This window comes from Candidatus Sulfotelmatobacter sp. (assembly GCA_036500765.1).
Lineage (GTDB): Bacteria > Acidobacteriota > Terriglobia > Terriglobales > Acidobacteriaceae > Sulfotelmatobacter.
Genome location: DASYBM010000004.1, coordinates 515,772 through 977,144, shown reverse-complemented (window position 1 = coordinate 977,144; position 461,373 = coordinate 515,772). Strand labels below are relative to the sequence as shown.

The 461,373-nt window shown below is 57.8% G+C and carries 409 protein-coding genes, 7 tRNA genes and 1 riboswitch (1 of these 417 cut by a window edge); of the genes, 195 read left to right on the top strand and 221 right to left on the bottom strand.

Features of this window, described 5'->3' with window-relative positions:
• A protein-coding gene (locus VGM18_07170) for a hypothetical protein (protein ID HEY3972767.1) crosses the window boundary here: on the bottom strand, positions 1 to 868 show its 5' portion. The gene continues 206 nt to the left of window position 1, outside the view; the window shows 868 of its 1,074 coding nt (coding positions 1–868); its start codon is at positions 866 to 868; its stop codon lies off the left edge, out of view.
• Between the two features lie 56 nt (positions 869 to 924).
• On the opposite strand from VGM18_07170, the gene VGM18_07165 reads away from it, so the two are divergent.
• The 6 genes from VGM18_07165 to VGM18_07140 all read left to right on the top strand — a co-directional run bounded on the left by VGM18_07165 (position 925) and on the right by VGM18_07140 (position 5,459).
• Positions 925 to 1,428 carry a MarR family transcriptional regulator gene (locus tag VGM18_07165; GenBank protein ID HEY3972766.1) on the top strand — a complete coding sequence of 168 codons (504 nt, stop codon included), beginning with the start codon at positions 925 to 927 and terminating at the stop codon, positions 1,426 to 1,428.
• Positions 1,429 to 1,475: 47 nt separating this feature from the next.
• A complete protein-coding gene (locus VGM18_07160) occupies positions 1,476 to 2,435 on the top strand; it encodes a VOC family protein (protein HEY3972765.1) in 960 nt (319 codons plus the stop codon).
• Positions 2,436 to 2,748: 313 nt separating this feature from the next.
• Positions 2,749 to 3,663 (top strand): VOC family protein, encoded by a 915-nt coding sequence (locus VGM18_07155; GenBank protein HEY3972764.1) that lies wholly within the window; start codon positions 2,749 to 2,751, stop codon positions 3,661 to 3,663.
• A 28-nt stretch (positions 3,664 to 3,691) separates the two neighbouring features.
• Complete coding sequence (locus VGM18_07150; GenBank protein HEY3972763.1) at positions 3,692 to 4,105, top strand: hypothetical protein; 414 nt, start codon at positions 3,692 to 3,694, stop codon at positions 4,103 to 4,105.
• Positions 4,106 to 4,224: 119 nt separating this feature from the next.
• On the top strand, positions 4,225 to 4,881 hold the full coding sequence (locus VGM18_07145; protein ID HEY3972762.1) for a hypothetical protein: 657 nt from the start codon (positions 4,225 to 4,227) through the stop codon (positions 4,879 to 4,881).
• Between the two features lie 167 nt (positions 4,882 to 5,048).
• A complete protein-coding gene (locus VGM18_07140) occupies positions 5,049 to 5,459 on the top strand; it encodes a CBS domain-containing protein (protein ID HEY3972761.1) in 411 nt (136 codons plus the stop codon).
• Between the two features lie 49 nt (positions 5,460 to 5,508).
• Here VGM18_07140 and VGM18_07135 read toward each other — a convergent pair whose 3' ends face one another.
• From VGM18_07135 to VGM18_07115, 5 genes are all read right to left on the bottom strand, one after another.
• Positions 5,509 to 6,288, bottom strand: a complete 780-nt coding sequence (locus VGM18_07135) for a hypothetical protein (protein ID HEY3972760.1) — start codon at positions 6,286 to 6,288, stop codon at positions 5,509 to 5,511.
• 3 nt (positions 6,289 to 6,291) lie between these two features.
• Positions 6,292 to 7,308, bottom strand: a complete 1,017-nt coding sequence (locus tag VGM18_07130; GenBank protein ID HEY3972759.1) for a hypothetical protein — start codon at positions 7,306 to 7,308, stop codon at positions 6,292 to 6,294.
• A gap of 417 nt (positions 7,309 to 7,725) precedes the next feature.
• The gene (locus tag VGM18_07125; protein ID HEY3972758.1) at positions 7,726 to 10,629 is read right to left on the bottom strand and encodes an SBBP repeat-containing protein; all 2,904 of its coding nucleotides are present in this window, start codon (positions 10,627 to 10,629) and stop codon (positions 7,726 to 7,728) included.
• A gap of 411 nt (positions 10,630 to 11,040) precedes the next feature.
• Positions 11,041 to 12,633 carry an AsmA family protein gene (locus VGM18_07120; protein HEY3972757.1) on the bottom strand — a complete coding sequence of 531 codons (1,593 nt, stop codon included), beginning with the start codon at positions 12,631 to 12,633 and terminating at the stop codon, positions 11,041 to 11,043.
• A gap of 81 nt (positions 12,634 to 12,714) precedes the next feature.
• On the bottom strand, positions 12,715 to 13,959 hold the full coding sequence (locus VGM18_07115) for a tetratricopeptide repeat protein (GenBank protein HEY3972756.1): 1,245 nt from the start codon (positions 13,957 to 13,959) through the stop codon (positions 12,715 to 12,717).
• A gap of 225 nt (positions 13,960 to 14,184) precedes the next feature.
• On the opposite strand from VGM18_07115, the gene VGM18_07110 reads away from it, so the two are divergent.
• Together VGM18_07110 and VGM18_07105 are read left to right on the top strand one after the other, a co-directional pair.
• Positions 14,185 to 15,237: a LacI family DNA-binding transcriptional regulator gene (locus tag VGM18_07110; protein ID HEY3972755.1), complete on the top strand. Its 1,053-nt coding sequence runs from the start codon at positions 14,185 to 14,187 to the stop codon at positions 15,235 to 15,237.
• 364 nt (positions 15,238 to 15,601) lie between these two features.
• Positions 15,602 to 19,303 carry a carboxypeptidase regulatory-like domain-containing protein gene (locus tag VGM18_07105; protein HEY3972754.1) on the top strand — a complete coding sequence of 1,234 codons (3,702 nt, stop codon included), beginning with the start codon at positions 15,602 to 15,604 and terminating at the stop codon, positions 19,301 to 19,303.
• Positions 19,304 to 19,472: 169 nt separating this feature from the next.
• On the opposite strand, the gene VGM18_07100 is transcribed toward VGM18_07105, so the two are convergent.
• The gene (locus VGM18_07100; protein ID HEY3972753.1) at positions 19,473 to 20,672 is read right to left on the bottom strand and encodes an aminotransferase class I/II-fold pyridoxal phosphate-dependent enzyme; all 1,200 of its coding nucleotides are present in this window, start codon (positions 20,670 to 20,672) and stop codon (positions 19,473 to 19,475) included.
• Between the two features lie 242 nt (positions 20,673 to 20,914).
• On the opposite strand from VGM18_07100, the gene VGM18_07095 reads away from it, so the two are divergent.
• From VGM18_07095 to VGM18_07070, 6 genes are all read left to right on the top strand, one after another.
• The gene (locus tag VGM18_07095) at positions 20,915 to 21,703 is read left to right on the top strand and encodes an SDR family oxidoreductase (GenBank protein HEY3972752.1); all 789 of its coding nucleotides are present in this window, start codon (positions 20,915 to 20,917) and stop codon (positions 21,701 to 21,703) included.
• Between the two features lie 67 nt (positions 21,704 to 21,770).
• Complete coding sequence (locus tag VGM18_07090) at positions 21,771 to 22,958, top strand: pyridoxal phosphate-dependent aminotransferase (protein HEY3972751.1); 1,188 nt, start codon at positions 21,771 to 21,773, stop codon at positions 22,956 to 22,958.
• A gap of 32 nt (positions 22,959 to 22,990) precedes the next feature.
• Positions 22,991 to 23,491 carry a cupin domain-containing protein gene (locus VGM18_07085; protein ID HEY3972750.1) on the top strand — a complete coding sequence of 167 codons (501 nt, stop codon included), beginning with the start codon at positions 22,991 to 22,993 and terminating at the stop codon, positions 23,489 to 23,491.
• Positions 23,492 to 23,500: 9 nt separating this feature from the next.
• On the top strand, positions 23,501 to 24,871 hold the full coding sequence (gene thrC / locus VGM18_07080; protein HEY3972749.1) for a threonine synthase: 1,371 nt from the start codon (positions 23,501 to 23,503) through the stop codon (positions 24,869 to 24,871).
• Between the two features lie 152 nt (positions 24,872 to 25,023).
• Positions 25,024 to 25,923 (top strand): homoserine kinase, encoded by a 900-nt coding sequence (thrB, locus tag VGM18_07075; protein HEY3972748.1) that lies wholly within the window; start codon positions 25,024 to 25,026, stop codon positions 25,921 to 25,923.
• Positions 25,924 to 26,118: 195 nt separating this feature from the next.
• On the top strand, positions 26,119 to 26,331 hold the full coding sequence (locus tag VGM18_07070) for a hypothetical protein (protein ID HEY3972747.1): 213 nt from the start codon (positions 26,119 to 26,121) through the stop codon (positions 26,329 to 26,331).
• A gap of 28 nt (positions 26,332 to 26,359) precedes the next feature.
• On the opposite strand, the gene VGM18_07065 is transcribed toward VGM18_07070, so the two are convergent.
• The 6 genes from VGM18_07065 to VGM18_07040 form a co-directional block, all read right to left on the bottom strand.
• The gene (locus VGM18_07065; GenBank protein ID HEY3972746.1) at positions 26,360 to 26,914 is read right to left on the bottom strand and encodes a DinB family protein; all 555 of its coding nucleotides are present in this window, start codon (positions 26,912 to 26,914) and stop codon (positions 26,360 to 26,362) included.
• A 55-nt stretch (positions 26,915 to 26,969) separates the two neighbouring features.
• Positions 26,970 to 28,241 (bottom strand): MFS transporter, encoded by a 1,272-nt coding sequence (locus tag VGM18_07060; GenBank protein ID HEY3972745.1) that lies wholly within the window; start codon positions 28,239 to 28,241, stop codon positions 26,970 to 26,972.
• 41 nt (positions 28,242 to 28,282) lie between these two features.
• The gene (locus VGM18_07055; GenBank protein HEY3972744.1) at positions 28,283 to 29,755 is read right to left on the bottom strand and encodes an APC family permease; all 1,473 of its coding nucleotides are present in this window, start codon (positions 29,753 to 29,755) and stop codon (positions 28,283 to 28,285) included.
• Between the two features lie 118 nt (positions 29,756 to 29,873).
• A complete protein-coding gene (locus tag VGM18_07050) occupies positions 29,874 to 32,783 on the bottom strand; it encodes a PIG-L family deacetylase (protein ID HEY3972743.1) in 2,910 nt (969 codons plus the stop codon).
• 69 nt (positions 32,784 to 32,852) lie between these two features.
• On the bottom strand, positions 32,853 to 33,713 hold the full coding sequence (locus VGM18_07045; protein HEY3972742.1) for a TIM barrel protein: 861 nt from the start codon (positions 33,711 to 33,713) through the stop codon (positions 32,853 to 32,855).
• A 33-nt stretch (positions 33,714 to 33,746) separates the two neighbouring features.
• Positions 33,747 to 36,194, bottom strand: a complete 2,448-nt coding sequence (locus VGM18_07040) for a protein kinase (GenBank protein HEY3972741.1) — start codon at positions 36,192 to 36,194, stop codon at positions 33,747 to 33,749.
• Between the two features lie 193 nt (positions 36,195 to 36,387).
• On the opposite strand from VGM18_07040, the gene VGM18_07035 reads away from it, so the two are divergent.
• On the top strand, positions 36,388 to 37,023 hold the full coding sequence (locus tag VGM18_07035; GenBank protein ID HEY3972740.1) for a VTT domain-containing protein: 636 nt from the start codon (positions 36,388 to 36,390) through the stop codon (positions 37,021 to 37,023).
• 79 nt (positions 37,024 to 37,102) lie between these two features.
• On the opposite strand, the gene VGM18_07030 is transcribed toward VGM18_07035, so the two are convergent.
• The 8 genes from VGM18_07030 to VGM18_06995 all read right to left on the bottom strand — a co-directional run bounded on the left by VGM18_07030 (position 37,103) and on the right by VGM18_06995 (position 44,540).
• Positions 37,103 to 38,323 (bottom strand): hypothetical protein, encoded by a 1,221-nt coding sequence (locus tag VGM18_07030; GenBank protein HEY3972739.1) that lies wholly within the window; start codon positions 38,321 to 38,323, stop codon positions 37,103 to 37,105.
• A gap of 34 nt (positions 38,324 to 38,357) precedes the next feature.
• Entirely contained in the window at positions 38,358 to 38,921 is a 564-nt protein-coding gene (locus VGM18_07025) for a hypothetical protein (protein HEY3972738.1), read from the bottom strand.
• A gap of 12 nt (positions 38,922 to 38,933) precedes the next feature.
• Positions 38,934 to 40,007, bottom strand: coding sequence for an aminopeptidase (locus tag VGM18_07020; GenBank protein HEY3972737.1), 1,074 nt, complete (start codon positions 40,005 to 40,007; stop codon positions 38,934 to 38,936).
• Positions 40,008 to 40,018: 11 nt separating this feature from the next.
• A complete protein-coding gene (locus tag VGM18_07015; protein ID HEY3972736.1) occupies positions 40,019 to 41,155 on the bottom strand; it encodes a carboxylate-amine ligase in 1,137 nt (378 codons plus the stop codon).
• Positions 41,156 to 41,426: 271 nt separating this feature from the next.
• The gene (locus tag VGM18_07010; protein ID HEY3972735.1) at positions 41,427 to 41,657 is read right to left on the bottom strand and encodes a DUF1801 domain-containing protein; all 231 of its coding nucleotides are present in this window, start codon (positions 41,655 to 41,657) and stop codon (positions 41,427 to 41,429) included.
• Positions 41,658 to 41,829: 172 nt separating this feature from the next.
• A complete protein-coding gene (locus VGM18_07005) occupies positions 41,830 to 42,846 on the bottom strand; it encodes a hypothetical protein (protein ID HEY3972734.1) in 1,017 nt (338 codons plus the stop codon).
• Between the two features lie 151 nt (positions 42,847 to 42,997).
• On the bottom strand, positions 42,998 to 43,675 hold the full coding sequence (locus tag VGM18_07000; protein ID HEY3972733.1) for a hypothetical protein: 678 nt from the start codon (positions 43,673 to 43,675) through the stop codon (positions 42,998 to 43,000).
• Positions 43,676 to 43,829: 154 nt separating this feature from the next.
• On the bottom strand, positions 43,830 to 44,540 hold the full coding sequence (locus VGM18_06995; protein HEY3972732.1) for an alpha/beta hydrolase-fold protein: 711 nt from the start codon (positions 44,538 to 44,540) through the stop codon (positions 43,830 to 43,832).
• Positions 44,541 to 44,818: 278 nt separating this feature from the next.
• Here VGM18_06995 and VGM18_06990 point away from each other — a divergent pair, with 278 nt between their 5' ends.
• Positions 44,819 to 46,114: a cation:proton antiporter gene (locus VGM18_06990; protein ID HEY3972731.1), complete on the top strand. Its 1,296-nt coding sequence runs from the start codon at positions 44,819 to 44,821 to the stop codon at positions 46,112 to 46,114.
• An 84-nt stretch (positions 46,115 to 46,198) separates the two neighbouring features.
• Here VGM18_06990 and VGM18_06985 read toward each other — a convergent pair whose 3' ends face one another.
• On the bottom strand, positions 46,199 to 47,302 hold the full coding sequence (locus tag VGM18_06985; protein HEY3972730.1) for a hypothetical protein: 1,104 nt from the start codon (positions 47,300 to 47,302) through the stop codon (positions 46,199 to 46,201).
• Between the two features lie 345 nt (positions 47,303 to 47,647).
• Positions 47,648 to 48,748: a hypothetical protein gene (locus VGM18_06980; protein ID HEY3972729.1), complete on the bottom strand. Its 1,101-nt coding sequence runs from the start codon at positions 48,746 to 48,748 to the stop codon at positions 47,648 to 47,650.
• Between the two features lie 265 nt (positions 48,749 to 49,013).
• Between VGM18_06980 and VGM18_06975 the strand changes: the two genes are divergently transcribed.
• The gene (locus VGM18_06975; GenBank protein ID HEY3972728.1) at positions 49,014 to 50,033 is read left to right on the top strand and encodes an ornithine cyclodeaminase family protein; all 1,020 of its coding nucleotides are present in this window, start codon (positions 49,014 to 49,016) and stop codon (positions 50,031 to 50,033) included.
• Between the two features lie 283 nt (positions 50,034 to 50,316).
• On the opposite strand, the gene VGM18_06970 is transcribed toward VGM18_06975, so the two are convergent.
• Positions 50,317 to 51,117, bottom strand: a complete 801-nt coding sequence (locus tag VGM18_06970; protein HEY3972727.1) for a hypothetical protein — start codon at positions 51,115 to 51,117, stop codon at positions 50,317 to 50,319.
• 267 nt (positions 51,118 to 51,384) lie between these two features.
• On the opposite strand from VGM18_06970, the gene VGM18_06965 reads away from it, so the two are divergent.
• The 4 genes from VGM18_06965 to VGM18_06950 all read left to right on the top strand — a co-directional run bounded on the left by VGM18_06965 (position 51,385) and on the right by VGM18_06950 (position 55,654).
• Positions 51,385 to 51,705 (top strand): hypothetical protein, encoded by a 321-nt coding sequence (locus VGM18_06965; protein ID HEY3972726.1) that lies wholly within the window; start codon positions 51,385 to 51,387, stop codon positions 51,703 to 51,705.
• 265 nt (positions 51,706 to 51,970) lie between these two features.
• Complete coding sequence (locus tag VGM18_06960) at positions 51,971 to 52,687, top strand: hypothetical protein (protein HEY3972725.1); 717 nt, start codon at positions 51,971 to 51,973, stop codon at positions 52,685 to 52,687.
• Between the two features lie 178 nt (positions 52,688 to 52,865).
• Positions 52,866 to 55,127: a patatin-like phospholipase family protein gene (locus VGM18_06955; GenBank protein ID HEY3972724.1), complete on the top strand. Its 2,262-nt coding sequence runs from the start codon at positions 52,866 to 52,868 to the stop codon at positions 55,125 to 55,127.
• A gap of 281 nt (positions 55,128 to 55,408) precedes the next feature.
• Entirely contained in the window at positions 55,409 to 55,654 is a 246-nt protein-coding gene (locus VGM18_06950) for a hypothetical protein (GenBank protein ID HEY3972723.1), read from the top strand.
• Between the two features lie 156 nt (positions 55,655 to 55,810).
• Here VGM18_06950 and VGM18_06945 read toward each other — a convergent pair whose 3' ends face one another.
• Positions 55,811 to 56,296 carry a single-stranded DNA-binding protein gene (locus VGM18_06945; protein HEY3972722.1) on the bottom strand — a complete coding sequence of 162 codons (486 nt, stop codon included), beginning with the start codon at positions 56,294 to 56,296 and terminating at the stop codon, positions 55,811 to 55,813.
• 166 nt (positions 56,297 to 56,462) lie between these two features.
• Here VGM18_06945 and VGM18_06940 point away from each other — a divergent pair, with 166 nt between their 5' ends.
• Positions 56,463 to 56,843: a hypothetical protein gene (locus VGM18_06940; GenBank protein HEY3972721.1), complete on the top strand. Its 381-nt coding sequence runs from the start codon at positions 56,463 to 56,465 to the stop codon at positions 56,841 to 56,843.
• Between the two features lie 205 nt (positions 56,844 to 57,048).
• Here VGM18_06940 and VGM18_06935 read toward each other — a convergent pair whose 3' ends face one another.
• The 15 genes from VGM18_06935 to hemH all read right to left on the bottom strand — a co-directional run bounded on the left by VGM18_06935 (position 57,049) and on the right by hemH (position 71,713).
• Positions 57,049 to 57,462 carry a VOC family protein gene (locus VGM18_06935; GenBank protein ID HEY3972720.1) on the bottom strand — a complete coding sequence of 138 codons (414 nt, stop codon included), beginning with the start codon at positions 57,460 to 57,462 and terminating at the stop codon, positions 57,049 to 57,051.
• A 6-nt stretch (positions 57,463 to 57,468) separates the two neighbouring features.
• Positions 57,469 to 58,326: a HEAT repeat domain-containing protein gene (locus tag VGM18_06930; protein ID HEY3972719.1), complete on the bottom strand. Its 858-nt coding sequence runs from the start codon at positions 58,324 to 58,326 to the stop codon at positions 57,469 to 57,471.
• Positions 58,323 to 59,207, bottom strand: coding sequence for a signal peptidase I (gene lepB, locus VGM18_06925; GenBank protein HEY3972718.1), 885 nt, complete (start codon positions 59,205 to 59,207; stop codon positions 58,323 to 58,325). The genes VGM18_06930 and lepB overlap by 4 nt, the downstream gene beginning before the upstream one ends.
• Before the next feature lie 35 nt (positions 59,208 to 59,242).
• A complete protein-coding gene (locus VGM18_06920) occupies positions 59,243 to 59,509 on the bottom strand; it encodes a hypothetical protein (GenBank protein ID HEY3972717.1) in 267 nt (88 codons plus the stop codon).
• A 100-nt stretch (positions 59,510 to 59,609) separates the two neighbouring features.
• Positions 59,610 to 60,044 carry a DUF420 domain-containing protein gene (locus VGM18_06915; protein ID HEY3972716.1) on the bottom strand — a complete coding sequence of 145 codons (435 nt, stop codon included), beginning with the start codon at positions 60,042 to 60,044 and terminating at the stop codon, positions 59,610 to 59,612.
• 10 nt (positions 60,045 to 60,054) lie between these two features.
• Positions 60,055 to 60,882 carry an ABC transporter permease gene (locus VGM18_06910; GenBank protein ID HEY3972715.1) on the bottom strand — a complete coding sequence of 276 codons (828 nt, stop codon included), beginning with the start codon at positions 60,880 to 60,882 and terminating at the stop codon, positions 60,055 to 60,057.
• A 3-nt stretch (positions 60,883 to 60,885) separates the two neighbouring features.
• Positions 60,886 to 61,140, bottom strand: a complete 255-nt coding sequence (locus VGM18_06905) for a hypothetical protein (GenBank protein ID HEY3972714.1) — start codon at positions 61,138 to 61,140, stop codon at positions 60,886 to 60,888.
• 1 nt (position 61,141) lies between these two features.
• Positions 61,142 to 62,182 carry an ABC transporter ATP-binding protein gene (locus VGM18_06900; GenBank protein HEY3972713.1) on the bottom strand — a complete coding sequence of 347 codons (1,041 nt, stop codon included), beginning with the start codon at positions 62,180 to 62,182 and terminating at the stop codon, positions 61,142 to 61,144.
• Between the two features lie 105 nt (positions 62,183 to 62,287).
• Positions 62,288 to 63,382: a COX15/CtaA family protein gene (locus tag VGM18_06895; GenBank protein ID HEY3972712.1), complete on the bottom strand. Its 1,095-nt coding sequence runs from the start codon at positions 63,380 to 63,382 to the stop codon at positions 62,288 to 62,290.
• On the bottom strand, positions 63,351 to 64,148 hold the full coding sequence (locus VGM18_06890; protein HEY3972711.1) for a carboxypeptidase regulatory-like domain-containing protein: 798 nt from the start codon (positions 64,146 to 64,148) through the stop codon (positions 63,351 to 63,353). Before VGM18_06890 ends, VGM18_06895 begins: the two co-directional genes overlap by 32 nt.
• A 128-nt stretch (positions 64,149 to 64,276) precedes the next feature.
• Positions 64,277 to 67,540: a cytochrome c gene (locus tag VGM18_06885; protein ID HEY3972710.1), complete on the bottom strand. Its 3,264-nt coding sequence runs from the start codon at positions 67,538 to 67,540 to the stop codon at positions 64,277 to 64,279.
• A gap of 112 nt (positions 67,541 to 67,652) precedes the next feature.
• Positions 67,653 to 68,582, bottom strand: a complete 930-nt coding sequence (locus VGM18_06880) for a hypothetical protein (GenBank protein HEY3972709.1) — start codon at positions 68,580 to 68,582, stop codon at positions 67,653 to 67,655.
• A 228-nt stretch (positions 68,583 to 68,810) separates the two neighbouring features.
• Positions 68,811 to 69,782, bottom strand: a complete 972-nt coding sequence (locus tag VGM18_06875; protein ID HEY3972708.1) for a cytochrome b N-terminal domain-containing protein — start codon at positions 69,780 to 69,782, stop codon at positions 68,811 to 68,813.
• Between the two features lie 115 nt (positions 69,783 to 69,897).
• Entirely contained in the window at positions 69,898 to 70,584 is a 687-nt protein-coding gene (locus VGM18_06870) for a Rieske 2Fe-2S domain-containing protein (protein HEY3972707.1), read from the bottom strand.
• Between the two features lie 61 nt (positions 70,585 to 70,645).
• Entirely contained in the window at positions 70,646 to 71,713 is a 1,068-nt protein-coding gene (gene hemH / locus VGM18_06865) for a ferrochelatase (GenBank protein HEY3972706.1), read from the bottom strand.
• 147 nt (positions 71,714 to 71,860) lie between these two features.
• On the opposite strand from hemH, the gene VGM18_06860 reads away from it, so the two are divergent.
• Complete coding sequence (locus VGM18_06860) at positions 71,861 to 72,760, top strand: DNA-formamidopyrimidine glycosylase family protein (protein HEY3972705.1); 900 nt, start codon at positions 71,861 to 71,863, stop codon at positions 72,758 to 72,760.
• A 103-nt stretch (positions 72,761 to 72,863) separates the two neighbouring features.
• Here the strand turns inward: VGM18_06860 and VGM18_06855 are convergent, their stop codons facing one another.
• Both VGM18_06855 and nrdR read right to left on the bottom strand, forming a co-directional pair.
• On the bottom strand, positions 72,864 to 73,877 hold the full coding sequence (locus VGM18_06855; GenBank protein ID HEY3972704.1) for an isocitrate dehydrogenase (NAD(+)): 1,014 nt from the start codon (positions 73,875 to 73,877) through the stop codon (positions 72,864 to 72,866).
• A gap of 88 nt (positions 73,878 to 73,965) precedes the next feature.
• A complete protein-coding gene (nrdR, locus tag VGM18_06850) occupies positions 73,966 to 74,427 on the bottom strand; it encodes a transcriptional regulator NrdR (protein HEY3972703.1) in 462 nt (153 codons plus the stop codon).
• Positions 74,428 to 75,049: 622 nt separating this feature from the next.
• Between nrdR and VGM18_06845 the strand changes: the two genes are divergently transcribed.
• Positions 75,050 to 77,260 (top strand): TonB-dependent receptor, encoded by a 2,211-nt coding sequence (locus tag VGM18_06845; protein HEY3972702.1) that lies wholly within the window; start codon positions 75,050 to 75,052, stop codon positions 77,258 to 77,260.
• A gap of 52 nt (positions 77,261 to 77,312) precedes the next feature.
• Here the strand turns inward: VGM18_06845 and metH are convergent, their stop codons facing one another.
• The 6 genes from metH to VGM18_06815 all read right to left on the bottom strand — a co-directional run bounded on the left by metH (position 77,313) and on the right by VGM18_06815 (position 87,069).
• Positions 77,313 to 80,900, bottom strand: a complete 3,588-nt coding sequence (metH, locus tag VGM18_06840) for a methionine synthase (protein ID HEY3972701.1) — start codon at positions 80,898 to 80,900, stop codon at positions 77,313 to 77,315.
• A 163-nt stretch (positions 80,901 to 81,063) separates the two neighbouring features.
• The gene (gene nuoI, locus VGM18_06835; protein ID HEY3972700.1) at positions 81,064 to 81,594 is read right to left on the bottom strand and encodes an NADH-quinone oxidoreductase subunit NuoI; all 531 of its coding nucleotides are present in this window, start codon (positions 81,592 to 81,594) and stop codon (positions 81,064 to 81,066) included.
• Between the two features lie 391 nt (positions 81,595 to 81,985).
• A complete protein-coding gene (locus VGM18_06830; protein ID HEY3972699.1) occupies positions 81,986 to 83,548 on the bottom strand; it encodes a UbiD family decarboxylase in 1,563 nt (520 codons plus the stop codon).
• Between the two features lie 145 nt (positions 83,549 to 83,693).
• Positions 83,694 to 84,488 (bottom strand): alpha/beta hydrolase fold domain-containing protein, encoded by a 795-nt coding sequence (locus VGM18_06825; protein HEY3972698.1) that lies wholly within the window; start codon positions 84,486 to 84,488, stop codon positions 83,694 to 83,696.
• 86 nt (positions 84,489 to 84,574) lie between these two features.
• Positions 84,575 to 85,816 carry an ABC transporter permease gene (locus VGM18_06820; GenBank protein HEY3972697.1) on the bottom strand — a complete coding sequence of 414 codons (1,242 nt, stop codon included), beginning with the start codon at positions 85,814 to 85,816 and terminating at the stop codon, positions 84,575 to 84,577.
• 2 nt (positions 85,817 to 85,818) lie between these two features.
• Positions 85,819 to 87,069 (bottom strand): ABC transporter permease, encoded by a 1,251-nt coding sequence (locus VGM18_06815; GenBank protein HEY3972696.1) that lies wholly within the window; start codon positions 87,067 to 87,069, stop codon positions 85,819 to 85,821.
• A gap of 168 nt (positions 87,070 to 87,237) precedes the next feature.
• On the opposite strand from VGM18_06815, the gene VGM18_06810 reads away from it, so the two are divergent.
• From VGM18_06810 to VGM18_06800, 3 genes are all read left to right on the top strand, one after another.
• Positions 87,238 to 88,605 (top strand): CBS domain-containing protein, encoded by a 1,368-nt coding sequence (locus VGM18_06810; GenBank protein HEY3972695.1) that lies wholly within the window; start codon positions 87,238 to 87,240, stop codon positions 88,603 to 88,605.
• 601 nt (positions 88,606 to 89,206) lie between these two features.
• Entirely contained in the window at positions 89,207 to 90,106 is a 900-nt protein-coding gene (locus tag VGM18_06805; GenBank protein HEY3972694.1) for a hypothetical protein, read from the top strand.
• A 190-nt stretch (positions 90,107 to 90,296) separates the two neighbouring features.
• A complete protein-coding gene (locus VGM18_06800) occupies positions 90,297 to 91,544 on the top strand; it encodes a divalent metal cation transporter (protein ID HEY3972693.1) in 1,248 nt (415 codons plus the stop codon).
• A gap of 76 nt (positions 91,545 to 91,620) precedes the next feature.
• Here VGM18_06800 and VGM18_06795 read toward each other — a convergent pair whose 3' ends face one another.
• The 7 genes from VGM18_06795 to VGM18_06765 form a co-directional block, all read right to left on the bottom strand.
• Entirely contained in the window at positions 91,621 to 92,001 is a 381-nt protein-coding gene (locus VGM18_06795) for a (deoxy)nucleoside triphosphate pyrophosphohydrolase (protein ID HEY3972692.1), read from the bottom strand.
• Positions 92,002 to 92,134: 133 nt separating this feature from the next.
• Positions 92,135 to 92,617: a GAF domain-containing protein gene (locus VGM18_06790; GenBank protein ID HEY3972691.1), complete on the bottom strand. Its 483-nt coding sequence runs from the start codon at positions 92,615 to 92,617 to the stop codon at positions 92,135 to 92,137.
• 36 nt (positions 92,618 to 92,653) lie between these two features.
• Complete coding sequence (locus tag VGM18_06785) at positions 92,654 to 93,475, bottom strand: ABC transporter substrate-binding protein (protein ID HEY3972690.1); 822 nt, start codon at positions 93,473 to 93,475, stop codon at positions 92,654 to 92,656.
• A 44-nt stretch (positions 93,476 to 93,519) separates the two neighbouring features.
• Positions 93,520 to 93,879, bottom strand: a complete 360-nt coding sequence (locus VGM18_06780; GenBank protein HEY3972689.1) for an iron-sulfur cluster assembly scaffold protein — start codon at positions 93,877 to 93,879, stop codon at positions 93,520 to 93,522.
• Positions 93,880 to 93,964: 85 nt separating this feature from the next.
• Entirely contained in the window at positions 93,965 to 94,747 is a 783-nt protein-coding gene (locus VGM18_06775; protein HEY3972688.1) for a haloacid dehalogenase-like hydrolase, read from the bottom strand.
• Positions 94,744 to 95,412: a nucleotidyltransferase family protein gene (locus VGM18_06770; GenBank protein HEY3972687.1), complete on the bottom strand. Its 669-nt coding sequence runs from the start codon at positions 95,410 to 95,412 to the stop codon at positions 94,744 to 94,746. The genes VGM18_06775 and VGM18_06770 overlap by 4 nt, the downstream gene beginning before the upstream one ends.
• A 10-nt stretch (positions 95,413 to 95,422) precedes the next feature.
• Positions 95,423 to 96,295 (bottom strand): XdhC/CoxI family protein, encoded by an 873-nt coding sequence (locus tag VGM18_06765; GenBank protein HEY3972686.1) that lies wholly within the window; start codon positions 96,293 to 96,295, stop codon positions 95,423 to 95,425.
• A 936-nt stretch (positions 96,296 to 97,231) separates the two neighbouring features.
• On the opposite strand from VGM18_06765, the gene VGM18_06760 reads away from it, so the two are divergent.
• Positions 97,232 to 98,254, top strand: coding sequence for a zinc-binding dehydrogenase (locus tag VGM18_06760; protein HEY3972685.1), 1,023 nt, complete (start codon positions 97,232 to 97,234; stop codon positions 98,252 to 98,254).
• Between the two features lie 2 nt (positions 98,255 to 98,256).
• Here the strand turns inward: VGM18_06760 and VGM18_06755 are convergent, their stop codons facing one another.
• A complete protein-coding gene (locus tag VGM18_06755; protein ID HEY3972684.1) occupies positions 98,257 to 99,543 on the bottom strand; it encodes a metallophosphoesterase in 1,287 nt (428 codons plus the stop codon).
• A 205-nt stretch (positions 99,544 to 99,748) separates the two neighbouring features.
• On the opposite strand from VGM18_06755, the gene VGM18_06750 reads away from it, so the two are divergent.
• Together VGM18_06750 and VGM18_06745 are read left to right on the top strand one after the other, a co-directional pair.
• Positions 99,749 to 100,309 (top strand): NADH-quinone oxidoreductase subunit B family protein, encoded by a 561-nt coding sequence (locus VGM18_06750; protein ID HEY3972683.1) that lies wholly within the window; start codon positions 99,749 to 99,751, stop codon positions 100,307 to 100,309.
• 108 nt (positions 100,310 to 100,417) lie between these two features.
• The gene (locus VGM18_06745; protein HEY3972682.1) at positions 100,418 to 101,581 is read left to right on the top strand and encodes a hypothetical protein; all 1,164 of its coding nucleotides are present in this window, start codon (positions 100,418 to 100,420) and stop codon (positions 101,579 to 101,581) included.
• A 31-nt stretch (positions 101,582 to 101,612) separates the two neighbouring features.
• On the opposite strand, the gene VGM18_06740 is transcribed toward VGM18_06745, so the two are convergent.
• The gene (locus VGM18_06740) at positions 101,613 to 102,593 is read right to left on the bottom strand and encodes a transglutaminase-like domain-containing protein (protein ID HEY3972681.1); all 981 of its coding nucleotides are present in this window, start codon (positions 102,591 to 102,593) and stop codon (positions 101,613 to 101,615) included.
• A 258-nt stretch (positions 102,594 to 102,851) separates the two neighbouring features.
• On the opposite strand from VGM18_06740, the gene VGM18_06735 reads away from it, so the two are divergent.
• The 3 genes from VGM18_06735 to VGM18_06725 all read left to right on the top strand — a co-directional run bounded on the left by VGM18_06735 (position 102,852) and on the right by VGM18_06725 (position 105,911).
• Positions 102,852 to 103,790 carry an ABC transporter ATP-binding protein gene (locus VGM18_06735; GenBank protein HEY3972680.1) on the top strand — a complete coding sequence of 313 codons (939 nt, stop codon included), beginning with the start codon at positions 102,852 to 102,854 and terminating at the stop codon, positions 103,788 to 103,790.
• A 23-nt stretch (positions 103,791 to 103,813) separates the two neighbouring features.
• Positions 103,814 to 104,689 carry a thioredoxin family protein gene (locus VGM18_06730; GenBank protein HEY3972679.1) on the top strand — a complete coding sequence of 292 codons (876 nt, stop codon included), beginning with the start codon at positions 103,814 to 103,816 and terminating at the stop codon, positions 104,687 to 104,689.
• Between the two features lie 109 nt (positions 104,690 to 104,798).
• On the top strand, positions 104,799 to 105,911 hold the full coding sequence (locus VGM18_06725; protein HEY3972678.1) for an ABC transporter permease: 1,113 nt from the start codon (positions 104,799 to 104,801) through the stop codon (positions 105,909 to 105,911).
• A gap of 106 nt (positions 105,912 to 106,017) precedes the next feature.
• On the opposite strand, the gene VGM18_06720 is transcribed toward VGM18_06725, so the two are convergent.
• From VGM18_06720 to VGM18_06710, 3 genes are all read right to left on the bottom strand, one after another.
• Entirely contained in the window at positions 106,018 to 106,248 is a 231-nt protein-coding gene (locus tag VGM18_06720) for a hypothetical protein (GenBank protein ID HEY3972677.1), read from the bottom strand.
• A 71-nt stretch (positions 106,249 to 106,319) separates the two neighbouring features.
• Positions 106,320 to 106,928 (bottom strand): hypothetical protein, encoded by a 609-nt coding sequence (locus VGM18_06715; GenBank protein HEY3972676.1) that lies wholly within the window; start codon positions 106,926 to 106,928, stop codon positions 106,320 to 106,322.
• 105 nt (positions 106,929 to 107,033) lie between these two features.
• Entirely contained in the window at positions 107,034 to 108,674 is a 1,641-nt protein-coding gene (locus VGM18_06710; protein ID HEY3972675.1) for an amidase, read from the bottom strand.
• Between the two features lie 292 nt (positions 108,675 to 108,966).
• On the opposite strand from VGM18_06710, the gene VGM18_06705 reads away from it, so the two are divergent.
• The 6 genes from VGM18_06705 (at position 108,967) to hypE (ending at position 114,624) form a co-directional block, all read left to right on the top strand.
• Positions 108,967 to 109,041, top strand: a tRNA-Gly gene (locus tag VGM18_06705).
• Positions 109,042 to 109,126: 85 nt separating this feature from the next.
• Positions 109,127 to 109,555 carry a transcriptional repressor gene (locus tag VGM18_06700; GenBank protein HEY3972674.1) on the top strand — a complete coding sequence of 143 codons (429 nt, stop codon included), beginning with the start codon at positions 109,127 to 109,129 and terminating at the stop codon, positions 109,553 to 109,555.
• A 29-nt stretch (positions 109,556 to 109,584) separates the two neighbouring features.
• Positions 109,585 to 111,870 (top strand): catalase/peroxidase HPI, encoded by a 2,286-nt coding sequence (katG, locus tag VGM18_06695; protein HEY3972673.1) that lies wholly within the window; start codon positions 109,585 to 109,587, stop codon positions 111,868 to 111,870.
• 340 nt (positions 111,871 to 112,210) lie between these two features.
• Positions 112,211 to 112,471 carry a HypC/HybG/HupF family hydrogenase formation chaperone gene (locus tag VGM18_06690; protein ID HEY3972672.1) on the top strand — a complete coding sequence of 87 codons (261 nt, stop codon included), beginning with the start codon at positions 112,211 to 112,213 and terminating at the stop codon, positions 112,469 to 112,471.
• The gene (hypD, locus tag VGM18_06685) at positions 112,455 to 113,603 is read left to right on the top strand and encodes a hydrogenase formation protein HypD (GenBank protein HEY3972671.1); all 1,149 of its coding nucleotides are present in this window, start codon (positions 112,455 to 112,457) and stop codon (positions 113,601 to 113,603) included. Before VGM18_06690 ends, hypD begins: the two co-directional genes overlap by 17 nt.
• Entirely contained in the window at positions 113,545 to 114,624 is a 1,080-nt protein-coding gene (gene hypE / locus VGM18_06680) for a hydrogenase expression/formation protein HypE (protein ID HEY3972670.1), read from the top strand. Before hypD ends, hypE begins: the two co-directional genes overlap by 59 nt.
• 42 nt (positions 114,625 to 114,666) lie before the next feature.
• Here hypE and VGM18_06675 read toward each other — a convergent pair whose 3' ends face one another.
• From VGM18_06675 to VGM18_06665, 3 genes are all read right to left on the bottom strand, one after another.
• A complete protein-coding gene (locus tag VGM18_06675) occupies positions 114,667 to 115,053 on the bottom strand; it encodes a type II toxin-antitoxin system VapC family toxin (GenBank protein ID HEY3972669.1) in 387 nt (128 codons plus the stop codon).
• Entirely contained in the window at positions 115,046 to 115,297 is a 252-nt protein-coding gene (locus VGM18_06670) for an AbrB/MazE/SpoVT family DNA-binding domain-containing protein (GenBank protein HEY3972668.1), read from the bottom strand. Before VGM18_06670 ends, VGM18_06675 begins: the two co-directional genes overlap by 8 nt.
• Before the next feature lie 98 nt (positions 115,298 to 115,395).
• Positions 115,396 to 115,758: a PPOX class F420-dependent oxidoreductase gene (locus VGM18_06665; GenBank protein ID HEY3972667.1), complete on the bottom strand. Its 363-nt coding sequence runs from the start codon at positions 115,756 to 115,758 to the stop codon at positions 115,396 to 115,398.
• 203 nt (positions 115,759 to 115,961) lie between these two features.
• Here VGM18_06665 and VGM18_06660 point away from each other — a divergent pair, with 203 nt between their 5' ends.
• Positions 115,962 to 116,969 (top strand): AAA family ATPase, encoded by a 1,008-nt coding sequence (locus VGM18_06660; GenBank protein HEY3972666.1) that lies wholly within the window; start codon positions 115,962 to 115,964, stop codon positions 116,967 to 116,969.
• Between the two features lie 116 nt (positions 116,970 to 117,085).
• On the opposite strand, the gene VGM18_06655 is transcribed toward VGM18_06660, so the two are convergent.
• Positions 117,086 to 117,697 (bottom strand): hydrolase, encoded by a 612-nt coding sequence (locus tag VGM18_06655; protein HEY3972665.1) that lies wholly within the window; start codon positions 117,695 to 117,697, stop codon positions 117,086 to 117,088.
• A gap of 127 nt (positions 117,698 to 117,824) precedes the next feature.
• Here VGM18_06655 and VGM18_06650 point away from each other — a divergent pair.
• Positions 117,825 to 117,899, top strand: a tRNA-Gln gene (locus VGM18_06650).
• A 128-nt stretch (positions 117,900 to 118,027) separates the two neighbouring features.
• On the top strand, positions 118,028 to 119,479 hold the full coding sequence (locus VGM18_06645) for an amino acid permease (protein ID HEY3972664.1): 1,452 nt from the start codon (positions 118,028 to 118,030) through the stop codon (positions 119,477 to 119,479).
• Positions 119,480 to 119,489: 10 nt separating this feature from the next.
• Here the strand turns inward: VGM18_06645 and VGM18_06640 are convergent, their stop codons facing one another.
• Together VGM18_06640 and VGM18_06635 are read right to left on the bottom strand one after the other, a co-directional pair.
• Positions 119,490 to 119,951 (bottom strand): Rid family hydrolase, encoded by a 462-nt coding sequence (locus VGM18_06640; GenBank protein ID HEY3972663.1) that lies wholly within the window; start codon positions 119,949 to 119,951, stop codon positions 119,490 to 119,492.
• A gap of 27 nt (positions 119,952 to 119,978) precedes the next feature.
• Positions 119,979 to 121,175: an alanine racemase gene (locus VGM18_06635; protein HEY3972662.1), complete on the bottom strand. Its 1,197-nt coding sequence runs from the start codon at positions 121,173 to 121,175 to the stop codon at positions 119,979 to 119,981.
• Positions 121,176 to 121,361: 186 nt separating this feature from the next.
• On the opposite strand from VGM18_06635, the gene VGM18_06630 reads away from it, so the two are divergent.
• Positions 121,362 to 122,345 (top strand): SH3 domain-containing C40 family peptidase, encoded by a 984-nt coding sequence (locus tag VGM18_06630; GenBank protein HEY3972661.1) that lies wholly within the window; start codon positions 121,362 to 121,364, stop codon positions 122,343 to 122,345.
• A gap of 13 nt (positions 122,346 to 122,358) precedes the next feature.
• On the opposite strand, the gene VGM18_06625 is transcribed toward VGM18_06630, so the two are convergent.
• The gene (locus VGM18_06625; protein ID HEY3972660.1) at positions 122,359 to 123,813 is read right to left on the bottom strand and encodes an aspartate aminotransferase family protein; all 1,455 of its coding nucleotides are present in this window, start codon (positions 123,811 to 123,813) and stop codon (positions 122,359 to 122,361) included.
• 12 nt (positions 123,814 to 123,825) lie between these two features.
• On the bottom strand, positions 123,826 to 124,041 hold the full coding sequence (locus VGM18_06620; GenBank protein ID HEY3972659.1) for a hypothetical protein: 216 nt from the start codon (positions 124,039 to 124,041) through the stop codon (positions 123,826 to 123,828).
• 349 nt (positions 124,042 to 124,390) lie between these two features.
• Here VGM18_06620 and VGM18_06615 point away from each other — a divergent pair, with 349 nt between their 5' ends.
• The 5 genes from VGM18_06615 to VGM18_06595 all read left to right on the top strand — a co-directional run bounded on the left by VGM18_06615 (position 124,391) and on the right by VGM18_06595 (position 132,737).
• Entirely contained in the window at positions 124,391 to 125,269 is an 879-nt protein-coding gene (locus VGM18_06615; protein ID HEY3972658.1) for a polyphosphate kinase 2 family protein, read from the top strand.
• Between the two features lie 123 nt (positions 125,270 to 125,392).
• Positions 125,393 to 128,746 carry a hypothetical protein gene (locus VGM18_06610; protein ID HEY3972657.1) on the top strand — a complete coding sequence of 1,118 codons (3,354 nt, stop codon included), beginning with the start codon at positions 125,393 to 125,395 and terminating at the stop codon, positions 128,744 to 128,746.
• 767 nt (positions 128,747 to 129,513) lie between these two features.
• Positions 129,514 to 130,254: a phosphoribosylformylglycinamidine synthase subunit PurQ gene (gene purQ, locus VGM18_06605; GenBank protein HEY3972656.1), complete on the top strand. Its 741-nt coding sequence runs from the start codon at positions 129,514 to 129,516 to the stop codon at positions 130,252 to 130,254.
• Between the two features lie 201 nt (positions 130,255 to 130,455).
• The gene (locus tag VGM18_06600; GenBank protein ID HEY3972655.1) at positions 130,456 to 131,709 is read left to right on the top strand and encodes a 2OG-Fe(II) oxygenase; all 1,254 of its coding nucleotides are present in this window, start codon (positions 130,456 to 130,458) and stop codon (positions 131,707 to 131,709) included.
• Positions 131,694 to 132,737, top strand: a complete 1,044-nt coding sequence (locus tag VGM18_06595) for a hypothetical protein (protein HEY3972654.1) — start codon at positions 131,694 to 131,696, stop codon at positions 132,735 to 132,737. The genes VGM18_06600 and VGM18_06595 overlap by 16 nt, the downstream gene beginning before the upstream one ends.
• A 31-nt stretch (positions 132,738 to 132,768) precedes the next feature.
• Here the strand turns inward: VGM18_06595 and VGM18_06590 are convergent, their stop codons facing one another.
• Entirely contained in the window at positions 132,769 to 135,321 is a 2,553-nt protein-coding gene (locus tag VGM18_06590) for a protein kinase (GenBank protein HEY3972653.1), read from the bottom strand.
• Between the two features lie 171 nt (positions 135,322 to 135,492).
• On the opposite strand from VGM18_06590, the gene VGM18_06585 reads away from it, so the two are divergent.
• The 6 genes from VGM18_06585 (at position 135,493) to VGM18_06560 (ending at position 140,024) form a co-directional block, all read left to right on the top strand.
• Positions 135,493 to 135,849 carry a tlde1 domain-containing protein gene (locus tag VGM18_06585; GenBank protein HEY3972652.1) on the top strand — a complete coding sequence of 119 codons (357 nt, stop codon included), beginning with the start codon at positions 135,493 to 135,495 and terminating at the stop codon, positions 135,847 to 135,849.
• 13 nt (positions 135,850 to 135,862) lie between these two features.
• Positions 135,863 to 136,345, top strand: a complete 483-nt coding sequence (locus VGM18_06580) for a hypothetical protein (protein ID HEY3972651.1) — start codon at positions 135,863 to 135,865, stop codon at positions 136,343 to 136,345.
• A gap of 127 nt (positions 136,346 to 136,472) precedes the next feature.
• Positions 136,473 to 137,093: a hypothetical protein gene (locus tag VGM18_06575; protein ID HEY3972650.1), complete on the top strand. Its 621-nt coding sequence runs from the start codon at positions 136,473 to 136,475 to the stop codon at positions 137,091 to 137,093.
• Between the two features lie 223 nt (positions 137,094 to 137,316).
• On the top strand, positions 137,317 to 138,066 hold the full coding sequence (locus VGM18_06570) for a YebC/PmpR family DNA-binding transcriptional regulator (GenBank protein HEY3972649.1): 750 nt from the start codon (positions 137,317 to 137,319) through the stop codon (positions 138,064 to 138,066).
• Positions 138,067 to 138,314: 248 nt separating this feature from the next.
• Positions 138,315 to 139,064, top strand: a complete 750-nt coding sequence (locus tag VGM18_06565) for a TlyA family RNA methyltransferase (GenBank protein HEY3972648.1) — start codon at positions 138,315 to 138,317, stop codon at positions 139,062 to 139,064.
• A gap of 78 nt (positions 139,065 to 139,142) precedes the next feature.
• Entirely contained in the window at positions 139,143 to 140,024 is an 882-nt protein-coding gene (locus VGM18_06560) for an NAD(+)/NADH kinase (protein ID HEY3972647.1), read from the top strand.
• Positions 140,025 to 140,050: 26 nt separating this feature from the next.
• Here VGM18_06560 and lysA read toward each other — a convergent pair whose 3' ends face one another.
• The 3 genes from lysA to hpt form a co-directional block, all read right to left on the bottom strand.
• Positions 140,051 to 141,400 (bottom strand): diaminopimelate decarboxylase, encoded by a 1,350-nt coding sequence (lysA, locus tag VGM18_06555; protein HEY3972646.1) that lies wholly within the window; start codon positions 141,398 to 141,400, stop codon positions 140,051 to 140,053.
• Positions 141,397 to 143,181, bottom strand: coding sequence for a GAF domain-containing protein (locus VGM18_06550; protein ID HEY3972645.1), 1,785 nt, complete (start codon positions 143,179 to 143,181; stop codon positions 141,397 to 141,399). The genes lysA and VGM18_06550 overlap by 4 nt, the downstream gene beginning before the upstream one ends.
• 84 nt (positions 143,182 to 143,265) lie before the next feature.
• Positions 143,266 to 143,817 carry a hypoxanthine phosphoribosyltransferase gene (hpt, locus tag VGM18_06545; protein HEY3972644.1) on the bottom strand — a complete coding sequence of 184 codons (552 nt, stop codon included), beginning with the start codon at positions 143,815 to 143,817 and terminating at the stop codon, positions 143,266 to 143,268.
• A gap of 93 nt (positions 143,818 to 143,910) precedes the next feature.
• On the opposite strand from hpt, the gene VGM18_06540 reads away from it, so the two are divergent.
• From VGM18_06540 to VGM18_06530, 3 genes are all read left to right on the top strand, one after another.
• Positions 143,911 to 144,615 (top strand): metal-dependent hydrolase, encoded by a 705-nt coding sequence (locus tag VGM18_06540; GenBank protein ID HEY3972643.1) that lies wholly within the window; start codon positions 143,911 to 143,913, stop codon positions 144,613 to 144,615.
• Between the two features lie 28 nt (positions 144,616 to 144,643).
• Positions 144,644 to 145,339 (top strand): O-methyltransferase, encoded by a 696-nt coding sequence (locus VGM18_06535; protein HEY3972642.1) that lies wholly within the window; start codon positions 144,644 to 144,646, stop codon positions 145,337 to 145,339.
• 159 nt (positions 145,340 to 145,498) lie between these two features.
• The gene (locus VGM18_06530) at positions 145,499 to 147,085 is read left to right on the top strand and encodes an inorganic phosphate transporter (protein HEY3972641.1); all 1,587 of its coding nucleotides are present in this window, start codon (positions 145,499 to 145,501) and stop codon (positions 147,083 to 147,085) included.
• A 75-nt stretch (positions 147,086 to 147,160) separates the two neighbouring features.
• Here VGM18_06530 and VGM18_06525 read toward each other — a convergent pair whose 3' ends face one another.
• The 8 genes from VGM18_06525 to VGM18_06490 form a co-directional block, all read right to left on the bottom strand.
• Positions 147,161 to 147,760, bottom strand: a complete 600-nt coding sequence (locus VGM18_06525; GenBank protein ID HEY3972640.1) for a YceI family protein — start codon at positions 147,758 to 147,760, stop codon at positions 147,161 to 147,163.
• Between the two features lie 66 nt (positions 147,761 to 147,826).
• Positions 147,827 to 148,684 (bottom strand): PIG-L family deacetylase, encoded by an 858-nt coding sequence (locus tag VGM18_06520; GenBank protein HEY3972639.1) that lies wholly within the window; start codon positions 148,682 to 148,684, stop codon positions 147,827 to 147,829.
• Between the two features lies 1 nt (position 148,685).
• Positions 148,686 to 149,018: a DUF190 domain-containing protein gene (locus tag VGM18_06515; GenBank protein HEY3972638.1), complete on the bottom strand. Its 333-nt coding sequence runs from the start codon at positions 149,016 to 149,018 to the stop codon at positions 148,686 to 148,688.
• A gap of 39 nt (positions 149,019 to 149,057) precedes the next feature.
• Entirely contained in the window at positions 149,058 to 149,432 is a 375-nt protein-coding gene (gene crcB, locus VGM18_06510; protein ID HEY3972637.1) for a fluoride efflux transporter CrcB, read from the bottom strand.
• A gap of 26 nt (positions 149,433 to 149,458) precedes the next feature.
• Positions 149,459 to 149,535: riboswitch (Fluoride riboswitch) on the bottom strand.
• A gap of 70 nt (positions 149,536 to 149,605) precedes the next feature.
• Positions 149,606 to 150,487 (bottom strand): farnesyl diphosphate synthase, encoded by an 882-nt coding sequence (locus VGM18_06505; protein HEY3972636.1) that lies wholly within the window; start codon positions 150,485 to 150,487, stop codon positions 149,606 to 149,608.
• Between the two features lie 146 nt (positions 150,488 to 150,633).
• Positions 150,634 to 150,960: a hypothetical protein gene (locus VGM18_06500; protein HEY3972635.1), complete on the bottom strand. Its 327-nt coding sequence runs from the start codon at positions 150,958 to 150,960 to the stop codon at positions 150,634 to 150,636.
• Positions 150,961 to 151,170: 210 nt separating this feature from the next.
• The gene (locus VGM18_06495; protein ID HEY3972634.1) at positions 151,171 to 151,410 is read right to left on the bottom strand and encodes an exodeoxyribonuclease VII small subunit; all 240 of its coding nucleotides are present in this window, start codon (positions 151,408 to 151,410) and stop codon (positions 151,171 to 151,173) included.
• 194 nt (positions 151,411 to 151,604) lie between these two features.
• Complete coding sequence (locus VGM18_06490) at positions 151,605 to 153,488, bottom strand: bifunctional homocysteine S-methyltransferase/methylenetetrahydrofolate reductase (protein ID HEY3972633.1); 1,884 nt, start codon at positions 153,486 to 153,488, stop codon at positions 151,605 to 151,607.
• 229 nt (positions 153,489 to 153,717) lie between these two features.
• Here VGM18_06490 and VGM18_06485 point away from each other — a divergent pair, with 229 nt between their 5' ends.
• Entirely contained in the window at positions 153,718 to 155,034 is a 1,317-nt protein-coding gene (locus tag VGM18_06485; protein HEY3972632.1) for a hypothetical protein, read from the top strand.
• 85 nt (positions 155,035 to 155,119) lie between these two features.
• Here the strand turns inward: VGM18_06485 and VGM18_06480 are convergent, their stop codons facing one another.
• Positions 155,120 to 157,606, bottom strand: coding sequence for a penicillin acylase family protein (locus VGM18_06480; protein HEY3972631.1), 2,487 nt, complete (start codon positions 157,604 to 157,606; stop codon positions 155,120 to 155,122).
• 116 nt (positions 157,607 to 157,722) lie between these two features.
• Here VGM18_06480 and VGM18_06475 point away from each other — a divergent pair, with 116 nt between their 5' ends.
• The 4 genes from VGM18_06475 (at position 157,723) to VGM18_06460 (ending at position 160,528) form a co-directional block, all read left to right on the top strand.
• Entirely contained in the window at positions 157,723 to 158,205 is a 483-nt protein-coding gene (locus tag VGM18_06475) for a transcriptional repressor (protein ID HEY3972630.1), read from the top strand.
• A 166-nt stretch (positions 158,206 to 158,371) separates the two neighbouring features.
• Complete coding sequence (locus VGM18_06470; GenBank protein HEY3972629.1) at positions 158,372 to 158,749, top strand: hypothetical protein; 378 nt, start codon at positions 158,372 to 158,374, stop codon at positions 158,747 to 158,749.
• A gap of 140 nt (positions 158,750 to 158,889) precedes the next feature.
• On the top strand, positions 158,890 to 159,339 hold the full coding sequence (locus VGM18_06465) for a DUF4870 domain-containing protein (protein HEY3972628.1): 450 nt from the start codon (positions 158,890 to 158,892) through the stop codon (positions 159,337 to 159,339).
• Between the two features lie 199 nt (positions 159,340 to 159,538).
• On the top strand, positions 159,539 to 160,528 hold the full coding sequence (locus VGM18_06460) for a phosphoesterase (GenBank protein HEY3972627.1): 990 nt from the start codon (positions 159,539 to 159,541) through the stop codon (positions 160,526 to 160,528).
• A 72-nt stretch (positions 160,529 to 160,600) separates the two neighbouring features.
• Here the strand turns inward: VGM18_06460 and VGM18_06455 are convergent, their stop codons facing one another.
• Positions 160,601 to 161,584: a hypothetical protein gene (locus VGM18_06455; protein ID HEY3972626.1), complete on the bottom strand. Its 984-nt coding sequence runs from the start codon at positions 161,582 to 161,584 to the stop codon at positions 160,601 to 160,603.
• A gap of 183 nt (positions 161,585 to 161,767) precedes the next feature.
• Here VGM18_06455 and VGM18_06450 point away from each other — a divergent pair, with 183 nt between their 5' ends.
• The 3 genes from VGM18_06450 (at position 161,768) to VGM18_06440 (ending at position 164,555) form a co-directional block, all read left to right on the top strand.
• The gene (locus VGM18_06450; GenBank protein HEY3972625.1) at positions 161,768 to 162,301 is read left to right on the top strand and encodes a DUF2127 domain-containing protein; all 534 of its coding nucleotides are present in this window, start codon (positions 161,768 to 161,770) and stop codon (positions 162,299 to 162,301) included.
• Between the two features lie 109 nt (positions 162,302 to 162,410).
• Positions 162,411 to 162,947 carry a hypothetical protein gene (locus tag VGM18_06445; protein ID HEY3972624.1) on the top strand — a complete coding sequence of 179 codons (537 nt, stop codon included), beginning with the start codon at positions 162,411 to 162,413 and terminating at the stop codon, positions 162,945 to 162,947.
• A 141-nt stretch (positions 162,948 to 163,088) separates the two neighbouring features.
• Positions 163,089 to 164,555: an RNB domain-containing ribonuclease gene (locus VGM18_06440; protein ID HEY3972623.1), complete on the top strand. Its 1,467-nt coding sequence runs from the start codon at positions 163,089 to 163,091 to the stop codon at positions 164,553 to 164,555.
• Positions 164,556 to 164,665: 110 nt separating this feature from the next.
• Here the strand turns inward: VGM18_06440 and VGM18_06435 are convergent, their stop codons facing one another.
• Positions 164,666 to 165,814: an SIS domain-containing protein gene (locus tag VGM18_06435; protein ID HEY3972622.1), complete on the bottom strand. Its 1,149-nt coding sequence runs from the start codon at positions 165,812 to 165,814 to the stop codon at positions 164,666 to 164,668.
• A 44-nt stretch (positions 165,815 to 165,858) separates the two neighbouring features.
• The gene (locus VGM18_06430; protein ID HEY3972621.1) at positions 165,859 to 167,667 is read right to left on the bottom strand and encodes an MFS transporter; all 1,809 of its coding nucleotides are present in this window, start codon (positions 167,665 to 167,667) and stop codon (positions 165,859 to 165,861) included.
• A gap of 298 nt (positions 167,668 to 167,965) precedes the next feature.
• On the opposite strand from VGM18_06430, the gene VGM18_06425 reads away from it, so the two are divergent.
• Both VGM18_06425 and VGM18_06420 read left to right on the top strand, forming a co-directional pair.
• Complete coding sequence (locus tag VGM18_06425; protein HEY3972620.1) at positions 167,966 to 169,489, top strand: 4Fe-4S dicluster domain-containing protein; 1,524 nt, start codon at positions 167,966 to 167,968, stop codon at positions 169,487 to 169,489.
• Positions 169,490 to 169,597: 108 nt separating this feature from the next.
• Positions 169,598 to 172,462, top strand: a complete 2,865-nt coding sequence (locus VGM18_06420) for a molybdopterin-dependent oxidoreductase (protein ID HEY3972619.1) — start codon at positions 169,598 to 169,600, stop codon at positions 172,460 to 172,462.
• 6 nt (positions 172,463 to 172,468) lie between these two features.
• Here VGM18_06420 and VGM18_06415 read toward each other — a convergent pair whose 3' ends face one another.
• Positions 172,469 to 173,911, bottom strand: coding sequence for a DUF4118 domain-containing protein (locus VGM18_06415; GenBank protein HEY3972618.1), 1,443 nt, complete (start codon positions 173,909 to 173,911; stop codon positions 172,469 to 172,471).
• 87 nt (positions 173,912 to 173,998) lie between these two features.
• Between VGM18_06415 and VGM18_06410 the strand changes: the two genes are divergently transcribed.
• Positions 173,999 to 175,120 carry a histidine kinase gene (locus VGM18_06410; GenBank protein ID HEY3972617.1) on the top strand — a complete coding sequence of 374 codons (1,122 nt, stop codon included), beginning with the start codon at positions 173,999 to 174,001 and terminating at the stop codon, positions 175,118 to 175,120.
• Positions 175,120 to 175,827, top strand: coding sequence for a response regulator transcription factor (locus VGM18_06405; GenBank protein ID HEY3972616.1), 708 nt, complete (start codon positions 175,120 to 175,122; stop codon positions 175,825 to 175,827). Before VGM18_06410 ends, VGM18_06405 begins: the two co-directional genes overlap by 1 nt.
• Before the next feature lie 30 nt (positions 175,828 to 175,857).
• Here VGM18_06405 and VGM18_06400 read toward each other — a convergent pair whose 3' ends face one another.
• Positions 175,858 to 176,319, bottom strand: a complete 462-nt coding sequence (locus VGM18_06400; GenBank protein HEY3972615.1) for a hypothetical protein — start codon at positions 176,317 to 176,319, stop codon at positions 175,858 to 175,860.
• 156 nt (positions 176,320 to 176,475) lie between these two features.
• Here VGM18_06400 and VGM18_06395 point away from each other — a divergent pair.
• Positions 176,476 to 176,552, top strand: a tRNA-Arg gene (locus tag VGM18_06395).
• A gap of 128 nt (positions 176,553 to 176,680) precedes the next feature.
• Here VGM18_06395 and VGM18_06390 read toward each other — a convergent pair.
• From VGM18_06390 to VGM18_06325, 14 genes are all read right to left on the bottom strand, one after another.
• Complete coding sequence (locus tag VGM18_06390) at positions 176,681 to 180,067, bottom strand: choice-of-anchor D domain-containing protein (protein HEY3972614.1); 3,387 nt, start codon at positions 180,065 to 180,067, stop codon at positions 176,681 to 176,683.
• Positions 180,068 to 180,162: 95 nt separating this feature from the next.
• Positions 180,163 to 180,621 carry a hypothetical protein gene (locus VGM18_06385; GenBank protein ID HEY3972613.1) on the bottom strand — a complete coding sequence of 153 codons (459 nt, stop codon included), beginning with the start codon at positions 180,619 to 180,621 and terminating at the stop codon, positions 180,163 to 180,165.
• A gap of 414 nt (positions 180,622 to 181,035) precedes the next feature.
• Positions 181,036 to 182,097, bottom strand: a complete 1,062-nt coding sequence (locus VGM18_06380; protein ID HEY3972612.1) for a lysylphosphatidylglycerol synthase transmembrane domain-containing protein — start codon at positions 182,095 to 182,097, stop codon at positions 181,036 to 181,038.
• A 222-nt stretch (positions 182,098 to 182,319) separates the two neighbouring features.
• Entirely contained in the window at positions 182,320 to 183,174 is an 855-nt protein-coding gene (locus VGM18_06375) for a lytic transglycosylase domain-containing protein (GenBank protein ID HEY3972611.1), read from the bottom strand.
• Positions 183,175 to 183,211: 37 nt separating this feature from the next.
• A complete protein-coding gene (locus VGM18_06370) occupies positions 183,212 to 184,090 on the bottom strand; it encodes a Cof-type HAD-IIB family hydrolase (protein ID HEY3972610.1) in 879 nt (292 codons plus the stop codon).
• A 115-nt stretch (positions 184,091 to 184,205) separates the two neighbouring features.
• A complete protein-coding gene (locus VGM18_06365; GenBank protein HEY3972609.1) occupies positions 184,206 to 184,943 on the bottom strand; it encodes a tetratricopeptide repeat protein in 738 nt (245 codons plus the stop codon).
• A gap of 124 nt (positions 184,944 to 185,067) precedes the next feature.
• Positions 185,068 to 186,156 (bottom strand): AI-2E family transporter, encoded by a 1,089-nt coding sequence (locus tag VGM18_06360; GenBank protein ID HEY3972608.1) that lies wholly within the window; start codon positions 186,154 to 186,156, stop codon positions 185,068 to 185,070.
• Positions 186,157 to 186,203: 47 nt separating this feature from the next.
• Entirely contained in the window at positions 186,204 to 186,974 is a 771-nt protein-coding gene (locus tag VGM18_06355; protein ID HEY3972607.1) for a hypothetical protein, read from the bottom strand.
• Entirely contained in the window at positions 186,971 to 187,624 is a 654-nt protein-coding gene (locus VGM18_06350) for a shikimate kinase (protein ID HEY3972606.1), read from the bottom strand. The genes VGM18_06355 and VGM18_06350 overlap by 4 nt, the downstream gene beginning before the upstream one ends.
• Before the next feature lie 65 nt (positions 187,625 to 187,689).
• Entirely contained in the window at positions 187,690 to 188,577 is an 888-nt protein-coding gene (locus tag VGM18_06345) for a DUF4097 family beta strand repeat-containing protein (GenBank protein ID HEY3972605.1), read from the bottom strand.
• Positions 188,578 to 188,650: 73 nt separating this feature from the next.
• Positions 188,651 to 189,292: a hypothetical protein gene (locus VGM18_06340; protein HEY3972604.1), complete on the bottom strand. Its 642-nt coding sequence runs from the start codon at positions 189,290 to 189,292 to the stop codon at positions 188,651 to 188,653.
• 208 nt (positions 189,293 to 189,500) lie between these two features.
• Positions 189,501 to 190,133 (bottom strand): sigma-70 family RNA polymerase sigma factor, encoded by a 633-nt coding sequence (locus tag VGM18_06335; protein HEY3972603.1) that lies wholly within the window; start codon positions 190,131 to 190,133, stop codon positions 189,501 to 189,503.
• 455 nt (positions 190,134 to 190,588) lie between these two features.
• Positions 190,589 to 191,740, bottom strand: coding sequence for a ThiF family adenylyltransferase (locus VGM18_06330; protein HEY3972602.1), 1,152 nt, complete (start codon positions 191,738 to 191,740; stop codon positions 190,589 to 190,591).
• A 66-nt stretch (positions 191,741 to 191,806) separates the two neighbouring features.
• Complete coding sequence (locus VGM18_06325; protein HEY3972601.1) at positions 191,807 to 191,929, bottom strand: hypothetical protein; 123 nt, start codon at positions 191,927 to 191,929, stop codon at positions 191,807 to 191,809.
• A 39-nt stretch (positions 191,930 to 191,968) separates the two neighbouring features.
• Between VGM18_06325 and VGM18_06320 the strand changes: the two genes are divergently transcribed.
• From VGM18_06320 to VGM18_06310, 3 genes are read left to right on the top strand one after another with little or no spacing between them, the layout of a single operon-like run.
• On the top strand, positions 191,969 to 195,091 hold the full coding sequence (locus VGM18_06320; GenBank protein HEY3972600.1) for a POTRA domain-containing protein: 3,123 nt from the start codon (positions 191,969 to 191,971) through the stop codon (positions 195,089 to 195,091).
• Positions 195,091 to 195,855 (top strand): hypothetical protein, encoded by a 765-nt coding sequence (locus tag VGM18_06315; protein HEY3972599.1) that lies wholly within the window; start codon positions 195,091 to 195,093, stop codon positions 195,853 to 195,855. Before VGM18_06320 ends, VGM18_06315 begins: the two co-directional genes overlap by 1 nt.
• On the top strand, positions 195,852 to 200,012 hold the full coding sequence (locus VGM18_06310; GenBank protein HEY3972598.1) for a translocation/assembly module TamB domain-containing protein: 4,161 nt from the start codon (positions 195,852 to 195,854) through the stop codon (positions 200,010 to 200,012). Before VGM18_06315 ends, VGM18_06310 begins: the two co-directional genes overlap by 4 nt.
• A 50-nt stretch (positions 200,013 to 200,062) precedes the next feature.
• Here VGM18_06310 and VGM18_06305 read toward each other — a convergent pair whose 3' ends face one another.
• Positions 200,063 to 201,586, bottom strand: coding sequence for a choice-of-anchor tandem repeat GloVer-containing protein (locus VGM18_06305; GenBank protein HEY3972597.1), 1,524 nt, complete (start codon positions 201,584 to 201,586; stop codon positions 200,063 to 200,065).
• Positions 201,587 to 201,718: 132 nt separating this feature from the next.
• On the opposite strand from VGM18_06305, the gene VGM18_06300 reads away from it, so the two are divergent.
• The 4 genes from VGM18_06300 (at position 201,719) to VGM18_06285 (ending at position 205,908) form a co-directional block, all read left to right on the top strand.
• A complete protein-coding gene (locus VGM18_06300; protein HEY3972596.1) occupies positions 201,719 to 202,372 on the top strand; it encodes a protein-L-isoaspartate(D-aspartate) O-methyltransferase in 654 nt (217 codons plus the stop codon).
• Between the two features lie 153 nt (positions 202,373 to 202,525).
• Positions 202,526 to 203,392: a UbiA-like polyprenyltransferase gene (locus tag VGM18_06295; protein ID HEY3972595.1), complete on the top strand. Its 867-nt coding sequence runs from the start codon at positions 202,526 to 202,528 to the stop codon at positions 203,390 to 203,392.
• 79 nt (positions 203,393 to 203,471) lie between these two features.
• Positions 203,472 to 204,434: a tetratricopeptide repeat protein gene (locus tag VGM18_06290; GenBank protein HEY3972594.1), complete on the top strand. Its 963-nt coding sequence runs from the start codon at positions 203,472 to 203,474 to the stop codon at positions 204,432 to 204,434.
• Positions 204,435 to 204,621: 187 nt separating this feature from the next.
• Complete coding sequence (locus tag VGM18_06285; GenBank protein HEY3972593.1) at positions 204,622 to 205,908, top strand: phosphatase PAP2 family protein; 1,287 nt, start codon at positions 204,622 to 204,624, stop codon at positions 205,906 to 205,908.
• Positions 205,909 to 206,002: 94 nt separating this feature from the next.
• On the opposite strand, the gene VGM18_06280 is transcribed toward VGM18_06285, so the two are convergent.
• Complete coding sequence (locus tag VGM18_06280; GenBank protein ID HEY3972592.1) at positions 206,003 to 206,860, bottom strand: hypothetical protein; 858 nt, start codon at positions 206,858 to 206,860, stop codon at positions 206,003 to 206,005.
• Between the two features lie 128 nt (positions 206,861 to 206,988).
• Here VGM18_06280 and VGM18_06275 point away from each other — a divergent pair, with 128 nt between their 5' ends.
• From VGM18_06275 to VGM18_06265, 3 genes are all read left to right on the top strand, one after another.
• The gene (locus VGM18_06275; GenBank protein ID HEY3972591.1) at positions 206,989 to 207,330 is read left to right on the top strand and encodes a helix-hairpin-helix domain-containing protein; all 342 of its coding nucleotides are present in this window, start codon (positions 206,989 to 206,991) and stop codon (positions 207,328 to 207,330) included.
• 153 nt (positions 207,331 to 207,483) lie between these two features.
• Complete coding sequence (gene mqnE / locus VGM18_06270) at positions 207,484 to 208,638, top strand: aminofutalosine synthase MqnE (GenBank protein HEY3972590.1); 1,155 nt, start codon at positions 207,484 to 207,486, stop codon at positions 208,636 to 208,638.
• A 173-nt stretch (positions 208,639 to 208,811) separates the two neighbouring features.
• Positions 208,812 to 210,515, top strand: coding sequence for an FG-GAP-like repeat-containing protein (locus VGM18_06265; GenBank protein HEY3972589.1), 1,704 nt, complete (start codon positions 208,812 to 208,814; stop codon positions 210,513 to 210,515).
• 63 nt (positions 210,516 to 210,578) lie between these two features.
• Here VGM18_06265 and VGM18_06260 read toward each other — a convergent pair whose 3' ends face one another.
• From VGM18_06260 to VGM18_06245, 4 genes are all read right to left on the bottom strand, one after another.
• Positions 210,579 to 210,911 (bottom strand): BrnA antitoxin family protein, encoded by a 333-nt coding sequence (locus tag VGM18_06260; protein ID HEY3972588.1) that lies wholly within the window; start codon positions 210,909 to 210,911, stop codon positions 210,579 to 210,581.
• Complete coding sequence (locus VGM18_06255) at positions 210,841 to 211,167, bottom strand: BrnT family toxin (GenBank protein ID HEY3972587.1); 327 nt, start codon at positions 211,165 to 211,167, stop codon at positions 210,841 to 210,843. Before VGM18_06255 ends, VGM18_06260 begins: the two co-directional genes overlap by 71 nt.
• Before the next feature lie 113 nt (positions 211,168 to 211,280).
• The gene (locus tag VGM18_06250) at positions 211,281 to 212,600 is read right to left on the bottom strand and encodes an amidohydrolase (protein HEY3972586.1); all 1,320 of its coding nucleotides are present in this window, start codon (positions 212,598 to 212,600) and stop codon (positions 211,281 to 211,283) included.
• Between the two features lie 133 nt (positions 212,601 to 212,733).
• A complete protein-coding gene (locus VGM18_06245; protein HEY3972585.1) occupies positions 212,734 to 213,834 on the bottom strand; it encodes a DNA/RNA non-specific endonuclease in 1,101 nt (366 codons plus the stop codon).
• 264 nt (positions 213,835 to 214,098) lie between these two features.
• Between VGM18_06245 and VGM18_06240 the strand changes: the two genes are divergently transcribed.
• From VGM18_06240 to VGM18_06230, 3 genes are all read left to right on the top strand, one after another.
• Positions 214,099 to 215,151 carry a hypothetical protein gene (locus tag VGM18_06240; protein HEY3972584.1) on the top strand — a complete coding sequence of 351 codons (1,053 nt, stop codon included), beginning with the start codon at positions 214,099 to 214,101 and terminating at the stop codon, positions 215,149 to 215,151.
• A gap of 31 nt (positions 215,152 to 215,182) precedes the next feature.
• A complete protein-coding gene (locus VGM18_06235) occupies positions 215,183 to 216,427 on the top strand; it encodes a host attachment protein (protein ID HEY3972583.1) in 1,245 nt (414 codons plus the stop codon).
• A gap of 322 nt (positions 216,428 to 216,749) precedes the next feature.
• Positions 216,750 to 218,021: a N(4)-(beta-N-acetylglucosaminyl)-L-asparaginase gene (locus VGM18_06230; GenBank protein HEY3972582.1), complete on the top strand. Its 1,272-nt coding sequence runs from the start codon at positions 216,750 to 216,752 to the stop codon at positions 218,019 to 218,021.
• Positions 218,022 to 218,048: 27 nt separating this feature from the next.
• On the opposite strand, the gene VGM18_06225 is transcribed toward VGM18_06230, so the two are convergent.
• Both VGM18_06225 and glpX read right to left on the bottom strand, forming a co-directional pair.
• Positions 218,049 to 218,273: a hypothetical protein gene (locus VGM18_06225; GenBank protein HEY3972581.1), complete on the bottom strand. Its 225-nt coding sequence runs from the start codon at positions 218,271 to 218,273 to the stop codon at positions 218,049 to 218,051.
• Positions 218,274 to 218,330: 57 nt separating this feature from the next.
• Entirely contained in the window at positions 218,331 to 219,362 is a 1,032-nt protein-coding gene (gene glpX, locus VGM18_06220; protein ID HEY3972580.1) for a class II fructose-bisphosphatase, read from the bottom strand.
• Between the two features lie 210 nt (positions 219,363 to 219,572).
• Between glpX and VGM18_06215 the strand changes: the two genes are divergently transcribed.
• Together VGM18_06215 and VGM18_06210 are read left to right on the top strand one after the other, a co-directional pair.
• On the top strand, positions 219,573 to 220,778 hold the full coding sequence (locus VGM18_06215; GenBank protein ID HEY3972579.1) for an ATP-grasp domain-containing protein: 1,206 nt from the start codon (positions 219,573 to 219,575) through the stop codon (positions 220,776 to 220,778).
• A 103-nt stretch (positions 220,779 to 220,881) separates the two neighbouring features.
• A complete protein-coding gene (locus VGM18_06210; protein HEY3972578.1) occupies positions 220,882 to 221,328 on the top strand; it encodes a carboxymuconolactone decarboxylase family protein in 447 nt (148 codons plus the stop codon).
• 323 nt (positions 221,329 to 221,651) lie between these two features.
• Here the strand turns inward: VGM18_06210 and VGM18_06205 are convergent, their stop codons facing one another.
• Both VGM18_06205 and VGM18_06200 read right to left on the bottom strand, forming a co-directional pair.
• Positions 221,652 to 222,035 carry a Rid family hydrolase gene (locus VGM18_06205; protein HEY3972577.1) on the bottom strand — a complete coding sequence of 128 codons (384 nt, stop codon included), beginning with the start codon at positions 222,033 to 222,035 and terminating at the stop codon, positions 221,652 to 221,654.
• 55 nt (positions 222,036 to 222,090) lie between these two features.
• The gene (locus VGM18_06200) at positions 222,091 to 223,272 is read right to left on the bottom strand and encodes an acyl-CoA dehydrogenase family protein (protein ID HEY3972576.1); all 1,182 of its coding nucleotides are present in this window, start codon (positions 223,270 to 223,272) and stop codon (positions 222,091 to 222,093) included.
• Between the two features lie 224 nt (positions 223,273 to 223,496).
• Between VGM18_06200 and VGM18_06195 the strand changes: the two genes are divergently transcribed.
• A complete protein-coding gene (locus VGM18_06195) occupies positions 223,497 to 225,641 on the top strand; it encodes a discoidin domain-containing protein (protein ID HEY3972575.1) in 2,145 nt (714 codons plus the stop codon).
• An 88-nt stretch (positions 225,642 to 225,729) separates the two neighbouring features.
• Here VGM18_06195 and VGM18_06190 read toward each other — a convergent pair whose 3' ends face one another.
• On the bottom strand, positions 225,730 to 226,965 hold the full coding sequence (locus VGM18_06190; GenBank protein ID HEY3972574.1) for a serine hydrolase domain-containing protein: 1,236 nt from the start codon (positions 226,963 to 226,965) through the stop codon (positions 225,730 to 225,732).
• 439 nt (positions 226,966 to 227,404) lie between these two features.
• On the opposite strand from VGM18_06190, the gene VGM18_06185 reads away from it, so the two are divergent.
• The 7 genes from VGM18_06185 to VGM18_06155 all read left to right on the top strand — a co-directional run bounded on the left by VGM18_06185 (position 227,405) and on the right by VGM18_06155 (position 234,327).
• Entirely contained in the window at positions 227,405 to 229,738 is a 2,334-nt protein-coding gene (locus VGM18_06185) for a serine hydrolase (GenBank protein ID HEY3972573.1), read from the top strand.
• Between the two features lie 126 nt (positions 229,739 to 229,864).
• On the top strand, positions 229,865 to 230,740 hold the full coding sequence (locus VGM18_06180; protein HEY3972572.1) for a hypothetical protein: 876 nt from the start codon (positions 229,865 to 229,867) through the stop codon (positions 230,738 to 230,740).
• Positions 230,741 to 230,900: 160 nt separating this feature from the next.
• On the top strand, positions 230,901 to 231,746 hold the full coding sequence (locus VGM18_06175) for a hypothetical protein (protein HEY3972571.1): 846 nt from the start codon (positions 230,901 to 230,903) through the stop codon (positions 231,744 to 231,746).
• Between the two features lie 140 nt (positions 231,747 to 231,886).
• Positions 231,887 to 232,255 (top strand): DUF983 domain-containing protein, encoded by a 369-nt coding sequence (locus VGM18_06170; GenBank protein ID HEY3972570.1) that lies wholly within the window; start codon positions 231,887 to 231,889, stop codon positions 232,253 to 232,255.
• A gap of 125 nt (positions 232,256 to 232,380) precedes the next feature.
• Positions 232,381 to 233,172 (top strand): slipin family protein, encoded by a 792-nt coding sequence (locus VGM18_06165; GenBank protein ID HEY3972569.1) that lies wholly within the window; start codon positions 232,381 to 232,383, stop codon positions 233,170 to 233,172.
• 111 nt (positions 233,173 to 233,283) lie between these two features.
• Positions 233,284 to 233,922 carry an SPOR domain-containing protein gene (locus VGM18_06160; protein ID HEY3972568.1) on the top strand — a complete coding sequence of 213 codons (639 nt, stop codon included), beginning with the start codon at positions 233,284 to 233,286 and terminating at the stop codon, positions 233,920 to 233,922.
• 78 nt (positions 233,923 to 234,000) lie between these two features.
• Entirely contained in the window at positions 234,001 to 234,327 is a 327-nt protein-coding gene (locus VGM18_06155) for a metalloregulator ArsR/SmtB family transcription factor (protein HEY3972567.1), read from the top strand.
• A gap of 37 nt (positions 234,328 to 234,364) precedes the next feature.
• On the opposite strand, the gene VGM18_06150 is transcribed toward VGM18_06155, so the two are convergent.
• The 3 genes from VGM18_06150 to VGM18_06140 form a co-directional block, all read right to left on the bottom strand.
• Entirely contained in the window at positions 234,365 to 235,720 is a 1,356-nt protein-coding gene (locus tag VGM18_06150; GenBank protein HEY3972566.1) for a TolC family protein, read from the bottom strand.
• Between the two features lie 173 nt (positions 235,721 to 235,893).
• A complete protein-coding gene (locus VGM18_06145) occupies positions 235,894 to 236,913 on the bottom strand; it encodes a tetratricopeptide repeat protein (protein ID HEY3972565.1) in 1,020 nt (339 codons plus the stop codon).
• A 20-nt stretch (positions 236,914 to 236,933) separates the two neighbouring features.
• Entirely contained in the window at positions 236,934 to 238,121 is a 1,188-nt protein-coding gene (locus VGM18_06140; GenBank protein ID HEY3972564.1) for an efflux RND transporter periplasmic adaptor subunit, read from the bottom strand.
• A gap of 224 nt (positions 238,122 to 238,345) precedes the next feature.
• On the opposite strand from VGM18_06140, the gene queF reads away from it, so the two are divergent.
• Positions 238,346 to 238,759 carry a preQ(1) synthase gene (gene queF / locus VGM18_06135; GenBank protein HEY3972563.1) on the top strand — a complete coding sequence of 138 codons (414 nt, stop codon included), beginning with the start codon at positions 238,346 to 238,348 and terminating at the stop codon, positions 238,757 to 238,759.
• A 28-nt stretch (positions 238,760 to 238,787) separates the two neighbouring features.
• On the opposite strand, the gene VGM18_06130 is transcribed toward queF, so the two are convergent.
• On the bottom strand, positions 238,788 to 239,291 hold the full coding sequence (locus VGM18_06130; protein HEY3972562.1) for an RES family NAD+ phosphorylase: 504 nt from the start codon (positions 239,289 to 239,291) through the stop codon (positions 238,788 to 238,790).
• A gap of 26 nt (positions 239,292 to 239,317) precedes the next feature.
• Complete coding sequence (locus tag VGM18_06125; GenBank protein HEY3972561.1) at positions 239,318 to 239,755, bottom strand: antitoxin Xre/MbcA/ParS toxin-binding domain-containing protein; 438 nt, start codon at positions 239,753 to 239,755, stop codon at positions 239,318 to 239,320.
• 101 nt (positions 239,756 to 239,856) lie between these two features.
• Between VGM18_06125 and VGM18_06120 the strand changes: the two genes are divergently transcribed.
• Together VGM18_06120 and VGM18_06115 are read left to right on the top strand one after the other, a co-directional pair.
• Positions 239,857 to 241,194: an MFS transporter gene (locus tag VGM18_06120; protein HEY3972560.1), complete on the top strand. Its 1,338-nt coding sequence runs from the start codon at positions 239,857 to 239,859 to the stop codon at positions 241,192 to 241,194.
• 60 nt (positions 241,195 to 241,254) lie between these two features.
• Positions 241,255 to 242,514, top strand: a complete 1,260-nt coding sequence (locus VGM18_06115; protein ID HEY3972559.1) for a glycosyltransferase family 2 protein — start codon at positions 241,255 to 241,257, stop codon at positions 242,512 to 242,514.
• A gap of 9 nt (positions 242,515 to 242,523) precedes the next feature.
• Here VGM18_06115 and VGM18_06110 read toward each other — a convergent pair whose 3' ends face one another.
• From VGM18_06110 to tpiA, 5 genes are all read right to left on the bottom strand, one after another.
• Positions 242,524 to 243,336 carry a DUF72 domain-containing protein gene (locus VGM18_06110; GenBank protein ID HEY3972558.1) on the bottom strand — a complete coding sequence of 271 codons (813 nt, stop codon included), beginning with the start codon at positions 243,334 to 243,336 and terminating at the stop codon, positions 242,524 to 242,526.
• Between the two features lie 52 nt (positions 243,337 to 243,388).
• Positions 243,389 to 243,982, bottom strand: coding sequence for a hypothetical protein (locus tag VGM18_06105; GenBank protein ID HEY3972557.1), 594 nt, complete (start codon positions 243,980 to 243,982; stop codon positions 243,389 to 243,391).
• 161 nt (positions 243,983 to 244,143) lie between these two features.
• Positions 244,144 to 244,488 (bottom strand): STAS domain-containing protein, encoded by a 345-nt coding sequence (locus VGM18_06100; GenBank protein ID HEY3972556.1) that lies wholly within the window; start codon positions 244,486 to 244,488, stop codon positions 244,144 to 244,146.
• Positions 244,485 to 244,931: an ATP-binding protein gene (locus VGM18_06095; protein HEY3972555.1), complete on the bottom strand. Its 447-nt coding sequence runs from the start codon at positions 244,929 to 244,931 to the stop codon at positions 244,485 to 244,487. Before VGM18_06095 ends, VGM18_06100 begins: the two co-directional genes overlap by 4 nt.
• A gap of 336 nt (positions 244,932 to 245,267) precedes the next feature.
• Complete coding sequence (gene tpiA, locus VGM18_06090) at positions 245,268 to 246,017, bottom strand: triose-phosphate isomerase (GenBank protein HEY3972554.1); 750 nt, start codon at positions 246,015 to 246,017, stop codon at positions 245,268 to 245,270.
• Between the two features lie 69 nt (positions 246,018 to 246,086).
• On the opposite strand from tpiA, the gene VGM18_06085 reads away from it, so the two are divergent.
• Both VGM18_06085 and VGM18_06080 read left to right on the top strand, forming a co-directional pair.
• The gene (locus VGM18_06085) at positions 246,087 to 247,064 is read left to right on the top strand and encodes a macro domain-containing protein (protein HEY3972553.1); all 978 of its coding nucleotides are present in this window, start codon (positions 246,087 to 246,089) and stop codon (positions 247,062 to 247,064) included.
• Positions 247,065 to 247,100: 36 nt separating this feature from the next.
• Positions 247,101 to 247,520 carry a DUF1810 domain-containing protein gene (locus tag VGM18_06080; GenBank protein ID HEY3972552.1) on the top strand — a complete coding sequence of 140 codons (420 nt, stop codon included), beginning with the start codon at positions 247,101 to 247,103 and terminating at the stop codon, positions 247,518 to 247,520.
• 3 nt (positions 247,521 to 247,523) lie between these two features.
• Here the strand turns inward: VGM18_06080 and VGM18_06075 are convergent, their stop codons facing one another.
• Both VGM18_06075 and gap read right to left on the bottom strand, forming a co-directional pair.
• Positions 247,524 to 248,735: a phosphoglycerate kinase gene (locus VGM18_06075; protein HEY3972551.1), complete on the bottom strand. Its 1,212-nt coding sequence runs from the start codon at positions 248,733 to 248,735 to the stop codon at positions 247,524 to 247,526.
• Positions 248,736 to 248,864: 129 nt separating this feature from the next.
• Positions 248,865 to 249,875: a type I glyceraldehyde-3-phosphate dehydrogenase gene (gene gap / locus VGM18_06070; protein ID HEY3972550.1), complete on the bottom strand. Its 1,011-nt coding sequence runs from the start codon at positions 249,873 to 249,875 to the stop codon at positions 248,865 to 248,867.
• 568 nt (positions 249,876 to 250,443) lie between these two features.
• Here gap and VGM18_06065 point away from each other — a divergent pair.
• Both VGM18_06065 and VGM18_06060 read left to right on the top strand, forming a co-directional pair.
• Complete coding sequence (locus tag VGM18_06065; protein ID HEY3972549.1) at positions 250,444 to 251,121, top strand: hypothetical protein; 678 nt, start codon at positions 250,444 to 250,446, stop codon at positions 251,119 to 251,121.
• A 144-nt stretch (positions 251,122 to 251,265) separates the two neighbouring features.
• A complete protein-coding gene (locus VGM18_06060; protein ID HEY3972548.1) occupies positions 251,266 to 252,126 on the top strand; it encodes a hypothetical protein in 861 nt (286 codons plus the stop codon).
• Positions 252,127 to 252,233: 107 nt separating this feature from the next.
• Here the strand turns inward: VGM18_06060 and VGM18_06055 are convergent, their stop codons facing one another.
• Both VGM18_06055 and VGM18_06050 read right to left on the bottom strand, forming a co-directional pair.
• Complete coding sequence (locus VGM18_06055) at positions 252,234 to 255,095, bottom strand: TonB-dependent receptor (protein HEY3972547.1); 2,862 nt, start codon at positions 255,093 to 255,095, stop codon at positions 252,234 to 252,236.
• Between the two features lie 93 nt (positions 255,096 to 255,188).
• Positions 255,189 to 255,461, bottom strand: a complete 273-nt coding sequence (locus tag VGM18_06050; GenBank protein ID HEY3972546.1) for a hypothetical protein — start codon at positions 255,459 to 255,461, stop codon at positions 255,189 to 255,191.
• 156 nt (positions 255,462 to 255,617) lie between these two features.
• Between VGM18_06050 and VGM18_06045 the strand changes: the two genes are divergently transcribed.
• The 4 genes from VGM18_06045 (at position 255,618) to VGM18_06030 (ending at position 258,803) form a co-directional block, all read left to right on the top strand.
• Positions 255,618 to 255,869, top strand: a complete 252-nt coding sequence (locus VGM18_06045; protein HEY3972545.1) for a hypothetical protein — start codon at positions 255,618 to 255,620, stop codon at positions 255,867 to 255,869.
• Positions 255,870 to 256,133: 264 nt separating this feature from the next.
• Positions 256,134 to 256,796 carry an FkbM family methyltransferase gene (locus tag VGM18_06040; protein ID HEY3972544.1) on the top strand — a complete coding sequence of 221 codons (663 nt, stop codon included), beginning with the start codon at positions 256,134 to 256,136 and terminating at the stop codon, positions 256,794 to 256,796.
• A gap of 194 nt (positions 256,797 to 256,990) precedes the next feature.
• Entirely contained in the window at positions 256,991 to 257,731 is a 741-nt protein-coding gene (locus VGM18_06035; GenBank protein HEY3972543.1) for a response regulator transcription factor, read from the top strand.
• Positions 257,732 to 257,825: 94 nt separating this feature from the next.
• Positions 257,826 to 258,803, top strand: coding sequence for a glycosyltransferase family 2 protein (locus VGM18_06030; GenBank protein HEY3972542.1), 978 nt, complete (start codon positions 257,826 to 257,828; stop codon positions 258,801 to 258,803).
• A 124-nt stretch (positions 258,804 to 258,927) separates the two neighbouring features.
• Here the strand turns inward: VGM18_06030 and VGM18_06025 are convergent, their stop codons facing one another.
• Positions 258,928 to 259,416: a DinB family protein gene (locus tag VGM18_06025; GenBank protein ID HEY3972541.1), complete on the bottom strand. Its 489-nt coding sequence runs from the start codon at positions 259,414 to 259,416 to the stop codon at positions 258,928 to 258,930.
• Positions 259,417 to 259,504: 88 nt separating this feature from the next.
• On the opposite strand from VGM18_06025, the gene VGM18_06020 reads away from it, so the two are divergent.
• From VGM18_06020 to VGM18_06005, 4 genes are all read left to right on the top strand, one after another.
• Entirely contained in the window at positions 259,505 to 260,704 is a 1,200-nt protein-coding gene (locus VGM18_06020) for a pyridoxal phosphate-dependent aminotransferase (protein HEY3972540.1), read from the top strand.
• Between the two features lie 192 nt (positions 260,705 to 260,896).
• Positions 260,897 to 261,439: a pyridoxamine 5'-phosphate oxidase family protein gene (locus VGM18_06015; protein ID HEY3972539.1), complete on the top strand. Its 543-nt coding sequence runs from the start codon at positions 260,897 to 260,899 to the stop codon at positions 261,437 to 261,439.
• 229 nt (positions 261,440 to 261,668) lie between these two features.
• Positions 261,669 to 263,882: a hypothetical protein gene (locus VGM18_06010; GenBank protein HEY3972538.1), complete on the top strand. Its 2,214-nt coding sequence runs from the start codon at positions 261,669 to 261,671 to the stop codon at positions 263,880 to 263,882.
• A gap of 126 nt (positions 263,883 to 264,008) precedes the next feature.
• Complete coding sequence (locus VGM18_06005; GenBank protein HEY3972537.1) at positions 264,009 to 264,821, top strand: hypothetical protein; 813 nt, start codon at positions 264,009 to 264,011, stop codon at positions 264,819 to 264,821.
• A gap of 326 nt (positions 264,822 to 265,147) precedes the next feature.
• Here VGM18_06005 and VGM18_06000 read toward each other — a convergent pair whose 3' ends face one another.
• The 5 genes from VGM18_06000 to VGM18_05980 form a co-directional block, all read right to left on the bottom strand.
• On the bottom strand, positions 265,148 to 266,320 hold the full coding sequence (locus VGM18_06000; GenBank protein ID HEY3972536.1) for a lactonase family protein: 1,173 nt from the start codon (positions 266,318 to 266,320) through the stop codon (positions 265,148 to 265,150).
• 98 nt (positions 266,321 to 266,418) lie between these two features.
• Positions 266,419 to 266,997: a hypothetical protein gene (locus VGM18_05995; GenBank protein ID HEY3972535.1), complete on the bottom strand. Its 579-nt coding sequence runs from the start codon at positions 266,995 to 266,997 to the stop codon at positions 266,419 to 266,421.
• Between the two features lie 145 nt (positions 266,998 to 267,142).
• Positions 267,143 to 268,885, bottom strand: a complete 1,743-nt coding sequence (gene polX / locus VGM18_05990; protein HEY3972534.1) for a DNA polymerase/3'-5' exonuclease PolX — start codon at positions 268,883 to 268,885, stop codon at positions 267,143 to 267,145.
• 205 nt (positions 268,886 to 269,090) lie between these two features.
• A complete protein-coding gene (locus VGM18_05985) occupies positions 269,091 to 269,291 on the bottom strand; it encodes a cold shock domain-containing protein (GenBank protein HEY3972533.1) in 201 nt (66 codons plus the stop codon).
• A gap of 389 nt (positions 269,292 to 269,680) precedes the next feature.
• Positions 269,681 to 270,235, bottom strand: a complete 555-nt coding sequence (locus tag VGM18_05980) for an NUDIX hydrolase (GenBank protein HEY3972532.1) — start codon at positions 270,233 to 270,235, stop codon at positions 269,681 to 269,683.
• Positions 270,236 to 270,430: 195 nt separating this feature from the next.
• Here VGM18_05980 and VGM18_05975 point away from each other — a divergent pair, with 195 nt between their 5' ends.
• A complete protein-coding gene (locus VGM18_05975) occupies positions 270,431 to 271,414 on the top strand; it encodes a DUF2520 domain-containing protein (GenBank protein ID HEY3972531.1) in 984 nt (327 codons plus the stop codon).
• On the opposite strand, the gene VGM18_05970 is transcribed toward VGM18_05975, so the two are convergent.
• The 3 genes from VGM18_05970 to VGM18_05960 form a co-directional block, all read right to left on the bottom strand.
• Positions 271,365 to 272,732 (bottom strand): glycosyltransferase family 87 protein, encoded by a 1,368-nt coding sequence (locus VGM18_05970; GenBank protein HEY3972530.1) that lies wholly within the window; start codon positions 272,730 to 272,732, stop codon positions 271,365 to 271,367. The two genes, VGM18_05975 and VGM18_05970, sit on opposite strands and share 50 nt — an antisense overlap.
• 181 nt (positions 272,733 to 272,913) lie before the next feature.
• Positions 272,914 to 273,525: a GTP cyclohydrolase II gene (gene ribA, locus VGM18_05965; protein HEY3972529.1), complete on the bottom strand. Its 612-nt coding sequence runs from the start codon at positions 273,523 to 273,525 to the stop codon at positions 272,914 to 272,916.
• A gap of 156 nt (positions 273,526 to 273,681) precedes the next feature.
• Positions 273,682 to 274,386, bottom strand: coding sequence for an energy transducer TonB (locus VGM18_05960; GenBank protein ID HEY3972528.1), 705 nt, complete (start codon positions 274,384 to 274,386; stop codon positions 273,682 to 273,684).
• Positions 274,387 to 274,630: 244 nt separating this feature from the next.
• Between VGM18_05960 and VGM18_05955 the strand changes: the two genes are divergently transcribed.
• Positions 274,631 to 274,706: transfer RNA gene (locus VGM18_05955), tRNA-Ala, on the top strand.
• A gap of 74 nt (positions 274,707 to 274,780) precedes the next feature.
• Here VGM18_05955 and VGM18_05950 read toward each other — a convergent pair.
• Positions 274,781 to 275,014 (bottom strand): hypothetical protein, encoded by a 234-nt coding sequence (locus VGM18_05950; GenBank protein HEY3972527.1) that lies wholly within the window; start codon positions 275,012 to 275,014, stop codon positions 274,781 to 274,783.
• Positions 275,015 to 275,156: 142 nt separating this feature from the next.
• Positions 275,157 to 275,768: a PEP-CTERM sorting domain-containing protein gene (locus tag VGM18_05945; GenBank protein HEY3972526.1), complete on the bottom strand. Its 612-nt coding sequence runs from the start codon at positions 275,766 to 275,768 to the stop codon at positions 275,157 to 275,159.
• A gap of 744 nt (positions 275,769 to 276,512) precedes the next feature.
• On the opposite strand from VGM18_05945, the gene VGM18_05940 reads away from it, so the two are divergent.
• On the top strand, positions 276,513 to 277,307 hold the full coding sequence (locus VGM18_05940; GenBank protein HEY3972525.1) for a PEP-CTERM sorting domain-containing protein: 795 nt from the start codon (positions 276,513 to 276,515) through the stop codon (positions 277,305 to 277,307).
• Between the two features lie 288 nt (positions 277,308 to 277,595).
• Complete coding sequence (locus VGM18_05935) at positions 277,596 to 278,570, top strand: AMIN domain-containing protein (protein ID HEY3972524.1); 975 nt, start codon at positions 277,596 to 277,598, stop codon at positions 278,568 to 278,570.
• A gap of 51 nt (positions 278,571 to 278,621) precedes the next feature.
• Here the strand turns inward: VGM18_05935 and VGM18_05930 are convergent, their stop codons facing one another.
• From VGM18_05930 to VGM18_05905, 6 genes are all read right to left on the bottom strand, one after another.
• Positions 278,622 to 280,070, bottom strand: coding sequence for a pilus assembly protein TadG-related protein (locus tag VGM18_05930; protein ID HEY3972523.1), 1,449 nt, complete (start codon positions 280,068 to 280,070; stop codon positions 278,622 to 278,624).
• 97 nt (positions 280,071 to 280,167) lie between these two features.
• Positions 280,168 to 280,818, bottom strand: coding sequence for a TadE family protein (locus VGM18_05925; protein ID HEY3972522.1), 651 nt, complete (start codon positions 280,816 to 280,818; stop codon positions 280,168 to 280,170).
• A gap of 8 nt (positions 280,819 to 280,826) precedes the next feature.
• On the bottom strand, positions 280,827 to 281,396 hold the full coding sequence (locus tag VGM18_05920; GenBank protein HEY3972521.1) for a TadE/TadG family type IV pilus assembly protein: 570 nt from the start codon (positions 281,394 to 281,396) through the stop codon (positions 280,827 to 280,829).
• A gap of 210 nt (positions 281,397 to 281,606) precedes the next feature.
• Positions 281,607 to 282,137 (bottom strand): prepilin peptidase, encoded by a 531-nt coding sequence (locus VGM18_05915; GenBank protein HEY3972520.1) that lies wholly within the window; start codon positions 282,135 to 282,137, stop codon positions 281,607 to 281,609.
• 294 nt (positions 282,138 to 282,431) lie between these two features.
• Complete coding sequence (locus VGM18_05910; GenBank protein ID HEY3972519.1) at positions 282,432 to 284,039, bottom strand: S41 family peptidase; 1,608 nt, start codon at positions 284,037 to 284,039, stop codon at positions 282,432 to 282,434.
• 351 nt (positions 284,040 to 284,390) lie between these two features.
• Positions 284,391 to 284,915, bottom strand: coding sequence for a hypothetical protein (locus VGM18_05905; protein HEY3972518.1), 525 nt, complete (start codon positions 284,913 to 284,915; stop codon positions 284,391 to 284,393).
• Between the two features lie 386 nt (positions 284,916 to 285,301).
• Here VGM18_05905 and VGM18_05900 point away from each other — a divergent pair, with 386 nt between their 5' ends.
• The 8 genes from VGM18_05900 to ubiE all read left to right on the top strand — a co-directional run bounded on the left by VGM18_05900 (position 285,302) and on the right by ubiE (position 292,866).
• Entirely contained in the window at positions 285,302 to 285,730 is a 429-nt protein-coding gene (locus tag VGM18_05900) for a twin-arginine translocase TatA/TatE family subunit (protein HEY3972517.1), read from the top strand.
• Complete coding sequence (gene tatC, locus VGM18_05895) at positions 285,723 to 286,541, top strand: twin-arginine translocase subunit TatC (protein ID HEY3972516.1); 819 nt, start codon at positions 285,723 to 285,725, stop codon at positions 286,539 to 286,541. The genes VGM18_05900 and tatC overlap by 8 nt, the downstream gene beginning before the upstream one ends.
• Positions 286,542 to 286,567: 26 nt before the next feature.
• Positions 286,568 to 287,587, top strand: a complete 1,020-nt coding sequence (locus VGM18_05890; protein ID HEY3972515.1) for a M28 family peptidase — start codon at positions 286,568 to 286,570, stop codon at positions 287,585 to 287,587.
• A 278-nt stretch (positions 287,588 to 287,865) separates the two neighbouring features.
• A complete protein-coding gene (locus VGM18_05885) occupies positions 287,866 to 289,290 on the top strand; it encodes a M20/M25/M40 family metallo-hydrolase (GenBank protein HEY3972514.1) in 1,425 nt (474 codons plus the stop codon).
• A 126-nt stretch (positions 289,291 to 289,416) separates the two neighbouring features.
• Positions 289,417 to 290,343, top strand: a complete 927-nt coding sequence (locus tag VGM18_05880; protein HEY3972513.1) for a TerC family protein — start codon at positions 289,417 to 289,419, stop codon at positions 290,341 to 290,343.
• A 64-nt stretch (positions 290,344 to 290,407) separates the two neighbouring features.
• Entirely contained in the window at positions 290,408 to 291,535 is a 1,128-nt protein-coding gene (aroB, locus tag VGM18_05875; protein ID HEY3972512.1) for a 3-dehydroquinate synthase, read from the top strand.
• Positions 291,532 to 292,071: a DinB family protein gene (locus VGM18_05870; GenBank protein HEY3972511.1), complete on the top strand. Its 540-nt coding sequence runs from the start codon at positions 291,532 to 291,534 to the stop codon at positions 292,069 to 292,071. The genes aroB and VGM18_05870 overlap by 4 nt, the downstream gene beginning before the upstream one ends.
• A 9-nt stretch (positions 292,072 to 292,080) precedes the next feature.
• A complete protein-coding gene (gene ubiE / locus VGM18_05865; GenBank protein ID HEY3972510.1) occupies positions 292,081 to 292,866 on the top strand; it encodes a bifunctional demethylmenaquinone methyltransferase/2-methoxy-6-polyprenyl-1,4-benzoquinol methylase UbiE in 786 nt (261 codons plus the stop codon).
• 93 nt (positions 292,867 to 292,959) lie between these two features.
• Here the strand turns inward: ubiE and VGM18_05860 are convergent, their stop codons facing one another.
• The 4 genes from VGM18_05860 to VGM18_05845 form a co-directional block, all read right to left on the bottom strand.
• Positions 292,960 to 293,724, bottom strand: a complete 765-nt coding sequence (locus tag VGM18_05860) for a zf-HC2 domain-containing protein (GenBank protein HEY3972509.1) — start codon at positions 293,722 to 293,724, stop codon at positions 292,960 to 292,962.
• On the bottom strand, positions 293,717 to 294,259 hold the full coding sequence (locus VGM18_05855; protein ID HEY3972508.1) for a sigma-70 family RNA polymerase sigma factor: 543 nt from the start codon (positions 294,257 to 294,259) through the stop codon (positions 293,717 to 293,719). The genes VGM18_05860 and VGM18_05855 overlap by 8 nt, the downstream gene beginning before the upstream one ends.
• A gap of 118 nt (positions 294,260 to 294,377) precedes the next feature.
• A complete protein-coding gene (locus VGM18_05850; GenBank protein ID HEY3972507.1) occupies positions 294,378 to 295,442 on the bottom strand; it encodes an NAD-dependent epimerase/dehydratase family protein in 1,065 nt (354 codons plus the stop codon).
• Positions 295,442 to 296,689 (bottom strand): hypothetical protein, encoded by a 1,248-nt coding sequence (locus VGM18_05845; GenBank protein ID HEY3972506.1) that lies wholly within the window; start codon positions 296,687 to 296,689, stop codon positions 295,442 to 295,444. Before VGM18_05845 ends, VGM18_05850 begins: the two co-directional genes overlap by 1 nt.
• Before the next feature lie 197 nt (positions 296,690 to 296,886).
• Between VGM18_05845 and VGM18_05840 the strand changes: the two genes are divergently transcribed.
• The 5 genes from VGM18_05840 (at position 296,887) to VGM18_05820 (ending at position 300,728) form a co-directional block, all read left to right on the top strand.
• Positions 296,887 to 298,353, top strand: coding sequence for a cation-efflux pump (locus VGM18_05840; GenBank protein ID HEY3972505.1), 1,467 nt, complete (start codon positions 296,887 to 296,889; stop codon positions 298,351 to 298,353).
• A gap of 3 nt (positions 298,354 to 298,356) precedes the next feature.
• Positions 298,357 to 298,758, top strand: a complete 402-nt coding sequence (locus tag VGM18_05835; protein ID HEY3972504.1) for an OsmC family protein — start codon at positions 298,357 to 298,359, stop codon at positions 298,756 to 298,758.
• A 118-nt stretch (positions 298,759 to 298,876) separates the two neighbouring features.
• Positions 298,877 to 299,155 (top strand): glutaredoxin domain-containing protein, encoded by a 279-nt coding sequence (locus tag VGM18_05830; GenBank protein ID HEY3972503.1) that lies wholly within the window; start codon positions 298,877 to 298,879, stop codon positions 299,153 to 299,155.
• Complete coding sequence (locus VGM18_05825) at positions 299,149 to 300,135, top strand: DMT family transporter (protein ID HEY3972502.1); 987 nt, start codon at positions 299,149 to 299,151, stop codon at positions 300,133 to 300,135. Before VGM18_05830 ends, VGM18_05825 begins: the two co-directional genes overlap by 7 nt.
• Before the next feature lie 149 nt (positions 300,136 to 300,284).
• Positions 300,285 to 300,728, top strand: a complete 444-nt coding sequence (locus tag VGM18_05820; protein HEY3972501.1) for a substrate-binding domain-containing protein — start codon at positions 300,285 to 300,287, stop codon at positions 300,726 to 300,728.
• Positions 300,729 to 300,771: 43 nt separating this feature from the next.
• Here the strand turns inward: VGM18_05820 and VGM18_05815 are convergent, their stop codons facing one another.
• From VGM18_05815 to VGM18_05800, 4 genes are all read right to left on the bottom strand, one after another.
• Entirely contained in the window at positions 300,772 to 301,734 is a 963-nt protein-coding gene (locus VGM18_05815; GenBank protein HEY3972500.1) for a bifunctional riboflavin kinase/FAD synthetase, read from the bottom strand.
• A 153-nt stretch (positions 301,735 to 301,887) separates the two neighbouring features.
• Entirely contained in the window at positions 301,888 to 302,661 is a 774-nt protein-coding gene (locus VGM18_05810) for an MBL fold metallo-hydrolase (GenBank protein ID HEY3972499.1), read from the bottom strand.
• Positions 302,658 to 303,290: a DUF1844 domain-containing protein gene (locus VGM18_05805; protein ID HEY3972498.1), complete on the bottom strand. Its 633-nt coding sequence runs from the start codon at positions 303,288 to 303,290 to the stop codon at positions 302,658 to 302,660. Before VGM18_05805 ends, VGM18_05810 begins: the two co-directional genes overlap by 4 nt.
• Positions 303,291 to 303,452: 162 nt before the next feature.
• Positions 303,453 to 304,568: a folate-binding protein gene (locus VGM18_05800; protein ID HEY3972497.1), complete on the bottom strand. Its 1,116-nt coding sequence runs from the start codon at positions 304,566 to 304,568 to the stop codon at positions 303,453 to 303,455.
• 54 nt (positions 304,569 to 304,622) lie between these two features.
• Between VGM18_05800 and VGM18_05795 the strand changes: the two genes are divergently transcribed.
• Together VGM18_05795 and VGM18_05790 are read left to right on the top strand one after the other, a co-directional pair.
• Positions 304,623 to 305,726: a 3-isopropylmalate dehydrogenase gene (locus tag VGM18_05795; GenBank protein ID HEY3972496.1), complete on the top strand. Its 1,104-nt coding sequence runs from the start codon at positions 304,623 to 304,625 to the stop codon at positions 305,724 to 305,726.
• Positions 305,727 to 305,870: 144 nt separating this feature from the next.
• Entirely contained in the window at positions 305,871 to 307,355 is a 1,485-nt protein-coding gene (locus tag VGM18_05790; protein HEY3972495.1) for a hypothetical protein, read from the top strand.
• Between the two features lie 68 nt (positions 307,356 to 307,423).
• Here VGM18_05790 and VGM18_05785 read toward each other — a convergent pair whose 3' ends face one another.
• Entirely contained in the window at positions 307,424 to 308,683 is a 1,260-nt protein-coding gene (locus VGM18_05785; GenBank protein HEY3972494.1) for an aspartyl protease family protein, read from the bottom strand.
• A gap of 147 nt (positions 308,684 to 308,830) precedes the next feature.
• Between VGM18_05785 and mtnP the strand changes: the two genes are divergently transcribed.
• The 9 genes from mtnP (at position 308,831) to VGM18_05740 (ending at position 319,382) form a co-directional block, all read left to right on the top strand.
• Complete coding sequence (gene mtnP / locus VGM18_05780; protein ID HEY3972493.1) at positions 308,831 to 309,703, top strand: S-methyl-5'-thioadenosine phosphorylase; 873 nt, start codon at positions 308,831 to 308,833, stop codon at positions 309,701 to 309,703.
• 65 nt (positions 309,704 to 309,768) lie between these two features.
• Entirely contained in the window at positions 309,769 to 310,692 is a 924-nt protein-coding gene (locus tag VGM18_05775; protein HEY3972492.1) for a PfkB family carbohydrate kinase, read from the top strand.
• Positions 310,693 to 310,788: 96 nt separating this feature from the next.
• A complete protein-coding gene (locus VGM18_05770; GenBank protein HEY3972491.1) occupies positions 310,789 to 312,489 on the top strand; it encodes a hypothetical protein in 1,701 nt (566 codons plus the stop codon).
• Between the two features lie 82 nt (positions 312,490 to 312,571).
• Positions 312,572 to 313,276 carry an MgtC/SapB family protein gene (locus VGM18_05765; GenBank protein ID HEY3972490.1) on the top strand — a complete coding sequence of 235 codons (705 nt, stop codon included), beginning with the start codon at positions 312,572 to 312,574 and terminating at the stop codon, positions 313,274 to 313,276.
• Entirely contained in the window at positions 313,273 to 314,097 is an 825-nt protein-coding gene (gene dapF / locus VGM18_05760; GenBank protein HEY3972489.1) for a diaminopimelate epimerase, read from the top strand. The genes VGM18_05765 and dapF overlap by 4 nt, the downstream gene beginning before the upstream one ends.
• Before the next feature lie 21 nt (positions 314,098 to 314,118).
• On the top strand, positions 314,119 to 315,081 hold the full coding sequence (locus VGM18_05755) for an LD-carboxypeptidase (GenBank protein ID HEY3972488.1): 963 nt from the start codon (positions 314,119 to 314,121) through the stop codon (positions 315,079 to 315,081).
• 142 nt (positions 315,082 to 315,223) lie between these two features.
• On the top strand, positions 315,224 to 316,693 hold the full coding sequence (mpl, locus tag VGM18_05750) for a UDP-N-acetylmuramate:L-alanyl-gamma-D-glutamyl-meso-diaminopimelate ligase (protein HEY3972487.1): 1,470 nt from the start codon (positions 315,224 to 315,226) through the stop codon (positions 316,691 to 316,693).
• An 11-nt stretch (positions 316,694 to 316,704) separates the two neighbouring features.
• Entirely contained in the window at positions 316,705 to 318,600 is a 1,896-nt protein-coding gene (locus VGM18_05745) for a hypothetical protein (protein ID HEY3972486.1), read from the top strand.
• Entirely contained in the window at positions 318,597 to 319,382 is a 786-nt protein-coding gene (locus VGM18_05740; protein HEY3972485.1) for a lysophospholipid acyltransferase family protein, read from the top strand. Before VGM18_05745 ends, VGM18_05740 begins: the two co-directional genes overlap by 4 nt.
• 46 nt (positions 319,383 to 319,428) lie before the next feature.
• On the opposite strand, the gene lpxD is transcribed toward VGM18_05740, so the two are convergent.
• Positions 319,429 to 320,433, bottom strand: coding sequence for a UDP-3-O-(3-hydroxymyristoyl)glucosamine N-acyltransferase (gene lpxD, locus VGM18_05735; GenBank protein ID HEY3972484.1), 1,005 nt, complete (start codon positions 320,431 to 320,433; stop codon positions 319,429 to 319,431).
• 169 nt (positions 320,434 to 320,602) lie between these two features.
• Here lpxD and VGM18_05730 point away from each other — a divergent pair, with 169 nt between their 5' ends.
• Positions 320,603 to 321,682, top strand: coding sequence for a hypothetical protein (locus VGM18_05730; protein ID HEY3972483.1), 1,080 nt, complete (start codon positions 320,603 to 320,605; stop codon positions 321,680 to 321,682).
• A 274-nt stretch (positions 321,683 to 321,956) separates the two neighbouring features.
• On the opposite strand, the gene VGM18_05725 is transcribed toward VGM18_05730, so the two are convergent.
• A complete protein-coding gene (locus VGM18_05725; protein ID HEY3972482.1) occupies positions 321,957 to 322,433 on the bottom strand; it encodes a hypothetical protein in 477 nt (158 codons plus the stop codon).
• A gap of 496 nt (positions 322,434 to 322,929) precedes the next feature.
• Here VGM18_05725 and VGM18_05720 point away from each other — a divergent pair, with 496 nt between their 5' ends.
• Positions 322,930 to 324,501, top strand: coding sequence for a CCA tRNA nucleotidyltransferase (locus VGM18_05720; GenBank protein HEY3972481.1), 1,572 nt, complete (start codon positions 322,930 to 322,932; stop codon positions 324,499 to 324,501).
• A gap of 179 nt (positions 324,502 to 324,680) precedes the next feature.
• On the top strand, positions 324,681 to 327,269 hold the full coding sequence (locus tag VGM18_05715) for an FG-GAP-like repeat-containing protein (GenBank protein HEY3972480.1): 2,589 nt from the start codon (positions 324,681 to 324,683) through the stop codon (positions 327,267 to 327,269).
• Positions 327,270 to 327,396: 127 nt separating this feature from the next.
• On the opposite strand, the gene VGM18_05710 is transcribed toward VGM18_05715, so the two are convergent.
• A complete protein-coding gene (locus tag VGM18_05710) occupies positions 327,397 to 328,014 on the bottom strand; it encodes a hypothetical protein (protein ID HEY3972479.1) in 618 nt (205 codons plus the stop codon).
• 70 nt (positions 328,015 to 328,084) lie between these two features.
• Positions 328,085 to 328,693 carry a hypothetical protein gene (locus VGM18_05705; protein HEY3972478.1) on the bottom strand — a complete coding sequence of 203 codons (609 nt, stop codon included), beginning with the start codon at positions 328,691 to 328,693 and terminating at the stop codon, positions 328,085 to 328,087.
• Between the two features lie 314 nt (positions 328,694 to 329,007).
• On the opposite strand from VGM18_05705, the gene VGM18_05700 reads away from it, so the two are divergent.
• From VGM18_05700 to VGM18_05685, 4 genes are all read left to right on the top strand, one after another.
• Complete coding sequence (locus VGM18_05700; protein HEY3972477.1) at positions 329,008 to 329,835, top strand: hypothetical protein; 828 nt, start codon at positions 329,008 to 329,010, stop codon at positions 329,833 to 329,835.
• Positions 329,836 to 330,168: 333 nt separating this feature from the next.
• A complete protein-coding gene (hpnJ, locus tag VGM18_05695; protein HEY3972476.1) occupies positions 330,169 to 331,638 on the top strand; it encodes a hopanoid biosynthesis associated radical SAM protein HpnJ in 1,470 nt (489 codons plus the stop codon).
• Between the two features lie 125 nt (positions 331,639 to 331,763).
• Positions 331,764 to 332,240: an EamA family transporter gene (locus VGM18_05690; protein ID HEY3972475.1), complete on the top strand. Its 477-nt coding sequence runs from the start codon at positions 331,764 to 331,766 to the stop codon at positions 332,238 to 332,240.
• Positions 332,237 to 332,617 carry an EamA family transporter gene (locus VGM18_05685; protein ID HEY3972474.1) on the top strand — a complete coding sequence of 127 codons (381 nt, stop codon included), beginning with the start codon at positions 332,237 to 332,239 and terminating at the stop codon, positions 332,615 to 332,617. The genes VGM18_05690 and VGM18_05685 overlap by 4 nt, the downstream gene beginning before the upstream one ends.
• 17 nt (positions 332,618 to 332,634) lie before the next feature.
• Here the strand turns inward: VGM18_05685 and VGM18_05680 are convergent, their stop codons facing one another.
• The 9 genes from VGM18_05680 to VGM18_05640 all read right to left on the bottom strand — a co-directional run bounded on the left by VGM18_05680 (position 332,635) and on the right by VGM18_05640 (position 341,566).
• A complete protein-coding gene (locus VGM18_05680) occupies positions 332,635 to 333,102 on the bottom strand; it encodes a hypothetical protein (GenBank protein HEY3972473.1) in 468 nt (155 codons plus the stop codon).
• A gap of 984 nt (positions 333,103 to 334,086) precedes the next feature.
• Positions 334,087 to 334,563, bottom strand: coding sequence for a hypothetical protein (locus tag VGM18_05675; GenBank protein HEY3972472.1), 477 nt, complete (start codon positions 334,561 to 334,563; stop codon positions 334,087 to 334,089).
• 94 nt (positions 334,564 to 334,657) lie between these two features.
• The gene (locus VGM18_05670; protein HEY3972471.1) at positions 334,658 to 335,101 is read right to left on the bottom strand and encodes a DoxX family protein; all 444 of its coding nucleotides are present in this window, start codon (positions 335,099 to 335,101) and stop codon (positions 334,658 to 334,660) included.
• A 148-nt stretch (positions 335,102 to 335,249) separates the two neighbouring features.
• Positions 335,250 to 336,710 (bottom strand): hydroxysqualene dehydroxylase HpnE, encoded by a 1,461-nt coding sequence (hpnE, locus tag VGM18_05665; protein HEY3972470.1) that lies wholly within the window; start codon positions 336,708 to 336,710, stop codon positions 335,250 to 335,252.
• 46 nt (positions 336,711 to 336,756) lie between these two features.
• On the bottom strand, positions 336,757 to 337,260 hold the full coding sequence (locus VGM18_05660; GenBank protein HEY3972469.1) for a hypothetical protein: 504 nt from the start codon (positions 337,258 to 337,260) through the stop codon (positions 336,757 to 336,759).
• Positions 337,257 to 338,219, bottom strand: coding sequence for a phytoene/squalene synthase family protein (locus VGM18_05655; GenBank protein HEY3972468.1), 963 nt, complete (start codon positions 338,217 to 338,219; stop codon positions 337,257 to 337,259). Before VGM18_05655 ends, VGM18_05660 begins: the two co-directional genes overlap by 4 nt.
• Positions 338,216 to 339,169, bottom strand: a complete 954-nt coding sequence (hpnC, locus tag VGM18_05650) for a squalene synthase HpnC (protein HEY3972467.1) — start codon at positions 339,167 to 339,169, stop codon at positions 338,216 to 338,218. Before hpnC ends, VGM18_05655 begins: the two co-directional genes overlap by 4 nt.
• A 103-nt stretch (positions 339,170 to 339,272) precedes the next feature.
• Positions 339,273 to 340,322: a zinc-binding dehydrogenase gene (locus VGM18_05645; GenBank protein HEY3972466.1), complete on the bottom strand. Its 1,050-nt coding sequence runs from the start codon at positions 340,320 to 340,322 to the stop codon at positions 339,273 to 339,275.
• Positions 340,323 to 340,450: 128 nt separating this feature from the next.
• The gene (locus VGM18_05640) at positions 340,451 to 341,566 is read right to left on the bottom strand and encodes a zinc-dependent dehydrogenase (protein HEY3972465.1); all 1,116 of its coding nucleotides are present in this window, start codon (positions 341,564 to 341,566) and stop codon (positions 340,451 to 340,453) included.
• A gap of 208 nt (positions 341,567 to 341,774) precedes the next feature.
• On the opposite strand from VGM18_05640, the gene VGM18_05635 reads away from it, so the two are divergent.
• Entirely contained in the window at positions 341,775 to 342,170 is a 396-nt protein-coding gene (locus tag VGM18_05635) for a VOC family protein (protein ID HEY3972464.1), read from the top strand.
• A gap of 154 nt (positions 342,171 to 342,324) precedes the next feature.
• A complete protein-coding gene (locus VGM18_05630; GenBank protein HEY3972463.1) occupies positions 342,325 to 344,118 on the top strand; it encodes a DNA repair protein RecN in 1,794 nt (597 codons plus the stop codon).
• A 128-nt stretch (positions 344,119 to 344,246) separates the two neighbouring features.
• Here VGM18_05630 and VGM18_05625 read toward each other — a convergent pair whose 3' ends face one another.
• A complete protein-coding gene (locus tag VGM18_05625; GenBank protein HEY3972462.1) occupies positions 344,247 to 345,050 on the bottom strand; it encodes a TonB family protein in 804 nt (267 codons plus the stop codon).
• A 325-nt stretch (positions 345,051 to 345,375) separates the two neighbouring features.
• A complete protein-coding gene (locus VGM18_05620) occupies positions 345,376 to 346,830 on the bottom strand; it encodes a beta-propeller fold lactonase family protein (protein ID HEY3972461.1) in 1,455 nt (484 codons plus the stop codon).
• 178 nt (positions 346,831 to 347,008) lie between these two features.
• Between VGM18_05620 and VGM18_05615 the strand changes: the two genes are divergently transcribed.
• The 5 genes from VGM18_05615 to shc all read left to right on the top strand — a co-directional run bounded on the left by VGM18_05615 (position 347,009) and on the right by shc (position 351,211).
• Positions 347,009 to 347,239 carry a type II toxin-antitoxin system prevent-host-death family antitoxin gene (locus VGM18_05615; protein ID HEY3972460.1) on the top strand — a complete coding sequence of 77 codons (231 nt, stop codon included), beginning with the start codon at positions 347,009 to 347,011 and terminating at the stop codon, positions 347,237 to 347,239.
• A 6-nt stretch (positions 347,240 to 347,245) separates the two neighbouring features.
• Positions 347,246 to 347,632: a type II toxin-antitoxin system VapC family toxin gene (locus tag VGM18_05610; protein ID HEY3972459.1), complete on the top strand. Its 387-nt coding sequence runs from the start codon at positions 347,246 to 347,248 to the stop codon at positions 347,630 to 347,632.
• 227 nt (positions 347,633 to 347,859) lie between these two features.
• Positions 347,860 to 348,849 carry a 4-hydroxy-3-methylbut-2-enyl diphosphate reductase gene (locus tag VGM18_05605; protein ID HEY3972458.1) on the top strand — a complete coding sequence of 330 codons (990 nt, stop codon included), beginning with the start codon at positions 347,860 to 347,862 and terminating at the stop codon, positions 348,847 to 348,849.
• Between the two features lie 48 nt (positions 348,850 to 348,897).
• Complete coding sequence (locus VGM18_05600; protein ID HEY3972457.1) at positions 348,898 to 349,152, top strand: hypothetical protein; 255 nt, start codon at positions 348,898 to 348,900, stop codon at positions 349,150 to 349,152.
• A 76-nt stretch (positions 349,153 to 349,228) separates the two neighbouring features.
• A complete protein-coding gene (gene shc, locus VGM18_05595) occupies positions 349,229 to 351,211 on the top strand; it encodes a squalene--hopene cyclase (GenBank protein ID HEY3972456.1) in 1,983 nt (660 codons plus the stop codon).
• A gap of 86 nt (positions 351,212 to 351,297) precedes the next feature.
• Here shc and VGM18_05590 read toward each other — a convergent pair whose 3' ends face one another.
• From VGM18_05590 to VGM18_05580, 3 genes are all read right to left on the bottom strand, one after another.
• Positions 351,298 to 352,293, bottom strand: coding sequence for a hypothetical protein (locus tag VGM18_05590; GenBank protein HEY3972455.1), 996 nt, complete (start codon positions 352,291 to 352,293; stop codon positions 351,298 to 351,300).
• 88 nt (positions 352,294 to 352,381) lie between these two features.
• On the bottom strand, positions 352,382 to 352,744 hold the full coding sequence (locus VGM18_05585; protein ID HEY3972454.1) for a hypothetical protein: 363 nt from the start codon (positions 352,742 to 352,744) through the stop codon (positions 352,382 to 352,384).
• Complete coding sequence (locus VGM18_05580; protein HEY3972453.1) at positions 352,741 to 353,505, bottom strand: hypothetical protein; 765 nt, start codon at positions 353,503 to 353,505, stop codon at positions 352,741 to 352,743. The genes VGM18_05585 and VGM18_05580 overlap by 4 nt, the downstream gene beginning before the upstream one ends.
• A 287-nt stretch (positions 353,506 to 353,792) precedes the next feature.
• Here VGM18_05580 and hpnA point away from each other — a divergent pair, with 287 nt between their 5' ends.
• The 10 genes from hpnA to VGM18_05530 all read left to right on the top strand — a co-directional run bounded on the left by hpnA (position 353,793) and on the right by VGM18_05530 (position 362,258).
• Positions 353,793 to 354,794: a hopanoid-associated sugar epimerase gene (gene hpnA / locus VGM18_05575; protein ID HEY3972452.1), complete on the top strand. Its 1,002-nt coding sequence runs from the start codon at positions 353,793 to 353,795 to the stop codon at positions 354,792 to 354,794.
• Between the two features lie 133 nt (positions 354,795 to 354,927).
• Positions 354,928 to 355,650: a hypothetical protein gene (locus VGM18_05570; GenBank protein ID HEY3972451.1), complete on the top strand. Its 723-nt coding sequence runs from the start codon at positions 354,928 to 354,930 to the stop codon at positions 355,648 to 355,650.
• Entirely contained in the window at positions 355,647 to 356,180 is a 534-nt protein-coding gene (locus VGM18_05565) for a hypothetical protein (protein HEY3972450.1), read from the top strand. Before VGM18_05570 ends, VGM18_05565 begins: the two co-directional genes overlap by 4 nt.
• A 130-nt stretch (positions 356,181 to 356,310) precedes the next feature.
• Positions 356,311 to 357,027 (top strand): MotA/TolQ/ExbB proton channel family protein, encoded by a 717-nt coding sequence (locus VGM18_05560; protein ID HEY3972449.1) that lies wholly within the window; start codon positions 356,311 to 356,313, stop codon positions 357,025 to 357,027.
• Entirely contained in the window at positions 357,027 to 357,455 is a 429-nt protein-coding gene (locus VGM18_05555) for a biopolymer transporter ExbD (GenBank protein ID HEY3972448.1), read from the top strand. The genes VGM18_05560 and VGM18_05555 overlap by 1 nt, the downstream gene beginning before the upstream one ends.
• On the top strand, positions 357,439 to 358,245 hold the full coding sequence (locus VGM18_05550; protein HEY3972447.1) for a TonB family protein: 807 nt from the start codon (positions 357,439 to 357,441) through the stop codon (positions 358,243 to 358,245). The genes VGM18_05555 and VGM18_05550 overlap by 17 nt, the downstream gene beginning before the upstream one ends.
• A gap of 344 nt (positions 358,246 to 358,589) precedes the next feature.
• Positions 358,590 to 359,864 carry a Tol-Pal system beta propeller repeat protein TolB gene (gene tolB / locus VGM18_05545; protein HEY3972446.1) on the top strand — a complete coding sequence of 425 codons (1,275 nt, stop codon included), beginning with the start codon at positions 358,590 to 358,592 and terminating at the stop codon, positions 359,862 to 359,864.
• Positions 359,865 to 359,922: 58 nt separating this feature from the next.
• The gene (gene pal / locus VGM18_05540) at positions 359,923 to 360,660 is read left to right on the top strand and encodes a peptidoglycan-associated lipoprotein Pal (protein HEY3972445.1); all 738 of its coding nucleotides are present in this window, start codon (positions 359,923 to 359,925) and stop codon (positions 360,658 to 360,660) included.
• 224 nt (positions 360,661 to 360,884) lie between these two features.
• Positions 360,885 to 361,724, top strand: a complete 840-nt coding sequence (locus VGM18_05535) for a tetratricopeptide repeat protein (protein ID HEY3972444.1) — start codon at positions 360,885 to 360,887, stop codon at positions 361,722 to 361,724.
• Positions 361,725 to 362,057: 333 nt separating this feature from the next.
• Complete coding sequence (locus VGM18_05530) at positions 362,058 to 362,258, top strand: hypothetical protein (GenBank protein ID HEY3972443.1); 201 nt, start codon at positions 362,058 to 362,060, stop codon at positions 362,256 to 362,258.
• Positions 362,259 to 362,326: 68 nt separating this feature from the next.
• Here VGM18_05530 and VGM18_05525 read toward each other — a convergent pair whose 3' ends face one another.
• From VGM18_05525 to VGM18_05500, 6 genes are all read right to left on the bottom strand, one after another.
• Positions 362,327 to 363,382, bottom strand: a complete 1,056-nt coding sequence (locus VGM18_05525; protein ID HEY3972442.1) for a 2-oxoacid:ferredoxin oxidoreductase subunit beta — start codon at positions 363,380 to 363,382, stop codon at positions 362,327 to 362,329.
• Positions 363,383 to 365,236: a 2-oxoacid:acceptor oxidoreductase subunit alpha gene (locus tag VGM18_05520; protein ID HEY3972441.1), complete on the bottom strand. Its 1,854-nt coding sequence runs from the start codon at positions 365,234 to 365,236 to the stop codon at positions 363,383 to 363,385.
• A 159-nt stretch (positions 365,237 to 365,395) separates the two neighbouring features.
• Positions 365,396 to 366,364, bottom strand: coding sequence for an energy transducer TonB (locus tag VGM18_05515; protein ID HEY3972440.1), 969 nt, complete (start codon positions 366,362 to 366,364; stop codon positions 365,396 to 365,398).
• Between the two features lie 30 nt (positions 366,365 to 366,394).
• On the bottom strand, positions 366,395 to 367,351 hold the full coding sequence (locus VGM18_05510; protein HEY3972439.1) for an acetyl-CoA carboxylase carboxyltransferase subunit alpha: 957 nt from the start codon (positions 367,349 to 367,351) through the stop codon (positions 366,395 to 366,397).
• A 165-nt stretch (positions 367,352 to 367,516) separates the two neighbouring features.
• Positions 367,517 to 371,050 (bottom strand): DNA polymerase III subunit alpha, encoded by a 3,534-nt coding sequence (gene dnaE, locus VGM18_05505; protein HEY3972438.1) that lies wholly within the window; start codon positions 371,048 to 371,050, stop codon positions 367,517 to 367,519.
• A 342-nt stretch (positions 371,051 to 371,392) separates the two neighbouring features.
• Positions 371,393 to 372,445 carry a hypothetical protein gene (locus tag VGM18_05500; protein HEY3972437.1) on the bottom strand — a complete coding sequence of 351 codons (1,053 nt, stop codon included), beginning with the start codon at positions 372,443 to 372,445 and terminating at the stop codon, positions 371,393 to 371,395.
• Positions 372,446 to 372,800: 355 nt separating this feature from the next.
• Between VGM18_05500 and VGM18_05495 the strand changes: the two genes are divergently transcribed.
• Together VGM18_05495 and VGM18_05490 are read left to right on the top strand one after the other, a co-directional pair.
• The gene (locus tag VGM18_05495; GenBank protein HEY3972436.1) at positions 372,801 to 373,511 is read left to right on the top strand and encodes a hypothetical protein; all 711 of its coding nucleotides are present in this window, start codon (positions 372,801 to 372,803) and stop codon (positions 373,509 to 373,511) included.
• 160 nt (positions 373,512 to 373,671) lie between these two features.
• A complete protein-coding gene (locus VGM18_05490) occupies positions 373,672 to 376,515 on the top strand; it encodes a protein kinase (GenBank protein ID HEY3972435.1) in 2,844 nt (947 codons plus the stop codon).
• A 431-nt stretch (positions 376,516 to 376,946) separates the two neighbouring features.
• Here VGM18_05490 and VGM18_05485 read toward each other — a convergent pair whose 3' ends face one another.
• On the bottom strand, positions 376,947 to 377,201 hold the full coding sequence (locus tag VGM18_05485; protein HEY3972434.1) for a DUF433 domain-containing protein: 255 nt from the start codon (positions 377,199 to 377,201) through the stop codon (positions 376,947 to 376,949).
• 452 nt (positions 377,202 to 377,653) lie between these two features.
• Positions 377,654 to 381,160 (bottom strand): ATP-binding protein, encoded by a 3,507-nt coding sequence (locus tag VGM18_05480; GenBank protein HEY3972433.1) that lies wholly within the window; start codon positions 381,158 to 381,160, stop codon positions 377,654 to 377,656.
• Positions 381,161 to 381,340: 180 nt separating this feature from the next.
• On the opposite strand from VGM18_05480, the gene VGM18_05475 reads away from it, so the two are divergent.
• Entirely contained in the window at positions 381,341 to 382,429 is a 1,089-nt protein-coding gene (locus VGM18_05475) for an HD domain-containing phosphohydrolase (GenBank protein HEY3972432.1), read from the top strand.
• Positions 382,430 to 382,486: 57 nt separating this feature from the next.
• Positions 382,487 to 384,100: a GGDEF domain-containing protein gene (locus VGM18_05470; protein ID HEY3972431.1), complete on the top strand. Its 1,614-nt coding sequence runs from the start codon at positions 382,487 to 382,489 to the stop codon at positions 384,098 to 384,100.
• A gap of 69 nt (positions 384,101 to 384,169) precedes the next feature.
• On the opposite strand, the gene VGM18_05465 is transcribed toward VGM18_05470, so the two are convergent.
• Positions 384,170 to 385,321 carry a PAS domain-containing sensor histidine kinase gene (locus VGM18_05465; protein HEY3972430.1) on the bottom strand — a complete coding sequence of 384 codons (1,152 nt, stop codon included), beginning with the start codon at positions 385,319 to 385,321 and terminating at the stop codon, positions 384,170 to 384,172.
• Positions 385,322 to 385,502: 181 nt separating this feature from the next.
• Here VGM18_05465 and VGM18_05460 point away from each other — a divergent pair, with 181 nt between their 5' ends.
• The gene (locus VGM18_05460; protein HEY3972429.1) at positions 385,503 to 386,216 is read left to right on the top strand and encodes an SIMPL domain-containing protein; all 714 of its coding nucleotides are present in this window, start codon (positions 385,503 to 385,505) and stop codon (positions 386,214 to 386,216) included.
• A gap of 28 nt (positions 386,217 to 386,244) precedes the next feature.
• Here VGM18_05460 and VGM18_05455 read toward each other — a convergent pair whose 3' ends face one another.
• From VGM18_05455 to VGM18_05425, 7 genes are all read right to left on the bottom strand, one after another.
• Positions 386,245 to 387,132, bottom strand: a complete 888-nt coding sequence (locus VGM18_05455; protein HEY3972428.1) for a TlpA disulfide reductase family protein — start codon at positions 387,130 to 387,132, stop codon at positions 386,245 to 386,247.
• 97 nt (positions 387,133 to 387,229) lie between these two features.
• Entirely contained in the window at positions 387,230 to 387,751 is a 522-nt protein-coding gene (locus tag VGM18_05450) for a hypothetical protein (GenBank protein HEY3972427.1), read from the bottom strand.
• 70 nt (positions 387,752 to 387,821) lie between these two features.
• Positions 387,822 to 388,130, bottom strand: a complete 309-nt coding sequence (locus tag VGM18_05445) for a YtxH domain-containing protein (GenBank protein ID HEY3972426.1) — start codon at positions 388,128 to 388,130, stop codon at positions 387,822 to 387,824.
• A gap of 176 nt (positions 388,131 to 388,306) precedes the next feature.
• Entirely contained in the window at positions 388,307 to 388,648 is a 342-nt protein-coding gene (gene secG, locus VGM18_05440) for a preprotein translocase subunit SecG (GenBank protein ID HEY3972425.1), read from the bottom strand.
• Between the two features lie 44 nt (positions 388,649 to 388,692).
• A tRNA-Leu gene (locus tag VGM18_05435) sits at positions 388,693 to 388,777 on the bottom strand.
• A gap of 140 nt (positions 388,778 to 388,917) precedes the next feature.
• On the bottom strand, positions 388,918 to 390,423 hold the full coding sequence (gene aceA, locus VGM18_05430) for an isocitrate lyase (GenBank protein HEY3972424.1): 1,506 nt from the start codon (positions 390,421 to 390,423) through the stop codon (positions 388,918 to 388,920).
• A gap of 55 nt (positions 390,424 to 390,478) precedes the next feature.
• Positions 390,479 to 392,071 carry a hypothetical protein gene (locus VGM18_05425; GenBank protein ID HEY3972423.1) on the bottom strand — a complete coding sequence of 531 codons (1,593 nt, stop codon included), beginning with the start codon at positions 392,069 to 392,071 and terminating at the stop codon, positions 390,479 to 390,481.
• 159 nt (positions 392,072 to 392,230) lie between these two features.
• On the opposite strand from VGM18_05425, the gene VGM18_05420 reads away from it, so the two are divergent.
• The 7 genes from VGM18_05420 to VGM18_05390 all read left to right on the top strand — a co-directional run bounded on the left by VGM18_05420 (position 392,231) and on the right by VGM18_05390 (position 398,936).
• Positions 392,231 to 393,040, top strand: coding sequence for an IclR family transcriptional regulator (locus VGM18_05420; GenBank protein ID HEY3972422.1), 810 nt, complete (start codon positions 392,231 to 392,233; stop codon positions 393,038 to 393,040).
• 9 nt (positions 393,041 to 393,049) lie between these two features.
• Positions 393,050 to 393,367, top strand: coding sequence for a hypothetical protein (locus VGM18_05415; protein ID HEY3972421.1), 318 nt, complete (start codon positions 393,050 to 393,052; stop codon positions 393,365 to 393,367).
• An 87-nt stretch (positions 393,368 to 393,454) separates the two neighbouring features.
• On the top strand, positions 393,455 to 394,906 hold the full coding sequence (locus VGM18_05410) for a C45 family peptidase (protein ID HEY3972420.1): 1,452 nt from the start codon (positions 393,455 to 393,457) through the stop codon (positions 394,904 to 394,906).
• 70 nt (positions 394,907 to 394,976) lie between these two features.
• A complete protein-coding gene (locus VGM18_05405; GenBank protein ID HEY3972419.1) occupies positions 394,977 to 395,261 on the top strand; it encodes a DUF1778 domain-containing protein in 285 nt (94 codons plus the stop codon).
• A 5-nt stretch (positions 395,262 to 395,266) separates the two neighbouring features.
• Positions 395,267 to 395,785, top strand: a complete 519-nt coding sequence (locus VGM18_05400) for a GNAT family N-acetyltransferase (protein HEY3972418.1) — start codon at positions 395,267 to 395,269, stop codon at positions 395,783 to 395,785.
• Between the two features lie 82 nt (positions 395,786 to 395,867).
• Positions 395,868 to 397,463 carry a lipase maturation factor family protein gene (locus tag VGM18_05395; GenBank protein ID HEY3972417.1) on the top strand — a complete coding sequence of 532 codons (1,596 nt, stop codon included), beginning with the start codon at positions 395,868 to 395,870 and terminating at the stop codon, positions 397,461 to 397,463.
• A gap of 57 nt (positions 397,464 to 397,520) precedes the next feature.
• Positions 397,521 to 398,936 carry an NAD(P)/FAD-dependent oxidoreductase gene (locus tag VGM18_05390; protein HEY3972416.1) on the top strand — a complete coding sequence of 472 codons (1,416 nt, stop codon included), beginning with the start codon at positions 397,521 to 397,523 and terminating at the stop codon, positions 398,934 to 398,936.
• A 75-nt stretch (positions 398,937 to 399,011) separates the two neighbouring features.
• Here VGM18_05390 and VGM18_05385 read toward each other — a convergent pair.
• Both VGM18_05385 and tadA read right to left on the bottom strand, forming a co-directional pair.
• A tRNA-Ser gene (locus VGM18_05385) sits at positions 399,012 to 399,101 on the bottom strand.
• Positions 399,102 to 399,229: 128 nt separating this feature from the next.
• Complete coding sequence (gene tadA, locus VGM18_05380) at positions 399,230 to 399,748, bottom strand: tRNA adenosine(34) deaminase TadA (protein HEY3972415.1); 519 nt, start codon at positions 399,746 to 399,748, stop codon at positions 399,230 to 399,232.
• A gap of 456 nt (positions 399,749 to 400,204) precedes the next feature.
• Between tadA and VGM18_05375 the strand changes: the two genes are divergently transcribed.
• Positions 400,205 to 400,666 (top strand): NADH-quinone oxidoreductase subunit I, encoded by a 462-nt coding sequence (locus VGM18_05375; GenBank protein HEY3972414.1) that lies wholly within the window; start codon positions 400,205 to 400,207, stop codon positions 400,664 to 400,666.
• A gap of 928 nt (positions 400,667 to 401,594) precedes the next feature.
• Here the strand turns inward: VGM18_05375 and VGM18_05370 are convergent.
• From VGM18_05370 to VGM18_05355, 4 genes are all read right to left on the bottom strand, one after another.
• On the bottom strand, positions 401,595 to 402,719 hold the full coding sequence (locus VGM18_05370) for an agmatine deiminase family protein (GenBank protein ID HEY3972413.1): 1,125 nt from the start codon (positions 402,717 to 402,719) through the stop codon (positions 401,595 to 401,597).
• Positions 402,720 to 402,772: 53 nt separating this feature from the next.
• Positions 402,773 to 403,192, bottom strand: a complete 420-nt coding sequence (locus VGM18_05365) for a VOC family protein (GenBank protein HEY3972412.1) — start codon at positions 403,190 to 403,192, stop codon at positions 402,773 to 402,775.
• Between the two features lie 32 nt (positions 403,193 to 403,224).
• Complete coding sequence (locus VGM18_05360) at positions 403,225 to 404,127, bottom strand: carbon-nitrogen hydrolase (GenBank protein ID HEY3972411.1); 903 nt, start codon at positions 404,125 to 404,127, stop codon at positions 403,225 to 403,227.
• 109 nt (positions 404,128 to 404,236) lie between these two features.
• The gene (locus VGM18_05355) at positions 404,237 to 405,211 is read right to left on the bottom strand and encodes a hypothetical protein (GenBank protein ID HEY3972410.1); all 975 of its coding nucleotides are present in this window, start codon (positions 405,209 to 405,211) and stop codon (positions 404,237 to 404,239) included.
• Positions 405,212 to 405,532: 321 nt separating this feature from the next.
• On the opposite strand from VGM18_05355, the gene VGM18_05350 reads away from it, so the two are divergent.
• Both VGM18_05350 and VGM18_05345 read left to right on the top strand, forming a co-directional pair.
• On the top strand, positions 405,533 to 407,515 hold the full coding sequence (locus VGM18_05350) for a S53 family serine peptidase (protein ID HEY3972409.1): 1,983 nt from the start codon (positions 405,533 to 405,535) through the stop codon (positions 407,513 to 407,515).
• 274 nt (positions 407,516 to 407,789) lie between these two features.
• Positions 407,790 to 408,950 (top strand): deoxyhypusine synthase family protein, encoded by a 1,161-nt coding sequence (locus VGM18_05345; protein HEY3972408.1) that lies wholly within the window; start codon positions 407,790 to 407,792, stop codon positions 408,948 to 408,950.
• Between the two features lie 40 nt (positions 408,951 to 408,990).
• Here VGM18_05345 and VGM18_05340 read toward each other — a convergent pair whose 3' ends face one another.
• From VGM18_05340 to VGM18_05310, 7 genes are all read right to left on the bottom strand, one after another.
• Complete coding sequence (locus tag VGM18_05340; GenBank protein ID HEY3972407.1) at positions 408,991 to 409,266, bottom strand: DUF2934 domain-containing protein; 276 nt, start codon at positions 409,264 to 409,266, stop codon at positions 408,991 to 408,993.
• 293 nt (positions 409,267 to 409,559) lie between these two features.
• Complete coding sequence (locus VGM18_05335) at positions 409,560 to 410,267, bottom strand: class I SAM-dependent methyltransferase (protein HEY3972406.1); 708 nt, start codon at positions 410,265 to 410,267, stop codon at positions 409,560 to 409,562.
• Between the two features lie 257 nt (positions 410,268 to 410,524).
• Positions 410,525 to 411,511 (bottom strand): hypothetical protein, encoded by a 987-nt coding sequence (locus VGM18_05330; GenBank protein ID HEY3972405.1) that lies wholly within the window; start codon positions 411,509 to 411,511, stop codon positions 410,525 to 410,527.
• Positions 411,512 to 411,754: 243 nt separating this feature from the next.
• The gene (locus tag VGM18_05325) at positions 411,755 to 412,312 is read right to left on the bottom strand and encodes an arginine decarboxylase, pyruvoyl-dependent (protein HEY3972404.1); all 558 of its coding nucleotides are present in this window, start codon (positions 412,310 to 412,312) and stop codon (positions 411,755 to 411,757) included.
• Positions 412,313 to 412,546: 234 nt separating this feature from the next.
• A complete protein-coding gene (locus VGM18_05320; GenBank protein ID HEY3972403.1) occupies positions 412,547 to 412,885 on the bottom strand; it encodes a hypothetical protein in 339 nt (112 codons plus the stop codon).
• Positions 412,886 to 413,100: 215 nt separating this feature from the next.
• Positions 413,101 to 414,465, bottom strand: a complete 1,365-nt coding sequence (locus tag VGM18_05315; protein HEY3972402.1) for a POTRA domain-containing protein — start codon at positions 414,463 to 414,465, stop codon at positions 413,101 to 413,103.
• 13 nt (positions 414,466 to 414,478) lie between these two features.
• On the bottom strand, positions 414,479 to 415,390 hold the full coding sequence (locus tag VGM18_05310) for a LysR family transcriptional regulator (GenBank protein HEY3972401.1): 912 nt from the start codon (positions 415,388 to 415,390) through the stop codon (positions 414,479 to 414,481).
• A 213-nt stretch (positions 415,391 to 415,603) separates the two neighbouring features.
• On the opposite strand from VGM18_05310, the gene glnA reads away from it, so the two are divergent.
• Positions 415,604 to 417,016: a type I glutamate--ammonia ligase gene (gene glnA / locus VGM18_05305; protein ID HEY3972400.1), complete on the top strand. Its 1,413-nt coding sequence runs from the start codon at positions 415,604 to 415,606 to the stop codon at positions 417,014 to 417,016.
• A gap of 92 nt (positions 417,017 to 417,108) precedes the next feature.
• Here glnA and VGM18_05300 read toward each other — a convergent pair whose 3' ends face one another.
• Positions 417,109 to 417,429: a hypothetical protein gene (locus VGM18_05300; protein HEY3972399.1), complete on the bottom strand. Its 321-nt coding sequence runs from the start codon at positions 417,427 to 417,429 to the stop codon at positions 417,109 to 417,111.
• A 71-nt stretch (positions 417,430 to 417,500) separates the two neighbouring features.
• Between VGM18_05300 and VGM18_05295 the strand changes: the two genes are divergently transcribed.
• From VGM18_05295 to VGM18_05280, 4 genes are all read left to right on the top strand, one after another.
• Complete coding sequence (locus VGM18_05295; GenBank protein HEY3972398.1) at positions 417,501 to 417,926, top strand: hypothetical protein; 426 nt, start codon at positions 417,501 to 417,503, stop codon at positions 417,924 to 417,926.
• A gap of 425 nt (positions 417,927 to 418,351) precedes the next feature.
• Positions 418,352 to 418,603 (top strand): addiction module protein, encoded by a 252-nt coding sequence (locus tag VGM18_05290; protein HEY3972397.1) that lies wholly within the window; start codon positions 418,352 to 418,354, stop codon positions 418,601 to 418,603.
• A 275-nt stretch (positions 418,604 to 418,878) separates the two neighbouring features.
• On the top strand, positions 418,879 to 419,106 hold the full coding sequence (gene vapB / locus VGM18_05285) for a type II toxin-antitoxin system VapB family antitoxin (protein HEY3972396.1): 228 nt from the start codon (positions 418,879 to 418,881) through the stop codon (positions 419,104 to 419,106).
• Positions 419,106 to 419,516 carry a type II toxin-antitoxin system VapC family toxin gene (locus VGM18_05280; protein HEY3972395.1) on the top strand — a complete coding sequence of 137 codons (411 nt, stop codon included), beginning with the start codon at positions 419,106 to 419,108 and terminating at the stop codon, positions 419,514 to 419,516. The genes vapB and VGM18_05280 overlap by 1 nt, the downstream gene beginning before the upstream one ends.
• Positions 419,517 to 419,557: 41 nt before the next feature.
• Here the strand turns inward: VGM18_05280 and VGM18_05275 are convergent, their stop codons facing one another.
• The gene (locus VGM18_05275; protein ID HEY3972394.1) at positions 419,558 to 419,899 is read right to left on the bottom strand and encodes a hypothetical protein; all 342 of its coding nucleotides are present in this window, start codon (positions 419,897 to 419,899) and stop codon (positions 419,558 to 419,560) included.
• A 316-nt stretch (positions 419,900 to 420,215) separates the two neighbouring features.
• On the opposite strand from VGM18_05275, the gene VGM18_05270 reads away from it, so the two are divergent.
• Positions 420,216 to 420,830, top strand: coding sequence for a hypothetical protein (locus VGM18_05270; GenBank protein ID HEY3972393.1), 615 nt, complete (start codon positions 420,216 to 420,218; stop codon positions 420,828 to 420,830).
• A gap of 15 nt (positions 420,831 to 420,845) precedes the next feature.
• Here the strand turns inward: VGM18_05270 and VGM18_05265 are convergent, their stop codons facing one another.
• Positions 420,846 to 421,349, bottom strand: coding sequence for a polymer-forming cytoskeletal protein (locus VGM18_05265; protein ID HEY3972392.1), 504 nt, complete (start codon positions 421,347 to 421,349; stop codon positions 420,846 to 420,848).
• Positions 421,350 to 421,614: 265 nt separating this feature from the next.
• Between VGM18_05265 and VGM18_05260 the strand changes: the two genes are divergently transcribed.
• The 3 genes from VGM18_05260 to VGM18_05250 all read left to right on the top strand — a co-directional run bounded on the left by VGM18_05260 (position 421,615) and on the right by VGM18_05250 (position 424,380).
• The gene (locus VGM18_05260) at positions 421,615 to 423,033 is read left to right on the top strand and encodes an NADP-dependent isocitrate dehydrogenase (protein ID HEY3972391.1); all 1,419 of its coding nucleotides are present in this window, start codon (positions 421,615 to 421,617) and stop codon (positions 423,031 to 423,033) included.
• 126 nt (positions 423,034 to 423,159) lie between these two features.
• Positions 423,160 to 424,086, top strand: a complete 927-nt coding sequence (mdh, locus tag VGM18_05255) for a malate dehydrogenase (GenBank protein HEY3972390.1) — start codon at positions 423,160 to 423,162, stop codon at positions 424,084 to 424,086.
• A 30-nt stretch (positions 424,087 to 424,116) separates the two neighbouring features.
• Positions 424,117 to 424,380, top strand: coding sequence for a hypothetical protein (locus VGM18_05250; protein ID HEY3972389.1), 264 nt, complete (start codon positions 424,117 to 424,119; stop codon positions 424,378 to 424,380).
• 2 nt (positions 424,381 to 424,382) lie between these two features.
• Here VGM18_05250 and VGM18_05245 read toward each other — a convergent pair whose 3' ends face one another.
• From VGM18_05245 to VGM18_05175, 15 genes are all read right to left on the bottom strand, one after another.
• Positions 424,383 to 424,910 carry a peptidylprolyl isomerase gene (locus VGM18_05245; GenBank protein ID HEY3972388.1) on the bottom strand — a complete coding sequence of 176 codons (528 nt, stop codon included), beginning with the start codon at positions 424,908 to 424,910 and terminating at the stop codon, positions 424,383 to 424,385.
• Between the two features lie 133 nt (positions 424,911 to 425,043).
• Positions 425,044 to 425,772 (bottom strand): peptidylprolyl isomerase, encoded by a 729-nt coding sequence (locus tag VGM18_05240; GenBank protein ID HEY3972387.1) that lies wholly within the window; start codon positions 425,770 to 425,772, stop codon positions 425,044 to 425,046.
• Between the two features lie 244 nt (positions 425,773 to 426,016).
• The gene (locus VGM18_05235) at positions 426,017 to 426,382 is read right to left on the bottom strand and encodes a hypothetical protein (protein ID HEY3972386.1); all 366 of its coding nucleotides are present in this window, start codon (positions 426,380 to 426,382) and stop codon (positions 426,017 to 426,019) included.
• A 62-nt stretch (positions 426,383 to 426,444) separates the two neighbouring features.
• Entirely contained in the window at positions 426,445 to 426,963 is a 519-nt protein-coding gene (locus VGM18_05230) for an ATP-binding protein (GenBank protein HEY3972385.1), read from the bottom strand.
• A 61-nt stretch (positions 426,964 to 427,024) separates the two neighbouring features.
• Positions 427,025 to 427,804, bottom strand: coding sequence for a DUF5715 family protein (locus VGM18_05225; GenBank protein HEY3972384.1), 780 nt, complete (start codon positions 427,802 to 427,804; stop codon positions 427,025 to 427,027).
• Positions 427,805 to 428,133: 329 nt separating this feature from the next.
• Positions 428,134 to 428,883, bottom strand: coding sequence for a succinate dehydrogenase iron-sulfur subunit (gene sdhB, locus VGM18_05220; protein ID HEY3972383.1), 750 nt, complete (start codon positions 428,881 to 428,883; stop codon positions 428,134 to 428,136).
• Between the two features lie 135 nt (positions 428,884 to 429,018).
• A complete protein-coding gene (sdhA, locus tag VGM18_05215) occupies positions 429,019 to 430,788 on the bottom strand; it encodes a succinate dehydrogenase flavoprotein subunit (GenBank protein ID HEY3972382.1) in 1,770 nt (589 codons plus the stop codon).
• A gap of 64 nt (positions 430,789 to 430,852) precedes the next feature.
• A complete protein-coding gene (locus VGM18_05210; GenBank protein ID HEY3972381.1) occupies positions 430,853 to 431,608 on the bottom strand; it encodes a succinate dehydrogenase in 756 nt (251 codons plus the stop codon).
• 66 nt (positions 431,609 to 431,674) lie between these two features.
• Positions 431,675 to 431,806 (bottom strand): hypothetical protein, encoded by a 132-nt coding sequence (locus tag VGM18_05205; protein ID HEY3972380.1) that lies wholly within the window; start codon positions 431,804 to 431,806, stop codon positions 431,675 to 431,677.
• A gap of 18 nt (positions 431,807 to 431,824) precedes the next feature.
• Complete coding sequence (gene rdgB, locus VGM18_05200; GenBank protein HEY3972379.1) at positions 431,825 to 432,454, bottom strand: RdgB/HAM1 family non-canonical purine NTP pyrophosphatase; 630 nt, start codon at positions 432,452 to 432,454, stop codon at positions 431,825 to 431,827.
• Between the two features lie 52 nt (positions 432,455 to 432,506).
• Positions 432,507 to 434,120, bottom strand: a complete 1,614-nt coding sequence (locus tag VGM18_05195; protein ID HEY3972378.1) for a 6-pyruvoyl-tetrahydropterin synthase-related protein — start codon at positions 434,118 to 434,120, stop codon at positions 432,507 to 432,509.
• A gap of 477 nt (positions 434,121 to 434,597) precedes the next feature.
• The gene (locus VGM18_05190; GenBank protein ID HEY3972377.1) at positions 434,598 to 435,737 is read right to left on the bottom strand and encodes a PilZ domain-containing protein; all 1,140 of its coding nucleotides are present in this window, start codon (positions 435,735 to 435,737) and stop codon (positions 434,598 to 434,600) included.
• A gap of 75 nt (positions 435,738 to 435,812) precedes the next feature.
• On the bottom strand, positions 435,813 to 436,079 hold the full coding sequence (locus VGM18_05185) for a hypothetical protein (protein ID HEY3972376.1): 267 nt from the start codon (positions 436,077 to 436,079) through the stop codon (positions 435,813 to 435,815).
• 201 nt (positions 436,080 to 436,280) lie between these two features.
• The gene (locus VGM18_05180; GenBank protein HEY3972375.1) at positions 436,281 to 436,886 is read right to left on the bottom strand and encodes a PEP-CTERM sorting domain-containing protein; all 606 of its coding nucleotides are present in this window, start codon (positions 436,884 to 436,886) and stop codon (positions 436,281 to 436,283) included.
• A 264-nt stretch (positions 436,887 to 437,150) separates the two neighbouring features.
• On the bottom strand, positions 437,151 to 438,122 hold the full coding sequence (locus tag VGM18_05175) for a hypothetical protein (protein HEY3972374.1): 972 nt from the start codon (positions 438,120 to 438,122) through the stop codon (positions 437,151 to 437,153).
• Positions 438,123 to 438,387: 265 nt separating this feature from the next.
• Between VGM18_05175 and VGM18_05170 the strand changes: the two genes are divergently transcribed.
• Positions 438,388 to 441,957, top strand: coding sequence for a TonB-dependent receptor (locus tag VGM18_05170; GenBank protein ID HEY3972373.1), 3,570 nt, complete (start codon positions 438,388 to 438,390; stop codon positions 441,955 to 441,957).
• 37 nt (positions 441,958 to 441,994) lie between these two features.
• Here VGM18_05170 and VGM18_05165 read toward each other — a convergent pair whose 3' ends face one another.
• The 3 genes from VGM18_05165 to VGM18_05155 all read right to left on the bottom strand — a co-directional run bounded on the left by VGM18_05165 (position 441,995) and on the right by VGM18_05155 (position 449,653).
• Positions 441,995 to 448,372 (bottom strand): protein kinase, encoded by a 6,378-nt coding sequence (locus VGM18_05165; GenBank protein HEY3972372.1) that lies wholly within the window; start codon positions 448,370 to 448,372, stop codon positions 441,995 to 441,997.
• A 354-nt stretch (positions 448,373 to 448,726) separates the two neighbouring features.
• Positions 448,727 to 448,803: transfer RNA gene (locus VGM18_05160), tRNA-Arg, on the bottom strand.
• Between the two features lie 622 nt (positions 448,804 to 449,425).
• Positions 449,426 to 449,653, bottom strand: coding sequence for a hypothetical protein (locus tag VGM18_05155; protein ID HEY3972371.1), 228 nt, complete (start codon positions 449,651 to 449,653; stop codon positions 449,426 to 449,428).
• 214 nt (positions 449,654 to 449,867) lie between these two features.
• On the opposite strand from VGM18_05155, the gene VGM18_05150 reads away from it, so the two are divergent.
• On the top strand, positions 449,868 to 452,408 hold the full coding sequence (locus VGM18_05150; protein ID HEY3972370.1) for a heavy metal translocating P-type ATPase: 2,541 nt from the start codon (positions 449,868 to 449,870) through the stop codon (positions 452,406 to 452,408).
• Between the two features lie 145 nt (positions 452,409 to 452,553).
• On the opposite strand, the gene VGM18_05145 is transcribed toward VGM18_05150, so the two are convergent.
• On the bottom strand, positions 452,554 to 453,054 hold the full coding sequence (locus tag VGM18_05145) for a TlpA disulfide reductase family protein (GenBank protein ID HEY3972369.1): 501 nt from the start codon (positions 453,052 to 453,054) through the stop codon (positions 452,554 to 452,556).
• A gap of 185 nt (positions 453,055 to 453,239) precedes the next feature.
• Here VGM18_05145 and VGM18_05140 point away from each other — a divergent pair, with 185 nt between their 5' ends.
• The 8 genes from VGM18_05140 to VGM18_05105 all read left to right on the top strand — a co-directional run bounded on the left by VGM18_05140 (position 453,240) and on the right by VGM18_05105 (position 459,137).
• On the top strand, positions 453,240 to 454,361 hold the full coding sequence (locus VGM18_05140; protein HEY3972368.1) for a glycosyltransferase family 2 protein: 1,122 nt from the start codon (positions 453,240 to 453,242) through the stop codon (positions 454,359 to 454,361).
• Complete coding sequence (locus VGM18_05135) at positions 454,358 to 455,065, top strand: hypothetical protein (protein ID HEY3972367.1); 708 nt, start codon at positions 454,358 to 454,360, stop codon at positions 455,063 to 455,065. Before VGM18_05140 ends, VGM18_05135 begins: the two co-directional genes overlap by 4 nt.
• A gap of 169 nt (positions 455,066 to 455,234) precedes the next feature.
• Positions 455,235 to 455,648 (top strand): 6-carboxytetrahydropterin synthase, encoded by a 414-nt coding sequence (locus VGM18_05130; GenBank protein ID HEY3972366.1) that lies wholly within the window; start codon positions 455,235 to 455,237, stop codon positions 455,646 to 455,648.
• Between the two features lie 73 nt (positions 455,649 to 455,721).
• On the top strand, positions 455,722 to 456,144 hold the full coding sequence (locus tag VGM18_05125; protein ID HEY3972365.1) for a 6-carboxytetrahydropterin synthase: 423 nt from the start codon (positions 455,722 to 455,724) through the stop codon (positions 456,142 to 456,144).
• A 98-nt stretch (positions 456,145 to 456,242) separates the two neighbouring features.
• On the top strand, positions 456,243 to 456,857 hold the full coding sequence (gene folE, locus VGM18_05120) for a GTP cyclohydrolase I FolE (GenBank protein HEY3972364.1): 615 nt from the start codon (positions 456,243 to 456,245) through the stop codon (positions 456,855 to 456,857).
• Positions 456,858 to 456,994: 137 nt separating this feature from the next.
• Positions 456,995 to 457,528, top strand: coding sequence for a dihydrofolate reductase family protein (locus VGM18_05115; GenBank protein HEY3972363.1), 534 nt, complete (start codon positions 456,995 to 456,997; stop codon positions 457,526 to 457,528).
• Between the two features lie 75 nt (positions 457,529 to 457,603).
• Positions 457,604 to 458,386: an SDR family oxidoreductase gene (locus tag VGM18_05110; protein HEY3972362.1), complete on the top strand. Its 783-nt coding sequence runs from the start codon at positions 457,604 to 457,606 to the stop codon at positions 458,384 to 458,386.
• Between the two features lie 181 nt (positions 458,387 to 458,567).
• Positions 458,568 to 459,137 (top strand): DinB family protein, encoded by a 570-nt coding sequence (locus VGM18_05105; GenBank protein HEY3972361.1) that lies wholly within the window; start codon positions 458,568 to 458,570, stop codon positions 459,135 to 459,137.
• A 155-nt stretch (positions 459,138 to 459,292) separates the two neighbouring features.
• Here the strand turns inward: VGM18_05105 and VGM18_05100 are convergent, their stop codons facing one another.
• Complete coding sequence (locus tag VGM18_05100) at positions 459,293 to 459,988, bottom strand: rhomboid family intramembrane serine protease (GenBank protein ID HEY3972360.1); 696 nt, start codon at positions 459,986 to 459,988, stop codon at positions 459,293 to 459,295.
• Positions 459,989 to 460,122: 134 nt separating this feature from the next.
• Here VGM18_05100 and truB point away from each other — a divergent pair, with 134 nt between their 5' ends.
• Positions 460,123 to 461,118: a tRNA pseudouridine(55) synthase TruB gene (gene truB, locus VGM18_05095; protein HEY3972359.1), complete on the top strand. Its 996-nt coding sequence runs from the start codon at positions 460,123 to 460,125 to the stop codon at positions 461,116 to 461,118.
• Positions 461,119 to 461,373 lie beyond the last annotated feature (255 nt).

The window sequence follows — 461,373 nt, the reverse complement described above, 5'->3', positions numbered from 1 at the left end:
CCCAACCGGTGCCGGAAGTCCATCGCCGAATCAGAAACAGAGTGAGGATGCACCATGCCAGCCCCAGTGCAAACGAAAGCCCGAAGGGGACTGCTGGCAGGGCACCGAAGCCCACGACCACAAAAGCAGCCCAGGGTGATCCGAGCGCAGTCGCCGTCCATCCAACTGTCGCAGGCGGCGGAGCCGTGCGCGAGCTTAGCGGAGCAACCGCCGATTGACCGGGCAATGCGTAAGCCGAGAGGATCAACAGGAAAATGACTCCAACCGCTGCCACGATGTAACTCGTAGGCGGATGATATGGCGGCATGTGAAAGATCATCACGCGCGCCCTCTGCGTCCATCCGTACCACGCCATCAAAGCGCCCAACACGAAGATGACGCAGGCGATGACAAAGCCTCGTGTGCGCAACCACGCCAGCCCGCGCCGGCCGGGGAAGAGCAGTTCGGTGAGCTGCACGGGCACCAAAACCACCCAAACGCTTTCGTAGCCGAGAGCCCACAGAAAATAGACCCAGTTCACGCCCCAGACCCGCCCATACTCGCGTTGCGCCAGCCCGACCAGAGGCGCGATCGAAGTCTGCTGAATCACCCATTCCTCGGCGACCGCCAGCGCCAGACCCATTGCCAGCATGCTGGGCCAACCCTTGTTCCAGCGCCGCACGCATTCGCGGATCAGCAAGGCGCCGCATCCCCAAGTCAGAATCTCCGGGACCAATATGAAAATCACGCTGAGGCGGGTCGCTCCGTAGAGGACTTCTGAAATAATCGGGGCGAGCAGCAGCAACGCGACAATTGGACCGACGCGCTGCCAGCGCGAGACTGGCTCCGGTGAAACGCTTGAGGTCGGGATAATTTCCGCGGCTGGCATGATCGTGTCCTTCTGCTAAAATAAGCTTAGAACAAAGTATCTTACATGTAAGAGATATGGCAAGGAAAAAATCGTCGCCGATTCCAGTTCGTTCCGCACCCTCGCAGGATTTAATGGGCCGCGAACTCAGCGATGCGGTCGTGTTTTTTCACGAAGCCGTGGCCGCCCATCTGGGAATGAACGCGGCGGAATGGAAGTGCCTCGGGCTGCTGGAGCGGCACGGCGCCTCGACCGCCACCCGCTTGGCCGAGTTGTCGGGATTCACCACGGGAGCGATCACCGGCATCGTCGATCGACTGGAGCGGGCCGGCTATGTTCGCCGTCAGGCTCATCCCACCGACCGGCGCAGCGTGATCGTCCAACCGCTCCCGGTGAAAGGACTGAAGGAGAGGATTGTACCTGTGTTTCACTCACTCGGCCAGGCGATGGCGGAAGTGACAAGGCGTTACAGTGGGCCCGAATTAGTTGCAATCGCAAGATTCTTCACCGACACGACCGCCGTGCTGCGGAATGAGACTGCAAAACTGAAACACTCGAAAAATCGAGGTGGAGAAAGTTGATCTTGAACTCCTTGAACTTTCAGACTTGGACTAGAATCGGTGACGCCATGAAAAAACTGGGGTTGAAAAAACTAGGGTTAACAAAGCTAGGGTTGAGAAAGCTAGGACTGAATTTTGCCATTGTAATTCTTGCCAACTCCGTGTTTCAGTTCGGCGCCTTTGGTCAGACTCCTGCCCAGCGGCCGCGCATTCTCGGCATCGATCACGTCGCCTTCTACACCACGAATCCCGAGGGCGTGAAGAAGCTCTACGGCGATCAGCTCGGTCTGGCCTCGGCGGAGCCGATCGAGCCTGGCGGCGTACTGCGATATATGGTTGGAAAGCAGTGGGTGGGATTTAGCCCGGCGCTCGACTTGAGATCCCCCGACCGCATGGACCACGTGGCTTGGCGGACCAATAATATCGCGGCGCTGCGAACGTATCTGATCGCGCAGGGAATCACGGTTCCGGAGATTCAGGGACGCAGCGACCACAGTCTGTTTTTCGTGATCAGCGATCCTGAAGGCCACAGGGTCGAATTTGTGGAGCGCGCTCAGGCTGAGGCCACGTTGCAAATCGGCTCTGCCGTGTCGCGCCACATCATTCACGCGGGCTTTCTGGTCTATCACCGTGAGGCTGAAGACCATTTCTATCGCGACATTCTCGGCTTCCGTCCTTATTGGCACGGCGGCATGAAAGACGATGTGATTGAGTGGATGTCGCTCCAGGTTCCCGACGGCACCGATTGGATCGAGTACATGGTGAATCAGCCCGCGCACCCCAACCGGCAACTCACCGGAGTGATGAACCATGTTTCGCTGGGCGTTGCCGACATCAAAAAAGCGCAGGCCACTCTGGAAGCGCGCGACTGGAAGCCTCACGGAGACGAGAAAGCTCAGTTGGGCCGAGATGGCAAGTGGCAGCTCAACCTGTACGACCCCGACCAGGTACGGGTGGAACTGATGGAATTCAAGCCGGTGCAGAAGCCGTGCTGCTCGGAGTTCACGGGAACGCACCCAACGGAATAGCGTGTAAACGCATTTTATACGTACAAAAACAGATTCGTAATTGTACGTACAGAAAGCCAGCGCGGATCGAATGCGCTGGATTCGCAGCCGAGCCTTCGCTAGAAGGCCATTTCCGGAGCCGGAAACGGCCCTGGCGTCGACGATTCGTCGGCCTGGCAGGGTCAGCTCCCTCCTTCGCCTTATCGCTCGTCTGCGAGCGTCCCAGGGCCGTTCTACGTTTTTTCAATCACTTGCACGAAGACTCAACGACTTACGGGAAACTGGCTTTAGCCTTTAGCCTCTGTGGGCCGCTTGTTCTAGAATCGAGGGCGCCATGAATAAACTTACGCTTCTGCTGGTCTCCGCTCTGGTGCCGATCTGTGCTTTTGCTCAAGCTGCGCCACAACGCCCGCGCATTCTTGGCATCGATCACGTCTCGTTCTACACGACGAATCCCAATGGCGTGAAAAAGCTCTTCGCTGGCGTACTCGGCTTGGCCTCCGCCGATCCTATCGAAAGCGGTGAATCGGTGCGCTACTTAGTCGGCACGCAGTGGGTGGGCTACAGTCCGGCGCCCGATCCCAAGGCGACCGACCGGATGGATCATGTTGCCTTCTCCACCGACAACATCGTTGCGCTGCGCCGGTATCTGACGGCACAGGGAGTGAGAGTTCCAGAGATTCAGGTGCGAAACGATCGCAGCCTCTTCTTCGTGGTGAACGATCCGGAGGGACATCGCATCGAGTTCGTGGAACGAACCAAACAAGAGGGCAAGGGCGAATCCGCGTCTGCCGGGTCCTCGGCGGCTTCGCACCACATGATCCATGCCGGCTTCGTTGTCTACCACCCCGACGCTGAAGATCGTTTCTACCGCGACATTCTCGGTTTCCGCCTGTACTGGCACGGACACGATAAGCCGGACACTTCCGACGACTGGGTCGCCATGCAGGTTCCCGACGGTACCGACTGGCTGGAATACATGCTGAACCAGCCCGAGCACATGGACTTGGAACAAACTGGAGAGATGAATCACATTTCGCTCGGAGTGGCCGACATGAAGAAGGCCCAAGCCATCATGGAGTCGAACGGCTGGAAGGCGCACCGCGATGAGCAGGCCGAGATCGGCAAGGACGGCAAGTGGCAGTTGGACGTGTTCGATCCCGACCTGTCGCGGGTCGAATTAATGGAATTCAAGAATGTGCAGAAGCCTTGCTGCAACGATTTCAGCGGGCCGCATCCCGCGGATTAGAATCAGGATTTGTTAGAATCCTCTCGCTATGACAACGATTGATGCCGTGCTGGTTGCTGCGCATACGGTAGTGAGCGCCAAGGGCGACGGCCCCACCGTCGATGTGAGTTCTGCCGCGAGTCGAGTTTTTCTGGTCACGCTTGCGATTACGAAGATCATCGAACAGGAGTCGCTCGACCTGAGCATTTTCGGTTCGGCCGATGGCGCGGCTTGGGGCGCGATGTCGATCGCTGCGTTCCCGCAGAAATTTTATTGCGGAGAATCTCCGCTGCTGCTCGATCTGACCGCGCATCCGGAGGTAAGGTTCGTCCGGGCTCACTGGGAGGTCGCGCGCTGGGGACGGGGCACGGAAACGCCGATGTTCGAGTTTGGAGCGACGTTGAAAGAAGTTCCCGCCGACATTCTCAAAGAGGCGCGCACGGAAGCCAAAGCGCTGGCGTAGCCGGTCCGCGCCGTTATGTTTTTGAGCGGTACCGTACAAAAACCGCGCCAATCGGCCTGTTTCAGCGTATTGCTTCCAACCCTGCCCACCCGCTTTCGCATCCATATCGATGCCTGCCAATGCGTCTCCGCTCGACATTGCTCGCGCAGTGGGAGATCGCGCAAACCTTTGAAACCAATCAGGAGTGCAACATGAAACGTAGTTTCGGTCTTTTATTGACGTCATTATTTCTGAGCGTGCCCATGCTGATGGCACAAGATCACTCCGACCATGTCGAGGTCGGTGCGTTTGTGGATTATTTTCGTATTAACGATGCCTCGCAGAACCAGAACTTTGTGGGCGTGGGCGGGCGCGGCGCTTTTGCGGTAAACAGCAGCGTGCAAATAGAAGCGGAGATGGCGTACGACTTCAAACGCAACTACACCAGCACGTTCACGAACGGGGTCACGACGCAATTCGTGAATACCAGCTTTCGCACGTTGCACGGATTTTTCGGGCCGAAATTTCAGACGGGATCGGGGCCGTTTCGTGTTTTCCTGACCGGCAAGGTCGGCTTCGACAACTTCAGCGTCAACAATCAGAATGCCCCCACAGGCTTTGTCAACACCGTTGGGTTAACCAATGGCTCGACGTTTTTCGCCGTTTACCCCGGCGGTGGACTTGAGGCGTTTGCGGGACCGTTTGGGGTGCGCGCCGAAGTGGGCGACGATATCTACTTCAATAACGGCGCTCACAATAATCTGAGAGTCTCCCTCGGTCCGCAATTCCGATTCTAGATCGGTCTGCTTCCCCGACAGCGAAAAAGCCCCCATTTCTGGCGCACGTACGCGCGAGAAATGGGGCACCCGCTGGCGCCCTTCGCCTGTGATAGAGTATTGCCCACCGCTGGGGCTGGCCGTGGCTGCCGGCAAATTCGTTCCGGTTCGCACTGAAGGAGCGCTGTATGACGACTCTCCGCGAGCTCGTAAAAGACCGCAAAGTTTATTCCGTGGAAGCCAATCGCACTGTGTCGGAGGCGGCGCGCTTCATGATGGAGCACAATATCGGCGCCGTGGCGGTGCTGCGCAACGGTGGATTGACGGGCATCCTGTCGGAGCGCGACATCATGAACCGCGTGGTGGCCGTGGGCCGCACGCCGGGCACCACCGCGGTTTCGGAAGTCATGACCGCCAATCCGCGCTCGGTTCCCGCCGATGAGACCATTGAGGAATGCCTGTTCATCATGCGGGAGTTCGGATTTCGCCATCTGCCGATCGTCGACGGCGAAGAGTTGAAGGGATTAGTATCGCTGCGCGACGTGCTCATGCATCACGCGGCTGAAATCGAGCGGCAGGGGCGGCAAGCGGCTTCGTAAGATTGGCTTCGGCTCTCGGCTTCCGGAACGCAAGATTCAGGAAGCCGAGTCATTCCCGTTTCCGCAGCAGAACTTCTCCCGGCTGAGGTGGAAGTTTGAAGGGGAACTCGAAGACTTTTCCTGCCAGCGGCAGGCGCAGGATGAACTCTTCCTGTTTCTTCCATCCACTGATCCACTTGCTGCTGGTGCTGAACAGCACCCATCCGCCGACCTCCGGATTGCCGGGCCCCAGGCTTGTGGGGCGCAGGCTGTTCTTGCCGACAAACTCCTGAAGTTCGGCGGAATCTTTCAGGAAGGCGCGTACGTAGGCTTCCTTCGCCTCTTTCTTTTCCGGATGCCTTTCCACTTCGCGTGCGGTTTCATGATCCAGCGCGTCGGCATCATTCTGCACTTTCGCTGTGAAATTGTCGGGATCGAGAGCCGTCTGAACCACTTTGAAATGTTTTACGAATTCGAGAGAAATGGCCGCCACATCGAGGTCGAGCGACCCCTTCCCCCGGTAGCGAATGTCGAGGAGTGCGCCGAAAAAAGGCTCATGGCGGCGGTGAACTTTCTCGAGTTCCTGCGAGTCGATGGTCACGGTGATGCCGACATCTTCGTACCAGAGGCCGTAATGAAAGTGGCCGTCGTCGGTATGGGAAAAAGTGCAGCCGGGATTCTGCTCGTCCCAGCGAACTGCGGAAGGTCTTGGCTGATTATTTTTTGCGGGCGGCCTAGACGCCGAAATGCCGGGCACAAACAGAGCGGGGATCAGTAACGGCATCATGGACAGCGCGGGCAGCAAAGTTTGCAGAAACTTTCGCGGCGTGCGGTATCGGAGGCCGTCCATGACTCAGGGTGTCGGCGCGCTTACCGTCAGTGAAACCGTGGGATTCGCTCCGGTCGTCGAGCCGGTGTTGCTGGAGATCACTCCATTGCTATCGACGCCCATGAGCGTAAACGTGTAAGTGTTGTTGGGAGTCACGCCGTTTGGCGTAGTGGTCGAAGGAGAAGTATTGCCACAGGCAGGCATCAGGAAAAGTGCGGCGCCGATCAGGAAAAGACCCAGCAGAGCACAGACTTTTTTGTTGCCGCTTTTCGATCGAGTTCCGCCCAGCGCAGCGCCCAGCCCTACGAAGGCCAGCATAGGCAAGGGCATCCACAGGGCGTAAAAGCTTCGCGGCGAAATGCCAGGCGGCGAGTTCGCGCCTGTAATGATCGGGCCGAACGTGGTGATCGTGAGGGTCGACGAGAACTCTCCATTGACCCCAACGATCGCCGGATTGAACGAACACACCGGCGGGATCGTCACCAGCGGAGTGATCGATGCGCATGAGAGCGTTATGCCCCCCGTACTGGTGTATCCGTTGATGGGATTGATGGTGACGGCGCCGACGCCTCCGTTACCCGCGGTCACGCTGCTGGGCGATACCGCTTTCTCCACGGTGACGGTGAACGTGGGCGTAACTGCCAGCACGGTCAGGCTGAGTGTGATCGGCGTGGGCGCGGCGCCCGAGGACGGCGTTGCGGTAATGGTGATGCTGTAACCGACGGTGCTGGTGTCACCGACGGTGGTGATGGTGGCCGAGGCACTGGCATTGGGCGTCACGGTCGACGGACTGACCGTGCAGACCGGAGGATCGACGATTGTCGTCGCCGTCGACGTCACCGCGCAGGCGAGATCGACGGTGCCGCTGAAGCCGTTGATGGCTCCGACTGTGATGGTCGAGGCCGACGTGCCTCCCGGGGCGACAGCGAGGGGATTGAACGGGATGGCCTGTAGGGTGACGTTCTGGGCTGATGCGCTCAATGGCAACGCCAGTAAAGTCGCCAGCAGGCACATTGCGGCAATTCCGGCGGGCTGCATCATCCGGAGAATTCGGTTGGATATCGACGAATTGGACGGCAGCCACGACCGCGACGACTCGGATTTCAACATGAGCAGAGTTTTGGTTCAGAGATTACTGTACAGCAGCTTCGATCCTCTTGCTTCGATTCCCGCCATAGCCCAAAGGCTGCCCGGCCTGCCGGCGAACTGTCGCCTTGTGCGGGCTGCTGATTTGCATCTGGCCCGATGAAGCAGGAATCCGCGCCCCATTTTACCGCAGACATTTCCCTCGGGCTATGCGATTCGGGGATGTATGATAAACCCGGGTCAAGCTCAGGAATCATCCATACTACCACCACGCGGCGGCGAGGCTGGGCAGAGTTACGCCATCAAGAGTTCAGCCACAAAGACAACGGCCGCCTTCCCGTTGGAAAGCGGCCGTCGGAGTTTGGCTCGAGGCTAGTTGATGGTGAGGGTCAACGCCGGCGATCCGGTCACGGCAACGCCCCCAGACGTACCTGTGACGGTGAAGGTATATGTGCCAGCGGGCGTACCGGAGGTGGCGCCGCCACCGTTGCTGCTCCCGCTACTGCAGGCGGGCATCGCCAATAGCCCCGCGAGTACCAGGCCGAGCATGAGGAAGCTGAACAATTTTCTGCGGCGAGAGCCACCGGATCCGATTCCGACGCCTAGCAGCGCGATTCCGAACACGGGGAGAAACAGGGCATACATCACGCCAGAGGACGGTCTATTGGAAGGGCCGCCAAGCATCGCCGCCGCCGCGGTTGTGGAAACAGTTAACGTGGAGGTCACGGTGCCGTTGGCCGGCGGAGTAACTGAAGCGCCAGGGTTGCTGAAGGCGCAGGTCGGCCCCTTGGAAACGACCGGGGCTCCGGTGCAGGTCAGTGCAACAGCTGAATTGAAACCGTTGACCGAGCCCACCGTAATAGTTGCGGTGAATGAAGCCCCGGCGCTCCCCGATGTTGGCGACAACGCGCCATCCGTCACGGTGAAACTGGGGCCCGCGGCTCCCGTCGCGTACTTTGCCACGAAGGCGTCGGTCCCGCCGCCGTTAGCGGCTTGTTCGGGCACTTGAGTTGGGAAATTTGTCGAAGCGGTATTGCCAGCAACGTAGATGTTGGCGCCGGCGCTATCAACTGCGATGGAGCCTGCCACGCTGACGATGCTGCCTAGGTTGGTGTTTTCATCGAGTGCTCCACCGAGGTACGTGGAGAAAACGAGCTGAGTGCCTGACGCCGCGATCTCACTCACAAACGCGTCGCTCCCGCCGCCAAGAGTCGCCTGGGTAGCGCTGACAGTCGGGAAATTGGACGAGCTGGTTTGGCCTGTGACGTATGCGTTTTTATTTCCGTCAAGAGCAATGCCCGCACCGGCATCCGACACGTTCCCGCCAAGGAAGGTCGAGTACACCAGGGCGTTTCCGGATGGATTTATTTCAGTGACGAAGGCGTTTTGGGTAGCACCGCTGCCGAAGGTGGCCTGCAGTGCCGATTTCAACGGGAAGGTTGTGCTTGACCGCGTCAGTCCGGTCACATAGGCGTCGTCCGCGGAGTCCACAGCAATTGACAGTCCCTCGTCTACTCCCGAACCCCCAAGGAAAGTCGAATAGACGAATCCACTGCCGGCTGCATTGATGACAGTCACGAAGGCGTCATCCAGACCGCCGTTGCAATTCGCGGCGGTACCGCAGGTGGTCTGGAACGCCCCGGTCGTTGTGGGGAAAGTTGAATTTTGAGTTGCGCCGGTGACGTACGCGTTGCCAGAGGAGTCTACTGCAACTGCGGCCGCGAAATCGCCAGTGCCTCCGCCAAGGTACGTGGAATACACTTTCGCGTTCCCGGAAGTATTTATCTTGGTAACGAAGCCGTTGGAAGCCCCGTTGATCGTGGCTTGAATTGGATTATCCACCGGGAAATCAGTCGAGAGTGTGGTGCCGACAATGTATGCATTCCCGCTACTGTCGAGCGCAATTCCGGAAGCGTAGTCATCGCCGGAGCCTCCGAGATACGTGCTATAGGTCAGGGCTGTTCCGCCGGGATTCAGTTCGAACACAAACGCGTCGAGCGCGCCTCCCAAAGTAGTCTGAAAGCCGCCGGTATGCGGGAAGTCTGTGGAGCCGGTGCCGCCGGCGACGAAGGCGTCGCCCGACGCGTCTACGGCGATCGCATTGCCGCTGTCTGCGCCGGTTCCCCCAACGTAAGTCGAGTAGACGAGAGAGGAGCCGTCCGCCGAGATCTTCGTTACGAATGCGTCGAAGCTGCCGGAGTTTGTGTTAGGAGCCACGCCGCCGGCTGTCGGGAAGTTAGTGGACTCGGTTTGACCGGTCACGTAGGCGTTTCCGCTGCCGTCGATGGCGATGCCGTAAGCGTCGTCCTCAGCGGTGCCACCGAGATAGGTGGCGTAGCTGAGCGACGGGTCGATTATCAGTTCCCGGCTGTGATCGTAGGAGCCGAGAGCGAGGCCGACATTGTTTCCATTCATCTGGAAATCAACATTTACGAGTTCACGCTGGCCATTTTTTTCCTGATAGGCGATCGGCTTGCGCAGCACAACATTGCCGGCGGAGGAGGCGAGGACAAGGTTGCCGGAGGCGTCGGTGACTAACTTGCGTGCTCCGCTGAAGGCAAGATTAATGGGCGCAGCGCTAGCGTTCGGGGCCACGATGAAATCGAATTCCAACTGGCGTTGCTGGCCGTGGAAGGCCATGTCGACGCCGGGGTAAACGTCACGGTAGGATACGGCCGCGTACTGCTTCACACCGGTCTGCCACTGGCTGGAATCGTTGCCGATGTAGTAGTTGGTGCGGCCGGGAAGTTCGCGGCCAGCGGCGATTTTGGAGTGTGTGTTGCCGCCGACCAGGTGCATGCGAATCGCGGCGGATTTTTCCGTTGTTGCTTTCTTTCGTGGCGTTCTGCCGAACGCGTATTTGTCGGCGACGCGCGAGGCTATTGTCGGTGACGAAGAATGCAGCGCGAACACTGTGTCATTGCCCGTGAGGAATACGGTGTAGCCGTTGCCCCGGGCCATGTATTTGACTTGGGGATCCGTCTGTCCCTGGTTGGCTTCGAAGGCCAGGGGAAGGGCGGCGAGGGTGGCGCGGACGCGGCTGTTCTGACCGGTGCCTGGTGCGGATGCAGGCGGCTTGGCCACGGAGATCGGCTTGACGGCTGCGGTTGCGCGGTACGGGTGCATGCCGACGCCTAGTGCGACGACCGCCATTGCGGCTAAGGCAACGATGCAGAGAGCGCGCATGAATCCAGTTTTCGTAAACCTATTTCTCGTAAACCCATTTCTCGTAAACCCAGTGCGCGTGAACTTGGTTGCGGCTAGTGGCTTAGACACGAAGATCCTCCTGAGGATGAAACCCTGAAACAGCGAACACCGCTTTGCGAAAATAGACTCGCTCTGAGGGAGATCCAACTCAAAATCTCGAGCCTTGGGTCCCTGAGTCAGCAAGGTTGCAACTTTATGCAGCTTAGCCGCGAGTATGGAGTGGTCAACAGCCCTTGTCAATCAAGGGGAGATAGCAATCCAGGTTCTGCCCGGATTGCAGTTCTGCCCGGATTGCAGGGCGATTGGGGGAAAAATCGATTCTTCCCGGTCGCAGCGAAAAATGCCAAAGATTTCACGAAAGAAGGATTCCGAAGGTAACCTTTCAGGACAAGTTTAAGACCGGCGGGCGTACGGCTCGACCTGGTGCCAGAGCAGAGGGCGGCGCTCACGGCAACCTGTAAGCGCCGCCCGTCCACAATCCTACTGCGGTTTCTTCTTGAACAGTCCACTGAGACCGTTCACAGGATTCTGATTGCCTTTGCCCCCCAGACCTTTCAACAGGCCGCTGGCCATGCCTTTCATGTCGGGGGCGAATTTGGGGTCGGAGGTGGTGCCAGTGACCATGAAGGGAACGCCCAGTCCCGCGACCGCGGCGTTCATCTTGAAGGCGAGTTCATTGGACGGACTCACGGTGCCCGCGCCCGTGACCACTCCGAGGGCAGGCACGGTGAGATTGATGTTATCGGCCTTGGTGCCGTCGGGAGCCATGCGGACGTCGCTGCTGAAGTTTTGGATGGTGGTGTCGTTGCCTGTGCTCTTGCCGCTCAACTGGGAAACGGAGGACAGCTTCGAGCCCAGGTCGAAGTTGGCCAGCGTGGTATTTTGCATTTTCACCGTGCCGAGGATAACCAACTTGTCAACGGGACCGTTGATCGTCATGTTGGTGTTGAGTGTGCCTCCTTTGAGTGTTGCCTTAGGAGGTAATATGACGCCGAGAGCCGGGAGCATGGCCTCGAGATCGTCGACGGGCATATTCGGTCCGTTCAATTTCATCTCGATCGAAGTCACCTGGCCGTGCGCGTCGTAGGTGCCGTTGACGTGCGCCACCGCCTTGCCCATAGCAACGTCACACTGCGGTATGGTGCCGGTCTCTTTGGCGAGGTCGTGGTTCACGGTGTAGGAGACCTCGACGGGCTTGCCGGCAGGCGATCCCTTCTTGACTACCTGCAAATTGCTGGCCGTCAGCTTGCCCTCGGTCTTGGCAGTGTGGCCGTCGGAGGAGATGGTACCGTCGAAATCCGCGACGCCGGAGATGCCCGCTGCGGGATCGATAAATCCCGATGCGGCCAGGTTCATCTTTCGCACCGTAACCTTGGCGTCGAGGGGAGTCATCGCGGCATTGTTGGAGTCGATCGGTCCGGCTTTGCCCTCGAGTTTCAGGCTGCCATTGTCGGGAAGTTCGGCCGACAGTTTGAAGGGGAACGAAGAGGTAAATGAGAAGTTAGTTACCTGAATAGTAACTTTGTCGTAGATGCGGGCGGGGGCGCTCGATCCTGCTCGGGTCACGGTGAGGCGACCATTATCGACGTTCAGCTTGGCCACCGACAGATTGGGATTGGCCCCGGCTTGGGGCGAAGATTGAGACGAAGTTGCTGGCGCCGGTTTCGGCGCGGAAGCATTGTTTCCTCCCAGACTGGAGAAATTCCATTTGGAGCCGTCCTCCGATTTCACCAGGCTGATCTCGGGCTGTTTCAGAGTAAGTTCGGTCACGTTCAGCGTTTTGGAGAAGATTAGCGGCATCAGTTCTACGCCGACCTTGAGCGATTTCGCCTGCACGAAAGGAGATTTGCTGAAGGCCGGGTCGTCCGCGATAGAAATGTCGTCGGCAGCGACGCTGCCGGTAAAGAGCGACAGGGACAGATTTCCTACCTTGACTTGCCGTCCCATTGCATTCGTAAGGTCTGACTCGAGGGTCGGGCGGAAGGTGTTGGCGTCGATGAGGAAGGGAATTGCGATGGCGATAATAATCAGTACGCCGAGGACAATGGCAATGATCTTCAGGGTGCGATTCATGATTGGTACCTCCTGGCGGAATGACGCTTGCAGTCGTGTGTTGCGGAGACGAGGCCCAGCGTTGCTTCTAACGCGATTTTATCACTGCGGCTCTTGCAATAGCTCCGGAGAAGGTACCGTTCCCGCCTGCTTCTGGGGTTCGCTAGGGGATTCGCTGCTTTTACTGGCGGCCAAAGCCAATTCTTTTTTGGCTTCCTCTTTGCGTCCCAAGTGCAGCAGCACTCGACCCCGGATGTAGTGAACATCGGTGCGGGCAGGATCGATTTTGGCAGCGGCGTCGATCTCGGTCAAAGCGGCGGCGTACTTCTGGTTACGCTCAGCGAGGCGCGCCAACCCGAGGTGCGAATTCACCAGCCGGGGATCGCGGCGTAGCGCGGCGCGGTAGCTCCTGGCGGCATTCTCGTCGTCTTGCAGCAGCCAGTAGACCTCGCCGAGTTCCTCGTAGTCGAGAGCGAGGTCGGGCTCGATGGCGGCGTCTTTGACGAACTCATCGCGCGCCCGTGGATAGTCCTGCTTCTTCAGGTAGGCGAGTCCGAGGTTGAAGTGCACGAAGAGAAGCGTGGGATTCGCCGCGGCTGCTGCCTGGAATTCTCCCAGAGCCGAATCGTACTGCCCTACGTTCAGATAGTACTTGCCGACGAAGAGGCGATATTCCGGCGAGCCGGCGCCGAGCTTGACGAGTTGCGCCGTGGCGCGGTCGTCCAGATCCTTCTGGCCGGCGCGATGGGCGGCGTTCGACAGCACGTAGAGATAAGGCATTTTCTCGAATTCCTGCGGCCACAGGGGTTCGAGCGTGGAGGCAGCGTCAGACCAGCGCTCCGCAAAAAAATAACACAGTCCCAGCAGATAACGCGGCTGGAGCGCGTCCGGCTGATCGCGAACCACGGACTCAAAGGAAGGGATGGCTTCGAGGAATTCGTTTTGACGGAAATAGGCAAGGCCGATGTTGAGGCGAATGCCTGACACCTGCGGCATCAGGTGCTCGGCCTTGCGCAGCATCTGCAAAGCGCGCGTCCATTGTTTGCGGCGCATGTGGACGACGCCAAGATTGGCATAGGCTCCGCCGGATTGCGGATCGATCTGGAGCACGGCCCGGAAATCGCGTTCGGCTTCGTCCAATCGTCCGTGAGTGAGGGCGTCCTGCCCGAACTGAAAGAGCTTCGCGGGGTCGAGGGTGGACTCCGTAGCGGTGGTTGGCGAAGTGCTGCCGCGCGCGTTTCCGGCGGGCCGAGACGGGGGGACGGAGGGCGGCGCCGAAGAAGATTGGCGGGGCGGAAAGGCCAGCGCCATTGCCGCACACAACAAAAACAAAGCTCGGATTGCCATTCCTGCGCTTGACACTGCTATCACTCTCTGCTGTAGTGTCCGCCAGTGTACGCGTTTAATACAAGCGGCGACGCGAACGGAAGCGGCGGATTTTTTCGAATCCGATTGTTCGGACCTTAATTCTCGAACCTTAATTCTCGAACCTTTGTTCTCGACCCTGGAATTTTCTGAAATCGAAAGTCTCTTCGGAGCTGGTGGTTGGCGGTTCCGGCGAAAAGGCTGTGAATGGTGACGATTCGCGACGTAGCGAAGGAGAGCGGGTTTTCGTCGACCACCGTGTCGATCGTCCTGAACAATGCGCCATTGGCGCGATACATCCCTCCAGCGACGAAGAAGCGCATCGAGAAGGCCGCCCAGAAGCTTGGGTATCGTCCCAATCAGTTTGCCCGTTCCCTGCGCAGCAAGCGCAGCCACACCGTGGGCGTGATGGTCTTCGACATGACCGACCCCTATTGCACGCTGGTGCTGCGCGGCATTGAAAATACTCTGTATCAGTCGTCGTATCTGCCGATTCTCACCGACGTGCACAACGAGCGCAGCCGCTTTGAGCGCTATCTGGAGATGCTGCTCGACCGCCGCGTGGAGGCCCTGATCGTACTGGCAAACTGGCTGTTTCTCGATATTAATCTGCTGGGCGATCTGGAGAAGAGCAGCATCCCGACGGCGATGATTGGCTGCGAATTGAAGACCGATTCGATCAGTTCGGTCATCGTCGACAACGAAGTCGGCGGCTACATGGCCATCGAGCATTTACATTCTCTCGGCCATCGCAAGATCGCGTTCATTCGGGGACCGAAGGCTTTGACCGACAGCTCTCCGCGGTGGCGGGGCATCGGCAAATTTGCCAAAGAATGCGGCCTGGAACTCGATCCTCGCCTGATCGTGGAGCTGCCAGAATCGCGCGATCCCATGTCGAGCTTTGAATCGGGCTACAAGTTGACGGAAGATCTGATCCGGCAGAAGCGGGCTTTTCCTTTCACGGCGCTGCTGGCGTTCGATGATATGAGCGCGTTCGGGGCGATCCGGGCTTTGAACCGGGCGGGGATACGCGTGCCCGAGCAGTGCTCGGTGATCGGCTTCGACGATGTAGCCACTTCGGCGATTTACACGCCGTCGCTCACTACCGTCCGCCAGCCCATGGAAGCGATGGGAGCCTCGGCCGTGGGGATTGTGGTCGATGGCATCAATGGAGTACTGGAAAAGCGGGAGACTAATGCGACGCATCGGAAGGTGGCGCCAGAATTGGTGGCGCGGGAGTCGACGCGCAGCGTGCTGTAAACCGAGGGTGAGGCCACCTCCGACGCGCAGTGCGTTTCGCTGCGTGCGTAAACGTTTTCGGTGAGCGCAGCCGCCGGAAATCTGCTTTCGTTGCGCTTCAGCCACGATTGCGCGCGTTCCCGCGAAGCCAGAGACGAGGGCATCCGGGGCTCCACAATCGTGGGCTCCACTCGCTTTTTTCTTGACAGTCGAGGCTTCACAAACGCACTATTCATACGTTTTAATACACCTGCCCTGGGTCTCAATCCACCGGGTAGTTGTGTCCGACGCCAAAAATTGAAGACCGAGCCGCGAGGCTCGGAACGAAACGCGGAGAAGCTCAAGTGAACGCGCCGGGCAACGCCCGCGCCAATGGGAGAGCGTGATGATGAAATCTCATCGAGTGCTGTTGGGGATCGCCCTGTCGGTCGTGACATTTTGCGGAGCCGCGTTGGCTCAAACCGGATCAATCACGGGTACGGTGAAGGATCCCTCGGGAGCCGCGGTTGCCGGGGCGACGGTTGTAGTCACCAGTCCCGAACGCGGCATCACCCGCCAGATGGCGACCAACTCCACAGGGGACTATAACGAGTCGGCCCTCCCTGAAGGGACTTACGACATCATCGTGACCGCGACGGGCTTCAAGAAGTTCGAAGCCAAGCGAGTGAAGCTGGACGTGGCCCAGAAGGCCCGCGTGGATGTTGCTCTCGAAGTTGGCGCGGCCTCGACGGAGGTTGTCGTAGAAGGCAGCAATGTGGCCCAGGTGGAGACGCAATCGTCCGAACTTGCTGGTACAGTCACGGGAAAAGAAATCACGCAACTCGAACTGAACGGCCGAAACTTTACGACACTGGTTTCGCTCGTTCCGGGCGTAAGTAATCAGACGGGTATGGATGAGCCCCAGGTGGGGATCAACGGCAGCGTGGCCTTTTCTATGAATGGGGGGCGCACCGAATACAACAACTGGGAGCTTGACGGCGGCGACAACATGGACAATGGCAGCAATGGCACGTTGAACGTTTATCCCAGCGTCGACGCCATTGCTGAATTCAAGGTGCTGACTTCCAACTACGGCGCCCAATATGGCCGCAACGGCTCCGGGACGGTCGAAGTGGAAACCAAGGGCGGGACGAGGGCGTTCCATGGCGATGCCTACGAGTTCGTCCGCAACGATTTCTTCAACGCGAACAACTATTTCAACAGCACGTTGGCTGGCGGTACCGGCGCCGCACCGCCCTACAAGAAGAACGATTTCGGTTTCACGATCGGTGGACCGGTGTACATACCGAAAGTCTACAACCAGAACAAAGAAAAGACATTCTTCTTCTGGTCGGAAGAGTGGCGGAAGGATCGGCTACCTGCGACGTTTAATACCCCCGTTCCGTACAGTGCGGAGCGCACCGGTGATTTCTCGGATGTTTGCCCTAACCCGACTATAGATCCAACTACTGGGAATCCAATGGCGGACTGTCCCATTAACCCGGCCACTGGGCTGCCATTTCCGGGTAACCAAGTGCCTGTCACTGCAACCGCGCAAGCCCTTCTCCCACTGATTCCGGTGGGTACCATTAACACTCCGGGAGCTTCCCAATACAACACGAATACTACTCTGCCGACGAACTGGCGCGAAGAACTGTTTCGTATCGACCATAACATTAACGACAAGAATCGCGTTACTTTTCGCTATATCCACGATTCGTGGACCACGCTCGAACCTGGATCGATTTGGGACACTGCGAGCTTCCCGACTTCGCAAACCTTCTTCACCGGCCCGGGAATCAGCCTTGTGGCGCGCTTGACCAGTAACCTTTCTCCAACCCTATTGAACGAGTTTGTGGCCAGCTATACCACCGACCACATTTCTTTCAAGTCGCAGGGCTACTACGCGCTTCCATCCGGCTTCTCGATGGGTTATATCTACAACAACGGCGCTGGAGGAAAGCTGCCGGCTATTAATGTCGGCGCGGGCGTGAACGTGTATGGAGGTGGGTTTGGCCAGGATCCGGAGGGAATCTGGCCGGAGGGACCCTACAACGCCAATCCCACATACACCTACCGCGACAACATCACAAAAATCATCGGACGGCACAACCTGACGTTTGGTGCTTACTTCGTCGCCGCCCAGAAGAACGAACTCAGCAGCGTGCAAGTGAATGGCTCCCTTACCTTTGATAAGGCTTCCGCGAGCGTCACGCTGCCCAGTGGCCAACCCCTGGGAACTGGAAACCCCTTTGCTGATCTCTTGATGGGCAACATTTCCAGCTTCGTGCAAGGCAGTAACCAGTTGAAGTTCTACAATCGGTACAAAATCGTTGAACCGTATTTCCAGGATGACTGGCACGCAACGAGTCGGCTTACGTTGAACCTGGGATTGCGGCTGAGCCTGTTTGGAACCTACCGAGACCGCTACCACCACGCTTACAACTGGGATCCTGCGGTTTACCAAGCCGGCATCGCTAATGCTCCGACCCTCTGTCCACCAGGTTCGACAACGTGCACGCCGGATACGATTACAGGCGGCAACCCACTGCTCGGTCTGGTGCAGTGCGGTGGCCCCGGTGGAACGTACACCTTTGACGGAATCGCTGGCGCGGTAGTCGGCGGGAACTCCAATGCGGGCTGTTTGCAGGGTCACCTCTTCAACCCTGCGCCGCGCATCGGCTTTGCTTATGATTTGTTCGGCGACGGCAAGACGGCCATCCGCGGCGGCTATGGCATCTTCTATGAACACGCCAACGGCAACGAAGCCGACACGGAAGGAATGGAAGGCCAGACTTCACCGTTGTTGCAGAGCGCGACCCAGAGCAACATTTCGGGTTACAACAACATTGGAGCCTCGACCGGAGGCCTGGCTCCCATACCTCCCTTGAGCTTCTACTCAATTCCCAACAAAGCGATCTGGCCATATATGCAGCAGTGGCACCTCGATGTGCAGCGCGAATTCGCCGGTCACAGTGTGGTTACTCTATCTTATGTAGGCAGCAAGGGGACCCATCTCGGCTTGCAGCGCGACCTGAATCAGTTGTATCCGGTTGCGGCATCACTAAACCCGTATCACGCTGGCCAGCCAATCACGGCGGCCGACTGTACTACCACTAATGACCCTGCATCGCCGGGTATTTACATCGACCCGACGACGGCAGTTGTTACGGCGACTCCTGGCGCAGGCACAACCTACACCACGAGCCAGACTGGCGGATGGGCCACTAACCTCGCCGTGGCCTGCGGCAACACCCCCGACTATTATCGTCCCTACTCGGGTGTGCATACCATTACTCGCCTTGAGAATGGGGCGAATTCCACCTATCACGCTTTCCAGGCTTCAGCTCGGAAGAGCGTTGGATCTTTGAACCTGACTGCGGCTTACACTTACAGTCACTCTATCGACGACTCCTCGGATCGTTATGACCTCACGTTTGTCAATTCGTATAACCCTAACTTCACCCGGGCCAGTTCGAACTTCGACGAGCGCCATATCTTGAATGCGGGCTGGGTCTATGATGTGCCGCTCTTCAAGAAATCCGGCCTCTCCCATTCGCTGCTTGGCGGCTGGGAGTGGTCTGGAATAGAGTCTTTTTCGACCGGGACGCCCTTAACGGTTACGAATGGGACGACGTACGGCGACAATGCCGGTGTCGCCAACGCTGCTGGTACCGGATCGTTCCCGGATCTGATCGGCAATCCAAACTCAGGCATTCCAGCGGGCAATTCCTCGCCGAGCTATTCCAAGTACGCCATCAACCCGGGTGCATTCGCTCTGCCCACGGGACTCACCTTCGGAGATGCCGGTCGAAATGATATTCGCAACCCTTCCCGCCTGAATTTTGACATGGGTATCTTTAAGCACTTTGCAATCAAAGAAAGCACAGCGCTTGAATTCCGGGCGGAAGCTTTCAACGTGTTCAACCATACCCAGTTTGCACTCTCCACTGCAGCGACGTCTGGTGGCGTTACTCAAGCCATGACATGCGGAACTGGACCCAACAACTCTGCCGGCGGAAGCTGCCTGGGTTCAGGAGGTTTCGGCGAGATCAGCAGCGCGCACCTGGCGCGCATCCTGCAGTTCAGTTTGAAGTTTATTTTCTAAAGCGCGAGATATTTCAGGCAGGCCCCGACCCTCGAAAGGGTCGGGCTTTTATTGCTAATTTCGTTTACGAACGTGGGTTTGATTCGAGGGCCGCACGGCTTCGCCTTTGCGGGAGGGCCGAGGCGGCCGTCGCCACATGAACACCGTCGCCACATGAGTAATTAGATCCTTATTCCACGCCGACCGTTTGTCGCGCTCCCAGCGCTTCCAGTGCCTGCTCCAGGTCGGCGATCAGATCGTCTGCGTTTTCGATTCCCACCGACAGGCGCACCATCTGCTGGGTGACGCCCATCTTTTCCCGCTGCTCGGCGGAGATCATGGCGTGCGAGGTCAGCACTGGGATCGATACCAGCGACTCAACGCTGCCGAGGCTGGTGGCCAGGGTGAACAGGTGCATCGACTCGCTGACGCGGCGCGCGTCTTCGGCAGTGCCTTCCACTTCGAAGGTGACCATGCCGCCGCCACCGCTCATCTGTTCGCGCGCCGTGGCGTACTGGGGATGGCTCTTCAGAAATGGATAATGCACGCGCCGGACTTTTTCATGTTGACCCAGGAACTCTGCCACGCGCAAAGCGTTCTCATTCTGCCGGGCCACGCGCACGGCCAGCGTCTTGAGCCCGCGGATCAGCATCCAAGAGGCGTGCGGGTCCATGCAGTTGCCGAGCGTCGTGCGCGTCTCGTGAATTGTTTCCATCAACTCTCGGCTGCCCGCCACCACGCCGCAGGTCAGGTCGGCGTGGCCGCTCAGATATTTCGTGCCGGAATGCATCACGAGGTCGATGCCATATTCCGCCGGGTGCTGGTTGATGGGCGTACCGAAGGTGCTGTCGATCATGCTGACTAGATTATGTTGTTTCGCGAGAGCGGCTGCTTTCTTCACGTCGACGACGCGCAGGGAAGGATTGGTCGGAGATTCCAAATAGAGCATGCGCGTGTTCGGCCGAATCGCGCGCGCGTGCTGTTCGAAATCGTTGGTGTCGACGAATGTGGTCTCAATGCCCAAGCGCGGCAGCCACTGCGAGAAGAACTTCGTTACGCCGCCATAGATGTCACGCTGCGCGACGATGTGATCTCCCGCCTTCAGCAAAGCAAGAATCGTGGTGGTGATGGCACCCATGCCGGAGGCGAAGGTGCGCGCGGCCTCCACGCCTTCGATGGCCGCCAGGGACTGCTCGGCCACCGTGTTCGTGGGATTGCCCCAGCGGGTGTAGTAGCGGTCGGTTGCGGTAACGCGCTGCTGCTCGTCGTTGTCGGCGACCTCGAACGTAGACGTCTGATAGATGGGTGTGGCGACCGGACCGTTTTTCTTTTCCAGATCCGCTGCGCCATGCACGGCGGCGGTTTCAGGACGACGCTTGGGCGGTTTCATGGGAACCTCATACTTTCAGAGTAATGGGGCGGGTCGGAGCGGGCAAGTGTAAGAGTGAGTAAAGGAATTCCGGCGCAAACGAGCGTATATGCATCTGGCGCCGAGCTTCGCTCAGGCTTGGACGGCCGAAGGCGGCCGTCCCCACATGAGTTGTGCCTGGCCCTGCACATGAGCGGAACTCGGCCCTCGACATCGCGTGATCAAAAGAGCCGCGTCCAATCACCATTTATAATTCTCGGCGCATGGATCTCGGTCTGAAAGATCGCGTGGCGCTGGTGGCGGCGTCCAGTCAGGGACTCGGACTGGCCACGGCCGAGGCTTTTGCGGCTGAAGGTTGCCGGATTGCCATGTGCGCGCGCACCCAGAAGACGCTGCACGCGGCTGCGGAAAAGATTCGCAAGCAGCGCAACGCGACTGTGTTTGCGGAGACGTTCGATGTAGCCGATCCCACGGCGGTCAAGCAGTTCGTCGAAGAAGTGGTACAGCAATTCGGCAGCCTCGACATCTGCGTCACGAACGCTGGAGGGCCTCCAGCCAAGGGATTTCTCGCCACAACGCGCGAGGATTGGCAGCGTGCCATCGAGTTGAATTTTCTGAGCACGATTTACTTTGCGCGCGAAGTCATTCCTCATATGCAACGCCGGCAATGGGGACGCATCATCACAATCACGTCAATCACGACCAAACAGCCGGTGGCCGACCTGGTGCTTTCGAATGCGGTCCGCGCGGCGGTGGTGGGATTGGTGAAGAGCCTGGCCAACGAATTTGGTAAGGACGGAATTCTGGTCAACAATGTTGCACCTGGCTTTACCGCGACCGATCGTCTGAAAGAATTGGCGAAGGCGCGGTCGTCCGCGTCAGGAAAAAGCGAGAAGGAAATTATGGACGCATGGGCTGCCGATGCTGCATTAAAGCGTGTGGGCGATCCCCGCGAATTCGCTGCGACGGTGGTATGGCTGGCCTCAGAGCGCGCGTCCTATGTTACGGGCCAGACTGTTTTGGTCGACGGCGGAGCGTATAAAGGACTTTGAAGACCGTCGCTTTCACGGCGACGCTCAGAATACAGAACGGAAATCGATGCGATCCATTGCTTCAAGAATGTCGGTTATGAGTGGAGAGGGCGCGCTCTCAGTATTCGCGCGTGCCAAAGAACTCGAGGCCCAGGGCCGTTCCATTATCCATCTCGAATTAGGCGAGCCCGATTTTCATCCGGGCAAGTCGGTGATTGAGTCGGCGGCGAAGGCGCTGGCGGAGGGCAAAGACCGCTATTGCGCCGTGGCTGGTATCGCCGCGCTGCGCGAGGAAATTGCTCAGTACCTTGGGCGCACGCGCAACATTTCAGTGTCGCAGGAAAAGATCGTGATCGCGCCGGGATGCAAGATCGCGCTCTTCTTCGCCATGATGGCGCTGCTTGAGCCGGGGGACGAAGTGCTTTATCCCGATCCCGGATTTCCTGGATATTCCTCGATCGCGCTGGGGCTGGGCGCGGTTTCGGTGCCATTTTCGCTATCCCCGCGCAATCGTTTTCAGCCAGACCTGGCGGAAGTCGCATCGAAAATCACGCCGCGTACGCGCATGCTGATCACGAATTCGCCGGGCAATCCGACGGGCACGGTGTATACCGATGCAGTGCAAAGGGGCTTGGCCGAACTCGCGGTCAAGCATGACCTGTGGGTGCTGTCCGATGAAATTTATGCGCGCATTATTTACGACGGCGAATACCTCTCGATGCTGCGCTATCCGGGCATGCTCGAGCGCACTCTGATCATTGACGGGTTCTCCAAGAGCTTTGCGATGACGGGTTGGCGTTTGGGCTATACGGTGGCGCCGGCCGAGGTGGTGCCTGCGTTGTTGATGTTGGCGGTGAACACGTATACTTGCGTGGCCGAGTTTACGCAATATGCCGCGATTGACGCGCTGCGCGACCGTGAGGGCAACACCGAGCACATGGTGGGCGAGTTCACGCGGCGCCGCCAACAGTTTGTGCGCGAGTTGAATCGTGTGCCGGGGTTTCGCTGCCTGGCTCCAGAGGGCGCTTTCTATGCCTGGGTCGAGATCGCGGGTACTGGCATGAGCGCGGAAGATCTGTGCCGGATTCTACTGGAAGAAGCCGGCGTCGCAGCCATTCCCGGCGCGGCTTTTGGAGCGGCGGGCAAAGAGTTCATCCGTTTTTCCTTCGCTTCGTCGATGGCGGTGCTGCACGAAGCAGTTGAGCGCATCGTGAAGGTTTCGACGGTATGGCAGAGAACTGTTACCGCGCCGGGAGCGGTTTATTCGGAAAAGTGACGGGGTAAATCGAGTCAGTGGGTACAATTCGCATGGCCAAGAAATCGAAATCCAAATTGAAATCGCAATCGAAATCCAAGTTAAAATCAACGACGACGAAATCCAAAGCAGCGTCGAAGACGAAAAATCGCACCCGCGCCGAGCGCGTTTTCGCCAAGCATGGAGCCGTTACCGCGGAACTGCAATACATCCCGTGGCACACCATTCCACTCGAAGAGCTGAACCCGCTGCTGCAACGGCAATTTGTGGTGGGGCAGGAAATTATGGTGGCGCGCGTTCTATTGAAGAAAGGATGCATCGTGCCCGAGCACAGCCACCACAACGAGCAACTCACCTACATCCTCGACGGCGCACTTAAGTTCTGGATCGACGGTAAAGAGATCGTGGTGCATGCCGGCGAGGTGCTCTGCATTCCAGCCCACATGCCGCACAAGGCCGAGGCGATGGAAGACACGGTCGACCTCGATGTGTTCAATCCGCCGCGTGCGGATTGGATCAACAAGACGGACCAGTATCTGCGGGAGCCGAAATAAGTCCGGCCCATGCCTGTACCTTCCACTTCTGCTCCGGGCGTGCGGCAGTCGGCTTTTCGCTTCCGATGCATCGCCTGCGGCAAGTTGAGTGATAAGGCTGCACAGAATTTCCGTTGTGCTCAATGCGGCGATCTGCTGGAAATCACGTATCCAGAGTGGAAAGATGCAGGGTTGGCGGCGGATAATCTTAAAGCTATATGGCGCCAGCGCCGACCCTCGCAGGCTACGATCGATCAGAGCGGCGTGTGGCGCTTTCGCGAACTGCTGCCCGCACTGGAGAGCGACGAGCAAGCGATCACACTGCGCGAGGGCAATACGCCCCTGTACGAACTTCCACGGTGCTCCCGTATCACAGGCGTACCGCGCCTGTTGGCGAAGCATCAGGGACTGAATCCTACCGGCTCTTTTAAGGACACGGGGATGACGGTTGCCGCTACCTTCGCGCGGATGGCGGGATTTCGCTGGGTGGCCTGCGCGTCCACCGGCAACACGTCGGCATCCTTGGCCGCTTACGCTGCTCGGGGAGGAATGCGCAGTCTGGTTCTGGTGCCGGAAGGAAAAATATCCTGGAGCAAACTCTCTCAGGCGCTCGATTACGGAGCCGTCACTTGCCAGTTGCGCACGGATTTCGACGGCTGCCTGCGCCTGTTGCAGGAACTCGTGCTGCGCGCGCCCGTCTACCAGTTGAATTCAATCAATCCTTTTCGTCTGGAGGGGCAGAAGACACTTGCCCTCGAATTGCTCGAACAGCTCGGGTGGCAAGTGCCCGAACACATCATCGTACCCGGCGGTAACCTGGGGAATAGCTCAGCAATCGGCAAGGCGCTTGTAGAGATGCGCGACTTGGGATTGATTCCTCGCTTGCCGAAGTTGTCCATTATTCAAGCCGAGGGCGCCAACGCGCTGGTGCGGACGATGCGCGAAGCTGCGGGAAAGCGACTAGTCGGCGTGCAGGCCGAGACCCGCGCCACCGCCATTCGCATTGGAAATCCCGCATCATGGAAGAAGGCGGTTCACGCTCTCGAAGCCGCTGGCGGTGCCTGCGAAGAGGTAAGTGAAATCGAGATTGCACAGGCCAAGGCAGAAATCGGCGCCGAAGGGATTGGGTGCGAACCGGCGTCGGCAGTCACGCTCGCCGGATTGAAGAATTTGATCAAGCAGGGGTTTGTGAAGAAGGACGAAACTGTGGTGCTTATTCTGACGGGGAATCTCTTGAAGGATCCCGATTACACGATTGAATTTCATCGCGGGGAGTTGTTCAAGGGAAGTTCCGGCGAAAGCGCTAATTCTGCGATGAGCGAACTTCGTCGTCCGCCTGTCGTTTTGGATGCCACGCTGGACGCGGTGATGCGTGCGCTGGAGCAGGCTGAAAAATCTTGAAATTTATGATGGCGCCCGACTGCGCGGGCGGGACGCCCCCGCGACAGCCGGCGAGACGCCGGCGCTACAAGTAGGGCGCCAGTGCTTTTAACACATTGAACCTGAACATGCCTGGCAGAAAAATTAGTTTGAAGAGGGATCGTCTCCGCCTTGTGCTGCCGGCTACGTCCGCCAATCTTGGGCCGGCATTCGACGCCGCTGCGCTCGCGATGGACTTTTACATCAAGATCGACGCGCGCCCCGCGGACGAATTTTCTGTCGTCGCCGATGGCCGGGATCGCGAAATTTGCGGACAACTTCAGGAACATCTCATTCTGAATACCTCCCGCGAAGTACTGAGGGGTGCGGGAAAGACCATTCCGCCGCTGTCTGTGCGAATTGAGAATGACATTCCGATCGGCAAGGGCTGCGGTTCCTCGGCGGCGGCCCGGTTGGCAGGCATTGCGATGGCGGTACACTTCGGCCGCCTACGCTGGACTGACGCGCAGATTGTCGGCGAAGCGTCGCGTCGGGAGCACCATCCAGACAATGCCTCGGCGTGCTGGATGGGTGGCCTCACGGTCGCTCGTATGTCGGGAGAAGCCGAAGCGCAGGTCGCGTGCATCCGCCCGAAAGGGAAGTGGCCACTGCTGCTGGCGGTGCCGGAGCAGGCGCTGTCGACCGAAGAGGCGCGCCGCGTTCTGCCCGCACAATACTCGCGAGCCGATGCCGTCACAAATGTGCAGAATTCCATGCTCCTGCTTGCGGCCTTCACGCAAGGGCGTCCCGATCTGCTCGCTTCTGCTCTTGAAGACCGTATCCATCAACCTTACCGCGCTGCTCTGTGTCCTTTGCTGCCCTGCCTGCTGGAGTTAAGAGGAAAGGACGGAATTCTCGGAGCAGTGCTGAGCGGCGCAGGCCCTTCGGTTTTGATCTTTCTTGATCCGCGCGCGTCCCTGGCGAAAGCGCGCAGGCTTGTTGCCGATCATCTCGTGCGCAATCGAGTCTCCGCCGAATTGATTCCCACTTCGATCTCTGGGCGCGGGGCGCGTGCTGCGTTCGCACAGTCCTGATCTGTCTTCTTTTTAAAACGGTAGCCTGAAGGTGCCATTTACCGGCATGGCGGTTCCAGGTAACTTCAAGTTTCCCCCAGAAACTAATCTGTGTTCCCGGTGTTTCTACCATCGACAACATGGTCCGAGGCCCGTCGTCCCCTGTGCGGGAGTTCGATTCCGTGCATTGGCGCGTTGAACAAGGGTGCGTTGAAGATGAAGTCCAGAAAGAGTGAAGACAGGGCGGGAGACTCGCTGTCCGGCAACGCACAGGTTCGCCGCGAGATTCAAAGTTTCGTGCAAGCTCTGAATACTTATCCGGAACGGTTCTTGAAGGATCCCGGCATCAGCTTCGAGGAGCACTGTAGCGGTCTGAACCAAACTGGAAGAATGGCGCTCAAGACAGCTCCGCGCCGGCGTCGCGCATAAGCCATCCCCCAGGCGTTTCCGAGCTGGATTACCGGCTGGCTGGCGGCACGATTCCATTCATCCGGAGATACTCAACCATCTGGCCGTAGCCGTTGAAGCCGTGCGCGACCACAATGGTTGCCACCCCTAAGCGCGACACCGCTCCTTCGCCGAACGGGCTCTTCACGGTTCCAGCAAGATTCTTTTCGTTGATGGTAGCAATTGCCTTGTGGACGTACTCGAAGGACTCTTTCAGGAACTTAAGAATCTCTGCTTTGCTGGCGATAGAGTTTGGTCCAGACTCGCCGCCAAGCTCGACAGGGGGTTTCTGCTCGAGAAGCGCGGCTCCCAGCATGTAATTGACAGCCGCGACGTGCTTGACCTGTTCGGCAAAGGTGCGCACGCCCTTGAACTCGCCATTGGTGGGAGCGAAGTTGTATTTGTCTTCCGGCATGGCCTCGGCGGCCGGTACAAATTCGTGTTCCATGTTGAGGACAGAGTTATCCAATATTTGAGTCACCGTGCGGTGGTCGTCTTTGGGTTTCGGCATTTGTGCTGCTGCCGCCATGGTCGTCAAAAGCAAACCACAAACCGCGAATCCCAATCTATTTCTCATGGTTCTCCTGGGTTATTAGTTTTGAAATCTTGAAATCGACGACTTAGTCTCTTACGACCGCTGGAGCCATTTTCATCTCTGCCGCGGTTAGCCGATGCCGCCGGATGCTGGCCAGGCCCACCACCATCGCCAGCGCCGACCATGCCAGCGCCGCCGGCACGCCCTGGCGCGCCGCTAGTTCTCCCCAGACGGCGCTGCCCAGGGCCATGCCGCCCTGCAATACCAGCAAGTACATGGAGAGCGCCCGCGCCCGCATCCAGGACGGACACATAGTCTGCGCAACCACGTTGAAGCAGGCCAGAATGCCGATCCATGCCGCGCCCGCGGTAAACAATATCAGACAGAGCCGTTCGAAGATATGAGTTTGTCCGGCCAGGAACGTCATGACGGCGAAAATGACGGTCGCGCCCGCAACCAGCCAGTCGACCGAATAACGCAGGCGCAGCCGAGGCAGCAGAGCGGCGCCTGCAAGGGCTCCCAGACCGAAGCAGGTTAACAGGAAGCCGTAGCCCTGCGCGCCGTGAGGCTGGCAAATCAGCGGAAGCAGCGCCAGCAAGGATGTTGCCCCCACGCTGAACGCGCCGGTGCGAATCAATACCGAGCGAACCTCGGGCGCGCCGCGAACGTAGCGAAAGCCCTCGGCAATCGCATCGTAGAGATTTTGCCTGGGCAGGGGATCATGCGGCGGCTGTCGCCACTTGCGCAAGAAGACAATGACGCCAAAGAATGACGCGGCGTTCAATAGAAACGACGACCCTGATCCTGCCGATGCCACGATCAGACCGCCCAGTGCCGGACCCACTGCCCGCGCCACGTTGAATCCGGCTGAGTTTAGCGCAACTGCTGAAGCATGTCGTGCGGGAGAAACCACGTCGGGCGTAATCGCCTGCCACGCCGGATCATTCATTACCGCGCCCAGGCCCAGCAGAAACGTAAAAATCAGCAGCACCCACGGATTCACCGCGTGCAGCAGCGTCAATACGCCCAGGGCCGCCGAGGCCACGACCATCCAGCTCTGTGTGAAGAGCAAGAGCCGCCGCCGATCCACCATGTCGGCCAGCGCACCAGCGGGCAACACCACCAGGAACACTGGCACCGCAGCCGCTGCTTGCACCAGGCTCACCATGAGCGGCGAAGTGGTGAGCTGCGTCATCAGCCAGCCTGCGCCGACGTTTTGCATCCAAGTTCCGGTATAGGAAATGACCGCTGCAATCCATAGCGAGCGAAATAACGGCTCGCCCAGCGGCGCCCACGCCGGGTCGGTGCGCCGAAGATTTGCCGGCCCGACTATCGGAACTGAAATCTGATCTGCCATTTATTGTCGGGCCGCCTCGGCGTTCCCCGTGTCCTCTGTGGTTAAGAATTTGTTTGCAGGTCTTTGGCAAACGGCCACTGCGATTCCTTCCAGGCGCGAATCAAGTAGATGATCACGCCGGTCAGCAGAATCGCCGCGGCATAGCGCATTTCCTTTTGCCAGTTTTCCCGCCTGAACAAAATAAAAAGAAATCCCGAAATCGCCAGCAATGCCGGTAAGGGATAAAACCACATACGGAAGGGCCGAGGCATTTCCGGGCGGCGAATTCGCAACACGATCAGCCCCACGGCCTGCACTAGAAATTGCAGGATCAATCGAATTACTACGAGTGCAGCGATCGCATCTTTTAAGCGCAAAAAACAGAATGCCGCCGCCACCACCCCCAACGCCAAAAGCGAAACATGGGGGAAGCGATACACGGGATGCACTTTGGCAAAAGCCTTGAAATAGTTGCCGTCCTTGGCCGCCGCATAAGGCACCCGCGAGTACCCCAGCATCAGCGAAAATACGGAGGCGAATGCTGTGGTCATCACCAATCCAGTCACTAGCCGCGCCGCCCACGGGCCATAAATTCTTTGCATGAATAGCGACACCACATACAGGCCGCTATTGTTTTGTCCCGCTGCCAGCATCTCGCGCCAAGGCACGACGGCCAGGATGCAGACATTCATCATTAGATATAGACACGCGACCAGAAGAATGGAAAGCAGGAGCGCGCGCGGAATATTATTGGCCGGGTCTTTGATCTCGTCGCCCAGGAAGCTCACGTTGTAATAGCCCCAATAATCGTAGGTGGCGATGAGCATGGCTCCGCCGAGCCCGGTCCAGAATTTATGAGAAAGCGTGAACGCGCCCGGGGGAAAATCGAAGGCCTGCGCGGCGTTGAAGTGCGTGAGGCCGGCGAAGATGATCCAGCCTATTGTCCCCATCACGCCGAACCATAAGATGTTCGAAAGCCGTCCAATCGCGGTGATGCGACGGTAAAGCAGAAGCACAGTAAAGAGGCAAATCAATATGGCAACAGCGGTTCCCGGCGTGACGATCCAACTTACCTGCAGCGCCCCGGCTCCCGGAATGTCCAGCGCCGCGTCGTGATGGGCATAGACCGTGTCTAGTTCCGGCCAGTAATAGGCGGCGTATCCCGCCAGGCCGAGGCATCCGGTGGCGATAGATAATGGCGCGGAGAACGACACCTGCCAGATGAACAGGAATGAAATCAAGCGTCCCCATTTCTGCGGTCCATACATCTCGCGCAGATAGCGGTACGTTCCGCCAGAGGCTGGCAGCGCTGCGCCTAATTCCGCCGAAACTAGTCCATCGCAAACCGCCAGCAGAGCTCCAACAATCCATCCCAGCAACGCCTGCGGTCCGCCCATGGCGGCCACGACCAGCGGCATGGTAATAAACGGTCCCACGCCGATCATATCGATCATGTTCAGCGCAGTTGCACTGCCGAGACCCATCCCGCGGATGAGGGTGGGAGAACTCGACTCGGGATCTTTGGGAGATTGCATTGAGTGAGTGGCTAGTGGTCAGTCAGTGACCCGTCATCAGGAGTTGCGGTGAATAGTTTTCGTCGACCTGTACTGAACTGCCTGCGTGGACCGCCGCAAACTGACCAGTGATCACTGATCACTTCTTTTCGTGCCCCGCACTCAACAGATTCACGTAAAGCCGCACCGCTCCGGGCACGCCCGCCGGCAATTGACGGAAGAAGGCGTAGCCTGTGTAAATATAAGTGCCTTTACCGTACTGGGCCCGCAGCAGGCCGCCTTTTTGGGGTTCTTCTTTGGGATCGTGGCACGACAGCAGCGGGGTGTAATGATCGTCCCAACTACTCATGAAGTACAAGCCGCGCTCCTGTACCCATCCGTCGAAATCGTGGGCGGTTATCGTGTTGGGATAGTGGAAGACCGAATCTTGTGGCGCCAGAATTTCCACGGGAGCCTCCTCGACCGAAACCCGCGCCCGGCTTAGGTCGGCGGGGTAAGGAGTGAATTTGCCGGCATTAAAATCTTGCCAGCTCGCGTTATATTGCACGACCAGCGTGCCGCCGGCGGAGACGAAGTCGAGGAGCTTTTTATTATTTGCGACTACGTCTTTCTGCGTGTCGTAGGCGCGAATCCCGAGCACGATTGTTCCATATTTATTCAAATCTTCGGTCGCGATCTTCTCGGCCGGAATCAGCGTGACATCCATTCCGACCTGCTTCAGCACCGTCGGAATGTCGTCGCCCGCGCCCATGATGTATCCCACCTTCAATTCATGCGGCGCCTGTACGTCGACAATGCTCACGCGCTGCCGGGCGGGCTGGTAGTAATAGAAGCCGCCGAGATCTTCGCGTGTGACCAGCGTGTATCCCTCGGCGTACTTTTCGCCGTCGGATTCCAACACGGCGTGGATCGTGGTACGCCCTTCCTGCAAAGCGGTGGTGAAGACCTTGAACTGGAAGTCCTGTTTCTCCCCCCGTTTTTTTATTTCAATGGCGAACTGGGCTGGCTCTGAGCGCCAGCCCTCGGGCAATTCTAGCCGCAGCACCCCATGCGTCGGGCGCATCAGATTACCGGTCACACCCACGGCGACCATCGTCGTTGATCCGTTATGCGTGGGAATCACCTGCGTTCCCGGTTCCAGCATCACCGAAAATGCGGGCACAATTGCCAGCGGCCGTGTGCGCTGCTTTCCGGCATCATCGACAAACGGAGTGACCACGACTGCGTTGATCCCGTTTCGTGTCTGGGTTCCGCTTGTTCCGGTCGTATACTCCACGCGTGCCCGCAGAGCCGGAGGGGGGAAGGGAAGCGTCGCGTACTTCTCATTGTCGACGCGATTTATGGCTTCTACATCCGGATTGTCGCGATGCCAATAGGGCCGCGTGAAAGGCGTATCTTTCGGGACGCGCAGCCGGAAATTCGCGTGCAAATCGTCTCCCGGCTTGACCGTCTCGGGCCGGGTTTTCCCGCTGATGGTGTTCCATCCGGTGGGAACTTCCAGCTTGATGTGATCGATTAACAGCGACTGCTGCGATCCGTTGTGAAAGGTCACGGCTACGAAAAATTCCTGGTCCGGCGAAACCGCAGTTAGCGCATCTGTTTCTTTGGGCGTGTGAGCATTTGCCGCTGCGTCCGCTGAAACATTTGCAGTAAGGCTCACGCCCAGTGCCAGATTCAGTGCGGTCTCTGCCTGTTGCTGCTTCTCCGCAATGCGAGTCAATAAATCGAGCTTTGTCTTCGGTGTCATGCCGGCGTCGCGAATCTCATTGCTGACGCGATTCAGCCCGGTCACGATCTTCATCAACGGGGCTGTCGCGGCTCTGGCGTCATTTCCTTTTGCGAGCTCGGCCGCCTGCGCCACCAACTTGGCAATCTCGGTTAACTGTTGACGGAGTTCCGAAGGCTGCTTCTCTCCTGAAACTGAAGAAGACACGAGAGCGGGAAACGTTGTATCAATGCCATCAAAGAAACTTTTCTCGTGTCCATCTTTATCCAGAGTGGAAGGCACAACCGAAGCCACCAGGCGGTAAAATGTAAACCGATCGCCGTCGTCCAAGGTCCAGTTGGCGGCGCCTTGCGACTTCTGGTGCCGCAAGCCTTGCATCGCGAACTGCGCATAGGACATGCCGAGCGCCAAGTTGCGCTCACCGGTGTTCAACTTCAGAGTCCAGTCTTTGTCCGGACAGCTCATCGCCCCGAAACCGCAGACGTTGCCGATATATAACTTCTTCGCCTGCCAGGGAAGCAAGCCCTCGGCGACCTGTTCGGGAAAGCGCTTAGGATCGGCCGCAGCATGGAACGCTTCCTGCGTCAAAATGCTCGACGCCTGATGGTGGCCGTGGCCATCGCGCTCCGTGCCGGAGAAGCGCGCCACCAGCACATCCGGGCGAAAGGTTCGAACCACCCGCACCATATCCGCCAGCGCGATATCGTGCCCACCCCACTTTTGAAAAGTCTCTTCGGCGCTCTTTGAGTAACCAAAATCCGCGACGCGGGAAAACCGATCCTGGATGCCATAGCTTTGATCGGACGCCAGCAATTCCAGGGTCCGCAGCACGCCGAGCACGTCCGACAAATTGCTGCCGATTTTGTTCTGGCCGCCCTCACCGCGATTCAGGGTCATCAGCAGCGTGCTGACGCCGTGCCCGCGCGCCTCCAGAGTCAACATACCGCCATCTTCGTCGTCGGGATGCGCGACCACCTGCATCAGTCGCGCCGTCGTTCCGAGGCGCAACAGTTCGAGCCGTAAACCGGGCAGTCCTTGATCCTGCGGAATGTCCTCGGGGATGCCTTGGTACAACAAGCCGGGGGGATCGGCATCGACGTTGAGGGGGGCCTGAACATTGCTCGAGGACGGCTGTGCGCTGGATTTGTCGGCGACTGGCGCTTGCGCCCTCGCGCCAAGAGAAAGGATCGCGAGGAAACAGACAAGACTAACGCCAAAGATTCGCAGGCGATGAACGATAGCCGGAATGACGCTGGAAAAAATTCGGAAGGAAGCGCGGCGCCGATCCGGCCGCAGCAGGCTAGGGGATCCGGAATGTCTCACGCTACAAGGATGCGGCCTAACCCCGGTTTGAGGCAAATTCTTTCATTAAGACCGGAAGCCGGAAGCCGACTACACGTCGCACAAATCGGCTGCTTTACCCAGCGAAGCCAGCGGGTCTCCGGACGGAACAAATTCATGCGCCACATACCCACCGTAATCAGTGCCCACGATGGCTCGCATCACTGCGTCCCACTGAACTTCCTGTGTGCGATCAAGTTCGTGGCGGCCCGGAACGCCGCCGGTGTGAAAGTGGCCAATCCACTGGATGTTTCGCCGGATTGTCTCAATGAGATCACCTTCCATGATCTGCATGTGGTAAATGTCGTACAGCAGTTTCACGTTTGGAGAATTGACTTCTTCGATCACGCGAACGCCCCAGGCCGTGTGGTCGCACATGTAATCGGGATGGTCGCGCTTGCTGTTGAGCAACTCCATGCAGATGGTTACGCCGTGATCTTCGGCGATTTTTTTGACTCGATTGAGCCCGGCAATCGTGTTGCGCGCGCCTTCCTCGTCCGACATTCCGCCACGATTTCCCGAAAAAGCAATCACATTGGGCATGCCCGCCTTCGCCGCGCGAGGAATATTCGTGCGGAATGCCTGCTCAATCGTGGCATGATTATCGACCCGATTGAGAGCTTTGCCGATCTCTCCGCCACCAGCGTATCCCATGGTGCATAGCAAGCCATAGCGGCGCGGAATTTCGTACTCGTCAGGCTGCAGCAGGTCGACGCCGCGCAGCCCGATTCTTGCGGCATATTCCGCCAGTTGGTCCAGAGGAATTTTCTGATAGCACCAGCGGCAGACTGATTGATGAATGTGGCCCTTGCGTAGTATCGCTCCATCAAAAGTCATCGCAACGGAAGGTATCCCGAAGGCCGCTCCGACAACCGAAGCCTTCAGGGCTGCCCGCCGTGTAATTTTCCGCATGGCTTACTAGGTTCTTCTGAGAACTGAGAACGGCTACTGACGCCCTTCCTTCAAAGCTGCCTCGCATTTGCTCGAGGCCGTTAGCACTTCATCGAAGGCAGTGTCTTTGCGCAGATCCTTCAGCAGGGGATCGTCGAGCAGAGCGGCGTTCGCGCAATAGTTCTGCTGCACGGCGGCCTTCAGCAGACGCAGTGCGGGTTCATTCTGCCCGCACGCCGCCATCAGCGCGCCCACGTGATACCAGGCTTCGGCATCGGGCTCCATCATGACCGAAGCTTCATTCTCACGCACAATTCGTGCCAGATCCGCCGGACGTTGCTGCGCCGTGCAGGCCTCCATGAGTTCGCGGTGATAGGTTGGGCCCTTGCCCATGCTGCCTGCGCTGGCGTGCGCTTCTCGTACGTTGCCCTCGGCCAGATGCACATAGGGAGTGACCCAGGCGGCCCATTCCGAACCCGCATCCAGGTGCACAAAGTCCATGGCCCGGTCGGTCTTGCCCATTTCCAGGAACGACCACGCGCAGGAGCGGAAGGCATAGTTGCCGGGGTCGAGAGCTCGCGCCGAGTTGCATTCCTGAGTCGAGCGATCGAGTAGGCCCGCGTAACGCAGCACATAGCTGAGCGCGAAGTGAGCGTCGGCGCTTTGTGGGCGCCGCTGCACCAGGTTGGTAGCCGCATCGTAGGCGCGTCCGAGTTCGCCCCGCTCCACCCGAGCGGTAATCAGATTGCTGGCGGCCATCCCCCGATTCGGATCGAGCGACAAGGCCCGTTCGTAGGCCGAATTCGATCGTTGGAACACGGACTCGCCGCCGCCGCCGTAAATAGAGTCCCAATAATATCTCTGGCCCAGAGCCTCCCAGGCTGGCGCATAGCTGGGGTCGATGCCCACCGCCCACTCCAACATCTTGATGGCTTCCTTATTCGGCCCCGGATCGTGCGGGACCGCGACGCTGCGCAAATAGAAGTCATAGGCCTGCTGGTTCTTCGGTCGGGAGGCGGCGGCTTCGTTTGTGCCAGCGCCACCACCTAAAATCGGCAACAAGCCGCGCTGCACCTGGGTGACCAGTTGATCCTGTAACCCAATCATGTCGTCGGCTTTGGCCGTAACCGTGCCCTGCCAGAGCAGTCGGTCGGTGGGCACGTCGATCGCCTCCAGCGTCACCGTCAACATGTCGCCCTGCTTCATGAAGTGCCCTTGCAGCAACCGCCCGACGCGCAGATCCTTGCCCACGACTTTCGGATCGAGATCGAGAGCCACATATTTCCGAGTAACCGAGGACGGCCGCACTTCCAGCGAGCGCGAATAGGTCAATACATTCGACAATTCATCGGCCAGCGCGAAGCGCAGGTAGTCGATGTTGATATCGCCGTTCATGTTTTGCAGCGGCAGTACGGCGATCGCGTTACGCTGCTCCTCGTTCGCCACTTCTCGATGCTTGTACCACCACGCCCCTACCGATGCCAATACCGTGACCAGCAGAGCCGCCATGCCCAGCACCAGATATATCTGCCACGACGAATTCCGGCCAAAGGTTCGCGAGGCGGCGCGCAGGATCGCAGTATTGGTTCCACTCTTGACTGTGCCCGACTCGGTTTCACGCTTGAGCAGGGCCAGGTCGGAACGCATATCCGCCGCGCTCTGGTAGCGGTGGTTGCGATCCTTCTCCATCGCCTTGCCGATGATCCCTTCCAGTTCAACCGGAACCTTGGGATTTAAATCTTTCGGCGGCGTCGGTTTCGCGTGCAGCACGGCGTCAAGCGTGACCAGGGAGTTGTTGCCGGTGAATGGCTTTTTGCCGGTCGACATCTCATAAAGGACAACGCCAAACGAAAACAGATCGCTGCGGGCGTCGATGGTCTCGCTGCGAGCCTGCTCCGGCGACATATACACTGCCGTACCGGGGATGACGCCCACGGCCGTAAGGGAATTGTCGTTGTTGCCGTCGCTCTCCGGTCCCATGCCGTGCACAAGTTTGGCCAAGCCAAAGTCGAGCACCTTCACCTGCCCAGTGGGAGTCAGAAAGATATTGGCCGGCTTGATGTCGCGGTGCACGATTCCTTTTGTGTGCGATGCCACCAGCGCATCTGCCACCTGCACCCCGACGTCGAGCACTTCCTCCACCTTCATGGGTTGCCCGGAGATATGCTGCTTCAGGCTCTCGCCATCGAGCTTTTCCATGACAATGAAGGGGTGCCCCTCGTTGTCTTCAATACCGTGGATGGTGCAAATATTGGGATGATTGAGTTGCGAGGCGGCGCGCGCCTCGCGAGTAAAGCGCTCCAGCGACTTGGGGTCGTGGGCCAGATTTTCGGGAATGAACTTCAGAGCGACGTGGCGGCCTAGTTTGAGATCCTCGCCCTCATATACCACGCCCATACCCCCGCCCCCAAGCTTGCCGAGGATACGGTAATGGGATACCTGCTGGCCGATCATGAGAGGGCGCTCGGCGGTAATGTTAGGCTCCCGACCCAATCCGGTCAACTCCCTTATTTTCCGAGGCCTACAAAGCGCCGGTCACTATATGATCAGATGCCCCTTCGACCAATCGCGGTTTGCGCGAATATCATGAAAGCGTACCAATCGCTGTTTTCCGGACGTGGCGCCGGCATTATTTTGCAAAAACGGAGCGGAATTCGTCTCCGAATACAAGATCCCATCTTGATATATTGGCAGGATGTTGAGCTTTTTCGCTCCGAAGCCCAGGCATCCACCGACGCGCAGCGTTGCCTGGCAAATACAGCACCTGGGAGCGCTGGGGCTGTTCTTGGTGGCGGTTCTCGACAGTTCTCCGATTCCAACCTTTGGAGCCCCCGATATTCTGACCGCGGTTTTGTCGGCGAGCCACCGCAATCCGTGGTGGGAGTACGCGGCGACCGCCACGATCGGATCGATCCTCGGCGCTTACATTACGTTTCAAATCGCGCGCAAGGCTGGCTCGGCCTACCTTGACAGCAAGTTCAAAAAAGGCAAAGTATCCAAGTTCATGAATGTTTTTAAGAAGTGGGGCACGGGAACTCTGGTCGCCTCCACGATCATTCCTCTGCCAACCCCAACCACCATGTTTTTTGCTGCTGCAGGCGCCTCCGATTATCCGCGAGGACGATTTCTGATCGTCGTGACAGTGTGTAGGGCGATCCGCTATTCCGCCATCGCTCTGGTGGCCGAGGTGTACGGCCGCCGCGTTGTCCGGGCCTTGCGCCATCCCATGCAGTACTGGGGATGGATGCTGTTGTTTGCCGGGATTACGCTAGCCTTGGTGGTGGGCGGAATTCTCATCAACCGCAGGATGGCGACGGCAGAAGCGAAGTGACCGCGAATACCCATCGCAAAGGCTGGGTCCCTATGTTTCGCGTTTTTTCGAGACGTGAGCTTCTTTGCCGTCCACTGATTCACTCTTCCAAATAAAATCCCGCCGAGGCCCCTACCCACTCCATATTCTTGTTGTGATCCACGCCCATCATCAGCCCGCGGCCCATGCGAATGATGGTCAGCACGGGCATCAATTTTTCGAGCCATACATACATCACGCGCACTTCGGCCTTCGTGGGACCGAAGGGAGTTGCAATCACCGGCTCGAAATGCATGCGCTCCTGCAAAATGTAGTGGGGACGCTTCTCCGCCGGAATCGCGGCGATATCTTCTTTCTTCGGCGCGATAATTACTCCCAGCCCCGCAAAAGAATACAGCGGCTTCAGCGCATAGTTTTCCAGATCAACAGGAATTTCATCGAGGCGATCCAGGAACCAGGTCTTCGGCACCGACTCATGCTTCAAGTAGGGAATGGAAAACTTGCTGATGCGGAAATACCAATTGGGATGTCCCGCCCACTCGACGTCGAGATCGTCGCGCCAGTCAAACGCGAGCTTGATGTGCTTGCGCTCCAGTTCATCGACGATGGCGCGGTTATAGATGCGCTCGATCGGCACACGCTTCCCGCCGCGCTCGTAATAGAGCCGCGAACTTTCTTTCTTGATGTCGACAATGTCGACGGTGCGCACGCCCAGCATTTTCTCTGTCAGCAGAAAATCCGGAACGGTCTTCTGATGGAGCGGATCGATCTCCATCAAAATCACATTCTCAGGATCATGATTGCCGACGATGGCCCGGTTCAGCAGCTCGCGATACGAATCCCCATCAAGCCGGCTGAGGAAATACTTGACCGACGACCGAGGGCCGAGGACCGACGTCGCCATTTCCCGTAGCCCATACACATTGATATAGGTCTCCGCCAGCGGCCCCTGATAGGCATACAGGGAAGGAAAAGCTTGCAACTCGACGAGTTTCGGCTGCAACTCGCCGAGCTCATTGCGCACCAGCCCAAAATCCACTTGCACAAACATGGGATGCGGCGCTTCATTTGGGACTTTGAATTCGGCTGGAACCGCCTCATCCGATTTCGCACGGTAGGCCGGACTGTCGACCAATTGCCGAATCAGCGACTGGCCATCTGTGGCGATGCGGTCGATGAGTTCCTTCGGAAAGAAGCAAGGTGTCTCGGACAGCCGAAACTGCACCTGCGTCCCGCAAGTCTCGTCCACGCGCCGTAAAAAATCTTGATATTTTTCAGGAGTGAATCCGGTGTTGAACGCCTCGCGCAGAGAAGGAATCATACTGTTTGATTGTCGGCCGGTGGGGCACGAGAGCTTACCTGTCGTCCGAATCTTGGAGCGGGAACTTTATCCAATCCCAATGTTTCAATAGCTGTCTTTGTTGCTCGTCGAATTCAGCATTGTATCGATGCATGTGCGGCACAGGGAATTGCACATCGTCACACTTGGCGAAACCATCGGAAGTCAAGATTCTCTCGAAGGCTTCAAGCGGGCCGTACGCATAGATGACGTTGTGGTTGTCATACACGAGCAGAGAAGAGTTGTCGATTGACATGATCCAGAAATGGTGGCGAGCGTCCTTTTCAAGAAGGTCCTGAAACTCCCACAGGAACTCTTCAAGCTGGTGCGAGTTGATCGGCTCGGGACTCTGATAGCGGCCCGCTTCTCCGCCGCCGCGCGGGACTAGCAAAACGAAAAGAAGACCGAATGGGCTTTCCATCGCGGCAGTCAGTTTGCTAATTATCCTGATTTGAGCCGCGGCCGGAGCGATGACCAGCCGGGGTGGTCCGCTTGTCTTCTCCACCGCCCAGCAGTTCGCGTACTGGAACGGAGCCTCAACCCCCGATGCGTTCAGATGGCCGAACTTATAAGGCTCCACGACCATAGTTTCCTACGCTTCCACCAGAAACTTCCCCTCGCGCATAATCTGCTCGTCGTCAACCCAGATATTAAATTTCCGCCCGACAACATCAATGTGCGTGGTCGAATCCCACTCCGCACCGGTGTGGGCGCCGTAGGGATTGCCAAACGCAATATGCACGCCGGGATACTTCTCGTCCTGGAGAATCTGCCCGATCACTTCTTTTAAGTCGATATTCGTGCCGATAGCAAACTCGCCAACGCGGTCGCTGTTCTCGTCGGTGTGAGTATATTTCCAGAAGTCGTTTTCCAGTTCGCGATTCTGCGAGTGCGCTTCGGTGAGCCGGTTACCCTTCATGCGTATGGTTAGCGGATTGTCCTGCAAATTGCCAAACTTCGCGCACAGATAATCGCCCACTACGCCATCAATCACAAACGTTCCGTTGACCTCGCCCGGGGTCGTGAAAATTTCCCCGCCCGGCAAGTTGCCCCACTTTTCCGGCGAGATAATTCCGCTGGTCTTCAGCCACTTGTAATTGGGATTCAAATCGGCAGTCAGATCCGTGCCGGCTGCGGTCGTGGCCCGCACCTGCCGCGCCTTCCGCACCATGGCAACTACCTTGGCGCTCAAGCGGTCGACTTTCTGAAAATCCGCGCGCATGCCTTCCAGCATGATTTGGCGATTGATGTTTACCATGTGCGCGTGGCGAATCTTGCGCCGGTTGACCACGTCGGTCATCTGGATGCGTGACCGCAGCTCGTTCGTCTGTGCCTGCACCGCAAAAATCGAAACCTGGCTGGTTTCGAGATCATCGAGAATCGCGCGCGGCAAATCAGTCAGCGGACGCTCCGCCAACTCTTCCAGCACCCAGGCGTGATAAGGCGCGCCCAGTTTTTGCAGTTCATGCCCAATGGCGGCTGCGATCTCAATCGTCGCCTCGTCGGTGATCAAACAGACCTGCTCGTCAGGCTGCACGCGCAAGCACACTTTGACGGCATTGACAGCCCCCGGCGTGTACTCAGGATCGAATGGAATGTTAAGGTTGGCCTGACGTTGTGCCTGTGTATTTTGCACAGGCGGAGCGGGAGTTTTGACTTGGTCCACGTGAGCGCTCATTAACCTACTTTTCGAACGGCAACCGGATCGTCTTCCAAACCCGCTTCCGTTTCTTCAATGATGTAATCGACAACTTTCTTCAAATCCCCGGTTTGCTCGAACACGCGCAACTGGCGGTCGGCCCCGCTGCCGTGCTCCAGAATCTTGTGGATGTAATTCAATTCTTCGCGCGAGCCCAGTTCGTCCACAACGTCGTCTACGAAATGCAGATACTCGTGGATCAAGTCCCGCGCCGGAACTTCGATCTGCTTGCCGAAATCGATCATCTTGCCGTCGAGGCCATAGCGCGAAGCCCGCCACTTGTTTTCCATGATCAGCGCGCGCCGGTACAAGCGGAATCCCTGATTCGCTGTAAACAGCTTGTGAAGTTTCGCTACAGTCGCCTGAATCAGCGCGGCCAGTGCGATCGTCTCATCCGCCCGCATGGGTACGTCGCAGACGCGAAATTCGAGCGTATTGAAAAAAGGATGCGGCCGAAGGTCCCACCAGATTTTCTTGGCGTTGTCGATGCAGTTGGTCTTAATGAGGAGTTTGATGAAATTCTCGTATTCGCCCCAACTCGGGAAATAATCCGGAATATTAGTGCGCGGAAACTTGTCAAATACTTTGCACCGATATGATTTCAGTCCGGTGTTCATTCCCAGCCAGAAGGGCGAATTAGTCGATAGCGCCAGAATGTGCGGCAGAAAATAGCGCGCGTGATTCATCATGTGAATCGCGGTCTCACGATCATCGATGCCGATATGCACGTGCAGGCCGAAAATCAGATTGGCCCGCGCCACCAGTTGCAAGTCTTCGACAATTCCCTTGTAACGGTCGTCTGGATAAATTTCCTGCACCCGCCAATCCGAAAACGGATGCGTCGCCACCGCCGCCAGCCGCAGGCCGTTCTCCTTGGCCAGGCGCACAATGTCGCGCCGGAGCATCTTTACTTCCGCCTTGGCCTCTTTGATGTTCTGGCAAATCCCCGTGCCTACTTCAATGACGGATTGGTGCATCTCCGCCTTGACCCGCTCCTGCAGAAGCATTTTGCCCTTCTGCAAAAGCTCGGCATGAATATGCGACCGCAGCTCTCCCGTCGCCGGGTCGACGGTCTGATATTCCTCTTCAATTCCGATGGTGAAAGTCGGGGTCATTCGCTTGTTTTGCCGTCACTCTTCTCCACTCATTCTCATTCCTCGCGAAGCGAGGAAACTGCTGTTCGCCGCCAATACCATGGCTCACGGCGAACTCTTCCAGTATACCAACGGGCGGAAAAACCACGGCAAACCCAATCCCACTCCGCGTTTTCCTTAACCCGTTCTTTCACGATCTTCTTAATCAGGGCGTCGGGCAAAGGCTTGTCGGATGGGAATCGGATGGTCCCCTTCGAAGTGCGATAGCCCTTCAACTCCTTTGCAAAGGTGTTCATGACGCCCGACCGGTCGGAAATAAGCCGCAATGATTTTTAAATGCCGCGTAGCCAACGAGCATTCCGTTGTTCTTGAACATTGGAATCCCGTAGCTGATTACTTCGGTCGTTTCCTTCGGCACCACCGACTGAATCACGGCACGAACATGTTTCAGCGTGCTGCGCGGCGGTTCGGGAAGTTGAGCCAGATATTCGTCTACGGTTTTAGCGGCAGCTTTGCCTTTCATAATCTAAAACGGTCCGTCATCCTCAGCGAAGCAAAGGAACCCATGCAGTTGCCTGCAACTTCGAGAGTGCTGCCAAGCTGCATAGATCCTTCGGCCCGCAAAGAACGCGGTCCTCAGGATGACAAGCCATTTAGGTACAGGAGAAATTGGGCTTATTGACCTAGCGCGGCGACTACTTCGTCACTTTTCCTTTCTTTCGTGCCGCGACCCACTCCGGTTCGGCCTTGCGTTGCGGTTTCTCCGCCGGCGATCCCGCCAGGAACTCTGCCCAGCGCAACTCCTTCACCGGACTCTCGCCGCTTAGCGCCATCTTCACCGCCATCTCTGCGACGGCGTTCAATATCCATTCGAAATTTTCCTGACCTACCGATGTGACCTCAGCGTCCGGCGCTGGATTCAGAAAGTCGATTGCATAGGGCACTCCGCCCTCAACTGCAAACTCGACGGTATTCAAGTCGTATCCCAAAGCCCGGCAGAGCGACAACGCATCCTTCACCATGCGCTGATGCAGTGCCGGCGAGGACGGCGGCGGATTCCCCTTCACGTAGCGCTCATGAAACGGCGCCCGCGGATCGTATTTCATGATGTGCACTTTCTCTTGCCCCACCACGTAGCAGCGGTAATATTCTTCGAACACCACGCCGTGCTGCAGGGTCATGCACAAGTCGCCGGTCTGGTTGTAGTAATGAAAAAATTCTTCCGGCGAGTGCACATGATAGACATGCTTCCATCCGCCTCCGGAATAAGGCTTCAAAAACGCCGGGAAGCCGACGTAGTCGAACAACTCCTGCCAGTTCAGCGGAAACATTAAATTCCGCATCGACATGTCGGTCGTTCCTTCGGGATGCTTATTGTGGGGCAGAATCACCGTCGGCGGAATCGCCACGCCCATCTTGTGAGCGAGAGCGTAGTTGAAGAACTTGTCGTCGGCCGTCCACCAGAACGGATTGTTGACGACGATCGTTCCGTGCAGCGCGGCGTTCTTCAGATACGCGCGATAAAACTGGATATCCTGCGAAATCCGGTCGATGATTACCGCGTACTTCTTCGGCTCATCCATGCGGATGCCGCCGATCTTCAGGAACTCTGCCTCGACGCCATCAACATTCATCGAGTTGATCTTCTCGACCAACGCCGGAGGAAATGTATTCTCCATCCCAAAAAGAATGCCAACCTTCTTAACGCTCACGAAATTCTCCTAGTCCTTAGGACGAAATATCATACCTGATCGCGCTCATCGTACTCCCTAGTTTGGTTCGCAAGAAAAGGCCGGAGCTGTGAAAGCTCCGGCCAGAAATTGTTGCGCCCGAATCGTTCATTCGCACGATAAATCCGCGAATTTAGTAGCTAACCTTCAGCCCAGACTCGGTGAATGGTACCGCGTAGCTTTTTCCATTGGCCACGGAGTAAGCAACGATGTAGGTTCCCTTCGGCACTTTCTGTACGAGAGACAAGTTGATCAACCCGTTCGGCCCGAGTTCGGCGGTAACGGCATACACGTGGATGGCAAATCCGGTTACGGTCAAATCCACGTATTCGTCGTCTTCGCCTGCCCAGTTGGTGAAGCTATTCGACTTGTTGGCGCCCGCGAGCCCGAGGAATGAGTAAACTTCCTGCCCAGGCTGCATGATGCCGAAATAGCCGTTGGAAACAGGATTGATCAATCCGTAAGTTCCGCCGGTTGCAAATGTAGCCGTGCCGGCGACTCCGGTGCCGTTGGGATAGGGGTTATAAGACGTGACTCCGGTAATGGGCATCGCGGGCATGCGACGATCATATTGGCTGGGCACGCCCAGAATGATGAGGACGGGTTCTCCGGCGGTGGGAGCGCCCCCGCTATTCTGATAGATATCCACATTCCAGGCCCCGGATAAAAGGTTGGGATCGCCACCGCAGCCAGTCGCACAGCTGGTGCCAGCTCCCGGGCCAATGTGCAAAGTAGACTGTCCGACGGCCGTGGACAGCCCAGCCAGGCAGACTGACAAAACAACAAGCCCCACGCGCTTCAGCTTCGACATGCGTAAATCTCCTTTTTAGTTAACTTCTTTCGGCGCTCCGAAGGCGCGGGCCATGATGGCATCGAGTGCGAAAATATTGAAAGTGGACTAAGAGGACAGGGCCGAAAGACTCTAGTTGCGATAGAAGGCTAAAGGTCGTTTTTCGCAAAGCCTGTCAAAAGTATTTTTCGGCCATCCTCTGCCACAGCGGCCAGTCGTGCTTTGAATTGTCGTTCCAAACGTCCAGCCAGTGAGGAATTGCCTTGTTATTCAACATTGCCGAAAACTTTACATTTTGATCCAGACAGATATCCCAGTCCGCCGAGCCCAGCACGATCTTCATTTGCCGATAGCGGCTCAAGAACCAGTCATCCGACATGTTTGGAATGAAATCGGCAGGATTGTTGAAGTAGCAGTCGTCGTCGTAATAGCCATCAAGAAACTGGTGGATGTCGAACGATCCGCTCATGCTCACGCAATGCGTTACCACGTCGGGATGCTTCAAGGCAAAATTGACCGCGTGATACCCGCCGAAGCTGCAACCGGTTAGAGCCAGTTGCCATGCCTGGTTCTTCCACCGGATGAAGGGCAAGAACTCATGCAGGATGTAGCGTTCGTATTGTAGATGGCGCATCACCCGCACCCGCGGATGCACGCCCTTGTTGTACCAACTCTCGGTATCGACGGCGTCCGGGCAAAACACCTGGAGTTCGCCGCGGTCGATCTTCGGCGCCAGCGTTCCGATCATTCCGCGATCTTCATACTCGAAGAACTTGCCCATCGAGGTAGGGAAGACGACGAGCGGCATCCCGGCGTGGCCGAAGACCAGCGCCTCCATGTCCCTATGCAGTTCCTGGCTATATGCCTTGTGAAATTCGCGATTCATGTGAAACAGAAACTGGCTACCGCGCCAGATGTCCCCCGCGATAGGTCGATATTGCAGCCGAAGTATATTACCCGATAGCTGCCTCAATCCCTAGAGGCGCCTGGCGTAGTAGTTCAGTTTGGCTCACGCGCCAGGTCAGAAGGGCGGGAGATCCCTCCCTTCGCCTGAAGAACGGCTCCGGTCGGGATGACCAATGTGTTGTACAAATCAACTGAACCATTACCGGGCGGGGCGGCAAACCCTCTGCTCCGAAGGGCATCCAAGCTGCGGGCAAATACGTGTCGAACTCCGATCTCGCATCAATCTTATTTCTGCTTCTCCTCCTGGTCGGCTTCGCTCAGGTATTGGGTTACTTTGCGATGAAACTGCGCCAGCCACGAGTGGTGGGCGAAATCCTGGCCGGCGTGGTATTAGGGCCCGCCATGCTGGGGCGATTGCCATTCGCCTCTGGTCTGACCGAAGCGATCAAGCATCAAGGGAACATTCTGAATTTTGTGTACTGGCTCGGGCTCCTGCTTCTTATGTTCCTTTCAGGCGCCGAGACCCGCAATCTTTTTACGCGCGACGAACGCCGTGAGGTGGGATGGCTGACCATTGTCGGAACAGGCATTCCTTTCGCTTTGGGGCTGGCGTTGGGGCCGCGGCTGATTCGACCCGCATTGGCCGGACCCAACGGCAACCGGGTTTCGTTGATCATCATTTTGGCCGCCGGAGTCGCGGTCACGTCAGTGCCGGTGGTCTCCAAGATCTTCGCAGATTTAAGAATATTGCACACACGCTTTGCGCGGCTGGTTTTAGGCGTCGCGGTTCTGGAAGATATTGTCCTATGGCTGGCCCTGGCAATCGCTACGGCTCTGGCCGAAAAAACGGCGCTTGATCGGCGAGCGCTCTCCTATCACTTGATCGCAACCGTTGGCTTTTTTGGGTTAGGGCTTACGATTCTCCCGCGCATCGTGAAGCGAATTAACAAATCGCGTTTCAATATTGTGGCACGGCATTCGCCCGTGGCTTATGCCATCGCTGTGCTGCTGGCCTATTGTGCATTGGCTGGAGCGCTTGATGTGAGTTTGGTGTTCGCGGCGTTTCTCGCCGGGTTCGCCGTCGTCCATAAGAAACGCAGACTTTTTGCCGATGCGCTGGACGCAATTGGAAAAGTGGGGTTCGCGTTTTTCATTCCCATATATTTCGCAATTGTTGGACTGAAGCTCGATCTGCGCCGTGGTCTCTCCTTCTGGATGCTGCTTACCTTCCTTGTAGCGAGCTGTGTGGCGAAGATTCTTTCTGTAGCGCTGGCGGGACGACTCGCCGGCTTTCGAGGACTGGATTTGATCAATCTGGCAATCACGACCAACGCCCGGGGCGGGCCCGGCATCGTTCTCGCCAGTGTGGCGTTTGATGCCGGCATCGTCAGCGCGCAGTTCTACACGACTCTGGTATTAGCTGCGGTTCTCACATCCCAGATGGCGGGGGCCTGGCTCGATTACATTCTGCGCCGTGGCTGGCCCTTGTTGGCGCCGACCTTCGCGGACGAAGCTCCTGCCGTCTCGCTTGAAGAGCGTCCCTTCACTGCTTGATCTGCTGCTTATTCTGTTCGATGAGGACAAAAAAAGCCCGCCCCTTGCGGAGCGGGCCCTGCGGGGGGAAGGTGCAGAAACTATTTACGATCCGTTCGAACAAACCGACAAGGACGAATTTCCCTGGAAGCTCCACCAATCGTTTACCGATGTGGTCGCGGGCGCTCCGAAGTAGCGCAGCATCACCAGGTCCTGCAAGTTGTAGGTGAAGCCGTGCAGCATGTACGGATAGCCGCCATAATTGGAGTCTCCCTCTTCCGGATCGCCTACTTCCAGAATTCCGCAGGGCGTATTGTTTCCGTTGTAGTTGACGGTGAGCGGATCGTCTGCCCATTCGCCGACTTCGTGCGACAAGGCCGACACATCCTGCGAGAAAGCTCCCGGATGATCCACATAGGTTGCTTCCGCATAGGATTGCGGATTGCTAACGCTGCCTTCCGAGCTGTGGTAGCCGCCGATGCAGCAGCCGTTCTGCGTCAGATACGTGTCATAGAGCAGAAAAATGGGAAACTGGTTGGGCTGAATTCCCAGCTTGCTGATCAGGCCCGGAATTTGGGAGTCAAACCAGTTGATGTCGACTTCCGCTGCCGTGAAGCCAAACGGGCTCCCCGTTGTGCCGTAAGTCCGAGTCGGGCTCAAGGTCTGCTCCGCCAGCACGGTCTCACTTAACAGCAGGTGCGAGTTGGTATTCGAATGCACGATGCTCCAGAAGTTGGCGCGCTGAAACGCGTCAATGTACTGGGTCGTGCCTACGTCCACCCCACCTTGGGTGTAGGTTGTGGTGGAATCGAAGATCGGCGAATCTACGGTGTTGGTGACCACCGTGTTTCCGTTCGAGAGCACGTGCTGAGGATCGAAGGTAGTCTTCGATCCAGTGCGCGATGTGATCACGATCTTGACCGGGATAATGTAAGTCGTGACAGTGGCACTCGCGTTCGTGGAAGGCGCCGCGCCGACCATATTGTAGGTGTAGTTCTTACCGCTGTAGGTGAACGATCCATTCCAACTCTGCAACGACGCCGGCGGCGGGGCAACATCGGAACGGACATGCGGGGGCATTACCACATACCTGGGGCGAGGTTTGGCAACTTCAGCATCCTGGGCAAGCACGCTCCCAGCCAACCCAACGCAGATCAACATACACAGGGCAGTTGTGGAACTCAGGCAAAAAGCTTTTCTTCTTTTCATAACATCTGGTCTCCTTGGGAATTTTCTTTTTGACCACATTTGGTAATCAACCCTGTACCAGGCCCACAAGCCATCCAGGATCGAGTTCGCCCGCAACCCGCTCCTCGTCCTGAATTCAGGGTCAGATTTTTCTAGTCCCACAGTAGACGCGTAGTCAATGTGCAAATGTTATGGGCTGCTGTTTTGTTCTGTTTTTGTAAATTGCAAAAGGAATTTCGTTTTTCGTAAATTTGTTTTGCCCGCCAATGTACTTCCGAGTATTCTGCGTTCTCCGCCCACCGGCCGCGCGGGGAAATGAAAAACCCGTCCCTTGCGGGACGGGTTGATCTAAATCAAAAATGCCGACTAACCGCCGTTGTTGCAGATACCCAGCTTAAACGGATTGTCGTGGAACGATTCGGTCCCGCCGTCCACTGACGTGGTGTTGGGCGCGCCGAAGTATTCCAGGTAAACCAGATCCTGGAGGTTATAGGTGAATCCATTCAGCACGTAGGGGAATGCTCCATAATTCGAGAAGCCTTCCTCCGGATCGCCGACTTCCAGAATCCCGCAAGAAACCGGATTGCCGCCTGTGTTCACGACCAGCGGATCGTCCATCCACTCGCCGACTTCGTGGGACATCGCGGAAACGTCCTGCGAGAAGATGCCGGGGGTGCTGATGTAGGTGAAATGTGAATACGCTTGAGGTGCCGAGGTGCTGCCATAGGAGCTATGATAACCGCCGATGCAGCATCCGAAGTCCGTCAGATACGAATCGTAGGTGATGAAGATCGGAAGGGTGTTCGGCGTGATGACCTTGGCATACTTGGTGAGGATGGCCTGAAGCTGGCCATCGAACCAATTGATGTCGGCCGTGCCCACCGTGATGCCAAACTCCGTGGTGACGCTACCGTCGCCCGCCGGCACCGTGAGGGTCTGCAAGGGGACAAGCTTGGGCTGGGCCAGCAACACATGATAGTTAGTACCGGCGACTTCCGACCAGAAGTTGCCGCGCTGGAATGCATCTTCGTACTGCGTGGTTCCCAAAGAGGTTCCTTCGGGGGTGACCCAGGCCATATTCTTAAAAATCGGCGAACCGATCGTGTTCTGCACCGCCGACTTGCCGTTGCTCTGCACGGTTTCGGGGCTGAAGATCGTGGTTACGCCATTCTTCACATATTTCAGGGCGATCGGGATCAGAAACGTTTTGACTGTGGTCGATGTCCCGGTGGTCGGATCGGTTCCAACCATGTTGTAGTTATAGGTGTGGCTCTTATACACGAACGATCCATTCCAGGTCGTTAGTGGAGTCAAGGGCGTGTTGCCGTTGTCGGCATGCAGTTTGGGCAGCAGACGGGCGAACCTGGGGTGGGCCGGCATAGTATCTTCCTGGGCAAGGGCGGTGCCTGTTCCGCAGGCAACCAGAGCAAGCGCAGCCAGAAGGCTGAGCACAGTAAATTGCTTCATGTTTAGGGATTCTCCTTAGGGTCGATGAAACCGTTGAAGTTTACGGAAAGCGAACACAAAGTGCTGATCGGGATCCGGAGTCCACAGCTCTCAGGATGCAGGGAAACAACAAATCCGATTGATTCTGCGGTTCTTGGCCGTCTCTGTCAACTGTGAATATTTTTGCAGCATGCCACAATTGGCTCCGGAAGCGCCGACTCGCGCCATTTCTCTCATTCCTCGCAAGCGCCGCCCCTTCTGTAAAATGAGTTCGCGCCAACCCCAAATGTCTTCTACCCATCTCACGGAAGCTGATGTCCGCCGCCTGCTCGATCCGGCTCGCCTCTGTGCTGTTATCGAAACGGCATTCCGCGAGCGTTATCCCTCCATCAGCCTGCCGCCGCGCACCCACGCCGAACTCGCCAACGGGATTTTCCTTGCGATGTCCTGTTACGACGGCGCGACCGGCACACTCGGAATGAAGCTGGTGATGGTTCGAGACCATGTTCGGTCCCGCGCCCAAACTCGAATTGCCGCGGACAGCGACGAACCGGTCGCTGATGAATCTGGCGCCGCTCTCACCGCAGGCCGCGTGCAGGCGACCTATCTGCTGCTTGATTCCGAGACTGCTCAACCACGCCTCATGATCGCCGCCAACTACCTCACCGACCTGCGCACGGCCGCAACCTCGGCCGTAGCCACGAAATTTCTGGCCCGCCCTGACGCATCCACGCTTGGCATCTTCGGTACTGGGCGATTGGCGCTTACTCATCTGGCGATGCTGCCGCTGGTGCGCAAGTTTCAACGCGTTCTGGTCTGCGGACGCAATCCAAACCGATCTCTGGAGTTTATCCGCAAGGTTTCCGGCGACGTGCCCGGTCTTACGATTATGGCCGTCGATGCCCGCGCCTGCGCCGCCGAATCCGACGTAATTTGCACCTGCACCTCGCACCCCGCTCCACTCTTCAACGGCCGCGACCTGCGTCCCGGAACCCATCTCAACCTGGTGGGAGCATACCGTCCTCAAAACCGCGAAGTGGATACCGTTACGATTCAGCGATCGCGCGTTGTGGTCGATACCTATGGCGGTTCGTTATCGGAAGTCGGAGATTTGTTGATTCCGATCCAGGAAGGGGCGATTACGCGCGATCACATCGCTGGAGATCTTCACGAATTGGTCAGCGGGAACAGGCAGGGAAGACGCAGCAGAGATGAGATTACCGTATTCAAGAGCGTGGGCTGCGCTCTGGAAGATCTGGTCGCCGCCGAACTCCTGCTCGCGGCCTGTTCCGCCCCCTGGGCGTGATTCGGCTGTGCCCAGCGAACTTCCAGCCAGACAAAGCACCACCTGCGCTCCCCGTAGCAGCACGCTTCGCAAACGGCTATCGCGGCTTCATGTACCAGAAGATCGCCAGCGCCACCAGGGCGACAGTAATAATCCAGAGGACGACGTCCTTACTCGCACTGCCCTTCTTTTCTTCTGCCATAAACTAGGAGTACATCACACCTGAAATCAGGGTTCAAGTGCTGTGCTGATTTCCCCAGCAACAGGAACCCGCGGTTGTGTTTTCGAGGTCATGTTTTTGAAGTCATGGTTTTGCTGCGGCAGCGGCGGTTCCGGACCGCTTGTAGTCCCTGAATTTTACGATCTCGCGGACGTGAATGGCCTGAACCTGGAAGTGCAGCGTGTCGTCGACCCGCGCATACGCCGGAAACCACATTCCGTCCAGGTACTGCCGGTAGCTTACAAACGTCGGCCTGACGTCCATCGGCCTGTTCTTTTTCACGCGCACGATATCCGGCACGCTCTTGCCGCACAGCTTCACGATCTGCAAGTCTTTGTCGTCGACCCACACCCTGCCCTGAAAATACCGTTTATTCTTTTCTTCTTTCTTCGGCTCGACGTGAAACACATAAGTATCGAGATCGTCTACGTGCTGCTGCCCGGCGTAGCTCAGTCTGTACTGGGGAAGTTCTTCGGTCGTGAGAACCCACGCCATAAACACGTGGATGTCGTCCATGTCTTCCTGGGTCAGCTCGATCCCCCGTAGCGTAGACTGCTCGGCGAAAGTCACATGCTCCGCCCGCTTTCCCTTGTCTTCATACGAAACCGTACTGATCTCATGAAACTGCCCGTCGACGGATTTATCGTTGAGCGTTTGCACCAGAACGTCCTGGGTGTAGGTGTAGTGCTCGCGCGCTTCTTTCACCTTGGTCTCCTGCGCCGCGAATTTTTGAATGAGTTCGTCGGCTGACATGTTCTTGGGCGGAGTCATATCCAGCACCCCGTTTCCCTCAGCGCAATCTGTCTGTGCCATGACATGTGAGCCGAGAGTGCCGATCACGATCAGCGTAGCCGCGAATCCCATCGATCCGCGCATTCTTCTCATCTTGCCTGCCTGTGGCATGCCGGCTGCCTCCCAGCTCGATTTGATAGGGGAAAACATACACCGCCGACGCATAGCACGCAACGCAGGAATCTCCTCCAATGCACTTGGACGCTTCCTCTGTAGGTTGGGCTTACGGCCCACCATCTGTACTTTCCCATAAATGTGCAAAATCTTGCGTGATTCTTTACTTTTCTATCGTAAGTTTATGAATCGGAAGCGATTGTGGTTGGCACGCTGGTTGCACCTGTAGGGATGGACTCAAAACTTATGAAGACCACATTTCTTGGGCTGTTCATCGTCTGTGCCGCTTCCGCATTCGGACAAACCGGAGTCGCAGTGCTGTCGAATCAACCACAGATTATTGAGCCTCCTAGCCACGTTCTTCATGCTGAAACACATTCGCTGGCAACCGAGCATCCTCTGGTGGGCGGCGGAGCTTACACTTATGCACAGGGCGAGCGTCCCCTTTGGGAGTTCGGCTCTCCCTATCCGGAACCGGCGCCTCTGGGCGACGTTGCTCGCGCCTTGCGCAAGGAAAAGATGACAGCCAAAAAAGCCGAGATCGTCCTGGAAAAGCAGGGATCGTAGATTTCGTCTGCTTCATGCGAACTCGTGCCGTGGGGCCGGTTCTCTACCCCGCCACCGAGCGCCAGCTCGGGCTCACCGTGTCGCCGTCGCCAGTTGCTCACGATGACCGCAGTCCGGCTACACGGGCATAAAACGATTCCCCGATCCTGCGCATCAGACCATATGCATCGGCATTAGCCTTTCCGAAAATCTCCGAATCTGCTCGCCAACTGTCCGGCGGCATTGGCGGGAGTGTACACTGCCCACTGGTGGAGGAAACGTATTGATGACGCCCGGTAAGGCGGACTGGGTCCGCATATGTCTGTTTCTGCTGTTCCTTTTACCCACGGTTCCGGCCTATTGTCAACGCGGAACCCTGGATCTGAATCTGGGAGAGACCACCGATCAGTTTGCTTCCTTGCCCTCGGTCTCTGATGCCGTTCTCGACATTAACGGCGACGTGACCGTTATCAGGCCATCGCAGAAGCATGGCGGACCAAGCATCGTAGCCGGCGGCGAGATTCGGGTGCCCAGCGATACGAACAATCATTCCAAAGAGTTCGCCGTGTATGGCGGCGCTATCTGGGGAGTGCATAATTTTTCCATAGGCTTTGACGGCGGAGTCCGCAAGATCTATATGCCGCCGGCACGGGTGAGTGGCCAGACCCTGAACCGGGATAATCTGGAGACGCTCGAGTTGCCGCTCGTCATCCGATACAAGTTCGGTCCCGAAAAGCGCGCCTTTCTCGAGGTCAAGGGCGCTCCGGAACTTACCCCGCACTATAAACGGTCCTCGCTCAACACAGTTCCGCTACCTAGTCCTAGCCTCGACCATGGATATTTTCTGCGTGGGCGCATCGGCTACAACTTTGGCAAGTGGTGGTATGTCGCGGGCACCTACGAGACCCGCTATTTCAAATTCGAATCGAATCTCGGTAATCCCAGCAATCTGTACAACTGGAAAAGCAATATAGTCACCGGAGGGGTTGGCCTGCGTTTCTGAATAGCCTCCGCAGAAGTTCTGTCATTCCGAGCACAGCAGGATTTTCCGCAAACGCGGAAAATCCTGCGCAGTCGAGGAAGATGCTTTTCCTTCCCTTGTTACTCTGATCGCTCAAACCTGCTAACCTTTTTCCCTCACCCAGCCGTTTTGCTTTGTCTTAGCACCAGAGGAGCATACGATGAAAGCAACGGATCGTCCCACCGTTGGCTCGGTTGTAGTTTTGTTTTCTTGCAGCGTCTTTTTATGCACCCTGGTTCCTTCGTCACTTTCACAAACCCAGGACGTACCGACCATCGCGCAGGTTGCTCCTGTCCGGGAGCATCGTCCGCGGATTGGCTTGGCTCTCAGCGGCGGCGGTGCGCTGGGTCTGGCCGAAATCGGCGTGGTTCAGTGGCTCGAAGATAACCACGTCCCGGTCGACCGGGTCGCCGGCACCAGCATGGGCAGCATCATCGCCGCGATGTACGCCACCGGCATGTCGCCAGCCGAGATCCAGACCTTCGCGGAGAAAATTGACTGGGACCGGGCCTTGCTTCCCGAGACGGTTTACACTCAGCTCTCCTTTCGGCGCAAGCAGGATCGTCGCGACTTCCTGATCAATGCTCCGCTTGGCCTGAAGCACGGTTTGAATGGGCCGAATGGTTTCAATTCCGGCCAGGGTGTGGGACTGTTGCTCGATCGCATTGCCTTCCCGGAATCCGGCGCCGCGAGCTTTGACGACCTGCCGATTCCGTTCCGCTGTGTCGCGACCGATATGCTAAGCGGAGAAGGCGTCGTGCTGCGCGATGGATCGCTTGCCCAGGCGGTGCGTGCCTCAATGGCAATTCCAGGCGTGTTCACTCCGGTAGAGATCAATGGCAGGATTTTGGCAGACGGCGGCCTGGTGCAGAATATTCCCGTTGAGACTGTGCTTGAAATGAATGCAGACGCCGTGATTGCGGTCGAATTGCGTCTGCCTCCTGGCAAACCGAAAGACCTCGAAACTCTTACTGGAGTCCTTTCTCGCGCAGTCGACGTCGTGATCACGCAGAACGAGCGGCGTTCTCTCGCTCTGGCGCAGGCTAAGGTCAGCATTGACATGAGCGGTTTCGCGGTGACCGATTATTCGCGAGTCCAGCAGTTGGTCGCGCTCGGTTACAAGGCCGCGGCTAGTCAGTCTGCCGCCCTGCAGCCTTTTGCCATTCAAGATCCCGAAGAATGGAAAGAATTTCTCGCCGCTCGGGCGGCGCGGAAACGTCGAGCGCCCGATAAGATCGCAATTGTCGAAGTTACCGGCGCCGATTCCGACACAAACCGCCGAGTTCAGAAGCGGCTCACCAAAGCCCTGGAGGGTCCTCTCGACCTTTCCAAGGTCGATCGGCAACTGACCCACATTGCCGGAGAAGGCCAGTTCGATCGTCTCGGCTATGAAGGCTTCACGCAGAATGGAGTTCCCGCTCTGCGCGTCACCACTCACGATAAGTCCTATGGTCCGCCGTTCGTTGACCTCGCAGTGAACGTCGATGGTTCCGGAGTAGCCGCATTCGATTTTTCCGCGGGCGCGCGCATTACTTTGATGAATGTGGAACACCACGGCGGCGAGTGGCGCAACGATTTGCTTTTCGGCTCCAGCAATCTTGGAGCCACCGAGTTCTATCAGCCGCTGGGCCAGTCGCGATTCTTTGTTTCGCCATACGCTTTTGCCTCCAAGTTCGCGCGAAATTCTTTCAACGGACTCACTCGTGTAGCTGTCTTCGGGGATGAGCGTGCCGGCGGCGGCTTCGACATCGGATACGACTCCGGCCGCCGCAGCGAATTCCGCATCGGCTATGAAATCTTCAGCGGCAAATTGAGCCCTCTGATCGGCGCCGCCGGCCTGCCCATCGTTCACGGCAGCACCGGTGAATTTCGCGCACGCTATGTATGGGATGGGCAAGATAGTCCCTCGGTCCCTGCGAGTGGAACTCGGACGGTCGTCACGCTCTCACGGGTTCTACAAAGCCCCGGACTCGCGCATCCCATCGGCCAGCTCGATGCGCAGACCTCCGTCTTTGTCCCGGTTGGGCCAAAGACGTCGCTATTTTTCGACATCTCTGGCGGCACAACCTTCAATGGCTCTGCCGGACCATTTCAAGTGTTTGTTCTCGGCGGCCCGTTTCGTTTGGGCGCGTATCTTCCTCAGGAATTTCTCGGCAACCACTACGGCTATTTGTCGTTGGGATTCCGTCGTGAGCTCTATACTTTACCCGTTCTGGCCGGAAGAAAAATCTATTGGGGAGGATGGTATGAAGCTGGCACTGCTTTCGGCACGCCTTTGCTCAATCCTGGCCCGATCGTCGTGCGTGGCACATTCAATCTTGGAGTGATCGCCGACACCATCGTCGGCCCCATTGCGGTGGCCGGCAGCGTCAGCCCCACGGGCCAGAGTCGCATCAACTTCTCTATCGGTCGCCTCTTCTAGGGAATTGTTCCGACGACAGAAGGTAATTTAATTTTCTAGACCGATGGCGGTCCTGACCGAAGCCATATTCCAGGCGGGACGAGGGATCTCAGGCTCAACGGACCCAGCGCGTCAGCCACCCATGCGCTGAATTCGAGACATTGCCGGCGAACGCCGGCAGGCATTCAGGCCACCTGCGAACCCGTCATGGACGAGCGCACCGTGGTAGACTCGTTCCACTCAAACTGGAGTGCCTTCTGAGTGGTCAACGGCTCCAGATTTACGTTTTTTTAGAGGAAGGTATGAAACCAGCCATCGAGACTCCCGGCAGAGCCTCTACCGATCCCTACCAAAAAACAGTTTGCTGCCTGCGTTGTGAACAGCAACTGCAACGCTATCAACTGATGCGCGCCAGTCTGGCCCCAGGCAATGCCAGCCACGCAATTCTGTCTTGCCCACGCTGCGGCCATATCGAGTTCGTTGCGGACACCAGCCCGCTGCTCCAGAGCTTGGAGTTGGTCACGATGGATACCGGCGACGGAGATTAGGCATTCGCCTCGTCGAGCGCGCCCCCGATTGGATAGCGCGTGTAGTCTTAAACACTCGGTTACCCCGTTCTTGAGTTGTTTGCAAGAGTGGTATACGATGCTGCCGGTACCGGGTCGTCTTGAGCCCTTTGCAACCCTTCGCCGCAAGCGTTCCCACTAGAACGGGATATCTTCGTCGGTGATCGGCCCCGCGCTGGCGTGTTCGGGCTCTGGCGTGCGCTGATCGAAGTTGTTGCCGCCGCCGCCCGTGGAAGATGACGCTCCGCGCGAGCTTCCCGCGAAATCGCCGCCTGCGCTTTCGCCCTTTCCACTCAGCATCACCAGATCGCTTACGTTTACTTCCGTCATGTACTTCTTTTGGCCGGAGGTCTTGTCGTCCCACGAGTGGGTGCGCAGGCTGCCTTCAATGTAGACCTTGCTGCCTTTCTTTAGATACTCGCCGGCGATCTCCGCCGTTCTCGCCCACGCGGTGACGTTGTGCCACTCGGTGCGGTCCTGCCAGTTACCGTCTTTGTCTTTGAATCGGTCGTTGGTGGCAAGACTGAACTTGGCTACTGGCGTGCCGCTGGGAGTGTACTTGACCTCGGGATCCTTGCCCAAGTTTCCGAGAAGGATAACTTTATTGACGCTTCTGCCTGCCATTGTCGGTGCTCCTTTGCAGGGGTCAACTATAACAGAACGAGGCTGGTGGAGAGGACGGGGAGTGTCGCCGCCATACTTGAGAGTGCCATTTTGGGTCAGGGCCTTTGGCTCAAAACCTGACAACTGAAAGCTAGAACTGACAGCCTTTTGCGCTATAATTCCGCCCATGCCTCCAGCACCCGGCGCCACCAAGGCCGTTGGAATGGTTCCCGACGACCAGAAGTTCGAACCCCGATCCAAAGGCCTCGCCACCCCGCGCAAGAAGAAGCCCAAAGAACTGGCGGTCATCACCGAGTGCTGCACGGGATGCGCCGGCTCGCCTGCCTGCGTGGAATATTGCCCGGTCGAGGACTGCATGTTCTGGGTGCCCGACGAAGATAATCCGCCGTTCGGCCGCATCGCCATCGATCCCATCCTCTGCATCGGCTGCAAGAAGTGCTTGAGCAAAGGCCCCGACGGCTGCTTCCTCGACGGCTGCCCCTGGGACGCCATCGTAATGGTCGATACAGTGGAGGTAGAAAAAGAAGTAGGGCCAATGGCGATTTGAAAGCCAGCTTCTAGCTTCTAGCTCTTAGCTACGCCAACACACACAGTCGTCCGAGCGGAGCTGCGGAATTCACGACGCGAATTCCGCAGGGGAGTCGAAGAGCTGCCCTCAGCTTGTCGAAGGAATCTCGTGTCCGTTTGCAGCACCAAAAGCTGAGCAGGGAGTTTCCACTCCGTACTGTGCCGTGGTTGACGTCCGAAGCGCACTAACGCCGCCCGTCCTTTAACTGCAGCAAGTCCCACTTGTTCCCGTAAAGATCTTCGAACACCGCCACCGTGCCATACTCTTCCTCGCGCGGCGACTCGTTAAACTTGACGCCGTGCGCCACCATCGCACGATAGTCGCGCCAGAAATCATCGGTGTGCAGGAAGAGGAATACTCGCCCACCGGTCTGATTACCGATGCGGCTTACTTCGTCAGGGGTAGATGCACGGGCCAGCAAAATCCTGGTCCCGCGCGATCCGGGCGGCGCAACCAGTACCCAGCGTTTCTTGTGTCCCAGCCGGTCGTGCGATACGGAATCCTCAACTAGGTCGAATCCCAGCAATTTGGTGAAGAACGCGATGGCCTCGTCATATTCGCGGACAACGAGAGCGATGTAGCCTAATGTTTGCGCCATAATTTTCTAACGTTCGGCGCGGGCGCGGATTGCTTTCTCGGTCTCCTGCGCCTGTTGACGCACGTCATTGGAAATATCGGGCAAGTCGCGCTCGTAAGGACGAATCGCTCGGAGATCATCCGGTTGCCCCACCAGATAAAGCGCCCGCAACGCCTCCCAGACTTGCTCGGTGCCGGGATCGACAACCGCCACTTCGGAGCCGGCGGTCAAGTTCGCGCCAGGTTGTGCAACGGAGCGGATTCGCCCCGGAATCGGCGATCGGATTTCGAGAGGCGCCGCAGCCCCGGTCGTCGCGAGCTTCGCCAGCAATCCGCCCTGATGGACGGGCGTGCTGGGACGGTCCGCGTCCACAATGCGGCCATCGGCGGGAGCGTTGATCTGAGCCGGTTGTAGCAGCGCCACGATCTGCGGGCGCCCGCTGGCATCGCCGAAGCGCACCAGCGACAACGCCGCGTTGCCCCGCACCAGCGGCGAAGAATCCGTGAGCATCTTGAGCAGCGCGTCGTGAAAGCCCGCGCCCGATGTGTCCTGCCCCATTACCCAGGCGTCGGTGTTGCGCACTTCCTCGACCGGATCGGAAGACAACCGCACCATGTCGGGGTACCATTGCTTGGCAGCCGCATCGGCATGCGACATCCGATCACCCAACTGCACCAGCGCATGCTGGATGTGCCGCGGCTTCTTGTCGTCGTGCAGATATTCGGTCATCTGCTGGTCGGAAAGATGCCGCCCGAACCAGGTGTTCCACCAGAACAGAAACGGCATCAGGACGATCAGCCAGCCAGTGGTAAAAAACAAAATCTTCTGCGTGCGCGACATGGAGCGCTTGGCCGGAACTGACGCTGATAGCGAGGGTTTACTCATCGGACGGCTGCCCCCTCATGCGCCGCTTTATAAACGAAAAGTACCTTTCCCATAATCGACCCTTTCTCGACGAATCCATACTCCGGCGAACGGCTGTCGAGGCTAACATCGCGGTTGTCTCCCATCACGAAATACTTCTCTGTCGGCACGGTAACCGGTCCGAAGGTTTGCATCCACTGGTCGATGCCATCTTCCGAATCCACGTTCCTCCGTGTTAACGAATGTTGAATGTACGATTCGTTGATCAGACTGCCGTTTAGCATGACTTGGCCAGATCTGCCCTCGATTGAGTCACCGCCGATCGCTATAATTCGTTTAACAGTGAATTCTCTCTTTCTATAGCTCACGATCACATCTCTGTATTGCGGAGCATGGGAATGGAAGGCTCGCACATCGACAAGAATGCGATCACCGCGCTGAATCGTCGGTTCCATTGATACCGACGGGACGTCAAAAATTCTGAAGCCCGCCGCGCGCACGATGCCCGTACCGGTAAAACTGATAATCACTAGAGCCGCCGGCAAAGTAATGGCCAACCACCATGCGGAGACCCGGTACCCCGACTTGGCATTTGGTATCCATTGAGCGCTGCAAGCGGAGTAGAGACCTAGAACGACTAAAGCTGCGATCAGGATCACAAAGCCGGGATAGTAGCGCGGCAAGCGCAGAGGCCAGAAAGCACAAAGTAAGGCAGCAAACAAACCTGAGAGCAACATCCCTTTGGACGACTCACCCAACAAGAAATGACCGCTGCCAGGACAAGCTGCGGAGAGTATCGTAGCGGATAACTGACCGAGCACTGCCAAAGGTGACACCTTGGGAGGCGGCGTCGCATCCACAAGCGACGCGGGAGTACTAAGAATGCTGCTGCCTTCGTTCACAGAAAGAGGACTATATCAGAGTTGCACGATGTCACCTACTCCACGTCCGCGTCGAGCACCCGCTCCTGCTCCAGATAATGCGACATGGCGTACTGCGCCAGAAGCGGCGTCTGGAGCCGGATTTCAGCGCCAATCCATTCGCCCTTGGCATGCGGTGCGTCCGGGGGATGGTTACAGCGCCCGCCGCTGCCGAACTGCGGCCCGAAATCCGCGCTCTGAATCTGATCAAACTGCCGGATCTCGCGCCACGCGCCATCGGCCACCGTGCCGGAAACATCAATCTTAAGTCTCAGAACAGACATAGAGAGAAAGTTGTCGTCGCCTCGAGGACGATCAACAACGCCGGCAGTGACCGGCCAACGACTAGCGACCAGCGATTGACGACTGACGACTGACGGCCGTTCAGCTGTGCGGAAACCACTGGTACAGCATGAAATACACGATCACGCCGGTGACGGAAACGTACATCCACAGCGGCCAGGTCCAGCGCGCAATGGCGCGATGTTGGACGTAACGCGCCTTCAATCCCCGGCTCAAGGTAATAATCGCCAGCGGAACAATCACAATAGCCAGCGTGACGTGCGAAATCAGAATCGTAAAATACACCGGCCGCGACCAGCCTTCGCCCAGGAATCGAATGTTGCCGACCTCGAAATGGAAAAATAAATAGCACGCCAGAAACAACGCCGATGCCGTGACCGCCGCTATCATGCAGACGCGGTGCGCCGCCATGCGCCCGCGCGCGATGAGCACGCGCCCGGTGAGCAGCAGAACGGCGCTGGTTCCATTGAGGGATGCGTTGAGGGCCGGGAAGAAGGCGTATTGTTCAGCGATCAAGCGGCGGGCCTCATATTGTCGAAGATCTGCTTCTTCGGTTCACCATCAGGAATGCCAATCCAAACATGACTAGCGAGAACAGGAGCAGAGTTGCCATCGAGTACGAAAGCGGGGAAGCGCTTTCCGCGCCGGGATACAGCAATGTGCGCAAGGCTCGGACCCCATAGGTCAGCGGATTAATGTTCATCAGGGCGCGAATCCAGGTCGATGCGCCGTCCATAGAAAACAGCGCACCCGACAGCAGCCATAGTGGAATTAGAAACAGGTTCACGATGCCATGGAAGGCCTGCGAAGAATCCATGGGCCAAGCGATCGCGAAGCCGAGCGCGGTCAAAGCGAACGAAACCAGAAAGACAACGACGCCGATCAGCAACACCTGCACCAGTTCCAGATGCACACCCGTGAAAGGAGCGAACACCAAAAAGATCATTCCCTGAATCGCCGAGAGCGTGGTCCCGCCCAGCACCTTGCCTAGAACGATCGCCGTTCGCGGCACCGGCGCCACCAGCACCGATAACAGAAAGCCTTCCTTGCGATCCTCAATGACAGACATCATCGTAAAGATGGAAGTGAAGAGAACGATCAGAATCAGTGTGCCGGGATAAGAGTAGTCCAAATAGTTTTGCTGGCTTGATCCGGGGCTCGATCGAAACGAACTGCCGAAGCCCGACCCGAGCACTAACCAGAACACCAGCGGCGACGCCAGAACACCGACCACGCGCCCCGGCTGCCGGTAGAAGCGCACGATCTCCCGCCACCACAGGGTGAATGCCGGCAGGACTACTCCCGCGGATGCGTGCACCATTGGCCGCGCTAAGGTCGTTGTCTGCATCGCCATTGGTTAACTCGCCTTTGCCGCCGGAGCTTTTACCGGCGCGGCTTTCTTTTTTCCGATCATGCCCCGGTCGCGCATCTCCCAAAATGCATTCAGCAGAAAGCATCCCGATAGCGTGAGCAAAATCAGAGTCATGAATAGTCCATCCATCGTCACCGAAAAAGGCGAGAGCGTGATCATGCCACTCACAAATATCCACCCCACGCCCACCAACGGAACCAGGCCAAGCACCAGAGAAAGCACCAGAATCATTGGACGCAAGCTATCTCCTCTTTTTCTTTTTATCGTTCTTCGTTTTTTCAGCAGAATCGGCTTCGCGCTCTTCGCTCCAGAACTTGTGCCCAGTGCGATGAATGAACACATCTTCAAGCGCGGGCTTGCTGACGGAGATCGCCTGAATCTCTCCCGGAAACGCCTCGACCACGTCGGGGACGAAGCGATGTCCGCCCTCACGCTCAATGCGCACCTGGTTGCCCATCACAGTCGCTTCCACGCCAAAGCGGGCCTGGATGTGTTCGGCCAGCAAAGCCGCATCCCGGGCGGCATCCAGTAGGATCACGTCACCGCCAATCTCGCTCTTCAATTCAGCCGGCGTGCCCAACGCCACCAGATTTCCTCCATTCATAATGGCCAGTCGATCGCAGCGTTCCGCTTCTTCCATCAGGTGCGTCGTGACCAGCACCGACACATGCTCTTCATCGCGCAGAAGCTGCAAGTACTGCCACAGATCGCGGCGTGCGCCCGGGTCAAGCCCGGTCGTGGGTTCGTCCAGCAACAACACTCCCGGATGATGCAATAGTCCTTTCGCCAGTTCGATGCGCCGCTGCATCCCGCCCGAAAAAGTTTCTACGCGCTCCTTGGCTCGGTCCGCAAGTCCCACGCGCTCCAGAATCTCCCTCACTCTCGCCTTGAGCGGCGATCCGCGCAGACCATAAAGATGTCCCTGATGCCACAGATTCTCATAGGCGGTCAACTTCGCGTCGATGCTTTGGGCCTGAAAGACAACGCCAATTTGCCGCCGCAAGTTCGCCGCATCCCGCGTCGCATCACGTCCCATTACTTCGGCCCGACCCGCGGTCGGCTCCATTAGCGTCGAAAGAATCCGGAACAGCGTGGTCTTTCCGCTGCCATTCGGACCAAGCAGCCCAAACAATTCCGCGGGATGCACGTCGAAAGAAACTCCATTCAATGCGGTTCGGTTCTCGTAACGATGGACGAGATTTTGCACGGAAATGACGGCCGCCGCGGAGTCGTGCTCCGCTTCCGGACCGGCATCGGCGAACGCAGAAACTTTCGAGACCAAACGAAGACTCCGAAGACCACAATCAGTTTACGCTATCAGGCTCAAATGCTGACGGCATATGGCATTCGCAAGGCGCACACCATGCAAGCGGGAGAATCAAATTGGTCATGCAGCGGAAGGATCCTGGTGCGTCCGCGGCAGTCGCTCCTCGAACGCGACCGGAACGTGACGCCAAACCTGGATCGCCAGTATTACCGCAGTCGCCAGCAAGAGCGCGCCCACCGCCACATGCGCCACCGTCGAGATCACCATTGGAAGTTCCGGCTGCACCTCATCTCGACCCCACGCCACGCGGGTGAGGAATGCCGTAAACCCGAGGCAGAGCTGCGCAATGACCAGCGAAAGCATCACAATCGCTGGACGACGCACCGCTTCAATCTGCGAATACACGGAAAGCGCGCGCACCGCGGTCCATGCCACCACGAATGAGACAACTACAGCGTTCAGAACATGAGGCCACCAACTTAATCCGTGGTGACGAAACATTGCCCCTAATAGCAGTTGTACGTACAACACGAAAATAGAGAGTAACGTAAGGGTGAACAGGCTTGGCCGGCGCTGGTCGAACTCCACATGAGGCTGTTCTTCTACCCACTTGCGTCCCGTGAACACTGCCATTGCGACCGCAATGCAGAAAAATGTCTGGGCCAGCGCCGCATGCGCCGACGACACCTGCCATGGCAGATAGAACAATACGGTTAGCCCGCCCAGAATTCCTTGTGCGATGACCGTGCCGAGGGCGGCAAAGCCCAGAATGCGCATCCAGCGCCGTTTTTCGACGCGCCAGGTCCATACGGCCAGAATAATCGTCAGCAGTCCCGCTACCTGCGCGATCATGCGGTGCGTATGCTCAAACTTCACGCCGCCGACAAGCCTCGGAATTTTGTACCAGGAGCCGAACGAGGTCGGCCAGTCCGGCACCGACAATCCCGCGTCATTGCTGGTGACGAGCGCCCCTGCAATGATGAGAAGAAAAGTCCAGCCGGCAAGTACGACAGCGAGCCAATGATGCCCGCGATTATAAGATGTCGCGATGGCTTTCAGAGTGTTGCCCCTTGGGTCTGGAACGCATAAAGACGGAAATCCGTCGCCGGGCTTGAGCGGGCGAAGCAGATCGCACAATAGGAGCGATCCGCTTCGTCCAACCCAATATTTTACCACCGCGATCTTACTCGGCGGCCGCTTTAAAGCTCTGGTCAACGGTCTTGGTATCTTTGGCCGCAACCGTCACTTTTTGATCCTGCTCTCCCAGCTTTTCTTGAACAAACGCGATGGTGTAGTCTCCCGGCGGCAGACCCTTAATCTCATACTTTCCGGACTTATCGGTGACCGCATAGAATGGGCTCTTCACCACGTTGATGTACATCTTCATCCACGGATGTTGATTGCACTTCACCGGCAGCATGATTTCCTCGCGCGCGAAATTCTTTTCGATCGCCGGAGATGATGGCGGCTGCGACTCGTTCCACTCGCGATTGTCTTTCGGCGTGGGATGAATGTTATGCGTGGTCGGATCGTCGTTCTTGATCTGCACGGTCTGCCCCGCCATCACGCCCAGAACGTGCGGATGATAGTGGCAGCCCTGCTGGTCGAGCACCACTGGATCCTTGGGCACATCAAACGTACGGTTGCCCAGCCCATCTTTCACATAGACGAAAACGTTGGCCAGATCGCCGCCGCTGACGACAACGTTCTCCGCCTCGTTCATCCCTTTACAGCCGGGGTCTTGACTCATGTCGATCTTGGACTGCTTCGGCGCCGTTCCGTCAAACTTAACTGTGCCGTTGATAGTCGCGGCGGTAGCCGGATCGATCGGAGTAGCCGGTTGAGCCGGCGCCGCCGACTCTGTCGGGGCGTTGCTGGATTGCTCTGTATTTTCTTTTTTACTGCACGCTGCGAGCGCGAGCAATGCGCACAACGCTAATGCGGCGACGGAAAGCTTCCTCCAACCTGTTTTCTTATTCATGATGTCGTCCTCTCTTTATGTTCTCTTCAAGTTAAAGTTCGAATCTTCAAAACGCGTTGTCATTCCGAGTGAGCCGGAGCTTCGCAACGGCGCTTCGAGGAATCTGCCGCTCGCCCCACCGCGGAATTCTATCGCGAACCACCGCTCGCCGCAGACCGCAATTCCACTGCCTGCTCACGATTCGTAGGCATGCGCACTGCCGCCTTCGCGTGCGGCATCGATGCAGCAACTCGTCTTTGTTCTTCCGGCGTGAGCTGAAAGATGTAATCCGTCAGCAGTTTCCGATGATCGCCTTCGAAGCCATTGAACGTCGGCGGGGTCGGCCCAGAAAACACCCACTGATTATTTTGCTGCTTGAACAAACCCGACGGCATCGACGTACCCGGACTCACCGCCTGCGGATCCGTAATCCAGCGCTCCACCCAATCCGGCTTCAACCGTTCCTTGGCCAGCAGAAAGTTCGGTGCAGTCGCAATCTTATCGTGCGAAGGATCGCCGGTAGCGTGGCACTTCAAGCATGGCGCAGCGGTGCTCGAGAACAAACTGCGCGCCATATCCGTCTCTTTGGCTGTGAGCGTCGGCACTTCCTCGGGAATATAAGGAAGCGGCTGCTGCGACAAAGCCTGAAAGAATCGGACCAGCTTTCGCAACTCGTTATCCGAGAAGGAGAAAGTTGGCATCCGCACTTTCAAGTAAGGCCGCACGCCATTGCGATTCGTGTCGGTCGTGCTGAGCGCGGGATTCGACAAGAATTTCCGCAGCCATTCCGGATCGACGCGCGCGCCTTCCGTCAACAGCTTCGGCGGCAACTGTTCCTGCGCATCCTGATACTGCGGCAATCCCATTAGAATCGTGCGCTGCCCCGGAATAAACTGATGGCATCCCATGCAGTTGTATTTCTTGACGATCCACCAGCCTTCCTGAATATCGTGCCGCGCATCTCCCGGCTTGTACTGATAACTCTGGGGCAGGGAAGTCTCCTGACTTCCGAGCAGGAATGTTGTGAGGTTGAGCACCTGATCTTTGGTGAGATGAACGTTCGGCATGCGCAGAGCTTCGGTCTCGCTCTTCACCTTGCCTTGATCGTAGACATTCGGCTCGGCCAACTTGTGTTCGAAGAATCCTTTGTGGTCGTACCAGGGTTCTTTCGCCGGACCATCGGGCAATCGCGCGAGGTCTTCTTTATCTTTGATCGGCTCGGCGTCTTTGCCGCCGCGCTGTGCGGCTTCCGTGAACAAGGCGAAGTCGAGCCGCTCGATCGGCTTGCTGCCCTCAAAAGTCAACTCGGTACCGATGCGGCCTTCATCTTCCATGCCCGCGATTTCGTGGCACCCGGCACAGCCGTAATGCCGCACCCACTTCTGGCCCTCTGTCTTTAGCGCCGGATCATCCATGAATGATGCGTCCGGGTACGACGAAGGCTCCTTCTTCTTCTGCGTCAGCAGATACGTCGCAATGTCTTCCGCGTCCTCAGGACTCAGACGCAGGTTCGGCATCACTGTCATGTTCTGCACTTGCATTTCGTGGCCATCGTTTGGATCTTTACTGTGCTCGAGGTCAAACACGTAGGGAAGGCCCTTCTTCGCGTAATCCTCAGGACCGATATCTTTCTTCTCGGATGGAGAGTAGGGCCGCGTACGCTCGCGTGGATTATGAATCCAGCGGACAAGATAGTCGTAGTTCGCTTTTTCGCCGACGCGCGAGAGGTTGGCGGCAAACGTCCCGCCCATCGTCTGATCGCCTTCACCGATCGAGTGGCAGGCGAGGCATCCACGTGTCTCGAAAAGTTCTTTTCCGTGCGCGGCGTTTCCGGGCTTGTGCTTCGGCAGGGCATCGGTGAATCCCGATTGCCAGATGAATGCCGATATCGCCTGAATCTGATGATCGTTCAGACGGAAGTTCGGCATCTTGGTCGTCGGGCGAAAATCCGACGGCTTCTTCAGCCACACCGGAATCCAGGCCTTGTTCAACTTTAGTCGGACGTCTTTCAGGTTCGGACCAACTTTTTTCTCATCCTGCATCAGGCTGTGCGACTGAAAGTCGAGCTGCTGGAGTCGGGCGTCCAGCTTGCTATTCGCCACTCGCAAGTCAACCGCCTTGCCGTTCAGCGCATTCGCTTCGTCGTTCGATGATGCAGCGTCAGCCTGCTTCATCAGGTCTGCGGAATTCTTGACGTTCTCTCTTTTTTGCGTCTCAATTTGCTTGATCTGCTGCCCAACCGAGTTCAGATCTTCGGGCTCTTTGTCATATCCCTCATAGCGATGGCAGCCCATGCAGCCGCGCTGGCGGAACAGATCTTTTCCCGCATTGATGGTCTCGAACTGCATGTCGCCGCTGGCCAGCACCATATCGGCAGCATGGCAAGTCTGGCAGCCCGCCTGCGAATTCTCTTTCGGATACAGCGGCCACAACCAGTGCTCATAATTTCCGTGGGCCTTCTCAATGCTCGTCGTGGCACGGCCATTGCCCTGGTGACAAGGCGAACAACCGAACTTTTCAGGGTCGTGCAGCGACAGCAACTCCGGTTCGGGATGGCTTACAAACGCATTCGCATATTCGTCCGGCTTCTTCTCTCCCTTTGCCATCATGGCGGCGGCGGTGACCTTGATCGGTTCCCGCGCGTTCATGTGGCAGGACTCACAGCGGTCGACAATGTTCGCTTCGGCAACATTGATCTGGACAATCGCTGGATCCCATTCCGTCGCCCTCTTTTTCAAGCCTTCAATCTGTTGCGGTGTCAGGTCCACCAGGTGATCGGAGATGTATTCATCCATCTTCGCCTTGGCGGCGGTCACCGGTTTCAGAGCGTCGCCGAGTTCCAGGCTGAGCTTGGTCCGCTCGTCGCGGATTTCGTTGTAAGTCTCTTCCAATTGCGGGAACGTGAACTTCTTTTTGGTGCCGTCTGGGAATGTGACCGTCGCCTGCTCGGCCTTATAGGAGTCGATCTCTTTCTGTTTGCTGGCCTTCGATGAGGCGCTGGTGCTGGTTTCCAGTTCGTAGGTCAGCGCATTCACATAGGCGCGGCGATCGGTAAAGACGCTCTGCACGGCAAGTAAGCGCGCGCTTGCATCGTCCAATTTCTTACGAATTTCATCGCCCTGCGGCTTCGAATCCTGATAGGCCTTTTCGTAATCCTGCTTTAAAGCCACATATTGCGGATCGTGCTCGACCGAATCTTCCGCCTTGGCAGATTTCGACTTCGCCGTGTTCAGGAAGGCGCTGTAGCGAGTCTTCCACTGGTCCTGCAATTCCTTCCACGGGCGCTGTCCCCAGGCCTCGTCATAGAGCGCCCAGAACAGCGTGGCAATAAGAATCACCGTCGCCACCATGTAATGCAGCGCGTACGATTTTCCGGTTATCGGATCCTGCTCGGGGATAGGCTTCTCAGGCACCGCTTCCTCCGAATTCAGTCGTTAGTCGTTAGTCGTTGGTCGTTGGTCGTTTGTGATCGATATACGCTGTAAGCGGTCGTGCTCGGCCAACGACTAACGACCGACGACGGTTTCACACGTTGAACCAGGGCGTAATCCACACATACTTGATGTGCCACAACAGGCGCAGCGCCATCTTCAAAGGAAGCGCGACCATGGTCAGCCACAAGAACGTCATCAGCGAAAATTGCAACAGGCTCATGCGCTGGAAATCTTTCGGCATTTTGCGCCTAAACAGCGAATACACCGCGCCGCCGCCGATCAGATAAAATCCTCCGACGACAATCGCGCCGAAAATCGCTTTGCCCAGGTTCGAGGTGATCGCAAACAGATCGGGCAGATCGCGGTTCACCTCGTAAATCAGCCGGTTGTGATCCCAAGTCTGCCCCGGCCAGAACCACTGCCAGCCAGGGCCGCGGATGAACGTCCCAATAATGATCATCGCGACCCACAGAATCACAAACCCAAACATAAAAGTCGAAATCGAAAACTTGCGCTGCTTCCACGTGTAATATCCGCTGCCCAGCGGATTCGTATCGATATAAGGGATCACCATAAGGCCAACGATGATCATGGTGGGCATGACCACGCCGGCGATCCAAGGATCGAAATAAACAAGCATCTCCTGAAGGCCGAGGAAATACCACGGAGCCTTCGCAGGATTCATCGTCAGGTTGGGATTGGCTGGTTCTTCGAGCGGGGCATTCAGCGTAATTGACCAGACCATGAGAATGATCGTGATGATAATCGCTGCGAGGAATTCGATGCGCAGCAAGAATGGCCAGACGTGCACTTCCTTGGCCCAGCCGGGTTTGAAGGGCCAGGTCTTGCGGTGGTGCGTCTTGGCGAGGGCAGGATCGGCCTCGAGCTGAGCGATCAACTGATCGTTGGCCTTCGCCTGTTTCACCGCCAGGTAAATGTAAAAGGCCAGCAGCGGAATCAAGCCCACGATCGGCACGTTGTCCGGCGCCGAACAGATCTCCCAAAGTTGTCGCCAGTCCATAAATTATTCTCGAATCAGTACCGTAACGACCATTGATTCTTACTTGTCATTCGATTCTTAACTTGTCATTCCGAACTGTGGCGAAGCGGCGGTGAGGAACCTGCTTTTTGTCACCACAAGCAAAACAGCAGGTTCCTCACAGGCCGTTCCGGCCTGTTCGGAATGACATCACATTGGCAAGACTTCATCACCCCTGTTCGGAATGAGATCCTATTGAGCAAGATCTCATCACTCTCCCGCCGCCTTCGGGCCCCTGCGCGGCTTGTCCGCCTCGGCCTCCAGCATCACAGGCGCCGGGCCTGAAATTCCGCCGTCTTTTCTTACGCGCCAGAAGTGCACAATCATCAGCACCGACGCCACAATCGGAATCCCAATGCAGTGCCAGATATAAGACCGCAACAACGCATTCGCATCGACGATCGATCCGCCGAGCAATCCAAAGCGAACGTCATTGTATGGAGTCATGCCGAGCATCGACCCAAACGGTCCCTCATGCCCCAACAGCGGCGTGGCCCGCGCCATGTTCGTGCCGACCGTGACCGCCCAGAACCCGAGTTGATCGTCCGGCAGCAAATATCCCGTGAACGAAAGCAGCAGAGTGAACACCAGCAGCAGCACGCCGATATTCCAGTTGAACTCTCGGGGTTTTTTATACGATCCGGTCAGAAATACGCGGAACATGTGCAGCCATACGCCGATCACCATCAGGTGAGCCGCCCAGCGATGCATGTTGCGCAATATCTTCCCGAAGGGAACGTCGTGTTCGAGATAAAGCACGTCGCGGAATGCCTGCACCTTGCTGGGGTGGTAATAAAACATGAGCAGCACGCCGGTGTAGGTGAGAATGATGAAGAGGTAGAAGGTGATCCCACCCATGCCCCAGGTGTAGCTGTAGCGCACGGCATCGCGATTGATCTTCGCCGGATGCAAATGGAGGAACACGTTGGAAAGCACGCCCAGCGCCCGATTGCGCGGCGTGTCGTCGTGCTTGTGGCGGAAGATCGAGGTGTAGACCTGAGTCTTGGTCGGATCTTTCAACCCCTCAATCTGTTCCTTGGCCTTGGCAGGCATGTCGGTCTTGAGGGCTTGGATATCCTCTTTAACCCCGGTGGTTACTTTCTCGAGCAACCCTGCCTTGGCACCGTTCTTGGCGTTACCACCCTTGCCGTTTCCGCCAGTCGGATTATTCTCTTCGGCCATAATTCCATTTGTCCTTTGTCATTCCGATCCTCATGTCATTCCGAGCGAGCCGGAGCGACGACTCGAGGAACCTGCTTTTGCTTTCCTTCTTTTTTCTCAACTTTCAAAACGACTTCTACACTCCCGTCAAGAACGCTCCGGGATCGTTGAAGTGCGTGGGCTGTCCCTTTGGCCACTGATAGAGCCGCGAAGTGTCGACTATGATCTGTCCATCGGGCGCAAGTTCGACCTTCGCTCGGTCCATGGGCCGCGGCGCAGGGCCTTCAAAGTTGATCCCTTCGCTGTCGTAACCGCTGCCGTGGCAGGGACACTTGAATTTATTTTCGCTGGGCTTCCAATCGGGCGTGCAGCCCAGATGCGTGCAGCGCGCATAAATCACGAACAGCCGATCGGGCGTGCGATCTACCCAAATGCGGTATTTCTGCTGAAACTTAGTATCGACACCGAGCGCGAATTCCGACGGGTAGCCGATCTTGAAAACCGAGTTCGGTTCGAAGAGAGTGCGCGGCAGGAAGAACCGGAAAAACGCCAGGAACCATGCCATCAGGAACCCGGTAACCATGGTCCAGACGAAACGACGGCGGTGACGGTCGATGTCGGTCGATGGAGCCGTTCCAGCCACGCCCGCTGCCGCTGCCGCTTTCGAGGTTCCTACCGCCGGCGTGCCAACATACTTTGTGGCGTCCTGCGGCGGCGTCGTCGCGGACGGCGCGGTTGCGGATTTCGGCGCTGCGGGTTTCGTTGCTTCGGGCTTCGCGGCCTCGGGATTCGGATTGACCTGCGGGGTCTCCGGCTCCGCCATGAACTCTCCTCCTGTTACGCGATCGTGATACTTCGATCCGGATGCTTGACGATCTGCATATCTAATCCAAACCGGACGCAGCCACGTATTCCGGCGCGGCAAATTTTCCACCTGTTACGTTCATTGGGATCATGTTCAGAGAAACCAGAGGATGAACCGACTGGCCCAGGCATTCGAGCACGATCCGCCCCAGGGCTTGTACGAATTTTGGTGAATCGTTCAGTCCGGCGCTCATTTCAAACTGTACAAATCCGAGTTCTTTCGCTTCTTCGCGGGCCTCGTGATCGATCTCTCCCAGCGTTTCGACATGATCGGAGACAAAAGCCACTGGGACCACACATATCTCGCGCACCCGCTCCGCCGCCAACTGCCGAAGAGTATGGCGCAGTGAAGGCTGAAGCCAGCGACTGGCTCCCACTTTACTCTGGTAACAGAGTCGGTAGGGATTGCTCCAGCCGCCGCGCTCAGCCAGAAGCTGCACTGTTTCCTCGATCTGCCGCTTGTATGGGTCGCCTTTTTCAACTATCGACATTGGAATGCTGTGTGCGCTGAACACAATTTCCGGCCGCTCCGGATTGGGGAAGCGCGCCAGCGCTTCGTTTACCTTCTCGATAACGGCATCCAGATACATCGTATTACGATAGAAAGTGTCAACGCAATGGATCGGCAGGTCATCCGTGAAGAGCCGTCGCCATTCATTCAAACTCGAGCCCGTCGTAGTCGAGGAATGCTGCGGGTACAAGGGCAGCAGCACGACTTCATCGCAATCAGCGGCTCGCAGTTGCTGGATCGCCTCACGGGTGAACGGGTGCCAGTACCGCATCGCCACAAAGCAGTGCGCGTCGACGCCCCGGCCGCGCAGTTCGATTTCAAGTGCCCGGGCCTGCCGTTCCGTGTTCCGTCGTATGGGAGAGCCTCCGCCAATGGCGGCGTAATGATGCTGTACCTTGCGTGCCCGCGTCGTCGAAATCAGTTTAGCGAGAGGTTTGCGGCCGATGCGGGCAAAAGGAAAGTCAATAATATCGGGGTCGCAGAAGAGGTTATACAAAAACGGTTCGATCGCTTCCAGAGTGTCGGGTCCACCCAGCTGAAAGAGGACTATCCCTACACGCCGTGTTGTGCGCGTCATTTCCCCAGTATCCCCAGAACGCGCCACTGTACTCCGAACCGAGCGCGCGAGTCAAATGCGGAATGTATACAAATCGATTTTTTCCCTCGGCGCGCGAGCACCGATTGCAAATTGCCTGCGTCACCGTGCAAGCTGTATCTATAATTTATGCCCGAGTTGCCGGATATTGCCGCGTATATCACCGCGCTCGAACCGCGCATCGTCGGCCAGCCGCTAAAGCGAATCCGCGTGTCCAGCCCATTTCTTCTCCGCACAGCGCAGCCGCCGCTGGCGAGCGCAGAGGGGCGCACGGTGAAAGAACTGCGCCGCGTTGGCAAGCGCATTGCGATTGGCATGGGCGACGATCTCTGGCTGGTGCTGCACCTGATGATTGCGGGCCGGCTCCATTGGCGGCCTGCTGAGGCGAAGCTGAATGGACGGCAGAATCTCGCGGCGTTCGATTTCCCTGAGGGAAGTCTGGTTCTGACCGAAGCCGGCAGCAAGAAACGCGCATCGCTTCACGTCGTAAGCGGAGGAGAGGGCCTGCGAACATTCGACGCTGGAGGGATCGATGTTTTTGCTTCCGATTTAGATACTTTTCGGGCAGTGCTGACTGCGGAGAATCACACATTGAAGCGAGCACTCACCGATCCGCGACTGTTGAGCGGCATCGGCAATGCTTATTCCGACGAGATCCTGCACGCGGCGCAGCTATCGCCGATTACGGTCACCAACAAGCTTCGCGCCTATGAGTGGCAGAGGTTGTTCGCAGCGACGCGGGAAACGCTTCAGCTTTGGATCACTCGCCTCCGCTCCGAGGCGGAGGCGGCGTTTCCAGAAAAGGTGACAGCCTTTCGCAAAGACATGGCGGTGCACGGACGTTATGGTCTGCCGTGCCCAAGGTGCGGCGACAAGATTCTGCGAATCCGTTATGCCGATAAAGAAACCAACTATTGCGCGCGCTGCCAGACCGGGGGGAAGGTTCTTGCGGATCGGAGTCTGTCCCGATTGTTGGGATCGGACTGGCCGCGGACGCTGGAAGAACTGGAGGCGCTGAAGCGCCGGTGAACACGTGGCCCGGACGCATTCGTCCGGGGGAGTCTGGCCAAAGCAACGTAAAATCCAGGGTTTTTGCGACGGCCCGCGGACGAATGCGTCTGGGGCTCCGCAATTACGAACTGGGGGTTTGCATCTCTGCAATCACCGCATCGGCGAACTGCGATGTGCCCGACTTGCCGCCGATGTCCTGGGTCAGCTTTTCCGTGTGCCGATAGACGCGCTCCAGCGCGTTGCGAATTTGCGTCGATGCCGCGTGTTCGCCGAGATGACGCAGCATCAACAGCGCCGAACGCAGCAGCGCCGTGGGATTGGCCAGATTTCTACCCGCGATGTCCGGAGCCGATCCGTGCACCGCTTCAAAGATCGCGCACTCATCCCCGAGGTTCGCGCTGGGCACAAATCCCAATCCGCCTACAAATGCGGCGCATAAGTCGGAGATGATGTCGCCGTAAAGATTTTCCATGACCAGCATGTCATACTGGTAAGGGTTCATCACCAGTTGCATGCAGGTGTTGTCCACAATGTGCTCGGCATAGGTAAGCTCGGGAAAATCTTTGGCGACGATGCGACAGCAGCGGAGGAACAGGCCGTCCGACAACTTCATGATATTCGCTTTGTGGATGGCGTGAATCTTCTTGCGCTGATTTTTCCGCGCATACTCGAAGGCGAACTTGGCGATGCGCGTCGAGGCCTTCTCGGTGATGATCTTCAGGCTTTCAACCACCCCGGGCACCACCTCGTGCTCCAGCCCGGAATAAAGACTTTCGGTGTTTTCGCGCACGATGATCAGATCGACGTCGGGATAACGCGTGGGAATGTGCGGCAGGTTGCGGATCGGCCGGAAATTGGCGTATAGCTCGAACTTCTTTCGCAGCGCTACGTTGATGCTGGGAAAGCCGCCACCGACAGGCGTCGTCACCGGACCCTTCAACCCGACGCGGGTGCGCTCGATGGACTCAATCAGATCCTTCGGAATGTATTCGCCAGATTTTTCGAAAGCTTCTGCGCCTACGGCGAAGGTTTCCCAATCGAACTTCACCCCGGTCGCTTCCAGAATGCGCACGGTAGCCTGCGTGACTTCCGGGCCGATGCCGTCGCCGGGGATTAGGGTTACTTTATGAGACATTTCTTCATTGGTCCTTAGAGAATGGTGGTAACCGATCGGTGGATAGTGGTTAGCAACTCCGCGCAGATCACTAGCCATTGACCACTGATTACGCTCCTTTGACTTTCACCAGATCCTTCAACTCATTCATGAATTCTTTAACGTCTTTGAAATCGAGGTACACGGACGCGAAGCGCACATACGCGACTTTGTCGTAGCGGCGCAAGCGGTTCATGATGAGTTCGCCCAGTTCGCTGGTCTTGCGCTCGCGCTCAGCGGATTCCATGACGAAGGATTCCGATTCGTTCACAATTTGTTCGAGTTTGCTGATGGGAACCGGACGCTTTTCGCAGGCCCGCAGCAGGCCGTTGAGAACTTTCTGACGGTCAAATTTCTCCCGCCGGCCGTCCTTTTTCACGACCATGTAGGGAATTTCGTCGATACGCTCGTAGGTCGTGAAGCGCTTGCCGCACTTCAGGCACTCGCGACGGCGGCGGATGGATTCCGCTTCCTTGCTTTCGCGCGAGTCGACGACTTTGTCATTGGCAAATCCGCAAAAAGGACATTTCATGGCGCATTGTGGGCTCAGCCGGCAATCGCCAGGATCAACCGGCCAACCGATCAACAAAATTGTAACAGTTGAAAGTGCACGGAGAAGGTAAAGAGCTCTAGCATCCAGTATTGAAACAAGCACCTCCGAGCTGAGATGGCCGAGAAGAGCGAAATAAAACGGCGCCCGCACCCCCTGCGGTGCGAGCGCCAGTTTTTCCCCATTCCCTCCCGATGACGGAGGGCCTGAAGTCTGCGATCCTTGTTTACGCAAGGTGGTTTACACAACGCGCGTTGGCCGCGGCCAGATTCGACAACCCACGTCAGGATCTGATTAGACGATGCTTCATCTCCTGCCTGCTTTTGTCACAAAACTGTCTGCATTTTGTAAAACATTTGAGAGCAAACGACAGTCTCCGAGGATGCCCTCGGTAACCCCACTCGCCATCTGCTCGGCTGGTATCATAAGAATTCCCCCGACCAAACTTGTGCACCGGTTGCTCCACCTCGGATTCCTGCTACTTGCCCTGCCCCTGTCCGCGCAGAGCAACACCGGAGAGCTGCGTCTGAAGGTCCTCGATCCTCAGGGGCTCGGGGTCAAGACGGCGGTCCAACTAGTTAGTGAAGCTAACGAATATCGAAGTATGCTGGTAACCGACGACGCGGGTACGCTGATTGCGAAGCGTTTGCCCTTTGGCTTGTATCGAGTGCGGATCCAGCAGCCGGGGTTCGCGGACGTTGTCACCTCGGTAGAAGTTCGCTCTGCGATTCCTATCGAATATTCCGTCAAGCTCAACGTCGCGCCGCTCTCAACCTCCGTCACTGTGCAGGATGCCGCCGCTCTTATCGATTCCGACCGCGCGGGCGCGGCCAATGAAATCGGGGGCCAGGCGATTGAGACGCGCACGACGTCGCTGCCGGGCCGATCGCTCCAGGACTTGGTCAACTCGCAGCCGGGGTGGCTTTATGAAGGCAATGCCGTGCTGCACCCCCGCGGCTCGGAATATCAAACTCAATTCGTCGTCGATGGAATCCCGCTCACCGACAATCGCTCACCCAGCTTCGGCCCGGAAATCGAGGCCGACGATGTCGACTCGCTCACTATTTACACGGCCGGTATTCCTGCTGAATATGGGCGCAAGATGGGAGGGGTGGTAGAAGTCAACACTCTGCGTGACGCGCAGCCAGGTTTTCACGGCCAAGCTGTGCTTTCCGGAGGCAGCCTTGACACGGCTGGAGCCTTCCTCCGGGTGCAAGACACCTGGAATAAAAACACGTTCGGGGCCAGCGCTTCAGGCAGCACGACTGCCCACTATCTCAACCCTGTCGTTCCCGAGAATTTCACCAATCGCGGCACCAGCGGAGATTTTTCCCTGAGTTTCGAGCGCGATTTCACACCCAAAGACCGCCTGACCCTTAGCCTTCGCCACGAACTTTCGCGCTATGAAATTCCCAACGAGGAAATTCAGCAAGACCCACAGCTTCGGACGCCCGCGCCACCGGCGGGAACCCCCTCTCAACTCCAGACCGGCGACAATTTCGAGACCATCGGCATGGCCTCCTATCAACATATCTTTTCGCCCAATACTCTGGCCGACATCCGTGGCATGGTTCGCGACAACTCTAACGACCTTAATTCCAACGCTTCTTCCTGGCCCCTCATCGCAGTACAGCACAACGAATTCAGGGAGGGATATGTCAATGCCGACATGTCCGTGCATCATGGCCATCAGGAATGGAAAGCGGGGATCGAGTCGGACAACGTATTTCTTCATGAAAATTTCAGCTACATGATTACCGCGAATCCCAACGATCCCTTTTATCCCTTCCACGACGGCACGCCTACGACTTTCGCATTCGCCGGCAGCCGTCCCAATCTTGAGCAGTCCGCTTACGTTCAAGATCTCATTCATTTCAAAAACTGGACCGTGGACGCCGGACTTCGGTGGGATCGCTACCAACTGCTGGTCAACCAAAATGCCGTCAGCCCGCGGTTTGCCGTCTCGCGCTACTTTCCCGACGCAGGCTTGATCGTTCACGCTTCCTATGACAGAGTCTTTCAAACGCCCTCGTTTGAGAATATCCTGCTGTCGAGTTCCGCTCAGGTGACGTCTCTGAATCCCAGCGTGTTGCGTTTGCCGGTCGAACCATCGCACGGCAACTATTTCGAATTGGGTGGGAGCAAGAGCTTCTTGAGACAAATGCGTTTCGACGGGAATTATTTTCGTCGCTACGTCAACAATTATGCCGATGACGATCAGATTCTCAGCACCGCCATCAGCTTTCCTATCGCTTTTCGCAAGGCGATTCTCTACGGCGCCGAAGGCAAGATCGAAGTGCCCCATTGGGGGCGCTTTTCCGGTTTTCTCAGCTATTCCTACATTGTGGGAAATGCCTGGTTCCCGGTTACTGGCGGCCTGTTCCTCGGGGACGATGCGACCAATGCTACGACCCAGCTGACCGGGCATTTTCCCGATTCGCAGGATCAGCGCAACACGGCCCGAATCCGGGTCCGCTATCAGCTCACCCAGCGCGTATGGGTGGCCAGCGGCGCCGAATATGGTAGCGGTCTGCCCTTTGATTTCGGCGGCACTTACGCGCAGGCATTAGCGGAATACGGTCAGGCCGTGGTCGACCGGATCAACATCAACAGCGGCCGCATCAAGCCCACGTTCTCGTTCGACATGTCGACCGGAGCCGATCTTTACAAGTCGGACAAGCTCACTCTTCGCCTGCAAGCCGACGGCGAAAATCTCAACAACCGCCTGAACGTTATCGACTTCGGGGGACTCTTCTCGGGCAATGCTATCGGCCCGCCACGAAGCTATTTCGTCCGGCTCGCGGCGACTTTCTAACTCGGGAGTTTCCTCCGTGTTCCGCTGTGCCCTTTGTGGTTGAGCTTTTTGCCTAAACTACAAAATATTTCGCCGCCGGATGATGCACCACAATCGCCGACGTTGATTGCTCCGGCTCGAGCAAAAACCCAGAGGTGAGCCGCACGCCAACGTTTTCTTCCGGCTTCAACAAAGCAAACAGCTTGGTCTGATCTTCCAGATTCGGGCACGCCGGATAACCAAACGAATAGCGCGAGCCGCGATATTTCTGATGAAACAAATCGCGAATCTCGGCCGAGTCTTCGCCGGCGATTCCCAATTCCTCGCGCATCTTTTTGTGATGAAACTCCGCCAGCGCCTCGGCGGTCTCGACGCTCAGCCCATGCAGGTAGAGATATTTCGTATACTCTCCGCCCTCGAATAATCGCTGCGTCTCGATGGAAGCCTTATGTCCGATCGTGACCAGAGAGAGCCCGATGACATCCATCTTTCCCGATGCCTTTGGTGCGAAGAAATCCGACAAACACAACCGCCGCCCCTCTCGCTGCCGCGGAAAGGTGAAACGCAGAAGTTCCCGTTGTCCTTCTCCTGAACTTGTCATCCCGAGCGGAGCGGGATCATCCGCTTTCGAATCATCCTGCGGAGTCGAGAGCCTGCCCTGAGCTTGTCGAAGGGAACCTGCTGTTCCTATCGAGCTATTCGGCGCTTGATACACCACCACATCGTTTCCATCCCCTTGAGCCGGGAAGTATCCATACACTACTTTGGGTTCGAACAAACCCGACTCCGCGACCTCGTCTTCCAACTTGCACAGAATTGGCCGAAATTTCTCATCCACTAGGCGCACGTAATCCGATTGCGAAGCGGTTTTCAACTGCCATTGATTCTTGAAGAGCGCCGTTTCGTTGATGTAACGAAATATCTCGCGCAAGTCGTAGTCCTTGCGCACTCGCACGCCCCAGAACGGGGGCGCTGGAATATTCGGAGCGTCGCCGACCACCGCGCTTCGCTCGGCAAACACGGGGCCGGTTTCTTCATCGACCGCCGCGGCCTTGGCGTATTCCTTTACGGTGCGGCCTTCCGTGAGCCGACTCTGTTTCGCGCCATTTTCCGTGGCGAGGTCTTCCATGATGTGCAGGCCGGCGAACGCGTCATCGGCGTAAAAGACAGCGTTCGCGTATTCGCGGCGCAAATCGTCTTCGACATACTTGCGCGTGAGGGCCGCGCCGCCGCAGATCACGGGGAACTCCAGCTTCTGCCGCTCCAGATCCTGGATCACGTATTTCATTTCCAGCGTCGACTTTACTAGCAGCCCGCTCAGTCCGATCGCATCGGCCCGATGTTCCTGCGCCGCGCGGATGATCGTGTCCCCAGGCTGCTTGATGCCAAGGTTGACCACCTTGAATCCGTTGTTCGACAAAATAATGTCGACGAGATTCTTTCCGATGTCATGCACGTCGCCCTTCACGGTGGCCAGCACGATCGTGCCCTTCTGCGATCCCGCTTTCTTCTCCATCTTCGGTTCGAGATAGGCCACGGCGGCCTTCATGACGCCCGCCGAATCGAGCACGGACGGCAATTGCATCTTCCTCGCGCCAAACAGGTCACCGACTGTCTTCATGCCATCGAGCAGAACAGTGTTGATCAATTCGAGCGGCGAATAAGTCGCAAGCGCATCTTCCAATAACTGGTCGAGAGATTTCTTATGTGCGCCCTCGCCAATCGATTTCTCGCCATTGATGATCGCAAACTTCAGCTTGTCCTCGACCGACAGCGTGTCTACATGGGCGGTGGTCGGCGCGACCGATTTGCCCTTCATGCCCGCGAAGTGGGCCATGTACTTCTGCAGCGGATCGCCGTCGGAGTCGGCGTCGCGGTGGATGAGCTTGCGCGCCAGTTCCACTTCTTCCTGCGGAATCTTGTACAGCGGATAAATTTTCGTGTAGTTCACGATGGCCATGTCAAGCCCGTGATCGACCGCCTCGTGCATAAACACGGAATTCAGCACCCGCCGCGGATACGCGTCGAGCCCGAACGAAATATTGCTGACGCCGAGAATTGTCTTCACCAGCGGCAATTCTTTCTTGATGCGCTCGACAGCCTTGATCGTCTCCATGCCCGCTGTGCGATATTCTTCCTGGCCCGTTGAAATGGGCAGCGTCAGCGCGTCGAAAATCAGATCGGTGCCGTCGAGACCATACTTTTTAGTCGCGAGATCATAGATGCGATGCGCGATGGCGACTTTCTTGTCGGCAGTCAGTGCCATGCCGTCTTCGTCGATGGTCAGTGCAATCACCGCCGCGCCGTAGCGCTTGGCCATCGGCAAGACTTTCGACGTACGCTTCTCGCCATCTTCCAGATTGATCGAGTTGATAATGGCGCGTCCCGGGATGCGCTTCAGCGCTTCTTCGACCACGTCCGCTTCCGTCGAGTCGACCAGAATCGGCGCCGGCACACGCGTGGCAATCTTTTCCAGAATCGAAGTGATGTAGCCCTTCTCGTCCTCGCCCACGATCGCGCAGCACAGATCGAGCATGTGCGAGCCTTCGTTCACCAATTTCTTAGCCAACCCTAGAATGTCGTCATATTTTTTGCCTTGTACCAGTTTGCGAAAGTGTTCGACGCGAGTGGTGGTATTCATCTCCTCGGCGACGACGAGGGGTTTGGGTTCGAGGTCGAGAGGAACGGTCGTGTAGGCGCTGGATGCTGCGCCGGCGCGCCTGACTTCGCGCTTCGCAGGCTCCACGCCAGAAACCGCGTCCACCACGGCTTTCAGATGCTCGGGCGTCGTGCCGCAGCATCCGCCGACAATGCGCACGCCGTAATCTTTCACGAAATGCTTGTGATACTCCGCAAGATCCCCGGGCGAAAGTTTGTAGACGGCGTGTCCGCCGACGTTTTGCGGGAGCCCGGCATTCGGCAGAACCGATACTTCTTTCGTCGAATTCAGCGCCAGATAGCGGACCGCATCATTCATCTCCTTTGGTCCGGTCGCACAGTTCAGGCCGATCGCGTCCACGTCGAACGGTTCTAAGGCGGTAAGGGCAGCGCCGATTTCGGTGCCCAGCAGCATCGTGCCGGATTCCTGCAGCGTGACCTGCACCTGTACGGGCAGACGCTTGCCCGATTTCCGCATCGCCTCCAACACGCCGATCGTGGCGATTTTCGCTTGCAGCAAATCCTGCGCCGTCTCTATCAACAGCAGGTCGACCCCGCCTTCGATCAAAGCAGCAGCTTGTTCTTCGTACGACGCCACCATGGCGTCGAAGCCGATGTGTCCCAGCGACGGCAGTTTCGTCGTCGGCCCCATCGATCCGGCAACGAATCGCGGACGGTCTTTCGTCGAGAATTGCTGCGCTACTTCTTTGGCGAGTTGCGCAGCTTTCACATTGATCTCGTGCACCCGGTCGCGCAGTTCGAACTCCCCCAAGACGATTCCGCTTCCGCCGAAGGTATTGGTCTCGACGATGTCGCACCCGACGAGGAAAAAATCGGCGTGAATGTCGCGAATAATGTCGGGACGGCTCAGCACCAGCACTTCGCTGCAATTTTCCTTGCCCCAATAATCGTCCAGGGTAGGGTTGCGCTTCTGGATGTTGGTCCCCATCGCGCCGTCGTAGACGACCACGCGGTCCTTCACGATTTGTAGAAAGTCGGTCATTTCAGAATCGTCGTTAGTCGTTGCTCGTTAGTCATTGGCCGCTCGTCCCGCTGGTTCGTCGATATGATCGAACCAACGACGACCAACGACGAACGACCGCGCTCATACACGAACGCCGGTCTTATAGACCGGCGTGGATTGAATTCGAAGGTCGCTTCGAAGTTTAGCTCCCGTGCACCATCTCTTTCGGAGCCCCGCCGTCCACGTCGGCCTGATTGAATACGATGTTGGCTCCCATGTGCGCTGGCCGGGGGGCCAGCATTTGCTCCTTACGATAGACCAGGTTACTGGCGTTGAAAGTAGCCAGCTCGAATCCATGCCCGTGGGTTATCGCGTCAGTCGGGCACGCTTCCACGCAATAGCCGCAAAAAATGCAGCGGTTGTAATCGATGTTGTAGACCTTGGCGTAGCGTTCGGCGCCGCTCACGCGATTCTCCGCCGTGTTCTCGGCGGCCTCGATGTAAATGCAATTCGACGGACAGGCGGCGGCACACAGGAAGCAGGCGACGCATTTTTCCAGTCCATTTTCATCGCGCTGTAGAACGTGGGCGCCGCGAAAACGCGCCTCGATGCGCGCTCCGCGCAGCGGTCCCTTCCCATCGGGATAATTCTCCACCGTCGTCGGCTGGAACATCTCCATGAAGGTGATGCTCATGCCCTTGGCAATCGCCGCGATGTTCTTCAGAACCGGCATACCAAAATAGTATACCGGAACGCCCCGCAGGCTAACCCTTGCCCCGATCCCAGGCGTCGGATCGCGAAGCGACCGCCGCCGCTGCCAGATCGAGTCTGCTCAAAGCGCAAGTATTGGCGTTATTCTGTCAACGTGAGCGAGCAGAAACCAGAAATCGCGCGCGCGCGCGTCGGCCTTTGTTCGGACTGTCGCTTCATGCGCTTGATCGAGTCCGATCGGGGATCGACGTTCTATCTATGTGAGCGCTCTGCGACAGACGCGAGCTTTCCTAAATATCCGCGATTGCCGGTGCTACAGTGCCGGGGATACGAAACCAAGAAAGATGAGCAGGGGAAACAGGCTTGAGTTCGCTTCGCTCGGGGGACGGGCGAGGTGCCCGCTCCTCCACGAGTCATTCAATCCCTAATTCTTTGGCCAGTGCTTTCCATTTGCTGTCGACCACAGCCTTCGTTTTTGCATCCATGACAATCTCGTCGGGCCAGGGCCGGGTAAAGCCTTCGCTGGCCCACTTGCGGGTTGCGTCGACGCCCATCTTCGAGCCGAAGTTCGGCAAGCGAGAGGCGTGGTCGAGAGAATCGATCGGGCCGAGAGTGAATTGAATATCGCGCTCCGGGTCGATGTGATTTAGCACTTTCAGTGTGACATCCGCAATATCCTGCACATCGACATCTTCGTCGACCACGATGATGCACTTGGTAAACATCGCCTGGCCCAGCGACCAGATAGCGTTCATCACTTTGCGCGCCTGCCCGGGATAAGACTTTTTGATGGAGACGATCATCAGGTTGTGAAATATGCCTTCGACTGGCAGATTGACGTCGACCAACTCTGGAATCGTCAGCTTCATTAGCGGCAAAAAAACTCGCTCGACCGCCTTGCCCATATAGGCATCCTCCTGTGGAGGCTTGCCGACGATCGTGGTTGCGTAAATCGGATCCTTGCGATGCGTCACGCAACTCACGTGAAAAACCGGATAAAGATCTTCGAGCGAGTAGAAGCCGGTGTGGTCGCCGAACGGGCCTTCCGTGCGCAGTTCGTCGAGATAAACGTGGCCCTCGAGAACAATCTCGCTCGACGCCGGCACTTCGAGGTCGACGGTCTCGCACTTCACCAGATCGACCGGCGCTCCGCGCAGAAAGCCGGCGATCAGATATTCCTCAATCTCCGGCGGCGCTGGAACGATCGCAGAAAAAGTCATCGCGGGATCGGTACCAATGGCGACGGCAACTTCCATTTTTCCAGAGGGGCGCTCGCCTTCCACAAGAACACTGCCACCGGAGGTGCGCGCCATGATGTCGACCGCCATTGACTTTCCGTCGACGGCTGCGCGCATGCGCTCGCGGGCATGCTCAGCCCCAACTTTCTGGCGCTGCCAGTGCATCCCCGTGGTGCGCTCGTCGTAGACCTGCATGCGATACATGCCGACGTTGCGCTTGCCCGACCTCGGGTCGCGCGTGGTGACGCACGGCAGAGTGATAAATCGCCCCGCATCCTTCGGCCAGCACTGCAAGATGGGGAAATCGAGCAAAGAAAAATTGTCGCGTTTGATCACTTCCTTGCATGGTCCGGTCGGCACGGTGCGCGGAAAAAACTTCCCGGCTTCGGTCAGCAGCGGAAGCATTTTCAGCTTGTCGAGAAATCCCTGCGGGGATTTCACATCCATAAACATCCGGATGCGCCCCGCGACTTCATCGAACGAATTCACTCCCAGCGCCAGCTTCATGCGCGCGTCAGAGCCAAATTGATTGATCAGCACCTGGGAGCCGGAGTGGCCTTTAACATTCTGGAACAGAAGAGCGGGACCGCCGGAAACGCCCTTTGCATCGCGGCTTTTGGAGACCCGATCGGTGATTTCGGCAATCTCGAGAATGGGGTCAACTTCGGCCTGGATGCGCTTGAGTTGGCCGGCGCGATCCAGCGCCGCGATCCACTGTCGAAGGTCGTCGAAGGGCAAAGGCTTCCTCTTGGAGTTGACCTGGTATGACGGAAGATTATAAGGGATTCGGGATCGAGTTTATCGCGGAGTGTTCAGGTATCAGCCGCCGAAAAGCAGGTTCCTCGCTTTGCTCGGAATGACCAGAATCTCGATAACGGCAGAATTATGTCGCAGCCAGATGCAGCACAGCGTCCTCAACTTGCTTCCAGGCGAGGCTTCGCGGATCGATAAGGTCATAATGTCCTGCTCCGGAAATCTCCAGCAGGCGCGTGTCTTCTTTTTCTTTGCCGGAGCGCTCCTGTTTAATGGCGACGTAACGGCGGCTGAAATCGGGGGGAACTTCTTCATCGGCGGAGCCGTGAATCAGCCACTGCCGCGCCTGCGGAATCGATAACTCCATCGGGTCCGCTTCGCGATAATGGTCAGGCACTTCGCCAGGAGTCCCGCGCAGAAACTCGACCACGGCATCATTGCTCAGGTCGAGTTGGTTAGCGCGTCGCAGGTCAACCACCCCGGCCAGCGAGACGACCCGCGTCACGCTCGGTTCATGCGCAGCCAGGCAAAGCGCAAGCTGGGCCCCGGCGGAGTGTCCCATAATGATGACCGTTTTCGCATCCAGATTCTGGCGCTGCGCATTTTGCAACAGGAATTGATAGGCCGCGCGGATGTCGGCGAATGTGCCGGGCCACGCTCCGCCCGCGTTGCCCACCCGCCGATATTCCACGTTCGCTGTCGCCAATCCCTTCTCGGTGAGCGCGGCGCATAAGTGCCCGGCATGATCGAGATTGTATTTCGCGCGCCAGAAGCCCCCATGGATGTTAATCACCAGCGGGAATGGCGACGTCTTTTTTGGGCTGACCGATGGTAGACGCAAGTCGAGGAATTGGTTCGCGTCTGGACCATAGGCCAGGCGCGCGTCGGCCGGAGGTGGAGACAAGCTCAGTATGTCGTCGGACATTGGCGCTGTGATTCTAACCCGATTCTAGAAGCGGCCCGATCATTTGCGATTCCGTTCGCGGCCGAGGCGGCCGCGACCACATGAGTTTACTCGTAGCGTAGAGCTTCTATTGGATCCAGATTCGCCGCGCGCAGAGCAGGAACCATTCCGCTGATCACGCCCACCACCGCCAGGATCGACGTTGCCACGATCAGAATCATGGGCGAAACAATCAGGCGAATGTCCGCGGCCTCCGCATGTTTTGCCATTGCGCTGTAAAACGTGATGCGGCCGGCTCCAATCGATACCGCATAGGAGAGCAGAATTCCCATCACCCCGCCCGCCGCCGTGATCACCATGGCTTCTGACAGGAACTGGAAAAGAATGTGATGGCGCCGCGCCCCCAGCGCCTTTTCCACACCGATTTCGCGCGTGCGCTGTGTGACCGACACCAGCATGATATTCATGAGGCCCACGCCGCCAATGCCAAGCGTAACCGTCCCGATAAACGCCAGCAGAACTTTCAGAGCTAGCGTGATGATGCCGAATTGCGACAACTGCTTCTGCGCATCGAAGACGAAAACCGCGCGTTGGTCGCCGGGCTTAAAGTTGTGCGCCGCGCCCAGCGTTTCCCGAATGGTCCGTTCCAGTTTGTCGTGGTCGAGCCCTGCCGAGTCCATCCAGATGCCGTCGAGATAATGATTGTCCTTCAGCACATCCATCGAGTTATAGGGAATGTAGACAACGCGATTGTTATCGTTGTCGCCTTCCTGCATGCGCGGCGCGCCCACGCCGATCACTTCAAAGGTCACGCCGTCGATGCGGATCGACTCCCCCACGGCCGGCATGCCCGAGAAAAGCTTCTCGCGCGCTTCCGAGGCGATCACCGCATACAGCCCGTGCTGCATGTTGTCCGCATCGTTCAGAAATCGCCCTTCCGCAATGTCGAGATTCCAAATCGCCTGGATCGAAGGGTCAAGCCCCATCACCGTGAACGTAAATGACCGGTTGTCATTCTGCACCGTGGACTGCTTGTCGGCTTCGCGCACCACATGGCGGCAAAGAGGGACATTGTTGCGCAGGAGTTCGATGTCGTCGTTAGTGAAACGAACCTGCACTCCGGCTTTTCCGCCCCCGGCCTGCTGCGAAGTTCGTCCCGGGAAGACTCCTACTGCCGTCGCTCCGAAGCTCTCAAAGATTGTCTCAATCGCTTTCCCGAAGCCGTTGCCATACGAGAGCAGTAGCACCACCGTCGCTATGCCCCAGGCCATTCCCGCCATGGTGAGCAGAGTGCGACGCAGGTCGTGGCGCATCGCCGAGTATGCTTGAATGAGCAGGTCGCGGTGCATGCCTATTCCTTGCGGAGAGCCTCCACGGGTTCCAGCATGGCCGCGCGCCGAGCCGGATACAGTCCTGCGGCTATGCCCGCCACTCCCAACGAAACCACTGCCAGAGCTGCGGTTGAGGCGACCAGTTTGGGCGGATCAAATCCTCCTCCAAGATCAACTCCCGCGAGCAAAGCCATCAGTCCCGCCGCTCCTGCGATGCCAATGCCACCACTCAGCAGCGTCAGGAAAGCTCCCTCCACAAAAAACTGGAACATAATGCTGGTGTTGGTTGCGCCGACAGCCTTGCGCAATCCAATCTCGCGGGTTCGGTCGGCGACCGCGACCAGCATGATGTTAATGATTCCAATCGCGCCCAGCGCCAGCGTGACCAGTCCCACGCTGCCCAGAAACATATTCATCGCGTCAAAGATTTTGCCGACCGTGTCCACCGTCTTGATGGTGTCCCATTCATCGAAAGAGTCAGGATTATTCGGGTCGAAGCCGTGGTTGCGGGCAATAACTTTGTGAACTTCCTGTTGCGCCGCCTCGTGCACGGCACGCGACTTGGGCTGGTAATTGATCAATGAAATCGTATCCGTCCCGGTTCCCGTGTTCAATGGGCGAAAGTAGTCTTGCATGGTGTGAAAGGGCACAAAACTCTTGAGATTCTGATTCATGTTGTCGCCGTGCCCGATTTTTTGCAGCGTGCCCACCACTTCGAAGCTGACATCGTTCAGCAGAATGCTCGCCCCCACCGCCGGTCGGCCCGCGAACAGTGTGCGCCGGACTTCATCGCCGATGACGATCACAGCGCGATGCTGCACATCATCCATATCATTGAGCCAGCGCCCATCACTGAGCGGAAGATTGCGGATTTTGTTGTAGTTGGCCGGCACACCTGCAATCTGCCCGCTTGCCTGGAAAAATTCGCTCACCGCACGAATATCGTTCCGCGTAATTGCCGGAGCGGCTGCCCCGACGCTGGGGCATTCCCGCAGGATGTCTTCGTAATCCCGATAAGTCAGATAATACTGCCGCAACGCAGTGAAACTGCCCTGTACGGCCGGCGCGCGTCCCGACCAGATGAACATCACGTTCTCGCCGATGGAGTCGAACTGTTTGCGATTCCCCGAGCGAAACCCCTCGCCGAGCCCAACCAGCAACAGCAGGGATCCAACGCCCCACGCAATGCCGAACATAGTCAGAAACGAGCGCAGCTTATGCGCCCACAGTGCCCGGAAGGTCTGCCCGATAATGTCGAAGATGTGGCGCACGCCCTAACCATTATACGGTGCGAAAGATCGCCAGTTCTCCATCAGGGGTGGCCGATCGTGTGGCTTTCTTAGTCCAAGCTCCGGGGTCTGAGGTCCGAGGTCTGACGCCCGACGCGCCTTTCGATTTTCATTCCACATAGCACGCGACTTCGTTATTCTCTAGGCGGGATGCTGACTCTTGCCCTGAGCGAACTGCTGGGCGCCACGGTGTATGACCCCTCTGGCGCGTCCGGACGGGTGCGCGAGGTTGCGCTCGCTCCTCAGGAGGACCGTTCTCGCATCTCGTCGCTGATCGTAAAGACAAAATCAGGGAACCGCATTCTTCAGCTCGCCAACGTCTCGGAGATCAACGGCGGCATTCGAACTTCGACTCCCGCCGCCGAGTGGCCCACCGAGAACGGCACTGAAGGCCTGTTTTTGCTCGAGCGCGATCTCCTTGATCAACAGGTCATCGACATCAACGGACGCAAGGTCGTACGCGTCAACGACGTCGACCTTCAGGTCGATCCTCCCGGCGATAAAGCTATCGATAAAGGCAACGATAAAGGCAACGGCAAGGCCGACGCTAAAGCCCAAGATGCCAAAGCCCAAGATGCCAAAGCCCAAGAGGCTAAAGCTCAGGAAGTCGACCGCGTCCATCCCGTCACCAATCCCATACTGCGCGTTCAGTCAGTCGACGTAGGGGCGCGCGGCGCAGTCCGGCGCTTGCTGCGCGGAGTTGCGCCTAAAACGGCTTTGCACGCTCTACTGATTAGGATTCCTCCGCGCAGCATTCCGTGGAAGTTCATCGATGTCATTGAGACCGATCCCGCCCGCCGGGTGAAGCTGAAAATTGCCTACGAAGGCCTTTCGAAGCTGCATCCCGCCGACATCGCTGACATCGTCGAAGATCTCGCCCCCGATGAGCGTCAGGCCGTGTTCCAATCCCTGGACGAAGAGACCGCCGCCGAAGCCCTGGAAGAGGTCAACCCGAGGGTTCAGAAAGCGATTGTCGAGTCGCTCGATTCGGAGAAGGCCGCCGATATCGTTGGCGAGATGAATCCCGACGCGGCCGCCGACCTGCTGGCAGATCTTCCGGAGGAGCGCACCGAACAGATTCTCGTGCAGATGGAACCGGAAGCACAGCAGGAAGTGGTCGAACTGCTCGAGCACCACGAACAGACCGCTGCGGGCCGCATGACCACCGAGTTCCTCGCCCTGCCGGTGACCGCGACCGTGCAAAATGCCGTCGATTCTATGCGCGAATTCGAAGGCGGAGTCGAAGCCGTCAGCACCATCTACCTCGTGGATTCGCACGGCACGCTCGCTGGTGCAGTTCCGCTGGCCAGACTCGTGCTCGCCGACTCGACAACCCCCATGCTATCGCTGATGCAAGAACCGCTCGTCCTCGCCCGCCAGGGCGCCAGCGAAAACGACGTCGCGGAACTCTTCGACAAATACAATCTCCAGACTCTTCCCGTCGTCGATGCGCACAACAAGTTGACCGGCGTCATTACTTCGGATGACGTGATCAGTATGCTGCGGGCGAAACTGTAGCAGTGGGTTTTGGGTTGCAGAAGTTCGGTCTTCGGTCTAGACGCCAGACCACCCGATTTGCTGTCGCGATTCGCCGCCGCAGAGGGGAGTAAACCAAGATTGTAATTGTTGGACCTCGAAGGCTCCAACCGCGACCGGGGCTTGACGATATCGGGCGGGAGTCTGCATGGAACTGGAGTCTCTGTTGCACGGTGCGAGGGATGAGAAAGCAGCATCCGACCCAACACTACGGTTGAGGGAGCGGTCAGTCTTAGGTGGGAATTTCAGAGCAGCGTAAAGCGTACCCAAGTGCGCTAGTGGGTCAGTCAAGCGACCCGCTACCACGATTGCTGTTATTGAGCGAGGTGATGCTCCTACGTGCTATCTTGCTTGGACTTACGTTGCTCGTAAGGAAACTACGATGCCCCCAGATCATGTGACAATGGAAATGTTCGACGGTAAACAAAGACCCGTTGAATTCGGTTCTGTGACAATCACATTTGATGAAATCCATCAGTGGGGGCGAAGAGTTCGTCCAACCAGCGTCTTTGGCAGAGTGTATCCAAATGGAACCGCGGGCCGTCCTCCCGCTCCAGAACCTATTTGCGGGTTACGCGTGAGCATGGCTCAAGTCGTTCCCTCGGCCTACCGCTATGACCCCGAAACGGGAATCAATCACTCCAATCAGGGAATCATCGATATTGAGAAGGGGCACATTTTGGCTCTCCAATTAGGAGGGCCGGACATTCCTGAGAACATTGTTCCGCAGTGGGCAAAATGGCAGGGTTGTGGCGAGTGGAGCCAGATGGAGAAGAGGATAAGGAAACTCGCGGAAGACGGGCTGAGTAGAAAGAAGAACCAATATCACGTACTGTTCCATTGTTCTGTCGGCTATCTCAATATCGCCCCTCTAAAAACTGGCTCCGACAAAGGAGCGCTTTTGAAGCGTCTTTGCGTCCCGAACCACTATACGGTCAAGGTAACGAAGGTCGACATGAAGACCGGAAAGCCGTTCGAGGAGATGGTCATGTATGACGATTCACCGCAACGGAGCGATGTCGACGACCAACTGTTCTTACGAATTGCGTTTCAGGTGGAGAAAAGAAGCTTAGGGAAGCACTGGGAGCCCTACGGCGATTGGCGACAGAAGATGGTGAGAAATAAGAAAGGTGAGGTTAGGGACGCAAGCGGGTTCGTGAAGGGCGGACAGGATCCTCAGTACAATCCCAAAATCGCTTCGGCGACTGCGACTGGAGGCGGGAAGCGGAGGAGCGACTCTCAGGAATCGGGTCCGCCAATTACATATTCGGTCACTGCTGAGGGCAGTGAAGACACTCCCGCTGCGAGATTCGCCAAGAGAGCACGCCTCAATGATCAACAAGCCGCTCTAGCTGCTGCGCTTGCGCACATGGATGATGATCAAGACAGCGACTTTGTACCATCCGATGAGTCTTCCGAGTCGAGTGGAGAGGAGTCGGGCAGCGAAAGGAGGGATGATGAAATGGAAATCGATCCACACTAGGCTAAGGCGTGGCCTGCTCGCCGGCGGGGATAGCGACAAACTCCGCCTAGCTCACTGATTCCAACCCTCGAGCACAAAAAGACGTCAGTTCCCACCACTTTTTCTTTGGCCAGATTCGCCGCCTGCATTTATCCTGTGGCGTCGTTCGGAGCTGCTGCCAGTTCCATCCATATGTCTGCGATAAGTGCCCATGAAGGTCTTCAAGCGCTCCAGAACCCGAATCCTGATGTTCCTCGCCGTCGTCGGTCCGGGGTTCATTACTGCCAACGTCGATAACGACGCTGGCGGCATTCTCACCTATTCGCAGGCGGGCGCGCAATTCGGTTATCTCCTTCTCTGGACCATGATCCCAGTTACGCTCGCGCTGATCGTGGTGCAGGAGATGTGCGCCCGCATGGGTGCGGTCACCGGCAAAGGGCTCAGCGATCTCATCCGCGAGGAATTCGGCCTGCGCATCACCTTCCTCATGATGATCGGCATCCTCATCACCAACTTCGGCAACGTGGTCACCGAATTCATCGGCATCTCGACCAGCCTGGAATTATTCGGATTGTCGAAGTTCATCACGGTGCCCGTATGCGGGGTGATCGTCTGGCTCATCGTGGTCAAGGGGCAATACAAGAGCGTGGAAAAGATTTTCCTGGCCGCATCTTTTTTCTACGTGACCTACATTTTTGCCGGAGCCCTTGCCCATCCGTTGTGGAAAGACGCCGCTCTCGCGACCATCAAACCCCCGTCAGCGCATGCTTTTCGCGATCAGGCCTACCTGTTCATGCTGATCAGTGTCATCGGAACCACGATTGCCCCCTGGATGCAGTTTTACCTGCAAGCCTCCGTGGTGGAGAAAGGCGTCACCAAACGTGGCTTCCAGGCTTCCCGCCTGGACGTGATCACCGGATGTGTTTTCACCGACATCGTGGCCTGGTTCATTATCGTGGCCTGTGCCGCTACGCTCTATCTCCACGGCTTCCGCGACATCAAGTTCGCCGCCGATGCCGCCCAGGCGCTCAAACCGCTCGCCGGAGACTACGCCTACATGCTTTTCGCCGTAGGACTTTTCAATGCGTCTCTGTTTGCCGCCTCGATCCTGCCCCTTTCCACCGCCTATACCGTGTGCGAAGGCCTGGGTTTTGAATCGGGCGTGGGTATGAAGTTCAGCGAGGCTCCCGCTTTCTATTGGCTCTACACGCTTCTGATCGTGGCCGGCGGAGCGGTGGTTCTCGTCATCCCCAAGCAGCAAGCCTTCCGAATCGCCGTGGGATCGCAGGCTTTGAACGGAATCGTTCTGCCCTTTGTGATGATTTTCATGCTTCTGCTGATCAACAAAAAAGAACTGATGGGAGAGTACGTCAATACTCGCCTGTTTAATATAGTGGCTTGGGCGACCACTGTGATCATGATCGTGCTGTCGGCAGCGCTGATGGTGGCGCCATCGTAGAGAACTTGAAGCGACGTATAACCCCGCACTGTAACCCAAGTCCCGAGGTCTGAGGTCCGAGGTCTGACGCCTGCTGTTACAGTAGCCTACCCGCGGCCAGCTCCCGCACCAGCGTCAGATCGGCTTCCAGAAAATCGAACGAGGGCAAGCTCTTGGGATCGGCCCACTGGATGTCCTTGAAAATCCTGTTCTCGAGTTCCCTCCGAAATTCCCGGACAATGAAGAAGCGCAACTCCACCATTCCTCCATTGGGATACTCATGCTGAATCCGCTTGACCTCATCGCCGATCGTCGCCAGGATGCCGAGTTCCTCTTCCAGTTCGCGGCGCAGCGCGTCGCGCGGCTGTTCTCCTTCTTCAATTTTTCCGCCGGGGAACTCCCACTTCAACGGCATCGTCTGGTGGCGCGTGCGCTGACACACCAGCAGCTTGCTGTCCTTTACGATGAGGGCTGCCACGACGCGCTTCATACCTTCGACACAAGCCTTTCAGAGCCTCTTCGGCAAACAGGTTTTGGAAGGGCACGGCTTCAGCCGTGCCGTTAAGGACCACACTGACTCTGGCTTTAGCCCCCGAGGTTGCCGTTCCGCGTTATTGCCCCGGGCTTTCCAGTTTTTTCCCAATGAGCATGGCGCAGTGCTGCACGAACTCCTGGTGCTCGCGCGTGAACGCCGCGGGAAAGTGGCTGTCGATATCCAACTCGCCCACCACCTTGCCGTGCGCAAACACGGGCACGACGATCTCTGACCGGGTCTCGAGCGAACACGCCAGATAGCGCGGATCTTTGCTGACGTCGTCCACCACAACGGTTTGCCCGCTCGAGGCCGCGGCGCCGCAAATGCCCTGATTCAGCGGAATTCGGGTATGCGGCGTCATTGCACCCTCGAACGCGCCCAGCGCCAACATTGGCGGTTGCGCCCCCGGTTCCAGCATGTAGAAACCTACCCAGTTATATTTCAGCATGCGGTGGTGCAGCAGTTTCACCATTGCCTGCATAAGCGCACACGCCGTCGGGGCGGTCTCCGCTAAGGAGTTAATCTCATTCTGGACTTCCTCGATTCGACTTGCGGCCATGAAAGAGATATTAACTCAGAGCTTAGGCTTCGCAGCTCACGAAGCCGGAAAAGCAGTAATCTGCCGGATTCCTTTCGTGCCGGGGAAAAGTTCCGGATGGATGGCGAAGGCTAACGCTTGTAAACCTTGCAGCAGCGTGGGCGCGGGAGTGTTCAGAAATTCATCGCGAACGCAGAACACACGGCCCGAAAGTGCCGCCGGCGTTCTCTGCCAACCCCGCTCACCCACGATCTTTTCCAGCGGCACGCGATCTCCGGCACCGCACCAGGCGGTAATGATGACTTCAGGTTCTTGTCTACAGACTTGCTCCGCCGAAAGTTGCCGGCCCGCGATTCCCATGAACTCGCCGCCGGCGGCTTCAATCAGCTCCGCGACCCACGCCTGCGAAGCGATGAGCGGCTTGCCCCATTCCTCGCACCAGACTCTGGGTCGGTCGGCGGCCAACACGCGCCCGCGAACTTCGTCGATCTGCCGCTGCATGCTCGCGATAACGGCTTCGCCTCGATCCGTCGCCCCCACCGCGCCGGCGATGGTTCCGATATCGGTATAAACATCCCGGAGGTTCTTCGGCGCCAGGCCCAAAAAACGCACGCCCGCGCGCAGGATTTCGCTCACTGCTTTTTCCTGATAGGGTACGGCCGCAATTACTAGATCAGGCTGCGCGGCCGCGATCTGGGAAGTGTCGGCGGTCCACGAATCGGCAAGAATTGTGCGTAAACCGTCGGCGACTCCTGGAACAACGTCCGCGCAATAGCGCGTGCATGCCACCACTCGCCCCAGTTCGCCCACAGCGTCAAGTATGACGGTTGCACTGGGTTGAAGGCAGGCAATGCGGTTCGCAGTATGTGAGCTGGCCATAGTACGACGCTGGACTCAAATTGCGTTCGAGTCGATTTGTCCGGTCAAGTCCTGAGTTGAAGCAGAGCGGCCGAGAGCGCGTCCAACGCCAGTTGCGCGGCATGGGTGGAAGCTTGTGGCATCCCTCCGACGGCGGTGATCAACGGATCGCGCCCGAGCCGCCGCGCTTCATCCAGAGTTTTTCCCGCAACCAGTTCCGTCAACGCCGAGCCGCAGGCCATCGATGGCACGCATCCCTTGGCCTTGAATCGAATCTCGGCAATCCGTCCGGAACTGACCTTCAATGTCAGCCGAAGCACGTCTCCGCAAACCGGATTTTCGATTTCCGCGATCGCGTCCGCGGCCACAACCTCGCCCGCGTTTCGCGGATTCTCGAAGTGATCGAGCATTTGCGCCGAGTACATATCCTCAAATTGTAGCTGCGTTGCGGGTGAGAGCGGCGAGCCCTCGCTGACGCCTGGCAAATTTTAGCCGGCTCAGAAATCGAGATTACCGGCCCGTTCCGTCGGGGAAATAAACGGTCCAGCCGCGCTCGCGAGCCATGATTGCAAGGTCGGGATTAGGATTTACCGCGAAGGCATGCGCAGACATGGCGAGCATTTCGGCGTCCCAGCGAGAGTTGCCGAAAGCTGCATCGATATTATTCCCGGCGACTTCGCGCAACGCTTTCGGCTTGCCCGGCCCCGATGGAACGCGCACGAGTCGATCGGTAATTACGCCGTGCTCGACTTCGACTTTTGCGGCCAGAATGTGGTCGTAATCGATCCCAAATCCTGTCATGCCCGCGCGGATAAGCCACTCGTTCGACGAAGAGACCGCCCATACGTCACATCGGTTCTCATGCAATCGGCAAACCAGTTCCTGCATCTCGGGAAAAATGCGGCCGGAGAAATCGCGCGCCATGAACTCTGCCGCGGCCTTTGTCACGATCGCCTCAGACATTCCTTTATGCATGGTGACCATCTCGCCGCACATGTCGTCTTCGCTTACCTGGCCAGCTTTGTACTCAACGTAGCGGGCGCGCATCGCGAGGCCAACTTCGTGCCGGACGAGGCCCCGATTGATCTCCCAGTCGAAGAACCGCTCTCCCGCATCGCCGGACCAGAGCGTTCCGTCGCAATCAAACGCCGCCACCCGCGGTTTCAGCCGCAGAACGGAGTCGAGAAACTCTTGCTGTGCCGGATGTAACGCGCGCGCCCCAAGTGTGCTCATGCCCTTCGACGATACCGTGAGGAAGCTGCGCTGCGCAAATTTTCTCTCAATTCCGATCACGCTTTCGATGAGCTCTTGGTCGCGAGCGCGGCATAATCTTCGGGAGTATTCACGTTCAGCGCCACGAAGGGATCATTCACCACGACGTACTGAATGCGATCCTGATAGCGATGCTCGATGTCGCGGGCGCTTGCAGTGGGAGTCGCTTGCAGAAAGACTTCGATCAATTCGCGGCCCACAAGATAGGGATGGCCATGTTTGCCGGAGACTTCAGGCACAACGGCCCAGATATTCTGGGGAGCGAATGCGAAGGCGTCGCGCAGCAGTTGCACCGTGGCGGCGCCGACTGGCGCGCGATCCACGAGGGTGATGATGGCGGCGTCGCGGCCCCGGTCGAGAACTTCGCGCAGTCCGACCTGGAGGGAACTGAACTGTCCGCGCGCAGGATCGGGATTGATTGCAACCGAGGCGCCGTTGGCGTAGGCCACGGGCGCCAAGACTGCTTCATTCTTGCCCGCAACTACAACGACGAAGTCGGCGGCGAGCAGCAGCGAACGAATCGCGGTGGAAAGAAACGTGTCTTTTGGCGCAACCCATGCCGGGGGCTGCGAGGCCGCCCGTCCGAGGTCTTGCGGCGGCCAGGGAAGCAGGGCTTTGTCGGTGCCCATGCGCGAGGATTCGCCGGCAGCAAGGATCACTCCGGCGAAGCTGGGAGCGCGGGCCATGGGGCAAGGGTCAGAGTTCTTGATCGTCCTCTTGGAGAACTCCAAGCGCCGCATCCGCACCGGAATTTTTGCGCGCGCCTTTGAACCAGCTCAGATGGGAAAGGGGCGCAGTAGCATGGCGGCGAATGGCGATGAGTTCCGCGGTGATGGCAACGGCGATCTCCTCAGGGGTGATGGCGCCGATACCGAGGCCGACGGGCGCGTGAACGCGATCGAAAAGATGAGCGGGTATGCCCTCGTTTCGCAGGGTTTTGAAAATTTCGACGACCTTGCGCCGGGAGCCGATCATTCCGATGTAACGGGCGCGGGTTTGCACGGCCCAGCGCAGGATGCGCATATCGTCATGGTGGCCACGAGTGACGATCACGATGTAGGAAGATTCGTTCGGATCAAGGTTTCGCATCGCTGCTTCGAAGTCGAGGACGTGGACTTGGCGCGCGGCGGGAAATCGTTCCGAGGTGGCATAGGAGGAACGATCATCGGTTACCGTCACATCGAAACCTGCGCTGGCGGCGGCTTGGCAAAGATGGAGCGCCACATGTCCCGCGCCGAAGACATAAAGTATTGCTGGAGGCAGGACCGGTTCCACGAAAACTTCCAGCGTGCCGCCGCAAACCAGTCCGGTGTCGTACTTCGGGTCCTGGTTCAAGTCGAACTTTAAGGTTTGGGGTTTTTCGGACTGCATGACTTCGCGGGCGGCCTGCCAAACGTCGGCCTCGACGCAGCCGCCGCCGATCGTGCCCACGATCGATCCGTCATCTCGGATAAGCATCTTCGCCGTGCGGAATGATGGAATCGAGCCGCGTACATTGACAATGGTGGCGACAGCACCCCGGCGACCGGAGCCGCGTAGTTCCACGATCTGCTCGTAGATGTCGGTCATGATAATTTCAGCACCATGCTTCCACAGAGAAGAGCGAGAGAATACCGAGATATATATCTCAAAAAAATAAAAAGATATTCTGAGAGCAAAATACCTGTTTTGTTGGATTTACGAGGATCTAATATGAACGGTTCGTTGCAAAATATTGCGAACAAACAACTTACAGATAAGATCTTGAGGGATAGCGAGTTGCAGAGGCGAGCAAGACTGTCCTCAAGGCCAACAGCGCTCCGATATTTCCCAGAGGTAAACACGACTACATCTATTCTATCAGTTTGAAAACGGCGACTAAAGAATAAGCGCCGGCATAGCCTCTTTCAGAAGAGCAAGTTAGCGATGGCGAGTTATTTTTTGCTTGACATACGAAGGGGAACGGCTTTTACAGCTCAGCTTCTCACTGGTTTGTCAGGGGGATTTGGAGGCCGCTGCTAACCTGTAGGCAGAAAATACAGCGAGAGCGTATTGGAGGCTACGAATTCAACTGGCGCGGAGTCTGGCGCGAGAGCGCGCGGAAATGGGAGGTCGTCCACCGTTTAAGGCCAGTTTTGCGACGTAGCAGTCCTCGTGAACAGCCATACCATATTCGTCAACTTTGCAGTCTTCCAATGTTACAGCCTTACCACATATCCAGCAGATCTTCGGGAGAGGCTTTCGCTCCATAGGGCCTCCAGTAAATTGTGTAGGAAAAAAGTATGTTCCCTTAGTGTTAAAACCTTAGATGTGACTCGGGGCTTTGTCTGTCCGTGAGCGTACGCAGACGCAAAAAAATGCGCAAATGATGCCGGTCGGCGATCATGACATGCCTGAAGCGCAGCAGGCCTGGTTCCATGGGCGACTCGCCCCGGCCGAGATCGCCTGAAGAACGGCTCATTTAGGCATCATAAGGCGCTTAGATGCCGTGTTCCGAGGAAATGACATTTTCTGTATTCTGATCACATGAAAGCGGTACGCATTCATCAATTTGGCGGGCCGGAAGTCTTGCGGTATGAAGACGTGGCGGATCCGCAGATGCGGAAGGATGAGGTATTAGTGCGGGTGCGGGCCTGCGCATTGAATCATCTGGACTTATGGGTGCGCAAGGGATTGCCGGGGGTGAAACTGCCCCACATTTTAGGCAGCGATATCGCGGGCGAGATTACGGCGATCGGCGACTACGTCAGGGGTTTCAAGGTTGGACAGCGAGTGCTGATTGCCCCGATGCACTTTTGCGGACACTGCGCGAAATGTCTCGCGGGACTACAGAACCAGTGCCGGGAATTCACCGTGCTGGGCAACGCGGTCGACGGCGGGAACTGCGAATTGATCGCCGTGCCGGCGGCGAATCTGATTCCAATGCCTGACGCACTCGATTTCAATCAGGCGGCCAGTGTGCCGCTGGTATTTGTGACGGCCTGGCACATGCTGGTGGGGCTTGCGGGGGTGCGTCCCGGGCAGACGGTGCTGGTGCTGGGCGCGGGCTCGGGGGTGGGCATTGCCGCCATCCAGATCGCGAAGTTGTTTCATTGTCGTGTGATTACGACTGCGGGCGACGAATCGAAGCTCGAAAAGGGGCGGGCCTTGGGCGCCGATTTTGGCATTAATCACTATCAGCAGAAGATCGCCGAGGAAGTCCGCAGGATCACGAATAAAGAAGGCGTTGACATTGTGGTCGAGCACGTGGGCGCGGCCACGTGGGATGAGAGTATGCGGTCGCTTAAAACTGCGGGCACGCTGGTGACTTGCGGAGCCACGACGGGGCCGAACGTTGCGATCGATCTACGGCATTTGTTTGCCCGACAGCTGCGGCTGCTGGGGTCCTATATGGGGACGATGAACGAGTTGCATGCGGTGCTGGCGCATGTGTTTGCGGGGCGGCTGAAACCGGTCGTGGACCGCGTGTTTCATCTGAGCGAAATGCGCGCGGCCCACGAGTATATGGAGGAAAGTCAAATGTTCGGAAAGATAGTCGTGAATCCTTAGACCTATCTTTTCTTCTTTTGTTGAGGTTTCTTGGGCTTCTTCGGTTTCGGCCCGCCGCCTCCACCCGCTCCGGTAGTGACGGTATGTTTGACTAGATCGACGGTGAAGCTTTCAATCACATTCGCCGTGGGGGCTGCGCTCCCTACAGAGTAGGGAGCGGCGAGGTAAGTGCCGACGATTTGGGTTGGGCTGACCTCCAGCCGGAGAAAACCGAAATCGTCGTGGTCATAGCGCTCAAGGGTAATGCCATTTCCGAGCGGCAGGGGTTTTGTGGGGTTCGGATATGCGCCGTTGATTTTCTGCATTTTGCCAAGATTGGTGTATCCACCGGCGCCGGCCACGATGTAAGGAATCTGAACTTTTCCTTTTGGACCTTGCACCATGTTGGTGAAGCGCTGGTAATTGTGCACGTGCCCTGACAACACCATGTCGGGGTAGCGGCCGGTCGACTTGAAGCTGGAGGAAAGCACTCCATCGACCACGCTGCTGCCGGTATGTTCCGCGTCGCCCGAAAGCGGCGGGTGGTGAACGGTCACAATCAACGCGCGGGTTGGATCTGCCGCGATCAGTTCACCGTTGAACCAGTCAATCTGGTCTTGATGAATTTCCCCTTCGAACTCGCCGACATTGGAGAACAGGCCGATGATGGTGGCGAAAGGAGTGGTGAGGGTCCAGTACACGTTCGGCAGATCCATCTGGGTCCTGGCGGTGAGGGTCTTTTTCGTTCCGGGCTGGCTTGGGTCTGGGGCCATGAAATTCTGCACCCAACCGTCGAGCGGAGTCTTATTGGGATCTCCCGGACCGTCGGTGGGATCATCCGGCTGGCAGTCGTGGTTGCCCGGGATGGCCACGATGAACGGGGGATAATCCTTGTAAGTGGAATAAAAATTGTCGGGATACTTGACGATGTCGCCGGCAAAATACACCACATCTCCGAGGTGATAGAGGAACGGGGGCTTTCTATTATCCGGCAAGGTTTGCACGTCTTCGGTCATCATTGCGGCCACGAAGTCCTGCTCTTGGCCGCGATAGTCGCCGGTATCGCCGACAGTGTGAAACACGAGCACTCCCGAGTCTGTGATCGTCTTGACGTCCTGCGAGGTGAGCAACTGCGACAAGTCGAAGCGGAATGGGGCCGTGCCGTTCGGTGGCGGCAGGGGCTGGAAAGGATAACTTGGCACTTCAACTCGCGCGCCTTTGAGCAGGAGCTTCGGTCCTGAAATCGGAGGCAGATAGCTCCGCCGTTTGCGGGCACCCATGCCGGTGCCGAAAGAACGCAGTGGACACATAATGGTCTCCTTGAGTTTCGTTAGGGCGCCCCGTCCGTTGCGCACACCCAAGCGCCGGGCGCAGTTATTTGAGCCAACCGCACGAAGATTTCGATTGCAGGGTCGAGAAGGACCCACCGAGGGGAAGTTGCGCAAAAGCTTACCGCAATGACTTAGTTTGTCAAGCGATTTCGAAACCGCCTACACGGTGGTTTAGAATGGCGGTATGTCCCGCGAATTAAATTTTGGACCTTATGTTGACGTCGAGAACGGCGGCAAGACAGTAAAGGATTTGACGTTTGGCAATCCCACGCCGGAGGGGCTGATTCTGACCACGATGGATTCGGCGGTGAATTGGATGCGGAAGAGTTCCATCTGGCCGATGACGTTTGGGCTGGCCTGCTGCGCGATCGAAATGATGTCGATGGGGGCGTCGCGCTTTGATATTGCGCGCTTCGGGGCCGAGGTGTTTCGGCCGTCGCCGCGGCAGAGCGATCTAATGATTATCGCCGGGCGCGTGTCGAACAAGATGGCGCCGGTGATTCGGCAGTTATGGGAGCAGATGCCGGAGCCGAAATGGGTGATATCGATGGGCGCGTGCGCGACTTCGGGCGGAGTGTTTCAAAATTATGCGCTGGTGCAGAGCGTGAACCAGGTGATTCCGGTTGATATTTATGTTCCGGGCTGCCCGCCACGGCCGGAGCAACTGATCTACGCGATTACCCTTTTACAGGAAAAAATCCAGAAAGAGCGCGGGACGATCCGGAAGGCGCTGAACCTCAGCTAGACCGTGCGTTTTGCTAGGACCAGCGTTTTCGGCCAGGTTCCCGGCGATACGGTGTTTCGGGGATTGCAGGCCGCGCTATAATGGCGCTACGTTGACTTGGGGTCTTTTATGCAACGTCTTCGCGTCGCTTCCCTTCTCCTTCTTCCCGTTGTTTTCTCAGCGAAACTTGTCATCGGACAGAGCAATAATCCAGCTTCGTCGGACGAAGCTCCTCCTGTATTGAGCCGTCAGTCGTCCCCGGCAGAAACTCAGCCGGCACAAACCCAACCGGCACAGGCTTCTCAAACTCAGGCGCGACGGGGTGCGCCCACCGCAGTGCCGATTCCGGCCCATGCGCCGCATATGTCGAGGCAGACCCGACTGGAGGTGATCCGGGATTTCGAGACGCAACTGGTTTATGCGCGCGCTTTCTTTCCCATGGGAGCCAAGGGAATCAAACTGAAAAATGGCGTGACTTCGCCCAACGGACAGGAGTTGCGGCAATCGCTGGCGCTGCTGGGTCCGGCGGTGAAACCGGGCGATCCGGCGCACATTTCGTTTGTGCAGATCAAGGACGACCACATTCACTTCGATCTCAACGGCGGGCCGGTGCATCGCAAGAAATGGTTTGACCACATCCAGGTTTCGGGCGCTAACGGGACGCCGGTTCCGCTCACGAATGAGGCGCCACCGAATCCGCATGGGACTTATCTCGATGTGTACTTCGATAAATATGTGCCGGAGATGACGGCGCAGCAGTTGCGGGATTTGCTGTATCCGGTGCTCGATTTCAAAGCTCGAAACAAGGAAGAGGCGTATCTGGACACAGTGCCTCCGAAGGTGAAGGCGGCGATTCAGGCGCACCAGGTGCTGGTGGGAATGAATACGGAAATGGTGGTGCACGCCAAGGGCAAGGCGCCGAAAAAAGTGCGCGAAAAAGACGGCGACACCGAATATGAGGAGTGGATCTACGGCGAGCCGCCCGCGGACGTTGACTTCGTGCGCATTGTCGGAGATGAAGTCATTCGCGTCGAGACCATGAAAGTGGGCGGCGTGAAGATTGTGCGCACGGATAAGGAAGTGATTCTGGAGAAGCCGGACAAAGACACCGAGGCGAAGAAAGAGCAGGAAGATCGTCCGGCGAACGCTCCCAGTTTGCGGCGTCCCGGAGAAGATCAGGAAAATGCGCCGAAGCCATCGGATGGTGTTTCGCCGGTGCCGATTTCAGTGCCCGATCCACCGCAGGCGCCGGGGAGTCCAGGGCCGGGGGATCTGGTGGTGGCGCGGAAGTAAATCGTTAGCGACGGTCCGATTTGTTTCACACTTACTTCGCCGCGACCGTCGATCCGTCATCCGTAAAGGAGAATTCCAGCGAGACGTTGGGATATTCCTGACCGTCGACTTCCACGTACGGATAAACAAAGTAATTTAGCGGCTTGCCGGCTTGCGCGGGATTCAGGCGCAGGTCGCGGCCCATGGTGAATTGCACGCGATTCGCGTCGTGCGATCCGAAGAAGTAGTCGCGTTTTTCGGGATGCTTCCAGGCTTCGGAGATGTCGACGGGAATCCAGCCCTTGCCGTCGATGTAGAAATCGGACCAGCAATGGTAGCCGGCGATCTCGGCGGAATGTTTGTCGGGGGGAAGCGGAAAGCCGATTTCGAAACGCGCGGGAATGCCCTGCGAGCGCGCCATGGCGATGAAGAGGGAATGGAAGTCGGTGCAGTTGCCTTTTTTGGCGTCGCAGGCGTAGAGCACGTCGCCGTGTCCCCAGCCGGTGCCGGTCTTGTCGTATTTCATGGTGGTGAAGACGTAATTGTAGATGGCGCGGGCTTTGTCGAGTGGCTGCGTTTTGCCCTGCGTGACTTTGAGGGCGAGATCGGCGGGCAGGCCCGTGATGGGGACGAGAGCGTCGGGCTGGAGATCTTGCTGCCGCTCTTGATTCGTGAGTGATGCGGCAACTACGTGTGCGCTTGAGTTCAGCGCGATGCGCTCATGGCGCACTCCGTCGTATTCGAGATCGAAGTGCAGGTCGGCCGCAGCGCTGTCGGTCTCGGCGAAATAGATTTCGTTGCCGTTTTTTGTCTCTCGAGTTTTCTTCAGCGGTAGGTCACCTTTGGCGGAGATAACTTTTACTTCTTGATAGGGGTCGGACTGAGCCGCGGGAATCCAAACGCGAACCTTCTTTCCGGCGGGCAAATTCTTGACTGTGAAGGCGTAGTGAAAGGTGAAGTGGCGGGACTCTTGCGCCGTCGCGCACAGGGTCACGGCGAAAAGAGGCAGCAATACAGAAAGTTTGCGCAGCATAGGCGGCATCCTTGATCAGTGATCAGTTCGAGTCGGGAACAGGATTTTGGAAACGACACACGGGCGTCTTAGAGGGGACGCCGTCAGGTGAAGCCGCGCTGTGGGATGCGCATGGGGAGAAGATGCCGGAAGCGGTTCCGGCGATTCCGGATTTTAGCAGAACCACATGAATAGCCGATTCGTCGTCGGACGCCGGGCTCTGCCCGGCGGGGACGGACGAGGCGTCCACCCCTCCATTAACATGTGTAGAATCACGAGATGCCAGCTGCTATTCAATGCCGCGACTTGCGCAAGACTTACGACGGCAAGGTCGAGGCTGTGCGCGGATTGAACCTGGAGATTCAGAGTGGTGAGTGCTTTGGGCTGCTTGGGCCGAATGGGGCGGGGAAGACTACTACGATCGAAATTCTGGAAGGCCTGCTCGCGCCGACTTCCGGCGAGGTGTCGATTCTGGGGCACAGGTGGCGCGAGAATGAGCGGGAGATGCGGGAGTGGCTGGGGATTTCTTTGCAGGAGACGCGGCTGTCGGAAAAGCTGACGGTGCGCGAGACGATTGAACTATTTGCCAGTTTTTATCGGAGTCCGCGGCCGTCGGAAGAAGTGCTCGAGCAATTGCAATTGACGGAAAAAGCAGACGCGTGGGTGGGCAAACTTTCGGGCGGACAGCGGCAGCGGCTGGCGGTCGCGACGGCGCTCGTATGCAATCCTAAAATTTTGTTTCTGGACGAGCCGACGACCGGGCTTGATCCGCAGAGCCGGCGGCAGTTGTGGGACATTATTCGCGACTTTCAGCGCGACGGCGGGACCGTGCTGCTGACGACGCACTACATGGATGAGGCCGAGCGGCTGTGCGACCGGCTGGCGATTGTGGATCATGGGCAGGTCATTGCGGAGGGTTCGCCGGCGGATTTGATTGAACGGCTCGGCGGACATCATGTGGTGGAATTTTCCGTGAGCGGCGGCAATGGTTCAGCGTCCGAAAACAATGAGGCTTGGCGCGGACTGCCGAGCGTAGAATCGGTGCGCGAGGATGACGGCATGGTCGCGCTCAATGTGAAGCAACCGCACTTGTGCATCCCGGCGCTTCTGGAGACGATTGACCGCGACGGCGGGCAGTTGCAGCATCTGACTACGCGTCAGGCCAGTTTGGAAGATGTATTCGTGCGATTGACGGGGCGGCATTTGCGGGAACAGTGAAGTCAGTTTTCGAAGGAGTATCTATGAGTCGCATTGGCAGGTTAGCGCTGATAACCGTTGTGGCCGTGATGGCCCTGACATCTGGCGAGTGGGCACAAGAGTTGCACACCACGCCGTCGGACGCGTCTACGCCCTTTCCCCCATTCGAGCAATGGAAGAGCGCGGTACTAGCCGGAGATGCGACGGGCCTAAGGGCACTGTACAGCGCCGACCCTGCCGCGCAGGTCAACATCAGCCGCGTTACGCACGATGCCGATGCCGATACGAGCTTCTGGATCGGGCTGAAGGCGCGCAGCATGAATATCGAAATTATCCGGCAGATTGTGCGGCCTGAGATCGCGAGTATTATTTTTCGCGCTGACGTGGCGTCCGGACTGCCGAACGCACAGACCGTCACCGTCACGGACGATCAGTACTGGCGCAAGCAAGGCGATCAGTGGCACTTGCTGGGAGTGGAAAGAACGGATGCGCCGCAGCTAAAGCAGCCGTCGGATATGAAGAAGAATATTTATCCGGCGGAGGCGGATGCGCACGCCGAGATCAAAGAAGCGGAGGAAAAAGCGTCGCGAGGACACAAGCGCGTGCTGCTGGTGTTTGGCGCGAACTGGTGCTTTGATTGCCACGTGCTGGACCTGGCGTTTCAACGTCCGGATCTCGCGCCGGTTCTGGTCGCCAATTATGAAGTCGTGCACGTTGACTTGGGGCCGGACGAGCATAAAAACGCCGACATCGTGAAACAATTCGATGCAGTGCTGAACAAGGGTATTCCGACTTTGGCCGTGGCTGAGAGTGACGGGACGCTGGTGGTCAGCCAGAAGAATGGCGAGTTCGAGGATGCGCGGGGGCTGACGCCGGATGTGCTGTTGGAGTTTCTGAATCGGTGGAAGCCGGGGAAGTGAGGTTGGCTAATGCGCGCGAGCTTGCGCGAGGGGCCGGAGGAGCGGGAGATCCCTCGCTACGCCTGAAGAACGGCTGCGCTCGGGATGACACACGCTAGGGTTAAATGCTATGAGCGTTGCACAGGAAATTCCGGTCACAAGTCGGCAATCTCCGCAGACTCCGGCGCAGCACAATGGGCGATGGGCGGGCTATCGGCATTTGCTGATGGCGCGGATGCTGGAATTGAAGCGCGAGCCGGAGGTGGTTTTCTGGGTGTTTGTATTCCCGCTGCTGCTGGCGCTGGGGTTGGGCATTGCGTTTCGCAATAAGCCTGCCGATGCGGTTCGCGTGGCGATTGTCGAAGGATCCGAGTCGCAGAATCCGCAAACGCTGCTCGCGCATTCCGTACAGCCCGATCTTTTTAAGACGCAGGTGTTGTCCGCGGACGAAGCGCACAAAGGATTTCGGCTCGGTAAATTCGATCTGGTCATCGAGCCCGACGGCAGTGGAGGATTGCAATACCTCTACGATCCCGCGCGACCGGAAAGCGTGTTGGCGAAAGCTGAGGTGAACGACGCGCTGCAAACTGCCGCGGGCCGCAAAGATGTGGTCGCGACAAAGTCTGCAACGTCCTCGGAGCCAGGCTCGCGCTATATCGATTTCCTCATCCCGGGATTGTTGGGGATGAACCTGATGAACTCCGGCCTCTGGGGCATTGGCTTTGCGCTGGTCGACATGCGGCAGCGCAAGGTGCTGAAACGCTTTGTGGGCACGCCCATGCGGCGCGGGGATTTTCTGCTGGCGATCATGAGCAGCCGGCTGATTTTGATGGTGATTGAAATTGGGCTCCTGTTGGTTTTTGGCGTGATTTTCTTTCACCTGCGGGTGCTGGGGTCAATTGGATCGATTGCACTGATCGGCGGATTGGGGTCGCTTACTTTCGGCGGGGTCGGGCTGCTGACGGCGAGCCGCGCGCAGAAAATCGAAAGCATCAGCGGACTCATCAATCTGGTCATGATGCCGATGTGGATTTTTTCGGGCGTCTTCTTTTCCTACGAACGATTTCCCGCCGTCCTCCAGCCGTTTATCAAGATATTGCCGCTGACGGCGCTCAACGATGCATTGCGGGCCAGCATTCTGGAGGGGACGCCGCTCACGCATCAGTGGGCGCGGCTACTGGTGTTGGGATTATGGGGTGGGGTTTCGTTCGTGCTGGCGCTGAAGTGGTTTCGCTGGACCTGACGGCTACTTTCGATCGACTGTTGTCCCCGCAGCCCCGCTCGACCTCGCTCGCAAATTTTGAGAAGTTACGAACGAGGCCATCTGCGGTGCTTGCGAATAACTACAGTTACGACTTGACTAGCTTGGCAGCTTCCTTCCGCACTTTTGCCCAGCGCAGTCGTTGCGCGTCGGCGATCCGCTTGCGGGCTTCCTTGCTCAAGGTACGTCCTGTCCTCTTGAGCTTTTTGCCGCCAGCCTGGCCTAGCGCGTCTAACGCCTTCCCCACTCTTCCCAATTCTCTTTCGAGACGGGAATACTCGGTCTGCAGGGAAGAGACTACCTTATTCAGGTTGGTCATTTATTACCCCCTCATAGGTCAAGGCTAACATGTAGAAGTAAGAAGCGGGAGAAGATTAGAAAGTAAAACTCTTATTGTGGAATAAAGTTTAGCGACAGGACGCCTTGCACCTTGCTCCAGTCGTCCCGCGCGCGATCGAAGACGATTTCGCGGCGAGCGTCAGAGTAGCGGGTGTCGAGCAGCAGAAGGGTGAGGATGGCGTAGGTTTGAGTTCCGCTGTTGGGATCAAAATCCTCTCGGTAAGTGGCTCCGTAACAGACGTACAGTCGAGAATCCCACTGCATGAGGAGCGCATGTTTGGCTTGCAGAGTAGTGATGAGCAGGCCGCTGTTGATCTTGTCGGCTTCAGTGTATTGCGCCGTAACCTGAATGGGACGGCCGTCGCTCAGTAAATGTCGGCCTTGCAGCTTCACAGCAACATCTTTGAGCGAAGCGGGGTCCGCCCGCTGGGCGCTGTCTTCGAGGGCGGAATCTTTTGCGCAACAGATTTCGCGATCATGCAATATGGTGTCGAGCGAGGTGAGCAGGACGTCGGAAGGATCGGGGGTTCGCGACACCAGGCTCGGCAAGCCGCTTACGCGGACTTCGTGGATGGAGTAATAGTCCTGTCCGAAACCGAAAGTGACTATCAGACATAAAACTAGCGAAAGGAATAGAGAACGAGAGCGGAGCGTGGACACGGATATCCTCCTGCGTCCTAACCGAGTATAGCCTAGTTCATTTCGTCCAGCGTTCGAAATCCCCATGTATCGCAAGAGAGGCGAGACATGGGGCATCCAAACTTCTTATTCGATGGTGCGTAAGAACCGTGGCGACTGTCGGGCTTTCGTGGTTTGTTCAAAAGCGTATGCCAGTTTGATCAGCGTGGGCTCGCTCCAGGCGCGGCCGAAAAAAGAGATGCCGACGGGTAAGCCGGATAAAAATCCTGCGGTTACGTTGATGTTGGGATAACCTGCCACTGCGGCGGCGTTGGAGCTGCCTCCGGCGACGTGGTCGCCGTTGACCAGATCGGTGAGCCATGCCGGGCCGCCGGTGGGTGCCACGATGGCATCGAGCTGATGCTTGTCCATGAGGGCATCGATGCCTTCGGTGCGCGTTAACTGACGGTTTTTGGCCAGCGCATCCAGATATTCTTTCTCGCTAAGTGGTCCCTTGGACTGGGCCTTCAGGAATAAGTCCTGACCGAAGTAGGGCATCTCTTTTAGCCGGTTGCGCTCGTTAAATTCGATGATGTCTTGTAAGGTATGGACCGGGGCGCCGGGTCCGAGTCGCGCCAGATAGGCGTTCAGGTCGGCCTTCAGTTCATACATGAAGACCAGCAACTCGCTCTCGTCGAACTTGCCCAGGGTTTCGATGTCTGCGGGATCGATGAGGGTGGCACCCTGCTTCTTCATTGCATCGAGCGATTGATTCATGAGTGCGTCGACGGAATCGTTGAAGCCGAAATATTTTCGGGCGACGCCGATGCGGGCGCCCTTTAGGCCGTTGGGATCGCAATATTGTGCGTAGTCTTTTTGCAATTTTCCTGCGCTGGCAGCGGTCGCCGCGTCATCGGGATCGATACCGGTGAGCGCTCCCAGAAGAATTGCTGCATCATGCACAGTGCGGCACATAGGGCCGGCGCTGTCTTGACTATGCGAAATCGGGATGATGCCGCTGCGGCTGACCAAGCCCACCGTGGGCTTGATTCCGGCCAGTCCATTTGAGGATGACGGGCAGACGATTGAGCCGTCGGTTTCGGTGCCGATGCCCACGGCGCACAGGTTCGCGGAAATGCCGGCGCCGGTGCCGGAGCTCGATCCGCAGGGATTACGGTCGAGGGCGTAAGGATTTTTCGTGAGACCGCCGCGGCCGCTCCATCCGCTGGTGGAGTGGCTGGAGCGGATGTTGGCCCATTCGCTCAAGTTGGTCTTGCCGAGGATTACCGCGCCGGCGGCGCGCAATCGTTGCGCGACGAACGAATCTTTGGGCGGCTTCGATCCGACCAGAGCGAGCGATCCGGCGGTGGTCATCATTTGATCCGCCGTATCGATATTGTCTTTAATCAGGACCGGGATGCCGTGGAGTGGGCCGCGCGGGCCTTTGGCTTTGCGTTCCTGATCGAGTGCGTCGGCGATGGCAGGTGCGTCGGAATTGAGTTCGATGATGGCGTTTACGGTCGGGCCGCGCTTGTCGAGGTCATCGATGCGGCCGAGATATTTCTCCGTCAGCGAACGCGCGGTGAACTTGCCGGATTTCATGCCATCCTGCAATTCGGGGATCGTGATCTCGTCGAGCTCGAATTGCTTGACATCGGGAACCGGAGGCAGAGGCGAAGTGATGGTGCGACCCGCGCCGAGTGCGGGATATGAGGCAGCGACCGCGCCGGTGGCGACGGCGTTCTGCAAGAACTTGCGGCGCGACGGGCGGGAGTCGATGGGGCGCATGGTTTTCCTTTAGCCGGGAGTTGGAATCCGGTTATTTAAACACGAAAAGATTTGGGTTCACCACCGGGTACTGATGGGTTCGCACGTACCGTCCCGTTAAGACTGAGATCTTACGGTACGCCTGAAGAACGGCTCGGCTCCAGGATGACGACGTTTTGCGGATGACAATTCTCCGCGGGTGACAACGTTCTGAGGATGGCAAGTCTACGCAAGATTGGCGGCCGCCCGACGGCCGCGGAAGGTTGTGAGCCGCTTCGCGCAGATGATAAGCTAGATCCGTTCGAGTCGCTGAGCGGGAGTAGTTCAGCGGTAGAACGCCAGCTTCCCAAGCTGGATGTCGCCGGTTCGATCCCGGTCTCCCGCTCCATTTATCCCTGGCATTTCTGTCGATTTGGATATCCTCGATTGCTAAATAGGCCGAATCGTTTGATAATCATTCTCATCCACTGATCATGCAGTTGAGTCACCCGCAGTTTCGGGAGCTGGCCTGGAAGCATGGCATGGCCGCCACGCACCAGCGCAAGATCATCTACGAAGCTGTCGTGGCTGCCCCTGGACACTATTCGCCTGAACAAATCTACGACGTGGTCAAGCGGCGCATACCCTCGGTTTCTTTGGCCACGATCTACAATAATTTGCGGCTGTTCGTGGAAAAGGGATTGTTGCGGGAGGTTTCGCCGCATGCCTCCACCTTGCGTGTTGACGGCAACCTTGAATCCCATCATCACCTGGTCTGCACGCGGTGCAAGTCAGTGCAGGACATTGCGGGTGACTTCGTTGACTACAAACGGCTAGCTCGGCAGGCGCCGGGCGGCTTTGATTTATCGCAGCCGCTGATCGAGGTATTCGGCCTCTGTCAGCGCTGTAGAACCAAAACCTAAGCACATCTTCATAAGCGAAAAGAGGAATTATGTCTGAAGACAAGCAAGTACTCGCTGGCGTTCCTGGCCCTGGAAATACGGAGCCGGAGGTATCAACCGAAGCCAAATGCCCGGTCATGCACGGGGCGCACTCGCACACAGTCACGGGCCCGCTATCGAATGAGCAATGGTGGCCCAATCAGCTGAACCTGAAGATGCTCCACCAGCACTCTTCTTTGTCGGATCCCATGGACAAGGAATTTAATTACGCGGAAGAATTCAAGAGCCTCGACCTGAATGCCGTGATCAAGGACCTGCATGCCTTGATGACAAATTCGCAGGACTGGTGGCCAGCCGACTTTGGCCACTACGGCGGGCTTTTCATTCGCATGGCGTGGCACAGCGCGGGGACGTACCGCATCCACGATGGTCGCGGCGGGGCAGGCTCCGGCCAACAACGTTTTGCGCCGCTCAACAGCTGGCCCGACAACGTGAATCTTGACAAGGCGCGCCGGTTGCTGTGGCCGATCAAGCAAAAATATGGCCGGAAGATTTCCTGGGCTGACCTTATGGTTCTCACCGGGAATGTCGCCCTTGAGTCGATGGGCTTCAAAACTTTCGGTTTCGGCGGCGGCCGCGCCGATGTCTGGGAGCCTGAAGAGTACGTCTACTGGGGGCCGGAAACCGAGTGGCTGGGGGACAAGCGCTACATAGGCGATCGTGAACTCGAGAATCCTCTCGGCGCGGTGCAGATGGGTTTGATTTACGTGAATCCGGAAGGTCCGAATGGCAAGCCGGATCCGGTCGCCGCGGCGCGGGATATCCGCGAGACATTCGCTCGCATGGCGATGAATGATGAGGAAACGGTTGCGCTCATTGCCGGCGGACACACGTTTGGCAAAACCCACGGTGCTGCCGATACCAAGAAGTATGTCGGCCCGGAGCCCGAAGGCGCCGCAATCGAGGATCAGGGGCTGGGTTGGAAGAACAGCTTTGGTAACGGCAACGGCGACCAGACGATCAGCAGCGGTCTGGAAGTCACCTGGACCACCACGCCCACAAAGTGGAGCAACAACTTCTTTACGAGCCTGTTCAGCTACGAATGGGAACTAACGAAGAGCCCGGCTGGCGCACAACAGTGGACACCGAAGAATGGCGCAGGCGCGGGTACCGTGCCTGACGCGCACGATCCTTCCAAGCGCCACGCGCCATCGATGTTGACCACGGACCTCGCCTTGCGGTTCGACCCGGCCTACGAAAAGATCTCGCGACGCTTTTACGAGCATCCAGATCAGTTCGCCGATGCTTTCGCCAAGGCATGGTTCAAGCTGACGCACCGCGACATGGGACCTCGCCCGCGCTACCTGGGTCCGCTCGTTCCAAAGGAGCCGCAGATCTGGCAAGACCCGGTTCCGGCCGTGGATCATGAATTGATCGGCGAGAAGGACATGGCTGCTCTGGCGGCCAAGATTCTTGCCTCCGGACTATCGATTTCCCAGCTGGTCACAACTGCATGGGCATCGGCGGCGAGCTTCCGCGGTTCCGACAAGCGTGGTGGGGCCAACGGGGCGCGCCTTCGCCTCGCGCCGCAAAAGGATTGGGAAGTGAACCAGCCCGCGGAACTGGCCAAGGTCCTCCAGAAGCTGGAGGCGATCCAAAAGGAGTTCAACGCCGCGCAGTCGAATGGGAATAAAGGGAAGAAGGTTTCGCTGGCGGACCTGATTGTTCTGGCAGGCTGCGCGGCCGTGAAAGAAGCTGCGAAAAAGGCGGGGCACGACGTGAAAGTTCCGTTCACGCCGGGACGTACCGACGCGTCGCCCGAGCAAACCGACGTGCACTCGTTCACGGTAATGGAACCGGTGGCAGACGGCTTCCGCAACTACATTCGCGGCAAACAGCCGCTGTCGGCGGAAGAGTTGCTGATCGATCGAGCGCAGTTGCTGAAACTGACCGCTCCGGAGATGACGGTTCTGCTCGGTGGCATGCGCGTGCTGAAGGCGAATTTCATGCAGTCCAAGCACGGCGTATTCACCAACCGGCCGGAGACGCTGACGAATGATTTCTTCGTCAACTTGCTCAGCATGAATACAGAGTGGAAGCCGTCGCAAGACTCCAACGGCTCTGGAGCAGTGTACGAGGGGCGTGACCGGAAATCGGGCGAAATCAAATGGACCGGCACCCGGGTCGACCTTGTCTTTGGTTCAAATTCTCAACTGCGGGCAATCGCGGAAGTCTATGCATCTGACGACTCGAAGGAAGTGTTTGTGAAGGACTTCGTGGCGGCATGGAACAAGGTGATGAACCTTGATCGTTACGACGTAGTCGCGGTCGCCTAGCCGATATTCGGACCAAAGGGCGTTCCTTGCGGTAGAGTTTCGATTGGAACTCGAAACCGACGCGAAGGAGCGCCCTTTTAGATTGCGTCGGCGGGCCACCGCACTTGCGTCATCTTGCCCGGTCGGGTCACGCCACGCCACACTCGACCTCCTTCGTTTGCCTGGGAAACCCCGCGTCGCTCTTCCTAACCTACAGGGAAACCCTGATTGGACGGGCGAAAACTTCGCTATATGCTCCTACCGGCGTCAGTCTGGCGTGCTGCGCGGAAAATGAATTGTCTCGTACGCCGCAGAGCGGGCGTATCCTGAGCAGTGAATGCAAATCTAACGGGAGAGATCCATGTGTCTTGCAGTTCCAGGCCGCGTGATTGAAATCATGGACGAGGGCGATGTTTCTTTTCGCCGCGGCAGAGTCGACTTCGGCGGCATCCGCAAAGACGTCAATCTTGCCTACGTCCCGGAGGCGGAAATCGGAAAATATGTTCTCGTGCACGTGGGATTCGCCATCAGCGTAATTGATGAGGCCGAAGCCCAGCGCGTTTTCAGATACCTCGAAGAACTCGGGGGATTGCAGGAGGAACTCGGTGAAATTCCTCAGTGAATATCGCGATCAGAAAGCTGCCGAACGACTGTCGCGCGCCATCTGGGAAAAAGCGACACGTCCGTGGACGATCATGGAGATCTGCGGCGGCCAGACTCATACGATCGTCAAGAGCGGACTGGAAGACTTGTTGCCGAAGGACATTACGCTCGTACACGGCCCTGGCTGCCCGGTCTGCGTCACGCCGATCGAATTGATCGATAAGGCCGTGGCCATTGCGCATCGTCCGGAAGTCATCTTCTGTTCGTTCGGCGATATGCTGCGCGTGCCGGGCTCGGCGAAGAGTCTGTTCGACGCCAAGGCGGAAGGCGCCGATGTTCGCATCGTGTACTCGCCGCTCGACGCCTTGAAAATCGCGAAGCAGAATCCTCAGCGCGAGGTTGTTTTCTTTGCGGTGGGTTTTGAAACTACGGCGCCCGCAAATGCCATGGCCGCGTGGCAGGCCGATTACGATCACATAGAAAACTTCTCGCTGCTGGTTTCGCACGTGCTGGTTCCTCCGGCGATGGAAGCTCTGCTCTCGTCCGACAAGTGCGTGGTACAGGGATTTCTGGCGGCGGGGCACGTGTGCACGGTTATGGGCTACGAAGAGTATTTCCCGATTGCCGAGCGCTACCAGGTTCCCATTGTGGTGACCGGTTTTGAGCCACTCGATATTTTGGAAGGAATTCTCATGACGGTCAGCCAACTGGAAGAAGGCCGCCATGAAGTGGAGAACCAATACGCGCGCGCAACTCGGCGGGAAGGGAACCGGCCCGCGCAGGAAAGAATCATGCAAGTGTTCGAAGTTGTGAACAGGCAATGGCGCGGTTTGGGCGAGATCGCAGCCAGCGGATTTCAATTGCGCGGACGCTTCCAGAAACATGACGCCAACCGGCGCTTCCCATTCAACGGCGTTCCCGCGCAAGAATCGCCGGAGTGCATCAGCGGATTGATTCTGCAAGGCATTAAAAAGCCACACGAATGTCCGGCCTTTGCTGTGAAGTGTACGCCGGAGAATCCGCTGGGCGCTCCCATGGTGTCGTCGGAGGGAGCGTGCGCGGCCTATTATCACTACGGCAGGCGGCAAGCCAATGACCATCAAAGCAATGACCGAGTTCAACCTGAGCTGTCCGGTACCCAAAGTCGCTGACGACCGCATCGTCCTGGCGCACGGCGGCGGGGGGCGGCTCACGCATCAGCTCATCGAAAAGATTTTCCTGCCTGCGTTCGGCAATCCTGTGCTCGAATCGCGGCACGATGGGGCGGTGCTGACCCCCGCGGGATTAAGGACCGGATCGCAACTAGCTTTCACTACGGATTCCTTTGTCGTGCGCCCGCTGATTTTTCCCGGCGGCGATATCGGCGATCTTGCAGTGAACGGGACCGTCAATGATCTTGCCATGTGCGGAGCACGGCCTTTGTATCTGAGCGCCGGGTTCATTCTCGAGGAAGGCCTCGATATGGAGACCCTGCGCATTGTGGTCTCGTCCATGCAAAAAGCTGCGGCTGACGGAGGCGTACAGTTGGTGACCGGCGACACGAAAGTCGTCGACAAAGGCAAAGGAGACGGTATCTTCGTCAACACTTCCGGCATCGGATTGATTGACGTGAACGTGAAGGGAACGATCGGCCCGGCTGCGGTGCAAGTGGGCGACGCGGTCATCGTCAGCGGCGACCTTGGCCGCCACGGCATCGCCATTTTGTCGGTAAGAGAAGGGCTGGAGTTCGAGTCGCCCATCCTGAGCGATACGGCTTGCTTGTGGCCTGCGGTCGAGGCACTGCTAAATGCTGGAATCGAAATTCACTGCTTGCGCGACCTGACTCGCGGCGGTCTGGCCACAACTTTGAACGAGATTGCTGGCGACCGAAATGTTTGCATCAAGCTGAATGAGGCGCTGATTCCAGTACAGGAAACAGTGCAGAGCGCATGCGAGATTCTCGGGCTCGATCCGCTCTATGTTGCGAATGAAGGGCGCTTCGCAGTATTCGTTCCGGCGGCGCAGACGGATGCGGCGCTGAAAGTTATGGAGAAGATTGCGGTCTCAGAAGGCTCGGTATGTGTTGGGAGAGTCGAAGAAAGGCCCGGACGGACGGTGCTGCTGCAAAGCCGCATCGGCGGCAATCGCGTGGTGGACATGCTGAGCGGGGAACAACTGCCGAGAATCTGCTAGAACGTCGCGCTGCCGGGTGAGGCCCTCAGGGTATCGAACAATTCACCGGATCACGTGTATCCGAACCCCCACTTTCAGGTTCTTCCACGACCGGTCGGCAGTGTATACGGGAGCGTTCAACGAGAGCGCCAGCGCCAAACATGCCCGGTCGCCCAGCGACAGGCCCAGCGGACGAGTCTGTGCGATCAGGCTCCCCGCGGTCTTCGCCTGCTCTGGGCTGAAGGCGAGTGATTCGTTGATCGGACTGAGGGCCGCTGCCCATGCATCGTCCGGCTGAATTCCTCGTTCGACGAGTTTGCTCTGCACTTCGGCCAGGTTCACAGTGCTACATACCGATTTGCTCAACAGGCTGGGTGGCAGCTTGGCGGCCCCCAGTTCCCGATTGAGCACAGCCATCACCGCGGAGGCGTCCAGCACGACGCTACTCATTCCGCGCCTCGCGGCGCCGATCCGCAATCAATTCGTCGACCAGCGACACCCCTGGCTTCACGTATTTGCGAACATGCCTCTGCGCCCGCTCAATGCGCCGTTTCAAAGTGGTGATGCGCAATTCGTCATCTTCCATGCGCAATACAATTACGTCGCCGGGATTGATGCCCAGCGCTTTGCGGAAAGGCGCGGGAATAACGACCCGCCCGTTCTCATTCACCTTAAGTCTGGCCTCTGGGTTCATGACACCCCTCAAGTAAGTGACACAGTATACAATAATGTCATGTAATTTAGATAGTGACATAATATATAAGATATGTCACTCATACGTGCAATGTTCGATCAATCGAAGCTGATTTCGATATAAGTATCCGTCCGGGCCCAGACCAAGGGAAGGCGGGCGGCCCAGTACTTGTGGTTGATCGTGATTCGGGCGCGCGCGTGCTCGTCGGACGGGAGAATACGCGCTAGGGCAGCAAACTCCGGTCCTGTGACCTTTCCGCGGATGGTGCACGGGGCGACGCGCACCTGCGGATTATTGCGAATCCGCTTGGTTTTGCCCATATCGCTGCGCGTCATCACGTAGAGCTTTCCGTCTTCTTCTCCGAACCAGACGGGTGTTGCGACTCCCGCTCCGGTTTTGCGAAAGGTGGTGAGCGAAATGTATTTTTGGCCTTGAATCGGCGCAGGAATCTGGCTTGGCATAATTTTCATCCTTAAAGGAAACAATTGTAGCGCCGCGATCCTACGATAAGCGCTAATCGGCTCGCCGGAATCGTCGCGTCCTCCACGCCAATCTCTTAGCTAACATGACTTTTAAACTTTTGTGGCTCGGCGCTGTCGTTTCTGGTGCGGGACATGCATCGGTCGATTGCTCCGCTCCCATCATCTGTGTTACAAGCCTGAACATGCGTAAATGGATGAAAGATCGGTTGCAGCGCCGCAAGAAGAAAGCCCCCGAACAGGGAAGTCAGCCGACGCCTCCTCCGTTGCAGCCCGCGTATTTCGATGCGGAAGCTCCGGTGGCAGAGTCAGGTGTTGTTGAGTCGCCTCGCGAGTCGAATCCTGAAGAGTCGATTCCGCCCGACTACGAAGTTCCGGTGGCGGCGGAACCTGAATTTGAAGGACGACCCCCACGCGAAGGATCCGCTAACGCTCCTGAGCTTCCCCGTCCTGCCGCCAATGCTGACGGCCCGCGGGGACGCGGTCGCCGCCGCCGGGGAGGGCGCGGGCGAGGGGGACGCGGTCGCGAACAAGCCGTGGCTCAGGCCTTCACGCCGGCCGCGGTGAAGGGGATTGTTCCTGGCCTGGAGGGATCCGAAGCAGTTGCGCCGGAAGAACTGCGAGAAGCAGCGGAAGATGCGACAACACAGGACGGGCCACAGGTCGCCGAACCCCAGGCTCAGGTTGCGCAAGCTTCTCGCGTGCCCGTTGCCGTGGCCGCCACGCCGGTTCGGCCCCCGAAAGGGATTGTAGTGTTGGCCATTGGACTTCCGGGTTCGGGTAAGAGTTCATGGTTCAAGCGCCACAGCGTCGTCCCGCTCTCCAGCGATATGGTGCGGTCGCTTCTGTTTGACGATGTTCGTGAGCAACGCTTTCAGGATCTCGTCTTCTCGAATCTGCGTTCCATGCTCAAGGCGCGCCTTATCGCCAAGCGCCCTATGAATTATGTGGATGCCACGAACCTGACGCCGCAGGAGCGCCAGCACTGGATCAAACTGGCCAAGGATTACAACTACGAAGTACACGCCGTATTTTTCGACGTGCCGCTGGAAGTTTGCCTGGATCGCCATCAACGCCGCGATCGCGTAGTGCCGGAAGACATCATGCGCCGGATGGCGGCAAAGCTGAAAGCGCCGTCGTTCGACGAAGGTTTCGCCAAAATCACGGTGGTGCGCGTGAAGAAGAAAGAATAGCTAGAGAGACTCAAAGGCTTCGTGCAGCTTCGCCTGCGAGGTCGCACTTTGTCGGAAAAGCCGAGGGTGAGGACGAGGACGCCTTCCCCAAGGGCGGGCTTTCGGGACAGCCGTCGCTACAAAGACTTCAGATGCGGCAACAGTTCCTTGAACGCCGCCGACGAACTCGATCGCATCAATTCATAAATCATCATCTCGGTCGAGGAAATTACCGCGCCGGCGGAGCGCACGCGGTCCAAACCGATCTTCCAGTTCCACTCTGTGCGAGAACCGACCGCGTCCGATGCCACGTGAACGAGATATCCCTCGCGCAGAGCTGCCAGCGCGGTTTGCGCCACGCAAATGTGGCTTTCCATGCCGCAGAGCAGCAATGTGTTGCGCTGCCCGGGCAGGCGCTTCAGCACGCTGCAAAACTCGTCGCTGCCGAAACAGGAAAACAAAGTCTTGTCGATCGCCTCGGTCCCGGCCAGCAGGGAGGTGAGTTCCGGCACAGTCCCGCCTAATCCCTTCGCGTACTGCGTGCTCACAAGAGCCGGGATCTTTAGAATTCCAGCCGCGCGAATCAGCACCTGCGCATTCCGAACCAATTGCTCGCATTGATAAATCGGGGGCAGCAACTTCTCCTGGATGTCAATGACGATCAGCACGCATTGTTCAGCTTCGAGTGGGCGGCGCGCGATTTCGGCATAGTCTGCGGCAGGCGGAGCCAAGTGAAGGGCTGGGGCCATAGCTTAATCCTCACCAGAGAGTTGATCGCTTGATTCTACCGCTGCCCGAAGCGGCTTTCGGTTGACCCGCCTCAGATTCAACCATAAAATGAAATTGGGTTGCGGGCCGCGGCTCCAATCCGGAAACTGCCCCCTCGTTCAACGGCTAGGACACCTGCCTCTGGAGCAGGCTATCGGGGTTCGAATCCCTGGGGGGCAGCCAATACTTCTTTCCATCCATCACTTTCACTTTCCGGTCCATCGCTTCCACAAATTTTGCGTTTTGCAACCCGCCTCATATACTTCCTCGACGCAAATATCCCAGGCGCGACTCGAATTTTCCGACGAAGAATGAGCCTTGCACATAAGGACGCCGAACCACAGCTCTATCGCGGACTCACCCTCGCCCATACTGTCTCGCTGATTGTGGGTACGGTCATCGGCACCGGAGTTTTTCTCAAAGCTGCTGTTATGGCTCAGTCCGTGGGTTCGCCGGGCCTCGTGCTCTGGGCGTGGGTTCTCGCTGGTCTTCTTTCGATGGCGGGAGCGCTCACTTACGCCGAATTGGGCGGGCTGCTGCCACATGCTGGCGGCGAATATGTTTATTTGCTCGAAGCGTATGGCGAGGGTCCGGCGTTTCTGTTTGGATGGATGCGGCTAGTCATGGGATCGGCCGGATCGATTGCCAGTCTCGCGGTTGGCTTTGCCACTTTTCTGGCTGCGATCTTGCCTATCAACTACGTCTGGAGCGAATACAACTATCACGCTTTTGGTCAGACGCTGGTTTGGCGATTCGGCACGCAGCAGGTGCTGGCGGTGGGCGTGATCATTCTGCTCTCGGCGTTGAATTGTGGACGCGTGGTGTTGGGCGGGCAGGTGCAACTCTGGGTGACCATTCTCAAAGTTGCGGGAATCGCTGTCATCGTCGGCGGCATTCTGCTGTTCTCGAAGGGTGGCACGGTGGCCCATCTGGCGAGTCCAGCGGGCGGCGGAACTGGCGTTGGCTTTTGGCATGGCGTCGCTCCCTTCGGCACCGCGATGCTGGCAGCGCTCTGGGCTTACGAAGGCTGGAATCAGATGCCGATGGTAGCCGGCGAGGTGCAAAATCCCAGGCGGAATGTGCCGCGGGGGTTGATTATCGGTACCGCGATCATCGTTGTCGTGTACTGCCTGGCCAACTTTTCCTATTTTTACGCGCTGCCTTTTTCTGAGGTTCTAAGCTCGAATTCCAGCAGCTATCGCGACGCGCTGCCGGTTGCGGCCAAGGCGGCGCAGACTTTTCTGGCTCGCTATGGCGCGACTTTGGTATCGATTGTGTTTGTGCTTTCTACACTGGGCGCGTTGAATGGGACAATTCTGTCTTCGGCCCGGGTGCCTTATGCCATGGCTCGAGATCGGCTGTTCTTCGCTCCGTTTGGCCGCCTCAATCCAGCCACGCAAGTGCCGGTATTTTCGATTGTGGTGCAGGGCGTTTGGGCCAGTCTGCTGGCTATCTCGGGAACCTACGATCAGCTTACCGACTGTGTGGTTTTCGCTTCATGGATTTTCTACGCGCTGGTAACGACGGCGGTGTTCGCACTTCGCCGCAAGATGCCGCATGCTGAACGGCCATATAAGACGATGGCGTATCCATTCTTGCCGCTGGTGTTCGTGCTGGTTGCCGCGTGGCTGGTGTGGAATACGATTCATACGCGGCCACTCGAATCGACGGTGGGTTTGGGGCTGATCGCGGCGGGGCTTCCGCTCTACTTCTATTTTCGAAAGTCGCGCATGGGATCGGGTTCCAACTCCGGCCCAGTGTAGAGTTTGCCATTTACCGGGCACGCCGAGTCTTTTTCTTTGTTGAGCGCTTCGCGCTTCGTGCGCGCGGCTTCGCATTCGACTCAGTCTGTGGAAGATAGGCGATACAGTCGGCCTCGATCAGCATCCCCGGCAATTGACGCAGGTCGCTGCCCACGGTCGTGCGCACGGGATAGGGGGCGGCAAAACGCCGGGCATATACGGCGTTGTAGCGCGCGAACAGCGCGGTGTCGCTGAGATGGACGGTCACTTTGACCACGTCGGCGAGGGTTGCATGGTCGGCGGCGAGCACGGATTCCATGTTGCTGATGACTTGTTCGGTTTGTTCTTCAATCGATTCGCCGGCCAGCTTGCCGGTTTTGGCATCGAGCGGACCGGTTCCGGTGACGAAGATAAAATCTCCGGCGCGCCAGCCTTGCGAATACGCCCCCTGCGGAGCTGTGCCTTTCGTGGTTTGAATCACATATTTCGCCATCGTTCCCCCCGTCAGTCGACTTTGAACCTACGTTCTGAGTCCTCGCGCCTGAACTCGCCACACCACTTCCACGCGCTCGCCGCGGAAGCCGATGATTTCATCGTTCAAATTGGCACAGGTGCAGGCGTGATAAGGAAAGAAGCGAAGTTTCTCTCCCAGCTTTATATCGTCTTCTGTGCGAGCCATGCCATGCTCTTCGTTGAGGCGCTCCACGAAAACTCGACGATCGACGGCTCGGGCAATAGCCGCGGGAGCGCGTGCCGTGCCGGCTCCGCCCGCATCTCCGCTGAAGGTCTTGGTGCCGCCATCGATCGTCAGTCGCCCGGAACCGTTCGTGCTCGAAACTGTACACAGAACCGAGAGCGCGAGCTGATCTTCGCTCGCGATGCCACGATTCAGTTGCATCAGGTCGTTGAAAACGTAGTTGCCCGCTCGCACTTCGGTGATGCCCGCCACTTCGGCAACCCATTTTCCGGTCGGCGTGCTTCCGGCTGTGACCTCGCTGCACGCAATCCCATTCGCGCGCAGCCGATTGGCTACGTCCACCAGCAGTTGGCCTTCGGCGTGGCCCGCATCTTTTGCGCTGGGTTCTTCCGGAAGCCCGGACGAGTGAATGGAGCGATAGGTCGTGATACCGGCGAATCGCAGACCCGGTAGCGAACCGATAACGCCCGCAAGTCGCGCAGTCGCGGCATGATTGTCCCACGAGATTCCTCCGCGGTGAAGCCCGCTGTCAATATCGATCTGGACGTGGATGGTAACTCCCGCCGCGGCCGCCGCCCGCGATAGACCTCGGGCAGCCTCTTCGGAGTCACAGTTTACTGTGAGGCTTCGTACGCGCTTGGCGAGGGCGGCGAGGCGCTGCCACTTCGTTTCGCCGACCACAGGATACGCAATGCATATATCTTCGATCCCTGCCGCGGCGAAGGGTTCGGCCTCGCTCACCTTGGCGCAGACAATTCCGCGCGCCCCTGCCGCCACCTGCATGCGGGCGATTTCGGGAATCTTGTGGGTCTTAATGTGTGACCGAAACTTTACTCCGCACCGATCGGCGTGCTCCTGCCATTCGCGGATGTTTTTCTCCATCCGATCCAGATCGATCAGTGTTGCCGGAGTGTCCAGATCGTAGATCGATGAACCAAGGATCGATGAACCAACGATCGATGAACCAAGGATGGATGAATCCAGTATGGACGAATCTTGCTTCACGTAAATTGCTGCCAAGATTAAATCCTCCCCCGCTGGTAATTGAGCGCCCCCAGCATATCCTCTTAGGCGGCTGTGAGGAATCCCGTATTCATGAGCTTGAGGGCGAGCGTCTGCATTTGGCGGTTTCTTGCGGATTCAGTGGCAGGCCTCGCTTCGAATCCGTTACCATCGAAATCCGAGGGCGCACTTTTGATAGCGATAATGCCCACGATCCCACTGTTGCGAAAGATTCGCCGACCTTGCCGTGTCGTCCGGCCCGCTGCCGCACTCGCGGTTCTGTGTATGGTTTGGATGCCGGCGGTTTTTGCGGCAAATAGTACCCAGATCATTGTGGTACCGGTCGCCAATATATTCTCCGCGCCCAGCGACGACGCTCAGGTAGTGTCGCAGGCCATTTACGGCAGCAATGTGACGCTGCTGATCGCGCGCGGAGAATGGTGCAGAATTCAAACCGCCGATCATTCCAAGGGATGGGTTCGGAGCCGCCATCTTCGCCTGGTGCAGAGCGGCAACGGCTACGCCACTTCAGGCGAGACAGTGCAGGTCGAAAGTCTTTTCGCCAATCTGTATCAGGAGCCTGAGGTCACGCGCCACAAGCCCGTGCTGACCATTCCCTTCGAGGCGCGCCTGGAAGTGATGGCCGAGCAAAAGCCCGGAGATGCGGCAGAGGAACCAAGGGCGACCATGACGAAGTCTGCGAAGACAAAATCCGCGGTACCGAGGCCCGAGGGCTGGTTGCAGGTTCGCCTCCCTGACAAGCGCAGTGGGTGGATTCAGTCGAGCGACGTGGTTGCCGAGCCCAAGCCGTTGTCGATCGCCGAATCGATCGAACTCGCCAAACGCTTTCTCGGCATTCCATATTTGTGGGGAGGCAGTTCCAGCTTCGGTTTCGACTGCTCCGGCTTTACGCAAATGCTAATGCGGGCCCGCGGCTTCAACATGCCGCGCGACGCCGACAAGCAGGCCGCATGGACGGGACTGAAGCCGGTCGATCGCCCGGAGTTGCAACCCGGCGATCTGCTATTTTTCGGTTCCACGCCGCGCAACATCACTCAGACTGGAATGTATATCGGCGAGGGCCAGTTCATTCAAGCCACCACCAACGGCCATGCGGTGGTCCAGATCAGCCGTTTAGACGACCAACCGTGGACGCAGCTTCTTGTCGCCAGCCGAAGAGTCAAGTGAGCGGGCGATGATCCTACGCTTCAACATCCGCCCCCTGCTCCACGATCATCTTGACCAGTTCCTCTAGTTGCAGCTCTGTAACCGTTGGATTCATGCAGGTCAACTTCAAGCATTGGCGATTTCGAATTCGGGTGTGGCCGATCACGGCCAATCCGCGATCGAACAGGTGCTGACGAAGTGCGGCATTGATCAGTTCTGAGTCCGCTTCCGCATTCGATGGGCGATAGCGAAATACGACAGTGCTGAGTTGAGGATCGCACAGCAGTTCGAGGCGAGGCGACTCGCGAATCAGTTTGGCTGCGTGATTGGCCAATTCGATAGTGCGGTCGATCATCGCCATCAGCCTGCTGCGGCCGACAGTTTGCAATGAAATCCACAGCTTCAGTGCGTCGAAGCGCCGCGTAGTCAACAGCGAGGTGGTAACCAGATTGGGGATGCCCGCGCCCTCGTGGAGTTCGGGGTTGAGGTAATCGGTATGGAGCTTGATGGAATCGAAGTGGCGCAGGTCGCGCAACAAAAAAGCGCTGCATGGAATCGGCTGCCAGAACAGTTTGTGAAAGTCGATGCCGAGAGAATCCGCGGCTTCGATCCCTTGCAGCTTGTCGCGATGCTGAGTCGAAAAAAGCAATGCTCCGCCATAGGCCGCATCCACATGAAGCCATGCGCCAACTGCTCGGGCGAGCGAAGAGAGTTCGAGCAACGGATCGACCGAGCCGAAGTCTGTAGTCCCGGCCGTCGCCACGATTGCCATGGGGATGAGTCCCGCAGACTGAGCGGCCTCGAGCGAATTCCGCAGGGCTCCGGGATTCATGCGGAAATGTCGATCCACATCGACTCGCACCACGGCATCGGTTCCCAGGCCTAATTGCGCCGCGGATTTTTCCACGGTGAAATGCGCAACTTCCGAACAGAAGATGCGCAGGCGGCGGGCTTCGGGTGGAAGACCGGACTTCTGCACACGGCAATTCCAGTGCTTATGCGTGGTTTCATCGCGGGCCAGCAAAAGGGCCAGATAGTTTGATTGCGAGCCGCCGGTGGTGAAGGTTCCGGCCGCGGTCGCAGGCAATCCGGCTTCGCCGCACAGCCAGCGAATCATCTTCTGCTCGACCACTGTTGCGACGGGCGCCTGATCGAACGAATCCATGGACTGATTGAGCGCGCCGATCACGACTTCAGCCGCGAGCGCGGGCAACAACGGCGGACAATGCAGGTGCGCTGCCGTGAAAGGATGGCTGACCATCACCGAATTTGATACCACCGCACGCAGTTGGTCGGCGATCTGTTCGATCCTGAGTCCCACGGTTGGAAACAAATCCGCGCTGGTTAAGTCTGCCAATGCTCGCGCATCTTTGCCGTTATAGGGATGATCTGGGATCGAAGTGCAGACAATCTCTGCGGCGCGCGCCACCAGCCGTTGGTAAAGGGCTTTCGCTTCCTGGGTGGGAGTCAAAAATTCAGATTCAAACAAGCGGGTTTTTTCCTATGTCTTCCGTAATCCAACAACAAGCGCGAGCACACCGCCGGCTAGAAGAACAATGCCCACGGCAGGAGGAAGTTTTTCGCTGCTTTGGGTCTCGACGCCGATTTTCGCGTCCCCGATCTTGACTCCGTGACTCTCATTGTGAGGAACGGGTACGACAAATGTTAGGAATCCCAGCACCAGAAGCAGTAGTCCGACGAGAGCAAGAGGTTTCATAGGAATTCTCCGATTGGAATCGCGCGTTTGTACGCGCGGCGTCGCCATAAGCTCGCCGGCAGCGGCTCCGTTATTCGACGAAGGTCGGCAGCTCTCCACGTGATCCTATCACCACTAAGGATCGCCGTAGCAGCGGGTCGTGATATTTGTTGCCAAGACGCTGGAAGAATGCGACAGGATCGCTTCAGTGCTTTTGGCGGTAGATAGCGCTATGATTGCAAGGCCGTAAACGCCGTGTACCTGTTGGCTGCGCCTGGGATAGCAGTTCTGATCCGGCAATCGAAGGCTCTCTGTAGAAGCGAACTCTCTAGCTCCTTTGTGAAAAGAGTTTTTAGGGAACAGGTTGCGAATGAAGACTGACAACTTAGCCAAGAAGTTTCGGGTAGACAATGGCAAGCATTTTCGGCTGAAAGATTTTGATCCCGAAGATACCGGCCAGTGGCGCTCCAAGGAGCATGCCGAGGAAGCGCTTCAGAAAGGCATTCAGCGGACGGCTGATTTACAAGACAAGCTTTATGCGCAGGATAGCTGGGCGCTGCTGCTGATTTTCCAGGCAATGGACGCCGCGGGAAAAGACGGCGCTATCAAGCACGTGATGTCGGGGGTAAATCCCCAGGGCTGCCAGGTGCATTCCTTCAAAGCGCCGTCGGGGGTTGAACTGCAACACGATTTTCTGTGGAGGACAACTGTCGCGCTGCCCGAGCGCGGGCACATCGGAATTTTCAATCGGTCGTACTATGAAGAAGTGCTCGTGGTACGGGTGCATCCGGAGATTCTTAAGGGTCAGAGAATTCCAGAGGGTTTGATCGGTAAGCATCTGTGGAAGGAACGCTTCGAAGATATTCGGTGTTTTGAACAGCATATGGCGCGGAGCGGAACGGTCATCCTTAAGTTTTTTTTGAATTTATCGAAGAAAGAGCAGAAAAAGCGCTTCCTGGCCAGGTTAGACGAGCCGGAGAAAAACTGGAAGTTTTCGGCGGATGATATTCATGAGCGCAAGTACTGGGACGACTATCAGCAGGCTTACGAAGAAATGATTGCGAATACTTCGAGCAAAGTGGCGCCATGGTACGTGGTTCCAGCGGACAACAAATGGTTTTCGCGGCTGGCCATTTCAGCGGTGCTGGTCGAAACATTGGAGTCGTTAGGCCTGGGTTATCCCAAGGTGAGTGCCGCGGAGCGCAAAGAACTCGGGGCGGCGAAGAAGAGCCTTATTGCCAAGAAATAAGCCAAACTGAGGAAGGAGCCGCGTGACTCAAAGTCAGTGATGGCAGTCTGAATTTAACCTGCTCTTTTCAGCAAGCTTCAACTCAATTACCATAGCCAGATCGTTCACATCCCTGGAGATAATATGGGCCCAGATTGCTTTCGCATGATGCTGCCGCGCCTTATCCATCCGAGCTTTAGCCGTCGGAACTTCGCCAACTTTGTTCTCGCCGTCGTGTTCGCGGTCTTCCTGGTGGCTTCTGCAAGTGGCCAGACCAAGCCAGAACGGCAATCCAAGGCTGCGAAAGCTGCGCCAGCCAGCCCGACTGCGCAAGCTGCGCCTGGCGCTGCGAGCGATTCCGACGAAAGCGAATCTTCTTCTAAGCCGGAAGAGAAGGCATTCAAGGGCATGAAATATCGCATGATCGGGCCCTTCCGTGGCGGGCGGTCACTGACTGCTGCTGGGATACCGGGCGATCCCACGACTTATTATTTCGGCGCAACCGGCGGAGGCGTGTGGAAGTCGACCGATGGCGCCATGACCTGGTCTCCGGTTTTCGACAAAGAGGGCACTTCCGCCATTGGCAGCATCGCAGTGGCGAGTTCGAATCACAATATTCTTTACGTGGGGACGGGCGAGGCCTGCATCCGCGGCAATATTTCGCATGGGGATGGAGTCTACAAAACACTGGACGGCGGAAAGACATGGAAGAATGTGGGTCTGCACGATTCGCGGGCGATTGGAAAGCTGATTATTAATCCTACGAATCCCGATATCGTTTTCGTGGCGGCTCTCGGGCATCCCTACGGCGCGAATACCGAGCGCGGAATTTTCCGCACAACTGACGGCGGCAAGACCTGGGAGAAAGTTCTCTACAAAGACGAAAACACGGGTGGCATCGATGTCGCCTTCGATCCGCACAATCCGAATATTGTGTTTGCGGCTTTGTGGCAGGCGCGGCGTACTTCGTGGAGCATGTCGAGCGGCGGGCCGGGCAGCGGCCTTTACCGTTCGAACGATGGCGGCACAACCTGGAAACATTTGGAAGAACACGGCCTGCCCAAGGGGCCCTACGGAAAAATCGGCGTGAGCGTGGCGGCGAACTCCGACCGCGTGTATGCGTTGATTGAAGCCCACAATCCCGATGGAGGGCTGTATCGCTCCGACGATGGCGGCGAGTCATGGCAGTTGGTGAATCCCGACCACAGCCTGTGGCAGCGTCCGTGGTACTACATGCACGTGATCGCCGATCCACGCGACGAGAACGTTCTGTACATCATGAATGTCGAGGCCTACAAGTCGACCGATGGCGGACACTTGTTCAACAAGGTCCGAGTGCCGCATGGCGACAATCACGGACTTTGGATCGATCCGCAGAATACGCGGCGCATGATCGCATCGAACGATGGTGGAGTGACGTTAACCCTTGATGGCGGAAGGAACTGGACCCGCCAGGAGAATCAACCGACGGCGCAGTTCTATCACGTCATTACCGACTCGGCCACGCCGTATCGCGTGTATGGGCCGCAGCAGGACAGCGGCACGGTTGCCATCGTGAGCCGCAGCGACGATGGTTCCATCGACCGCAGCGATTGGTACGACGTGGGTGGTGGCGAGGCGGGCTACATCGCCCCCGATCCGCGCGACCCGAACATTGTTTATGCGGCTGACTACCAGGGAAACATCACACGCTACGACCGGCACATCGGCCAAGTCAAGGCAATCACCGAGCAGCCGGAACTTTCCGACGCGCATGGGGCGGCGAATCTGGAGCATCGCTTCCAGTGGACCGCGCCGGTACTGCTTTCCCCGCATGATCCGAATACGCTGTATCACGGCGGCGAACGGCTTTTTAAAACGACGGACGGCGGCGTGCACTGGCAGATCATCAGCCCGGATTTGACCCGCAACGACAAGGAAAAACAGAAAGTATCGGGCGGCGATATTACGCTCGACGACTCCGGAACCGAATATTACGACACGATTTTTGCGCTGGCGGAGTCGCCGATCAAGAAAGGACTGCTCTGGGTTGGCACCGATGACGGTCTGATTCAGTTGACGCAGGACGAAGGCAAAACCTGGAGCAACGTAACGCCCAAGGATATGCCGGAGTGGGCGCGCATCAGCCAGATCGATCCTTCGCCGTTTGATGCGGGCACGGCCTACGCGGCTGTCGATCGGCATCAGTTCGACGATCTGCGTCCTTACATCTACAAGACCAGCGATTATGGCAAGAGCTGGACAAAGTTGACGCAGGGAATTCCGGACACGACTTTTGCTCGAGTGGTGCGCGAGGATCCCAAGAAGCGCGGATTGCTCTATGCCGGAACCGAAACGGGCATCTTTGTCTCGTTCAATGACGGCGCGAACTGGCGATCTCTGAAGTTGAACCTGCCGACGACGCCGGTGCACGACCTGGTGATCAAAGGCGACGACCTGGTGGTGGCGACGCACGGACGCGCGTTCTGGATTCTCGACGACCTGTCTCCGTTGCGCCAGTATAGCGATGACCTCGCGCAGAAAGATGCGTTCCTCTACGCGCCGCGCACGGCTTATCGAATTCAGGCGGGAGCGGGTGGGGAGCGGCATCCTTCGAAACTGACGGGACAGAATCCGCCGGCGGGCGCAATGATTTATTACTTCCTGAAGGAATCGCCGAAGGCCGACACTGAGGCGAAGATTGAGATTCTTGACGCTTCGGGGAAAGTGATTCGCAAATACTCAAGCGCCGAGTACAACACGCTGGAAGAGCCGCTTGAACCAGACGATAAGAAACCGGAAAAACAACTTAAGCCGGACGCCGGCTTGAATCGCTTCGTGTGGGATTTGCGCTATGAGGAGGCGCATCATATTCCCGGCTACTATCTGTGGGAATATAACGGCGGATCGCGCGGGCCGGTTGCAGTACCGGGCCATTATCAGGTTCGGCTCACGGTGGGCAGTGAAACACAGACGGCGGGATTCGATTTGAAGCTGGACCCGCGGGTGCAGGCCAGTCAGGCCGATCTGGAGGCGCAATTCGACCTGCTGTTGCAGACACGCGACGAACTGAGCCGAGTCTGCGATGCAGTCAACCAAATGCAGGATGTGCGCTTGCAGTTGTCGGGGCTGAAGCGGCGGCTACCGGAAAATGCCAGCACTAAAACGATTGTGAATGCGGCCGACGATCTGGAGAAGAAGCTGGTTGCGGTGCGCGAGGAACTTGTCAACTTGACCATCAGCGCCAACGAAGACTCCCTGGCCTATCCTCCACAGCTCGACGCCAAACTGGCATACCTGGCGATGGATGCGGGCAGCGCCGATTCGGCGCCGACGGAGGCGGAGCAGCGCCAATTTGAAAAGCTCAAGCGGCAGAGCGGGGAACTGATCGGACGCTGGGAGGAGTTGCAGCGCCGCGATCTAGCTACCTTCCAGAAGATGACCGCTGAAGGCAGCTTGTCGACCGTGGTTGTGCCACCGGCGGGGCGTGCGACCGATGAGCCAATTCCAGCGCACTGATCTTTGTTCCCTGTAGCCTCCGATGTTCCCTGTAGCCTCCGATCCAGCCGGGCGCTGCGGCGGGCCGAGTCGCCCGCCGCAGCTAACTGGTCCGGTTTCTGGGCTTTCCGCCCGACTCGGTCTTCCCTCTACTCCTATTACTTCCGTGCCACTTCCATAGCACTGTCGGGCCTTGTCCAAGAACTGGTCTATTGCTATTGTGCCGATAGAGATTGTGTTGTTCCTCCCCCTGAGGATCAACGAGGTCGATTCCGAGAGGGGGGTGACCTATGCGAGTAGTGCATCTTTGGTATGCGGCGATTGGCATTGCGGTGGCTCGCTGGATTTTTAAGCGGCAAGCGATAGTCGATCCAGTGACGCGGTTTCGCTCGCAAGGGCTTCTGTAGAAAGGTTTTTGGGGCTTGGGCGTGCGTCCCCGTTGCGCTTCCATTTCGTCAGGCGCACGCCCATTGCTTTCGCTCTTTCCTATCCATCTTCCCGTTATCATCTTTCCGTCCCTGAAGTAACCATTACGAATTTAATTACGCAAGATCATCGTGATAGGCAACACGCTGTAGAGAACGCCGGGATGACGGTGGTGTGGCATCGGGGTCTCCCTTCGGCAACAGCTCTGCCCGCTGTTTTCTCTGGTTTCGATTTCGCCGAGACGGTGGAGTCAAAGTCAAAACCAAAATCAATCAAAATCAAAGGCACCGGACAAGAGTGTCCGCCCACACAATCTGTGGCGTGCTAGACTAAACTCAATTCCCCACAGTTTGAGGGCATCCATGAAATTTGGCGTCATCGTTTTTCCCGGTTCCAACTGCGATCACGATGCGTTCTGGACGATTCAGCACGTCGCGAAGCAACCGGCCACTTTTTTGTGGCATGAATCGCACGACCTGGAAAACTGCGATGCCGTGATCGTTCCCGGAGGCTTCGCCTATGGCGATTATCTGCGGACCGGTGCGATCGCCAAGTTCTCGCCGGTAATGGAGTCGGTGCGCAAGTTCGCCGATGGCGGTGGATTGGTGCTGGGCATCTGCAACGGTTTCCAGATCCTTTGCGAGTCGGGCCTTTTGCCGGGCGCCTTGATGCGCAACGTTGGCCTGAAGTACGTCTGCAAACCCGTGCAGGTACGCGTGGAAAATGCCGCGACTGCCTTCACCAATATGTGCTCGAACGGAGAGGTGCTCACCATTCCGATCGGTCACATGGAAGGAAACTACTTTTGCGGCCCTGATACTCTTCAGGAGTTACAGCGCGACAATCGGATCGTGTTTCGTTATTGCTCCGATGGTGGCGAGATCAGTGCAGCGAGTAATCCCAACGGATCGCTGGACAATATTGCAGGCATTTGCAACTCGGGCGGCAATGTCGTTGGCATGATGCCGCACCCGGAACGCTCGGCCGAGCCTGAATTAGGGTGCACTGACGGAATGAAAGTCTTTCACTCGTTGGTTAGCCAATCGTTGATTGGCCAGTCGTCGGTTGGCCAGTCGTTAGTCGGCGCGATGACAGCGCGTTAGTCCTGTCCGATTTTCATCGGGTGCTTTTTGGTTCGGGCGCATTTTCTTCTTGGATTTTCAACAGCCTCCCGGTATATTGTCGTGGCTCTTCCCTCGTTGCATAGTGGTCGAAAAATCTGACTGTATTTTGAGGAATACACGCAGGGAGGCGTGTCTCTCATGACACCGAAGCAGATTCTAGATTCCTTTTCCCAGACCTTAATGCAAGATGAACGGATACTAAGCGGGCCCGAGCGCTCATTGCTGGCCACTCTGCTACAACACGCCAAGGCTGCGGCCGGCGAGAATCAGGAGACCCAGAACGCGGTCCGAACGGTGATTGCGTCGGCTCTCGGCGAAACTGTGGCGCAGCGGGCTTTCGCCGTGCTGGGCGGGAGTATTGTTGAAAACATCCTAAGCAATAGCGGATTGCCCCTTGGCGATCTAAGCAACCCGCGAACCGAGAGTTCTGCTGGCCCGCATCTGGGACCGCACTCTCCCTTCGAGCAGGATCCTTCGGGAGAGTTTCGTCGCGCCATGTCCGAATCCCACGTTCCATTGCGTTCGCAGAGTCAACCACAGTCTCCGGGTTCTCCTCAGCCGCCAGGGGTGAAAGCGCCCGATAAAGGGCCGCAACCTTCAGTCGGTCCGATGCGAACTCCGGTTGTACCCGGAGCGGGCCAGCCGCAGTCGCCGGGTGGTCCACAGCCTCCAGGAGTACATGCACCTCACAAAGAGCCCCACGCTCCTGGCCAGCCGATGCGCACCCCAGGTGTGCCTGCGTCACCCGGGCAACCACAATCCCCGGGCGGGTCGACTGATCTTGAGATCGTGGCCCAGAAGTCGGTAGCGGTTTTGGAGCGACCGTCTCGCCTTCCGGCACGCTGCGTGCTGCTCGACGAATTTCTGGCGCCGCAGGAACTGGAGGAACTCACGGGCTACACGCTGGCACAGGAAGTTGCCTTCAGCGCCAGCGAGGTCATTTCTCCTGCCGCAGATGGCGGGGTCGTGAACTATGAACATCGCCGCTCCCGCGTATTGATGGATCTGGCTCAGTATCAGAATGTGATGCTGGAACGCATCAAGACCGTGTTGCCGCAAGTCTTGCAGAAGCTCGGCATGGAGGAATTTTCCATCGCCGGCGTGGAGGCGCAGATTACCGCCAGCAATGACGGAGACTTCTTCCGCTTCCACAGCGATAACGGCAGCGACCGCGTGGCTGCCCGCCATCTCACATTCGTCTACTTCTTCCAGCGCGAGCCGCGGCGGTTTGAAGGCGGAGAGCTACTTATTTATGATGCCCGTCTGGAAGGAGACAATTACGCCAGCGAAGGCAGTTACCAGACGATCATCCCGCAACAAAATCAGATCGTCTTCTTTCCCTGCGAGTTGCTGCACGAAATCACTCCGGTGAAGTGCCCCTCGGGGCAGTTCGCCGATAGCCGCTTCACCCTGAACGGATGGCTACGTCACTAAACAATGCGGCCTGGATGGGATGGTTGGAAAGCCTCATGGGAGGAGGGTCGCGGCAGAGCTATGCCGCGACCCTTCCTCCGGGCCGCTACCATTGCCTGATCGATGAGTTGCCGCTGCATTTGATTCCACGGCGGGCGCTTGCCGCTTTAAGCAGTCGTGAGCCGCGGGAGGCGCTATTTCTAAATCCCAACTGCATTTTCAGTTCGGACGGGCTATTACCGGACGCGGTTGCGCCGCAGCGCGACCTGCTTACGGGATTTGCTTTGCAGGGGATGATCGCGTGGGTGAGAAATCCCGTGAGTGAAACGGTTTTTCCATTCTGGCTCGGACCGCAACTGGGAGCTTTGGTGCGAGGGCTGCGAGCGGACGAAGCCGCGCTTTCGATTCTTTCGGAAGAAACGCGCGCTCTATTGTCTGAGGCCGGTATTTTGAGTTCGCTCGATCGCGCTGATCGGTGTCGTCGCGCTTGGGGGAACACGATTGAAAAATCAGGCGCGCTTTTCCGCGAGAAAGGGTACGCGCCGCTTGCCTGCTTAATTCCTCCTTTTCATGTCGCCGCTTTGCGTCGTTATTATCGCCATTTGATTCGCACCGGCGCCATCCGGCTGGGAGACGGCCAAAGTCCGCGGCGTTACGTCGCCTATAACGAACCGGTTGCGCGCTTCTTCCATCATCAGATCGCTCCGGTGCTGAGTGCGATCGCGGGCGAGCCGCTCAAGCCGTCGTACGTCTATATGGCTTCCTATCTGAGCGGGGCAGAGCTGAAGAAGCACACCGACCGGGAGCAATGCGAGTTCAGCGTCACCCTATGTCTGGATTTTTCGCCCGAGCCCACTTTGGAGACTCCGTGGCCGATTCGACTGGATACGCCGAACGGCAGCGTCACCGTCTATCAAGCGCTGGGAGACGGCCTGGCATATCGCGGAACGAAGCTGCCGCACTATCGCAACGTTCTCGGCAAAGGTCAGACCTCAACGTCGATATTTTTCCACTACGTGGCCGCAGATTTTGCGGGATCTCTCGACTGAAGCGTCGGTTTGAAGCAGACATTCGCCGCGGCTACTGCAGGCCGGAGACGATATACAGAACCGACAGCGTCTGATTATAGGAGTAGGCGAATCGTGTGCCGTCGCGACTGACCACCACCGGTGCGACCATTACAACTCCCGCGGGAAGCGTCGGCTTCAGTTCCTTGACCACGGTCTGCTTCCCTGAGGCAATATCCACCTTGTATACCCGGCTTGGAAACTCACCTAGCCGGTAACCGTAAAGCGACGACCCGTCGCTCGACCACTGCACGGGATTGAAGTGCGGATCGACGTGAGGAATGAGCCGAGGCGAGCCTCCCTGGAGGGAGTAAATGGCCATCCATCCTGCGGTTCCTTTTCCGACAACGAAGCGGCTGTCGGGCGATGCCGGACCGCAGGTAACTCCTTCTGGAGTGATCGCCCTGGCTTTTCCACTGGACAAGTCCACGACGTAGCAGCGCGCGGCATGTCCGGCCTCGTCACCATTGAGCATAACCCTTTCCGCGTCCAGGAAACGGCCGTAGCCATTCTGTAAGTGATCGAGACCGCCAAGGCGGATGGAACGAGGTTGACCGGTGCCGGTGGGGAGCAGCGTAACCTGGGGAGCGACGGTAGAAAGCGAGAGCGCCCATTTTCCGTCGGGAGAAAATCCTCCCGAGCTGCCCTCGCCCAGGCGGACGGGAAGAGAACCGTCAACTCTCCGCAGCATGACTGCATAGTTCGGACCCGCAGTCTCACTGGCATCCTCAAACAGGACAAACTGTCCGTCAGGAGAAATGTCGCGGGCGGAGTTCCAATCGTGAGCGGAAAGGTCGACCTCTTCCTTCGTGTTCAAAGTGGCGAAGTCCATGGCCAGGCGACTGGAATTCAAGGCCACCAGGAGTCGACCGTCCGCGGCAATGTCCTGCAACGTGATGCCGAGGGGCAGATCCAGTAAAGTTCGGATTTTGCCGGAGAGATCGACGGTCATCAAATTGCGATTGTTGCCTTTGCCGGCGGCAGTGAACCATATCTGTGTGCCGTCCGGCCGCCACCCCAGTCCGCTCTCGTCTTCCCATTCTGTCGTCAGGTTGCGAACCTGTCCGGCCAAGTCTACGACGGAAACGAATCCGCGATTGTCCCAGAGGGCAGGGTGATCCATGAACGCGATCCGATCGCCGCGAGGAGAGAAACGAATATTGCTGATCCATCCAACGCTCTGGTACAGCAGATGGCCGATCGGAAATTCCAAACGACTGTGTCCGTCAACGTAATGAACTACCGCTAACTGACCGTGCGCGTCCCAGTCGGCCCAGCGAACCTCAGGCAGAACTTGCCGCGGCGTTCCGCCGGCCACCGGCCCGGTCGCGAGAACTCCGTCAACGGTTTCGAGTTGCCCGTTATGGGTGCCGTTCACCACCACCGCCAATTCGTTGCTCGGCGAAACTGCCAGCAGGTTGGCTTCGCTCATATTCAGAGGCTGAGCCAGAAGAGAGTTGCCGATGGTCGAAAAGAGCTGCACCGGCTTACCGTTCCAGGCTGCGCTGTAGACGATGGACCGGCCGTCGGGCGCGAAGCGCGCTGCATAGACTGTTCCCGCTTCTGAGGTCAAGCGATGGTAAGTTGGCGATGCGACGGGCCGATTCAAAAAAAGGACCAGCAAAAGCAGCAACATCGCCGCCGACAATCCCCCTGCGATGGCCCACGGCAACGCTGCTGGAGCCCGAGTCCTCGAACTGGAGGAGAAACGCATTCGAACCGGCGACGATGTTGACAAAGTTTGCAGCGCAAACACCAGATCTTTGACGGACTGGAAACGGTTCTCAGGATCTTTTTCAAGACAGTGAGTGACGATATCCCGATATCCAGCCGGGATCGCAGCATGCTCTAAATTGGCGGGCGCAGGCCCTTCGAGCAACACCGCAGTCATGGTGTCAACTTCTGTCTCACCGCGAAAAGCGCGGGAGCCGGTCATCATTTCGTACAGAATGGCGCCGAAACTGAAGATGTCGCTGCGGTGATCGACCGCTTTGCCACGCAGTTGCTCAGGCGACATGTAAGCCACGGTTCCGATCACGGCTCCGTGCTTGGTCACCGTGGTCAGGCTTTCAATGGCGCGGTCGTCTTTCGCGGGAGCCTGGAGCTTGGCCACTCCGAAGTCGAGAATCTTGACTCTTCCGTCCTGAGTGAGAAATAGATTTTCCGGTTTTAGATCGCGATGTACAATCAGCCGTTCGTGCGCTGCTGTGAGGCCTTGCGCGATTTGCAGCGCGTAGTCCGTTGCTTCTTCCAGGGGAATCGCGCCTTCGGACAAGCGTTGGCGCAGATCCTTGCCCGCCAGCAACTCCGAGACAATGTAGGGTAGGGCGCCTTCGAAGCCGACGTCATAGATCGCGAGGATGTTGGGATGGTTCAATGCGGCAGCGGCCCGCGCTTCCTGTTCGAATCGTCGCAAGCGATCGGGGTTGTCGCTCAGGGCCGGGCGAATCAACTTCAGCGCAACGTCGCGCCCCAGCCTTTCGTCGCGCGCGCGAAAGACGTCGCCCATCCCGCCTGCACCGATCTTTTCGAGGACCCGGTAATGCCCCACGAGCTGGCCAATCATACGGTAGTTACACAAAGCGCGCGCACGGCTAGTTTCTTTGCATGGCATGTTAGGGGCGATGGCCGAGCACGTCAATAGCCCGGACGTGACAATAGGCGGGAAAACTCTAACCCCAAGGGGAATTTCACTTAGCGTTTGTGTGCCTCGGGACCCAGAGGTATACTCTCCGCCATGTCTTGGACTTACAGCCAAAGTACCGGACAGCTGACGCACAACGGGCGAGTCGTTGCGACCGGGTACTCTGGAAGTGGACATGGGCGGAATAATCCAGACTTAGAAGCGACCCGCAACGTTGGACCCGTTCCACGCGGGCGATACACCATCGGTCCCGCGCATGACACGCGTACTCATGGCCCGCAGGTAATGGCGCTCACACCCGACGGCCATGATGCGCGCGGACGCGATGGATTCCTGATCCATGGCGATAACACGCGGCACGACGCTTCGACAGGGTGCGTGATTCTACCGCGCGACATCCGGGATCAGATTTCCAGCAGCGGGGACAACGAAATTGAAGTTGTACGCTAGGTCGAGCCCATTCTTGCAGGTTCTCTTAGTCACTGCGGCTTTATGTCCTTTTATCTTTGGACAAAAACAGAGCGGCAAGCCGTTCGTCGACGCAAAGACTGTTTCCGCGGAGATTGATTCGCAAGGCCCGGCTATTGTACTGAAGAAATTTACTTCCGGAAGTGGCAGGCAATGGAAGACCGTGCTGCACGGCATCGAAAGCGGATCTCCGGCCTGGCTTGAGGTCGCCGCGAAACTGCTCACAGCGAGCGACGCCGGACACACCACCGATCTGTATTTTTCGTTGGCCATGGCGCTGACCCGAAATGCCGCGGGCGTCCTGGCCATGGTGGGACCGAATCTCCCGATCAAGCAAGTATGCTCGGTGCCCTATATCGAGCCGGATGCGGAAACCATCGCGAAGCACCGTAAGAAGGCTCGTGCCGCATTGGAAAAAGTCAACTCGACCGACTTGGCTTCCCAAAAGGCGGCTTGCCTGGCCGCTCTCGAGCACTAGCGACTCACCGGAATTTTTTCGAAAGATCAATCGCCGTTGCCGGGCGTGCTAAACTATGCGCGCTGTGGGCCAGAATCTGCCACCCCCGCCGAGCACTCCGCCGTCGTGTTCGGAGTGCGCCACTCAAATGCAATCCGCCGCAGGCGGACCGCCTACGCAGTCGGCCTCGCGCATGTGGCGTTCAAGCGAGGGAAAAACTCGCATCGACACGCCGCAGAGTAGCGTGATCTCTGACCCGATCGCAAAGCAAACCATCGTTCTCGATCACGTCAAGAAAGAGGCGATCGTCATCCCAATGCCTCCGCCGGGCTCTCCGGTTCTGCCGCCGGGCGCGCCGCCGGGTGCGGTCGCCGCGCTAATGCCTCCCAACGTACAAGTTGAGCATCTGGGCGTGTCGACGATTGAGGGACATCAAGTTGAGGGTAAGCGCTTTACTTTGCCGCACGTTCCTGCTCCGCCGAAGCCAGCGATGCCCGCACCGCCCGACAAACTCGCGATGCCCGAACTGGCGGTACCGGGGGCGAAGGCGCCTGCGACTCCGGCGATGCCCAAGCCGCCAAACGCGCCGAAGTTGCCAGCCAAGCCGAGTGTGACCGAGTTGTGGACTAGCGTGAAGCTGAAGACGCCAGTGTTGACGAAAGTCTTCACGGCGGCGGGCGAACAAACGACCTATTGCAAGCCACAGGAAACGGCCGAACACCCACCGTCGGTATTTCAGGTCCCACCAGGGTATAAGATCAAGACCTAAGATCCGACTTTACTAAGATCAGGGGAAACCCTGCTCGTGGCGTCAGGCTACAGGACGATCATGCTATAAGACGATCATGGTATAATCGGTGTTCGCCGGCATCCATACTGAGGCAATCCTGTGATCTCCTCTGAGGGCGAATCGCGCGCCATCCAAGCCCTTTGCCGAGCTCTTTATATTCCGAAGTCTTTATATACCGAGTTTTTGGACACGAGGTCTAACCATGTCGGGCCACTCAAAATGGGCCACAATCAAACACAAGAAGGGCGCGCTCGACGCCAAGCGCGGCAAGATTTTTACCCGTCTCATTAAGGAAATCAGCATTGCCGCGAAGAACGGTGGCGGCGATCCTGACAGCAACCCGCGCCTGCGCGGCGCCATAGTTGCGGCCAAGGCAGAGAATATGCCCGCCGATAACATTAAGCGCGCCATCCAGCGCGGCACTGGCGAACTGCCTGGCGCCACCTACGAAGAGTTTTCGCTTGAAGGTTACGGGCCTGGCGGTGTCGCGGTCCTGCTCGACATCAATACTGATAATCGCAATCGCACGGTCAGCGAAATCAGGCACGCCTTCGGCAAGAATGGCGGCAACATGGCTGAAGCTGGCGCGGTCTCCTGGATGTTCCACAAGAAGGGCGACATCATCATTCCCAAAACCGCCGCAAAAGAGGACGACTTGATGAACATCGTGCTCGAAGCGGGCGGCGAAGACTTAAACGATGATGGCGACAACTGGGAGATTTTGACCGAGACTTCCGCATATGAGGCGGTTCTGGAAGCGGTGAAAAAATCGGGCATTGAACCCGCATCTGCCAGCGTAGCCATGATTCCGCAGAACTACATCAAGCTCGAAGGCGCAGCCGCAAACACAATGATTCGCCTGATGGAAGCGCTGGAAGAACACGATGACGTGCAGAACGTGCATTCCAACTTCGATATCGATCAGAAGTTGCTGGAAGAAGTTGCCGGGTAAATGACAATGAGCACGATCGCAAAGCCGCCCTGGTTTCGGGCGGCTTTTGTTTTCGTGGGTAGAGCTTGTACATGCTCATGCATTCAACGGACCGAAGTTTTCAACACGTTCTTGGAAAACTTTGTGGAAAAGAGCCGAAGCACCCTCCTAAGTGATTCAGGGCAGAGATGCTTCAGCACTTTGCACTATGCCAAGGGCTAACACTTTCGGGCTAGAAGGCGCCAGCGAAATATTTGCCGCGGAAAACTTTGAAAGTCAGACTCGACAAACTTCTGGTGGACCGAGGTCTTGCCGGCTCGCGCGAACGCGCGCAGGCCCTTATCCTTGCGGGCAAAGTTCTGGTCGACGATCAGAAACTTGGCAAGGCGGGCGCGCAGGTTTCAGAGCAGTGCGCGGTCCGCATGCTCGGCGAGGACCTCAAGTACGTGAGCCGCGGCGGACTGAAGCTGGAGCGCGCTCTCGAAAACTGGAACATCGATGTAGCGGGCAAGATCTGCCTTGATATTGGCGCTTCCACGGGAGGATTTACGGATTGCCTGCTCCAGCATGCCGCCGCACGCGTGATCGCCGTGGATACAGGCTATGGTCAGATGGATTTCAAACTCCGGCAAGACCCGCGCGTCAAGTTGCTCGAAAAATCCAACGCGCGCCATCTGACGCGGGACGCCGTCGGTGCACTTGTCGACCTGATTGTGATGGACGTTTCCTTTATTTCCGCAACTCTGGTTCTACCCGCAGTGGTCGCGGCCGGCTTTTCTGAGTCGGTGGAGGGACGTCAGGGCGGCCAAATCATCGTACTGGTAAAACCACAATTCGAGGCGGGCAGAGAACATGTCGGCAAGGGGGGGATCGTGCGGGACGAGGCCGCGCAGATCCGGGCGGTAGAAAAAGTCAGGGCAGCGTTGCAGACTCTCGGTGCGATCAAGACCGACGCGATCGAATCCCCGATTCTAGGCGCCGAGGGAAATCGTGAGTTCCTGCTCTACGGCGTGTTTTAGTCCGCGAACCTTAGCGGCCTTTGTGGGCGATGCCTTGGTTTCCGGTACAATCGCTCTTTCATCGTATCTTCGAGCGTAATGGCCACTCCGCAAGCATCCACCCCGAAAACCGCAGGCATCATTTCCCGGCCCGAACGCCCGGAGGTCGCCAAGATTCTTCCCGGACTCCTCGCCTGGCTCGCTGAGCACGGGTACAAAGTCATCGTTGACGAGCAAACCTCGAAATATATCGCCGGACAGCAAATCGTGCCGAGGGCGCAAATGGCGTCGCACGCGCTGGATCTGGTAATCGTACTGGGCGGCGATGGAACTCTGTTGTCCGCCGCGAGAGTCACCGCCGCGATCGATGTTCCCTTGCTTGGAGTCAATCTCGGCTCGCTCGGATTTCTGACCGAAGTGCCGCTGCAATCGCTTTACACGATGCTCGACGCGATCGTGCAAGGACGCGCCGCCGTCGAACATCGCTCGCTAATGCAGATTGAACTACTACGCGGAGACACTGTTCGCGGAAGCTATCTGGTCTTCAATGACGCTGTGGTGAACAAGACGGCGCTGGCCCGCCTCAATACCTACGATCTGTACATCGACAAGGTGTTCGTCGCCGGCTATCGGGCGGATGGCATGATCGTGGCGACTCCTACCGGTTCGACCGCATATTCGTTGTCGGCGGGCGGACCGGTCCTGATGCCGACGGTGAATGCATTCGTGATTACGCCGGTGGCGCCGCATTCGCTGACGCATCGCCCGCTGGTGGTGCCGGATTCGGTGGAGATCGAAATCCTGTTGCGCAGCGAAGAGGAAGCGTACCTGAGCCTTGACGGTCAGCCCGGATTCGACCTGCGCGACGGAGACCGCGTGCGCTGCCGCCGCTCCGAGCATCAAGTGAGCCTGTTCCGCACCGGGTCGGACTTCTTTCATGTGCTGCGCACGAAAATGAAATGGGGCGAAAGGCAGGCCTAGGTGTTGCGCGGGCGCCCGCCCGCGATTTACAGTTCCGGCCGCAGCAGGTCCGAGATTTTCTCCCGCTTTCGAATTACCTTAGCCGACTTGCCCGCAACCAACACTTCCGCCGGCCGGGGGCGCGTGTTGTAATTCGACGCCAGCGCCATGCCATAGGCGCCTGCATCGAGAATCGCCAGCAGACTCTCTTCGTCGACCAGCGGCAGCTCGCGGTCACGGGCGAAGAAATCTCCGGTCTCGCATACGGGCCCAACAATATCTGTGACTTCTGATTTAGCTTTAAATGTCGGCCTTGCACCTTGTATGACGGGGCTTTGAGTAACTGGAGCAATCTCATGGTAGGCGCCGTAGAGCGTGGGGCGGATCAAGTCGTTCATTGCGGCATCGACGATTAAAAATCTCTTGCCGTCGTTTTGCTTTCTGTAAACCACCGTTGTCAATAAGACTCCCGCAGGACCGATGATCGACCGTCCCGGTTCCAGCAGGAGTCGCACGTCGAGTTCGCGCAAAGGGCCAGCCAGCGCCCGGGCATACATTGCCGCGTAGGCGGAAAACTCGAGCGTGTTCGGCTTTTCGTAGGCAATCCCCAAACCTCCTCCCGCGTCAACGTGCTCGATGCCGTGCCCGTCGGCGCGCAATTCGCGGACGAGTTCTGCGACGCGCGCCATGGTCTCGCCGAACGGAGCGACATCGGTGATCTGCGAGCCGATGTGCACGCTCACCCCGCGCACCTTGAGATATGGCGCACCTGAAGCTTTAGCGTAGAGCGCCCGGGCCTCGCGAATCGGTACTCCGAACTTGTGTTTGCGCAACCCAGTAGAAATATATGGATGCGTCTCGACGGCAACATCCGGGTTTACGCGGAGCGCGACGGGTGCGGTCTTGCGCAAGCGGCCAGCGCACTCAGCCAGAGCCCATAGTTCCGATTCGCTCTCCACGTTGAAGAGCATGATTCCCGCCTTTAACGCCGCCGTCAACTCTTCCCGGGTCTTGCCCACTCCCGAGAACACGACTTTCTTCGCCGATCTGCGGTCCGCGACCCGCACCCGTTCGAGTTCGCCGCCGGAAACGACGTCGAAGCCGCATCCCTTTTTCGCCAGCATGCGCAGGATCGAAAGATTCGAATTCGCTTTGACGGAGTAGCAGATCGTGTGTGGCTGCTGCCGAAACGCAGCGTCAAACGCGTCATAGCGTTCGCGGATCATTGCGGCCGAGTAGACGTAGAGAGGAGTTCCATGCTGCGCCGCGAGCTTCTCCAGGTCTACATCCTCGCAATGCAGAACGAGCGGGCCACGGCGGCGCAAAATGCCCCGCTTCCTTTCGCGATACACAAATCCGGGAGGGCGGCTTGCGAGGTTCTGACTGGGAGGGGTCATTTCTTCTTGGCGGAGTGCACGCCGCTGCCGTGGGAATTTCCGTGCACTCGGATGGCGACCACCGTCTGGTCGTCGAATGTTTCCACGCCTGCCGAGTGTTCGGCTGCGGCTTGGAACAGGGAAGAGACGACGCAATCCGCCGATTGTGTCGCGCATTCGGCAATGACCTTTTCGACTCGTCCGCGCCCAAACAATTCGCCTTTGCGGTTGCGGGCGTCGAGAATGCCGTCGCTGAAGAATACGAACATGTCTCCCGGCTTCATCTTGAATTTGAATTCGTCGTAGTCAGCGTCGTCGAACAGGCCGAGTGGCAAGCCCGTTGCCTCGACCACTTCATTCTTGCCGCCATGCACAAAAATGGGCCGGGGAAGTCCGGAGTTCGCGACCGTGAGAGTACGCTGTTCATCGTCCCAAACCGCATAGATAATGGAAACAAACTGGGCCTCGATGCGGCGCTCGGCCAACGATAAATTTACGGCGGATAGCATCTCCGCCGATCCCGGCTCAATCGGGGCATGCGAGCGGATAATGCCGCTCACGAGCGCGGCGTAAATGGCTGCCGGCGCGCCCTTGCCGCTGACATCGCCAATGGCGATGCCCAGCCGCGACATCGAGTAGGGGATGAAGTCATACAAGTCGCCGCCGATGGCGCGGGCCGGAACGAATTTCGCTGCAACATCCAGGTGTGCAAGCTTCGGCGGGGTCTGCGGGAGCAGTCGTCCTTGCAACTCCCGAGCCAGGGCCAGATCGCGCTCCAACCGCCGCTCTTGCCGCTCGATCTCTTCGTACAGCCGAGCGTTTTCCAGCGCAATCGCAATCTGCGCCGCCAGCGTCGTCATGGTGCGCTGATGCTCTTCTGTGAAGAATCCGCGGCGAGTATGCTCCAGGTCGAGCACGCCAATTACTTTGCCTTTGTAAACCAGCGGGACAGCGAGTTCGGAGCGCGTTTCTGGATTGGCTTCCACATAACGCGAATCTTTGGTCACGTCAGGCACCAGGACCGCCTGCTTGCTCTCGGCCGCATGACCCACGAGTCCGCGTCCCAGTGGAATCTCATGTTTAAGATGAATGTTCTCGTTGAAACGCAGTGAGAAGCGGTGCTGCAATTTCTCGCCCGTAGAATCGAGCAGAAGAATGCTGAACATCTGGTAATCGATCAGCCGGCGCACCAGTTCGGCGATGCGGCCGAGCAACTCGTCCAGGTTCAGGATCGAAGTCAGCTCCTGCGCAATTTCGTTCAGCAGCAGAAGAATCCGCGCCTGCTTGGTCGTTCGCGTATACAGCTGGGCATTTTCTATGCCTGCCGCCATGCGCGACGCCACCAGCGTCAGCACACGCACGTGCTCCTCGTTGAAATAGCCGGGCTCGCGCGCTTCAAGGTCGATGACGCCAATCACGCGATTCTTGGTGATCAGCGGGATAGCCAGTTCTGAGCGCACATTCGGCACCGCCTCGATATAGCGCGGGTCCTTGGTCACATCGTCAATCAGAACTGCCTGGCGCGTTTGCGCCGCAAGTCCAGTGACGCCTTCGCCGACTTTGATCCGACTGCGCTCGGTAAATTCCGGCGGATAGCCCACCTGGAAGCGAAACCTGAGATCCTGAGTTTTTTCGTAGAGCAGAAGAATTGCGAAAATCTCGTAATCGATAACTTTGCGGACGACTTCGGCGACGCGCCGCACGGTCGTTTCCAAGTCGAGCGACGTGGCCAACACGTCGGCCACGTCGAGCAGCAGCGACTCGACCGGCAGGCGCTCCGGTTTAGAAATGACAGAACCCATTCTTCTTTTTCTTTCGCGGGGGATGGCTGTTGGTATGATAACAGCCGCTGCGCGCAATTCTTCGCTATGGCTATTCGTCCATTGCTATTCGCGCGGTACGACGCAAATGTCGGCCAGATTTCGATATTTCTCTGCGTAGTCCAGTCCGTAGCCGACCACGAACTCGTCGGGAATTTTGAACCCGACGTAATCGCCCTCCAGCGGCAGCTTCCGGCGCGAAGGCTTGTCGAGCAAGGCGGCGACCTTCAGAGATCGCGGTTGGCGAGCCAATAGCATTTTCTTCAAATAAGTCATGGTCAGGCCGGTGTCGAGAATGTCTTCCACCACGATTACGTTTTTGTCTTTCATGGTCTGGTCTACATCTTTGGTGAGCTTCACCTCGCCGGTTGAGTCCCAACCGCTCTTGAGTTCCTGGCTGGGGCTCGGACGGTTGCCATAGCTGGAAACCGCGATGAAGTCGAAGGTGGCGTCGAGCTCGACCTGCCGCGCCAGATCGGAGAGAAAAATCGCGGCGCCCTTGAGCACTCCGACGAAGATGATCGACTGCCCGGCAAAATCCTTTGCGATCTGTGCTCCCAGTTCGCTCACCCGCGTGGCAATGTCCTGCCGCGAAATCAGCACCTTGAGTTCGGTCATGGCGTTTCATATTAAACTAGGAACTTGTACCGGATGGACCAAATATTTCATAGTTGCTGGAGCTAGCAGCTAGAAGCTAGGAGCTACCTTTTTATGAATCTGAAAAACGTGAAACTGACGTGGCTCGGCCATTCTACTTTCCGGATCGAGACTCCAGGCGGGAAGACTGTCTATATCGATCCGTGGATCATGGGAAATCCGATGTGTCCGGAGCCGGAAAAGAAAGTCAAGCAAGCCGATATCCTGCTCTGCACGCACGGCCACGGCGACCACATCGGCGACGCCGTTGAAGTAGTCAAACAGCATCAGCCGCTCGTGGTCGGAATCTATGAACTCTCCCTTTGGCTAGGGAAAAAAGGGGCCAAACAGATTTCTCCGATGAATAAAGGCGGAACCCAGAGCGTCGGTGACATCAAAGTCACCATGGTTCACGCCGATCATTCGTGCGGCATTCAAGATGGCGACGAAATTGTCTACGGCGGCGAGGCTTGCGGCTACGTGGTGGAGTTTTCTAATGGCGTGAAAATCTACCATGCCGGCGACACTAATGTGTTTGGCGATATGACGATCATCCGCGAGTTGTATGCGCCTGAGATTGTCATGCTGCCGATGGGCGATGTGTTTACGATGGGTCCGCGTGAAGCCGCGTATGCGGTGAATCTGCTGAAGCCGAAAACCGTGATCCCCATGCACTTCGGGACATTCCCGGCGCTAACCGGAACTCCTGGGGCCTTGCAGAAGTTGATCTCGGGCGTAGAGGTGCTGGAGATGAAGCCAGGCGTTACCATCGGAGGCTGAAGCAAGTCGTGCCTCGAAAATCGGAATCATGAAAGGGAAGCGTGTGACGCAAGTCAGGACTCAAACCAAGAAAACCCCCGCCAGTTGGCGGCACTACAATTTCACTACCTCGGGACCGGTCGACGACTACATCTACTCGATGCTGCCCCAGCGCGAAGAAGTTCTAGCCGAGATGGAAGACTATGCTACGGCGCACAACGTGCCGATCGTGGGCCCGGCCGTGGCGCGGGTGTTGCAGCAACTGGCGATGGCGATCAACGCGCGAACGGTCTTCGAACTCGGCTCCGCCATAGGCTACTCGACGATCTGGTGGGCGCAAGCGGTCGGCGAGCGGGGCCAGGTGATTTATACGGATGGCGATTCCAAGAATGCCGAACGCGCCCGCGTTTATTTCCGGCGCGCCGGAGTCACAAAACAAATCTCGCTGCACACCGGCGACGCCCTCGAATATCTTTCCGAGCAGAAGCAGGAATTCGACATCATCTTCAACGATGTCGACAAAGAAGATTATCCGCGCGTGCTGCGGCTGGTCGCGCCGCGCCTGCGCAAGGGCGGGCTCTTCATCACCGATAATGTTCTGTGGAGCGGACGTGTGGCCGAAAAGAAACCCGACCGCACCACTAAGGCGATCCTCGAGTTCAACCGGAATCTCTTTGACGCGAAAGAGTTTTACACGACGATTCTGCCCATCCGGGACGGGCTCGCGGTGGCGTTGAAAAAATAAGGCGGGAGAGGTAGCGAACCTCTGAGGCTTAACGTCAGTTCTGTCCCCGATTTGGGAGATAAACTTCGAGCTTTCGTAACACTCCCGTAACATTCCTCCGCTATCCTTCCGCAATTCACGATCGGTTCAAAATTCAGTTTGCACTCGAAGGGGATTCCCATGGCAGCACCCTCCTCCGTTCTGCATGGCAAAATCAACCGCTCCCCCGGCGCCATCGGCATGATTGTTTTCGGAATCGTGCTGATCATCGGTTTTGGATACGCCGGATATCATCTGCTGAGCGATCTCTCCACTATGCGCAGCAGTTCGGTTCTGCCGTTTGTCCTGCTGGGGGTAGCGCTGCTGGTGGCGCTCGGTTTTGAGTTTGTCAACGGCTTCCATGATACGGCCAACGCCGTGGCCACAGTTATCTACACGCATGCGCTGGAGCCGCACGTTGCGGTGGTTTGGTCCGGTTTCTGGAATTTTCTGGGAGTGATGGTTTCGTCCGGATTAGTTGCCTTCAGCATTATTTCGCTGCTGCCCGTGGAATTAATTTTGCAGGTGGGCAGCAAGGCCGGATTTGCCATGGTCTTCGCTCTTCTGGTTTCGGCGATCATGTGGAATCTGGGCACGTGGTACTTCGGTCTGCCCGCCTCCAGTTCGCACACTCTGATTGGTTCCGTCATCGGCGTAGGAATCGCCAACCAGTTGTTGTCCGGCAAGAGCGGCACGTCGGGGGTCGATTGGGGACAAGCCGCCAACATCGGCAAATCGCTCTTGCTGTCGCCGCTGGTCGGATTCGGCGTGGCCGCGCTCTTGCTGTTGGCCCTAAAAGCCTTCATTCACGACGAGAAACTCTATCGCGCCCCGGAGGGCAATGCTCCGCCGCCGTTCTACATTCGCTGCCTGCTGATTCTCACCTGCACCGGAGTGAGCTTCTTTCACGGTTCGAATGACGGCCAAAAAGGAATGGGATTGATCATGCTCATCCTGATCGGAACCGTACCCACCGCATACGCCTTGAATCACGCGGTGACCTATCAGGAGTCGCAGGACTTCCTCGCCGTTTCGCAGCAGGCGGCGAACGTGCTGGATCACTACGTGACCCCGGGAGCAGTCATTGGAGATCCCCGGGACGATGTGACCGATTACATACGCAGCAAGGAGTTCAACGCCAATACGATGCTGGCGATGCGCACCATGGTCAACGACATCAGCAACGAGACCAGCATCTACAAAGAACTTAAAAATGTTCCCAACGATCGGGTGCGCAACTTCCGCAACGATTTGTATCTGCTGAGCGAAGCCTTGCGGCTGACCGCGAAATCCGGGGTGCCGAAGTTTGCCCCCGGCGACGCCGCCGTGCTGGCCAATTATAAAAAGCACATCGATCGCTCCACGCGCTTCATCCCAACCTGGGTAAAAGTCGCGGTCGCGATGGCGCTGGGCCTAGGAACCATGGTCGGCTGGAAGCGGATCGTGGTAACGGTCGGCGAAAAAATCGGCAAAGAACATCTGACTTATGCGCAGGGAGCTGCCGCCGAAATTACCGCCATGGCGACGATTGGCGCTGCGGACGGATTCGGCCTACCCGTCAGTACCACGCACGTACTTTCCTCGGGCGTGGCCGGGACTATGGCTGCCAACCATTCAGGAATTCAATTAAGTACGGTGCGCAACCTGGCCATGGCCTGGATACTCACTCTGCCAGTCGCCATGATTTTATCTGGATCGCTGTTCTGGCTGTTTAAGAGGATCTTCTAGCGCCCAAAGAAAGAAGCTGCCGGCGCTATTGCCTTGAAAAGGGCGCGGCACGGTGCTGTCAGGCGCGCAAAAATCCTATTTTACCGTTGGCGTGGGCGCCGAAGGCTGGATCAACTCCACATCGATCGTGATGCTAATCTGGTCGCCGACTACCCCCGGCGCGGCGCTGATGCCGAAATCCTGGCGAACGATTTTGGTTGTCGCCGAAGCCCCTATGCGCTGCATTCCCATCTTGGCGTCCTGGATCGCGGCCGACGGCCCATCTACATCGAGTACGACTTCTTTGGTCACGCCATGCAGCGTCAAATCGCCGGTAATCGCTAAATGCCCGGGCCCTGCAACTTTCGTATTTTTGGAATGAAAGATAATCGTAGGATATTTCTGCACATCGAAAAAGTGCGGACTGCGGATATCGTTATCGCGTGCCTCCACTCGCGTATCCACCGAACTGGCGTCGATCGTGGCCTCAATCGCATCCTTGGACGGGTCCGCCGGATCGATTTGCGCCGTCCCGCTCACTTTTGCAAATGCGCCCCGCACCGTGGATACGCCAAGATGCTTCACCGCAAATTGTGCCGCCGTGTGCTTGGGATCGATCTGCCAACTGGAAGCCTGTGCCGCCGCGGTCGCGGCTAATACAAGCGCCGTAATGAATGCGAAAACAAAACGAGTCATACCGAAAGAAACCCTCCCCTTGACAAGTTGAATAATGCTGAGTTGACCATGCTAGGTTGAACAATGCTAAATGGATTTGACCGGAATGGCCAATAGGTCGTCGACGAGTCCGATTTCCTTTTGCAGGAACGGTTCCGCGTGAGTGACTCCGCCGAGCATGCCGTAGAAGCGAGCCATGGCGTCGACGCGCGCGCGAATCTCGTCGTGCGCGACGAACAAATCCTTGCCTGCCTCCTGATCGCTGAATTGTGTTTTGTAAGCCATGATGGAAGCAAATTTCCCGTCAAACTGCTCCCCAATATCGACCACAAACGTCGGCCGAACATCGTAGTACAGCGTCGCGTAGATAATTTTGAACGGACGATGCGGAGGAAGGAGAGTAGCGCCGGCGTCCCGCCGGCTGTCGCGAAGGCGTCCCGCCTTCGCTTCGTCAGACATTCCGGTACTTGCCGAGCCTTGTCCAACATCCAGCCCGGACGCCGGAAGCCCGAGATCCAGCTTTGCCAGTCCCGCCAGAAAACAAGCCTCATATCCCAGCACTGAAGCCGTGTAATGATCCGGATGCCGCCCTTTCCAGTAAGGCAGAATCACTACGTGTGGCCGGGTCTCGCGAATCACGCGTGCCACCTTCAGGCGATTCTCCCACGTATTTTCCACGCGGCCGTCAGGGATATCGAGCGCGCGCCGCCACCCAACGCGAAGAATCTTCGCCGCATCGGCTGCCTCGCGCGCCCGATCATCTGCGCTGCCGCGGGTCCCCATCTCCCCTTGTGTGAGATCGAGGATGCCCGTGCGCTGCCCGCGCTGCGCCGCTTTGATCAGTGTGCCGCCGCAGGTCTGCTCCACATCGTCGCGGTGGGCGGCGATGGCCAGAATGTCCAGAGGGACGACGTCAACAGATTGATCGATTGGAAGGGAAGACATGTCAGTCGAGGTTGTCTTGCTCCAGATTGCCTTGTTCCAGCACCACGTTCTCGCGCACGATCAGCCGGTGCGCCGCCATTGCCTTCAGCGTGGGCAGCACGCGGTTCACGTAATCGTCGGTGTCGACGAATACAATAATCACCGGCAGCTTTCCGCCCGCCTCTACGAGATGCGCCGTCTCCACCCGCTGTCGGCCTAGAAATCCCGCCACGCCGTGGACTGCTGTGGCCGCGTACACTTTTTCTTTGTGTAAATAGGTCAGAATCTCCAGGTGCAGCGGCCGGTGATGCCACTGGTCCGCTTCGTTCAGATAGACAGTGATCTGTACCGCCATGGCACTTAGCATTTTACTTGCGAAGCTCTCCAGAAGTCTTTACAGCGCCCGTGCCAGCGCCATTCCCGCCAGGGCTGCGCCCAGGCATAGCAGATTGTTGCTGAGAACGTTGGCCAGCAATAGTCCCCACTGGCCTTGCTCAAAGTACACCATGGTCTCAAACGCGTAGCTGGAAAACGTAGTGAACGAGCCGCAGAAACCTACCGCCACCAACAGGCGCCAGCGTGGGTCGACCAATACCCGCTCGGTGGTCCAGATCACGAAGAAGCCCACGATAAAGCTGCCAACGACGTTGATGACGAGCGTACCAAAAGGAAAAGCGGGACCGTATTCTCTAGCGGCCAGACGACTCAGCAAAAATCGCAGGTTGGCTCCGAAGATGGCAGCGAGAGATATGGCGAGAAAATCTTTCACGAGGGCTCCTACAAAAAGTCGATTTCGATTCTGTAGGAGTTATCAGCCTGCAAGCTCTCACGCGGGGCAGGCGGTTGTGGCGAACTCCATCGCCGTCGTTATTATTACCATAGAGGACACTGAGCAGCACAGAGGCGCGGTCCAAGGCTTGGTGCCCGACGCCCGACGTCTTCCTACTTTTTCCGCTCCACCAGAAACCTCGCCAACTCCCTCAGCGTCTCCGCCTTCTCGCCAAAACTCTCGAGTTCGGCGAAGGCATCGTTCACCAGCGCTTCCGCCCTTTGCAGCGAGGCTTCCACCCCAAACAACGCGGGATAGGTGACTTTCTCAGAAGCCGTATCTTTTCCGGCCGTCTTTCCCAGTTGTTCTGAAGTCTGAGTTACGTCGAGTACATCGTCGACAATCTGAAAGGCCAGCCCAACCGCTAGCCCAAAAGCCCGCAACTTTCCTACTTGGCTGTCTTTCGCTCCCGCGTACAAGCCGCCGCTGACCAGGCTGGCCGTGATCAATGCCGCGGTTTTTGAACGGTGGATATACTCCAGCATCTCGGGCGTCGGCTTCGTATGTTCCGCTTCGAGATCGACCACTTGCCCGCCGATCATGCCGTCGAGGGTTCCGGTGTCGTGGGCAATCTCTTCGATAATGCGCACGCGCGCTTCCGCCGGACACTTCAGCCGGGCGAGAACTTCATAGGCCAGCGTTTGCAGTGCATCTCCAGCCAGAATGGCCGTGGCCTCGCCGAAGGCTTTGTGGCACGTCGGCCGCCCGCGCCGAAGATCGTCATTGTCGAGCGCCGGCAGGTCGTCGTGGATCAGCGAATAAGTATGCAGCATCTCCAGCGCCGCACCCAGTTCTTCGATGCGCGGAGGAAACTCTCCCGACACCATGCGTCCTGCCTCGATGCAGAGCACGGGCCGCAGGCGCTTCCCGCCCGCGAACACGCTATGGCGCATGGCTTTGTGAATCGACTCGGGATGCCGCGTCTCCAGTGGAATCAGCCGGTCAAGCGCCGCGTCGGTCAGTTGCCGTCCTTGTTCGAGAGTCTCAGCCAGCATGAAGCAGTGAGTATAACAAGGCGGCGAATCGATGCCATATCGGGCCAACCAGTCACACGAGCAAAATAAGCGGCGAGCAAAAAATTAAGGACGCCCTCAGGGCGTCCTTTTAACGGAAGCAAAATAACGGAAGCAACATTCTGGATCTACGCCAGAGCCGTGCCTGAGTGTGCCAGTGTTCGACGGACCGACGTGAGCACATTCTCCACGTCGTCGGCGGGGCAAACATCGCTCGCGCCGGCCGCCAGCGCAGCCATCCAAAGTTCGTCGTCAGGGATGCGGTGCGTGCAGACGATAGGCAGCGCGGGGAAATCGCGATGCAGACTCTCGACGTCGGCCAGGCGCCATTCGTCGATGTTAAGAACCACGGCTTCGGGACGGGTCCGGTTCAAGTCGTCCCGCAATTCCTCACGTCTGCGGGTTAAATGAACCGAAAAGTAAGGGCCCAGTCCGCCGGCCAGGGACCGGGCCATTGCAGGATCTTTCTCAAGGACAACTACGTTTTGTGCCATACTTCCCCTTTTTCAACCGTCGTCAATGGCGGACATCAACGTTCGATTTCAACGTCGCTATTGCAACGCTCGACTAGGGCTGCGGGCTGGCCCAAGAGGCCACAGCGCCACAGACATCTCCTTCGTTCTTAGTTCTTATGCTCTCGAATCGCGGCCAGAAATCCGCTCGACTTACCGTCGTGCAGGCGACTTTTCCGTCAGCGCTTCGAATGGTTCAGCCTGAAGCTTTCCGTTCTTTTTCAGCAGAATCTCGACTTTTCCCTCCGCTTGCTCCAGTTCCTTCCGGCAGGTGGAAGAAAGCTGCATGCCCTCTTCAAACAGTGTCAGCGATTTCTCCAGAGGGACTTCTCCCTTTTCGAGCTCCTGAACAATTTTCTCCAGTCGCTGCAGGCACTCTTCAAATTTCGGCAACGGGTTTCGCTCCGTTTCTTATTCTAATGCAACTATTTGCAACAAGTGTCCAGTCTTTTTAATGGAAAGGACTCGAGAGAGTGTATGGCGCGGTCCAGAGGTGGGAAGCGCGTCTCTTTTCTTGCGCAAAGATACACGGGTCTTGCGCAAAGATACACGGGCCCTCAGAATCGGAAGTGATCCCGCGTCGGACGCTATGCGCTAGCCTGGGAACCCAGGGAACCCAGGGAACCCAGGGATCCCAGCGCTTCCAGCACATCCACCGCCGAGCTGTACCGTCCCTGTGGAGCGCTAATCTGTGCCCCCTGCGCCATCTGCCGGGCGGCCATCAGCATCTCGCGTGCAATGGCGATGCCCTCAGCCCGCGCTGCTTCGGGATTCTGCGCCCGCGCCATGCGCTCCAGAATCGCGTCGGGCACGGAGACTCTCAGTTCGTTCTTCATAAACTCGGCATTGCGCACGCTGACCAGCGGCCAAATCCCTGCCACCACCGGAATCCGGCAGTGTTCGATGCGCCTCAGGAAATTCTCCAGCAAGCGCAGGTCGAAAACCGGTTGAGTTACCGCATATTCCGCGCCAGCCTCGACTTTGTACTCGAAGCGGCGAATCTCCTCGTCCAGATCGGTCAGCCCAGGGTTCGCACCCACGCCAATCACAAACCCTGTGCCGCTTCCAATCGGATTTCCGCCGAGGTCGAGTCCCCGGTTCAGGTTGTGCACAATATTGACCAGTCCGATCGCGTCCACATCAAACACCGCCGTCGCGTCCGGATAGTTTCCCATCTTCGGGGGATCGCCGGTGATGCAGATCAGATTCTTGATGCCGACCGCGGCCGCTCCGAGCAAGTCGCTCTGAATGCATAGAACATTTCGATCGCGGCAGGTATAGTGCAAAATCGCGTCGATTCCGACATCGCGCTGGATCAGCAATGACAACGCCTGGTTGCTCATCCGCGCCGAGGCCCTTGGGCTATCCGGAATGTTCACTGCATCTACGCCCACCGACTTCAAAAACCGTGCTCCCTCGACTTCCTTGCGAATGTCGATCCCTTTCGGAGGGACGATCTCCACCATGGTCAAAAATTCGCCACGAGCGAGCCGAGCGCCCACCAATGACCTGCTCTCAAGCGGGACCGCGGGAACGGCGGGGATGGCAGTCTGGCCGGGGGCCACATGTGCGGACGTCGCCTTTCCCCGCGCCTCGCCCACCCGCAACGCCGACTTCATCACCCGAATGTGCTCTGGTGTAGTTCCACAACAGCCGCCCACGAGCCGCACGCCGGCAGCCACGAACTTGCGCGCATAGCTGGCCATATATTCGGGCGAGCACAGGTAAATATTTCTGCCGTCGACAGACCGCGGAATCCCGGCGTTCGGTTGCGCTGCAAGCGGCAGGGAAGTCGCTGCCCGCACTCGCTCCATGGCATCCAGCATGGCCACCGGACCCACGCTACAATTGCACCCGATCACGTCCGCGCCCCACTCCTCCAGCCTCGCCACAAAAGTTTGCGGGTCGGAGCCGTCGAGGCAGTTGCCGTCTTCGTCGATGGTGACCTGCGCCACGATCGGCAGCGATGCGCTCACATCGCGGGCAGCCAGCATGGCCTGATGAATCTCTTCCAGATATCCGAACGTTTCCAAGATCAGCAGATCTACGCCACCTTCAACCAATGCCTCGATCTGCTCCCGGAAGGCTTGCCGCGCCTCCTCGAACGAGGTCTTGCCCAGAGGTTCGATTCTGGTTCCCAGCGGGCCAACCGATCCCGCGACCCACACATCGAAGCTTTTGGCGGCTTCGCGAGCCAGACGAACCCCGGTTCGATTGATGTCGTGAACTTTGTCCGCTAAGCTATGTCGTCCCAGGCGGAAAGAGTTACCGCCGAAAGTATTGGTTTCAATAATCTCGGCACCAGCTTGCAGGTAATCGTGGTGGATGCCGCGAATCAGGTCGGGCTGGGAGAGATTCAGTTCGTCGTAGGACCGGTTGATGAAGATGCCCTTGGCGTAAAGCAGGGTTCCCATGGCCCCGTCGCACAAGACGGGAGACTGCTTGATCCGGGAGCGAAAGTCAGCCGCCATATAGTCTTTTGAGAATACAGGATCAAATCAGTTCGTGCACCTCCCGAGCTATGCCGCAGCACTGATGCAGAAGTCACTGTTTTCGACGATTCTAAGGAGGGAGCGGAAAACGTCGTTTAGACTCGGTTTCATTCCGGGCGCGTCGCTCCGGAGGAGTAGTTCCGGGTCTGCTATAATCCAGCATTTCGCAATTAAATCTTCCTTTTTCATGTCGTTAGGAGCCTGCCGTTTGAAGAGACGCATCTTCGTTGTTGTGCTTGGAGTGTGGGGCAGCCTCACCCTTGTTTCCTGCGGCGGTAGCTCCAAGACGGATCCACCCAGTGGGTTGCCGTATCGTGTGTTGGCATCTCAGGGAGTGACTTCGGCTGTCACTTCTGGCAGCCTGGTGATTCTCGATGCCTATAACGATACGATCCCACGGCTTGCTCCACTGAGCGCGGGGACTTCTCCGGGGCTGATGGTTGTGACGCCTACCCTCAATCTCGCGGCAGCCTTCGACGCCGGCAGCAATTCGGTTTATGCCGTAGACACGGTCAAGGAAAGCAGCATCGGCCACATCCAGTTGCAGGGGCCTACCAACAGCATGGTGGTCCCGACTGCACAGGGCATCGGATACGCCGCGGTTCCTACGGCTACCGTCCCCGGCTTTTCCTTCATCGGCGCGATTGACGTGATGAATTTCTCCAGTGGAGGGCTCACCACCATCGCGGTTCCAAATGCGCAAACGGTTATCTCAGATTCGACCGGGACCCAACTTGTCGTTCTGAGTAACGATTCCAACTCGGTGACCGTGCTGACTCCGGGCAACGCTGTGCCTCCGGTCGACACCAGTTGCCTCTCCACCAATCTTCCCAGTTCCGTATGTACGATTGTTCCCGGCTTCGACCGTCCAGTTTTTGGCGTGGTCAGCGGAAGCACCGCTTACATCATGAACTGCGGTCCACAGTGCGGCGGCGTGCAGGCCAGCGTCGCGGTTTTCGATCTGCCCAGCCTCAAGATCACCAGCACAATTCCCGTCGATGCCGCCACCATGGCGCTGCTCAGCGGATCCACGCTCTACGTCGCCGGCACTTCGCCTTCCAATAACACCTGCACTGGACAGTTGAGCAACACCGGCCAGCAGACCGCGGCCACGATCTGCGGACGGCTCGACATTGTTAATCTCGGCTCAGGAACAGTGACCGGTAGCGCCATAATCACTGACGGCTTTCATGACCGCATGGACTTGACCACCAACGGCCAGCTCTTCATCGGATCTTATGACTGCACTAACATCGGCAACGTCAATAATCCCAGCGGGGAAGTCCGCGGTTGCTTGTCGATCTTTCACACTGCTGACAATTCGGTGCTCATCCCGCCCGACAACGGCGACGTGAACGGCTTGCAAGGCTTTAACTCCCGTACTGTCGAGTACGTAGCAGAAGGCGGCAATCTCCGCGTCTATGACACCACCAAAGATATTCTGCTGATCAACGATTTCCTGCAGCAAGGCACCATCAATATCATCGGCTACGTTGGCGATGTAAAGGCTATCGACTTCTTTTGAGACATGTAGCGGCGGACGCATTCGTCCGCCGGCAACAAATACCCAAAAGATTTTTGCCCGTAGAATGCGTCCGGGCCCACGCGATTCATGGTTGCGCGCTTGGGCTGACCGGTCCCAGCAGGATCCTGTGCGCCTTCGCCGCGTCCACCGCCTTTGCGCTGAACGGCAGAGCGAATGTCGTGCCCCCATACCATGCCTTCCATTGATCCATGTAATAGGGGCTAAGAAAATTCCCGCCCTGCCCGGTCACAATGTTGAGCGTCGACTGGTCCAGGTCGGCCAGGTTTGCCGTGAATCGCTCTGACGGGCCGTGATGCCGCGACACCGCCTTTACCGTATATCCGCTGCCAGACTGCTCCTGGACTCCCGGCCCGGACCATTGTTGGATCAATGGAATCTTTCCCAGAATCGGATGTTCGATCTGCACGGCATTGAACGTACCCCAGCGCCACGAGGCCAAGTCTTTCGGCACTTCCGGACCATTCACTGCCGCCTCCACTGCGGCGGTAAGCAGTTCCTCATAGTTGGGATATTTCTCCGGCAGCCAGCGCTTTGGCCGGTGCAGCATAATATTTTCCATCCAAACCGAGCGCATCTCCCACGAATAGGTTTTCCAGCTTAGACTTTCGTCTTGCTTTCCGGAATCCGCTGGTGCGCTACCGAGCTTCGGCTCCAGCAGCAAACGCCGCAGTTGCAGCATTGAATTCTCAGCGATCGTCGGCACTGCGGATGAAGCCTGCATGCGCCCGTCCCAGCCGCGCATCAGGTCCGCTGCTTGTTTCACCCGCGGCGATGGCTTGGAAGCATGATCGACGGCATAGACAAAGCGCTCCGCCGCGAACAAGTCTGCCTCCGAGTGAACGTCGGTTTGTAGCGCCAGCATGTCCGTCGCGGAGAATTTGCGTCCCGATTCCAGCACGTGATAAATGCGCGCCGTGCGCCACGGCGCCTCCCACTCCATGCTGATCGAATTGGGATAATTGTCTGGAGTAATTCTTCCGTTCGCCGTCGCAATGATTCCGGACGGCGGGTTATAAATGCTGGGCAACTTCTCGAACGGAATGTAAGAAGTCCACTCGTGCATGTTGTCGGCGCCGCTCTGCGGCAGGCTGCCGTCGCCAGCGGCGCGGATCGGCACCTTGCCCGTCGCGTGATATCCAATGTTGCCGTCCACATCGGCATACACGACGTTCTGCCCGGGCGCATCCAATTGCGAAAATGCGCGGCAGAATTCGTCCCAGTTCTGAGCGGCGTTCACATCGAAGAAGGGAATGTGCAATCCGTCATAGAGCGTCCAGCGCAGCGCCAGTGGCCTGGTTTCCCCCGGAACGAGTTCGGTGATGATCGGCCCATGCCGCGTAATTTTCACATCCACGTTCACGTCCGGCTTACCTTTGACGTGAATTGTTTCGGCGCGATGTTCGGGCTGCACCCATTCGCCTGGAGCCTGGTACGCACCCTGCGCGTCGAAATTCTCAATGAAGACATCGGTTACAGTCGGTCCGACGTTTGTAAATCCCCACGCGACGCGCTGATTGTGGCCCACGATTACATACGGCATGCCCGGCAGAGTCACGCCCACAACATCAAAAGTGCCGGAGTGCAGATGCGCCTCGTACCACAGGTTAGGCATCTGATGGCCGAGATGCATATCATTCGAAAGCAGCGGCTTGCCCGTCACTGTGTGGGCCCCGGAAACGACCCAATTGTTGGATCCATTGACCGGTAAGCCCTCTTCCGCCATCAGGCCGACCGGTGAAACCGTCGGCGCGCTTCGCTGCGTGACCGAATTGTCGGGCGAGTCGTCGTCATCTTCGTCGTCTGAGTCAGAATTGCTGTCGGGCTGGGTCAGATCCTCGCGCATCACGGTCGGCGGATGATCGTGCCATGAGCGATTCACATACAAGTCCGCGGTCAATTCCGGCCCAAGTTTGGCCAGAATTTTCTCCCGGGCCAGCGCGTCGAAAAAATAGTGAAAGTTCAAATCCTTCACCATCGAGTTGGCCACCACGACCGAATCTTCCGACTGCCACGGCTTCGGCGTGTAACGCAGAATGCGAAACTCAATGGGCAGCCGATCGCCATGGGTCCCAATGTAGGCGTTTACGCCGCGCGCGTAAGCCTCGTAGTAGCTGCGATCGCGTTCGCTGGCCATCCCCAGGGACTTCTTTGCCGCTGCCCGCAGGCCTAGTATTCTCTGTTCGCGGTCGATCTTCAGCGTGTCCTCTCCGAGAATCTCCGACAGCTCGCCACTGCCGTAGCGACGCATGATGTCCATCTGCCACAGCCGGTCCTGCGCGGTGACATAGCCTTGAGCGAAGAAAAGATCGGCGAGGCTCGCCGCTTCAATCGTCGGCACGCCGTGCGCCTCGCGCGTGACCGTGACTGGGGATGAGAGTCCGCTGACCAGCAATTGTCCGTCGAGTTGGGGGAGGGCCGAGTACGCGACATGATAGGCATAGCCCACCAGCCCCGCTAGAAGCAGCAGCGCCGCCAGTAGCAGCCACAGTAGACTGCGGAGCAAGGGCGATCGTCGAGTGCTTGGCGTACGGATTTCGGCGAAGGTGCTCATGAGAAATGAGAATCTCTGATTGTATTCCACGTGGCTGCGGACCGCTCACGCTGAAAATGAATTTCATTTTCAAGATGACGGATGGTATCCTGACTATGCTGACTTAATCCCTCCCCATGCTTCAGAAGCGCATTGATGACCAGCCCACCATCTCGCGCCAGATGGTCCGCGAAGCCCAGGAGATCCTGCACAAGCACCTGAAGGGCGTCGGCCTGAAGCAGACCGCGCAACGCGACGCCATTCTCCGGGCCTTCCTCGAAACCCGCGACCACCTTTCTACCGACGAACTGCATCGCCTCGTCCAGAAAAAGGACGCACGTATCGGCTACACCACTGTATATCGCACCCTGAAGCTGCTGGCCGAGTGCGGATTAGCCAGCGAAGTCGCCTTCCACGACGGCATCGCCCGCTTCGAACACCAGTACAATCGCCGCAGCCATCACCACATGGTCTGCACCGGATGCGGCAGTTCCGTCGAGTTCTTTTCCCAGGAAGTCGGCCAGCTCGAACAGGAAATCGGCCACAAATATAACTACGTCACCACCCGGCACACGTTCCAGATCTACGGCGTCTGCGAAGATTGCCGGAACGCGGGTTAGACATTTGCCGCCCATCGCGCGCTTTGATATTGTCGCCACAATGGATGCTGCCCCCGTCCCGCCGACCTCGTGTCCGCACTGCGCGGCTCAAATGCCTGCGACGGCTGCATTCTGTCCCGGTTGCGGACGGTCTATGGCCGATCAGCGGGCCGACGGGAAGTCTGCCATGTCCGACACGCACGGTAAGGTCGGATCCCTGCCGGAAAACGTTGCTGGAGCGATCGCCTACCTTACGTTCGTCCCGGCCATTCTTTTCCTGGTCCTCGAGCCGTATAAAAAGAATCGCTTCGTGCGCTTTCATTCCGCCCAATGCCTGGTGCTGTGGATGGGTGGAATCCTGCTGGCCATAGCCCTTAAACTTGCCAGCGTTGTACTGTTCATCATCCCGTTGCTCGGCCCGCCGATCGTGGTGCTGGTCTCGATCGTGGTCGCGCTCGGACTGTTTGTGATCTGGTTGGTCCTGCTGGTCAAGGCTTTTCAGGGAGAAATGTTTCAACTGCCCCTGCTCGGTGAATTTGCGGCGCACTACGCCGGTGCCCCCTGATTCTGTCCTACCCGTCAAAATGTTGATTGCATTGCGAATGTCTTTTTGATAACGTGCCGCTGCGTCGCTTGGCGGCGGTCTGGCTCAGTCTGCAAGAACCGCTCCCCCCAATTCCAACCGACTCAAGGAGGAACATCCCCATGGCTTTTTGCAATATGTGCGGCGCACAAATCGCAGACGGCACCACGACGTGTTCGGTGTGCGCGGGAAGAGTTGCCACGGTGCCCCCAACGCCTACCACCGCCGCCGCGGGCGGCATGACCGACAATGTGGCCGGAATGCTGGCTTATATCACCATCATTCCAGCCATTATTTTTCTGGTGATGGAACCGTATAACCGGAATCGCTTTATCCGTTTCCACGCCTGGCAGTGTCTGTTCTTCGCGGGAGCCTTGCTGGCGCTACACATCGGCCTGTCGATTTTTACCTTTGTCCCCTTCATGGCGCTGATCACCTTGCCCCTGCACCTTGTGGTCAGCTTGGGCGGATTTGTTTTTTGGATCATCCTGCTGATGAAAGCGAACCAGGGACAGATGTACAAACTGCCCGTGATCGGCGACATGGCGGAAAAGCAGGCGAACGCGATCTAGTGGGTGCCGTAGCGCTACTACTTCGTCGAATTTCGCGAGTTCGTACCGACCTGGGACGAACTCGCGACTCGACCCTGACTTAGCGCCTCAATCTCCCGCCCTTGACTTTCTTCCTGTAAGCTATCAATCCTAGTAGCTTTTACCCGCGTCGCCATCCCACGCCTGCTGCGTGGTCGCGCTGGCGGGAACTGTGAGGCGAATGGGGATTTCATTGCGCGTACGGGTTTTTTACCACGACAAATGCTTTGACGGAGCTTCTTCCGCCGCACTCTTTTCACGCTTCTATCGCGAGCGCATTCGCAGCGACGTCAACTTCGTCTTTACTGGCCTCGTGCATCGCGCCGGGGCGCTATTCGACGAGAAAGAATTCGACGGCGACGAAAACGCCATCGTCGATTTCAAGTACTCCAGTTCGCCAAGAATAACCTGGTGGTTCGACCATCATGAGAGCGCGTTCCTCTCGCCCGCCGACGCCGAGCATTTCGAGCGCGACCAGAGCAATCGCAAGTTCTACGATCCCGATTTCAAGTCCTGCACCAGTTTCATCGCCATGATCGGGCAACAGCGTTTCGGCTTTGATCCCGCGCCCGTGGCCGATCTCGTGCACTGGACCGACATCATCGACGGCGCCCTCTATCCTGACGCCAAGACTGCCGTCGGCATGGAAGCTCCCGCCATGAAGCTCACCATGGTCATCGAATCGGCGCCCGATCACGGCTTCGTCCCCAACCTCATTCCGCTGCTGGCCACGAAATCTCTGGCCGAAATTCTCGAGGAGCCTTTCGTCGCCCCCTTGCTTCCGCCGCTCCTCAAACGCCATGAACTGTCTATCGGCATTCTCGAGCAGCGCACGGAATGCAAAGACGCGACCATCTTCTTCGACGTCACCGATCACGATCTCGAAGGCTACAACAAATTTATTCCCTATTACCTGCATCCTGAATCGGTCTATAGCGTGGGCCTCAGCAAGAGCAGTTTTCGGGTGAAAGTTTCGGTGGGATCGAATCCCTGGGCGCCGCAGGAACCGGAAGTGAACCTGGCGCGCATCTGTGAGCGCTATGGCGGCGGCGGCCATGCCCGCGTCGGCGCCATCTCGTTCAATGTGAACCAGCACGCCGCGGCCATTAAAGCATCACAGGAAATCGTGGCGGAACTGCGCGGCGCCATCCGGCAGAAAAAGGCAAAGTAGCGCCGGCGTCCCCGCCGGCTGTCGGGAGGGGCCTCTCGCCTTCGCATTGTTAACGTGCAAGAACCCTCGCGGTTACTGCACGGGCGTCCCACTCGCCAGACAACTCGCCGCATTCGCGTCGCTCGAAGAACGAATTACGCCCGACTGATCCGCGCAATATGCTTTCCGTCCAAACGAATTCGCATTCGGCGCTGCCGTAAGATGAAAGCCCGTGGCCGGTGCTGCGCTGCACTCCGACAGAGTGAAAACAAATCCATACTTCTTCCCGCTCGCCAATCCGCTGTTGATCAACATCGCCTGATGCTCGTTCGGAGCTCCCCCACCAAAGCCATCCAGGCTCGAAAGCGAACAAGTAAACCCGACCGCTGGATAACTGCTGGCGTACGCGATTTCCGCGGTGAGAATGGTTCGCATCGCCGCCAGCACCATTGCGTCGCTGCCCCCGACCTGCGGCGTAGTCCCTTCCGTGTGCGGCACGAAGACCGCTGTCGCCGCGGACTTCGGCGCCATCTTCTCCGTGATCGCCTTCAAAAACTCCGGATCGGCCAGCGGCAGGTGCAGTGTGATCGAAATTTCGTTCAGTTTCCAAACCTGCGATTCCTGTTTCATCGAGAAGGTCATCTGTGGCATGAAGGGCGACAACTGGAGCTTGCCATCCTTATAGACCTGAAACGACAGTTCAAGGTCATCCTGATCGCCGCGCAATGCGTCGTTCACCACCGTGACTTCGAATTTCTGCCCCAGCTTGGGATCTTCCGCAGACATTAACAGCGAACCGGTTTCGAACGTCTGCACATTCTTGCCCTGTGTCTGGAGTTGGCTTGCCATTACCGAATACTGTTGCAGAGAGGCGGTGGCACCCGACTTCTCCAGCGCCGCCAACGTCGCTGCCGGCAGGTGTTTTGCGAATGTCCCCTGCGTCTTGCCGAAAAACATTTCCATTAGCGCCTGCCGCGCCGTTTGCGGGGGTGCGGTTTCTGGAGCAGCGTTTTGTTGTGCCTGCAAAGCGGCGGTACCGAACGCCCCAAAACATAGAGCTAGAATCAGTCTTCGCATGGTGTTCTCCCTCTGCCATCGTCACACTGTTTGTCGGTCAACTCCAGTTACCGAGGTAAGAATCCTCAGACATGACTCACCTGGAAGCGGCCACCTTCTGGGGCTGTCGATCAAGCGCAGCTCGACCGTCTGCTTCGGCAGTCCCTGCCGCGACCATTCTGCGGGCTCCGTGATACTCTGCCAGTGACATCCCTCGCATTCATGCGCCATCTCGCCACCATGCAGGAACGGCACCGCCGCCAGCGGCGCGTGCTGCGGGCAGTAGCCCTGGTCGAACTCATCAAAGGCATCTTCGTTGTGCTGATGGGGCTTTGTGCGCTTGCCCTGGTGCACAAAGATGTATGGTTGTATGCCGAAAGCCTGCTCGCTCTGTTGCACATCAATACGGATCGACAGTTCGCCCAAGTCTTTCTCGACTTCGCGGACAGTGTTACTGACGCGCGCCTTTGGGCCGCCGCCCGCATCGCATTCGCCTATGCCGCCCTGCGCTTTACCGAGGGTTATGGTCTGTGGAAGGGGCGCACCTGGGCCGAGTGGGTCGCCTTGGTTTCCGGCACCTTGCTTCTTCCACTGGAGATTCGCGAACTTATGCGCGGCTTGAGCTGGACTCGCGGCGCTTTGCTGGTCGTCAATCTGGGGGTCGTTATCTACATGCTCTACGTCATCCGCGCCAACCGGCGCGAACGCGAACAGCCCGCCATGGGTGCGGAAGTCTAGTGCGACTGAAACCCGCGCCAGGCGCATGATTGGAGCCTTAGGACTCTGGCGGTTTTCCGGCCTTGGGGTAATAATCGGCGGAGAAGATAGTCGATTTCCGGAGGTAGCCATGCGCTCCGCAACCTTTCTCTTTCTGTTGGCTGTCGCGACAATCAGCGCCGCCCAGGACACGAATTTCGCCGCAGGTCCGCAATACCTGATCACCAATAATTCGACGTTCCTTCAGCCGATTGCCACTCCGTCGTTATCGCTTTCCGCCCCATTGCCGAGCTACACGGGCCCCGGCAACGAGGCCTTGCCGGAACCACCCTCTCCGTTCGCGGGACCTCCGCCTCAGCCCGATCTCACTCGCATTTTTTGGGGTGAGCCGCAAAAGTCCGAGAAGGTCAGGTCCGAAAACGGCAATGAGAATGAGAACGTCGGCGGAAACGCCACCGAAATCGAGATTAGTTCGGCGCCCCTTCCGAGACCCTTGCCCGGGAGCATTTTGAATACCGGTGTCACGGGTATGACGACCGCGCAGTCTTTGCACGAACTCGGATTCGGCGTCACCCTCGGCGAAACGGCTGACTTCTGGAAGACGCACAGGCCGCACGCTCCTCACATTTATACCAATGCCGATATTGAGCGGCTGGGTTCAAGCTAGTTAGGGCCACCGAAGTCGTGAGGATCCTGCTCGTTGCGGTGAGATTTCCATAATCCGAGTCGGGGTAAGATCCTCCGCGATCCGTTTGCACATCGCTGTCCGTGTTAGCCTGTGTCGATCTCATCTCGACACGGGGAGTTCATGACAGACGCTAATCCCAGCCATCTCGACCTACAGGCCGTCGCCAAACAGATCACGCAACAGCGCGGCTTCCAGCCGGATTTTCCTCCTCAGGTTCCCCTGCAACTGGCCGACCTGAAAGCCCACCCGCCGCAAATCGCGGCTGCGGGCGAGATCCGCGACCTGAGGAATCTACTCTGGTCCTCGATCGACAACGACACTTCCCGCGATCTCGACCAAATTGAAGTTGTCGAAGCAGGCGCGAATGGCGATGTGAAAGTGATGGTTGGCATCGCCGACGTCGATGCCTTCGTGGCAAAGAATACTCCCATCGACCAGCACGCCGCGAGAGAAACGACCACCGTGTACGCCGGAGTCCGTAACTTCCCTATGCTCCCGGAAGAACTTTCCACCGGCAAGACTTCGCTTTTGGAAAATCAGGATTGCCTCAGCGTCGTAATCGAGTTCGTCGTCGATTCTGCCGGGATCGTGAATTCGCCCGCAGTATATCGCGCGGTGGTCCGCAACAAAGCTCAACTGCAATACAACTCGCTCGGGGCATGGCTCGAAGGGACAGCTGCTGCTCCGACCAAGGTTACTGCATCCAATGATCTACAGGCACAACTGAAACTGCAAAATGAGGTAGCGCAGAAGCTGAAAGCGCAGCGCTTTCAGCACGGCGCCCTCAGCCTGCAAACTGACGAACTCCAGCCGCTGATGCTCAACGATCAAGTTATCGAGGTTGTGAAGCAACAGAAGAACCACGCCACCGAACTAATCGAAGATTTTATGGTTGCGGCCAATGGCGTGGTCGCGCGTATGCTTGAGAAAGTGTCGTCCCTCCGCCGAATCGTGCGTACGCCCAAGCGCTGGGACCGAATCGTGCAACTGGCGGGAACCAAGAATGAAAAGTTGCCCGCTGAGCCTGATTCAAAAGCTCTTAACGACTTTTTGTTGAAGCGTAAGGCCGCCGATCCCGACCACTTCGCCGATCTCTCGCTCGCCGTCATCAAACTCATCGGACCGGGAGAATATGTGCTGGAGCGTGCCGGCGACGTTGCTCCCGGGCACTTCGGCCTAGCGGTGCAGGACTACACTCACTCCACGGCACCCAACCGCCGCTTCGCCGACATGGTCACGCAGCGGCTGATCAAAGCCATGTTGGCAGGTCAGAAAAATCCTTACTCTGACGAGGAACTCACGGCGATCGCCGCCAACTGTACCCAAAAAGAAGACGCCGCCAAGAAGGTCGAACGCGACATGTCCAAGCGCCTGGCGGCGGTAGCCATGCGAAACAGAATCGGCGAAGTCTTCGACGCCATTGTTACCGGCGCGACCGACCACGGAACTTTCGTTCGCGCTCTACAACCCCGCATCGACGGCCTGCTGGCGCAAGGCGAGCAGGGACTCGACGTGGGGGATAAGCTGCGCGTGAAGCTCATCCGCACCGATGTGCAAAAGGGATATATCGACTTCGCCCGCGCCTAGCTATCCGGGCACATTCCATAAACATCTTTCACCACGAAGAGACCGAATCACAGAGAAACCAACTGGTGCTTTTCTCGGTGACTCGGTGTCTCCGTCTTTGTCCGCGAGAGCTACTCGGTTACCACTGCCTTCACCAGATTTCGCGGATGATCTACGTCGTAGCCTTTGTTCACGGCGATGTGATAGGCGAACAGTTGTAATGGGATGACTTCGACGATGGGCAAAAGCAACTCTGGAGCCGCGGGCACATAGAAAACGTGATCTGCGGTTCCTGCGACATCCTTGTCTCCTTCGGTCGCGACGGTCACCAGCGGTCCGCGGCGGGATCGCACTTCCTTCATTACGTCCAGAGTTCGCCGGTAGCGCAACACGGAGTCGGGATCGCGGTGATCGCAAGTCGCCAGAACTACCACGGGCAGCTTGTCATCGACTAGCGCGTTGGGGCCATGTTTCAGCTCACCCGCGGGATAGCCTTCGGCATGGGCGTAGGAAATTTCCTTGAGCTTGAGCGCGCCTTCGCGAGCGATCGCATAATGCACGCCCCGGCCGAGGTAGAGAAACTTTTCCGCCTTGAAGTGGACGCCGCCAAATTCCGCGGCGAGCTCATCCCAGCTTGCCAGTCCCTTTTCGATCGCATCGGGAAGCCGCATCAGGCGCTGCAAGTACGAGCGCGTAACTTCCGAAGTCATGCGGCCGCGCTTCCGCGCCAGGAACAAAGCCATGAGATAGAGAATGGTGAGCTGCGTCGTAAAACTTTTCGTCGCGGGAATGGACAGCTCCGCCCCGGCTCCCGAGATCAGGGCGGCCCCGGCTTCGCGTACGATGGTAGTCTCGGGCACGTTCGAGATTGCGATGGTCTTAACGCCACGTGTCAGGGCTTCGCGCTGCGCAGCGATCGTGTCCGCCGTTTCGCCGGACTGCGTAATCACCATCACGATCGGATCGACCGCAGCGTGAGTCGAGCGATAACAATATTCGCTGGCGTATTCTACGTCGACGGCGACACCGGAAAGATCCTCGATCATGATTTCGCCCGCCAGGCCTGCGTGGCGGCTTGAGCCACTGGCGGCGATGATCAGCTTCTCAAAAGTCAGGAGCGCGCTTTCGATCGAGTCGAGTTCGCCGGGAAAGATGATGTCGTCTTTCAGGTGCTTCGCAATGGTCTTGGCAATGGCCGCAGGCTGCTCGTAAATCTCCCGTAGCATGGCGTGAGAGCGCTTTGGATTTGCGGAGTTTTCCTTCTGGTTTGTAGGAGTCATGGGACTGCTGAGAGTAAATCATTTTGCGGCTACCGGGCAAACCGCTACTTCGCGCCCGCGCCCTCAAAGTGTGCTTCAATTTCTTCCAGCGTTTTGCCTTTTGTCTCCGGCAAGAACCAGATTGCGGTGACAAAATAAATTACCGTGCAAGCCGCGAACCCGAAGAACATGGTCGAGTAACCGTACTTGCCGACTGTAGGTAGAAAGATGGCTGCAATCGTCGTCGATACGGCCTGATTCAGCACCAGCGCAATGCTCATCCCATTCGAACGGATGCGGGTGGGCATCAGTTCGGAGAGCGCCAGCCACACGCACACGCCGGGACCAATCGCGAAGAATGCCATAAAAACGAAAAGAGTGATGGCTACCATCCAGCCATTGCGCGGCTCGGGCACCGGCGTGATCAGCGCATTGTCAATCCGGAGTGGCGCCGAACGCGCGGCATCGAGATCGCCGAACGGAGTAGAGAAAAACGCGACCACCTTATTCGTTGGCACACAACTTTCGCGAGTGATTTCGATCGGCTTCGCCGCGGGATCGTCGGAGCGCACCACCTGGCTGGCGGCCCGAAAATCTCCGTAGGAATAAATCACGACCAGCGATGTCGGACGATCGCTTGCGGGACCGAGCGAGGCCGAGGTCGCGTTCAACAACTTCGCGGCGACCTCATGGTCGTACAAAAGCGTGAGTCGCTGGTCGGGAGCAACCATGGATTGAACGGTGCTCTTGATATCCACACGGTGCAACTCGGTCCGGAGGAAAAGCACTCCCGTGCAAATCAGCGAGACGATAATTCCAGCGGTGCCGATGCCCAGGAGAAATTTGCGACCTTTGCGATCCACCAGGACGACGCCGCCGAAAGTCACGGCGAAGTTGATGATCGTGAATACGACATATCCCCAGTGCGCGGCAATGTCGGAAAGCCCGCTCTGCAAAAGAATATTCGTGTTGTAGGCGATGATCGAGTTGATCCCAGTCGCCTGATTGCAGGCGAGGATGATGCAGGCGAGCACGAACGGGATCACGTACTTCCGTCGCAACAGCGATTCGTTGGCCTTGGCGCCGCCTGCGGTTTTCACCAGCTCGGTGGCACTGACGTCGAGCATTTCCTTAAGTTCGAGATCGGCCTGCGCCGTCGATCGCGAGCGCATCAGAGCGCTATAGGCCGCATCTTTTTTGCCCCGCCGCAAAAGCCAGCGCGGCGACTCTGCCACCATGAAGCTGCCGATCACGAACAGAATTCCCGGCGGCAATGACACCCAGAAAATTCCCCGCCACGCCGTACTCTTGAATGCCAGCAGTCGAGCTGCATCGCCCAGCTTGGCCACCTGATCAACGCGGAAGCTAAAGTACGCGCCCACCAGCGCGGCGATCACAATACCGAGAGTCAGCAACCACTGAAAGATCCCCGTCCCCTTGCCGCGGTTGGCTGCCGTCAGGCACTCGGCAAGATAGAGAGGAACCACCACGCCGATTAAGCCCGCGCTCACACCCTGCAACAGACGGCCAAAGACCAACGGTCCATAGCCGTGGGAGAGGGCAATCATCGGAATGCTGATCACAAACATGAGCCCGCTGAGCGCCATCAGCGATTTGCGACCCATCCAGTCGGCGAGCAGGCCCGCGAAAAGGGTTGAGATCACGCTCCCGAGAAGCACGGCAGCCACAACGAAGGAAAGCTGCTGTCCGGTAAAGCCCGACGTCGCCTGCAAGTACGGCAGCGCGCCCGCAATAATGCCGACGTCCACTCCGTAAAGCAGGCCACCCAGGCCGGCCACGATCAGAAGAAAACGGTTGTAGAAAATCTTTTTGTCGTCGAGCACGAGCGTGCTGGTCGCGATCTCAGCGGTCATAGGGTCATGTTCACCGGGCTGCAAAAATGCAGATGAATTGTAGCTTAGGAGACATGCCGTGCCCGGTTTTTTGAAGAAAGCCCCGGATTATCGAAGGCAGCACGTCGGAGAGTGATCTTGGGCCGAGAAGGTTCGTATCAGGGCATCCCTTGAAGCGATGCCGTAATCGGCGCGAAATGAATTTGGCCTTCACGCCCAGGCTTTTGCGGTCTCAAGTCCATCAACGCCACGTGCTTGACCGTCAGCTACAATACCAAAGCCGCGCGGGATGCCGGTTCCGCGTATGGAAAAAAGCCGGATGAGATACGGATTCATCATCGATAACCGCAAGTGCATCGGCTGCCACGCCTGCACGGTGGCGTGCAAGACGGAAAACCATGTTCCGCTCACCGTGAATCGTACATGGGTGAAGTACGTGGAGAAGGGAACTTATCCCAACACCCGGCGCGTATTTCAAGTGACGCGCTGCAATCACTGTGAAAACCCTCCGTGTGTAACTATCTGCCCAGTGACGGCGATGTACCAGCGCAAGGACGGCATCGTCGATTTCAGCTCCGAGCGCTGCATCGGATGCAAGGCTTGCATGCAGGCGTGCCCATACGATTCCATTTATATCGATCCCGACGAGGGCACGGCGGCGAAGTGTCACTTCTGCGCCCATCGCACCGAAGTCGGCCTGGAGCCCTCCTGCGTCGTGGTTTGTCCCGAGCACGCGATTATCGCCGGAGACCTCGACGCCTGCGATGGCGAGATCGCGCAACTCCTGGCACGGGAGCCGGTGCGCGTCCGTAAACCGGAGCAGGGAACACGTCCGAAGCTTTATTACATCGACGGAGACGAGAGCGCGATCGTGCCCACTGCGGCGCGGCATGAGTCGATCTACATGTGGGCGCAACGCAATGAGAGCGTACACGGCGGGGGGGCGTTGTACCCCCCAGATAGTCCGCTGCTACAGAAAAATGCGCTCGCGGCGTATGACGTGTCGCATGCGCGCCCCTGGGGCTGGCAGGTTCCGGCTTATTGTTGGACCAAGGCGATCGGCTCGGGCGCTCTGGCGATTCCGGCGATCGCCATGCTGTTCGGGCGGTTGGGACTGGACCGACTGCGGGACATAACACTTTCGACAATCGCGTTAATCTTTACGGCGCTGACGACGGTGCTGCTGGTTTGGGATCTCGAACATAAAGCGCGCTTCCTGCGAGTCGTGTTCACTCCGCAGAGCAAATCCTGGCTGGCGCGGGGGGCGTTCATTCTGATTGGTTACAGCGGGCTGGCCGGACTGTTCTGGTTGGCCTCGCTGCTGGGATTCTCCCTTGTAGCCTCGTTTCTGTTGTGGCCGACGGTGCTCGCTGGGTTTGCAGCCGCGGTATACACCGCGTTTTTGTTTGGCCAATGTGAAGGCCGCGACTTGTGGCAGACTCCGCTGCTGCCGGTGCATTTAGTCGTGCAGGCGCTAATGTGCGGAGCGGCCGTTCTGCCGCTGCTGCCCTCGCAAGCAGGAGGATCGCCTCAGCTTCTCGAGGTCGCAAAAGTCGCGCTCGGGTTCGCTTTGATTCTGCATCTGCTGATTGTGGCGGCGGAGTTCATGATGCCGCACGCGACAGACAATGCTTCTTACGCGGCGCGACTCATCACCCACGGTCCGTTCGCGAAGTGGTTCTGGGGCGGGACGGTTATAGTTGGCGGGTTTTTGCCTCTGTCCATTCTGTGGGCTCCGTTCGATTTTCATAACGTCGCCGTAGCCGGAGCATTGGCGCTGCTCGGCTTGCTGATCTTTGAATGGTGTTTCGTGATGGCAGGGCAGAGCGTGCCAAATAGCTAGGGCGCTTAAGAAAACGTGTAGCGACGGGCGCGCTCGCCCGTCCGCCCAGCGCAGCGAGGTTCTTGAGTCGCTCACCTTGGTTCCTCAGGTTGTCGGGAGATTTTTGAAATGAGTAACGAGTTCAAACGCGACGGCAGCCATCTGGCGTACTGTCCGCCGGTGGAGAAGTGGGATGACTGGGTTGAACTCGACCCCGAGGCTTGGCCGCGGCGCATCGAACGCCACTACGATCTCGTCCCCACGATTTGTTTCAACTGTGAATCCGCCTGCGGTCTTCTGGCATACGTCGATAAGAAAACCGGCAAGGTCGAGAAGTTCGAAGGCAACCCTATGCATCCGGCGAGCCGCGGGCGGCTTTGCGCCAAAGGACCGGCGACCATTAATCAGATTCACGATCCCGATCGCGTGCTCTATCCCATGAAGCGCAGCGGCGCACGCGGAGCAGGGAAGTGGACGCGCACTTCGTGGGATGAAGTACTAGAAACGTTTGGCACTCGCATTCGCAAGGCAATTCTCGAGGGCCGCGGCGAAGAGGTGATGTACCACGTCGGGCGTCCGGGACACGATTTCATCATGGAGCGCACATTGCAGGCCTGGGGCATCGACGGCCATAACTCGCACACGAATGTATGTTCATCCTCGGCGCGACTCGGCTATCTGCTGTGGCATTACGCCGACCGGCCCTCGCCCGACCATGCCAATGCGCGCTTCATTCTCTTGCTGTCGGCGCACCTCGAGTCGGGGCACTATTTTAATCCGCATGCGCAGCGCATCATCGACGGCAAAATGGCGGGGGCGAAGCTGGCCGTGATGGATCCCCGGCTCTCGAATACCGCGAGCATGGCTGACTACTGGATGCCGACTTATCCCGGAACCGAAGCCGCGGTCTTGCTGGCGATGGCCAAGATAATTCTTGACGAGAACCGCTTCGACGTTAAATTCGTTAAAAACTGGACCAACTGGGAAGAACTGGAGGTCGACGGCTTCAAAGCCCAAGGCCAGAGTTTTGAGGCGCTGATTGAAGCCCTGAAAAAACATTACGCCAAGTTCACGCCGCAGTTTGCCGAGAAAGAAAGCGGAGTCAAGGCCGATGTCATCGTAAAGACCGCGCGCGAGATCGCCACGGCGGGAAGCCGTTTCGCGTCGCATCTGTGGCGCGGAAGCGCCTCCGGCAATCTCGGCGGATGGCAGCCAGCGCGCGCCTTGATGCTCCTGCACGTTCTTACCGGTTCGGTGGGTACCGAAGGCGGACACAATCTAAATGCGTGGAACAAATTCGTTCCGAAGACTTTCAAAGTGCCGCCGCCACAGAAGCGCTGGAATGAATTGCTCTATCCCCAGGAGTGGCCGCTGTGCACGCATGAAATGTCATTTTTGTTGCCGCATTTTCTAAAAGAAGGACGTGGGCGCATTGAGGCGTATTTCACGCGCGTATTCAATCCAGTTTGGACTTATCCCGACGGCTTCTCGTGGATCGAGATGCTGCGCGACGAAGAAAAACTTGGCCTGCATGCCGCTCTGACGCCCACTTGGAGCGAGACCGCGTGGTTCGCTGATTACGTCCTGCCCATGGGATTCAGCTCGGAGCGTCATGACCTGATGAGTCAGGAGTCCTATGCTGGAAAATGGATCGGCTTCCGGCAGCCTGTGAATCGCGTGCTGCGTGAGCGCGCCGGTGAGAAATTCGACTACACCTATCAGGCGAATCCCGGCGAGGTCTGGGAAGAAGACGAGTTCTGGATCAACCTCTCATGGGCCATCGACCCCGACGGTTCGATGGGCATCCGGCAATATTTCGAATCGCCGTACCGGCCTGGGCAGAAGCTTACGGTCGACGATTATTACGGCTGGATTTTTGAAAACTCGGTGCCCGGCCTGCCTGAGACCGCGGCGAAAGAGGGACTCACGCCGTTGCAGTACATGCGCAAGTACGGCGCATTCGAAATCACGCGCGATGTTTACAAACAGAACGAAAAGCCGGTAGCGGCGGCTGATCTGGCGGACTCAAAGATCGAGCCGAACGGAGTAGTTACGAAGGCTGGCAAGGCCGTCGGCGTGATGGTGGAGGACAAGCCGGTCGTCGGTTACAACACGCCTTCGCGCAAGCTCGAACTATTTTCCAAGACCATGGCCGACTGGAAGTGGCCGGAGTTCACGCTGCCCGAATACTATCGCAGCCACATTCATCGCTCGGCGCAAGCGGCGTCGATGGGTCAGACTGAGCCAGGCGAGCCCGGAGAAGATTTCGATCCGAAGTATATGCCCAAGGTCGAGTGGCCAAAAGACGCGCAGGGCGAGATTTTTACGCTACTGCCGATTTTTCGATTGCCGAATTTGATTCATACGCGATCGGGCAATGCCAAGTTTCTATATGAAATTTCGCACAAGAATCCGCTCTGGGTGAATCCGGTGGACGCGAAGAAACTTGCCGGCATCCGCACCGGCGACTTGATGAAAGTTCACACCGAGATTGGTTTCTTCGTTCTGCATGCATGGGTGACCGAAGGGCTGGCTCCCGGTGTGGTCGCCTGTTCGCATCACCTCGGCCGGTGGCGAATAAATAAAGACGATCAGGTCGAACGTATGTCGAGCGCATGGGTCGATCTGAAAGAAGTCGGCAAAGGCCAGTGGAAGATGCGACAACTAGAAAACGTTTCCCCGTGGGAGAGCGCCGACCCGGAGACCAAGCGCGTGTGGTGGAGCGATGCCGGGGTGCATCAGGATATTACCTTCCCCGTTCATCCCGACCCGATCAGCGGAATGCACTGTTGGCATCAGATGGTGCGCGTGGAGAAGGCGGACGCGGACGATCGCTATGGTGACATATTTGTCGATACAAATTTGTCGTTCGCCGTGTATCAAAGATGGAAGGCACTGGCGCGTTCTGCGCCCGGCCCGGGCGGTTTACGGCGCCCGTTGTGGATTCCGCGTGTAGTCCGGCCCGAAGAAGCCGCGTACTACATCAAGAAATAACCGGCGCTAAAACCTCACGCTCTTCTCAATCGGAAGCGTAAAAGAGAAAACCGATCCATGCCCCAACTGGCTGACCAGGCCGATCGTGCCGCCGTGGGCTTCTACGATCACCTTTGCGATCGCCAGTCCCATGCCTGTCCCCGGAGCGGTGTAGCGCTGGTGCTGTCCGCGATAAAATTTCTCAAAAATCAGCGACTGCTCGAAGGAGTCGATACCAGGTCCACGGTCAGCCACGCTGATCACCAGTTTGTCATCCTTTACTTCGCTGGTGATGTTGATCGCTACTCCGGGATCGGAATACTTCCCCGCATTCTCCAGCAAATGCTTCAGGACTTCGCGGATACGCTGCACATCCATGCGAACCGTGGGTAGGTCCGGCGCCATTACGATTTCTATTGGATGATTTTCAAGCGATGCCCTAGCGTCCTCCAATGCGGGCGTTAGCGCGTCCTTGATCGAATGCGGCTGCAAGTCAAGTTTGAACATGCCCGAGTCAAGTTGCGCCATCTCAGCGGCCTCGCCCACCAGGCGGTTTAAGCGGTCGGTCTCCTCGTCGATGACAGTCAGTAGTTCGCGTCGACCGGGTTCGTCGAGAGTCGCGCCCGACAATAAAGTCGTGACGCTGGCCTTGATCGACGTCAGCGGAGTGCGGAACTCGTGCGTCACGGAATCGAGCAACGCGCTTCGCAGCCGCTCATGTTCCTGCTCGGCGCGGTTCTTGCTCAAGGCTTCAAGAGCGCGGGCGCGTTCAATCGCGAGCCCTGCAAGACTTCCCAGGGCGTCGAGCGTTGCTCCCGAAAGTTCCGCACCCCCGACCCCCAGGGCCCCCACCGTGCGCATTCCCAGGCGCAGAGGAACATACGAAATGCCACCCTGCGTGATCGGCTCCCCGCGCAACAGCGTTGACCGCAGTACGCTCTCTTCGAATTTGGCATCGAGCGAAGAACGATACACGGTCGGCTGGTCCGCCGCCATCACCACCGCGCTGCCCACTGAAAATGTTTCCTGCACGTACTGAGGTAAGGCATTCAGGAGTTCGAGGACATTGTCCGAAGCCAGCAAGCGCTGGCTGAGACCAAACAGGCGCTCGACTTCGCGGCGCCGCCGCTTGGCTCCCTCGGCCTCGCGACGGGCGCGCTCCGCCAGATTGCTCGCCACGAGAGCGGTCACGAGGAAGGCGAATAGGGCTACCCAATTCTGTGGGTCGGCAATGCTAAACGTTCCAACCGGAGGCAGAAAGAAAAAATTGAAAGCGGATGCCGCGCCTACCGCCATCACCACTGCGTAGCGCAAGCCCCAGTAAGCTGAGGTGAGCAGAACCGTCACCAGGAACATCAGTGCGACGGTCGTGTGATTGACGTGCAGCCGGAAATCGACCGCGGTAATCACGCCAATCGCCGCCGCCACGCACACGTAACGCACAGCTTGCGTCTTAGCAGCGGTTTTCACCTCCCGCATTGTACGATGGATCTGCAATAGCAACGCGCGATCGCGCCGCAGATGACAATTTCAGCGCCGCGCAAGACAATGGCTGCGATGACCAAAACGCCCGAGGAGTGGCTCGATGAAGTTTCGACGGAAAAGCCGCGCGGAATCTTCAAGCTGTTTCTCGGTTACGCGCCGGGCGTGGGCAAGACTTACGCGATGTTGAGCGAGGCCATCCGGCGCGCCAGTCGCGGCGAAGACGTGGCTGTCGGCGTGGTCGAGAGCCATGGCCGCAAAGCAACTGCTGAATTAGCCGGGAAACTCGATCGCATCCCCCCTCGTAAACTAGGATACAAGGGCACGACCTTTGACGAAATGGACGTTGACGCGATCCTCGCGCGCAACCCTTCCGTGGTGGTGGTCGACGAGTTGGCGCACACCAACATTGAAGGCAGCAAGCATGCGAAGCGCTACGAAGACGTGATGGAGCTGTTGGAAGCCAAGATCGACGTGCTCTCTACCATGAACGTGCAGCATGTCGAGAGTATTGGACCGACCGTACAGCAGATCACAGGAGTCCAAGTGCGGGAAACAGTTCCGGATTGGGTGATGCAGCGGGTGGATGAAATCGTTCTGGCCGACTTGACACCGCAAGCGCTTCAGAAGCGAATGGAGCGCGGCGATATCTATCCCGTTGACCGCGCCCAGCGCGCGTTGTCGCATTTTTTCCGGCCCGGAAACCTGATCGCACTGAGGGAACTTGCTCTGCGCCAGGTGACGGGCGTAGTGGACCGCAGCCTCGATGCCTTCCTGGACAAGGATGGGACGCAACCGGCGCACACCGTGCGCGAGCGCATTGGGGTTTGCGTCAGTTCTAATCCAGCCGCTCAATACCTAATCGCCCGCGGATCGCGCATGGCGCGAGCCATGGATGGCGAGTTCTATGTTTTTTATATCGACGTCGGCCGCGATGCGCGGCCCGAAGATCAGAAGACGCTGGCGGAGAATATCCGGTTTGCCGAGAATCTCGGCGCGAAAGTGGTCCGCGGCGCGGGTCGAAGTATCGCCAACGGAGTCGCGCAACTGGTGCGCGAGAACCACATTACGCAGGTGATCTTCGGCCGCTCGGCCCGTACGGGTTGGCAGCGATATTTATATCTATCAGCTATTCAGCGCTTCCTGCGGGATGCGCCTTCGGTCGACGTCCATATTGTCACCCAGGAGGCGCGCTGATGAGTTCATTGACGAACGAACGCCCACACATTCTGGTGGTCGATGACGAAGCGCAGATCACCCGCGTTCTGCGCACCAGTCTTTCGGCTCAGGGATACGACATCCGCATCGCCAACAGCGGCGAAATGGCGCTGGAAATCATGAAGGACTGGCCGCCCAGCCTGATTATCACCGATCTGTCGATGCCTGCCATCGACGGTGTGCAGCTTTGCCGGACGGTTCGCGCGGTTTCGCAGGTCCCGATTGTCGTGTTATCGGTTCGCGACAAGGAGCAACAGAAGGTCGAAGCGCTCGACGCCGGCGCTGACGATTATGTTACCAAGCCGTTTGGAATGAACGAACTGCTGGCGCGCGTTCGCGCGAATCTGCGTCGCGTTCCTACAGAAAGCGAACCGGATGACGGGGTTATCGAGATTGGCGATTTCCGGATCGATCCGGGAGCTCACAAGGTCCTGGTTCGGGGCAGCGAAGTGCGCCTCACTCCGAAAGAGTTCGATCTCCTGATTTTTCTGGCGCGCCGTCCGGGCAAGGTCGTGAACCACCGTACTTTGCTTGGAGCTATTTGGGGTGGGCAGAGTACCGAGCAGGTGGAATATCTGCGCGTGTTCGTAGGCCAGTTGCGCAAGAAGTTGGAACCCGACGCATCCTCGCCGCGCTATATCGTTACGGAGCCCTGGGTAGGTTATCGCTTCGAGCCAGGAGAGTGACTGCGGCGCCCTTCCGCAACGCTGCCCAGCCTATTCGATCACGACAACCCACATCGATCCGCGCCCGTCGCAAAAATGACAGCGATCTTCGCCCAAGTGTCCGCTGGCGTGACACTCAAAACACGAGACCGCGATTTGCAGCCGAGGCGGCGGATCTTTCCTGAGTTTCTCGGGGCGATTAATCACTTCGGCGCCATGATGGGTTACCAGCCAGATCTTGAGCGTGTGCTCGGCGATTTCCCTGTCGGTGGCGTTAAGCCGGCCACAGTAGTTCTCCCACCACTCCGGAAGGCAGTCATAACAGATCGTGTTGCCACGGCTCTCGAACAGAGTTGCGGGGTTAGCGCTGCGAAAGAACTTCCCGCACGAATGGCAAGGCTTTATTCCTAACAGGCTCACCCCGGCGGTGAGCCGGTCCAAGTCGCGTTGCAGGTTTGCCAGTCGATCTTCTGGTACTTGATTTTCTACCGATGGTTTCAATTCGTCGGGCATCGTGTTCCTGATGCAATCTTATCCCACAGCGCCTTATCGGGAGGTGCTCACGAATATTCTGCGAACCTACTTGTTCAATCACCGACAGCGTTCATTCTTCAATCGGTGAAGGGACAAAAAGATTGATGCCAGGCTGTTGTAAACTGGTTAGGAATGGGCCCCGTAGCTCAGATGGATAGAGCAGCGGTTTCCTAAACCGAAGGTCGGCAGTTCGACCCTGCCCGGGGCCACCATATCCTTCCGCCCCTTCTTCAGTTTATCTGCTGGCAGTTACGCTGTCTCAGATACCGTTCTAGACCAAATTCCTGGCAACAAGAAAAGCCGCCGGGTTTTACCCCGGCGGCTGAGTGAAACATTCCGATTACTGTCCTTTGCCAGTCAGCGTCATGCTTTGCGGACTGCCAATGCTGTTGTCGAACACCTTATAGCTAGCGTTCTCAGTGCCGACAATGCTGGGATCGAAATACACCGTGATGTTGCACGTGCCGCCCGGTTTAAGCGGGTTGCCGGAGTTGTTGCCACACGGTGCGCTGTCGCCATAGTTATCGCTGAAGTCCGCGCTTTGCGTGCCGGAGATTTCAGCGCCGGTGAAGAACACGTTGGTGGTCCCCACGTTGGTGATGGTTAGAGTTGACGAAACCTGGGTTCCACGCGTGACCGTTCCGAAGTTGATCGAGGTCGGCGTGAACTTAATGCCGGTCCCGTATCCCTGTAGGGCAACCGATTGCGGGCTGGTGACGTCGCTGTCGTTCACGTTGAGCGTGCCCTGAGCGAAACCAACCACTGTAGGCTTGAACTCAGCGTTGATCACGCACGTTCCGCTTGCCGCGATCACCAGACTGTTGGTGCAGGTGGTGCTGGTGGCGTTGACGAATGGTCCGGTCACGGTAATAGCAGGGTTGCTCAGCGTGATGGACGCTCCGGTGTTGTTGGTAAGCGTGATTTTGGTAGGCGCGCTCGTCACACCCACGGCCGTGGTGGCGAAAGTGACCGAGGTCACGCTGAGCGACACATTGCTGGTTCCCGTGCCACTCAATCCGATGAGTTGCGGCGTCGAAGGATCGCTGTCATTGATGACCACCGAACCTCGCTTCGCGCCCGTCGACTTCGGCCCGAAGGTTACGCTGATGCTGCAACTAGCGCCGCCCGCCAGCGTTTTTCCCGATGCCGGGCAGGTGTTCGCCGAGATGGTGTAATCCGTTGTATCGGTCAACGTGATAGCTCCCATCGTGATGGTGGCTGTGCCCGTGTTCTTAACCGTTACGGACTTGGCCGCGCTCGTGGTTTTGACCAGTTGGTTGCCAAAGGCCAGCGGAGCGCCCGTCAGCGATATCGAACTGCCCAGCCCCGTCAGGTTCACCGTATTCGTCTGGTTGAAGAAGCCGTTGGAGTTGACCGTGACGGCCCCGTTCAGACTTCCGGAGGCTGTCGGTACGAAGTACACGTACATTGTGCAAATCGTGCCATTTGCCATGCTCGACGGGCAATCGTCCGCCTCGCTGAAGTTGGCGCCGGTTGAAACGTTGCTGATGGTCACCGGCCCCAGAGCGCTCACGATCACGGTTTCCGGCGAACTGGTTTGCCCTACCGCAGTCAAACCAAACGACAAGCTGCCGGTGCTCGTACCCACAGCCGGGAAGGCCGTAATGCTGCGCACCCGAAGGTTGTTATAGTCCGAGACCAGAATGTCGCCCGCGGAATCTAGCGCAACTCCGGTCGGTTCGTACAACTCGGCGGCAGTGGCCGAGCCGCCGTCTCCGTTGTAACCCCCCGCGCCGGTACCAGCGATCGTGGTCATAATCCCGTTGGGGCTGACCCAGCGAACACGTTGGTTGTAGTCGCCGATGAACAGGTTGTCATTGGCGTCGACGGCCACGCCTTGGGGATAACCCACGCCATTGGCAATCGCCAGTCCGTCGCCGGTGAAACCGCAGTAGCCCGTTCCCGCGACGGTATTGATGACGCCGGTCGCCACTGTGATCTCGCGTACCCGGCAGTTATAGTAGTCGGCAATGAACACGTTACCGGCTGGATCGACGGCTACAGCCGTTGGGCCGTAAAGCAACGCGTTCGTCGCCGGACCGCCATCACCGGAGTAGCCGTTGATCCCGCCAATGCCGGCAATTGTGGTGATGGTTCCGGTCGTAGATACTTTCCGTACGACGTGTTCCTGGAAATCGGTGATGTAAACGTTGTTTTTGCTATCCGTAGCGACTCCGTACGGATAGTACAGTTCCGCGCTGGTGGCCGCGCCACCATCGCCGGTGTAGCCGCAACGCGGGCTGTTGCTGATCACCAGGCCGGCAAAAGTGCTGATCGTTCCCGCCGTATTCACCTTGCGAACCAGGCAGTTGTTGGTGTCGGCAATATAGACGTTGCCACTGCTGTCCTTAGCAACGCCGTAGTTGTAACTGAGTTCTGCGCTGGTGGCTGCTCCGCCATCCCCCGCATAGCCCGGGGCCCCGTCTCCAGCGAAGAAGTTGACCAATCCAGTGGAATGCACGTCCTCGCGCACCATGAAGTTATGGCTGTCATTGACATAGACATTGTTCGTGGAGTCATTCGCCAAGCCATAGGGATAGTTCAGAACCACGCCATCCGCAGGAGCGCCCGTAATCAGGGTCTCGGTGGTGGCACTGTGGTTGCCAGCAACCCGATTCAAGTTTCCGCCGACGGTGAAGCTGTCGACCGCGTAATTGTCATTATCCCCGATGTAGATAAGGCCTGCTGTGGTGGTGGCCACGCCTATTGGGTAATAGAGTTCGGCGCTGATCGCGGAACCACCTTCACCGCAGGTCCCGCTGCAAGCCGTGCCATTCCCGGCCACCGTGTTGATGTTGCCTCCAATCGTGAACTGGCGGATTCGCTGGTTATAGTAGTCGGAGAAAGTCACCGTCGTGCCGTTCACTGTAACTCCGTAGGCCTGGTTCATTTCTGCGCTGGTGGCTAAGCCTCCATCTCCGGAAAATCCGCAGGTATGGTTGCCGGCGACGGTGCTGATCTTTCCAGTGGACTTCGTGACCTCACGAATCACGCAATTGGCAGTGTCGGCAATGAACAGGTTCCCGGAACTGTCTGCCGCGACTCCTGACACTGTGTACAGTTCCGCACTGGTGGCCGATCCGCCGTCCCCGGTGTAGCCGCAGGTGTGGTTGCCGGCGTAAGTGGTAATCGTATTGGTCGAAAGAACCACTTTGCGCACGACGCAATTGTTGTAGTCGCCGATGTACAGATCGCCGGAGCTGTCCACTCCCACGCCTTGCGGATAATAGAGTTCCGCCGACGTTCCCTTGCCGCCGTCGCCCGAGTAACCGCAAAGGCCGGCCTGCCCAGCAATAGTCGTGATCGTATTCGCCGTGGTTACTTTGCGGATGACGCAATTGTATTGGTCAGCGATGTAGACGTTGTTGGAACTGTCGACAGCAACCGCGAAGGGGCGATCCAGGCTTGCATTTCCGGCGCCGCCTACGACTCCGTCGCCCGCGTAGCCCTGGGCTCCGCTGCCCGCCACAACACTGATGACTCCAGTGCTGGCCGTCACTTTGAAGACACGATTCTGATTGAAACTCGCGATGTAATAGTTGCCGCTGCTATCCACGGCAACGCCATATGGGTTGTAAAGATTGGCATCGAGGGCAGGAATGCCGTTAGGCCCACCGCCGATGGAAGTCGTGATGATATCTTGCGCCTGCCCGGGAATACTCACCAGTAGGGCGGCCAGGAAAGCAAACGAGAGGAAGCGACGCATGAATTTTCTCCTAAGAAATCGTTGTTGATGCTTCGTCAAGATCGGTCCGGCAACATCAGTTTCGGCAAAATCAGCCCATGAGAAATCGGTTCTGCTTATTGACCCGACTTTTGTACCAACGGGCGGCGGCTGACTTGCGCGCTCTTCTGCCAACTCTTTCCGGTGCTGTCCTGGAACAGGATGAGCAGATTCGGCTGGGCCGGAGGCGCCATCCATTCGTTAAATTCGCGCTTGCTCACGGAAAATTCCTGAGTCAAATCGATGAACTGCTGGCTCTTCCATACTTTTACCGGCCGGAAATTTCCCCGCAACGTCATCGCCGGAGACGAGTCCACCAAAGTGACGATTACACTCTTGGCGTCGGCATCGCTGTGGTTGAATAGCTTCACATGAAGCGTGACTTGAACGAGATCTCCCTGTTCCTGCACTCCGCTTACATCGAAGTATCCGGAAAATTCACGTCCGCTCCTGGTGCTAGCGGCAACTGTTGCCAGAGATAGGGCGGCGAGCAGGATCGCTACAAGCCATGCTCGCGAAGGGCGCGGTGACTGCATAGACTTCCTCCTTGATTCGGACGGGTTACGTTCCCACACCAATTCAGCCGCGCAGCGCGCGGCACTTCCTCGGCAGAGGAACACTTTTCTAAGTTGAGTTACGGGGCCGAAAAACTTATTGGAACTTGCGTTTGCTACACTGGAACGTACTTCCGACTGCTTTCTTTTAACTTCTCCGCACTACCTTTCGTCGTCGTCTTTGGGGGGCGACGCTCTAAAGGCACGCCAAACATACCACTCCAAGGCGCCGCAATTGTGGACCTATCGTAATGCCTTGTCAAGATGCAGAGTTTTTCATACTGCTGTTGGAAGGTGTTGGACGAACCAGCGGGTGCCCATTTCTCGCGTCTCTTGCGAGAAGTGGGGCTTCTCGCTGCAATCAACGCGTCGGCGGTCTAGTTGACGGGTCAAGACTCAACCTCCCGGCGAATCTCGCGACTCCTCCGCGTGATGACTCTCCAACGACAACTTCCGCAGCGACAGTCGCTCCCGGTGCGCGAGCAGCAGCCCCACCGGCACCACGGCCGCAAACGTCACCAGCCAGAGCAGAATGCCGCAACTTGCCGCCATCTCCGGAGGCACATCGAACACGCTTGAAAGGGTCGCAATCGTCGCCATCTGCGACCCTCCGCCCACCGCCGGCAGTTGCAGCATCGACCCCAGCATGCTGGCAAACATCAGAATCAAAAGCTGCGCGACCGGAATCTCCAACGCGTCGATCCCATACGAGTGGGTAACTTCCTTGTAGGCCAGGGCGATTACGTACCACATCCCGACCGATACCAGCGTCAGCCACAAGAGCGCGAGCGGGCCGTCAATCGTGTTCAATCCCGTGCCGAAATCGCGCACCTTTTGGCCCAATCTGTGTCCGAAGCCCGAAGAAAGATGGGAGAATCTTTGTTCCACCCACAAAGCCGCCTTTTCGCCATTTCGCCGAATCAAAACCGCCGCGACGGTTGTTGCGGTCACCAGCGCGGTCAGCAAAAACCCTGCCTCTTTGAAACGTGTGTAGTATTCGGGATGGGGGATGGATTGCAGCGCGCTGGGCAGAAAGATCGCCAGCATCATCAGGATCGTGAATGCTCCCAGATCAAAAATGCGCTCCACGCCCCACACCGCCAGTTGCGAGGAAAAGGGCAAATCTGTCCGCCTGGCAACCAGATAGGGACGAATAAATTCTCCCGCTCGCCCCAGCAAGGCGAGTCCCGTGAACCCCACTAGCGTCGGCGAAACCATGGAGAGAATCGTCGTCTTCGGCCGAACCGGCTTCAAGAAAATCTTCCAGCGCCACGCCCGCAAGCCGTAGCCGAGATAGATCAGCGCTATACCGTGCAGGACATGTATCTTCCGGATGCGGTGCGTCTGGCTCCAGAACGTCCCCCAGTCGAAGGTCCGCCAGTGTCGGTATTGCAGGTAAAGGAGAACGGCCAGTATGAGAAACACTACGACGCTGGCCAGAATTCGCTTCTTATCCATGAAGGGGGAACTATGCGCCGCAGCCCAGCAATGCGAGGGGAAACGGCACCACCCAAGGTAAATGACTGGAGTTAAGGGGTCAAACAAGGTTTACCAAGATGAAGCGGACACTCCTGTCCGCCGCCTTTTGATGTTGTCCTGAGCCTCTGTGGAGCGGGCACTCTAGCCGGCTGCTTTTGATGTTGCTTTTGACTTTGCTTTTGTTCTTGTTGCGTAGCCCCACTATTCACTAGGCGGCCCCGCGCCAGTCTTGGCCGAAGTCACCGCGCCGGAATTTTTCACTTTGCCCGACGCGACAGGAGAGCCAGTCGTCTTTACAGCCGCTTTCTTCGCGGCCAACGCCACCTTCCCCTGAGCCGCCTTCTTCTTATTGAAATCCCTGACCACCTTGGCGACATAAACCCGCGTCTCATAATACGGGGGCACTCCCCCGAACTGTTCCACTCTCTGGGGGCCCGCATTGTAAGCCGCCAACGCTTTCACGAGGTCGAAGTTGTAGCGCTCCAGCAACTCCCGCAGATATTTCGTTCCACCTTCAACATTCGCCTCTGGGTCGAATGCGTTCTGCACACCCATGTTCGATGCCGTCCCAGGCATCAACTGCATCAGCCCCTGTGCGCCCTTCGGCGATACGGCGCGTATGTTGAACCCGCTCTCCGCCTTGATCACACTGTTCACCAAGTCTGGATCAAGCCGGTACCGGCCGCTCGCCGAGTTCACCACTTCATCCAGATTCAGTACTGCGGTTCCAGTTTGTGGAGTCCGCGCAAAGGGTGAAGAAGACGTTGAAGCCGATCTTGAAGCCGATGTTAACCCGGAAGCGGGAAGCCGAGAGCCGGACGCCGTCCCTTCAGGCGCCCCTTCATAATGCTCAATCTCCACCGTAGGCACATCGACAAAACTAGATCCATCGGCGGTCACATACAGCCGCGTCACGTCTCCCACGATCTCCCGCCGCTCGTGCCGAATAGAAAACCCATTCCGCAGCACGGCAACCTCTCCGGCAAAGCAGGGGAGCCCCGCCATCGCGAATGCGACGACGAGGGCAAACCGTCGAAATAAAGTCAAAGCTTGCATTCGTATCGACCAACGACCGACGAGCGACGCCCGACGACTAACCCACGACCGCAGTCTCGCCCAACGCCAACTCCACAGCCGCCGCAATCCCGCACGCATCGTTCCCGCGGGTCACCGTCCACCCGCGGTTGCGCAACTCCTCGCAGGCATTCCCCATGATAACCGGATGCCCGGCAAACTCAAGCATCTCAATGTCATTGTGGTTGTCACCGACGGCCATGACCTCTTCGCGACCATAGCCGCGATGGGCCGCCCAGCGCTCCAGCGCGTGTCCCTTCGAACAACCCGCAGCCAGCACATCAATCATCGACAAATCGCGCTCAGGATACTCCGTTCGCAGCACCGTGACGCCACCCTCCATCCCGGTAGCCTGCAACGCCGCCAGCGCCTCGCTCATCCGCTCCATTGATCCACAAAACATCGCCTGCACCGGATCGCTTACCAGCGCGTCCTCAATGGGCACGATGAATTCGATGTATTCCATATTCTTTTCGAGCCACCGCCGAATGCTCAAGCCGAGTTGGTTCATGTGTTCGAGCACAATCGCGCCCTTGGTTTCTTTGTCAAAAGTAAGAACGGTATGCCCCCGGAATTCTTGCATCGCTCCGACCAGACGCCGACAGGTCGCAGCCGGCATCATCTCGCGATGAAACGTCTCCCCGCTGAGCGAACGCGTGACCGCGCCATTCGAACTGATCAGCCATAAATTGAACCCAAGTTTCTGCGCGATCGGCAGGGCAAACGTATGCCGACGTCCGGTCACCAGCACAATCTCAATGCCGGCCGCGTGCGCCCTCCGGAGCGCGGTAAGATCGCCGTCAGAAACCTGAAACTGTGGATTGAGCAGCGTGCCGTCGATATCGGTCGCCAGCAGCCGAATGGAAGGTCGAGAAAACTTCACCACTAATTTTAGCATTCAACGTCGCACACATAGCGGCGGACGCATTCGTCCGCCAGCGGTCAAGGCCCAATCCGCGATGCTCGGCCCGGGCGAATGCGCCCGGGGCCACGTGTTCTCTTTCCTCCGCCGTCTAGGCTGGTAGCCGTGAGAGCAGGGAACTCGCCTTGCGGAACCACGGCCGCTCGCGCCGCCGCAGATATCCGGGCATGGTTGGCTTCTTGTCGAGAATCTTTTGCGACCATTGGCGGGCTTCGGCGACGCGTCCTTGCGACTGGAGGAATAACGCGTAGTAGTAGTAAGTTTCCGAAATCGTCGAGATGCGCGTGGCCTCGCGAAACATGGCGTCTGCCTTTTCAGGCTGGTCAGTCTGCGCGTAGGCCCAAGCCAGCAGGCCCTTGCCGCGATGGAAGTCGTAATCCGGATCGGCCCTGATCGCCCGCTCCAGGTCCGGCACGGCGGCCGCGAAGTCCCCCAGTTCGATTTCCGCTACGCCGCGGCGGTAGAACGGATCGGCGTGGTCTGTCCGCGATGAAATCGCATTGTCATAGGCGGCGCGGGCGCGGATGTAGTTTCCGTCGTCGAGATATAACTGCCCTAGCTCTTCGTAATTTCCCGCCGAAGGATTATCGAGGATCGTTCGCTCCAGCTCCTGAATCCTCCTTCGCCGCGGAAAAACCTGAAACGACGATCGCAGCAACCCCGCGTCGGGAATCACTTCTACGACGATGTAAACCAGCGCCCCCACCCAGTGAAACAGGATGACCCATATCCAAAACCAATCCGGCCGCCGCCGAATGAAGTGGACAATGGCCACAACGCGCAACACGATGGCCCACCAAGAAAACGCAAAGAAGAGGAACGATCCCATGGGAAACCGCACTATAGCATGGGGAGCGCGGGGCCGATTTTGTGACGAGGCGAAAGGCGAGGTTCAGGAGTTCGATGATCTCAGGGTGATACCAAACGCAGAGGGCGAGCGTCCCTTCCTCCAACTACTGCCGGTGAGTTTCCTGGCTTCGGAAGGGAATCTCGGTAAGCGGGCCGAACTTTTTCTTTTCGGCGTACAGGCGCCAGCGGCGGAATACGATGCGCAGGCTGGCCATCACGGGAATCGAGAGATAAATGCCGAGGATGCCGGCGACTTCACCTCCGGCCATGACGCCGAAGATGGCGGCAAGGGGATGCAGTTCCATGCTTTCGCCCATGATGTGGGGGGAAGAGACGTAATCCTGCACCAGTCGCCAGGCGCCGAGAAAAATGATCAGGATGAGCCAGTGGGGGTAGCTGTTCAGCAGCGCCACGCCCACAATGATGAGGGCTCCCGCCAGCGGACCGACCACGGGAACGAACTCCAACACACCGCCGATCGTGCCCAGTACGAGAGCATAGGGAACGCGCATGATGCCAAGAAAGGCGGAGTACATGACCAGTGTGAGCGCGGCCAGGGTGAGTTGAGCGCGGATGAAATGCGCCAGCATGCGGTTGAGATCGTTCAGCACATTCTCCAGAAACTCGCGCTGCGGGCGGGAGCTGATGGTAGAGAGCAGGAAGTCGCTGAAAGAGCGGCCATCTCTCAGGAAGAAGATCGACAACAGCGGTACGACTAAGAACAGCCACGCCTGCTTGGCGACATCGGCTACACGCAATCCGACACGCTGCGCGATTTGCGTGATCTCATCCTTGTGGCTCACCAGGAACGATTGCACCATTTCGGTGCTTTTTTGATTCCAGCCGTGCTCTTTGCCGAGTTGCTCGGCGATTTGACCAGAACTCAGTTGGCCCAGCAGAGTGGGTAGTGATTGTCCCAAGTGTGCGCCTTCGCGTGTCACCTTCGGACCCACGACAACGAAAAACAGCACCACCAGGACGAGGAGCAAAGCGTAGAGCACGGCGATGGCCCGGTCACGCCCGCGCAGCACGGTCTCCAGGCGGCCGACCAGTGGACTCATCAGATAGGCGAAGAAGATCGCGAACAGGAAGGCGATGAGAGTGTCGCGAGCTACGTAGAGGAAGCCCAGCCCCAGCGCGAACAGCAGCACCGTGACAATGGCCCGCGCCGTACGTGAGTCAGTCAGCAGCAATAAATGTTCCAGGGCGATCTCGATTCCGCCGCCGGGCTGGCACCGCGCTAGTCCCGGTCTACTACGGTGTTATCGGCAGGGATCGCCACACGCATCAGCTTGAAATGATCATTCTCGTCTACCCACAGGGCCCAATCGAACTGATCGCCATGGAGGTTCAGGCGCAGCAGTTCGCGCTCAGCGCCGCGGATTGTGACTTTTCCTTTTCCCACGAGTTCGACGCGGACGCTCATCGAAGTGCGGTCCTGGGGCACAAGCGTACCGAAGTCTGCGGGTTCGCAATGGCGATGGCCGCTCTCGTCTTTGCAGGGGGCAATCGCGAGGTATTTCCAGGCCAACACTTCGCGTTGAATGAAAAAGTTATTGTCGAGGATGGGAGAGGTGCCGGGCAATAGGAATGCCTGCTCCGCAGGTTTGGCGGCAGCTGAAGTGAAAATCCGCTCCTTTAGAAAATCGTTCTCCGGAAAAACGGTTATGGAGCCTCCGGACGACTGGCTCCACTCATACCTGAGCAGTTCGCCGCTGGAGGTGATTTCCAGATCTGATTTCTGGCTCGAGGAATCTTCGGCGTCCATTCCTTTAAGTTGTGATTTGATAATGCTGCTGCCATTTTGTTGTTCGATTTTGAAACTCTCGGTGGCAACGCGCTTGCCGTTGACGAATATGCCGAACGAGCCGGAGTCGACGGTTTGATTGGCGGACGCCTTGACCTTATCCTTTTTATCTTTGTCTGCCTTGCCAATCGCGTGTGCAGAGGCGAAGGCAGTGAATGCCAATGTGATGATTGCGGCGCGCCGCACTGCATTGTCAAGCTTCACTCGACTTCTCCTTCTTCGGTGCGTAGCGCGATTGCTTTCAGGCCCAGCGTCTCCGCGATCTCGTCTACGATTGCGTCCACGGATCGATTCCCGGTTTGAACCTTCACCGAAGCCTTCATGTAGTCTTTGCGACGGGTCTCGTAGAGTTCTTGAAACTGCTCTAGACTTCGGAGCAACGGACGTTCAACTGCAAGTTCACTCGCCTGGGTGCAACAGCGCCGCCATAACTCCTCGACCGGGGCCACCAGAAAAACAGTGGGCACGCCTGAGGCCTTCAGCAGCGCGGCATTTTCTTTCTGCGCAAAGGCCCCGCCACCGAGGGCTACGATTCTCGCGCCGCCGCCATCTAGTTCCCGCAACGCCTGCTGGAGCGCGGCGTGTTCCGCTTGCCGGAACCCGGGCTCGCCGGAGCTCCGAAAAATCTCCGCCACGGTACGCCCTTCGCAGGTCTCGATGCGGTCGTCAAGATCCTCAAAGATCCAATTCAGCCGCTGCCCGAGGGCGCGGCCTATGCTGCTTTTCCCAGCCCCCATGAAGCCCACCAGGAAAACTGAATTCCCCGGAACCCTGGCCGGCAGCGCAATCGGCCGTTTCGGCTGAATACTCTTCCGTCGCTTCGCAGGCACGGTTTGGCCGAAACGCTTCTTCAAGAGTGAGCCGCTAGCTCCCAGAAGCCAGCCGCCGTGGTTTGGGCTAGAAGCTAGAAGCTGGTGTTTTATTTTCCGGTGCGTTTTCTGAGGTGGATTTTACCATTGAAGCTGCGCAACACCACGGTCGATGACACAGCGGCTCGACCGATGGTACCCCAGAAGGCACTTCCCTCTTTAATGACGAACCAGGTGTGGGCCTTGGGTTGGAGAGGAATGTCATCGTGGACCTCGCCGCGAACGGAGCGTGCGCTTACGTCGGCCGAGGTGGAATCCGGTACGGTGGCTTCGATATCGCCGCTGTGGCTGGTGAAGCGATAGTCGCCGCCGTCGCCGAAATCGCCAATGTAATTGATGTTGCCGCTGGTCGAAATCACCTGCACCAGGGGGCCGGTGACGCCATTGAGTGTGACCTCGCCACTCAAAGAGTCGATTTCGATGTGGCCGTCCTGCACGTTGGTAAGGGTAACCGGGCCGTTGAGGGTTTTCACGTGTACATGTCCGCCCACGATGTCGCGAATCTCGACGGTGGCGGCTGCGCCTTCCAGAGTCACATCCCCGTGAAGTCTTTCGGCGCGCAGCGGGCCGGTGGTGGAATGCAGCGTAATGCCGGCGTCGGCGGGTACCTGGATTTCGTAGTCCACACGTCCCGACTGGGCATCTGCGCCCGGCAGCAGGTGGGACCGGACATCCACGTGATTGCCGACCAGGTTGTTGTCGACCTCGACTTTATCGGAAGCGAGCGCAGCGCTGATCACTACCACATTGCCGGTCGAGGGCTTGACCGAGATCGAGCCATAAGGATTGTTGACCGAGACTCGGGCCATCGGCTGGACATTGAAGCGATAATCCTTATGAGTGGCAGCGGGGTTCGTCGGAGTGATGTGGGTCTGGGAAGCCAGCGATCCGGCCAGCATCGCGGCGACAGCTACAACTTCGATAATGCGCCCGCTCATAAGTCTCCCTCGAGTCGATCTGCGCACCGCCCAGAGTCGTGCCGGCCAGGTTCGCAGATCGCGAAGCCTGGGGTCACGGCAAAGACCGATCCATCGCCAGATCGAAAAGCATGGCCTTTTGCTGATATGCGTCCAACAGCGAGCGGCGAGCTTCGTCGTCGTTGGGATTGTCGGCTACGACGCTTTTGGCGTCGCGAATATACTCGTTCACGTGCCGGAGATTGTCGGTGTATTGTGCCTGGATGTCGGGCGATAGTTGAGCGACTTCCTGTAAAAGGTCGTCGTCGTTTAAGCCCGCAATCGCCAGATCGGAAACGGGCGCGACCATTGGCTGATCGTTCTTCAATTCATGTACGTTCAATTCGGGAATCGGGGAGTGCTGCCGAAGGTAGATGCCCACAGTGACCAGCAAAAGCGCGGCCACAGGAACCATCCATTGCGCCCATGTCCATCGGCTACCCAAGGAAGGCAGCAGAGAGCGATTTGACCGCGCAGGGCGAATCAGTCCCTCCTGCCGCAATGCGATTTCAATAGAATTCCACACTCGAGGGCTAGGATCCTGAGCGCCGCGTAGTTCGACAGCCGTCGCAGCAATCAGATATAACTCGGCGACCAGAGACGAGCAGTCCGGGCAAGTTTTCAGATGAGCCCGCTGGTCCGCACTACGCGCGTCTTCGCTCTCCGCCAGACTCGCTTGCAACTCAACGCAATTCATACTGCTCTCCCCAAGCCTTTTCGAACCAGCCTTTGGCTGAATAGTGTAACGCTGATTCCTATTCGCTTGTTACGCCTCTACCTAAGGATGCGGCTGTGTCCGGTCTGCGCCAGATCACTCTACTCGTGTAGCCTGTTTACGCGACTGACTTTCACTCTTCTGACTCGTCGAACTTTCATTCGCGAACTCTCATTCGCGAACTCTCGTCTCACCTTTCGTGTGGCTCAGGGGTCGCGGCCTTTTCTGCACGATTCATCCTGAGCAAATCCCGCAGCTTCATGCGTGCTTTATGGAGTTGCGACTTGCTGTTGCCGATCGAGCAACCCACGATCGTCGCGATCTCATTATGTTCGTAACCTTCAACGTCGTGCAGCACAAAAATCGTGCGGTAGCCGGGCGGGAGATCGTCGACTGCTTTTTGTAACTGCAGCCGGTCGATGGATCCGGCCAACGCCAGGTCTTCTGCCCCGAAATCCTTCTTCGGCGTATCGTCTTCGCCGCTTTGCGTGGTTTCTTCGAGCGAAACCACCGGCAAGCTCTTCTTGCGCAACTGCATCAGCACAACGTTGACCGAGAGCCGGTGCAGCCAGGTCGAAAACGCCGATTCGCCGCGAAACGTTCCAATCTTACGATAAAGCTGGAGGAACGCCTCCTGGGTCAAGTCTTCGGCTTCGGCTGTATTCGCCGTCATACGCAGACACAGAGAGTAAACGCGCCGCTTATGCTTGTCGTAAAGAGCCTGGAATGCCTCGGCATCCCCGTGCTTGGCCCTCTCGATGAGTTCGGCTTCGTTCGAGTCGTTGCCCTGTCGCTGCGCTTCTTTTGGGTCTCGGACGGTCAAGTTGCCTTTTCCGGCCGCACCTCGTCAGATGCGGCTAACTATCTTTACGTTGTATGGCTTGCGGGCCGTTACTGCGGACCTAAGGTAATGCCTGTATTCTGATTATTAGAGCATTTCTACCGAACTTGGGATTCCGTTCTCATGCGCTCTTGCGCCAGAAATCCTTTGTCTGCGCAGGCTTGGAGCTCCGGGCCCTTGCTAACTAGGAACCCTATTCCAAATTTAGAGTCGCATTCTTCATATTTCGGTAATTTCTTTGTCACTGGCTGACGAGCACTTTCGGCATCACGAGCACAAAAGAGTAGCAGAAGCCAGCGACTAGCTTCTAGCTCTTAAGCTACTGCCTTCTCGGGCGTCTTAAAGTGTGGTACCACGGGTGACATAAGCTGCCGGCGGCGGGGCAAAATCGTTTTCGCTTTCGTCCCTACTCCGCTCAGCATGACAACGGGTTTTTCTTAGCTTCCCACAAACTTCGCGTACAAACTTCGTGCTACAGCCGTGTCCGTGGTGCCTTTGATGATGGCGCGGCCGTCGGGGAAGAGAGTCATTTCATACGGGTCGTGCCAGAATTTCAGCACGAAATCGTTGTGCCGAACCTTGCCGTGAGGCGCAAGGCGCCGGTTCATTTCGGCGAAATCGATGGGGCGCTGGCGCTCATGAATTTGGACAGAATTTCTTCCGCAAAGGGTGATGTGAGGACGGCCTTCGCCGGCGAGATGAATCAGCTTGCGCTCTCCGCAGGCGCGACAACCAAGACGTGGCTTGGCGGCAGAGATTTCGGCGTGTTCATTGGTCCAAACATCGAACGACAGCAGCGTCTGCCGGAGATGGCTCAGAAGGGCGCAACGCTTCCATGCTGCGAGGGGCTCTTCGTGCAATTCGGTCTTAGTCTCAGGGCTGGGCGCGCTTACCAGCAGTTTGAGCGCCTCGGTCGCGGCAATCGAAGCCACCAGATTTACCGCCGAATTGAGGATTCCGGATGTCTCGCAAGTCTCGACCATGCCGCGGGGAGAATCCGGAAAGATGCAGGCCATGCATGCCGTTTGCCCAGGCAAGACATTTAAAGTTACGCCATAGCTGCCAACGGCCGCGGAGTAAATCCACGGAATCGACCGATCGATGGCAAAGTCGTTAATCAGGTAGCGAGTTTCGAAATTATCGGTGCCATCCAGAACTAGCGACATTTCTTCGAGCAATGCTTCAATATTTGCCGGAACCAAGTCTTCCACTTTGGGTTGAACCAGGATTTGAGAATTGAAGGCGGCAATCTGGCGGGCGGCGGCAATCGCCTTGGGCAGAGAGTCGGCCGCATCTTTCTCGCTGAATAGCGACTGGCGCTGCAAGTTACTGGGCTCGACATAATCCCGATCGATGACACGCAGAGTGCCGACTCCGGCCCGTGCCAGCAGTACGGCCAGAGCGGAGCCCGTAGCGCCACATCCTACGATCGCCACCCGTGCGGCTGCCAGTTTGCGCTGGCCTTGGGCCCCGATGCCGCGGAATAAAATCTGCCGTGAATAACGTTCGTCACGTTGTTCGACTTTGGAATCCGGCTGCGAATTCGCGATTGCTTGGGCGGGTTTGGGTTGCTGTGCCAAAGAGATCATCGGTCCGGGGCGGCGTACCCTTTATTATAGGTGCGCGACATAGCGCCGAACGATTTCAATGCCGGATTAGCCGGAAAGCTTGAGCTGAAGAACTGGTATCGCAGTTCGTACAACGACAGACGCGCCCATTCCATCGAAGTCATTGAGCGTCCAGGTCATGAGCGTCCAGGTCATGAGCATCGAGGTCATGAGCGTCGAGTCGTAGCACCTAAATCCAAGGACACCTGTTTGCTGAAACGGTACGCGACACTTCTGACCGCGATGATCCTGCTGTGGCCGGCGGTCCTCGCGTCCGGGACAGAAAGCCAGGCGAACTCATCGGAGGCCAAGCGTGCGCCGGCAACACAGTCCGTGGCCGGCGCCTACGAGGGCAAAATCGTGCAATCGATCGAGATTCCCGGAGTAGCGGAGCCGGATCGAGAACACATCCTGAAACTAGTGCCGCAGAAAGCTGGAGCGCCGCTGGATCGAGGGCACATCCGCGACAGCATTCGGGTGCTCTACGGTACTGGCCGATTCGCCGACATCCAAGCGGAAATCGCGCCGTCTGGGAATGGCGTCAGATTAACTTTCGCCACCTCGCCGAACTTTTTTATTGGGGCGGTCAACGTGGAAGGCGCTCCCACGCGACCGACGCCAAACCAGATTGTCAACGCTTCGAAGCTGCAACTTGGCGAACTTTATACCCAGGAGAAACTGGATCGCGCGCTCGAAAACATCCGCCAACTCATGCAGGAGGGCGGCTACTACCGGGCGCGAGTTACCGCCGAGAGCATCTCGGCGGCCCCCACACAGCAGGTGGACGTGCTATTCCACATTACGCGGGGTGAGCAGGCGCATGTTGGTGACGTGAAAGTGACAGGCTCGTCGGGTTTGTCATCGGCGGATATTCAAAATATCGCGCACTTCAGTCGTGGAGACCAAATCACATTGGCCCGCGTGACCGGCTCCCTGCAACGACTGCGCAAGAGATTTCAGAAGCAGAAACGTGCATTGGCGCAGGTTTCGATTGCCCAGCAGTTGTATCACCCCGCGAGCAATGCGGTGGACTTTACCTTTCAGATCGATCCCGGGCCGGTGGTCGTAATTTTTGCCCTCGGCTATCCCGTCAGCAAAAGCACCCTGAAGCGGCAGATCCCCGTCTATGAAGAGAACGCCGTGGACGATGACCTGCTGAACGAGGGCAAGCGGAATTTGCTGGACTACCTTCAGACGCGCGGCCACTTCGACGCCAAAGTCGAAATTAAGAAAGTAAGCGATGCGAAGACCTTGAAGGTGATTTACCAGATCGACCCCGGTCCGGTGCACAAACTGGTACTGGTGGAGATCAAAGGCAATAAGGATTTCATGGATTCGGCAAAGCTGCGTTCGTATTTGCAGATTCAGGCGGCGACCCGCCTCGACAATCACGGGCGGTATAGCGAAACTTTGCTGAAGAACGACGTCGCCACGCTGGAAGGCCTTTATCGGTCAAGCGGATTCCGACAGGTCAAGATCGAAACCAAAGTGGAAGACGAGTATCACGGGCCCAACCGGCTGGCCGTTCACATTCAAATTGATGAAGGAGTTCGCACCCGGGTCGGCGAGGTGCATGTGCTGGGTACGGACAAGGTCGCCCCCAGCGCGCTGCCTGAATTGAGTACGCAGGCGGGGCAGCCTTATTCGGAGCAGGATCTGGCGAACGACCGGGAGAGAATCCTCACCTACTACTTCGATCACGGGTTTCCCAATGCCTCGCTGGAGGTCACGACCAAGCCCTCGGAGCAAGAGGCCAATCGCGAAGACGTTACCTATACCATCCAGGAGGGCGAGCGCTTCACGGTGAATAAGGTGATGGTGGCGGGAACCGAACACACCCGCGACTATGTGGTGCAGCGCGAATTGCAGGTAAAACCGAGAGATCCGCTTAGCCAGCAGGATCTGCTCAACACCCAGACCCGGCTCTACGATCTGGGCATTTTCAGCCAGGTGGACACAGCGGTGCAGAATCCGGAGGGTACCGATCCGGAGAAAAATGTTCTGGTCCAGTTACAGGAAGCCCAGCGGTACACGTTCACCTATGGCGCTGGTTTGGAGTTCCAGACCGGCCAGCGCGCGGGCACGGGCGGCGTGAGTCCTAGAGTTGAATTTGACGTGACGCGTCTGAACCTCGGCGGGCGAGACCAGACTCTGACCTTCCAGTCCCATGTGGGCCGACTGCAACAGCGCGGGCTGATCAGCTACGCCGTTCCGAAGCTGTTGGACAACGACAAGTTCAAGCTGACTTACACAATTTTCTACGACAATAGCCTGGACGTGGCCACGTTCACGTCGGAGCGCCTCGAGGGGAAGATCGACTTGCGGCAACAGTTTGGCAACTCCGGGGTCGAGCCTGGGACTCGCCCCGGACCCAACTCGCTGACCTATCGAATGGACTTCCGGCTAGTCAAGGCCTACCACTTTGCCGACGGATTCTCCGCTGGTGAAATTTCGATTCTCTCCCTCCCGGCGCGCGTGGGTGGCCCGGGATTCACGTTTATTCACGACAGGCGGGATAATCCACTGGAAAGCACCAAAGGAGACTATTTCACGCTCGATGCTTTTGTTTCATCCAGCTACTTCGCCTCGGAAGCCGATTTTGGCCGCGCACTGGCCCAGCACTCCACGTACTACGTTCTGGGAAAGGGCAAGCCCGGACATCAGTTTGTGTTTGCCCGTTCCACCAGCCTCGGCCTGCAGCAGCCATTTCACGGAACCGTCGTCCGGCCGCCGGGGGCGTGTCCCACAAATCCCAACACCAACGAATCCGTGTGCGAGGGGATTTCGCTGATTCCGTTGCCTGAGCAATTCTTTGCCGGTGGCGGCAACTCGCATCGCGGATTCGGGTTAAATCAGGCAGGACCTCGCGATCCAAATTCCGGCTTCCCGGTTGGGGGTACGGCGCAGTTCGTCAACAACATGGAGCTCCGTCTTCCTCCCGTCTCGCTGCCTTTGCTGGGGGAAGGATTCGGATTCGCCATCTTTCACGATATGGGGAACGTTTTTACAGCGCCGCACGACATGTTGAAAGGATTGCTGCGCTGGCACCAGCCCGATCCCAATCTATGCCTGCCCAGTAGTACAACGGACACTCAGTGCATTACCCAATTCGATAATTCAGGATATGATTACACTTCACACGCCGTAGGGTTGGGAGTACGCTACAAGACACCGATCGGTCCCTTGCGTTTTGATTTCGGGTACAGTCTGAATCCGACCCGTTATTTCCAGGCGTTCACGACCACGCCGAGCACCGGGCCTCCGGTAACCACAATCGCGTCGCAGCACCTGCGGCACTTCAACGTATTTTTCAGCATAGGCCAGCCATTCTGATGAATAGAGCACGTAGAAGGAAATCGAAGACGATTGGCTTGGTCGCGTTCGGGTGCGCGCTCAGCTGGTGCGTGCTCAGTTTGTGCGCGGCAGATGGGCGCGCCGGCGTCTTCGCTGTCCCGGCGGTTCAGGCCGGCGAAGTCGAAGTCATTGACCGCATCGTTGCCACCGTGAACGGACACATTATTCTGCAAAGCGATTGGGACGAAGCGCTGTGCTACGAGGCGCTGCTCAATGGGCGCACGCTCGACCAGTTCACTGACGACGACCGGCGTGGCGTCCTGGATCGCCTGATCGATCAGGAATTGCTGGCTGAACAGATGAAGTCGGCCTACTTCCAGCATGCTACGGGAGCAGAAGCGGCGGCGCGTCTTGCCGAAGCCCGAAAGCAATATCCGGAAGCGGCGACAGAAGAAGGCTGGCAGTCGGTGTTAGCGCGGTTTCGGCTGGCCGAGCAGGACCTGGTGGCGCATGTGCAGCAGCAGATCGATCTCATGCGGTTAGTGGACGCCCACCTTCGACCCGCCGTGCAGATTGATTCCAAAAGTATCGAAGCCTATTATCGGGAGAAATTTGTGCCGCAATTAAAGCAATCCGGCGCGAGCGACGTTCCGTTGGCCGACGTCTCGGCGAAGATCCGGGAGTTGCTGACCCAGGAGAAAGTAAACGAAATGATGGTTTCCTGGCTACACTCATTGCGATCGGAGAGTAAAGTCAGCGTCCCGGGCGCGTCGGAGCCCCAGGATGGGGTGCAGACGAGGTGAATGAGCCTGCCGCCAGGCCGCGTCGCTGGTGGAAATATCTCCTGATCGCCGCCGTCGTGGGCGTCATCGGAGTCCTGGCCCTTCTGTGGTACGTCACGACTGATTCCTTTCAGTCCTATGTGCGCCGACGCATGGTTTCCGAAGTGGAGCGCATTACAGGAGGCCGCGCCGAGATCGGTAGCTTCCACGTTGTCCCGTTCCGGCTGCGAGTCGAAGTCCGCAACATCACGGTTCATGGAACGGAGCCTCCAACGGATGTTCCGCTCGCTCATGCCGATCGCTTGCTGGCGCAGGTAAAGGTGATTTCGTTTCTGCGCACCGAGTTCGGTTTCTACTCGGTCGTTCTCGATCACCCAATAGTTCACGTTGCCATTGCTCCGGACGGCACAACGAATATCCCCGGACGCAAAGTGTCGCGCGATACTTCCCATCCGACTTTGCAGGACACTTCCCAGGACACTTCAAAGAAAACTCCCGTTGAGCAGTTGTTCGCGCTGTCGATTGATCATCTCACCCTGCGCAACGGCGAATTGCTCTGGGCCGATCGGAAGGTTCCCTTGGATTTCTCGGTCCATGACGCTGCCTCAGAGATGGACTATTCCTTCCTGCGCAGTCGCTACGAGAGCCATCTCTCGATTGGCAAGGTGGACAGCACGTTCCAGGATTTCCGCCCCTTTGCCTGGAGCACGACCATGGACTTCAGCCTGGGTCCGACCTTTGTTGACATCAAATCATTGAAGTGGAACTCCGCGCGCTCCTCGGTGCAAGCCAGCGGACGCATCAGCGATTTCCGTGAGCCTCACGTCGACATAAGCTACGATGTTTGCCTCGACCTGGCGGAAGCATCCGCCATTGCCCGCCGCCACGATCTGCGTGAAGGCGTCGCCGAGTTCAGGGGCAGCGGTCGCTGGGCATTCAACGAACGGACCGCGAATACAACGAATGAGTTCACGACCTCAGGAGCGGTGAGGCTGCGCGACCTAAGTTTTCAGGACAATCAGATTGCGCTCGAGAAGGCCGGCGTCACTGCGGACTATTCCGTCACCGATGCTCAGATCAAGTTATCGAAATTGCAGGGCAAGATATTCGCGGGAAGTTTCGCGGGTGACGCGCAGGTAGACAACTGGCTGCACAGCATACTGCCGCCCACAGTCTACAAGGCTAAGAAAGGCGGCGAAAATTTCCCGGTGATTTCGGCTGCTCGGCCGGCTGTAAAGAAGGGCGAGAAGGCGAAACTGCCGGGCGTGCAGATCGGCGCGGTGCGGCTTCGCCTGCGCGACGTTTCCGCTGGAGAGCTGAAGCTGGCGTTGGATGAGCCTCGGCATAAACTCAATCATTTTCACCCGGCAGGATTGGCCTCGGGAACCGTGGACGTTTCCTGGAAGGGATCGTATAGGGATGCTGAGGTCGGTCTTGCGCTCGAAGTGAGTCCGCCGCTGCATCCATCTGCCGGCGAACTACCTGTAACCGCGCACATTCAGGGAAAATATCGAGCCGGAAACGATTCCCTTGAACTGGCGCAGTTCATTCTGACCACGCCCGCATCGCGAGTTCAAGCATCCGGAATACTCGCCCAACCTTCCACCCTGCACATTTCCGCTTCGACCACCAACCTGGAAGAATGGCGGCCGGTAGTGACGGCGCTGGGAGGGCCAGCCAATCTGCCCTTCCGCGTGGATGGCAATGCCACGTTCAACGGCGTCGCTGGAGGCACGTTCTCAGCGCAGACTCTGGCCGGAACCCTGGTCGCGCACGATTTCGAATTCACCGTCCCTGCGACCGCGCGCACGCCGGAGCAGGTGGTGCATTGGGATTCTCTTTCCGTCGATATTCAATTCTCCTCACACGACCTTTCACTGCGGGAAGGGAGTCTGCGCCGTGGGGACACCAGCGCATATTTCGATGTCAACGCCCTTCTGCAAAATGGCGAATTCACCGCGAACACTCCCTTGCGGGCGCACGTGACCCTTCAGCATGTGGATGTTGCCTCCACCGCGGCTTTTGCCGGATTCGAATACCCGGTTACGGGCACCGCCGATGCTTCTCTGCAGATCGCGGGAACACGGGCGCATCCTCAGGCGCAAGGATACATCCACGCCGCCAATGCCAGCATCTACGGAGAATCCATCGAAAAGTTCGACGCCGATGTTCGAATTTCCGGCGGCGAGAACTCTCTCAACAATGTTCTCCTCACCTACCAGGGGGTTCAGATTTCCGGCAGCGCTGCCTATTCGCCGGCAACGCAGGGTTTCCGGTTTGACCTGGGTGGAAAGAATTTCGAGCTCGCGCGAATTCGCCAGATCCGTCTCGACCGCCTGCCCGTGGAGGGCCATGCTGACTTCACTCTCCAGGGGTCGGGAACACTCGAGAACCCCGAGATCAGCGCCGCCGTCCATTTGCGCGGTCTGGCGCTCGATCACGAACTTCAGGGTGGGCTGGATTTCGAAGCCGTGACCAAGGGCGCCGAAATGCGATTGACTGGGCGCTCGGAATTTTCCAAGGGCTCGCTCGCGCTGGATGGTACGGTCGCAATGCGTGGAGATTATCCCGCGAACATTTCGGTACGCACCGATCATGTCGATCTGGATGCGCTCTGGCGAGCCTACCTGGGCGGCCAACTTACGGGCCACTCGGCCGTTGCCGGCACCATCACCATGACCGGTCCGCTGCGTTATCCCCAGCGCTGGAAGCTAGAGGGCAATGCGAGTGATGTGGCCTTGGATGTGGAGCACGCCAAACTGCATAATCAGGGGCCTATACGATTCACGTATGCCAACCAGACCGCACACATCGAAACGGCGCACTTTGTAGGGGAGGGAACCGACGTGGTGGGGCACGGCTCCATCCACTTTGCCGGAGCACGGGAACTCGATCTGGCGGCCGACGGACAATTTGACCTTAAGCCTTTGAGCAGTCTTGTTCCCGATCTCACCACCTCCGGGCTTACTGAGGTCCACATGACGGTAGGGGGGACGCTCAGCGAACCGTTGCCGCAAGGCCGCGTGGACATCAAGAATGGCAGCGCCAACTATGCCGGCTTGCCCAGCGGCCTGAGCGAGATGAATGGCTCGCTCACCTTCACCCGCGAAACCGTGCATATCGACCAACTGACGGCGCGCACCGGCGGCGGCACGCTCGACCTGAAGGGCGACGCTAACACCTACAACGGGCAGCTCAATTTCAACCTCTCGGCAATCGGGCGAGAAGTGAGGCTTCGCTATCCGCCAGGGGTGAGTTCCACGGCGACCGCGGAATTGCACTGGGTTGGGAACCGCTCGTCGTCTACGGTTTCCGGGGACGTGCTGGTCACCAAGCTGGCAGTGACGCCTGGCTTTGATTTTGGCTCATATCTTGAACGCAGCCGTCAGGCGGTGGCGATTGCTCCAGCCAATTCACCGCTGTACAACGTCAAGTTGGACGTTGCCGTCCGGACGGCGCCTGAGTTACAAATGAAGACCGCCGTTGCGCGACTTTCGGGCGACGCCGATCTTCGGCTGCGTGGGTCAGTGGCGCGTCCCAGCGTGCTCGGCCGGGCCGACATTCTGGAAGGCGATGCCACGTTCAACGGCATCAAATTCCGGCTGGAGCGGGGCGATATCACGTTTGCGAATCCCGTGGCGATCGAGCCCCAGCTCAATCTGCAAGCAACGACGCACGTGCGCAACTACGATCTTGACGTTACCGTCACGGGAACGCCGGATCGCTTGAACGTGAACTACCGTTCCGAACCGCCGCTGCCCAAGTCGGACATCATCGCGCTGCTGGCGCTGGGGCGCACGAGCGAAGAGTCTCAGCAGTTGCAGCAGGAGTCGGGAGGAGGCATGTTCACCGACGAGGCCACCAATTTGATCATCAATCAGGCCATCAACTCGACGATGAGCAGCCGCATGCAGAAGCTCTTCGGAGTGAGCCGGATCAAGATTGATCCGCAGGGCCTGACCACGGAAACCAATCCCACCGCCCGCGGCCCGCAGGTCACCATTGAACAACAGTTCGCCAATAACGTTACCCTCACCTACAGCACGAACGTTTCCCAGAGTACAGAGCAGATTATTCAGGGTGAATACTATGTAAATCGCAATGTTTCGATCGTGGGCACGCGCGATCAAAACGGTGTGGTCAGCTTCGATGTGCGCGTGCGGCAGCGAAAGAAATAACGTGCTTTTGCCTTCCGTCCCCATCCGGGATTGCGTCTCTGCGAACGCTTTTAGTTCGTGACTCCAAAGGAAACGTTACTGGTGAGAGTTCCGGTCGGAGTGACCACTTGAATTTCGCCCGTGCTGGCGCCCGATGGGACCGTTGCCGTGATTTCGGTATTTGATACCACCGTGAAAATAGCCGCGGTGCCGTTGAAGGTGACGCTGCTGGAGCCGGTGAGATTGTTGCCCAGGATTATGACACTGGTCCCGACGCGCGTTGAGGGGGGAATCGGCTTCACGAACGGGCTTAGGCCCTGGGACAGGCTGAAGACCGTGCCGCAACCGAATTCGCAGTAGCCGATGGTGCCGCCGTAAATGGTGCTGCCATAGAAGTTTCCGTCCGTGCCTTGCAGCAACTGGGCTGAAATGTAGCCGTCATCCAAGTAACCGCGGAAGTTGTGAACGGTCCTGAGCGCGCCATCAGAGGTGATAGAGAAGAGCGTGCCGCAACCGGCAGGAGCACAGCCGACGTTGGTGTGCGTCCCGCCGTACATAGTAGCGCCGTAGAATTTCCCGTCGCTTGCCAGGATCAGCTGGGCTGTGGGATTCTCGCCAGCCTTCGGGCCGGGGAGGGCGAGGATCGTGGTTAGCCTGCCGCCTGGGGTGATTTTAAAGACTGTGCCACAACCGGGTCCGGAGTGGTTCAGTCGGCGTTCACAGTATTCGGTTCCCCCATCTTCCGTGGTTCCGTACAAGTTGCCGTCGTTGCCTTGGGCAAGACCTCCCCAGGGATCGAAGCCATCCTTGCAAACACCACCTTGAGAGCAGAAGGTGTGGAGAATCGTGAACGTATCCGATGGAGTGATGCTAAAGACAGTGCCGTACGATGTGTAGCCGCCGTCGCCACTCGTGACGCCGTAGAAGTTTCCGTTTGCGCCCTGCACCAGCGCGCCACGGGGGTAGATGCCGTCGGGGCAGTTGGTTTGCGAGCAGAAAGTGTGAAGCGTCGTGTAAGTGCCTGACGGAGTAATGCGGAAGATCGTCCCTGCGCCGTTGAGTCCTCCGAACGAATTCAGTCCGTAGTAATTTCCGTCTGTGCCTTGGAGCAGTGCTCCCCCGGAGTAGTATCCGTCGGCGCAATTGGCCTGCGAGCAGAAGTTGTAGAGCGTGGTCAGAGTGCCGTCGCCGGTCAGGCTGAAGATCGTGCCGTTGCCATTGGCGCCGCCGTCGGTGGTGGTCCCGTAGAACCTGCCATCGCTGCCCAAGACCAGGGCTGGCCAGGGATGGTATCCATCGGCGCAATTGGCTTGGCCGCAAAAGCTGTAGAAGGTGGTTAAGTCGCCGTCGGCCGTGATGTTGTAGACCGAACCTGCGCCGAAGTCGCCGCCGTAGTAGGCTGTGCCGTAGTAGTTCCCGTCCGTGCCCTGAATCAGGCCCGAGGAGGAATAGTAGCCGTCAGTGCAGTTGGTGACGGTGCAGAAATTGTGTAGGGTACTGAAAGCCTGTGCAGCGGCTGGCGTTGCGCTGATTGCCAGAATCAGAATAGCTACAGCCACTAGACTATAGACGTACGCGGCGCTTCGGCGTGTCATTGAGATGCCCTCTGGAATGGAAGTGGAAAACGTGAAGGGCCCGCAGCCCAGAGGTTCAGGCTGGCCTTTGGGGGACAGGCGGAAAAAGTATACACGGAGTTCGGCCGGCTTACGTAAAGAGTTTTCAAGCTAATGACTTTCTCCAGCGACACTTCTTCCTTCGCGGCCTCGCGCCAACAGATGGTCGACTCTCAACTGCGGGCGCGCGGTGTGAGCGACCAGCGGGTGCTCGATGCCATGTCGCGTGTGCCGCGCCACGAGTTCGCTCCAGAGCACTATCGCAACCAAGCGCATGAAGATCATCCTTTACCCATTGGCGAGGGGCAGACCATCTCCCAGCCGTACATCGTCGCGACCATGCTGGAAGCTTTGGCTCTCTCTCCTGCCGACCGGGTTCTTGAGATCGGCACCGGATCGGGCTACGTGACAGCATTGCTCGCAGAACTTACGGCACAAGTTTTTTCGGTGGAGCGCCACGCGGTGTTGGCGGATGCGGCAAGAGAACTGCTCGCCCGCATGGGCTACGCCAACGTGAAAGTAATAATCGGCGACGGCAGCCAGGGATACGCGGAGGCTGCGCCCTACAACGCCATCATCGTTTCTGCCGCTGCTAAGGAAGTCCCGCCGGCCCTGGTCGCGCAACTCGCAGAAGGCGCCCGCATGATCATCCCCGTAGGGACGTCGGATTCGCAGCAGCTACAGTTAGTCCGCTTGGAAAACGGCGTGCCGCGAATCACACTGCGCGATTTGTGCCGCTTTGTGCCACTGGTCTCGGAAGGGTCTTAGGTCTTTGTCGGGTCGTCGGTCGTCGGTCCTCGGCCTTTCGGGACAGTTGGTGGCCGTCAGCGACATTCCGAACGTGATTCATGAAGCCTTGGTTCTAAGCCGACGACCGAAGACCGACGACGACCGAAGACCAAAGACCTGATTTAGAATCAACTGGTGCCGGTCCTGCACAACCTGCGCGTTACGCTGGAGATGATCAAATGGGAGCACTCCGTGTTTGCGCTTCCGTTTGCGCTATGCGGGGCCGTGCTCGCCGCCGGAGGATTTCCTTCCGCGCACCAACTGCTGTGGATTGTCGTCGCGATGGTCGCGGCGCGCTCCGCGGCGATGGCATTCAACCGCTGGGCCGATGCCGCCATCGACGCTGCCAACCCGCGCACCAGTACGCGCGCTTTGCCGGCCGGACATCTTACCTCTACATTTGTCATCACCTTCGTAGTTGTTGCCAGCGCCATATTTGTTCTGGCTGCGTCGCAGCTGAATCGGCTAACATTGTTGCTGTCCCCAGTTGCTCTGGCCGTGCTGCTGCTTTATTCCTACACCAAGCGAATGACGCGGTGGTCGCATCTGGTATTGGGATTCGCACTTGGGATCGCTCCTGCGGCAGCATGGATCGCTGTACGGGGTTCGCTCGATCCGGGCATCTTGCTGCTGACGGCTGCCGTAACTTTCTGGGTCGCAGGTTTCGATGTGCTCTATGCCTGCCAGGATTTTGAGTTCGATCGCCGGGCGGGACTGCACTCCATTCCGCGATATCTTGGTATTTCGTCTTCGCTGTGGATCGCCCGCGGTTTTCACCTGGTAATGATCGGCCTGCTCGTGGCGCTGCTGATCGTGTTTGGAATGGGAAAGTTGGCGGCCTGTGGAGTGCTGGCAGTAATTCTCCTCCTCCTCTACGAGCACTCCTTGGTTCGGCCCAATGACTTGTCGAAACTCAATGCCGCATTCTTCACCATGAACGGCGTGATCTCGGTTTTGTTCTTTGTGTTCGTCGCGGCCGATGTGCTGCTGCGGAGGTAGGTGGGCGGCTCCCGCGCCCGGTGCTCTTACATCGTTCCGCATCCCGTGGCATAATCTTTGCGCCCTTTTGGAGGACTCCATGCTTAAAAACGGTTTCGTGATCGGAAATATTGTATTGCGCGCAGCCGCCGTCTTTTGTCTGCTTGCTGCCTTTAGCATTGCCCAACAGCCTGCCGAAAAGCAGCCGCTCGCCCCTGGCAGTCCGCAGGATCTGGTGCAGCAGGGCGATAAACTGGAGCGCGAGGGCAAGCTTGATGACGCTCTCGCTCTCTACGGCCGCGCGCTCGACAAGTCGCCGGACCTCTACGAAGCACACCTATCCTCGGGTATAGCTCTCGACCTGAAAGGAAACTACAGCGACGCGCGCGAGCACTTGGCCAAGGCCATCGAAGTTGCGCCCGCCGATTCCAAGCCGCAGGCGTTGCGTGCAATGGCCATCTCGTACGCTTTCGAGGGCGACACATTCAAGGCCGCGGGATTCGAGACGCAGGTTCTCAACGCTCGGCTGGCGAAGAATGATTCTGTGGGTGCAGCCGAGCTTTGCAACGAACTGGGCCGCATTTATCTGGAAGCAGGCGACCCCGACCACGCCGAGAAGTGGTACAAGATGGCCTACAACACCATCGCGCACAAATCCGACCTGAACGACGCGGACAAGAATCTTTGGCTGTTCCGCTGGGAAAATGCGCAGGCGCGGATTGCCGCGCGCCGAGGAAAAGCCGACGAAGCGCGGCAGCACGTCGCCGCCGCCAAGGACGCTCTCGACAAAGCCAACAACCCCGACCAGATGAGGTTCTATCCCTATCTCACGGGCTACGTCGCGTTTTACACCGGAGACTATAAGACTGCCATTGCCGAATTACAGAAAGCCGACCAGCATGATCCCGCGACGCTGGCGTTGCTGGGCGAGGCCTATGAGAAGTTGGGAGACGCCGCCCAGGCGAAGACCTATTACCAGAAAGTTCTCGAGGCATATGCTCACAATCCCGCGAACGCGTTTGCGCGGCCGCTGGCGACGAAGAAACTAAACAGCGGAGGCTAGATGCGGTGGAGGTTAGATCCGGAGCGGCCGCGACCCGGAAGGCAGATTCGGACGGATCGAAGGAACGTATTCGCGTGCCGTTGCCAGGGATTACCGTTGTAACCCGGCTGCGGTAAGCTGGGTTGCCCTATTCTCCTTTGGCACCCTAAACTCTTAAGTGCGAGCCATTTGTTTGAAGTAATATTCGATGGTGCGCTCGCGTCCGCTCGTGCGCAATAAGCCGATCCCATCGAAGAGCGACATGGTCGACCGCAAGCTTGCTCTCAAGGTGAGCCTGACCGTGCTGCTGTTTGGGATAATTCTCGCCCTTTCTCTCAATCGCGATTTTTATGAAGATTCGATGACCTCGGCCTTTCTGTCGCTGGCCTTGGCCGGCGCCCTGATTGTTTTGGGGATGATTCGGCGCTCTTGGTTCGATCTGCTGTGGGTGCTGATCGGCAGTCTGTTTCTGGCCGTGCTCGATTATCGGGTCATGGGATTCCGGCCCGCATTTATGGCTGGTTTTTCTTTCGTGGGCATGGCCGCCTTGGCGGTCTTGGGTACGCACACGATTTGGGCGGAAGGGGATGAGCGGAAACTTCTGGTCTACGGATTTCTTCCCTCGGTTCTTTTTGTCGGGTCAGAATACATGGCAAGCACCCTTCTTGATGTCACGGAGAAGCTCCATCCGAAGGCGTTCGACCTGTTCCTGTACTCGTTTGATTGCAGCTTGCGGGTGCAGTTCAGTTTCCTGATGGGGCAATTCTTCTGGACCTGGCTGTGGGTTCGATTCGTGTGCCTCGTGATCTATATCGCGCTTCCGCTGCCTTTGGCTTTGGTGTACGCGGCGCATCTGCGCTGTAAGAGGCAGAATGCGCTGGCGGTGATGCTGGCGTTTCTGGTCACGGGTCCACTAGGGGTTCTTTTCTATAACATGCTGCCAGCCTGCGGCCCGGTGCACCTCTTTGGCGCGGCGTTTCCCTTTCACCCACCATCCATTGCAGAAGCGATGGGCATGAACGTCGTCCCTGTTCTGATCAAAGGAGCGCGCAATGCCATTCCTTCACTGCATATGGCCTGGGTTCTGCTGGTGTGGTGGAACTCAAAGGGACTGGCGCGCTGGATACGGGCGATTGCGTTGGTGTTCGTAATCCTCACCGTGATGGCGACATTAGGTACGGGAGAACATTACTTCATCGATCTGGTGGTCGCGTTCCCGTTTTCTCTGATGGTGCAGGCCCTGTGCTCTTACTCACTGCCGTTCCGCGGCAGCCCGCGGCGGAGCGGATTTCTATTCGGCGCCTTTGTGACATTAATCTGGCTGGCTCTGCTGAGCTTCAGCACCAGGCTGTTCTGGATTTCGCCGGTGCTGCCGTGGGCAATGATTCTCGCCACCGTGGGCCCATCGATCTTGCTGTGGAATCGCTTGATCGAAGCCGGAACCGAAGAACTGCCAGTGCGCTCTCGGGGCGCCGCTGCCGGAGTGACGGCCTAACGCTTCTCAAGTCCGGTCGGTAGGTTCGGCCAATATTGTCATAACTCGATATGCGCAGACGTGTTGGCTTCGCGTCTCCGCACTGGATTGGTTTCTACTGATTCACCTTGAGTAGCAGCATGGTGCCGCTCTCCACCTTGACGTTGTTTTTATCCGAACTCAAGACCGACCCTTGCGTCGCATTTTGGCCGTCGCTAAGCGTCAAATTGGAAATTCCAACTACGCCCTTGGTATTGCCGGTGATTTGCGGGCGCGCGTTGCTGGATTGCTGTTGACCCTCGCTTCCGGCAGTAGGCTCGGAATTAGTAGGCGCGGCTGGAGGCTGGGTCTGCCCGGAAGTTCCCATGGAGCCGCGTCCCCCGCCCGTAGGCGACGTGGTTCCACCGGCAGCACTGGGGGCTCCGCCCTGGTCGGTCCCGGCTGCGTTAGCTCCGCCGGTGTTCGTGTTGTTGCTGGGAGGAGCAATGACGGCCTGAATCGACATCGGCAAATTCATATCGCCGGTTTTCAAAGCTGCGTGATCAAAGGCGATGGCCAATTGAGATTCTTTCTGCTCCTTGCTGCGAGCCTGCGCCTCGGTGACGTGTCCGACGACTTTCGTGTCTTTGGGCACGACCACCTCACCGCTGGTGGTTTTCAAGTCCATGGTGACCTTAGCCACAACCTCGTCGCCGGGCTTCGCCTTCTTCGCGTCGATGGTTTTCGTCAGCTGCACCGGGATCACGCTTCCCGGGGCGATGCGCGGGCTGCCCGAGGGCTGCGCTTGATTCGTGGACGACGGAGCGGCTGGTCGTGCCGCAGGCTGCTGCTGTGGTTGTTCCTCAGACGGAGGAGTGGCTTGAGTCTGCGGTGTCTGCGCGGGAGTACCAGGATCACCTGAGCTTTGTGCCAGCAAGGCTCCGCTCGCCACTGCCGCTGCCATGATTGCTGTCGCAATAGTTATTCTTTTCATCAACCGTCTCCTTGGTGGCGTCTATTGGTAGATGCAATTTTCGGGCAGGTGGTGGGCGCTAATCTGGACATCGCCAACCGTCAGGCGCTTTATAGCATCGGAATGACATGTCCCTCCGATCCATCCCTATGGCACTGCTTAGTTTGTTGCTCGCGGCTTGCGCGGCTTGTTCGCCCAATCAATCACCCGATCAACTCCGTGAAAAGACTGCCGAAGAAACCGCGAGTCTCAAGCGCGATACCAAGGCTGTGGCCGAGGGGGTTAAAGAGGGGCTAAGCAACAAGAAAGTCGTCGACCTCAATAAAGCTTCCAAAGACGATTTGACCTCGCTGCCGGGCATCACCTCGCCACGTGCGGATCGCATTCTCGCCGAGCGTCCTTACGCAAACACTCGCCAACTTGTGACACGGCACGTGCTGTCGGAAGACGAATATGGGCAGATTCAGGACCGCGTAACCGTCACCCGCTAGCCCCGTTACATTTGGTGATTGGTGAGATTAGCACAGCCGTGTCATCCTGAATGTGCGGAGGCTCCCGCATAACGGCTCCGGTGCGGAAGCCAGGTGCATCGCCCGTCGCCTTCGCAATGGCAGACCGCCTCGTCCTGCGATATCATCAAGTTGATGTCTGCCCCACGCCCATCGCACGCTTTTCAGCCCCACGCCTTCCAAACTGACGACGCGCGGCTCCGGCCGATTCACGATAAAGTTCAGGCGCGCGAACGTCTTGACGTGGACGATGCTCTTGCGCTTTATCGCACCGGCGACATTCTCGCCGTGGGCTGGATGGCCAATGCGGTGCGCGAGCGCATGCACGGCGACAAGACCTATTTCAACGTTAATCGCCATATCAATCCTACGAATGTTTGTGTGGCGGCGTGTCGGCTATGCGCCTTTGGCCGCAAGAAAGATACGCCCGGCGCTTACACCATGGCGCTGGACGAAGCTTTCGAAACCGCCGCTTCCGGCTACACCGAGGCCGTCACAGAGTTTCATATCGTCGGCGGACTACATCCCGACCTGCCGTTTCAATACTTTCTCGATCTCTGCTCCGGACTAAAGCAGCGTTTTCCTCAGGTGCATTTGAAGGCCTTTACCATGGTCGAGGTGGCATATTTGTCGAGGCGGGCGAAGTTGTCGATACGCGAGACGCTGGAACAACTGAAAGCCGCCGGAGTGGATTCGCTGCCCGGAGGCGGAGCCGAAATTTTTGCCGATCGCGTGCGCCACATAATTTGCGACCACAAAATCGACGGCAGCGAATGGCTCGAGACCGCCAAGCTAGCGCATCAGATCGGTTTAAAGTCGAATGCGACCATGCTCTACGGGCATGTCGAAAACGACGAAGACCGTGTCGATCATCTGATGAAGCTGCGCGTCTTGCAGGACGAAACCGGCGGCTTCCAGACATTTATTCCGCTGGCGTTCCATCCTGACAACACACCGTTGCAGCATTTGCCGAAAACCACCGGCATGCTCGATATCAAGCAGATCGCGGTCAGCCGCCTGGTCCTCGACAACTTCCCGCACATTAAATCGTACTGGCAGATGGTGACGGCGAAGATGGCGCAGATATCTCTGCGTTTCGGCGCCGATGACATGGACGGCACCGTGATCGAAGAAAAGATCTATCACGACGCCGGCGCGACCACGCCGCAAGGCATGCGCCGCGAAGAATTGCAGCGCCTGATCCGCGCCGCCGGCCGCGAACCCATCGAGCGCGACACGCTCTATCGGCCGGTCACGCGGACGGAGACGTCGGTTACGGTCGCTGTCTGAGGCTATGCAAGAATCTGCATCTTGACCTTCCACAATTGGGCGACCTAATATGCCGATGGCTCCGCTGCCATCTCCTGCCCGTGCTCGGTGCTGACCCTTCGTTCGAGCGTAATCTCAAAGTCTTAACCCAGCGTTAGGAAGCCCAGGCCAGACGACAATTAAGGAGCAGCGACATGAAATCTTTCCGGCTGATATGTCTATCCATCCTTTTCCCGTGCGTAACGGCCTTGGCGCAAAATCATGCCGTGCCCGTGGCGAACCAACTGGTTCCCCCGAGTGCGCGGCCGGGGCAGAGTGGCTTTACGCTTCAAGTGGAAGGATCAGGCTTTGCGACCGGCGCGGTCGTGTACTGGAATGGCTCGCCACGGACGACTCAAGTGCTCTCCGCGAACACAGTGGAAGCAACGATTAACGCGGCCGATGTGGCGAAGGCCGGCACCGCATTGGTGGCGGTATCGAATCCGGCACCGGGCGGAGGGATCTCGACCGCTGTGAGCTTTCCTATTCGTCAGAGATGGAACTCTGTCGCGATGGCGCTCGATACGGCCGTGACGAATCCTGGCATTGCAACTGTGGCTGCCGACTTCAACGGCGACGGCAAGATCGACCTCGCGACAGTAAATGGCACGGATGGCGGACTGACTATACGTCTCGGGAAGGGCGACGGCACGTTCCTGCCAGCCCGGACTTATCGTCCCGGCAATTACTTCACTGGCCTCGTTGTGGGCGACTTTAATGGCGACGGAAACCTTGATCTTGCGGTCTCGAAGCCCTTTTTGTGTGGCGGCTGCGGCGGCTATCCCAGGTACATACTGACAGTATTTCTGGGCGCCGGCGACGGTACCTTCGATAAAGTAGCGAGCCCCAAAAAGATATTCTACGGCCTGCCGCTTGCGGCGGGAGATTTCAACGGGGACGGGAAGCTCGATCTGATTGTCACCAGCACCGACTACTACGGCGACAACTGGTATCCCTCGATTGCGCTCGGCAGCGGCGATGGCACCTTTCAGAAAGGAGCTAGCCTGGTGTATATGAACCAGTTCTCCTACCCTGCGGTCGGCGACTTTAATAGCGACGGAAAACTCGACATTGCCATGCCAGATCTCGACACTTTTCAGGGCTCGCCGATCACTTCTGTCTATCTGGGCAACGGCGACGGGACTTTCGCCACTCCGGCACAGTACGCATCGGTGACCGAGAATTTCGCATTTACCGCCGCTGTGGCAGACCTGAACGGCGATGGCAAGCTGGACATTATTACCGACGGAGCTCAGGTATTGCTCAACAATGGAGACGGAACTTTCACCAACGATAACAATGTGAACATCACAACCAACTATTTCGGAGGTGTCGCAGTCGGCGATTTCAACGGAGACGGCAAAATCGACTTTGCCATTGGAGGCAATTACACCTCACCGTACAGCAGTTTAGTTTTCTTGAGCAACAACGACGGGACATTCCAGATGGATACAGTGGAGGGCGGCCGGGTGATGCAGGCAGCGGACTTCAATGGCGACGGCCAACTCGATTTGCTGACCGAAGGAGGAATTTACCTTTCGACCGCGGCCGGCGTGTCGCCAACCTATCTGAGCTTTAACGATACGACCGTGAATTCCCAGAGCCCGCCACAGACTGCGACCCTTTCGAATGTCAGCAACAAGACTATGACTATTGAGAGTGTCCAACTTACAGGGACAGGAGCGCAGGAATTCTTGATGACCAACCAATGTGGCAGTTCGCTGGCACCGGGAAAGAGCTGTCAGATTCAACTCGTCTTCGCCCCGACGGCTGCCGGGGACGTTTATCCATCGCTGAGCATCAGTGTCCCAGGCGTCCCGGCCTCGGCGGTCGCGCTGTTCGGGCCGGCGGTGCAGTGACTACGAAAAGGTTTCCAAGCTTTTTTCAGGACTGCGCGGTTACGGTCGCCGTGTAAAAGGGCCCTAAACGGCGGCCTTGCGACTTCTGGTTCGCTGCCTTCGAGTTGCGCGTCTTCCGCTCATCTTATCTCGGGAATTCTCTTGAGAATTCGCCATGGCGTGTCTGAGCAGCAAGTTCAGCCTTGTCTGATAGCCGTCACCAAAACTCTTCAGCCACTCAATGATGTCGGCGTCCAGGCGCATCGTCACCGATTTCTTCGGTGGACGGTAGAACTTACCAATTTCGGCCTTGCTCCAGTCCAAAACTTCCGGCATGTCCGAGAGATCAATGTCTTCGCCTTTCTTCGCCGTGAGGGCGGCGATGTCTCGTCTTTGTTCCCTGCTTAGTTTCCTCATACCATCCCCTTTCACGAGGCGTGGCGGCTCGGGCCGAGATGATCCTCACCGCCTCCTCGCCCTGCCTTTCAAAACTCGTATGGACGACAAAAAGCACAGCCCCTGGACCGACCGATCCCAGTGTAATCCAGCGTTCTTCGTCGACCGTCGACTCGTCGCGTTGCGTCAAAGCGTACGGACACCGAATGCAAGTTGGGCGGTCTCGAAGCGAATGTCGTGCTTTAAGAAATTCCGCTGGTTCTTGGCTTCGTCCCACTCAAAACGCATCTGCGGCCGTCCCGCAACCGAATTTATGCTAAATAAAGGCGAGCTCTATTGTCAGTTGTACATACAACACATACTCGTCGCTCCCTCTATACGCGGCTTATTCTAGTGAGCCGGCCGCTCATTGGCTAACGCACGCAACTCTTCCGGCGACGCATTCAGCAAGTTCCGCAGCACCGCGACTTCGGCCGCGATTCCCGCATGCAGAGCCGGGTCCACGTCGGGAGCAAACAACGGAGAGTGATTGGAAGGAAGCTGAGTTCCCGAGGCTTTGGCCTGCGCAAGTTTCTCCGGGTCGGCGCCGCCAAGACTGAAATAGAAGCCGGGCACGCCCTGCTCCACGAAATAGGAAAAGTCTTCCGACGGCGCGATCGGCTCGGCGGTCACCACTTTATCTTTTCCTAGCGCGGCCTCAAGAGGTGCGCGCAGGCGCTCGGCCAGAGCGGGATTGTTGTAAACCAGATCGCTTCCCTCATAGCGCTCTACTGAAGGTTCGCGCGGCGCGCCCGCGGCGGCCGCTTCTGCTTTGGCAATGCGCTCAATCGCCGCCAACACTTGCTTGCGCACATCCTGCTTGAACGTGCGTACCGTTAGACCGAGGTCGGCGTGGTCGGGAATAATATTGTTCTTGGTCCCCGCCTGGAGGTAACCGACGGTTACGACCGCCATTTCACCCGGTTTGACTTCGCGCGACACGATTGTCTGCAAGGCAAGAACCGTGCGCGCGGCGATCACAATCGGGTCGATCGCCGTGTTCGGCATCGCCCCGTGCCCGCCCTTGCCATAAATTGTGATGCGCAGCGAATCTGCATTCGTGTTGTAGATGCCGGGCGTGATCGAGGCCATGCCCGCAGGCAGCACGTTGCCGACGTGCAGCGCTACGGCCACGTCTGGTTTGGGGAAGCGTGTGAACAGACCATCGTGGATCATGGCTTCAGCGCCGCTGATCGTCTCCTCGGCCGGCTGGCCGATCAGCATTAGGGTTCCATGCCAGGTGTTCTTGCTGCGCGCCATGATTTCGGCGGTGCCGAGAATGGCTGCCATGTGCAGATCGTGCCCGCAGGCGTGCATAACTGGAACGTCGTGCCCAGCGTCGTCTTTGGTGTGCACTTTGCTGGCGTAGGGTAGCCCGGTCTTCTCTTCGACGGGAAGCGCGTCCAGTTCCGTGCGCAGCATAATGGTCGGGCCCGCGCCATTTTTCAGGATAGCGACCACACCTGTGCCGCCGACGTGCTCGGTCACGTCATATCCGGCGCTGCGTAAGCGCGCCGCCAGTTTTTCTGCCGTTCGAGTCTCGTGCGACGACAGTTCGGGATTCTCGTGTACATCAAGGTAAAGCGCGTGCGCATCGGGATAGACGCTTTCAACTTCTTTAGGCAAAGTAGTCTGCGCAACGGCAGACAAAGCCAGCAGTGCAGCGAGCATAGAATGGGTGCAGTTCACGGTGACGGATCATAGCTGCTATGGTGACCGAATCGCAAATAGATCGCCGAATGTCCGCTACCCGGAACGACTTCCGCGTTGCGCAGAATGCAATTTGCTTTCGCAGGGTGCCGGACTAGTTACTTTCGCTCGGATCGGACTCGCTGCTGTCGCTTTCCTCCGACTCGCTACTGGGAATGAACTCGTCATCGTCCGACTCGGTCTGATAATCGATATCGTTCGGATTTGCCGGAGGCGCTTGTTTCAACTTCTTCCTCGCCAGCTCATTGGCAGCGAGTTTCTGTCCGACCGTCTTCATGTAGTCGTCATTGCCGCTGCCTTTGCGCGAATAGATTAAGGGGGAGATCACCTGTTTTCGCTTGTTCTTTCCCTGGACCGACAGACTCGACGAACTCGACGGAATGGAAAAAGACGGACTAGAGAGAGAGGAATTGGATAGCGAACTGGAGGACGAACTTGAGGAAGACGAACTGGAGGAACTTGATGAGCTGAATGGGACGGACGAACTGGAGGAACTCGCGGTTGCTGCATAGCGGGAATCCTGCCCAGTCTTGATAAAACGGCTCGCATCTCGTACTTCTCCGGTCTTCTTGTTGACCTTTACCTTGGCCTCCCAATCCGACCATCCCGGATTGCCGAAATTTGCAACTTCGGTGCGCAGAAACAGCATGTCATCAGTGACGTTCTGCTCCTGATCGAAGGACCATTGCAATCGCGGAGTTGAGCGATCCACCTTATGATTGCCGTGGAGCATCGTAGCGGTCACAAAGAAGCCGGTGGGAAACGATTTACGCCGATCACTTCCGTAGTTCAGGTAGCGGACAAAACAGTCGAACATCACATAGCGCCCGCGCTTGAGCTGCTGTTCTGCGAGCTTTCTGACCTGGTCCTCCATCCGCGCCCACACGCCGGATCCTTGCCATCTTGCCCACTGCGGGACAATGTTCCTGGAGTCCTCAGGACCGCCCAGCCGAAGCCCCATGATGTGCCCTCGGTTCACGTCTTGTTTCCCGCTGAAATCTACGTCACAGATCCATTTGGGAGCGTCTCCGCGCTCCCCCGTAACGGTCGGGCAGACAATTCCGCAGACGCGAGTCGGACGCACGATCTGCCGGTCCTTGCCCCGAATCTCGTCAAACTCGATCGTTACCTGCCCAAACTCAGCCGGTCTCTTGGTGCCGTCGAACAACTCGTCAGCCAGGAACGGAGGAGGCATAGGTTTTCCCTAATTCAGTCTTCGAAAACAAACGGTCGGGATTGGAAATCAATCATGCGATGCCAACGGCAAACTCGAGCGCGATATTTTAACCCGCACGTAAGAATATTTGGCACATTCTTTGGATTCGTTACGATTCCCGAAACTGAATCAAAAAGCTGCGACCGGGTGCAGATTCCTGGATTTCCACTTTCCCACCAGGTGTACAATTCGACTTAGATAGCACTTGGTTGCGCTACTTCGTTGTGCAAGGCCGAGGCGCTCATGAATGTTCACGTCAGTTACCGTCTTCATAAAATTCCCGCCGTCGAAAAAGATATCCAACATCAGATCGAAAAACTGCAAAAACGACTACAGGTTTTCCGTCCCGAACTGATCCATCTCAAGGGCGTCGTCGAGGAAATCTCGCCGCGCGAGGGCACCAGCGTTTCCCTGAATCTGCGCTTGCCATCGGGCCAAATGGCTGTGCAGGTTTCCGCTGCCAACGCCGCGACTGCGGTGAAGGGTGCGTTTGAAGATTTGCTGCAGCAGGTGAACAAGCACAAAGATGTTCTGCGGGCATCGCACAGGTGGCAGCGCGGCAAGCGCGGAACCAGCGCCCGGTCCCGTGCCACGATGCGGGAAGTTCCCTTTGAGCAAACCATCGCCGCCGTGTTTCCGCCCACCATTTCCGCAGACGACATCCGCTCCTATGTCAACGTGAACCTCGGCCGCTTAGAGCGCTTCGTCGAACGGGAGATCTATTTCCGCGAGGCGCAGGAATCCATCGCGCCCGACAGTCTCTCGAAGGATGAAGTAATTGACGAGACCATTGCGGCCGCGCTTGGCGACGGTCAGGAAAAGCCGGAACGCCTGGCGCTGGAGCCCTGGCTGTATCGCCTGGCGCTGCGCGCGCTCGATGAACTTTCGCGTACCGACGAGAGCAATGGCAACGCCCGGCCTCTGGAAGACTCCGCTCGAGCGCGGAACGTGCGGGGCAGCGATGAACCGGAGCTGCAATTTCATCAGCCCGACGAATCCATGACCGGCGCGAGCGTAATCGCAGACGCTCGCGTGGCTACCCCGGAGCAGATCATGGTTTCCGACGAATTGCTGCGCGTGATCGCGTCTGCCTTGCGCGATCTCGGGTCGGGTCCGCGCGAGACCTTCATCCTGCATGCAATTGAAGGCTTCGGCGTCGAAGAAATTGCGGCCATTACCGGCCTCCCGCCGGAGCGCGTGCTCACGTTTGTTTCCGCTGCCCGCGACCATTTACGCAAGGCGCCCGGGCTGGCCCAGGAGTTCCGGGGCCGGCTAGCTCCGACCGGCACCGCCTAATTTCAATCTTAATTTTATTAGAGGATTATCTATGTCGATCACTCGCGAACAAATCCGAGAGTTAACTGAATTTCAAGATGAAAAATCCTGTGCCGTCAGTTTTTATTTCCAACCCACGACGCCGCGTAACAAGGCGCACAAGGAAGATACGATTCTGATCAAGGATCTGACCCGCGAAGCGCTGCACAACTTGGAGAGTAAAGGCGAGAGCAAAGGCCAAAGAGAATTCGCTCGCGGCGACTTAGACCGCATCCTGCGACTATCGGCTGAACTGCGCAGCAATGGAACCCATGGCAAAGCCGTGTTTGCGTGCGCTGGGCAAAACATCTGGCGTGAATACGATTTACCCGCCAGCCTTCCCGGCACACAACTTTTCGTCGACCGGCATTTTCATTTAAAACCAATTGCGTATCTTCTGGGCGCGTCTCCGCTTCTGGGGGTGGTGCTAATCGATCGCCATCGCGCCCGCATTTTCGATCTTCGTCTGGGCGAGTTGACCGAACGCGAAGACTTGTTTCATCCGCTGCCGCGCCGGGGCCGCAGCGACGGCTTTGCCGGCTATGACGGCGGGCACGCCCAGCGCCGCGTGGAAGACGAGGCCCGCCAGCACTTCAAAAATGTAGCCGAAACGTTGAAAGATCTTTTGGAGAGAAATGTGTTTGAGAAATGGATTCTGGCCTGCCAGGAAGCTCATCTCTCTCAAGTGGAACCGCAACTTCATTCCTCAGTAAGCCATGCGCTGATTGGCCGCTTCCATGCGGACCTGGCGCACGTGACTCGCGATGAGATTCGTACTCTCGCGCAGCCGATCGTCGAGCGTTGGCAAAGCCATCGGCGGCGCGAGTTAGTCGAGCAGGCTGTGAGCCAGGCGCGCAGCAATGGACGAGGTGTAACTGGACTACGCCGCGTGTTGCGCTCGCTGGAGCTGGGAGAGGTTCAGACGTTGCTGGTGGGAGAAAATCTACAATCGCACGCCATCGAGTGTTCCTCGTGCGGACACATCGATGCTCATCTCGTCAGCTTCTGTCCGGCCTGCGGTCATGCCACCCAAGAGATTGTCGACGTCGGCGAGGCCATCCTGCCCTGGGTGATTCGCCGCGACATCGAAACGCTTTACGTGAAGGACGATCCGGAGTTCGACAAGGTCGGCAACATTGCCGCCCTGCTACGTTACCGTACAGAAAATGTGCAGCCGATTTCCACGACCGCGGCCGATGAACTGAGCCGAGCAGGCGCGGCCTACCCCGGCCGGCTGCGCCGCTTCGCCAGCCGCTGAGAAGGCAGACACTTATGAGCGAGCAGGAAATATAGTCCGTCTCGCTGATTGCTTTGCATGCAAATATGCGAAGCGCTTCTCACCAAATCTCCCGCAGTACGTTGTCATCCGGAGTAGCCGTTCTTCGGGCGAGCGAGATTCTGCCCTGAGCCAGTCGAAGGGATCTCACGCTCAAGCGGCCTGGCGCGGAAGCCAGCATGCGATTCATGAATCTCTACTTTCAACCCGTGATATCCTTCCGGGTTCTGCTCGCATGATCGCGTCCAGTGCAATAGGAGAAATGTAGAACGCGATCGGTTGAAGGCTAACCTAAGGAGTTTCCATGACATTCTCGCGCCGCGAGTTTGTAAAGACCTCAATTGTCGGAGCCGTCGCCACCGGAGTGGGAACACATGCGGCGATTCCGGAAGCGCTTGCGAAAGCCGGGCAGCAAGGGCAAGTATCGCAGAGCGACGCGCCCAAGCGCCCGATGATCATCTGCGCTCACAATGGCTATGCCTACGTCGAGGCCGCATACACCTTCCTCAAGGCTGGCGGAGATACGCTCGATGCGGCGGTTCAAGTAGTGAAAGGACCCGAGGACGATCCCAAGGACGATTCCGTCGGACTGGGCGGCCTGCCCAACGAGGAAGGCGTGGTCGAACTCGATTCCTGCTGCATGCACGGCCCGACGCGGCGCGCCGGGTCGGTCGGCGGCGTGCGCAATATCAAGAATGTTTCCATGGCGGCGAAGGCCGTCATGGAACGTACCGGGCACGTCATGCTGGTGGGAGAGGGCGCCGAACGATTCGCCGTGGCGATGGGGCAACCCCGCGAGAACCTGCTGACCGACCGTTCGCGTAAAATCTGGCTGCTGTGGAAGGAATTCAATTCCGATCGCGACTGGTGGGGACCGGGCATCGCCGACCCGCACTGGCGTCCTCCCGCGCAGGAATCGAAGCCGCAGGCCTCGTTGCATCAGGATGTATTACCCGAGCGCATTCAACAACTACAGCAGCGCGCAGCCGAACTGGGCATTGAGCCGGAGTTTCAACTCGCGGCTGTGCGGCGCGTGCTGTTTCCGCCCTCAGGCACCATTCACTGCTCGGTGTTAAACGAGAAAGGCGAAATGTCGGGCATTACAACGACGAGCGGCTTGGCCTTCAAACTGCCCGGCCGTTGCGGCGATTCGCCGATCATCGGCGCCGGCTGCTACACCGATCAGGACGTGGGGTCCGCCGGTGCGACCGGCGCCGGAGAAGAGAACATCAAAGTGGCGGGCGCTCACACCATCGTCGAGAACATGCGCCACGGCTTGTCTCCGCACGAAGCCGGTATGGACGCGCTCAAACGCATCGTACGCAATTACAACGGCGACATGACCAAACTCCGCTACATGGATATGACGTATTACGTTCTGCGTAAAGACGGGGCGTATGCGGGAGTCTGCCTCTGGGAAGGTTATTCCGCAGGCAATCCGCACCGATTCTGCGTGCATGACGGAACGCTGCGCGAGGAAGTTGCGACTCCGCTGCTCAAAGGATATTCTCAGGACTGGCCGCCCATGCCGAAGGTGCCCGAGGATTTGAAGAAGGACTCGGAGTATCTGAAGTAGGCTCCTGGCTGCCCTGCGGAGCCTACTTCAGCGTCGGCCTTCTTCGATCAAATCCTTAACCGTCATACCCTCAGGCAGAGGTTTGACGCTTTTTCGAATTTCCTCAATGCTCGCGAACGCCTCCGCGACGGTTCGCTCGTCGGGCAGTCCAGCAACATCCACGGTTTTGGTGGGCCGCTCGTTTTTTGTCGCAATTGTTTTCACTTGTTTGGATTTAGGAGTGTTGGGACGTTTCGTTGCTTTCGTTGCCACTGGCATATCCTCCGCCACATAGTATCGGCAAACGACCAAAGACCAATGACGACCTCCCTACAAGAACCTCACCTTCACATCCGGCCCTTTCTCCAGGTGAATGCTCTCCACAAACCGCACCTTGGCAGTACGCAACGTCATGATGACCGACGATGTTCGCGTCCCTTCGCCAAAAAAACGTACGCCTTTGAGCAGCGCGCCGTCGGTAACGCCCGTAGCCGCGAAAATCAATTGCTTTCCGGGAGCGAGGTCTTCGGCCTCGTAAATTCTGTTTTTGTCCTTGATGCCCATCCTGGCGAGCCGCTCTTCCTGGTCGGGCTTCACCACCAACCGGCCGAGCATGTATCCATTGAGGCAGCGGATGGCCGCGGCTGTGATCACTCCCTCCGGCGCGCCGCCCGAGCCCATTACCGCGTGAACGCCGGTACCAATCACAGCCGCGGCAATTCCGGCGGACAAATCGCCGTCGCCGATCAGCCGAATTCGCGCTCCCGCCGCCCGAATATCCGCAATCAGTTGCTCGTGACGCGGCCGGTCGAGCACGATCACCACCAGGTCTTCCACGTCGCGGTCAAGCCGCTTGGCGATATTTTTCAGATTGTCGGATACCGGCGCATCCAGTTCGACCGCATCCTTGCATGACGGCCCAACGACAATTTTCTCCATGTAGCAATCTGGAGCGTTGAGCAGGCCTCCGCGCTCCGAGGCCGCGAGCACGGTAATCGCCCCGGGCGCGCCCGTAGCGCATAGGTTGGTCCCTTCAAGCGGATCGACCGCGATGTCGACCTCAGGAACCTCCATGCCGTCGGGGAATTCGGCGCCAACTTTCTCCCCGATGTAAAGCATCGGCGCCTCGTCGCGCTCGCCCTCCCCAATCACAATCGTCCCCCGCATGGGGATCGAGTCCATAGTTCGGCGCATGGCTTCGGTGGCAACCTGATCGCTGAGTTTGCGCTCGCCTTGTCCCATGGTGCGGGCGGAGGCAATCGCTGCCACTTCCACCACCCGCAGGAATCGCGACGCCAGGTCGCTCTCGATGTTCTCCCCGAAAATTCGGGCCTTGCCCTCTGGACGAGTCTGCGTAGCCATAATAGTTTCTCCGGCGCGCTTGGATGCGGCGGTTACGCGCCGGGTTGAGACTATAACGCAACTGCGACGCCAATGGAAAGAAGCTAAAGCAAGGAAGCGAAGATGCGATTCGCAGTATCGTTATTGTTCGTGCATTCCCGGATACACGCCGGGCGCTGGCCGTGGTATTCTCCTATCCCTAAACTTGAACCTCGATTCGGAAACGGCCACATGCCCGACGCCCGCCCCCTGACTTTTCTCTGCATCACCACGTACGAGAAGGGGCAGGAGTTCATGCGCGAGTGCAAGCGTCAGGGCTGCTCAGTAATCCTGCTGACCGGGGAAAAATTGCGCGACGCCGATTGGCCGCGCGAAAGCTTGGATGACACCTTCTATTTACCGGCTGAAATTGCGCTCACCGACATTGTCGCCGCCGTGACTCACCTCGCTCGCACCCGCAAGCTCCATCGCATCGTTGCCCTTGACGAGTATGACATGGAAACCGCCGCGACCCTGCGCGAGCATCTGCGTATTCCGGGCATGGGCCTCACCACTATGCGCTATTTCCGCGACAAGCTGGCCATGCGCATGCGCGCGCTCGATCGTGATGTGCGGGTGCCCGATTTCGTCCCGATCGTAAACCACGGCGATATTCGCTATTACCTCGATCACGTGCCCGGTCCGTGGGTAGTCAAGCCGCGGCAAGAGGCGTCGGCGATCGGGATCAAGAAAATCCACGCCGCGGCAGAGTTATGGCCGTTGCTCGATCAACTTGGCGATAAGCAGTCGGGATATTTACTGGAGAAATTTCTTCCCGGCGATGTGTACCACGTCGACTCCGTCGTCTCTGAGAACGAAGTTGTCTTCGCCAACGTCAGTAAATACGGCAAGCCCCCCATGAACGTCGCTCAGGGCGGCGGTGTGTTCACGACGTTTACGGTGGCGCGGGGAAGCGACGAAGATGCGGGACTGCGGGCGATCAACCGCAAACTGATTGCGGCGCTCGGCCTGGTGCGGGGCGTGGCCCATGCCGAATTCATTCGGGCCCAAGCCGACGGCAATTTTTATTTTCTCGAATGCGCGGCCCGCGTCGGCGGAGCCTACATCAATGAGATGGTCGAGGCCTCCTCCGGAATCAACCTCTGGCGGGAGTGGGCGCGCATCGAAATCGCCGGCGACGACGGCGCCTACAAATTACCTCCGGTGCGCGAGGAATATGCCGGCGTGATTCTTTCTCTCGCCCGGCAAGAGAATCCCGACACTTCCGCCTACAACGATCCGGAAGTGTACTACCGCATCAAGAAGCATCATCATGCCGGCCTGGTGTTGCGTTCAACCGATCCGGATCGCATTCCTGAACTACTGGAAAGCTACGCCCGCCGCTTCGCCGACGAATTTCTCGCAGTAGAACCAGCCCGCGACAAGCCCACCGCCTAGCCCGTTCTCAGCGACTTCTTCTGTGACCTCAGCGCCCTCTGCGGTGAAGATTTTGATCTGAGTTTTACCGCAACTCAACGCGTGGCTCTGCTAACATCAGCCCATGAGCCCAACCACAACCGAGAATTCCGCGCAGGAACATTCCACGCCAGATCGCCCCGAGCGCAAGGAGCCGACCTATCTTTTCACTGAAAAATATGTAGCCGACAAGAGCGAGATCGCGCGCCGCTTCATCGAGACCCGGGCCCGCCTCAATGTTAACGTCGACAAGGTCAATAATTTTCTGGTCAAGCGCTTCTACAACATCGACCATAACACTTATCTGGAAGGCGCATTGCCCGCGAAGACGAAAGAGTTGATGGGCCTGGTAGCCTCAGCCTGCCTGCGTTGCGACGACTGCGTCTATTTCCACGCCATCCAGGCCTACCGCCTGGGCGTAACCCGCGCCGAGCAAGAAGAATCGCTCAATGTAGCCCTGGTCGTAGGCGGCAGCATCGTAGTCCCCCACCTGCGGCGGGCCTACGAGTTGCTGGAGGAGATGTACGGGTGAGGTTGCGGTGAAGAAGCCCTGAATGTGAATGATGTGGGGACAGCCGCCCTCGGCTGTCCGCCTCGCGGAGCCCGGCCAGGCCATTACGGCTCCACTCTTGCTCCCGATCTTCGCTGCAGCGCAGACATAATGAGGGCGATCACGATTAGCGCGATCCCTCCGCCCAGTTCAAGCCGCTGCGGACTGCGCAACGCTTCCCATACCACATCGGGCGGCCAGAAGATTTTGGCGTCTCGCAGGGCATCGAGGCACGCGTACACACCAGAGAGAAACCCTACTGCGGTTGCAACTCGACGCTGTTTCTCCGAAGTCATCTCGCCTGTCTATTCCGATAGGACCGCAGTCATCTTTATCGACACCAAGATGTTCGGAAGCTCAACGCCGAGCTTCGCGACAGAGCGCGCCGGCGGCGCAGCCGGAAAGAACTTCGCATACTCTTCGTTGAGCCCGCCGAAGTCGTCGGGCCTGGCCAGCAGCACTTGAACCTCGACGACATGCTCAAGCTTTGCGCCGGCGGCGCGCAGAATGCTCTCGCAGTTGACCAGCGCCTGCCGCGTTTGCGCCTGGATCGTCGAACCGGCCTGTTGATTCGTCTTCGGATCCATCCCCACAATACCCGACAGATATATCGTCGAGCCCACTTTGATTGCCTGGCTGAACAGAGCGGAGGTGGGTGCGTCGGAGGTTCGAATGATCTGTCTGCTCATCTGAGACTCCTAAGTTGACTGCCGATTTCCTTGACCTTCTTCGATGAATGCGAAGCTAGAACGCATCTATCCCCGTGACGCTCTGCCCGATGATCAGCGAGTGCACGTCGTGCGTGCCTTCGTAGGTTTTCACTGACTCCAGGTTCATCATGTGGCGCATTATTGGATAATCGTCGGCCACGCCGTTCGCACCGAGGATGTCCCGCGACAGGCGGGCGCACTCCAGGGCCATCCATACATTGTTGCGCTTCGCCATCGAGATATGCTGATGCTCAATCTTGCCCGCATCTTTCAAGCGGCCGACCTGTAACACCAGCAACTGGGCCTTCGTGATTTCGCTGATCATCCACGTCAGCTTGTCTTGCACGAGTTGATGTGAAGCAATCGGCTGATCGCGCCACTGTTTGCGCAGGAGCGAATATTGCAGCGCGCAGTCGTAGCACGACATGGCCGCGCCCAGCGCCCCCCACGCGATGCCGTAGCGGGCTTGATTCAGGCACATCAGCGGAGACTTCAGCCCGCCCGACTTCGGCAGCAGATTCGACGCGGGCACGTGCACATCCTGCAACGAAAGCCCCGAAGTCACCGACGCGCGCAGCGACCACTTGCCATGAATATCGTCAGCCTTGAAGCCGGGGCGGTTGGTCTCGACCAGAAATCCGCGGATGCGATCGTTCTCGCCTTCCACCTTCGCCCAGATGATGGCGACATCGGCAATCGTGCCCGACGTGATCCACATCTTCTCGCCGTTGATCACATATTCGTTGCCCACTTTCTTCGCGCGCGTGCGCATGCCGCCAGGGTTCGAACCGAAGTCGGGCTCGGTGAGCCCGAAGCAGCCGAGCTTTTCGCCTTTCTGCATCGGAGGCAGCCATTTTTCTTTCTGCTCGTCGCTGCCGAATTCATAAATCGGATACATGCACAGCCCCGACTGTACGCTCACAAAACTGCGCACGCCCGAGTCGCCGCGTTCCAGCTCTTGCGTCATCAGCCCATACTCGACGTTGCCCATGCCGGCGCAGCCATACCCCTTGAGCGACGCGCCGAAGAACCCAAGTTCGGCCATAGGCTTGACCAGTTCGCGCGGAAAGCGCCCGGCGCGGTTGCACTCCTCGATGATCGGAATCAGATTATCTTCAATGAACTGGCGCGTAGTGTCGCGCACCAGCCGCTCTTCTTCGGTCAGCAGCGAATCGTACTGAATAAAATCGACCCCTCGAAATTTGATGGCAGACATAAGCAGTCTCCGTAGTTCCGACTTTACCCGAACCCTGCGCAAGGCAAACATACGACGGTAGCAGGGCGAGCAGGCGGGGTCAAACCGTCCAGATGTGATTGCAGCGAATCAGTGCGAAAAGGAAATTACAGTGTATGCTAATGGCGTTGTTTCCTTCTAATAAATCGATTCAATAGCATCCAGCAGACATTGCACGGTCTGCCTGATCGAATCGGGAGAGCATAATGCCATTTCGCATCAACTGTCATTTTGCGGTCGCAATACTGATGGCCGCAACGTTGCTAACCGCGAATCCCGCCCTCGCCCAGCAGGTTACCGTCGATGCCGATCCCGCCCACGTGGCCAACACGTTCAGCCCCGTGCGCTCTCTGGGCGCGGCCATCGACCGCCTGCGCACTGGAACTCCCGATCACCTGCTCAAAGACCCCTTGCTGAAAGAAATCCTCGGCGCGGGATGGCAGACGGTGACCTATCGCCAGAACACCGAACTGATGGTCGAGGCCTGGCATTGGAATCCGGCGGGGAAGTGGAGCAATGCCGACAAGCAGGAAGGCTACTTCGTCGGCAGTGCCGAGCCCGGTGAAGAAATTCATAACTCGTGGGCATACCCGCTGCCGCATCGCGGCTTCAGCCGCGGCGACGGCAACGGCTGGTCGCGCCTCACCGACGGCGATCTTAATTCTTACTGGAAGTCCAATCCATATTTGACCAAAGCTTTCACCGGAGAGGATGACTCGCTGCATCCGCAGTGGGTGATGATCGACCTTGGCAGCAAGATTGACCTAAACGCGATCCGCATCGCATGGGCCGATCCCTACGCCAAGAAATATTCCGTCCAATTCTGGACTGGCGAGCTCGAGCCTTTTTACGACGGCACCACCAAAGGCACCTGGCAGACTTTTCCCCTGGGCAACATCACCGACGGCAAGGGCGGCACCGTTACTCTGAAACTCGTCTCCTGGATGATCCCCGTCCGCTACATTCGCATCTGGATGACCGAGTCCTCCAACACCTGCGACACTCACGGCTCCGCCGACAAGCGCAACTGCGTGGGCTATGCCATCAACGAACTCTATGCCGGAGCGCTCTCGGCCGACGGCGCTTTCAACGATTACATCACGCATTTCCCCAGCCGCGATCAGACGATAACATGGCCATCTTCAGTTGATCCGTGGGTTGCTTCCACTGACCTCGATCAATCGCGCGGAGATCAAGTCGGCTTCGATTTCTTCTTCAACAGCGGTGTCACGCGCGGTCTGCCGACTATGGTGCCGATCGCCATGCTCTACTCGAACCCCGAAGATGCGGCCAACGAAATCGCGTATCTCTACAAACGCCACTATCCCATCTCCTGGATCGAGATGGGCGAGGAAGCCGACGGCCAGCACATGCTGCCGGAAGACTATGGCGCTCTCTACATCCAGTTCGCGACAGCAATTCACAAACTCGTCCCTGAGTCAAAGCTTGGAGGGCCGCCCTTCGAGGGCACGTTCGGCGACGTCGAAGTCTGGCCCGACGCGAACGGGAAAGTTTCCTGGCTCGGACGCTTCCTCGATTATCTGAAAGCTCACGGCCGCCTCGGAGACTTCACGTTTTTCTCGTTCGAACATTATCCCTATCAGGACAAGCCTACATATTCGTGGGCCGATCTTTATCCCGAGCCGGGATACGTCAGCCACATCGTGCAAGTCTGGAAAGACAACGGCCTGCCCCCGAACATCCCGTTCTTCATGACGGAAGGTAATATCGGCGGTGGCGCCGGCACTACGACGGTGAAGGGCGCGCTATGGCTGGCAGACTACGTCGGCACAATGATGAGCGAAGGCGCCGGCGCGACGTACTATTTCCATTACATGCCGACCCCCGGCCACTTCGGTGCGTATCCCCTGCTTCTGATCGACGAAAATTACAACGTCATTGGCTATCCGCCGCAATATATGGCCTCGCAGATCATCACCAAAGAATGGGTGCAACCCATCGACGCGCCCCACAAGCAGTTCAAGGCCGTAAGCGATGTGAACGACGCCGCCGGAAATGTGCTGGTCACGGCCTATGCGGTTGAGCGGCCCGATGGTCAGTGGTCGGTGATGCTGGTCAATCGCGACCAATCCAACGACCACGCGGTGAAAGTGGCATTCGCGGGCGCGGCGGGGAAAGGTCCGAGAGCAAGAAAAGATCGATTTTTTTCAGGCAAGGTCGATTGCGTCACCTTCGGCTCCAACGAATATCAATGGCACCCAGAGGGAACGCGCGGCCACGCCGATCCCGACGGTCCGCCGTCGAAGTCCACCGTAGATGGCGGCCCCGACGCGCTCTATCAGCTGCCCAGAGCATCGATCACCGTGCTGCGAGGCCGTATCGGGGAATGACGAATGCGTGCAATCGTGTTGCTTAACACCTTTGCGGCATAGTGGACACCGGTCGCGCGTGGGGCGAGGCGTTCGCCCCTCCACAAACTTATGTCAGTGCTTCGACAACCGCGTCGTGAAATTTGGGACGCACTAGTTTGATGGCTTGATTGGAACAGTCGGGCCAGGTGCGGTTCGTCAATAAAGTGATCGAGAGTTCGCGGTCGGGATCGATCCATAACGAAGTGCCGGTATAGCCGAGGTGACCGTAGGAACGGGGACCGAAATATTTTCCGGATTGCGAAGGAGTGGCCGGCGTGTCCCATCCCAGGGCGCGGGTTGTGCCGGGCGGCAAGACTTCGCGGCGTGTGAAGAGCGCCAAAGTTTCGGGCCGCAGAATGGGCTTTGAGATCGCCTCTCTTGAGTTCGCGTCGTTATGCGCTTGCGAAAAACTCGGGGTGTCTCGACCCACCGTCGTATTGGCTTCGGCTTCCTCGAAGTGACAATTTTGATATTGGAGCATGGCATGGGCGAAGCGGGCGAGATCTTCGGCGGTGGAGAATAGTCCCGCGTGTCCGGCGACTCCGCCGAGGACGTAGGCGTTTTCATCCTGGACTTCGCCCTGGATAATTCGCTTGCGGAAGATGCGGTCGTCGGCAGTTGCAGGAATGGACGAACGCAATTCTTTGCCCGGATCGAAGGTTGTGTTCGTCATGGCGAGCGGACCGAAAATTTCGCGCTGGCAGAAAAGGTCGAGAGACTCTTGCGCAATGCGTTCGAGCGCCGCGCCAAGAATGATGAATCCAATGTCACTGTATTCGCCGCGCGTGCCGGGATCGGCGCTTAAGGAAGTGCTGAAAGCGGCGAAGAGCAGTTCGTCGCGTGAATGCGCTTTCAGGAATAACTTTTCATAGGATGGCAGGCCGGAGGAGTGGTCGAGCAGCATGCGGAAAGTGACATTGCGGCGGCGAGCGTCGACTTCTTCGCAAGCGTCCGCCAGAAATTCCGGAAGCGTTCCGACGATGGGTGCGTCAAGTTCGAGGAGGCCGCGTTCGTGCAGGATTGCGGCCATAGTGGTTGTGGCGATGGGCTTGGTGACGGAGGCGATGTCGAAAAGGGTGGAGGAGGTGACTTCGAAATTGGGGAAGGGCGGGGCATCCGCGTCGTAAGTAAAGTGACCGAGCGATTTCAGGGCTACCAGGCGATCTTGCTGCGTGACGGCGATGGAGGCGGCGGGGAAGGCTCGCTCCGCGATCGCTTCGCGCAGAACGGAGAAGGCCGACGCGAAGACTACGTCCTGATGGTCGAACGACGGGATCAGGGCAGTTGAGGGGCGCGTATTCAAGGTGCGACGAGGCCTCGGAAACAGCGGATGATGCAATGATCGTTGATGCAGCGATCGCTGATTTACTGATCGTAGCACGGAGCGAGAGGCATCCCGCATGTGGCGAGGACGGCACCTATTACGGGAGTTTCTTGAGCGACGCTGCGGCGTTGTGTAGAGTCGAGAGATGGTTGAGATTCGCGGAAGTGGGTGTGCTTGTAGTCGACCAAGGGTGGCTCTGCGTCGAGTGGGGAGGGCCACTTTGAACGTGATGCTCATGGGGGCTTATGGTGCGCTGCTTTGCGGCAGGAGTGGCGCGATTGCCGGGCTTCGCCCGACTGGACGGACGAATGCGTCCGTCCCCACGTGGTCCTTTCCTTCATCTGGCTCTTCTTCATCGTCATCCTCATCTTTCTCTTCCCCAACCTCTGCCGAAGCAGCGTCTCATACATCGGCAGCGGTGAAGTTAAGCGGGGTCGATGCGGTCATTCAGCAAGCCATTGCAGACGGCACCATTCCGGGCGCGGTGCTCGTGGTGGGGCATGACGGCTCCGTGATTTATCGCAAGGCGTATGGCGAGCGGGCGCTCGAGCCGAAGCGCGAGCCGATGACGCTCGACACGGTGTTCGATCTGGCGTCGCTGACCAAGGTGATTGCCACGACAACATCGGTGATGCAGTTGGTCGAACAGGGCAAGGTGCGTATGAACGATCCGGTGGCGAAATATCTGCCGGAGTTTGCGCAGAATGAGAAGGGCGACATCACGGTGCGGCAGTTGCTGACGCACTACTCGGGGCTGGAGCCGGATCTGGATTTGAAAGCGGCGTGGGAAGGGAAGGACACGGCGTACAGCATGGCATATGCCGAGACACCTGCCCAGTCGCCAGGTTCGTCGTTCACTTATAGCGATATTAATTTCATTGTACTGGGGGCGCTGGTGGAGCGGGTCACGGGTGAGCCGCTGGATGAATATGCGGCGCGGCATATTTTCGTGCGTCTGAAGATGACGCATACGCGGTTCGTGCCTCCGGCGGCATGGCGCGCGAAAATTGCGCCGACGCAGTATGACGAGAATGAGAAGATGCTGCGGGGGCTGGTGCATGATCCCACGGCCCGGCGGATGGGCGGCGTGGCCGGGCATGCGGGGCTGTTCTCGACGGCGGACGATCTGGCAAAGTTCGCCCAGGCTTTGCTGAACGGGGGTGACGGAATTTTATCGGCGGCGGCGGTCGAGAAGATGACTTCACCGGAACAGCCTCCGGCGGCGCCCGTGCTGCGCGGGTTTGGCTGGGATATCGATTCTCCGTTCTCGTCGAATCGCGGCGATCTGCTGCCGGTGGGCTCGTTTGGGCACACCGGGTTTACCGGAACGTCGATGTGGATCGATCCGACCACGCAGAGTTACATCATTTTGCTGACCAATGCGGTGCATCCGCGCGGGAAGTCGAACGCGGTTGCGCTACGCTCGAAGGTCGCGACGGAAATAGCTGCAGCGCTGAAGTTGACTGTGAGCGAGAAAGACGCGCTGCGCTGGAAGAGCATCACCGGTTACAACGAAGCGCAGAGCGCCGCGCGGCGTATGAATGCGCGGAATGGGAGCGTGAAGACTGGCATCGACGTGCTTGAAGAGCATGGGTTTGATGTGCTGAAGACGGCGGAGAGCCCGGCTTCTCAACTGCAAGCTTCTGAAGGAAAGACCGTTCAAACAAAGATGCGAGTCGGGGTGGTCACGAATCAGACCGGCATCGACAGTCAGGGGCTTCGCACAATTGATGTGCTGGCGAAAGTGCCCGGCGTTTCGCTCGATGCGATTTTCAGTCCGGAGCATGGCGTGACGGGTGAGTTGGACACAACCCACGTCGGCAATACCGTGGACGCGGCAACCGGTGTCCGGGTTTACAGCGTTTACGGCGGCACCGATGCCGCGCGGCGGCCACCGCCGGAGGTGATGAAGAATCTCGATGCCGTAGTGTTCGACATTCAGGATGCCGGAGTGCGCTACTTCACCTACGAAACAACACTGGGATACTTTCTGGAAGGCGCGGCTAAGGCGGGCGTGGAGTTGATTGTGCTCGACCGGCCCGACCCAGCGACAGGATCTTTTGTGCAAGGTCCGGTGTCGGATGCCGGGCATGAGAATTTCACAGATTACTGGGTCGTACCGGTCCGCCCGGGAATGACGATGGGCGAGCTGGCCAGGATGTTTAACGCCGAGCGAAATATTAACGCCAAGCTGACCGTGGTCCCGATGGAAGGATGGCAGCGCGGCGACTGGTTTGATTCCACAGGTCTCGTGTGGGTGAATCCATCACCGAACTTGCGCAGCGTATACGAGGCCTCGCTGTATCCCGGCGTGGCGATAGTCGAGTACACGAATGTTTCAGTCGGGCGCGGCACGGATACTCCGTTCGAGTTGCTGGGCGCGCCCTGGGTTAAGGGCAAGGAACTGGCGGCATACTTGAATGGGCGCGGAATTGCCGGAGTGCGTTTTGTACCCGTTACGTTCACGCCGACCTCAAGTAACTATGCCGGGAAGCTGTGCGAAGGAGTCAACTTTGTGGTGACCGATCGCAATGGATTTGACGCTTCGGAACTGGGGATTGAACTGGCGGCGGCGCTGCGGAAGCTGTATCCGGCGGATTATAAGATCGACCGGCTGCCCGAGTTGTTGATGAATCAGAGCGTTTACGATGCGCTGCTGGCGGGGCAGGATCCGCGGCGAATTGCGCAGGATTGGCAGGAGGGGTTGCAGGCATTTATGAAGATTAGGGAGAAATATTTGATTTACAAGTGAGAGAAACACGGGCGGACAACGCGTCCGTCCCCGCACTTGTGGGAAAATCGTACTTGCGATCACGGGCGGTTTGGGATATAAGTTCCGGCCTGAGGTTGAGGGAATCCCTTCCCTTGGAGGTCTTCCATGGGGGTTACGCAAAAAGCTGCTGACGCATACACGCTCTTCAAGAGAACCAAGAAGATTTACACCTACGGAAAACTGGTCAAGCAATCGATCGACGAGGACACGCGAACCGGCGCCCTGATGAAGCTGGGGATCCGAGCTATGCTCGACCTGGCGGGTAAGGCTATTGGCACATCTCTGACTTCGCACCCATATTTCACGTATCACAAGGCACACCTGGAGGCTCTGGCGCAGGCCCTGAATGCTTCCAGCAATCTTGATAAAGCCGAAGCTGCATTGAATAGCGCGATTCGCTCCGCCGATGCGTCAGCATCGCTCAGAAAGGCCCTGGACGATTACGAACATCGCAAGAACGGACTGAAGTTTACCTACACCGTATTCATCTCGGGGTCGCTCTTGCTTCTGCGCGACCGGGCGACGGATCCGGAAGCGGCCAAGGATATTCGTGATGCAGGCCAGACGCCGGAGTCATTGCAGGCTACGACCGGCCAAAATATTTATGAATGGCGTGCCAACTGGTGCGACTTATATCTCGATAGTGTGGGACTCCTCGCTATGGCAGAGGTGGAACTGCAGGCCACCAAAGCCGCGATGCAGAAGTTCGATGAAAAAATGAAGGCGCTGGCCACGGGAGGAAGCATCGGGACTGTCGCCTACTACAGCATGCAGGAGCGTCGACAGTGGGACGAATATGATCGCGCGACCCAGTCGGGCGGCGGAAGCGTTCAGGCGGTCGAAGATCCGTCAGGCTATGCGCAGAGTCAAGTCGATGCCATCGAAGAAGCGTCGAATAACCTGGGCAATGGCTGCGACGCCGCAATGAGCGACGACGCGTACAAGCCAGACATTATGGTTCATCGCATGCATGACTTGTAGGAACAGCCATGGCTGCTTGGTGCGAGCGCTCAGGGGCTTCCGGTCCAATGATCTCTGTCAGCCGGGGGCCGGGGCAGCGCCGACAACGATCCTCGCATCTCACCCTACCAATCGTGGTAATCTCGGGCTGACAACAGGTGCCGGTCGCCTGGAGGTGTGTATGCGGGGACTGCTTACGGTTTTGCTCATTTCTGGAATGGCTTTTGGGCAAGCGGCGGATTCGGCGAAGGCGGCGGATTCTTCGTTCCAATCTTTAACTTCAGCACAGGCTTCCGGTGCAGCGCAGACTTCAAATGCGGCGCAGGATACGACTCCGGCCCCGACTCCAGCAAATAATGAGACTCAGGCGCAGGAGCCGAATGCCGCTCCGGCTGCGCCGGTACCGGCGCAAGCCGCCAATCCGAACGCGGCCGTCATTCCCGCCGGGGCCAAGATTCCGCTGCTGCTCAAGCAGGCGATCTCGACCAAGAATGCGCGCGAGGGTGACGCGGTTTACGCCGAGGTTGCGTTTCCGTTTGTGGTGAACGAGCGCGTGCTGGTGCCGGCCGGAACTTATATCCAGGGAAAGATCATGCATGTGGAGCATGCGGGCCGGTCGAAGAAGCGGGCGGAGTTGCTGCTGCATTTTACTTCGATGATTTATCCCAGCGGCTATACCGTGATGCTTCCGGGCTCGGTGGACAACACGCCAGGAGCAGACGATAAGGGCGTTAAGGACAAAGAAGGAACGATCCAGGCCGACAAAGACACCATGAAGCGGGTTGAGGATGCGGCCAAAGGCGCCGCCGTGGGTGGTACCGTGGGCAGCATCGGCGGCGTGGCGGCTGGCGGCCTGAACGGCGCACGTTACGGCGGCCTCATCGGAATCGCCGGCGGGGTAGCGTGGGCTCTGCTGAAGCATGGTCCGGACGTGAAGCTCGAGGTGGGAACTTCCATCGAAATGGAAATTCAACGGCCAGTGCCGATCGATGCCAGCCGGATTCAAGTGGCGCGGGCAGGATCGTAGATCACTGCGATGAAAATGCCTAAACCATAATACCTCAACCATGAAGGGCACGAAGTATCACGAAGGCCGTCCAACAAAGCTTCCCTTCGTGGGCCTTCGTGACCTTTGTGGTTGAAGACCCAGAAAATTCCTCTTCGTCCATGCAGAGGACTGATGTTTCCGCTTTGCAGGGAATTCTGCGGCAGCTTTGTCCGCGCTGCCGTGCCGGAAAAATCTTTCGCCAATCGGTCTGGCTGTTTCCCAGGATGCATGAGCGCTGTCCGTCGTGCGGGCTCAAGTTTGAGCGCGAGGACGGATACTTTCTGGGAGCGATGTATATCGGTTACGGTCTGGGGATTGCGGCTATCGCGGTGCTTGCGGCGTTGGTATGGGCTCTGCTGCGCTGGCCGTTTATGAAGAGTGCGATTGCGGGCATAGTGTTGTTTGTGCCGCTGGCGCCGGTGCTCACCTGGATGGCGCGTGTGTTGTGGATTTATCTGGACCAGGGAGTCGACCCGGACCGGAGTTGAATGCAGCATGCGGGGCTTGCGGCGCATCAAGCCAAGCAACCTTCGCCGCCGCGATTTACCCGTTCCCAGGAATCGCCTGCGATACAATCCGGTTAGGAGCGCTGGGCTCCTTGTCTGGAGGCATGATGCCTGAAATTCTTGGCGGATTCGGTACCATCGCAGTAGTCGTCGTAATCATTTACGTTCTAAGTTCTATCAAGATCCTGGCCGAGTACGAGCGGGGTGTCATTTTTCGACTGGGGCGACTGCTGCCCAACGCTAAGGGGCCTGGGGTCACTTTGGTTTTCGCGCCGGTGGATCGAATCGTGCGTGTCTCCTTGCGGCAGGAGGCGCTGGAAGTGCCGCCGCAGGACATCATTACCCGCGACAACGTGACTTTGAAGGTGAACGCCGTCATCTTCCTGCGAGTCATTGATCCGAACAAGGCCGTGGTCGAGGTTTCGAACTACGTCTATCAGACATCGCAGTTCGCGCAGACCACTTTGCGTTCGGTGCTGGGCGAGCAGGAACTCGACGAACTGCTCTCGCATCGCGAGAAGATTAATCTGCGCCTCCAGAGCATTCTCGACACTCATACCTCGCCCTGGGGAGTGAAAGTCACCAACGTCGAGGTGAAGCAGGTCGATATGCCAGAGTCGATGCTGCGCGCCATGGCCAAGCAAGCCGAGGCTGAGCGCGAGAAGCGATCGAAGATTATTCATGCCGAAGGCGAGTTCTCGGCCGCGCAACGGCTGGTGGATGCCGCGCATTTGCTGGCCACCGAACCGGTCAGCGTGCAGTTGCGCTACTTACAGACTCTGACCGAAATTGGCGTGGAAAAAAATACCACGGTGATCTTCCCGGTTCCGGTGGATTTCTTCTCGGGACTACAGAAGTTGTTGGGCAAGGGCGACGCGACGCCTGGAACGGCAGCGTAGCAAGAAAGCTGAAGGTTTTGGATTTGTCGCCGCTCTCGACGCGGCGGGCGCGTCGCCCCGCCGAGACCGTAGGCCGAGCTACAAGTTATAGTTGTCGGGCGGAGCTGAACTATGGCATCGACAGACGATACGGAAATAACGCTGGGCACAGGCAAACTCCTGGTCCTGTTCTTCGGTTTGGTCGCGATCTGCGCGTTGTTCTTCGCGTTGGGCTATTCTCTGGGACGGAAATCCGAACCAGCGCTTACCACCGCGAGCGCGGCGGTCGCGCCACAAACGACGGGGCCGAGCAAGACGAGCGGAGCAGCGACGCCGCCGATGACGTTCTACAAATCAGTCGAGCAGAAGGATGCCAATCCGGAATTGACCCCGGTCGCCGACCCAAAAACTGATACCAAGGCCGATACAAAGTCCGACACTGCCTCGGCCGCTCCGCCGCAAACGGTGCCCACCCCTTCCGCGGCATCTTCTTCGACATCCTCGTCAACCCAAGCCTCCAACGCTCCGGATCCAACGGTCCTGCCCACGGCGGCATACTTCGTGCAGGTTGCGGCGGTCAGCAAAGACGAAGACGCCAATTCGCTGGTGGATGCCCTCAAGAAGAAACAGTATCCGGCGTTTGTTGCCCAGCCAATTCAGGCCGACAAATTGTTCCGCGTGCAGGTGGGACCGTTCTCCGATATCAAGGACGCAGAGACGATGCGAGCGCGACTGATCGCCGACGGCTACAGCCCAATTCTGAAAAAGTAGCGACGGCAGACCCCTGGCTCGCCACGGGCGAAGCCTCAGATTGACAGCCATCGATTCTCGCGCTATTTCTTGTAACTGATGACCGGCTCAGCGCCCCCCCATGACTCCTTTCTCGATCGCGCGTTGCATGCCATTGCCGATCCCACCCGGCGGCGCATTCTGCTGGCTCTTAAAGATGGCGTGGCTCAGACTAAGGCCAGGAAAGACAGCACGCGCGAATCGTCTTTATGCGCGGGAGATATCGAAGAGCGCGTTCAGCTTTCGCAACCCACGATTTCTCATCACATGGGAATTCTGACCAAGGCGGGACTGGTGGAGGCCGTCAAGAAGGGGCAGTGGCGTTGGTACCGGCGCAACGAGAAGGCGATTCGGCAAGTCCTGAAGACGCTGCGCGGGAAGCTTTAAAGCTGCGGTCAATATGGATTGGATTCGCGGCGCCATACTACGGCGTGCCTAGAGCCCACTTCTCCAAATCTCCCGTCGAGCGCAGAAGACCTACTTCCGCGCGCTCCAATTCGAAGGTTACATCCTGGAGAGCGATGAAACGTTCGCTGGCCTGCGAGTGAGCGTCGTTGAGATCGCGCGGCGTCGCCGTGCCGGCGTCTGCGCGGGTTCCGACCGAAGATGCGATCTTCTCGGCGATTTCGTATTCCAGTTGCGCAACGTCGCGGGCGGCTTGCATCTGGGTAACGGTGCGCTCCAGACGCAAAGTTTCTTCCGATGCCTGATTCTTGGCGGCTTCGGCTTGTTTGGTCGCTTTGCGTGCATCGGCATCGGCGGCCTGGGCGCGGGAGCGCTGCGACGCGTTAAACAGGGGAAATCGGACGCTTACTCCGATGGTGGCGTTGTTCTGCTGGAAATTGTTCGTCTCGCACAGAACGCTGATGCCGTCCACCGGACAAGGCTTCGAGGGAATGTAGTAATTCTGAAAGTTGTTGAATTTTGAAAACAGAGCATACTGCGCCGCGAAATCAACGCTGGGCCACAGGCCTTTGTGTTCGCCCTGAGCCCGTAGATACTGGGCGCGAGCGTGCTCGACGGCAGCTTCCACCGAGGGATTGGAAGGCGTAAGGTCTTTTGCGGGCATTTCGTGTGGAGGCGCGGCTGGAGCCGCGGGAATCGAATCGGCATCGGTCTGAATGCCGGCCGCTGTTAGTCCCGTAAGTTTGGCAAGGTGCTCGCGCAGTACGTCCGCTGCGCCTTGTGCTTCGGCGATGCGCAGGCGGACGCGTGCCTCAGACAGGCGCGCGCGAGTGCCGTCGAGTTCGCTGTCGATACCTTCTTTCACTCGCTCGGCGATCGCGGCCTGCATTTTGGCGGCAGCCGCTTCTGTTTCTTGCAGCTTGATCAGGCGCTGCTCCCACTTGGCGAGTTCGGCATAGCTCAGGGCCGCGTCCTGAATGATCTGGTTGCGCTCGTCTTTATTTTTCAGGGAGGCTACTTCTGAGTCGACCTTGGCGGCCCGTACGAAGTCGCGCAGCGCCGGATTCAGCAACGCGGATTGAGTCGTGACATTAAACAGAGACGGCGCGGCTCCCTCGAGGGTCAGCGGGAAGCCATACGAGAACCCCAGCCCTGCTCCGGTGTTGAGCTGAGGAATATAGTTATTGCGCAGCTCGCGGTAGCTGGCATCGGAGCGTTCCTTCTCGGCGGCCGAGATGGCCGTTCCGGTGGCATGAACCAAAGCTAGTTCCACCACCCGCTTGAAAGGGATCGATTCGGCCAGCAGAGATGTAGGGAGGAGTAAGGCTGCCAGAATCCACTTTGCGGCCTGCGCACCGCGGCACGAGATGTTCATTGTGTCCCTTTCACAGTGATCTGGAACTGAGTTCATGAGAAATTGGATGCCTGCGAGATTTTAAATGTCCGGCGGCGAGGGCGGCTGCGATTTCGACGCCGCTGGCAACGAACAAAATCTTAACCACACAGGGCACAGGGAAGCATGGAGAAATTCCTGCTGCGCTGTTCACCTCAGCGTTCGACTCGTTTCAAGTCTTCGACTCGCTTTAGATCTTCGGCGGCTCGCGTATAGGTATGAGACAGAGCCAGGGCAGCACGGAATTCCCCGGCGGCAGCGCTGCGATCTCCCTGTTTTTCGAGTACGTGGCCGAGCAGATCATGGGCCTTGAACGCCGGGCCTTCTTCCACGGGAGCGGACAGATAACGCCGCAGCAGTCGCGCCGCCAGAGGATAGTCGCGGCTCGTGCGCACCAAAAGACTGGCCGCGTCCATCAGCGACTCTGGCCCGTCGACGGGGCTGGATTCCAGACTGTGGAGAGCCTGTTCCATCTCGTCGAGACGGTTGGCATGAAATAGAAAATAAGCCAGCTCAAACCAGGCGCGGGTTCCGGAGTGGCTCATTGTGATCGCGGCGCGGTATTCGCGCTCAGCGGCCGCCGCGTCTTTCTCTTTACTGGCGATTCTTGCCAGAACCCAGTGCGCTATCCCTGGATTGATTGGCATCAGGGCGTCAGCCTGCTCACGGGCTTTTTCCTTGCCCCCGCCCACCATCCCCGGAGCCTGAATGTAGAATTCGGCGAGATCGCTGCGCGCTTCCCAACTCCGTGGATCCAACTGGACCGCGCGTTCAAACGATGTGCGGACTTTCTTGGCCAGGCCCGCCGCCGACATGAAGCCGACTCGGTCCGCCTTCTCGCCATAAACTCGGCCCAGCCACAAATAGTACAAACTGTTCTGTGGATCCAGGCTGCGTGCGCGTTCGCAGGCGCTGATGCCCCGGTCCCACTCGTCAATCATGTAGTAGGAACGGCAGAGCAGGTTGTACGACTCCGCATCGGCAACAGAGTATCCGGTCGTAGAGTGGCGGATCTGCTGTTCCAAAGTCTGAATGGCCTCGTCAGCCCGGCCCATGGCTAGAAGTTCTTTGGCAGAAGCGTCCGCAAACGCGGGCAGGAGGAAGCCCGCCAGCGCGAAGGACAAAATTATCCAGCGCCCAAATCGAAGCAACCCATGCCGAAGAAAATATCTCACCCGCGCTCTCCCTCCATGTCCTACGGAACCACCTTGACGGCGGTCCCATCGACGAAGGGTTTATCTTCCGCGGGCAAGGCCACGGCATCTCCTTGAGCAAGTCCTGCCGTAATCTCGACATGGGTGAGATTCTGAAGCGAATACTCAATGGTCTGGTGCTTCAGGTGATTGTCTACGATGCGATAGACGTAAGGATGGCTCTCATCGATGCGCAGAGCGTCGCGCTGCAAGGTAAGAACGCCGCTGTGCTCGGCCACAACGATGGTTACGCCGACGTTGACATTGGGAAGCAGGCGAAGATCTTGGTTCTCGACCACACAGGTTGTCTCACCCACATTTCTGGAGACGCGCAGCTTGACCGTCGAGGGCACAGTGTTGACGGTGCCGGTCCAGGTTCGGCCAGGAATCGCGTCCCAGGTAATTTCAACTTTCTGCCCGGCTTGGAGCCGTCCGATATCGGGTTCATCGACGAAGGCACGAACCAGAACGTGCGAGAGGTCGGCTTCCTGAACCAGTAGATCGCCCGCCTGCACGAACGCTCCCAGCTTCACAGGAAGCGAATAAACGGTTCCGTCGAAGGGTGCGCGCACGCTGGATTTGCGCAGCGCATCTTCGGCGGCGTCATAAGCGGCTTGCGCTTCCTCGGCCTGCGCCTCGATGCGCGCCGTTTCCGGTTTGGAATATCGGTCTTTCTGTTTTTGCTCGAGCAATGTGACGTCGGCCTGGGCGCGTTTCAGCGCGTCTTCGCTCTGCTGCACTTCGCCCGGCGATGCGGCGCCTTCCTGCTCCAGGCGGCGCAGGGCGTCGAGATTGTGCTGGGCTACATCGAGCGCGCTGCGGGCTTTAATCAGTTGGGCATTCAAGGTGAGAACTTCTTCCTGAGTGCCTCCACTCTTGAGCGACGCCTGATCCGACTGCGCCGTTTTGATTTGAGCTTGGGCCCGGGCGGCCAGCGTGCGAATGTCGGCATCGTCGAGTTGTAGCAGCAGTTGGCCCTTGCGCACATGGTCGCCTTCTTTAACCACGAGGCGTTTTACCGTGGTCGCAATGGGAGCGTGTGCCTCAAAATTCTGCATCGGTTCAATCTTGCCGTTGGTCGAAACCACGCTGCGAATAGATCCGCGCTGCACCGTGACCTCGCGAACTTTGAGTGGAGACTGATGAAGATAGGAATACAGGACGGCCAGCACCGCGAGCAGGACGAGCATGAGCCCTATCCACCGGCTGCGCGACGGCGGGTTCGAATTGTCGGTCGATGCCAACCAGTTAGCTTTCAGGGTGCGGCGGGTATAACCGTAACTAGGTAATTTACCATTCCCGCGGCCGCACAGTACCAGCGGCCGTTACGCCCACAGTATCTGATTGGATGCGGGCTGGGGCGGCGGCGATCCGAAAATGCAAATCCAGAAGGCCGAACGCTACAATAAGCGGCATGGCTAAATCGCCTCGCTACACGCCCCAGCACGCAGCCGCCGGACTCGACGCGAAGTTTCCCGAGATTGAGATCTGGCCCAACCAGTTTCCCGGGTACGAAATTGTGGTCGACGATCCCGAGTTCACCTCCGTCTGCCCCAAGACCGGGCTGCCGGATTTTGGCGTGCTGGTCATCCGCTATATGCCAGATAAGAGTTGCCTCGAGTTGAAGTCGCTTAAGGAATATTTGCACTGCTACCGCAACCTGGGAATTTTTCAGGAGAACGTAGTCAACCAGATTCTGGAACATGTAGTGAAATGGGCCAAGCCGGTATGGGCAGAAGTGCGAGGCGAGTTCCGCCCGCGCGGCGGAATCTCGACGACCATCGTGGCGCGATGGCCGAGGCCGAAGAGGCGGCGGGTCGCGCTCTAGCCGGATGCAGTTACTGGCAACAGAAAATCTATTTCGCTTTGTGTTTCGAGCGACGCTTTTTGCCCGCGAACATACGCGCGTCGTAACTCAGAAGCTCGGTCCCGCCCACCACGATCTTGTGGAAGTCCAAATGCTCCGGATTGAGCAGCCAGTTATTTTCACTCCGCGCCAATACCGAAGGCACCACGAGCAGGCAGGATGTGGAGCGTTGAACGAATTCATCGCCGAATCGGGCCAGTTCGGGCGGGGCCGGGGTTTCTTGCCAGTTCGGAGGAAGTTCGCGGTCATCGACGTGGTCGCGCAGCAGGTCAGTTGGGACCTCGGCAGTGGCTAGAACGAGGTCATCCGGGGGATCATCCGGATCGAGGTGGACGAAATATTCCAGCATGGCGAGAGACTGATGCTCCGAAGTATAGGTGAGTCGGGTTCCTGGACTCGACCATCGACCGCCATAAAGGTAGGCGCCTTCGCCATCAAAAGGAGTGCGGGCGTAGGCCCGTCGGAGCACACGATAGACTTTTGTGAATTTCACCGGGCTCGATCGAACGGGTCCAATGGTCAACTAATTCCGCCGTAGGCAATGCGTCCCAACACATTCTCGACCTGGCGCGATCCGAGTTCGGTGTCGAGAGCCCCGATCGGCGCAACCCCGCCCAAGGCGCGATTGCTGCGCTTAAGCCAACGCATGGCGCGTTCGTGGCTGCCCAGGCTCCGCTGTGCCAAAGCAACAATGCGGGCCAGTCGATAAAGACGATCGGATTCAAAACGCGCCAGGCGTCCGCTGCGGCGCCTGCGCTGCAGGCTGCGAGGAGAAAGATCGAGAGCATCCGCCAACTCTTTGAGAGTAAGTCCCGAAAAATTCATCAACTTTTCGAGAACCGCCGGAGGGAAGCCCTCGCGGATGGCGTCGCGCAGGTCGGAGTCGGTGGTGAGGGATCGGCCCAGAGTTCGAGGGCCACCCAATTGCTTCACTACGGCTTGCCAGTCGCTGTTCATAAATTAGACCCAATTCGGATCGGCATTTGTCATCGGCATTTGTCATCTATGATAGCGACAATTGTCGTCATGGTCAACGTGCGTGCTCGAATGATTTCGCCATGCTATATTCGCTCGATCCACCTTTGCTCGATCTGTATTTGCTCAACCCCGTGGCCCAGACCGATCTCCAGCCCCGCACTGCGCTAATCGTTCTAACGGCGCTCAATCTGCTCAATTATGTGGATCGCAACGTGCTGTTTGCGGTGCAACCGCTGGTGCAGGAAGAGTTTCACCTCAGCAACGCGCAGATCGGATATTTGACCAGTGCCTTCCTGGGCTTCTATATGATTGCCGCGCCATTCGTGGGGCCGCTGGCGGACCGCTATTCGCGCAAACTAATCATCGTGCTCGGCGCGCTATTCTGGAGCGGCCTCACGCTGATGACCGCGGTCACACACACATACACGGAATTGTTGATCCGCCACACGCTTGTGGGGGTGGGCGAGGCCACCTTCGTCACGATTGCGCCGACGTTCGTGGCGGATCTTTTTGCGGAAGAAAAGCGCGGGCGTATTCTGGGAATTTTTTACTTGGCGATTCCGGTTGGGTCGGCCGCGGGATATTTGCTGGGTGGAAATTTGGCGCCGCATCACGGGTGGCGATTTCCGTTTTACATTGCAGCGGCTCCCGGGTTTCTGCTGGCGCTGACGGTCCTCTTTCTGAAGGAACCGGAACGTGGTCAGTTTGACTCGCTCAAGGACGACGCGGATCTGCTGCCGCCAGGTTTCAAGGGCGCTGGCCTGAAACAGTTCGTTTTCCGGCAGTACTACTTTTCGAGAAAGTTGTGGTTTGGCGTAGTACTCAACCCGGCATTTCTTGCTGCAACGCTGGGCATGGCGGCCATGACGTTTTCCCTGGGCGGCATTCAGGTGTGGATGCCTAAGTTTCTTTTTAGCGAACGTGGCTATACGCTCGAGGCCGCTAACTTTGCCTTCGGCATCATCATTGTTGTCGATGGCATTCTGGCATCGCTGGCAGGGGGATGGCTGGGCGATTATCTGCTGCCGCGCATGAAGAGTTCCTACTACCTGGTATCAGCCGCCAGCATGCTGCTGGGGATGCCATTCATGATTGGGGCGTTGTTCGTACACGGGCCACTCATGATTCCGATGATCGCCGTGGCGGCGTTCTTTCTGCTTTTCAATACCGCGCCGCTCAACGCCGCAGTGATCAATTCGGTGGGGGCTCACATTCGCGCCACCGCACTGGCGGTGAATATTTTCATCATCCATATTCTGGGCGATGTTCCGTCCCCGACCATGATGGGATGGGTCGCCGACCGTCGCTCTCTGCAAACGGCTTTTATTCTGCCGGTGATCGCGATGGGGATTTCCTCTGCCATACTGTTCTATGGGACGAAGTTTGCCCCTGCGGTCGCAGTCGACGGCAAAGGTTGAACCGCGAAGGACGCTAAAGGACGCTAAGGTAGGCGAAGGAAATCTCTAGCTTTCCCCCGAATGTCTTACTTTCATTGGATTGCGGGAATCATTCTCGCGCTGGCGTGGGTTTCCCGCATCGTGGACGCCGCTCTTGGCATGCCCAGCGTAGCCGACGTTTCCCGTCCGGAGTGGGATCGGAATCCCGTCTTGCCCGCTGGAAATCCGCGCGTGTCGATCATCGTTCCTGCCCGCAATGAAGAAGAGACTATCGAGCAGGCGCTGAATATGTTGCTGGCACTCGACTACGACAACTTTGAAGTAATCGCGGTGAACGACCGCTCGACGGATTCGACCGGCGCGATCATGGAGCGAGTCGTTCAAAATCCCCACCCTTCGACAAGCTCAGAGCCTGCCCTGAGCTTGTCGAAGGGGCAGGCTTTCTCGCAAAAGAAACGAGAAGTGGGGCGCCCACGGTTCTCGCCAACCCTGCATGTCATTCATCATCGCGAATTGCCTGCCGGATGGTTAGGCAAAACTCATGCCATGTGGACGGCGGCGAATCAGGCTACCGGCGACTGGTTGCTGTTCACCGATGGTGATGTGCTCTTCAAGCCGGAGTCGCTGCGGCGTGCACTGGCCTATGCGGAAAGCGTTGCCGCGGATCATGTCGTGATGTTTCCGCGGATGATCATGAAGCAGCCGGGCGAATACATGATGATCGCATTTTTTCAAACGCTGTTCCTGTTCGGCCATCGGCCATGGAAAGTGGCCGACCCCGGCACCGACGATCACATGGGCGTGGGCGCCTTCAACCTGGTGCGGCGGCGAGTGTACGACGCGGTCGGAACCTATGCAGCGCTGCGCATGGAAGTGGTCGACGATATGAAATTGGGCAAAGTCGTTAAGAAAGCCGGTTTCGCACAGCGCAACGTCTTTGGCGGAGACCTGATTTCCATCCGCTGGGCGCAGGGCGCGATGGGCGTAGTCAACAATTTGACCAAAAACTTTTTTGCGGTGCTGTCGTTTCAGTGGTGGCGCACCGTGATCTCGGCCCTCGGACTGGCATTCCTGAATCTGGGCCCGTTTCTGGGCGTGTTCCTGGCGCCGGGCTGGGCGCGTTTGCCGTATGCCATAGCACTGGCATCGATGTTCACGATCTACGTTGGAATGTCGTCGCGCTCGGCGGTGCCTCCGTATTATTTTCTGCTGCACCCGGTCAGCACAACGCTATTTGTCTACACGCTGCTGCGCTCGATGCTGCTGACCCTGTGGAATGACGGCATCGAGTGGCGTGGGACAAAGTATCCGCTGGAGGAGTTGCGGAAAGGGTTGGTGTAAAGGATGGAGCTAACCTGCTCGCCCGATAGCTTGTCCCGACATGCCGCGCCCGAGCACCATCTCCCGCAACCGCATCGCGTTGGCGGCGGCGAATCCGGCCTGATCGTTGTCGAAATAAAAATAGACCGCTCTGAGTTCTTTCGCCCACGCTTCGATCTGTCGCGCCCATTGCGATAATTGCTGTTCGCTGTAGCTGCCCTGATACTTTCCGCTTTCCGGTCCATGCAGCCGGACATAAGTGAAATCGGCAGTGATAGCGAGCGGCGACTGGTAGCCGGCGAGTTGGTAGATGCACAACGCAGCATTAAACTTCCCCAGGGTGCTGAATATTTCCTCGGTAATCCACGACGCTTCGCGAAACTCGAACGCATAACGGAGGTCGGTAGGTAATATCGCAAGAAGGTTTTGCAGACGCTCCGGATTTATGCGCCATTTCGGTGGGAGCTGAAATAGGATCGGGCCAAGTTTGTGGCCGAGGTGCGCTGCTCGCGGCAGCAGATTGTCGAGGGCATTCTCGGGGTCCTTCAACTTCTTGTTGTGCGTGATAAAGCGACTGGCCTTCACCGCGAAAAGAAAATTCTCGGGAGTTGCCTCGCGCCAAGCTTCAAAAGCCGCAGCCGTAGGCAGGCGATAGAAGCTGTTATTCAATTCAACGGTGTCGAAGTGCCGCGTATAAAACTCAAGCATCGCGGACTCTCGCAACGTCTGCGGATAGAACGGACCTTTCCAGTGTTTATAGTGGAAGCCCGACGTCCCGATGCGGATCTCGCAGGACATGCGCGTAATGGATGTCTCGGCGAAGGTCACAGTTGCTCGCAACATCTCAAAGCCAAAAGATCTTAACGTTTAGAGATCGATAAGCCTGAGAGACAATTCAGTTTGGCGGTTCTTCGCCCTCAACATCTCCGAAAGTCTGTGTCGGGTTGGGCGTAGCTTTGACTTTGGCCGGCTTCTTAGTGGGCCGTAGGTGGCCGGCGCTGTAGTGGCCGCGGTTTTCGACATCGTAGCTCTTGGGCAGCGGAGGGATCATGCTCGCGCCTCCGGTGATTTGACCGATGCGATTGAGGATGATTTCCGCGCGGCCGTCGTAGAGCTTGACCGGTCCGTGAATCTCAATGGTGCGGCCCGCCAGGCGGCGGACGTCGCCCACATCCTTCAGGCCGGAAGGGAAGACCACGACCGTGAAGGGGCAAGCCATTTGCTCTTCACAGAAGTCGAGAAAGTGAACGCCCTTTGCGCCTACTCTTATTCGGACGACTTTGCCTTCGATGCATTTTGTTTCGCCGACATGTTGCCCGGCCTCCTGGATAGGAATGCAGTCGGTGGCGCGAAGCAGCGGAGCGACCAGAAAAATTATCGGCAACACGAACAGCGCAGCCGGGCTCCGCCTGGCGGGACAGCCGAGAGCCTGCCCGGAGCCTGTCGAAGGGGCGCCTGTCCCCACATGTGCATCGCCAAATCCGAACATGCCGTGATTCTATGAGCGGGAAAGAGAATGAGTCAGTGGGGGACGGAAATAAATTCTCGAAAAGTTCCAGAATGGAACGGAAAACCAACGTCCCCACTTCCCGCACGAAACGCGAGAAATGGGGCGCCATGATTCGGGGAGAATTCAGACTACTGGACCGGTTACTTGAACGACTTGACCGCGGACGCTTCGTCGTCTTTCACGTCGAAGACGGTGTAGAGCTTGGTGATCTGGAGCAGGTCGTTCACCTTCTTGGTGAGGTTCAACAGCTTGAGTTCGCCGCCCTGATTCTTGGTGGTGGTGAAGGCGCTGACCAGTTCTCCGATGCCCGAGCTGTCGATATAGTTGACGTCCTGCAAATTCAGGACGATTTTCTTATTGCCCTTGGCCAGCAGATCGCGCACGGTGTCGCGGAGAATGACGCTGCCTTCGCCTAGGGTAATGCGACCGCTGCAATCCACAATTGTGACCCCATCCACCTGCCGACTACCAACCTTCATGCTCACTGGGAAGCCTCCTTGCCGCCCGCGGTTGGTCCGTGGACGTGCTTGATTAATTTAAGTTCGGTGCCCGTCTGAGTGGGGCGAATTTCCACCACATCCATAAACGAGCGCATAAGAAAAATTCCGCGTCCGGAGGTTTTAAGCAGATTCTCCGGCGCCAGCGGATTGGGAATCTTGCTCAGGTCCATCCCCGCGCCCTGGTCCTGAATCGTAATGATCAGGTCGCTGCCCGTGCGCTCGAAGGCGAGAATAACTTTCTTGTCCGGCGCATAGGCGTTGCCATGCAACACGGCGTTGACCGCGCCCTCGCGCACGGCCATGGAAATCTGCATAATCTCATCGTCGGGAAAGCCAAGCTCGGTGGCAATTCGTGTGGCCTTCTCCTCCGCATTGTCGATCGTCTCCAATGAGGAGTCGAGCGTGTAAGAGACCCGTTGCTCGGTCATGGCCATGGACGAAGTGTCGCAGCGATTATAAAGCCTGCAAGGACTATTCCGGCTTTCCCCGCAGCAGGCACTCGCCCGATGCGATTCGCGGCGGATGGGGTAGTTTGCCTGTCGGATGGCCGAATTGTCAATGGAGGATGCGTCGGGACAAGTGCGTTAATCGAATGTTGAGGCCGACTCTGCCCGGATGGCGTCATCCCGAACGTAGCCGTTCTTCAGGCGGAGTGAGGGATCTTGCGTGCATCGGCAATGGCGGGAACGCATCTCGCGGGAGATCCCTCGCCCCTCCGATGTGGGCCGATCTTCGGGATGACACGTCGGGCAATCGCTGCCGCATTAATACTTCACAATCGCCGCGAATGACTTCGGATCCAGCGACGCTCCGCCGACCAGCGCGCCGTCGATCTCTTCCTGAGCCATGAGGGCCGACACGTTGTCCGGCTTGACCGATCCCCCGTAAAGAATGCGCAGCTTGGTGGCGAACTCTTCGCCGAAAATCTCAGCCGCCTCGTGACGAATTACGCTGTGGGCTTCAGCCGCAAGCTCCGGAGTTGCCGTTTTCCCGGTGCCAATGGCCCACACTGGCTCGTAGGCAACAATAAGCTTCTCAGCCTTCTTCGCGGAGATGGCATGAAACGCCCGCACGCACTGGCGGCGCAGAACATCTCCCGTCAGCCCAGCCTCGCGCTCTTCCAGCACTTCGCCGACGCAGCAGATCGGCGTCAGTCCGGCTTCCAGCGCGGTTTTCAGCCGCAGGTTCACAGTGTCATCGGTCTCGCCAAAATATTGCCGCCGCTCCGAGTGGCCGACGATCACATGAGTCACGCCCAGGCACAGCAGCATGGGAGCAGAAATTTCGCCGGTGTAGGCCCCTTCGGCCTTCCAATGAACATTTTGCACGCCGATCGCCACGTTCGATCCTTTGGCGGCTTCGACGGCTGCGGCCACCGCAATATAAGTGGGGCATACTACGATTTCATCGCGAGTGTGGCCAGCCACCAGGGGCAAAAATTCGCGAAAAAATGCGCGAGCGTCGTCGGGCGTTTTGTACATCTTCCAGTTGGCGGCCAGTACTTTTTTTCTCATGAATGAGCCTTTTCGACGGGTATGTGCGCGAACCCAAGATTGTTACACGGATGCTCTTGTCGTGGTAAGTTGTTTACGCAAAATTACGAGCCGAAAAAGATGGACGTGCTCAAAGCGCTGGCCAAACAACCTTGGTGGATCATTGCGCTAGTCCTAGGCGCAGTGTTCGTAGCTCTACCATGCGTAACAGTCGATAAAGATTACCGTTGGACCACGCATCCTCCGAATACGTACCTCCTTGCTGCAACTGGCATAGCTTTGCTCCTGCTTTCTTCCGCCGCCTTTGCTTTTACAATCATTACAACATCTGAACGTTCTGCAAATGACGCAGGCGGCCTTGATCTGAGGCGGGTCAGCGGAAGCAAGGGTGAATTTTGGACAACCGTATCAGGCTGCGAGATTCGAGTTGTGAGCGGACGAATAGAGGATTACGAGGCACCACCAGGATCTGCGATCGTTCTGCCTTGTAACGAATATTTCGACGATCTATGCGTCAACGATATACGGAGCGCTCTTGGGGCCTATGCAAGCCGGGCCTTCGAGGGGAGAGTGGACGACTTCGTTGCGCTCATCAAAGACGAGTGCAGTAAGAAGCTCGGTCCTGGAAGCGAGAAACAAAAGACGGAGAAAGAACGCGCAGCCAGTTTCGGTATTGGCCGATGCTTACTACTTCTCAAACCCCTTGGCCGCTCGGCTCCGATTGCGCTCGTCTCCACATCCACGCAGGCCGCAGGCCAGGGGCTTTCGTCGCGCATAACCTATCTCTTCGAAGCGGTGCGAAACCTGGCGTCGTGCCTCGCTGACGAGCGTCTGAATTCAGTGGTAATGCCACTACTAGGCGCTGGTCACGGGCAACTTGATCCACCCCTTACATTGGTCGCGCTCATCTTGGCAGTTGCAGAGGCGGCACGCTACGGCCAGGGTAGCCAGCGCCTGAAAAACGTGACGATTGTGGTGTTCAGAAAAAATGAGGAAACTCCTGCAGAGGTCGACGAGACTGTCGTCCGTCGTACGTTGGCTCTCGTGGGATCACCAGCTAAGCTGTAGACCGCTATATTTCCTCCCGAATATCGAGGAGTTAGTGTGGGAGATCAATATAATCTGGAGCGCTTTGTGCGTGCGCAAAAGGCTTACTTCGAGCAAGTCCGTAAAGAGCTTCAGTCCGGAAGCAAAATGGGCCATTGGATGTGGTTCATATTTCCGCAAATCAGAGGGCTGGGACGGAGCCCGAACTCGATCGAATTCGCAATCTCCGGCCGCGATGAGGCCCGGGCCTACCTCCTTCATCCAATTCTTGGTCCTCGACTGAAGGACTGCACGCGGTTGGTCTTAGAGGTCGAAGGCCGATCGGCGCTTGAGATCTTCGGGTCTCCTGACGACATGAAATTCCGGTCATCCCTCACTCTGTTTGCCCAGGTCTCGCCTGACGATCACATTTTCGTCACGGCACTACAAAAGTACTTCAACGGAGCGCCCGATGAAATGACCATGGATCGTCTCTAGCGCTTATTTCTTTTCCGTCAACGCTTCCACTCCCGGCAGCTTCTTGCCCTCCAGAAATTCCAGCGACGCGCCGCCTCCGGTTGAGATGTGCGTAATCTTGTCGGCGACTTCGGCGGCGTGCACGGCCGCGACCGAATCTCCACCGCCAACAATCGAAACCGCGCCGCCGTTGTCGGCGATCGCATGCGCAATCTTGAAAGTCCCACGCGAAAATCCTGGAACCTCAAACACCCCCATGGGCCCGTTCCACACGATCGTGCGCGCCGTCGAAATTTCCTCGGAGAATAGTTCAATCGTCTTCGGCCCGACATCGAGCGCCATCTTATCTGCCGGGATGGGCTGCCCTTCGCCGATCTGCTGCACGACGGCATTCGCCTCCGGCTTCATCGCGACCACGTGATCGATGGGCAACAGGAACTTCAGACCCCGCTTCTTCGCTTCTGCCAGCAACTGCTTCGCCAGATCAACCTTGTCGGCCTCAAGCAGCGATTTTCCGATCTCTTGCCCCTGCGCCTTGAGGAAGGTGTAGGCCATGCCGCCGCCGATGATGAGGGCATCAACTTTCGGCATGAGGTTGCGAATCACTTCAATCTTGTCGCTGACTTTAGCGCCACCCAAAATCGCCACGAAAGGCTGCTCCGGATTCTCCAGCGCCTTGCCCAGGTACTTCAGTTCTTTTTCCATCAGCAATCCGCAAGCCGATTGCTTTACGAACTTCGTCATGCCCACGGTCGATGCATGCGCGCGATGCGCCGCGCCGAACGCGTCGTTCACGTAGTATTCGGCGAGTTTGGCGAGTTGCCTGGAGAACTTTTCGTCGTTGGCTTCTTCCTCGGCATGAAAGCGCAGGTTCTCCAGCAGCAACGCCTGACCCATTTCGAGTTGGGTCGCGACTTCCTCCGCCTCCGGTCCCACGCACTCGGGACAGAACCCGACGTTCTCACCGCGCGACAATTCCTTATCGAGCAGCATCCGCAGCCGTTCCGCTACAGGCTTCAGGCTCATCTTCAGATTCGGTTTGCCTTTGGGCCGGCCCAGGTGCGAGGCCAGAATCAGCCGCGCCCCGTGCCGCAGTGCGTATTCAATGCTGGGCAGCGTTTCGCGGATGCGGGTGTCGTCCATGACGCGGCCGTCTTCGAGCGGCACGTTGAAGTCGACGCGCATGAATATCCGGTTGCCATGGAGCGGGAGATCGCGAATGGAAAGCTTGGACATGGCTGGTCGTCCTTCTTACGAAATTTCGGAATGTAGCGCCGGCATCTTGCCGGCTGTCGCGAGGGCGCCCTCGCCGGTGGCGGCGAGTCGCCGCCACCACAGTCGCCGTAACGGCGGCGCTACAAAAATCTACAGGCCCTTGCTGGCCATGAAGTTAATCAGGTCGCGCACGCGGCTCGAGTATCCCCATTCATTGTCATACCAGGAGATAATCTTGACGCAATTGCCGCCCACCACCAGCGTCATGGGCGCGTCCACGATCGACGAGAGCGCATTGCCTTTGAAATCCGAGGAAACCAATTCCTGCTCTTCGTAGCCGAGATAGCCCTTCAGCGGACCCGACTGCGACGCCTTTTTCAGCGCAGCATTCACTTCTTCCTTGCTCGTCTTTTTCTCGACCCATGCCACCAGGTCAACTACAGAAACGTTCGGAGTAGGCACGCGCATGGAGAATCCGTCGAGCTTGCCACCAAGCTCTGGAATGACCAACTTCAGCGCCTTGGCTGCGCCAGTCGTAGTCGGAATCATGTTGAGAGCGGCGGCGCGGGCGCGGCGCAAGTCCTTGTGCGGAAAATCGAGAATCACCTGATCGTTGGTGTAGGAGTGAATCGTCGTCATCGTCCCGCTGACAATCTTGAACTCATCGTTGATCACTTTCGCAACAGGCGCAAGGCAGTTCGTGGTGCACGAAGCATTCGAAACGATGTGATGCTTGCCCGCATCGTACTTGTCATGATTCACGCCCAGCACCACGGTCACATCTTCGTTCTTCGCCGGAGCCGAGATGATAACTTTCTTTACCGGCCCCCGCATGTGCTTCCTGGCATCGGCCGCATCGGTGAAACGGCCGGTCGACTCGATCACAACCTGCGCTCCCACAGACTCCCAGGGCAGCGCCGCCGGGTCCTTTTCTTTGAACACCTTGATGGTCTTGCCATCGACGGTGATGCTGTCGGCGCCGGCGGAAACCTGGTTGGGCAGATTGCCTAGAACCGAGTCGTACTTCAAAAGATGGGCCAGAGTATTCGGGTCCGTCAGATCGTTCACTGCGACGAATTCCAGATTCGGATCTCTGAGCGAAGCGCGCAGCACATTGCGTCCAATTCGCCCAAAGCCGTTAATGCCAACTTTAACTGCCATGGTTCCTCCGTTTGATTTATGAAGGCGCTAATCTGATTCGGTAGACGGTTGAGTTGTAAACGAATGATGTTAGCAGGGAAGGGGAATCCCCGTAAACGCTGACGCGATTCTGGTAAAGTGGAGAGAAGTGTTCGCGCTTCAATGGTGATGGGGGCAGTCATCGGCACAAGCGGCTGGGGAGTGGATGGCAGGGGGCGGACTACACGTTGATCTCGACACTATGGCAGGCTCGCAGGACCGGAGAATCTGTTTTGTCGAGAACGGAGCGCCAACACTAGACCACCAACATCGCCTCGGCAACATCTTGATCGACTCGACCTCGACCGACTCGACCTGGACCGACTGAACCTGGAGACATCATCAATTGAAACTGAGCAACTCAGCGCGTGTTGGCCTACTGAGCGTGTCGATCTTATCCTTCGCGGCTTTTTGTGCAGGTCAAACCGCTCCACAACCGAAACCCTCCGATCCCGCCCAATCCGACCAGTCTCCGGCCGCGAGTTCTTCGAGTCAGGATAAATCCGCGGACCAACCGCCGGCCCAGAATTCTCCGAATCAAAACAGCCCGGTGCCGGAGGACACAAAGAAAAAAGAAGATGCAAAGAAAAAAGACGATGCAAAGAAAAAAGACGACCGGATGTTTTACGTGATGCCGAACCACTTGACGGTCGATGGTCAGTCCCAAGTGCCGCCCATCTCGTGGAAGGAGAAGTTCGCCATCTCGGCCGAGGGCTCCTTCGACCCTTATGAATTCATGATCGTGGGTATTGTCGCCGGTATCCGGCAAGCCAATAATTCCTCTCCCGGATTCGGACAGGGAATGGAGGGCTATGCCAAGCGCTATGGAGCGGCTTTCGTCGACCAGGTGGATGGCAACATTATGGTGGGCGGCGTGTTCCCCACGGTCCTGAAAATCGATCCTCGATATTATCGATTGGGCAGAGGCTCGTTTATCGGCCGCTTTGCCTATGCCTTCGACCGTATCATGATCGCTCGAACCGACTCTGGGGCTCGCATGGTCAACATTCCCGAGTTTGCCGGCAACGCAGCCGCGATTGGTATTTCCACCCTCTATTATCCCGATTCCGATCGCAGTTTTGGGGCGAGCGTCACAAGTTGGGGAACGCAAATGGGACTCGACGCCCTCGGAAACGAATTGAAGGAGTTTTGGCCCGATATTCACCAGTATTTGCAGCACAGACACGAGCGCCACTTGCAGAAACAGCAGCAGAAAGCTTCCGAATAACTCCTCCCAATTCGGATTTCACTCAGTTTCCCCTTGCTGTGCGTGCATCCAAACGCCGGTTCGAACAATCCAATCCTGAAAAGCAACGCAAACAAGCCCGAGCGCGAAATGCGCGGTCGGAAAAATATGCGGTTGGGAGGATATTTGAAAGCGATTCGTTTGTTTTGCATGGCGGCCGCGCTGGCCGGGATATTTGACGCGGCCGGTGTTCAAGCTCAGTCGATTCGAACCCTGGAAGAAACGAAGCCGCCAGAAGCAACGGCCTCATCGGATTTGAACTGCATTGCGCCCTGCGTTGAGTTGACCTCCATTTCGCAAGAGCAGGTTTCCCAAGAGCAGGCCCCGACACCAACCCCCACAACCGCCGCCGGACAGTCCTCCCTGCCCGACGCTCCCAGCGATCAAGATGTCTATGGGAAACAAGGCAAGAGAATTCTCGGGATCGTCCCCAATTACCGTGCCGTCAGTGCCAATACCCACTTGCCTCCACTGACTTTCAAGAGTTCACTCTGGCTGGCAACGCAGGATAGCTTCGACTACTCCTCTTTCATTTTCGTGGGAGCACTCGCGGGAGTCGATATGGCGGGCAAGTCGCAGCCTACCTTCGGGCAAGGCGCTGAGGGCTTCGGCAAGTACTATTGGCATGTGTTCGTCGATAGCACCATTGAGAACTACTTGGCCGAATCGATCGTCCCAACGGCGACGAAGGAAGACCCCAGATACTACACCTTGGGCAAAGGCGGATTCTCCAAGCGGACCGTTTATGCGTTCGGCCGGCTCTTCATCACCAGGACCAATTCGGGGACGAACACTTTCAATCTCTCGGAGATCGTGGGCGCCGGAGCCGCCGCAGGCATCGGCAATGCCTATTACCCCGCAGAGTCTAACCCGTGGGTGAAGACGTACCAACGCTGGGGAACGCAGGTGGGCTTGGACGGCGTGTTCAATGTGGTCAAAGAGTTCTGGCCCGACATCAATCAAAAAATATTTCGCGGGAAGTACTGATTCTCCCTGTCGCAAACTAAGCTGCCGCAAACTCAAGAAGAGCCTGAACGCGCACAAAAAACAGGCGGCTCTTTCGAGCCGCCTGTTGTGTCCGATGTTACCAACCGCTAGAAGTGGAAACCGAGTTGCGCCGTTAACGCGCGCGGCGTCACATAGTGGGTTCCGCTGAAGGTGGAAAGAAAGTTATACAGCGCGTACTTGTTCGTCAGGTTGATGGCCGTAAGCGTGAGACTCCATTTGTACTTCTCCCCGTGGAAGAGATTGTCGTCTCCGAGAGCAACGTCAAACAGATTCCGCGATGCAATGCGCGGCGGGTTGTGGTCGTCGTTCTCGGTATTCGGAGCTGGCACATTCAAAAGAGACGATCCGAATTGTGACACCGGGCATGCGAGTGCCGCCTGACCCGGAAGGCTTACTCCAATCAAGGTAGTCGGGGTGGCCCGCTGCGTACCACAGAAGAGCCCAGACTGGAACTCTTGATCGGCGGTTAACGGAGTTCCGAAAGAGTCGGTCAGGCTGATATAGTCGGTACTCCCTACCATGAATCCTTGTGCGCAGTTCCCGCCAAAACACGGTGTCTGGCCCGCCACCAGACCGCTGTCATAACGCCAGTTGAATCCCAGCCAGGGCCCATTCTTCCACGGCTGGTACTGAATGTGCGTTGTCTGGTTGAACTTCTCGTCATGGTCAATGCGGAACGGCGTGCTTCCGCTATTGAAGGCCACCGCCGGAACTGAACCCGCGCCGCCAATCTGCGGGGTGAAGAAACGAGCCGCAACGCTGGAGAAAACGACCAGAGCTGTGAATCCATGGAAATCCGGCACGCTTACGCGCACGGCATATCCTGGGATTTTGGAATTGTGCCAATCGATGGGGAAAGTGATCGGCGTCGCGCCCAATACGCTGAAGTCATAGGCGTTGTGCGTGTATTTCCAAATGTAATCTCCGCTGACGACCGCATACTTTCCGAAGGCCTGTTGCAGCCCGGCATGGAACTCGTTTCGGTAGCCAGGCTCGAACGGGGTCGCACCTGCGGAAGCCGGCAGAGAACATGCAAGCAGCGGGTTCAAGACCGGATTGGCGCATCCTGTGCTCGACAGGATGAGGTTTTCGTTAAAAGGAGTTTCCAGTGTTCGCGCGTAAGAAACACGAAGAACCGTGTTGCTCTGCTTGATGTTATAAGCGACGCCGAGCCTTGGCTCGGCTTGGTGCGCCACCACAAGCCCGTTGTAGAGGTCGCCACGCAGCCCCAGGTTAAGAGCCCAGTTGCCCTTAGTGATTGAGTCCTGGATGTAAAGGGCAAGTTCTTTGATGTCGGTATGCCCGTGGAAAGGGTACAGGCCAGTGGTAGAAGAGAGACAGCCGTCAGCCGACGAGGGAGTTGGCCGCGTCAGGTCGTAACAACCCAGCAGGGGATTGAAGCCAGGGTTCGCTACAAATGGCGTCGGATAAAGTACAGGATTCGTCGAACTCGCGCCCGCACAATTGCCAGGATCGTTCACCCCCGGATTCCCCACAAACACAGGCACGCCATTACTATCGAGGCACGGCGCGTTGTAATTTGGGTCGACGATGCCCAGATTGAAGTTCTCGGTTAAAAACGTCTGTTGATACGTAACTCCCGCTTTGATGTTGTTGATGCCTCTTATGTGCGTGATATCCCCATGCAATCCAGTATTGGCCAGCGTTCGATTTTGCGCGATCGTTTGTTGCTGTAGATTTGGCGGGCCAAGATCGGCAAAGGGATCTTTGCTCGGGTAATAGTTATAAGCGTCCCGTCGTATGAAGGCGCCAAGTGTCGTCACCGTTGTCGGACTGATCACACGCGTCCAGGTCGGCGCGATGTTAAAGCTATCGATCTTCGAGCGCTGGTCGGCGGGACCGACCACAACCCCGTTCGGGCCGAGGCCATTATTGCTGACGGAGACTCCGTTCCACGGCGTCGCATTCTGCGAATCGTACGAGTTCGGCGTCTGAAACCAGGAGCGGCTGAAACCCAGATTCAAGCGAATCGAATCCTTGCTGGAGAGTTGATAGTCGATCCGGTCGAAGATGTTTTCCTCATTGCCTTTATCGTGCATCACGGCGAATTCCGGAGGGTCCAGGAACCGGCCACTGTTCAGGCCATTCGCCGAAATGAAATTTCCCCACTTATCGCCGCCGTACCCCAGATCGAATCCAATATTCGACGAACCAAACGATCCGTAAGAGAGGTTGACACTGCCGTGCGGCGTTTTCATGCCCTGTCCCGAGCGCGTCGTGGCCACGATCACCAGGCTGGTCTTGCCGCCGTACTCCGCCGGCGGCGCTCCCGGAATCACTTCGAGCGATTCAATCGAATCCAGAGGAATCTGGTTCGAAAAAACTTTGCTCTGCTGATCCGTGATGGCTTGGCCGTCCACCGAGAACGAATTCGAGGCATGGTCGCCCAGTCCATGAAACAGACCGTTGGAATCTGCCGATACTCCCGGCGACGCCTGCGTAACCAGCGCACTCACCGACGAAGACTGGCTTTCAAGCGGCATCTTATCGAACAGTCCGCGATCAACGTCGGTATGACCGGTCGGATCGTTCTCTACCAGGTCCTCTCCCGCTTCGACAGTGACCGTGGTGGTAGAAGATGAAACTTGGAGAGCGACTTTGACACTCACTGGCACTGCCGACCGAATTTCCACATCCTGGGCGTACTGCGCGAATCCAGTCGCGCTCACAGTCATGTGATACGGATTCATCGGTACGTTCGGGAAATTAAAATTCCCCGACTTATCCGTGGTAGTCGATTGGTCGAAATGGCTGACCGGATTATGAATCTCGATTGTTGCACCGGGAACGACGGCACCCGTCGGATCGACTACAGTGCCACCGATGGACTGCGCATGAGTGACCGTGCTGGCCAGAAAAATTGTTACGGCGGCAATGGCTGCGAAGCGCCACTTCAAACCACAAAAACGACGTGAATGACTAGGCATGAGCCCTCCTGGGAGAAATAGGGAATTGGGCAGACTCGAACGCCCCCTGAACACTGGAGCGGAGAGCCGGTGCTCTATACTTCTGAGGATTCCCTACAGAACGGCGGGAGGACCGCGGATGCCGGCCTCACAAAAGTCAAACCGGATCTTTGCGACCTCATCTTTTTCTCGCAGCAGGTCGACTGCGGCAAACAACGGGATAGCTTGAACAGAACTGACTGACGGGCTGGCGCTGTGCGCAGCCACGCAAATCGAACACGAAGCAGCCTCTGCCTGCGTGGCGTGATTGTGAGTCGACTCCCCCACCGCCATCCCCAACATCAGGGACAGGCACATCCACGCCAACCATCGCACGCTCCAGCGCATCGCTTACCGAGGACTTTCCTGCTTCGGGATTAGACTCTCTGAGCTTATAACGGTTATCGAACTCAGTGCAATGTCTTACAGAGTACTATATTAAAAAGCGGTCGCTCCTGTAAGGGCGCGCGCGCAATGCACTCATACCAAAACCCGAGGCAAAGCATGACCGAACCAAGCTACGAAGAACTCAAAGCCAAACTCGCCCAGCTTGAAAAAGAAGTCGAAACAAAAAAGCGTAGCGGCGACCTGATTTTTAAAGTCGGAGAAAAGGGCGGCGTCAGCGTCTACGGCCTCGGTCGTTTCCCTGTCACTCTCTACTACGAGCAATGGAATCGCCTGCTCGGCGCCGCCAACGACATCAAGAACTTCATGGAAGAAAATAAGTCCAAGCTCAAACTCAAAGAACAAGGCTAGCGCTGCGAACTTCCTCCGCCCGCGCACCCCATTTCTCGCGCCTTTTGCGAGAAAGCTTGCCCTGAGCTTTGTCGAAGGGTGGGGATTTCCCCACCAGGTTTCCGAGGAGGCCTCACTTTCTTCGGCGGCGATACGCCGTATCTCATCATGCCGGCAATTCGAAGCATCGCAAAGTCGTGCGTCGTACTGCTTCTAGGGCGCGAAACCAGGCCCCGGAAAATACTTCGCGGACTCGCGTCCGGTTATCGCATCTCCGTTTCTCCCGTGGATAATCTCGGCTATTTAGTCGGAACCGCGGAGCCTCACCTGCAACAAGTGATTCGAAAGTTTGTCGCTCCGGGCGATACGGTGTACGACATCGGCGCCAACATCGGCTACGTCACCCTCTCGCTGGCAAAACAAGTGGGAGCGACCGGTCGCGTGATCGCCTTCGAACCGGTCCCGCGAAATTTCGACCTGCTTCAAGCCAACCTCGAGCGCAATCGTCTGCCCAATGTGCGCGCCTTCGCCCTTGCGGCCTCAGACCGCCGCGGCGAGGCGGTGATTCGGATTGCCGATAATCTGTCCACGGCCAGCCTGATCTGGCACAAAAACGATCCTTCGGCGATTGAAATTGTCATCAATACCGTCCTCGTCGACGACTTGGTCGACGCCGGCGATCTGCCCCATCCCAGTTTCATCAAAATCGATGTCGAAGGCGCCGAAGGCTTGGTCTTGCTCGGCATGCGGCGCACGCTCGCCGCCGCCACGCCCGTGGTTTTTTTGGAATGTTCCGAATCGGGCCGTCAGGCAACCTGGCAACTGCTCTCCGAATTAGGCTACCGATGCCACACGGCGATTGCGGGCAAGCCAGTAACAGAGTTTGAACAATATCGTCACGCCGACTTCTTGTGGTTACCCGCCAGCCATACCCGGAGACGTCCCTGACTCCGACGCGACCGTCTTCAAACAATCTCGCACACGGCTAGTCTTCCTCGCGTCAATCATCGACTATTGCAAGTACAGTATTCCCCCTATTTCAACCTTAAGTACGCCCTGCTCTACTCGGTTGGGTACCCAACACTCCGCAGGGTGCCCCTGACAGCGCGCCGCCGTCTAAAAGGTGATTGAAACCCTGTGCCGTGCCGAATCGAATCTTAATTGCTGACGACAATCCGTCAATTCGCGCCGCAATGCGTCACGTGCTGGAAGGACTGGACGAGTGTTGGGAAGTGATTGAAGCTGAAGACGGGCTGGACGCCGTCGCCAAAGCGCAAGAATCCCGCCCCAACCTCGTCATTCTCGACCTTGCGATGCCACAGGCCGACGGCCTGACCGCCTCCCGCGCGCTGGCGAAGCTGCTGCCGGATGTTCCTATTCTGATGCATACACTCTATTCCTCTCCGGAGGTCGAATTGGAAGCGGGAAAGGTTGGCGTGCGCAAGGTCGTTCCCAAGTCTGAAAGCAGCGTGCTGGTCTCGGCGATTCAAGACATTCTGGGTCCCAAGCCCTCGACGCCTTCCGCGGCATCGCCACCGCTGGATTCAGCGATCCCGGAGCATTTTCGCCGCACCGAAGATAAGATCCGCGAACTTTGCAATCAACTTTTCGCTCAGACGGATGACAAAGTCCAGGCCCCCATCATCGTCGAGCTCCGGAGGCTCTTGCATGAGCACATTCAGCAATTGCGCGCTCGCGTGGCTGCCTTCCCGGTCATCGAGCGGCGCGTTCGCGTCGGGTTTGCGTCGCCCGCCAATCTCGATCCGATAAGCCTCGATCCGACAAGTAATGAAGCGATAAAAAATACGAAAGAACCCAGCATTGCAGCCCATGACGAGGCAGCCACCAGCGCACCGATAAAGCCGCCTCGCAAAGCTTCGTAAGAAGCCCGCTTTCAGCCGTGCAAGACCGAAGGTACCCAATTGAGAACCGAGAACTCGGAACTGAGAACGCTTTTCGGTCTATAATGAGAACACCGTGCCCAAGTACTCTATAGTTGTCCCCCTGCACAACGAGCAGGAGAACGTTACCGACCTCTACGACCGCCTGAAAGCGGTGATGGAGACACACGGCGAAACTTTCGAAATCGTTCTGGTGGACGACGGCTCCAGCGACCATACGTTTGCCATGCTGCGCGAGATCGCGGCCGTCGACAGCCGCGTAACGGTGGTTAAGCTGCGCCGCAACTTCGGTCAGACCGCAGGCCTGGCCGCCGGTTTCGACCATGCTCGCGGCGAGTACATCATCGCCATGGATGGCGACTTGCAGCACGATCCCAACGACATTCCGGTCTTCCTCGAGAAAATCGCCGCCGGTTACGACATTGTCAGCGGCTGGCGCAAGAATCGCGTCGACAATTTCTGGATGCGCCGCATTCCCAGCCGCATCGCGAACTGGATGATGGCCAGGATCAGCGGCGTCGACATCCACGACTTCGGCACCACGTTCAAAGCTTACCGCCGCGACATTCTGGAACAAGTCCCGCTCTACGGCGAACTGCACCGCTTCATTCCGGCGCTGGCCTCCTGGCATGGCGCGTCGATCTGTGAAGTCCCCATCCGCAATGTGAACCGCGAACGCGGCGTCTCGCATTACGGCATCACGCGGACCTTCCGCGTATTCTTCGATCTGCTTACCATTCGATTCCTGCTGCGCTATCTCTCTCGTCCGCTGCATTTTTTCGGCAGCTTCGGCATGATGAGCATCTTCGGCGGCAGCGCCATCGTGCTGTGGCTCGGCGTGGAAAAATTCCTGCGCCACATCCCGGTCGGCGCCGAACATGGCCCGCTCATGATGACCGCTCTCGGCCTGCTGCTCGGCGGATTGAATCTGCTCGCCATCGGCCTGCTCGGCGAAATGCAGGTCCGCCACTACCACGAACCCAGCCGCCGCGCCCCGTATTCCGTCGACCGCGTCCTGCGCGCGCAAAGCGAAGAGCACAGCGTCTCGGAGTAATCTCGTTCCTTTTGTTCCGGCGAGTTATGGCGGGCGGGCAGCTTTTGGCGTCGTCAGAACTAGCAGCACAGCGGTGCCCCATCCTCGCGTTCTTTGCGAGGGTGGGTAGTGCTACTGCCTGTAGCTACTCCCACCTTGCCGCCGGCTGCCCACCCCTCAGCCAGACGATGAAATCTATCATCGGTGGCGCGCCGCCCAATTCGCGCAAGCGCGTCGCGTTCTGTCCCCGATGATAGTGGCTGTGCAGCGCCGCCTGCATCAAAGCCTGCCGCACGCAAATCTTCACCGGCGGTTTGAACCACGGCACCTCAATCGTCTCTTCCATGCGCGACTCATCGGTCTTCCGCACTAACTCTCGCATCGCTTGCAGCCCCTCGCGCCCATAGTTCTTCAAATCAGTCATGGCCGGGAAATCTTCCAGCTTTTTGAATACGAAGTCTGCCTTCACCGGACTCGTCACCCACAAGAATCCATGCTGCACGATGTGAATGTGGAACAGCCGTTCGCGGATCGCCTTGTCCGCCAGCGCCGCCGGATGCGCCTCAAACGCCCGCCAGTGCTCGCCATCGGCCCACTCCTGATGCGCGTAAAGTTCGTCGAGATAGGAAGCCATCCATCCCTCCATCGTAGGTTGGCAGTAGTTTAAGGCAAATCATCGGGGGCGGTATAATGGCCCGTTTGCGCCTTCAGGAGTTTTCGCAATGGAGAAAGCCACTCAAACTCAACATGAATTGCAGCTCGCCCGCCGTATGTCGCGCCTGGGAACCGAGACTGCCTTTGAAGTTTTGAACAAGGCGCGCGCGCTCGAGCGCCAGGGCAAGAGCATCGTCCACCTGGAAATTGGCGAGCCCGACTTCGACACGCCCCTCAACGTCGTAGACGCCGGCATCAACGCCCTGCGCAAAGGCTGGACCCATTACGGCCCCGCCGCCGGCCTGCCCGATTTGCGTCAGGCCTTGGCCGAATACGTCGGCCGCACCCGCGGCGTGAAAGTTTCGAGCGATGAAGTCGTCGTCGTCCCCGGCGGCAAGCCGATTATTTTCTTCACTATCCTGGCGCTCGTTGATGAAGGCGATGAAGTCATCTATCCCAACCCCGGCTTTCCGATCTACGAGTCGATGATTCACTACGTCGGCGGAAAAGCCGTGCCCATTCATCTGCGCGAGGAGCGCGATTTCTCGCTCGACGTGAACGAACTGGCGTCGCTGATTAACGACCGCACCCGTCTTATCATTTTGAATTCGCCGCAGAATCCTACCGGCGGCGTGCTCGAGCGTCGCGACATCGAGCAGATAGCCCAAATCATCGGCGACCGCAACATCATGGTCTTATCGGACGAGATCTACAGCCGTCTGCTATTCGACGGCGGGCAGCATTTTTCCATCATGTCGGTGCCGGGAATGCAGGAGCGCACCATCCTGCTCGACGGATTCTCTAAAACCTACGCCATGACGGGATGGCGCATGGGCTACGGCGTGATGCGCCCCGACCTGGCCTCCCACATGACACGATTGATGACCAACTCGAATTCCTGTACCGCAAGCTTCACGCAGGTCGCAGGCATCGAAGCAATTCGCGGCGATCAGAGCTCCGTCGACCACATGCGCGGCCAATTTCAAAGCCGCCGCGATGTTTTCGTCGCTGGTCTAAACAAGATCAAAGGCTTCTCCTGCCGCATGCCCAAAGGCGCATTCTACGTCTTCCCCAACATTACGAAAACAGGATGGAAGTCGAAGCCCCTGGCCGACGCGCTGCTGGAGCAGGCCGGAGTAGCCGCGCTCTCCGGCACCGCTTTCGGCGAGTTCGGCGAAGGCTACCTCCGCTTCAGCGTAGCCAATTCGCTGGAAAACTTGCAGTCGGCGCTCGACCGCATCGACCAGTGGACGCAGAAAAATTTGTAAGTAGCACTGATGTCATCCTGAGCGCGGGCGAAGCCCGGGTGAAGGACCCTACGTCGGCATGAAGCATAAGAGGCAATCGACAGGAATATTCGCAGCACATCCGGCGAGGTCGTTTCCATCGACTGAAATGCAAGCCTCGCAGCAGCCTACGGTCCCTCGCTCGCTTTGCACCGAGCTCAGGATGAAATGTTGATGGCGACGCAAACGAATCGGGAGACGATGCCGGTGAATAAGAAAACACGAAGCAAACCCAAATCCAGCCGCCCGCACGCGACCGGCTATGGCTTTCCAGAAGGTAAGAAGGGCCTCCTGCCCTGGTCCTGGGCCGAGCAGCGCCTGAAGAAATCGCATAACTACTGGATCACGACCGTCAAGCCGGACGGCGCGCCTCATACGATGGTGGTCTGGGGCTTGTGGCAAGACGGACGATTTCTTTTCAGCACGGGCAGCAAGTCACGCAAAGCGCGCAACCTGGCGGGCAATCCGAACTGCATCGTTTGCAATGAGCACGCCCACGAAGCGGTGATCGTCGAAGGCGTCGCAGAGATCGCCGAGGTCACTGCGCGCCGCAAATTTCTGCCTGCCTACGAGCGCAAATACAAGTTCGACATGGGCAAGATGAAAGACGACATCCTCTCCATGAAAGAACCGGTCTTCGCCGTGCGCCCGAAAGTCGTATTCGGCCTGTGGGAGAAATATTTCCAAAGCAAGTCGACCCGCTGGAAATTTGAATAGTCAGTAGTGGTGTTATTCCGTTTTCTAATCCGCGGTTGTCATCCTGAGCGCGGCCGTTCTTCAGGCGGAGCGAAGGTCAGGCTTAACTGCCGCTGGGCGTAAGCCGGAAGGCCGTTCCTGTTACTTTCGTTTCCCCAATGAGCCCATCCAGTCACGCTTTCCAGCGATTTGCGCCCCTATAATTTGGTGCAGCCAGAACTGTGGTTTCATTCAACCGCTCCTGCGACTCATGGCAAAACGGCAAATCTCGAACGCACCTTCCGCGCCCTGGATTTACAATCCGGCGCTCGACTTGATCGTGGGCTGCGGTGCGTGGTCGGCGCCCCTGCTACTGATCTCGTATTTCTCGCTGGCCTCCAGCGCGCGGATGTGGTCGGTGGTGTTCTACGCGCTGGCGCTGTTCTTCAATTATCCGCACTATATGGCGACGATTTACCGCGCCTATCATCGCGCCGAAGATTTCGAAAAATATCGCATTTTCACAGTTCACATCACAGCTTTAGTCATCGCAACGCTGCTGCTGTCGCATTACTGGCTGCGGCTTCTGCCCTGGATCTTCACGATCTATCTGACCTGGAGCCCCTGGCATTACAGCGGGCAAAACTACGGCCTGTTCATGATGTTCGCGCGCCGCGCGGGCGCCGATCCCGACAAGAATACGCGCCGCGCGTTATATGGTGCTTTCGTTGTCTCGTATCTAATTTTGTTCCTCGGCTTCCACACCGGAGCGTCGTCCGATCCGCTCTTCCTGTCGCTGGGAATTCCGGCGGTAGTCAGCCGCTGGGAGCAGATCATCCTCGGCATAGCGTTCGTCGTTCTGTCGGCGTACGGTCTTACGCGGCTGGCACGCGACACGGGCTGGCGAAAACTAATTCCGTCGCTCACGCTTTTTTCTTCGCAGTTTTTATGGTTCCTGTTGCCGGCGGCGATTTCTTTGATCAAGGGCCTGGAGATTCCGCAGAACCGCTACAGCTCGGGCGTGCTGGCGGTGATGCACTCGGCGCAATATCTCTGGATTACAAGTTACTACGCGCGCCGCGAAGCTTCGAGTGAAGCAGGTGCTGCGGAGAATGCAGGCCGAAACTGGCGTCCGCTGGCCTATTTTGGCGTGCTCGTCGTCGGCGGCATCGCGTTGTTCGTGCCCGGACCGTGGGTGGCGAGCCGCGCTTTTCATCACGACTTCACGGCCAGCTTCCTGATTTTCACGGCGCTGATCAATATTCACCACTTCATTCTGGATGGCGCCATCTGGAAGTTGCGCGATGGCCGCATCGCCTCGCTGCTGCTCAATTCGCGCGAACGCATTTCCGGCGCCGCATCCGAAGCGGGCGGCCAGTTCGCTGCCGCTTTGCGATGGCTGGTCGGTTCTGCTTCCGGCGCACGCTCCATGCGCATCGGCGCCGCGCTGTTGCTGCTGATCTGGGGCACGCTCGATCAGGCGCGTTACTATCTGGCCTTGCGCACCGACGATCTGCATGCTCTTGAGCGAGCCGCCGCGCTCGATTCGTTTGACAGTGCGGTGCAGATGCGGCTGGCGCACCGAGAGTTGCAAGAAGGTCATCCGCAACTGGCGGAAGCAGCCTGGCGCCGCGCGATGCAGGCCAATCCCGCCGATCCCGCGCCGCGCCAGGCGCTGCTGCAATTTCTGGTGGATCAGAATCGCTTCGACGAAGCCTTCACTCTGACCGAAGCGTCGCTCAAATACACGCCGAAGGATGCCAACTTGCTGGTCGACCGCGGACTGCTGGCCTTGCGGCGCGGTCACGCGGACGAAGCAATCGCCAACTGGAATGCCGCGCTGGCAGTCGATCCGACTCAAACGCTGGCGCACCTGTATCTCGCCGATGAACTCGATCGCGAGGGCAAAGCACAAGCCGCGGCGCAGCACTATGCCGCTGTTCTGGAGAGAATTGCGCAGCAACCGGCGCAGAATCGTCCCGCGCCGGAGCGCGTGATCGCAATCGTGTTGCGCATGGCCGATTGCCAGTCGCGATCTTCGCAAACCGACGCGGCCTTGAAATCGTATCGCATGGCGAAAATTCTTGCGGGCCGGACCGGCCAGCTCAAACTGGAGAGCGTAGCCGACCTGAATGAGGCGGAATTGCAAGCTAAGACCGGCAAACTGGATCAGGCGCTCGTGCTCTATCAAAACGCGCTGCAATTGGATCAATCGACCGGCGATGACAGTGCCAGCGCGCAGGACTGGTTTGCCTATGGCCGCTTTCTCGACGACGCGGGCTTTCCCGCGCGGCTCGTTTACGCGTGCTTAATGAAATCGGACGCGGTGGGCAAAAAACTTCCGCCGGCTTCAGTTCCGACGTCGCTCGCGGACTCTCTCGCCGCGAGTCGGCAGGAAATCGAGAAGCGGTTGGGCGTCGAAGCCGCAGCCATTCGTCGCGATCCAGAGCCAACTCTCCGAGAGGTCATGGCGCTGCGCCGCTAGGCATGAGAGGTTACTCATTCTGCGCCGAATTCGGCATCGCGCAAGGCAATTGACACTGCGATTGATCCTGCTCAACAATGAATAGATCCCTGCAATCTATTGAAGCTTCCTGAGGAGGAAGAGCGTATGGCCGATGAAGGCTATGAAGTACCCGTACAGCAGTCAAATGCCGGAAAGTGGATTCTGATGGTCCTGGCGGTTCTGGTGGTGGCGGGCTTCGGGTATGCGCAGTACGCGCAGCACCAGGACGTGGCCAAACTGACCCAAGATTTCGGCATCAGCCAACTCCAGGTAAAGGAACTGCAAAATCGGATGCAAACTGCGGAAGCCCAGGAAGAGACGCTGGCGAAACAGGCCGGCATGACTAAGAGGGAACTGGCGCAGCGCGCTGCTGAGTTACAAGCCGAACAGAAGGCAGCCTCCATCCGCCTGGAACAGGAACAGAAGGCGCAGATCAGTGCGGTGAGCGGAGAAATAACCGGTGTAAGAACGGATGTCGGCGGAGTGAAGACCGATGTCGCTTCCACCAAGGCCGACCTGGAAGCCACGAAAGCCAAGCTCCAGAGCACGATTGGCGATCTCGGCGTGCAAAGCGGATTAGTCGCCCATACCGCCAGCGACCTGGAAGTGCTGAAGCATAAGGGCGACCGCAACTACTACGAGTTCACTCTACTGCGCGGCGCCAGGCCGCAGCCGGTGTCGACGGTCAGCCTGCAACTGAAGAAGGCAGACACCAAGCGAGGTAAGTTCACGATGAATGTGACCTCCGACGACAAGACCATCGAGAAGAAAGATCGCAACGTCGCCGAGCCCATCCAGTTCTACTCCGGCCGCGATCACCTGCTATTCGAGTTGGTGGTGTGGACGGTGGACAAGAACAAAGCCACAGGCTACCTCAGTACGCCCAAGAGCGCGCCGGTTCCGGTGACGGCGAACTAAGGGCAATGGGTATCTAAGGCCATTGCAACGGAGAGAAACCCGGGGAAACAAATTTTAGGGATCGGGCAACGTTTGTCTTAGATGCACCCAATCTGGTGCAATCGCCGCAAGAAACCGACCCAGTGCGCCGTTCAGGGGTGCTCGCTCTGTTGAAAATAAGTCTAGTAACTACAGTTAAATCAATGACTTAAAAACGATCGTTAAACCGATTTATCTCTCCATTCTCGAGTGGCGAAAAAGCCATGCACCGCAGTGCGTCCCGGAACCTGCAACCGCGACTACGCGTCCAGGAATCGCGGGGCGGGCCATTTGCCGAAGCGACCCGCTCACTGAATTTTCAAAAACTTAATGCATACCGGTGATGCCACATCGAAAGTCTTTTCCGTGGGCGTCAGGTTACCCGTCGTCTGGTCGATGCGGAAGACTACGACGTTGTCCGACTTCTGATTCTCCGCGAACAGCAAAGCTCCGGTCGGGTCAATCTCAAAGTGGCGGGGTTCCTTTCCCTGGGTAGAAACGATTTCCTGCTGTGTGAGTTTTCCGGTCGCCTGGTCGATGGCGAAGACGGCGATGCTGTCGTCACCACGATTGGAAGCGTAAAGAAACTTGCCCGAAGGATGCACTTGAATTTCCGCGTCGTCGTTTCGCCCGCTAAAGTTTTTGGGCAGAGTCGTGACGGTCTGCAAGGATTTCAACGTTCCAGTTGCGGGATCGTACGAAAATGCCGTGACTGTGCGTCCCATTTCGGCGACTACGTATGCGAATTTCCCGTTGGGATGGAGCGCAAAATGGCGTGGACCCACGCCGGGGTCGAGCCTGGCGAATGGGGGATCGTTCGGCGTGAGCGCTCCCTTGGCGTTGTCAAACTTGTAGACCAGCAGTTCGTCAAGGCCGAGATCGTCGACCATGGCGAAGCGGTTGTCGGGCGAGAGGTCGATCGAGTGGGCGTGAGGTCCCTCCTGGCGCTGCGCGTTGGGGCCGTGGCCCGTGTGTTGCACGAAAGCGGACGCCTCGCCGAGTTTGCCATCGGCGAGCACGGGGAATACGGCGACGCTGCCCCCGGTGTAGTTCGCGACCAGCACATACGTTCCCGTTTTGTCGACGGTGATGTAGCAAGGATCGGCGCCGTGCGATGCCATTTCATTCAAAAAAGTCAGTTTGCCGGTGGAGCGATCGATCGCGAACGCGCTTACGCCTCCGCTGTTGGGTCCCTTGTAGTTTCCAACTTCATTCACCGCATAGAGAAATCGGCCGTTGGGGTGCAGCGCGACAAAAGATGGGTTTGTCGTTTCCGCGGCCAGGCCGAGCGGAGCGATGTCGCCGGTCGCGGCATCATAGCGGTAGGCGTAGATGCCCTTGCTCTTGCTGCCCTCTTCGGTGTAGGTGCCGACGTAGAAAAAATACTTGCCCGGTGCAGTGGCCGCGGCAGCGGCAACGGTTAACAGGTTGAGACTGAGCAGCAGCGTCAGTGCATGAAAAGAAACGCGAGTGATTTTCATAGGGTCAGCATAGGGGCTGCGAGACATTATGCAGCGAGACATTATAGAAAAACATTTCGCCAAAAACGTGCGGAGCATTTTCTGGGTGCGGACTCCGATCACTTGCTGCATACAACCGGCACGGTCTCGTTGTAGGGCCAGACCACTACGCTGGTGAGGGTGCGCCGGCTGAATTTATCGAGGGTGAGGGGAAAGACCACGATGATCGTGCGCATGACAGTCTCGCCGGGTTGCACCTTGGCTTCTGGCGAGAGTGGCGGCTGCGAGCCGACCTTCAGGGTGGGGAAGGCCTGGAAATAGCGATCGAAATCGACAGCCGAGACGGCGTCGGCCACGGAATCTCCGCTGGGCATTTTAATTGCGCTCTCCAGGCTGCGCACGTAGAGGGTTTTGTCGCTGGTATTACGCAGGGTGAAGGTGAGCGCCACCATGGTGGAATCCTGCCCGGGAATTTCGACGGCGGCCACATTGTCGAGCGTTCCCGAGGCCTGCGGCCGGGCTCGTTTTAAGAATGAAGCGATGAAGACCACGATCATGACGGCGAGAACGGCAAGCATGACGATTCTGGCGGGCGGCAGATTCTTCTTTGCCGTGCCATATTCTTCGCCGATGTTGATGGTTGGCCCGGCGGGCCGTGCGGGAGGTTTCGGTACGGGGCCGGGAGTCGGGTCAGTCATAAGTTATGCGGTGATTCTACAGTTATGCGGTGATTCTACGCTTGCTCTGCAGCAGACGCGACTTCGAGTGCGGTAAACGTCTTTGATTTCCTTCCATTCGCGCAAAAGCAAGAACTTGAACCGCACAGGACGCCAGGGAACTTTCTCACCGGGCATGCTTCATGGCTCTGGCGAATTCTTTTGTGGGCAGCGTGTTCAGCACGTCGTCTTTCGTCAGCCACGCGCGTCTTGCTTGCAGGACGCCGTAGCGAATTTTTTCCATGTGCGAGGTGTGATGGGCGTCGGTATTGATGACGATCTTTACGCCTTGCTGCTTGGCCTGGCGGAGATGAACGTCGTTCAGGTCGAGGCGGTCGGGATAGGCATTCAACTCCATGGCGACTCTGTGTTTCGCCGCCGCGGTGAGGACGGCGTGCATGTCGAAGCCGTAGGCATCGCGGCGAAGCTGGATGCGGCCGGTGGGATGTCCGAGGATGGAAGTGTTTGGATTCGCGATCGCTTTCAAGAGGCGCTCGGTCATCTTGGCCGGCTCCTGATTGAAGACCGAGTGCACGCTGGCGATGACGAGATCCATTTGCGCCAGTACGTCGTCGGAAAGGTCGAGGTCGCCGTCGGCGAGGATGTCGACTTCAATGCCGGCGAAGATGGTGATGCCGTCGATCTGCTGGCCAGCTTCGCGGATGCGCTGGATGTGGGCGAGGGCGCGGGTGTCGTCGAGGCCGTTGGCGAAGGCGAGATTTTTGGAGTGGTCGGTGATGGCCATGTACTGATAGCCGCGGGCTTTGGCGGCTTCGGCCATCTCGGCGATCGTGTTGCGGCCGTCGGTTTCGACGGTGTGCATGTGGACATCGCCTTTGAGATCGGATTGAATGATCAACTCCGGCAGGGCGTGATTCTGGGCGAGATCGATTTCGCCTAGATTCTCGCGCATCTCGGGCGGAATGTAGTCGAGCTTGAGCTTGGAATAAATTTCTTCTTCGGTTTTTCCCGCGACCGGCTTCTCATCTTCCAATGTTGCCAAGCTGTATTCGTTTAGCGTGTAGCCCATTTTCAGGGCGCGCTGGCGGAGGGCCACGTTGTGGGCCTTCGATCCGGTGAAATACTGCATGGCTGCGCCGAAAGATTCCGGCGGCAGCAGGCGCACGTCGACCTGGAGGCCGCTGCGCAGGTGAAAGCTGATTTTGTTGTCGCCGCTGGCGATGATGTCCATGAGCGGCGGATATTTTGCGACGTGGGCGATGGCCTGCTGGCGGCCTTCTTCGGTGGTGGTAGCCTTGCCAGTCACGAGGATATCGAGATCGCCGACAGTATCGCGGCCGCGGCGCAGCGATCCGGCGGGCGTAATCTTCTCGATGCCAGGGAAGCGCTGGATATATTCGGTGAGTTTTTCGGCCTCGATTTCGGCGGCGTCGATGAGGAAGCGGCCGCTGATGCGGCGATAGTCGGCTATGGCCTTCAGCAGCTTGGCTTCGTGCTTCTCGCCCATGCGCGGCAGTTCGCGGATTTTTCCTTCCTGCGCCAGTTTCTCGACGCCGTCGACGTCGCTGACTTTGTAGGCGCTCCAGATCAGGGCGATGGTCTTGGGGCCGAGGCCTTGAATTTTCAGCAACTGGAGCATCGAGGAGTGATATTTCTCGAGCAGTTCAGTCTGCATGGCGAGCTTGCCCGTGTCGAAAAGCTCCTTCAGATTGTTGAGCATGCCTTTCCCGATGCCGGGGATAGCGAGAACCTGCTTGGGGTCGGCGATCAGGCTGTGGATTTGTTGCGAGTGGTTTTCGATGGCCTGCGCGGCATTGCGGTAGGAACGGATGCGGAAGGAATCCTGCCCATCGATTTCGAGCAGGTCGGCGGTTTCGTAGAGGATGTTGGCGATGGCCTTGTTGTCCACGCGATAAAGATAAACAAGATTGCGACGCAGGGCTAGAGAGCCGGCGTTGGGCGTTGGGTCTAAAGCTTCGGCCTCGGACCTTCGACCTTATGCTTAGGTGGGATATTTGCCAACGAATAGATTTAGGGGACAGGACTGTGCATGCTACGCGGCGTTTCGTGCTACACACGACGACGCGCTCGTGCCATCGGATCCGAGTCGCGCGCTACGCAGCTTTGGTTACGTTCGCTGCTTGCGGACCCTTCTGACCCTCGGTGATTTCGAACTCCACCGTGTCGCCTTCCTGCAGGCTTTTGTATCCCTCGGAGGTGATTGCGCTGTAGTGAACAAATACGTCCGGTCCATCCGCGCGGCCAATGAAGCCGTAGCCTTTAGCGTTATTAAACCACTTCACAGTTCCTTTCATACGTTCCACGTAACAACCCCTATCTTTCTGCACGTCCTACCTTGGGGGTCGAAGGCGTGCCCGCAATAATTACGGACAATAAGATGCATTTTGGAAGGCTAAGGGTAGGCTGTCAAGGACGAACGTACGGCAAAAAAGTACGCAATAGGACATAAGAGAATCGAAATCTTGCGTCAGGCGTCAGGAGTGGGGCAACGGCATCCGCCGTCGGCGGTTTGCTCTGCACGACCTAAAGGACTCTCCACGGAAGTCGACTGGTTCATGGCGAATCGACGGCAAAACGCAGGTTACTCGCGTTGCTGGGAATGACAAACACACACAGTGCCGAGGTGGCCGAGGTCTGAGGTCCGAGGTCCGAAGTCCGAAGTCTGAGGGTCCGAACGCCCGAGTCAGCGAGACATGTGATCGAGCCAGAGGACGGAGGCGATGGTCTTGGCATCCTGAATAGTGCCGCGGAGGACCATGCTTACCGCTTTCGGCAGCGGGACCATGCGAATGTGGATGATTTCGTCTTCTTCGGGCTGCGCTTCGCCGGCTCGAAGGCCGGTGGCCAGGAAGACCGACATGGTTTCGGCGACGAAGCCGGGGCTGGCATAGAACTTCAGGATGCGCTTCCACTTGCGGGCGTTATATCCAGTTTCTTCCAGGAGTTCGCGCTTGGCGGCGGCGAGTTCTTTTTCGCCAGGATCGATGCGCCCAGCGGGCAGCTCCCATAGATATTCGTTGGCGGCGTGGCGATATTGGCGCTCTAGAAGGATGCGAGGGGCTGGGGCGGAATCGTCGACTGCCAATACCACGACTGAGCCAGAGTGATGAATGATGTCGCGGCGAACGCTTACGCCGCCGGGCTCCTGAACGTAGTCGGTGCTGACCGAGAAGACTGGACCGCGATATACGGTGCGGGAGGAGACGATGCGGGCTTTGGGGGAAGACGATTTCGGCATGGAAATAATATAAAGCAGGCGTCGGAGGTTAAGCGCTGGCGTCAGACCTCGGACCTTTGACCTCGGACTTCAGATATCGGGCCTCACGCCTTGGGTTCTTGGATTTTGGAGCGGGGGCGGTGGACGCCTAGACCCCGGAGTCCGAAACCTGAGGGCCGATCCCTGACGCCCGTTTTTCCTGCTATGCTGCCCGGCATGGCGAGGCCGCGGATCGCGATTGTGGGGGCGGGAAGTTTTGGGACGGCGCTGGCTCCGGCCCTACTGCGGGCGGCATATTCGATTGCGGCGGTGATTGCGCGGTCCTCGGAAAGGTCGCCTCGGACGGCATCGTCAACAAAGGCGCAGAGGCTGGCCGCGATGGTTGGCGCTCACGCGTCATACGATCTCTCGGGAGTTTCCGCTGATGTGATCTGGTTTTGTGTGCCGGATGGCGAGATTCGAGCTGCGGCACTTGCATTGAGTCAAACTCCCCGCCGCTTCGACAAGCTCAGGGTAGGCTCTTTCGCAAAGAACGCGAGAAGAACGGGGCAACCGGAGTTTGAGTGGGATAAGTTCGATTGGAAGGGAACTGTGGCGCTGCATTCGAGCGGGGCGCTTAGCAGTGACGAACTCAGCGTGCTGCGCGAGCGCGGAGCGGCGGTAGCGTCGGTGCATCCGTTGATGACGTTTGTGCGAGGGGCGACAGGGCGACGATCATCTATGCGAGAGTCGCGCGCGCTGGCCGGAGTTCCATTCGCGATCGAAGGTGACGCAAGCGCGGTGCGGATGGCGCGGAGACTGGTGAAAGACCTGGGCGGAATTGCGTACGCGATTCGCAAGGACGACAAGGCGGCGTATCACGCGTGGGGGACGTTTGCCTCGCCCTTGCTCACGGCCCTACTGGCTACGACCGAGCACGTGGCGGCATTGGCGGGAGTGAATCGCAGGGCGGTGAAGCAACGGATGCTTCCGATCCTGCGGCAGACGTTGGCGAATTATGCGGCGTTCGGCGCGGCGGACGGGTTCAGCGGGCCGATGGTGCGCGGCGATGTAAATACGGTAAAGCGGCATCTGAAAGTGCTGCGCGGAATGCCTCCTGCTCGCGAAGTGTATGTGGCATTGGCTGGCGCAGCCTTGGAATATCTTCCGGTCAAGAATAAGAAGTCGCTGAAGCGGATTCTGGATTCGGCGCGGGAGTGACTTGGCGGGACGCGGTTCGGAGTGTCCAGGCGAGCAGCGCCAGCACGGCAAAGGGAAGCGACGCGGCGGTGCGGATAGGCAGCGAGAAAACTGGAGTGGAATCGAAGATCGCGGGCGGTATGAACGGTCGCAGAAGGATCAGCGCGAATGCCGCGAGCCACGGCCAGAACAGAACCAGGCCGCCGACCAATAGCAGGAGGCTCGGGACAGGAGCGTTCGCCCTGCACAATCCGCTTTGGCGCGCCAGCAGCAGAATTCCCGGGAGAAGAATCAGGTGATCATAGACCGCCTGGCCGGGGAGGATCGTGATGGTTGTGATCGAGAGCAAGAGGCTGAGGGTGAGAACGAATGCAAAAGAATTAGCAGCCGCCGCACGATAGCGCCACGCCAGAATTATCGCGATGACGATAGACGCCGCGGTTAACAAAAGCGTTGCAACCGAGGACCAGTGTGGTCCTAATGGGGAAGTGAGAACTTCCGTGACCAGAGGCGGGCGGGTGTAGTGGCGGTACGCGAGAACGGTACGGGCCCAGGCTTCGATCCAGTGAGGCATCACGGCCAGAGATGCGCCGACCAAGAGAGTCAGCGTAGAGAAGAATCCGGTCGCGAAGCGGTTGCGGGCTTGCCAGTTATTGAGAGTCCACAAGAGAAGATAGACGATCGCAAGCAGAGTCACTTGCGGCTTGATGGTGGTGATCGCCATGAGGATTCCGGAGAGCAGAAAACGGTTTCGCTGGAGCGCGAGGATGGAAGCGGCAAGCAGGAACGAGACCAATAGTCCCAACTGAGAGGCGAACAGGGCTTCGAGCGCGGGATAGCTGCATAGCGTGAGAAGAAGAACGACGGCGATCCAGTTCCAGGTGAGGGGCCAGTCGAGGACGCGCAGCCAGAGCATTACACTGGCGATCGTGAGGGCGGCGAGAACGCAGACGATCGCCGCGCGGATGATTTCAAAGGGCAACTCCGCAGCCGGCCAGAACAATAAATCGGCGAATGCGGGGTAGGGAAATACGCGGCGGTCGATGGGATCGCCGGGACGCGCGATATCGAGCGGGCGGCCATAGAGGCCGACCTGGATTTCGCGGGTCATTTCTGGGCTATAGAGATCGCGTCTTCCCCGCAGCAGTTCGCGGGAAGTGAGCCAGACCTGATAGAAGTCGTTGCCGAAGGAATATCCCTGGCCTAGGCCCTCCGCGGTGCGCACTGCGACGACGCGGGGCATGAAGAGTCCCTGATGATAGTAGAGCATGGACGCGGCGCCGATCAGGGCGAGGAGAAGCGCGGAAGGCGAGGACCAACGATTTTTAGAGTTGGGCATTCGTGAAAGGGAGTCAGCGAATTAGAGCATGGCGGGAGGATTCGCGCAAAAAAGTAGGGCTCGATAAGGTGGAAGATGGTCGAGCTTGGCTCGACTGGACAGCCGGGGGCGGCTGTCCCCACATAATCCTCGGTGGGTTCTCCACATAAATCTTTCTATGAAATTCGACATCAAGGGTAGGCTAGGTGAACAGGTGGCCGAGTTTTTCTTTCTTTGTCTTCAGATATTCTTCGGCGTGGGGGCTGGGAGTAACTTCGCAGGGGACGCGCTCGACTACTTGCACTCCGGCGCGTTCGAGGGCTTCGACTTTTTCTGGATTATTCGAAAGCAAGCGCACGCGCGTGACTCCGAGCGATTTCAGAATTTCGGCCGGGAGAGTGAAGTCGCGGTAGTCGTTTTTGAAGCCGAGGCGTTCGTTGGCTTCAACGGTATCGAGACCGGCGTCCTGCAACTCGTAAGCTTGCAGTTTGGCCATCAGGCCGATGCCGCGGCCCTCCTGCTGCTCGTAAATCAGGATGCCGGCGCCTTCCTCGGCAATCATGGAGAGCGACAGTTCAAGCTGCTGGCGGCAATCGCAGCGCAGGGAGTGAAAGACGTCGCCGGTGAGGCATTGAGAGTGGATGCGCACCAAGGCGGGCTGCGACTTGACGTCGCCCATCACTAGAGCGACGGCCTCTTCGGGATTTCCCGCGGCGTTGCCGCCTGCTACGCCGCGGAAGCCGTAAATACGGAACTTGCCCCAGCGGGTGGGGAAGTCGGCGGACGCGACCTGTTGGATTTTGTTTTCTCTCACTCCGATATTGATTATAAGGGGATTATTAGGGCTCTTAATTTTATGGAGCGAGAACAAAGCTTTAAGCGCAAAGCATGCCAAGCAAAGGTCGCAAAGGACGCGAAGGCGTTTGGGTTCGAAACCGGTGCCTTACGATGCGGCGCATTGCGGAATTTGCTAGCCGCGGGCGTGGAAGGGAAAGATCGCGTCCTGCTTCGATGAGATGGGGGCGCCGTTGCGTGTGGCGGGTTGAAAGTGCCAGTTGTCGAGGGCGGCTAGACATTTGGTGTCAATGTCCGGGCCCAGGCTTTGCAGCACGGTCTTGCGGACGATTTCACCGCGTTGGTCGATGGTTATTTCGATCACTTCGTTACCGGGGGAGTCGGGCAACTGCCACGGATAGACCACGGGATCGGAGGTGGCGATGGGAAGCGCGGGACGGACTTCGTCGCCGAAGAACGATCCGCGATTCAGGGTTCCGTAGGTTGAGCCGGCCTGCGCGCCGTGACCGAGCGCGGAAAGCGTTTGAGTTTGGGAATTGTCGGCAGCAGGAGTGCGGGCCAGCGGATTTTGCGGCGTCGCCAGTTTCGCCTGCTGTGCCGGAGCTTTGAACGTCAATTTCTCGTGGCTCAGGCGTTGATGGCGGAAATGCTCGATCGCGCTGTCGGGAGAGCTGTGGGTGCTGTCGTCGGGAAATTTGCTGGACCAATACAGCCGCGTGACGGATTTGCCGTTCTGACCGGATGCGACGGACGTCGCCGTGAGTAGCCTAGGCTCGGGACTATGCAGCAACCAGGCCAGGACCAAAGCGTGAAGACCAAGCGAACCGACTCGCAGCCAGCGCTGCCGGCGGGCGGTCGCGGGATTGAGCTGGGCAAACATTCTTTCCGGGCTGCGATTTCCGAACTGTGCTCTGAGTTGCGATTTTTTTAGTCGCGGAACGAACTTTATTGATCCGCCACTTTCTGGCGTTGCTTAGTGTTAGTTAGACGTAAGTGGCGGGATTTCGTCAAGCGGATTTTGCGGAATGCCAGCACTTGGCGCAGCGGTTACGCCGGATGCGGTTGGTGCCGATTCTGGATCGCTGATAAAATAGTCGAGCAGTTCGACAATCCATCCTGCACGTGGGGCTATAGCTCAGTTGGGAGAGCGCGTCGTTCGCAACGACGAGGCCGTCGGTTCGAGCCCGACTAGCTCCACCATTCAAAATCCCGCATAAACACTGGCGATTTCTCAACAGAAGAGATGTGTGCTCAAGCACTGCTCAAGAATGCTGTTATTGCGATTGTGAATTGTCCTGCAGGGGTGGTTTGGTCCCGAATTCCAGTTCGGTAACGCGCCGTTCCAACTGAGACACGCGTTCGTCGATGAGCGGGATCGCTTTCAACCGCAGGTTAATGGCATTCGACCAGCCCTCGAAGCCTCGTAAAAGATGAGTTTCGACGTTATGTATCCGCTCAAGGAGTCGTGCTTCCATGCCATCAAGCGCTTCCTTTAATTCTCGATCCATAAGTTGATTATACTGCCGAATCCATACCTTTCCTACGGTGTTGCGTTGTTGTCCAGCAGAAGCAAGAAAAAAAACCGCACAGCATGGCGCTGTGCGGTGAGATGGGGTTCCAAAAGGGTGAAACGAAATAAAAAACTGTGGCTTACGCTTTGGCGAATTTGCGGCGCATCATCCCGGCCAGGCCGAGCAAGCCGGTGCCGAGCAGAGTCATGCTGCCGGGTTCCGGAACCGGGCTGTAGCCGATGAACTCCTGGGGCCCGGAGCCGGGTTTGCCGCCCGCCGGGGTGTAAAGCACCAGTCCGCTGAACTGGCCGTTCGAGGCGGTTCCGGCCAAGGCCAGATAAGTGGAGTCGGTGGCCGCGCCGCCGTAAGTGGTGAAGAGCGCGTTATTCTGCGCGTTCGTGGAGAACAGTCCCCATACCGCCCACTGCGCCTGCAGCGTAGTCAGATTGCCGGCCAGCATGCTCTTGAAGATCAGGCCAGCGGCTTTGTAGTCCAGCGTCATCGACGGGCCGAACATACTGTTGGCAATGCCTTGCAAGAACGGAGTGGCGGTCGCGGTCCAGGTCTCGCCGCGATAAATGCTGTTGTCGAAGCTGTCGCACATCAGCGTCGTATAGTTGTGGCTGCCGTTGACCGAGAAATAATAGGCTTGATTCTGATATTCGTAGGTCAGGGTCACGGACTTCGCGAAAGCGGCGTCGGTCAGAACCAGCGTCATGAGCGCCACAAACAGGGCCAGAGAAGATCGCATAGAATTTGCCTCCAGTAGAACAAAGTGGCTGTCTCCCCAGGCATTTCGACAGCGGAATGCTCGTTTTTTTTTACCTGGGGGAGAATTTGCTGAAGACCGTAGGGGTTCGGCCCAGCTTTCTGGTAGCGCCGTTTTAGGGGAACGGCGGAAAACAATGGCACGGAGGTTTTACTACCGTAACCGAGGCGATAGTACCAAGGTTTGGATTTCAAGGGGAATGGCCCATTCGTGGTGTTACCTTGGTAATCGATATTGTGTAGGCTTTCGGGTGAGTGGCGTAGGACGAAATCCGGAAAGCGAGTTGAAATCGGATTCGAGCCATTCCCTATTTGGTACTGTTTGGGGTTGTGGTACTCCTCAGGCGAACATATTTTGTGCAAATGCTTGCACTATCTGGTAGCATTCTCGCAAAAATCACACAGACTTTCCGTGGGTTTGGCGGGGAGTTGAACCGTTCGCAGTGGCATTCAAACTGCATCTCGAAAGGCAAGGGTAAGTGTACATCGGTCCATATCCCAGGTGACCGGGCGCGAAGGTGGGTAGCAGTTGTTGAATCAAGGGGAAGCAGGAAACGTTCGGAGGATGGTCCGGCGGCGTCCGACCAGTCGGCATCGCCGGAATCGTGCGGTGCGGCGTGTTCTGTTGATAGTCTTCGTCGTGGGCCTCGCCATCGGGTTTTCCTCTCTCGCGCTGCCATATTTAAGTCCCTATTTAAGTCCCTCGCACTTCCGGGCATCGCGTCCTGTGAAAGCAGTTCACCGGGTGGACGAAGCCGACCGGACTCTCTGGTTGCAAGCCGAACAGGAATCGGATGGGATGGCGGAGAATGGGATGGCGGAGAATCGTCCGGTATATCCCTATTCCGTGGTTCCGGGCGGAGTGAAAGATGCGAAGGAGTTGAAGTGGGCGGCAGCTCATGACCCAGTGGTCGCGGCCCATTATGCCGGATTCGACTACGACCACGCTCGCGTGGTGCGTCTGGTTCTGGCCCGCACCGTCTATGTTTCGTATCGCATCGGCAATAAGATTTATTGGATGCGGCACCGGATTACGCTGAAGAAGGGCGAAACCATTATTACGGATGGCCAGATGATCGCACGCACGCGCTGTGCGAATCGCGTGCAAGAAATGCCCCAGCAGGCGACGAGCGAGTCGGAGCCACCCGCGGCAAAGTTCGAGGAACCGATTCACTCCAATACCGGCACCGCGATCGCGGGTCCGCCGGTCCCATTCCAATCCGCATTGCTGAATCGCCGGCCCGCAGCGGGACTAGGACCTGCCGCACCCTTAAGTTTGGTGGATCCGTTTGGAATGGGAACGATGATTCCACTAACTCCGCCGCCGCTTCCTGGGATCTGCGGAATCGGGAAGAACAAGAACGGTAGCGTGACCATCACGAAGAATAAGAAAAAAGGGAATCCTTGTGGCAACGGCGAGGGCGGTGGAGGAGAGGTTCCTGAGCCCTCGACCTGGCTGCTGGTCGCTTCCGGCTTGGCCGTGATGTTATGGACGAGTCGGCAAAGACTGGCCCGAATGTAGACTCTGGAAAGCTCAAGCACAAAGGACATGGAAGATAAAACGGGAAACCTGGCGCCTTCGTGTTTGTGTCCTTCTTGGTTTCAGCCTGTGTTTCAGCGATTCTACTTCGAGCGCGTTTTCGATGAGACGATGAGATCTGCTTAATCCTGTAGTTCTAGTACCAACGTAAGTCCCCCCTCTGATCATCGCGGTAATAATCGCGCTACAATCGCGCTAGAACCCACGAAAAACAAGCCCGCGAGCAGGCATTTCATGCATATCGTTTCGCGAATTACTCGGAGTCGACTGATGCTGGCGGGAGTGTCTCTGCTCGCGGCGTCTTTGGCGATGGCGCAGAGTTCAGTTCGTGCAGTCAAAGTGCTGGGCGCTAAAGACGTGGTTGAAATTGAAGTGGACGCCAGTGACAGAATCGTCCCGGAGACGCGGGTGCTGACTGGGCCGGATCGCTTGGTTGTCGATTTTCCCAATGCCGTTCCCGGAAAGCAGTTGCGCAGTCAGTCGGTGGATCGCGGCGAAGTGAAAGACCTGCGCGTTGGGTTGTTTCAGGCGAAGCCTCCGGTGACGCGGGTAGTGTTGGACTTAAAAACCGCGCAGTCGTATCAAGTGTTTCCGAACGGGCGCACGGTCATCATTAAAGTTATGGGCGGCGCAGTGCTGGACGCCTCGGCGGGAGCCGGCAACTTTCCTGCGGACGGGGCGTCTGCGGACGGGATATCAGCGGACGGGGCGCGGCGTCCCAGCCTGGTGACGGCGAACTACACCACGCGGGCGGAGCCGGTCAGCGTTCTGAATTCGGTTGAGCCGGTGGTGGATATTACGTATCGCGACGGGATGCTCGGGATCAGGGCGAACAAGGTGACGCTGGCGCAGGTTTTATATGCGGTGCAGCAGCGCACGGGAGCCGAGGTTTCGATTGCGGCCGGTGCGGAGCAGGAAAAAGTTGTGGCCGAGATCGAGCCCGCGCCTGCGCCGGAAGTTCTGGCGCGTCTGCTGAATGGCTCGAAATTTAACTTTCTGATTCTGAGCGCGGTGGACGATCCGGCGAAACTGGATCGCGTGATTCTGAGCGCTCGGCCGGACGGCGGGTACGTGCCGCCGCCTGCTCCAGTACTCGCGCAAAACCAACAACAAAATCAAAACGAAAACCGCGAGGATGAGCAAGCGCCGATGAGTCAACCGGGCGCCCGCCCGCCTGCGTCCGAGCAGGTTGGGACTCCTCCCTCGCCGGAAGCCAAAGCGACTGAGGAAACTACGCCCGATTAGTAAGTCTTACTTTCCAGGAAACCAGAGCAGAGGGAATTCGCTGCGCTGCCGCTATGGTGGCGTGATCAGGCGGATCGGCACGGGAGACGTTCCGGTGATGGGGCTGGCGCTCACGATCGCGCCGCTTCCGCTATTTCCGCACCCAGCTACGTTCAAGACAGTAACCTGGATGTTTCCGTACGGGTCCACCGCGTTGATGAATACCTGTAGGAAGCCCACGATGGTGACGCTGGTCGTTCCCGCCGGATTAAGAGCAAAAGGTGGAGAGTCGTCAAAAATCGGGAGCGATACAATCGAATTGCTGCTGGTGACTGGGGCGCCACTGATTCCCAGCGGATTGTTGATTCCGGCATTGATCTGGAATGGAAAGACTGGAGGCGCCGCGTAATTAACGAATGTGTCCTGGCCATTAGGGGGCGAGTCGCCGGGGTCTCCTTCGCCAATCAGGCACTGCACGCCGTTCGTGACATCCTGCGAAACGCCAAGATTTTCGCTGAGGTCAATCATGGGCGCATTGCCAGCGGTGTTTTGCACGCCGCATTGATATTGAGTGGACTGATCGCAACCACCGATCGCGGGTTCGTAGTCGGGACTGCCGCCTGCTCCGACGTTGGCGCAAGACGGGACTGCGACCGGAGAGTACGCAGCTTGCCCGGGAACGTACAAGAGATTGGGTTGAGGCTTGAATTGCACGCCCGGGGGAGGAAGATTTGCCTGAGGATTGCCTATTGGTAATGGAGAGCACGCCCCTGACGGCGCTCCGGAATAACTGCAATCGGGCACCAGCCAGAATGTTTCTCCGATCACACCCGTATTTCCTGCCGCCGTGATGCCATTCAAGGTAATTCCTGGGTTCTGGATCGAGCCGTCCGCAAGGCCGACAAGTTTGTTGCACGCGGTGCCTGTAGGAGTGCAGAAGGTTCCTATCCCGAGGAAAGGGAAGCGAGGATCTTGATTAGGAACCATCCAGGGCTTCACGCAGCTTGGTTGCACAGGGATGATGGTACCGCCGGCAAACGTTCCGGAATTGGAGGGATTGTAGGCCTCGGCCACGGCGGTGGCGCTGACCGAGTTTCCGGTGCTTCCCCAGATGCGGGAGAAAAAAGTGGGCAGGCTGGCGCGGGTGAGGACCACGGTTACCTGGGGATTCACAGCGAAGGCTGGGGGCATGGCGGAACAGTCGGCTCCCGAGCCTCCGGCGGCGGAGTAGGTCACGCTAGTGGAAGTGGCTACGGTGCCTCCGACGGCGCTTTGCGTTCCGACTGCAATGGCGGCCTGACTAGCGGGACTGCTGGGCCCGCCGCAAACCGCCTGCCACGAGAGATCTGAGTTGTTGGTGTCGCCGGTCATGCCGGAAAGCGAGATGACACGGGCGGCGGCCAGGGCCGCGGCGTCGGCGGCGCGTTGCGCCTCTTCGCGCGCCAGGTAGAGCGTAATCACATCAATCGAAAGGGCGGCCATGGCAATAATGGCGACCATGGCAATCGCTACCAGCACCATGGTGATGCCTTGCTCGCGGCGGCGAGATGGAACAGCAGTTCGCGATTTGCGGGTTCTATTAAGGACGTTTTTTTGAACGATGGGCGGCTTCATGCGGTTAATTCTCGTTCATGGCTACAGAAGACACGGTGACCGCCATGGGCAGCGCCATGGTTGATCCAAGAATACTGGCCACCTTGCCGAAGCGCCACTGATAGGCATACGAAATACTTACGCAGGTCGAGACGATAGCGGTTTGCGTTCCGCCCACGGCCTGGACTTGGGTACAGGTCGCATTGGCCGTCTGGGTAGACGTGCCAGGAATGAAGTAGTAGCCGCGGTTGATGACAATGGTGAGGCCACCTGAAGGGCAGCCGTTGCTTGTCCCTGTGTAAGTCCACGTCAGGCCGACAGTGCTGCTGAGGGCGGGAGCGCAATCATTTATGTTATTGGCCAGCAGGTAGCCGTCGACTGTGGCGAATGCATCGATGACCGAGGCGGGCGGAGGAGTCGCGGCTGTTCGTACATCGCCCGCGGGATCGGCGGCGGCGATGCGGGCGGCATCACGCGCGATGTTGGTGAGTTTTTGTTTGAACGTGAAGGCATTGCTGAAGTCGAAGATGCCCACGACGAACAAAACCAGCAGGGGCAGAGCCACGGCGAATTCCACTAATTGCGCGCCGACTTCGTCCTGCAACGTTTTCTGCGTCTCTCGTTTCCCCGGCTTTCTTTTGGAGGAGGCAAAAATTCGAGGCGAGCGAATCGACATACCTCGCATCAATGGGTCTCCAGACGCACCCGCGCGGAAGCTTGCAGATAAATTTTTTGTTTGTTCAGCGAAGTGAACGGCAGCCAGAACTGGAAGGGATATTGGAAGGTGACGGAGATGCCGCAGACGCCAGCACCCCCGGCGCCCGATCCGGACTGATTCGTCAATTGAACCGGGAGTTGCACGCAGACGTTGCTGCTTACGTTGGCGCACCCCGTCGAACCACTGCTGCCGATGCAAGAGTTGAACGCTGGCGGCGTCGAGGAATACGGCGGCACTTGGTTGATGTCGAGCTTGGAGGCAGTCAGGGCGGTTTGCGTGGCCGTGACTGCATTGGTGGCATACTGCGTCAGCGTGTTGCTGCCGTTGCAGGTGGCGCAGTAGGGCAGGGCTCCGGCGCGCGCGCCTTCCTGGGCGGCGCGGGTGATGGCGCCATAGATGCTGAAGGCCTGCCCGAACCAGAAAATTCCCAGCAGCATCATGAACATCAATGGGAGGACGGCGGCGGCTTCGGCGATCTCGGCGCCGCGGATTTCAGTAGCGAGGCGGCGGGCGTGGATAAGAATGTCAGGTTTCATCGGAAATCGCTTTCAGGGTCGGCCGCGTATGCAAATAGCGGGTCCCTCCACTGCGCATCCCCTGCCCTTCGGGAATGGGATGCTTCGGTCGGGATGACAATACAATCTAAGCCGGGACGACAATACAATCTATAGCCGGGATCACAAGTCCAATCTGTAGTCGGGACGACAATCTGTAAATGTTTTCGGCACTCTCGAGGATTGGCATAATCAGGCCGCGATTTTGAGTTTCCAGAGAATTCCATAGAGCACCACCGAGAGCGCCAGCGCCACGCCGTAAGGGACTTTCAGCGAATCCGGATTATCCAGCGTAACCCGCGAACCCGGCAGCCGGAAAGTTACCAGCGAAATCAGGATATGCCCGATATTGCGCAAAGTTTGCCGCATGCGTCTCTTGTAGATGATGAGCGCGACCGCCATTACTCCTGCCACAAAGACTGAACCTAACAGAACATCGATCAGCAATCCGGGGCCGGTGAAAGCTCCGAGTGCGCCGGCCAGCTTCCAGTCGCCCGCACCCAGACTGCGCAGCAGCACGAACGGCAGCAGCAACGCCAGGCCGACCGCCGCGCCCAACAGGGAAGTCTTGAGCCCGCTCCAGCCGTTGAGTGCGGTGTTCGAAACTATTCCGATCACTAGCCCCGGAACCGTCAGCCAGTTCGGAATGCGTCGGCTACGCAGGTCGGTCCAGCCTGCGATCATCGCCAGAACTATAGCCCCCGCGAGGATGATCGGCCTCAAACCGACTCCAGGCCGGGCCACGCTTCGCCACTGGCGCTGTCCTGCTTATATCGAAAAAAATCCATGTTGAGATAGTTCGGAAAGCGTGGTTCTTATGCGGATTTTCACATGGCGGGTGGGCGAAGTCAATGAACCTGGAGTTGCGGGCGGGGGGGATGGTTTGCGCAGGCAACCGTCGAGCTAGGCTCGACCGGACAGCCGGGGGCGGCTGTCCCCACATAAATCAAAAGCGCGAACAAAAGAAAGGCCCGGAACTTGTCCGGGCCTTCGTGCGACCTCGCATCCACCATTGGATCACTGGCGGTTGAACGCTGGGGCCGCGTTGTGCTCGGCGACGATTTTCTTGGCGTTGTCGGCGAGAGCTTTTGCCTGCGGCAGAAGCTCGAGGCCCTTGACCACTTCGGGATCGGATTCGGCGCGAACTTTCATGCCTTCATCCTGCCCGAAGGCATCGACAAAAATCTCCGACTTGATGTTGGATTTGATCCAGTCGCTGTTGTCGAGGAGATCCGCCTGCGTGTAGGAAATGCTGGCCTCGTCAAGCGATTTGCGGAATTCCTGCATGGTCGCTTCGTCGACTTCAAAGCTCTTCGTGGGTTTATGGTTGACCACGTAGCGTTTGGCAAAGTTGAAGAAAGCGTAGTGTTGAAGGAGCGTATCCTGAAAGTGGTTGCTCTTCACGGGAGGAACGTTCACGTCGGGAGTAATACCGCCGCCGCCGTAGACGGTGCGTCCGCTGTCGGTGAGCTTCACTTCGCGGGTTGCGTTGTTTGGATTGTCGGCCTGATCGCGATTGTAATAATAGTCGTAGAGAGAAATGTTGCTGTAGTCGCGCTGGATGAGGCGGCCGCTGGGCGTGTAGTAGTGAGCGGTGGTCAGGGCCAGGCCAGTATTTTCAGACAGCGGATAGACCGTCTGCACCAAGCCTTTACCGAATGTGACTTCACCGACGATCAAGCCGCGGTCGTGATCCTGGATGGCGCCGGAGACAATTTCCGCCGCCGATGCTGTGAGCCGATTGACCAGCACGACCACAGGATAGTCTTTGCCGCCGTTACCATGCTGCGCGATGTAACGCTTCTCGGCTGAAGCGCGGCCGTGGTGCGAAACGATGAGTTGGCCTTTCTTCAGGAACTTGTCGGCGACGCCGACGCCCTCGCTGAGCAATCCACCCGGATTGCCGCGCAGGTCGAGAATGAGTCCCTTAAGATCGCCGAAGGAATCGAGCGCATCCGAGACTTCATGCTCGGTGGTTTCGTTGAAGCCATTCACATGCATGTAGCCGATGCCGGGCTTGATGAGGAAATGAACGTCGACGCTGTAGCGCGGAATTTCGTCGCGGACGAGGGTAAACTCCATCGGCTTCTCGACGCCTTCGCGCGCGATGCTGATGTGAACCGTGGTCCCTTTGGGTCCTTTGAGCAGATCGGCGACATCGCCGGTGCTCATGTTCTCGGTCGATTTGCCGTCGACGGCGATGATTACGTCCCCGGGATGAATGCCGGCCTTGTAGGCGGGCGTGCCGGTGAAGGGATAAATGACGATGACTTTGTTATTGCGCGGGCCGACGGTCATACCCACGCCGTAATATTTGCCGCGCTGGTCTTCGCGCATGAGCGCGTAGGACTTCGGATCGAAGAAATTGGAGTGCGGATCGAGTGCGTGTAGCATGCCGGGAATTGCGCCATTGTAGATGGCCTTGTCCGCGTTGACCGGCTCGGCGTAGTTGTCCTCAACGAGAGAGTAGACGTCGGTGAACTGCTTGAGGCTGTCCTTGACTTCGGAGTCGCCCGTCATCGACGACTGTTGGCCGGAACGCTGGGCGAACAGAATGCCCAGAAAGCCACAGGCAACCAGGAAAAAAACTACAAGGTAAAGTGAGCGGCGTGAACTACGAGCCATCGTGAAATTTCCTTCGTTGAGGGCTGACTTCCACCCCAGCTGCGGAGCTGATTAACCGCAGTATATCACCAACTTAGACTGCGCCGGACCGGGAAGGTTACCATCGGCACCAGTCCCGGAATCGCGTCTCTTATCTGATGCGGCGGAAGCGGAATTGGTTCCCGCGCGCGCGCCGAAACAGTTCAATCCGAGTCGCAGCCGCACTCGGCGCAGATCGACGGATAGCTTTTGTACGTGATCGGTCCACGCGTCTGCTGCCGCGGGCAAACCAGAATTGCATGGCGGCAACATGATAACGCGGCCCCGCTTGTGCTGGCGCAGTTCGTCGATTACCTGTCCACCGTCTCTCGGCTACGCGCTGACCGAGACTCCGGCTGAACCAGCTGGCGTCAATGCGGCGGCCGGATCGAAGCTGAGCCCGACCTGCTGCAAATCGCCCAACAGACTGCTGTAAGCGGATTGCGCGGCGGAGACGTCCCCCGTCTGCAAGTTTTGCCCGGGTTGGCTTCCCGGCGGGTCAGTCTGCACGTGCAAGTGGCGATGATGAAGATGGGTTTGTTCTATTTTCTGAAAATCCTGCTTGGCCGCGCCGTATTCCTGTTGCGCGCCGGCCAAGTTTCCCGACTGAAGATCCTGACCGAGCTGCTGCAAGGTTTGCAGGATGGGGTCGGTGCTTTGCAGTGGGGAAGCTGCCGGGTTGGACTGGGGCGTGACTCCCAGTTGCGCGAACTCCTGCTGCGCGGCGGAAATATTGCCGCTCTGGAGGTCGGTGCCGAGTTGCTGGAACTCCTGCTGAAACTTCTGGAGGTTATTGTGAATGGCCGGGTTGCTGGCGTTGTTGAAAGTGCTGCTACTGGAAATACCTGCTACGGACATAGGCTCTCCTCGATGGGAACGGTTGGGTCCGGATGCTGTCGGCGAGATGCCGACTGATGCCGGCGTGTTCTGACTGCCGGGGTTCATTGCCGCCGGACCACTCGAGAGTGGCACGTCCTTTGCCAAACAGAAGTTTCCGTTTATGGCCGCCGAAACGTCAGATTTAAAGAGGATTTGTGACTGAAGCCACGTCGCGGAGGAGAATGCGAATGAAAGCGCGGCAACAATTGCCCACTCATGACAATGAAGATCTTGCCCAGCCATTAACGCTGATAAGCTACGGTTTCCAGCGTGATCGTTAGGCAGGAGCGAGATGCGGCACATTGTCAAAGCCATGTCTCGTGCCGCATTGCCGCATTTCCTTTATCGGCAGTATGATGAAGCGCATGAGCATTGCGGACACGATCTTCCTGTTTGTGCTGGCCCTCGTGCTCTTTGGGCCCAAGAAACTGCCGGAGATCGCGCGCACGATCGGGAAGTACATGAACGAATTCAAACGCGCTTCGAATGAATTCAAGGCGCAGATCGAGCAGGAGATATCGAATCTTGAGGTGGAGAAGCGGCAGACGATTCTGCCCCCCAGTCCGCCGGTGACCGGCGTGACGAGCCGCAGCGCAGCCAATCAAACCCTGAGTTCCAGCACGGCGGAAAACGCCACGCTTGCTTCCGCTAACGACGTTCCCGCCACCGAAACGTCTGCGACTTCCACGCCTTCCGACGACGAACCGCTTTTCGCCGCCGACGCCGGATCAGCTTCTACCAGATCATCCCCCACCGACGTAAAGTCTGAGAGTTCGCAGGAATCGCATGTTTGATTTCGGAGCCGCGCGCGCCGGCGGCGAAGGCGAAACTGAGCCCATGACCACGATGGGCTTTCTCGACCACCTCGAAGAGCTGCGCAAGCGGATCGTCTATTCCCTGATGGCGGTGGCCGTCGGATTCTTTGCCTGCTGGTGGAAGGTGGAGCGCATCTACGACGTGATGCAGCGGCCCATCATCGATGTGCTGCGCAAGAACCACATGCCGGAGAAGCTGGTCTATTTGAATCCAACCGATCCCTTCAATCTTTATATAAAAATCGCCGCGCTGGCCGGATTGTTTCTTACTTCGCCGTTCGTGCTTTATCAGGTATGGATGTTCATCTCGCCCGGCCTTTACCGGAACGAGAAGCGCTACGTGGTGCCGTTCATGATCTCGACGATTGCGTTGTTCACGACCGGCGGATACTTTGGCTATAAGATCGCCTATCCGATGGCGCTCGATTTTCTGATCGGTTTCGGCAAACAGTTCATGCCAATGATTACGATCAGCGAGTATACGCAGCTTTTTCTGACCATCATTCTCGGCATGGGAATTATTTTTGAGATGCCAATTCTCGTGTTCTTCCTGTCGTTCATGGGGATTCTCAGTGCCGGGTTCATGGTGAAGAATTTCCGCTACGCCATCATGGTAATTTTCATCGTCGCGGCCATCGTCACGCCGACCACTGACATCCTAAGTATGTGCATTTTTGCTTCTCCGATGATCGCGCTCTATGGAGTAAGCATTGGGGTGGCGTGGCTGGTGCATCCCACGCAGCGCAGGGCGAGGGAAGAGCTGAAGAAAGAAAAGCAGGCGCAAGCATGAAGCTCAGCAGGAGGGACAGAACAACTTTGCGGTGGATCGTGCTGATAGGCCTGGCTGTGGTACTCGCCTGCGATCGCGACAAGGAAACCGCCAGCAGCCACGCTCCGACCGCAGATGCGCAGAATATTCAGGACGCTCGTACGTCGCCCTTGAATCTTCCACCGGATTCGGGGCCTCCGCCTAAATTCGATGGCGATCGCGCCATGCAATATGTGAAAGACATCGTGAGATTCGGACCGCGGCCGCTGGGGAGCGCCAATCATAAGAAGGTTGAGGAATATATAGCGTCGCGCTTGAAGGGCGATCAGGTGGAAGACGATCTTTTCACGGCCGATACGCCGGAAGGAAAATTTCCCGTCCACAATATCATCGCCAAGTTTCCCGGCAACAAGGACGGCATCATCGTAGTGGCCAGCCATTACGATACGAATTATCCGTTGCGCAATACTTCGTACGTTGGAGCGAACGACGGCGCGTCGTCGAGTGCTTTGCTGCTTGAACTCGCCAACCAGTTGCGCGGCAAACCGCGCGACGGCTACAGCGTCTGGCTGGTGTGGGACGACGCGGAAGAGGCGATGAAACCGGACGGTTCCGGCGGCTTGCCTCAGGTAATGCCTTTCGATCAAGACAGTCTCTACGGCATTACCCATTTGGCCGAGAAGTGGCAGGCTGACGGAACTTTGAAAAAAGTCAAAGCATTTCTGTTGGCCGATATGATCGGCGACGCCGACCTCAGCGTGGAACGCGACTCCAATTCAACTCCGTGGCTGGAAAATGTCGTGTACGAAGCGGCGACCCGCGCGGGCTATCAATCGCACTTCTTCACGCGCAACAACCAGGTTGGCGACGACCACGTGCCTTTTGTGAAGCGCGGCGTTCCGAGCGCTGACCTCATCGATTTTCAGTATGGCTACAACAACGTTTTCTGGCACACTACGCAGGATACGATCGACAAGCTGAGTCCTAAGAGCCTGGAAATCGTCGGCACAGTAATTCTGGAAACCGTCCGCATTCTCGACAGCATGGAACCGCTGCCGCCGAAATAACTGCGGCGCCAGCGTCAAACTTAACCGCAAAGATCGCGAAGGAAACGCAAAGTCGCGGGGAAAATCTTGGCTTTCTTTGCGTCCGTGGCGCAGCGATCTTTGCGGTCAAAGGCTGTTTGCGTAAGCTCCATTGCTCGCTATTTTTGCGCTTTTCTGGAAATTCATTTCTAATGCACCCACTTATGCGAACTGCCAAGGCCCTGGTATTTTTTTCTGCATGCATCTTGTGCTTTCAATGTCTCGCTGCCACTCCTGCTGAGCCGAGTGATGTTAATCGGGTGATTCAGGCCGCGCTTCAGCCGTCGCCGCTGGAAGTGAATCTGCATCGCCTGACCGATGAGATTGGCGGCCGCGTTCCGGGAACTCCGGCAATGCAACACGCAATTAACTGGGGCGTGCAAGCGTTCACAGCCGCCGGCGCTGACAGCGTTCATACCGAAGGTTTCACCATTCCGGCATCCTGGACGGAGGGCGCCACGGAAATGACCGCGACTACTGCCTACCAGGTCGATCCCGCGAAGGTGGGCGGCGGAACGGTACTGTCGCCGTTTCGCGTGCGGGCGGTTTCGGTGGCGTGGGCTCCCGCGCTGGCTCCGGTGAAGCACGTGCCGATCGTCGATGTCGGCGATGGCGCGACTGCGGATTTCGCGAAAGCGGGAGACATCTCCGGCAAGATCATTCTGGTTCATACCGTCGTGTTGAAAACCTGGGACGATCTGTTTGCGGAGTACGAGAAAGCGCTACCGGTAGTCGATCTCGCGGTAAAGGGCAAGGCGAAGGCGGTCGCCTTCATGGCGACGCGCGAGCACGACATCCTCTACCGGCACACGAATTCGTCAGCAGGAGAAATTGACCGCCTGCCGATGGTGATCGTTGCCCGCGAGGACGGCGAGCGAATCGCACGCCTGCTGGCCGCGGGAAATCTGGTATGGGGCGACCTCTCCATTCCCAATCAGATTGGCGGGCCAATCAAGTCATCGAATGTGGTGGCGGAAATCCGCGGCAGCGAAAAGCCCGACGAGTTCGTAATCCTGGGCGCGCATCTCGATTCGTGGGAATTGGGGACGGGCGCGCTGGATAATGGGTGCAACGCCGCACTGGTGATCGATGCGCTGCGGGCCATCAAGGCCTCGGGCGTGAAGCCGCGGCGCACCATTCGCTTTATTCTTTTCTCCGGCGAAGAGGAAGGGCTCATCGGCTCGCATCTGTATGCCTACAACCATCGCGCTGAACTCGACAAAGCGGCGGGAGTAATTATTTACGATTCCGGCACGGGAAAGACTACCGGATTTTCCGTGGGGCGCAAAGATACCGTCGCCGCTGCGAAAGAGCTGATGGGGCCACTGGCGCAATTTGGCACGAAAGAGGTGAAGCCCGACATGGAGTGGGGAACTGACCACTTTGATTTCATGATGGAGGGCGTGCCCACGTTCGTCGCCGATCAGGAGGAAGCCAACTATCTGGAAAACTATCACGCCGTCTCCGACACTTATGACAAAGTTGATTTTGCGCAATTGAAGAAGAACGTAGCGGAGGCTGCCGCCCTCAGCACTGAGTTGGCAGATCTATATGCGAAGATCGGTCCGCGCCTCACCCACGATCAGATTGAGCAGACCATGCGCGACACTAAAAGCGTGGGGATGTTCAAGGCCTTCGGCATTTGGGATGACTGGGCCAGCGGACAGCGGGGAAGGCAGAAGTAAATGCGGCTTCCGGCCTCGGGCTTCCGCCTTCCGCAGCCCGTCTGGGCGCCTACTGTATTGGTAATCTAGAACGTTCTCTCAATAAGGACATCCGGAAGCCCGAGAGCCGGAAGCCTGACGCCAGGAATGCCATTGCTCTATTTCTGGATCCTCTTCAATCTTTTCGCGCTGGGCATGCTGGTGCTCGATCTGCGCGTTTTTCATCGGGCGGGCCGAGTCATCAGTTTTCGCAACGCGTTGTGCTGGAGCGTTGTCTACCTAGTGCTGGCCGCGGCGTTCGGCGCACTTTTGTATTTCTGGCAGGGGCACCAGGCCGCGCTGGAGTTCGTCACGGGCTATGTGCTGGAGATTTCTCTCAGTGCCGATAATCTTTTCGTCTTTCTTCTGATCTTCAACTTTTTCGCGGTTCGAGAGGAGCAGCAGCATCGCGTTTTGTTCTGGGGCATTCTGGGTGCGCTGGTTATGCGCGGCATTTTTATCGTCGCTGGGGTCGGGCTCATTTCCCGCTTTCATTGGGTGCTTTACATTTTTGGGGGCCTGCTTATTATCAGCGGAATTCGGTTCCTGGCGATGGGGGATCACAAGGTCGATCCTGCAAGGAATCCGGTGGTGAAAGCGCTGCGCCGCATCATGCCGGTGACCAGCGACTATCGCGGGGGAAAATTCTTTGTCCGCAACCCGCAGGATCACTCGCGTCTCTACGCGACTCCGCTGCTGCTGGTGCTGCTGGTAATCGAAACCACTGACGTGCTGTTTGCCGTCGACTCGATCCCCGCGGTACTTGCAGTCACGCTTAACGCTTTCATCGTCTATACGTCAAATGTCTTTGCGATTCTGGGTTTGCGCTCTATGTACTTCGCCGTCTCGGGACTGATGAAGGTTTTTCGCTTTCTGCATTACGGATTGGCGCTGGTGCTGATTCTGGTAGGCGCGAAGATGCTGGCGGCGGAGTATTTTACGGTGCCGGTTACCACGACTCTAGGCGTTGTCGCGGGGATAATTCTGCTCTCGATCGCGATGTCGGTTGCTATTCCATCGGCCCGAAAAAGGTAAAAGGTTTTTCCGGCAGACGCGGCGATCAGGGGCTTTTCCGGTGCATACGCTATTATTGAACCGCATGGCGCAAGCGACTATCCACGTGCTTCCGAGGCCCTATCAGGCCTGGATTGAGAACGGCCTGCTCACCCGGGCGGGGTCGGTGTTGAGCGAACTGTTGCCGCAGGCGAGCCGCATTTTTGTGGTCACTGTGCCTCCGGTGCGCAAGCGTTGGGGATCGAAACTGGTGAGTTCTCTGAGGTCCAGCGGTTTTGCCCCGCAGGTAATTCCCATGCCGGATGGCGAGCCGACCAAGCGCCTGGCGACCGTGGAAGCTCTCGCCGACAAACTGGCGCGACTGGGCGCCGACCGCAAGGCGGTGGTGATCGCGCTCGGCGGCGGAGTGGTGGGTGATGTCGCCGGATTGCTGGCTTCCCTCTACATGCGTGGAATCGAATTGGTGCAGATTCCGACGACTGTGCTGGCGCAGGTGGACGCTTCCATCGGCGGAAAAACCGCGGTCAATCTGGTGGCCGGAAAAAATATGGTGGGAACGTTTCACCATCCGCGGGTTGTGCTGATCGATCCCACGGTGCTGAAGACTTTGCCCGATCGCGAATTTCGCGCCGGACTTTATGAGGCGCTCAAGTGTGGCGTGATCGGAAACGTCGAACTATTTCTGCGCTTCGAGCAGAATCGAGCGCGCATTCTGAAGCGCGATGCGATCGAATTGGAGTGGCTGATCGCGCAATCGGTAAAGCTGAAAGCCGAAGTGGTATCCGCAGACGAGCGCGAAGAGGGCCTGCGGCGCGTGCTGAATCTTGGGCACACGATCGGCCACGCGCTGGAGGCTGAAACCGGCTATCGGAGACTGCTTCATGGCGAGGCCGTCGCCTGGGGGATGATCGCTGCCACCAATATTGCGCTCAGCGTCGGCCGCACCGACAGCGTAACTGCGGGGCGCATTGCGGACGCGGTGTTGAGCCTCGGGCGGCTGCCGGAAGTGAATGTCAGCTCGCGGAAGATTCTGGCGCGGCTGCAGTCTGACAAGAAAACGCAGAATGGAGTCGTGCACTTCATTCTGCCGCGGGAGATCGGCAAGGTGGAAGTCGCCAGCGACGTGCCGTCTGCAGCTGTCGTCGATGCAGTGGAAGAATTGCGGCGCCTGTCGCGGGGCGGCTGGGTTTGGGCGAAATCGAAGGAGAAATGAAAATGCAAGAAACCGCGCAGCAATACACGCAACGAATCTTGAGCAACGTCGACGGACGAGAGGCGCTCACTGTTCAACAGGCAACGCCGGCCAGGCTCAAGAAACTAATTCGCGGGTTGAGTGCCAAACAACTGAAGTGGAAGCCGGAGCCGGGGAAATGGTCGATTGCCGAAATCCTGGCCCATCTGGCGGACGCGGAGATTGCCGGCAGTTGGCGTATGCGTTTGATCGTTGGAGCCAGCGGAACCGAGGTTCATCCTTTCGATCAGGACGCATGGGCCGCGGCCTTTCAATATGCCAAGCGCGACGCAAGAAACTCGGTCGAAGTTTTCCGCGTACTCCGCGAGAATAACCTCGCAATGCTGAAGGCTCTTCGCCCGGAAGACTGGGACAAGTTTGGGATGCATCTGGAGCGCGGAAAGGAAACCATCGCGCACATGACGCGCATGTTCGCCGGGCACGATACGAACCATGTGCGGCAGATCGAGGGCATTGTCTCGCAACTCACGTCTCGACCGAAGAGAACGCGGAAGTAGGCCATAGTAATGGCGGTCATGGAGCAGGGAATCAACAAGGTAACCATAGTGGGGGCAGCTCCGGAGGGGGCAAGCGATCCCCGCGCCGCCGCGACCGCGGTGCGCGAGATGTTCACCTCGATCGCTCCGCGCTATGACCTGCTGAACCACGTATTGTCGTTCAACATCGACCGTATGTGGTGGCGTCGCGCGTCGCGCGTCTTTCGCGACATCTTGAATCGACCCGGCGCGCGGATTCTTGACCTGTGCTGCGGAACTGGGGACATGGCGTTTGCACTACGGCGGCAAGCAGAGCGGTCGTCTGCGGAGATTTTGGGCGCGGATTTTTCCCACGCTATGTTGCAGCGGGCCACGGCGAAGTCAACCGCGCACAAGTCGTCGAGTAGCCCGATGCCGCATTGGATCGAAGCCGACGCTCTTAATCTGCCGTTTCCCAGCGCGCATTTCGATCTCGTGACCTCGGCTTTCGGCTTTCGCAATCTCGCCGACTACGACGCGGGATTGAGTGAAATCGTGCGCGTGCTGCGGCCCGGAGGCGAGTGCGGCATTCTCGATTTCGGCGAGCCCAACGGATTGATAGGCGCAGTCTATCGAATTTATTTCAAGCAAGTGCTGCCCCGACTAGGCACAATGATTTCTGGCGTCCGCGGCCCGTATGCTTATCTTCCCGCGTCGGTTGAGCGCTTTCCACCGCCGGAGGAAATGGTGGATCGGATGAAACGCGCGGGTCTGGTGGAACCCACATGGACGCCGTACACACTGGGAATCGCGGGCCTGTATCGAGCAAGGAAGTAACCCTGCCCACGTAGCGACAGCCGTCCTCGGCTGCTCCCCGAATGCGAAGCCGAGCGGAATCGGTTCCAACTGCTCTGCGAACTTTGAACCGGGCTACGCCGCATCCCGGAGCAATTTGCTCAAGGCCTTAATATCTGCCGCGCCGACCTCCCCCAGCACAAAATATCGCAAACCGTTCTGCCGCCAGTTCTCCGCATTAAAAGACAGTGTGTGCAAAGTCCCAGCGGGCAAATCAGCGGTTGGCTCGCCGCGATCCTGAAAAATAAAAACCGAAATCTCATGCTTGCGCAGCTGATAAATCAAATGCGCGCCCGGAGTCTGGGCAAGATACGTCACGCGCCCTCCGAGCAACGTGAACTCCGATCCCTGCAACTCCGGCAAATTGAAGGTGAAAGGAATCCTTCCCTGAAACCACGGCTTTACCGTGTGGCGGTCGCTGGAAACGACGTCAACCGGCGACGCGCCGGCCAGAGCGGCGACATGCAGGTCGGCGAGTTCGCTATACACAAGCTGCCGATGTTCGCTTTGCTTCCGCGCATAAAGATTCACTCCGGCCGAGAGAATGATCACCGAGAGCGCCGGCACAGCGACGATCGAGAGCCACGCGCTTTTCCGGGCCGGTCTCACGGCGACATTTTTCGAAATTCGATTCCGGAATTCCGCGCTCGGGGCGAAGCGCTTCCCAGCCAATTGAACGGACCGCTTCATCTGCACGCGTTCCAGCACGTCATTGGCGCATCTTGCGCATACCCTTATATGCGCTGCCAGCCCAGCAGCGTCAGCCGAGTCGAGTTCGCCGTCAACGTAGGCATCCCGCTTTTCGCGCCATTGCTCACAGGGTCCGTGTTCATCAGGCATGACGTCCTCCTTCGATCCTGGTCCGCAACAAATCGCGCAGTGCCTTCCGTGCCCGGGACAGGCGCGACATCACGGTGCCGACGGGAACAGCCAGCGTTTCCGCAATCTCGTGATACGACATTTCCTCCACCTCACACAGCAGCAGAATCTCGCGGAAGGGAATTGGCAGATCGGTCAGCGCCCGCTGCATCATTTCGCAATCAGCTTGACCGAGCAAGATGCTCTCCGGTGTATTTGTCTCGGCAGGCAAGAGACTTTCGTCGATTTCCTCGCCGAGCGCGATCGTCGTCTTCAGCCCAGTTCGTGAAGTCAGAAACGAATTTCGCAGAATTCGATACATCCAGGCGCGGAAGTTTGTGCCGGCTTGAAATGAGGAGAATCCTCGTAACGCCTTGGCATAGGTTTCCTGCACCAGATCTTCGGCCTCTGCGGTGTCCTGGGCGAGCCAGCGCGCGAAATTGTAGAGCTGGTCGAATAAGGGCATGGCCAGTTCTTCAAAGCTCGCGGCAGATACGGGCTGGTTCGGCACCTTCATAGGTAAACCTGTCCCACGCTAATTTATTCCCTCGCCGGCGGCAAATAGTTGCGGGTATAAACCGCGCAACTCGGGTTATCAGGGATGCTCTGCTCGCCAGACGAAGAGAGAACTCGAATCAGGTCGTGGCGGCCGCGTCGCGGCGAAAGGAATCCGCGAATGCATCGGCGATGGTGTAGCGAATCACGTGCTCGTATTCCGGACCGAGGAAGCGGCGGAGGCGATCCGTGTTCATAATGTACTCGCTGGTCATATAGGGAACTGCTTCGGGGGGAATGGCGGAAATTTTATTTTTCCATAGGAATTGCAGCACCTGCTGCATCGCCCACCGGCCGGGCACGCGCACAAGTTTAGCCTGCGCCATCTCGACGCATTGGCCGAAGGTGAGTGGATCGCCGCGGCCGGCCACGTTGAGCACGGTCAGGCGTTGCATTTCCGGTTCGCGCTGCAGGATGTGCTGGATGAGCCGCGCCATGTCGTCGATATGAATGAATTGAATCTTGTTATCGAGATACTGCTGACCGCGCGGAAGCATGCAGGACAGGCGTTTGCCCTCGCCGCGCATTTTCTCGGCACGGAGGCCTTTGCCGTTGGGAGTGCCCCGGAACGCTCCCATCAGATAATTCTCGACGCTGGCCCCGGCAAAAATGTGGGGCCGCAAAATATAGGCGCTACAGCCGCGCAGCGCGTGGGAGCGTGTCTGCACAACCTCATCGGATTGCCTCTTGTGAATTGCGTACGGCAGAGTATGCGCGCCGAGCGCCGACTCCTCGGTAACAGGGGCAGGCAGATCGGATCCATAAGCGGACACGCTGCTTGCAAAGAGGAACTGCTTAACGCCATCGTCGGTACTGCGATTGGCTTCGGTGATGGCTTCCATCACACGCGCCGTACCCGCAACGTTGATCTGCCACATACGTTCGACATCGAGCACGCCGGTGCGGACAGGATCGATCACGAATGCGAGATGAACCACCGCGTAGGCATGTGTGTCGCGCAGCAATTCATACAAAATGCGAGTAGACGATTCCTGACCCAGGTCCAGGCTCTCGAACTGCATCTCGGTGTCGGTTTGGGGTGGAATCAGGTCCACCCCAATCACCGAATAACTTCCCAGCAGCGGCAGTAGCCTGGAGCCCAGATTGCCCGACACACCGGTTACTACGACGACAGGTTTGGGCATCAGTTCGGTTTTGCCGCCGGCGGTTGCGCCGGAGGCTGGGTTTGCGGAGGAGCCGTTTGCGAAGGAGCGGCTTGCGGCGGTGCGGTCGGTCCGGACGGCACAGGACGCGGCCGCGGCATGCGCGGAGGCGGTGCCGTCCCTACTCCGCCTGGGAAGTAGGCGTCATTCGTTTCCACCTTGAACGAGTTGGTGACTTTGTCCATCATTTCGCGCGTGCGATCGTTTTGCAATTTGCTGTGGATTTCATTGGTCGCCTGATCGAGTGGGATATGAGTCGTGCTAACCAATTTGTAGACATAGTGTCCGCCGGAATCGCTGATGACTTGCGATACTTCAGCCGTCTTCAAGTCGAACACCGCTGCATGTGCCGGGGGCAGGCCGGTGCGGCGCACATTGGGCAGATTCACCGACGGTGATTCCATTTTCATTCCTGCCGCTTCGTAGGCCTCTTTCTGAAGCTTGGCGAAGTCCTCTCCCGCCGCGGCGCGGGCCTGCAAGCTCTCGGCGAGTTTGGTCATGTCCTGTTCGCCTTGGTCGGACTTGGTTTTTTCGGCGGCTTCTTTGACCCTCTTCTCGTCGTCGCTTAGCTTTTCGTCTTTCTGCTCCTCGTTGGCTTCCGCCTCCGGCTGTTTATTGCGCGGAACATAGAGCCGGTCCAGGTTAAATTGCTCGAAGGTTTCGGCGTGTTCGTTGTAATACTTCTCGATATCCTCGGGAGGAATCTTGGCCGCGTCTTCCTGGATCTTGCGTTGTAGTTCGCTGGTCAGGATTTGCATCTTGGCGAACTTAACGGTCTCATCAAACTGTTTGGTTTTTTCCAGGCCTTCTTTCTTCGCTTCGCCGGACATCCCAATGAAGCGGGGCAGGACGCCCGCCAGTTGCTTTTTCGTCTGGGGCGTCACATTGGGAATCAAGGCCTTGGCCAGTTCTTCAAACTGGGCCTTGGTGATGACCGTTTTGCAATCGGCTTCAGCGGTCTTTGCCTTGACTACTGGCTTTGCGGCAGTGCCCTTGGCGGCTGCGGGCTTGGGTTGTGGCGGACACACGCCGATCACCGTGATCACCGCGGCATTTTCCGGAACCGAGGCCGAGGTATCGGGCCCCGCGTTCTGCGCCGCGGCTCCTGGCGCCATCGGATTGCCCATTTTCATCGGCGGGTTCGACGGTGCGCTGGTCGGCGCGCTCGGGGCGGCTTGTCCCCAGGCCAACGTACCCAGCAAAACACACATCAGCCAACTCTTATGCATAAATATTCCCTCCAGGATTGGTACTTCAGAAAATTGAAAATGCCGAGCAGTAAATCCTAGCACAGTTGCCTTCCGTTTTCCGCTCAACGAGTGTGCATTTAACCCGAGAATGGGGGCTAAACCACGAAGTACCGCGACGGTATTTGATACAGGATATCCTTGGCATGACTTCATGGCCTTCACGAATCGAAATTCGCATGGCGCTTTCCGCTCGCAGCGGCGATAATTCGTGCATGTCGGGTAGCCCGGCCATTTCTTCGGCGGACTTGATGCGCTCGGAGAAGCGCGGAGCGGCGGGGACATCTGTTCTGGCCTCGGTTCTCATCACGAGCCTGAAGATCGCAGTGGGCGTCAGCACCGGAAGCTTGGGCATTCTTTCGGAGGCGGCGCACTCCGGACTCGACTTAATCGCCTCGCTCCTCACCTTCTTTTCCGTCGGTGTTTCCGACAAGCCCGCCGACGCCGATCACCAGTATGGCCACGGCAAGATCGAGAATTTCTCCGCGTTCGTCGAAACCGGACTGCTGCTGCTGACCTGCGCCTGGATCATCTACGAAGCTGGGTTGCGCCTGTTCTTCCGACGCATTGACATTGAACCTTCGATCGCAGCTTTTGCGGTGATGCTGTGTTCGATGGGACTCGACTGGTGGCGCTCCCGCGCGCTCGGCCGCATCGCGGCGAAGTACGACAGCCAGGCCCTCGAAGCCGACGCGTTGCATTTTTCCACCGATATCTGGTCGGCGGGGGTGGTCGTGCTCGGGTTGATTTTAGTTCTGATGGGGCGGGCCTATCGGGTGGAGTGGCTGCGCGCATCCGATCCGATCGCGGCATTGTTCGTGGCGGGAGTGGTAGTTTCGGTGAGCTGGCGGCTGGCCCGCCGCACCGTCGACGCTTTACTCGACGCTGCTCCGCCGGGAGTGCGCTCTAAGATTTATGACGCCGTTCTGCGCGTAGAGGGCGTCATCGAAGTCGATCGCGTACGCATCCGGCGGGCGGGGAATCGTTATTTCGCCGATCTCGCCGTCGGGCTGGCGCGCACTGTGACCTTTCAGCGCTCGGGCCAAGTGGCCGCATCGGTCACCGAAGCCGTGCGCAGAGTTCTACCTGACGCCGATGTCACCGTTCAGCCGCTGCCACGCGCCCAGCGTTCGGAGAATATTTTCGACCAGGTTCGCGCCGTGGCCACGCGCAATAATCTTAATGTGCATGACATCAGCGTGCAGGATTTCGCCGGCCGCCTGCACGTAGAACAGCACATCGAACTCGATGAGCGCATGTCGCTCAAAGACGCGCACGACCAGGTCACCGAACTCGAGGCCGACATGCGCCGCGACGTTTCCGAAATTGCCGACATCCTTACGCACATCGAGAGCGAGCCGGCTACGATCGAAAAGCCGGAAGAAGTGGTGAGCGACGCCGAACTCGAATATCGCCTCAAAGCCGTGGCCTCACAGTTCCCGGAAGTTCTCGATGTCCACGACTTCATCGTCAAGCGTGTGCGCGGGCGCCTATATATCTCGTGCCACTGCACGCTGCCGGACGATCTTTCTCTGGCGCGCGTGCACGATATTCAGACGGAACTCGAAATCCGTTTCAAGCAGGACGCTCCCGAGTTGTTCCGCGTCCTGATCCACCCCGAACCCAGCACGGATAACCGGAGATAGAAAGTGATATCCGCCAAGGCAATCTGGACCGACAACGAACGTTACGTCGCCGAAGCCACGTCGCGACATGCGATCGTGATGGACACCGCGACCGAGAAGACTGCCAACAGCCCGATGGAACTGGTGCTGATCGCTTTGTGCGGCTGCACCGCATCGGATGTGGTCGGCATTTTGCGCAAGAAGCGCGAGTCGTTTGCGAGCCTGGAGGTTAGCGCCAGCGGCGAGCGCTCATCGGGCTATCCGGCCGTCTTTACTGAAATCAGCCTGTTGTATCGCATCACTGGTAAAGTTTCTCGCAAGGCGCTGGAAGATGCGGTACGTCTCTCAAAAGAAAAATATTGCTCCGTCTCGGCGATGCTGGAAAAGACTGCGAAGATTACGTCGAAGATTGAAATCGTAGATTAGCTTGAATGCTCAGCTTCGGAAAGAGCGAAAACAAATCACGTCAAGACTTGCGTCGGGTCCGCCCCCCAAAAAGAAGCGAGTCCCGGAGCGACGGCATCAAAAGCTTGAGCACATCTCAATGACCGTCCGCGCCTTGTTCTACTTCCAACCCGGTTGCCTCTCCTGCGAGCTGATGCGAATGGTGCTCGAAGCCAAGGAAATTCCCTTCGAGGAGCACGACATCAGCAAGGACCTGGAGGCCCGCCGCATCATGACTGACGAACACGACAGCACCGAGACCCCAACTCTCGTCGTCTTTTCGGGCGAAGAAGTGGACGTTATTGTCGGCTTCGATCCTGTGCGCCTTGACCAGTTCCTCGACCCCGCCCCATCATCGGATTCGGTGACTGAATCCTGAACTCCGCAAATTCCAGTCGAAGCATTTCTCATCCTCTGCGCGGATATTTCTTTATCGGCAGTGCCGCATTTCTTTGGGGAGTTTCCGCCGTGCTCGGACGCGCTGTTTTTACGGGAAAACTCTCGCTGACTGGCGAGGCTGTGCATCCGATCAACCCGATCATTCTGTCGCAAACCCGGACATCGTTCTCGCTTCTCGTATTGCTGCCTCTTCTCGTCTGTCGGCGCGGATGGCGACGCATCAAGCTGCCCACGTCCGATCTTATCCACTGCCTCGTGCTCGGCATAGTGGGCGTGGCCGCCTCTAACTATTGCTATTACGTCGCCATACAAAAGATGAGCGTCGCGGTCGCCATCATCGTGCAATACACCGCGCCGGTCTGGGTGCTGCTCTACGTGGTCGCTCGCGGCCAGCAAAAGCTTTCGCTGCAAAAAGTTGCCGCCGTGGCGGTCGCCGTTGCCGGAATCGCGTTGACCATCGGCATTGTCAACGCAAGGTCAGTGTCGACTCTTCGCCTCGACTCCTACGGTTTCATCGCCGCGCTGTTCGCGTCCTTCTCGTTCGCGTTCTACAACGTCGGCGGACACCGCATCCTCGCCCGCCACGACCGTTGGCGCGTGCTGGTCTGGACGCTGACATCGGCGTCCGTCTTCTGGCTCTTCGTCAATCCTCCGTGGAAAATCGCGGCCACGCATTACGCTGCCGCGCAGTGGGCCTTTCTGTTCGCCTTCTCGGTGATCTCGGTGCTGGGACCGTTCTCGCTCTACTTCCGCGGCCTCCAACATCTCGAACCTACGCGCGCCATCATCGCCAGCTGCCTGGAGCCAGTCTTCTCGATCGTGCTAGCCGCGGCGCTGTTAGGCGAAGTGCTACGTCCCATTCAGACGTTGGGAATTGTGCTGGTGCTGTCGGCAATTCTGATCGTGCAATTGCCAGGAAGAGGCAGCCAGGAATCGGTGGTGATCGACCCGATAGAGTGAGTCCTAAGAGGATGTTTACTTCGCGGTTACTTTCGTGCGCCGTATGACAAGCTTTTTACAACTTAACGAGAAGTTCTTGGCTACGCTGTAACCATCCAGTCAAGCTTTTCGAGGTCATCGTTTCGAGGTCAATCCGCGAGGTCATCAGTATGAGAGTCCGCTCCGCGATCTTCGTGCCGGCGTTTCTAGCAGCTTGCCTGACGCCCTGTTTTGCCCACCACACCGCCGTTGTGGTCAATAAAGAAAATGTGGTTGAAAATGTAACCTCTGCTCACCTCGCGAAAATTATTCGCGGCGAGGTCAAAAAGTGGCCTGACGGCAAGAACATCACCCTTGTACTCCACAGAGATTCTGCCGGAGAAGCCGGGACCCTGGAGCGGCTGAACAAAATGACACCCGCCGAATGGAGAAGCTTTCTGGCCGCACACAAAGATTCTATCTTGTTCGTTGACAGCGACGCCGATGTCCTCAAAGAGGTTCAGGCTGAGCCGGGGGCGGTGGGATTGGTTGAAGTTCACTCCATCGATAACAGCATTAAGGTTGTCAGCGTAGACGGCAAACTCCCGATGGAGTTCGGCTATCTGCCTCATTAGTCCGTGAGCAGCGACGCTGGGGCGGCAGCCGTTCGGCGTGACGTTAGCTTGCGCTGCTTACGCCGATCGCCCTTCTTAGCAAACGAAAATAGCGCCGAGCCTTTTTCACGTCGCGGGCAATCTGCTCCCGCAGAGCGTCGACCGATGGAAATTTAATCTCATCCCGCAGTCGCTCCAGGAAACAAATCTCCACCTCCGTCTCCGGCAGCAGTTCAATGGGATGGAAATTCAGCAAGTGAGTTTCGATGGCGAACAATTCCGCGCCAAACGTCGGACGATTGCCCACGTTCGTGACCGAATCAAACGTTCCTTTGCCGACGCGCGTGCAGGTGACGTACACGCCATCTTGCGGCACCAGTTCTTCGTAGCGGGCCAGGTTGATGGTCGGAACGGTATATTTCGATCCATAGCCGCGTCCGCGTCCGGGCGTGCCGAGAATGCAGAACGGACGTGACAACAGATGCCGCGCTCGACTAACGCTCCCGGCGGTGAGCAGCTTGCGAATCTGGCTGCTCGATACGGTTTCGCCGCGTAATCTCATCTCAGGATAAATCTTGACTTCAAATCCCATCTCGCGGCCGAACTCGGCCAGTAGATTCATATCTCCCGAGGCCTTGTGCCCGAAGCGGAAATTAAATCCTTCGTGTACTTCGCGCGCATGAAGCTTCTTCTTGAGAATCCGCTCGGCAAACTGCCGCGGCGTCATCAGCGAGAGATCGCGCCCAAAGGGAAGCAGCAGAACGGCGTCGACGCCGGTAGCTTCGAGCAGTCGCAGTTTTTCAGGAGTCGGCGTGAGCAGCTTCAATTCCGCCTCGGGCCGCAGGATTCGCGTCGGATGCGGCTCGAAAGTCACCGCGACGGACTTGGCTCCGATTGGTCGCGCACGCGAAACGATCTCGCCCAGCACGTGCGCGTGGGCGCGATGGACGCCGTCAAAGTTTCCCACGCTGACTAGCGTTGGGCCGAAGTCGGCGGGAACTTCATCGAGTGTGCGGAAGATACGCATAAGAAAAACGGCGTCGGACCTCAGACGTCAGACCTCTAGCGTCAGTCAAGCTCAGGGATGCGGACGGTATTTACTCGTTGTCAAGCCAAAGATTCCGCAGTAACCGAATCGTCCTCGCTAAGGTCCGAGGTCTGATCGCCCGACGCCCGCTTTTTAGATTTCAAATTCCAACTTCATTCCGTCATGCGCCAAGCGCACATGCCGCGGCAGCGTCGCATTCGTGGCTTCGTGCGCAAGATCGTGGCAAATGTGCGTGAAAAACGCGCGCTTCGGCTTCAGCCGGTCCACAATCGCCAGAGAATTCTTCACCGTCGAGTGCGTGGGATGCGGCTTGTGGCGCAGCGCGTCGAGAAACAAAATATCCAGACCTTCCAGTTGATGCAGCGAAGATTCCGGAATCTCGCTGTGATCGGTCAAATATGCGGCCGAGGCAAAACGGTAGCCGTAAATCTGGGTTTCGCCGTGAATCAAAACGACCGGCTCGAAGTTCACTCCGAACACTTCGACGGGGCCGTCGATCGGACGCAGTTCGAGCAGGGGAAGCCCGCCAAACTTATAGTCTGCGTCGAAGATGTAGCTGAACATACGGCGCAGAAACGCGGCCGCGTCGGGCCGCGCGTAAAGCGGCAATTTCTCCGGCTTGTGCCGATAGCTGAAAGGGCGCAGATCGTCGATGCCCAGAATGTGATCGGCATGAGTATGCGTATAGAACACGGCATCGACACGAGTAATCTTCTCGCGCACGGCCTGCGTATAAAAGTCGGGAGTGGTATCGATTAATACGACCTTGCCCTCGAACTCGAGCATGATCGAGGGCCGCGTGCGGCGATCGTGCGGATCGCGCGAACGGCAAACGTCGCAGTCGCAGCCCAGCGTGGGCACGCCCATTGACGTCCCACTGCCGAGCACGGTCAGGGTCGCTCTCATCTTCCTCCGGTTCCGGTTCTGCCTCCGGTCCCGGTGGCAGGCCCCGCCTGCGGCGGGCGTGCGAGCGCATTGGTGACTTCGACGTACGCCATGCGCAGTTCGTAGAGACTGTTCTGTAGGAAATTTTCTTCCGCCGGAGTGAGATTGCCTTTGGTTTTTTCCGCGATCAGGCTGAGCGTGTCGATGGTCTGGCGCGCGCCAATAATGTCAACCTGAGGCTGCCCGCCCTGTTGACGCATTAATCCCAGTTGCATCATCGAGGTCATATAGAGCGAAGCCAGAAAGCGCTCAAACGTGATCTCGAAATCTTTTGCGGAATGCCCGCTCATTTCGACTTGCGAGTCGAGTTCTTTGGACGACTGCCGATACGCCGCCGCCTGGGCCTCTTGTTCTACGCTGCTCGGGGGTACTGGCATATCGCGATCGAGCGAAGCGGCGCCATCCCCAGACGAAGGAGTGGGAGCATTTTCAGCGGGAGCCGCCGTCGCCGCGCTGGCCGGCGAAGGTGCAGGCGCAGGCTTGGGTGGTTCCACCTCTTCCGCGACCTCGCTGCGTAATTCGCCATCCGCCGTGAACAGCCGGCGGTCCGTTACTTTAAATCCAGATTGTTCTTGTCTCTTCTCAGCCATAATTCCTCTCTCCAAAAAACGATGCCATTTAGAAATCGATGTCGTTTAAGCCGATGTCCTCCCGGACGAAGCCGTTCTTCAGGCGAAGCGAGGGATCTCGGGCGCATCATCGACGTGCGTGCGCTGCACCGCGATGATCTGCCGCATTCCGCGTAAACCGAGTCATGCCTGGCGCTGTTCGAGCGAATTCTCTTCCCGCAAAAGATGACTCTCTGCCAGCGGCAACTGCACCACCATCGCCTTGGCCTCGCCAATCAAGACCTCTCGCCCCGGCACCCCAATCTCGCGTCGGATGTATCCGAGAGCCAAAGTCTTGGTTCGATCGCCAACTTGAATCGAAGCCGCGCTCGTAACTTCTCCCACGTCCTTCCCGCCGGAGACAACTTTGACTCCCGGAGCGATTCCGCGTGCGTCTGAGAGAAATCCCGTAAACTTGCGATGCACGGCCCCGCGCGAGCGAATGCGCTCCACGATCTCCTGCCCCACGTAGCATCCCTTGTTGAAGTTCAAGGCGCGCGCCTGCTCGGTCTCCTGCGGCAGATCGCGCTCGCGAATGTCCACGCCATTGCGCGGAATTCCTGAGACGATGCGTTGCATCTCTAACGCTTCGGAACCGACGGGCACGGCTCCAGCTTTCAATAATGCATCCCAAACTGGCCTCACGTGGGCAGGCGCCATCCATACTTCATAGGATTCGTTGCTCGCATCGTCGCTTCTTACGATCATGCACGTCGGGCAGCCGCAATCGCAATCGCACTCTAGGATGTGAAGCTGCAGCGGCTGCAATTCCGGAAAGTTCAGGCCAGCAGCCTGCAATACGGCGCGGCATCTCGGCCCGGCAACGCCCAGCGCGGTCAGTCGATCACTCAGATTCGTAACCTCAACGTCATCCATAATGATGTAGTGGTCGAAGGTCGCCAGAATTTTCTCGGCCTGGCTACAGTCCATGTCAACCGTAATAGAGTCTCCGCGGTTATAGGCATACAGATCTCCGAGAATGTGCCCCTGCGGATTCAGCAGAAAGGAATAGACGCCCTGGTCCGTGCTCAAGTCGCGAATATTATTCGTGACCATACCGTTCAGCCAGCGCACGCGGTCGTCGCCGGTCAGCGAAATCTTGGTGCGGAACCCCAAATCGTAGACGCCACAACGGCTACGTAGCGCTCCGAACTCGGCCTGCGGATCGCCGAAGCGCGCCGCAGTGGTTGCTCCGCGATACTCGGCTACGCTCGCCGCGCCTAATCCTTCCGCGTGATTCTGGAGTGCAGTCAGCCCCATAGCTATAACCATTCCCGTAGTTTCGATTATAGCGATTGTGTTAACTTTCCTGCCGTGGACTCAAAAAACGAAACCGATCAGCCTAAGAAGAAGCGGGTAGCCGTCATCCCCGGAGACGGCATTGGCCAGGAAGTGATTCCCCAGGCCGTGAGGGTCATTCAAGCCTCCGGAGCCGCCGTTGAATTGACCGACTTTGACTGGGGCGCCGACCGCTACCTCCGCGACGGGGTCACCGTGCCGCCGGACGGCTTTGCCACGCTGGCCCGCGAGTTCGATGCGGTTCTGGTGGGCGCGTTCGGCGATCCGCGGGTCAAAACCAACATCCATGCCAAGGAAATTCTGCTCGGCATGCGCTTCAAAATGGACCTCTACGCCAACGTCCGTCCGGTCCGCCTGCTCGATGCGGCGCTCTGCCCGTTGAAGGGAATCGAGCCCAAAGATGTTGACTTCGTCGTGCTGCGCGAGAATACGGAAGGCGTCTACACCGACGCGGGCGGCGTTTTCAAACAGGGAACGCCGGATGAGATCGCGACCCAGGAAGACATCAACACACGGAAGGGAGTCGAGCGTATCATCCGCTATGCGTTTCAATATTGCGAACGCCACACCAAGCTCGATGGTTCGAAGCGCAGCAAAGTTCTGATGTGCGATAAGTCGAACGCCATGACCCACGCCGGAGGCCTGTGGCAGCGCGTGTTCAAGGAAGTCAGCAGCGAATATCCTCGAATCGCGGCGCAGCACATGTACGTCGATGCCCTCTGCATGCAGATGGTGCGCGATCCGCGCCAGTTCGACGTGATCGTCACGAATAATATGTTCGGCGACATCATCACCGACCTCGCCGCGGGCTTGCAGGGCGGCCTCGGCTTGGCCGCCAGCGGCAACATTCATCCCGGCAAGACTTCGATGTTCGAGCCAGTACACGGCTCCGCCCCGCCAATCGCCGGCAAGAATATGGCGAATCCCTTCGGCGCGATTCTGACCGCGGCGATGATGCTGGCTCACTTGGGGCTGGTCACAGAGGCCGCAAAAATCGAAGCCGCGATGCTCGAAGGCATTCGCCAGAAGAAGACAACGCAGGATATCGGCGGATCGCTGGGAACGAAAGAAGCAGGCGAATGGATCACTGAAAGAGTTGCATCGATATCCATAGATTGACGGGATTGGTCGCGTCCATGACGGAAGAGTATAAGAAAACGTATAAACTCAATCTTAATGAATACGGCTAAAGCGAGCTCGTCGAGGATTCATCGGTTAGTTTTTGCGGTCGGCTTGTTCGCGTTGCTGACTTCCGGGCTTTGCTTGGAAGCACAAGATCAAAGCCCGCAATCTCCCGCTCGGCAGCAGCAAAATCAAAGTCAAGATCAAAAGCAGGCGGACAAGAATGTCCGCTCCACACAGGATCCGTCCATACAGGATCCGCCCACACAAGATCAGCCAGCCAAGCCCTCCCCACCGAACGAGAAAGAGGAAGTTAAGATCACTCCGCGACAGGCGGAGGAACTATTTCACTCGGTCGATGAGATTCTCACCTTCGACAGCAAGCAGACCGGGCTGCCCATCAAGAAAGAAGTAAAGCGCAAGCTCACCAGCCGCGACGAGGTCGTTGCCTTTCTCACCAAGCACATGGACGATGAAGACACCAAGCGTCTGAAGCGGTCGGAGCTGGTGCTGAAAAAGTTCGGCTTACTCCCGCGCGATTTCAAACTGGAAACCTTCATGGTCGCTCTGCTGCGCGAGGAGGTCGCCGGGTACTACGATCCCAAAACCAAAACCGTGAACCTGCTCGACTGGGTGCCCATGGAAGAGCAGGAGCCGGTGATGGCTCACGAGTTGACGCACGCGTTACAGGACCAATCGGTGGGGTTGAATAAGTGGCTGAAAAAAGGCGACAAGGACCTGGGCGAAATCAAGAAAGACCCCACGTCCACCGACATTGAAAACGATGAAATCAATGACGTGCGCGAAGCCGTCATCGAGGGCCAGGCCCAGGCCATGATGTTCCAATACGCCATTGCCCCGACGGGCCGCTCGATCGTGACCTCTCCGGAATTGGTCGACGCATTGGTCGATGAGACCCTAACCGGATCGGCCAGCACCAAGGTGTTCAACTCAGCTCCTATCTTCATGAAAGAGTCGCTCACATTTCCCTATGGTTACGGGTTGAATTTCGTCGTCGAGGTGATGCGAAAGGCCGGCACGCAGAAAGCATTCGCCGGCGCGCTACAAAATCCGCCGCATACTACGCGCCAGATCATGCAGCCAGAAACGTACTTGTCGGGGGAAAAAATCGAACCCATGCCGGTGCCCGATTTCAGGCACGATTTCAAGGATTATCAGAAGTTCGATGTCGGCGCGATGGGAGAATTCGACGTGGCGGTGCTGGTCGAGCAGTATGAGGGCAAGCCCGCGTCGAAGGAGATGTATCCGGAATGGCGCGGCGGATATTACTACGCCGCCAAATCCAAAGCCGATCCCGCCGCGCCGCTGGGGCTGCTCTACGTTTCGCGGTGGTCGAGCGCCGACAAGGCGGCCGAGTTTGCCGAAATTTACGCGCGCTCGCTTCAACAGCGCTACACAAAAGCGGAAGCGGTTGGCGATCCTGCGGTGAACGCAACGGGCGCGCAGAGTTCAGAGTCCACTGCAGAGCTGAAAGGCCGCCATTCATGGACTACGGAAGAAGGCGCGGTGGTGATCGAGGAACAGGGTGACACGGTCTTTGTAAGCGAAAGTCTTGACGCAGCCACGACCGCCATGCTGGAGAAAGAAGTATTCGTAGCCAAATAAATCATGTAGCCCCAGGCGCATTCGTCCGGGAGCCAGTTCCAGTGTGCCGCCGTATTCACCTCTGTAGGCTATTTCTTTTTCTTCTTTTCCTTTTCGGGCAACTCCGCCAGAAAGTGCTGCACTCTCGCTGCTACCACGAATTGTTTCGCTCCGCGCTCAATCGTCAACTTGCGCTCCTGCCCTGGCGTTCCTCCTAGCGTGTTCCATACCTGTCCCAGGGTCGACCCGCCTACCGGAATGCCATCAACCGCGATGAGATGATCGCCCGCCTGCACGCCGTCCGGCTCTTGCGGCACCGAGGGCTGGCCCTCATACTCCGGTGCGCCGAGTATCGTGAATCGCCCATCGTCCTCCGGCCGCAACGTCAGGCCAATGACGTCAAACTCCGGAAAACTAAACATCCTTCCGAACTCGAAATAAACGGTCGAGTGCGCGTAGTCGAGGCCGATTCGATAGTTGAGCAGCGCGTTTGACCCGAGCAGCCCCGCGTCAGAAGCGCCCGCTGGCTTTTCGAGAAAATCGATGTACGTTGTGGGCATCGCGACGACCGGGACTCCGGTAAGAAACAGCGGACCAAACTGCACGCGATCCAGGCGCATCAATTTCCATTTCGTTTCATCGTCGGCGCCCCAAATGTTGGCCGAACCCACCGTACCCGTCATGTGCGGCCAGTCGGCGTGAGCAGCGGCGAGCTTGTCGAACAGATCATCGGAAAGAAAACTGACGCCTGCGCCCAGGTCGAGCGCCAAAGTGTATTTCTTTTTTTCGATCTGGCTTGGAACCTGTATCAGCCCGTTCTCCGCATTGATCAACGCTTTGCAGTTCTGCCCTCGAAAATGAATCGTCCCGGGAGCGCCGATCGAAAATTTGTGGCCGGGAAAATCAATGAGTACATCGTAGTGGCGCAGAATGCTCGACGGCAGATTGATCTCGACGCTCATACCCGCAGCCATGACAGATTCCGTGCCATGCGACCTGAGCGGGACTCGGGCTTGCTTCACTGCGGCGAACGAAATTTCCATCCCGCCAATTACGACCTCGCGCGGCGGCGACGCGAAACATTTCTGTCCGTCGCAGCTGTAGCCTCCCACAAGATCTGCAATGTGCTCCGACATATAGAGATCGGGATTGCCATTGTCCACCCAGGCATGAACCGTCTGCATAGAGCCGTCATGCAAGGGAACCTGAACGTCAATGATCACGCGATTGTGGTCGATAACAGCTGGAATCGTGACTGACTTAGGCTCAAGCAGCGAGGTGGGATTGGTTTGCGCAAAACCGAATGTACAAAGCAAGAAGAGTGCGAAGGAAGCCGCTGCAAACCTCATCTTCGGATTGTAACGCGACGCGAGCGCCCGTTTGCGAGCCGGAGCCATCCTAAGGGAGCTGATTTTTCGCCGGCGAAGACCGACGTTTCTTCTCCTGTATAATCACGAGTTTGACTCGCGCGTCGCGTGAGCGTTCTGGAGAAACGATTGGCGCAGGCGGAACTCGGAATCATCGGCGGCAGCGGGCTGTACTCCATGCCTGGACTGACCAAAGTGAAGGAGGTGCGGCTGAAGACTCCGTTCGGCGCGCCTTCCGACGCCTACGTCTGCGGGGCGCTCGAAGGCCGCAAAGTCGCATTTCTCGCGCGTCACGGACGCGGACATCGCATCCTGCCGAGCGAATTAAACTTCCGCGCTAACATTCACGGTTTCAAGCAACTCGGCGTCGAGCGCATCGTTTCAGTTTCCGCAGTCGGTTCGCTAAAGGAAGAGCATCGGCCGCTCGACTTCGTCATCCCCGACCAATTCTTCGACCGCACCCGCCATCGCATCGATACTTTTTTTGGAGGCGGCGTGGTGGCGCACATCGCGTTCGCAGATCCGGTTTGCGGAGAGCTCGCGGCCGTAGTCGAGTCTGCGTGCAAAAAAGCCGGTGTGGTCGCCAAGCGCGGCGGCACTTACGTGTGCATGGAGGGCCCTCAGTTTTCCACCCGAGCCGAGTCGAACGTCTATCGCAGCATGGGCGCGGACGTGATCGGCATGACGAACTTGCAGGAGGCCAAACTCGCGCGCGAAGCCGAACTCTGTTACGTCACCGTCGCCATGGTGACCGATTACGACTGTTGGCATCCGCATCACGATTCCGTCACCGTCGATCAGATCGTCGCTGTGTTGCTGAAGAACGCTGAGAATGCGACACAAGTTGTTCGCGAGTCCGTCGCCGCCATGCCGCATGGTCGCTCGTGCAAATGCGCTTCGGCTCTGGCCCACGCGATATTGACCGATCCTAAGAAGATTCCTGCCGCAACGAAGAAAAAGTTGAAACTGATTCTGGGTAAGTACGTAAAAACAAGTGGATAGTGATCAGTGGCCAGAACAAGCTGCAAACTGCTGCCCCGAGTCGCTGACCACTATTCTGGAGTTCCATGAGCATTCTCGTAGTCGGTTCGGTTGCTTTCGATGATGTCTCGTCGCCCTCGGGCGCTGTCAAGAATATTCTGGGCGGCGCGGCCACGTACTTCGCGCTGGCGGCCAGTTATTTCACGAAAGTGCGCGTCGTGGCCGTCGTCGGCGAGGACTTCGGTCCCGAGCACGAGCAGGTATTCCATCAGCACGGCATCGATATCGGCGGCCTGGAACGGGCCAAGGGCAAGACCTTCCGCTGGGGAGGGACCTATACCGAGAACCTCAACGAAGCCAAAACCACGTTCACCGACCTGAACGTCTTCGAGACTTTTCAGCCGCGCATCCCCGAGCAATATGAAGACACCGGATTCCTTTTTCTGGCGAATATTCAACCGACGTTGCAAGCCGACGTGCGCCGCAAGATGAATGGCGTGCGCCTGACCGGCTGCGACACCATGAATTATTGGATCAAAGGCGCGCTCGCCGAACTCAAAGAGACATTGAAACTAGTGAACGTGTTGCTGATCAACGACACTGAAGCTAAGATGCTAGCCGGCGAAACCAACCTGCCGCGCGCCGCGAATAAAGTGCTGGCCATGGGTCCGCAGGCGCTGGTTATCAAGCACGGCGAATACGGTGCGACCATTTTCTTTCGCGACGGCGCGTTCGGCATTGGCCATCACGCTTTTCGAGCGCCCGCGTTGCCGATCGAAGAGGTGAAAGATCCCACCGGCGCAGGCGATTCCTTCGCCGGCGGATTCATGGGCTATCTCGCGTCCCAAGAAGAATTGAATCGCGAAGTCCTGAAGCGCGCCCTGTTTTACGGCGGCGTCATGGGATCGTTCGCCGTCGAGCGCTTCGGCACCGAGCGCTTGCAGTCCTTGACCCGCGAGGAGATCGACGCGCGCTTTGGGGTCTTTCGGGATCTCACTCACCTGGAGTAGGGTCTTAGATCGTCAGTCGTCAGTCGTCGGTCGTCGGTTTTAGGCGCCACGGCGTCTTTGCTTATTTAAGACCGAAGACTCGCAACGCCGATCTTCATGCCTAAGCCGGCAAAAATCGCACCACCCGCGTCTCCCTGGGATTCCGAGACCCGGCTGCTGGCCTGGCTAGCGACGTGCGTTTCTGTTTTTTCGTTCCTGTTTTATTTCAAGTACGGCGATGTCCTGCTCTACGGCGACGCCGTCGCCCACATCAACATCGCGCGCCGCGTCTTCGACTCAAAAACGCCGGGTCTGCTGCAACTTGGAACCGTATGGCTTCCGCTGCCGCACCTGCTGATGATTCCTTTTCTGCTCTCCGACGAGATGTGGCGGCGTGGACTCGGCGGCTCCATTCCCTCCATGGCAGCGTACGTCTTCGGCGTAATCGGAATGTTCCGCCTACTTCGCGCCACGCTGTCCCGCAATTCGTTCTCCCACAGCCCGCTTCCCGACAGCCAGGCACTGAACGCGTCCCCGCGCTTGGCCGCTTGGATCGGTGCACTGATGTACGCCGCGAATCCCAATCTGATCTACATGCAGACTACGGCCATGGGCGAGTCTCTGTATCTTGCATTCTTTGTTTGGGCGATTGTTTATCTCAGCGAGTTTGTTCGCGGCGACGCCAAGGCTCTGACAAAGTGCGGCCTCTGTCTGGCAGCGGCTTGCCTGACCCGCTATGACGGATGGTTCTTAGCCGCGGTCGTTGCAGGTACTATGTTTGCCGTGTTTTCGCATAACGTATTCGCGAACAGGCCCACCCTGCAAATTCCGCGAGCGGCGATCACCAGGTTCGTATTGCTCGCAGCCGCAGGCCCGGTGCTTTGGCTCGCCTACAACGGAATTGTCTATCGCAATCCGCTCGAATTCGCCAACGGCCCCTACTCCGCCAGAGCGATCGAACGACGGACGCAGACCGCCGGCTATCAAGGACATCCCGGCGGCGGCAACCCGTTACTAGCGGGAATGTATTTTCTGAAATCGGCGGAAGCCGACGCAGCCGCGAACGAATGGCTGGGTCGCGGCTGGATTTTAGTCGCAGTCGCGGGCGGAATGGCGGCGGTTTTGAGCGATCGCCGCAAATCGCGAGATGCTGCCTCTCCCGGCCCTTGGCCGCTGCTCCTCTTGCTTGTCCCGGTGCCCTTCTACGCGTTATCGGTGGCCTATGGGGGAGTTCCAATTTTCGTCCCTGCCTGGTGGCCCTTTGCCCATTACAACGTTCGCTACGGATTGCAATTGCTTCCCGCTTTCGCGGCCGCTCTGGGCATCCTGGTTTATCGAGTCATAGTGTATGAGCACTGGAGGTATCGCTTTCGTCTCGCATGCGTTATGGTTTTGCTTGCATTCGTCATCGCCTGCTATGCGACAATTTGGCATAGCGGTCCAATTTCGTTGGAAGAAGCGCAGATCAATATGCGCTCGCGCCATCAACTGGAAACTCAACTCGCATCCTGGCTCGAAAAGCTCCCCCCCGATTCCACTCTGCTGATGTATCTGGGCGATCACGTCGGCGCGGTTCAGCAGGCAGGCATCCCGCTCAAGCGAGTGATCAACGAAGGCAATCATCGTCCATGGAAACAACCCTCCGATCCCGACGGTCTCTGGGAGCGGGCCCTGGCCGATCCAGCGCGCTATGCCGATTACGTCATCGCCTTCGAGGGCGATCGCGTTTGGCAAGCCATGCAGTCGCGCCATCTTCCCGAGCTTGTCGAAATTCATGTTACCGGGCAAGCTCGCGGTATCCTCTACCGAGCGCGGTAATCACGCCGGTTAACGCACCGGCGCCCTGCTGCAATGATAGAATCCGGCCATTGGAAACGCGCTTCGGCGTCGCAATGACACCATGAACTGGCAAGACTTGATCGGCCGATTGCACAGTGAGATGGCCAGCGGCATGGTCGAAAGCTCGCTGACGCGGCTCATTTTGGCTGCAATTCTCGGCGGCCTCATCGGCCTGGAACGCGAGTTCAAGCATCGCGCCGCGGGCTTGCGTACCAACATGTTCATCTGTTTCGGCGCAGCCATGTTTACGCTTCTGTCGCAAAGATTGGCGGGCATGCCGTCCGATGCGGCGCGCATCGCCGCCCAGATCATTCCCGGCATCGGCTTCATCGGCGCCGGTTCCATTCTCCACACTCGCGGACTCACTACCGGACTCACTACCGCCTCCACGTTGTTCGTGGTCGCCGCAGTCGGAATGGCTGCCGGCGGTGGCCTCTATCTCACCGCCATATTCGCCACCGGCCTCGCCCTGCTGGCGCTTTTTTCCCTTGGCCATCTCGAAGAAACTTTCAATATCAAGTTATTGCAGACAAGCTATGAGGTAACGGGCGCGACGGTCGACGAGATCAGCAATGAGGTCAATCGCATACTTGAAACTCACCACCGCATGATGCAGAACGTGCTCACCGGCAACACCCCCCAGCATGTCCGCCTCCAGTTTGATGTTGACGGTTGTAACCGCGAGCAAAAACTATTATTTCAGCAACTCAAAGCTTCGACGGTACTGCTGGGTGTGACCTTTCTCGGCCGGGTGGATCACGAGTGAACGCGACCGTCCGCACGATTCCATTTGTAAAAGCCTCCGCCTGCGGCAACGATTTCCTGCTGATCGATGGCGCGCTGGCGCCGGAAGATATTGGCGCTTTCACGAAACGCATTTGTGACCGCCATGAAGGCGTGGGCGCCGACGGGGTCGAGTGGATGGTTCCTCACTTTACTGCCGATGTGGAGATCCGCCTGATCAACGCCGACGGATCGCCCGCCGAGATTTCCGGCAACGGAACGCGCTGCGTGGCGGCCTATGTGTGCGCACAACTGAGCAAGGAACGCATTTCGATCCTGACCGGAGCGGGACTGAAGATCTGCGCGCTGACCGCTCGGCGAGATTCTGAATACGAATTTGAAGTCGAGATGGGCGAGGCCGTGGTAGCGAATGAACTCGTTCTTAAATTCGATAGCGGCGAGGTGCGGGGGGGGCCGCAACGAGAAGTCCGCGGCCTCCCAGTATCGATGGGCAATCCGCATTACGTAGTTTTCGTTCGCGAGTTCGCGGCGAATTGGCCGGCGCATGCCGCGGAAATCCAGCGGCAGCCGCACTTCCAGCAGGGGGTGAATGTCGAATTTGTCGCCGTCGATGGCAATCATGACGTGAGATCTCGCTTCTTCGAGCGAGGCGTCGGCGAAACCCGATCCTCCGGCACCGGTTCGTGCGCGGCGGCAGTCGCGGCCATGGCAACCGCACGAGCCGACTCGCCAGTCAAAGTGCACGCCCCCGGCGGCACGCAAACCGTACGCACCATGGGGAGTAAAGTGTTCTTGCGCGGCCCGGCCCGGCTCGTGTGCCGAGGCGAATTCTTTTTGAACTGATCGGTTAACCGCTCGCCACTCATGTCTTCTTCGCAAATTCAGCGCGTGAAACCGCCAGCGCTTCGCCCCGGAGATACCGTGGGCATCATTGCGCCGGCCAGCAATGTTAAGGCGTCTGAACTGGAAGCGGGATGCGAAGCTCTCCGGCAAGCTGGATACAAGCCGTTCTACTTCGATTCCATTCTCGAGAAAGACCTTTACTTCGCAGGCTCGCTTATCCGTCGTGTTCACGAACTCCAGGAGATGTTTTTGAACGATGATGTCAAAGCAATCATCTGCGCGCGCGGGGGATACGGCTCGAATTATCTGCTGCGAGAGCTTGATGTTGAGAAGATAAAGACCCATCCCAAAAGTTTCGTCGGCTACAGTGACATCACAAGCCTGTTGACTCATTTTTACGACGGCGCCCGTCTCGTAACTTTTCATGGCCCCATGCTCGCGAAAGACTGGGCTCACCAAGGCGGAGTCGATATGGCCTCTTGGCAGGCGGCGCTCTCCGGCGCAACGCCCTGGGACGTTCCTCTCAACCCGGAAGCCAGCGGCTTATCCGACGGAGAAGCCGAAGGCATTTTATACGGCGGCTGCCTTTCTATCCTCGTCGCATCTCTCGGCACCCCCTACGAAATTAAAACTGCCGGCACAATTCTCTTTATCGAAGACGTCGCTGCCAAACCATTTCAGATCGACCGCATGCTCGTACAGTTAAAGTTGGGGGCGCATCTCAATGCCGTGCGCGGCATCGTCTTCGGAGAAATGCTGGACTGCGTGCAGGGCCCAAATCTTCAAACTGGAAATCAAGGTTACACTTTGCAGGAGGTCATCATGCGAATCGTCGGTGACTTGGGAATACCGGTCGCCTTCGGCATAAAGTCGGGCCATGTCACTTCGGGCAACATCACCCTTCCTTTCGGAGTGCATGCAAGATTGTCGGTGCGCGGCGGGCAGGTGGCTTTGAGAATAACGGAATCCGCAGTCAGCCTGTGATGAGTCCCGAGATACCCGCGATGCGGAAGAGCATTCACGATGCGGAGGAAGCAGGATTCGTATCACGGTATGCCTTCAGGCATACCGACGCGTCCAAAGAATCGCTTGCGCCTTCAGGCGCGGTTGCAAGCAAGCGAAAGAAATGAACGACAAAAAACACATTCACCTGATCGGCATCTGCGGTACGGCCATGGCCTCGTTGGCCGGAATGCTTAAGCATCGCGGTTTTCACGTCACCGGTTCTGACGCCGCGGCCTATCCTCCGATGTCAGATTTTCTTCGCGGCTTGGACATTCCTGTAGCGCAGCCGTTTGCCGCCGCGAATCTCGATCCTCGTCCCGACCTCATTGTTGTCGGCAACGCCATGTCTCGCGGCAATGTCGAACTCGAGCACGTCCTCGACGCGCGCATTCCCTTCGTTTCCATGCCGCAGTTGCTGCACGACGAATTCCTGCGCGGTAAAGAAGTTCTGGTTGTCGCCGGAACCCATGGCAAGACCACGACGACTTCGATGCTGGCCTGGATCTTTCACTCCGCCGGATTGCAGCCCTCGTTCCTCATCGGAGGCATCGCCGAGAATTTTGGCTCCAGCTTTCAGCTCGGCTCCGGCAAGCATTTCATTTTGGAGGGCGACGAATACGACACTGCTTTCTTCGACAAAGGTCCAAAATTCCTCCATTATTTTCCCGATTCCGTCATCCTGACCTCTATCGAATTCGATCATGCCGACATCTATAAAGATCTCGACGCTGTGGAGACGGCCTTCAGGCGCCTGGTGAATCTGATTCCGCGCCGCGGACGCATCATAGGTTTCGACGGATTCGTGGGCGAGGCTGAAGCGGGATCGAACCAAGCCAGATCGAATAACGAGAGTTCCAGCCTGGAGCGCTGCCTGGCCAACGCCTTCTGTCCCGTCGAACGTTACGGCGCCGGGCTCCGCGCCAATTGGAAAATCACGAACCTCCGACTTGAATCCACGCGCACCACGTGGACCCTGCTCCGCGACGGCCAGTCTTGGGCCGACTTCGAATTCGCACTGGCCGGCGAATATAACGTTTGGAACGCAACCGCGGCTGCCGCACTGGCGGCGTCATGTGGCATTCCGAGGGCAGCCATCGCCGCCGCCTTGAAAACTTTCAAGAGCGTGAAGCGCCGCCTTGAAGTGAAGGCGCAAGTAAACGGCATCATTATCATCGACGACTTTGCGCATCATCCCACGGCGATTGCGGGCACTCTGAAAGCGCTGCGCGCGCGTTATGCGGGCTCGCGGTTGTGGGCCATTCTCGAGCCCCGTTCGAACACCTTGCGCCGCCGCGTGCTGCAATCGGATCTCGCACACAGCCTGGCCCAAGCCGACGAAGTGATCGTCGCGGGAGTCTTCCGCTCCGAAGCCATCCCAGAAAATGAGCGCCTGGAATTACCCGCGCTCGCGGCCGAGGTCGAACGCAACGGCCGCCGCGCACGTCTCGTCGCCGACGCGGATTCAATCGTCGAGGCCATCGCGCCCGAGATGCGCAGCGGCGATGTCGTGGCTATCCTTTCCAACGGCGGCTTCGGAGGAATCTACGAAAAGCTTCCGGCCCGCCTGCGCGAACTGGCAGGGAAGCGATGAGGATATTCCTTTTGCGCCGTAGATTGTTGACCCTGGTTGGTGCGGCGCTGTTCGCCATATCGTCGGTTGCGGTCGCGCAATCGGTTTCCCCAACCAGATACACGATAACTCTGGCCTCGCCCGAGCAGCATTTAATAGAGGTCCAGATCATCCTCCCCGCGGGCCTCGCCGAGCGCGAACTTCAGCTTCCGGTTTGGAACGCTCTTTATCAGATTCGCGATTTCGCTCAATACGTGAACTGGGTGCGCGCCAAAGATCGCTCCGGTCGTCCTCTCTCGGTCGTCGAACTCGACAAGAGTCGCTGGCAGATCAATGGCGCTGCCGGCGGCGCAATCGTCGAATACCAGATCTACGTCGATTCCCCCGGACCCTTCGGCGCGCAACTAAACCCGCATCACGCATTCCTCAATCTCGCGCAAATTCTCATGTATGCCGTGGACGCACGCTCGACTCCGCTGACCGCGCGCTTCGCTCACATTCCCGAGGGATGGAAAATCGCCACTCCACTGGAATCTTCGAATGCCAGCGAATTCACCGCCGCAAATTACGACCGCGCCGTTGATTCTCCCCTGGAGATCGGGAACTTTCAGGAATCGGACTTCGATGAAGTTGGCGGCCATTTCCGCATAGTCGTCGACGCCGACCCCGCCGACTACGACATGGCAAGAATCGTTGCCGACTTACATAAGATTGTCGCGGCTGCCACCAGTTGGATGAACGACCGCCCCTTTGACACCTACACGTTCCTCTATCACTTTCCCCGCGGCCCTGCCGGAGGCGGCATGGAACACGCCTATTCGACGGCCATCGAGCTGAACGCGAATTCGATGAAGAATTCGCTCGATTCTCTCACCGGCGTAACTGCGCACGAATTCTTCCATCTCTGGAACGTCAAGCGCATTCGCCCGCAAACCCTTGAACCCGTCGATTACACCAAAGAGAATTACACGCGGGCTCTCTGGTTCTGCGAAGGCGTTACCAGCACTGCGGAAGGCATTATTCAACTGCGCGCCGGACTGCTCGACGAAAAGCAATATCTCAATCGCCTCGGCGAACTGATTACCGAACTCGAACGCCGCCCTGCGCGCCTTACTCAGTCTGCTGAAGAATCGAGCCTCGACGCCTGGCTCGAGGGCGACGGATATTACCGCCGGCCCGAACGCAGCATTTCTTACTACAACAAGGGAGAGTTACTCGGAGTCGTGCTCGACCTCGCGGTGCGCGACGCCAGCCACGGGCGCGCGTCTCTGCGCGAAGTGCTGCAATGGATGAACGATAACTATGCTAAGAAAGGCCGCTTCTTCAACGATTCCGCCGGGGTGCGCGAAGCCGCCGAGGCTGTCAGCCACGCCGACCTCGCTTCGTTCTTCGCGAAGTACGTCGCCGGAACCGAAGAGATTCCCTGGGACGATTTTTTTCGTCAAGTCGGTCTGCGCGTGGAAGCCGTTCCAAACGCCTTGCCCGACGCCGGTTTTATCGCCTCCCGGAACTTCGACGGTCCCATGACAGTGGCCGCGGTCACGCCGGGCAGCGATGCCGAACACGCCGGGTTACAGGTTGGAGACACCATCGTCGAGTTGCAAGGCAAGCCCGCGGGACAGGAGTCGCGCCAGGAATTATCTCGCATGAGTCCTGGCGATAGGCTAGTCGTCAAAGCTAGATCGCGCCGTGGAGCTGAGCGCGAACTCAGATGGAAAATCGCCAGCCGCCAGGAAATTTCCTACGCGGTGAAGGACCTTAATCAAGTTTCGCCCGTTCAGGGAGCGCGCCGCGCCGCCTGGCTGAAAGGCGAAGCACAGTCCGAAGCCATCGAGCGCGGAACCGCGCCCGGCGCCGAAGCAAAAGGGTCCATAGCAGGCGCAGAAGCAAGAGGGGCTAGTAATACAAGAGGGGTTAGTAATAAATGATCCGCACGATCTTGATGCTGGTCTTCTGGGCGTTGGCCGCTCCCTTGGCCGCGCTCATCGGATTCCCGGCCAGCTTCATCATGGGCGACGTCCGCGTCTTGTATCGCCTCTTCATGTGGGGCGCATGGGCTGGCGTCTGGATCACGGGGGTTCGCGTCCAGACTATCGGACTCGATGGATTCGACCACTCCCGCAGCTACGTCTTCATGACGAATCATGTTTCCAACCTCGACCCGCCCATTCAAATTCCGCTGATCCCCCGCCGCACCTCGGTCATGGTGAAAAAGGAATTGTTCAAAGTTCCCATCCTTGGCCGCGCCATGCGCATGGGATCGCTCGTCCCCGTCGATCGCGGCAATCGCGACGCCGGCATTGAAGCCGTGCGCGCCGCGAAGGCCGTCGTCGATCGGGGCATCAACATGACCATCTACGTCGAAGGCAAGCGCTCCTTCGACGGCAAACTTCTCCCCTTTAAGAAGGGCCCGTTCTATTTGGCGGAGGAATGCGGAGTTCCCGTAATCCCCATGACGATCGTCGGCACGCACTCCTCCATGCCCAAAGCCAGATTCGCTATCAAGCCGGGCCTGGTAACAGTGATTTTCCATCCGCCCATCGAGCCCAAAGATTTCGGCAGTCGCGAGTGCCTCATGGAAAAAGTGAGAGCCGCCATCGACAGCGGATTATCGAAAGAATGCCGCCAGGGATCGTCCGCAGTTCCTCCACCCATCGAAAACAATGGCGAGAATAATAACCAGGAACGTGGAGGCCCGGCCTACGTCTAAAAGTCTTTTGCCAAGTTCTACTCCTTGATCCTCGTGCCCGCTGTGGTTATTGTTCTTTCTTCTTCTCCCGCACCGCTCGGGCAATCTCCGGCAGCCGCGGCAGGATCGCCGAATATTTTAGCCACAACTTATGATCCACCGCAGGAGCGCCGCTCACCAGCGCCTTCGCCGGGACGTCCTGCGCCACTCCGCTCTGCGGCGTCACAATGGCGTCGTCGCCGACTTTGCAGTGCCCCACGACGCCAACCTGTCCCGTAAGAATCACCCGGTTCCCGATCTCCGTCGACCCAGCGAGGCCGACCTGGGAGCACAGCAGCGCATCCTCACCCACAGTAGACCCATGACCCACCTGCACCAGATTGTCGACTTTTACTCCGCGCCCAATACGCGTCTCCCCCAGGCTCGCCCGGTCAATGCAGGAATTCGCCTGGACTTCGACGTCATCCTCTATCACGACCGGCGCCGGCTGCGGAATCTTGTGCCAGCGTCCCTCCGCCGTTTTCGCGAACCCAAAGCCGTCCGCGCCGATCACCACGCCGTTCTGCAGCAGGACATTGTTTCCGATGCGGCAGTCCTCGCGCACAACGGCATGAGCGTGCGCCCAAAAATCGTCCCCAATCTTCACCCCGCGATAAATCACCACATGCGCCAGAAGCACCGCATTCGCCCCAATCTCGACGTTTTCGTCGATCACCACATAGGGCCCAATATGCGCTCCGACCCCAATCCGCACATTCGCATGAACAACCGCCGTCGGATGTACCCCGGGCGCATAACGCAGAGGCTCATGAAACATCCCCAGGGCTCGCGCAAACGCCAGGTAAGGATCCTTCGCCCGCAACATGGCCGCCGGTATGGCAGGGAAGTCCTCCCCCACGATGACGGCCGAAGCCCGCGTAGTCCGGGCCGCCCCCGCATACTTCGGGTTGGACACAAACGTAAGGTCCCCAGGCCCGGCCTGTTCAATCCCGCTAAGACGGGTGATTTCCGTGTCCGAAGAACCGTTTTCCAGACGAGCATTGAGGGCAGAGGCGATGACAGAAAGTTTCATGGAAAATAAGCGACGACGGATAGATCGTACACTAGCGACTTGAAGATGCCGGCCGACGCGAGCCCGCCTCACCTTTTGGAGGTGCTATTCCGGTACGTACTAGTGTGTCTGTCGGAAATCCGAGTCGAATGGCATACTGACCGAAATCCAAAACACGAATGGAGGGTTTATGACGAGCAGGATTGCAAGCCTTTGGGCGACCTTCGTTCTGCTGGCTGCCGCCTTCGCAACGGCGCAGTCGTCTTACACCATCACCGACATCGGCGTGCTTAAGGGCGACAACGAAAGCAGCGGCTTTTGGATCAATAATTCCGGCGAGGTTGTCGGCTGTTCGGACACCGAAACCACCTACGGCTATCCTTGCACCGGCCTGGTCGCGGGGCAGCACGCTTTCTCGTGGACCAAGAGCGGCGGCATCAAAGATCTCGGGACGCTCTCCGGCGCCACAGTCAGCGGCGCGGTCGGCATTAACGACTCCGGCACGGTCGTCGGGTATTCCAACGTGGAGGGCCAACTGTCCACCAACTTTGTCGCGGTGCAGTGGTCGTCGACCGGCGCTATGACGAATCTAGGCACGCTTTGGGGAGGCGCTTCCAGCGCCGCCTTCGCCATCAATTCCGCAGGCGAAGTGGCCGGAGATTCCTTCCTCAGCAGCGGCCTGGTCGACGCCACCACATGGACCAGCAAGAAGATCCAAAACATCGGCGCCTTGTCGGCCGCGATCTTCAGCGCGGGACTCGCCATCAATAAGAGCGGCGAGGTTGTCGGCGAATCCGTCTTTGGCTACGGGCCGCCGTTTACCTCACATGGCTTCCTCTGGCAAAATTCCGTTCGCAAGGATCTCGGCACGCTCCCGGGCGGCGTCACCAGCATGGCCAACGGCATCAATACGTCGAGTGTGATCGTCGGCCAGTCTGATGGCAACAGTACCCGAGGCCTGTGGCATGCTGTGCTGTGGAACGCTTCCGATCAGATTCAGGACCTCGGCACGCTGCCTGGCGGCACCTACAGCATCGCCTTTGCCGTGAATGACTCCAGCGTCGTGGTCGGATACGGCAACATCTGGGACAACGCCGCGCACGCCATGATCTGGACGTCCACCGGTGGCATGCAGGACCTGAACGATCTCATCTCCTCCGGTTCGGGATGGGTGCTGGCCAGCGCCAACGCCATCAACAGTTCGGGCCAGATCACCGGCTACGGGACTAAAGGCGGCAAGAATCATGCCTTTCTGCTGACGCCGAAGTAGGGACGTCGGTCGACATTCAGCACTTAGCATTCAATACTTGGCATTCAGCAATGACAATATGGGGACAGCGGCCTTCGACTGTCCGGCGGCCCGGGTGTACCGGCTCCACTCTGCTCTGACGCCGGCCATTTTGTATCTCGAAAAAATCTAAAATATTGGCTGTGCGAGGAGAGCGACTGTGTGCCACATTGGTCGGTGCTTGCACCGGATCTTCCAAGAGCCGGGCGGACGAATGCGTCCGCCGCTACGCGGGTATTCTTAGTCGTCGACCTAATTATTCCTCGAACATGGGGACCTGGCGCTGGTCTTCGGAGGCGCGGCGTTGGCGGCGGGTGGCGCCAATTACCGCCAGCACTGTCAGCGACTCCAGGGCAGTTCTTGGGACGAAGATACGCTGCGTGTTCGCGCGCTGATCGGGCGGGTTTACCAGGAATCCTTCTGGCGTCGTTTGGGTGAGGTCGGCGGGCATTAGGGCTTCGAGGATTTCGCTATCTTTGAAGCGAAGGCGGACCCAGAGGCCTTCGGAGCGTGGGCGCGTGGTGAAAGTCTTGCGGGTGAGGGATTCGGCTTCGCCGAATTCGCGGACAAAATAGACTCCTTTGATTTCGCGCAGGTCGATCGAGATGACCGTGCCGGCGGTGTTCAGGAGTTCGAGTTTGCCCTCGTTCACGAACTGCGATGGAGAGACGTAGCCGGAGACGCTGTCGCGGTCCATCTTGCGGACGATCACTTTTTTGTGGGTCGACGGCATAAAAGACAGCTTCCGGCTTCCGCTATCCGGCTTTAGCCTTCTGAAACAGGTCGATTAGATCGTGCGCGGACAGCCAGAATCAAATTTGTGCTGGAAGGATACGGTTTCCTATTAGGACCGGAAGCCGGAAGCCGGACAGCGGAAGCCGATCCTGATTCTCGCACCTTTTTCTGCGAAAACTGACGGAATCTGCCTTGGCAGTAGCCAAAATGTAAACGTTGTGTTATTTTCTTAAGCTTGCCACCAAGTTTCAGTTCGGCATAAGTACTTTATATTAAGCCACTTGCATTCGAGTGGCTTAGGGGGCGGATCAGATCGTCCTCAAGGCTGTGGAAATCTTGTGGAAAGCGGGGGTTTGGCCTAGGCTGATCTAGTTGGGCTGAACTTGGCTGGTGGAGTTAGGCGTTGTATGGTTAGGCTGGTTCGGCCCTCCCCCGGGCGCGATCATCAGGCGATCGCCTCGTCGGAAAGTTCCTGGACAGCCGCTTGAAAGCGAATGGCTGACTACATTTATACGATGGAAATCCGGCTGACGCCGGATCAACTGAAGGGCGTGGGGCTGGTACAGGATGTAGCCCGCGCCGCGGGATTGAATCTCTACCTCACCGGCGGAGCCATCCGCGACATCATCAGCGGGTTTACCATCCGCGATCTGGATTTCACAGTTCAGGGAAATCCTCTCAAGCTGCAAAAAGACCTGGAGAAGGCCGGGGCGAAGATCACTGCGGTCGAGGAAGACATCCGCACGATTTTTATTTCGCTGCCGGGAAACGCGCGCGCGGAAATCAGCATGGCGCGCACCGAGAAGTTTGAGAAGACGGGCAAGCCTCCGATTGTGACGCCAGCGACGATTCATGACGACTTGCGGCGGCGCGACTTTACGGTCAACGCGATGGCGCTCTCGCTGAATGAAGGCTCGCGCGGGCTACTGCTCGATCCCTTCAACGGTGTTGCGGACATCGAAGGCAAGGTGATCCGCATTCTGCATAATTATTCTTTTCTGGAAGACCCGTCGCGGCTGATTCGGGCGACGCGCTTTGCGGCGCGCTTTCACTGGCCGCTGGAAGAGCGGACTCAGGCACGCTACGACGCCGCGAAAGAAGGCAAGTACATCGACCACATTCTACGCTCGTCAATCGGTCATGAGATTGCGGCGCTGGCGCATGAGGACGATCCGCTGCACGTCGTGAAGATGCTCGAGAAGGAGGGCTGGCTCGAGGTGTTTCACGATCACTGGACGGCTGCCAAGGTCGACGCCAACGGCATTACGCAGTTGATGAAGACGCGGCAGCAGATGGTCGATCTGGGATACGCTCCCGATGCCGGGCCGGCGGTGATGTATTTTCTGACGGCGCATTTTTCGGATAAAGACGTTGCCGATATTCAGCGGCTGATTCCACGCAAGGATCTGGTGGAGGCGTGGCGCGACATCGAAGATCACGCCAAGGAATTAGCCAAGCGGCTGATGGGGAAAGAAGCGGCGACGCCGTCGCGGACGTGGCAGTTGCTGTCGTCGGCGCGTCCGGAGATGGTGCTATTTCTGGCGGTGACGGCGAAGCAGCAGTCAGTGGAGCAGAAGATTAAGAATTATCTGACCAAGTGGCGGCAGGTGCAGCAGAAACTTCCGTTGCCGGAGATGACGGAGTTGCTGATCACGCCGCAGTTGCCGGTGTATCCGAAGCTGGCGCATGATGTGTTTCTGCTGCTGCTCGATGGGAAGCTGCGTTCGCGCACCGAGACGCTGAAATATCTGAAGCCGTTCGCACCGCCTCCGCCGCCTCCGCCCCCGGCGCCGAGGCGCGGACGTGCCGCGAAGGCAGCTGCGGAAGCTGCCGCAGCAACGCCGGGGAAGCCGGGGCCGAAAGGGAAGAAGGGGAAGGCGGCTGCGGTTGTTGCTCCGGCGCCTGCACCGGTTCCAGCAGTGAAAGCGGAACCGAAAGGGAAGGCGGTGAAAACAAAAACGTCGCCTGCCCCGGCGAAAGCTGCTCCGAAGCCGGCTCACAAGCCCGCAGCCAAACCTGCGCCGAAGAAGGCAGCGCTCAAAACGAAGGGGAAGAAGAAGCGCTAAATCTTCGATAGATTTCGAACGAGAATCTGTCGCGAGCACCTAGGTTTCAGACTGCAACATTCTGCATCTTGACTCGCTGGGCAGACGGAATGACAATGTCACGTTCCTGGCTGCCGAGCCATCCGTCCCCACCGGCAGTCAACCCGGGCCATGCTGTTTCCAACTCGAGGCCACCTCACATGAAGTTCAGCAGCTTCGTCTGCCTGTTGCTTCTGCCTACTGCGCTTTTCGCGCAATCGAAAGCGATTCCGTCAGCCAGCCCACCGCAAGGGGCGCCGATTTTCTCGGGCGCGTCGCGGATGTTGCTTTCCTCATCGAACGGGATCTCCCGCGTTTCATCGACCCCCGCACTACGGCCGCAAATGTCGGGGTTAGGCTTTGCGAACGCTGCCGTCTACGGCTCGAACGGCGAAAATGCCTATGCGCTAGCGATAGCGGATGTGAATGGCGACGGCAAGCCTGACCTAGTTGTGGCGAACGGTTTCGGCGGGGACAACGGCGACGGCTTAGTGGCTGTATTTTTGAACAACGGCGACGGAACCTTCGCGGCGGCGGTGACATTTGACTCGGGCGGCTTTCAGCCTCTTTCTGTGGCTGTCGCTGATATCAACGGCGATGGAAAGCCCGACATAATAGTGGCGAACTGCGGTATTGGCACTGGCGGGTGCATTGGGCTAGAGGGCGGTGTCAGTGTGCTTATAGGCAACGGCGATGGAACTTTTCAGACCGCGGCGGCCTACAGTTCGGGCGGACAGATGGCTGAGTCAGTGGCCGTGGCAGATGTTAACGGCGATGGCAAGCCCGACATCATCGTGGCGAACCAATGCCAGAGCAGTACCAGCTGCAATGGCACGGTCGGCGTGCTTATAAGCAACGGCGATGGAACCTTCCAATCCGCGGTCACCTATGGGTCCGGTGGAAACGACGCTGAGTCGGTAGCCGTGGCAGATGTAAACGGCGATGGCAAACCCGACTTGCTCGTGGCAAATTACTGCCAGCTTAATGCTTGTACGGGAACGGGATTGGTAGGGGTCCTATTGGGCAACGGCGATGGAACCTTCCAGACAGCGGCTACCTACAACGCGGCGGTCCAGTCGGTGGCTGTGGCGGATGTAAACGGTGATGGCAATGCCGACCTCCTGGTGGCCGGAGCTAGTTCGGTAGGCGTCCTACTGGGCAATGGCAACGGAACTTTTCAGCCGGTAGTGAGTTACGGCTCGGGCGGATTCGATGCTTGGTCTGTCGCTGCGGCGGATGTGAATGGAGACGGTAAGCCTGACCTCGTGGTGGCAAACTACTGCGCGGACAGCAGCTGTAATGTCGAGAACAATTCGGATAGCGTCGTTGGCGTTCTGCTGGGCAACGGTGACGGAACCTTCCAGACCGTCGTTACATTTAGCTCCGGCGGATACTATGATTTTTCGATAGCGGCGGTAGACGTGAACGGAGATAGCAAGCCGGACATCGTGGTAGCGAACATCTGTTACAGCAGCAGCAGCTGCGCTAATGGTTCGGCAGCAGTTCTGATTAACGCCAGCCTCGGGACTACAACAGCGGAAGTCTGGTCCTCTCCGAATCCATCTAACAACGGCCAGACCGTGATTTTTACCGCCTCTATTTCCTCGCTCGGGTTCAAAATCACGCCGACGGGCACGGTAACCCTCTTCGACGGCACCACAAGCCTGGGCAGCTCCTCTCTGAACTCCAGCGGAGTCGCGACACTCTCGACTGCGGCTCTCACGATCGGAACGCACAGCATTACAGCATCTTACAGTGGAGACTCGAATTTTTCCTCGAGCACTTCCTCGGTCTTAAGCCAGGTCGTGCAGGGAGCGATTGCGCAGCTTTCGACGACGACTCTCACCTTTGGCAACGAGACCGTGGGGATGACGAGCCTTCCTGCGGGCTTTACGCTCACGAACGCTGGAAACACGAACCTGGTCATCACATCCATTGGCATTACGGGGGCGAATAGCGCCGACTTTGCTGAGAGCGGCACTTGTGGGAACACGCTTGTGCCGGGTCAAATTTGTTCATACAGCGTGACCTTTACGCCCACCGCGACAGGTACGCGAACCGCAACGCTGACTTTTACGGACAACGCTTCCAATAGTCCGCAATCGATTGCTCTAAGCGGAATTGGCGTGCTGCCCGCAGTGACGCTCTCTCCTACGAGCCTGACATTCGCGACGCAGGTTGTGTTTACGAGCAGCAAGGCTCAGACCGTCACGCTCAACAATACCGGACTCGGAATCCTCAACATCTCGAAGATTGCCATTACGGGACCGTTCACCGAGACGAACAATTGCGGTTCGACTGTGAACTCCGGCAGTGGTTGCACGCTGAATGTAACCTTCAAGCCCAAAACATCGGGTGTACTGACCGGTTCTCTGTCCATTACTGACAATGCTTCGCTGAGTCCGCAAAAGGTTCCGCTGAAGGGCACGGGAACAGATGTGCAACTCACGCCTGCGAGCCTAAATTTCGGCAATCAGCCGGTGGGTACGAGGAGTTTGCCAAAGAAGATCACACTGAGCAACAAGGCGAGCGTGGCGATTAGCGTTACGAGCATTTCGATCATCGGAGCGGATGCCGGTGATTTCGCAGAAACCAATACTTGCGGCAAGAGTGTAGCGGGGGGAGCAAGTTGTGCCATTACTGTAACCTTCACGCCTTCGGCGAAGGGAAGCCGCTCGGCGTCGGTTTCGATTGTCGACAATGGCGGTGGGAGTCCCCAGAAGGTTAGTTTGGCGGGAACCGGGACTTAGCTCGCGGGCTCTGGGTCAGCGCTGCCGATTGCGCGCATTCGCGCGCAACCCCGGACCGGGGCGTCCAGGGCTCCACGCGCGATTTCTTGCCAATACTTGTTCGAACAAACTCTTACAAACGAACTCTTTAGGGGGTCGTGACCGAAATGGTGCCGACATGGTCGGATCCTATCTGCGAACCATCGTCAGTGTACTGCTGACCAAAATATGTGGCCTGAACAGTGGCCGACGAAGTGTCGCCACTAACGTGGTACTGAGAGCTATAGGTCGCAGAAGTGGAGTTGCTTTCTGTCGTCCCTGATTCGCTGTAAGTTTTGGTCGGGGTCCAGGTGACCGTAATGACTCCGCCCGCATAAGGATTGCAAGTGTAGTTCAGGAAGGCATCGGCGACGCAATACTGCAACTGCAACCCGGCGGCATTGGTATCGAGGTTGAGGCCTAGACTGGTTTGTCCGTTTCCCGAGACCATGCTTGACGGAACTTGCCCAACCCCTCCGATCATCGTTTGATTGCCCTGACTGTCCTGACCGTAAATTGTGATGTAAACAAACCAGGTGGTCGTCCCCTGGTCCTTACCAGACGACAACGTTATCAGCGCGAGGCTCGAACAATTGTTCAGGCAGGTAGTGGAATAGGCGTCTACTCCACTCACTTCGAACTTATATGTGGTAGAAGCATGAGCGTTGGCTGTGGCGATCAGCATTACCAGCGCAGCCAGCGAGGATAGCAAGACTGATTTCTTCATGGAACATGCCCTCTCTACGAAAAATATTTACAAATGAAATTAAACCGAAGCGGCATTGTCGGATTCCGACCTACGGATTGGTGATCTCCACCGTGCCTGAGTGCGAGGTCCCGAATTGCGCATTTCCGTCGACGAACTGCGTCCCGAATGCGTTGGTTTGCGCAGTCGCCGAGGAAGTGTCGCTTTGCAGATTCAAGTGGACCGTGAAGTTACCGAAAGTCGTTTGGTTCTGTTCGACCGAGTGGTTGGAGTAGTTGCTGGTAGTGTTAAAGGTCGCGGTGATGGTTCCGCCCTGGTAGGGATTGCAGGTGTAGTTGTAATACTGGTCGGCGACACAATACTGCACCTGTAAGCCGGCCGCGTTGGTGTCGAGAGCGAGGGTCAGAGTGTTCTGTTGATTGCCTGAAATCATGCTTGCCGGAACGGTGCCCGAGGCCGAGATTGAGGTGGGATTGCCGGAGCTATCAGTGCCGAAGAGTCCGAAGGTGACCATCCACGTTGTGGTGCCGCCACTCTGATTGCTGTAGAGGATCAGATAGAGACTGCTTGAACAATTGGTGGTACAGGTCATCGTCGTGGCCGACGTGCCGTTGACTTGGTTGGCGGATGCATAGGCAGTGCCGCCTGCAAACACCGCTGCGAGTGCGACTGCCAAGGACCACAGAACTAACTTTTTCATCGGGGAAATACCTCAGTTGGAGTTTCAGATGGAGCGTAGTTTCGATGAGGGCCGTGCAATTAGGGGTTGTTCCGGTGGCTCGTATTCATAAAATCTTAACCTGAATACAGGGGGACCCTTCGAGGAACTCGGGGCTTTCCTTTAGAGCAGAGCGTTTAGATCGCGCTGCGAGGAAAAGCAGGTTCCGTCCACTACGCTCTCGTTCGCTTGTTGTTTGACACGGTAACTATTGCGCGATTACCGGCCTATGTCATAGAGATATCGCCGATTATAAATTCCTAGAAGTCGGTCAAACAGGCCTATACTAGGGTTGTATGCGTCGCTTGGCCCCCATCGCGGCGTTCGCCCTTGTGCTGGCTCTACCCTTGTGGGCACAGCATGGCGGAGGTCATGGCGGCGGTGGCGGCGGCCACGCCGGCGGATTCGGCGGGCGTGGCGGGTTTAGCGGCGGTGGCGGGCACGTTTCCCCAGGGGTACACTCCGGTTCCGGCGCGGCGCGCGCCTTCACTCCTCCTTCTTCTTCCCGCGCTTATTCGCAACGCGGATTCTCGAACCGTGGATTCTCCAATCGAGGAATTACCAGCCGCGGCTTCCGGCATGACGGATTCCGGGGCAACCGCTTTCGCATTCGCACATACGGATTCAACAATTACTGCTACGGATTTCCCTGCCGCGGAAGTTATTATCCGTGGGTCTATGGTGGATACTACGATCCTTACTGGTGGTGGGATTCGGGTTCTGACGACGACAGCTACGATCAGGATGTAGCGGCGGCTGCTCAGATGAACCGCGACAATCTGGAAGAGCAGCAGATGCTGCGCCAGGAAGAATCCGACGGCGACCAGGATGCTTACGCGATTGCGCCGCGCGCGCCCCGCGCGTTTCGACCTGGAAACGCGCAACCCGGTAATAGTCAACCGGCGGGCGCGGCAATGATGTCCGACACCGTCCTAGTATTTCGTGATCAGCATAAACAGGAAGTCAGTAACTACGCGATTGTCGGGCAGACCTTGTGGAACTTCGCTCCGGGACATACCCAAAAAATTCCGTTGAGCGATCTCGACCTGCCGGCGACGACCAAGGCGAATCAGGATGCGGGCGTGACGTTTCGCGTGCCGGGGTCCGCGGGCGAAGGGCAATAGGGACGAGGAGCAATGCGCGAGTGTTGCGTCGCACGGACCATTGAAGTATCAACCTGACGTACCAACCTTAGGATCGCGCACCGAAAAAGCAAAGTGAAGGGCGGCGGACAGGAGTGGACGCCCTACATGACTGCGCCGTTTACCGCGCCGTTTCCCCGTTCGCTGCATCGAATAGGCCATTGACACCATCAACATTCTCTTTTCGCCGTCGAGCTAGTACGTTGGAATCAAGCGTTTTAGGTCATGTTCTATGGGCTATGGGGAACCTGGTGCAATACGGGGTCGAATGCGGAAGAACCGTGCCCGAATGCTAAAATAAATGAATACTCAACTATGCCTTTAAAAACACTGTTTCTGAATCCTCCATCTTTTGAAAACTTCGACGGAGGCGCCGGCTCGCGATGGCCCGCCACCCGCGAGATTGAAAGCTTTTGGTACCCAGTGTGGCTGGCTTATCCGGCGGGGATGCTGGAGGGGGCGCGGTTGCTGGATGCGCCGCCGCACCACGTGTCGGGCGAAGAGACGATCAATATCGCCAAGGAGTACGAGTTCCTTGTGCTGTTTACTTCGACGCCAGGATATCCGGGTGACATTCTTTTGGCGCGGGCGATCAAGCAGGCGAACCCTAAAATCAAGATTGCGTTCGTGGGACCGCACGTTACCGTGCTGCCGGAGAAATCGTTGCGCGATTGTCCCGAGCTTGATTTCATTTGCCGCAAGGAATTCGATTACTCGGTGGTCGACTTCGCCAAGGGCAAACCGCTGGCGGAGATTCCCGGCATTTCTTATCTACAGGACGACAAGATCGTGCACAATCCCGACGCGCCGCAGATTCAGGATCTGGATGCGCTGCCAAACGTGACCGAAGTCTACAAGCGGGATCTGGATGTAACGAAATATAACGTACCGTTCCTGCTTCATCCTTATGTGTCCTTGTACACTACGCGCGGCTGTCCGGCGCAGTGTACGTTCTGCTTGTGGCCACAGACGCTGATGGGCCATCCGTGGCGGAAGCGCTCGACCGATGACGTGGTGGCTGAAATGGCCAAGGCCAAGCAGATGTGGCCGGACGTGAAGGAGTTTTTCTTCGACGACGACACTTTCAATATTCAGAAGGCGCGCACCATTGAACTTTGCGCCAAGTTGAAGCCGCTGGGGCTGACATGGTCGTGCACTTCGCGCGTCACCACCGACTTCGAAACGCTGAAGGCGATGAAAGAAGCGGGATGCCGGCTGCTGATTGTCGGGTACGAGTCGGGAGACCAGCAGATTCTGAAGAACATCAAGAAAGGCGCGACCATTGAGCGTGCGCGCCAGTTTACCAAGGACTGCCACAAGCTTGGCCTGGTCGTCCACGGCGACTTCATCATGGGTCTGCCGGGCGAGACGCATGAGACGATCAACAACACGATTGCATTTGCCAAAGAACTGGACGTGGAAACCATTCAGGTTTCTGTGGCGCACGCCTATCCCGGTACGGAGCTTTACGACTACGCGGTGAAGAATGGCTTCATGGTGGGCGACAACAAAATGGTGGACGAAGGCGGACATCAGTTGGCGCACATTCAATACCCGGGGCTGCCCGCCGACGACATTTTGTCGGCCGTGCATCGCTTCTATGACGAGTATTATTTCCGACCGAAGGCGGTATTCCGCATTTTGCGGAAGGCGGCGTTCGACAGCAATGACCGCAAGCGCCTGTACAAAGAGGCCAAGACGTTTCTGAAGCTGCGGCATGCCCGCAACAAAATGGTGAAGAAAAACCACGACGCGGCCGGAGCGGCGGAGCCGGTAAAGGCATAGAGGCAAGGTCTCAAGTTGCAGCGTTTTCGATGTTTCAAGGTTTTGCCAAGCGGGAACCCCGGAGTATGGACCTTGAGACTGTGAAACGTTGCAACTTTGCCACTTGAAAACTATCTATATCTTCAGTGAGCCTGCGTAAGTATCTGGTGCTGGCTGGCGTGACCGTCTTTGCAGCGGCTGGCGACTCCATGCTTTCGCATGGAATGAAACAGGCCGGCAACATTTCCCTCGATCACCTCCAAGGTGTCGTGCTGGCAGTGCTCAATCCCTGGGTCGCCGTCGGCATTGTTTTACTGCTTGCCTTTTTCGCTTCCTACATGAATGCGCTGTCGTGGGCAGACCTCACATATGTATTGCCGGCGACGTCGCTGGGCTATGTCCTGCTGGCGCTGTTGGCAAAGTTTGCGCTGCATGAGCAGGTTAGCCCCATGCGGTGGATCGGGATTGTGCTCATTTCCGGCGGAGTTGGATTTGTCGCCGGCGGCCCGGCGCTCACCGAGCCGGAAGCGGGCGCATCTTCGCCTTCCCCACTTCTTGCAAAAGAGGCGAGTAGTGATGCCCCCAGGGTTGACGTGCCGACGATTTCCGGGGTGAAGCGATGAAGCATCTCTATACCTGGGCTGCGATCGTGGCGGTGGCTTCGGCTTCGGTGGTGGGGGATATTCTACTGGCGCGGGCCATGAAGCAGGTTGGAGACGTCCATGCGTTGTGGAGCCAGTCAGGTTTGTGGGCGGTGATCCGGCGCACGTTGGGCAACTCTAATTTCTTTATGGGTGTAACTGCCATGGCGTTGGCGTTCTTCAGCCTGCTGTTTGCATTGTCATGGGGCGAGGTGAGCCTGGTCGCGCCTGCGGCTGCATCGCTCACGTTTATTGGAAACGCCTTCGCGGCTAAAATCTTCTTGCATGAGAGGGTGGACCGGCGGCGCTGGATTGCCGCCCTGCTTGTGGCGGCGGGAGTTGTGCTACTGGCGGGGTAGGGTTTGCGACGTGCGAGTTATCGCGTGACCGTTCCGGACGGCGCAAAATAGCGAACTGTTACATCATCCCCGATGTGTGAGATTCGAGTACGCTGCCCGCTGCGCTTGGTGAGGCGTCCATCCGGATATCGGTCGACGAATGTTCGCACGGTGACGTCATTGCCGACATCGTCGGCTTGAGTCGGCGCTGTCCGCACTTTCCTCGGCTGGGTCTGCGCAGAAGTCTGCGCAGGTCCAACAGGGTTCGACGAGACCGACGCAGTCGCGGCGGCGAGCATGGCCTTTCCCGCGGGTGGTTTCACGATGGATGACTGAAGCTCGATCGCGTTTGTGATGTTGGCAGCCGGTAACTTCGGGGATGGGACCATCTCAGAGGGAGTCGATCTGGCAGAGGAGCGCCGGATGGGATTGGGCCGCTTGTAGATCAACTGGAGAGTCAAAGCGAGTACTACGGCAATCACCGCAGCCGGGGCGGATTGACGCAACAGATTAGACCGGTTCAGGTTAGGTCTGTTCAAGCTAGGCCAGTGCAGGTTGGGCCAGTTTAGGTTCCGGGTTCGTCGTGCGAAACCCGAAACGAGGGTTGCCCGACTTAATTTCAGGCGCCAGTTGGGTAACCCAATAATCTTTTTTCGCTGCTTTCGTTGCGCAGTCGGTCGGGCGGGACTCGCAGCAACGGATTTCCAGCTTAGGTTTGGCCGGCGAATCGCCCCGTTCAGATTCCTGGCTCGTCGCATGAGCCCGTCAGCGAATTCCTTCAGCGTGAAGTTGCGCCAGGCGTTGGGCCAGTGAAAGGATTGAGCTCGCCGTACAATCCCGGTCGCAACGGTTGCCGGCGCGATGTTTCGCCGCCACCGCCGCGCTGGTTGCGAGGCTACAGAAGGAAGGGGGGCTGGAACGAAATCCGGCTCACGGTCGCGCGGGGTGACGGCTCCTGCCCGCCTCGCGAGCATTGTAGCCATGCGCGCTAGTTGCCTGAGTCCCGGCAAGTTGATCATGTCCACCAGGACAAATCGGCAACGTGCATAAAACGAATACTGATTTTGCGGGAGCATCGAGAATACGGGAACAGAGTTCTGTTCTTCGTTCACGCCGGAATCGTTCACTCCGGAATTTGTGATTTCTCCGCGAGCTTCAGGAACGGAAGGCTCCGATGCGAGGTTTTGTCTTAGTGCGGGCGGGGCCGAACGCCGGGCGGCCAAGTCTCTGAACTCCTGAACCTCAAATGCTTTGGCCGAAAGACGCTGAAAAGGTCCGGGACTAAAGTCGGAGTGATGATTCATAAACCGTTCTCGTGTCTCCAGCGGGTAGCTGGCTACTGCCGAATGAGAGGAACAGGAAAGTGGCGGCGACGGAGTTGGATGCCACCTTCAGGTGCGTTGTTGCCACCTAAATTCGAGCGCACGACTCGCCGGCCCGCTGACGACCCGAACCAACTGTGGTCGTCTCGTCGCTGACCGCGCATTTTCTTAGGCAGCCTCTTTTTTCTGAGAGGGCCGGTCGTTATCGGGAACTTCTTTCCGGGAGATCTCTTCTGGCGGCGATTCTTTCTGCGAAGCTTCTTGCTGGGAGGCTTCTTGCTGAGGGGCGCTGTCGCTGACTGCGGCGTCGGGTTTCTCGGGTTCCGACTGAGCCTTGTTGTTGTCCGCTTTGTCCGCCTCGCCGGAAGGTTGGGCCGCAGTCTCTTTGCTGTCCGGCGCTGGAGCTTCAACCGGCTTCTCGGCGGGCTTGAGAGCGGAAGAAATAAGCGCGTCGGTTCTTACTCGCACGGCGCGCCAGCGGACGTTGCTGGCGTTTCCGGCGGCTTCGAGAAACGGCGCCAGCTTCTCGTCGGTGGCGATCCCTTTGGCTTTGAGAAATTGAAGCAGGGCGGCGTTTTGTGTCTCCAAGGGCTCGAGTGAAGCGAATAACTCGTCGAAGATCTGCTTGAGGATTTCTTCGTCCATCTTGGTGTGTCCGATCTTTAGTGGCGATGCCGCTCTTTCAAATCCATTGCGCCTCGAGTCAATTCCCCATAAATAGTGTGCATTTCAAGCCAATTTAGGCGGCAAATTTGCGCCCGAGCTTGCGGGCCTTGTCTGCAATGGTCGGCTGGCTCAGAGGAACACTGGCCTCCCATGGTTCGTCGACGCCGAGCAGGGCGAGTGCTCCTCCGGCCAAAGCCAGGTTCTTGGTGAAATTGATCATGTCGTTCATGCGCTGCTCGGGGTCTTCGCTGTGCCAGAAATCGTGCATCACGGGAGAAACTCCGGCGAGGAAGCCGAGGATGGCGATTGCACCGAGCCGCGGTTTCACGCCGAGCAAAAGGCTGGCGCCGCCGGCGATCAGCGGGATCGCCGAAAGTTTTACCGCCAGTTCACCTTGGGGCACGCCCTTGGACTCGGCGTAGGGCGCCATGGACTTAGCTTGGCGCAGGTGATTGATGCCGTTATAAAGGAAGTAGCCGCCGAAGAGGATGCGACCGATCAGGAATGGAGCTTTCATTTGAGGCCTCGCGCGAGCTGGTTGCCTGGTATTCGATTCGGAGAGCGGGAATGGTGTTGCCCGGTTTCTCGGGGAGCGATGCGAGACCCCGGCCGAGCTTCACTCGGCCGGACGGGCGAGGCGCCCGTGCCTCCACGGGGTGCCGATGTCAAGAGAACAGGCGCATGAAACCCGTCGCGGGCATATCCGGGGAAAGGAAACGGGAATCGTTCCGACCGGCGGCGTGGGCAATAGCTTCGGCGGCGAGATAGCCGCTGCGGACGGCGCCTTCCATGGTGGCGGGCCAGCCGGTGGCGGTCCAGTCGCCGGCCAGGAAGATGCGCGGCCAGGCCGTGGCGGCGGGGCGGTGGGCGTCGATGCCAGGACGCGGAGAGAACGTGGCGTTGACTTCTTTGATGACGGTAGATTTTATGAGCCTGGCATCGCGTGCGCCAGGGAAGAATTCGCGGACTTCGGCGAGCGCAAGGTCGACGATTTCGGTACGGGATTTGTCGATCAGCGTTTTTGAGGAGCTGACGACGAGTTCGATATAGCTCCCATCGCGTTCGTCGCCCGATTGCGCGCGCATGGGTTGCAGACGGGATTTGTGGAACATCCATTGGATGGTGCGATCGAGGAGGACGGCATGGTCGAGATCTGTGATCTGGCGGTCGAACCAGAGGTGGATGCCGGTGATGGGCGCGGTTTCGAAATGGCTGAGTTGCTCGCGGAGGGGTGCGGCCTCGGATGTTTTCGGAAGAACTTTCTCTAGCGCATCGAAAGGGAGCGCTAGAACGAGGAAGTCAAAATCCGCGCCCTCCCGCAAAGAACGCGGCGAGGACGGGGCACCCTCGGTACTTTTTTTTCTTTCAGCCTCTACTTCATTTCGGAGTTGTAGCTGGATGCGGGATCCGTCTGTCCAGAATCCTTCCACTGGTTGGCGGAAGTGCAGTGTACCGCCGCGGGCGCGGATGTAGTCTCCGGCGCGGTTGTAGAGGTCGGTGAGGGGGACGGTGGGCACGCCCATCTGGCGAGCGGCGGGAGATTTCATGGACTCGCGGACGACCTGGGCCGCGGCGGAGATAGAAATCAGATCGAGTTCTTCGCTCAGGGCGCTGACCAGGATGGGGCGCCAGAAGCGCTCGACGGCTCGCTTGGTTTGGCCGTGATGATCGAGCCAGTGCTGGAAGGATTGCCCGGTGTCGCGTTGAGCGGTGCGCGTGAGCGGGATGAGGGCGCGGGCGATGGCGAGCTTGTCGACGGCGCTGAGGAATTGAAATCGCAGGAATGACGGAGCAGTGTGCAGCGGGGCGGGGAGCGGCGAGGATTTCATTACTGAAATGCGGCCGCCGGGTTCGATGAACGTCATCTGGTCATACCAGCGGATTTGGTCGGCGACGCCGATGCGCTCGTAGAACTCGATCAGATTTGTGCAGACGCGGAACAGGACGTGCTGGCAGTTGTCCACGACTTCGCCGGTGCCGGGATGCTCCCACGACGAAGCGCGGCCACCGAGAAAAGGGCGCTTCTCAAAGAGCGTGACGCGGAAACCGGAATCAGACAAGGCGCAGGCGGCGGCGAGTCCGGCTAGTCCGCCTCCGGCGATGGCGACTGTGGGTTGGGTGGGCATCAGGTCAGAATTGTGTTTGATTTTCGCGGCTTGAGAGCGCTGCAAATTACACACCTGGACGAGTTGTTATCGTGATGACATTCGTCTTTGGATACTTCTTCGAGACTATGACCGTTCCCACCTCAGATTGAAATGACATTAGAGTAGTTTTGAAGCGGTACGTTCCTTCGGGGGCGCGAATGCTAAATCGTCCGGAGTCATCGGTGGTCGCCTTTCTGATCTTCTTGCTGTTACCGGGGCCCTGAATTTCGAACAGGACTTTGGGAGCGGGCGTCTTGTTGTCATCAAAGAAGAGATAGCCTTTAACTGAGCTGACCATGAAGGGGCGATCAATTTCGTTGATGATGTGTTCGTTGGGGGACTTAGTGAAATCACCGACCACGTCCTGAGCTGTTGCAAACGTGGCGGCAGCGAGAATACACGCGAGGATCGGGGCGATTCTCACGAACCGATTCCGCATCTGGAAAATCCCCGCTTCTCGCTCAACGAACGGCGAGAAATGGGGCAGCCGGAGTTGGGGTTGTTTCTGGACAATCTCGTTCTCAATCACAACAAGCGCTTCACGAAGCCTTTCGCTAGGATACGGGATTTTTCCCAGGTGCTGAGAGTTACTTTGGCGGTGAAGACGTCGTATTGTTTTTCGGCGATGCGTTCGAGCAGCCGGCTGTAAATGGTTACTAACACCCAGAGCGCGGGCTGGCTGTCTTCGGAAATATAGGGGATCAGATCGATACCGGAGGCGTAGAACTCGCGAGCGCGATTGGCTTCGAGCGCGAGCACGGGCCGGAAGCGCGCGGGATCGGGCGCGGCAAAAAGCTCGGCGGCGGTAAGCTTGAATTTCGATAGATCTTCTTCAGGCAGATAGACGCGGCCCATGGCGGCATCTTCTTTTACGTCGCGAATGATGTTGGTGAGCTGGAAAGCGAGTCCGCAGCGTTCGGCGAGAGGTTCGGCGGCGGGATCGCGATATCCGAAAACGTGAATGCACACCAGGCCGACGACCGACGCAACGCGATAGCAATACAGACGAAGATCTTCGAAAGTTTTGTATTGAACGGCGAGGCCGGGAGCAGCGGCGTTTGGGGTTTCAGCTTCATCGTTGTCCGAGACGACGTGCATGGGAACGTCCATGGCGGTGCCCACGGCAAGTTCGTCGAGCAATCCGGCGGGGATGGAGAAACGGCGCTGGGCGTCGGTGAGGGCGAGCAGAATAGCGTCGTCGGTGGGTTGCCCTTGCTGGGCGCGGTGCAGGGCGTCGAGCCACGCGTCAAGTTTCTGGCGTCGATCCTGTAGAGGTATCGCAGGATCGTCGGCGATATCGTCGCAGCGGCGCATGAAGGCATAGACGGCACAGAGGGCTTCGCGTTTGCGGCGCGGGAGAACGAGGAAGGCGTAGTAGAAGTTTTTCGCCGCCGTACGGGTGATGCCTTTGCAGACGGAGTACGCCATGACGAGCTGCGGCGGAGCGGGCGTCCAGGGAATGGGAACCTGCTGGGTGCCCACGCTCACGACTTGGCTCCGAGGCCGCCAAAGAGTTTGCTCATCGCGGCGCTGGTGACTAGCCACAGTTTGCGAGACTTCGAGATGGAGGGACGATTGGCCAGCACAGCGTAGTCCTGTTTCTCGATGGCATTGAGAATTTCCTGGCCGCCGCTGGTGAAGAGATCCAGATCAATGGCAAGTTCGCGCTCGACTTTGCTGATAAGGGGCAGGCCCTGCCTGAACCAGTCGCGGGCGCGCTCGACTTCGAACTTCATCAGGGTGCGAAAAGCTGGCGTGTTCTGGTTGCGCGCGATGTCATTTTCGCTAACGTTGAAACGCCGCAGGTCTTCGAGAGGGAGATAGACGCGGCCTTTGGCGTAGTCGGTGCTTACGTCTTGCCAGAAGTTGGCGAGTTGCAGGGCGGTGCAGGTGAAATCGGAAAGTTGTTGGCGCTCTGGGTCGCGATATCCGCAGAGATAGAGCACGAGGTGGCCGACGGGATTGGCGGAGTAGCGGCAGTAGGCCAGGACATCATTGAAAGTTTCGAAGCGAGTAACTGTTTGATCCTGGCGGAAGGCGCGCAGCAGGTCGGAGAATTCATATTTGGGGATGTCGAATTCGAGGACGGTTTCGGCGAGAGCCACGAATACGGGATGGCGAGGAGTAGCATCGTAGCAGGCGTCAAGTTGCCGCTCCCATTGCTCGAGCAGTTCGAGCGAGGCGGCCGGGTCGCCGACTTCATCGCCGAGGTCGTCGGAGATGCGGCAGTAGGCATAAACATTGAAAAAATGCTGGCGCAGGCGGGCGGGAAGAAACCAACTGGCGACCGAGAAGTTTTCGTAGTGGGTGCGGGCGAGATGGGCGCAGTACGCGCGGGCTTCGGCCAGCGTGGGCGGGGTCTGGGGGATTGCATAGTTCGCGGGCAGGCGACTCCAGCCGAGCGCGATGGACGTATTGTTGGTAGCAAGTTGGGTCACGGGTGGCAACGGATTGATGATTGTTGATTTTTGATTGAAAGACGCAACGCATAGAGGTCACGAGTTTCAATCAACAATCAAAAATCATCAATCAACATTTCCTCTAGTGGCCGGGAATGATGGCGGTTTTGATGTCGCTGCCGCGGTTCAGCATATGGCGCAGAACCTGCTGCAGGCGCGACAAGGGCGCCTCACCGGTGATGTAGTCGGTGGGGCGAATCTTTTTGGCCGCAATCAATCCGAAGGCCCGGCGAACGGTTTCCGGCGTGTGGTGGAACGTGGCTTTCAGCGTGATTTCGGAATAGTGCAGGCGGTTGGTTTCGAGCTGCACTTTCGTCCCGCTGGCGCAGCCGCCGAAAAAGTTTACGGTACCCCCCTTACGGACCATGTCGACCGCCCACTCCCAGGCTTCGGTGCGGCCGACGGCTTCGACGACCACGTCGCAGCCGCGCTTCTGCGGCGACAACGCGCGGACCGCTTCGACTACATTCGGAACTTTGGTGGTCTGAATAATTTCATGAGCGCCCATATGCTTGGCGGCTTCGACCTGGCTGTCGCGCTTGACCACGGAGATCACATTGCAGCCGATGGCGCGGGCGACCTGCACAAACATCAGGCCGATGGGACCGCCACCCAGAATAGTGACGGTGTCACCGATCTCGACGCCGGTTTCATGCAGCCCACGTAAAACGCAGGCCAGAGGCTCGGTCATTGCGGCCTCTTCGACGCTGACGTTGGGCGGAATAATCAGCATGTTGGCTTCAACGATGCGCTTCGGAACACGAATATATTCCGCGTAAGCTCCGTTATTAAAGAGCAGATCTTCGCAGAGGTTTTCTTGATGCTTGGAGCAGTAGAAGCACATCTGGCAGGGAGCCGAGTTGAGGGCGACGACGCGCATCCCCTTCTTGAAGCCGTTGACGCCGGCCCCGACTTCCTCGATGACTCCGGCGAGTTCGTGGCCGAAGAGCGCGGGAGGGACGATCATGCGGGCATGGTACCCGCGCTGGTATACCTTCAGATCCGTGCCGCAGGTCAATGCGACTTGGACTTTGACCAGAACCTCTCCGTCTCCCACGCGTGGGATCGGTACTTTTTCAATCTTGAGGTCTTCTTTGCCGTACAGGACGGCGGCGGTCATTTTTCCGTTCACTGCTCGTTTCCTTCCAGTTCGTACGGAGCACAGGGGCTGAAGCCCGTCACCCTTGCTGTTGTTACGCGGCCCTAAAGGGCCGCTCTTCCACCATCACACTCTTCCACAATCACGTTACGCGGTTCTTGCTAACCTCCCCAACCTGCGCCGGGCTGAATCATGATCTTCATCGATGAAGGCTGCGGATGAGCGGCCAGATCCAGAGCTTGCGGGCTCTCGGAGAGCGGGAAGCGGTGACTGATCAGCCGTTCCAGATCCATTTCACGGTTCATCACAAAACGTACCGACTCGGGTTGCAGATCGACCGATGCACTGTAGGACCCAACCAGAGTTTTCTCCTCGACACAGACGGCCGCAGGATCGATCAATGTTTCTCCATGCTGCGTTTGCGCAAAAAGCAATACCCGTCCACCGGGACGGGCCACATCCATCGCAGTGCGAATCAGGGAGTTGCCGCCGACGGCGAGGATTACCGCATCGGCGCCACGTCCCTCGGTCAGCTCACGGACATGCTCGACTACATTTATCCGCGAAGCATTAATTGTAAGGTCTAATCCGTAACTTGATCCTATTCTAAGCCTCTCGGGATACAAATCGGAAGTAATTAAGGTGACCCCCGCGCGCCTGGCCAGGATACTCAATATGATGCCAATCGGGCCCTGTCCGATGGTAAGCACGGTTTCGCCCTGGCGCAGGCGCAGGGCCTGGATGCCCTTCATACAGGTGTTTACGGGCTCGACGAACGCTGCCTGTTCGTAGGAGGTGGCGTCCGGAATGCGGACCGTGCCGCGTTCGACGATCCAATCCATGACGCGGACGTATTCGGCGAAGCCGCCGCCGGAAGGCTCGAAGCCAGCCGTGCAGCCGACTTTCTTGTAGGTGGCGCATTGGGCGAAGGTCCTATTCTGACAGTAGAAACACTGCTGGCACGGAATGTGATGGAAGACCATGACACGGTCGCCGGGGCGGAAGTCGCGGACGGCTTCGCCTACGGCGGCGACTTGGCCGGAAGTTTCGTGGCCGAAGATGCGGGGAGCTGAGTGCGAGCCCGTGAAGATTTTCTTAAGATCGGTACCGCACACACCGCAGGAATGCACGCGGAGGAGAATTTCGCCTGGTCCGATTTCGGGGACAGGAACCGATTCGAGACGGACGTCGTTGACGCCGCGGTAGACGGCGGCCTGCATCGTCGCGGGGATGGATTGCGGGGAAGCTTCAACCGCGAGTTGTCCGGCGTGCGCCATCGAGTATCTTAGATGATGGTATTGCGGAGTTTGTTTCAAATCAATGGGATGCGTTGGCGAGGGGAATGCGGGGGGGGGTGGCACCTTGGCGTCGGGTATGGCGGCTTTCAATGAGCTGTCCGGGCGCGGGGGCGAGGACGCCTCCGCGACAGCCGCCGGGACGCCAGCGCTACGAGTAGATTACGATTGATCGGCGGCAGGAGAACCTATGACACGAGCAACAACGACGGCGATTTCGCCATTCTTTATCGTCAGCGATGTCGATCAAAGCATCGCATTTTACTGCGACCGGCTTGGGTTTGAGACGCGATTCAAGGAGCCGAAGCGGAACCCTTTTTTCGCCATCGTCGGCCGCGACGGAGCGCAGATCTTCGTTAAGGCCGACAAGGATGTCTCGCCGCTTCCGAACCCCAAGCGTCATCCGAACATGTTGTGGGATGCCTTCGTCTATGCCCCGGACCCCGACGCTCTCGCCGCCGAATTTGCCGAGCATGGCGCAGAGTTCAGTGCACCGTTGAAAGATACGAGTTCCGGGCTGCGCGGCTTCGAGATTAGCGATCCGGATGGCTACGTGTTGTTCTTCGGGCGGCCAATTGGGGAGTAGCGATGCGTTGTTCTGGGCTGGGATTTTTCATGCCTGCCGCTCGGCTTCTCCCCTTCGACAAGCTCAGGGGAAGCTCTCGCGGGACGGCGACGCGGCCCTCGCCACATGGGTGTGGTATGCTGCGCAATGCTTTTTGGTCTTTAGGATCTCGACTGTGCTGATCGAAATGCGGCTGGAGAACTATGCGGTCATCGACAACCTTGTGGTGGAGTTTGGCCAGGGCCTGAATCTGCTGACGGGTGAGACCGGGGCGGGGAAGTCGATTCTGGTGGATGCGCTCGCGTTGCTGTTGGGCGACAAGGCGTCGAGCGATGTGATTCGCATGGGGGCGGAGCGGGCGGTGGTCTCGGCGGTGTTTGAAATTGAAGGAGCTGCGGAAAGGCCGCTGGCGAAAATTCTCGAATCGAACGGTTTGGACGAGTCGGATGACGGGTCTTTAATACTGCGGCGCGAAATTGCCAGCGGAGGCAAAGGGCGCGTATTTGTGAATAATCAGCCGGCGACGGTGGCGGTGTTGCGGTTCCTGGCGCCGCATCTGGCGACGATTCATGCCCAGAACGAATCGCTGGCATCATCGGACGGACCCACGCGATTGGCGCTGCTGGATGCGTTTGCCGGCAGCCAACTTGAGGCCGTGGAGACGGTATTCGGGGCGTGGAAGGAGATTCGCACGCGCATCCAACAACTTGAGCACGGAGAACAAGACCGGCTTCGACTGGTCGACCTGTGGAATTTCCAGAAAAAAGAGATCGATGACGGGCGCTTGCAGAGTGGGGAAGACGAGAGCCTGGAGACCGAAAAGCGCGTCTTGGCCAACGCGGAAAAAATTTACAATGCAGCGATGAATGCGTTCGATCTGCTCTACGAAGGCAATGGATCGACCGCCTCATCGCTGCGCGCGGCGCAGAAGCAGGTCGAGGAGTTGGTGCGGTACGAGCCGAAATTTCAGGAAGCGCTCGCGGCGCTGGAGACGGCACGCATCAGCGTAGAGGACGTAGGCGCGACCGTTCGCGATTATGCGGGAGGAATTCAGGCTTCGCCGGAACACCTGGCGCAAGTGCAGGATCGGCTGGCGCTGCTCGATCGGCTGAAGCGGAAGTATGGGCCGACGCTCGACGGCGTTATTTCCTTCGGCGCCGACGTTTCGCGGAAGTTGTCGGAGGTCGAGAACAAAGACGAAATTCTGCGGGAGTTGCGCAGCGAGTGGATGAAGGCGGCGGGGGAATATCTGCGCGCGGCGCGGACGCTCTCGAAGAAGCGGGCGGAGGCGGCGCGGCGACTGGAGAAGCTGGTAGAGGCGGAGATCAACGATCTGGCGATGAAGTCGGCATTTCGGGTAGAGATGACTTCGTCGGAGGAAGAAGGGAATTGGAGCGAATCGGGGATCGATCAAGTGCTGTATATGATCTCGACCAATCCAGGCGAGCCGTTGCGGCAATTGGAGCATATCGCGTCGGGCGGGGAATTGTCGCGGGTTATGCTGGCGCTGAAGGCCAGTGTGGAGGCCGGGAAATTCCCACCCTTCGACAAGCTCAGGGCAGGCTTTCTCGCGCACAGAACGCGCGAAAAATGGAGTACCCAAAATTCGTCTCGTACCCAGGATTTATCTCGCAAAGGTCATGAGAAATCGGCCGCGCAGCGAACTTTGGTGTTTGATGAGATTGATACCGGGATCGGCGGGCGGGCGGCCGAGGCGGTGGGGAAGAAGTTGAAGGCTTTGTCGCGCGCGAATCAGGTATTGTGCGTGACGCATCTGCCGCAGATCGCGACGTTTGGCGATCACCATTACGTAATTGAGAAGAAGGAATCGAGTGGGCGCGCGCGGACCAGCATTCGCGAGGTCGCGGGCGAGGAGCGAACCGAGGAAGTGGCGCGCATGCTCAGCGGAGCGAAACTCACCGAGACTTCGCGCAAGCATGCGGAACAGATGATCCGGGCCAACGCCTGAGGCCTGCAAGTTCCATGGCCCTGGAATAGGCCGAATCACGTGGCCCCGGACGCATTCGTCCGGGGCCGGCCTTTTTGCGAAGCTGGCGCGAGCGACGAATGCGTCCGCTGCCACATGAGTTTTTTCGATTAGCGAGAGAGGACTTGAATGCGGCCGGGTTCGTTTTCGGCGACCGTAGTTTTGGCGGAGCCATCGGCTACTTTGATGTTGAAATTGACCGTGATGCGGGCCTGAGTCTCGACTGCCTGGCCATTTTGAAGGACGGGTTTGAATCGCCACTCGCGTACGGCTTGTTCAGCTGCCGAGGTGAGAATCGCGGGGCCGTTAACAACCTTAATGTGCTGAATTACGCCGTCGGCGCCGATGAGAGCTTGCAATACCACCGATCCCTGCACGTTCATGTGCTGCGCCAGCAGCGGGTAGGAAGTCTGGGAGCCGGTCTGGGAAACGTCGGCGGAGAGGTGCTCGCGCTCGGCAGCCTTGGTAGCGGCTGCGAGGGGCTCCGACCCCGGACGGGTGATCTCAACTTTAGTCGCGTTGCTGCCGGGGCGAATGGTGCTGTGTTTGTCCCCGGCTACCACTTCAACTTCAAGCGGAGGCAGGACCGTGCGGGTGACGGCGGGCGCCGCGTCGACTGGCTGCGGCTCAGATGACGCAGGAGCGGTACTGCGGTTCCTGTTAACGACGGCAGATTTTGTTGGCGTGGGAGGCGCGGAAACTGGCCTTCCAGTGACTGGCGCTGCGGCTCTCTTTGTTGCGACGGCGGGCGCCATGACCGCCGGCGTTGCCAATGTGGCCGAACTGTCGTTAAGCCCCGCGGGCGCTGAACCAAACCAGAATTGCCGATCGTTCAGCACTACTCCGGCGAGCGCGATCAGGAGCAGGACCAGCGCCAGAAACAAACGGCGGGATTGCGTGTTCGCGGAGACCACTCTCGCTTGAGAGTTCCCGGTTATCGGTCTGAACGTCGGTCTTGGTCTCAGCTCTAACATGAGGGAGTCTTGTATTTGTTGCGTCAACATGTTGCGTCAGCGGGGCGCTTATCGCAATGGCACGGGGATGGGGGGAGGGGGCACGAATGGGCGGTGCTGGACCTCTGATCGGAAGATCAAATGATCGGAAGATCAAAAGCAAGAACGACCGACAACGTCAAGAGCAATACCAACAGCAGCGGACAGGAGTGTGCGCTCTACATGTCCGGTCGCCGCAGCGCGTAGGACTTGCGGAAAAAAGTCCTACGCGGCGCGGCGATGTTGCTTATTGCGGGGGAGCTACGGCAAACGAGGTCCAGTACGCGTTTCCGTCCGGAGGAATCGGTATGGGCGAACTGGGGCTTGCGGTCAAATCCCCGGTGGTGTGATTGATCACATACACATCGATGCCTCCCTGAAAACTAGACGTGTAGAGATAATTGCCCGTCGGATCGGTACGAATCGGCCCTAGAGCGCCGGCGCTTGTATTCGCCGTGTCTTTAATCCAGGTCAGAGCGCCGGTGGATTGATTGATGCTGAAGATGGAAATAGAGAAGCTATCCCCATTGTGTGCGTACATGAATTTGCCCGTTCCATCGATAGCAAGGGAATCGGGGTTGAAGTTTGATTGGTTTATGCCTCCTATACAGCCGCCCTCGGCGGACCACGGAGAGCCGGAAATCGCAGTCGGGACGCCGCTGCTGCTGTTAATGTCATACCCGGATATGGAGTTGTCGCCGCGATCTGCCGTATACAGATACTTGCCGGCCCAATCGATGGTGTCATTCGGGTTAACCCCGCACCCATTCTTGGGCAGGGGCATCGGGTAGGGCGAGCCTGCTAGCGGCGTCAGATATCCGCTGGAGCTGATTGCAAACGCTTCGATGTAGTTCGAGGTATCGCCCACGTACAAGAACTTTCCGCTAGGATCCACAACCATGGCGTAGGGACCGTTTTGTGTTGCATAAGGAGATCCCGGCGCCTGAACCAGCGATCCGTTGGACTGAACCTGGAAGACTTCGATTCCATCGCCAGGCGCATTTTCGCTGCGGGCGGCGAAAACATAATCCCCGGATGGAGAGACCGCCACAGCTTGCACCGAGCGGCCCACCGGAAACGGCGATCCGGGCACGGGATAGATATATCCGTCATTCCCGTAAATGTAGTAAGCGAAGACGTCGCCGGAGTCCCAATCCGCGACGTAGAGTCGGTATCCACCTTTATCCGTCGCAGCACCTATCGGGAATATGTTCGTGTTTACCGGGCCCTGCAGAGTCTGCGCAAGAGCGCCATCTCCGCCCGCCACGATTGTGTAGCCAATCACGTTGTTGATGTTGTTGGCGCCATTGGGCACCCAGTTGCTCATAGTCAGATAAAAGAATCCTGCGGGAGCGGACTGAGCATTGACGGTGATGGTGACGTTAGCCTTGGCGACGCCTCCGCAGTTATCCCAGGCCTGGACGACCGTATTGTAGGTGCCATTGGCGAGTGAGATGTAACCATTGAGCTTGCCACCGGATACGGTGTACGCGGAAACTCCCGGAGCCGAATAGATGCGGATGGCGGAGATCCCTTTCGAGCATCCAGAGCTGGTAGCAGTGGCGACGAAATGTGTGGGGGCGCTGACCGTTGAGTTATTGGCGGGGCTGGTTACGGTAACGACGGGGGTAGTGGCAAAGGCCGATGCAGCCAGGAGTAGAACCGAACTCAGGCCAAGGCAAGCGCGAACTGTTTGACTCATTTGTATTCAAAAGCTTTGAGCGGTAAGCTCCTCCGCCGGAATTAGAGACTGGTTTGAATCCCCGAGTTGGAGAGGATTTTGCTGTAGAGCAGGCGGTTCGCGGCGCCGCCGCGCGGTGCGCAATCGATTGACGGGCATCCCGCGTACCGCTACGATTAGCTAAAAAATATTAGCTAATATGCAAACAGTCACCATCCACAAAGCCAAGACCAATCTTTCGCGTCTGATCGAAAAGGCATGCCAGGGCGAGGAGATCGTGATTGCGCGCGGATCAAAACCCGTTGTTCGGTTGGTAGCCATCGAAGGCCAGGATGGGAACCGGAAACCGGGAGCCTGGAAGGGACGCGTGAAGCTGGGACCAGAGTTCTTCGAACCTCTGCCGCAGGACGAGTTGGAACATTGGGGGTAAGCCTGCATGCGCTTCCTGTTGGACACTCAGACTTTGATCTGGTGGATGACCGACGATCCTCAGCTTTCGAAGAATGCACGAACCGCTATTGCGCGGGAGGCAAACGCATCGCTAGTAAGTGCGGCGTCGGCTTGGGGAATCGCGATTAAGGTCCGCCTGGGTCGCTTGCCGGCATCGGTGGACTTGGTTCAGGATTTTGTCGCGGACTTGGCGTTGCAGCGAATCGAGATTCTCGAGATCAGCGCCGAACATGGCGTCCGGGCGGGCCTGCTGCCCGGGCCGCACAAAGATCCTTTCGACCGCATGCTCATCGCGCAAGCGCAAGCCGAGGGGATCGCCATCGTCAGCAATGATCGGGCGCTGGATGATTATGGACTGCGCCGTATCTCGTAAGACTTTCTCTGCCTCGTCAAGCCTTACCTTTCACCGTGCGGATTTCACCATTCACTGCTAATCCCCGCTGTTTCTGTGGCTTACGTTGACCATCCCGGTACTTTCCGATAGTTTATTAACTATCATCACAATGGGGATCGTGTATCCTAAACGTAGCAATTTTGCGCCGATTCGCGCATCCCGGTGCATCTAACCGACAGGTCTATAAAGCGATAAGTAGGGGTTCAATGACAGGCGTTCTAGCGAAGAGTAACGGAAAGACTTTACTGCTGCTCAAGCCGCGTGGATTCTGCGCGGGGGTGGTGCGGGCAATTGATGTGGTCCGCATTGCGCTGGAGGCGTTTGGGCCGCCGATTTATGTGCGTAAGGAGATCGTCCACAACAGCTTTGTGGTCGAGGAGCTGCGCGGCAAGGGCGCGATTTTTGTCGACAGTGAGGACGAAGTTCCGAACGGGGAGCGCATTATCTACAGCGCGCACGGAGTTTCGCCCGAGGTGCGCGAGCATAGCGCGCGGCGCGGCTTGCGGGTGATTGATGCGACTTGTCCTCTGGTGACGAAGGTGCACGTCGAGGCGGTGAAATTTGCCAAGGAAGGATATTCGCTCATCCTGATTGGGCACAAGGATCACGATGAGGTGGTCGGAACGCTGGGCGAGGCGCCGCTGGTGACACAGGTGGTGGGATCGCCGGAGCAGGTGAAGCATCTTTCCGTGCCCGATCCAGATCACGTCGCGTATCTGACTCAGACGACGCTGAGCCTGGATGAGACCAAAGATATTATTGCGGCGCTGAAGAAAAAGTTTCCCAACATTAAGGGTCCGGCGGCGCAGGATATCTGTTATGCCACGGAAAATCGGCAGGTCGCCGTGAAGCAGGTGGCTTCTGAAGCCGACTTGCTGCTCGTCGTAGGTTCTGAGAATAGTTCGAATTCGAACCGGCTGGTCGAGGTGGCGCGGAATCTGGGCACGAACGCTCATCTCATCGATAGCTGCAATGACATTGAGGCTGAGTGGTTAAAGGGTGTGAAGACGATCGCGCTCACGGCCGGGGCCTCGGCGCCCGAATGCCTGGTGGAAGAGACCGTCGCGTTTCTGCGCAACAAGGGATTCGGCAACTTGCAGGAACTCGAAGTGATGCCGGAAAACGTACGCTTCGGGCTGCCGCCAGAGATTGTTGAGGCGATCGCGGCGGCCCCGGCTGTGGCAACCGCGGATTAAAGTGCGAGTCGAGAACGTGACTCAGAGGCTGGGTTCGGAGGCTAGGAAATGAACATTGATGAGCGTCTTGACCGGCTTACGGAGCGCCACGAGGCTTTGGCGCAAAGTATTGAGCTTCTCACCCAGGATATCGCTGAGCTTCGGAGCGCGTTTAAGGATTTGGGCTCTTTTACGAAAGATTTAGGCGGGGTTACAAAAAATTTAGCTGGCTTTACGAAAGACATCGCGGAGGGTACTGCACGGTTGTTACACATCGCCGAAATCCACGAACAACGCATCCAGCGACTTGAAGGCGGGCAATGAAGCGTTTCTAGAGGCCGCACTGTCCACATTGAATGCGCATTGATCGTAATAATGAGCAACGGAAATTGAGGAACTGATGGACACGAACTCCCCCGATTCTCATATAGCTGCGGCACCTCTGGGTTCTAATCCCAAACTTACGTTCGGAAAAATTGAGGGACTCGGCGCGCGCGTGAGCGCGGCCGTGGCGGCGGCGCGCAAGTTTTTGTTCTCGCAGCGGCACGAAGAAGGGTACTGGTGCGGCGAACTCGAAGCGGACACGACGCTCGAGTCGGACTACATTCTGCTGCACACTCTGCTCGGCACCGGCAATCTGGAGAGATTTCAAAAGGCGGCGAACTGGATTCTGCGTCATCAAAACGAAGACGGCGGCTGGAGCATTTATGCGGCCGGGCCCTCGAATATTTCGGCTTCGGTGAAGGCCTATTTCGGATTGAAGCTGGCCGGGTACGCGGCCGACCATCCGGCGCTGGCGCGGGCCCGCAAGAAGATTCTGGAGATGGGCGGCGTCACCGAAGTCAATACATTCACCAAGATCTATCTTTGTTTCTTCGGGCAGTATGATTACGATGCGGTGCCGGCGATTCCGCCGGAGATCGTGCTGTTTCCCAACTGGTTCTGGTTCAATATTTACGAAATTTCCTCGTGGTCGCGCGCCATTCTGGTGCCGCTTTCGATCTGCTATGCCAAGAAGCCGTTTAAGAAAATTCCGCGCGAGATGGGTGTAGAGGAATTATTTGTCGGCGGGATGCAGAAGTCGCGCATGCATCTGCACTGGGCGAAGAAGCTGGTTTCATGGCGGAACTTCTTTCTGGTGCTGGATCGTATGACGCATTGGTTTGAGCGCGTGCATGTGCGTCCCCTGCGCTCGATTGCGTTGAAGAGTGCCGAGAAGTGGATGCTGGCGCGCTTCGAGATGAGCGACGGCCTGGGCGCGATTTATCCCTCGATGATGAACGCGATTATTGCGCTGCGCTGCCTGGGATATTCGCTGGACGATCCGCAGGTGATTCGCGCTCTGGATGAATTTGAGAGGCTGGGAATCGAAGAGGAAGATACGTTCCGCATGCAGCCCTGCATGTCGCCGGTCTGGGATACGGCATACGCGCTGTTTGCGTTGGGGGAGGCGGGCGTGCCGACGAACGATCCGCGGATGGTGAAAAGCGCCGACTGGATTCTACAGAAGCAAGTCCGCAACGTCGGCGACTGGAAAGTCAAAAATAAGGCGGGGCAGCCGGGCGGCTGGTACTTCGAGTTTAACAACGAGTTTTATCCGGATGTCGATGATAGCGCGATGGTTTGCCTTGGGCTGAGCCGCGTGGAACATCCCAATGGACGGTACCAGCGCGAGTCGGTGCAGCGCGCCATCGACTGGATTTTTTCCATGCAGTGCAAAAACGGCGGCTGGGCGTCGTTCGACAAAGATAACGACAAGATGGTGTTTCAGTACATCCCGTTCGCCGATCACAACGCCATGCTCGATCCGCCGACCGTCGATATTACAGGGCGCATCCTCGAGATGCTCGCGACTTACGGCTATAGCCAGACGCATCCGGCGGTGCAGCGTGCGATCTCCTTCGTGAAAAAAGCCCAGGAGCCGGACGGCAGTTGGTTCGGGCGTTGGGGCGTGAATTACATTTACGGCACGGCGCTGGTGCTGCGCGGCCTGGAAGCGATTGGCATGGATTTGCACGAGCCCTGCATTCAGCAGGGCGCGGAATGGCTGCGCATGGTGCAGAACGCCGACGGCGGCTGGGGCGAAACCGTTGGATCGTATGACGATCCGAATCTGCGCGGAGTGGGCGAGAGCACGCCGTCACAGACCGCGTGGGCAGTCCTGGGCCTGCTCGCGGCCAACGACATTCGCAGCGACTCGGTGGCGCGCGGCGTGGCCTACCTGCTGCGCACGCAGAGAAAAGATGGCTCGTGGGACGAGCCGTTCTTCACCGGCACCGGCTTCCCGCGCGTGTTCTATCTGATGTACCACCTCTACCGCGATTATTTCCCGCTGCTGGCGCTGACCACGTATGGGAAGGTGATGGAGAAGGCGGGAAGGTAGCAGCAATTAGTGTTGAGCCAAAGAACTGCGAAATAACGAAAAGACTGAGGAGGGAGTTTAATTCCCTCCCCAAATCGTGGCATCCGTTAGTCCAGCAACTTGAAAGGGTTTTGCCGTTTCTCGGGCCTCGACTGCGCCAGGGAGCAGCTAGGCTGAGATGCTCGTTGCGCGTCCGTCTTCAGGGTGTCCAAGACCACATCATAGATGGTTCGATTTACGTTGTCTCCAAACGGACTACCGTTTGGATTTACCGTTCCCCTGTAGCGAAACCGGTTACCAAACGCATCTGCGAATTCCACATCGATATACGCCAGGCTTATGGAGTAGATACCCAGCGATGGCAACGTGTGCAACTCATTAGGTTGCGCGATTCCGTCGTAGTTTTCGTCAATCCAGATTCGGAGGTTTTCCCAGACGGAGTCGCGCCCATCGATCACGCCGTCCCCGTTTCCTCCATTTTCTGGCGTGTCATAGACGGCCAGAGCCAAGAATCCGTTGGGATGAAGCGACGGGGGCTGAGGGGTGAAATTGCCGAACAGTTCTTTCCCAGTCGTTACCTGGCCATTGCGCGGCAGCGCAAGCCATCCATTTCCTGAATCGGCTGCCGGCCAGCCTAGCTTGATCTTGAAACCGTCGCCGCTGATGTCAAACATGACCCCATCCTCCGCCGACGTGAAGTGAAATCCATTGCCTGTGGTATCGATGACGATGGGAGAAGTTTCGATCACGCAAGCGCAGGCGGGAAATGGGTTCCAATCCTGACCGGCCGGGCAGCCCGATTCAGGCGGCATACAGGTCGAGCAGCTACAGATTGGATAGCCCTGCCAGGTTTCATTGCTGGGGCACTGAGTCTGACTATTGCTGCATTGGCCGCTTCCGCCCCCGCCGCCGCTGCCACCTCCACCTCCACCTCCGCCGCCCCCACCAGTGCCGCCAATGGCGGCGCCAGCGAGCCTCGCGTCGCCGCAGGGATCTGTGCTTGGGTTCAGGGCAACGTCGTTTCCCGAGTCGTTGGTGTTCACGAACGGGTTCATCACAGTGTCACCCGCCACCCATGCGGATGTAACATCATTCAAGCCCATGCCGTGGCCGATTTCATGTTCGGTATTTTTCTGGAAGGCCGTTGAGTATCCCGGCGAGGTTGAGCTAAAGATGGGGCTCCCTCCGACACTAATTAGGGTGTTTGATACCAATAGTTGTCGTAGCACTTGTCGTCAATCCATTGGACGTATTAAATTGTGTCTGAGCGACAACCCCTACAGGCGTGGTTCCATTCGTAAAAGACCAAGTAGGTGGAATTACGCCCGCTGCGGGAGCGAATTGTATCCCGGAGCCATTAGTGGCATTTGCCGAGTTCCACGTGTCTATACCGGCTAGAATCTGGCTATTCTCGGTCGCATTGGAAGCTATATTGGCATTTATGGAATAGTAGATTGTTGTATTTTTGGCAAAATGAGCGGAGGTGTTCGAAGGGCATTGCGCCATGATCGACGCTGGGAAAAACAGCACAAGAAGCAGCCACGCTTTCTTCATATTCCCTCCGGTTGCTTTCCTAGGACGGGAGAGAAATGACGCTTGCAAGATGCTGCAATGGCGGCCCTGACTTCGGCCAGAAACGCGGACTCGTTGCTGAGGCTGGGAATAGAAGATTGGCCAAACGTATTGGCCTTAAAGGGAGCGACGCTCCCATTTGTCAACTCGAACGAGCCAACCCCAAAAGCTTCGAACGTGTCAGTGGCCTTCAGGTGTCCGAGAAACAGTAGATACCGACGGCCAATCACAAACAAAGGAAAATCGTTAATCTTGACCCGAACGCTGCGGCCATTGATTGTCGCTTGTCCGCCAGGACGGGTTACGATGATCGAGGAATTTTCAAGCTTGGTCGCGCCCGTGTTCTTCAGTACAGACTCGACCTGAAAACGGTAATCGGTGAAAAGCCCGCCCCCATCGGCAGTCGTATTTGCCTCCGCCGACGTTGGTGTTGCTACTACCACCGCATCGGCGTCGCAGGAGACACCCCGTAGGTTCATGTTTGGATAGGGATTGCGTCTGGCTTCCTTTATCGCCTCCGGGTCGGTTATGGAGTAGGAATCTAGCTCCACAGTGGTGTTGACATCATGCCCGTCTAGCGTTTCCTGTTCGATATTCTTGGTGCCGGAGAAATAGCGCGAGAAGAGGGTTCTGTGTTGAGCCTTGACGTTATCTGGGATCGGCTCTGAAACGCGCTGCCCCGAGGCCAGAACGGCTGCCGACAGAAGTATCGTCAGAACGAGGGAATCAATTTTTCGATGCAAGGTTTTCTTCCTCCAAGACCAAGGTGGTTTCATGTGGCTCCGATAGTAAGCCTGCGAACGCACTATAGGCCAGAATTACCGTGTGATCAGTCATCGGCTATTTTGTTACGAAAGCCGAAAACCCTGATTCAACCACTGCGGGGAATGCTCAGTGGTGTTGACGACGCTGCGGGAATGCCTTGATCGCCGCGAAACCTATTTTGTTACGTAAGCCGAACAAACAAGACTTCCACCGAATCCTTCCCGGTGTTGACAATGTGCGCTGGGTGCTGAATGCTGAATGCTGAATGCTCGCTTTCGTCACCGGCGCCACCGGATTCCTCGGCTCGCACGTTGCGCGTGCGCTCGCCGATCAGGGCGCGGAGCTGCGGCTGCTGGTGCGACCTACCAGCAATCTGCGCAACCTTGAGGGCCTGGACAAAGGCGGGCTCAAGGCTGAGACCGCGGTCGGAGATCTGCGCGACCCTGGTTCCCTCGAAAAAGCGATGGCGGGATGCGAGACGGTTTTTCACGTGGCTGCCGACTACCGGCTCTGGGTGCGCGACCCAGACGAAATGTACCGCTCCAACGTCGAGGGCACCCGCGCGATTCTTGACGCCGCGCGGAAGAATTGCGTGCGGCGCGTAGTCTATACGTCGAGCGTGGCGACCATTGGGTTCAATAGCAACGGGCAGCCTGCGGACGAAGATTCTCCGGTGTCGCTGGCCGATATGATCGGGCATTACAAGCGGTCGAAATTTATGGCGGAGCAGCTAGCGCTGGAGGCCGGGCGCAGCGGGATGCATGTAGTGACGGTGAATCCGACGACGCCGGTGGGAGAGCAGGATGTGAAGCCGACGCCGACGGGCCGGATTGTGGTCGATTTCATGAAGCGCAAGTTTCCAGCGTACGTCGAGACCGGATTGAATCTCGTTGATGTGAAGGTCTGCGCGCAGGGGCATGTGGCAGCGCTGGAAAAAGGGAAGTCCGGTAAGCGGTATATCTTGGGCGGAGAAGACCTCACGCTCAAGCAGATTCTCGACACGCTCGGCAAAATCACCGGGCTGCCGTCGCCGAGAGTGAAGTTGCCGTACTTCTTCGCGTTCGCTACCGGCATCGTGGATGAAGCGATTACCGGGCGGCTGTTGCACCGCGAGCCTCGGGCCACAGTCGATACGGTGCGCATGGGAAGGAAGAAAATGTTTGCCAGCTCCGCCAAGGCCGAGCTCGAATTGGGATGGAAAATTGTTCCAGTCGAAGCGGCACTGCGCCGGGCGGTGGAATGGTTCCGGGCGAATGGCTATGTGTAACTTCCAGCAAAAGCAGGTTTCTCGACTTCGCAAAATGGCGCGCTGCGCTTGCCATTTCGCTTCGCTCGAAATGACAAACGGCTTTACGCTGACGAAATGACAGACGGTTTTACGCTGAGGTTTCCAGTCCGATATGCCTAGAGTTGCCATCGTCGCCGCGCTGGAGCGGGAAGTTCGTCCGCTGGTGAAGCAGTGGCGCGTGAGCGAGAAGGATGTCGACGGTCGCCGCCTTCGTTTTTTCGAGAAAGATGACATAGTACTGATTTGCGGAGGAATTGGGGCGGAAGCGGCTCGCCGCGCGGCCGAAGCGGTGATCGCTCTGTACGCGCCGCAGGCGGTATATTCCGCGGGTTTTGCGGGAGCAATTGACTCCGCTCTGAAGGTTGGACACATTTTACAGCCACGGCGAGTGATGAATGCCGGCGACGGCAGCAGCGTGCAACTGGATCGCGGAGAGGGAGTACTGGTGACCTTCGGATCGGTGGCAAGTCCGGAGCAGAAGGCGAGACTGCGAAATTCGTATGCCGCGCAGGCCGTCGACATGGAAGCGGCAGCGGTCGCGCGCGCGGCTGAGTTGCGAGGCGTACGATTCGCGGTAGTGAAAGTGATTTCCGACGAATTCGATTTCACTTTTCCAGATATGTCCCGCTTCGTCGATTCCAGCGGACGGTTTCTGGAAGGTCGATTCGCGTGGTTTACCGCGTGGCGGCCGTGGCTATGGCCGCAGGTTGCAAAGCTGGCGCGGAACAGTCATCGCGCCTCGAACGTTTTATGCGACTGGTTGCGAAACATGAACACGGCGTCGATGATAACCCGTTCGGCGCATCGTGCGATGGAGGAAGCGAACCGGAAATGAATCGTGTCGCGCTCGCAGTTCTCGCATGGATACTGATGGCGACGCCCTCCCTCGCCCAGAGCGCAACGCCCACCCTGTATGCGGAGAGCTACCGGCAGGGTTCGACGCGTATCACGGAAGAGACGTTCGAGGCGAAACTTACTCCGGAAAACGCGTATTATCACGAGCCCATCAAGGACTCCACAGGCAAAGACCGTTACGATCTGAGCATTACACCGCGGATGCCCGGCGGCGACGACCGCATTACGTCCTGGGTGGTAAGGTTGAAAGACTTCCATCACGACATTTTTTTCAATCTGCTGATGGCGAACCAGGAACCTTCCGAAGATGCGAAGAACAATCTATGGAAGCTGGACCCCAACCGCCTTGGCCCGGTGCCGATTCGCGCCAGGAGGGTCATCAAAGTAGAGGGATTTTACGTAGTGATTCGGGTAAAGGATCTGCACTTCACGCCGCTCGATTCGCCGTATCTGGATTCGATGGAAGTGCAGTTCGCATTGACCAACAGCGACCCAAGATCGAGCCACTAAGAGGATTCGTTGACCGAAGGTTTTCATACCCGGATCATCATCGGAAGGACGTCGTTGGCAGATCGGATACCTGCGAAAAAGTAGGCAGGCCGTTCATCTATAATCCCGAAAGGCATTCTCCTCAAACGCGATGCATTTCTTTCCTTTGCCAGCAGTGTTCGTCGGCGGCGAAATCGTCGACATGATTTCCAACAGTGGCCCTGTGGCCAAGTTGGTGTTACTTGGCCTGGTAGCCTTCAGCCTGATTTCCTGGGCGATTATCCTGACTAAATGGAGCTTGCTGCGGCGGGCGCGCATGCAGAGCGGGCGCTTCGTGCGTGCGTTCCGCAAGGCACAACGATTGCAGGATATTGCCGCCGTGGCCGAACAATTCCGGCCGAGTCCTCTGATCGGCGTGTTCGAAGGCGGTTACGATGAGTACAAGCGGCAGATGGCGGCCTCGGGCACGGTGCGCAATCTGTTGTCGTTGCAGCGCGGCATGCAGATCGGCGCGTCGGAGGGAATCACGCGACTGGAGCGCAATGTGCCCTGGCTGGCCATCACGGCCGCGGTCACGCCGTTTGTCGGATTGTTCGGCACAGTCTGGGGCATTATCGATGCGTTTCACGGGTTGGGAACCGCGGGAGCGGCGACGTTGCGGGCGGTGGCGCCGGGAATTTCCGAAGCACTGATCACCACTGCCGCGGGATTGGCGGCGGCGATTCCGGCGGTGATTGCTTATAACCTGATTGGCGCTTCGATTCGCGAGATGGCTGCGCGCAGCGACGATTTTGCCCTCGAGTTTCTGAACGCCGTGGAGCACAGCCAGCACGCAACCGCCACCATGCCGGCGGATGTGAGGCGCTGATGGCGTTTACGGCTTCCAACGGACGCACGCAGTCGGCGCTGGCCGACATCAACATCACTCCGCTGGTGGATGTGGTGCTGGTGCTGCTGATCATCTTCATGGTGACGGCGCCGGTGCTGCAATCGGGCATTGATGTCAGCGTCCCGAAAACGCGGACTGTGAAAGAGATCACGGAAGAGCGGCTGGTGATCACGATCAACAAAGATCAGCGCGTCTTTCTGGGAAACGATGCCATCAATATCAATGAGATCGCGACCAAGCTTCGGCAGAAGATTCGCGATCCTCGGAACCAGTTTATTTTTGTGCGCGCCGACGAAAATGTCCCCTTCGGCGCTTTCGCTACCGTCATGGATGCGGTGAAACATGCGGGAATTACCAATGTCAGCATCGTGACACAGCCTCTCGAGCAAAATGGCAGCAGACATTAGGGCTCTCGAACCCGAGATTTATTTCGAGCATGACCGATGGGGCCGCGCCCTGGCGTGGTCGGCCGGCTTCCATATCGGAATTACGGCGGCGCTGCTCCTGTACTCGACCTGGGCGGGACGAACGTCAGGCGATACCTGGGGTGGGGGGGGAAGTGGAGAAGCGATCGGGGCGACGCTGGTAAGCACGGTGCCGCTGCCGGCCAATCCCACACAAACGCAGAATGTACTTGCGAATGAGTCGAAAGGGATCACACAATCGCAGCCCAAGGTGGAAGAAAAAGAGCCGGATGCGATCGATATTCAGGGCAAGAACGCAAAAATAAAACCAAAGAAGAAACCCCAGACGGTAACCAAAGATAAGACGCAAGCGCCGCCGCCGGAGGAAGAGAATAATCAGGTTGCGTTTGGTGAAGGCGGGCCGGTCAGCGGCCCGTATGGAACGTTTAGCGCGGCGGGTGCGAAGGGCGGATTCGGAGTGGCCGGCGGCGGCGGCGACTTTGGCACGAAATATGCTTACTACGTGCACGTGATTCAGCAGAAGGTGTCGGACAACTGGCTGCGGTACGAAGTCGATCCCCGAATCACGACGGCGCAACGGGTCTACATCACGTTCGATGTGATGCGCGATGGGCATCCAGCGAACGTGCAGGTGGAGCAATCCAGTGGCGTACCTTCGCTGGATGTTTCGGCGGCGCGGGCGTTGCAGCGCATTGATACTTTCGGTCCCTTGCCGGCGGAATATCCGGGCAGCAAGATCACGGTGGAATTTTGGTTCGATTACAAGAAGTGAACCTGGGCGGTCAACAGCATGCACTATCGAGTAGGTTTCGCAATCTGCGAAAGAGAGCACAATGCGGTTGCAGGATTGTATCCGGGGAAAAAATGACGGAGCCAGTGCGCGGGAGATGCTTCGCCTGAAGAACGGCTCCCGTAATGAGTGCAAAAAGGGAAGGAACCTTGCCAAGCAATTCATATCGTGATACGATATTGTCGTTCGTCGTATGTTTTACCCCGGTACGTTTCAACCCCACACGGATGGACGAAAGCGCTAGACCTACTTCCCGGCGAGGGCTCATTGCTGTCCGCGACGCGCTGCTCGCGGTTATGCTCGCCTGCTGCCTTCTCTCCTCTAACATGCTTGCCCAAGACTGGGTTAAGACCGGCACAAGCCTGGGCGTGGAGAAGGTTCGGCTGGCGGTGCCGGACTTTAAACCTGCGAACGCCGATCCGCAGAACGCCGCACTGGTCAAGACTTTCAACGATACGCTGTGGAACGACCTCGACGTCTCCGGCATCGTCGAACTGGTTTCGAAGAGTTTTTATCCCTTACAGGTTCCAGGACAGCCCCCCGAAGTTAATCTGCTGGCCTGGAACGTGCCGCCTCCCAATGCGGCCATGCTGGCGTTTGGAAATCTGGGAGTGGCTGGCGGAAGACTCACGGTGCAGGGCTGGCTCTATGACGTGAAGAATGCCCAGACGCCGCAAGTTCTCGGCAAGCAGTACTCGGATACGGCGAGCGACGCGGTGGCGCGACTGATGGCGCACAAGTTCGCCGATGAGATCATCTTCCGGCTGGGCGGCGGCATTCAGGGCATCGCCGAGACGCAGATTTATTTTGTCAGCGACCGAACCGGACACAAGGAAATATGGGCGATGGATTACGATGGCTCCAACCAGCACCAGATCACGCGGTTGGGCTCGATTTCGCTGTCGCCGCGAGTTTCGCCCGATGGTTCGCGCGTCGCCTTCAGCAGCCTGACCAAAACCGGCTGGGAGATCATGATGTACTCACTCGACCTGAACCGGCCGGTGAGTTTTCCTCACCTGGGCGGGACGAACCTTTCGCCGGCGTGGTCGGGGGACGGGTTGAAGCTGGCACTTTCGTCGTCGCGCAGCGGTGAACCGGAAATTTATGTGGCCGACGCGTCGGGCGGAAACTTGCGGCGTGTGACAACGGGGAAGGGGCCGGACGTTTCGCCGGTTTGGAACCGCAAGACCAATGGGCAAATTGCTTTTGTCAGCGGGCGCACCGGATTGCCGCAGATCTATTCCATGGAAGGCGACGGCACGAACTTGCAGCGCATGACCGATCAAGGATACGCTGTGTCTCCAAGTTGGGCGCCGAACGGACAATTTCTTTGTTTTGCCTGGGTGCGGAAATATGGCCCCGGCGAGCCGGGAGCATCGGATATTTATCTGATGGATATTGCCAGCAAGCAATGGGTGCAGCTCACGCACGATGGCGGGCGCAACGATTTTCCTTCGTGGTCGCCGGATGGGCGGCATATTGTGTTTCAATCGAATCGCTCCGGCACTCTCCAACTCTGGAGCATGCTTGCCGACGGCAGTAAGATTCAACAACTGACTTTTACAGGACATAACTCGCAGCCGAATTGGAGTTGGAAATAGTGAATACACTTCGTCTGACTTCGGAGGGCGACCTTCGGGGTCCCGGGAGGAAATAAAAGTGAAGCAACAAAGTATGAAATGGCTGTTTCTCATCTGTGCACTCGCAGCTCTTCTCACGCTGGGCGCTTGCAAAAAGAAGGCGACGCCGCCCCCGCCACCACCGCCCCCGCCGCCGCCGGCGCCCACGGCTTCGATTTCAGTGAATCCGAATTCCATTCAGGCGGGGCAGTCCGCTTCGCTGACGTGGCAAACCAGCAATGCGACCGATGTGTCGATCGACGGCATCGGCGCGGTGCAGCCCAACGGTTCGCAAAGCGTCTCGCCAACCGATTCCACGACGTACCACCTGGTCGCCAAGGGAGCTGGCGGTTCGCAGGAAGCGACCGCGCGGCTCACCGTGACGCAGGCACCGCCGCCGCCTCCGCCGCCGGCGCCCACGGTGACCGATGAAGACTTGTTCAGCCAGAACATCAAGGATATTTACTTCGACTACGACAAGTCCGATGTTCGCAGCGACCAGCAGAGTTCGGTGCAGGCTGACGCGGCGTTCCTCAATCAGCATCCCAACATTAATGTGACCATCGAAGGACACTGCGACGAACGGGGCTCGACCGATTACAACCTGGCTCTGGGCGACCAGCGCGCCAGTGCGGTGAAGAACGTACTCACCGCCGTGGGCATCAGCCCGAGCCGCATCAAGACCATCAGCTACGGTAAGGAAAAACCGTTCTGCACCGAAAGCAACGAAGCTTGCTGGCAGCAGAACCGCCGTGGGCATTTGGTTTACCAGAAGTAGTGAAACTGCTCGTGGGTGGGGGACGCCGGTGCGGCGTCTCCCGCCGCTTTTTCGGCACGAGTGAGTGGGCGTGTGCGCCGCGGTACCGTTGAGACTTTCGGTTCCGGGTCTCCTTTCTGCGTGGAATCGTTTCCCGCCTGTGGGACAATCGAAGCAGACCATCGAAGCAGACAATCCAGGCATCTAAACGCTTTGGTACTAAAAGCGAAGGTCAGCGAATCTCTATGAAAATAAACCGCAACTCCGCATTCCTCGCAGTGCTGATGGTGTTCGTAATCAGCGTGACTCCGGCTTGGCCCGCGAACAAAGACATGGTGCAGTTGCAGACGCAAGTGCAGCAACTCCAGGAACAGATGACGGCCATGCAGCGCAGCTTTGACGAGCGCATGGGCGTGATGAAAAATCTGGTGGAGCAGGACACCGACGCCGTCAACAAAGTGGCGACTGCCCTCAACGCGTTGCAGACAACGCTGGCCAGGCAGCAGGCCGATGGCGGATCGAAGACCGACCAACTTTCCGGCCAGATCCAGGCGCTGAACGACACCATGGACGAACTGAAAGCCCGTCTGGCAAAGGTGTCCAAGCAACTCGATGACATGCAGGCGGGGCAGCAGAGTCTGGCGGCCCAACAGGCAACCCAGGTGGCAGCGGCGGACGCGCTCAAGAACGCTCCCCCACCGGACGTTCTCTACAACAATGCCTTGCGCGATTACAACGGTGGCAAGAATGATCTCGCGTTGCAGGAGTGTTCCGACTACATCAAGTACTATCCCAATACCGATCTGGCGGGAAATTGCTATTTCTATCTAGGCGAGATTCAATTTCGCCAGGGCAACTACCAGCAGGCGGCGGAGAGCTATGACGCGGTATTGCAGAATTTTCCCAGCGGAAATAAAGCCGCGTCAGCGGAGTTGAAGAAGGGATTCGCCCTGATTGAACTGGGCAAACAGGATGATGGAGTTAGCGAGTTGAAGCGCGTGATCCAGCGCTATCCGCGGTCTCCAGAGGCGTTGCAGGCCAAGGACCGGTTACGCAAGCTTGGAGCAGCGACCTCGGGAAGGTAAGCGCGCGAATAATTGCGTAGCAACGGACGCATTCGTCCGTGCGGTTTTCATCAGATGGCGTGGCGCCGCCGACGCCGCTTGGGAGCGCGATGCCTTGCAGCCTTGTGGGCATGATGGCGAGTGACATGGTGCGGGTTTGCCTTGACTGGAATGAACCTTGGCTGCGACTGCGCCGCCCAGGCGGTTGCGCTGCACCAAACAGCCAATATCGTTAAGGAAAGACAGCGCCTCATATACCTTGTCTCCGGCGAACCTCTCCTAATTTACCACTATAGGATTCAAATCGGTCTAGTAATAGAGTGGGTTCGTCAGAGTCAATGCAAGAGGTACGAGATGCCAAACACTACACGCGATCAGGATACGGCGAAGGGTGCGACCGAAGCTGAGGATCACAAGGAGGCGGGCAACGTTGGCCTGCAAGAACAACTGGGCCATCGCGATCAGGACCCAATCTTGAAAGATGCGGACTCCGATTTTCCCGAACCTGGGCAAAATCCGGAACATAGCGGCGAGCCGGAAACGAAAACAGCGTAGACGTGCTTGTTGAGGAGTCGCAACAATGGAAAGGCCCTCGTGAGAGGGCCTTCACCTTTTTGCCAGTTCTAGCGCAACTCTTCCATCACTGCATCCAGCACTTCTTTTCCGGGGCGCGTCACCGAATCGGGCAGCGTGGCCAGCGGCTGGTCGACCACGTTCAACATATCCATGAAGTTGGGCGCCTCCGGGTTCACATAGAACACGCCGGTCAGCACCTCGCCCTTATCGTGGGCTTCGGTGAGGCGACTGATGGCGCGAATCTTGTCGGTCGGGTCGAAGTCTTCTTCCAGCTTTCGCAGATGCAGGCGCGAGCCGTCGTGCATGGTGACTTCGACCGTGGTGCCTGGATCGTACTCGACGTCAATGTCTTCAAAGTGCGGAACGAAGCTCACGTCCTGCAAAGTCTCTTCGTGCTCCTTCACATACTTGTAAGACTTGGTCGAGCCCTCATGATCGTTGAACGTGACGCAGGGCGAAACCACGTCGAGCATGACCGTGCCCTTGTGAGCGATGGCGGCTTTCAGCATGGCGCTGAGCTGGCGCTTGTCACCCGAGAACGAGCGGCCGACGAGCGTTGCTCCGAGTTGAATCGCCAGCGCGCAGGTGTCGATCGGCGGCAGGTCATTCAAGACGCCCGATTTGAGCTTCGAACCAAGATCGGCGGTAGCCGAGAACTGGCCCTTGGTCAGACCATAAACGCCGTTGTCTTCGATGATGTAAATGATCGGCAGATTGCGCCGCATCAGGTGAATGAATTGTCCTATGCCGATGGACGCGGTGTCGCCGTCGCCGCTGACGCCGATGCAAACCAGTTTGCGATTGGCCAGCAGCGCTCCGGTGGCGACCGAAGGCATGCGCCCATGCACAGCATTGAAGCTGTGCGAGCGATTCATGAAATACGCGGGCGTTTTCGAGGAGCAGCCAATGCCGCTCGGCTTGATCAGCAGTTCGGGCTGCACCCCCATCTCGTACATGGACTCAATGATGCGCTCGGAGATCGCATTGTGGCCGCAACCGGCGCACAGCGTAGTCTTGCCGCCCTTGTAATCCATGACGGTCAGGCCGATGCGATTCGTCTTCGGTCCGGGTGCGGCTCCGGGTTCAACAGTGGTGGTACCCATTTACTTGCCCTCCATGCTGGTCAGTTCGTCGGTGATGGACCGGGCGTCGAGCGGCAGTCCGTTGATGTGGGCCAGGCTGCGGAGTTTCGTGGTGAGTTCCGGCTTCAGATCCAATTTGAGCAAGGTGAGCATCTGCGCGTCGCGATTCTGCTCGACGAGATAGATAACATCGTGCTGCTCAACGAACTCATGCACCTCGCGGGTGAAAGGATAAGCGCGCAACCGCAGGTAATCGGTTTCGATGTGATATTCGTCGCGCAATTGATCGCGGCTTTCGGTGATGCCCCAATGAGAAGTGCCATAGCCGATGATTCCAATCTTTACTCGTTCACCCCCGGCGTCCTTACCTCTCGTGATCTCAGGCCGTGGAACGAACGACCGCGCGGTTTCGAACTTGCGGTTCAGGCGCTCCATGTTGTTTTCAAAGTCGTCAGCGCGTTCGCTGTATTGCGCTTTCTCGTTGTGACCGCTGCCGCGCGCGAAGTAGGCCGCCGCGGGATGAATCGTCCCGGGCAAAGTCCGGTAGCCGATGCCGTCGCCATCGATATCTTTGTAGCGGGCGAAACTGCCGAGCCGGTCGAGATCTTCCTTGCTGAGCACCTTGCCGCGATTGATCGGCGTTGTGGGATATTCGAAGGGATCGGACATCCAGTTATTCATCCCGAGATCAAGATCGGACATGACGAACACCAGCGTCTGGAATTGCTCCGCCAGATTGAAGGCTTCGGGCGCCATGCTGAAGCACTCGGTCACCGAGCAGGGGAATAGCATGATGTTCTTGGTATCGCCGTGCGAGAGAAACGCTGTCGAGAGAATATCGCCCTGCGAAGTACGCGTAGGCAGGCCGGTGGAGGGCCCGACGCGTTGAATGTCCCAGATGACGCCGGGGACTTCGACGTAGTACGCGAGTCCGGCAAACTCCGCCATCAGCGAGATGCCGGGGCCGGCAGTTGCGGTCATGCTGCGCGCGCCCGCCCAGCCTGCGCCGATGACCATGCCGATCGCGGCCAGTTCGTCTTCGGCCTGCACGATGGCGAACGTCGCTTTGCCGTCGGGGCCAATGCGGTATTCCTTCATGTAGTCAATCATCGTCTCCACAAGCGAGGACGAAGGCGTGATCGGATACCAGGTAACGACGGTGCATCCGGCGAACATACAGCCGAGCGCAGCAGCGGAGTTACCGTCGATGATAATTTTGCCGGCGGTCGCGTTCATGCGCTCGATATAGAAAACGCCGAGCTTCTTCAGGTTTGCCTTGGCATAGTCGAACCCAGCCTGTGCCGCGGCCAGATTCAGATTGGCCGCCTTCACTTTATTGGCAAACTGCTTGCGGATCGCCTTCTCAATCTCGCCCATCTCGATGGCGAGCAGGTTCGCGACCACGCCGACGTACACCATGTTCTTGACCAGTTTGCGCAGCTTGGCTTCCGGACACACGGCGGCGACGAGCTTGTCATAGGGTACGGCGTAGAAAAGAAGATCGTCGCGCAGCTTGTGAAGGGCCAGCGGTTCGTCGTAAAGAACGGACGCACCGGCAGCCAGCGACATCGTGTCTTCGACCGCGGTCTCAGGATTCATCGCCACCAGGAAATCGATTTCTTTCTTGCGGCCGATGTAGCCGTTCTTGTTGGCGCGAATCGTGTACCAGGTCGGCAGTCCGGCGATATTCGACGGGAACATGTTCTTCCCGGAAACCGGTACGCCCATCTGAAAAATGCTGCGCAACAGAACCGTGTTCGAACTCTGCGAGCCGGAGCCGTTGACCGTCGCGACCTGAATGCTCATGTCGTTGACGATGCGCTTGTGCCCCACGCCCCCTGAGGATTCATGAGGCGTGACATCGGTAGTGGCCATCCCAACACCTTCCTTCATTAGCGGGCTTTTCGCCCCGTTGCCGGTGGTTTGTGATTGCTGAGCGGGAAACACTCTATTATATCGAGAGCGCCACTGTCGCGTCGCCTGCAATCGCCCGCCGATGGCACGGACGAATCTGTTTTGGAACTAAACAAATGCTCACCGCAGCCTGAAACTCACGACCACTTCGATGTCCGACACAACCGGATCAGCACCGCACATGGCCGGCTTAAATTTCCATCCCCTCAGCGTCTGCATGGTTGCGTCGTCCATCGAGTGCGTAGCGGTGCCAACGAGTTGAATATTACTGACCGAACCATCGGCCAGCACAGTCATCGCGACAGTGCTATCACCCATCAATCCGTTCTGACTGTTGGACCTGGGGTAGGTCGGGTTAGGCGTCCTCACGGGCACCGGCGGTGTTATACCTGCGCACTTGCGACGCTCAATGGCTCCCTTCGCAGGAACGAGCAGGTTCTCCTCGAAAGTCGCCGCCGTTAACTCATTCACGTTCGCGGTGATTACTTTGCTTCCATCCACTACCAGTTCGAGTGTCCGCGGATATCTGTGCGCTCGGAAATCGAAATACCCGGAATACCGCCCGCTGCGCTGGTCATCGGGATATTCCTTCCACTCATCTGAGAGAATCTCATGCGCAGAATTCATGCAGATCTCATGCGGCGTACTTCTCGCTCTCGCTTCCTGTACTCGTAAGCACGTCATCTGAATTCCATTTTCAACACGCTCTTTCTGCTTCTTCACAACCTGCGGGGCAATAGGCTCGCTGAGTTGCAACAAGGTAAAGAGCTCTCCAACTCTTACGGGAGTAAAACTTGCGTTGCGGGTGGTGTAAAGCTTATCGCCGTTCCGGATGTCGACTTGCTCGAAGCTGCCCATGACGACTTTGCGCCACCAGCGGTCTTTTCCTGCCCATTTGAGAGTCAGATGCCCTTGAGCGGGAATTTGCATTTGTGCATGGAAATCGACATCAAGCTGAAATTGAGTGTCGTCCTCGAAGAGGTTGGATTGGTGTCTGGCCGCGAGGAATAACTCCCGTGGATCCGTACTGGCTGAAAGCATCTGGATGCCGCAAAGGAAGAGGATAACCGTCAGACTCAGCTTTTTCATGGGAGCTGCACATCGCCGCCACTCGAGGTCTCAACCTTCTGTTTCGTAAAACTGGGCCATCTTACGAAACTTATTATATCGTGACACGAGCAATTCGACGGGCGGGACCTTCTTCAGTTCGGTGTAGTGTTTTTGCAGGCTGGCATCGAGCAAATTCGCGGCGGCTTCGTGATCGCGGTGGGCACCGCCTTCGGGCTCGGGAATAATGCCGTCGATGACACCGAGTTCGCTGAGGTCTGTCGCAGTGATGCGCATGGCTTCGGCGGCGAGTTCTTTCTTGGTGGCGTCGCGCCACATGATGGCCGCGCAGCCTTCGGGAGAGATGACGGAGTAAATCGAATTCTCCATCATCAGCACGCGGTCGGCGACGGCGATCGCCAGAGCACCGCCGCTACCTCCGACTCCAATGATGGTGGCGATGATCGGAACTTGCAGCCGCGCCATCTCACGAAGGTTGTAGGCAATGGCTTCGGCCTGCCCGCGCTCTTCCGCATGAATGCCGGGATAGGCGCCGTCAGTATCCACAAGAGTAAAAATCGGACGCTTGAATTTTTCCGCCAGTTGCATCACGCGGATCGCCTTGCGATATCCCTCAGGATGCGGCGTGCCGAAGTTGCGATGCACACGCTGCTTCATGTCGCGGCCCTTTTGAGTGGCGACGACGAGCACTTCGTCGCCGTGGAAGCGCGCCATGCCGGTAATGATGGCAGCGTCGTCGCCAAAGCTGCGGTCGCCGTGAACTTCGCTGAAATCAGTGAAGATGCGCTCGATATAGTCGAGCGACTGCGGACGCTGCGGATGGCGCGCCAGTTCGGTGCGCTGCCAAGCGGTAGGGGGCGCGTTCATCTCGCGGCGCAGAGTATCAATGCGCTCTTGTAATTTTGCAATCTGCCGCCGTGTGGCGTCATCGGCGCCGGGCGATTCCAGTTCAGCGACCTGGCGCTCGATCTGCTCCAACTCCTGCTGCGCTTTTTCGGTGGCGGCCATTTAAGAGTAGCTGATTTGTCGGTGCCGATGCAGTTGGGCTATCTTACACAGCCGTGTCATCCCATCGCGATCTCATCCCGAGCGTAGCCGTTTTTCAGGCGAAGCCAAGGATCTCCCGCTTAACCGGCGTGACGCGTCAGCCAAACTACACCGCTGCCGACTTGTCTAAGCGATGACGCGTACGCTGCCCCGCCCGCACAACTGTTCGACCCGGGCGATGAAATTGCGGTCCGGCATGACATTATAGCCTTCCGCTTCCATCACCACCATGAAATCGCCCTGGCGTTCCACGTCAAATAACACCTTGGCCTCGCCTTTGCGCTCGCGGAAAAGCGCGTGCAGATCGTCGACGGTAGTCTCGCCTGAGTTCTCCAGCGGCACGCGGATGCGGATAGCACGTGGCAGCGGCACCTTGGCTTCTTCCAGCGGCTGAATCTCCGCGGCGAGAACTTTAGGGTTCACGCCTTCTTCAATGCGCACCCCGGCCTTGATCAGCACGGGAACTTCGAGTTTCACCTTGTCTCCGATACGTTTAAAAGCGTCGGGGAAGACGATCATATCCAGCGATCCCGACATATCTTCGAGCGTGGCCTGCGCGTAGTAATCGCCGCGCTTCGACTTGAGCACGCGCACGTTGGCAATGATGCCGGCCGTCACGATAGTCTCGTCTTTGCCGGTAGATCTCGTCATGGCCGCAATCATGTCGAGGCCAATTGCATTCAGGTCGGTGAGTTTGTCTTTGTATTTTTGCAGCGGATGGCCGCTGATGAAGAAGCCGAGAATTTCTTTTTCGGCGGTCAGGCGCGTGTGTTCGTCCCAGTCGGGAGTGCTGGGTAACTTGTCGTTATGCGAATCGGCATCTTCCTGCTGAAAGATGCCGAACAGGCCGTGCTGGCCGGATTCGACATCGCGCTGAGCCTTCTGCGCCCGTTCCATAGCCTTGTCGAGGATGGCCATGAGCTGAGCGCGGCGTCCGAGTGAATCCATCGCGCCGCTCTTGATCAGAGATTCCAGCACGCGCTTGTTGAGCAGGCGAAGATCGACGTTCTCGCAAAATTCGAAAATCGATTTAAATCTGCCCAGCTTCTTGCGCGCGGCAACGATCGATTCGATGGCGTTGCCGCCGACATTTTTCACCGCGGCCAGGCCAAAGCGAATCGACTCGCCGTGCGGCGTAAAATTTGCGTCTGAGACGTTGATGTCCGGCGCTTCAACGGCAATGCCCATCTCGCGGCATTCGTTAATGTACTTCACCACGTCATCGGTCGAGCCAGTGACCGAAGTCAGCAGCGCGGCCATGAACTCCACCGGATAGTGCGTCTTCAAATAAGCCGTGTGATAGGCGAGCAAGGCATAGGCCGCGGAGTGCGACTTGTTGAAGCCGTATCCGGCGAACTGCGCCATGAGATCGAAAATCTTTTCGATCTTCTTCGGCGGATATTTTCTCTGGGCCGCGCCCTGCACAAAGCGCTCGCGCTGCTGCGCCATCTCTTCCGCTTTTTTCTTGCCCATGGCGCGCCGCAGCAGGTCGGCTTCACCGAGAGAGTAGCCGGCCAGTCGGTTCGCGATCTGCATCACCTGCTCCTGATACACGATCACGCCCAGCGTCTCTTGAAGAATTTCCTGCAACTCCGGCAGTTCGTATTCAACTTTCTTGCGGCCGTGTTTGCGTTCGATGAAGTCGTCGATCATCCCACCCTGAATCGGGCCCGGACGATAGAGGGCGTTCAGAGCGGTGAGGTCTTCTATCGAATTCGGCTGGTACTTGCGCAGCACGTCGCGCATGCCGTTCGATTCGAACTGGAAGACGCCAGACGTTAGGCCGGTGTGGAAGACCTTCTCGTAGGTCTTCTCGTCCTCCAATGGGACGTCCTCCAGCGTTGCGGGAACCGGGTGCGGCCATCCTTCTTCCGTGCTCAATAGTGGCGCGGCGGCCTCAGGGCCTCGGGTTTGCGCGATCAGCTTCAACGCATCGGTAAGAATCGTGAGCGTGGTCAGCCCGAGAAAGTCCATCTTCAACAGGCCGAGTTTGTCGATCGCGACCATGTCGAAGGCGGTGACGATTTCGTCGTTCTTAGTGCGATGCAGCGGGACCAGGTCTGTAAGCGGGCGCGGCGAGATCACGACTCCGGCGGCATGCACGCCGGAGTTGCGCACCATGCCTTCGAGTTTCTTCGCGGTATCGAAAAGCTCGCGAATCTGGCCGTCTTTCTCGATGGCCTCGCGCAATTGCGCTGACTCTTTGATCGCATCTTCCAGCGTGATGTTGAGCTGCGTCGGCACCATTTTGGCAATGCGGTCGACGTCGGCGTAGGGAATATCCATGGCGCGGCCAACGTCTTTAATGGCGGCCTTGGCGGCCATGGTGCCGAAGGTGATGATCTGGGCAACGTTGTCGCGGCCATATTTCTGCGTAACGTATTGAATCACTTCGCCGCGCCGGTTCATGCAGAAATCGATATCGATATCTGGCATGGAAACGCGCTCGGGATTCAGAAAGCGTTCGAACAGCAGTTCGTGCTGGAGCGGGTCGATGTTGGTGATCGCCAGCGCGTAGGAGACCAGCGATCCCGCAGCCGATCCCCGCCCGGGGCCCACGGGAATATCGTGCTCGCGAGCGTAGCGGATGAAGTCCCAGACGATCAGGAAATATCCAGGGAACTGCATCTGCTGGATGATCGCGAGTTCGCGCTCCAGGCGCTGCTCGTAGTCGGCGATGGAATGCTTCAGCCTGCCTTGCTCGTGCAACGGCCGCAGCGCCTCGAGACGGCGTGCAAAGCCCTGGCGCGTGACGTGCACGAAATAACTGTCAATGCTGTAGCCGGCCGGGACTTCGAATTGCGGAAACGGATTCGCGATTTTGTCCAGGTGAATGCTGCAACGCTCGGCAATGTCGAGGGTCCGCGTGACCACCTGCGGCGAATCTTTGAAGACGCGAGCCATCTCGTCGTGACTCTTGACGAAGAACTGGTTGCCGTCGAACTTCATCCGCGCAGTGTCGTGAATCGATTTGCCGGTCTGGATGCAGAGCATCACGTCCTGGGCGTGCGCGTCGTCTTCGCACAGGTAGTGGCTGTCGTTGGTCGCCACGAGCGCCAGGCCAAGCTCTTTTTCGAGCTGAAACAGGCCGGGATGGATTTTGTGCTCTTGCTCCAGGCCCTGATCCTGAATTTCGAGATAGAAATTGTCTTTTCCGAAAATATCGGTGAAAGTGCCGGCAGCGGCACGCGCGGCGGCGTAGTTCGATTCCATCAGGCGCTCGGCGACTTCGCCTTTCAGGCATCCGGAAAGGCCAATCAGTCCCTTTGAGTGTTCGGCGAGAAATCTTTTGCTGACGCGCGGCTTGTAATAAAAGCCATGTAGCGAAGCCTCCGACGTGATCTTGACCAGATTGCGGTAGCCCTCTTCGTTCTCGGCCAGCACCAGCAAGTGATTGTAGGTGTCGCCGTCGGGCGGCGTGCGCTCAATATTGTGGTCGTCCTTTTTGCAGATGTAAAGTTCGCAGCCGACAATGGGCTTCACGCCCGCATGCTTGGCCGCATTCACGAAGTGAACAGCGCCAAAAATGTTGCCGTGATCGGTCATGGCTACAGCGGGCATCCCCAGCTCGTTCACGCGCTGGCAAAGCTTTTCGACATCGCAAGCGCCGTCGAGCAGGGAGTAGTCCGTATGCAGGTGCAGGTGGACGAATTGGGACATGGTCTGAGGCTAGTCTAACGCAAGGGGACCAGGGAGAAGGGTGTGGACAGCTGTGCGCAGCGGAGGATAACTGAGGAGTCCGACCCGGCTTTGATGCCTGTCCGTCACCACCCAAAGGGCTGCCCCAGCTTTGGTGTTTTTGCAAAGCTGGGAACCACAGACGTTTCGGCCTTGGGTAGTGTTGTTTGAAAATGAGGTGATCCGGCGGAGGCTGACGGAACAACGGTGGCGCAGTCATCCGTAGCGCCCATTCGGCGAACACCGCGACGAATGGGGCAGCCTTTGTCGCAGTGGTTTCCGACCCCGTGTAAGTGGGTGAGCCCCGCACTCGACAGAACTTTACTATGGCGCAAGCACAGCTTTTACCTGGGTTTCATTATCGGTGGCTCCGTTGCCTTTCCTGCCGTAGATCACAATCATGCAATATCCGGCGTTTACGGGAACGGGGGCCGAAAAAATCTTCTCGACTGGTTGTTGAAGGGTGGCCCTGCCCGTTCCTCCGGGAGGAATCGGGTATTCGAGGGGAATGCCTTCGAGGTGCAGGGCGTTGGCTGGAAGCCAACTGCGCAACGTCGAGATCGGCGCTGGATTCGGAAACCGTTGGCTGTCAAGATTTTCCCCAAACTCGCCGCAACCGCCGGGCAGCAAGTAAAAATCGTTGTGAGCGCCCCACGCCTCGCCGGTGGGAAGCGGCCCGAAGTTGTCGGTTCCATCGAACGTACTGTCGCTGATGTCTCCATACAACTCCACCAGATGCCCGGACGGCATGGTGACGGGAACCGCGAATCCCTCATCGTCGTTGACTGTGGCATTCTGGCAACCCCAATTTTGCCCGAAACAATATTCGCCAGACAGATCGATCACCGTGTTGGCTTGTGGGTTCGCGGCTTCGTAAGTCAGGCTAAGATCGGCCGACATCGTGACCGAGCCTGCAACCAGCGGCCCTCCGCCGAAAACCAAGCCGATGCATCCCGTCATGGGCAGGGCACGCGTAAAGTGCAGGTTGACCCGAAGATCGGAAACCGACGCGGAAGGATTCTTCAGAATGTCGCTCCACAGATAATTCGCGCCCGCCAGACTCTGGTCATTCGCCGGACACTGGCCCTTCCAGTAAACCAGCAGCCACAGGACTTCGCTGAAGTTCGCGCTGTCGTTCTTCAGGGAAATTTTTCCCGTAAGGGCTTGCGCCGCGGCGGGCGATTTCGCGCCGTCCAGCAGGTGATACATGTACAGAAATTGCGGAAAGCCAGTTTGCGAGGTGGTCACGGAATGCTGAATATTCAGGACGGACGGTGTGCCTGCGTTGTCCTGACCCCATAAATCGCAGGTTCCCAGGGCCAGGTTCAGGTTAAGGAGCGTTGCTGCAAGAATAGTCAGTCTGAAATAGTTTCTCATCGGATTCCTTCGCGCGGAGAGATAATAAGAACCGGTGCGACGAAAGTCTTCGCTCCACGCGAGTTCTTCGACAGTCCCAAACCCGCTGCTTCGCGAAAGTTGCGCGACGGCAGCAGATTTTCAGATTAGTGAAACAAAACATCCTGCGCCTTGAAAAAAATCGCGCGGCTTGAAAAACCGGTAGCGCAGGCGCCCGTCGTGGTTCCCATTCGTCGAACATCTTCATTGAACATCGCGACGAATGGGGCAGCCTTTTTCGTTGTGGTTCCATCACAGCTAATGTTCCTGTCTATACGACCAGAAGAAATTACACTTATCGATTAGGTCCAATTGGTCCGCTCCCAGGAGGGCTGCAATGACGCGAAACGGTTTCCAAACGGCCGCATTAACAACGTTCTTTTGCATCCTTGCCGCGGCCTTGCCGCTGCATGCCCAGGATGCCAAGCCGCAGTACCCCACCAGCATGGCCCCGCTTGATCAATATCTGATGGAGCGCAATGCCGAGATCGCGCTGGCCCGCAGCGCCGCCCCGGAATCCATTGCGAAGAATGCAGAGGTTCTCGTCCTCGGAACGAAAGGCTACGAAACCGCCGTCAAGGGCAGCAATGGTTTCGTATGCCTTGTACACCGATCGTGGACTGATAAGGCCGACGAGCCCGAGTTTTGGAATCCCAAGCGGCGCGGTCCGATGTGCCTGAACGCAGCCGCCGCCAGATCGTATCTTCCCAACACAATCATGAGGACGAACCTGGCATTGGCGGGGAATTCAAAGGCTCAGATTTTCGAAGCGATCAAAGCTGCCTACGATAAGAAAGAGTTGCCCGCGATCGAATCCGGCGCCATGTGCTACATGCTGTCCAGACAAAGTCATTTGAGTGACCGGGACGGCCACTGGCATCCGCATCTGATGTTTTTCCTTCCTCCCCACAAGGCGGAGATATGGGGTGCAAATCTGGCAGGCTCTCCGATTCTCGCCGACGATGACGTCGCCGACCGCATGACCGTGTTTCTGATTCCCGTCGCCGCCTGGTCGGATGGAATGTCCGACTCCGGTGCGGGGAACTGATCGGTCGACGGGAGACCGCCCAGAAGCTTTAACTGCTGTCGGAGTCACCAGGAAGAACGCCCCCTCCGGATTTCACGCGGCCTGGTCGGAGCACCCATTTCGTTGACTGCCGAATCGAGCCTCCGTAATATGAAGGGACCCGAAACTACGAGTCCCCGAAATGATCGGCCAGACCATCTCGCACTACCGCATCGTAGAAAAGCTCGGCGGCGGCGGCATGGGTGTGGTTTACAAAGCCGAAGACACGCGGCTGCATCGTTTCGTCGCCCTTAAGTTTCTGCCGGAGGAAGTCGCCCGCGACCCGCAGGCGCTTGCCCGCTTTCAACGCGAGGCCCAGGCTGCGTCGGCGTTGAACCACCCGAACATCTGCACGATTTATGACATCGGCGAGCAGGATGGCCAGGCATTCATTGCCATGGAGTTTCTCGATGGCCTGACACTGAAACATCGCATCGGCGGGCGGCCGATGGAGATCGAAACCGTCCTGTCCCTGGCCATCGAAATTGCCGATGCTCTTGATGCGGCGCACGCCGAAGGCATTATTCATCGCGACATAAAGCCGGCCAACATCTTCGTGACCAAACGCGGACACGCCAAGGTTCTCGACTTCGGCCTTGCCAAACTGACGCCGGCGACGGGAAAGGCGAGTCCAGGAGAAATCGACGCTACCGCCGGAACCAGTCTGGAATACCTCACCAGCCCAGGCACAGCCGTGGGAACCGTGGCCTACATGTCGCCGGAGCAGGCGAAGGGCAAAGAACTCGATTCGCGCACTGACCTGTTTTCTTTCGGCGCTGTGTTATATGAAATGGTCACCGGCACCATTCCATTCCACGGAGAAACGGCGGCCGTTATTTTTGAGGCCATCCTCAACCGCGCTCCGTTACCGCCTCTGCGCTTCAATCCCAATTTGCCAGCCAAGTTGGAAGAGATCGTCGACAAGGCCCTCGAGAAAGACCGGGACATGCGCTACCAGCATGCCTCGGACATCCGCGGCGACCTAAAGCGGCTGCAGCGGGACAGCGGTTCCGGCCGCCGACCGGCGGTCCCGACGCAGGAAACCGCAGCGAGCTCGGGGCAGCAAACGGCTACATCCCAGATTCCGGTGGCCGGAACGGGCTCGGCCGCGCAGTCCTCTGCGGCAATGTCTTCCGCGTCTCAGGTCCCGGCCAGCGGATCGAGCGTGAGCGCGGTAGCGCGCGAACACAAATTTGGCCTTGCGGCTATCGTCCTAGTGGGCTTGGTCCTGCTCGCCGTCGGCGCTTTCGGTGTCTACTTCCTGCTCAGCCGCAACGGGCCGACCCCATTCCAAAATTTCAGCATCACGCAGATCACGAATACAGGCAAGGCACTACAGGCCGCAATCTCGCCCGACGGCAGGTACGTCTTGAACGTGCAAGACGATAACGGCAAGCAGAGCCTGTGGCTGCGCAACGTTCCGACCGGCAGCGACACTCAGATCGTTCCTCCAGCAGCGGCGGTCTACCAGTCTCTTATCTTCTCGCCAGACGGAAATTATGTTTACTTCCGTAAAGCTGGTATCAGCACGCAGAGCGAGTGGGATCTATATCGCACTCCGGTACTCGGAGGCACGCCGCAGCTTATTCTCCGCGATCTCGATGCCGGAATTGCATTCTCGCCCGACGGCCATCGCATCGCTTATGCTCGCGCCAATGATCCCGAGGTGGGCAAGTATCGCCTGCTGACCGCCAATCCTGACGGCAGCGACGAGACCATCCTGCAAATCGCCGCCAATGGGCCGGGCGCTCTTCCTCGTTTTCTGACGTGGTCGCCGGACGGCAAACGGATTACTTACAGCCTCTACACGCTCGGCGATGTGCTGAGCACCATCAAATCGTTTGATCTCGCCGGGAAGCAAGAGCAGCCCTTTGCCTCGTTCAAGAACGAATTGGTCTCCGAGGTCGTGTGGCTGCCAAGCGGTCAATGGTTTCTTGCCACCTATGACCAAAAGGGACCGAGTTACCTGCGTGCGCAAATCGGTATGGTTTCCCGCTCCGGGGGTCAAATCCAACCCATCACCCGGGATACCAACACCTACGCCACGCTGACGTTGTCTGCCGACGGTAAGACCGCTGCCACGGTACAGGTAAGGACCACGAACAGCCTTAGCGTGATTACTAACACCAGTTCACAGGCAAATATCCCTGCTCCTCCGTTAGCGCAAACGCAGGATGTGCAGTCCGTCGCTTGGACCGCCGACGGAAAGCTACTCGTTTCCGACGGACAAAGCGTGCAACGGATGAATCTCGATGGCGAGCAGCGATCCACAATCCTCAATGACCCCGACTCCTGGATTACAGACATGGCGCGCTGTGGGGATCGCTACATCGTTCTTGCCTGGGGTTTTCACGGAGGGACGAACCAGATTCATATCTGGCGCACCAATGCCGATGGTTCAAACCCGACGCAACTCACCAACGGAGTTTTTGACCAATACCCGGTATGCTCCCCGGATGGAAAATGGGTCTACTATGCCAGCGTTATCCCACCTTTTACCAGGAGAGTTCCCATTCAAGGCGGGCAACCCGAGCCCGTGCCGGCGAGCGAAGTGAAAAGCATGTACGGCTATGGCGCAGGTGAAGCGATTTCGCCGGACGGAAAGCGGCTGATTTTCAATGCGGACATAAGCGTCCCCGAGAGCCCGCAAACGGCTATAAGCAAATTAGCGCTGGTAACCCTCGACTCAGGGTCGCAATCCTCTCCCGTATTGTTTCAACCCGATCCACGGATGGCCAAGGGCGGCGGGAATGGCTTTACCAACGCGATGAACTTTACTCCCGACGGAAAATCCGTGGCCTACATCGTTCGCGATCAGGGCGTGGATAACATTTTTGTCCAACCGCTCGACGGTTCGCCTGGACATCCGATCACCAACTTCACTTCTCAACACATTGCCGAATTTCAATGGTCCCCGGATGGAAAGACCCTCGCCGTCGCGCGCGCCCAGAATGTCTCCGACGTGGTTCTGCTCCGGGAAAAGTAAGGCCAAATCCTGACGTGAGGATTTGGAACGTGGTTGCCCCACTCTTCCCGCGTTCTTTGCGGGAGGGTGGGCGCTGGCTTGCTGAATCTCACGTTATGGTCCGCCGGTGACCTGAAGTCTACTCGTAGGGAATTTCGACCCCACTGTAGCTGCCGGGGGTCGCTGCGTTGACCGCAGTCAGTATGCGATCAAGATGTAATCGAACCCGAGACCACTTCGTAGCGCCTGTCAAAACCACAAGCGAAATCTTTCGGCGTGAAAGATTTTGCTGATACCGAATTCCTCGATCGGTAGTGAGGAGCAATTCAAAGTTCGCCCGCTCCGCCTCACTTAAGAGCAAGCCGTTCGTCAACCGATCCCAACCTTGCTCATAGGCCGTGCTGACGGTGTGTCCGGAGAGGCTGCGGGCGATGCCGCGAGGCGTTGCATGGTTAAAGAGGATGTGCATCGGCCGGGGATGCTGGATTAGCTGGCATGGCAAGGCTTTGCGCCACGAAATCGAGAACCGCCGCAATCTGCTCGCGGGTTACGTCGAATTGCTCCATGACTTCCTCGACGCTCAAATCCTCAAGATTTTCAATGACCGTGGCGACGGGCAACCGGGTATCCTTGAATACCCAGGCTCCGCCCACTTTGCCGGGGATGCTCTCCACCGCGGGACACTGTGACCAATCGAGAGTTGCCATTGCGAACTACGCTCCGTTGATCGTATTTCTACCACGCTTTTGCCCAGCTAACAACATGGTGTGAGGGGGCTGGGGCCGCCCCACACAGTTTGCCTGAAATTCTTGCAATCGACGGAGCCGGTCGGTTCGGCAAGTGCCTCGCGCGGCGATTCCTGGACGCGTAGACGAAGCTGGCAGTCGCCGGACGAGCACGTGTACACGCGTCTTTCGCGATTCTCTGGCGGGGAGATAAATCGGTTTAACGATTAATTTTAAGTCACTGAATCAAATGGATTTAGTAGCGCTGTTTTCAACATGGCGATGCGCGCCAAACTGGGCTTCAATTCAAGTGATTGCGAAGATTGCACCGAATATGGTGCACACGCGTCAAACGTTGCCCGCCGTTACGATTTCTTTTGGATGACCCGCGGAACAATCAGTGGGCAACCTGTCACATAGAGGGCCGGGGGCTATTAGTCCGTGCCAGCGGTTACGGCGAAGGCTTTTTGCAGCAGGCGACGGGACTGAGAGATCAGTTCGGCGACTTCGAAAGGCTTGACCAGATAGGGGACGCTGTTTTCCTGGAGGAAGGCGCGCTCGTCGCTGGGGGTGTTGGAGAAGGTGAACAGGACGTGGCCCTGCATCGCGGGGCAATTTTCTTTGAGCCACTGATGGGATTCTGTGGCGTTCCAGTGGCCGGGCATTTTGCCGTTCATGATGAGGGCGTCGAAGGGCTCGGAGAGCAGGCGAGTCTTTACGTCCTGGCTGGTGCGGGCGGTCACAACGTCGGCGCCGGCGCCCGCGAGCACGTCGCGCTCGAATTCGAGCACGGCTTCTTCTTCCTCCACCAGCAGCACGCGGCCGTGGATCGCGCCTTCATGCAGGCGCGGCGCGGGCTTGGGCGCTTCGGTCTCGATTGTGGCTGAAGCCACCGCGGGCAATCGCACTTCGATTTGCGCTCCGCCTTCGGGAGCATTGTTGGCGGTAATATCGCCGCCGTGTTCTTTCACGATGCCATAGCAGATGCTGAGGCCCAGGCCGGTGCCTTTGCCTACGCTTTTCGTCGTGTAAAAGGGATCGAAGATGCGCTTGGGATCTTTGATTCCGGCGCCGTCGTCGGTGAACTGCGTGCAGACGTGGCCGCCGGCGATTGAGATTTTAATTTTGAGTTTGCCGCTGTGGCCGGTTTCGAGGATGGCATCGACCGAATTGTTGATGATGTTGAGGAATACTTGCTCGATCTGGTGCGGGTCGGCGACCACCATGGCGGGTTCGGCCGGCAGGTCGCGCTCGACTTTGATGTTGTTGATCTTGAGGTCGTAGTCGCGCAGCGCCAGGGTTTCGTCGAGGACTTTGCGGAGATCGACCTCATCGCGCTGCGGTTTGCGCTGGCGCGCGAATGACAGAAGATTCTGAACGACGCGGTGTGTGCGCTGCGCCTGCTTGAACAGTTTGCTGACGTAATCCTGGGCGCGGGTGTTCAGGCCTTCGGTTTCGAGAAGCTGCGCGTAGCCGAGAATCGCGGTCAAAGGATTGTTGAGTTCGTGGGCGACGCCGGCGATCAACTGCCCCACGGCAGACATTTTTTCACTCTGAAGAAGTTGTTCTTGCGTTTTACGCAGATCTTCGTAGGCGCGACAGGTTTCTTCGTACAGCCGGACTTTCTCGATGGTGGTGGCGAGCTGGCGGCTGATGGCAACTAAAAGATTCTCGTCGTTGCTGGAATATTCGTAGCCCAACTGGCTGCACAGGCCCATGATGCCCGCGGGTGAGTCTTTGCCCCAGAACAGCACCCAGATCCAGGTGCGGTCGGCGTCGGAGCGCAAGAATTCCGCGACCTTGGGCGGCAAGTGCGGAAGATATTCCGCCGTGATTACCTCAGTACGCGAGCGCATCACCAGGTCTCCAAGACCTTCGGTCAAACAAATCTCAGCGGTGCGCACTTTGTCGCGACTGCGCGGGCCCCAGGCGGCGCGACGGCGATAGGTTGTCGCGTCGGTATCGGAGAGGTAGACGGTTCCGCTCTCTGCGCCAAACAAAGTGACTACCTGGCGCAGAGTCAGATTCAGAATTTCGTCGAGATCGAAAGACTGCGCTGCGACCACGGCCATCGCGTTGAGCGCGTTCAATTCACGATTGCGCCGCCGCATCTCATCTTCGGCGCGGCGCTTCTCGGTCATATCGAGAATGAATCCCTGGTAGCGTTCGATTTCACCGGAGGAATCGCGGGTGGCGAAGCTGCTCTCGGCAGCCAGCAGCAAGGTTCCATCCTTGCGGCGAAGGGTGGCGTCGAAGTTGCGGACGTAATTGTTAGTTTCGATTTCGCGGCGGAAGGCCTCGCGCTGTTTGGGGTCGACACAGATTTCCGTGTTCAGATTCAGAACGAGCAGCTCGCTGCGATTGCTGTAGCCGAGCATGTGCACGAAAGCGTCATTGCAGTCGAGAATCCGGCCGGCCGGATTCGAAACGTAAACGCCTTCCTGCACTTGCTCGAAGAGCAGACGATATTTTTCTTCCGCGGAACGGCGATCGGTAATATCGCGGACCACGTGAATGGTGCCTTTTTGCGGGCTGCCCTGCTCGGTGTAGGAAGAAGTGGAAACCACCGAAAAGCCCCCGAAGCACGGGTCGGCGCCTTCGGCGAATTCTTCGTCGCCGCCCAGGGCGCAATACGGGCAGCCGGTCCAGGCGCCAAACTTATGAGGCAACGCGGAATCGCACGAACTGCCGACGACATCCGCCGCGGCCTGGCCGAGGTGTTCGAGCAGAACCTGGTTGGCCTTGATGATGCGGTAGTCGGCGTCGTGGGCGAGGATAATGTCGTGGATGGAATCGAAAGTGTTGATCCACTGGCGCTGCGAGCGCAATACCTGTTCGAGCAGGCGGAAATTTTCGACGGCAACCGCCAGTTGTTTGGCGACAGCCTGGAGAAAAACGAGTTCTTCGGGCGTCCAGTAGCGAATGCGGGAGTTGCCCAACAGCAACAGTCCGATAGGCGCTTTGTTGCTGACGACCGGCACCATCACGAGTTGGCGAATCTTCTCGTTGGCGAGAGATTGCTCGGGCTCGGGAGTTCCGGTGTTGCGGGTGGTGACTCGAGGGTCGGGGCGGCTTAGCAGCTTCGAAATGTCATCGTTGAGTTCGGCGAAGCCGGCGTCCCGCAGGAAATCGGAAGAGAGTCCGGCGGCGTGGGTGGCAACCAGGTGACCGCCTTCGAGCAAGCGGAACCAGGTGGCGCGAACGCGCATCACGCGCTGCAATTCCGCAACGGCAGATTCGACGACGCTGCCATATTGCTGGGCGCCGGCGATGCTTGCTGTAATGGACTGCATGGCGCGCAATCGACGGTTGAGCGCCCGGGACTCGTCAAACACGACCAGGAGCATGCTGATGCCGAGCGCAATCTCCGCTGCCAAGGATGCTGCCTGCGGAAGGTTGTCGGTGAACGGGGGCCAGGAAAGATGAAGCAACGGCAGGCCGAGACCGAGAAGCCAGGTGGAGGGTTCCCAACGTCCACGGCGAGCGCGGAGCAGCGCGATGGTTGCGGTCAGGAGAATAAGCCGGTAGCCAACTTCGACAGCCATGCGCAAGGGCAGGGAATCGGGCCACAAAAGGATGCGCGCTCCGGAAAAGCCCACCAGAATCGGCGTGATCACGGTTAAAGGCAGGAGCAGATCACGGCCGCGGGTGTAGAGCAGGACGCCGCCGGCCAGCAATCCCACGGCGAGCATGAAAGTCGCCTGTACCGCCACGAGATCAAACGGTGGGGGAATCTTGGCGGCGAAGCAATGTTGGGCCAGGCGCGATGCCACCAGGGCCGTCCAACCGACAACCCAAACCTTGAGATAGGTCTCGCGAAAAGCACGCAGCGCGAGCAGCGAGGCGCCCAGCACGATCAGCAGAGCGAACTCTGCCGCCGTGGGCCGCGCCAGGCCAAGCCCGGCAACTGAATTCCAGATCGACCAGAGAGATGCGCTCATTGGCTTTAGCTTTGCCGTTTTGTTGCGTTACGGCATTGCGGACGTACGTCTTCCTTCCTTTTGAATACCATGCTGACGCCATTTTTCGATGGTGTTTCCGGACCTGAGTGATTACTTTCGGCATCTCGCCGATAAGTTACAATCATCGCTAAATTTGACGATAGACTTTCACGTATCCCCATGCCTGATCGAATCCTTGTGGTTGACGACGAAGAACCGATACGGGAAATCGTCGCCTCGATGCTGAATACTGCCGGATATGCCTCGAAACAAGCGGCTTCGGGCATTGAAGCCCTTGCAGTTCTAACCTCAGGGGAAGAATTTGAGTTGATGCTCTCGGACCTGATGATGGCCGACCTGGACGGTATTGGACTGCTGGAGCGCACCAAGGAAAAGTATCCTGACATGCCGGTGGTGATGGTTACCGCGGTGCACGATATTTCTGTGGCGCTGGCCGCGATTCGGAACGGGGCATACGACTATCTGCTGAAGCCCTTCGAGCGCGAACAGTTGCTGAATACGGTAAGCCGCGCGCTGGAGAATCGCCGGCTCAAGGTGGAAAATCGGATCTATCAGACGAATCTGGAATCGCTGGTCAAGGCCCGCACCGATCAACTGCAAGCGACCATGTCGAACCTGGAGCGTTCCTACGACATCACCCTGGAAACTCTGGGCGACGCACTGGATTTGAAAGACCGGGAGACCGAAGGCCATTCGCGGCGGGTCACGCTCTTCACGATTGCCATCGCCCAGGCGCTGGGCCTGCCGCGCGAGCAAATCACGGTGATCGCTCGCGGAGCTTTTCTGCACGACATCGGGAAGATCGCAATCCCCGACCGGATCCTCAACAAGCCGGGAAAACTCGAGCCGGAAGAAATGACGATCATGAAGGAGCACGCCTACCACGGCTACCAGATCGTCAAGAAGATTCCGTTTCTGGCTGAGGCCGCCGACATTGTGTACTCGCATCAGGAGCGATTCGATGGGTCCGGGTATCCCCGCGGCCTCAAGGCAGGGCAGATTCCTCTGGGCGCACGCATTTTCTCGGTTGCCGACACGCTCGATGCCATTACATCGGATCGGCCGTACCGTCCCGCTCAGTCGCTCCAGGCGGCGCGCGTCGAAATCGAAAAGTGGGCGGGAAGGCAGTTTGATCCCGAAATCGTGAAAGTGTTTTTGCAAATGCCGGACAATATATGGGAAGACCTGCGTAAGGAAATAGACGGGCAGACCTACAGGGCCGCATACACCACTGGGGCCAAAGGGTAAATCCGGTCGCGAAGGCGGGAAGGGTTGAACGGCCGAACTCCATCGAAATTCATAGTCATGGCTGCCGGGTCGCTGACAGCGCTGTTGGCGATTGCGTGCGCAGTCTTGCCACGCGGGTTGGCGGTGGCGGCCGTCAGTGATATTGTCGGCGGGCTCATCATGCTCTGCGCCCTATTCTCCTTTGTTTCCCACGTTCCAACCAGCACAGGCCGCATGCGTTGGTTCTGGGTGCTTCAGGGGGTGGGTTGGGGATTCTGGTTCGCCGACCAGATGGTCTGGATTGTGTTCGATCTGGTCTTGAAGACGAAACTGCCTTCTATGTGCGCTGCCGACGCTCTGTTGTTTCTGGCGGGCGCGCCCATGCTGGCGGGCCTGTTGCTCCGGCCGCATCGACAGCCCTCACAACCCAATGCGCGCCTCGGCGTGCTGGACTTTCTTCTGCTGACGCTATGGTGGCTCTATCTCTATGTTTCGTTCGTAGTCTGCTGGCAGTACATTGCCCCGAATGAAACCTCGTACAACCGTAACTTCGACCTGCTGGCGCTGATAGAAGCGATTCTGCTGGCGGGCGTCCTGCTGATCTTCTGGCGCGAAAGCTCGGGACGATGGAAAAGGTTTTATGGCTGTTTTTGCGGTGCGGTCGTATTCAATGGGGTGTGGTTCTTCTGCATCAACCACGCCATTGAGAGGGATGTTTATTACACCGGCAGTTGGTACGACATCCTATACTTTGGGTCGTTTGCCTGCTTTACCGTGGTGGGTGCGCTGGGACCGGGTCTGATGCCGGGGGCGGAGAGCGCAGTTGAGGATTCGTACGGTTCATGGATGGGCACGCTCGCGATGATGGCGGTGCTTTCCTTGCCGGTGATTGCTGTCTATGCTCTGCTTGATCCGCGCCTGCCGCGCAGCGCGTCGGGTTTCCGGGTACTGGTCACGCTGGCGACCATGTTCCTTATGGCGTTTGTGCTGTTCATTCAGCATCGCCGCCTGAACCGGGAGTTGCAGCGCACCAATTTGGTTCTGCAAGAAGCGTCGCTTACCGATCCCTTGACCGGTCTGCGCAATCGCCGTTTTTTCTCGGCGACCATCGATGGCGATGTCAGCCAGTCGCTGCGTGCTCATGCCGATGGCCGAGACCCGCATACCCGCGATCTGGTTTTTTATCTGATCGATGCCGACAATTTCAAAGAAGTGAACGACCGCTACGGCCACGACGTCGGGGATAAAGTACTGGTTGAAATGGCGCGACGGCTCAGTTCTTCGATTCGACACTCCGATGTGCTGGTGCGCTGGGGCGGTGAAGAATTTCTGATCGTTTCCCGCTATACCGATCGCGCCGACGCGGAATTGCTGGCGCAGCGCGTTCTTTCGGCGGTAGCTGACAGCCCGATTCATTTGGGAGCGTCCACGGAGGCGATGTATCGGACCTGCTCGTTGGGATGGGCGGCATTTCCGTGGTTTCCCGACGATGCGCGCGCAATTAGCTATGAGGAAGTGCTCACTCTGGCCGATCGCGGTCTGCATCAGGCCAAGGCGCAGGGCAAGAACCGAGCCGTCGGCATTCTTCCGGCTACTGGAAAAGTTCCCGCTGCGACGATCGAAGGATTGCACTCCGGCGGACTGCAAGTCGATCTGCTGGCCGTGGCCGGACCGGCCCTGGGACCTGAGTAGCTTCGGCGCCCATAGGAGAGTCGAATATGTTTGCCGAAGAAATTACCGAGACAAATTACTGAAACAAAATTACTGAAACAAGGGAATGCTGGCTTCGACGATGGTTCCAGGCTCGGCGCGGAGGATAGACATGTCGCCGCCGAGTTGCTTTATACGCTCTTTCATGCTGCCGATTCCCACCCCTGTATTGGTAATCTGATTTCCGGTCGCGCTATCGACGGGGATACCCACGCCAAAATCGCGGACACGGAGCAATACGCGATCGGTTTGCTGATGAATCTCGACGCGAGCGTCTGGACTGTGCGCGTGGCGATGAATGTTCGTGATGGCTTCCTGAATCACCCGGAAGATAGAGGTCTCGAGGTCACGATCAAGTCGCGGAAAAGGACTCGGCTTGTAGTCGAAAGAAATACGCAGATCGCTTCTTTTCTTGAAACCTTCGATATACAAATGCAAAGCCGGCAGCAAGCCGGATTCGTCGAGGAGCGGGGGGTGCAGAACGTAGGAAAGAGTGCGCACTTTGGCGAGCGCCGTTTCGGTCAGTTCGACAGCCTCATTGCGGGACTCAAATTGAGGAGAGCCGGCCAGGTTCAGGTTCAAGGCTACCAGTATCTGTCCTAGATCGTCATGCAACTCCCGGGCGATGCGACGGCGTTCCTCATCCTGAATATGCACCAACTGGCCGGATAGCCGTTGCAATTCAAGAGTGCGAAGTTCGAGCTGAGTGCGGGATTCCGACAATTGCGCCATCCGGCTGCGCAGCTCTTTGTTCAATTCCTGAGTTCGCTCTTCGAGCGCACGCCGTTCACTCAGGTCGCGAGTGACCTTCGAGAAACCGCGCAGCGCTCCGGTGTTGCGGTTGCGCAGAGCGGTAATGACGACGGAGGCCCAGAATGTGGAGCCGTCTTTTCTGACCCGCCAGCCTTCATCGGCGAAGCGTCCAATGTCTGCCGCAATTTCCAGTTCGCGCTGCGGCCACCCGCTCTCCCGAGCCTCTTGAGCATAAAATGTCGAGAAGTTCCGGCCGATGATTTCGGAGGCGGAGTAGCCTTTGATCCGCTCTGCGCCGGAATTCCACGTCATTACTTTGCCTTCCGGGCTGAGCAGGAAGATGGCATAGTCCTCCACGCTCTCCACCAAATGACGGAATATCTCGTCCGTTTGAAAGCTGCTTTCGTCAACCGGCGGCGGAGGCCCCAGTTCAGTTATTTTATTGGACATTCAACTCGATCTTAGAAGCTCAAAGTTACGACGATATGGGAGCCGGGAAATGGCCTGAATACAGCGATTCCTGTAGGACAGAGAAGCTGCTAGCCGCGAGTCATCTCCTTTTCCGTGGCTGGCTTCTTCCATCATATCTGGCTTCCTTTGCGTCTGGCATAATTCTCTCGAGAGGATCATTATGAAGATTGCCTGCTGGTTCTTTGCATTGTTTTTGTTTACGAGTATAGCTATTGCCCAGGAGCATCCCGCCCTTACGGCGCAGGCCAACACCGTTTACGTGGGCGCCGACGGCCAGTTCGAATCCGCTCCAGACACGGCGCAGATTCAATTCAATGTCTCGGTGCAGGAGGAGACATCGGCCGCTGCCTTTCAGCGCGCCTCGAAGAATGTAGAGCAGGTGCGACAGGTGCTGCGCAACAATGGGATCGAACCCAAGGCGGCGAACATAGGATTCCTTTCCGTGCAGCCCGTCTATGAGTGGAAGCCGAAACAGAAAGTCGTTGGATATCGCGTAACGACCGATGTGACGCTCAAGCTGAAAGATTTTTCCAAAGTCGGCCCAATTACGCAGCAACTGGCCGAGGCTAATGTCAGCGAGACACAGACGCTCAATTACACTCTGGAAAATATGGATGAGGCCAAAAATAGGGCCATCGAAGATGCCTATCGGCGGGCGCGCAATTCGGCAAACACGCTGGCGCAAGCGAGCGGGCGTACTCTGGGAGAACTTTCCTATGCATCGGTGGACACGTTTGAGAATCAGCGGATCGGAGCGCCGCGCCCGCGCGCCATGGCGGCGATGGCAGCGGGTGCGCCTGCTCCGACCGAGGAATTCACGCCGCAGAAGGTGATTGTTAACGCGCATGTGAATGCGCTGTTCAATTTGAAATGATGCCGCGACGCCTTCCGCGATGAAGAGCCTATTGCAGCCCTGCCTGCGCCAACATTTCCAGAAACTGCTTTTGAGTGCGCATGTCGATCGACTGAGCGACCATTTTTCCCGAGCGGTCATACACGAAGCTCTTGGGAATGCCTTCGACGATGAACGCTTCGTTCACCTTGCGTCCGGGATCGAGCATTATGGGATAACTCACTTTATGCTCGCCGAGGAAGGGTGTGACCTTGGCAGACTCCTCGTCGGAAATTGCGAGAACGACGAAGCCCTGATCTTTGAACTTCTTGTACAGCGCATCGAGGTCGGGCATTTCTTTGCGGCAGGGAGGGCACCAGGTCGCCCAGAAATTTACCAGCACGACTTTGCCTTCCATGTCCTTTAAATGCCAGACCGTGCCTTGCAAGTCCGTAAGCGTGAAGTCCGCGCTCTGGCGTTTGGCGTCGTTCGCTTGCAACTTTGACATGGCCGCGGAAAATTGGGGATTGTCCAATGTGGCCTGCATGTGTTCATAACGCACCAGCGAAGCCAGCTCTATATACAGGTCATTCGGCTCGCCAGGCTTGCTTGGCGCCGGCTGTTCGCGCAACGCCGAAGCCAGCGTGGTCGTAACTTCCTGTAGCGTCTCGCGGCCGAAGTCGCCCTCGGTTGATAAATTAGCCAGACCTCCGGCCAGCCGCAGTTTGTTGGGAACGGCGGGCAGTTGCCGGATCTGGAGCGCGAGTTCTTTGGTGGTGCGGGCACGCACGGTGTCATCGAGCTTTCGCAGGCCGCGCAGTTGCTCGACGATCGGTTTCTCCCGATCGCTCCAGACAGTTTTTTCCTGCGCGAAAAAAAAGCTAGAAAGGAAAATGAGCGTAGCAAGCAGAGAGCAGGCGAGGCCGCGACCGCGGCGAACGGTGAGACAGGGAGCCATTTTCAATATGCCCTAGAATTGAAGGAATTGGGCGAAACCTACTCAACCCGAACCATACTCGACCGATAACTATTATCTAAATAAACATCGCGTCTATCTAAATAAACATCTCGTCCTGCGGTACAGGACGCCGTTCGCCGCGACTGCCGCCATTGCGCCGCGCCCGCCCTCCGAACAGAAATTCAAGACCAACGGTGATGCCCTGCATGAGGCCGGAAAGCTGGCGCACAGGCGAGACTACAGTCCTGTGCACCATATCGGTAGTTTGCTCCACGCGATCCATGGTGCGGGTGAGCAGTTCGTCGGCACGAATGATTTGCAGGCGGCCGCGATCCACGGCGTCGGAGATGGTCGCATCCACACGTTCTACTTGCTCCCGCAGCAACGTGGTCGACTCCTGCAAATTATCGGCGATCACTTGCACTTTCGGACGAATGTCGTTCAGAAATTCCTCGGCCTGCGCAACCGTGGGCATCACCTTAGTTTCGACATTGGTCATCAGGGCTTCCATACGCGCGCCGGCCTTGCGCATGGCGAGATACATGGCGAACAAGACGCCGGCTTGCAACATGACGGCCGCGCCGGTCAGGAAGATGAACAAAGGTGTGAGTTTTTCCATAGAGTGTGCTCCCCCAGGTCGCCAACGCACGTCCCTGCGAAGGTTACCGCGTTGTACTGCAAACGCGTACTTACAAATTCTTGGGGGCGCCGGTCTCCGTGGTGGCCTCGTGATAGGCCTGGCGGCCCGCTTCGTAGGCGGCGCGGAATTGTTCTTTTTGGGTGTTGACTACATCGCGGCCCCGGTCAGCCCACTGCGACGCCTGTTCTCGCGCCTCGCGCGCGCGATCGCGGACATAATCGCGGCCTTCCTCGGCGCGAGCCCGCAATACTTCCCGGGTCTCGCTGCCTGAACGCGGGGCATACAGAACTCCCGCCAGCGCTCCCAATCCCAGCCCAGCCAGGAACCATACAAAAGTGTTGCCGTCAGAATCCGACATACGATCCTCCAAAAAATAAACCGTCTATCCTCGGATGTTACATGCTCTGTCAGGCAAATACAATTACTGGAGAATGTGTAGGAAGGGAAGGATTGCAAGGGGGATGCCGGAGCATATATGCCGGTGCCAATCGCGAGTTGGTTCCCGCTTCGATGCGCGTACGAAGGACGCCGGGGCTACTTCTGTTGCGTGGGTGGCGTTGCGGGCGGAGACGTTGGGGCAGGTTGCGTCTTGACCGGTTGCGACTTCAGGCCCGAAAGCACAGAGGTCGGTCCGCCACGCCGGGAGGCATAGACCGACAATATGATGGAAGTGACCATGAATGCCACGGCCGACCAGGTTGTGGCTTTGGAAAGAGCGCTGGCCGCGCCGCGAGGTCCGAATGCCGTCTGGCTGCCCTGTCCGCCGAAGGCCGCGGAAATGTCGCCGCTGGTGCCGCTCTGAAGCAGCACGACAATGATAATGAAGAAACAGACGAGGATGTGGACCGCAATGATTAGACCGTGAATGTAGATCATGATTATGTATTCCTAAACGCCAGTAACTTGCAGATGAGAATGCATGGTGCGGAAGGGGGGATTTGAACCCCCACGCCTTTCGGCGCCACCCCCTCAAGATGGTGTGTCTGCCAGTTCCACCACTTCCGCACAGGAGAACCAGAGTCTCAGGCAGCGTTTTATTATAGCAAAGCGGGTTCGGTTCGCTGGCGCGGGCGTTCGCAAGACTCTGGATCTTTTGGAGGGCGCAGGTCGCCTTTCTGTCAGAGGCTCGGCGGCGTCCGCCGAATTCAGTCCCCTGACGGCAAGAGCATCTCCTCCGGACCTGGATCAATTGGGGTTGGCGACTGTGGCAGGCTGGTGTGCCTCGGGCGCAGTTGCGCGGCCAAAGGATTGGACGCGTGCGTCGGCGGGGCCTTTTCTGGTTCGAGGAACTGTTCCGTCTCGGTCGACCCAGTCAAGGCCGTCGTCGAAGCCAGTCCGCCGCTGATTACCTGTTGCACCTGATCGAAATATCCCGTGCCCACAAAGCGTTGGTGCTTCACCGCCTCGTAGCCGAACTGAGTCTCGCTGCGAAATTCTTTTTCCTGGAGGCGGGAATAGGCCGCCATGCCGGCGAGTTTATAGGCGCGCGCCAGTTCGAACATGCTCAGATTCAGCGCGTGGAAACCCGCCAGGGTCACGAACTGGAACTTATATCCCATGCGTGCCAACTCGGGTTGAAAGCGCGCGATCGTGGCCTCGTCGAGGTTTTTGCTCCAGTTGAAGCTGGGCGAACAGTTGTAGGCAAGCGCCTTTCCGGGGAATTGCGCGTGAATGGCCTCGGCGAAGCGCCGCGCTTCTTCAAGGTCGGGATGCGAGGTCTCGCACCAGATGAGGTCGGCGTACGGAGCATAGGCAAGGCCGCGGGCAATGGCTGACTCAATTCCGCCACGAATGCGGAAGAAACCCTCCGGCGTGCGCTCATCAGTGCAGAATTCGCGATCGCGCGGATCGATATCGCTGGTCAACAATTGAGCGCTGTCGGCGTCGGTACGAGCCATGATCAGCGACGGCACACCCATCACATCCGCGGCCAGTCGCGCGGCCACCAGCTTTTGGATGGCTTCGGCGGTGGAAACCAGAACCTTGCCGCCGAGGTGACCGCATTTTTTGGCCGAGGAAAGCTGATCTTCGAAGTGAACGCAGGCTGCTCCGGCTTCGATCATTCCCTTCATTAACTCGAAGGCGTTGAGAGTTCCGCCGAATCCTGCTTCGGCATCGGCCACCAATGGGGCAAACCAGGTCTGGCCCGGAGCGACTTTGCCTTCCGCATGATGAAGCTGATCGGCGCGTTGTAGAGCGTTATTGATCCGGCGGCAAAGATTCGGAACGCTGTCGGCGGGATAGAGGCTCTGGTCGGGATACATGGCGCCCGCATTATTGGCGTCGGCCGCGACCTGCCATCCGCTGACGTAAATCGCCTTGAGCCCCGCCTGCACTTGCTGCACGGCCTGGTTGCCGGTCATGGCGCCGAGTGCGTTGACGTAGGAGTCGGTCTGCAAGAGATCCCAGAAACGTTCCGCGCCCATTCGTGCCAGCGTGTGCTCAATGTGGATCGAACCGCGCAAGCGCAGCACGTCGGCCGCAGTGTAAGGGCGGTGTACCCCTTTCCAGCGAGGATTAGCGGACCACTCCTGGCTTATCGCGGCCTGCGCGAGAGCATATTGCGCGACGCGTTCCTGATGGTTTAGCGGATGCTCAATACGGTCTGAGGTCGAGGGCTGAGCGCCGTTTCCGTTTCGTTTAACCGACATGTGCATCTCTCCTGAAAAGAATTCGTCGAGGCGGCGTATGTAAATCGGTGCCTATCTAAACCGGGTCAAATTCTCCATTCACAATCATGGCTTCACTCAGTTCGCGAGCCCGGCGGAAGCGGGCTGCCTCCTCGGGCTTCGCGTTGGCCGGAAGGCTTGCCAGCAATCGCACGAGCTCTTCATCGAACAAGCGCGTGATGAACTCGGGAGTATGTTTCACCGCCTCGCCCTGTTCGTTTTCCACGCGAACGAGATCACGATGCAAGACGCGCTGCGCAATCATCAGCCGATAGATGCGGTCGGTGGCCAGATCTTCCATGTATCCGTCGAGCAGGCTGGCGCCGCGGCCGCTGAGCACGCCGTGGCGATAGCGAATCACCGTGCGCACGGCCGCGCGTGTTCCATTCACGGTGCGGGCGCCGACTCCGACCGGCGTGGGCCGGAGGTCTGGGTAGCGGCTGGCGTTCCTGGGTCGCGCCTGAAGTTGATTGGGATAAGGGAACTGCGCGACGGCGATGGCGTTCTGATCGGGATGTCCCGTCCACGCGCCGTCCATCAGGCAGTCGGCTTCGTTCTTCTTGTCTTTTTCCAGAACCGCGAGCGCCCGCGCATTTAACTCGGCATCTTCGCGGCTGGGATACAGCGCAGTCATGCCGCCGATCGCGAGAATGCCGCGATGATGGCAAATCTCGGGCATGAGTTCGCGCAAGTTCTGAAAGAATGCGACGTTATGCGGAATCGTATTGCGATCGGGCAGAACCCAGTCTGGATCGTCCAGATTGAAGTGAATCAGGCTGGCCATGTAATCCCAGCGGCCCAGGTTCAATCCGATGATGTGGTCGCGCAAGTTGTACGCGAACTCTTCCATTTGAAAGGCCAGAGGATGAGATTCGACCAGCGCCATGCATTTGATGTAATCGTGCGGCAGGGCGCGCGATTGCGCCAGCGCTTGAAAGAGATCGCGCCACCATAGCGCTTCGTCGGCCGACTCGGATTTGGGTATGTAGATGCATAGCGGATGCTTCAACTCGGCTGGATCGATTGCATAAAAAATGCGGGCAACATCGATCAGCGATGCGGAAACCAGCTCGCCCGGAATTACTCCGGCCTGGTTCAGGTGCAAGCCGCGCGGGCGGGTGAAGATAACTGTGCCGGTTTGCTTGATGCCGACCGTGCGGTCGCGCTTCTTGTCGTAATAAGTCAAAGAGCCGCGCAGGCAGGCCGTGATGTTTGCTATGCCAGTTTGGTGATGCGACCACTCGTTCACGCAGGAATCTTCGAGGTCAAGCATCACGCCGGGTGCGCCGGAGTTGAGCATCTTGACGCAGAGTTCGGCATCGTCGGCGGGGCCGGTCATCTGATTGCGCTGGTCGCGGCACCACTCCGGTAGCGTGATGCGCCAGCCGTTGCGCACCGTGTCGGAAGGGAAGTGATGGGTTGGCTTTTCGCCTTCCAAAGACTCTTGGAGCGCCTCAAGCCGCTTTACAGCGAGTTCCTGCTGGCGCGGAGTAAACCGGCGGTGCAGCGGAAGAAAAAAGTCCAAGAAGCCAGCGGGAAGATCGTGTTGGGGATCGAATCCAACGGGAGTATGGCTGATGGGATTGATCAGGTTATCGGTCTTGGGCGGGGTGATCGCGGTGGGTGTCATGAGGTTCGCGCGCCTTTTCGTGTGTTCATAATACTGAACATCACTTCGTAATACTGGCGGATCGTATGACGGCTCGTAACCCGCGTCAAGGTCGTTGTTCAACATGTAGAACATACATTCATTTTGTTGTCCGTCTAAGGGTTTTGCTACCATAACGATTTGGCGGCCTCACACAAAGACGATTCGCCTTCCGTGGCCGTAGAACGCGCCCTGGCGATGCTCGAGGCGGTTGCCCAGGAACCGGAAGGCCTGAGCAACGCCGAGATCAGCCGCAAACTTGAAATTCCTAAGAGTTCCGCCAGCTACATCCTGCGCACCCTCGAAGCCCGCGGCTACTTGAATCGAGATTCGTCGAGCGGCAAATACCGCGTTGGGCTGAAGATTCTCAGCCTGAGCCGCGGCGCGCTGAGCGGGATCGATGTGCGCGAAGTGGCGCTGCCGATCATGCGCAACCTGGTCGAGAAGACCCATCTCACGTGCCATCTGGCGATTCTGGATGGGCCCGAGGCCGTCTATATCGAGAAAGTAGAGCCCCCGGGATTCATCCGCATGGATACCTGGGTCGGCCGCCGGATGCGGGTTCACGCCACCAGCGTGGGCAAGGCGCTGGTAGCTTATATCGCGCAGCAGCAATTGGAGAAGATGGTGGCTATGCTCGCGATGGAAAAACGCACACCGAAGACCATCACCACTCTGCCGCGACTGCTGAAGGAGTTGGAGAAAGTCCGAACGCAGGGTTACTCGGTGGATGACGAGGAAAATAATCTGGGAGCCCGGTGCGTGGGAGCTCCGGTCTTCAATCAGCACGGCGCAATCGAGGCCAGTATCGGCCTCAGTGGAACTACCAATCAGGTGAACACGCAAACCATGCCGCGCATTGTGGAAGCGCTGAAAGATGCGGCGCGGCATGTCTCCATGCAATTGGGCTATCGGGTTCCGCACCGGCGCGCCGGCGGCCAGACGATATAATCTGGCGGCGTGAGTAACCCGGCGCCGAATCTCAGAACGCGGCTGCGGCGAATTTTCGTCGCTGCTGCCGTCGTTGTGCTTGGGACAGCGGCGCTTGTTTATAGTCTGGATTACACAGTCTTTCGAACCCGTGTCGCGACTGGCCGCAGCGCGTACGGGTCGGTGACGGTGCATCACTACTACGCCGTGCTCCAGAAGAATGGCAAGACGAATTTCATTTTTGACCCGCCCGGACCGCAGACTTGCGTGAATTCATTATTTCCGCATGCCGGATTTCTGCCCTGCTGGTACTTGAGCCGGCATCCGGATCAGGTCACAAATATCTAGTGCGGCCGGAACAGGCTAGAATGGTCCGTCGATTCCACTGACCGATGTCTGCCGAATGATTTCTACTGAACGATTCGAGGGGAACTCATGCTGAAAAGATTCGTACGTAAGGGATGCGTGCTCAGCTTCGCGCTGGCTTTGAGTTATGCGGCAGCGGCGGCAGGCTCGGGTCCAGGCTCGTCCGACGCCCGCTTGCAGAAGGCCTATCGGTTCCAACAAGGCGGCTGGACTTACGTTCACCTCGAAGGCTCGCCTACGGAAATGGGCTTTCAACATGGTTATCTGCTCGCGCCGGAAATTGCCGACGGCCTGGAGGCGATCAAGCTCTTCGACACGCATCAGACGCAGCGGGACTGGGAATTCTTCCGCACGACGGCGCGCCAGATGCTCTGGCCGCACATCGACCTCGAATATCAGCAGGAGTTGCAGGGCATTGCCGATGGCGCGACGGCGCACGGAGTCGACGTCGATGTGTATGACATTGTGGCGCTGAACGCGTTCGAGGAAGTGCCGGATTACTATTTGCCGTGGCTGAACAAGCAAACGACGAACAAGCAGCAGAAATCTCAGAAATCGCCGAAGCTGGCCGCGCCCGGCAACTGTAGCGCCTTCATCGCCACCGGCGGCATGACCAAAGATCATCAGATCGTGATCGCACACAATAATTGGACGAGCTATCTGGCGGGCGAGCGCTGGGTCGTGATCTTCGACATTCAACCCGAACACGGCAATCGCATTCTGATGGACGGCTTCCCCGGAGTGATTACCAGCGACGATGACTTCGGCGTGAACTCCGCCGGCATGATGATTACCGAGACGACTATCACGCAGTTTGAAGGATGGGATCCGAACGGCAAGCCGGAATTCATGCGCTCGCGCAAGGCCTTGCAGTACGCCAACAGCATTGACGATTACGTCCGCATCATCAAAGAAGGCAACAACGGCGGATATGCCAATGATTGGCTCATCGGCGACCGAAAGACCGGAGAGATCGCATATCTCGAACTCGGCTTGAAGAATACGCCGCTGTGGCGCACGAAAGATGGATATTTTGTCAGCTCGAATTTTGCGCGCGATCCCAAGCTGATTAAAGAGGAGACGACCTTCGACCCCAACGACGCTTCGTCCTCGCCCAATGCGCGGCATGTTCGCTGGGAGCAACTCATGCGGCAGTACAAGGGAAAAGTTGACGTCAACATGGCAGAGCAATTCTTGTCGGACCACTTCGACAGCTTCGAAAAGAAAGAGCATGCGGACGAGCGCGCCTTGTGCGGACACGTGGACGTTTCTTTGCGCGGCGTCAAGGAGTGGGATTGGGCTCCGTATAATCCCGGCGGCGCAGTGCAGGGCAAGGCCGCCGACAGCGCAATGGCGGCGAAGATGAGTTTCGTAGCCAGGGCAGGGCATCCCTGCGGCGAGGACTTTTTAGCGGTGGAGTTCCTGGATCATCATCCCGAGTTCTCCTGGCAGAAACCGCTGCTGCGCGATATGAAGGCGGGGCCGTGGACGGTGTTTACGGCGGGGCAGAAACAGCAGTAGCCATGCGCGCCACTATTGGCGTACAATGTACGTACGTTTGAATTCGCGGCAAATACTTGGAGTGTGATCCATGCCTTCGACTGCAGCCCGCAAGAAACGCACCGAGAGGTTTAACGTTCGAGTCAGCGATCGCGAGGCAGAGCTCATTCGCCTCGGTGCCGAGCAGCGGGGCGTGAACATCACAAACTTTATTCTTGAGAGTGCGTGTGCCCGCGCGGAACAAGAGATTGCCGAGGCGCGGCACTTCGAACTTAGTTCCAAAGACTGGCAGAAATTTACCGCGGCTTTGGACCGGCCTGCCCGGCTGAAGCCCCGTCTTAAGCGATTGTTCGCTGAGCCAACCGTTCTTGACTAGCGCTGATGTCCGATCCAAGGGCAGCGTTATCGAAAGTCGAGGTGATCTCCGCTTCCCACGACCTGACTGGCTTCGATTGCGGACTCCATCAATCCCTGAACGACTGGCTGAAGCGCTTCGCTCTTGTTAACCAAAAAAATGAGTCAGCCCGAACCTACATCGTCCATCGCGGTAATTCTGTCGTCGGATATTATTCGATCTCTGCTGGCAGTGTCTCGATCGAGGAAGCGTCCACGCGAATCTCAAAAGGTCTGGCGCGCCATCCCATTCCTGTAATTTTGTTGGCCAGGCTTGCCGTTGACAAAGACGAGCAGGGAACCGGACTGGGGAAAGCGCTGCTGAAAGATGCGCTGGCGCGAATCGTTCAGGCGGCTGATATCGTGGGCGCGCGTGCGGTTTTGGTTCACGCTATCGACGAACCAGCGCGAAGATTCTATGAACATTTTGGCTTCGAGCCGTCGCCCATCCATGAACTGCGCCTAATGTTGCTAATGAAGGATCTGCGCAAAGCGCTGGCACAATAACGCTGCCGGTCGCGAAGCAGACGGAAGCGGTAAAAGTTTCATCAAACCGCGGTAATTCCTTCTTCGTATAATTGCGACCGTTATGGGCTGGGCTGCTTCCTCCTGGATCGGTTGGCTCTTTGACGCACCACAGGGTGCGCCAAACCGGCTGATCCCGCGGTGGCTATTTCTTCGCGCTCTCGGAGGTATCTATTTCTCCGCATTTTTTTCGCTCATCTTTCAAATCCGCGGCCTGATCGGGCCGAACGGAATTCTGCCCGCGCGAGATTATCTTCGTGCGATCGCTCAGTCACTCGGCGGTTGGCAGCGATTCTGGTATGCCCCGACGCTGCTGTGGTGGTCCAGTGGATCATTTGCGTTGAACGCGCTGTGCTGGGCGGGCATGGTGGCCGCGATACTGCTGGTGCTGAATGTTTGGCCGCGCGGAATGCTGGCGATTTGTTTCGTATGTTTTCTGTCATTTGTCAGCGCGGCGCAGGATTTCTCCGGCTACCAATCCGATGGCATGTTGCTGGAGGCGGGATTCATCTCTCTTTTTTTCGCGCCGCCCGGTTGGCGTCCGGGCTTGGGCGAAACGCATCCGGCCTCGCGGGCCAGCCTATTTCTGCTGCAATGGGAGTGGTTCCGCATTTATTTTCAGTCCGGTGTGGTGAAACTTCTCAGTGGAGATCCGCAGTGGCGGCATTTCACTGCCATGGATGAGTACTACCAAAACGGTCCGCTGCCCACCTGGATCGGCTGGTACGTCGAGCACTCGCCGCACTGGTTTCATGCGGCAACGGTGGGGGCCACGCTGGCTTTGGAACTAGGTCTGGTGTGGATGCTGTTCCTGCCGCGCCGATGGCGGATCATTTGCTTTTTCATCGTGACCCCGTGGCAGATCGGCGTGATCCTGACCGCGAACTACACGTTTTTGAACTATCTTGTTCTCGTGCTGGGGTTTCTGTTGTTGGACGACCGTTTTCTATTGAGACTGTTACCGGCGCGCTGGAAGAATCGTCTGCTGATTGAATCTGAGCCGCCACACGCGATAAGGACAGAATCGGAAAACTGGCGCAACCGCTTTCTTCCACTGTGGAGATTTCTGAAGCTCTCCGCGAGTGCGGTGATGCTGCTATGGATTTTCTATGCGACCACGGCTCAGTTGTTGATGAGGGCACAGCTTCCGATGGCGCCGGCCATTGCGCTGGAGCCATTCCGGATTGCTAATCAATACGGGCTGTTTGCCGTGATGACGCGCGGCCGATATGAGATCGAATTCCAGGGTTCTACAGACGGCCAGCATTGGGTCGCCTATCCTTTTCGCTACAAACCGCAAGAATTGAATCAGCCGCCGCGCATCTACGCGCCGTATCAGCCGCGATTTGACTGGAACTTGTGGTTCGCCTCGCTGGGATCATGGCGCGAATATCCGATCGTGGCGAATACGGAGGTGCGGTTGCTTGCGAACGATAAAGATGTGCTGGAACTTTTTGCGGCGAATCCTTTTGCGCCTGAACCGCCCCACCAGATTCGAGTCCTGCTTTGGCAATACTGGTTCACCAGCATGGCAGAAAAACGAGCAACTGGAATGTGGTGGCGTCGACAACTTCTAGGTTTGTATTCGCCCACGCTTGAGCGAACGGCTAACGGTGGCGTCAAAGCCATCGAATGGCCGACGGTGCAGCCGCGGGATTAACATCACAATGGTCGCGAACTTATATACCGATCAAGCCGGGCTCACAGGTGATTTGCGATGAATCGCAAGGCGTGCATCGTGGGCTCGGGTCCCAATGGGCTGGCGGCGGCCATCGTCCTGGCTCAGGCGGGACTGCAAGTAGAAGTGCTGGAGGCGGAAGCGACGCCTGGTGGCGCCGTCCGCTCAATGGAATTGACGCTGCCGGGTTTCGTGCACGATTTTGGATCCGCGGTACATCCGCTCGGCGCCGGCTCGCTCTTCTTCTCTTCACTTCCACTTCACGATCACGGGCTGGAATGGATTCATTCTCCCGCGCCGCTCGCCCACCCGCTCGACGATGGTACGGCTGTAGTTTTGGAGCGCAACCTCGAAGATGCAGTAGCTTCTCTGGGCGCGGACGGAAATGTCTGGGGCAGCCTGGTGCGGCCGTTTGTCGAGAACTGGCGCGACTTTGCTCCGGAAGTGCTGCGCCCGGTTTCTTTCATTCCGAAGCATCCGTGGCTGATGGCGCGCTTCGGAGTGAGTGCTCTCTTCTCTGCGCAGGCAATCTCGCATCGTTTTCACAGCGAGCGCACCCGGGCATTGTTCGCGGGTCTGGCTGCGCACTCTTTTCTTCGCCTCGATGAGCCGCTGAGTGGCGCGTTTGGCTTGTTGTTTGGCATCTCCGTGCATGCCGTGGGTTGGCCGATTCCGCGGGAAGGGGCTCAGTCGCTTACCAATGCGCTGTGCAGTTATTTGTCGACGCTCGGGGGGCAAGTCAAAACTTCTTCGCGCGTGGAATCGCTTGCAACCTTGTCGGACTATGACTTGATCCTATGCGATATCACGCCGTGGCAGCTTCTCAGAATCGCGGGCCCACGCTTGTCTGAGAGCTACAAGCGTCGACTGGGACGGTTTCGCTACGGTGCCGGCGTATTCAAAGTGGATTATGCCTTGAGCCAGCCCATTCCGTGGAAGGCTTCGGAGTGCCTGCGCGCCGCGACGGTGCATCTGGGCGGAAGCTTCGAGGAGATTGCAGCCTCGGAAAAAGGAACGCGAAGCGGGCAACACGCGGACCGGCCATTCGTTCTATTGGCACAACCGACCATATTCGATGCCTCTCGCGCTCCCGCCGGCAAGCACGTTGCCTGGGCGTATTGCCATGTGCCTAACGGTTCGAAAATAGATATGTTGGAGAGACTCGAAGGCCAGATCGAGCGCTTCGCTCCAGGATTTCGGGAATGTGTCCTGGCCCGTCGCGTGTTCTCGCCCGCCGACCTGGAGAGCATGGACGCCAACCTTGTCGGCGGAGACATTGGAGGCGGCGTGATGGATCTTCACCAATTTCTATTTCGGCCGACGCGGCAGCACTATGCGACTTCAGCGAAAGACGTGTTCATCTGTTCTTCATCGACTCCACCCGGGGGCGGCGTGCACGGAATGTGCGGCTACCACGCGGCGATACGGGCGCTGGCGAGTCTGGGGAAACCTTGAGGCAAATGGGGCGAAAGGCCGTTCTGGACGCAGCAGATCGTGCTCCAACGGGCCCGGCACAATGAGGAGGAATGATGGCGGAGAGGGTGGGATTTGAACCCACGATACCCGTTAAGGTATGTCCGCTTTCGAGGCGGATCGTTTCAACCACTCACGCACCTCTCCGGAAAGCAGCTATCAGCCCTCAGCTTTCAGCCGTCAGCAAAACCAGATTCCTCCCCATCGGCGTTCCTCAGGGTCGGAATGAGAAAGGTTTAGGCTAACGACCAACGACCGACGACTGTTTTTCACGACTAACGACGTTTTCTAAAGAACGACTGCAGCACTTCCGCGCTGCGCCCGGCCAGCACTCCGCCACGAACCTCGATCTTATGGTTCAACTGCGGATGATTCAGGACTTGCATCACCGACCGTACTGCGCCGGCTTTGGGATCGTCCGCGCCGTATATCAGCCGTCGGATACGGGCATGCACCATCGCCCCGGCGCACATGGCGCACGGCTCAATTGTAACAAACAGTTCGCAGTACTCGATGCGATGGTTACCAATGGCTGCACCGGCTGCGCGCAGCGCGATGATCTCGGCGTGGGCGGTGGGGTCCGAATCCGAAATATTTCGATTCCATCCGCGGCCAACGATCGCGCCACCGCACACGACCACCGCGCCCACCGGGACTTCTCCGGCTTCGAGCGCGCGCTGGGCGCAGCGTAGGGCTTCTTCCATCCAGAGTTCGTCTGGGGTGGGTCTTGGTTCTTCGGCCTTTGGTGCAGGTGTTTTACGCGTGGGCGGTGAAGATGTTTTGTGTGGGGGCACGGGAATTGACTCCGCAGTATTTTAGCGGCTTCGTCGCGAGAATATTCCTGACGCGCGCTTAGATCGCGCTCAGCACGGTGCGGACGACATCCGGCACGACGGCATGGATCACGGCCGCAACCACGATTCTTACCACCGGGTAAGCGATGACCACAACTGGAAGAAGGAGAAGCATCCAGCTTCTCGTCGACAGATTTGTGAAATAGGCCTTCATAACGTCCCTCTTCCAACAGTACGCACCGCCGTTGGAAAAAGTTCACAGCGCCGGTCATGCTTCGAACATCAACCCCTTAACCACGGAACGCACAGGGAAACACGGAGGAAAACTAAAGGCGGCTTCTCGCTGATTGACGGTAGGGTGAACGCGGTTGAAACGGTACTGGGTGAATTTAAGACAGCACCGTTGAAACCGCCCTCTGGCAACCGGCGACCGACAAGTGGTATTCTAGCCCCGACATGGGCATCCCAAGCTTGCTCCGCAAGGTCTTCCTGGTGGACCTGTTGCAGGGACTGAAGATCACGTTCCGCTATCAGGATCCCAAGGAGATTTACACCGAGCAGTATCCGCTGGAGCGGCCGCAGGTGGCTGAACGCTATCGTGGCGCGCCGCGGCTGAACGTCAATCCCGATACCGACGAAACCATGTGTATTGCCTGCGACCTGTGTGCTCTGGCTTGTCCCGAGCATCTGATTATTGTCGGCAGCGAACGCAACGAAAAGACCCGTCGTAAAGAACTCACCCACTTCACATACGACCTGAGCCGCTGCATGTTCTGCGGCCTGTGCGAAGATGCTTGCCCCACCGACGCGCTCGAACTCACGCAGGATTTCGAGTTGGCCAGCTATACGCGCGACGGCGCCATCTGGGATCGCGAGACACTGGAAAAAGGCCCCCAACCTACCCAGTATCACCGTTAGAAAATGCCGCATACGAGCGAGACGCGGAATGAGAGTTCGCTTCTCTCTTGGCCGTTTTTATCCTTCATAGTCGGCCTGCGCTCAGGCCCCCTAAAAATCCTCCATCCCTCGCGTCTACAGAATCCACCGGATAGCGGGCTGTCCAGGCCGGTTTGAGACTGGGCAAAGCAAGGAAACAACGGCGCCGAACAATCAACGGGGCGCCGATGTCCCGTCGGAGGTTAAATGACGTCATTACGAATCACGATAATACTCGGTCTTCTATGCTGTACGACTGGAATGATCGCCCAGAGCAGAACCACGGGCGCAGGCCAGACTTCCACACCTAACGCAGCTCCCCCAACCGGTACTGCGACTACGCCGCCGGCTAGCGCGATCGGTCCTCCCACGCCTATAACGACGAAGGCAGCGGGGCAGGGTACGCAAAGCTCGCCGCCAACTTCCCAACCTACGACCGCCTCGCCGACTCAGGGCGTGCCGGGTACGCAGCCGACAAATCCGCCGGCTGGAACTACATGCGTGACCGCACAGAACGCACCGGGCGGAGCGGTCCCCAACGCGGGTTCAACAATGCAAGGATCATCCAATCAAGGATCGATGAATCAAGGAACCGCAAATCAAGGAACCGCAAATCAAGGATCGACGAATCCAACACCGACGAATCCAGCCGCAAGCGGAGCCAATCCAGGCAACCCGAATGCGACAACGCCGGGAAGCCCATCGCAGACGAATCCTGGAGCGTCTGCGGGTACACAATGCCCGCCATCGACTCCGCCCCCGGGAGGCGGGGTTCCGCCCTCGATGTAGAGACGCAGGCGTGACGGGGCCGTTCAGATTTTCCGCTTTGGATTTCAGATTGACAGACCGTTCCGCGGCTGCTCAATCTGAAATCCGAAATCGGAAATCTGAATTCTCTTCACAATTCTCTTCACATTGGCTGTTGTTGTGTCATGCAGTGCATTGCGCCCAGTCCCCAGATGAAGTCTCCCGAATAGATGGGAACAATTTCGCGGGTCGGGAAGAGTTCGGCCAACGTGTTCAGCGCGATGCGATCATTGGGCCGATTGAACACCGGCGCCAGCACGACTCCATTGGCAATATAAAAATTGGCGTAGCTCGCGGGCAGACGGCGGCTTTCAAACACGACGGGCTGCGGCATGGGCAGTTCAACGACGTTGAGTTGTTTTCCGTCCTGGTCGCGCGCGGACTGTAGCCGGCGCAAATTGGCTTGCAGCGGAGCGTGATTTACGTCTTTGGAATTTCTTTCCACCATCGTCACGACTGTGTTCTTTGAGACGAAGCGCGTGAGGTCGTCGACGTGACCGTGCGTGTCGTCGCCGAAGATGCCGCGTCCCAGCCAGATCGTATTCGGCGCGCCCAGATAATCGGCAAAGGCCTTCTCGTAGTGGGCACGCGCCATGTGCGGATTGCGCTCCTGTACTTTGCTGAGCAGGCACTCCTCAGTAGTCAAAATCGTGCCTGCGCCGTTGACGTCGATGGAGCCGCCTTCGAGAACGATACGATTGCCCGCGGCGAGCGGTCGAATCTCGCGAGCATGCGCGGCCTTCGCCATCAGACTGCCGATTTTTTCATCATGCCGCCAGTTGGAATATTTCGCCCACGCGTTAAAGCGAAACTTGAGGGTAAACGGTTCGGAGCTTTGAGCGCCATGTGGGGACAGACGCGCCGGACTGTCCGGCCGGGCAACGCCCGGCTGCGCCGTCAGGAAGATGCAGCCAGAGTCCCGCAACCATACGCGGTTCGTAGGCCAACGATGAAAATACACATTCCCCGACAATGCCTCGGCTCGGCGTAGAGCTTTTCGCGCCTGGCGGGCAGCATTCCCGTCGTTAACGATCAACTCCACGCGTTCATGCTTTGCCAGATTGCGGATGATGTCGGCATAGACCCATGGAATGGGCTCGAATTTCCCGGGCCAGTCGCCGCGGTAGTGCGGCCACGCCAGCCAGGTCCCGGCATGCGGCTCCCACTCGGCCGGCATGCGCTGACCGAGTGCCGCCGGTGTCTCTGCCAGGTTCATTCGGGATTTCACAGTTTCGCAACCACCTCTGGAGTTGACGTGAATCAGGCTGAACTACGAGTCCATTATTCCGCCGGGCCGGCAAAGAGAATGAGGTTTCCATCCAGGTCCCCAACGATGAAGGTTCTGGCGCCCCAAGTGTCCTCCTTCAAGGTCTGATGAAAGCGCACTCCGGCCGCCTGGTAAGTCGAGAAAAGTTGGTTAATCTCGTCCGCACTACCGACCGTGAGTGAAGCGGACAGCAGATGCTCGCGCTCTCGAATATCTCCGACGAATACGAACTCCCCGACCACTCGTAAAGCAAGCCGCGCGTGGTCGCGGGTGACCTGCCCATAGAATGGCGGGTCGCCATAGACGAAGTCGACCGTGAAGCCGAGCTTATCGGTATAGAAATCGCACGACGCTTTGATGTCGGCAACGAATAATTGTGCGGCGATCGAAGTGAGAACAGGGCGTGTTATGGTCCGACCGGCTTCGTGAGTCATGGCATGGGCTCCTGAATAGCCTGATTCTCGCGTCAATCGATCATCCGGCTCCCGATTCCGCCATACGCGTCAATCCGCCGGTCGCGCAGGAACGGCCAGTTACGCCGGATATCTTCCAGCGCTTTCAGATCAACGTCGCCGACCAGGATCTCTTCGCGGTCGTGCGAGCCCTCCGCCAACACGCGCCCAAAGGGATCGCAGAAAAATGATCCGCCCCAGAACTCAAGCCCCTGGCCGGGCGCCGAATTCCCGCGCACATTGCCGGTTTCAAAACCAACGCGGTTCACGACCGCGACATAAACCCCGTTGGCAATCGCGTGAGCTCGCTGAATAGTACGCCAGGCATCATGCTGGGCCACGCCAAATTCGGCTTTCTCCGCGGGATGCCATCCAATCGCAGTGGGATAAAACAAAACCTGCGCGCCCTGCAATGCCGTCAGCCGCGCGCCTTCGGGATACCACTGGTCCCAGCAGACCAGCGTGCCCAGTCGTCCGGCGCTGGTGTCGAGCGCCCGGAATCCCAGATCCCCCGGCGTGAAATAGAACTTCTCGTAATACAGGGGATCGTCGGGAATATGCATCTTGCGATAAAGGCCGCGCAGCGAGCCGTCGCGGTCGAAAATCGCTGCCGTGTTGTGATAGACCCCGGCCGCCCGCTTCTCGAAGAGCGATGCAATCAGCACCACGCCATTACCCCGTGCCGCGGCAGACAGTTTCTCAGAACTCGGCCCCGGGATCGGCTCGGCTAAATCGAAAAGCGAATGGTCTTCACGCTGGCAGAAGTACTGCGTCTGAAAAAGCTCGGGCAGGCACACGACTTGGGCCCCGCGGCCGGCTGCGTCAGCGACTCGGCCGAGCGCTTTCTCTAGATTCTGTTCCGGCTCTGGCCCGCACGACATCTGCACCAGCGCCACGCGAAACTTTTCAGGGGGCACGCGTTTCCGACCTCCGCGAACAAATATAGCAGGCGGAGCTGTCTGCTCTCAGCCGCCAGCTTTCAGCTAAACAGAACCGTACTGCACCCGTGCAAGATGCCGCCGGCAATCACTTCGATTGTCTCCGCTGCGCCGCAAAGGCGCGAGCCAGGCGTGGGTTGCCCGCAACCAGTTTTTGCAGCGCCTTAATAATCTCCTCGGATGGCATTGACCGCACGATGGCTTCGATCGCGGGCTCGGCGTCGAGGGCGTCAGCGCGTACCAACTCCATCAGAAACGCCAGTGCCGCATCCTGGCGCGTAAGCGAGATCGCCGACAGCAATACTGATCGCCACCACGGATCGTGCGCCTTCGGCAATGCTTCCTGCAACGCCTCGAAAGCCTCCGGGGAATGCGTTCCAGCCAAGGCGAGCGCGGCTTCCGCAGAGTTGTCGTCGCCTGCGTCCAGGAAGCGACGAACCCACGGAATCGCACCCGCGCCCTCGATTCGCAAAATCCCTCCATAGCAGGCGCCCAGCACTTCGGGCTCGTCGGCTCCGAGCACTGCCCGTAACCGCAGCAGCAGCGCCGCGGATCGGGAGCCAACCTGCTCGATCGCCCGCGCCGTCTCCACTCGAACGGTCTTGTCTTTGTCGCCCATCAGGTCAAGCAGGTGTTTGAGCAAGTCCGCTTCGCTCAGACTGCGGCACTGCACCAGCGCCAACGCACATATGGCACGCAGAGTTCCGGCCGTATCCGATTGCCCGCCCCACACCGGTTCCATCTGGATATGGCGCATGCCGCGAAGAAAAACTTCCGCCTCCTGATGTTCCAGAGCGGCCAGCGTGCGGCTGACGGCATTCTTAGCCCAGCACTGCGGGTCGGTCTTTACAGGATTGTCAAAGAACCGGGCGAAAGCGCTCTCAAGTTCCGGCAGAAGTTGCGCTATTTTGAATTCGCGCACCAGATCGGCCGCCTTCGCGACTATGAAGTTGTTGCGTTGCGCCAGCGCTTTGCGCAGAGGATCAATACGGTCATCCGCGGACTGCTCACGCAACGCGTCGAGACTCGACAGTTGTTGCTCAAACTGGCGCTTGCCCGGCATGACCGCAGTGTAACGCGATGCTGCGCCGGAGATGCAGCTCAGCCATCAACGGGAAGCCTCGCACGGCTCGAGGGTGCGCAACTTTCTGCAATGTTTGTGCACGAAGCCGCTTGCACAAATGTTTACAAAAATTACACGCGTTGCATCGGAGGTTATGGGTGTACACTCGTGCCCTCGCTTGAAGCGATAAGCGAGAAGCAAGATTCCACTCTTGATCACCGGCTGACACCCAGGGCGGGAGTAGGGGGTTACGGTAGGAACCTGCCGCCAGCCGTCAACGAAACGATAAATCACTGACACCAAAAAATTCCAAGGAGAAACATGCTACGTAGATCCGGTCCATCGTTGCTGACCCTCGTTGCGCTTGTATCGATCGTAAGTATGGTCTGTCAGGCGCAATCACCGACCCTAATGACGCGTCACACGCGGCAAGAGGTCACCAGCGGGCTTGCGCCCATGGTAGGCCGCCTGCCCGCAACCCAGTCCCTGCGCATCGTTCTCGTTCTTCAGCATCAGAACCAAGCCGAATTGGAAAACTTTTTGAAGGACCTTTACGATCCTTCCAGCCCATCGTACCGCCAGTTCCTCACTGTCGATCAGTTCACAGAAAAATACGGTCCCAGCCGCGAAGATTATGAAGCCGTGAAGGCTTTCGCGCGAGCCAACGGGCTCCAGATCAAGGCCACGTCCCGCAATCGGATGATCCTGCCGGTCAGCGGTTCGGTGGAAAACATTGAGAAGGCCCTGCACGTAAATTTCGGTATCTACCAGCATCCAACCGAACACCGCACTTTCTTTGCTCCTGACCGCGAACCCACTCCGGACTTGTCGGTCCGCCTGTGGAGCATTGGCGGCCTGGACAACTATTCGATTCCAAAGCCTGCATTGGTTCGCCGCGATGCCAACGATCCGGGTGTGAGGTCTGGAGCCACCACCGGTTCCTGCCCTTCGAAATCATTCTGCGGCAGCGATATGCGGGCAGCCTACTACACTGACGGGACTCTCACTGGCGCCGGCCAGTCACTGGGCCTGTTCGAGTTCGTTGGAACCGACCTGGTTGACCTGACGACGTACTTCACGAACGTCGGCCAAACCAACAACGTGCCGATCACCCTTCTATCTGTGGACGGCCAGAGCACCAGCTGCACGGAGAAGTCCGGCTGTGATGACACCGAACAGACTCTGGACATGACCCAGGCGATCGGCATGGCTCCCGGTCTTTCCAGCCTCGTGATGTACATTGGAAAGGGCGGCTTGTCGGGACAAACCCTCGACGATGCCGGCATTCTTAACGCCATGGCTACTGCAAGTCCACTGAACGCTCAGTTGAGCGCTTCGTGGTTGTGGAGACCAGCTGACGCCAGCACCGACGAGCCCTTCTTCCAGGAGTTCGCGACGCAGGGTCAGAACTTCTTCAATGCGGCTGGCGACAATGGCAAATGGGCGACGGGCGGCTTTGTGTGGCCCTCAGACGACGGCCTCGTTACTTCCGTGGGTGGAACCTCTTTAAAAACCACGGGTGCCGGCGGCGCATGGGCCTCGGAGACGGGCTGGTCGGATAGCGGTGGCGGTATTTCGACCGACAGCATCTCCATTCCCTCCTGGCAGGTAGCCACGGCGGCCGGTTGTACCAAGTGTTCACAAACACTGCGGAACGGACCGGACATCTCGGCCAACTCGGATTTCTCATTCTACGTTTGCGCCGACCAAACCAGTTGCACGGCCAACAACTACGGTGGAACCAGCTTTGCCACACCCATGTGGGCGGGCTTCCTGGCTCTCGTCAATCAACAGGCCGTGGCGAATGGACAACCCACGCTCGGCTTCGTCAACCCGGCCCTTTACACTCTTGGCTTGAGCTCGAGCTACAACACTGATTTCCATGACATCACCAGTGGCAGCAACGGCTTTTCGGCTACCGTCGGCTTCGATCTCGTAACCGGATGGGGCAGCCCGACCGGCCAGGCTCTGATCGACGCGCTGGCGCCAGTCAATGCGGGCGACTTCACTATCACGGCAGCACCCACAGCGATTAGCGTGGCACGGGGCTCCAGCGGTAAATCCAGAATCACCACCGCCGTCTCCGGCGGCTTTGATTCGGCGATTGCGTTGACGGCGACCGGGCAAGGGGCAGGCGTACTTGTGGCGTTCAACCCCAGCACCATTGCAGCGCCGGGATCGGGCGTGGCAGGCATGCAAGTCAAGGTGGCGCCGACGGCCAAGACCGGCACTCGCACCATCACGATAACCGGAACCGGTGGCGGCAACACGCACACCGCAACAGTTACCGTCACCATCAACTAGTCTCAGCGGAAGGTTTCGCCGTTCTCTGCTTTCCGTACCGAGCGCTGAAAGCCCGGACCCCGAGTGGGTCCGGGCTTTTTCTCAGAAGATCAAAATCTGAAACCACGAAGGACATGAAGTAAGACGAATGTCTGGAGGATCGGGCCTTTCTTCGTGTCTTCGTGATTCAAGATTTTGTATTTTCTTACTTCGGAAGTTGTGCCCGTGGCACCAAGCTATCTCTTCTTGTAGAGTAGTGAGTCGGAAATAATAACGGCCCACTTGGAGGTTCGCGGTGAAACCAGGGAATCATCCCAACAACACGAAGGACCAATCGCATCCGTCGCAGGGACATGCCGCGGGCGGCGAAGGCAAAGACCGCAGCCTGCACAATCCCATCGAAGACCGATTGATCCCGCTGGAGCCGCTCGATCTTGGCAAGATCGCCTCGATCGACGGCCTGGTGCGAGCGATGTCGAAGACGGCCTTTACTGGACGCCAACTCGGCGAGGCTGCCGATGTGCTCGAAGCCATGGCGCTCGACGAAGATGCCTTTATCGTGATGACGCTGGCTGGCGCGATGACGGTGGCCAAGCAGGGACTCATTGTCACCGAGTTGATCGACCGCGGCATCGTGAATGCCATCGTCTCGACCGGCGCGCTCATGGCTCACGGTCTGGTCGAGGCCACGGGCCGGTCGCATTTCCGCGCCAATCCCGATGTCTCAGACGAAGAACTCTACGAGCAAGGCTACAACCGCGTCTACGATACGCTGGAACCCGAGCAGAATCTGGATGACGTTGAGGAAGTCATGTCGGCCGTACTGGAGGCCTGGGACCACAATGAAATCATGTGCTCCTACAAGCTGAATCATGCCATCGGCGCGTATCTGGCGAACCGCGACAAGGACCAGCGCGGAATTCTGAAATCGGCTTATGAGCAGGGTGTACCAGTGTTCGTGCCTGCCTTCAGTGACTCCGAACTTGGTCTCGATACCGCGTTGAACAATCGTCTGCGCGAGTCCACGGGCCGGCACAAGATTCGCTTCGATCCCTTTGAGGATCTGGAGCATTTTGCAGCGACGCTGCTGCGGCAAAAGAAGCTGGGAATTTTCACGATTGGGGGCGGCGTTCCACGCAACTGGTCGCAGCAGTTTGGTCCCTTCTGTGAATTACGGCACAGGCGGCTCGGCGAGAACGTGCCCTTGAAACGCTATCACTATGGCCTCAGAATCTGTCCTGAGCCAGTTCACTGGGGCGGATTGTCAGGAAGCCCTTACAGCGAGGCGATTTCCTGGGGCAAGTTCGTCCCGCCGTCAGAAGGCGGAAGGTTCGGAGAAGTGTTCGTCGACGCCACTGTCGGCCTGCCCATCATCGTAGCCGCGGTGATTGAACGTCTCGACAAAGCCCACAAGGGATCGAGAAAAGGGAAGAGGGAGCTGGCAAAGCGGAAGTAGACTTGATGCAGACCGCTTCTGTAGAAGACCAAGAGAGCACTTACGCGGAAACCTCGCAGGCGTCGTCCTGCGAGGAAAGATCTGAGGCCTGGGTCTCGTTCACGACTGTTTCCTGCCCCGTTCGCATGCGCTTATACAAAGGCGCAAGGATACTGTTTCCAAGCACTTCCGACTCAGCTTGGAACCAATCCTGCAACTCTTGGCCGTCCCCCTGCCCACGCGTTTCATAGATCTGCTTGGCCCGTGACCGGACCTTTCGCTCCACCAGGTTGACCATGAGCGTTTGTTGCTTTTTTCTGCGGGTTTCGATGTCCACTGCAAATCCTCGATCCGTCATCTGCGATCTATTTTCTTGTGCCTCTGCCACCACTACAATCATAACCGATTCCTGTTAACGGAGTATTACATTGGGTCTCAAGCAGAGTTACCAAAGTATTATCTGTATGAGATGGAATTCGTGCCTCGACGATTCATTTAATTGTATTGCTTTCATAAACTTAGTCGCGCACGAGAGTTCGGTTCTTCCCAATCGCCAAGTCGCTCAGGTCAAGCGCTGGTCGCCCGCACTTTGTCACATGTTCGCGCTATCGGCGATTCGCGACACCAAAATTATTCCCTACGAAAAAGATAATCGTGCCGGGTTGCCGAGGAATATTGGCGCCCGCCCTGGTCCAATGATTGATGTGGAAAGTGGCGCTCTACCCGAAGACCGGCTTGTTCAGCCATCTTGATAAAGGTTTCCGGCGCCGCGAAGAATATTGCCGCCCAGTCATTCACCAGAACTGGACCTCGCTGATCGCCGGTCAGAAGGCGGCGGCACATACCAACGAAGCTTCGAATGCCCCGCTTACGGAGTATCCACCAGAGCATCTCCGGGATGCTCTCATGCCTGGGAACGCTCGTAATCTCCGGAATCCGAGGTATCTCGCCAAGCCATACGCGTGCGCCCGGCTCACAAACTCTTGCTATTTCGCGCAAACTTTTCGCCATCTTATCTTCTGGAACGAGCAGCAGTACGGAATTGCAAACTACAACCGACGCAGAGCAATCCGGCAAGGGAATCAAATCGGTACGACCCACCCTTACATCAAGGCCCAGGGCGAGTAACGGGCGAACTTCCTCTTCGGTGGCGTTCAGACCGATGGCGGTTTTAATCCCGCTTTCGATAGCTAACTGCAACAGCAGCCCGTGTCCGCATCCTATGTCTACAAAACGGTCTTCTGAACCAAATCCGAGCTCGTTGAAGATTCGGCGATTCACGAACTCGGTAATTCCTTTATAGGGACCCCGCCCAGCAAGAAGATGAAGGTCGCGCATTCCCTAAAGAGATCCTCCCTGGTATCAATTACTGCGGTGAATTCACTCGAATTTATAGTATTCAAACTCTGGACACCAGGGGGTGCCTGTTGAAAATCCATCTTGCCAAAGCCACCCCTGATTACTCCAATGCGACGCCCTCAGAGAATCTGTGGGGATTAATTTAATTCTGTTGTTTCATGAACTTAGTCGCGCCGCCAGATTTCGATATTGCAGTACCACCAGCAGCTTACGGCCGTGCGCAAGCAGCAGTCGCGTCATTCTTTTGCAGTTTTCTGAGCGACACCGCAGCTATGACCGCGGACAGATAAAAGACCGCGAACCACCTCTCTTGCCAGTTGGGCAAGATGAGGAAATGAAGCGCGACGTAGGCCGCCGACTCCCAGCAGGGGCAGAGACCGCCTCGATCTCAGCCCAATAGTCCCGAGCAGCAGGAAAGGCAGGAAGAAGCTTTCCGAAACCTTCGTAATTCCTGAACGGAACGCGGCAAGGTAGTTCCGCGCTGAGAACTGAACGGCCATTTCTGCCGGCGCGACCGGCGTCCCGACAAAATTGCGATAGTAGAGCATTTTGATGCCGTAATCCCCGGCGAAATGGTCAATGCATAACACGGAGGCGACCGCGAGTATCGAGAGCACCGCCGCTTGCCAAAATTGTATGCGGCGCTCTAGCCAGCAGATCAGGATGGCCGGGCCCGCCAAAACGATGAAGTCCGTGCGGAAGTAAATCGATGACAGAAGCAGGACGATGCCGGGGAGCAGTAATCGCTTCTCGAAGAGGAGGTACAAGGCGGCAAACGCGACCAGGCTGGCAAGGGCATCGGACGTCGTGTCTCGGCCCAGGGCGGTCAGCGGGGGACTCATCATGCTCAAGAGGCAGATCAAAAGACTGAGCAGCGGCGTTGTATAGTCGCGGACCCAGGCGAAGAGCAATACGCCAAGTAAGAAATACGATCCAACCGAAATCAGAATTCCGGATCTTACCAATCCGATCCCCGTCTTGCTCACGAAATAGAGGGTTTGGTTGTACAGCGGCCGAATTGCGAACAGCGGAAGAAATTCGGCAAAGCCGTAGGGGTTTGTGGCGCGTTCCTGCCGTGATCGGTTTTGATCTGGCGGAGCGCCGGCCTCGTTTCCGAGCAACTGCTCAAGCGCACCCCTCGGTACCGACCGGCGCAATTCGGAATACACCCGCTGATGAATCTGGACCGGGTCGGTCTGCTCCATTAATAGTGCGTTCCCCATGTATTGGATCGAATCCATGTCATAGATGGGGGTGCGATAGAGGTGGATCGAAACCAGGGCCAGCGCCGCGAGATAGAGAGCGGCGATGATTGCACGGGCTGCCCCCCCCCCGGCGTGTTTGTTGGAATTGGTCCACGGGTCTAGCCACGGCCAAGGTTAAGAGCAAACATTCTTCGGCGACCCGTATGTTCGGCAGTTCGGAAGTCCGTCTCGCTAATCTCCGTCTCGTTAATCTCCGCCTCGCTAATCAAATATCAACACGGCCGAGGCAATCACAGTTGTCCAGAGGGCGCGCTTGTCGCCGACCGCCGATTGGGTGACGTTGGCCGTGCGCACAATTTTGTTGGACAGGCGGTAGATCTGCTTTTTCTCATCCCAGGAACGGTCGGGATCGAATTCCACGTTGAGGGTGGTGGCCAGCATTTCGGCGGCGAGTTCTTCGGCATATTCCCCGGCAGCGTCTTCCGTCTCGCCGAAAGAATGGTGCTCGCTGAGATAACCGTAAGTATTTCGATCGGCGGGGATGGCCACCCCGATCGACGAAGCCAGCAACCGGTGCGGCTCGCGCGTGGTGTTCTCCGCGACCACGGCAAAAACGACTTCCCCGGGATGCAGATACTTCACCCCTTCCTTGCGGGCCAGCAGCTTGCAATTGGGCGGAAAGATGGAGGAAACGCGCACCAGATTCTGGGCGGCAATCCCGGCGTCGCGCAACGCCAACTCGAATGACGTGAGCCGCTCGCGGTGTTTCCCCACTCCCTTGGTAAAGAAAATCCGCTTGGGAACCATGTCTTTGCCCAATTCCGTGATCCTCCGAAAATGAAATTTCAGGTTGAGAAAGCACAATCTAACACAATGCTGGGTAAAGGAAATGTGAATTTGCGCTCCGGGGCGAAAAAAATACGGGGAAGCGCTGGCGCGCGTCCCCGCTTTATGCCCGGAATTTATTGGGGGGAGGGCCCGGGCAAAACCTTATGCTAAAAATCCAATCGCTGAACACCCTGCTAAAATCTGCGGGCTCTCGACCGCCGCGACTTACTTGGCGGCGACGGCCTTGCTCACTTCGACTTCCGTCCCGTTCACCGTGCCGGTGATCGTGGCCTTCTTGCCGGCCTGTTGATCGAGCAATGCCAGCACAGCCTTGTCGCTGGTATTCAGCACATAAATCTTGTCGCCGACGACCAGTGCGTACTTCGAGCCTTTCGAGACGCACAGGCGGGTGCACTCGGCAGCGGTGCCTTCCATGTGCTTCGCGCCACACATGGCGTCGCCGACTTCACCGGTCAGCGTCTGCTTGCCCGCTGCCAGCGCCGCGGCGGACATACATCCCAAGAGCGTCACAATCAAGATCGAACGTCGCCAACTAAACTTCATTCAGAATCTCCTGACACAGTAGATGCCGCTCAACACGCGAAAGCTCGAAAACTTTGCAAGCCAGTGTAGTCAAGCGGCCCTGATTTCACAAATGCCGGTTGCGCTAAACCGGCCTTCGGAGGCCAGAAAAGACTACCCGGAGAACGGCCACTCTTGAACAACTCTTTTAAATTTGTTCCAAAATCCGAACAAGAACGGGTGGGTGCGCAGAACGTCTATTTCGGCGCCCTTACTGAGTAGATAAGATCCACATCGACCGTCTTGTCACGGACGTTCGCAGTCACGTGCGGCGAGACTTCCCAGTCCAAAGCCGGAGGCAGGAGTTTCTGAGCCGCGGGCAGATACTCGCTGAGGTAGGTCGAGTCGTACACATCCCCGGGACGGATCTTCCAGGCATTGCGGAGCTTTGCGGTCAGACTGTTATCGAGGCCCCGGTATTCGAGGTCGCCCATGTGGTAAACGTAGCCTTCGTTCACGTCGATACGAATCACAACGGTTGCGGCAGAGTCGTCAAAGTCCGCGTCCGACTTCAATGCGGCGGTCACGTACCCGCGCGATCCATAGAGCTTCTGGACGTCCTTCAAATTGTCGGCCAGCCGGGTCGTATTGGCCGGTTGCCCGGGCTCGAGGCGAACCATTTTCTGCAATGTTTCGGTAGGGAACTCGCGATTGCCCGACCACATTACGCTTTTCACTTTGTACTGCTGGCCGGGCGTAACCGCGAAAGCGACATCGACGACCGTCAGGTTGCGCGGGCCGTCTTCGGTTTCGGCAGCAGGCTGCTTTATGACTTTGGGTTCAGGCTCACCGAATTGCGCCTTCAAATATCCTCGCGCGTAGTAGACGGGCAGTAGTTGGCGCTGCACCAGCAGATTCAGGCGTGTGCGCGAGTACTCGTGGTCAGGTAGATTCTCTGCCGCCGCCTCGAGTGCGGGCACTTCAGCCTCCGCCGCGCCCATAAATTCGATCTTTCGAACTCGAATCAAAACGTCTGTTACGCGGTAGTTGATCGACTCGACGGGGCCGTCCGGCTTACCGGCGCGCTGATATTCAACGTGCCCAGGGATCGAATTCTCGACCAGCATCGCCTGCAGAACGTCGGAAACCTCGTCGGCCAGTCGTCCCGATAGCGGCAGCGATCCGTCGAAAAGCGGCGCATGCTCTTTGATACGTTTCAAAAGCTCGGCGTCGGAGAACCACACGAAATCCTCAAAGTGGGCCGGAACAAACTTATCGACATCGGTGACATGAAAGTCGACTTTGGTTCCCGCGGAGGAATACGAGAAGGTGTAAGCAATCTCGGTGAAGACTCCCATGTCGCCCAGGCGCCGCGAAGCCTTCTTGAAATCGTCATCATTGACCGGAGCGCCCATCTGCAAGCCGGTCGCCGCCGCGATCGCCTCCTCCGGAAAGCGTTTGCTTCCCGTGACCTTGATGGCGATCAACTGCCGCGCCGAGGCCGGCATCTGCGAAAGCGGCTTCTGTGCGCTTTGCCCCGTGCCGTCCCGGCAGAAGCCGGAAAGCAGCGAGAGAACTATCAACAGAAGTCTGGGGCTTGCCTTGATCATCCACTTGGTCATCGACTTGGCTTGCTCATCGGCTTGGAATGTGCGCCAGCTCTTCCGTGGATTTGTGTTTCACCGCAATGTCAATAAACGCCAGCGCAGCGCGGCTGAGCGCTTTGTCTTTGCGGAAAACCAACGCAAGGTCGCGGCGAACCTGAGCATCGGCAAGGGCGACCGCCGCCAGAACTCTGGCGCGAACATCTTCCTCAACGTTCGATCGGGCGATAAATCCGATCCCCACGTCGGCGGCCACGAACCGCTTCAGCAGTTCGCTCGAATCGAGTTCCATGGTGAAGTTCGGTTTCAGCCGGCGTTCGTGGAACAGCTGCTCAATGGCATCGCGAGTATGTCCGGCCTTGGGCACGACCAGGGGAAATTTCGCGATATCCGCAATGCTTGCTAGCTTCATTTTGCCCAGAGGATGCTGCGGCGGCGCAATCAGAATCAACTCATCGCGATGGATGAGCACGACCGTCAGCCGGGGATCCGCGACGGGCAGGGACATCACGCCGAAATCGACCGAGTTGTCGATGATCGATTCGAAAATTTTGCCGTAGTCCGCGCGTTTGATATTCACCGAAACATCGGGATACTGCTTCTTAAAATCGGCAAACACGTAGGGCAGAATGTGCAGGCAGGTGCCCTCGTTCGCGCCCACGATGATTTCGCCGCGGGGCACGCGCTCCATTTCGGCGATCGCCACCATCATTGCCTTGCGCGCGTCCAGCGTCTCCTCGACGTATTTCTGAAATGCCTTGCCCGCCGCCGTGAGCGAAACCTTGCCGCCGGAGCGGTCGAACAGCTTGGCCCCGATCTCTTCCTCGAGCCCACGGATCTGCGACGAAATCGCCGGCTGCGTCCGAAAACGCTTCTCCGCCGCCCGTGAAAATGAGGCGTGGCGCGCCACTTCGAGAAATGTTTCGAGCTGGTCGAAATCCATAGGAAGCTGTCAGCTATCAACTCTCAGCTTAAAGCCAGCAGGCCGGAACGACCACCACTCCGCACTGGCTGATAGCTGAGAGGCGATAGCTGACAGCTTCAGTATAAAGTCGCGTTATCGGCGCCATAAAAACAATCAAATTGCCAGCTCCGCCTACACCAATTAAACTCTCACGTCCTGCAGAACCCGCCGATTGTAGCAGCCAGAGTCACTATGGCCGATGCCAAGACCGTTCTTAACTTCGCAAAGAAGCACGACGCCAAGATTCTGGACCTGCGCTTTACGGACATTCCTGGCCTGTGGCACCACATTTCCTATCCCATCGCCGAGCTGACGGAATCTTCGTTTGAAGACGGCTTCGGCATCGATGGCTCCTCGATCCGCGGATGGGCTGGCATTCACGAGAGCGACATGCTGCTCAAGCCCGACGCCAACTTTCACTTGCTCGATCCATTTACGGAAGTTCCAACTCTCGTGCTGGTCTGCAACGTGGTTGATCCCGTGACCAAGCAGCAGTACGATCGCGATCCCCGTTACATCGCGCGAAAAGCCGAAATTTATCTAACGGAGTCCGGTGTCGCCGATACTGCCTACTTCGGCGCCGAAGCCGAATTTTTCATTTTTGATAATGTACGTTTCGATCAGCGCGCGAACTATGGCTTTTACCACATCGACGCCGAAGAGGGCCGCTGGAACTCCGGCCGCGTGGAGAACAATCTCGGCTACCGCCCGCGCTACAAAGAAGGATATTTCCCCGTCCCGCCCACCGACCACTATCAGGACCTGCGCTCGGAGATGACGCTGAGCATGCAGGCCTGCGGCATCGACGTGGAATGTCATCACCACGAAGTGGCCAGCGGCGGTCAAACTGAAATCGATCTCAAGTTCGATTCGCTGGTGCGCTCCGCCGACAAGATGCTGCTCTACAAGTACGTCGTGAAGAACGTCGCCAACCGCCACGGCAAAACGGTGACGTTTATGCCCAAGCCCATCTTCGGGGATAACGGCAACGGCATGCACACCCACCAAAGCTTGTGGAAGGCCGGCGAACCGCTCTTCGCCGGCGACGGATACGCCGGCCTGTCGCAACTCGCCCTCTGGTATGTCGGCGGCCTCATCAAGCATGGCCCCGCGCTCTCCGCGATCATTGCGCCGACAACGAATTCCTACAAGCGCCTCATCCCCGGATTTGAAGCCCCCGTGAATCTCGCCTACTCGCGGCGCAATCGCTCGGCCGCCTGCCGCATTCCCATGTATTCCATCGCGCCCAAAGCCAAGCGCGTCGAGTTCCGCCCGCCCGACCCCAGTTGCAATCCGTATATGGCCTTCGCCGCGATGCTGATGGCCGGCCTCGACGGCATCGAAAACAAAATGGACCCCGGACTGCCGCTCGATCGCGACATCTATGACTTGGCTCCGGAAGAATTGTCGAACATCCTCTCAATGCCCGGCTCGCTGGAGGACGCGCTAGATGAGTTGGAGCGCGACCACGCATTTCTGCTGAAAGGCGACGTATTCACTGAAGAGCTGCTGCGCACCTACGTGGATTACAAGCGCTCAAGAGAAGTGGACGCGATTCGGCAGCGCCCGCACCCTTATGAGTTCGCGCTATACTACGACATCTAGTGATAAGAACCGGGAAGACGATAGGAACGGTGAATGGGAAGGGCCCTGGCCGCCCGCCGGAGGATGAAAGGCCCGCGTAGGCGCGAGTAAATCTAGGACGCCATATCTAGCTTCACGGCAACCGGCCCTGACTGCTCATATGCCGCCATCTGTTCTTCGGGCATCCAAATATGAGGGATCGAAACGCTGCCTGCCGCCTGCAACTGTTTAACCCAATCCTTCGCATCCGTGGCGTCGAATCCGATTTCAGCTAGGTAGGATTCTAAAGCATCGGCACCCACCAAATGCTTGGCTGGTTGCGCGCCGCTTTTGAAGTTCTGATATCGGGCAAACACCAGCATGTACCGGGGCGTGGCTGTACGTTGCGCATTGTTTTCCCAAAAAATGTCTAGGCTGCCTTCAATTGTGCTCATGGGCCTATTCTACTCCGGCATGGCGAAGGGTTCTAAAACTGGTGATAGAATCCGCGGCGGAGCTGGTTCTCATGTTGAAGCCATCCGTGTTTGCCCTGACAGTTTCCTTCGGCCTGTTGGTTGCCACCGCCCATCCACAACAAGAGAAAACGTCAGCCAAAGCATTGGAGCTAATACCTCGAAAACCAGAATGCGGCATCCTGCTTCCCGAGCGGGCCGAAAGGCATGACGTGGCGCGGTTGCTAGGGGCGGACGAGTTTCTTGAATGTGAGCGGGATGGCTTTCCCAGGCCGTTGGCCCCGCCGTGGAAGGAAACCGAGGAAGGCGAAAAGAAGCTGGGCGATGCATGTGAATATTTTGCCGCGCAATCAGCCAAGAAATATCCGCACGTGGGCCAAGCAAGCCTAACGCTGGCCGCCGACCGATGCCGAATTAACGTCATGGGAGTGATCCTCGGAAAGACGGTTGAGGGGCTTACGCAGCAGCCACCAAGGTAGTTGCGATCGTGCGGCCCGATGATACACTTTCCCTATCATGAACAGAACTGATTTACGGGCAGCAACCGCCGCGCTAGCGGAAAGGGCTAGGACTTCTTTTGGCCAGCCGTCGGTAGCCGATATCGCCGACGCACAAGAATTGTTCGCATACAGAACAGAGAGCCTTACGAATCTGCTCTCAAGCAGCGTTACCGTCAAGTATTGCGAGGAACCCGACTGGACCTCATGGCAAGCAATCGTAGAATTTTTCGACAAGTATCACGCTGCGCTCGTCGAGATAGACAACAAATCAGCAGGCGGAATGGCCGCGATTAGGTTGCAGGGAATATGAAATCCGAGTCCCGCAGGCGTCGGCAGCCCGTTTTTGCTGATTCGACTTGCAACCTGCGCGTTTGCGTTGCGCTAGGGCATCTGGGATGACAGGCATGACACGCGAAGTTTCAGAACTGCTCGAAAAGGCTCTCGCACTTCCGCCCGAAGCGCGTGCCGCTCTTGCAGGCTCGCTTTTGGAAAGCCTCGACGAGACCGTTGACGCATCCGCTGAAGAGGAATGGGGCCGCGAAATCGCCAAGCGCATCGAGGAATTAGACTCGGGCAAAGTGAAGCCGATCCCGTGGGCAGAAGTGCGCCGCCAAGTTTCAGCCATCCTCAATGGCACCAAAGGCTTGTCATCCTGAGCGAAGTTGTCGTCCGCGAAGCTGACGACAACGCAGTCGAAGGATCCCTACACCCTAAACCGCATCCTGTTGATTCAAGGAATTCTGCGGCAGGCCCAAGCCGAAGTGAGGACTCCTCGCCGTGCTTTGAGCGCTGCAAAGCAGGTAAGGGATCCTTCCACTTCGAGATTGCTCCGCTTCGCGGACCAATCCCTGCGCTCAGGATGACTCTTGCTATCCCGTTTTCCCGTGGCATATACTAATGTATATGCCACGCTCGTCTGTGGGAGGAAGCCATGCAGCGTAAAGCCAAAATCTTCATGAACAACCGCAGTCAAGCGGTCCGACTGCCGAAGGAGTTTCAGTTTCGAACCACGGAGGTATTCATCCGGAAGGAGGGCAGCGACGTGATCCTGTCGGCAGCGCCATCGGACTGGAAGTCGTACCTGGACGAGGCTCCCGCTGCCTCGGCGACCTTCATGGACGAAGTGGAAGACTTGCCCGTGCAGGAGCGTAAGCCGTAATGCCGCGCTACATGCTGGACACGGACACGTGCTCCTACATCATGAAGCGCTCAAGCGATGCGGTGTTGAAACGATTGCAGCGAGTTCCCGTCAGCGACGTGTGCATTTCGGTAATCACAAAGTCAGAACTTCTATTCGGCGTGGAAGTGTCTCCGCGACGGCAGCAGGATGAGGCAGCCTTGAGCGCATTTCTCCGCTACGTCGAAGTTCTGGACTTTCCTGACGAGGCTTCGATTCACTACGCCGAGATTCGCGCGAATTTGCAAAAACTTGGCAGGATGATTGGCGCAAACGACTTGTTCATCGCCGCACATGCGCGCGCCCTCGGCTTGACCCTGGTGACGAATAATACGAGAGAGTTCCGCCGAGTTTGCAATCTGACGCTCGAAAACTGGACGATTGATGAGTGAGCCACAGAATTAACGCCGAGAGGTTTCCGCGCACATATCGACTAAACGACTGTGCGAACGTTGCTTTCCTTCACCATCCGCTCCAGCAGTCGCATGCGCTTCGCAGGCAGCGTGGTCTCGGTCATTTGCGGGCGAGTAACTTCGCAGCTGCCAACGGAAAGAAATGCGTCGCCCATGCAGTCCAGCGCCGAGGCCGAGCGCCCCAGCACCATCAGCAGATACTTCTGTGCAATCGGGCGGTCCGCCGGATGAATGAGCGCCCACCACCTTCGTATCGACTCCTGTACCTCGGATTCAGTCTTTTCACCGACAACCAGAGAATCAACCAAACGATACACTTTGCTCTTGATTGCCTGGTACGATACCGAAATTTCTTGGGGCATAAGGTTCCTGGTCCGGCGGTTGCTTCTCACTGTGCAATCGGCCAACCAAATGTGGAAGCTCATGTTTTGGCGTACTTTAGTCAAATTGGCCTAATGTGAACGTACTATGAATGGAATAAATCCCTTCCAAAATATGAATTCTGGAAGGAATCTCTTAGGCTTCCAATGCCCTCTCCCATCCTCGACGCTTGCCGCTTAGCCGCCACTCTTTCCTCGGGGGTACAATGACTCGCTCTGCCCAAACCGGCATTAATCTGGAGGCTTAATGAAAAGAGGCGCAATGGAAACAGGCACAGCGAAAAGGTGTGCGTGGTTCTTGGCAGTTCCTGTGTTGATTTCGTTTGCGGGCGCGCAAGTATCTTCTACGACGCTCAGTTCCCAGAGTAACCCAGCGCCCACCAGCAGTGCGCCGAGGCAGGCCCACGAGCCGGAATCCGATCTGAAAGCTCAGGACCGCATGTTCTTTCCCAGGGATATGTTCTGGGGGTGGGCCGAACTCGACCTCGCCCCTCCGCACAACGAAGTTGATCCTAACCAGTGTGCCGGCACTGCCGGCAATTACGGAGGAGTCAATGCCCCGTGCAGCTTATTCGCCCGCTACATTCTTTCTGGAATTCTCGAAGTCCGCCCCTTTGGCCGCGGCCCGCTGCGCCGCTTCATGGTCTATGGCGCGCCGACTTTCCTGTTTGGCAAGACGATTCCCAAGACCCTGTACACCTGGTCGCCCGATGCCATCGGGGTCGACCACTCCTGGGGAATCGGCATTTATCTGAACCGAGGATTCGAGTTTCGCGTGAACCAGCACTTCCTGTTCGACCGTCTCGGCGCCCGTGATACCAACCTTGGCCCTGCCGACCTCGGCACCAACAGCCCCTGGGGCCGGTACGTCACGCTGGGCGTCCGCAAGACTTTCGGTACTCGCCGCTGGTGATCTCCGGCATACGCTCTACGCCGCAGCCGGCATTGACGGCCGCAACAGTCTGCGAATCACCCATACGATCAACGCCGCGACTAATCCCAAAAAAATGAACGGTGCCAGGACGATCAATGCAATCCAACCCGGCCCACCCATGTTGGTGACGTCCCCGCCAATTGTGGCTTCAGGATCTCGTTGAATTCGCCCTCCGAATACTGTGACGTCGCCTTTGACATTCGCGTCTTTCCCCAGCCGAATGCCACCGCCAAACGTCGTGATGTCGCCGTCAACCTGCCCACCCTCCTCAATCACGACGCTGCCGCCGAACGTCGTCACATCGCTCGATACGTGCCCGCGGACGCGAACACCGCAACCAAAACAAGTCGCATCGCTGACCTGTTCGTTGGGCCCGATCGTGATGTTGTGTCCGACCTGGGTCCGATCGCGATCTTTCTGAGCCCAAGCCGCCGGCGCCAACACAATCCACGAGACCAGGCACGCGATGAGCGGGCGAGAAAGAGAAGAGTAGCTCATAAGAAATCTCCCGGAAGCGCACTGAAGCTGTTTCGGCAAACCTGTCTCAGCACAGAATTATGGCATAGCCCTGCAATACTGCAAGCTCTTGGCCCGATTCCGAGCGGAGCCGCTTCTTCAGGCGAAGGAAATCTCACGCCCATCGCTGCAAGTCCTGAAAACGAATCCAAGCTCGAGCACAATAATATTCACCCCGCGCCGGGAGCTTTCTCTATAATTGAAAGTTTTATAAATCGCATCTCGCACTACCTGGGTGGAGGACTTCATGTCTGGCACTTATAACGGCGTCGCCGCACCTGCCGACGGAAAAATAATTGGATATGCCGACGGGAAGTATCAGGTTCCCGACAATCCCATCATCCCTTTCATTGAAGGTGACGGCACCGGCCGCGACATCTGGAAGGCCTCGTTGCGAGTTTTCAACGCGGCGGTCGAGAAAGCCTACAGGGGCAAGCGCCGCGTGGCCTGGTATGAAGTCTTCGCCGGCGAAAAAGCCAAAGCCAAGTTCGATACCTGGCTGCCCGATGACACCGTCTCAGCCGTCCGCGAATTTCGAGTGGCAATCAAGGGCCCGCTGACCACGCCCGTCGGCGGCGGCATCCGCTCGCTCAACGTAGCGCTGCGCCAGATCCTCGATCTCTATGCCTGCATCCGTCCCGTGAAGTATTACAAGGGCGTGCCTTCGCCGGTGAAGCATCCCGAGCGCATGGACGTTGTGATCTTCCGCGAAAACACCGAAGACGTCTACGCCGGCGTCGAATGGGAGCAGGGAACTGCCGACTGCGCCCGCCTCATCGAGTTCCTCAACAAAGACATGCTGAAGGGCGGCAAAAAGCAAATTCGGCTCGACTCCGGCGTCGGTATCAAACCGATTTCTGTAACTGGAACCAAACGCCTGGTGCGCATGGCCATTCAGCACGCGCTTGAATCCGGCAGAAAAAGTGTGACGCTGGTGCACAAAGGCAACATTCAGAAATTCACCGAAGGCGCGTTCCGCAAGTGGGGATACGAAGTCGCCACCGAAGAATTCCGGGACCAGGTTGTCACCGAGCGCGAAAGCTGGATCATCGACAACAAAGATAAAAATCCCAGCCTGACCGTTGCGCAGAACGCCGATATGATCGAGCCCGGCATGGAGTTCGCGCCTCCGGAGTTTCGCCAGGCTGTCGAAAAAGAAGTCAAACAAGTGCTCGACGCGATTTACTCGACGCACGGCAACGGCGCGTGGAAGAAAAAAGTGATGATCAATGACCGCATCGCCGACTCGATCTTCCAGCAGGTCGTCACTCGCGCCGACGAATATTCGGTGCTGGCCACACCCAACCTCAACGGCGATTACATCTCTGACGCCTGCGCCGCACAAGTCGGCGGACTCGGCATCGCCCCCGGCGCGAACGTCGGCGATGGCTACGCGATCTTCGAAGCCACGCACGGCACCGCGCCCAAGTATGCCGACAAAGACGTCATCAATCCCGGCTCGGTGATCCTCTCCGGGGTCATGATGTTTCGTCACCTCGGCTGGAACGAAGCCGCCGACCTGATCGAGCTAAGCCTGGAGCGCACGATCGAACAAAAAGTAGTTACCTACGATTTCGAGCGCCTGATGCCCGGCGCCACCAAAGTCAAAACCAGCGAATTTGCCGGACATATCATCGAGAACATGGGCGTGGGCGTGCTGGCCTAGGAGTGATTGGGGAATTGGGAAATCTAGTAATTGGGAAATTCTCAGTCCCCATCTCAGCTGCTCTTTAATTTACCTAATTACCAAATTTTCCCAATTACTCAATCGTTCGTGAAAGGACTCATAGTCATGAGAAAGAAAGTCACCATCGTAGGTTCCGGCAACGTAGGCGCGACCGCCGCTCACTGGATCGCCTCCAAGGAGCTGGCCGACGTCGTCCTTATCGACATCGTCGAAGGCGTCCCGCAGGGCAAAGGCCTCGACCTGCTCGAAGCCATGCCCATCGAGAAGCGCGACTCCTACGTCAGCGGCACCAACGATTACAAAGAGACGGCGAACTCGGATATCGTCGTGATCACCGCCGGCATCCCGCGCAAGCCCGGCATGAGCCGCGACGACTTGCTCAACACGAATTACGGAATCATGAAGACTGTCGTCGGCGAGGTCGTAAAGAATTCGCCGAACTGCATCCTGATCATCGTTTCCAATCCTCTCGATGCCATGGCGCAGGCCGCTTACAAGCTGAGCGGATTCCCTCGCGAGCGCGTCATAGGGATGGCCGGCGTCCTCGACTCTGCCCGCTTCCGCGCCTTCATCGCAGACGAATTGAAAGTCAGCGTGGAGAATGTCACCGCCTTCGTCCTAGGAGGCCACGGCGACACCATGGTCCCGCTGCCGCGCTATTCCACGGTCGCTGGAATTCCGATCACCGAGTTGATCGAGAAGACGCGCCTCGACGCCCTCGTCCAACGCACCCGCGATGGCGGCGCCGAAATCGTGAAGCACCTCAAGACTGGCTCGGCGTATTACGCGCCCTCAGCGGCTGCAACGGAAATGGTGGAAGCGATCCTGAAAGACAAAAAGAAAATCCTCCCCTGCGCTGCCTATCTGCAAGGCGAATACGGCATTAACGGCCTCTACGTTGGTGTTCCAGTAAAGCTGGGCGCGAAAGGAATCGAGCAGATCATCGAAATCAAGCTGACCCCTGAAGAGAAGGCTGGGCTGGATAAGAGCGCGGCAGCGGTGAAAGAATTGGTTGGAGTGATCGGAGTTTAGTTGTTTGCCGATAAGTAAGCTGGGAACCCCATGAAGGAAATCGGGATCACCGGGTTCAGGGCGAAGTGTTGCGCAATCCTTGAGCGCGTCCGTAAGACGCGTCAGCCTATTCGCGTGACCCGATTCGGCAAGATCGTCGCCGACATCATTCCTCCGTCACCGGTGGCAAAGAGTTCGACGCGCCGTCTCGGCGGCATGGCAGGTACAGCGAAGATTGTCGGCGACATCGTCGGCCCGACCGGCAGCCTAGACGATTGGGACGGCGACGCGAAAAACTTGTTTTCAGCGAAGTAACTTTACACCGTCTCGATCGTCACCCTCTTCAGCACCACATCCTTGTTCGGTTTGTTCTGGCGATTCTGCGGAACGCGCGTAATCTTTTCCGCGACCTCCTGTCCTTCGACGACTTCCCCGAAAATCGTATGTTTGCCTGTCAGCCACGTAGTCGGCACCGTAGTGATGAAAAACTGCGAGCCGTTCGTATTCGGCCCCGCGTTCGCCATGGCCAGCTTGCCCGGCTTATCAAATTTATGCGGCGAGCCCTTGGTCTCATCTTCGAACTGATAGCCAGGACCACCCGTCCCCGTGCCCTGCGGATCGCCGCCTTGCACCATGAAATCGGGGATCACGCGATGAAAAATCGTTCCGTCGTACAGACGGTCTTTTGATTTCTTGCCCGTCGACGGATGCTTCCATTCCCGCTTGCCCTCGGCGAGTTCGACGAAATTAGCGACCGTCTTGGGCGCGTCCTTTTCAAACAGCCGGCAAACGATGGTTCCTTCACTGGTTTCAAATGTAGCGTAGAGTCCGGGTTGTCGCGTCATGAGATCCTTTCAGTCGTTATTAAAAAGTCGTCAGTCGTCGGTCTTTGGTCGTCGGTCGCGAGACGAAAGTCGAGTCTCGTAGCGCCGGCACCTTGCCGGCTGACGCGAGGGCGACTCGCCCGCGCATCTCCGCCTAGTTCGGTGAAGTCGGAGCCTTTGGAGTTGTTGCCGGAGTTGCCGCCGCCGGCTTCTTCGTTGCTGTCGTTCCCGTCTTCGCCGCCCCTCCGCGCACAATACTGATGTGATTGATCTTCACCGGACGAAACGGCTTGTTGGTCGCTGGATCGGACGCCATGCGCGCGATCTGCTTCACCAGCGTCACCGTAGCCTCGTCGCACTGCCCGAAGATCGTGTAGCCTCCGTTCAAATGAGGCGTCGCCACTTCGGTGATAAAGAATTGCGAACCATTCGTGCCAGGCCCTGCGTTGGCGTAAGCCAGCCGCCCCGGCTGATCGAACGTCAAGTCGTCGGACACCTCGTTCTTGAACTTGTATCCCGGATCGCCCGAGCCGTTACCCGCGGGATCTCCGCCCTGAATCATAAAGTCGGGAATGACACGATGAAAAATTGTCCCGTCATACAACGGCACGCCGTGCTTAGTCGATCCGCTGACCGGATTCTTCCAATCCTTGGTCCCATTGGCCAGGCCAATAAAGTTCGCCACGCCAATAGGCGCCTTGTCAGGGAACAGCGTGCACGTCATCTTGCCAACTGTCGTGTCAATGACGGCGATGGGCTTCGTCGAAGCGGCCGGCGTGGCTGGCTTCGCCGCGGCGCTCGGCTTAGCCGCAGGGGCAGTTTGCGCCCATCCCGACAAGCCCACAGCCAAAATCAATATTAAGATCGCAAATACCCTACGCATGAAAACTCCTGATACCGGAGATGATGTCTCCGTATTTGTGGACAACGTTGCATTGTACGATAGCAGCGGCTCGCATTTCTCGCGGCGGAACCGAAGAAACTCGTCCCCACGGCTATTTTGTCGCGCTCGTCGCCTGTGCCTGCAACTCGTGGCTCACGCCCTCCACCTCGCGAAACACGCGCATCAGGTTTCCGCCGAGAAGTTTCTTGATGTCCTCGGCGCTGTAGCCGCGAATCGCTTGGAGTTACTGGTATTGACAAGTGATGCCGACGGCAGCAGTCAGCTCTCGCCAGCTCGCTGCGATGGCGGCATTCGCTTGGTTGCCCGCAATGCCGTAGGTCACCTCACAGGTTGGGTTTCCTTCCTGATCAACCGTTAAAACTGCCGCATTGTTCGAGTACCAAAGAACGCTGCCAGCCGGCAGCGGATTGTTATTGAGCAGAGCCACCAGTTGCGTCTGCCCCGTCATGGTGCCCGTCTGCAGATTGACGGTGATGGTCTCGGATGTGGGCTCTATCGTCAGAGTTTTTTTTCCGCTTCCGCAGCTCAAGAGCAGAGCGACCGGGATAGTGAGTACGGCCCCTACGAATGATAGCCACGCAACCTTCATGGTCCCACAGCATATAGCACGGATCTCGCGTAAGCAAAGAACCGTACCCGCATCATGGTCAATCATCGGTCCAGGGCAGCAAGCGCAAGCTCTAGGCAGGCTTCCAAAGAAAGGTCTGTGTCGATCATCGTCTTTGTATGCACAATCGCTTCGAATCGCGCCTTCACTTCAAGATAAAGCTGCCAATCACGATTGCCCGCAACGTGCGCTCCGTCGTCCGCATCGGTCTCGATCCTACTCCGCGCCGTATCCTCCGAGCACACGCACTCAAGAATCCGCCACGGCTGCTGCATCGCGGCCGCCGCCGACAATACGTTTTCGATTTGATAACGCCCCGAAAACGGACGTCCATCGAGAAAAATCGTACGCCCCGGATTCCGCGCCAATAAATATCCCGCAGTTTCCAGCATGATCTGCATGCAGCAATCATCCTGCCGCGTCGAGTATTCGATCTCATCGGCAGCAAAGAGCGCGTGGCGAATCTCATCCTTGCTCACGACACGCCCTGACGTTCGCGCCGCCAGCTCACGCGCGAGTGTGCTTTTGCCGGTGCCGGGAAGTCCCGCCATCAATACAAGCATAAGAAAAGAATCGTAACGGATTTACCGCGAAGGAGGAATTTAGTGCTTGGCGCTGCCGCTGTTACTTCGTCTGACTATCCACGGCAACCTGCGCCGGCACGGAGTCGTTCTCCGGTCGCTCCAGATCATGGCGTTCGATCTCTCGACGCTCCAGCGGAACAATCGTCTGCGTCTCGCGCCAGTCGGAATAAAGCCCGCTCACCATGATGTGGAAGCACCAGTGGCGGCGCTCTTCTTCGGGTTCCACAAGTCCAAGCGCTTTCATGTAAAACAGATAGTGTTCCATCCAGTGAATCTGATCTTTACTCAAGCCGCGGCGTTGCAGGTCGACCGTCACGCCCGCGAGGTGCGACGATGCCGTGTCGCCGTCGGCCGGAGCGGCATTGCGGTTGTGACGGCGCAGCTTCTTCTGAACCTGCACGGTCCGCACTGCCGAGTTCACCTGAATCTGCTCATGGAAGCGGTTGTAGTAGGCCTGGCTCAGGTCATTCACAAAATCCAGGGTCCACGGACGGCAATAACGCCGCGTAGGATCGAGCCGCGGATCGAAGCGCAACATTTCCCCTGAGCGAATTTCGAGCAGGGAACCGTCCGCCTTCAGGGCCTCCAACTCAGTTTCATTCTGTATGCGCGGCAGATCGAGCCGATTGATCTCGGCATTCTGAATCAGCAAAGATTCGTGCGAAGGCCGGAACATAGGATTCCACCGCAGCCAGCGGAAATGCTTGTGATGCGCATTGGCGCGATGCACCGCGAAGGCGCTGCCCGACATCCCCGTGCAGACCACGGCCAGAAGCAAGAAGAATACGGCTGCGGATTGGAATCGAATGAAGCGTCTCAAGAAGTCTGCTTCCGTGTCGCTCGCCCAGCGCCCTCACAAGTTTGTGTCTGTGTGAGTAGCGGTTATTCTAAGCCATCGTGTCAACCGGTCCAATCAAAGACTACTGGCGGATCCTTACTTGAGTACCCAAAACGAGTAATCAAAACATCGCCGTCGAATGATTACCCAGTTCTTCGAGTGACAATCACCGACGGTTTGAGCGGCAAATGACGGGCCATTCCGCGGGTTTCACACCGACTGGCTATCTACCTGGCCAGCCGCAACTTGGCAGAATTTGGATGAGACTTCAGTCAGCCTGGTTGGGTAGTTTGTGCGAAAAACGACAAAATTCAGCGCCGCAAAAGGTCACTCAGCGCCTGCTTCATCACCTGCCCGCCCACCTCGGAGATGGACTTGGTCAGGGGAATATCCTTGGGACAAACCTCCACGCAGTTCTGCGCGTAGCCGCATTCCTGTATGCCGCCGTCGCCCATCAGTGCCGCCAGTCGCTCCCGTTCGAGCGCCTTGCCCGTCGGATGCGTATTGAAGAGCCGCACCTGCGCAATGGTCGCCGCGCCCACGAAGCCCGTGCTTTCATTAAATTGCGGACAAGCCTCCATGCAACAGCAACAGGAAATGCATCGCGAAATGGGATACGCGGCTTCCTGTTCCTCGGCCGTCATGCGTGGACCGGGGCCCAGATCGTAAGTACCGTCAATGGGCACCCAGGCCTTCACGGCTTTCAGATTTTCAAAAATCACGCTGCGATCCGTCGCCAGATCGCGCACCACCGGAAACTTCGAGAACGGCTCCAGCCGAATCGGCTGCTCGAGATTGTCAATCAGCGCCGAGCAAGCCATCCGCGCCTTGCCATTGATCAGCATGGCGCACGATCCGCACACTTCCTCCAGGCAATTCGAATCGTAAGTGATGGGCGTAGTCGCCTTCCCGTCGCGGGTGACCGGATCGGCAGCAATATCCATCAACGCCGAAATCACGTTCATGTTCGGCCGGTGGGGAAGGGAGAACTCCTCCCAATCCGACTTGGAAGTCGGAGTCGCCTGTCGCTTGATCTTTATGATGACGGATTTATCAGCCATTAGCTTCTAGCTCTTAGCTCCTAGCAAAAAAACTCTTGTCATTCTGAGCGAGGCGAAGAATCTATGCATTCTGCTGCCGCCAGCAAACTGCATGGATCCTTCGCTTTGTTCCAGGGTGACAACGTTTAGGGATTTTCAATACTTCCTCGCTCTTGGCGGAATCAGCGACACATCCACCGGTTCAAACTCGAACTTCGGCTCGTCCGCATCCGGCGCGAAATACGCCTTCGTCGTCTTCAGCCAATTCTTGTCGTCGCGCTCGGGAAAGTCCGGCTTGTAATGTGCGCCGCGCGATTCATCGCGCATGCCCGCGCCTTGCGCGATCACCCGCGCCAGTTGCAGCATGTTATAAAGCTGCCGCGCAAATACCACGGTCGTGTTCGCCCACATCGTGCGATCGCTTAGGTTGACCTTGCGATACCGTTCGAGCAGCTCGACCAGCTTCCCATCAGTCTGCTTCAAGGTTTTGTTATAGCGGATAACCGTGCAGTCCTTGGTCATCAACTCGCCCAGTTCGCGCCACAGCTTGACCGGATTCTCCGTCCCGTCATTCTTCATCAGCAGCGCGTTATTTTCTTCCTGCTTCTTCTTCTCGGCGTCGAAGCATCCGTTCCCGTCGGCCAGCGCTTGCAATCCCCGCGCATATTGCACAGCATTCGGCCCCGCAATTGCTCCGCCGAAGATGCACGACACCAGCGAATTCGCGCCCAGCCGGTTCGCGCCGTGATACTGATATTCGCATTCTCCCGCCGCAAAAATTCCGGCAACGTTGGTCGCCTGTTTGTAGTCGACCCAAAGTCCGCCCATGGTGTAATGCATGCCGGGAAAAATCTTCATCGGCGTATCGCGCGGATCGTCGCCCACAAACTTCTCGTAAATTTCGAGAATCCCTTCCAGCTTCTTGTCGAGAATCTTGCGGTCAATGTGCGTCAGGTCGAGATACACCATCGGCTTGCCGTCAATGCCGAGGTTGTACTCGAAGACAACTTTAAAAATGGCGCGGGTCGCAATATCGCGCGGCACCAGATTGCCGTACTTCGGATACCACTCTTCCAGGAAATACCATCGCTCTTTTTCCGGAATCGATTTCGGATCGCGTTTGTCCCCCGCCGCCTTCGGCACCCAGACGCGTCCGCCCTCGCCGCGAGCCGATTCCGACATCAACCGCAACTTATCCTCACCCGGAATGCACGTGGGATGAACCTGAATAAACTCACCGTTCGCGTAATAGCAGCCCTGCTGATAGAGCGCCGACTGCGCCGACCCCGTACATACAACTGAATTCGTAGATTTGCCGAAGATCGCTCCGTTGCCGCCGGTCGCAATAATGATCGCGTCGGCCGGGAACGTCCGCACCTCCATCGACCGCAAATCCATCGCGCAGACGCCGCGGCAGACGCGATTCCCGTCGAGCACCGCCGACAAAAATTCCCAGTGCTCGTACTTCTTCACCTTGCCTTCAGACTCATATCGCCGGACCTGCTCATCCAACGCATACAGCAACTGCTGGCCGGTCGTCGCGCCGGCGAAAGCTGTGCGGTTATACAAGGTCCCGCCGAAACGCCGAAAATCGAGCAGCCCTTCCGGCGTTCGATTAAATGGCACGCCCATGCGATCGAGCAGATCGATAATTCCTGGCGCGGCGTCGCACATATCTTTAATCGGAGGCTGGTTGCCCAGAAAATCTCCGCCGTAAACCGTGTCGTCAAAATGCTTCCACGTGGAATCGCCTTCGCCCTTCAGATTCTTGGCGGCATTAATTCCACCCTGCGCGCACACCGAGTGCGAACGCTTTACCGGCACGATCGAAAACAGGTCGACACTTGCGCCCATCTCCGCGATCTTGATCGTCGCGGACAGTCCCGCCAGCCCGCCACCCACCACGATAATTCTAGGAGTTGCCATTTTTATTTATGGTCCATCACTGCTCACGTGGCAACGGACGCATTTGTCCGTCCAGGCCGCCATTTCACCTACCGCCCCGCCTAATCGCCTCCGACGCCCCTCGCGGCTCAATCGATTGTTGCGCGTGCGACCGGAACGAAGTCAAGCTCGCCAGTCCCGCCGCTGTCAACACAAAGAAGAACACCAAACACGCTGTCAGCAGCCGCTTCTGCGCCTTGTCTCCGGAAACAATTCCCCACTTCGCCGAGAAAAGCCAGATGCCGTAAGCGAAGTGCCACGAAGCCGCGATCAGCCCGAGCACGTAAAACAAAAACAACGGCGTGTGCAACACCTCCAACTGCACCTTGCCAAACGACGCCATCGGATTATCATGCAGGTCGACGCCGGTAAACCGCATCGTATAGGTATGCCAAACGATGTAGGCGAAAGCGATTCCGCCCGTCCAGCGCTGGGCCGTGTACATCCAGTTGCCGCTCCACGGATACGCAATGGTGTTCCCATCTCCGCGGAACCAGATATAAAAACCATAGAGCCCATGAAACGCGATAGGCAGCCAGATCCCGAACAGCTCGAGAAAAAATACCAGCGGAAGATTGGCCAGAAAACTGACCTGCCGCGCATAAACCTCCGGCCCGTTGGCGCCGATGGCGGTCGAATTCGAAATCAGAATGTGCTCGAAAAGAAATGCGCCGACCGGAACAATCCCCGAAAGAGAATGCAGCCGGCGCAACACAAAGGATGATCCCTGGCCCGCGCGCAATGGAGCCACCCCGTGCGCCGCAACTGTGGTTCCTGCGGGGGTAGAACTGGCTGACGCCACAAACGCTCCTTATGAGTTCAACGATGAGAAAAGAACCCTGTATTATCGGGCGGCGAGAAAGTGAAGTCAAGGAAGCTGCGCGATTTCGCGATACGTACCACGCCGCAATCTATGAGTCTTGTCATCCTGAAGGAAGTCGTCGCGCGCAAAGCGAGCGACGATGCAGTCGAAAGATCCCTGCATCTGCTTAGCGGCCATTGGCGATGAGAGAAATTCTCACGTCGAACCATCATCCGTCTGTTCGCACCACTCTAAAAATCGCCGAAACGCCGCTCCGCGGTGGCTGTATTTTGCCTTCTCCTCCGCGCTCAGCTCCGCAAACGTCTTCTGAATCTGCGGAAAATAAAACAGCGGATCGTACCCGAACCCGCCCGTTCCTCGCGGAGCACCGAGAATAACGCCTTCCGCGGTTCCTCGAAAAGTGGCGAGCGTCTTGCCATCGCGCGCCGCCGCCAACACGCAGACGAAGCGTCCCGTACGTTTCGCGGGCGCCACATTCCGAAGCTCGCGCAGTACGCGCGCATTATTCGCCTCGTCGTCGGTGTTTTCTTCCGCTAAGTGAGGGAGATCGGCGGCATAGCGCGCCGAATGCACGCCCGGCGCTCCGTTCAACGCATCCACTTCGAGTCCGGAGTCGTCGGCTACTACGACCTCTCCCGCGGCGTGTCGGCTGTACTGCTCAGCCTTCTTGCGCGCGTTGTCTTCAAACGTGAGCCCATCCTCGACCACCAGCGGCAGGAAAGAGAAGCTGCGAATGCCTTCAATCTCGATTCCATGCGGCGTCGCGGCTCCGGCAAAGTCGCGCAGCTTACCCGGATTGGAAGTGGCAATCAGAATTCTTCGCATGGTAAGATCAAGAGCATAACCACAGAGGCCACAGAGCGCACAGAGGATTTACTCAGACGTTAACCTTCGAGCCCGCCGACTTTCGTATCCTTACTACCCAAACTCCCACAAACAGCGCGCTGAGAATCGAAATCCATCCTCCCACCGTCCGATCCCAAGTACGCGCGAAACTAATCTGTACGCGATTCATCCCCGCCTCGACCGGAACGAGCATCTGCCCCGCATCCGTTGCAGATGTTTCCACCTCCCGCCCATTCACCTCCACCCGCCACGCAGGATAAGCCAACAACTTCACCGCCAAATGATCGCGCGCCGACATCTCCGCTGTAAACATTCTCGATTCCGGGCTCCAGCGAGAGACATGAATCGCCCCATGCGCCGGCCCACTGACGGTAACGTTACGCGCGTCTTTATCGGCGTCCTCAGGGTGCGCCCCTGCGGGTGTGTACTCGTCGGTCCCTTCGTATCCCGCACCACTCGCCAGGTTGTCCTGCATCTCGTAAAGGTCGCCAGACTGGTCCCACCACGGTGCCTGCTCGCGGTGCCACACCAGGGCAAGAACTAGAAGCGAGATTGCGCAAACCCCCGCGCGCCACCACCAGCGCCGCAATCCAAAGGTTACGAAAATGGAGAAGATCAGGCTCAGGCACAACAGCCAGCGCCACGGAAACTGCATGAATTGCATCTTAGGAAGAATTTTCCACAGCACGACTGTCACCGGAAACATAAGCAGGCTGCACCCGATTGCCCAAACCAGCAGCATGTTCCAGACATCGCTTCTTGCTTCCCGCCAACCGTGTGCCGCCCATGCCGCGAAAAACACAATCGCAATTTCCCACACTGCCACCCACGAAATCAGATGGTTGAATGCATCGTGAGCGGCGTCCGGCGTATGAGCAAACAAAAAGCTATCTACTGGTCGAAATCCCACCGCAACCGCCTGCGCGATATTGATCCACTTCTGTTCGTAGATCGCCGGAACCAGATAGAAGGAAGCCAGGCACGCGCCAATCAAAACCGCAGCCGCTCCCATCACCACGGGACGAACCGAACGCTGTCGCCATGACAAGTAAACAAGCAGCAGGGCAGCCGAATAGTGAATCATCACCGCCGCCGGCGCATTCGTCAGCCACGCCGCCGCCAGCACCAGCCCCAGCCCCAGCGGCAAAATCGCGCGTCGCCTCTCGCGCACATTTTCATCGGCCAACTTCAGCGCAAACATCAGCAACAACGGCAGCAGGCAACTGGCCAGCAATTCGGCGAACGCGCTGCGCCAGTAAACAATCACCAGATGGTAAGGATTCACCGCATAAAGCACACCCGCGAAGATCGCATTGCGTGGGTCCAGCCATTGTCGGACCAGCATAAACATCGACATGCCCGCTGCCACCAGCGCGATCCAGATGTAAATATCGGACGCCACAATCCAGGGAAAGACTGCCGTGATCGCCGCTCCCAGCGTCCATGATGCCGGTGGATAGAACAAGAATCGCGGCTCGCCATACCCAAAGTTCGCCTGCGCGGCCCAACGTGGATACAAAATGCCCTGCTTCCATTGCGCGAGAACTTCGAGCCACGAGTAGAGATGAAACTCCACGTCGTGCCCCGACGGCGTGCCCAGAAAGAAGAAGGGAATCTCTACCGCAAATGCCGCTGTCCCGATCATAAGCAGCGGGGTCCATAGTAGTCGCTCACCAGGACGAGAATTTCCGGATGGTCGTGTCGAATTGTCGGTCGAACGATCTGCCGCCGTGCTCTTTTTCTCCAGACTTGTCTCTCCGGCCGCCCAACACAGTCTACCTTCAACCTACTTATTTAACGCAGGTTTAACATGGATGAAATCATTACGTAACCGGCTTGGACTACTGTAGTTGCAACGGGGTGGAACAGACACCGAACGTGGAAGGGGCCCGGGTCAATAGACGGGGTCCGGGTTCCTTCGATTTCGGAAGCCGCCACCGCAACAGCCTCCCGCTCTCCTCATGCTGTAATCCTCGAGTGCCCCGCCTACAAGTTCCTCCTTGAAGTTCAACTGCCCAGAACCCGCGCGGGAGGCTTTTTTGAACCGCAAAGCCAAAAAAGGCTGCCCAGTCGCCCACGGTGGGTGAGTGGCAGCCATAGTGTTTTTTTTGTATGGAAAAATCTAGACGGCCGCTTCTTCCGGACTGCGCTGATGCTGAAGCTCCGACAGAAAGGCTTCCTGCTGTAACGAAGAGCCCCGCCGCAGTAGCTCGAGAAGAGGATCTTCCATTTCGTCGGTGACCTCTTCCGACTTTTTCTCGCCCGATTCAAACTGAGCGATGTCCGCCACCAGCGCACGCGGAGAAATAATCAGTTGTAGCATGGTCGCCGGACAGTTGCGCAGAAAGTCGATCAGGCTGCCGACCTGGGCGCGCTGCTCCGGCGTCCGGGAAGGAAACTCTACTCCCATGCCATGTCCCGGATGCACCACACGCACCATGCCTTCGGTGTGAACTTCGTGCTCCTCGGCTTTCAGGCAAAGGTCGACCAATGCCCGCTCCGGAAACGGCGCGTCGGTTTGCACATAGCAACCACCCAGGCTCAGATCGGTCAACTTGCAGTGGGGGACGGTCTCGTCCGCGCTATTGCCGGCAGCGTTGGCTGCCGCCTGCAACCATGCCTTCAAAGCCGTCTGGGTCGTCTCCGCCACATCCAGGAAATGCACTCCAGTCTGGCCGTTGGGATTAGCCCATGCCACCTGCCCGTGCGCCTCCACTTCCAGTCCGGCATCCGGCAGTTGAAAGTGAAAGGCCAGCAGGGAACCCGCAACCTGCTGTTCCGCGGTCAATACGTCCATACCCGTTTCCGAAAGATCGAGAAGGATGCCATCCACTTTCCGCGTATCCGGCAGCGTAATTTCTACAGGCGCCTGCACTGGAATCCGGATCGCCCTGCGCCGCTCCCGGCTTAGTAGAGCCGCCGCTGCCCGCAGTCCGGCCTTCGCCGCATCCTCAGAGATAGGTTTGTAGACGACAAAGTGCGCCCCGTCGCTCAGAATCTCGCGCACCTTCGCCGTATCCGCCACTAAAGCAACGGTTAACGGGTCGGTGCCCAACTTCTGCGCCTGCTGCAACACGTCTTCCGCCATTTCAGGATTATCGAAATCGACGATCAGTGCTTCGAACTTCTGCGCCTGGATTCGAGCCAGCGTCGTCTCCGGATCGCTCGATCGGTCCATAATGACGCCGTAGCCGGACAAGACTCTGCCCAACACATCCGAGGCGCTATCGTCGGTCGAAACCAGTAATGCCTGAAGATTCATAGTTGCTTGGGTTCGCTGTTACTCAGATTCACGATTGTCAGCTTCACGATTCGTCAGCGTCGCTGCCCCGACCGTTTACGGCCAGCGAGGAGCTGTGGGCCGCGCCGCCTTCGACGCGGTAGCACTGCCGGAACCAGCTCCAGCCTTCGCCGACATCGCATCCCCTTGCAGGGCGGCATCGTCAACTTCGGCAAGAACTCCGTTGTCGTCATCGTCATTCTCGGCCAGCAGCGGAGCTACTTCGCGCAGCTTTTCTGCGGCCTGCTGGAGCATCTCGATCTGTTTGCCAAGTTGGGCGTATTTCGCCTGCTTTTGCCGCAGGACCTCATGAATATCTTTCATACAACCCCCTGTTGGCAATCTAAGAGGGCCTGCCGGGTGGGTCAACGGTAATCCCCTCGGCCAGATTACCGGGGTAATGGAAAGAAAACGGACAGCTCCCATCTCGGGATAAACAGGTAAGAAAGAACAAAGCAGATTAAGGACAAAGAAAAGCCCCGCCAGTCCTTGGCGGGGCTCGATTCAGGATCGTAAAGTTGGCAGTTATACCTTCAGTTTGCGGTGCAGCAGTCCAGCAAGACCGACCAACCCCGTGCCTAGAAGAGTCAGGCTACCCGGCTCGGGAACCACAATATTGGTGTCCCCGCTCGAGATCGTCGTTGAGCCGTCAAAAAAGCCCTTCCCGGTATTGATCGTCAACTGCACGGTCGCTCCGAAAACGCTACTTCCGTTGTACCAACTACCGCCGAGCGAACCCGACAGGGTGTAGTTATGGGTGCCGTTCGCCAACGTTACCAGCGTCCAAGTCACAGGCCCGTTAAACGTTCCTGTGAAGATCGCACTATTGGGAATTCCATTCATGCCGTTGCCGGTGATCACAAAACTTCCACCGCTTGCAAAGGTGCCGCCCATCTGTAGGCTGCCGGAGGTCAACGCTCCGGTAGAGAACGTCACTGTGCCTAAATCGCCTGTAACCAGGCCGAGACCATTGAGGCCATTGACGGCAATCAACTCTGAACCGCTAAGGCTTAACCCGGCGCTGCTGCCAGACAGGGTGCCACCACCGTTGGTGAAATCGACTGAACTGGCGGCGAAAGCGGCCATTGGCAGTGCCAGCATGAGCAAAGCCATCCACAGTATGCGCTTCATAAAACTCCTCCTGAATCGAATGCAACAGAGTTACAGACAAAACCCCATCTCACTCGGAGCACCCGGAGTGCCAAACTAGGAATCATTGTAACTCATTGCAGCATATATGGTTAGTTAATCTGCCGACTACTCCGGCGGTTCTTCAAGTGCAAACCGATGCACACATGAAACATCCTTTTGCGTCCCATCTGGTATCGGCTGCCGACGCTGGCTCAAGAGTGGAAGGGCAAAGAGGATTTCAGTACACCGCTCCGTCCGATCCCTTCATCCCGTCAGCGAAGGCAGTTTACCGGCCGACCCAAACAAGAAAATCGCTCCCACAACAATGCTGTACGCCGAAGTAAGTAGCGTGAAACCGCTCACGGCGTGTGCACGGAAGGCCGGCAGCAGGGAACCGAACGCCCGCGAAAGCCGCCCGCTCGAGGCCCCGTTCGTCGCCAGCCAGCCCAGCACCTTATCCATCGAGAACAAACCTGCCGCCATCCCGCACATCAATGTATTCATCAATACCAGCCCCAAAATAAACATCGTCAGGCCGAGCAACCCGGCGCCTGTCCCACCGAGATTCGCTGCCATCAAGAACAGCAGAATTTGCGTCGGTGTCTCCGCTCCCAGGCCATGAATTACTCCCACCACAAAGGTCGAACTCGTACCATAGCCGTCCTTAAATACTTCTGGAGCTTCCACGCGGGTACCGCCAAAAATGCGGCTCAACCGCCAGTAAACCCACAACGCCCCATTCATCAGCAGCGTGATGCGTGTGCGCGCCCGAGGATGCCCATGGCTGTGAGTCGACGGACGGAAGAACGTCCCCAGCACGTATAGCCCCAGCACCAGCAGAGTGATCCCGACCAGGCGCTCCGCCCAGCGATCGCTGGCCGCGGGCAAAGCAATTCGGAACATCACGGCAGCCGAGCCCAACAGGGCGACCGTGGTTGCATGTCCAGCCACGTACAGCAGCCCGTAGCGCATCGCGTCGCGGGCCCTCAGTTGCACGCTGCTGATATCGGTGATCGCCGCGATATGGTCGTAGTCTAGGCCGTGTCGGAAGCCCAGCACCGCCGCTGACAACAATGCCAGTCTTAAATTGGTTGGATTCAAATTGGCAGGATTCAGATTGGCGAGACTGAGGTCGGCAAAATCGAGATGGACGAGACCGAGATGGACGAGATCGAGATTGACGAAGTGCACCACGGAAGAATTTTTCGCGTTGCCCGGATCGGCCTGCTGGCGCACGCCGCAGCCTGCGCTAGCCCTGTTAGGCTAGCACACTCCCAGCTTTTCGCCTCGTGACTGGCATCTGTCAATTTCTAGAGTTGTGAATTTCTTTTGCGCCCTTCCACGAGATGCGAGCCCTGGCGCTGAGGATCTTGCTCAACCCGGGCTTGACTGCCATCCAGTTCTCAGGTTAATGTAATGCCCCCAATGCGCACATGCTCGATGTGCTCATTTCGTCCTCCTAGTCTGGGCCCCTACATCGCTAAGAAGCAAGGAGAGAATTATGAGACTCCCGTCCCTAACTGCGGTGCTATTGGTTGCAATGGTAGTCGCCACGGGCCCATTCACCTCAGCGCAAGCTGTCTACGGAAACGTTAAGGGTGCACTCACCGATCTCTCCGGAAAGCCGATCAGCGGCGCCAAAGTAACCATCACATCGGTTGGAAAAGGCACCAGATTTACCACGGTCACCGACAGTTCGGGATTTTACGCTTTGAACGACGTACCTCCTGACGAGTACAGTTTGAAAATTGAAGCGGGCGGATACAAAACCTTTCAAAATTCGCAAGTCACCGTGTACGCCGACAATTCGACCGGAGTAAATCCTAAACTTGTTCCGGGCAGTAAGTCTGACATCGTTACCGGGAGCGCGGCCGACGTTAGCGTATTGAAAATCGACCGAACCGACGTCGCGACCATCCTCGATCGCACGCAGATTGCAGACTTGCCGCTGCATGAACAGAACACGTCCAATCTCGAGGTACTCGCTCCCGGCGCGATTCCTGTGACCCAGGTCCTCTCCCGCGCGCAGAATCCGCAACAGGGCACATACATCAATGTCAATGGCCAACTTTTCAGCGGAACCGCTTACCAACTGGACGGCACCGACAACCGAGACCCCCTAGAAGGCATCGTGGTCATCAATCCGAATCAAGACGCGGTCGAGGAAATGAAGATCACCACCTCAAATTACAGTGCGGAATTCGGCGAAGCAACCGCCGGAGTCGTCACGGTTCAGACCAAGTCCGGGTCGAACTCGCTGCATGGCAGCCTCTTCGACTATAGCGAGTCTGCGGTGGGCGAAGCCTCAAGTCCATTTCTTTCTCCTCAGCTCAACAATCTCACGGTGAAGCGAAACCAGTTCGGCGCATCCCTGGGTGGACCCATCATTAAGGAACGCCTTTTTTTCTTTGGCGACTATCGCGGAGAACGTGGCGCTTCCGGCGCCACCACGCTTCTCAATGTGCCCACCCAAACCATGCACAATTCCTGTGATTCCAATGCGGCCCCCGGGACCTGCAACTTGTCCGATTACGGCGGCGGTACGAACCTGACCGCGAATCCGGCGACCGCCGCCTTGTTGACTCTCTTGCCGGAACCAAACGTCGGCTCGCAGCAGTACCGGACGAGCGGAACCGAAGGGCTGAACAGCGATACCTCCGATCTGCGGTTGGACTACAATCCCGCGCAGCGGTTGAAACTGTTTGCCCGCTACAGTTATGACATCTTCCGTCAGGACGGCGCACCCGCCTTTGGGATCGCCGGTGGCCCTGGCACAAATCCAGATAGCTTCGCCGGTCGCGCTCGCACCTACAACCAAAGCCTGGCCTCAGGATTCTCGTATTCGTTCAGTCCCAATCTGCTGACGGATTTTCGGTTTGGCTTCTTCCGCTATCACCTTAGCCTGGATGCCCTTGATTTCGGGACCTATCCCGTGCAAAGCGTTCTGCCCGATCTGAACGACTCACTCTACTCGTCGAACCTGCCCGACGTTCACGTTATCAGCACGGCGACTACGCCCAATTGGGAATTCGGTTACTCCTCGGCTCTGAATAACTGTAACTGTCCGCTGCGGGAGCGTGAACAGCAGCTTCAATTCGTAAACAATTGGACCCGACTGGCCGGGCGTCACACCATCCGCTGGGGCGGCGATTTCCGCTACATTCAGAATTTCCGTCTGGATAGCGCCAATAGCCGTTCAGGATACCTTGAGTTCGCCGGTCCTTCGGCTTTCGTCAGCGGCCAACTTGACTACTTCTCTCGCACCTACAGCGATCCTGCGAATCCGGTTTCGTTCAACGCCGCGGAACGCCAAAGGCGGGCTTTTTTCTACGGAGAGGATACTTGGCGGATCAATTCCCGTCTGACCGTCAACTACGGTTTACGATGGGAGATTTACTTCCCGCAATATGTGAATCAGGATGGAGCAGGAGGCTTCCTTCTGATTCACAACAATGCACTGCCGGGCATTAGCGCAGCAACCATTAACGTGGCCGGGACTTCGGGCGTAAATCTGCAAGGGAACGTCCAGAATACATATAAGAATTTCGGACCGCGAATCGGCTTCGCCTATCTCGCCGGGAGCAAAACCGTAATCCGTGCCGGCTTCGGACGCACCTTCGACGTCGGCTACAGCGGGTCTTTGTTCGGAATCGCCGCCACCCAGAACCCGCCCGTGTCCTCCCTCTTGATCAACCGCAACGGATGCTTTCTGGGGGCCACCGGAACCGGCCAGCCGTGCACGAACTTCTTTGCTCTCCCGACCTCAATATCGCGGCCAACCGCTTCCTTTACCGTACAAGATCTCTGCAATCAAACCAATCTCTTCGATTCCAACAATTGCGCCCTTACTTCCGCAACCGGAGCCGCACCCGAGTTCGCCACAGCTCTGAACGCCTTGCCGGCCACCCTGCGGGTCCCCACCGTGGACGCCTGGAACCTCACCGTGCAGCATCAACTGTCGCCCAACATGTATTTCGAGGTCGCCTACATTGGCAATAAGGGAACGCACGTTCTCACCGATCCCTCCGCGGGCACAGGCCCCATCAGTCTGGCTGCCGCGTCCTACTACAATCTGAACCAGGCAACCGTGCAGGGAGTGGTTCAGCCCAACGTCCTGACTGTAGGCTCTAACGGGACCACGCCGGCTGGCTTCTCGTGCAAGATCATCGCGTCCAATCCCAATTACTGCCTGGCGAAGGAATTTGAGCGTACCGCGCTCGCGCCTTGGAATCAGCCCGTCAACTATTTCGGCAACGATGCCTCCAATCACTACGAATCCCTGCAAGCGAAATTCAACAAGCGTTTCGCTGGTGGATATAGCATTCTCGCCAACTACATTTATTCCAAAGTGTTCGACTTCGACAGCAATTACTACGCCATTCAGCCGGCCATCGGCTACGGCCCGGGGACCTTCGACCGGCGCCACAATTTCACCATGGCCAACGTCTGGAACCTGCCCATTGGGCGCGGCCGCCCTTTTTTGCATGACATAGGTCGTGCCGCCGATGCGGCACTTGGCGGTTGGTCAATTCAAGCCCTTACCACCTGGTACAGCGGATTGCCTTTCACGCCGCAGTACTCGAACTGCCCCACCGACTTCAACGATCAGGGCGTCAATATCCCACCCTGTCGTCCCAACGAAGTAGGTCACGTCTCCATCACCGGCAACCGCCAGGACTACTACACGATTGCCAGCGGACCGCTGCCCTATTACCAGCAAACTGGAACGGATCCAACTGCAAGCTGTGGGCTCGATTCCAGCGGCAATCCCCAGCCCGGACAGGCCAGCGGTCCGTGGCAACGTCCCGGATGCGGGCAAATCGGAAACGCCGGCAGAAATTCGCTTCGCGGACCGCAATTCTTCCAGAGCGATCTTTCCATCATGAAAGATTTCGCTATTACCGAACGCGTCTCGTTGCGGCTGCGCGCTGACGCTTTCAACGCCTTCAACAAAGTAAATCTCGGTTTGCCGAATCCTGTGGTTGACGGCGGGAACGCAGGCTTGATTTCAACTACGGCTCCGGGAGCATTCCAGCGGCAACTACAGTTCTCCGCCAGAATTCAGTTCTAGGTAGCCACGTCAGGCTAAACGGGGCGCTCGCGCCGATTCACGGTCCGGCTTGAATCAGCCAGCGCCCATCTTTCTTAATCAACTGCCAGGTGAGCGGCGGGGTTTCATCGGAGCTTTGCGCTCCGCCCTTTTGTTTCCAGTCCACTTTTTGAGTGACTCTGACATTAGCTTGTTCGCCGTTTATGTTCGGCGCTTCATAGTTTAAGGTGACCTTTACCGAGGCGGTGTTCTTGAACTTGTTCTGGGTCGCCTTGCGCGATGCCCACTCTGGATAGATTCCTCTGAGAGCCTTCAAGTCGAGGCTCTCAAAGGCGGTTCGATACTGCTGCAACATTCCCAGGATGGCTTGGCGATCCTGTTCTTTTTTCCCCGCTTCTGCCGCCATCGATTCCGTCCGGCTTTTTGCCGCTGCCCCGGCCGGAGTATTCGGAAAGCGGGTGGAAAATGCTTTAAGTTCCGCTTCCGATGTGCTCCCGGCGACCAGTTTGTCCAACTTCGACTGCGCTTGCTGTGCATCTTTTCCTTTTGGGAAGCTGTTTAGAAATCCCTGAAGCGCAGCCATATCATTCGTAGACTCGACCTTCGCCCATTCCGGCCCTTCCGAGTCAATCACTTCCGTCGCCTTCGGCGGAGTCGCTGGAGGGTTTGGCTGCGTTGCGGACAGCGTTGCCGGAACGTTCGCTGCCGGCGAAACTACCCTGGCCGAGATCGTCGGACTCTCGCCTGTGCTTCCTTGACTTATAGATGCAGCCGCCGTTGCGGAATCATGTGAGGCCGGAACTCTCGCATTGCGATCCTGTCCGCCGGATTTCGTTGCGGTCGTTTGCCCACCATTCCGAGTTGAAACATTCCCGGTAGATGCTTCGCCTGGGGCAAGATTGATGGGCGCGAGATTCACGGAGAAATTCGGCGAGGCTCCACTCTTAACTTGAATCGTTTCGATAGCGCGCTTGTAGCCGGCGTGGTCTGCCATCACCCTATGCTCTCCTACCGACAATCGCCGCTGACAGGGAATCGGGCACGCCGAGCCATCGATCACCACCGTGCTGTCCTCCGGAGTGGGATTCACGCCGACCAGAACATCGGCGGGTCGGCTGGAAATTCGATACACGATCCCGATACTCGCCAACACCACAACCACCGCGGCGGCGATCAGCCAGATCTTCGGCGAAAAGCGCGGACTCGGGAGAACTTCTTCTGCCGCGCCCGGAACCACCGAAAATGCTCGCCCTTCCTCCGTCGGCGTCGCCTTCGCCAGATCGGTCTGCGCCTTCGCCGCAGGAAGCCGGCCCATAATGACCGTGGCCCCCAGTTCTTTCTCGGTTGTCTCAAGATGGGCGGGGGGCTCGAACACCGGCGTCTCAGCTTTCAGCTTTGCGGTTTCGACCTTGCGCCGCGGTCGTTTCGATTCTTCTTCCAGTCCGTCCAACCGCCGGATCTCCGACTCCAGACCCGGATATTCGGCATAGACCTGGCGCATGCGCTGAAGTTCCTTCGCGGCCCTTCCGTATTTCTGCGAGCCTTCCAGCGCGCGCGCTTTTTCCGCAATGGCTTCCACTTGGTCCCGGCGACTGCGTAGTGCAGCAAATCTTTTCTTGATCTCCTCGTTGCCCGGATTCTCTCGGAACGAGATCTCCGCCGCCCGAACTTGCGCCTCCGGATCGAAGCTCGCCGCTAAGTTATGGTCGAGAGCCTCGCAGGCGGCGCGCTTGGCGACCGCCGCGGCAAACACCTGGAACTCCGGGGTCTCCCGACACTTCTGCGTTTGCGTGGTCAGATAACGCGCTGCGTCCGCTCCTCCGCGCGTCTGTAGAATTCGCTGGCCTTCCTCGATTGCGCCTCGTACCGCCGCTTGAAACTGCTCCGCTTCGCGCCGGGCAACCTCCAGCACCCGCCGCTCCTCGAGTCGCTCCAGCCGCCGAATCTCCGACTCGAGATTGGGATACCCGGGATGAAGCTCACGCAATCGCTCCAGCTCTTTCGCGGCTTCACCGTATTGCTGCGAGCCTTCCAGCGTCCGCGCCTTCTGCGCAATCGCTTGAATCCGATCCCGTCGGCTGCGCGTTGCCGCCAGCTTCTTCTTTAAGTCCTCATTTCCCGGATTTTCTCGAACCACCGTTTCCGCCATCCGGACCTGTGCCTCCGGATCGGGCTGGCGCAAAAGTTCCTGCTCCAGCGCAGCGCTGGCGACGCTTTGCGCAACTACTTCCGCGAGTCCACTGAACTCCACCACCTCGCGATAGCTTGCCGGCTGCGCGCTCAAATATCGGGCCGCCTCCAATGCTCCCTGTTTTTGTAGGATACTTTTGCCTTCATCCACCACCGCGCGCACGCTCGCCTCGAATCGCTTGGCCGCCCGCCGTGCTTCCTCCGCCCGCTGCTGTTCGTCCAGCCGCTCCAGTCGCTGGATTTCCGAATCGATATTGCGATATTGAGGATAAAGCTGCCGCAGCCGCTGCAACTCCTTCGCGCCATCTCCATATCGCCACGACTCTTCCAGAGCGCGAACTTTTTCTGCAATTGCATTGATCTGCTCCTCGCGGTCGCGCAGCGCTGCCAGTCTTTTTCTGATCTCCTCATTTCCCGGACTCTCGCGCAGCGCCCCTTCGGCTAAACGAATCTGCGCTTCGGGGTCGGTATTGCCCGCCAGATCGCGGTCGAGCGCTTCCCAGGCCGCGCGCCTGGCTACTATTTCGGCCAATCCCCGCAACTCCGGCGTCTCGCGGTATTTTGCCGCTTGCGTTCGCAAGTATGTTTCAGCCTCGGCGACTCCGCGCTCTTGCAGAATGCGCTGGCCTTCTTGCGCCGCGCTTCGCACCGCCGCTTGAAATTCCTCCGCTTCGCGCCGGGCAACTTCCAGCGCCCGCTGCTCTTCGAGCCGTTCCAGCCGACGAATCTCCAATTCAAGATTGGGATACTGCGGAAGAATCTGGCGCACCTGCTCCAGTTGCTTCGCGGCTTCGCTATATTGCCGCGAGGCTTCCAGTTTGCCCGCTTTCTCTGTGATCGCCCGAATCCGATATCGCCGGCTCCGCGCCGCCGTGAGGATCGCCTGAATCGCCTCGTTCCCTGGATTTTCTCCGAGCGCCGCCTCCGCCGCACGAACCTGCGACTCCGGATCAGGCTTGCGCAACAATTCCTGTTCCAGAGCTTCGCTGGCCATCCGAGCCGCCACAATTTCTGCCAGCGTCCGAAATTCCGTCACCTCGCGATATCTCGCCGGCTGCGCCGCCAGATGCCGCCCCGCCTCTACAGCTCCCTCTCCCTCGAGAATCCCCCTGGCTTCCTCGATCGCCTTGCGCACGCCCAACTGGAAGAGATCTAGTTCGCGCCGCGCCTCCTCCGCCCGCCTTTGCTCTTCGAGTCGCCCGAGCCGGGCAATTTCGGAATCGATATTGGGATATTGAGCATGAATCTGTCGCAGCTGTTCTAGTTCTCCCGCGGCGTCCCCATAGTGCCCAGCCTCTTCCAGCGTCCGGGCCTTGGCGGCAATCGCATTGATTCGATCCTTGCGGCTGCGCAGCGTCGCCAGTTTTTTCTTGATTTCTTCGTTCGCCGGGCTCTGGCGCAGTGCCGCCTCGGCTAAACGAATCTGCTCATCCGCGTCCGTTTTACCGGCAAGGTCGCGGTCCAGCGCCTCCCAAGCGGCGCGCCTGAGCACCATCTCAGAAAAAGTCTTAAAGTCCGGCGTCTCCTGGTACCGTACCGGTTGCGCCCCCAGATATTTCGTCGCTTCCGCAACGCCTTGCCTATGCAGGATTCGCGTGCCTTCTTCAATTGCAGTCTGCACGGCCAGACGAAACTGCTCTTGCTGCCGCCGCACGCTGTCCAGCACCCGCTGTTCTTCCAGACGCTCCAACCGCCGAATCTCCGACTCCAGCCCGGGATACTGTGAGTACAGCTGCCGCAATGACTGCAACTGTTTCGCGGCTTCGGTGTATTCTCCTGAGCTCTCCAGCGCACGCGCTTTTCCTGCAAGCGCGGCGATCTGCTCCTTGCGGCTGCGCACCGTGACCAGCCGCTTCTTGATCTCCTCATTGCCTGGATTGGCACGCAGCGCCGCCTCGGCCAGTCGAACTTGCGAATCCGGATCTGTCTTGCCCATCAACTCCTGATCCAACGCCTCCCAGGCCACGCGATGCGCAACCACTTCCGCCAGCGCGCGGAAAGCGGTGATCTCGCGATATTTCGCCGGCTGCACCGCCAGATGTCGAGCCGCTTCCGTCGCGCCCTGCGTCTCGAGGATTCGTTTGCCTTCCTCGATCGCTCGCTGCAATCCCGCTCGGAATTGTTCCCGCTGCTCCCGCGCCTGCTCCAGCAAATCGAAAAGGCGGGCATCGGAAAGCTCCAGCGTCCTGTCCTCGAGAAACTGCACCGCCTGTTCCGCGTTGCCCTGACTCAGAAGTTGATGGGCCCGCTCCAGCGCGTGCCGCACCGCTTTCGCCGTGGACGCTTTGGCCCGCACGCGGTTCAGCAGTAAGTCAACTTCTTCTGAGCCCGAAAAATCTCGTTGCGCGCTCTCCAAAATCCGCAGCGCATGGTCGAACTGTTCAGCTACGACCAACTCCTGCGCGTGCTCCAGCAATTGGCGCTTTCGCTCCTCCGCCTCCTCCGCCTCCAGCCGATCTTTGACAATGCCTCGCAACCTCTCCAGTTGCGCGTCCCCCGGAATCGTACGCAGCGCATTTTCAATCGCCGACAACGCCTCGCCCGATCTCCCGGATTCCAGCAGTCCATTCGCGGCGAGAAATTGATCGCGTGCATACGCTTTCATCTGCGCCCGCTGCTGCTGCGTCTCTGCCAGTGCCTTCAGCCGCGACAATCCCTGTTCGCGCGGATAGCGTTGCAATCCTTCACTTGCTACGGCGACGGCTGCGGCATAGTCCTCGCGGTTCAGCGCCTCCTCGATCTCGCGAGTAAACCTTTCCATTTCCTGCTTGCGGAGTTGTTCTTCGCGCGCGGCGCTGACCACTTTCATCAGCGAATACAACTCCACCGACGCCGGGTCCATCTGCTCCGCTTCTTTCAGCATTTGGAATGCGGCCGTCAAATTCCGCGCCGAGATCTGGTCCCTCGCATTGTCAAACAGCATTCGCAGCCGCTGCTGCCGATCCTGTTCCTCCACCTGTTTCAGAATCACCATTTGGAGCGCTTTCGCAGACGTCTCCGTCGGATCGATCTCCAGCGCTTCCCGAACCGCCAGCTTCGCTTCTTCCAGATCGCTTGCCCGGTGCGCTTCTTCCGCCCGCCGCAGCGCCAGCTTGAACCGCATCGCCCGCGACTTCGCTTCCTGAATCGCGGCTCGAAGTTTGATCAGATCCTTATTGGTTTCGTCGATGGCTACGGCCTGCTCAATCGTCCGCAACGCTTCGTCGTAGCGCCGCTCCAGAAACGCCTCGTCCGCCTGCATCCGCAACTGGCGAACCTGATCGACTTTCTTCTGCTCGCGAATCCGCAGCTGCACATGACTCAGCAACTGGTGCGCGGGAGTATGGTTCTTATCGACCTTCAGCACCTGCCGCAGGCAGTCTTCGGCCTTGCTCCACTCCGTCCTCTGCATCGCCAGGTCGGCCCGCTTCATCCAGGCGGCGACTTCTTCGTGCTTCTCCCGCTCCATCACCGCCATCAGATCGAACGAGAGATCGCGCGCGCTGGTATAGCGCTGGTCGCGGTTCTTGGCCAGAACTTTGCGCAGAATCTCATCTAACTCCGCCGGATAATCTTGCAGGTAGGAACTCAGCGGCGCCGGGTCTTCATGGATAATTCGATACATTACGGCCGCCTCGCCGCCCGACGCCTGGAACGGAAGGGTGCCCGTCAGCATTTGATACAAAACCACCCCGGTGGAAAAAATATCAGTTCGCCGGTCCAGCGGCTGACTTTGAAACTGCTCCGGCGACATATAGTGCAGGCTGCCCACAACCTCGGTGTGGCTGGCGCCGGTATCCCCGATGCGCGCGATCCCAAAATCCACGATCTTCACGTTGCCGTCTTCCAGCAACATGATGTTGCCCGGCTTGATGTCGCGATGAATAATGCCGCGGTCGTGCGCATAGTTCAGCCCGTTGCACACATCCACGCAAATGCTGAGTTTGGTCGCCAGGCTTAGCTTCCGCCCCGAGGAGAGCGCGGCATCCAGACTCATCCCCTCCAGATACTCCATCACCAGGTAAGGGCTTCCGTCCTGATCGCCAAATTCGTAGATGGTGACGATATTCTGGTGCTGTAAGCTGCCGGTCGACCGCGCCTCCCGGTCGAATCTCGCCAGCAGTCCCGGGGTGGCCCCCAGGATCATCTTGATCGCAACGTGCCGCTCCAGCTTCGGATCCAGCGCCTCGTACACCACGCCCATGCCCCCGCGCCCGATCAGGCGCAGGATGTCGTATTTCCCGATCTTTGCCGGCTGATTCGACAAGTCTCAATCCTGGGCACTGTTGCTGATTTGCTTAAGATGGGTTTACTCAAGACCGGTGCGCTTTCAACACTGGCACGCCCCAAGACTGATCCGGACAAGACTGATGGACCAGGAATGCCGTGGCCCACAGTGGTGCGCGCCAACAACTGATGAATGCCCCAGAAAAACTCATCTCCGCGCAAAACTGCCCACGATTCTAAGTTCTTTGCCCCCCCCAAGTAAATAGCACTGTAGCGGCGTCTTCGTGAGGGTTAAGCGCTCCAGGATTAGGCGGCCGTGAGTCTTCACAAGAGCCACGCATGTGATAAAAACGATGGCGATCTGCGGGAAAGAATAGGACCGCTGCCAACGAAATGGTGCGCCCTGAGAGATTCGAACTCCCGACCTTCTGGTTCGTAGCCAGACGCTCTATCCAGCTGAGCTAAGGGCGCAGACTCTCGCGGAAGAAAACTGCATCTCGATTATAACGAAGTTTCTCCGGCCTGAAAACGACGACCTGAAGGCGAAACTGCCCTTCGCGTTCCGCTTCAAACTTCGCGTCTATAACATTTCTCGGCGACTTTGCGGTTCGAGGTTTTCTTGGTGGATACCCGGAGCCCCGACCGGAGCCTCTTTACGCGCCCTCGGTGATGGCTGGCCATAAGGGAAAAAGCATCCGGAAAGCGCAGATTGAGAAAAAGAAAAACTCTTTTCAACAGCCCCTGCTATGGCCCCTTTGTTGCCTTCATCGCCCGAAGTAATTCTTTCCCGCGGCCAAGCAATTCCTACAGGGGGCAAACACCTTATACACTCTTATTTTGAATAGTTTACGGATGGCATGTCGCTTGCACTATACAAAGCCAGACGAAGTGGCGCGCAACGGGGTGCTCAGAGAATAACTTCGGCCAGAGGTTCTCTGTGAGCACCCCTTGCTTTTTCTTCGGCAGGGACTCCCTCCCTTATTTATCTCTCCTCCAAAGTCTGTCATTGTGAGCGCAGAAAAATAATGACGCGCCTTTTAGCGCGCCATTTTGCGAAAGCGCGAAACCCCCTTTGCGCAGTCAGAGTTGGTCGCTAGGCCAGCACCACCGGTTCTCGCACATCGATCCCCGCATTCCGCAACAACTTTGCCACCGCGTCCTGTTTTAGCCGCGATGCGTCAAACTCCACGCGCACCGTGCGCTCCTTCGCGTTGAATTGCACTCGCCGGATGCCATATACCTCCCGCATCGCGTCAATCGCCCGCATTTCATTCTCCCCCGGAATCGCCCCGTAGTTGAAAACTACTTCCAGATAAGTCATGCCGTTGCACCTTTGAGTATGATGTTGCAGAAGTCCCGGCCCATCCGCCGGCTGAATCCAATATAGTGCATCGCCAATCCAACAACACAGGTGATCGCTCGCCGCCGCGCAACGGCGGCATGGCATAGCCCGGCTCGGCAGTGCCGGTATGAACGAAAATTAGCAATCGAGTCCCGTATGGGACGGCACTGATTTCGCGCTGTACCTTGAACGCTTGACCTCCACGAACCCATCCCCGGCTCTCGAACGAGACCCCGTCTGCGGAATGAGCGTGAATCCCGCCACGGCCAAGCACTTCCACGAACACGCCGGGGAAAAATATTACTTTTGCTGCGCCAGCTGCGCGGAAAAATTCAAGACCAATCCCGCCGCATACCTGAACAATCCCGCGTCCAACTTGGTGATGCTCGGCATGCCGGCGAAGCCCGCCCATTCGCATGCCGCGAAAATCGCGCCAACGTCCGAGGTCCGAGGTCCGAGGTCTGACGTCCGATCTTCGGACGGAAGCCCGCCCGCCTACGTCTGCCCCATGTGCCCCGAGGTCCGTGAGCCGAAGCCCGGAGCCTGCCCCTCTTGCGGCATGGCCCTGGAGCCCGACGTCCCTGTCGCCTCCACGCGCACCGAATACACCTGCCCCATGCACCCTGAAATCGTGCGCCCCGGCCCCGGTTCCTGCCCCATCTGCGGCATGGCTCTCGAGCCTCGCACCATCACAGCGGCGCCAGAAGAAAATCCCGAACTCGTCGACATGACGCGGCGTTTCTGGATCGGCGTCGTGCTCACGACACCGCTACTCGCGATCGCGATGGGAAGCATGCTTTGGCCTCAGCTTCTCAACGACCTCAACTTCATCTCGATCGTGAACGCCAAGCTAGGCCAGCCTTGGCTGAGTCTGCCCTGGCTTGAATTGGTCCTTGCCACTCCGGTCGTCCTCTGGTGCGGCCTGCCATTCTTCCAGCGCTTCTGGACTTCGCTTGTGAACCGCAGCCCGAACATGTTTACCCTGATCGGCCTGGGCAGCGGAGTCGCCTATGTGTACAGCGTAGTAGCGATCCTCGCGCCGCAGATTTTTCCCGCGTCACTCCGCGGCATGGGCGGATACCCCGACGTCTATTTCGAAGCCGCCGCCGCCATCACCACGCTTGTTCTGCTCGGCCAGGTCATGGAACTTCGCGCCCGCAGCCGCACCAGCGCCGCCATCCGCGCCCTGCTCGACCTCAGCCCAAAAACAGCGCGTTTGGTCGGTCCCGACGGCGCTGAAAAAGATGTTTCTTTAGAAACAGTCCGGCCCGGCGACCGCCTCCGCGTCCGCCCAGGAGAGAAAATTCCCGTCGACGGCACCGTCCTCGAAGGCCGCAGCTCCGTCGACGAATCCATGATCACGGGCGAATCCATCCCCGTCGAGAAAGAGCCGGGCAGCAAAGCCATCGGGGCGACGATCAACTCAGCCGGATCGTTCGTCATGCAAGCCGAACGAGTCGGCTCTGAAACCTTGCTCGCGCGCATCGTGCAACTTGTAGGCCAGGCCCAGCGCAGCCGCGCTCCCATCCAGCAATTAGCTGATCGCGTTGCCGTCTGGTTCGTGCCGACTGTGGTCGCCGTCGCCGCCGTCACATTCCTCGTGTGGTTCTTCTTCGGCCCGCAACCACGGCTCGCGCATGCGCTCGTAAACGCGGTCGCAGTCCTGATCATCGCCTGCCCCTGCGCCCTCGGCCTCGCCACGCCTATGGCCATCATGGTCGGCACCGGACGCGGCGCCCACGCCGGTGTCCTGATCAAAAACGCCGAAGCCTTGGAAACGTTAGAGAAAGTTGACACGCTCGTCGTCGATAAAACCGGCACGCTCACCGAAGGCAAGCCGCGCGTCATAAGCATGCCCGATTCTGTGGTGAATGATCCGGAGATTCTTCGCCTCGCCGCCAGCCTCGAACAAGCCAGTGAACATCCGCTGGGCAGCGCCATCGTGGCGGCTGCAGCTGAGCGCGGAATGCAACTTTCGCAGCCGCAGGAGTTTCGCTCGATAACGGGGAAGGGAATCACTGGCATCGTCGACGGCCGCCGCGTCGCCATCGGCACGATGGCCCTGATGACCGAAGTCGGAGCACAGCAAAAAGGCGTTCTGATTGTGGGCGCCGGGCCTGGCAGCACGGTTCTCTTCATCGCCATTGACGGCAAATACGTCGGTAACTTCGGAGTAGCTGATCAGCTGAAGGGTTCTACGCCTTCCGCGCTGCACGATCTCAAAGCCGCGGGCCTTCGCATCGTGATGCTCACCGGCGACAACAAATCCGTTGCCGAAACGATTGCCTCACGGCTCGGCATCGATGAATTCGAAGCCGAAGTCCTACCGGAACGAAAACTAGAGATCATCCGCAAACTTCAGCAGCAGGGAAGAGTCGTCGCCATGGCTGGAGACGGCATCAACGACGCTCCCGCTCTCGTTCAAGCCAACGTGGGCGTCGCCATGGGCACCGGCACCGACGTGGCCATGGAAAGCGGCGGCATCACGCTCGTCAAAGGCGACCTCACCGGAATCCTCCGCGCCCGCAAACTCAGCCAGGCGACGATGCGCAACATTCGCCAGAATCTTTTCTTCGCCTTTATCTATAACGCCCTCGGAGTGCCGCTTGCGGCGGGCGTCCTCTACCCATTCTTCGGCATCCTGCTCAGCCCCATCTTCGCCGCCGCTGCCATGAGCTTCAGCTCCGTCAGCGTAATCGCCAACGCCCTCCGCCTGCGAAATGCAAAACTGTAGCGTGTAGGACGGACACTCCTGTCCGTCGCCTTTGATGTTGATGTTGACTCTTTCAAATCCTGCTTCATCATAGGGCGCGGCTTCTAGCCGCGGTGAAAAACCGTGCACAACCAATCAGCGCCTTAAGGCGCTGGAACTCCAGCCGCTACAACTTGCCCAGAAAATCCGTAATCTCCGGCTCCGTCCAATCCACCGCCCCAATAAACTTACGTCGCATTACGCCGTTGCGGTCGATGATGTACGTCTCCGGAAATAATCTCGTGCCAAACAGCTGATTACTCTTCCCACTCGGATCCCGCACAGTCAGCAGATTCACGTTGTGATCTTTAACAAACTGTCGATACTTGCCCTCATCCACATCCACACTGACCGCGAGTACAGTCACGCCTTTCGCCTTCATGCGCCGCTGCATCTCCATCAGCGACGGCAGTTCCTCGATGCACGGTGGACACCACGTCGCCCAGAAATTCAGCACTACCACCTGTCCGCGAAACTGGCTCAACGTGACTTTATTCGTCGCATCCTGAACCGTTAACTCCGGCGCGTTCGACCCAATCCGGGGCGGCCGCGATCCGCTGTAACACGCCGAAAGCGTGAACAAAAGGCATGCCGCTAAAGCAGTTTGGAAATGAGCAGGGCGTCGCACACAGCTATAATAATGGATTCGTGGTTCTTGGGAAGAGCGGTTCTTGGAAGAGCGGTTCTTGGAGGCGTGGAAGAGCGGCGCTTTAGCGCCGCGTCAATCGCAACACACGATTGGGCTTTAGCCCCCACGTTCCGCCGACTCGGTTTCGACTTGTGTGCTTAGAAAACAGATTTTCGATTCAATCTATGGCCGGAACGGAAATCGCTCCAGAACAACCGCTGGTATCCGTCATCGTGCCCGCGCGCAACGAGGAAGCCTCGCTCGCCGACTGCCTGCAATCGCTCACCACACAGTCCGGCGTGTCTTTTGAAATCATTGTGGTCGATGACCACTCCACCGACCGCACCCGCGAAATCGCGCAATCATTCGCAGGAGTCCAAGTCGTCGAAGCCGCCCCACTCCCCGACGGCTGGACCGGCAAAAACAACGCCGTCAACACCGGCGCCCGCCACGCGCGCGGCCGGTGGCTCCTGTTCACCGACGCCGATACCGTGCATCTCCCCGGCTCGATCGCCGCCGCGCTAAAAGAAGCGCAAGAGAACGATGCCGAACTGCTCTCCTATTCGCCGGAACAAATCGCCGTCACTTTCTGGGAGATGGCGACTCTTCCGGTAGTCTTCGCCGAACTCGCCCGCCGATATCCGCCGAAAAAAGTAAGCGATCCAAACTCACCCATCGCCGCCGCCAACGGCCAATACATCCTCGTCCGCCGCGAAACCTATGACGCCGTAGGAGGCCATGCCGCCGTTGCAAAAGACATCCTCGAAGACGTCGCTCTGGCTCACGCCGTAAAAAACTCAGGCCGCAAAATTCTTTTCCGCTACGCCGCCGACAAAGTCCGCACCCGCATGTATCGCAATTTCGCACAACTCCGCGAAGGCTGGACCAAGAACCTCGCGCTCCTTTTTCCCAATCCCGGGCGGCTCGCTGTGAGGACGCTAGTTTTATGGGCAATCCCGTGGGCGCTCCTCATGCTTCATGTCGGCGTCGCGAATCATTCATGGCCTTCTTGGTGGGACGAGGCCATCGTCGCCGCAATTCTTATGCTGACTCTGAGGCTCCGCCGCGCTAGCTTCACCTGGGACATGGAAGTTCTAGGCGCAATTTTCGGCATGCCCATGTTCGCCTACCTTCTGCTTCGTTCGAAAATCGCGCATGCCACTGGAAAAGTTTCCTGGAAGGGAAGAATCTACGGGCCGCCTGACCCTCCAGGAAAGGATCGGATTGATATCGATTCTGATTCTGCTAAAGATCGTTCCACCGCCGAACTCCCCGATCAGGCCATCGCCGCAGGACGACTGTCATGAAAGCAGCTCTCATGAAACTTGCCCTAATCGTTCTTCCCGTGATTTTCCTGCTCACATCATCCAGCCAGGCCGGGTGCCCCGTTTCTCGCGCGCCCTTTGCCTCGAAACCAGAAGCCGCCGCCAGGCAGAACTCCGGGCCCGGCTTCACCGAAACCACTATCGAGCCCGGCCTAAGCATCGGCCCCCTGAGACTCGGCGACTCCCGCGAACGCGCCCTCGAACTTTTCCCCAAGAAAGACGAAGACCAGGAGTGGACCGGCAGTTGCGGCGGCACGCTCGACTGGGTCGACTCCACCAACCGCACCGGCCGCGGCGACCTATTCATCCGCCTCAACAAGAAAGGCAAAGTTTTTCAAATCGAATCCGCCACCACGCGCTTTCACACCGCCGAAGGTATCACCACCTTCGACCATGCCGAGAAAGTCGCCGAAGCCTACAAGAACCTGACCGCCTACACACTCTTGACACCCCCCGTCCCGGCCTTGGGCGACCGCCCGCTCGTCTTCTGGATCGACAAGAAAAAGGGAATCGCCTTCGTCTTCGCCTACTATCCCAAAGAGCACAAGCGTTATCTCTATAAAATCGTCGTCTTCGAACCTAACAAAACTTTCTGTCCCGAGGAGGAAACCACCGCTTCGCCCAAGTGGCAATCCATTCGCCCCTATTCGCTCGAACCCCCAATCGAATTGGCTCCCAATCAATAGTGAGGGGTAACTGTTTTTTGCCGTTTTTCGTACACTGGACTTGCGAAGGCGCAGCTCCACTGTGGAATCGTCAAATTTTGATTGTTGATTGAAACTCCAAGACTTCGTGCTTTTTGTTTTCAATCGACAATCAAAAATCATCAATCGACAATCGCCTTTCTGGTTTTCTATGGTCTTCCTAACCCGCAAAGCCGAATTCTCCGCCTCGCACTACTACCACAATCCCGACTTCACTCCGGAAGAAAACCTCCGACTCTTCGGCAAATGCAACAACCCTTACGGTCACGGCCACAATTACACGCTGGAAGTTACGGTGAAAGGCGAAGTCGATCCCCGCTCCGGCTTCGTCGTCGATCTCAAACAGCTCAAAGAAATCATGCACCGCGAAGTTCTCGACGCCATGGACCACCGCTTCCTCAACAAAGAAGTCCCCGAATTCTTCACGCAGATTCCGACCACCGAAAATCTAGCCATCGCCATCTGGCAGCGCCTGGAACCGAAGCTCCAGCAAGCGCAACTACACCGCGTCCGCGTCTACGAAACCCCAGACCTGTTCGTAGATTTCTATGGAGAAGCCAGCTAGAAAAAACGAAGAGGGACAAGATGAACTGGAAAGCAAACGGCCAACGACTAACGACTAACGACTAACGATCGAAATGAAAGCCCACCTCACCCGCCGCTACCGCTTCTCCGCCTCCCACCGCCTCGACAGCGCGGCCATGTCGCTCGCCGAAAACCTCGCCACTTACGGCAAGTGCAACAACCCTCACGGACACGGTCACAATTACACACTTGAAGTCACCGTCAGCGGTCCCGTCGACCGCTCCACCGGCATGGTTTGCAATCTCGTCGATCTCGACGGATTCGTCGAAAGGGAAGTGATCTCCCGCTATGATCTCGAGAATTTGAACATGCAGACAGAATTCGCCCAACTCGTGCCCACCACGGAAAATCTCTCCATCGAAATCTTCGAAATATTGCAGCGCGGCTTCCACAACGCGCATCTGGAAAGAGTGAAACTGGAAGAGACTATGATGAACAGCTTCGAATACTGCGGAGAAAATAAATTGCGGCATTAGCCGTGTCATCCTGAGGCGCGTCCTTTGCGCCGAAGAGCCTGCCCTGAGCGAAGTCGAAGGGACCTATGCAATTCCGGAAAGCTGAGCACACTTAAACTATGAAGCCAGCCACGACTCAACCCACAATCGAACCTCCCACCCTCACCAGCGCCACCTTCGAAGATCTCGTCCACGAAATGCTCGTCCGTCTCGGCGAAGATCCCGATCGCGAAGGCCTCAACGCCACACCCGAACGCGTTCACAAAGCCATGAAGTTCCTGACCAAGGGCTACCAACAAGATCCCGACACCTTGCTCAAAGGCGCGCTCTTCACCGTGAGCTACGACGAAATGGTCATCGTCAAAGACATCGAGATGTTCAGCCTGTGCGAACACCACCTGCTGCCCTTTTTCGGCAAAGTTCACGTCGCCTACATTCCCAACGGACGCGTCATCGGGCTCAGCAAAATTCCGCGCCTCATCGAACTGTTCTCGCGTCGCCTGCAAATTCAGGAGCGCCTCACTACCCAGATCGCCGAAACCATTCAGAAAGTCATCGAACCGCAAGGCGTCGGTGTCGTCATCGAAGCCCGCCACCTCTGCATGATGATGCGCGGCGTCGAAAAACAGCACTCCGCCGCCGTCACGTCTTCGATGCTGGGCTGTTTCCGCAATGAAGAAGAAACCCGCTCCGAATTCCTCTCCCTGATCCGCCAGCGCCCCAACGGCATGTAATGGTGTCGGTGGAAGGGTCAAGCTCCATCGACGCGTCACGAGAGCAGTGGAAGAGCGGCCCTTTAGGGCCGCGTAAAGAAAATAGATAGAATGATGCGGGCTTTAGCCCCTGGGGTCACTTGGAGAAGGATTCCCCTATGCTTTGCTCTGTCTTCATCGGCACCAGCGTCGACGGCTTCATCGCCCGTCCCAACGACGCACTTGACTTTCTGCCGCCCGGCGGCGGCGAACCGCACGGCTATACCGAGTTCTTCGCCAGCCTCGACGCCATCGTCGTCGGCCGCAGAACCTTCGAGACCGTTCTCGCCTTTCCCGAATGGCCCTACGGTAATAAACGCGTCGTAGTCCTCAGCTCGAACCCCATCAATTTTTCCGGAGTGCGCGGAGGCGTAGTCGAACCGGTTGTCGAGCAAATGTCCGGGCCTCCCTCCGAGATCGTAGCTAAACTCGCCGCTAGCGGCATCCATCATGTCTACATCGACGGAGGCGTTACCATTCAACAATTCCTCCGCGCCGGTTTCATCCACCGCTTGATCATCACCCGCGTCCCAGTTCTCATCGGCCAAGGCATCCCTCTCTTCGGTACCCTGCTGCATGACGTGAGGCTCCGCCACATCCGCACCCAGTCCTATCCCAGCGGGCTGGTACAAACCGAATACGAAATTGCCTGACTGAGCTGCGGTTGCCCCATCCTTCTCGCGTTCTCTGCGAGAGGATGGGGATTTTGAGCTCACCGAGTCGGGACAATGTTGGGCCCTGCGTTAAGATGTGTCGACCCACGGAGGCTCACAATTCCGACGAAGCGCACTCCACCTAAGCCCCTTCGGGGCCAGGTCGCCCTCATCACCGGCGCGACTCGCGGCATCGGACTTGCCATCGCTCGCGCCCTCGCTGCCGAAGGCTGCAATCTGATGCTTGCCGCCCGCGATGAAGCCGCTCTCGCCAAAATCAACAGAGAAGTGGCGCGCAAGAAAATAAAAGTCCGCACTCAGGCGTGCGATGTCCGCGACCCGCACTCCGTCGAGGCACTCTTCCGCGCCGCACGCCGCCAATTCCAGCGCCTTGATATTCTCATCAACAACGCCGGCATCGCGCACCCCAATCTTCCAGTCGAGAAACTCCCATATCCCGTCTGGAAAGATGTCCTCGCCACCAATCTCGACGGCACATTCCTGGTCACGCAGGCCGCGCTCGCGATGATGAAATGCGGATCCGCAGTCGTGAACAATCTCTCTATCGCTGCCACTCGCGTTTTCCCAGGCTCCGCCGCCTATAACGCCTCGAAGCATGCCGCCCTCGGCCTTACCAACACTCTGCGCGAAGAACTTCGTCCGCGCGGCATCCGCGTCATCGCCCTTCTTCCCGGCGCCACCAACACCGACATCTGGACGACTCTCTGGCCCCAAGCCCCCCGCAAGAAAATGCTCGATCCCGAAACCGTCGCGCAAGCGGTAGTCCAAGCCATCCTGCTACCCGAAAATGCAACGATGGAAAATCTGGAAATCCGTCCCACAGGCGGAACCTTATAGGTGATCAACAACGCACTCAAAAGTAGCGCCGGCGTCCCGCCGGCTGTCCCGAGCGCGTCCTCGCCCTCGGCCGCAAAGGCGCATGCCTCCCTCGCTTTTTACAACTGCTCTTGGCTCGCCTTTCCTCCCACCCCAACTCCAGCTACAATTACCCCGCTCATTTCCCCTGGAGGAAATCTCAATGATGAAACCGTTTCTAGCTGTAGCCCTGTTCGCCGCGATCCTGTCTTTCCCGGCGCATGCGCAAGACGCCATGAAGAAAGACACAGCCGTCAAACCGCCCGATCCTCCGTCCAAAGTCGTCCTCGATTCCTGGAACGACATCGGACGCAAGCTCATCGCGATGGCCGAAGATTTTCCCGAAGACAAGTATGACTTCAAGCCCACGCCCGCGCAGCGCAGCTTTGCCCAGCAACTGCTGCACATGGCCGGCGCCAACTACTACTTCACGAATCCGACGATGGGCAACAACGAGAAAGTCGATGAAAATCCCAGCCGTGACCGATACAAGACCAAAGCCGACATCGTCGCCTTCGTAAAAAAGTCTTTCGCCGACGGCGCCGCCGCCATCAAGGCCAAAGGCGACAAAGGCTTGTCCGACCTTGTGGTCGATCCGTTTGCCCATCAGCAAGTCCGCGTGATCGATTGGGCTTACGGCTTCGTCGAACACTGTGGCGAGCACTACGGCCAACTCGCCGTCTACTACCGCCTGGCAGGCCTGGTCCCGCCCGAGTCGCGACCGAAGAAGTAAGCACCCAAGAAGTAAGAAGTTGAAGCAGGAAAAAGAGGATTGTCATCCTGAGCGAGGATTGAGGCTCCGCTAAAAGCGGAGCCTCAACACAGTCGAAGGATCTCTACTCTGCCTGAGGCCCAAGTTTGAAGGGGATTCTTGGTGCAGGCAAAGAGCTACCGATACGCATACGGCGTTCGTCGCGCCCGCTCCGGAAACAACTTAACCATCACCATCCCGGCCACAAATCCTCCAACGTGCGCCCACACCGCAACGCCTCCCATATCTCCCCGATGCGCCATGGACAGGGTCTCCGCCCCGGAAAGAAACTGCAACACAAACCACTCGCCCAACACCACCCAGGCCGGCAGATACATGACGAACACAAAGAACCACGTCAGCACCCGGGCCCGTGGATAGACCAGAAAGTAAGCTCCCAGAATCCCCGCAATCGCCCCGCTGGCCCCCACCGTCGGCAGGGTCGAGTGGGGATAAATCGCCACCTGCGCGCTCATCGCAATCAATCCGCACAACAAGTAAAACAGCAGGTACGAAAAGTGCCCCAGATAATCTTCAACGTTGTCGCCAAAAATAAACAGAAACCACATATTGCCCAGTACGTGCATCCAGCCCGCATGCACAAACATCGACGTCAGAAAAGTAAGGGCCACCGCGCCCACGGAATATTTCGGCGACCCCGCCAGCGCCAGCGCCAGATGGTTGGGCACCACCCCAAACTGCCGCGCAAACAGTTCGTAACTCTGCGGGTCCAGCAGGGATTGAAACAGATAAACCAGAATATTCAGCGCGATCAAAAAGTAGTTCACAAACGGTGTGCTGTAGCTCGGCTGATCGTCTTTGATAGGAAACATATCGGGAATTTAGTAATTTGGTAATTTGTAATTGGGAAATTGAAAAACCTGACAGGTCTCCGCCGCCATTCGCGAAAAGGCTTCGGGATGTTCAATTACCAAATTACTCAATCACTAAATTACCAAATTTCCTGATGAATGCCGTCCTCATCATCGACAAGCCCGCCGGACTCACCTCGCACGACGTGGTCAACCGGGCTCGCCGCATTTTGCACGAACGCTCCATCGGCCATCTCGGCACCCTCGATCCCCTGGCCACCGGCGTGCTTCCACTGGTTACCGGCAATCTCACCCGCATCGCGCAGTTCTACACTGCGTCCGAAAAAACCTACGAAGGCGTCATCCGCTTCGGATTCGCCACCGACACCTACGACGCCGCGGGCGAACCCACCACGACTCCGCAAGAAATTCACCTCGACGCGGGCCAGATTGAGTCACTCGCCGGCCGCTTCCGCGGTGTGATCGAACAAATTCCACCCCCATTTTCCGCCAAGAAAATAAAAGGCGTTCCTGCCTACAAACTGGCACGCCGGCAAAAAGAAGTCGTCCTGCAACCGGTGCAAGTCGAAATCAAAGAATTCGCGATCCTCGCCGTCGACTCCGATCGCGTCCATTTCCGCGCCCGAGTAGCCTCCGGCACCTACATGCGCTCCGTCGCTCACGACATGGGCAGGGAATTGGCCTGCGGCGCCCACCTCGAATCCCTCCGCCGCACCGCCGTCGCCGAGTTCACCCTCGAAGATGCCCACACCCTCGAAGAACTCGCCCAACTCTCAAATCAGTGTCATCCCGGCCGAAGCTCTGCTCCCCCACAGGGAGAGCAAAGCGCAGTCGAACGACCTCCGGTTGAGGCCGCCTCAAACGTGATCTCTTCAAATCTGCTCTCCTCGAACCCAACCTCGCCAGAGCTGGAGTCTTTCTTCATCCACCCCCGCAAACTCCTGCCCAACTTTCCCTCCGTCACCGCCGACGACTCGGCCGCCGCCTTCATCCGCAGCGGACGCACCGTCAACCTCCCCGACTTCTCACGTGCTCCTCAGGTTAAGGTCTTTACCGGCCAGCGCACCATCATCGCCATCGCCACCCGCATCGCCGGCACGTTATTCCACCCCAAAATCGTCCTGGCATAGCCAAGTAAATGTACGACGGACACTCCTGTCCGTCGTTTTTTGCTTTGCCTTTGCCTCTACCCTTGCCCTCGCTTTCTCAACGATTCACGAGCCCTTAATAATTTTCCCGCAACTTACCCGCACTCCCGGGGTTGTCAGCATCCAGCGGGTCGATAACTCAAGAGTTAGCCGTCTCTTGGATTACCCAGTCCGGCCTTCGAAGGAGAGTCCGGATAAGCGCCACAAATGCGCGTATAGCTCTGGCCAGCTTTTCAT

Bases quoted from the DNA above. Each gene is read 5' to 3' on its own strand.
- VGM18_05920 (HEY3972521.1), bottom strand. From the start codon at position 281,396: ATGAAACCTGACATTCTTATCCACGCCCGCCGCCTCGCTACTGAAATC.
- VGM18_06880 (HEY3972709.1), bottom strand. From the start codon at position 68,582: ATGGACTGGCGACAACTTTGGGAGATCTGTTCGGCGCCGGACAACGTG.
- VGM18_06540 (HEY3972643.1), top strand. From the start codon at position 143,911: ATGAATCTGAAAAACGTGAAACTGACGTGGCTCGGCCATTCTACTTTC.
- VGM18_06105 (HEY3972557.1), bottom strand. From the start codon at position 243,982: ATGTTCGGATTTGGCGATGCACATGTGGGGACAGGCGCCCCTTCGACA.
- VGM18_05740 (HEY3972485.1), top strand. From the start codon at position 318,597: ATGATCCGCACGATCTTGATGCTGGTCTTCTGGGCGTTGGCCGCTCCC.
- VGM18_06195 (HEY3972575.1), top strand. From the start codon at position 223,497: ATGCCATTTCGCATCAACTGTCATTTTGCGGTCGCAATACTGATGGCC.
- VGM18_06245 (HEY3972585.1), bottom strand. From the start codon at position 213,834: ATGCCTCCTCCGTTCCTGGCTGACGAGTTGTTCGACGGCACCAAGAGA.
- VGM18_07015 (HEY3972736.1), bottom strand. From the start codon at position 41,155: ATGACCCCGACTTTCACCATCGGAATTGAAGAGGAATATCAGACCGTC.
- VGM18_05495 (HEY3972436.1), top strand. From the start codon at position 372,801: ATGACGCGAAACGGTTTCCAAACGGCCGCATTAACAACGTTCTTTTGC.
- VGM18_06455 (HEY3972626.1), bottom strand. From the start codon at position 161,584: ATGCGAAGACTGATTCTAGCTCTATGTTTTGGGGCGTTCGGTACCGCC.
- VGM18_06125 (HEY3972561.1), bottom strand. From the start codon at position 239,755: ATGAACAGCGACTGGCAAGCCGTAGTGAAGCAATTGGGTGGCCCTCGA.
- VGM18_05480 (HEY3972433.1), bottom strand. From the start codon at position 381,160: ATGAGCGCATCTCTCTGGTCGATCTGGAATTCAGTTGCCGGGCTTGGC.
- VGM18_06405 (HEY3972616.1), top strand. From the start codon at position 175,120: ATGAGTTCATTGACGAACGAACGCCCACACATTCTGGTGGTCGATGAC.
- VGM18_06095 (HEY3972555.1), bottom strand. From the start codon at position 244,931: ATGACCGAGCAACGGGTCTCTTACACGCTCGACTCCTCATTGGAGACG.
- VGM18_06470 (HEY3972629.1), top strand. From the start codon at position 158,372: ATGTCCGACACGCACGGTAAGGTCGGATCCCTGCCGGAAAACGTTGCT.
- VGM18_05980 (HEY3972532.1), bottom strand. From the start codon at position 270,235: ATGCCGAAATCGTCTTCCCCCAAAGCCCGCATCGTCTCCTCCCGCACC.
- VGM18_05755 (HEY3972488.1), top strand. From the start codon at position 314,119: ATGTCTTCTTCGCAAATTCAGCGCGTGAAACCGCCAGCGCTTCGCCCC.
- VGM18_06305 (HEY3972597.1), bottom strand. From the start codon at position 201,586: ATGACACGCCGAAGCGCCGCGTACGTCTATAGTCTAGTGGCTGTAGCT.
- VGM18_05190 (HEY3972377.1), bottom strand. From the start codon at position 435,737: ATGAATCTTCAGGCATTACTGGTTTCGACCGACGATAGCGCCTCGGAT.
- VGM18_05520 (HEY3972441.1), bottom strand. From the start codon at position 365,236: ATGGCCACTACCGATGTCACGCCTCATGAATCCTCAGGGGGCGTGGGG.
- VGM18_05820 (HEY3972501.1), top strand. From the start codon at position 300,285: ATGAGAGTCCGCTCCGCGATCTTCGTGCCGGCGTTTCTAGCAGCTTGC.
- VGM18_05185 (HEY3972376.1), bottom strand. From the start codon at position 436,079: ATGAAAGATATTCATGAGGTCCTGCGGCAAAAGCAGGCGAAATACGCC.
- metH (HEY3972701.1), bottom strand. From the start codon at position 80,900: ATGACCGACTTTCTACAAATCGTGAAGGACCGCGTGGTCGTCTACGAC.
- VGM18_05685 (HEY3972474.1), top strand. From the start codon at position 332,237: ATGAAGCATCTCTATACCTGGGCTGCGATCGTGGCGGTGGCTTCGGCT.
- VGM18_05730 (HEY3972483.1), top strand. From the start codon at position 320,603: ATGACGAGCAGGATTGCAAGCCTTTGGGCGACCTTCGTTCTGCTGGCT.
- VGM18_05765 (HEY3972490.1), top strand. From the start codon at position 312,572: ATGAACTGGCAAGACTTGATCGGCCGATTGCACAGTGAGATGGCCAGC.
- VGM18_06665 (HEY3972667.1), bottom strand. From the start codon at position 115,758: ATGCCAAGCCAGATTCCTGCGCCGATTCAAGGCCAAAAATACATTTCG.
- VGM18_06045 (HEY3972545.1), top strand. From the start codon at position 255,618: ATGACCGAACCAAGCTACGAAGAACTCAAAGCCAAACTCGCCCAGCTT.
- vapB (HEY3972396.1), top strand. From the start codon at position 418,879: ATGCAGCGTAAAGCCAAAATCTTCATGAACAACCGCAGTCAAGCGGTC.
- VGM18_06675 (HEY3972669.1), bottom strand. From the start codon at position 115,053: ATGAGTAGCGTCGTGCTGGACGCCTCCGCGGTGATGGCTGTGCTCAAT.
- VGM18_06845 (HEY3972702.1), top strand. From the start codon at position 75,050: ATGCTGGTAACCGACGACGCGGGTACGCTGATTGCGAAGCGTTTGCCC.
- VGM18_07160 (HEY3972765.1), top strand. From the start codon at position 1,476: ATGAAAAAACTGGGGTTGAAAAAACTAGGGTTAACAAAGCTAGGGTTG.
- VGM18_06765 (HEY3972686.1), bottom strand. From the start codon at position 96,295: ATGACCGACATCTACGAGCAGATCGTGGAACTACGCGGCTCCGGTCGC.
- VGM18_05335 (HEY3972406.1), bottom strand. From the start codon at position 410,267: ATGCGCGACCTTCATCTTCTTGCTGGGCGGGGTCCCTATAAAGGAATT.
- VGM18_06140 (HEY3972564.1), bottom strand. From the start codon at position 238,121: ATGCTCGTCCTGCTCGCGGTGCTGGCCGTCCTGTATTCCTATCTTCAT.
- VGM18_06385 (HEY3972613.1), bottom strand. From the start codon at position 180,621: ATGCAGTCACCGCGCCCTTCGCGAGCATGGCTTGTAGCGATCCTGCTC.
- gap (HEY3972550.1), bottom strand. From the start codon at position 249,875: ATGGCAGTTAAAGTTGGCATTAACGGCTTTGGGCGAATTGGACGCAAT.
- VGM18_05950 (HEY3972527.1), bottom strand. From the start codon at position 275,014: ATGGATCGAGAATTAAAGGAAGCGCTTGATGGCATGGAAGCACGACTC.
- VGM18_05535 (HEY3972444.1), top strand. From the start codon at position 360,885: ATGAAAATAAACCGCAACTCCGCATTCCTCGCAGTGCTGATGGTGTTC.
- VGM18_06935 (HEY3972720.1), bottom strand. From the start codon at position 57,462: ATGGCGCAAACATTAGGCTACATCGCTCTCGTTGTCCGCGAATATGAC.
- VGM18_05105 (HEY3972361.1), top strand. From the start codon at position 458,568: ATGATGAAACCGTTTCTAGCTGTAGCCCTGTTCGCCGCGATCCTGTCT.
- VGM18_06025 (HEY3972541.1), bottom strand. From the start codon at position 259,416: ATGGCTTCCTATCTCGACGAACTTTACGCGCATCAGGAGTGGGCCGAT.
- VGM18_06980 (HEY3972729.1), bottom strand. From the start codon at position 48,748: ATGAAGCAATTTACTGTGCTCAGCCTTCTGGCTGCGCTTGCTCTGGTT.
- lysA (HEY3972646.1), bottom strand. From the start codon at position 141,400: ATGACCCCTCCCAGTCAGAACCTCGCAAGCCGCCCTCCCGGATTTGTG.
- VGM18_06235 (HEY3972583.1), top strand. From the start codon at position 215,183: ATGTCGATCACTCGCGAACAAATCCGAGAGTTAACTGAATTTCAAGAT.
- VGM18_06155 (HEY3972567.1), top strand. From the start codon at position 234,001: ATGACCGGCTCAGCGCCCCCCCATGACTCCTTTCTCGATCGCGCGTTG.
- VGM18_05635 (HEY3972464.1), top strand. From the start codon at position 341,775: ATGACACGAGCAACAACGACGGCGATTTCGCCATTCTTTATCGTCAGC.
- VGM18_07165 (HEY3972766.1), top strand. From the start codon at position 925: ATGGCAAGGAAAAAATCGTCGCCGATTCCAGTTCGTTCCGCACCCTCG.
- VGM18_05300 (HEY3972399.1), bottom strand. From the start codon at position 417,429: ATGAGCACAATTGAAGGCAGCCTAGACATTTTTTGGGAAAACAATGCG.
- VGM18_05455 (HEY3972428.1), bottom strand. From the start codon at position 387,132: ATGGCTCCCTGTCTCACCGTTCGCCGCGGTCGCGGCCTCGCCTGCTCT.
- VGM18_05985 (HEY3972533.1), bottom strand. From the start codon at position 269,291: ATGAAAGGAACTGTGAAGTGGTTTAATAACGCTAAAGGCTACGGCTTC.
- VGM18_06465 (HEY3972628.1), top strand. From the start codon at position 158,890: ATGGCTTTTTGCAATATGTGCGGCGCACAAATCGCAGACGGCACCACG.
- VGM18_06390 (HEY3972614.1), bottom strand. From the start codon at position 180,067: ATGCGTCGCTTCCTCTCGTTTGCTTTCCTGGCCGCCCTACTGGTGAGT.
- VGM18_05615 (HEY3972460.1), top strand. From the start codon at position 347,009: ATGCAAACAGTCACCATCCACAAAGCCAAGACCAATCTTTCGCGTCTG.
- VGM18_05705 (HEY3972478.1), bottom strand. From the start codon at position 328,693: ATGAAAAAGTTAGTTCTGTGGTCCTTGGCAGTCGCACTCGCAGCGGTG.
- VGM18_05945 (HEY3972526.1), bottom strand. From the start codon at position 275,768: ATGCGATCTTCTCTGGCCCTGTTTGTGGCGCTCATGACGCTGGTTCTG.
- VGM18_06175 (HEY3972571.1), top strand. From the start codon at position 230,901: ATGCGGGGACTGCTTACGGTTTTGCTCATTTCTGGAATGGCTTTTGGG.
- mqnE (HEY3972590.1), top strand. From the start codon at position 207,484: ATGTCTGCCCCACGCCCATCGCACGCTTTTCAGCCCCACGCCTTCCAA.
- VGM18_07150 (HEY3972763.1), top strand. From the start codon at position 3,692: ATGACAACGATTGATGCCGTGCTGGTTGCTGCGCATACGGTAGTGAGC.
- VGM18_06240 (HEY3972584.1), top strand. From the start codon at position 214,099: ATGAATGTTCACGTCAGTTACCGTCTTCATAAAATTCCCGCCGTCGAA.
- VGM18_07155 (HEY3972764.1), top strand. From the start codon at position 2,749: ATGAATAAACTTACGCTTCTGCTGGTCTCCGCTCTGGTGCCGATCTGT.
- VGM18_05605 (HEY3972458.1), top strand. From the start codon at position 347,860: ATGACAGGCGTTCTAGCGAAGAGTAACGGAAAGACTTTACTGCTGCTC.
- ubiE (HEY3972510.1), top strand. From the start codon at position 292,081: ATGGCGGTCATGGAGCAGGGAATCAACAAGGTAACCATAGTGGGGGCA.
- VGM18_06325 (HEY3972601.1), bottom strand. From the start codon at position 191,929: ATGACCTCGATGCTCATGACCTGGACGCTCATGACCTGGACGCTCAAT.
- VGM18_05110 (HEY3972362.1), top strand. From the start codon at position 457,604: ATGTTGGGCCCTGCGTTAAGATGTGTCGACCCACGGAGGCTCACAATT.
- VGM18_05975 (HEY3972531.1), top strand. From the start codon at position 270,431: ATGGCGAGGCCGCGGATCGCGATTGTGGGGGCGGGAAGTTTTGGGACG.
- VGM18_07045 (HEY3972742.1), bottom strand. From the start codon at position 33,713: ATGCGGAAAATTACACGGCGGGCAGCCCTGAAGGCTTCGGTTGTCGGA.
- VGM18_05960 (HEY3972528.1), bottom strand. From the start codon at position 274,386: ATGTTTGCCCAGCTCAATCCCGCGACCGCCCGCCGGCAGCGCTGGCTG.
- VGM18_05860 (HEY3972509.1), bottom strand. From the start codon at position 293,724: ATGCCTGATGAACACGGACCCTGTGAGCAATGGCGCGAAAAGCGGGAT.
- VGM18_05815 (HEY3972500.1), bottom strand. From the start codon at position 301,734: ATGCGTATCTTCCGCACACTCGATGAAGTTCCCGCCGACTTCGGCCCA.
- tatC (HEY3972516.1), top strand. From the start codon at position 285,723: ATGTTTGATTTCGGAGCCGCGCGCGCCGGCGGCGAAGGCGAAACTGAG.
- VGM18_05460 (HEY3972429.1), top strand. From the start codon at position 385,503: ATGAAGATTGCCTGCTGGTTCTTTGCATTGTTTTTGTTTACGAGTATA.
- VGM18_06645 (HEY3972664.1), top strand. From the start codon at position 118,028: ATGAGCCTTGCACATAAGGACGCCGAACCACAGCTCTATCGCGGACTC.
- VGM18_06550 (HEY3972645.1), bottom strand. From the start codon at position 143,181: ATGGGTTCTGTCATTTCTAAACCGGAGCGCCTGCCGGTCGAGTCGCTG.
- VGM18_05365 (HEY3972412.1), bottom strand. From the start codon at position 403,192: ATGACTCACGAAGCCGGTCGGACCATAACACGCCCTGTTCTCACTTCG.
- VGM18_06595 (HEY3972654.1), top strand. From the start codon at position 131,694: ATGGCTACGTCACTAAACAATGCGGCCTGGATGGGATGGTTGGAAAGC.
- VGM18_06120 (HEY3972560.1), top strand. From the start codon at position 239,857: ATGCTATATTCGCTCGATCCACCTTTGCTCGATCTGTATTTGCTCAAC.
- VGM18_05195 (HEY3972378.1), bottom strand. From the start codon at position 434,120: ATGATCGGGACAGCGGCATTTGCGGTAGAGATTCCCTTCTTCTTTCTG.
- VGM18_05855 (HEY3972508.1), bottom strand. From the start codon at position 294,259: ATGAAGGTGCCGAACCAGCCCGTATCTGCCGCGAGCTTTGAAGAACTG.
- VGM18_06530 (HEY3972641.1), top strand. From the start codon at position 145,499: ATGGCAGCACCCTCCTCCGTTCTGCATGGCAAAATCAACCGCTCCCCC.
- VGM18_06280 (HEY3972592.1), bottom strand. From the start codon at position 206,860: ATGAAAAGAATAACTATTGCGACAGCAATCATGGCAGCGGCAGTGGCG.
- VGM18_06730 (HEY3972679.1), top strand. From the start codon at position 103,814: ATGAGTCGCATTGGCAGGTTAGCGCTGATAACCGTTGTGGCCGTGATG.
- VGM18_05995 (HEY3972535.1), bottom strand. From the start codon at position 266,997: ATGACTGACCCGACTCCCGGCCCCGTACCGAAACCTCCCGCACGGCCC.
- VGM18_05640 (HEY3972465.1), bottom strand. From the start codon at position 341,566: ATGGCGCACGCCGGACAACTCGCGGTTGAAGCTTCCCCGCAATCCATC.
- VGM18_05350 (HEY3972409.1), top strand. From the start codon at position 405,533: ATGCTACGTAGATCCGGTCCATCGTTGCTGACCCTCGTTGCGCTTGTA.
- VGM18_05125 (HEY3972365.1), top strand. From the start codon at position 455,722: ATGAAAGCCCACCTCACCCGCCGCTACCGCTTCTCCGCCTCCCACCGC.
- VGM18_06180 (HEY3972572.1), top strand. From the start codon at position 229,865: ATGGGGGTTACGCAAAAAGCTGCTGACGCATACACGCTCTTCAAGAGA.
- VGM18_06655 (HEY3972665.1), bottom strand. From the start codon at position 117,697: ATGGCCCCAGCCCTTCACTTGGCTCCGCCTGCCGCAGACTATGCCGAA.
- VGM18_05925 (HEY3972522.1), bottom strand. From the start codon at position 280,818: ATGTCGATTCGCTCGCCTCGAATTTTTGCCTCCTCCAAAAGAAAGCCG.
- VGM18_05295 (HEY3972398.1), top strand. From the start codon at position 417,501: ATGTTGAAGCCATCCGTGTTTGCCCTGACAGTTTCCTTCGGCCTGTTG.
- VGM18_05675 (HEY3972472.1), bottom strand. From the start codon at position 334,563: ATGGACGAAGAAATCCTCAAGCAGATCTTCGACGAGTTATTCGCTTCA.
- VGM18_07060 (HEY3972745.1), bottom strand. From the start codon at position 28,241: ATGGCAGATCAGATTTCAGTTCCGATAGTCGGGCCGGCAAATCTTCGG.
- secG (HEY3972425.1), bottom strand. From the start codon at position 388,648: ATGATCTACATTCACGGTCTAATCATTGCGGTCCACATCCTCGTCTGT.
- VGM18_06735 (HEY3972680.1), top strand. From the start codon at position 102,852: ATGCCAGCTGCTATTCAATGCCGCGACTTGCGCAAGACTTACGACGGC.
- VGM18_06500 (HEY3972635.1), bottom strand. From the start codon at position 150,960: ATGGCCCGGTCCCTGGCCGGCGGACTGGGCCCTTACTTTTCGGTTCAT.
- VGM18_06970 (HEY3972727.1), bottom strand. From the start codon at position 51,117: ATGAGAAGAATGCGCGGATCGATGGGATTCGCGGCTACGCTGATCGTG.
- hpnA (HEY3972452.1), top strand. From the start codon at position 353,793: ATGCTCGCTTTCGTCACCGGCGCCACCGGATTCCTCGGCTCGCACGTT.
- VGM18_06660 (HEY3972666.1), top strand. From the start codon at position 115,962: ATGCGTAAATGGATGAAAGATCGGTTGCAGCGCCGCAAGAAGAAAGCC.
- hpnE (HEY3972470.1), bottom strand. From the start codon at position 336,710: ATGCCCACCCAACCCACAGTCGCCATCGCCGGAGGCGGACTAGCCGGA.
- VGM18_06365 (HEY3972609.1), bottom strand. From the start codon at position 184,943: ATGGGATCGTTCCTCTTCTTTGCGTTTTCTTGGTGGGCCATCGTGTTG.
- VGM18_05775 (HEY3972492.1), top strand. From the start codon at position 309,769: ATGAGCATTCTCGTAGTCGGTTCGGTTGCTTTCGATGATGTCTCGTCG.
- VGM18_06950 (HEY3972723.1), top strand. From the start codon at position 55,409: ATGAAACCAGCCATCGAGACTCCCGGCAGAGCCTCTACCGATCCCTAC.
- VGM18_07010 (HEY3972735.1), bottom strand. From the start codon at position 41,657: ATGAAAGGCAAAGCTGCCGCTAAAACCGTAGACGAATATCTGGCTCAA.
- VGM18_05240 (HEY3972387.1), bottom strand. From the start codon at position 425,772: ATGCGTAGGGTATTTGCGATCTTAATATTGATTTTGGCTGTGGGCTTG.
- VGM18_06585 (HEY3972652.1), top strand. From the start codon at position 135,493: ATGTCTTGGACTTACAGCCAAAGTACCGGACAGCTGACGCACAACGGG.
- VGM18_06975 (HEY3972728.1), top strand. From the start codon at position 49,014: ATGTCTTCTACCCATCTCACGGAAGCTGATGTCCGCCGCCTGCTCGAT.
- VGM18_05600 (HEY3972457.1), top strand. From the start codon at position 348,898: ATGAACATTGATGAGCGTCTTGACCGGCTTACGGAGCGCCACGAGGCT.
- VGM18_06005 (HEY3972537.1), top strand. From the start codon at position 264,009: ATGGCCGATGAAGGCTATGAAGTACCCGTACAGCAGTCAAATGCCGGA.
- VGM18_05130 (HEY3972366.1), top strand. From the start codon at position 455,235: ATGGTCTTCCTAACCCGCAAAGCCGAATTCTCCGCCTCGCACTACTAC.
- VGM18_07095 (HEY3972752.1), top strand. From the start codon at position 20,915: ATGGATCTCGGTCTGAAAGATCGCGTGGCGCTGGTGGCGGCGTCCAGT.
- VGM18_05465 (HEY3972430.1), bottom strand. From the start codon at position 385,321: ATGTCCAATAAAATAACTGAACTGGGGCCTCCGCCGCCGGTTGACGAA.
- VGM18_07085 (HEY3972750.1), top strand. From the start codon at position 22,991: ATGGCCAAGAAATCGAAATCCAAATTGAAATCGCAATCGAAATCCAAG.
- VGM18_05905 (HEY3972518.1), bottom strand. From the start codon at position 284,915: ATGTCCGTAGCAGGTATTTCCAGTAGCAGCACTTTCAACAACGCCAGC.
- VGM18_06205 (HEY3972577.1), bottom strand. From the start codon at position 222,035: ATGAGCAGACAGATCATTCGAACCTCCGACGCACCCACCTCCGCTCTG.
- VGM18_05610 (HEY3972459.1), top strand. From the start codon at position 347,246: ATGCGCTTCCTGTTGGACACTCAGACTTTGATCTGGTGGATGACCGAC.
- VGM18_06425 (HEY3972620.1), top strand. From the start codon at position 167,966: ATGAGATACGGATTCATCATCGATAACCGCAAGTGCATCGGCTGCCAC.
- VGM18_06570 (HEY3972649.1), top strand. From the start codon at position 137,317: ATGTCGGGCCACTCAAAATGGGCCACAATCAAACACAAGAAGGGCGCG.
- VGM18_05840 (HEY3972505.1), top strand. From the start codon at position 296,887: ATGGCGCTTTCCGCTCGCAGCGGCGATAATTCGTGCATGTCGGGTAGC.
- VGM18_06000 (HEY3972536.1), bottom strand. From the start codon at position 266,320: ATGAAAATCACTCGCGTTTCTTTTCATGCACTGACGCTGCTGCTCAGT.
- VGM18_05100 (HEY3972360.1), bottom strand. From the start codon at position 459,988: ATGTTTCCTATCAAAGACGATCAGCCGAGCTACAGCACACCGTTTGTG.
- VGM18_06250 (HEY3972586.1), bottom strand. From the start codon at position 212,600: ATGCTCGCTGCACTGCTGGCTTTGTCTGCCGTTGCGCAGACTACTTTG.
- VGM18_05805 (HEY3972498.1), bottom strand. From the start codon at position 303,290: ATGGCTGAGAAGAGACAAGAACAATCTGGATTTAAAGTAACGGACCGC.
- VGM18_06965 (HEY3972726.1), top strand. From the start codon at position 51,385: ATGAAGACCACATTTCTTGGGCTGTTCATCGTCTGTGCCGCTTCCGCA.
- VGM18_07035 (HEY3972740.1), top strand. From the start codon at position 36,388: ATGTTGAGCTTTTTCGCTCCGAAGCCCAGGCATCCACCGACGCGCAGC.
- VGM18_06535 (HEY3972642.1), top strand. From the start codon at position 144,644: ATGAAAGGGAAGCGTGTGACGCAAGTCAGGACTCAAACCAAGAAAACC.
- VGM18_05425 (HEY3972423.1), bottom strand. From the start codon at position 392,071: ATGACACCCACCGCGATCACCCCGCCCAAGACCGATAACCTGATCAAT.
- VGM18_06260 (HEY3972588.1), bottom strand. From the start codon at position 210,911: ATGAGGAAACTAAGCAGGGAACAAAGACGAGACATCGCCGCCCTCACG.
- VGM18_06785 (HEY3972690.1), bottom strand. From the start codon at position 93,475: ATGGCCAGCTCACATACTGCGAACCGCATTGCCTGCCTTCAACCCAGT.
- VGM18_07115 (HEY3972756.1), bottom strand. From the start codon at position 13,959: ATGGCAATCCGAGCTTTGTTTTTGTTGTGTGCGGCAATGGCGCTGGCC.
- hpt (HEY3972644.1), bottom strand. From the start codon at position 143,817: ATGACCGAACTCAAGGTGCTGATTTCGCGGCAGGACATTGCCACGCGG.
- VGM18_05725 (HEY3972482.1), bottom strand. From the start codon at position 322,433: ATGCCGTCGACCCACAAAAAAGTGATCGTCCGCAAGATGGACCGCGAC.
- VGM18_07070 (HEY3972747.1), top strand. From the start codon at position 26,119: ATGAAGTCCAGAAAGAGTGAAGACAGGGCGGGAGACTCGCTGTCCGGC.
- VGM18_07055 (HEY3972744.1), bottom strand. From the start codon at position 29,755: ATGCAATCTCCCAAAGATCCCGAGTCGAGTTCTCCCACCCTCATCCGC.
- VGM18_05515 (HEY3972440.1), bottom strand. From the start codon at position 366,364: ATGAAAAAGCTGAGTCTGACGGTTATCCTCTTCCTTTGCGGCATCCAG.
- VGM18_06215 (HEY3972579.1), top strand. From the start codon at position 219,573: ATGCCCGACGCCCGCCCCCTGACTTTTCTCTGCATCACCACGTACGAG.
- VGM18_06110 (HEY3972558.1), bottom strand. From the start codon at position 243,336: ATGTTGCGAGCAACTGTGACCTTCGCCGAGACATCCATTACGCGCATG.
- VGM18_05290 (HEY3972397.1), top strand. From the start codon at position 418,352: ATGACACGCGAAGTTTCAGAACTGCTCGAAAAGGCTCTCGCACTTCCG.
- VGM18_06725 (HEY3972678.1), top strand. From the start codon at position 104,799: ATGAGCGTTGCACAGGAAATTCCGGTCACAAGTCGGCAATCTCCGCAG.
- VGM18_05800 (HEY3972497.1), bottom strand. From the start codon at position 304,568: ATGGGGCTGACTGCACTCCAGAATCACGCGGAAGGATTAGGCGCGGCG.
- dnaE (HEY3972438.1), bottom strand. From the start codon at position 371,050: ATGTCCCAATTCGTCCACCTGCACCTGCATACGGACTACTCCCTGCTC.
- VGM18_06115 (HEY3972559.1), top strand. From the start codon at position 241,255: ATGTCTTACTTTCATTGGATTGCGGGAATCATTCTCGCGCTGGCGTGG.
- VGM18_05715 (HEY3972480.1), top strand. From the start codon at position 324,681: ATGAAGTTCAGCAGCTTCGTCTGCCTGTTGCTTCTGCCTACTGCGCTT.
- VGM18_05235 (HEY3972386.1), bottom strand. From the start codon at position 426,382: ATGAAGGTTGCGTGGCTATCATTCGTAGGGGCCGTACTCACTATCCCG.
- VGM18_05115 (HEY3972363.1), top strand. From the start codon at position 456,995: ATGCTTTGCTCTGTCTTCATCGGCACCAGCGTCGACGGCTTCATCGCC.
- VGM18_06780 (HEY3972689.1), bottom strand. From the start codon at position 93,879: ATGTACTCGGCGCAAATGCTCGATCACTTCGAGAATCCGCGAAACGCG.
- VGM18_06265 (HEY3972589.1), top strand. From the start codon at position 208,812: ATGAAATCTTTCCGGCTGATATGTCTATCCATCCTTTTCCCGTGCGTA.
- VGM18_05445 (HEY3972426.1), bottom strand. From the start codon at position 388,130: ATGTCGGATTCTGACGGCAACACTTTTGTATGGTTCCTGGCTGGGCTG.
- queF (HEY3972563.1), top strand. From the start codon at position 238,346: ATGGCTAAATCGCCTCGCTACACGCCCCAGCACGCAGCCGCCGGACTC.
- VGM18_06430 (HEY3972621.1), bottom strand. From the start codon at position 167,667: ATGACCGCTGAGATCGCGACCAGCACGCTCGTGCTCGACGACAAAAAG.
- VGM18_05720 (HEY3972481.1), top strand. From the start codon at position 322,930: ATGGCTGACTACATTTATACGATGGAAATCCGGCTGACGCCGGATCAA.
- VGM18_07105 (HEY3972754.1), top strand. From the start codon at position 15,602: ATGATGAAATCTCATCGAGTGCTGTTGGGGATCGCCCTGTCGGTCGTG.
- VGM18_05770 (HEY3972491.1), top strand. From the start codon at position 310,789: ATGCCTAAGCCGGCAAAAATCGCACCACCCGCGTCTCCCTGGGATTCC.
- VGM18_06375 (HEY3972611.1), bottom strand. From the start codon at position 183,174: ATGCAAGCTTTGACTTTATTTCGACGGTTTGCCCTCGTCGTCGCATTC.
- VGM18_06690 (HEY3972672.1), top strand. From the start codon at position 112,211: ATGTGTCTTGCAGTTCCAGGCCGCGTGATTGAAATCATGGACGAGGGC.
- mpl (HEY3972487.1), top strand. From the start codon at position 315,224: ATGAACGACAAAAAACACATTCACCTGATCGGCATCTGCGGTACGGCC.
- aceA (HEY3972424.1), bottom strand. From the start codon at position 390,423: ATGTCGGTTAAACGAAACGGAAACGGCGCTCAGCCCTCGACCTCAGAC.
- VGM18_07000 (HEY3972733.1), bottom strand. From the start codon at position 43,675: ATGTCGAAGCTGAAGCGCGTGGGGCTTGTTGTTTTGTCAGTCTGCCTG.
- rdgB (HEY3972379.1), bottom strand. From the start codon at position 432,454: ATGCGAAGAATTCTGATTGCCACTTCCAATCCGGGTAAGCTGCGCGAC.
- VGM18_05375 (HEY3972414.1), top strand. From the start codon at position 400,205: ATGGGCATCCCAAGCTTGCTCCGCAAGGTCTTCCTGGTGGACCTGTTG.
- VGM18_05450 (HEY3972427.1), bottom strand. From the start codon at position 387,751: ATGGAAAAACTCACACCTTTGTTCATCTTCCTGACCGGCGCGGCCGTC.
- VGM18_06330 (HEY3972602.1), bottom strand. From the start codon at position 191,740: ATGATCTCTTTGGCACAGCAACCCAAACCCGCCCAAGCAATCGCGAAT.
- VGM18_05260 (HEY3972391.1), top strand. From the start codon at position 421,615: ATGTCTGGCACTTATAACGGCGTCGCCGCACCTGCCGACGGAAAAATA.
- thrC (HEY3972749.1), top strand. From the start codon at position 23,501: ATGCCTGTACCTTCCACTTCTGCTCCGGGCGTGCGGCAGTCGGCTTTT.
- VGM18_05405 (HEY3972419.1), top strand. From the start codon at position 394,977: ATGCCTTCGACTGCAGCCCGCAAGAAACGCACCGAGAGGTTTAACGTT.
- sdhA (HEY3972382.1), bottom strand. From the start codon at position 430,788: ATGGCAACTCCTAGAATTATCGTGGTGGGTGGCGGGCTGGCGGGACTG.
- VGM18_06165 (HEY3972569.1), top strand. From the start codon at position 232,381: ATGCCTGAAATTCTTGGCGGATTCGGTACCATCGCAGTAGTCGTCGTA.
- VGM18_05585 (HEY3972454.1), bottom strand. From the start codon at position 352,744: ATGAAGAAAGCGTGGCTGCTTCTTGTGCTGTTTTTCCCAGCGTCGATC.
- VGM18_07090 (HEY3972751.1), top strand. From the start codon at position 21,771: ATGTCGGTTATGAGTGGAGAGGGCGCGCTCTCAGTATTCGCGCGTGCC.
- VGM18_06435 (HEY3972622.1), bottom strand. From the start codon at position 165,814: ATGACTCCTACAAACCAGAAGGAAAACTCCGCAAATCCAAAGCGCTCT.
- VGM18_05205 (HEY3972380.1), bottom strand. From the start codon at position 431,806: ATGGCCGCTAAGCAGATGCAGGGATCTTTCGACTGCATCGTCGCTCGC.
- VGM18_05530 (HEY3972443.1), top strand. From the start codon at position 362,058: ATGCCAAACACTACACGCGATCAGGATACGGCGAAGGGTGCGACCGAA.
- VGM18_06710 (HEY3972675.1), bottom strand. From the start codon at position 108,674: ATGCGCCCCATCGACTCCCGCCCGTCGCGCCGCAAGTTCTTGCAGAAC.
- VGM18_05500 (HEY3972437.1), bottom strand. From the start codon at position 372,445: ATGAGAAACTATTTCAGACTGACTATTCTTGCAGCAACGCTCCTTAAC.
- VGM18_05250 (HEY3972389.1), top strand. From the start codon at position 424,117: ATGAAGGAAATCGGGATCACCGGGTTCAGGGCGAAGTGTTGCGCAATC.
- VGM18_06010 (HEY3972538.1), top strand. From the start codon at position 261,669: ATGGCAAAACGGCAAATCTCGAACGCACCTTCCGCGCCCTGGATTTAC.
- VGM18_06345 (HEY3972605.1), bottom strand. From the start codon at position 188,577: ATGAGCGGGCGCATTATCGAAGTTGTAGCTGTCGCCGCGATGCTGGCC.
- VGM18_06995 (HEY3972732.1), bottom strand. From the start codon at position 44,540: ATGAATCGCGAATTTCACAAGGCATATAGCCAGGAACTGCATAGGGAC.
- VGM18_05390 (HEY3972416.1), top strand. From the start codon at position 397,521: ATGAATCGCAAGGCGTGCATCGTGGGCTCGGGTCCCAATGGGCTGGCG.
- aroB (HEY3972512.1), top strand. From the start codon at position 290,408: ATGGCGCAAGCGACTATCCACGTGCTTCCGAGGCCCTATCAGGCCTGG.
- VGM18_05560 (HEY3972449.1), top strand. From the start codon at position 356,311: ATGCATTTCTTTCCTTTGCCAGCAGTGTTCGTCGGCGGCGAAATCGTC.
- VGM18_06015 (HEY3972539.1), top strand. From the start codon at position 260,897: ATGGCGACGCAAACGAATCGGGAGACGATGCCGGTGAATAAGAAAACA.
- VGM18_06590 (HEY3972653.1), bottom strand. From the start codon at position 135,321: ATGATTGGCCAGCTCGTGGGGCATTACCGGGTCCTCGAAAAGATCGGT.
- VGM18_05245 (HEY3972388.1), bottom strand. From the start codon at position 424,910: ATGACGCGACAACCCGGACTCTACGCTACATTTGAAACCAGTGAAGGA.
- VGM18_06050 (HEY3972546.1), bottom strand. From the start codon at position 255,461: ATGCGCTGGAGCGTGCGATGGTTGGCGTGGATGTGCCTGTCCCTGATG.
- VGM18_06210 (HEY3972578.1), top strand. From the start codon at position 220,882: ATGAGCCCAACCACAACCGAGAATTCCGCGCAGGAACATTCCACGCCA.
- VGM18_06160 (HEY3972568.1), top strand. From the start codon at position 233,284: ATGGCATCGACAGACGATACGGAAATAACGCTGGGCACAGGCAAACTC.
- VGM18_06770 (HEY3972687.1), bottom strand. From the start codon at position 95,412: ATGGCCCGCGCTCCCAGCTTCGCCGGAGTGATCCTTGCTGCCGGCGAA.
- VGM18_06760 (HEY3972685.1), top strand. From the start codon at position 97,232: ATGAAAGCGGTACGCATTCATCAATTTGGCGGGCCGGAAGTCTTGCGG.
- VGM18_05395 (HEY3972417.1), top strand. From the start codon at position 395,868: ATGGGCTGGGCTGCTTCCTCCTGGATCGGTTGGCTCTTTGACGCACCA.
- VGM18_06640 (HEY3972663.1), bottom strand. From the start codon at position 119,951: ATGGCGAAATATGTGATTCAAACCACGAAAGGCACAGCTCCGCAGGGG.
- VGM18_06410 (HEY3972617.1), top strand. From the start codon at position 173,999: ATGACCAAAACGCCCGAGGAGTGGCTCGATGAAGTTTCGACGGAAAAG.
- VGM18_06630 (HEY3972661.1), top strand. From the start codon at position 121,362: ATGCCCACGATCCCACTGTTGCGAAAGATTCGCCGACCTTGCCGTGTC.
- VGM18_06910 (HEY3972715.1), bottom strand. From the start codon at position 60,882: ATGGCGATGCAGACAACGACCTTAGCGCGGCCAATGGTGCACGCATCC.
- VGM18_05785 (HEY3972494.1), bottom strand. From the start codon at position 308,683: ATGAGGTTTGCAGCGGCTTCCTTCGCACTCTTCTTGCTTTGTACATTC.
- VGM18_06170 (HEY3972570.1), top strand. From the start codon at position 231,887: ATGCAGAGGACTGATGTTTCCGCTTTGCAGGGAATTCTGCGGCAGCTT.
- VGM18_05230 (HEY3972385.1), bottom strand. From the start codon at position 426,963: ATGCTTGTATTGATGGCGGGACTTCCCGGCACCGGCAAAAGCACACTC.
- VGM18_05280 (HEY3972395.1), top strand. From the start codon at position 419,106: ATGCCGCGCTACATGCTGGACACGGACACGTGCTCCTACATCATGAAG.
- VGM18_06720 (HEY3972677.1), bottom strand. From the start codon at position 106,248: ATGACCAACCTGAATAAGGTAGTCTCTTCCCTGCAGACCGAGTATTCC.
- purQ (HEY3972656.1), top strand. From the start codon at position 129,514: ATGAAATTTGGCGTCATCGTTTTTCCCGGTTCCAACTGCGATCACGAT.
- truB (HEY3972359.1), top strand. From the start codon at position 460,123: ATGAATGCCGTCCTCATCATCGACAAGCCCGCCGGACTCACCTCGCAC.
- VGM18_06575 (HEY3972650.1), top strand. From the start codon at position 136,473: ATGCAATCCGCCGCAGGCGGACCGCCTACGCAGTCGGCCTCGCGCATG.
- VGM18_06020 (HEY3972540.1), top strand. From the start codon at position 259,505: ATGGAGAAAGCCACTCAAACTCAACATGAATTGCAGCTCGCCCGCCGT.
- folE (HEY3972364.1), top strand. From the start codon at position 456,243: ATGAAGCCAGCCACGACTCAACCCACAATCGAACCTCCCACCCTCACC.
- VGM18_05170 (HEY3972373.1), top strand. From the start codon at position 438,388: ATGAGACTCCCGTCCCTAACTGCGGTGCTATTGGTTGCAATGGTAGTC.
- VGM18_06075 (HEY3972551.1), bottom strand. From the start codon at position 248,735: ATGTCCAAGCTTTCCATTCGCGATCTCCCGCTCCATGGCAACCGGATA.
- VGM18_06490 (HEY3972633.1), bottom strand. From the start codon at position 153,488: ATGGCGGCTGACTTTCGCTCCCGGATCAAGCAGTCTCCCGTCTTGTGC.
- VGM18_06525 (HEY3972640.1), bottom strand. From the start codon at position 147,760: ATGACTCGTTTTGTTTTCGCATTCATTACGGCGCTTGTATTAGCCGCG.
- hpnJ (HEY3972476.1), top strand. From the start codon at position 330,169: ATGCCTTTAAAAACACTGTTTCTGAATCCTCCATCTTTTGAAAACTTC.
- VGM18_06315 (HEY3972599.1), top strand. From the start codon at position 195,091: ATGAATAGAGCACGTAGAAGGAAATCGAAGACGATTGGCTTGGTCGCG.
- VGM18_06825 (HEY3972698.1), bottom strand. From the start codon at position 84,488: ATGTCCGACGACATACTGAGCTTGTCTCCACCTCCGGCCGACGCGCGC.
- tolB (HEY3972446.1), top strand. From the start codon at position 358,590: ATGCTTGCCCAAGACTGGGTTAAGACCGGCACAAGCCTGGGCGTGGAG.
- glpX (HEY3972580.1), bottom strand. From the start codon at position 219,362: ATGGCTACGCAGACTCGTCCAGAGGGCAAGGCCCGAATTTTCGGGGAG.
- VGM18_06985 (HEY3972730.1), bottom strand. From the start codon at position 47,302: ATGAAAAGAAGAAAAGCTTTTTGCCTGAGTTCCACAACTGCCCTGTGT.
- VGM18_06800 (HEY3972693.1), top strand. From the start codon at position 90,297: ATGAAGGTCTTCAAGCGCTCCAGAACCCGAATCCTGATGTTCCTCGCC.
- VGM18_05970 (HEY3972530.1), bottom strand. From the start codon at position 272,732: ATGCCCAACTCTAAAAATCGTTGGTCCTCGCCTTCCGCGCTTCTCCTC.
- VGM18_06890 (HEY3972711.1), bottom strand. From the start codon at position 64,148: ATGAATAAGAAAACAGGTTGGAGGAAGCTTTCCGTCGCCGCATTAGCG.
- VGM18_07120 (HEY3972757.1), bottom strand. From the start codon at position 12,633: ATGAATCGCACCCTGAAGATCATTGCCATTGTCCTCGGCGTACTGATT.
- VGM18_05400 (HEY3972418.1), top strand. From the start codon at position 395,267: ATGTCCGATCCAAGGGCAGCGTTATCGAAAGTCGAGGTGATCTCCGCT.
- VGM18_05900 (HEY3972517.1), top strand. From the start codon at position 285,302: ATGAGCATTGCGGACACGATCTTCCTGTTTGTGCTGGCCCTCGTGCTC.
- VGM18_06340 (HEY3972604.1), bottom strand. From the start codon at position 189,292: ATGAATTGCGTTGAGTTGCAAGCGAGTCTGGCGGAGAGCGAAGACGCG.
- VGM18_06230 (HEY3972582.1), top strand. From the start codon at position 216,750: ATGACATTCTCGCGCCGCGAGTTTGTAAAGACCTCAATTGTCGGAGCC.
- VGM18_06860 (HEY3972705.1), top strand. From the start codon at position 71,861: ATGCCCGAGTTGCCGGATATTGCCGCGTATATCACCGCGCTCGAACCG.
- VGM18_05870 (HEY3972511.1), top strand. From the start codon at position 291,532: ATGAAAATGCAAGAAACCGCGCAGCAATACACGCAACGAATCTTGAGC.
- lpxD (HEY3972484.1), bottom strand. From the start codon at position 320,433: ATGAAACTTTCTGTCATCGCCTCTGCCCTCAATGCTCGTCTGGAAAAC.
- VGM18_06810 (HEY3972695.1), top strand. From the start codon at position 87,238: ATGCTGACTCTTGCCCTGAGCGAACTGCTGGGCGCCACGGTGTATGAC.
- VGM18_06520 (HEY3972639.1), bottom strand. From the start codon at position 148,684: ATGTCTTCCCTTCCAATCGATCAATCTGTTGACGTCGTCCCTCTGGAC.
- shc (HEY3972456.1), top strand. From the start codon at position 349,229: ATGGACACGAACTCCCCCGATTCTCATATAGCTGCGGCACCTCTGGGT.
- VGM18_06370 (HEY3972610.1), bottom strand. From the start codon at position 184,090: ATGCTAAAATTAGTGGTGAAGTTTTCTCGACCTTCCATTCGGCTGCTG.
- VGM18_07135 (HEY3972760.1), bottom strand. From the start codon at position 6,288: ATGGACGGCCTCCGATACCGCACGCCGCGAAAGTTTCTGCAAACTTTG.
- VGM18_05590 (HEY3972455.1), bottom strand. From the start codon at position 352,293: ATGGGCTTGAATGATGTTACATCCGCATGGGTGGCGGGTGACACTGTG.
- VGM18_06855 (HEY3972704.1), bottom strand. From the start codon at position 73,877: ATGTCTCATAAAGTAACCCTAATCCCCGGCGACGGCATCGGCCCGGAA.
- VGM18_05565 (HEY3972450.1), top strand. From the start codon at position 355,647: ATGAATCGTGTCGCGCTCGCAGTTCTCGCATGGATACTGATGGCGACG.
- VGM18_05710 (HEY3972479.1), bottom strand. From the start codon at position 328,014: ATGAAGAAATCAGTCTTGCTATCCTCGCTGGCTGCGCTGGTAATGCTG.
- VGM18_05180 (HEY3972375.1), bottom strand. From the start codon at position 436,886: ATGAAGCGCATACTGTGGATGGCTTTGCTCATGCTGGCACTGCCAATG.
- VGM18_06560 (HEY3972647.1), top strand. From the start codon at position 139,143: ATGGCCACTCCGCAAGCATCCACCCCGAAAACCGCAGGCATCATTTCC.
- VGM18_06600 (HEY3972655.1), top strand. From the start codon at position 130,456: ATGCAAGATGAACGGATACTAAGCGGGCCCGAGCGCTCATTGCTGGCC.
- VGM18_06515 (HEY3972638.1), bottom strand. From the start codon at position 149,018: ATGGCGGTACAGATCACTGTCTATCTGAACGAAGCGGACCAGTGGCAT.
- VGM18_05845 (HEY3972506.1), bottom strand. From the start codon at position 296,689: ATGCATAAGAGTTGGCTGATGTGTGTTTTGCTGGGTACGTTGGCCTGG.
- VGM18_06875 (HEY3972708.1), bottom strand. From the start codon at position 69,782: ATGGCCGAAGAGAATAATCCGACTGGCGGAAACGGCAAGGGTGGTAAC.
- sdhB (HEY3972383.1), bottom strand. From the start codon at position 428,883: ATGGCTGATAAATCCGTCATCATAAAGATCAAGCGACAGGCGACTCCG.
- VGM18_05320 (HEY3972403.1), bottom strand. From the start codon at position 412,885: ATGAAGTTTAGTTGGCGACGTTCGATCTTGATTGTGACGCTCTTGGGA.
- VGM18_05550 (HEY3972447.1), top strand. From the start codon at position 357,439: ATGGCAGCAGACATTAGGGCTCTCGAACCCGAGATTTATTTCGAGCAT.
- VGM18_05880 (HEY3972513.1), top strand. From the start codon at position 289,417: ATGCCATTGCTCTATTTCTGGATCCTCTTCAATCTTTTCGCGCTGGGC.
- VGM18_06620 (HEY3972659.1), bottom strand. From the start codon at position 124,041: ATGAAACCTCTTGCTCTCGTCGGACTACTGCTTCTGGTGCTGGGATTC.
- VGM18_05265 (HEY3972392.1), bottom strand. From the start codon at position 421,349: ATGAGCTACTCTTCTCTTTCTCGCCCGCTCATCGCGTGCCTGGTCTCG.
- VGM18_06820 (HEY3972697.1), bottom strand. From the start codon at position 85,816: ATGCACCGCGACCTGCTCATTCAAGCATACTCGGCGATGCGCCACGAC.
- VGM18_06440 (HEY3972623.1), top strand. From the start codon at position 163,089: ATGACAGACGCTAATCCCAGCCATCTCGACCTACAGGCCGTCGCCAAA.
- nuoI (HEY3972700.1), bottom strand. From the start codon at position 81,594: ATGCCGGTTCTGAAGAACATCGCGGCGATTGCCAAGGGCATGAGCATC.
- VGM18_06460 (HEY3972627.1), top strand. From the start codon at position 159,539: ATGGGGATTTCATTGCGCGTACGGGTTTTTTACCACGACAAATGCTTT.
- VGM18_05670 (HEY3972471.1), bottom strand. From the start codon at position 335,101: ATGAAAGCTCCATTCCTGATCGGTCGCATCCTCTTCGGCGGCTACTTC.
- VGM18_05135 (HEY3972367.1), top strand. From the start codon at position 454,358: ATGAAAGCAGCTCTCATGAAACTTGCCCTAATCGTTCTTCCCGTGATT.
- VGM18_06745 (HEY3972682.1), top strand. From the start codon at position 100,418: ATGCAACGTCTTCGCGTCGCTTCCCTTCTCCTTCTTCCCGTTGTTTTC.
- nrdR (HEY3972703.1), bottom strand. From the start codon at position 74,427: ATGAAATGTCCTTTTTGCGGATTTGCCAATGACAAAGTCGTCGACTCG.
- VGM18_05275 (HEY3972394.1), bottom strand. From the start codon at position 419,899: ATGCCCCAAGAAATTTCGGTATCGTACCAGGCAATCAAGAGCAAAGTG.
- hypE (HEY3972670.1), top strand. From the start codon at position 113,545: ATGACCATCAAAGCAATGACCGAGTTCAACCTGAGCTGTCCGGTACCC.
- VGM18_07130 (HEY3972759.1), bottom strand. From the start codon at position 7,308: ATGATGCAGCCCGCCGGAATTGCCGCAATGTGCCTGCTGGCGACTTTA.
- VGM18_06940 (HEY3972721.1), top strand. From the start codon at position 56,463: ATGCCTCCAGCACCCGGCGCCACCAAGGCCGTTGGAATGGTTCCCGAC.
- VGM18_05700 (HEY3972477.1), top strand. From the start codon at position 329,008: ATGCGTCGCTTGGCCCCCATCGCGGCGTTCGCCCTTGTGCTGGCTCTA.
- VGM18_05155 (HEY3972371.1), bottom strand. From the start codon at position 449,653: ATGACTTATCTGGAAGTAGTTTTCAACTACGGGGCGATTCCGGGGGAG.
- VGM18_05810 (HEY3972499.1), bottom strand. From the start codon at position 302,661: ATGAGAGCGACCCTGACCGTGCTCGGCAGTGGGACGTCAATGGGCGTG.
- VGM18_05525 (HEY3972442.1), bottom strand. From the start codon at position 363,382: ATGGGTACCACCACTGTTGAACCCGGAGCCGCACCCGGACCGAAGACG.
- mdh (HEY3972390.1), top strand. From the start codon at position 423,160: ATGAGAAAGAAAGTCACCATCGTAGGTTCCGGCAACGTAGGCGCGACC.
- VGM18_05490 (HEY3972435.1), top strand. From the start codon at position 373,672: ATGATCGGCCAGACCATCTCGCACTACCGCATCGTAGAAAAGCTCGGC.
- VGM18_06610 (HEY3972657.1), top strand. From the start codon at position 125,393: ATGGGCCCAGATTGCTTTCGCATGATGCTGCCGCGCCTTATCCATCCG.
- VGM18_05410 (HEY3972420.1), top strand. From the start codon at position 393,455: ATGCTGAAAAGATTCGTACGTAAGGGATGCGTGCTCAGCTTCGCGCTG.
- glnA (HEY3972400.1), top strand. From the start codon at position 415,604: ATGGCCGATGCCAAGACCGTTCTTAACTTCGCAAAGAAGCACGACGCC.
- VGM18_05830 (HEY3972503.1), top strand. From the start codon at position 298,877: ATGACCGTCCGCGCCTTGTTCTACTTCCAACCCGGTTGCCTCTCCTGC.
- VGM18_05910 (HEY3972519.1), bottom strand. From the start codon at position 284,039: ATGGCTCGTAGTTCACGCCGCTCACTTTACCTTGTAGTTTTTTTCCTG.
- VGM18_06150 (HEY3972566.1), bottom strand. From the start codon at position 235,720: ATGAACATCTCGTGCCGCGGTGCGCAGGCCGCAAAGTGGATTCTGGCA.
- VGM18_05315 (HEY3972402.1), bottom strand. From the start codon at position 414,465: ATGACCAAGTGGATGATCAAGGCAAGCCCCAGACTTCTGTTGATAGTT.
- VGM18_06285 (HEY3972593.1), top strand. From the start codon at position 204,622: ATGGTGCGCTCGCGTCCGCTCGTGCGCAATAAGCCGATCCCATCGAAG.
- VGM18_06945 (HEY3972722.1), bottom strand. From the start codon at position 56,296: ATGGCAGGCAGAAGCGTCAATAAAGTTATCCTTCTCGGAAACTTGGGC.
- VGM18_07110 (HEY3972755.1), top strand. From the start codon at position 14,185: ATGGTGACGATTCGCGACGTAGCGAAGGAGAGCGGGTTTTCGTCGACC.
- VGM18_06400 (HEY3972615.1), bottom strand. From the start codon at position 176,319: ATGCCCGACGAATTGAAACCATCGGTAGAAAATCAAGTACCAGAAGAT.
- VGM18_06790 (HEY3972691.1), bottom strand. From the start codon at position 92,617: ATGGCCGCAAGTCGAATCGAGGAAGTCCAGAATGAGATTAACTCCTTA.
- VGM18_06380 (HEY3972612.1), bottom strand. From the start codon at position 182,097: ATGGATAAGAAGCGAATTCTGGCCAGCGTCGTAGTGTTTCTCATACTG.
- VGM18_05930 (HEY3972523.1), bottom strand. From the start codon at position 280,070: ATGGTGCTGGTAGCGATTGCCATGGTCGCCATTATTGCCATGGCCGCC.
- VGM18_06805 (HEY3972694.1), top strand. From the start codon at position 89,207: ATGGCTCAAGTCGTTCCCTCGGCCTACCGCTATGACCCCGAAACGGGA.
- VGM18_05570 (HEY3972451.1), top strand. From the start codon at position 354,928: ATGCCTAGAGTTGCCATCGTCGCCGCGCTGGAGCGGGAAGTTCGTCCG.
- VGM18_06300 (HEY3972596.1), top strand. From the start codon at position 201,719: ATGACTTTCTCCAGCGACACTTCTTCCTTCGCGGCCTCGCGCCAACAG.
- VGM18_06920 (HEY3972717.1), bottom strand. From the start codon at position 59,509: ATGTCTGTTCTGAGACTTAAGATTGATGTTTCCGGCACGGTGGCCGAT.
- VGM18_06740 (HEY3972681.1), bottom strand. From the start codon at position 102,593: ATGCTGCGCAAACTTTCTGTATTGCTGCCTCTTTTCGCCGTGACCCTG.
- VGM18_07145 (HEY3972762.1), top strand. From the start codon at position 4,225: ATGCGTCTCCGCTCGACATTGCTCGCGCAGTGGGAGATCGCGCAAACC.
- katG (HEY3972673.1), top strand. From the start codon at position 109,585: ATGTCTGAAGACAAGCAAGTACTCGCTGGCGTTCCTGGCCCTGGAAAT.
- VGM18_07030 (HEY3972739.1), bottom strand. From the start codon at position 38,323: ATGATTCCTTCTCTGCGCGAGGCGTTCAACACCGGATTCACTCCTGAA.
- tpiA (HEY3972554.1), bottom strand. From the start codon at position 246,017: ATGAGAAAAAAAGTACTGGCCGCCAACTGGAAGATGTACAAAACGCCC.
- VGM18_07100 (HEY3972753.1), bottom strand. From the start codon at position 20,672: ATGAAACCGCCCAAGCGTCGTCCTGAAACCGCCGCCGTGCATGGCGCA.
- VGM18_06755 (HEY3972684.1), bottom strand. From the start codon at position 99,543: ATGTGTCCACTGCGTTCTTTCGGCACCGGCATGGGTGCCCGCAAACGG.
- VGM18_06200 (HEY3972576.1), bottom strand. From the start codon at position 223,272: ATGTCTGCCATCAAATTTCGAGGGGTCGATTTTATTCAGTACGATTCG.
- VGM18_05310 (HEY3972401.1), bottom strand. From the start codon at position 415,390: ATGGATTTCGACCAGCTCGAAACATTTCTCGAAGTGGCGCGCCACGCC.
- VGM18_06505 (HEY3972636.1), bottom strand. From the start codon at position 150,487: ATGCTGGCTGAGACTCTCGAACAAGGACGGCAACTGACCGACGCGGCG.
- VGM18_06670 (HEY3972668.1), bottom strand. From the start codon at position 115,297: ATGAACCCAGAGGCCAGACTTAAGGTGAATGAGAACGGGCGGGTCGTT.
- VGM18_05620 (HEY3972461.1), bottom strand. From the start codon at position 346,830: ATGAGTCAAACAGTTCGCGCTTGCCTTGGCCTGAGTTCGGTTCTACTC.
- VGM18_06420 (HEY3972619.1), top strand. From the start codon at position 169,598: ATGAGTAACGAGTTCAAACGCGACGGCAGCCATCTGGCGTACTGTCCG.
- VGM18_05555 (HEY3972448.1), top strand. From the start codon at position 357,027: ATGGCGTTTACGGCTTCCAACGGACGCACGCAGTCGGCGCTGGCCGAC.
- VGM18_06475 (HEY3972630.1), top strand. From the start codon at position 157,723: ATGCTTCAGAAGCGCATTGATGACCAGCCCACCATCTCGCGCCAGATG.
- VGM18_05470 (HEY3972431.1), top strand. From the start codon at position 382,487: ATGGCTGCCGGGTCGCTGACAGCGCTGTTGGCGATTGCGTGCGCAGTC.
- VGM18_06960 (HEY3972725.1), top strand. From the start codon at position 51,971: ATGACGCCCGGTAAGGCGGACTGGGTCCGCATATGTCTGTTTCTGCTG.
- VGM18_05355 (HEY3972410.1), bottom strand. From the start codon at position 405,211: ATGCCGGGCAAGCGCCAGTTTGAGCAACAACTGTCGAGTCTCGACGCG.
- VGM18_06480 (HEY3972631.1), bottom strand. From the start codon at position 157,606: ATGAGCACCTTCGCCGAAATCCGTACGCCAAGCACTCGACGATCGCCC.
- VGM18_06700 (HEY3972674.1), top strand. From the start codon at position 109,127: ATGCAGTTGAGTCACCCGCAGTTTCGGGAGCTGGCCTGGAAGCATGGC.
- VGM18_06615 (HEY3972658.1), top strand. From the start codon at position 124,391: ATGAAGACTGACAACTTAGCCAAGAAGTTTCGGGTAGACAATGGCAAG.
- VGM18_05330 (HEY3972405.1), bottom strand. From the start codon at position 411,511: ATGGGGAACGCACTATTAATGGAGCAGACCGACCCGGTCCAGATTCAT.
- VGM18_06275 (HEY3972591.1), top strand. From the start codon at position 206,989: ATGGCACTGCTTAGTTTGTTGCTCGCGGCTTGCGCGGCTTGTTCGCCC.
- VGM18_06870 (HEY3972707.1), bottom strand. From the start codon at position 70,584: ATGGCGGAGCCGGAGACCCCGCAGGTCAATCCGAATCCCGAGGCCGCG.
- VGM18_07140 (HEY3972761.1), top strand. From the start codon at position 5,049: ATGACGACTCTCCGCGAGCTCGTAAAAGACCGCAAAGTTTATTCCGTG.
- VGM18_06055 (HEY3972547.1), bottom strand. From the start codon at position 255,095: ATGCCTAGTCATTCACGTCGTTTTTGTGGTTTGAAGTGGCGCTTCGCA.
- VGM18_05485 (HEY3972434.1), bottom strand. From the start codon at position 377,201: ATGGCAACTCTCGATTGGTCACAGTGTCCCGCGGTGGAGAGCATCCCC.
- VGM18_06290 (HEY3972594.1), top strand. From the start codon at position 203,472: ATGCTTAAAAACGGTTTCGTGATCGGAAATATTGTATTGCGCGCAGCC.
- VGM18_06930 (HEY3972719.1), bottom strand. From the start codon at position 58,326: ATGAGTAAACCCTCGCTATCAGCGTCAGTTCCGGCCAAGCGCTCCATG.
- VGM18_05140 (HEY3972368.1), top strand. From the start codon at position 453,240: ATGGCCGGAACGGAAATCGCTCCAGAACAACCGCTGGTATCCGTCATC.
- VGM18_05935 (HEY3972524.1), top strand. From the start codon at position 277,596: ATGCTGGCGGGAGTGTCTCTGCTCGCGGCGTCTTTGGCGATGGCGCAG.
- VGM18_06955 (HEY3972724.1), top strand. From the start codon at position 52,866: ATGAAAGCAACGGATCGTCCCACCGTTGGCTCGGTTGTAGTTTTGTTT.
- hemH (HEY3972706.1), bottom strand. From the start codon at position 71,713: ATGACGCGCACAACACGGCGTGTAGGGATAGTCCTCTTTCAGCTGGGT.
- VGM18_06750 (HEY3972683.1), top strand. From the start codon at position 99,749: ATGTCCCGCGAATTAAATTTTGGACCTTATGTTGACGTCGAGAACGGC.
- VGM18_05850 (HEY3972507.1), bottom strand. From the start codon at position 295,442: ATGCCCAAACCTGTCGTCGTAGTAACCGGTGTGTCGGGCAATCTGGGC.
- VGM18_05475 (HEY3972432.1), top strand. From the start codon at position 381,341: ATGCCTGATCGAATCCTTGTGGTTGACGACGAAGAACCGATACGGGAA.
- VGM18_05510 (HEY3972439.1), bottom strand. From the start codon at position 367,351: ATGGCCGCCACCGAAAAAGCGCAGCAGGAGTTGGAGCAGATCGAGCGC.
- VGM18_06445 (HEY3972624.1), top strand. From the start codon at position 162,411: ATGCGCTCCGCAACCTTTCTCTTTCTGTTGGCTGTCGCGACAATCAGC.